The organism is Pseudomonas sp. F(2018), from assembly GCF_005508865.1.
Classification (GTDB): domain Bacteria; phylum Pseudomonadota; class Gammaproteobacteria; order Pseudomonadales; family Pseudomonadaceae; genus Aquipseudomonas.
This window is the reverse complement of record NZ_SCOM01000001.1, coordinates 227,335-673,064: the sequence shown is the minus strand read 5'-3', so window position 1 is coordinate 673,064 and position 445,730 is coordinate 227,335. Positions and strand designations below refer to the sequence as shown.

The following is a 445,730-nucleotide window of genomic DNA, read 5'->3' as shown; positions in this document are numbered from 1 at the left end:
CCTGTGCGACGAACTGGCTGCCGGCTTCAAGCGTCTGTTGCTGCAGATACTCCAGGGGCGCCAGCCCTCGCGGCCGCACCTGGCCTGGTGCCTATATATGGCCGAGCACTTCCTCGCCCAGAGCCTGCTGCGCCATTACCAGCTGTACCAGGAACCGCCGGCCTCGCTGTGGAGCGACAGCCACCTGCTGTACTGGATCGGCGAACACCAGGGCTGCCTCGACGAACACGTCGCCGCGCCGTTCCAGCCCACCCCGGCCGGATCGTTGCGCGGCCTGCACCAACAGATGCTGGTGCTGGCCCTGAGCAATCCCTTCCACCTGGCCGAAGGTGAATGCGCTGCGCTGTTCGGTGCCCTAACGCCCCTGGCCGACCTCGCTCGCCTGCTGCCCTGGGACGAGGACGAAGAAGGCGAAGGCCCGCTGATCGACCTCAGCCAGGCCCAGCCGTGCCTGCCCTACGACGCCGAAGTGCGAGGCGCGCCCGAATATCTGCGCCGCCTGGAACTCGGCGCCCTGCTGGTCGCCCTGCATGAGCCGGCACCGCTGCAGAGCCCGCGCGAGCGCGAGTTGCTGGAGCGGGTGCGGCAGAACTGGCTCGGCCGTCAACAACGCCGCCATCCGCGCGCCGATTTCAGCGCCGATTGCAGCCTGGTGATCGGCCTGCCAGCCATCCACGCCCAACTGCTGGAAAAGCGCCCCACCAGCTGCGCCGCACAGATGCTCGACGCCAGCCCCGGCGGTGCGCGCCTGCTCTGCCATGCCGACCAGGCCGTGCAGTTGCCGGTCGGGCAACTGGCCCTGGTGCTGACCCACAGCGGCACGCCGACCCTGGCCCTGGTGCGCTGGCGCCACCTCAATCAGGAAGGCCTGCATCTCGGGCTGCGCTATCTCAAGGGCTTGCCGCGCCCGGTCTGGCTGCGCCGCGCACCCAGCGCCCAGACCCACCCCGGCGTGCTGCAGAGCACTCCCGAACCCGGCGCCGGCTGGCACCACGGCCTGTGGTTGCCCTGCGGGCAGTTCGTCGAGGGCGAGAACGTCTGGCTGCAACTGGCCAACGTCAACAACCAGGCCGTGCTGCCGCTGCCCGCAGCCAATCTCAGCACTCCCACGGTGATTCGCCACCCCCTGCGCCTGGCCTGATCCTTCAGCCAGGTTCTGCGACGAAAGTCTCAGCCGGCGGAGCCTCAGTGCACAGTTTCGCCGGGGACCCCACGCCTATAATCCGCCCATTCCTATACCAACGAGTTCTGCCGGAGCCCTCCCATGTCCCAAGCCAACGACAAGCTGATCGGCCCAGTCCCTGCCAGCATCGTCAATAGCGCACGCCTTAGCGTTACGCCCTATGAGGGCCGGGTCGGGGAGTTCAACGTGGCGGTGTGGCTGCATCTGCCGGGGCTGGCCAACCTGCCGGTGTCGCTGATGGTGCGCTACCGTGACGGCAGCCAGGTGCGCGAAGTGGCGGTGGATCATGGCAAGGTAAACGGGCACAACAAGGTCATGCTATCCGGCATCGCCCGCCTGCCGATGAAACAGAAGATCGAGGACATGCAGGTGCGCCTGCGCTCGGCGGTACCGGCGCAGACGCTGATCGTCGAGGAACTGTTCGTGCAAGCCGTGGAGATGCTGGACGCCGCTTCCCGCCAGGCGCTGGCCTGACACTTCCGGCTCTTTCCCACCCCCGCCTCGGCGGGGGTTTTGTTTTTTAGGGGACTCAGAAAACCCCGAAGCGCACCACGCTGCTGGGCTTCGGCGGCTCGGCCTCTTCCGCTGCCTGGCGGGCCAGTGCCGCCAGCGACTCGGGCCAGCGCGAGAAGCGCAGGCCGGTGATACGGTTGAGCCTCTCCAGCGCCTCCTCCGAGTCCCGCGGCTGCAACGGCACTATCTTGTTCTTGCTACTGCTCATTCACTCGACTTCCCTGAGTCATTCAGGCCGCTAGCAGTGTGCCAGCATATAGCTGGGTAGTTGCCAGAAGCGTGCCAGCCTTCCTGGGCCGGTGGTTTCTGCGCCTCAGCGCACCTGCAGTCTCATGCGACAGACTGCACCTCGCCTTAAACTGACTTTTTTCGTCACTTCTGGCAAGCCTATTCCTTGGCACGCAGCCACTGCGCGAGGCTGCCATCGAACAGCGCCGCCTGCTGCTCATGCAGTTGCGCCAATACCTGGCGCAACGCCGGATACCAGGCCTCGTCCAGTTGTTCCGGCAACTGCCCCGGACGCGGCAGCGGCCAGGGGCTATGACCGAGCAGGCGATGCAGGCTGTAATGCTCCAAATCGCGACACAGCACCCAGCCCCCGCCGCTGGTGCGACAGATCAGCTGTTCGCGCTCGAGGAAGTCGAGTACTTCCTCCCACTCGTCCTCCGGCAGCAACCAGCCTTCGCGCTGCACATCGAGGTGGCGCACCGGCCGACCACGCTGCTGACGATCGTGGAATACCCGCAGCACACCGAGCAGCACCAGCAGGCGCGGCAACGCACGACGCCGCCAGATGCGCGACGACGACAGGTTGCATACCAGCTCGGCGCCGAACAGCACGATCAGCCAGGACAGATAGACCCACAGCAGGAACAACGGCACCGTGGCGAAGGCCCCGTAGATCAGCTGATAACCCGGGAACAGGCTGACGAACAGGCCGAAGATGCCCTTGGCTATTTCCACCAGCACGGCAGCAAACAGCCCACCGGTCAGCGCATGCGCCAGCGGCACGCGGGCATTGGGCACCGCCGAATAGATCAGGGTGAAAGCCGCCGTGCTGAACAGCAGTGGCGCGAAGCCCAGCAGGGTCTTGGCGCCGATCAGCGCATCCGGCCCGGACAGCAGCGACAACGAGGCGATGTAGGTGGTCACGGCGAAACCGGCGCCCAGCAGCAGCGGCCCCAGACTGAGGATCGCCCAGTACAACAGGAAGCTGGAGATACCGCGACGCGGCTGGCGCACCCGCCAGATCGCGTTGAAGGTTTTCTCGATGGTCACCAGCATGAAGAACGCGGTGACCGCCAACAGCGCCACACCGACCCAGGTCAGGTGACGTGCCTGGGTAGTGAATTCGCGCAGGTACTGCTGCACCGTCTCGCCGGACGATGGCACGAAGTTGTGAAAGATGAAACTCTGGATCTGCTCGCCGGTATCCTGAAACGCCGGCACGGCGGAGAGCGTGGCGAAGGTCACGGTCATCACCGGCACCACGGCGAACAGCGTGGTGTAGGTCAGCGCGGCGGCGCTGTTGATGGCGCGGTCGGCGAGGAAACGCTGCAACAGGAAACGCCAGAACTCCACCACATCATCCAGCCGCTGTCGCATGCCCACTCCTTAGAACCCGTTTCGTGCTCGACGCGGCTAGAATAGCGCCCTCATTCGCCAATGGGCACCCGCCATGACCGATCTGACCCTCTACCACAACCCGCGCTGCTCCAAGTCCCGCGGTGCGCTGGAGCTGCTCGAAGCCCGCGGCCTGGCGCCGAATGTGGTGCGCTATCTGGAAACGCCGCCCAGCGCCGCCGAACTGCGCGAGCTGTTGAGCAAGCTGGGCATCGGCGCCCGCGCGCTGCTGCGCAGTGGCGAGGATGAATACAAGGAGCTCGGCCTGGCCGATGCCAGCCTCAGCGATGAGCAACTGATCGCCGCCATGGCCGCCCATCCCAAGCTGATCGAGCGGCCGATCCTGGTCGCCGGCAAGCGCGCCGTGATCGGTCGCCCGCCGGAGAAGGTGCTGGAGCTGCTGGCATGAGTTCGCCCTACATCCTGGTGCTCTACTACAGCCGCCACGGCGCCACCGCCGAGATGGCCCGGCAGATTGCCCGCGGCGTCGAACTGGGCGGCCTGGAGGCGCGCCTGCGCACGGTGCCGGCGGTGTCCAGCGAATGCGAGGCCGTGGCCCCGGCCATCCCCGACGAAGGCGCCCTGTACGTCAGCATCGACGACCTCAAGCATTGCGCCGGATTGGCGTTGGGCAGCCCGACCCGCTTCGGCAACATGGCCGCGCCACTGAAATACTTCATCGACGGCACCAGCGCCCTGTGGCTGACCGGCGAACTGGTCGGCAAACCGGCCGGCGTATTCACTTCCACCTCCAGCCTGCACGGCGGCCAGGAAAGCACCCTGCTGTCGATGATGCTGCCGCTGCTGCACCACGGCATGCTGGTCTGCGGACTGCCGTACAGCGAAGGCGCCCTGCTCGACACCCGCGGCGGCGGCACGCCTTATGGCCCCAGCCATCATGCCGGCGCCGATGGCAAACGTAACCTCGACGAACACGAAATCACTCTGTGCCGCGCCCTCGGCCAGCGCCTGGCGAACACCGCCGCAAAACTGGAGACCACCCGTGGCTAGAACGCCCAAGCCCCTGCCCAGCCTCGACTGGCTGGCCCCACGCCTGAAGCTCAGCCGCGCCCTCAGCCTGTTCAGCTTCGCCGCCCTGCTCGTCCTGTTGCTGGTGTGGAACCTGGCCTTCGCCGATCTCCATGGCGCACGCACCTGGGTGGTGTTGAGCATCCAGCTGCTGCCATTGCTGCTGCTCGCCCCCGGCCTGCTACTGGGCAACGCCCGCGCCCACGCCTGGGCCTGCTTCGTGGTGAATATCTATTTCATCCAGGGCGTATTGGCCACCATCGACCCGAACCGCGCCCTGTTCGGCGCCTTGGAGACGGTGATCAGCCTGCTCCTGTTCTGCAGCGCCCTGCTCTACGTCCGCTGGAAGTTCCAGCACGACCGCAAGCTGGCGGGCGAAAGCTGATGCGTCTGGTGCTGCTGCCGGGCCTCAACGGCAGCAGCAGCCTGTTCGCGCCACTGCTAACGCAGCTCGAGGATTTGCCCTGTTCAGTACTGGAACTTCCGCCTCAGGGACCGCAGGACCATGACAGCCTGGCCAGCGTCCTGATCGAGCAGTTGGGGGAGACGCCTTTCGCCCTGCTCGGCGAGTCCTTCTCCGGCCCGCTGGCCTTTCGCCTGGCACTGCGCAGACCGAGCGCCCTGAAAGGCCTGATCCTCGCGGCCAGTTTTCTCAGCCCGCCTCATCCGCTACTGTCGTTGGCCTGCCGCCTGCCAATAGCACGAAGCTTGCCGGCACCAGCCTGGCTTCTACGATGGTTCTGCATCGAGGACGCCGATACGAAGGTGCTGCAGCTGCTACAAAATGAGATCCGCCATCTGTCGCCGCAACTGGTTCGGCAGCGACTACAGGCTCTCGCGCAACTGCGCTGCCCGGAAGAAAATCTGGCGTTGCCGACATTACACCTGTGGCCAACGCGCGACAGATTGGTGAGCCATTTGGCAACAGCCAGCATTGGCAGGCACTGCTGTAATCTTCAACAGGCCAGGATAGAAGGGCCTCATTTCCTGCTGCAAAGCCAACCACAGGCCTGCGCCCAGGTAATCCGGCAGTTCATCACTGGGCTAAGCGAAACAGCCTGATTACCAGCCCAGGGTTTCCTTGAGGAAGGGAATGGTCAGCTTGCGCTGGGCCTGCAGAGAGGCCTGGTCGAGGCGTTCCAGCAGCTCGAACAGCGCGCTCATGCTGCGTTCGCCGCGAGTGAGGATGAAGCGACCGACCTCGTCGGTGAGGTGCAGGCCACGGCGCGAGGCCCGCAGCTGCAGGGCGCGCAGCTTGTCTTCGTCGGAAAGCGAATGCAGCTGGAATACCAGCGCCAGGGTGAGGCGCGACTGCAGGTCAGGCAACTGGATCGGCAGTTCACGTGGCGACACAGTGGCCGCCAGCAGCAGGCGCCGACCGGAGTCGCGCAGGCGATTGAACAGGTGGAACAGCGCCTCTTCCCAGTCCACCCGCCCCGCCACGGCATCGAGATCGTCCAGGCACACCAGTTCGGCCTGATCCAGGCCATCCAGCAACTCCGGACCGTAATCTGCCACTTCAGCCAACGGCAGGTACACGGCTTGCTCGCCACGCTGCTCGAAACGCAGGCAGGCCGCCTGCAGCAGGTGACTGCGCCCCACACCTTCGCCACCCCACAGGTAGATCAGGCTCTCGGTCCAGCCGGCGTCGGCCTCGCACAGGCGCTCGACATAGCCGAGCGCCGCCGCGTTGGCGCCGGGGTAGTAGTTGGCAAAGGTGGCGTCGTCACGCAGACGCACGCCGAGGGGCAGCTGGACAGGTTTCATGCGCTGGACGGCGGTTCTTGCGAATCGCCGGAAGACTCTCCGTAAAGTGCGGAAAGTTTATAGAAATCATGCGCATGGCGCAGCAAAACCATGATCACGGCGGCCACCGGCAGAGCCAGGAGCACACCAGTGAAGCCGAACAGCTGGCCACCAGCGAGGATGGCGAAGATCACCGCGACCGGGTGCAGGCCGATGCGGTCGCCGACCAGCATGGGGGTCAACACCATGCCTTCGAGCAATTGGCCGATGCTGAAGACCACGGCGATGCCGATCAGCGGGTACAGCTCGAAGCCGGCGTACTGGAACAGCGCGGCCACCACGGCGGCGCCGAAACCGACGACAAAGCCCATGTACGGCACGATGCTGGCCAGGCCGGCGAGCAGGCCGATCAGCAAGCCCAGTTCCAGGCCGACGACCATCAGGCCGACCGAGTAAATGGCAGCCAGGGCCAGCATCACCAGCAACTGGCCGCGCATGAAGGCGCCGAGCACCTCGTGGCATTCACCGACCAGGCGCACCACCAGGCCCTCGCGCGCCCTCGGCAACAGGTTCTGCAGCTTGGCCACCATCAGGTCCCAGTCGCGCAGCAGGTAGAAGGCCACCACCGGGATCAGGAACAGGTTGCCCAGCCAACCGAGCAGCGCCAGGCTCGAGGCGGTGGCCTGAGCCAGCAGACCGCCGACGATGTCAGTGGTCTTGCCCATATGTCCGGACAGCGCCTGCTTGACCTGCTCGAAGCGCCAGAAGCCCTCGGCCAGACCGAGCTGTGTCTGCACCCAGGGCAGAGCCTGGTGCTGGGCCCAATCGAGGCCCTGCGGCGCCAGCTCGTAGAGACGCACCAACTGGCGACCGAGCATGGGAATCAGCACCAGCAGCATGATCAACAGCAGCAGGCTGAACAGGCTGAAGACGATGACCACGCCCCAGGTGCGCGACAGACCGCGTTTCTCCAGGCGGTCCACCAGCGGATCGCCCATGTAGGCCAGCAGCATGGCCACCAGGAAGGGCGACAGGATCGGGGTGAGCAAATAGATCAGCCAGCCACACAGGAACAATCCGGCCAGCCACAGCCAGCGCCGCGAATCGGTCATCTCAGGCACTCCGCCTCTAGTGATGAAACTTGCACGCCCGCATGCCGGGCGGCGCACATGTCAGTCCTTGAACGACGAACCGCCGGCTTACCAGCGGAAGCGCATAAGATTGGCCGGTGCCGGAACGGGCGCAGCCTGGGGGTCGTTGCTGGCATCCAGCGGCGCGGCGTCCGCCGGCACTTCCTGCAGGCCAGCCAGGCCCAGCTGGGCGCGCAGCTGTTCGGCGCTGGCGTTGACCTGCCAGACTATCTGATCGCCCTTGACCCGCATCAGACGCGCGGCGAAGGGTTCGAGCAGGCGTTCCAGCTCGGCATAGCGACCCAGGTTGGCACCCTGGATCTCCAGGGTCAGGGCGCTGGCGGCGCCCGGCTTGACCAGAAAACGCGGCGCCAGGCGCTCGCTCACGGCCAGCAACACAGCATCAGCCAGCGCCTTCTGATCGGCGCCCTGGGCCTTGCCCTGCTCGCGCGCGTCGCCCAGCCACAGGCGCCACTCGGCCAGCCACTGACCGCCGTCCTCGCGAGCCTGCACGGCCAGCAGGGCATCGGCGCCGTAACGCTCGGAGGCCGGCTGCAGGGCATCTGGCTGGCTGGCCGCGAGGTTTTCCGGGGTGGCGACCAGTTGTTCCTGCAGATCGGCCAGCGGCAGGCGCAGCGGCAGACCACGGTGTTGGGCGGCCTGTTGCAGTGGCGCAGCGGCTTCCTGGCCATCGCCGACCAGGCTGGCACCTTCGGCACCAGTGTTCAGCCACCAGGTCAAGATGGCCGGACGATTGGCACCCCACAGCGCCAGGCCGGCCTGGCGCAGTTTGTTTTCGGTGGTCAGCGGGTCGAAATCCACCACCAGGGTCTCGCCCTCGTACACATATTGGCTGACCAGCTGCTGCGGATCCTGGCGCACGCCTTCCAGCGCCGGGCTCTGCACGGCCTTGGCGTCGCCGGTCAGGCGCAGCACCAGGGTCTCCAAAGCGCGACTGAGGGCGGCCGTGCGCTCCTCCGGCTGCTGGCTGGTGACTGGCTCGCGCACCTGATAGAGGCCGCTGACCGTCTCGGCCAGGGCCGGCAGGCTGAGCAGCGAAAGACAAAGTGCAAACAGGCGGGCGGACAGGCGCATCGATAGGGTCTCGGTTCGAAGGGACGCGCCTGTGCGGCGCGCGGAGGGCTATACCTTAAACAGCCGCCTGTCCCCCGGCAACCGTCGCGCCAGGTGGCCGCTGACGGGCAAGCCTGATAAAATCGCGCGCCTTCGCGGACCGGCCCGTGCCAACGCCGGTCGCCCACAGCATTTCCCCTTCTAAAGGCCTGAACCCATGAGCAAGCAACCCTCCATCAGCTACAAGGATGCAGGTGTCGACATCGACGCCGGCGAAGCCCTGGTCGAGCGCATCAAAGGCGTGGCCAAGCGCACCGCGCGTCCGGAAGTCATGGGTGGCCTGGGTGGTTTCGGCGCCCTCTGCGAAATTCCCGCCGGCTACAAGCAGCCGGTACTGGTGTCCGGCACCGACGGCGTCGGCACCAAGCTGCGCCTGGCGCTGAACCTGAACAAGCACGACAGCATCGGCCAGGACCTGGTCGCCATGTGTGTCAACGACCTGGTGGTGTGCGGCGCCGAGCCGCTGTTCTTCCTCGACTACTATGCCACCGGCAAGCTCAACGTCGACGTGGCCGCCACCGTGGTCACCGGCATCGGCGCCGGTTGCGAGCTGGCCGGCTGCTCCCTGGTCGGTGGCGAGACCGCCGAGATGCCGGGCATGTACGAAGGCGAAGATTACGACCTGGCCGGCTTCTGCGTCGGCGTGGTGGAGAAGGCCGAGATCATCGACGGCTCGAAAGTGGTCACCGGCGACGCCCTGATCGCCCTGCCTTCCTCCGGCCCGCACTCTAACGGCTACTCGCTGATCCGCAAGATTCTCGAAGTGTCCGACACCGACATCGAAGCCACCGAGCTGAACGGCAGCAAGCTGGCCGACCTGCTGATGGCGCCGACCCGCATCTACGTCAAGCCGCTGCTCAAGCTGATCAAGGACACCGGCGCGGTCAAGGCCATGGCCCACATCACCGGCGGCGGCCTGCTCGACAACATCCCGCGCGTGCTGCCGCAAGGCGCCCAGGCGGTGATCGACGTGGCCAGCTGGAACCGCCCGGCCGTGTTCGACTTCCTGCAGGAAAAAGGCAACGTCGACGAGCACGAGATGCACCGCGTACTGAACTGCGGCGTCGGCATGGTCATCTGCGTCGCCCAGGATCAGGTCGAGGCTACCCTGGCCAGCCTGCGCGCCTCGGGTGAAACCCCGTGGGTGATCGGCCAGATCGCCCAGGCCGCCGAAGGTGCCGAGCTGGTCGTGCTGAACAACCTGAAAGCCCACTGATGGGCGACTGCAATGTCGTTGTGCTGATCTCGGGGTCCGGCAGCAATCTGCAGGCCCTGATCGACAGCATCGCCAATGACGGCAATCCGGCGCGCATCGCCGCGGTGATCTCCAACCGCGCCGATGCCTACGGCCTGGAGCGCGCCAGGCAGGCCGGCATCGCCACCCGCGTGCTGGACCACAAGCAGTTCGACGGCCGCGAGGCCTTCGACACCGCGCTGGTCGAGGCCATCGACGGCTTCGACCCGCAGTTGGTGGTGCTGGCCGGCTTTATGCGCATTCTCACCGGCAACTTCGTGCGTCACTACGAAGGCCGTTTACTGAACATCCATCCCTCGCTGCTGCCCAAGTACAAGGGCCTGCACACCCACCAGCGTGCGCTGGAGGCCGGTGACAGCGAGCATGGCTGCAGCGTGCACTTCGTCACCGAGGAACTCGATGGCGGGCCTCTGGTCGTACAGGCGGTGGTGCCGGTAGAGTCTGGCGATACGCCGGAAAGCCTGGCCCAGCGCGTGCATTCCCAGGAGCACCACATCTATCCTCTGGCGATGCGCTGGTTCGCCGAAGGCCGCCTGCGACTGGGCGCCAGCGGCGCACAACTGGACGGCAAGGACCTGCCGGCCACCGGACACCTGATCCGCACATAGGAGATTCCATGCCCCGCGTTCTGCTGATGCTGCTCGCCCTCCTGGCCCTGCCGGTGCAGGCCGCCCTGGAGCTCAAGCCCTTCTCCGCCAGCTACACCGCCGACTGGAAGCAGGTGCCGATCAGCGGCACCGCCAGCCGCAGCCTGGAGGCCCTGGACAACGGCCGCTGGGAGCTGAACTTCGAAGCCTCGATGCTGGTGGCCAGTCTCAACGAGACCAGCACCTTCCGCATGGAGAACGACGCCTTCCTGCCGCTGACCTACCGCTTCGACCGCAGCGGTCTGGGCAAGGCCAAGCAGATCGAGCTGGACTTCGACTGGACCGAGAAGCAGGTACTGGGCAACGATCGCGGAGAGCCCGTGCGCTTCCCGCTCAATCGCGGCATCCAGGACAAATCGACCTACCAGCTGGTACTGCAGCACGACGTGGCTGCCGGCAAGCAGAGCATGAGCTACCAGGTGGTCGACGGCGACGAGATCGAGACCTACGACTTCCGCGTACTCGGCGAGGAGCGCGTGCGCACCAAGGCCGGCCTGATCGACGCGATCAAGGTCGAGCGCGTGCGCGACCCCACCCAGAGCAGCCGCAAGACCGTGCTGTGGTTCGCCAAGGACTGGAACTACCTGCTGGTGCGCCTGCACCAGGTGGAGAAGGATGGCAAGGAATATCAGATCATGCTCAAGGACGGACAGGTCGACGGCCGCACCGTCGAGGGCATCGCCGAGTAATACTCGTGCACACGAAGAAGCCGGGCACTGCCCGGCTTTTTTCTGCCCGCACTCGGCCTAACCTGTATCCATTGCTCCAAGGGGAAAGCAGCATGAGCGACTACCAGCCGGTTTCCTGCAGCCTCTATGATCATCTCGAAGTGGCCTGCCTGCAGCACTATCGCCTGGCCATCGAGCTGCGCGACGGCACCCGCCTGGAGGCCGAGGCGATCACTACCGAGACCGATGCGCAGAAACAGGAATTCCTCGTGGTGCGCGACGCCCAGGGCTTGCACAGGTTGCGTCTGGATCGCCTGCTGGCGATCACGCCGCTGACCGCCAACGCCCGTTTCGGCCGAGTCGAACTGGGCCCGCGCTGCTGAATCAGCCCTGCCCTGCCGCCATCACCTGGTTGCGGCCGGCCTTCTTCGCCGCGTACAGCGCGTTGTCGACGCAGAGGATCAGGCTCTCGCTATCGCGCCCGTCGTCCGGATACAGGGCGTAGCCGGCAGAGAAGCTGAAGTGGCGTTGCGGCGCCACGTCCAGCGGCGCCAGTTCGCTGAAGTCCTGGCGCAGCTGCTCCACGCGCTGGGCCAGCGCCACCTGGCTGATGCGTGGCAGCACCAGCAGAAACTCCTCACCGCCCCAGCGACAGAGAATGTCGCCGGCCCGCGCATGGCCACGCAGCAGGTCGGCCAGGGCCAGCAGCACCTGATCGCCGGCCGAGTGGCCGTAGGTATCGTTGACCAGCTTGAAGTAGTCGGCGTCGATCAGCACCAGCCCCACGCCATAGCCTTCGCGTTCGGCGCGGGCGATCTCCAGCGGCAGGCTGGCGTAGAGATAGCGGCGGTTGTACAGGTTGGTCAGCGGGTCGCGCTCGGCGGCGAAACGCAGTTGATCCTGCAACTGCTGGTTTTCGCGCAGGCGCTCGGTCAGTGCCAGATTGCTCAGGCGCAGCGAGCGACTCAGGCGATAGAAGCGCCGCGCCACCCAGGCCGCCAGCAGCAGACCGACGAGGATCACCAGGCTGGCCCAGTTGAGCATGCGACTGCCCAGGGGCTGTGGCACCTGGTAGATCAGGCCGTCGACGCTCGCCCCCGGCGGCAACATGCCCAGCTCCTGGTACACCTCGGCGATGCTCTGCCAGCGCCCCTGGTGCTGGTAGCCCAGCTCGATCAGATCGGGAAATACCAGGCGGCGCATCTGCTCGGCCTCGAAACGCAGCTTGCCCTCGCTCAGCTCCGGGGCGTAGCGCTGGCGAATCAGCGCAATGCTGCCGTCGACATCGGCAAACGCCTCGCGCCAGCCGCGCAGGCTGGCGGCGCGAAAGGCCTCGACCAGTGCCGGATCGCCGCGCAACAGCCGCTCGCTGGCGAACAGCGCGTCGCCGTAGAAGTCGATGCCCGCCGCACGCGGCGTCAGCTCGATATAGTCGAGGCCCTGCTGCTGCAGCACATAGGCCTCGTCGGTGGAGTAGCCGGAAATCACATCGACCCGGCCCTCCAGTAGGGCCTGCAGCTGGTTGTCCATCGGCGGCACGCGCACCAGGCTGTCGCGGGCGATGCCCTCGTGCTGCAGGTAGGCGAACGGCTCTGCCTCGAAATCATGCAGCACCACGCGCTTGCCCGGCAGATCGTGCACGCTACCGATGCCGGCGGCGCGGCGGGCGAACAGCACGGCCGGGGAATGCTGGAAGATCACCGCCAGGCTCACCAGCGGGCGGCCCTGCACATGAGCCAGGACCAGCTCCGAGCCGGCGATGCCGAAGTCGGCGCGCTCGGCCTGCACCTCGTCCATGGCATCGACGCCCGGTCGCCAGGGCAGGATGCGCAGATCGATGCCGGCATCGCGGTAGTAACCGCGCTCCAGCGCCAGGTAATAGCCGGCGAACTGGAACTGGTGACGCCACTTCAGCTGCAGGCTGACCGGGCGCAGCTCCTCGGCCTGGGCCGGCAGCACCAGCGCCAGGCAGAGCAGCCAGATGCCGCTGAGGAGACAGCGGGAAAAGCTGCGGCGCGATGCAGGATGAATAGGGAACAAGGAGGCGTAACCTCGCGCGAGATCGCTCCTGTAGGTCTAGCAGAAGCGCAGCGGGAATGAAAAACGCCGCATTCCGGCGGAAGGCGGCGTCTGTTCAGGCGTGGCGAACGATCACCACATCAGATCGTCCGGCACCTGGTAGGCGGCGTACGGGTCGTCGGCGTCCGGCGCCTCGGTTTGGGTGTTGAGCAACAGCACGCGGGCCGGGTCGCGCTCCTGGATCTTCAGCGCCGCCTCGCGCGGGATCACCTCGTAGGCACCGCCGAGGCGGACGATGGCCAGCGAACCGCGGCTGAGCTTGTCGCGCATCAGGGCGTTGACCGACAGGCGCTTGACCTTCTTCTCATCAACGAAGTTGTAGTAGTCCTCGGTGGTCAGCTTGGGCAGGCGGCTGGTCTCGATCAGCTGCTTGATCTGCGCGGCGATGGCTTTCTGCTCGGCCTTCTCCTGCTGCTGACGATTCAGCTCCTGGTCCTTGGCGGCCTTCTCGGCCTTGGCCTGCAGGGCGGCCTGCTTCTGCGAGTCGTCCACCTCGACCTGGTTCTTCTTCTCCAGGCGTTGCTGCTTCTGCTTCTGCTTGCCGGCCTGTTTGGCCTGCTTTTCATTGACCAGGCCGGCTTTGAGCAGCTGGTCGCGGAGGGAAAGGCTCATGGGTACTCGCTCTTGATCGTCAGCAGCCCGGGGACTGCTTTTCCAGTTTCTTGGCTTCGCCCCACAGGGCGTCCAGCTCTTCCAGGCTGCAATTCTCGATGGGGCGATCGGCGTCGCGCAATGCCTGTTCGATGTAGTGGAAGCGCCGCTCGAACTTGTTGTTGGCCGCACGCAGGGCGGTCTCCGGATCGACCTTGAGGTGCCGCGCCAGGTTGACCGCAACGAACAGCAGGTCGCCGACCTCTTCGGCGATGGTCTCGGCGTCGTTTTCGCTCATGGCCTCCAGCACTTCGTCCAGCTCCTCGCGCAGCTTGTCCACCACCGGCAGCGCTTCCGGCCAGTCGAAACCAACCTGGGCCGCACGCTTCTGCAGTTTGGCCGCGCGGCTCAGGGCCGGCAGGGCCTGGGGCACATCGTCGAGTAGCGACAGTTGCTGCGGCACGGCGGCCTTCTCGGCGCGCTCCTCGGCCTTGATCTCTTCCCAGCGCCGCTTGATCGCCGCCTCTTCCAGGCGAGCCATGTCCGGCGCGCCGTACAGGTCGCCGTCGGGAAACACGTGGGGATGGCGACGCACCAGCTTGCGGGTGATGCCGTCCACCACTTGGGCGAACTCGAAGCGCCCCTCTTCCCTGGCCAGCTGGCTGTAGTAGACGACCTGGAACAGCAGGTCGCCCAGCTCGCCGGGCAGGTGGTCGAAGTCGCCGCGCTCGATGGCGTCGGCCACCTCGTAGGCTTCTTCGAGGGTGTAGGGGACGATGGTCGCGTAGCTCTGCTTGAGGTCCCAGGGGCAACCATGCTGCGGGTCGCGCAGGCGGGCCATCAGGTGCAGCAGGTCGTCGAGTTGGTACATGGGTTTACCTGGTTCTCGCGGGGTTCACCCGCCCTACTTAACAGGGTGTTGAGCGTCGCGAGCGAAGGGCTGGCTAGGCGAAGCGACCTCGGAAAAGCGGAGTTGGCTGTAGCCAATGAGCATTTTCCGAGGGTGCTTCAACAACGCCAGACCGAGCGCAGCAGCTCAACCGCCGCTGCGATTGCGCCGCGCCTCGATGATATTGGGCAGCTGACTGATCCGCGCCAGCAACCGGGCCAGGGCATCCAGGCCGGGAATCTCGATGGTCAGCAGCATGGAGGCGGTGTTGTCCTCCTTGTTCGAGCGGGTGTTCACCGCCAGCACGTTGATGCGGTCGTTGAGCAGCACCTGGGTCACGTCGCGCAGCAGACCGGAGCGGTCGTAGGCGCGGATGACGATGTCCACCGGATAGGTCTGCACCGGCACCGGGCCCCAGCTGACCTGGATGATCCGCTCCGGCTCGCGCCCGGCCAGCTGCAGCACCGAAGCGCAGTCCTGGCGGTGGATGCTGACACCGCGGCCGACGGTGATGTAGCCGACGATCGGGTCGCCCGGCAGCGGCTGGCAGCAGCCGGCCATCTGCGTCAGCAGGTTGCCGACACCCTCGATCTGGATGTCGCCGCGGCGACCCGGACGTGGCGAGGTCGCGCGCCGCGGGATCAACTCCAGCTGCTCGTTGCCGCGCTCCGGCTCCACCTGCTGCTGGGCCAGATTGACCGCGTGGGCCAGGCGCAGGTCGCCGGCGCCGAGGGCGGCGTACATGTCCTCGACCGTCTTAAGATTGCACTTCTCGGCCAGCTTGGCGAAGTCCACCGCCGACAGCGCCAGGCGCGACAGGTCGCGATCGAGCATGGCCTTGCCGGCGGCGACGTTCTGCTCGCGATCCTGCAGCTTGAACCAGTGGACGATCTTCGCCCGCGCCCGCGAGGTGGTGATGTAGCCCAGGTTGGGGTTGAGCCAGTCGCGGCTCGGCGCGCCCTGCTTGGAGGTGATGATCTCCACTTGTTCGCCGGTCTGCAGGCTATAGGTCAGCGGCACGATGCGCCCGTTGACCTTGGAGCCCCGGCAGTTGTGGCCGATCTGGGTGTGCACGCGGTAGGCGAAGTCCAGCGGCGTGGCGCCCTTGGGCAGGTCGATGGCGTGGCCGTCCGGGGTGAACACGTAGACCCGGTCCGGTTCGATGTCCACGCGCAGCTGCTCGGCCAGGCCGCCGATGTCGCCCAGCTCCTCGTGCCACTCGAGTACCTGGCGCAGCCAGGAGATCTTCTCCTCGTAGTGGTCGGAGTTGCCCTTGACGTCGGTGCCCTTGTACTTCCAGTGCGCACAGACGCCCAGCTCGGCCTCCTCGTGCATGGTCTGGGTGCGGATCTGCACCTCCAGCACCTTGCCGTCCGGGCCGATCACCGCCGTATGCAGGGAGCGGTAGCCGTTCTCCTTGGGGTTGGCGATGTAGTCGTCGAATTCCTTGGGGATGTGCCGCCACAGGCTGTGCACGATGCCCAGCGCGGTGTAGCAGTCGCGCACTTCCGGCACCAGCACGCGCACCGCACGCACGTCGTAGATCTGGCTGAACTGCAGGCCCTTGCGCTGCATCTTCCGCCAGATCGAATAGATGTGTTTGGCCCGGCCGCTGATGTCCGGCTTGATGCCGGTGGCGGTCAGCTCGTCACGCAGCTGCTGCATCACCTCGGCGATGTACTGCTCGCGGTCGAGACGGCGCTCGTGCAGCAGTTTGGCGATCTGCTTGTACTGCTCGGGCTCCAGGTAGCGGAAGGAGATGTCCTCCAGCTCCCACTTGATATGGCCGATGCCCAGGCGATGGGCCAGCGGTGCATAGATGTCGAACACCTCGCGGGCCACACGCAGGCGCTTCTCGTCATCGGCATGCTTGACCGCGCGAAGCGCGCAGGTGCGCTCGGCCAGCTTGATCAGGGCCACGCGCACGTCGTCGACCATGGCCACCAGCATCTTGCGCAGGTTCTCCACCTGGGCCTGGGAGCCGAGCACCAGGGAGTCACGCGGGTTGAGCGAGGCGCTGATGGCGGCCATGCGCAGCACGCCCTCGATCAGCTTGGCGACCACCGGGCCGAACTTGTCCTGCACCGCCTTGAGGCTGATCTTGCCCTCGCGCACGGCGCGGTAGATCACCGCGGCCACCAGGCTGTCCTGGTCCAGCTTGAGGTCGGCGAGGATCTCGGCGATCTCCAGGCCGGTCTGGAAGCTGGAGTTGCCTTCCGCCCACAGGTTCTGCGCGGCATTGGCCTGCTGTTCCACCTCGCGGGCGAACTCGCAGGCCGCCTTCAGGGCCGCGCGGTCCAGCGCCGGGTCGACGCTCAGCGTATGGTCCAGCCAGGCCTCGAGGTTGATGCTGCCGTCGAGGTTGATCGGCTGGTGTGCTCTCACCTGTACCATCTTCTGCCTTCCCTACGGCGGGTCGCAGCCCACCGGATTATCGCCGGCCTTCTGTGAGCCGGTCGGATTGCGCCGGCATCCTAGCCAGCCTCGAATAACGCCATCGCCTCCACATGCGCCGTCTGCGGGAACATGTCGAGAATCCCGGCCCGCTTCAGCCGGAAGCCCTGTTTGACCAGTTCGGCGGTATCACGCGCCAGGGTCGCAGGGTTGCACGAAACATATACCAGGCGCCGCGCGCCCAGTTCGCCGATCTGCTTGACCACCTCGAAGGCGCCATCGCGCGGCGGGTCCAGCAGGATCGCGTCGAAGCCCTCGGCGGCCCAGGGCGCCCCGGCCAGCGGGTTCGACAGGTCGGCCTGGAAAAAGTGCAGATTGCCCAGGCCGTTGGCCGCGGCGTTCGCCCGCGACCGCTCGACCATGGCCTGCACACCCTCCACCGCCACCACCTCGCGCACCTGCTGCGCCAGCGGCAGGGCGAAGTTGCCCAGGCCGCAGAACAGGTCCAGCACGCGCTCGCCAGTCTGCGGCGCCAACCAGTCTAGCGCCTGTTCGACCATGGCCTGATTGACCGCGCCATTGACCTGGACGAAATCGCCGGGCCGGTACTGCAGCTCCAGGTTCCAGGGCTCCAGGCGGTAGCCCAGAGCTTGCCCGGGCTGATCTGCCTCGGGCTCGCCAGCACCGTGCAGCCACAGCTGCGCATCGTGCTCGGTGCAGAACTCGCGCAGGCGTTGCAGGTCGTATTCACCCAGCGGCGCCGTATGGCGCAGCAGCACGGCCGACTGGGTGCCATGGAACAGCTCGACGTGACCCAGGGCCTGGGGCTTGTCCAGAGCGCGCAACAGCTGCGGCAAGGCACGCATGATCGGCTGCAAGGGCTGTACCAGCACCGGGCAGTCGGCGATGGCGACTATGTCCTGGCTGGCGGCGGCGCGGAAACCGACGTCCAGGCGCTTGGCCTTGACGTCCCAGCGCACGGCGATGCGCGCGCGGCGGCGGTAGGCGAACTCGGGACCGCTGAGCGGTGCCACCCATTCATCCGGCTGCACGCCACCGAGGCGCTGCAGCTGCTCGGCCAGCGTGCGCTGTTTCAGGGCGAGCTGTTCGGCATGGGGCAGATGCTGCAGGGTGCAGCCGCCACAGCTGCCGGCGTGGGCACAGGGCGCTTCGCGGCGCAGCTCCACGGCGCGCAGCACGCGTTCGGCGCGCGCCTCCACCACCTGGCTGCGGGCGTTGAGTACGCGAGCCTCGACTTCCTCGCCCGGCAGGCCGCCGGCGACGAACCAGCTGCGGCCGTCGATGAAGGCGATGCCGCGGCCGTCATTGGCCAGGCGCTCGATCAGCAGTTTCTGCTTCTTGCCGACCGGCACCTGCGCCTTGCGCTCGCCACCGGCGGGCTGGAAGCGCAGCGATCTGTGCTTGCTCATGGTCAGCGGTTGAACAGGCCGGACGACAGGTAGCGGTCGCCGCGGTCGCAGATGATCGCCACCATCACGGCGTTCTCCACTTCCTGGGCCAGCTTAAGCATGGCCGCCACCGCGCCGCCGGAGGACACGCCGCAGAAGATGCCCTCCTCGCGCGCCAGGCGCCGCATCATCTCCTCGGCCTCGGCCTGGGTGATGTCCAGCACGCGATCCACGCGGCTGGCGTCATAGATGCTCGGCAGGTATTCCTGGGGCCAACGGCGGATGCCGGGGATGGCCGAGCCGTCCTGCGGCTGCAGGCCGATGATCTCGATGGCCGGGTTCTGCTCCTTGAGGTAGCGCGAGGTACCCATGATGGTGCCGGTGGTGCCCATGGAGCTGATGAAGTGAGTGATGCCGCCGCCGGTCTGCTGCCAGATCTCCGGGCCGGTGCCGCGGTAGTGGGCCTCGGGGTTGTCGCCGTTGGCGAACTGGTCGAGCACCTTGCCCTTGCCTTCGGCCTGCATGGCCAGGGCCAGGTCGCGGGCCACCTCCATGTTGTCCACCAGGATCAGCTCGGCACCGTAGGCGGTCATCGCCGCCTTGCGCTCGTCGGTGGAGTTGTCCGGCATGATCAGGACCATCTGGTAACCCTTGATCGCCGCCGCCATCGCCAGGGCGATGCCGGTGTTGCCACTGGTGGCCTCGATCAGGATGTCACCGGGCTGGATGTCGCCGCGCTGTTCGGCGCGGGTGATCATCGACATGGCCGGACGATCCTTCACCGAACCGGCCGGGTTGTTGCCCTCCAGCTTCACCAACAGAGTATTGGAGGTGTTGCCGGGCAGGCGTTGCAGGCGGACCAGCGGGGTGTTGCCGATGCAGTCGGCGATGGTGGGAAACTGCAGGGTCATGGCGAGACGGCTATCCGTTCACGAAACAGGTGCGCCATGATACCGGCAAACCGCCGCCGGCCATATCGGCATGACCGGCCGAGATCACGCCGCTGCTCTGCGCCGCTGTCCGCTCATCGGCTCAGCCGCTAAACTCGCGAAACATCGAATCGCTGGAGAACCCCGTGTTCAAGGACCTCGGCATCAAGGGCCGCGTGCTGCTGCTCACCCTGTTACCCACCAGCCTGCTGGCCTTGGTACTGGGCGGCTACTTCACCTGGATGCAGCTGGCCGACCTGCGCAGCCAGCTGCAGCAGCGTGGCGAAACGGCGGTGCAGCACCTGGCGCCACTGGCCGCCCAGGCCCTGGCGCGGGGCGATGCGGCGCAGCTGGAGCGTCTGGCCGAGGAAGCGCTGAACCAGCAGGACGTGCGCGCCGTCGGCTTCCTCTCCGCCGAGCGGCAGAGCCTGGCCCAGGCCGGGCCGGACATGCTCAACCCGCCGCCGCAGGCCACGGTCGAGCCACTCGCCACCAGCAGCAGCCAGGACGCCACGCGCTTCCTGATGCCGGTATTCGGCCGCCACCAGAGCATCGCCGGCCCTGCCGAGGCGGACAGCGCCGACCGCCTGCTGGGCTGGGTCGAGCTGGAACTGTCGCACCACCGCACCCTGCTGCAGGGCTATCGCAGCCTGTTCGCCAGCCTGCTGCTGATCGTCGCCGGCCTCACCGTCACCGCCCTGCTCGCCCTGCGCATGAGCCGGGCGATCAACGACCCGCTGCGGACCATCAAGCAGGGCGTGATCCAGCTCAAGGACGGCCAGCTGGAGACCCGCCTGCCGCCGCTGGGCAACCACGAGATGGACGAACTGGCGGCCGGCATCAACCGCATGGCCGAGTCGCTGCAGAACGCCCAGGAAGAGCTGCAGCACAGCATCGACCAGGCCACCGAGGACGTGCGGCAGAACCTGGAGACCATCGAGATCCAGAACATCGAGCTGGACCTGGCGCGCAAGGAGGCCCTGGAGGCCAGCCGCATCAAGTCCGAGTTCCTGGCCAACATGAGCCACGAGATCCGCACCCCGCTCAACGGCATCCTCGGCTTCACCGGCCTGCTGCAGAAGAGCGACCTGACCCCGCGCCAGCAGGACTACCTGGGCACCATCGAGAAGTCCGCCGAGAGCCTGCTGGGGATCATCAACGAGGTGCTCGACTTCTCCAAGATCGAGGCCGGCAAGCTGGTGCTGGAGAACATCCCGTTCAACCTGCGCGACCTTATCCAGGACTGCCTGACCATCCTCGCGCCCTCCGCCCACCAGAAGCAGCTGGAGCTGGTCAGCCTGATCTACCGCGACACCCCGCTGTCGCTGCAGGGCGACCCGCAGCGCCTGAAGCAGGTGCTGACCAACCTGGTGAGCAACGCCATCAAGTTCACCCGCGAGGGCACCATCGCCGTGCGCGCCATGGTCGAGGACGAGAGCGACGACCGCGCCCAGCTGCGCATCAGCGTGCAGGACACCGGCGTCGGCCTCTCCGACGAGGACCTGCGCGCCCTGTTCCAGGCCTTCAGCCAGGCCGACAACTCGCTCAGCCGCCAGGCCGGCGGCACCGGCCTCGGCCTGGTGATTTCCAAGCGCCTGATCGAGCAGATGGGCGGCGAGATCGGCGTTGACAGCAGCCCCGGCACCGGCTCGGAATTCTGGATCAGCCTGACCCTGCCCAAGGCCCGCGACGATGCCGACGACCTGCCGCGCGCGCCGCTGCAGGGCCGCCGCGTGGCCATGCTGGAGAGCCACGAGCTGACCCGCCAAGCCCTGCAGCACCAGCTGGAAGACTGCAGCCTGCAGGTGCTGGAGTTCGCCAGCCTCGACCAGTTATTGGAGCAGGTGACCCGCCAGCGCGAGGCCGGCCAGCCGATCGACCTGGCGGTGCTCGGCGTCAGTATCCAGGAGCTGCCGCCGGAACAGCTCGGCCAGCGCCTGTGGGATCTCGACCGCCTCGGCTGCAAGTCCCTGGTGCTGTGCCCCACCACCGAACAGTCGCTGTACCACGAGGCGCTGCCGGAGACCCATCTGCAGCTGCAGGCCAAGCCGGCCTGTACGCGCAAGCTGCTGCGCGCCCTCAGCGAGCTGGTCAGCCCGCGCCAGGTCAAGGCCGAGGCGCCCGCCCCGCTGACCAGCCGTCCGCCGCGCCTGCTGTGCGTCGACGACAACCCGGCCAACCTGCTGCTGGTGCAGACCCTGCTCGACGATATGGGCGCTGACGTCACCGCCGTGGACAGTGGCTACGCCGCCGTGCAGGCCGTGCAGCAGCAGGCCTTCGACCTGGTGTTCATGGACGTGCAGATGCCCGGCATGGACGGTCGCCAGGCCACCGAGGCGATCCGCCAGTGGGAGCAGGAGCGCGAGCGCAGCCCGCTGCCCATCGTCGCCCTCACTGCCCACGCCCTGGCCAACGAGAAACGCGCCCTGCTGCAGGGCGGGATGGACGACTACCTGACCAAGCCGATCAACGAGCGCCAGCTGGCCCAGGTGGTGCTCAAGTGGACCGGCCTAGCCCTGCGCAACCATCCGCAGCCGGCCGCGTCCGCCACTGCGGCGATCAGCGCCAGCCTGCGCGTGCTCGACGCCGAGGAAGGCCTGCGCCTGGCCGCCGGTAAGGCCGACCTGGCCAGCGACATGCTCAGCATGCTACTGGCCGGCCTGCCCGCCGACCGCCAGGCTATTCGCCAGGCCCGCGACAGCGGCGAGCGCAACGCGCTGATCGAGCGGGTCCATCGCCTGCACGGCGCCACCCGCTACTGCGGCGTGCCGCAGCTGCGCGCCGCCTGCCAGCGCAGCGAGACCCTGCTCAAGCAGGACGATCCGAACGCGCAGAACGCCCTCGACGAACTGGACGCGGCCATCGCCCGACTGGCCGAGGAGGCCGCGATCAGCGCCTGAGGAGACTCGATGAAGATCATCCTGTTCAGCAGCAAGCCCTACGACCGCGCCAGCTTCACGGCCAGCTCACTGCCGGTCGGCTGGCAGCTGCAATTCCAGGACAGCCTGCTGACGCCGGATACCGCCGCCCTGGCCGAGGGCTGCGAGGTGGTCTGTGCCTTTATCAATGACGACCTGTCCGCGTCCGTGCTGGAACGCCTGGCCGTCGGCGGTACGCGCCTGATCGCCCTGCGCTCGGCCGGCTACAACCATGTCGACCTGCAGGCCGCCGAACGCCTCGGCCTGGTCGTGGTGCGGGTTCCGGCCTATTCGCCGCATGCGGTGGCCGAGCACGCGGTGGCGCTGATCCTGGCGCTCAACCGGCGCATCCACCGGGCCTTCAACCGCACCCGCGAAGGTGACTTCAGCCTGCATGGCCTGACCGGTTTCGACCTGCACGGCAAGACGGTCGGTGTGATCGGCGGCGGGCAGATCGGCCTGGCCTTCGCACGGATCATGGCCGGTTTCGGCTGCCGCCTGCTGATCAGCGACCCCTACCCCATCGCCGGCCTGGACGCCTTCGGCGCGCGCCAGGTGGCGCTGGACGAGCTGATCGCCGCGAGCGACGTGATCAGCCTGCACTGCCCACTGACCGAGGCTAGCCGCCACCTGATCGACGCCGCGCGCCTGGCGCGGATGAAGCGCGGCGCCATGCTGATCAACACCGGCCGCGGCGCGCTGGTCGACACGCCGGCGCTGGTCGAGGCGCTGAAGAGCGGCCAGCTCGGCTACCTGGGCCTGGACGTCTATGAAGAAGAGGCCGAGCTGTTCTTCGAGGACCGCTCCGACCAGCCGCTGCAGGACGACGTGCTGGCGCGCCTGCTGACCTTCCCCAATGTGATAGTCACCGCGCACCAGGGCTTCCTCACCCACGAAGCCCTGGCCGCCATCGCCGGCACCACCCTGAACAACATCGCCGCCTGGGCCGCCGGCGCAGCGGTCAACCGGGTGACATCTGCCGCGTGATAGCATCCCGTCCAGCTCAGGAGGCTTCATGACCACCCACGATTTCCGCTACACCCTGCTCAACCCGCAACACACCCTCACCGAGTGCCGCGCCCTGGCCCCGGGCCGCTACCAGGTCACCGGCAACGGCGGCGCCATCCAGGCCGGCGACACATTGCTGGTGACCCTCAAGGGCAGCAAGGAGCTGTCCATGAGCCTGGCCGTGGAGAAGGTCCGCCACCTGATCAACCCGCCCGGCCAATGGCTGGCGGTAGCCAGCGGCCCGGCCTTCCGCGAGCTGGCGATCCACAACTGGCAGGTGGATTGCGACGCCTGCGCCAAGCGCATCGACCTGGAATTCGCCGTCGACGCCTCGCTCGGCACCAAGGCCCAGCAGCCCGCCGCAGAGGCACGCCTGGCCGAACTGGGCTGGGCCAGCCGCGGCGGCAAACACTTCTGCCCCGCCTGCACGGAGAAAAGCGCATGAAGCACGCCCTGGCTCCCGCCCTGCTCGCCGCCGCCCTGAGCGGCTGCGCCAGCGACCCGGTACAGCTGGAAAGCGACAAGACCTATCAGGTGGAATGGCTCGGCGAGCGCCCGCTGATCGAGCGCAGCCACCTGACCATCACCCTGGGCGAGGACGGCCGCGCTTACGGCAACGCCGGCTGCAACCACTGGTTCGCCAGCTACAGCCGCGACGGCGACAAGCTGAACTTCGGCCAGGCCGGCGCCACCCGCAAGATGTGCGCACCGGAGCTGATGGAGCAGGAGCAGCGCTTCCTCGAGGCCCTGGGCCGGGTGCAGCGCTGGGATGTCTCGGGCACCGACCAGCTGCGCCTGTGGCCGGCCGAGGGCAAGCCGATTCGCCTGTCTCCGGAAGAAGGCTGAGCAGCCTTCCGCGGCCTCTTTCCGCGGTAGCCCGAATGCAATCCGGGACAATCGGCAACCCCGCCCCGGATTGCATCCAGGCTACTCGACTGAGGAAGGCTAAGCGCTCGTCGTAGGGTGTACTCGCCGCAGGCAGTACACCACGGCCTCTCATCACCCGGAAGTACCCCAGGCTATTCGAACAGCTGCAACTGCTCGTGCCGCCCACGCAGATCCAGCAGCCGCACCCCAACGCCCAGCAGACGTACCGGCTTGTTGCCGCGCGCGAAGGCCGCGCTCATCAGCAGCTGATAGCTGTCCAGGTCGCGGCGCGCGCCGGCCTGCTCCAGGGTGGTCTGGCTGAAGTCGTGGAACTTGATCTTCACGAACGGCTTGTCCGGCCGGTAACTGCCGTCCAGGCGCGCCATGCGCGTATCGAGTTGCTGCAGCAACTCCGGCAGTTGCTTGAGGCAGGCGGCCAGGTCCGGCAGGTCCTGATCGAAGGTGTTCTCTACGCTCACCGACTGGCGCCGGCTGTCCACCTGCACCACACGCTCGTCGATGCCGCGCGCCAGGTTCCACAGGCGCTCGCCGAAACTGCCGAACTCACGCGCCAGGGCCAGCTTGCTCCACTCGCGCAGGTCCAGGCAGCTGATGATGCCCAGCCGCTCCATCTTGCTCGCCGTGACCTTGCCCACCCCGTGCAGCTTGCTGACCGGCAGCTCAGCGACGAACTCTTCAATCTGATCCGGGGTGATCACGAACAGCCCGTTGGGCTTGCGCCAGTCGCTGGCGATCTTGGCCAGGAACTTGTTCGGCGCCACGCCGGCCGACACGGTGATGTGCAGTTCCTGCGACACCCGCCGGCGAATGTCCTGGGCAATGCGCGTGGCGCTGCCCTCGAAATGCGGGCTGGCGGAGACGTCCAGGTAAGCCTCGTCCAGCGACAGCGGCTCGATGATCTCGGTGTAGTCGCGGAAGATCGCGTGGATCTCCCGCGATACCGCCTTGTAGGCGTCCATGCGCGGGCGCACCACTTGCAGGTCCGGGCACAGCTTGAGCGCCTGGCCCATGGGCATGGCCGAGCGCACGCCCCAGGCCCGCGCCTCGTAGTTGCAGGTAGCGACCACACCGCGCCGATCCGCCGCCCCGCCCACCGCCAGCGGCCTGCCGGCCAGGCGCGGATCGTCGCGCATCTCGATGGCGGCGTAGAAACAGTCGCAGTCGATGTGGATGATCTTGCGCACGCCAAGCCCCGTACGGCCTGCCCTGGGACCCGAAGTCTACCATTCGTCCCGCGCTAAGCATCTGAGAAAAAACAGCTTTTTCTAAAACAGTGGTTGACACAAAAGCTTTCGCCGCTAGAATGGCCGCCGCGGGATGGAGCAGTCTGGTAGCTCGTCGGGCTCATAACCCGAAGGTCGTCGGTTCAAATCCGGCTCCCGCAACCAGATTCAGAAGAAGGCCACTCAAACGAGTGGCCTTTTTTCTTGCCTACGATTTATGTAATTGATTAAAAAACAGAAATCGATTGACACAGACCAATCCCTGAGTAGAATGGCCGCCGCGGGATGGAGCAGTCTGGTAGCTCGTCGGGCTCATAACCCGAAGGTCGTCGGTTCAAATCCGGCTCCCGCAACCAGATTAAAGAACGCCTCGATGGGGAAACCCGTCGAGGCGTTTTCTTTTGTGCGGCGCATTTGCCGGCAACGTCTGCAACTGACTAGAGTGACAACTTTCCACTCCGGTCCGCCCACATGCGCCAAGCCCTCGCTCGCTTTCCCCGCCTCGAACTGATCCCCAGCGTCACGCCGCTGGAACACCTGCCACGCCTGTCCCGGCACCTGGGGCGCGATATCTGGATCAAGCGCGACGATCTCACCCCGCTGGCCCTGGGCGGCAACAAGGCACGCAAGCTGGAATTCCTCGCCGCCGACGCCCTGGCCCAGGGCGCCGATGTGCTGGTCACGGCCGGCGCCATCCAGTCCAACCATGTGCGCCAGACGGCTGCCATCGCCGCCAGGCTCGGCCTGGGCTGCCTGGCCCTGCTGGAAAACCCGATCGGCACCGCCGACAGCAACTACCTGAGCAACGGCAATCGCCTGCTGCTCGACCTGTTCGGTGCCGAGATCGAGGCGGTGGCCAACCTGGACAACGCCGACCAGCTGCTGGCCGACGCCTGCGGGCGCCTGCGTGCCGCCGGCCGCAAGCCCTATCTGGTGCCCATCGGCGGCTCCAATGCCCTCGGCGCCCTCGGCTATGTGCGCGCCGGCCTGGAACTGGCCGAGCAGATGCAGCGCAGCGGCCAGGATTTCGCCGCCGTGCTGCTGGCCTCCGGCAGCGCCGGCACCCACAGCGGCCTGGCCCTGGCGCTGGAAGATACGCGCCCCGGCACCCGCGTGGTCGGCGTCACCGTGTCGCGTCCGGACGCGACTCAGCGCCCCAAGGTCGAGGGTCTGCTGCAGCGCACCGCCGAGCTGCTCGGGGTCAACGTACCTGCCGGCCTGCGCATCGAACTCTGGGACCGCTACTTCGCCCCGCGCTACGGCGAGCCGAACGCCGGCACCCTGGAGGCGATCCAATTGCTGGCCCGCCTGGAAGGCGTGCTGCTCGACCCGGTCTACACCGGCAAGGCCTTTGCCGGCCTGCTCGACGGCCTGGCCCAGGGCGCGTTCCCCGGCAACGGGCCACTCCTATTCCTGCATACCGGCGGCGCACCGGCGCTGTTCGCCTATCATCCTGCTGGACCCGCCTGAAACCTGGCAATTTACTCAGGAATAAGCAGATAATTTTTAATTATTTTATCGAATATAAATTTAACTCTAGAGTTGCCCGACTTTCCGCCCACTGCATAATAGGCATCCCATGAAATTCACTACTCTGCGTCGTCATTTCCTTCTCGGCAGCCTGAGCCTGCTGCTCGGTGCCAGCCTGGCCACCCCGAGCTTCGCCGCCGACCTGCTGGACGAGGTCAAGGCCAACGGCGCGCTCAAAGTCGGCCTGGAGGGCACCTACCCGCCCTTCAATTACCAGGACGAGAACGGCAAGCTCACCGGCTTCGAAGTGGAACTCGCCGAGGCCCTGGCCAAGGAGCTGGGCGTCAGCGCCGAGTTCCAGCCGACCAAGTGGGACGGCATCCTCGCCGCCCTGGAATCCAAGCGCCTGGACGTGGTGATCAACCAGGTGACCATCTCCGACGAGCGCAAGAAGAAGTACGACTTCTCCACCCCCTACACCGTCTCCGGCATCCAGGCGCTGACCCGCAAGGCCGACGGCGACAGCATCAAGAGCGCCGCCGATCTGGCCGGCAAGAAGGTCGGCGTAGGCCTCGGCACCAATTACGAGCAGTGGCTGAAGGACAACGTGCCGCAGGCCGACATCCGCACCTACGACGACGACCCGACCAAGTTCCAGGACCTCAATGTCGGCCGCATCGACGTGATCCTGGTCGACCGCCTGGCCGCCTTCGAGATGGTCGAGAAGACCGGTGGCCGCCTGGCCGTGGCCGGCGACGCCTTCTCCCGCCAGGAAGCCGGCATCGCCCTGCGCAAGGGCAACCCCGAGCTGCTGGCTGCCATCGACAAGGCGCTGGCCAAGCTGAAGGCCGACGGCACCCTCAAGCAACTCTCCGAGAAATGGTTCAAGGCTGACGTCACCCAATGATCGAAACCAGCCTGCAGCTTGCGCTGGACTCCCTGCCCTTCCTGCTGAAGGGCACCCTGTGGACGGTGGTACTGAGCCTGGGCGGCATGTTCTTCGGACTGCTGCTCGGCTTCGCCCTGGCCCTGCTGCGGCTGTACGGCTACTGGCCGCTGCAGTGGCTGTCGCGGATCTACGTCTCGTTCTTCCGCGGCACGCCGCTGCTGGTCCAGCTGTTCATGATCTATTACGGTCTGCCCCAGCTGGGCATCCAGCTGGAGCCACTGACCGCCGCCCTGATCGGCTTCTCGCTGAACATGGGCGCGTACACCTCCGAGATTCTGCGCGCCGCCATCGCCTCCATCGACCGCGGTCAGTGGGAAGCGGCGGCGAGCATCGGCATGGCCCGGGCGCAGACCCTGTACCGCGCCATCCTGCCCCAGGCCGCGCGCACTGCGCTGCCGCCGCTGGGCAACAGCTTCATCTCGCTGGTCAAGGACACCGCCCTGGCCGCCACCATTCAGGTGCCTGAGCTGTTCCGCCAGGCGCAGCTGATCACCGCGCGCACCTTCGAGATCTTCACCATGTACCTGGCCGCCGCGCTGATCTACTGGGTGCTGGCCAGCATCCTGGCGCACTTCCAGGCGCGCCTCGAGGCGCGGGTCAACCGGCACGAGCAGGACTCCTGATGATTTCCGTCCGCAACCTGAGAAAGGCCTTCAAGGGCCAGGAAGTACTCAAGGGCATCGACCTGGACGTCGCCCCCGGCGAGGTGGTGGCCATCATCGGCCCCAGCGGCTCGGGCAAGACCACCCTGCTGCGCTGCCTCAACCTGCTGGAAGAACCCAGCGGCGGACAGATCAGCGTCGGCAGCATCGCCATCGACGCCGACCAGCCGCTCAAGAGTCAGCAGAGCCTGGTGCGCAAGCTGCGTCAGCACGTCGGTTTCGTGTTCCAGAATTTCAACCTGTTCCCCCATCGCACCGCGCTGGAGAACGTCATTGAAGGCCCGGTGCAGGTGAAGAAGGAGCCGCGCGCCCAGGCCGTCGAACGCGCCCGCGCCCTGCTGGCCAAGGTCGGCCTGGCCGGCAAGGAAGACGCCTATCCCAAGCGCCTCTCCGGCGGCCAGCAGCAGCGCGTGGCCATCGCCCGTGCATTGGCCATGCAACCGGACGTGATCCTGTTCGACGAACCGACCTCGGCGCTCGACCCGGAGCTGGTTGGCGAAGTGCTGGCGACCATCCGCGGCCTGGCCGAGGAGAAGCGCACCATGGTCATCGTCACCCACGAGATGAGCTTCGCCCGCGACGTGGCCAACCGGGCGATCTTCATCGACCAGGGCGTGATCGTCGAACAGGGCGAGGCCAAGACGCTGTTCAGCGCCCCCAGGGAAGAGCGCACCCGGCAGTTCCTCAGCAAGTTTCTGCTCGACCGCCAGGGCTGATCAGATCTCCACCTGGGTTCCCAGCTCGATCACCCGGTTCAGCGGCAGCCTGAAGAAGCGCAGGTTGCTGTTGGCGTTGCGCAGCAGGAAGGCGAACAGCGCCTCGCGCCAGCGCGCCATGCCGAAGCGCTTGCTGGCGACCACCGTCTCGCGGCTGAGGAACCAGGTGGTGCTCATCGGGCTGAAGTCCAGATCGTTGAGGTGGCACAGGCGCAGCGCCTCCGGCACGTCCGGCTCCTCCATGAAGCCGAAGTGCAGGATCACCCGGAAGAAGCCATCGCCATAGGCCTCCACCTCGAAGCGCCGCTCCGGCAGCACCCGCGGCAGGTCTTCGCTGGCCACCGTGAGCAGCACTATCTGCTCGTGCAGCACCTGGTTGTGCAGCAGGTTGTGCAGCAGCGCGTGGGGCACGGCGTCCGAGCGCGCGGTGAGGAACACCGCCGTGCCGCGCACCCGCAGCGGCGGCTGGCCGCGCAGGCTGGAGATGAAGATCGGCAGCGGCAAGGCGTTGTCGTCCAGGCGCTCCACCAGCAGGTGGCGGCCGCGCTTCCAGGTGGTCATCAGGGCGAACACCGCCAGCCCGGCGATCACCGGGAAGGCGCCGCCCTGGAAGATCTTCGGCACATTGGCGGCGAAGAACAGCGCATCCACCAGGAAGAATGCCAGCAGCAGCGGAATCGCGAGCCAGCGCGGCGCCTTCCACAGCAACAGCACCACGGCTGCCGACAGCAGCGTGGTGATCAGCATGGTGCCGGTCACCGCCACGCCGTAAGCAGCGGCCAGGGCATCGGAAGACTCGAAGCCCAGCACCAGCAGCACCACGGCGACCATCAGCGCCCAGTTCACCGCGGCGATATAGATCTGCCCCTGCTCCGCGTCCGAGGTGTGCTGGATGTGCATGCGCGGGATGTAGCCGAGCTGGATGGCCTGGCGGGTCAGCGAGAAGGCGCCAGAGATCACCGCCTGGGAGGCGACTATGGTGGCGAAGGTGGCCAGCCCCACCAGCGGCAGCAAGGCCCAGCCCGGCGCCAATAGATAGAAGGGATTGCGCGCCGCCTCCGGGTTGTCCAGCAGCATCGCGCCCTGGCCGAAGTAGTTCAGCACCAGCCCCGGCAGCACCAGCAGGAACCAGGCGCGGGCGATCGGCTGGCGACCGAAATGGCCCATGTCCGCGTACAGCGCCTCGGCACCGGTCAGCGCCAGCACCACGGCGCCGAGGATGGCCACGCCGATGCCCGGATGGGCGATGAAGAAATGGATGCACCAGTAGGGGTTGAGCGCCTGCAGCACCTGCGGCTGATGGAGGATGCCGTACACGCCCAGGGCGCCCAGGGTGACGAACCACAGCAGCATCACCGGGCCGAACAGGATGCCGATGCGCGCCGTGCCGTGCTTCTGGATCAGGAACAGCCCCACCAGCAGGATCAGCGCCAGCGGCACTACCCAGTGCTCCAGTCCGGCGAAGGCGATCTCCAGGCCCTCCACCGCCGACAGCACCGAGATGGCGGGAGTGATCATGCTGTCGCCATAGAACAGCCCGGCGCCGAACAGGCCGAGCAGCACCAGCACCATGCGCAGCCGTGGCTGACCAGACGCCGCACGCCGAGCCAGCGCGGTCAGCGCCATCACCCCGCCCTCGCCCTGGTTGTCCGCACGCAGCACGAACAGCACGTACTTGATCGACACCACCCAGATCAGCGACCAGAAGATCAGCGACAGCACGCCAAGCACGCCCTCGTGGTTGACCTGCACGCCGTAGCCGCCGTTGAACACCTCCTTCAGCGTGTACAGCGGGCTGGTGCCGATATCGCCGTAGACCACGCCCACCGCGCCAATCAGCAGGCCAATGGAGGACGAGGCGTGGGAAGACTTGGAGTGTTCGGCGACGACTTCGCTCATGGGCGGCTTCCATCCGGACGAGTGGGCGCGCGACCTGAAACACGCCGCTCAGCACGATCCAGGGCTGTCGCGGCTCGCTGCAGGCGGCCAGGCTGAGCATAGATCAGTTGTCCCGCCAGGCTGTTCAAGTAGGCAAGCTGCCGCTAGAATTGCGCACTTTTTGATCAGAGGCGCCCTCCCGAGCGCCCGTTTGAGGTTAGCCCCCGATGTCCACCGCCACGCCCAAAGTCGGATTCGTCTCCCTTGGTTGCCCCAAGGCCACCGTCGACTCCGAACGCATCCTCACCCAGCTGCGCATGGAAGGGTACGAGATCGTCCCGACCTACCAGGATGCCGACGTGGTGGTGGTCAACACCTGCGGCTTTATCGACAGCGCCAAGGCCGAATCGCTGGACACCATCGGCGAGGCCATCGCCGAGAACGGCAAGGTGATCGTCACCGGCTGCATGGGCGTGTCCGAGAACGCCATCCGTGACGTGCACCCGAGCGTGCTGGCCGTCACCGGCCCGCAGCAGTACGAGCAGGTGGTCAACGCGGTGCACGAGGTGATCCCGCCCAAGGCCGACCACAACCCCTACGTCGACCTGGTGCCGCCGCAGGGCATCAAGCTGACCCCGCGCCACTACGCGTACCTGAAGATTTCCGAGGGCTGCAACCACAGCTGCGCCTTCTGCATCATCCCGTCGATGCGCGGCAAGCTGGTCAGCCGCCCGGTCGGTGACGTGCTGTCCGAAGCCCAGCGCCTGGTCAAGGCCGGCGTCAAAGAGCTGCTGGTGATCAGCCAGGACACCAGCGCCTATGGCGTGGATCTGAAGTACAAGACCGACTTCTGGGAAGGCCAGCCGGTCAAGACGCGTATGAAGGAACTGTGCGAAGCGCTCTCCAGCATGGGCGTGTGGGTGCGCCTGCACTACGTCTACCCGTACCCGAACGTGGACGACGTGATCCCGCTGATGGCCGCCGGCAAGCTGCTGCCGTACCTGGACATCCCCTTCCAGCACGCCAGCCCGAAAGTGCTCAAGTCCATGAAGCGCCCGGCCTTCGAGGACAAGACTCTGGCCCGCATCAAGTCCTGGCGCGAGATCTGCCCGGAACTGACCATCCGCTCCACCTTCATCGTCGGCTTCCCCGGCGAGACCGAGGAAGACTTCCAGTACCTGCTGGACTGGCTGACCGAAGCCCAGCTCGACCGCGTCGGCTGCTTCCAGTACAGCCCAGTAGACGGCGCCCCGGCCAACGACCTGGGCCTGGAACCGGTACCGGACGATGTGAAGCAGGACCGTTGGGATCGCTTCATGGCCCACCAGCAGGCGATTTCCGCCGCTCGCCTGCAACGCAAGGTCGGCACCGAGATCGAGGTGCTGATCGACGAAGTCGACCACGAAGGCGCCGTCGCCCGCTCCTGGGCCGACGCCCCGGAAATCGACGGCAGCGTGTTCATCGACAGCACCAGCGTGCAACCGGGCGACAAGGTGCGTGTACGCATCGTCGATGCTGACGAGTACGACCTGTGGGCCGAGCTGGTTTAAGCGCCACGTACCAATAAGAAAGCCCCGCCGATGCGGGGCTTTTTTATGCCCGATCCAGTGGGCTGATTACTGCCAAACCGCCCCGATTGAGCACATGGGTGTAGATCTGCGTGGTCTTCACATCCGCATGGCCTAGTAGCTCCTGCACGGTGCGGATGTCCTGACCACTCTCCAGCAAATGGGTGGCAAAGGAATGGCGAAAGGTATGGGGCGTTGCATGCTTGATCAGCCCGGCGCGCTTGACCGCCTCCCGCACTGCGCGCTGGATCGTCTTCTCGTGCAGATGGTGGCGGAATATTCCATTCGAGCGCGGATCCTTCGAGCGATTGATCGAAGGAAATACAAACTGCCAGCCCCATTCAGCCGCGGCATTCGGATACTTGCGCGCCAGCGCGAACGGCAGATTTGCACGCCCGAAACCTTCGGCAAGGTCACGCCGGTGCAGGGCCTCCACCTTGAGCAGATGTGCCTGCAGCGGCTCGACGAGGCGCCGAGGCAACATGGTCACCCGGTCCTTCTGCCCCTTGCCATCGCGTACCAGAATCTCGCCCCTCGCGAAATCCACATCCTTGACACGCAAGCGCAACGCCTCCAATAACCGCAACCCTGCCCCATACAACAGCGTGGCGACGATCCAGCGCACACCCACCAACTGCTCCAAGACCCGCGACACCTCCTCTCGGGTCAGTACCACCGGCAAATGCACAGGCTTCTTCGCCCGCACAATGCCATCGAGCCATGGCAGCTCGACCTTCAACACCTCTTTATAGAGAAATAGCAACGCGGCCAACGCCTGATTCTGCGTGGCACCGGCCACATTGCGCTTGACTGCCAGATGGGTCAGAAAAGCCTCTACCTCCGCAGCCCCCATCTCCTGCGGATGGCGATACTGGTGAAAGCGGATATATCGCTTCACCCACTCGGCATAGACAGTTTCGGTACGGATGGAATAATTTCTTAATCGAATCTGCTGACGCACCTGCGTCAACAGCTTGGGCTTGCCGTCGTCCATGTCGTTTTTCTCCCTGAGACCCGTCGCGTTCCTCGCGACCTTCTCCAAGCTAGACAAGGACTTGCAAGACGACAAGGAACGTTATCCGACATTCGTTCGGATGTTATGCGACAGCGATGTCGCCTAATAATAGTTAGATGCCTTATGAAAATCAGTGCCAGACAACGGATTGATCGCAAAGAATTAACGCCCGAGCTAGTTCATAAAGCACTGAGCGCAGCTTTCCCAAAAAAGAATGATTTCTCCCCAAGCGAAACCCGCTATGAGGAAGAGCTTTCTGAGTTAATGCATTTCGGTGTCTTGTGCGTAAAAGACTTGCGGGTTTTACTCAACAAGCATCGCAAGAAAATTCTAGAAATTGACAGATCGCCAATGGATCAGGTGCATCAAAGAATGTATGCAAAGGAAATGGGCACAGAAAAATTCAACGATTTCCTTCGCAGGCAATACTGGTTTGCTTACCCAGGGTTACTGCGTCTAGCCTTGGAGCTTGAGTTTGGCGACGCATATGAGGCCTTTGCCAATGCGCGAGACGGCATCTAACAATGCGCTCAAAGCGCTCACTCCGTTCGCTGGGACCGGCGAAGCCGGCCCCTTAGCTTAATCGTTATGTGCCAAAGGAGGGCTGATGTCGTTCCCTAAAGACAGAGTTGTAGTCGCAAGTGATGTAAATCCGCGAGACGGGATCGGCGTCGAAATTTACAGAGACGACAAATTAGTCGTTGAGATCTTCAGGGATGACAGGGAAAAAACTCGCACAGTAACTGTATTCAAAGAATCAATTTCGCTTGAGCTTATGGAAGAGTCGATTCAAATTTTCAAAAATGAAATTCCTTGGGATTTCATTGAATACGAAGAATAGGCACATAACAATGCGCTCAAATCGCTCACTTCGTTCGCTGGGACCGGCTAAAGCCGGCCCCTTAGCTTAATCGTTAGGAATTCCCTTGGCCGCGTTTCACTACAAACTAGAGATTGTCCCACGCGCCTTTCTTGGCGAGCCTGCCATTAACCAAGTCTCGTTGGATAAAATTCAAGAAGGGCTGTCGCCTTGGGCAAACTCATCTGAACCCAACGAGCAATTCCTTACCTCGGTCCGTGGCTTATTGCCTATCGAGCAGTCTTGGGGCGAAACCGAAGAGTACGTATCACCTGCTAACTATGGATCCGACATTAGACTGTGGTGGGAAAATGGAAGGCTTGAGAATATCGAGTTTCGGTTCAATCCATACAGCGACCCTTGGAGCCTTATGCAGCGCTTTCTTCAAGTTGTCCATGAGGCATCGTATATGCTTGTTGAGGTTAGAACTGGAGAGGTGCTAGTGCCGGAGGAAAAGGTGCTTAAAGAGCGTTCTGGTGCTGTACATTCCTAACAACTGGTTCAAGTCGCTCGCTTCGCTCACTCGGGACCGGCTAAAGCCGGCCCCTTAACCAAACGTTAGGTTACCAATGAATATCGAGCAAGAATTAGATTGGGTAAAACAATCAAAGAACATTGATTACCTTGATCTTGAAGTGTGCTTTCAGTTGCACGATAACTTTTATATTGGCGATCCAAATAGCCATGAGCAATTGCAAGACGAGAAATATCGTGAGACTGTAAAACTACCTCCCTTTGAACGCGTTGTTCCAACGATGGCAAGAACAAGTGAAGCCATTGGACACACGAATGAACTCGCCTCTTACTACAAAAATCTCATTGAGAACTCGGTAGTTCGAAACAAGCCATTCAACGAGATAAGGCAGTATTTTTGGTTGCGACTTTGGTTCTGGAATACGGAAGAGGATGTACATGTTTCCTTTCCATGGTATGACAGCCTATCTGAAATGCAGCAGCTTTTTTCATGGTTAAAGGGCCACCCTGAAGAGCCATATATAGATATGGATCAGGGATGGCAAATAGAGGCCGTTCGCATTGGAGAGAATGTTCATATAAGACAATCCGATCCTGACTGCGATGAAGAATATGCAAACGTATCTGTCCCGTTTGAGGTATTTTTTAATAAAGCAAACGAAGTAGAGAATAGAGCACAGCAAATAATCACTAATCTATCAAAAGAGCTTGGTGTTGATGTATGGTCAAAATATCTCCAAGATGCCAGATTTGGTACCGATAGATGGCAACCTAACAAAAAAATCAACCGGACAAAAAAAAGCCGATGGCTTTTTTAGCCGGTTATTTAAGCGTTAGCCCACCACTAACCCAATTCGCTGCAAATTAAGCTCCTCCTCCCACCCACTCGGATAACCGCGCATGTTCTCCCACGTCTTCCTTGGCATTGGCGACTTCGAACGAGCCCTGGCGTTCTATCAGCCGCTGATGCACGCGCTGGGTAATCAGCTGCGCTTCAGCGATGCATCACGGCCCTGGGCCGGTTGGCAGCCGATGCAGGCCGAGCCTCGCCCGCTGTTTCTGATCGGCAGCCCTTATGACGGGCAGCCGCATGCAGGTGGCAACGGGCAGATGGTGGCCTTCGCGGCTTCCAGCCGGGCCATGGTGGACAGTGTCTACGCCATCGCTCTGGCCCATGGCGGCAAGTGCGAGGGCGAACCGGGGTTGCGTCCCGAGTACCATGAGCACTACTACGGCGCCTATTTCCGCGACCCGGATGGCAACAAGCTGTGCGTGGCCTGCCACGACGCGCAGGACTGAGCCATGGACGTTCGCTGGTCCGACTCGCTCGACGGCCTCGACTGGGAAGAGCTTTCCGCCCTGTACCTGGCCGCGCCGCTGGGCAACAAGAGCCCGGATTGGCTGCGCACCGCCTTCGGCAACAGCCTGTTGCGCTGCCTGGCGTATGTCGACGGCCGGCTGGTAGGTGCCGGTCGCGCGCTGGCCGATGGCGTCGATTGCTCCTACATTTGCGACGTTGCCGTGTTGCCCGAGCATCAGGGCAGCGGCCTCGGCCGCGAGATCGTGACGCGGCTGGTGGAGGCCTCGTGCGGGCATCGCAAGATCATTCTCTATGCGGTGCCGGGCAAGGAGGACTTCTATCGTCGCCTCGGCTTCCGCCACATGGGCACGGCCATGGCGATCTTCGAGGACCAGGCGCAGGCGCTGCGCCAGGGCTACATCAGCGAAACCTGATCCAGTTCAGCGAGGGATTCACATGTACAACGGAAGTTGCCTGTGCGGGGCGGTGCACTACGAGATTCGCGGCGAGCTCGGTGCGGGGTTCTTCTGCCACTGCTCGCGCTGCCGCAAGGCTGGCGGCTCGGCCTTCGCTTCCAACGTGCTGGTCGCCACCACGGATTTCGTGGTCACCGCCGGCGCGGATGCGCTGAAGGACTTCTGCACCGCCGAGGGCAGCCACCGGGTGTTCTGCAGCCACTGCGGCTCGCCGATCTACAGCCGTCGGGAGCAGATGCCGGAGATCGTCCGAGTGCGCATGGGCAGCCTCGATACCGCGGTCGAACAGGGCCCCGGCGCGCATATCTTCGTCGCCTCCAAGGCGCCATGGCTGGAGATCTGCGACCAGCTCCCGCAGTACCCGGAGCGCCCGCCGGCAGGCCCGGCCAAGCCCTGAGGATCGTCCCATGCTCTGCGAACACCTGCGCGCACTGGAACAGGCTCTGCTGCACAACGGCGCCGAAGAGACGTTTCGCGGCCAGGCCTGGTCGGAGAACTGCCGCGAGTGGGTGTACTTCGATGTGCGCCTGGACCTGAGCGCGCTGCAGCGGCGCTTCGCCCTGCCCGCCTGCGTGCAGCCCCACGAGAATGCCGACCCGCACTCCGGCCAGGAACGCGGCCTGGTCTGCACGCAATGCCACGATGCGGTGATGGGGCTGTTCACCGGCGGCAAGCTGTTCCGATGAAGGCCATGAGCGGTGCGCGCGGTACTTCGTGCAGCTCCGCCCAACCGGCCACCCGAGTGAGCGCCGCGCCATGACCGAGCTGCTGATCAATCTGGACGTGCCGGACCTGGAGCAGGCCGTGACCTTCTATGAGCAGGCCGTCGGCCTGCGCCTGCGCCGTTATCTGTTCGATGGCAGCGTGGCCGAGCTGGAGGGCGCGCCGGTGCCGGTCTATCTGCTGCACAAGGAGCCCGGCCGATCGCGCCCTGCGCCGCGACTATGCCGCCCACTGGACACCGCTGCACCTGGACCTGGTGGTGGCCGATCTGGACAGCGCGCTGGCCCGCGCCCTGGCCGCCGGTGCCCGCCTGGAACGCGGCCCGACCGACGAGGCCTGGGGTCGTCTGGCTGGCCTGCGCGACCCGTTCGGCCATGGTCTGTGCCTGCTGCAATGGCGCGGCCGTGGCTACGACGAGGTGGCCGACTGAGGCGAGCGCTCGCTACCATGCACGGGTTTCCCGCCACGCGTGCCGCCATGTCTCATTCCGTCAGCCCCATCGGTTTCCTGCGCTCCTGCTTCAAGGAGAAGTTCGCCATTCCCCGACAGCCGCAACTGGCCACGGCCGCCCGTGGCGTGCTGGAGCTGGTGGCGCCGTTCGACCGCGCCGAAGCGGTCGAGGGGCTGGAGCAGGTCAGTCACGTGTGGCTGCTGTTCCTCTTCCACCAGGCCCTGGAGGACAAGCCGCGGCTCAAGGTGCGCCCGCCGCGCCTGGGCGGCAATGCCTCGCTGGGGGTGTTCGCCACCCGCGCCACGCATCGCCCCAACGGCATCGGCCAGTCGGTGGTGAAGCTGGAGAAGGTCGAACCGGGGCGGCTGTGGCTGTCCGGCATCGACCTGCTGGACGGCACGCCGGTGCTGGATATCAAACCCTACGTGCCCTATGCCGACGGCGTGCCCGGCGCGTTCAACCGCATCGCCGATGCGCCGCCGACGCCGATCGACCTGACCTGGAGCGACGAGGCGCTGCAACAGGCACGGCAACACGCCCTGCGCCTGGGCGAGCCTCTGATCGAACTGATCGAGCAATGCCTGGCCCAGGACCCGCGCCCCGCCTACCAGGTGCCAGAGCCCGAGCGCCGCTACGGCGTGCTGCTGTGGGATGTGCAGGTGCGTTGGCACTACCCCGAGCCAGGACGGATCTGCGTTCTGGAAGTGGTGCTGGGCTAACCCAGAAACGACAAACCCGCCGATTGGCGGGTTTGTGTTGTAGCGATGGGCGCTTACTTCTCGACGAAGGCGCGCTCGATCAGGTAGTCGCCCGGCTCGCGCATGCGCGGGGAGATCTTCAGGCCGAAGCTGTCGAGCACTTCGCTGGTCTCGTCGAGCATGCTCGGGCTACCGCAGATCATGGCGCGGTCGTCCTGCGGGTTGATCGGTGGCAGGCCGATGTCCTCGAACAGTTTGCCGCTGCGCATCAGGTCGGTCAGGCGACCCTGATTCTCGAACGGCTCGCGGGTCACGGTCGGGTAGTAGATCAGCTTGTTCTTCAGGGCATCACCGAAGAACTCGTTTTTCGGCAGGTGTTCGGTGATGAACTCGCGGTACGCCACTTCGTTCACGTAGCGCACGCCGTGCACCAGGATGACCTTTTCGAAACGCTCGTAGGTTTCCGGGTCCTGGATCACGCTCATGAAGGGCGCCAGGCCGGTACCGGTGCTGAGCAGGTACAGGTGCTTGCCGGGGTTGAGGTCATCGAGCACCAGGGTGCCGGTGGGCTTCTTGCTGATGATGATCTCGTCGCCTTCCTTGAGGTGCTGCAGCTGGGAGGTCAGCGGGCCGTCCGGCACCTTGATGCTGAAGAACTCCAGATGCTCTTCCCAGTTCGGGCTGGCGATGGAGTAGGCGCGCATCAGCGGGCGGCCGTTGGGCTGCTGCAGGCCGATCATGACGAACTGGCCATTCTCGAAGCGCAGGCCCGGGTCGCGGGTGCACTTGAAGCTGAACAGGGTGTCGTTCCAGTGGTGCACACTAACGACGCGTTCCGAGTTCATGTTGCTCATGCGAGTGTCCTCAAAAGTCTCGGTTTTCAGATTGCCGGAAAACACCCTCGACCCATTTGCGTCAGGTCAATGTCGGGTGATTACGCACACAATCGTCTGCCGGGGCCGGCAGCGTTGCGCGCCATTCTAGTGAGAGCCACAATATCTGTTAAGCGAATTATCACGATATCGATTATTGGTTATATAGATATGCGATTTACCCTCAGGCAATTGGAAGTATTCGTCGCCGTGGCCAAGCAGGAAAGCGTATCCCGCGCGGCGGAATCCCTGGCCCTTTCGCAGTCAGCCGCCAGCACCTCGCTCAGCGAACTGGAGCGGCAGTCCGACTGCCAGCTGTTCGATCGCGCCGGCAAACGCCTGTCGCTGAATGCCCTGGGGCGCCAGTTGCTGCCGCAGGCGGTGGCGCTGCTCGACCAGGCCAAGGAGATCGAACGTCTGCTCAGCGGCAAGACCGGCTTCGGCCTGCTGGAGCTGGGAGCCACCCTCACCGTGGGTAACTACCTGGCCACTCTGCTGATCGGCAATTTCATGCAGCGCCACCCGGAATGCCGCCTCAAGCTGCACGTGCAGAACACCGCCAACGTGGTGCAGCGGGTGGCCCACTACGAGCTGGACCTGGGTCTGATCGAGGGCGACTGCCAGCATCCGGACATCGAAGTACAGCCCTGGGTCGAGGACGAACTGGTGGTGTTCTGCGCCCCGCGCCACCCACTGGCCGAGCGCGGCACGGCGACGCTAGAAGAGCTGAGCCGCGAGGCCTGGATTCTGCGCGAGCAGGGCTCCGGCACGCGGCTGACCTTCGACCAGGCCATGCGCCATCACCCGGCGCAGCTGAATATCCGTCTGGAGCTGGAGCATACCGAGGCGATCAAGCGCGCCGTGGAGTCCGGCCTGGGCATCGGCTGTATCTCGCGCCTGGCCCTGCGTGACGCCTTCCGCCGCGGCAGCCTGGTGCCGGTGGAAACCCCGGAACTGGACCTCACCCGTCAGTTCTATTTCATCTGGCACCGGCAGAAGTACCAGACCGCCGCCATGCGCGAGTTTCTCGAACTGTGCAGGGAGATGACCGCAGGCATTCGCCGCAGCGACGAAATAGTGCTGCAGCCGATCGCCTGAGCGGAGGCCCAGGCGATCAGATAAGGAAGCGATTCAGTCAGGCCGAGGCGGCCAGGGGATGAAAGCTGAAGTAGCTGCGCAGGGCGTCGACCATCTCGACGTACTCGGCCGGAGGCGCGACCAGCGAGAACCCCGAGTCATAGGTGCCGGGAGTGACGTCCTCGCGGCTCCACTGGCAGCAGGCACCGAAGTCGATGTTGTGCACGCGGCCATCACGGCCGGGAATCTTCAGGCGCATGTCGAAGCGCGCATTGACCAGCATCGGGTACTGGCTGATCAACATCAGGCCGTCCAGCGAGACATTGCCGATGTAGCCCATGGGTTTGTCGGTGATGCGGTTGAACACCTTCAAGTAGTACGGCAGCTGGTGGCGTTCGATGTGGCGCTGAATGTGCATGGTGGCCAATCGCTATGGATGGAGTTCGAGTATGGCTGCTGCGCTGGGACTCGACCAGACTCAGCCGCACCGCTCGGCAATACGAGACGACAAACGGCTGCGCGCCGCCTCTACTTCCGCTTCGTCGATATAGCTGCGTTCGCCGTTGGCATCGGTGGTGAAGTAACGGCCACCGCGCTGGATCTGCGCCAGATTGCTGCGTAGCTCGCTGCATTCCTTGTTGCGCTCGGCGCGGGCCGCAGAAGCGCGAGCCTGAGACTGGGCCTTCTCGTCGCGACGCGCATCGAAGTATTGCTGGGCGCGCTGCTCACGTTCACGCGTGGCATCGTCGCGTTCCACCACCTGAGGCTTCACCTCTACCTGCTCGGCGCCACTGCCGCTGGGTTTCTCGCTGAAATGCACGCGCCCCTGGGCGTCCGTCCAGCGATAGATCTCCGCGCTGGCGAACGCCGGCACGAGCAAGGCGATGAATATGAAATGACGCATGCGGGATTCCCTCCTTCGGCGCAGCTTAACGCCGCGCTTCGCTTCCTGCGGACCAGCCGACTGACGGCCGCATCAGAGGGATGCGGCGGATGCCTTGGCCGGCTCTCTCGCTTGATGATGCCCGAGCTGGCGCAATGTCTCCAGCCTGGCGCGAGCGCGATAGGCGTATTCGCTGGCCGGGTAGCGGGTGACGATGAACTCGTAGGTCTGCGCCGCGTCGACGAACAGGTTCTGCCGTTCCAGGCACTGGCCACGCAGCAGGGAGATCTCCGGCTGCATGTAGCTGCGCGAGCGACTACTGCGCTCGGCACGCGACAGGTCGAGCAGGGCCTGGTCGCAATCGCCCTCGGTGTAGTGCCGATAGGCCTCGTCCAGATGGCGGTCCAGGGACAGGCGATTGCAGCCGACCAGACTGGTCAGGGTGAGAATCAGGATCAGGGTTCGCATGGTCAATTCCTCCGCTGTGCAGTGTATCGGCGTTCGCGGCGATTTCTGCAGAGACAAGGTAGTGCAGGTGAACAATGACTACAGTGAAAGGCCGTAGTAGCCTCGCCGCACGCTATGCAAACTGGAGTTACCGCATGACCCTGCGCCGCACCAAAATCGTCGCCACCCTCGGCCCCGCCAGCAATTCCCCGGAAGTTCTCGAACAGCTGATAGTCGCCGGCATCGACGTTGCCCGCCTGAACTTCTCCCACGGCAGCGCCGACGATCACAAGGCTCGCGCCGCGCTGGTTCGCGAGCTGGCCGCCAAGCACGGCCGCCACGTGGCGCTGCTCGGCGACCTGCAGGGTCCGAAGATCCGCATCGCCAAGTTCACCAACAAGCGCATCGAACTCAAGGAAGGCGACCTGTTCCGCCTGTCCGCCAGCCACTCGCGCACCGAGGGCAACCAGGAAGTGGTCGGCATCGACTACCCGGCGCTGATCCAGGATTGCGACGTCGGCGACGACCTGCTGCTGGACGACGGCCGCGTGGTGATGCGCGTCGAGCTCAAGGGCGCCGACGAGCTGCACTGCCGCGTGGTGATCGGTGGGCCACTGTCCGACAACAAGGGCATCAACCGCCGCGGTGGCGGCCTGACGGCGCCGGCCTTGACCGAGAAAGACAAGGTCGACATCAAGCTGGCCGCCGAGATGAATCTGGACTATGTCGCCGTATCCTTCCCGCGCGACGCCGCCGATATGGACTATGCCCGCCGCCTGCTCACCGAGGCCGGCGGTAACGCCTGGCTGGTGGCCAAGATCGAGCGCGCCGAGGCGGTGGCAGACGATGCCGCACTGGACGGCCTGATCCGCGCCAGCGACGCGGTGATGGTGGCCCGCGGCGACCTCGCCGTGGAGATCGGCGATGCCGAGCTGGTCGGCATCCAGAAGAAGATCATTGCCCACGCCCGTCGCTACAACAAAGCGGTGATCACCGCGACCCAGATGATGGAGTCGATGATCCACAGCCCCATGCCGACCCGTGCGGAAGTCTCCGACGTAGCCAATGCCGCGCTGGACTACACCGACGCGGTGATGCTCTCGGCCGAAAGTGCCGCCGGCGAGTACCCGGTCGAAGCCGTCGAGGCCATGGCCCGCGTCTGCCTGGGCGCCGAGAAGCACCCGACCAGCCAGAAATCCAGCCACCGCATCGGCCGCACCTTCGAGCGCTGCGACGAGAGCATCGCCCTGGCCACCATGTACACCGCCAACCACTTCCCGGGTGTCAAGGCCATCATCAGCCTGACCGAGAGCGGCTACAGCCCGCTGATCATGTCGCGCATCCGCTCGTCGATCCCGATCTTCGCCTTCACTCCGCACCGAGAGGCCCAGGCTCGGGTCGCCCTGTTCCGCGGCGTCTACACCGTGCCGTTCGACCCGGCCGCCCTGCCGGCCAACAAGGTCAGCCAGGCGGCGGTGGACGAGCTGCTCAAACGCGGCTTCGTGCAGCCCGGCGACTGGGTGATCCTGACCAAGGGCGACAGCTACCACGGCACTGGCGGCACCAACACCATGAAGATCCTCCATGTGGGTGATCCGCTGGTCTGAGTTTGCCGCCCATGAAAAAGGCCGCTCGATGAGCGGCCTTTTTATTTCTCCCTCTCCCCCTGGGAGAGGGGTGGTTCAAGCCTACGCGAACTTGGAGAAATCTGGCTTCCTGCGCTGCATAAAAGCCGACAGCGCCTCGATGGCCTCCGGCGAGCGCAGGCGCTGGCCGAACAGGGCGCCCTCCTCCTCGATCACCTTGCGCAGCTCCTCGCGCCCCGGCGCGCGCATCAGGCGCTTGCTGTCGGCCACCGCGGAAGGCGCCAGCTCGAGGAAACGCAGGGCCATCTCGCGGGCCTTGGCCACGGTACTCGGACCGTCCTCGAGAGCAGCGCTGGCGATGCCCCACTGCGCGGCCTCGGCACCGGTGAAGGCCTCGCCCAGCAGCAGCACTTCGGCCGCCTTGGCCTGGCCGAGCAGGCGCGGCAGCAGCAGGCTGGAGCCGAATTCCGGGCACAGGCCGAGGTTGACGAAGGGGGTGCGCAGCTTGGCGTCGCAGCTGACATAGACCAGATCGCAGTGCAGCAGCAGGGTGGTGCCGATGCCCACGGCCGGACCGGCCACGGCGGCCACCACTGGTTTGCCGAAGTCGAACAGCGCGCGCATGAACTGGAACACCGGGCTGTCCATGCCGGTGGGCGGCGCCTGCAGAAAGTCGGCCACGTCGTTGCCGCTGGTGAAGCACTCCGCACCGCCGGTGATCAGCACGGCACGCACCGCGCGATCCTCGTTGGCCGCGTCCAGCACTTCGGCCATTTGGCTGTACATGGCGCGGGTCAGCGCGTTCATCTTGTCCGGGCGGTTCAGGCGCAGGGTCAGCAGACCGCCTTCGCGCTCGACCAGTATGTGTTCGCTCATCGCAACTCCAGGGCTGGGCCCCGGCTTGGAACCTGCTTCAGGCTTTTTGAGCTAGAGCCAGGCAAGGCGGAATTGGATGAGGACGCGGAGTTTACAAAGCGTAAATGAGCAGTCCGAGTCCAATTCCAACGCAGCATGGCCGACGATCAAGAAGTCTGAAATAGGTTCTCACGCATGGGGCAGAAAAAGGTCAGCCAGCACCTGGTTGCGCGGCACGCCGATCAGATAGAGGCGGCGGGCGAAGGCTTCCACGCTGGCGGGAGAGCCGCAGAGTAAGGCGACGGTCTGTCGCGAAACAAGCCGCAGTTCCGCCAAAACCGCCGTCTGCTCGGACGCGGTCACCAGCTGCAACTGCAGCTGCGGATAGCTCGCAGCCAGTGCCTGCAGCGGCTCGGCCAGATAGTGGCCGGAGTCGTCATGGGCCAGGTGAATGACCCGTAAAGGCCCCTGGTGATGCTGGCGAAGTGCCTCGCGCAACACCCCCCAGAGTGGTGCCAGGCCGGTGCCGGCGGCGAGCAACCAGAGCGGCCGCTCGCTCCAGGCCGGGTCGTAATGCAGGGCGCCGCCGCGCAGCTCACCCAGACGCAGCACGTCGCCCGCTTGCAGCTGGCGGGCGACATCGCTGAAGGCGCCGCTCTGACGGCAGTCCAGGTGGAACTCCAGCCAGGGCTCCTCGCCCGGCAGGCTGGCCAGCGAATAGGGCCGCGCCACGCCGTCGGCCGTCCACAGCACCAGATGCTGGCCGGCGGCATAGCGCAGCGGTTTCTCCGGCAACAGACGCAGGCGCAATACCGATGGGCTCAGCCAGTCGAGCGAATGCACGCGTGCCGGCAGGCCATCGCGGGACGGATCGAACAGCTGCACTTCCAGATCGTCTACCACCCGGCACTGGCAGGCCAGGCGCCAGCCCTGTTCGCGGCGCGCCTCGCTCAGCACCTCGGGTTGCTCGTCCAGCACCTCGCCGCGCACGCAGCGCACCAGGCAGGCATGGCAGCTGCCAGAGCGGCAGCTGTAGGGCACGCGCAGGCCGGCGCCGTTGAGGGCATCGAGCAGGTTGCTTCCGGCGGGTACCGACCAGGCCTGGCCGGAGGTTTTCAGCTCAGGCACCGGCGCCCTCCCAGGCCGCGTCGCAGCGGTTGCGTCCGCCACGCTTGGCCCGGTACAGCGCCTGGTCGGCCCGCTGCAGGGCCTCGTCGAGATCATCGCCCTCGTTGAGCAGGGTCATGCCGGCCGACAGGCTCAAGTTGCTCACCTGCACGCCGACCGGCTCGGCATTGGCGAATGCCTCGCGCAGCCGCTCGCAGCAACTGGTGAACTGGTCGGCATCGGTGTTGGGCAGCAGCAGGACGAACTCCTCGCCACCGTAGCGGGCCAGCACGTCGCCGTCGCGCAGGCAGGCGCGGGCCACGGCGGCGAAGGTCTGCAGCACGCGGTCGCCGGCGGCATGACCGTGCACATCGTTGATGCGCTTGAAATGGTCCAGGTCGATCAGCGCCAGGCCGTGCTGACGGCCGTGGCCGAGATTGTCCAGCTCACGCAGGGCCAGGCGCAGGAAGTGGCGGCGGTTGAACAGCCCGGTCAGCTCGTCGGTGGCCACCAGGTCTTCGAGCTGGCGCATCATGCCGCGCAGGGTGTCCTGGTGCGCCTGCAACGCATAGCGGCGTTGGCGCATGCGCTGGCGCAGGGCCTGCACGTAGCTGGCGAACAGGCTCTGCCAGGTCAGCCCGATAAACAGCGCGCAGCACTGCAGCAGGGCCTGGCCCGGATCGTCCAGGCGCATCTGGTAGCCTTCCAGCAGGTTGAGTCCGACGAAGGAAAAGAAGGCAACGGCGGCGCAACGCACGAACACTCGCGGGCGCAGCTGGAACACGCCGAACATCAGGATGATCAGGTAGAACATCAGCAGGCTGCCGCGCGCGCTGTCGAGCTGGACCAGCAAGGCGGTGTGCAGGGCAAGGCCGACGAGTATCTGCGCCTCGGTCAGGCTGGGATCGGCGAAGTGCAGGTTGCGGCCGCTGCGGAACAGGGCGTAGAAGGCAAGCTGGCTGAGCGCCACCATGCCGGTACAGAACAGGGCGAAGGAGACTGTGCCGTTATAGATGCCAACCCACAGGGCCACCCACATCAGCAGAAGCACCAGGGCATAGCTCGCTACCGCCATGCCGAAGCGCTTCAGCAAGAGGCTTTGCAGACCGCGCTTTGTCACCCCTGGACTACTCGTACTCATGGGTTCCGTCCCGTACTGGCACCTTGCCCAACTCTACCCCCGTAGTAGTGAAATTGATAGCGCGCCCGCGACCATCGGCCAGCCCGCGCGGCTGTGCCGGTCCCTGCCAGCGCGCTATACTGCGCCGCCTTTTTTGTGGCCCGCCATCCCTGGCGGCCACCCTGCGGGCCGTCGCGGGCGACGTCAAAAATCGCTCCCGACAATTTTTTGCAGTTGCGCCGGGTCGTGGTCCGGCGTTTCCTTATAGATGTTCCCTGATAGAGGAGCGCCCAAATGACCGTGATCAAGCAGGACGACCTGATTCAGAGCGTCGCCGATGCCCTGCAGTTCATCTCCTATTACCACCCCGTCGACTTCATTCAGGCCATGCATGAGGCCTATCTGAAGGAAGAGTCCCCGGCCGCGCGCGACTCCATGGCGCAGATCCTGATCAACTCGCGCATGTGCGCCACCGGCCACCGCCCGATCTGCCAGGACACCGGCATCGTCACCGTATTCGTCAAGGTCGGCATGGACGTGCGCTGGGACGGCGCCACCATGAGCGTCGACGACATGATCAACGAGGGCGTGCGTCGCGCCTACAACCTGCCGGAGAACGTCCTGCGCGCCTCGATCCTGTCCGACCCGGCCGGTGCGCGTAAGAACACCAAGGACAACACCCCGGCGGTGATCCACTACTCCATCGTCCCCGGTGACAAGGTGGAAGTGGACGTCGCGGCCAAGGGCGGCGGCTCCGAGAACAAGTCGAAGATGGCCATGCTCAACCCGTCCGACTCGATCGTCGATTGGGTGCTCAAGACCGTACCGACCATGGGCGCCGGCTGGTGCCCGCCGGGCATGCTCGGCATCGGCATCGGTGGTACCGCCGAGAAGGCTGCGGTGATGGCCAAGGAAGTGTTGATGGAGCATATCGACATCCATGAGCTGAAAGCCCGTGGCCCGCAGAACAAGATCGAGGAAATGCGCCTCGAGCTGTTCGACAAGGTCAACCAGCTGGGCATCGGCGCCCAGGGCCTCGGCGGCCTGACCACCGTGCTCGACGTCAAGATCATGGACTACCCGACCCACGCCGCCTCCCTGCCGGTGTGCATGATCCCCAACTGCGCCGCCACCCGTCACGCCCACTTCGTGCTCGACGGCTCCGGCCCGGCCGAGCTGGAAGCGCCGGACCTGTCCGCCTACCCGGAAATCGTCTGGGAAGCCGGCCCGAGCGCGCGCCGCGTCAACCTCGACACCATCACCCCGGAAGAAGTGCAGAGCTGGAAGCCGGGCGAGACCGTGCTGCTCAACGGCAAGATGCTCACCGGCCGCGACGCCGCGCACAAGCGCATGGTCGACATGCTGAACAAGGGTGAAGAGCTGCCGGTCGACCTGAAAGGCCGCTTCATCTATTACGTTGGCCCGGTCGATCCGGTCGGTGACGAAGTGGTGGGCCCGGCCGGCCCGACCACCGCCACCCGCATGGACAAGTTCACCCGCCAGATCCTCGAGAGCACCGGCCTGCTGGGCATGATCGGCAAGTCCGAGCGCGGCCCGATCGCCATCGACGCGATCCGCGACAACAAGGCCGTGTACCTGATGGCCGTCGGCGGCGCCGCCTACCTGGTCGCCCAGGCGATCAAGAAGTCCAAGGTGCTGGCCTTCGCCGAGCTGGGCATGGAAGCGATCTACGAGTTCGAGGTGAAGGACATGCCGGTTACCGTGGCCGTCGACACCCAGGGCGAGTCCGTGCACATCACCGGCCCGGCGATCTGGAACAAGAAGATCGCCGAAAGCCTGGCGGTGGAAGTGAAGTAAGCGCACCCGCGCTGCAAGGAAGCCCGGCCTTAGTGCCGGGCTTTTTCTTTTGCCCGACCATTGGCCGAATTGCCACGGACACGCCTCTAGTCATCCTCCATAAACGGCAATAACATTGACCTAATTCTATGTTCCGCCATCACCCCGGCGGGCCATACCGCGCACCGCCCTACCCGGGCCGCGCCTGTCGCTGTGGAGATACACGATGTCTACCGATCCGGTCACCATGCTGGTGGCACGCCGCGTTCCGCGCGAGTGCTTCCAGGATTTCCGCGCCTGGCTGCACGAAGGCCAGCAACTCGCCGCCGACTTCCCCGGCTACCTCGGCTCCGGCGTCCTCGCCCCACCGCCCGAGGACGACGAGTTCCAGATCATCTTCCGCTTCACCGATGCCGCCACCCTCGCCGCCTGGGAGCATTCCGCCTCGCGCCGCGCCTGGCTGCAGCGTGGCAGCGGCCTGTTCGCCCAGCCCCACGAACGTCGTGTCAGCGGCCTGGACGCCTGGTTCGGCAACGCCCTGCGCCGCCCCCCGCGCTGGAAGCAGAGCGTGGCCATCTGGCTGGCGTTCTTCCCGGTGTCGCTGGCCTTCAACCTGCTGTTCGGCGGCTTCATGGCCGAGTGGCCCCTGGTGCTGCGCGTGCTGCTCAGCACCCTGCTGCTCACGCCGCTGATGACCTACTGGTTCATCCCGCTCTCCACCCACCTGCTCGATCCCTGGCTGCAAGGTCGCCGCGCGCGCCAGGCGGACGAAGTGCTGCAGACACCCTGAAGCGGCGCTTTCCCCCACGCTGCGCATGGTTGTAGCGCAGCGGGGCCTGGGGTTTACTTGGCCGATCCAGTCCGATCGACGAGCTCCCGCATGAGTGCCCCCGCTGCCCCCATCCTGATCACCGGCGCCGGCCAGCGCCTCGGCCTGCATTGCGCCGAGCGCCTGCTCGACGACGGCCAGCCGGTGATCTTCAGCTACCGCAGCGAGCGCGAGGGCGTGCAGCGCCTGCGCGAGCGCGGCGCCATCGCGCTGCAGGCGGACTTCTCCAGCGAGGCCGGCATCCTCGCCTTTATCGAGCAGCTGAAAGGCCAAACCGAGCGCCTGCGTGCCATCGTGCACAACGCCTCGGACTGGGAGACGGAAACCCCGGGCCACGAGGCCGAGGTGTTCCAGCGCATGGTCAGCGTGCACATGCTCGCGCCCTACCTGATCAACCTGCACTGCGAGGCGCTGCTGCGCCACGGCGGCCCGGCGGACATCGTCCACCTCGGCGACGACGTCTCGCGCAAGGGCAGCGCCAAGCGCCCCGCCTACTGCGCCAGCAAGGCCGGCCTGGATAGCCTGACCCAGTCGTTCGCCGCGCGATTCGCACCGAAGATCAAGGTCAACGGCATCGCCCCGGCGCTGATCCAGTTCAACGAGGGCGACGATGCCGAGTACCGCGCCAGGCGCCTGGCCGAGACACCTCTGGGCTTCGAGCCCGGCGCCGAGGTGATCTACCAGAGCCTGCGCTACCTGCTGGACAACCCCTACGTCACCGGCACCACCCTGACCGTCAACGGCGGTCGCCACCTGGTCTGAGGACCGCACCATGAACCTGCCGCAGCACTACCGCGAAATCCTCCTCGGCCTCGGTGAAGACCCGCAGCGCGAAGGCCTGCGCGACACGCCCGAGCGCGCCGCCAAGGCCATGCAGTACCTCTGTCATGGCTACGCCCAGTCGCTGGAAGAGATCGTCAATGGCGCACTGTTCGCCTCGACCAGCGACGAGGTGGTGATCGTCCGTGACATCGAGCTGTACTCGCTGTGCGAGCACCACCTGCTGCCCTTCATCGGCAAGGCCCATGTCGCCTATATCCCCACCGGCAAGGTGCTGGGCCTGTCCAAGGTGGCGCGCATCGTCGACATGTATGCGCGCCGCCTGCAGATCCAGGAGAGCCTGACCCGGCAGATCGCCGAGGCCATCCAGAGCGTCACCAACGCCGCCGGCGTGGCCGTGGTGATCGAGGCGCAGCACATGTGCATGATGATGCGCGGGGTGGAAAAGCAGAACTCGCAGATGCTCACCTCGGTTATGCTGGGCGCCTTCCGCGAGTCCAGCAACACTCGCCAGGAATTCCTGCAACTGATCGGACGGAGCAAGTAAATGCCGCGACTGGAACCTGGGATGGCGCGCATCCGGGTCAAGGACCTGCGCCTGCGCACCTTCATCGGCATCAAGGAGGAGGAGATCAACAACAAGCAGGACGTGTTGATCAACCTGACCATCCTCTACCCGGCCGACGAGGCCGTGCGCGACAACGACATCGACCACGCGTTGAACTACCGCACCATCACCAAGGCGGTGATCCGCCATGTCGAGGAGAACCGCTTCGCCTTGCTCGAGCGCCTGACCCAGGAAATCCTCGACCTGGTCATGGCCAACCCGGCCGTGCGCTACGCCGAGGTGGAAGTGGACAAGCTGCACGCCCTGCGCTTCGCCGAGTCGGTGTCGATCACCCTCGCCGCCCACCGCTGAGAAGCGGCCCAAAGTCTGCTGCGCGTCGGCCATGCGTCGTTGGAAAAGGACCTCGGGTGCTCATTTACGTCATGTAAACTCCGCGCCCTCGCCCCTTTCCCGCCTAGCCTGGCTCTAGCTCGCGAGACTTTGAATCCGCTTCCGATGACAAGGAGCCTGTATGACCGAACAACAACGCCTCGAGCTGGAAGCCGCCGCCTTCCGCCGCCTGGTCCAGCACCTGCGTGAACGCACCGACGTGCAGAACATCGACCTGATGAACCTCGCCGGCTTCTGCCGCAACTGCCTGTCCAAGTGGTACAAGGCCGCCGCCGATGAGCAGGGCGTGGCCGTCGACATGGAACAGGCCCGCGAGGTCGTCTACGGCATGCCCTATGCCGAGTGGAAAGCCCAATACCAGAAGGAGGCCACTGCCGAGCAGCAGGCCGCCTTCGACAAAGGAAACCAGCACTGATGAGCCTGCAAGACTTCCGCGCCCGCCTGCACGGCGAGCAGTTCCAGTTCGCCGAGACCCTGGCCTTCGTCGCCGAACACTACGACTACCAGCCCAGCGCCTTCCGCAACGGCGCCGTGGAGAGCGCCGCCGGGCAGAACGAGGGATCGTGCAAGACCCTCGGCCTGGCCCTGCTCGAAGGCCTCAGCCTGGAAGAGACCCTGCGCGCCTTCGGCGAGCACTATCGCTCCGTGCTGGCCACGCCGGAAGGCAACGACCACGCCAATATCCGCGCCCTGCAGGACACCGGCCTGGGTGGCGTGCAATTCGCCCAGCAACCGCTCAAGCGCAAGGCCTGAGTGCGCAACAAGCTGCGCATCTGTCGGCTTTGGCTGACAGACAGCGCGCAGCGAGCGCCGTATCCTCTGGCTCATCTAGCGCGGCAGGATGCCGGCGCGCCTTGAGCGGAGGAGTGCAAGGATGCAACAGAGCGTGGTCTGGAAGCCCTGGACCAACCCCGGCGTCGAACACCTCAACCTGGATATCGCCAGCGACGGGGTGAATGCCAGCAGCCACCTGATGCAGAGCATCCGTGGCAACAGCATCGTCGCCACCTATACCCTCAAGTACGACGAGCGCTGGCGCTTCCGCCGCCTGTGGCTGAAGGTGGACAACCACGGCCAGCGCAGCCTCGACCTGCATCGCGACATCCGCGGCAACTGGTTTCTCGACGGCCGCCTGCGCGAGGATCTCGCCGAGTGCCAGCAGGTGATGCTGTCCGCCTCGCCCTTTACCCATACCCCGCTGCTGCAGCAAGGCGCCCTCGCCGTCGGCGACAGCGAACGGGTCTCGGTAGCCCATGTCGACCTGCTCAGCCTGCGGGTCGAGGCGCGCCAGCAGCGCTACCAGTGCCTGCACCGCCAGGCCAGCCATGCCGTGTACCTGTGCGAAGCCGAGGGCCACGCGCCCTGCGAGCTGACCCTGGACGACGGCGACCTGCTGGTCCAGGCCATCGGCCAGTTCATCCGCACCAGCCGGCAGACGCTGCGCCACGCCAACTGCGCCTAGGCCAAGTCGCCAGAATGAAAAAGCCCCGCCTAGGCGGGGCTTTTTTCCATCTGCAGGGTTTAGCGGCTGTTGAGCTGCTGCTGCAGGTTCTGCACCTGGGCCTGCAGGCCATTGATGTTGCGGGTGACCTGGGCGCGGAAGGCATCGAACTCGGCGGTGTTGTTGCTCGGCGCCGGACGGTTCTCCAGCTCGCTGCGCAGCACCAGCAGGTCCTGCTCCAGGCTGCGCACGACCTGGCTCTGATCGCCCCTCTTCTTCAGCGCCTCGATGTCGGCGGCCTGGCCCTTGAGCTGATCCTGCAGCTTGCCGACCCCGGCCAGGCCACTCTTCTGCTCGCTGGCCAGCTTGTCCAGCTTGCCATCGAACTGGGCAGTCGAGCTCTGCTGGGTCTTCAGGTCGGCGGCCAGCTGGTCGATACGCTTGCCCTGCCCGCTCTGCTGGCCGGCCACGTTCTGCTGCTGCTTGCTCAGCTCGGCCAGCTTGGTCTCCAGCTGCTTGACCCGCAGCTTGAGGGCCTCGCTGTCGCTGGTGACGCTGGATTCGGTGGCCACCACCTTGCCGGAGATGTCCTGGATACGCCCGGCGGCCTCCTCGCTGATGCGAGCGAAGGCGTCCTGGGTCGCCACTATCGACTCCTGCATGTGCAGCACCTGCTGGTAGCTCCACCAGCTCAGGCCACCCAGGGCGATGACCAGCGCGCCGATCAGCGCCCACAGCGGCCCGGTGCCGAAACCACGGCGCCGTTCCACCTGCGGGTAGCTGGGCGCGTTGCTGCGGGACGCATGGCTCTGGGCGGGCGCCTGGTAGCCGAGCTGATAGTCGTCACGGTCGCGCGGGTCGGTGGTCAGGCTGGGCACGTGGTCCAGTTCGTCGTGGGCGTCGTTGCGCATAGAAACCTTCAGAAATACGGAAAGGCAAAACGGATGGCGGCCAGTATACCCGGTTCGCTGGCTCGCCTTCAGCGGGCGCCAGACCAGTGCAACCTGCACCAGCGTCGGGCAGCCGGCCGCCTATGGACCTGTGAAGGCCCGCACAGTTCGCCGCTCCGGCGTTCTGGTATGCGCCTTGCTTTGGCCTGAACCTGAGTCTTCGCGCCGAGCAACCGATACGAGGGAGCCGTCATGGAACTGAACAAAGCCGTTCTCGATTGCATGCAGTCGCTGCGCCGCCGTCTGCGCGAGGAGTTGTCCGTGGACATCCGCCTGAGCCAGCCGGATGCGGTCGAGGCCATGCTCCTCGCCTGCCTGCGCTCGAGCGATCAGGACACCCGCAGGCTGGGCATCCGCCTGGCCGAGCTGAGCGACAGCGCCGCGACAGCCCCCGCACCAGCCCATCCGGCGCGCCAGTATCGCGGCCACGAGCTGCCGGAACAGCCGAGCGCGCCCCAGGACATCGACGCCGAACAGCGCGGCCACTCGGTGCGCATGTACCGCGGCCAGCGCGTCTACGCCTGAGCCGCGCGCGGAAAGTGACTGGACGAGCCGAGCCGGACGGGCAATAGTCTGCTCACGCGTCTCGTCACGGAGAACCGCATGACCGCTCGCCCCGCCTGGCTGACCTGTGTGGAATCCGACCCGCCCGCGCTGCTGCGGGCGGCCCTGTACATCGCCGCCGAGCATGAGCCGACGCTGCAGCCGGAGCAGGTGCTGCGCGAATTCGCCAACCTGCGCCAGCAGGTAGCCGCCGGCCTGCCCAACCTGGCCGGCCCGGACCTGGCCCAGCCGCTGCTGCGGCGCTTGGGCGAGCTGGACTTCCACGAAGACGATGACCTGCCGCTGCGCCCGCGCGCCGCGCTGCTGCATCAGGTGCTGCAACGCCGCCGTGGCCAGCCGCTGTCGCTGGCGCTGATTGCCCTGGAACTGGCCCAGCGCCTGGATATTCCGCTGCAGGCGGTGAATTTCCCCGGCCACCTGCTGCTGCGCGTGCCAGGCGCCGACCACCTGCTCGATCCCTGCAACGGCCGCCGCCTGTATACCCGCGACTGCCGCGAACTGCTGGCCCGTGTCGCCGGGCCCAACGCCGAGCTGGGCGCCACTCATTTCCAGGTGTGTGACGGGCGCGCCTTGTTGCTGCGCCTGTCGCGCAACCTCTGCCACCTGCACGGCGCCGCTGGCGACCACATGGCCGCGCTCAAGGACGCCGAGCGCATCATCCTGCTGGCGCCGCCGAACAGCAGCGACCATCTGCTGCGCGCCGCCATCTACCACGAGCTGGACTGCCCACAGGCCGAGCGCTTCGACCTGGAGCGCGCCCTGCTGCTGTGCGACGACGAGCACGATCGGGTGCGCCTAGCCCAGCGCCTCGACGAACTGGGTCGCATGGGGCGCACGCCGGCGCTGCACTAGGCCGCTCGACGCGCGTAGTACAGCGCACCAATATCTGTCTCGCTCAGAACTCGCCGTGGCGACCGGCGCCCTCGCTGAAACGCCGCGCGCCGGCACGGGTCTCGCCGCTCTCCACCACCGCCATGCCGCCGCGGAACTCGGCACGCAGGGCCTCGTCCAGCGGCAGCTGCCACTGGCCGTAGGCGCTGGCGCGGTCGGCCAGCATGCAGCGCTGCGGGAAGCCGGCGATCTCCAGCGCCAGTGTCTCGGCCACGGCCCGCGCCTGTCCCGGCTGCGTCAGCCGGTTGACCAGGCCCATCTGCAGCGCCTCCTCGGCATGCACCGCACGCCCGGTGAGGATCAGGTCCAGGGCCCTGCCCTGGCCGATGATGCGCGGCAGGCGCACGGTGCCGCCGTCGATCAGCGGCACGCCGAAGCGCCGGCAGAACACGCCGAGCACCGCGTCCGTCGCCATCACCCGCAAGTCTGCCAGCAGCGCCAGCTCCAGGCCGCCGGCCACGGCATGGCCCTCAATGGCGGCGATCAGCGGCTTGCTCAGCTGCATGCGACTGGGTCCCATGGGGCTATCGCCCTCGACCTGCAGCCGATTGCTGCGCTCGCCGCCTTCGGCCACCGCACCCAGGTCGGCGCCGGCGCAGAAGGTACTACCGCTGCCGGTGAGCACCGCCAACCGCGCCGAGTCATCCGCCTCGAACGCCCGCAGGGCCGCGGCCAGGGCATCCGCCGTGGGCCGGTCCACGGCGTTGCGCACCTGGGGGCGATCCAGGATGAGGATGGTGACCGGGCCGTTGTGTTCGACGATCAGGCTCATGGCGGGCTCCAGAAGGCGGAAACGAAAAAGGCCGGCATCGCTGCCGGCCTTCAACTTAACTCCGCGCCGCCGGGAAAACAGCCCGCTGGCCGATTCCCCCGTGTCGCTGGCGGATCAGCCCGCGTGCTTCTGCAGGTTGGCCATCATCTCGCGCAGGGCAGTGACGTTGTCGTCCGGGTGCGCCGCGCCTTCGAAGTCGCCAATCTGCTTCCAGCTGTCGGCCACGTCTTCCGGGCTGAAGCCGGTCTTCGGATCGAAGCCGGCACCCAGGCTGCGCTCCCAGCGCACCTTGCCCATCCAGCCACCGCCGACTTCGTAGAGGCCGCCGGTGTCCTGGCACTGGTTGCTGCCCAGGTACACCACCAGCGGGCTGACCAGTTCCGGTTTGAGCTGCTCGAACACCTGCGGCGGGATCAGGCCCTCGGTCATGCGCGTGCCGCCGGTGGGGGCGATGGCGTTGACCAGCACGTTGTTCTTGCGGCCCTCGATGGCCAGGGTACGGGTCAGGCCGTACAGGCCCAGCTTGGCCATGCCGTAGTTGGACTGGCCGAAGTTGCCGTAGATGCCGGAGGTGGACGCGGTGAAGATCACGCGGCCGTACTGCTGCTCGCGCAGGTGTTCCCAGGCGGCGCGGGTGACCTTGTAGGCGCCCTCGACGTGGACCTTGTAGACCAGGTCCCAGTCGGCGTCTTCCATCTTGTGGAACGACTTGTCGCGCAGGATGCCGGCGTTGTTCACCACCACGTCGATGCGGCCGAAGCTGTCCAGCGCGCACTGCACGATCTTGCCGCCATCGGTCACCGAATCATGGTTGGCCACGGCCTCGCCACCGGCGGCGCGGATCTCGGCCACCACCTTGTCCGCCGCCGAGGCGTTGGCGCCTTCGCCGTGGGTGCTGCCACCCAGATCGTTGACCACCACCTTGGCGCCATGCTTGGCGAACAGCAGCGCGTGGGCGCGGCCCAGACCGCCGCCGGCACCGGTGACTATGACCACTTGATCTTGGAAACGGATGGCTTCGCTCATGAGGGCTCCTCGGCAGTCTGCGAAACCCCGAGTTTCAGGCAGATACCGCTCGCCCCACAAGGCGCGCGGCCTGCCTGAATGACGGCCGATAATGCGACCTTATGCGTGGTTACTGACCACCACCGGCCGCGCCGCCACCAGCAGCGCCGCCGCCAGTACTGCCGCCGCCAGTCGAACCACCAGTAGCTCCACCACCGGTGCTGCCGCCCGAAGTGCCGCCACCGGTGGTTCCGCCGCCAGTGGTGCCGCCCGTGCTGCTGCCGGTACCGGTGCCAGTCCCGGTGCCGCCGCCAGTAGTACCGGGCGCGGTGCTGCCCGAGCCGCTACCAGTACCCATACCCGTGCCGGTGCCGGTGCCGGTGCCATTACCGATTCCGCTACCGCTGTCAGTACCGGTCCCGGTACCGGTTCCACTGTCGTTACCCAGACCGGTGCCATTGCCAGTGCCGGGACCGTTCATGCCGGGGGCATCGTTGCCCAGGCCACTGTCGTTGCTGACGCCATTGTCGGTGCCGGTCGGCGAGCCGGGGGTAAAGGTGCCGGTATCGCTGCCATTGGGCGAATTATTGCCCGGCACCTCCGCCGGCGTGGGCGAAGTCGAGCCGGGTACGGTCGGGCCGGTGGAATCGGTTTCGGCCAGGGCAGGCAGGGACAGGCCGGTCAGCATGGCGCTGAACAGCAACGCGGAAAGCGGTTTCTTGTTCATGGGTATCACCTCGAAGATGGAGTGCATACCCTGAAAACGACTGCGCCGCCTGCGCCGATGTTCGAGTCGTTGGATCAACGGTCGTCAGGCGAGACGGCGCTTGCAGGCCTCTGGAAGGCCAGAAATCAGGCCGGCTTGATCAGGCTCAGGTGGTTGTACAAGTGCATCACGTGAGCCTGGGCGTATTCCGCATGGTCGAGGGCGCCATAGGCGAAGTGCGGCTTGAGCTCGCCCTGGTGCGCGGCGAAACGCTCGAAGGCCAGCTGCAGGCGCTGCAGCGCCAGTTCCTGGCTGGCCGGCTCGGCCAGCGGGGCGGCGCCGGGGATCGCCTCGGTCAGCGGATGGCGCATGGCACCGCGGGCGCTGAACACGGCGAAGGCGGCCGGGCCGACGCTGTGGCGGAACCAGGCCGGCTTCAGCTCCGGGTAGCCGTCCAGCGAATACTCGATGCTCTGCGCGCAGTGGTTGAACACCTCGGTCGGGGTCCAGCCCTGGATGCTGGTCAGCGCCTGGCCCTTGAGGCCGGCCAGCACCTGGCGCGCGCCGTCCAGGCTCAATGCCGCCGGTGCGGCGCCGCTGGGCAATGCCCAGAACCCGGCGCCCAGCGCCACGGCACCGCCCACGGCGGCGCCTTTCAACAGAGTGCGTCTTTGCATACCTGCGCCTCCCAGCGTTCACGGAATTCCAGATAGTGAGCGAGCACCTCTGCGGGTGCCTCGGTTTGCGGATAGTGGCCTATGGCTTCCAGCAAAACCGTGTCCGGGTTGGCGATCAGCTCGCGATAGCGCGCCACCATGTGCGCCCCGGAGATCGGGTCGAGCGCGCCGTCGATCACCCGCAGCGGCACCGCCGTCTCCTGCATCGCCGCGACCCAGCGCTCGCGATTGACGCGGCGATCGAGGATGTAGCGGATCAGCCGGTGCATCACCGCCGGGCCGTCGTTGTGCGCGATCAGCTCCCAGAAGGCGTCCAGCTCGCTGTCGCTGGGCGGCGTCTGTGGGCCGAACACCTTGGTCAGATTAGCCTTCAGCTTGCTGCGCGAGAACAGCCTGCCGAGCAGCGGCCCGAGCGGGCTGAGCAGCAACTTCTGGGTTAGCACCGGGCGGTGGGTCTCGGGGAACAAACCGCCATTGAGGAACACACAACTGGCCAGTTGCAGGCGGCCTTCCTGATGACGGGCGATCAGCTCCTGGGCCACGCTGTCGCCGTAGTCATGGGCCAGCACATGCACCGGCCCGCCAATGCCCAGATGGGCCAGCAGCGCCTGCTGCAGGTCGGCCTGCTCCAGCAGGCTGTAGACATGCTCGCGCGGCTTGGCCGAGTAGCCGAAGCCGAGCATGTCGCAGGCGATCACCCGGTACTTGGCCGCCAGCGGCTGCCACAGGTAGTGCCAGTCCCAGCTGGCGGTGGGGAAGCCGTGGATCAGCAGCAGCGGCTCGCCCTCGCCCGCCGTCCAGTAGCGAATGGCCTGGCCGTTGAAACTGAAGCCGCGACTGCGCGAACGCCAGTCGTCCAGGCCGATGCCCGGCAAGGTACTCACTCGGCGTAGCCCGGCATCTGCGCATCGAGCTTGCGCAGCAGCGCCGGCCAGGGCAACGCGCCGCCCATCCCCGTGGGGCTCTTCATCACGCCGGCGATCATCGCGCGGGCGCCATCGAGAATCTGCTGCGGAATATGGATCAGCTCCGTGCCGCCGCTCTGCGCCATGACCTGGATCTCGCAGGCGCGCTGCAGGGTGAACATGCCGAGGAAGGCGTCGGCGATGCTGCCGAAGGCGGTGAGCAGGCCATGGTTGGGCAGGATCATGAAGTTCTTGTCGCCCAGGTCGTGCTGCAGGCGGCTCTTCTCGTCGTGGTTCAGCGCCACCCCCTCGTAGCCGTGGTAGGCCAAGCTCGCCAGCACGAACAAGGATTGTTGCGACAGCGGCAGCAGGCCCTGCTTCTGCGCGGAAACGGCGATGCCGGCGGCGGTGTGGATGTGCAGCACGCAGGCCACGTCGTGGCGCACCTCGTGCACGGCGCTGTGGATGGTGTAGCCGGCCGGGTTGATGTCGTAGGGGCTGTCCATCAGCTTCTTGCCGGCCAGGTCGATCTTCACCAGGCTCGACGCGGTGATCTCGTGGAACATCAGGCCGTAGGGGTTGATCAGGAACTCTTCGCTGCCCGGGATCTTCGCCGAGATATGGGTGAAGATCAGGTCGTCCCAGCCATACAGGGCGATCAGGCGGTAGCAGGCGGCCAGGTCGACGCGGGTCTGCCATTCGGCAGCGGAAACCTGACTCTTCACATCGGGGAGATTGAGCGGAGCGTTCACGGCGGGTACCTCGGCATTTGTCGTTGTGCCGAGGAGTCTAGCGAGCGACGGGCCACCCACCAGTCGCCTTGCAGGCCAGCCTAGTGGCCGAGCGGGTCAAAGCAGCTCGGGATAGTCGCCCGCCAGGCGCGGCCAGAGCGCCAAGGCCGCCGCATCATCGGCCAGCAGGCGAAAGCCGTCGAAGCGAAACTCCGGCGCCACCGTGCAGCCCACCAGGGTGAAATCGCCCAGGCTGCGCGCGGCCTGCCAGGCCAGCGCCGGCACCACCCGCTGCGGCAGCTGGTCGACCGCCACCGGGCCGAGCCGCTCGCTGCGCACCCGGTCCGGCGTCTGCGCGACCAGCAGCTCCAGCGGCGCGCCCTCGTGGTAATGCCACAGCTCGTCCGCGTCGACCCGATGCCAGCGACTGATCACACCGCCCGGCAGCAGAAACAGGATGGCGCTGGACGCGGCGCGACCATCGGCATCCCGCAACGCAGAGGTGAACAGGCGCCGGTAGTAGCCGCCCTCGGGATGCGCGGCCAGCTGCAGCTCGCGGATCAGCTCGACGGCGCGCGGGTGCATCAGCCTTTCAGCACCTGGGCGAGTTCGGCCAGCCAGGGCATGGCGTCCTCTTCCGGCGTCACCGACTCGCTGGAATCCAGGCGCAGCATCGGCTGTACCTCGCGCATGCCCAGCTCCAGCAGCAGTTCGCGCATCTGCTCGCCACCGCCGCAGAACACGTCGTAGCTGGAGTCGCCCAGGGCGATCACCGCGCCGGCCAGGCCGCTCCAGGCCGGGAAACGGTCACGGATGGCGTAGTAGAGGTTCTGGATATTGCCGGGCAACTCGCCCATGCCGGTGGTGGACGTGACCACCAGGATCGCCTCGGGAGCGAAGGCCAGCACCTCATCCAGCGCCACGCCGGGCTTGTGCCAGGCCTCGAAACCGGCACCTTCCAGCACCTGGACGGCGCGACGGGCGACTTCTTCGGCGGCCCCGTAGACCGAACCGGACAAAATGGCGACTTTCATGCAGCACTCCGCAGATTCCAGAAAAAACGCCGCGCATTATGCCGCATGTCGCCTGCCGGGGAACTCACCCGGCGTGCAGCCGTCCCACCCCATGTGTTCGTCCGCCTCCAGAAGGCGCATTTCTTGCTTGCAGTATCTGGCGAGCAGCCCTCGGAGGGGCCCCCCATGTCCGACCAACCTACCCTGTCCAGCGAAGAGCTGAACTTCATCAGGGAAGTCTTCAACAGCCAATTGATTGGCAAGCCTTTGCCCATTCCTGCCTTCAAGGTGGACGGCGGACCCCAGGCCAACGCCCTGCTCGCCCGCCTGGGCAGCCACGCCAGGCTCAGCCTGGAGGCGCAGATGGATGGTTGCCGGATGACTTTTCCGCTGCAGATGGTGGAAGACGAACTGCACGGCCTGCAGCTGGAAATGGGCGCGCCAAGCATCTTCGAGGACGGTGCAGTCCGTCGCCCGTGGCGCCTGGAACTTGACGAACCACTGGCCCTGCGCGACGTCGGCGGTGCCGAAAGCGGCCTGCTGGTCTATGAATTGGCGCCCACCAGCCTGGTGCTGGGCTCGCCCATGCGCGAGCCGCCGGAGAAATTCAGCCTGTGGCTACCGCTGCCGGGGCAGGAAAGCCTGCCGATCAAGGGCCAGCGCATTCGCCGCATCGGCCGTCATCGCGCCGCCTATGGCCTGCAGGTGCATCACGGCGAACATGCCGAGCGCATCCGCCAGTACATCTTCGAGCAGTATCGCCAACGGCATCCGCAATTGCAGATCGCCGGCTGAGCGTCATAGATCGCTGCCACTCTTTAGATGCAGGCACATAGACCGAACCAATCGTCTTGATGCCTTCATTCAATTTAGCGATTACGGATACTGCGGTTAGTATGCGCAGCATCAAGTTACCAACCCCCAACAGGAGTTCTCTCAATGTCCCTGATCAACACCCAGGTTCAACCCTTCAAGACCACCGCTTTCCACAACGGCGAGTTCGTCGAAGTCACCGAGCAGAGCCTGAAAGGCAAGTGGTCCGTCCTGATCTTCATGCCGGCTGCCTTCACTTTCAACTGCCCGACCGAGATCGAAGACGCCGCCAACAACTACGCCGAGTTCCAGAAGGCCGGTGCCGAGGTGTACATCGTCACCACCGACACCCACTTCTCGCACAAGGTGTGGCACGAGACTTCCCCGGCCGTTGGCAAAGCCAAGTTCCCGCTGATCGGTGACCCGACCCACCAGCTGACCAACGCTTTCGGCGTGCACATCGCCGAGGAAGGCCTGGCTCTGCGCGGCACCTTCGTGATCAACCCGGACGGCGTGATCAAAACCCTGGAAATCCACTCCAACGAAATCGCTCGCGACGTCTCCGAGACCCTGCGCAAGCTGAAAGCCGCTCAGTACACCGCCGCTAACCCGGGTCAGGTTTGCCCGGCCAAGTGGAAAGAAGGCGAGAAGACCCTGGCTCCGTCGCTGGACCTGGTCGGCAAGATCTAAGTATCTGCCCCGGGGCCTTCCTGGCCCCAACCGTCTTGCGCTTTGCGGGCTGAGATCCAGCCCTCCAAGTGCCCGAACGCCCGGGCGCGATCCGCCCGGGCGTTTGTTTGTCCGAAATTCGTAATAGGAACCCCGTCATGTTGGATGCCACTCTTAAAACCCAGTTGCAGGCCTACCTCGAGAAGGTCACCCAGCCGTTCGAGATCGTCGCGTCCCTCGATGACGGCGAGAAGTCCCAGGAACTGCTCGGACTGCTCAAGGACATCGTCGGCCTGACCGACAAGATCACCCTCAAGACCGATGGCAGCGATGCGCGCCGTCCGTCCTTCGCCCTGGTTCGCCCGGGCGCCGATATCGGCGTGGCTTTCGCCGGTATCCCCATGGGCCACGAGTTCACCTCGCTGGTGCTGGCCCTGCTGCAGGTCGGCGGTCATCCGTCAAAACTGGACGCCGAGACCATCGCCCAGATCCAGGCCATCGAAGGCAAGTTCGAGTTCGAGACCTACTTCTCGCTGTCCTGCCAGAACTGCCCGGACGTGGTCCAGGCGCTGAACCTGATGGCCGTGCTCAACCCCAACATCCGCAACGTCTCCATCGACGGCGCGCTGTTCCAGGAAGAGGTCGAGCGCCGCCAGGTCATGGCCGTGCCGAGCATCTACCTGAACGGTGAGGTGTTCGCCTCCGGCCGCATGGAAGTGAAGGAAATCCTCGCCAAGATCGACACCAAGGCCGGTAGCCGCGATGCCGAGAAGATGAGCGCCAAGGAGGCCTTCGACGTACTGGTCATCGGTGGTGGCCCGGCCGGTGCCGCGGCAGCCATCTACGCCGCGCGCAAGGGCATCCGCACCGGCGTCGCCGCCGAGCGCTTCGGTGGTCAGGTGCTGGACACCATGGCCATCGAGAACTTCATCTCGGTCAAGGAAACCGAAGGGCCGAAGCTGGTCCGCGCCCTGGAAGAGCACGTCAGGGAATACGAAGTCGACATCATGAACCTGCAGCGCGCCAGCGCCCTGGTGCCGGCCAGCAGCGAAGGCGGTCTGCATGAAGTGCAGTTCGACAATGGCGCTTCGCTCAAGGCCAAGACCGTGATCCTCTCCACCGGCGCGCGCTGGCGCGAGATGGGCGTGCCCGGTGAACAGGAATACAAGGCCAAGGGCGTGTGCTTCTGCCCGCACTGCGACGGTCCGCTGTTCAAGGGCAAGCGCGTGGCGGTGATCGGCGGCGGCAACTCCGGCGTGGAAGCGGCCATCGACCTGGCCGGCCTGGTCGCCCACGTGACCCTGCTGGAATTCGCCGACACCCTGCGTGCCGACGCCGTGTTGCAGAAGAAGCTGTACAGCCTGCCCAACGTCACCGTGATCAAGAGCGCGCAGACCACCGAGGTCAAGGGCGACGGGCAGAAGGTCACCGGCCTGGTCTACAAGGACCGCACCAGCGACGCCGTACATACCGTCGAGCTGGAAGGCATCTTCGTGCAGATCGGCCTGCTGCCCAACAGCGACTGGCTGAAGGGCACCGTGGAGCTGAGCCGCTTCGGCGAGATCATCGTCGATGCCAAGGGTGCCACCAACATCCCCGGCGTGTTCGCCGCCGGCGACGTGACCACCGTGCCGTACAAGCAGATCGTCATCGCCATGGGCGAGGGTTCCAAGGCTTCGCTGAGCGCCTTCGACCACCTGATCCGCACGAGCTGATCGCTACGCCGCAAAGACAAAGGGCCCTTCGGGGCCCTTTTTCATGGCCGCGGCAACGGGCAAACTAGCGCCCTACTCCGCACCCGGCTCGACCATGAATCCCGAAGACCTCCTCCTGCTGGTCACCCGCACCATGCCCTTCGGCAAGTACCAGGGCCGGCTGATCGCCGACCTGCCGGGCAACTACCTCAACTGGTTCGCCCGCGAGGGCTTTCCCAAGGGCGAGATCGGCCGCCTGCTGGCGCTGATGCAGGAGATCGACCACAACGGCCTCAAGCCGCTGCTGGAGCCGCTGCGCCAGGGCAAACGCTGATGCCCCGGCATTTGCGCCGGCTATAAGCGCCGCGTCCGCCGGCCGCCTCGTTTAGGGTACGGGCTCGTCCCATCACCCTCGAGGAATCGCCATGCATCCCTATTTCAGCCTGCAGGGCCGCACCGCCCTGGTCACCGGCGGCAGCCGCGGCATCGGCCGGATGATCGCCCAGGGCCTGCTCGAAGCCGGCGCCCGGGTGTTCATCTGCGCCCGCGATGGCGCCGCCTGTATCCAGGCTGCCGAGGAGCTGTCGGTGCATGGCGAGTGCATCGGCCTGGCCGCCGACCTCTCCGGCGAGGAAGGTGCCCGCGCCCTGGCCGAGGAGCTGAGCGGCCGCATCGGGCAGCTCGATATCCTGGTCAACAACGCCGGCACCACCTGGGGCGCGCCGCTGGAGAGCTACCCGGTGAAAGGCTGGGAAAAGGTCATGCAGCTCAACGTCACCGCCGTGTTCAGCTGCATCCAGCAACTGCTGCCGCTGCTGCGCAAGGCCGGCAACGCCCAGAGCCCGGCGCGGGTGATCAACATCGGCTCGGTGGCCGGCATCAGCTCGTTCGGCGAGCAGGCCTACGCCTACGGCCCGAGCAAGGCGGCGCTGCACCAGCTGTCGCGCATCCTGGCCAAGGAGCTGGTGAGCGAGCACATCAACGTCAACGTGATCGCCCCCGGGCGCTTCCCGAGCAAGATGACCAAGCACATCGCCGGCGACGAGGCGGCCATGGCCGAGGACGTGGCGCATATCCCGATGCAGCGCTGGGGCCGCGAGGAGGAGATGGCCGCCCTGGCCATCAGCCTGTGCAGCGCAGCCGGTGCCTACATGACCGGCACCATCATCCCCATCGACGGCGGCTTCAGCCTCTAGCGCTGCCGCTCAGACCACCGGCAGCGTCGGCCACTGCAGGTCGCGGCCGCCGGCGAAGGGTTCGCGCATCTCCGCCGCCTGCTCGTGGGGCACGCCCAGCGGTATCGCGCTGGCGGCGCTGAGGCGGGCGAACTGCTCGTCACTCAGGCTCACCTGCAGGGCGCCGAGGGTGCCATCGAACTGCTCGCGGGTGCGCGAGCCGAGGATCGGGATCAGCGTGGTGCCGGAGCGCCGCGCCTTGTGCAGCAGCCAGGCGATGGCCACCTGGGTGGCGCTGCGGCCCTGCTCCTCGGCCACGCCGAGCAGCGCATCGAGAATGGCGGTTTCCCGGGCACTCTTCTCGCCGTGCACCAGCATGCCCAGCTTGGTCGCGCGGCTGTCGTCGTTGCCCGCGCGGTACTTGCCGGTGAGGAAGCCGCCGCCCAGCGGCGACCACTGGGTGACGCCCAGGCCCAGCGCCTCGGCCATCGGCAGCAGCTCGCGGTCGGCGCTGCGCTCGGCCAGGCTGTATTCCAGCTGGATGCCCACCAGCGGCGCCCAGCCACGCAGCTCGGCCAGCAGGTCGGCACGGGCGATGCGCCAGGCCGGGAAGTTGGACAGCCCGGCGTAGTGGATCTTGCCGGCGCTGACCAGATCGTCGAAGCCGCGCAGTATCTCGTCCATCGGCGTCATGCCGTCGGTGATGTGTGCCCACAGCAGGTCGAGGTGATCGGTGTTGAGCCGCTTCAGGCTCTCCTCCACCGCGCGCACCAGGTTCTTGCGGTTGTTGCCGGTGTGGGCGATGCCGGCGCCGGGGGCGGTGCCCAGACCGTACTTGGTGGCCAGCACGAAGTCGTCGCGCTGGCTGCCGAGGAATTCGCCGAGCAGCACCTCGGCCTGGCCGGCCTGGTAGCCGTTGGCCGTGTCGAAGAAGTTGCCGCCGGCCTCGACATAGCCGTCGAAGATCCGCCGCGCCTCGTCGCGTTCGGCGCCGTGACCCCAGCCGGTACCGAAGTTGCCGGTACCCAGGGCCAGTTCGGAAACACGCAGGCCGCTGCGGCGGCCGAAGGTGGTGTAGCGCATGTCTGCTCTCCCATGCAGGGTCGAAGCACTCAGGCCAGGGCGGCGGTGACTTCGGCGGTGGTGAGGATGGCGTGGGCGAAAGTCGGCCCGTTGATTTCGTGGGCGGCGTGCAGCGCCTCCTCGGAGAAGGCCGCCGTGGCGTCGCGCACCAGGGTCACGTGGTAGCCCAGCTCGGCGGCGAAGCGCGAGGTGGCCTCGATGCAGGTATTGGCCAGCAGGCCGACGACTATCACCTGGCGCACGCCGTGCTGCTTGAGCTGCAGGTCCAGGTCGGTATTGGCGAAGCCGCTGCCGCCCCAGTGCTCCTGCACCACCACGTCCTCGTCCTGGGGCTGGAAGTCCGGGTGCCATTCGCCGCCCCAGCTGCCGACGGCGAACACCTGGGCCCGCGCGGCGCCCAGCTGGTAGGGGCTGGGATGCAGCCAGCCCTGGAAATCGCCGGGCCGCGCCCGGTGGTGCGGCACGTAGAACACGCGGATACCGGCCTGGCGCGCGGCGGCTACCACGGCGCGCAGGTTGGCCAGGGTGCCGAGGCGATCGGCCACCGGCTTGGCCAGCCCGGTGAGCTTGCCGCCCTCACTGAGAAAGTCGTTGTAGGGGTCGACCAGCAGCAGGCCGGTGTCCTGTTTCGAGTAGCTCATGATGCACTCCACGGGTAAGGGCGGCGCCGGCTGGGCGCCGCGTGGCACGTTCACTTGTCGGTGACTTTCCAGGTGGCCGGCAGGGTCAGGTCGCCGGAGGCCACGTCCCACACGCTGGACACGCACAGCAGCGGGTTGTGCAGATCGGCGTTGACCTGCAGCGCGGCGGTCACCCCGTCGTAATTGAAGCTCTCGGGGAAGCCCACCGCCTTGAGCGGCACACGAATCCGCGCGGCATCGCCCTTGAGGCTGAGGTCGTAGCCGGGCGAGTCGATGTAGATCGCCGCCCCCGGCCAGGTCGGCGGCAGCCTGGGCTTGGCACCCTCGGGGATGTCGCGCACCTTGAGGCCGGACGGGCCGCAGCTGGCGTCCTTGGTCAGCACCACCCAGTGCGAATGCCAGAGGCCGCCGTCGTTGTCCTGCTTGCCGTCGCCGTTCTCGTCCAGCTGCGGGGTGTCGTCGAAGTCCGGGTGCGAGGTCAGCGCCAGGGCGAGGATGCCCGCGCCGGGTTCGAAGCCGACGCTGCCGCTGTCCAGGCTGGTCGGCCAGACATAGCTGTACACCTCGGCACCGGCGAAGCTGCCCTTGGCGGTCGGCATGCGGCTGCCGGCCGCGCCGTCCACCAGTTGCTCGAAGACCAGCATCTCGCCGTCCTTGGAGACCCGGGTGTGCACCAGGTCGAAGGCCGCTTCGGCCTTGCCCTTGTCGCTGTGGATGCCGCCGGCCTCGTGGGCCAGGCTGGCCTGGGCCAGGGCGGCCAGCACGCCCAGGGTCAGGGCGCCGAGGCGCCAGTGGCGGGGAAAACGCGGGATCGCGGGGATGCTCGAACGGTTCACGGGCTTGCTCCTGTTGGCTCGTCGGCGGCGGCGGAAGCTCGGGCAACAGCGCTCGGTAGGCCCGGTCACTGGTGGGCGCAGGGAGCAGGCTCGATGGCGGCTGCGGGGCCCGGCCGATCCGGGCTGTGGCCATGGTCGCGCGGCGCCGCGGACGGCACCATCAGACCGCGGTTCAGCCGGCTCATGCCTTGGTATAGGTCAGGGCAGACAGCCGCCCGCGCCGCTCAGGGCCAGCGCCACGCAGCTCAGCAACTGCTCGGCGGCGAAGGGTTTGCACAGCAGGCAGACCGCACCACTGGCGCCGGCGCGGGCGAGCAGTTCGCGCTCGGTGCGGGCGGTCATCAGGATGATGCGCGCGGCGGCATCGCCGGCCAGCAGCCGGTCGGTGAGGTCGATGCCGCTCATGCCGGGCATCTGGATATCGCTGACCACGCAGGCGAAGCGCGCGGAATCGCCGGCCAGGAAGTCCTCGGCACTGGCGAACAGCTCAGTGCGGTAACCCTCGGAGCGCAGCAGGCTGGCGGTGGCCAGGCGCACCGATTCGTCGTCGTCGATGATGGAAATCAGCGGAGGTTCGGACACAGGCTCATCCCGGCAGGCCAACGCGGCGGAGGGTCGCGTGTCAGTTGCGTGCAGCTTGGCGCGAACAAGGCGGCTTGCAAATCATACGGAGGTTCATGTGCGCGCCGTGCCGTCGCGCTCCAGCTGCAGCACACCGGCCATCTTCACCAGCTCGGCCAGCGAGCGCGCCTGCATCTTCTGCATGGCATGGCCGCGGTGGATCTTCACGGTGATCTCGCTCAGGCCCAGCTCGGCCGCCACCTGCTTGTTCAGCCGGCCGGTGGTGACCAGCGCCATCACCTGGCGCTCGCGTGGGCTGAGGCTGGCGAAGCGCTCGTGCACGCCGGCGGCATCGCGCTGCAGGGTGCGGCGCTGGCGGTCGCGGTCCAGGGCGGTGGCCACCGCATCGAGCATGTCCTGGTCGCGGAAAGGCTTGGTCAGGAAGTCCACGGCGCCGGCCTTCATGCTGCGCACCGACATGGAAATATCGCCGTGGCCGGTCATGAACACCACCGGGATGGGGTTCTTCAGTTCCAGCAGCTGGCTCTGGAAATCCAGGCCGCTGCGCCCGGGCAGGCGCACGTCGAGCACCAGGCAGGAGGGCTGCTCGGGCATCTCGGCATCGAGGAACTCCTGGGTCGAGCCGTACTGCCGGGTGGCCAGGCCAACCGAGCGGAACAGGCTGTCCAGCGCGGAGCGCAGGGACGCGTCGTCATCGACTATGTGCACCAGTCCCACGGCTTCCGGCATCGCGCCCTCCTCGCTCGGCGACCCCGACGGGGGTGCCGCCGAGCATTCTAGCCTCGATGCCAACGCAACGTCGCCGCCACACATACCAAGGTATGAGCGCCTCACCCTGCACCGGCCAGGCTGCGTTCCAGGACCAGCCGTTGCGCTCATACCTAGATATGCCCGGCACGCCCCTTCGTAGAATGGTGGCGCCGGTGCCGGCCTTCCTATAGTCCGCAGCACGGGCCGGCAGTGTGGCCCTCGACGGCATCCCACCGTGCAGTAGCCTCAGGCAGACGGCGACGCCCCATGCGGTTCATCTGCTGGAGGTCCGAGCATGGCCAATCCGCTGTCCACCCTGGGCATTCTGCACACTGCCCTCAGCATGGTGCCGGTGCTTGCCGGCTTCTATGCCTTCGCCCGCCACGGGCGCATCCCGCCCCACGGCGCGCTGGGCAACAGCTACTGGTACGGCATGCTCGGCTCGGTGCTGACGTCCTTCGGTCTGTCCAGCACCGGCGATTTCAACAGCGGCCACGCCATCGGCATCCTCGCCGTGGCGGTCATCCTGCTCGCCCGCCAGGCCATGCGCCTGCAGCGCCTGGGCAACGGCCGCGCCTACCTGGAAACCGCCTGCATGAGCTTCAGCTTCCTGCTGCTGATGATTCCCGGGCTCAACGAATCCCTGTCGCGCCTGCCGCCGTCCGCGCCCATCGGCAACGGCCCCGATTCCCCCGAGGTGAAGCTGGCCATCCTGGCCGCGCTGCTCCTCTTCCTGGTCGGCCTCGGCTACCAGTGCCTGCGCCTGCGCGCGCGGCACGCCGGGCCGGGCCACCCCCAATGCAACCATCCATAAAGGAGCATCCCGCATGAGCACCATCACCACCCGCGACGGCGTCGAGATCTACTACAAGGACTGGGGCAGCGGTCAGCCCATCCTGTTCAGCCACGGCTGGCCGCTGAACGGCGACAGCTGGGAGTCGCAGATGCTGTTCCTGGCCAACCACGGCTACCGCGTCATCGCCCATGACCGTCGCGGCCACGGGCGCTCCAGCCAGCCGTGGGACGGCAACGACATGGACCACTACGCCGACGACCTGGCCGAGTTGATCGAGACCCTCGACCTGCATGACCTGATCCTGTTCGGCTTCTCCACCGGCGGCGGCGAAGTGGCGCGCTACATCGGCCGCCATGGCACCAAGCGGGTGGCCAAGCTCGGTCTGATCTCCGCCGTGCCGCCACTGATGCTGAAGACCCAGAGCAACCCGGACGGCCTGCCCATCGAGGTGTTCGACGGCATCCGCGCCGGCTCCCTCGCCGATCGCTCGCAGCTGTACAAGGACATCGCCGGCGGCCCCTTCTACGGCTACAACCGCCCGGGTGCCAAGCCGTCCCAGGGCATCATCGACGCCTTCTGGATGCAGGGCATGCAGGCCGGGCACAAGAGCGCCTACGACTGCATCGCCGCCTTCTCCGCCACCGACTTCCGCGACGACCTGAAGAAGTTCGACGTGCCGACCCTGGTGCTGCACGGCGACGACGACCAGATCGTGCCGATCGGCGCCGCCGCCCTGGCCTCGGCCAAGCTGATCGCCGACGCCAAGCTGGTGGTCTACCCCGGCGCGCCCCACGGCCTGGCCGACACCCACAAGGACCAGCTCAACGCCGACCTGCTGGCATTCATCCGGAGCTGAAACCGCGCACGCCGCCCGCACCGCGCGGCGGCGGCATCTGAAGGAGCCTGTTCATGAGCAAGAAACTGACCAGCGCCGCCGGCGCCCCCGTCGCCGACAACAACCATACCCAGACCGCCGGCCCGCGCGGCCCCGCCCTGCTGCAGGACGTGTGGTTCCTGGAGAAGCTCGCCCACTTCGACCGCGAGGTGATCCCCGAGCGGCGCATGCACGCCAAGGGCTCAGGCGCCTACGGCACCTTCACCGTCACCCATGACATCAGCCGCTACACCCGCGCGGCGCTGTTCTCGCAGATCGGCAAGCAGACCGAGGTCTTCGTGCGCTTCTCCACCGTCGCCGGCGAGCGCGGCGCGGCGGATGCCGAGCGCGATATCCGCGGCTTCGCCATCAAGTTCTACACCGAGCAGGGCAACTGGGACCTGGTGGGCAACAACACCCCGGTGTTCTTCCTGCGCGACCCGCTGAAGTTTCCCGACCTCAACCATGCGGTGAAGCGAGACCCGCGCACCGGCATGCGCAGCGCGCAGAACAACTGGGACTTCTGGACCAACCTGCCGGAGGCCCTGCACCAGGTCACCATCGTCATGAGCGACCGCGGCGTGCCCGACGGCTACCGCCACATGCACGGCTTCGGCAGCCACACCTTCAGCTTCATCAACGCCGCCAACCAGCGGCACTGGGTCAAGTTCACCTGGAAGACCCAGCAGGGCATCCGCAACCTCAGCGACGCCGAGGCCGGGCAGGTGGTGGCCGGCGACCGCGAGAGCAGCCAGCGCGACCTGTTCGAGAGCATTGAGCAGGGCAACTTCCCGCGCTGGACCTTCTACGTGCAGCTGATGCCGGAGCAGGACGCCGTCACCTACGGCATCAACCCCTTCGACCTGACCAAGGTCTGGCCGCACAAGGACTACCCGCTGATCGAGGTGGGCCAGCTGGAGCTCAACCGCAACCCGGAGAATGTCTTCGCCGAGGTCGAACAGGCTGCCTTCAACCCGGCGCACGTGGTGCCCGGCATCGGCTTCTCGCCGGACAAGATGCTGCAGGGCCGGCTGTTCTCCTACGGCGATGCGCAGCGCTACCGGCTGGGGGTGAACAACGTGCACATCCCGGTCAACGCGCCGCGCTGCCCGGTGCACAGCTACCACCGCGACGGCCAGATGCGCGTCGACGGCAACCAGGGCGCGCGCCTGGCCTACGAGCCCAACAGCTTCGGCGAATGGGCCGAGCAGCCGGAGTACGCCGAACCGCCGCTGAGCCTGGAAGGCGCCGCCGACCACTGGAGCCACCGGGTCGACGACGATTACTACTCGCAGCCGCGCGCTCTGTTCCAGCTGATGTCGTCGGCCCAGCAGCAGGCGCTGTTCGACAACACCGCGCGGGCCATCCGTGGCGCCAGCCAGGAAGTCATCGAGCGGCATATCGGCAACTGCAGCAAGGCCGACCCGGCCTATGGCAGCGGTGTGCGCGCGGCCATCGCCCGCCTGCACCAGTAAACCCTCTACCGGGCACCCAGCGGTGCCCGGCGCTCCCCTGGCGCCGCTCTTTTCTGGACGGTGCGCGCCTTAGACTAAAGTCGTACGAGACAACCCCCAGCCAGCCGCTACGCTTGGAAGTTTCGGTGTGGCGCGCATGCCATGCCCGGCCTATCGACCTGCCGGCAATGGCCAGTGACGCCGGCGCGGGAGGAGCAATGCAAGGGCACGACCAAGGCGCCTCGGCCGAGCTCGACGAGGCCCGCGCGACGGCGGATGCCATGCTCGGCGTGGACCTGCTGGAACTGGTCGACGAAAGCATCTTCCTGCGCGACCTGAGCGGTCGCATCCGCTACTGGAACAAGGCCTCCGAGGAACTCTACGGCTGGAGCAGCGCCGAGGCGCTCGACCAGCCGGCCCACGACCTGCTGCGCTGCCAGCACGCCGAAGCGCTCACCGACCTGAACCAGAAGGTGCTCGACGACGGCCGCTGGAGCGGCGAGCTGAGCCGGCGCAGCGCCGATGGCCGCGAACTGCTGATCGAGACCCGCTGGTCCCTGCGCCGCGATGCCGGCGGCGCGCCACAGGCGATCGTCGAGAGCGGCCGCGACATCACCGCGCGCAAGGCCACCGACCTGGTCCTGGCGGAGAGCGAATACCGCTACCGCAACCTGTTCCAGGCCATGGCCGCGTCGTTCTGGGAGCTCGACTTCACCGCGGTCGGCGCCATGGTGCGCAGCCTGTACAAGAGCGGCGTCAGCGACCTGCGCGCGCACTTCCGCCAGCATCCCGAGCTGGTGCGCGAGATGATGCTGGCCACCCGCGTAATCGACGTCAACGAACAGACCGTGCACCTGTTCGGCCGCGGCACCAAGGCCGAGCTGCTGACCACGGTGGAGCCGTTCTGGCCGGATGCCAGCTCCACGGTATTCGCCGAAAGCATCATCGCCGCCGTGACCAAGGCGCCCAGCTACGTCAAGGAAACCCGCCTGCGCACCATCGACGGCAAGGAATTCGATGTGCTGTTCACCGCCTCCTTCCCGCCGGAGAACATGCAGAAGGGCATCCTCATGGTCGGCGTCATCGACCTCTCCGCGCGCAACCAGGCCTACGCCGCCCTGGAGCAGAGCGAGTCCCGCTATCGCAATCTGTTCGAGGTGATGGCGGTGTCGTTCTGGCAGCTCGACTCCAACGGCACCAACCGCCTGTTCGCCGAGCTGCGCGAGCAGGGCGTGAGCGATCTGCCCGCCTACATCGACCAGCATCCCGAGTTCGTCCGTCGAGCCATGGACGCGACCCTGGCCATCGACGTCAACCAGCGCACCCTGGAGCTGTACGGCGCCCGCGAGCGCGGCGAGATGCTCGGCTCGGTCAGCCGCTTCTGGATACCGGGGCACGACGAGGCCTTCCGCCACAGCCTGGAGGCCGCCTGGCGCCGCGAGCCCGGCTACCTGGCGGAAACCAAGACGCGCACCCTGGATGGCCGCGAGCTGGACGTGCTGTTCTTCGTCACCGCGCCGCCGGAGATGCGCGAGCGCGGCATGGTGCTGGTGGGCAACATCGACATCAGCGAACTGGTGGCCTCGCGCAACGCCCTGCAGCGCATGCAGTCCGACCTGGCCCACGCCGCGCGCATCTCCATGCTCGGCGAACTGACCGCCTCCATCGCCCACGAGGTGAACCAGCCGCTGGCGGCCATCGCCACCTACGGCGAGGCCGGCCTGCGCTGGCTCGGCCGTCCGCAACCGGACCTCGACGAAGTGCGCGACCTGACCCAGCGCATGGTCGGCGACGCCCGCCGCGCCGCCGAGATCATCGCGCGCATCCGCGGCATGGCCCGCCAGCAGAGCCCGGAGCCGCAGCCCCTGTCGCTCAATGCGCTGGTCAAGGAGGCGGCCGCCTTCCTGCGTCACGAACTGCAGAGCCAGGGCGCGACCCTACGCCTGGACCTGGAAACCGGCCTGCCGCGCCTGCGTGGCGACCGCACCCTGCTGCAGCAGGTGCTGGTCAACCTGCTGGTCAACGCCCTGCAGGCCATGGCCCAGGCCGAGTGCGCCACGCGCAGCATCGTCCTGTCGACCCGGCGCCTGGACGAGCAGCTGCTACTGCGGGTGGAAGACAGCGGGCCGGGTATCGCCGCCGAGCATGTCGAGCGCCTGTTCGACAGCTTCTTCACCACCAAACGCAACGGCATGGGCATGGGCCTGCCGATCTGCCGCAGCATCGTCGAGAACTGCGGCGGCAGCATCGAGGCCGAACCGCGCCCCGCCGGCCAGGGCGCCTGCTTCGTCATCCGCCTGCCGCTACCCGCCCCCTGAGGCAATTTGCCACGAGGCTGCCGAGGCCGAATCTTCTTAGAGTGAACACAGAAGATTGATCTTGGAGCCGTGCATATGGATAGCGAAGGCTGTGTTCTGTCCCGGGATTACCGGCGGATCCACCAGGAAGCGACGGTACTGGCCGGCGCACTCACCGATCTGGGCCAGCGCGCCTCGGTCTACCACCATCTTTACGAGGATTCCGGCGGGCGTAGCGTGTTCCCGCTGATCGCCGCCCACGGCGCATTGTGGGGCGCCGGCTACTTCGCCCTGGGCCTGAAGGTGGGCGCCCTGCTCTCCGCCCAGTTCCTCTTCACCCCGGCCGTGCGCCGCGACAAGCTGCGCCAGCTGCACGCCTTCGCCGATGCCTTCCGCGAGATCAACCGGCAGGTCTGCGTCGAGGCCTACACCGCCTATCACTTCAGCAAGCTGCATGGCCGCACACCCGGCGCCGAGCGCTACCTGCAGCCGCGCCTGCTGGCCGCGCTGAACCGCTGCCACCGGGCTCAGGCGCTGCACGAGCCGCTGCCGCAACCGGCGCGCCGCGAGCTGTTCGAGGCGTTCTTCCTATGGGAGCAGGAGGTCATAGTCGGCCCGGCCGTGGAACGGGCGCTGGCGGCGCTGGACTGGCCGCTGATCCGCCACGTGGCACTGCGTCCGCGCATCCGCTTCGCCTATTTCGCCAGCAGCCGCGACATGGGCTTCACCGACTTCGCCAGCACGGCCGAGCGCATCGAGAAGGGCCTGCGCGCCTATGAGCTGGCCGAGCAGGCCGGGCTGCCGCAGGTGGAGGCCGCGCTGAAACGCTATGGCATCCTGCCGGGCGCCTTCTTCCAGGGTTCCGCCCTGCACTTCCAGGCCATGCGCGAGCGCTTGCACGCCGCGGCGAACCTGCCTTCCAGCTAGACCTGCAGCGCCGCGCAGGCCGGGGCGGCCGCCATCGGCTGCCCCGCCTCGCCGACGCGGTCAGCGCCTGCAGCGGCGAGCACGCACGCGCGCCTCGGCAAGGCGGGCCGACGCCCCCGCCACCCAGCCCCAAGGCAATAACCATGAACCTTACCGGCGGACGCTCTCACTAACGCATAAGAGCCGGCGATCTGCCGCCTCTGTGCAGTGGGTTTTCCGTCCAAGTAAGGATAAAAACATGATCACCACACCCGATCTTGCTGCAACTGCCCTGGATGAATCCGCCAACACCTCTGGTGTTTCCTGGGCCGCGATCTTCGCCGGCGCCATCGCCGCGGCGGCGTTGTCGCTCATTCTGATCCTGCTCGGCTTCGGCCTCGGCTTCAGCGCGGTTTCGCCCTGGAGCAACGAAGGCATCAGCGCCGAGGGGCTGGGCATCTCCACGATCATCTGGCTGGCCCTCACCCAGATCATCGCGGCAGGCATGGGCGGCTACCTCGCCGGCCGTCTGCGCGTGAAGTGGACGACCCTGCACGGTGACGAGGTGTTCTTCCGCGACACCGCCCACGGCTTCCTGGCCTGGGCCGTGGCGACCCTGCTGACTGCCACCGTGCTGGTTGGCTCGGTGAGCGGCATCGTCGGTGCCGGCGTGCAGGCCAGCGCCCAGGTCGCCTCCGGCGCGGCGCCAACGGCGCTGGCGGGAGCCGAGGAGGAGTACGGCTACTACATCGACGGCCTGTTCCGTGACAATCGCCCGGCGCCTAGCGCGGACGATGCCGCCCATGGCGTGGTCGCACGCATCCTGGCGCGCAACCTGGACAACGACGGCGAGCTCGCCCCAGCCGACCGCGCCTACCTCGTCCAGCTGGTGTCGCAACGCACCAACCTCTCGCCCACCGAGGCCCAGGCCCGTGTCGACGAGATCTATGCCCAGGCCCGCCAGAGCGTGGTGCAGGCCAAACAGGCCGCCGATGAAGCCCGCAAGGCGGCCGCGCACGCCACCTTGTGGATGTTCGTCGCGCTACTGATCGGCGCCTTCGTCGGCAGCTTCGCCGCCACCCTCGGTGGCCGCGGCCGTGACGCCGTGGTGCTGCTGGTCCGCGACTACCGCACCACGCCCAACAGCACCACCGCCCCGCTTAGCTGATAAAGGAGAACGGACATGCGCTCACTTCTGCTGTGGTTCCTCGGTGTACCCATCCCGCTGATCATCCTGATCGCCCTGATTACCTGATCGTCAGCCAGAAAAAAGGCCGCTCCCCTCCAATCGGGAAGCGGCCTTTTTCATGGGTAGCGCCGCACGCTGCGGCGCCGCCGCTCACTCTTCCTGGGCAGCCTTCAGCGCCTCGTAGGCCGGGGCGGCGTAGATGCCGACCTCGACGGCCAGCTCCAGCACCCTTGGCAGGTCGCTGGTGTAGACGAGCACGCATTGCAGCTCGTCATCCAGCGGCTCGCTGAGGTCCACCAGCACGTAGCCGCCCTTCTCCTTGTACAGCGCCGAGAGCTGCACCTGGATGCGGTTGAGCGCCTTGAGCGGCTCGACCTTCTGCAGCTGCTTGGGCTTGATGTTGAAGCTCACCTGCGGACCGAAGGAATCGATGATCTGCTGCAGCAGCTCCTCGTAGCTGTCGGCCTGGAACAGCACGGTCTCCGGCAGGCTGCCGATCACCACCCACTCGCCCAGCGGAATGGGGAAATCGTCGTCGTAGTTGATGTCCGGATTGGCGGCGAGGAAAGCCTGCGGGTCGGCGTAGGCCTGGGCGGCCTCATCGGCGATGCGGGCGATCTCCTCGTCGGTCATGCAGCCGGAGCTGATCAGGGTGATGAGTTCGAGGAGCTGGGCTTGCATCGGGCGGTCCTGCAGACGGTTCGGGGGCGCACAGGATAGCGCGTCACGGCGCGTGCTTCACCGCCAACCGGGTGAACTGCACTTCGCCTTTCAGTCGTGGTGCACGCTCAGCTGCGTGAACTGCACCTCGCCCACATCGTCGTCGCCGTCCTCATCGTCGTCCTGCACGTAGGCGCCGGCCTTGAAGTAGAACGGCACCTCGCGCCAGGCCGCGTCCTCCTTGTAGAAGTCATGCTGGATGCGCTCGCCGTTGACCTCCACCGTCAGCACGCCGTCCTGCACCTCGATGATGTAGGAGAACAGATCGTTGCCCACCGGCGTGGCGAAGACATGGCTGATGTCCTTGTTGCTGCCCTTGGGATGGCGCTTGATCAGCGACTTGAGCTTGCCCTTCTCCCACTGCAGCTTGATCAGCGGGCGGGCGTCGTAGCCATGGATCTGCCCGACGACGATCTTCTGCGTGCTCGGCGCGCGCAGCACCCGGGCGCTGGCCTTGAGCTGGTGGAAACCGGCACCGGTCCAGTTGCGATTGTCGTCGGCCGGATCGAGCAACTCGCGCAGCTCGGCGCGCGGGTAGTCGGAGTTCTTGGTGGTGCCCGCACCGGCCGGGGCCATGAAGACCATGGCGCCGTTGTCGGCCAAGTGGAAGTAGCGCGAGGCGTAGCCGCCCTTCAACTCGTCGCTGCGCACTTCGCTGGCCTCGTCGTCGGGCAGGGTCAGTTTCCAGTGGGTCAGGTCGTAGTTGTCGGCCGGCGACTGGTAGTCACCCGGCTCGTCGTGGCTGCAGCCGGCCACCAGCAGCAGGCCGGCCAGGCAGAGTAGTGATCGTTGCATTGGCTCGCTCCCAATGGCTATTCAGGCGTCCCATGCGGACTCTGTGCAGACAGCGCGACCAGTATGCAGGTTTCACATGACGGGTAATCTAGCCATGGCGCTTGGATTGCCACATTAGTGCTGGTCCCGTGGCAGCGCTCATCTCATCTGGCCAAGAAAATAAGCTCTCGCCTCTGGCCAAGGTGCTGCTAACGGCCAAAAGCGGTCAGCCAAACTGTCTCGGTGTTTACGAGAAGCTTGGCATTCCGGTCCATCTGCTATGGCGACGTGAAGAGTCAGTCGACCCGTGTCAGCGTGACGTCGATATTGCCGCGGGTGGCGTTGGAGTAGGGGCAGACGATGTGCGCGCGCTCAATCAGCGTCTGGGCCTGTTCTTGGTCCATGCCTGGCAGGCTGATGCGCAGTTCGACTTCTATGCCGAAACCGTCGGGGATCGCGCCAATACCGACTACACCCTCAATCGATGCGTCTTTTGGCATGGCCAGCTTGTCGCGGCCCGCGACGAATTTCATCGCGCCCAGGAAGCAGGCCGAGTAACCCGCGGCGAATAGCTGCTCAGGGTTGGTGCCCTCGCCACCAGCTCCGCCAAGCTCTTTCGGTGTAGTCAGAGCGACGTCCAGCACACCGTCGGAGGAGATGGCACGACCGTCACGGCCGCCGGTGGCTTCTGCGTAAGCACGGTAAGCAATGGTTTGAATCGACATGGTGGGAGCCCTCTAGAATTTCATGGCCGCATCGCTCAGCGGCCTTGTTGATACTGAATGGTCAGTCGTCACCGCCGAGCCAGGCGTAGGTGACGACTGATCTGTCATTGCTGTTCTGTTTAGTGCGAGGTCGCTTGCGCCGCTTCGACAATCAGCGCTGCCACTTTCTCAGGATTGGATGTCATCACTACGTGCGATGCCCCTGGAACGGTGACCGTCTTTTTCGAGCCAGCACGCTCGGCCATAAACTTTAGCGCAGCTTCGGGGATGTTCTTGTCTGCCGAGCCGTAGATGAACCAGGACGGCAGCTTTTTCCACGCTGGTTCACCAGATGCTTCTGTCAAAGCGGCTTCACTGATCGGACGTTGTGTCGCGGCCATGAGGGCTGCCGAGGCCGCGGGAACATCCGCTGCAAACTGCTGGCCGAATTTGTCCTGCTGGATGTAGAGATCTTTGTTGCCGTCTTCCAGCAGCACCGGAGCTGCCAAGGTCGGGCCAAGAGTACCGCCAGGGTAGCGACCGGACAGCTCGATGGCGGTTTCTCCCTTGTCTGGCGCAAAGGCCGCAACATAGACAAGCGCCTTGATCTTGGGATCTTCGTGTACCGCGTTGGTGATCACTGCCCCGCCGTAGGAGTGGCCTACGAGGATCACCGGGCCGGTAGTCTGCTCGACGATATCAGCGATGTAGTCCGCGTCTTGCTTCAACCCACGCAGCGGGTTCGCTGCGGCAACGACCGGGTAGCCCTGGCTCAGCAGCTGAGCGGCGACGCCGTTCCAGCTCGAAGACTCGGCAAATGCGCCATGCACCAGCACTACGGTGGGTTTGGTGGTATCTGGTTGTGCAGTGGCGGTTCCACTGAGTGCAAGCACAGCGACTGCCGATGCAAGGGTGGTGGACACGAGAGATTTGAGAGTAAGCATGGCCGGTTCCTATGGTCGATCCGTGAGAGGTGTTGTTGCGTTGACGGGGCCAGTATCTATCGGGAAACCATACGATTTATTACAGTTAGTCCTGATTTCTTAACGGATCGTATTTTTATGGTCGATCGACTTGCCGCGCTGCTAGGACACTTCTCCGTCAGTGCCCGCACTTTTCAAACGGACCCTCTATGCGGCATCAACGAACTGGATGGCTCTCTGGCCTATGGGCAATTGCACTTGCTGAAGAGCGGGAAGGCTGAGGTATGGCACGGCAACACCAGGGCTCATTGCCTCGATGGCCCCACCCTGTTGTTTTATCCGCGCCCGATTGCGCACCGTTTTGTCACCGACCAGGAACATGGCGCCGAATTTGTCTGCGCCCACATTGAATTCGAAGGCGCCGCCGCCAACCCCCTGGCGAACGCCCTCCCCACGTGCGTGGGCCTTCCCTTGGCGCAGATGCCCGACAGCGTGCCGGTGCTCACCCTGCTGTTTGCAGAAGCAGAAGCTGCCAACTGTGGGCGTCAGGTCATGCTCAACCGATTGTTCGAGGTGTTGCTGATCCAACTGCTGAGGCAGTTGATGGAAAGCGGCGGCGCCCACGTCGGCTTGCTCGCCGGTCTCGCACACGTTCAGTTGCGGCGTGCGATCGTCGCCATTCATGACGCGCCGGAAAAGAACTGGTCGGTTGAATCGCTCGCAGGTGTAGCGGGGATGTCCCGGAGCGTGTTCGCCAACCAGTTTCGCGACGCGCTGGGTGAGACACCCGCCGGTTATCTCCAGCGCTGGCGGATCGGGCTCGTACAAAAATGGCTGAAGAATGGCCAACCGCTTCGACTGATTGCCGAGGAAGCAGGCTACAGCGGAGAGTCCGCCCTTTCGCGCGCCTTCAAATCACAGTGCGGAATTTCGCCCAAGGCTTGGCTGCGTCAGCAGCGGGCGGAGAGAGCAGAGTAATACCGCTACTCGATCACGCATTGACATATCGGTAAATTTCGATATCGTGAAGCCATGGAACTACTCGAAGTTTTCAAAGCGCTATCGAACCGGACCCGACTCGAGATCTTGAAGGGTTTGAAGGATCCGGTGAAAAGCTTCCCTCCGCAGGATGAGGGTGACGTACTCACGGTCGGCGTTTGCGTCAGCAGTATTCAGGAAGGCGTAGGACTGTCGCAGTCGACGGTGTCTGATTATCTCGCGACGCTGCAACGCGCCGGGTTGGTCGAAGTCAGGCGCATCGGCCAGTGGACCTACTACAAGCGCAACGAAGCCGCCATCAGTGCCCTTGCCGAGATGATAGGTGCAGAGCTGTAATTTTTTGCCACCAGATATCGTCTATTCCCGATATCCCTATTAGTAGAAATGAGGAGTCATGATGATCTAGAACGTCCGGATTCTTTGCTTACATATATCGATAATTCCCAATATCCCTTTTTATAGAAACGAGGTTCTGCAATGAAAGCGATGATGCTCAAATCCTTCGGTGGCCCGGAGGTGTTCGAACTGCATGATGTGGCCAAGCCAGTGCCAGGCACGGGCCAAGTCCTGGTCCGCGTGCACGCCAGCTCCATCAACCCTTTGGATTATCAGGTCCGCCGCGGTGACTACTCCGGCCTAGTCCCTCTTCCGGCGATCACCGGTCACGACGTTTCCGGCGTTGTCGAAGAAGTCGGGCCGGGTGTGACGGCTTTCGCCCCCGGTGACGAAGTCTGGTACACCCCGCAGATATTCGATGGCCCGGGAAGTTATGCCGAGTACCACGTTGCTGACCAAGGCATAGTCGGGAAGAAACCTGCCTCGCTGAGTCATCTCGAGGCGGCAAGCCTGAGTCTGGTCGGCGGAACGGCGTGGGAAGCACTGACCGTGCGAGCGGCGCTAAAAGTTGGCGAAAGCATCCTGATCCACGGTGGTGCCGGAGGCGTCGGCCATGTAGCGATCCAGTTGGCAAAGGCCATTGGCGCGCGTGTCTTCACGACCGTGCGCGAAGCGAACGTTGAGTTCGCACGAAGCATGGGTGCCGATGTAGTCATCGACTACGAAAAGCAGGATTACGTCGACGCTATCAATCGGGAAACGGATGGCCGCGGAGTCGATGTGGTGTTTGACACGATTGGCGGAAACACATTGTCCCGAAGCCCCGACGTCCTCGCTCAACTCGGCCGAGTTGTCTCAATTGTGGATATCGCCCAGCCACAGAACCTCATTCAGGCATGGGGTAAGAACGCTAGTTATCACTTCGTTTTCACCAGGCAAAACCGCGGCAAGCTGGATGAACTGAGCACATTGGTAGAACGCGGTCAGCTGCGTCCGCACGTGGGTGCCGTCTATTCGCTTGCCGACCTTGCGCTCGCCCATGCGCGGCTGGAGAGCTCCAACAACGGTATCCAAGGAAAGGTCGCGATCACAGTCGCGCCCTAGCCTCAAAGCTGAACTCACCTCAGGAAAAAATCCCATGATTTATGAGATCGCTGTACTGCCCGTTTACAAAGATCAGATCGAAAACTTCAGGAATGCGTTTGCCCAGGTTGCACCTTTGCTCTGCCGCGCCAAAGGTTACTGCGGGCACATGCTGGCCCAGGGGATCGAAACGCCGCACCGATTCAATCTGATCGTACGCTGGCAATCACTCGAGGATCACACTCCGGGCTTCGAAGCGAGTGAAGACCATCGGATGTTCATGCTGGGCCTGCAGACTTACTTCTCTGAAGAACCGCAGGTCTATCACATTGAGGGAGCGGCCTTTGCTTTTGCTACAGGTGACCCTTCGTTCGGAGGCTGATCTGACCCGCTATCGGTCGATTGCACCCTGTCGCGAAGGGCTGCAATTGGCCGAGAGCGGGTTGGCGGCAACCTACAGCAATGAGCGGGGCCACATAACGAGCCGATTCCCGATTTCGGCCAGAAGAGCGCATTCATTGCCGCTTTCCATTCCAGCCAATCAAGCCATATCGCTCTGACTGAACTCCTCGGCAAGAAAGTCGATGAGCGTGCGCACCGACGGCAGCAGGCCGCGGCGTGAAGGGAAGATGGCGTGGACGATGCCGCAGCGGGGAGTCCAGCCCGGCAGCATCTCCACCAGCCGGCCGTCCGCCAGTTCCTCGCGTACCGATACCCGTGGCAGGTGGGCTATGCCCACCCCGGCCAGCGCGGCGTTGCGCAGGGCGAGCAGGTCGTCGGTGACCATGCGCGGCCGGTGCGGGATCACCAGCCTGGCCTCGTCCTGCAGTAGTTCCCACTGGTAGTCGCGCTGCGTGCCGCCCCAGTGCAGGCTCGGCAGCCGGCCCAGGTCCTCGGGCTGGAAGCCCGCCGGCAGGCTGGTCAGATGGTCCGGGTGGCCCACCAGGCACTGGGTACTGGCGCCCAGCACCTTCATCACCATGTCGGTGTTCTCCAGCGGCGGGAAGCGTACCCGCAGGGCGATGTCGAAGCCCTCGTGGAGCAGGTCGACCCGGCGGTTGGTGCTCTCGATATACAGCTCAACCAGCGGGTACCTGAGCATGTAGCGGCTGAGCATCGGCCCGACCCAGGAGTTCAGCAGCGTGGTGGGGCAAGCCAGGCGTACCAGGCCGCGCGGCTCGGCGCGGTTGCGCTCGACCACCTCGGCCGCGCCCTCCGCCTCCACCCGCATCGCCAGGCAGCGCCGGTAGTACTCCTGGCCGATCTCGGTGAGTGACAGATGCCGGCTGGTGCGGTTCAGCAGGCGTACGCCGAGGCGCTCCTCGAGCTGGGCGATGCGCCGGCTAAGCTTGGACTTGGGCATGTCCAGCGCGCGCCCGGCAGGGGCGAAGCCGCCGTGCTCAACGACCTGGGTGAAGTAGTAGAGGCTGTTGAGGTCTTCCATGATCGTTCTCCAAATAGAACGCTAGAGGCAATTTTCGCAGTCTAGCGCATCAATGTGTCTGAATTTAATCTTTCCTCCATGCAGTCAGCACTGCACGGCACCACCCCAACACACCCGCCGGCTCATTCGGCACCCAACTGAAACGCGAGGAACGCAACCATGACTACTTCTTTCAAATACAACCGTCTGGACAAAGATAACGCCGTCGTTCTGCTGGTCGACCACCAAGCCGGCCTGCTGTCCCTGGTTCGCGACATCGAGCCGGACAAGTTCAAGAACAACGTCCTGGCCCTGGCCGACCTCGCCAAATTCTTCAACCTGCCGACCATCCTCACCACCAGCTTCGAGACCGGCCCCAACGGCCCGCTGGTTCCCGAGCTGAAAGAGCTGTTCCCGGACGCGCCCTATATCGCCCGCCCCGGCCAGATCAACGCCTGGGACAACGAGGACTTCGTCAAGGCGATCAAGGCCACCGGCAAGAAGCAGCTGATCATCGCCGGTGTGGTCACCGAGGTGTGCGTGGCGTTCCCGGCCCTGTCGGCCATCGAGGAAGGCTTCGAGGTGTTCGTGGTCACCGATGCCTCCGGCACCTTCAACCAGATCACTCGCGATTCCGCCTGGAGCCGCATGACCCAGGCCGGCGCGCAGCTGATGAACTGGTTCGCCGTGGCCTGCGAGCTGCACCGCGACTGGCGCAACGACGTGGAAGGCCTGGCCAAGATCTGCTCCGACCACATCCCGGACTACCGCAACCTGATCACCAGCTACAGCGCCCTGACCGCCGCCAAGTAAGCCACCCATAAACAGAAACCGGAGCCCGTATGGGCTCCGGTTTTTGCGTTGGGCTCAAGCTGCGCAGGCACCGCATCTATTGCGGCAGCTTGGCGATCACCTTGATCTCGAAGTCGAAGCCGGACAACCAGGTCACGCCGATGGCGGTGACGGTGGGGTAAGGCGCTTCACCCCAGTACTCGGCGGCCACCTCCCAGATGGTCTCGAACTTCGCATCGGGATCGACCATGAAGATGGTCGTATCGACCACATCAGCGAAGCTGCTGCCGGCCTCGGCCAGGATCGCATTGAGGTTGGCAAAGGCCAGGCGCACCTGCGCGGCGAGGTCCGGCTCGGCCGAACCATCCTTGCGGCTGCCCACCTGGCCGGAGACGAACAGGAAACCGTTGGAGCGAATCGCCGGCGAGTAGCGGTGCAGCTCGTACAGGGCATGGCGGTCAGGTGGGAAAACGACATCACGTTTGCTGCTCATGGCATACCTCCAGTGGGGCCATCGCGGCCCGCTGTTGACGATGGAGCCACTGTAGGAAGGCCGCCGGCCTGGATAAACGAGCAACTCTGGTCATGACTGTTTGTAGAATCCAAACTATCCAGACCCGAGTGAGACGTGAAATGGACCGTTTCAACGCGATGCAGGCCTTCGCCCGAGTGGTGGAAACCGGCAGTTTCACCAAGGCGGCCGCCACCCTGAACATGAGCAAGACCAGCGTCACCCAGCTGGTCCAGCAGCTGGAGGCCAGGCTGCGCGTACGCCTGCTCAATCGCACGACACGCAAGGTCAACGTCACCGTCGATGGCGCGGTCTACTACGAGCGCGTCGTCAGCCTGCTGGCCGATCTGGACGACGCCGAGACCAGCCTGTCCAGCGCCTCGCTGGCACCACGCGGGCGGCTGCGGGTGGACGTGCCCAGCCCGCTGGCGCGCATGCTGCTGATACCGGCCCTGCCCGGATTCTACGCACGCTACCCGGAAATCCAGCTGAGCATGGGCGTGAGCGATCGCATCGTCGACATCATCGGCGAGAACGTCGACTGCGTGGTGCGTGGCGGCGAGATCACCGACCAGTCCCTGGTGGCGCGGCATGTGGGCGACCTGCAACTCGGTGTCTATGCGGCGCCAAGCTACCTGCAGCGCGCCGGCCGGCCAGCGCACCCGCGCGAGCTGGAAGAGGGTCGCCACACCACCGTCGGCTACCTCTGGTTTCGCACGGGCAAGGCCCTGCCCATTGCGATGCAGCGCGGCGAGGAACGCATCGAGGCCCAGGGGCGCGCGCTGCTGACGGTCGACGACGGCAATGCCTATCTCGCCGCCGGTCTCGCCGGCCTGGGCATGCTCTGGTTGCCGCACTACATGGCCAAGCCGCACCTGGCCAGTGGCGAGCTGCTGCCGTTGTTCGAGGATTGGCACATGGCCCCGATGCCCATGTATCTGGCCTTCCCGCCGAACCGCCATGTCAGCGCCAAGCTGCGAGTGTTCATCGACTGGGTAGTGGAACTGCTGGCCGAGCATGCACCGACGACAGTGCGAAATTGATGCCGCGATCACGTCACTGGTCGAGTCGCCGACTGATTAGCCTGCTTCAAACGACGGCATGGGATAACCTTGCGTCTCGAACCAACCATGAGCCGTGAATTGAACGATGGGTTTTGAGCAACTAGCTGAGCTACGTGACCGCCTGCGGGCCGAAAAAGAGCAGGTGAAAACCGAGAGCGCTAAACCGCGCAGGCGGAAGCCCTCCCAGCCAACCAAGCCTCGCGAGCAGGACCCTGCGGTGGAAGCGATCTGGCGCTTGCAGATGCACTTCCCCCTGGCCTTCCCGGTCAATCCGGCGCCCAAGGTGCCGCTCAAGGAAGGCATCCTCAAGGATGCCGAGCAACACCTGGAGCTGCTCGGCATCACCGCCGAACAGCTCAAGCTGGGCCTCGCCACCTGGTGCCGCGGCAGCCGCTACTGGACCAGCATGACGGAGAACGCACCGCGCCTGGACCTGCAAGGTCAGGCAGTTGGCACGGTGACGGCGACTCAGGCGCAGCATGCGAAGCAACAGGCCAAGCGGCAGCGCATGCAGGCACGGCGTAATCAGTCGAAGCCGAAGGAGCCTACCCAGGCTCCCGCTGCCGACACCGCAGCGGAACAGGCTGCGGAGTAAAGCGCTCGCGCTCGATATCGAGTCGCCCGATCAAACCCCGTCACTGGCAAGCAGCGCAAAGGGCTGCTTGCCAACGCTGCCGATGGAGCGAGAGGTGATGGTGCGGCGATTCGACGGCATCAAGAGCGCTGCAGCCAGCTGAGGAATTTGCCCTTCTTGATCGTCACCGGCTTCTGTTCCAGCAGCGAGGCACTGGCCTGCTGACGGAAGCTCTGCAACTTGGCCAGCGCGCTGCCGACCTCGCTGCGCTGCTCCAGGCAGGCCTCCAGCGCTTCCTTGTCGAGACGGTAGAGCACCCCCGAACTGAGCGCGGTGAAACGCGCCTCGGACGGCGTGCCGAAGGTGACGCCCTGTTCACCCATGACCTCGCCGGGGCCCATGCGTCCGGCCTCGATCACTTCGCTGCCCTTGGGCACGGCTGCCGATATGACCCCGGTGCCGATCAGCAGCAGCTGCTCGCTGACTTCGCCGACTTCCAGCACCACCTGGCCCTTGCTGAAGGTCTGCGGCACTAGCAGTTCGGCCAGGCGATCCTTGTCCTCGGCATCCAGCGTGCGGAAGATCTTCACGTCGTCGAGCAGCGCGCGCTGGCGGCTGCGCGGCACATCGTCATGCTCGGTGCCACGCAGAATGCCAGCGGCCTGCAGATGCCGGTGAGCGAGGTCGAACAGCTGATTGCGCACCTCGCTCGAGCTGCTGCCGGCGGCCACGAAGGCACTCATTTCGTACTCAACCATGCTCAGGTCGGAGCTCTTGACCGACACCTTCGCCCTGGGCTTCTGCAGCAGCGCGCTGACGCCCTGCAGGGCGCGGTTGAGGGCATCGAGCACCAGGATTGGTCGCACCTGCACCGGCACGCTGATGCTCAGTTTGACGTTCTCGATATCGGTGGAGCGATTGAGGTTGAGAACCTTGGTCTTGGCGGCCACCGAGTTGGGGATCACCACGGTGCTGCCCTGGCTGGTGCGCAGGTGAGTGGCGCGCCAGTCGATCTCGATCACCTTGCCTTCGATGCCGTCGATCGAGACCCAGTCATCCAGGCGATAGGGTTTGGTGGTGTTCAGCACGATGCCGGAGAACACGTCGCCCAGGGTGTTCTGCAGGGCCAGGCCGATGACGATGGCGACCACGCCGGAGGTTGCCAGCAGGCCCTTGACCGGCAGCTGCATGATGTAGGCCGCCGACGCGACTATGGCCGCGAGAAAGATCACCGCCCCCAGCACGTCCTGCAGCAGGCGCCCGGTGTGGCCGCTGCGCGGCATCAGCAGCACGCCGAGCACCACGGTCAGGGTGCGCGCAAAGAGCAGCCACCAGGCGATACCCAATGCGGAGCCGAGCATGCTCAGCGCCGGCTCGCTCCACGGCGGCGGCTGCAGCGGGCTCATCCCGGCGCTGACGATGGCCAGGCTGTAGGCGATGAAGATCCCCAGGCGCAGCAGCACTCGCAAGACCTTGGCCTCGGCCGGCAACAGGCGCCAGCACGCGAGGTCGGCGAGCAGCAGGCCGACGCCGATGGTGAGTGGGTGTTGGGCGATCAGTGCAAGCATGGCGGGTTCCACGGCAGAAAAAGGAACAGGCACCAAGCATGACTGGATTGCCGGCAAAGATGAATGGGACTGCGACCACATCTTCGGCCGGCTCTCGACGCCAACCGCGGCTGAAGCGGCCATCCAAGAGCGGGCTCGCCGGTCGACCTGGGGGCTGCTGCACGCCAAGCGCTGCGCAGCGCCGCCACGCCCACCGGCATACAGCTGACAGCCATCTGCCCGGACCATTAGGCTAGTGTCAGGCGCCGCACCGATGGCGGCCCCATCCACTCGGCAAACTGGCGGTGAGCGTGGACAGGTTTCAGGAAATGAAAGTGCTGCTGGCCGTCACGGAAGCGCAGAGCTTTGCCGGTGGCGCCAAGCTGCTGGGCATGTCGCCACCGAGCGTGACCCGGGCGATTGCCGCGCTGGAGAACCGCCTCGGCACCCTGCTGCTGGCACGCAGCACCCGCAGCCTGCGCCTGACCGAAGCCGGCCGGCGCTATGTGGAGGACTGCCGGCGCATCCTGCTCGAACTGGAAGAGGCCGAAGAACTCGCCGCGGGCGCCAGCGTGCGGGTGCGCGGCACCCTGACGGTCACCGCGCCGGTGATGTTCGGCGAGCTGCATGTGATCCCGCTGATCAGCAGCTTCCTCGCCGAGCACGCGGAGCTGAACATCAACGCGCTGCTGGTGGATCGCCCGGTCAACATGGCCGAGGAAGGCGTGGACGTGGCCATCCGCATCGGTCGCCTGCCGGAGGGCGACTACCACGCGCTGAAGGTGGGCGAAGTGCGCTCGGTGATCTGCGCATCGCCCCGCTACCTGGACCAGGTGTCCAGGCCGCAGACCCCGGACGACCTGCTGACGGCGCAGATCATCATGACCTCCGCCAGCGCCGCAATGACCCCGTGGCAACTGATGGGCCCCAGCGGCCCGATGACCCTGCCCCTGAAACCACGCCTGACCGTCAGCTCCAACCAGGCGGCGATCCGTGCGGCAAGCCTGGGCGGCGGCTTCACCCGCGTGCTCTCGTATCAGGTGGCCGAAGCCCTGGGCAAGGGTGAACTGGAACTGGTGCTGGAAGACTTCGGCACGCCACCGCTGCCGATTCATGTGGTCTCTCTCGGCTCGCGGCCATCGGCCAAGGTGCGCAGCTTCGTCGATTACTGCGTGGCGCGTTTTCGACAGAACCCCGCGCTGAACGCCGCCACAGCCTCATGAACCGCTTTCGCGAAATGCAGGTGTTTCTCGCCGTGGCCGAGGCTGGCAGCCTGGCCGCGGCGGCGCGCGCCGTGGGCTTGTCCACCGCCACCGTCATGCGCACCCTCGCCACGCTGGAGGCACGCCTGAATGCCACCCTGCTGCTGCGCGGTGCACGGGGCACGGTCCTGAGCCCGGCCGGCACGCGGTTCGCCGCCAGCTGCCGGCAGATCCTCGAGGGTGTAGAGCAGGCCGAACGTTCCGCGATTGGCCAGCACGCACGCCCGGCCGGGCAACTGAAGCTCTCGGCACCGCTGCTGATGAGCCATCGGGTGCTCACCCCTGTGGTGCTGGATTATCTGGCGGCGTTTCCCGAAGTCAGCATCGTCACCGAAACCCGCGAAGACCTGCCGCGGCTGGTGGAGGATGGCATCGATGTGGCGCTAGTGGTGGGCCATCTGCCGGACTCCAGCGGCTTTGCCGTTGCCGTCGGCGCCGTGGCGCCCATCGTGTGTGCGGCGCCGGCCTACCTGCAGCAGTGGGGCCGGCCGCTGAGCCCGGACGATCTCCACGCCCATCAGACCATCGCGGCCAGCAGCACCGGCCATGTGGTCGAGTGGCGTTTTCGCGGGGAGCACGGCGTGCGCCTGGTCCGCCCTGCCCCGCGCCTGAATTGCACCACCCAGCAGGCGGCGATCCGCGCGGCCACCACCGGCCTGGGCCTGGTGCGCTGCATGAGCCATGAGGTCCACCACGAGCTGCAGACCGGCCTGCTGGTGCCGGTCCTGAACGACTTTTCCCTGCCCAGTATCCCCGCTCACCTGATCTACCGTGAAGGCCGCCGCGCCGCTGCGCGCACGCGTACCTTCATCGACTTCAGCGTACCGCTGCTGCGCGCCCATCCCGCACTGCGGCAAGCCTGACGCCCTGCAGCAGCCAACCTGCTGCGCCTGCATAATTTCACAAAACGCAATTATCGATTGCGTTTCTTGGCGATTCCGCCGCCGAGTGCATTGACTCAATCTACAGCCATCGACGCGAACCCACCCCCACGCTTCGGTTTCGATCACTCTCACCCAAGGAATCACCGCCATGTCCCGCGCTCCGATCAAGCTCTACCATTTCCCGCTGTCCGGCCACGCTCACCGTGTCCAGCTGATGCTGTCGCTGCTGCAGCTGCCCACCGAGCTGGTCTTCGTCGACCTGGCCAAGGGCGAGCACAAGCAGGAGCGTTTCCTGGCCATCAACCCCTTCGGCCAGGTGCCGGCGATCGACGATAACGGCGTGATCCTCAGCGACTCCAACGCCATCCTGGTGTACCTGGCCAAACAGTACGGCGAGGGCCGCTGGCTTTCCGAAGAGCCGGCTGCGGCAGCCCGGGTGCAGCGCTGGTTGTCGGTGGCTGCCGGACAGCTCGCCTTCGGCCCGGCAGCGGCCCGCCTGGTCACCGTATTCGGCGCCAAGTTCAACGCCGAAGAAGTGATCAACCGCGCCCATGCCCTGCTCACCCTGATGGAAGGTGAACTCGATGCCGTGCCCTTCCTGACCGGCTCGACGCCGACCATCGCCGATGTCGCCAACTACAGTTACATCGCCCATGCCCCGGAAGGAAACGTGTCGCTGGAGGCCTACCCGAACGTGCGGGCCTGGCTGCAACGCATCGAAGCACTGCCCGGTTTCGTGGCCATGCCGCGTACCGCTGCGGGTCTGCAAGCCAACTGAGTGTCGACCAGGCTGCCGGATTTCCCGGCAGCCCTCTCAAGGAGCGCCTCATGGACCATCTGCCCAAGCACCGCAAATCGCCCTGGCACGTCGGCGAACGCCAGCTGCAGGAAAGCGTGCACGCCATCGAACGCATGGAAGTGATCGGGCAGAAGGTCATCCGCGACTACATGCCCGACCAGCACCGCGAGTTCTACCACCAGCTGCCATTCATGGTGGTCGGCGCGGTGGATGCCGACGGCCGCCCCTGGGCCACTCTGCTCGAAGGGCCGGAAGGCTTCGTCACTTCGGCCGATCCGCAGCATCTGTTCCTCGCCACTGAGCCCGACTCCCGAGACCCGGCCGCCGCCGGACTGCAGGCGGGCAACGCCATCGGTATGCTCGGCATCGAGCTGCATACGCGCCGGCGCAATCGCATCAACGGCGTGATCCAGCAGGTCTCGGCCGCAGGCTTCGCCGTGGAAGTCGAACACTCCTACGGCAACTGCCCCAAGTACATCCAGGAACGCTCCTACACCCGGGTCACCGCGCCGTCCGGCAGCCTGCCGCCGCGCCAGGACTTCACCGGCCTGGACGACTACAGCAGCGCGCTGATCCGCGCCGCCGACACCTTTTTCATCGCCAGCTACGTCGAACATGACGACCACAGCCGCTCGGTGGACGTCTCCCACCGCGGCGGCCGCGCCGGTTTCGTCAGGGTCGAAGGCAACCGCCTGACCATTCCCGACTACGCCGGCAATCTGTTCTTCAACACCCTCGGCAACCTGCAGGTCAACCCGATCGCCGGCCTGCTGTTCGTCGACTTCGCCACGGGCGACGTGCTGCAACTCAGCGGGCGCACCGAGCTGCTGCTCGACAGCCCGCTGACCAAGTCTTTCGAAGGCGCCGAGCGGCTGTGGACGGTGGACGTCGAGCACGTGGTGCTGCGCCCGGCCGCTGTGGGCATTCGCTGGCAGTTCCACGACTACGCGCCGACCAGCCTGGCCACCGGCACCTGGGCGGAGGCCGAGGAGCGCGTGCGCCAGTACGAGCAGCGCCGGCAATGGCAGCAATGGCGCGTGGCGCGGGTGCAGCAGGAGAGCAGCGACATCCGCTCGCTGTTCCTCGCCCCGCTGGACAACGCCAGCGTGCCTTTCGCCGCCGGCCAGCACCTGCCGATGCGCCTGCAGCCCAGCGACGAGGCCCTGGTCAGGACCTACACCGTCTCCAGCGCGCCGTCCGACGGGCATATCCGCATCAGCGTGAAACTGCAGGGCAAGGCCTCGCGCCACCTGCACGAGAACGTCCAGGTCGGCGACCTGCTGGAGGTGCGCGCACCGCTGGGCAGCTTCACCCTGGTCGATGAAACCGAACGGCCGGTGGTGCTGATCGGCGCCGGCGTCGGCATCACCCCGATGGTGTCCATGGCCCGCGAGCTGGTGGCGCAGAACCGCCAGCACCAGCGCGCACGGCATATCCATCTGTTCCACAGCGCCCGTAGCTTGGCCGAGTTGCCCTTCCGCGAGGAGCTGAGCGCGCTGCAGCAACAGGCGGACGGACTGCTGCATATCCACCGCGCCCTGAGCAGCCCCGGCGCCGAGGCGCAGCTCGACCGCGATTACCAGCTGGCCGGCCGCCTGAGCTTCGCCCAGGTCAAGGCGCGCCTGCCGCTGGATGACTACGACTTCTACCTGTGCGGTCCCAGCGGTTTCCTGCAGGACATGTACGACGGCCTGCGCGGTATCAACATCCCCGACCAGCGCATCCACGCCGAGGCCTTCGGCCCCTCCACCCTGCGCCGCTCGCAGAGCGAGCAGCCGCCGAGCCTGGAGCAGCCCCCGGCGGCCACGGTGCCGGTACCGGTGTACTTCTCCGCCTCGGCCACCGAGGCGCGCTGGAAGCCCGACAGCGGCAGCCTGCTGGAGTTGGCCGAAAGCCGTGGCCTGAGCCCCGAATTCAGCTGCCGTGGCGGCTCGTGCGGCACCTGCGCCGCCAAGCTGGTCAGCGGCGCCGTGCACTACCCCAATCCGCCGGCGCAGTTGCCGGACGGCGACAAGGTACTGATCTGCTGCGCCGTGCCGGCGCAGACCGAAGACAGCCCGCAACCCCTGGTGCTGGATATCTGACGAGGAGGCCGCGAGATGAACAGAAGCGATTTGCGCAGTTGGGAAATGCAGCCGTCCGTGCAATGGCACGACGCGCCCACCTCTTCGTCGCCGAACCGTGACGCCATGGAGTGGGAGGCGAACCTGCTGCTGCCGCAGATGGCCGCCGCGCTGGAACACCCCTGCTCCGCCGCATCGGCCAACCGCCTGCTCAGCCTATGGCGCGCACTGCGCACCGGCATTCGTCAGCCAGTCGCCGGCGCCGCGCGCCACTGAACGCCCCCAATTCCCTTCGCCAACAGGAGCAAGCCCATGTCCACGCCCGAAATCCGCCAGCCGGTGCCGCCCTTCACCCGCGAGACCGCCATCCTCAAAGTGCGCATGGCCGAGGATGGCTGGAACAGCCGCGATGCGGCCAAGGTGGCACTGGCCTATACCCCCGATACCAAATGGCGCAATCGTGCGGAATTCGCCAGCAGCCGCGCCGAGGCGCAGGCGTTCCTCACCCGCAAGTGGAACAAGGAGCTGGAGTACCGCCTGATCAAGGAACTGTGGGCCTTCAGCGAAAACCGCATCGCCGTGCGCTACGCCTACGAATGGCATGACGACTCCGGCAACTGGTTCCGCTCCTACGGCAACGAGAACTGGGAGTTCGCCGACAACGGCCTGATGGCCCACCGCTTCGCCTGCATCAACGACCTGCCCATCAGCGAGGCCGAGCGCAAGTTCCGCTGGCCGCTGGGCCGGCGTCCGGATGACCATCCGGGGCTGTCGGAGCTGGGCCTGTAACGACGCCAGGCGACCCGCTTCCGGGTGGAGGCGGGCCTGCCCAGACGGCGCTATCAGCGCAGCTTTTCCATCATCTGGTAGTACCACATGCCGGCAGCCAGCATCGGGTTGCCGAACACATCGCCCATCGGCACCTTGATGTGCTTGCAGGCGGCGAAGGTGTCGTAGTGGCCGAGGGTGCCGGTCAGGGCGTTGGCCATGATCTCACCCATGATGTGGGTGGTGGCGATGCCGTGGCCGGAGTAGCCCTGGCAGTACCAGACGTTCTGCGACAGCTTGCCCAGTTGCGGGATGCGGTTCATCACGATGCCCATGGCGCAGCTCCACTGGAACTCGATCTCCACACCCTTGAGCTGCGGGAAGGTGCGCTCGATGCACGGGCGCAGCTCGCCTGCGATATCGCGCGAGTCGCGGCCCGAGTAGTTGGCGCCACCGCCGAACAGCAGGCGGCCGTCGTTGGTCATGCGGTAGTAGTCGAGCACGAAGCGGCAGTCGTACACGGCCAGGGTCTGCGGGTTGAGCTCCTTGGCCAGCTCACCCAGCGGCGCGGTGGTGACGATGCCGCCCATGGCCGGGAAGATCATGCCTTTGAGCTGCTTGCGCGCCAGCTTGTGGTAGACGTCGCCGGCCAGCAGCACCTGCTTGGCGTCGATGCGGCCCTGGGCGGTGATCACCGCCGGGTTGGCGCCCTGGACGATGTCCAGCACCTCGGAGTGTTCGAAGATCAGCGCGCCCAGGCTCGCGGCGGCCTTGGCCTCGCCGATGCACAGATTCAGGGGATGTAAGTGCATATTGCGGGTGTTCTTGATCGCACCCAGGTAGATATCGGTTGCCAGGTGCTCGCGCACGCCGGCGGCGTCCAGCAGGCTCACGTCGTCGCCCATGCCGCGCTCGATGGCCTCGGCGTAGGAGGCGCGCAACTCGTCCATGTGCGAGGGCTTCATCGCCGCATGCAGGTGGCCGTGGCGCAGGTCGCACTGGATGCCGTACTTGGCCACGCGGTTCTTGATGATCTCGTGGCCGCGCCAGCGCAGGTGCCAGATGAAGTCGTCGACTTCCTCGCCCAGGGTGTTGCGCATCTGCTTGCGCATGGCCGCATCGCCGGACAGGCTGCCGGTGACCTGACCGCCGTTGCGCCCGGTGGCGCCCCAGCCGATCTTGTTGGTCTCGACTATGGCTACCTTGAGGCCGCGCTCGGCCAACTCCACCGCAGTGGCGACGCCGGTGAAGCCGCCGCCGATGATGGCGACGTCGACGCTGACCTGGCCCTGCAGGGTCGGGTAGTTGGTCTCCTCGTTCAACGTGGCGCTGTAGTAGGACTTGGCCCGCTCGGCGGCGGCGATCACGGGTTGGGTGGCGGCGTTCATCGTTGCTTTCCTCTGGGCCGCCCCATCGCGCGGGTCGGCTGTTGTTGTTCTGTATCGGGTGCTGGTCAGGCGCCGGTTCGTCTTGTCATCAGTTGGCGGTATGCGCGCAGCAATCGAGCGGGACGCATCGCTGCCCAGGGCGTGGAAAAAACGCGTGGTTCGGCAGATGAAGTTTGCAAACCAGGGCGTCCGCGCACGGGCGCGGGGCAGCGCTCAAGGGGCGAGCGGGCCATCCGGTGGGCGGGCGTGGCGGCAGTGCCACAGGGCCCAGAAGGCGAGGATTTCCGGGAGCAGCGCGTCAGTGCCGTCGGCCCTGCACGGGCAAGGACTGGACGCGAGGCTGGAACGGCGGCTGGGCGAACTCATGAAGGCGAGACTCGCACGGCGGTTAATCCAGGTTAAATCCGATTCTTTGCACGCTCAGTTCATCCATCACTAAACAATTTCGGCTCACGGCTGATACTGAAACGGCCGGCCCAGGCCCTCCTCGATCTGCCCGGAGAGGTACCAGACGCCTGCCAGCACCCCGCGGTCCGGGCTGCTCAGCAGCGCCCTGGTCTCCTGGTCGAGGGCCACCGCCAGGCTTCGGCGCAACTGCGCCTCGCTCTCCGGGCGATCGGCGTCACGGCTGATCAGGGTGAAGATGGTCGCGCCCAGGGACAGCGCCGTACCGGCCGCCCTGCCCACCATGGCGGCCACCGCGCTGACCGCGCCACTGGTGGTCATCTCGTCGACCAGCCGCTCGCTGGTGCGCTGGGCCACCAGGGAGATGCCGGGGTCGGCCGACCAGTCGCCGCCGGGCACGGCGCCCACCCGTTCGAGCAACCCGGCATAGGCCGGCAGGCGCTCCAGCGGGTCGGCGTGGATCAGTTGGTAGAGGCTGGCGCCCGGTTCGCCGGAGATCACCGGCAACGCGGCCAGGCGCTGGTCGAACTGCTCCTGGGGCACGCCGTGGCGCCCGGGGATGCTCCGCAGGCGCATGTCCAGTTGGCGCACATAGAGGCGGGTGGACCCATGCAGAATGCGCTCGGGTGAAACTTCCTCGGCCACCGGCTCGAGCACCAGCTCCTGGTACTCCTCCTGCAGGTAGGCGGCCAGGCGCCGCACCGTGGGGTCGTCCTCGTCGGCGCCGAGCTTGTACCAGGACACCTTGAAACTCAGCCACTGCTGAGTCCAGTAGCCATAGAACCAGGGAATGAACTCCTCGTCGGTCTGCCGCTGCACCAGCGCCAGCCAGCGTTGCATGGCCTCCAGCGCGTGCTGGCGAGCCTGATCCTCGGCACTGCGCGAGGCGGCGGCGATGTCTTCGTCGACCTGGCGCCAGGTGCTGGCGGAGACATGCACCGGCGGGTCGCTGGCGCAGCCAACCAGCAACCCGGCCAGCAGCGGGATGCACAGGTGCCGGCTCGCGGCGACCAGCCATGCGGTGCTCATCTGATATCGCCTGCCCGCCGCTGCGGCGAGCCGCCCTTCCCTTTCCGACAGGTCGCGGGTGAAGCCCCGCTACCCGCCCGGCCCCCGCTCCAACGGAACGTCCAGCACGCCCGACCCTGGTGGTTTCAGTATAGGAGCCGGCGCCTCGGCGGAGCGCAGAAACGACAACCGCCCATGAGGGCGGTTGTGTTGGTCGCGGCAATGGCGGCGCGGGTTATTCGCGTTGCAGCTCTTCCTGCTTGGCCAGGAATTCCTCTTCGAGCAGGGCATCGGTGAGCAACACGTCGCCGGCTTCGACGAAGCGGCCGGTGGAGAGGGGCTTGCCTTCCAGGCGCCCGGTCAGGTGTTCCAGGGCGTGGCGCATTTTCTCGGCGGCGCCGTCGATGGCCAGGCCCATGGCCTCGGCCTTGTGCGTCACGGAGATGGGCTGATGGCCCTTGGGCCGGGCCTCGATCTGGCAGCGCTTGTCGTCGCCGCCGGACTTGTGCGCGTTCTCGTCGCTGATATGGACGACCACCCGGGTCAGCAGCTCGTCGAAATGTTCGAGCCTGTCCATCACCTCCGCGCTAACCCATTCCTGAAGCCGAGCACTACCTTCGATCTGATTGGTGCGAACTTGAACTTGCATGGGGCTTCCTCGTTTTCCTGGGGTGTTCCGAGGTACTGCGGCTGCGGGGTCAGGCGGGTGAAGCATCTCCTCTGGTGTGCCTGCGAAGCGCCGTGCGCCGACCATCGGCGCACCACTCCCCTTGCTGGGCCACACAACTTCGAATGGACCGGTGGCATCCACCACGGTCCGAATGAATCTCTGGCTCCAGTCTTACTACAGGCGCTGCCGGCGAGCAAATCCAGTATGTCGCACCCCCGCCGCACGAGTGTTGCAGCAGATTGCGCTAGTCGGCCTGCCGCGCCTTGCGCAGGCTGGCCATCATGCGCTCGGCGTTCTCGTTGCACAGCATGCCTTCAGGCTTGTTCTCGATATCGGCGATGGTGGCCAGCAGCTGCGCCTTGTTCTGCGCCAGGCGCGCCTGCATCGCCTCGATTTCCTCGACCTTGCGCTTGAGCGCGGCGAGCAGTTCGTCGTGGGGCCAGCTCTGCGCCACTGGGTCGGGCAGCAGGCGGCGGATCTCCTCCAGGCTGAAGCCGGACTGCTGGGCGCGGGTGATCACCGCCAGGATCTGCTCGGTCTGCGCCGGATACTCGCGATAGCCGTTGGCCTGGCGCTGTGCGGCGATCAGCCCGCTGGCCTCGTAGAAACGGATACGCGAGGCCGCCAGGCCGGTGCGCTTGGCCAGTTCGCCGATCTTCATGGAAATGCTCCGAGGGGTATTGACCTTGAAGTTCACTTTAATCTTAGGCTTCGCCCATCGTCCACCGGGAGAACCCTTCATGAGCCCCTTCCAGCCCCTGCAACTGCCCAACGGCACCCGCATTCCCAACCGCATCGCCAAGGCTGCCATGGAAGAGAACATGGCCAGCATCGACCAGGGTCCTTCCGCCGAACTGCTGCGCCTGTACCGGGCCTGGGCCGAGGGTGGCGCCGGCTTGCTGCTGACCGGCAACGTGATGATCGACCGCCACGCCATGACCGGCCCCGGCGGCGTGGTGCTGGAAGACGACAGCCTGCTGCAGCGCTTCCGCGAATGGGCCCAGGTCGGCCGCTCGCGTGGCGCGCAGTTCTGGATGCAGCTCAACCACCCGGGCCGGCAGATGCAGGCTAACCTCGGCCAGCCGACCGTGGCGCCCTCCGCCGTGCCCCTGGAGCTAGGCAGTTTCTCCAAGATGTTCCCGCTGCCCAAGGCGCTGGATGACGCGGAGATCGGTGAGCTGATCCACCGTTTCGCCCGCTCCGCCGAGCTGGCCGAACGCGCCGGCTTCAGCGGCGTGCAGGTTCACGCCGCCCACGGCTACCTGCTCAGCCAGTTCCTCTCGCCGCTGTCCAACCAGCGCACGGATCGCTGGGGCGGGCCGCTGGAGAACCGTGCCCGCCTGCTGCTGGAAGTGGTCAAGGCCGTGCGCGCGCGCGTTGCGCCGGGCTTCTGCGTGGCGGTCAAACTCAACTCGGCGGACTTCCAGCGTGGCGGCTTCGACGCCGCCGACGCCAAGCGCGTGGTGGAGATGCTCAACGAGCTGGACGTCGATCTGGTCGAGCTGTCCGGCGGCAGCTACGAGGCGCCGGCCATGCAGGGCGACGCCCGTGACGGCCGCACCCTGGCGCGCGAGGCCTACTTCCTCGAGTTCGCCAGCGAGATCGCCGCGGTGGCGCACATGCCGGTGATGGTCACCGGCGGCATCCGTCGCCTGCCGGTGGTGGAAAAGGTGCTGGAGAGTGGCGTGGCCATGGCCGGCATCGCCACCGCCCTGGCCATCGACCCGGCGCTGCCCGAGCACTGGCGTCAAGGCCGCGAGCGTCGCGCCGAGCTGGCGCCGATCGCCTGGAAGCGCAAGGCCCTGGCCTCGCTGGCCTACATGGCGGCGGTGAAGTTCCAGCTGCGCCGTCTCAGCCAGGGCCACCAGCCCAACCCGGACGTGTCGCCACTGCGCGCCCTGATCGGCGAGCAGCTGCGTATCGCCCGCCGCGCCCGCCAATACAAGCGCTGGATCGCCAGCCGCGCCGGTTAGCGCAGGCCGTCCAGGGCCTGGCGGCTGCGCTCGAACCAGCCCAGCAGGTAGTCCGCCAGGGCCTGGGTGCGGCGCGGCAGGCTGCCCTGCCAGGGATGCACGAGGAACACCGGCGTGCTGCGCGTCTGATGATCGCGCAACAGCCAGACCAGGCGGCCGTCGGCCAGCTCGTCCTGCACCATGTAGGACGGCAGGCGCGCCACCCCGGCGCCGCTCAGCGCCGCCTTTTTCAAAAGGCTGTAGTGGTTGCTGGCCAGGTTGCCGGATACCCGCACCCGCTCCAGCTGATGCTGACGGTGGTACAGCCACTCCTCGAAACCGCTGTAGTGGGTGTTCAGCAGGCACCGGTGCGCGCCCAGCTCGGCCGGCGTCTGCGGCTTGCCGTGGCGCGCCAGATAGGCCGGCGCGGCGCAGGTGATCTCCTGCAGGGCGAACAGCGGCTTGGCCACCAGGCGCTCGTCCGGACGCACGCCGGAGCGGATGGCCAGGTCGAAGCCGTCCGCCACCAGATCGCGGTAGACATTGGCCAGGTCCAGCTCGACCCGCACCTGCGGGTAGCGGCTGGCGAAGTCCAGCAGCAGCGCATCGAAGAAGGTCTCGCCGAGGGAGACCGGCACGGTCAGGCGCACCGTGCCGCTGACCTCCTCCTGCAGGCTGCGCACCACCTGCCGTGCGCGCTGGGCCTGGGTCTGCAGCGCCTGGGCCTCGGGCAGTAGCGCGGCGCCGGCGGCGGTCAGGTGCAGCCGGCGCGTGGTGCGGTGCAGCAGCTGGCTGCCGAGGCTGCGCTCCAGGCCGCTGATGCGTTTGGACAGCTGTCCCTTGCTGCAGCCCAGGCGCTCGGCGGCGGCAGTGAAGCTGCCGGCCTCCACCAGCAGGGCGAAGGCGGCCAGGTCTTCCAGTTCGCTCATGGCGCGGCGCTCATTGTTTCCTGATGAGAACCAAAGGTTTCACATTGCCCGGATTATTGGCAACAGCGCAGCACCTAAGCTGGCCCCGTCACTCAACCAGTACGGAGCCACTCCATGAAAATCATCCTGATCGGCGCCAGCGGCACCATCGGCCGCGCCATCGACCACGAACTCAAGGACCGCCACCAGATCGTCCGCGTCGGCCGCAACAGCGGCGAGCTGCAGGTGGACATCACCGACCCGGCCTCGATCCGCCGCCTGTTCGAGCAGACCGGCCGGTTCGATGCCCTGATCAGCGCCGCCGGCAACGGCCACTTCGGCCCACTGGAGGAACTCACCGCCAAGGAGTTCGCCGTGGGCCTGGACGACAAGCTGATGGGCCAGGTCAATCTGGTGCTGATCGGCCGCGAGTTCGCCAACGACGGCGCCTCATTCACCCTCACCTCAGGCGTGCTCAGCGAAGACCCGATCCGCTTCGGCAGCGCCCTGAGCATGGTCAACGCGGCGGTGGACGGCTTCGTCCGCGGCGCAGCCATCGAGCTGCCGCGCGGCCTGCGCATCAACAGCGTGAGCCCGACCGTGCTGGAGGAGTCCTTGCCCAGCTACGGCCCCTACTTCCGCGGCTTCAAGGCGGTACCGGCGGCCAGCGTGGCGCTGGCCTACGCCAAGAGCGCGGAAGGCCGGCAGACCGGGCAGGTCTATCGCGTACTGTGATCCCCGCGGTTGCCTGAGCGTGCCAGCGGTGGCACCGTGGTGGGGTGTTTCAGACAAGGACGCCCCTCATGACCCGATCACTGCAACTCTCCGCCCTGCTCGCCTGCGCGCTGCTGGCCGCCTGTTCCTCCAGCCCGGACAAGCCGGCCGCCGCGAGCAAGGGCGATGGCCGCTGCAACGCCGAGGCGGTGCAACATCTGGTGGACCAGCGCATCACCACCGAGATGGCCGAGGAAGCCCGCGCAGAAGCCGGCGCCGAGCACCTGCGGGTGACCCAGCCGAACCAGCCGGTGACCATGGACTACAACCCGCAGCGCCTGAACATCGACATCGATGAAGACGACACCATCATTCGCCTGAGCTGCGGCTGATGCGGGCGCTGCTCTGCAGCCTGCTCGCCACCTGCGTGGTCGGCCAGGCTGCAGCCCTGGGCCGGGAAGTCGGCTATGGCGAGGCCCGCGAGCAGTTCGCCAGTCTGCGCCAGGTGCTCGATTGCGGCAGCTGGAAGATTGGCGAGAACCACGGAGACCTGCGTCTGCTGCGCTACTCGCAATACGGCCAGGACCTGATCTTCGTCGATCGCATCGCCCCGGATCAGGCAGGTGCGCTGTGGCGGGTGGAACAGGGCTACGGCTTCGCCGAGGTGAACAATGACCACGCCGAACTGAGCTTCGCCCGGCTCCGCTGCTCCAGCGATGGTGCCACCCGGGTGACGGTGGAAGGCCTGGCCGAGAATGGCCACGAGCAGAGCGACTGGCAGATCCGCATCGACCTGAACCTGGAAAGCGGCGCCTACAACTACGACGCCAGCCCGGCCGAATAACCCTCGACGCGCATCTCCATGTACCGGATCAGGCCGCTTTCCACCAGGCGGCCGAGCAGCTGCATGTGCGGCAGTTGCAGATGCGCCTCCAGCGCCTGCTCGGAAGCCCACTGCCCGCACAGCTGCCACTCCTCAGGGCACTGCTGGTCGTGCAGCAGCTCGCAACCCTGGCAGGCGGCATCGCGCTTGGCCCGCAGCAACAATTCGCACAGACGCAGGCCGAGCTCTTCGCCGCGGCCTTCCCGGGCCTGGAAGCGCACCAGGCTGGTGATTGCTTGACTCATTGCATGTCTCCCGCAAGAGCCGCCCCTTGCGGGGCGGCGTATCGTTCCAGACGGGCCGTCTCGGACAGACCCTCTCAATAGGCGCTGGAGGTGGGGCGGATCACCAGCTCGCTGACATCCACCGCGGCCGGCTGGCCGATGGCATAGGCGATCGCTTCGGCGATGGCGCCGGCCGGAATCGCGTCGCGGCGGAACTCGCGGATCATCTCCAGGGTGGCGCCATCGGAGATGGTCTCGGCCAGGTCCGACTCGGTGACGCCGGGCGATACCACGGTGACGCGGATATCGGCGCCCACTTCCTGGCGCAGCGCCTCGGACAGCGACACCACCGCCGCCTTGGTCGCGCAATACACGGCGCCGGTGGCGATCGGCTTGTAGGCGCCGATGGAGGCGACGTTGATGATCTGCCCGGCGCGGCGCTGCTGCATGCTCGGCAGCACGGCGGCGATGCCGTGCAGCACGCCACGGATATTGACGTCGATCATGCGGTTCCACTCACCGATCTTCAGCGCCGCCATGGGCGACAGCGGCATCACCCCGGCGTTGTTGACCAGCACATCGACCCGGCCGAAGCGCTCCAGGGCCAGGTCGACCAGGGCCTGCACATCCTCCTCGCGGACCACGTCGGTGGCACGGTACTCGGCCGTGCCGCCCTGGTTGCGGATATCCGCGGCCAGTGCCTCCAGACGCTCGCTGCGGCGAGCACCGAGTACGACGCGGGCACCCTGGCTGGCCAGCAGGCGGGCGGTGGCTTCGCCGATGCCACTGCTGGCACCGGTGATGACGATGACTTTCTCTGCGATCTGCGACATGAACTATTCCTCGGCAAGCGGCGCGGAAGTGGCGCCGGGACGAGGCAGAGATTGCGCCTGGGGCTGGGCGGGACGTTAGCCGGAAACTGCCGACGACTTGCCTGATCCTGCAAACCATCCACAATCAGGCACTGCGCTTAGCAGACTATGAAAAGTCGACTTGCCCAAACCTGCCGTGCTCTTGCCTGATCCTGCCGATGCCAGCCGAACCGCCACACGGTGCGGTTATGCTTGTGGCAACCGAGGAGAACCGCGCCATGCCCAACGTCGAGAATGCCGAACAGAACCTGGAAGGCCAGCGCTGCGAGCTGGCCGGCCTGATTGCCCAATACTGTGACGGTGAGGGTGTGGTCGAGACGGCGATTCCCGGCCTGGCGCTGTACCGCACCACCGAGCCGTCGCCCATCGTCCACACCCTGTACCGCCCGGCGCTGTGCATCATGGCCCAGGGGCAGAAGGTGGTGCGCCTGGAGGGCGAGGTGTACTGCTACGACCCGCTGCATTACCTGGTAGCCTCGGTGACCCTGCCGGTGACCGGCGAAGTCACGGTGGCCGCGGTGGAGCAGCCGTACCTGAGCCTGCGCCTGGATATCGACCCGGCCGAGCTGGCCGGCCTGATCGCCAGCGCCGGGCCCATCGGCGTGCCCAACCAGGGCAGCGGCCGCGGCCTGCATGTCGACCGCCTCGACGCCCCGCTGCTGGACGCCGTGCTGCGCCTGGTGCGTCTGCTCGACAACCCGCGCGACATCGCCATGCTCGCCCCGCTGGTACAGCGCGAGATCCTCTACCGCCTGCTGCACAGCCGCCAGGGCCAGTTGTTGCGCGACATCGCCACGGCGGACAGCCAGGCGCATCGGGTCAACCGTGCCATCGAGTGGCTCAACCAGCACTACGGCGAGCCGCTGCGCATCGAGGAGCTGGCCAAGGTGGCCAACCTCAGCACTTCCACCCTGCACCACCGTTTCAAGGCGCTGACCGCCATGAGCCCGCTGCAATACCAGAAGCAGCTGCGCCTGCAGGAAGCGCGGCGCCTGATGCTGTGCGAGAACCTCGATGTGTCGAGTGCCGGCTACCGGGTCGGCTACGAGAGCCCGTCGCAGTTCAGCCGCGAATACAGCCGCCTGTTCGGCGAGCCGCCGGTGCGCGATCTGGCTCGGTTGCGCAACGCGGTCTGAGGCACCTACCAGTCCAGCGCGATGCTGCTCTCGAAGCTGCGCGGCTCACCGCTCAGCGGGTCGGCGAACTCCAGGCTGTGGGCCAGCAGCTTGAGCGGCCGGTCGAAGTCGTCCACGCCCTTCTCGTCGTTGAGCTGCGGATAGAAGGTGTCGTTGCAGATCGGCGCGCCCAGCGCGGCCATGTGCACGCGCAGCTGGTGCTGCTTGCCGGTGACCGGGAACAGCCGGTAGCGCCACAGCTCGCCATGGCGCTCCAGTACTTCCAGCAGGGTCTCGCTGTTCGGCGCGCCGTCCACCTCGCACATGCGGAAGAACGGCTCGCCCTTCTCCAGGCGGCTGTGCCGGCGCAGCGGGAACTGGTGCTGCGGCAGGGCCGGGGCGATGGCCTGGTAGCGCTTGTCGATGCGTCGTTCACGGAACAGCGCCTGGTAGGCGCCGCGACTGGCGGGCTCGGCGGAGAACAGCACCAGCCCGGCGGTGTGCCGGTCGATGCGGTGCAGCGGTGCCAGGTGCGGGTTGCCGGTCTCGCGCACCAGGCGGGTGAGCAGGGTTTCCTCGGCGTAGTCGCCGGCCGGCATCACCGGCAGGAAGTGCGGTTTGTCCGCCACCAGCAGGTGCTGGTCCTGGTAGACGATGCGAGCCTGGAAGGGGATCTTCCGTTCGTTCTCGATCTCGCGGAAATACTGCACCCGCAGTGCCTCGCGGTACTGAGCGTCGGGGCCCAGCGGGCGATCCTGGTCGTCCAGCACCAGGCCGCGGGCCATGCGTTGCAGCCAGGTATCGCGGGAAATCTGCGGGAAGCGCGCGCACAGGCAGTCGAGCACGGTCGGCCAGTTGCCGGCCGGCAGGTGCAGGTAGCTGGGGCGAACGTTGAGCGGGCGCGAGGACATGGCAGGGAGCTTGGCGACAAGGCTGCGCATTATTCCTCAGACCGGGGAAAAACGCCGCCCCACTCGTCTGCGCCGACTAGGCTGTTGGGCGACATCACAGGGAGGCTCCAACATGCTCAAGACCTATCACGGCAGCTGCCATTGCAAGCAGGTGCGCTTCAGCGCGCAGATCGACCTGGCCAACGGCACCGGCAAGTGCAACTGCAGTTTCTGCGTCAAGGCGCGCAACTGGAGCGTGCTGATCAAGCCCGAGGCCCTGCAGCTGGAGAGCGGCGAGGACGCGCTGAGCGGCTATCAGTTCAACACCTTCAGCACCCACCACCTGTTCTGCAGGCACTGCGGCATCCGCGTGTTCAGCCGCGGCAACATAGCGGAGATCGGCGGCGCCTTCGCCTCGGTGAGCCTGGCCAGCCTGGACGACCTCAGCCCGGACGAGCTGCTGGCCGCCCCGGTGCACTATGCCGACGGCCTGCACAACAACTGGATGGAGACGCCCGCCGAGATCCGCCATCTGTAGGGCTCGATCCGCACGCCGCTGTAGCTGCCGGGACCGACCACGGCGGCGCAGGATAGTCCCTCGACATCCGAGGAGCCCTCATGAAGACCATAGGCCTGATCGGCGGCATGAGCTGGGAGTCCACCCTGCCCTACTACCGCCACATCAACGAAACGATCAAGGCACGCCTAGGCGGCCTGCATTCGGCGCGACTGGTGCTGTACAGCGTGGACTTCCATGAGATCGAGCAACTGCAGCGCAGCGGCGACTGGCAGCGCGCCGGCGAGTTGCTGGGCGAGGCGGCTGCGGCGCTGGAGCGGGCCGGCGCGGAGTTCCTGGTGCTCTGTACCAACACCATGCACAAGGTGGCCGACGCCATCGAACAGGCGGTGAGCATCCCGCTGTTGCATATCGCCGACCCGACCGCCACCGCGATCCGCACTGCTGGGCTGCAGCGGGTCGGCCTGCTCGGCACCCGCTTCACCATGGAGCAGCCGTTCTACCGTGAGCGCCTGGAGAGCCGGCACGGCATTCAGGTGCTGGTGCCGGACGAGGCCGATCGCCAGCTGGTGCACCAGGTGATCTACGAGGAGCTGTGCCTGGGCACGGTGCGCGAGGAGTCGCGCCAGGCCTATCGCGAGGTGATCGGCCGGCTGGTGGCGCAGGGCGCCCAGGCGGTGATCCTCGGCTGCACCGAGATCGGCCTGCTGGTAGGGGATACGGATGCCGCGGTACCGCTGTTCGACACCACCCTGTTGCATGCGCGGGCGGCGGCCGACCAGGCGCTGGGCTAGCCGATCAGCTGCTCGACCGTGCCGTCGTACAGCACCACGCGGTCGCGGCCGGCGGCCTTGGCCGCGTACAGCGCCTTGTCGGCGCCCTGGATCAGGCGCTCCGGCCCGGTCTCGGAGGCCATGTTAGGGGACGGTTGGCAGACGTTGACCCCGGCGCTCAGGCTCAGCCGGCGCCAGGGCGAGCCGGCATGCGCGACGCCAAGCTCCTCCAGCGCCACGCGCGCCTGCTCGGCGACCTGCAACGCGCCCTGGGCGTCGGTCTCCGGCAGCAGCAGGCAGAACTCCTCACCGCCATAGCGCACCGCCAGATCCGCCGGGCGTTTCTGCCCGCCACGGATCACCTCGGCCACGGCGCGCAAGCATTCGTCGCCGGCGGAATGACCGTAGATATCGTTGTACTGTTTGAAGTAGTCGACATCGAACATCACCAGCGCCAGCGGCTTCTGGCTGCGCGCGGCGCGGGCGAACTCGTCGCTGAGGGCGCGGATGAAGCGGCGGCGGTTGGCCAGGCGCGTCAGCTCGTCTTCCAGCGCCTGCTGTTCCAGGCGCCGGTTGAAGGCGCGCAGGGCGTCGCGGGTGGCCATCAGCTCGATCTCGGTCTTCTGGCCCTGCTTGATCAGGCGCAGCAGGTAGAAGCCGAACAGCGCCAACAGCGCGGCGAGCAGCATCACCACCACCAACTGGCGCGAGGTGTCGGCGCGCCAGTCGGCGAGGATGTCCTGCTCGGCCAGGGCGGCGATCACCACCAGCGGATAGCCCTGGATCTGCCGGTAGCTGAACATGCGCTCCACGCCATCGATCACCGACGGCAGCATGGCGGTACCGGTGGGGCTCTGCGGCAGCAGGGTCTTGAAGATCTGCCCGCCGGCGATGCTGGCGCCGATCAGGTCCTCGCGGTAAGGGTTGCGCACCAGCAGGGTGCCGTCGTTGAGCACCAGGTTGATGCTGCCGTGTTCGCGGATGTCGAAGGTGGCATAGAACTGGCGGAAGAAGTCGATGGAGATGGTGGCCAGGGCCACGCCGACGAAGTTGCCCTGGGCATCCTCCACCCGTCGCGACAGCGGGATGATCCAGTCGCCGGTGGTACGGCTGCGCACCGGCTTGCCGACATGGGCGCCGTGGTCGTCCGGGTACTGGCGGTGATAGCGGAAATACTCACGATCGGCATTGTTGGCGCCCGGCGGCACCTCGCCGAAGGAATTGACCACCCAGTTGCCGTCGCGGTCGTAGGCGAACAGCCCGTGCAGCTCAGGCTGCTCATACACGTGCTGGCGCATCAGGCCCTCCAGGCGCTGCAGCTGCTGCGGCTGCATGCCATCCACCTGCAGGCGTTCGACCAGGTCGAGCAGCACGGTGTCGGCCTTCTTCAGGGTATCGCTGGCCTGGCGCGCCAGGGCGGAGGCCAGGTTGGTGGTTTCGATCTCGGCCTCGCGCAGCTGTACCTGGCGGGCATTCCACATCAACCAACCGTCGGTGGCCACCAGCGACACGCAGACCAGTATCACGAAGACCCTGGCCAGCGGCACCAGGGTCGGCCCCCGCCACCAACGGTGATCCACGCTATCCGTATTTGCGTTCTGACTCATCGAATCCTGCTGCCTTCAGCCACTCTGCTTCAAATATAGAAAAGCCCGGATCGGGTCAATAAAGACGCCGTAATAGATGCAGCGAGGGCCCACTGCGGCGCCGGCAAAGCCCTGGGGCCACAACCATGGTAGGCGAAGAACAGCGACCAACGCCGCAATGATGGCGGTCAGCGACGCGCTGAACTTCGGCTCGCCGTGGCCGACTCCACGCCGATCAGCGCAGCCGCCAGCACGATCAGCGGAAATGACGGTTGAGGCCGAAGATGGCGACCTGAGGGCGTGCAGGAAACACGGCACAAATAGCCAGCGGCGCCGACCACCTGGTCCTGATGCTGGATGGCGACCTTTGCCGCCGGCCCGCCGAGGCGGATGAGCCCGGCCTGAGCCAGAACAGCTGCGCCGCGCGCCAGCTCAGCGGCTGCGGTGCAGCTTCTTCTTTCTTCGTGCGGTCCCTGACCGCAATACCAGCGGCCATGCTGCCACAGGCACTGCGACAACGGCATGGCGATTGGCATCTTCGGCCGGGACTTGGGCTGCGCGGATGCATACACTAGCGACCAGTTTTTTTCTTCTGCCGAGAGCCCGCCATGACCGACGCTGCATCCTCCATCGCCATCATCATCGGTGCCGGCCACGCCGGCGGCGAACTGGCCATCGCCCTGCGCAACGAGGGCTGGAAGGGCCGCATCCTGCTGCTCGGCGAGGAGGCGCACCTGCCCTACCACCGTCCGCCGCTGTCCAAGGCCTACCTGGCCGGCAGCGTGGAGAAGAGCAGCCTGTCGATCCGTCCGCAGCTGGCCTACGACAAGGCCAACGTGGAGTTCTTCGGCGGCGTGCGGGTGCTGCGCATCGACCGCGCCAACAAGCGCCTGGAACTGGCCGACGGCAAGCAGCTGGCCTACGACAAGCTGGCCATCGCCACCGGCGGTCGTCCGCGCCCGCTGAGCGTACCGAATGCCGCGGCCGCCGAGCGCTGCGCCAACTTCCACTACCTGCGTACCCTCGACGACGTGGAGCTGATCCGTGCACAGATGGCGGCCGGCAAGCGCCTGGCCATCGTCGGCGGCGGCTACATCGGCCTGGAGGTGGCGGCCGCGGCTGTCGCCCAGGGCCTGCAGGTCACCGTGCTGGAGGCGCTGCCGCGAGTGCTGCAGCGGGTCACTGCGGCCGAGCTGTCGGCCTACTACGAGCGCAAGCACCGCGAGGCCGGCGTGGATATCCGCACCAACGTGCAGGTGGCCGATCTGGAGGTGACTGGCGAGGCGGTCAGCGCGGTGATCTGCGCCGACGGCAGCCGCCTGGAGACCGACCTGGTGGTGGTCGGCATCGGCCTGATCGCCAACACCGAACTGGCCGCCGAGGCCGGGCTTGAGGTGGACAACGGCATCCTGGTCAACGAATACGCGCAGACCAGCGATCCGGACATCCACGCCGCCGGCGACTGCACCAACCACCCCAACCCGCTGCTGGGCCGCCGCCTGCGCCTGGAGTCGGTGCCCAACGCCCTGGAGCAATCGCGGGTGGCCGCTGCCGGCATGGCCGGTAAGCTCAAGGCCTATGCCTCGGTGCCATGGTTCTGGTCCGACCAGTACGAACTGAAGCTGAAGATGGTCGGCCTGTCCGAAGGCTTTGAGCGCCTGGTGCTGCGCGGCGAACCGCAGACCAACAGCTTCAGCGCCTTCTATCTCAAGGACGGCAAGGTCCTGGCGGCCGACACGGTCAACCGCCCGCAGGACTTCATCGCCGCCAAGCGCCTGGTGGCCGAAGGCATCGCCGTGACGGCCGAGCAGCTGGCCGACGACAGCCGACCGCTGAAGGAGTTGCTGCCGGTACCGGCGGCGTAGGATCGTCGCTAGTGCAGAGGGGCCGCGACTCGGTCACAGTTCGATCATCTCGAAATCGGCCTTGGCCGCACCGCAGTCGGGGCAGAGCCAGTCCGCCGGCACGTCCTCCCAGCGGGTTCCCGGCGCGATGCCCTCGTCCGGCCAGCCCAAGGCCTCGTCATAGATGAAGCCGCAAATGACGCATTGCCACTTTTTCATATCGCTCTCCGCCCCCACACACCATTCAGCATAGGAAGTGCTGCATAGGTAGTTTGTCGAAGAGCAACTTGCCGAAGCGGTCAGATTTACTGAACTCACCGTGCCACGCGGCTTCCAATAATTGTGGTGAGCACTTACGAGCGATGGAAACGAAAGAACCGATCGCTATAATTGCATCACCTTTTCTTAACAAACTTCGATACCGTGGAAAGGCCGTCATGGCCTTCCAGTCAACCTGGTGAACATGTGACGAAAGACGAACTGCGCGCCGAACTGGAGCGTCAGGCGCAGCGTTACAAGGATGTTTATGGCGGCGAGGTGATTACCTACGCGGCCCAACCGGACCCCGAGCGCAAGCCCTGGCGCAAGAAACAGAGCCTGCTGGATCAGGCGTTTCAACAGGAACTGCAAAAGATCGAGCGGGCCCGCGAAGCCGAATAGTCGATATTCGCTGTTCAGACCAAGCCCGAACAGCGGCGCCAATATTCAGCGGCGGCGACTACCACCCAACAGAGACCCCATCAAACCGCGCACCAGCTGTCGGCCGATCTGATTGGCCGCCTGGCGTACGGCAGTCTTCATTACCTGGCTGGCCAGACTGCCCAGCAGCTCGCCTGCCATGCCACCCAACCCACCCTCTTCCACCGGAGTCGCCTTGCCGGCTTTACCGGCAGAGGCCTCTGTCGGTGCCTGGGCGGCACGAGCCATAAGCAGCTCGTAAGCCGACTCGCGATCCACCGGCCGATCATAGCGACCCGCCTGGGGCGAGGTCCGCAGCAGCTGCGCTCGTTCAGCCTCGTTCAGCGGCCCGATACGCGACTGCGGCGGCGCGATGGCCACGCGCTGGACCATGGCCGGCGTGCCCTTTTCCTCCAGAGTCCCCACCAGCGCCTCGCCGATGCCCAGCTCGGTGAGCACGCTCAGGCTGTCGAACGCCGGATTGGGGCGGAAGCCGTCGGCCACGGCGCGCAACGACTTCTGCTCCTTGGCGGTGAAGGCGCGCAGGCCGTGCTGGATGCGCAGGCCGAGCTGGGCCAGCACCTCATCCGGCAGATCGCTGGGCGACTGGGTGACGAAGTAGACGCCGACACCCTTGGAGCGAATCAGCCGCACCACTTGCTCCAGGCGTTCCTGCAAGGCCTTGGGCGTGTCGGCGAAGAGCAGGTGCGCCTCGTCGAAGAACAGCGCCAGCACCGGTTTGTCGGCATCACCCCGCTCTGGCAGCTGCTCGAACAGCTCGGCCAGCAGCCACAACAGGAAGGTCGCGTAGACCTTGGGCGCCTCGTGCACCAGGCGACTGGCGTCCAGCAAATGGATGCGCCCGCGGCCGTCGCGATCGGGATGCAGGATGTCTTCCAGCTGCAGTGCCGGCTCGCCGAACAGCGCCTCGGCGCCTTGCTGCTCCAGGGTCGCCAGGCGGCGCAACAACGCCTGGGAGGAGGCGCCGGCAAACAGCGCACGGTCCTCACCGAGCATCTCGGGATGATCCTTGAGGTGATTGAGCAAGGCCTTGAGATCTTTCAGATCGAGCAGCAGCAGGCCTTCGCGGTCGGCCACCTGGAAGGCGGCATACAGGGCGGCCTGCTGGCTGTCCGTCAGCTCCAGCAGGTTGCCCAGCAACAGTGGGCCCATCTCGCTCAGGGTGGTGCGCAGCGGGTGACCGCTCTTGCCCGCCACGTCCCACAGGGTGACCGGGTAAGACCGCGGGCTGTGGTTCAGCCAGGGCATGCCGGCGATTCGCTCCGCCACCTTGCCCTGGGGATTGCCCGGCGCACCCAGACCGCACAGGTCGCCCTTTATGTCGGCAGCGAACACCGCCACACCGGCATCGCTGAACGCCTCGGCCAGGCGCTGCAGGGTCACCGTCTTGCCCGTGCCCGTCGCGCCAGCCACCAGGCCGTGACGGTTGGCCAAGCGCAGAGCCTGGGCGATCGGCTGGCCCTGAGGGTCAGCGCCAAGAACAAAAGAATCGACTACCGACATCTTGCCATCCCTCGGGCTAAAGCTTTACTGCAGTTATGTCGCTATAGGTGGTGTAACTGAGCGCTCGTGCGTCTTCGCACAGCCACCCAATAAGACTGCTGCCAGACATTACCGGACGCAAGTGACCATGACCCAGAATCTGAAGTTCAGCCACAAGATCCTGCTCGCCGCCTCACTGGTGGTAATCGCCGCCTTCTCCCTGTTCACCCTGTACAACGACTACTTGCAACGCAATGCCATCCGGGAAGATCTGGAAGACGAGTTGCGCAGCCTGGGCGAAGTCACGGCAAGCAATATTCAGAACTGGCTGTCCGGCCGCATCCTGCTGGTGGAGAACGTCGCCCAGAGCGTGCAGGACGACACTCCCGAGACGCTGGCCCGCACCCTGGAACGCAAGGCACCGGCCTCGACTTTCGCCTTCACCTACCTGGGCTCGGCGGACGGCACCTTCACCATGCGCCCGGAAAGCGAGATGCCGGCCGACTATGACCCGCGAACCCGTCCCTGGTACAAGGACGCCATGAGCGCCGGGGGCTCGACCCTGACCGAACCCTACATGGACGCCGCCACCAGCAAGCTGATCATCACCATCGCCACCCCCGCGGGCAGCAGTGGCGTGGTCGGCGGTGACCTGAGCCTGGATACGCTGGTGCAGATCATCAACTCGCTGGACTTCGGCGGCCTGGGCTATGCCTTCCTGGTCAGCGCCGACGGCAAGATCCTGGTCCATCCGAACAAGGACCTGGTGATGAAGACCCTGCGCGAGGTCTACCCGCAGAACACCCCACAGATCCGCAGCGAGCTGTCCGAAGTCGAACTGGACGGCGTCGAGCGCCTGCTCACCTTCACCCAGGTCAAGGGCCTGCCCTCGGTCACCTGGTACGTCGGCCTGTCCATCGACAAGGACAAGGCCTACGCCACCCTGCACGAATTCCGTGCCTCGGCGATCATCGCCACCATCATCGCCGTGGTCATCATCATGTTCCTGCTGGGCATGCTGATCCGCGTGCTGATGCAGCCGCTGCTGGTGATGGGCAAGGCCATGCGCGACATCGCCCAGGGCGAGGGTGATCTGACCAAGCGCCTGAGCGTGCAGAGCCGCGATGAGTTCGGCGAGCTAGCCTCGTCCTTCAACCAGTTCGTCGAGCGTATTCACGGCTCGATTCGCGAGGTGTCCTCGGCCACTCAGCAGCTCAATGAAGTGGCCAAGCTTGTGGTCAACGCCTCCAACTCGTCGATGGCCAACTCCGATGAGCAGGCCAGCCGCACCAACAGCGTGGCCGCGGCGATCAACGAGCTGGGCGCCGCCGCCCAGGAAATTGCACGCAACGCCGCCGACGCCTCGCACCAGGCCTCCGACGCCCGTCACCTGGCCGAGGACGGCAGCCAGGTGCTGCAAAAGACCATCGTGGCGATGAACGAGCTGTCGGAGAAGATCAGCGCCTCGTGCCGCAATATCGAGACGCTGAACAGCAAGACGGTGGATATCGGCCAGATCCTCGAGGTGATCAAGAGCATCTCCGAGCAGACCAACCTGCTGGCACTCAACGCGGCCATCGAGGCGGCCCGTGCCGGCGAGGCCGGACGTGGCTTCGCCGTGGTAGCGGACGAGGTACGCAACCTGGCCCACCGCACCCAGGAGTCGGCCCAGGAAATCCAGAAGATGATCGAAGGCCTGCAGGTGGACGCCCGCGACTCGGTGTCCACCATGACCGAGAGCCAGCGCTACAGCGAGGAGAGCGTGACCATCGCCAACCAGGCCGGCGAGCGCCTGGGCAGCGTGACCCAGCGTATCGGCGAGATCGATGGCATGAACCAGTCGGTGGCCACCGCCACCGAGGAGCAGACCGCCGTGGTCGACTCGCTGAACATGGACATCACCGAGATCAACACCCTCAACCAGGAAGGCGTGGAGAACCTGCAGGCCACCCTGCGTGCCTGCGGCGATCTGGAGCAACAGGCCTCGCGCCTGAAGCAGCTGGTCGACAGCTTCCGCATCTGATCAGTCCGGCGCGGGAGTCTCCTGCGCCGACTCATCTTCACCCTCCGGCGCTTGTTGCAGGCGCTGCCAGAGTTCGGCGGCATCGGGAAACTCGGTGCCGTCGGTTTCGCTCAAGGCCTCGGGATCGTAACGCTGCAGACAGCCCTCACCCAGGGTGGGCGGTGGCGTAGCCGTACCTCGTTTCATCCTCGCCTCCTGACGGTCAGTCGAAGACTACCGTCTTGTTGTCATGCACCAGCACCCGGTCTTCCAGGTGATAACGCAGGCCACGGGCCAGCGCCATCTTCTCTACATCCTTGCCCAAGCGCACCATGTCTTCGATGCTGTCGCGATGGGTCACCCTCACCACGTCCTGCTCGATGATAGGGCCGGCATCCAGCTCCTCGGTGACATAGTGACAGGTGGCGCCAATCAGCTTGACGCCACGCAGCGAGGCCTGGTGGTAAGGCTTGGCGCCGACGAAGGACGGCAGGAAGCTGTGGTGGATGTTGATCACCCGCCCGGCGTATTCCTGGCACAGCTGCGGCGGCAGTATCTGCATGTAGCGGGCGAGCACTACCACGTCAGCCCGGTACTCACCGACCAGGCGCGAGACCTCGGCAAAGGCGGGCGCCTTGTCCTTGGGGTCGACCGGCACATGGTGGAACGGAATGCCATGCCACTCGACCATGCTGCGCAGGTCGTTGTGGTTGGAGATCACGCAGGGAATCTCGCAGTCCAGCTCATCGCTGTGCCAGCGGTGCAGGAGATCGGCCAGGCAATGCGACTCGCGACTGGCCATCAGCACCACGCGTTTCTTCTGCGCGGAATCGGTGATCCGCCACTCCATGGAGAACTCACGGGCAATGGGGCCGAACGCCTGGCGAAAACCGTCCAGATCGAAAGGCAGAGAGTCGGCGCGGATCTCATGGCGCATGAAGAACCAGCCACTCTGGTTATCCGAGTGGTGGCTGGCCTCAGTTATCCAGCCATTGTAGGTAGCCAGAAAATTACTGACCTTGGCGACGATGCCAACGCGGTCCGGGCAGGCGATCACCAGCCGAAAAGTGCGCATGTGGGGAACTCCAGAACTTTGCGAGGCGCCATTCTAGCCGCAGCCGGATGAAACTTCAGTACTTCCCTCACCGGCGCGGCCCCAGCCGATTGAGCCATAACTTGCACAGCTCAACTATTCAGGGCCGCCATAATGAATGGTCATGCGGCTGCACAAATGGTGAAACAAACTAGCGCTACTTGCCACTGCCGCTCATTGCTCGAATAGATACCCGCAGATAATTCCCGCAAAACTTTTCCGACTTGTTTACTTGCCCATTAGCGCTGTCTATTATTGACCTACTTACTACTGCAACTGGCCACTGGGAAAACAACATGTCTCTGATCAACGAATACCGCGCCACTGAAGAAGCCATCAAAGAGCTGCAAGAGCGCCTGAAGAATCTGTCGCAGGACGACAAGCTGAAGAAAGAACTGGAGTTCGAAGGCAAACTGCGCACCCTGATGGGCGAATACCAGAAATCCCTGCGTGACATCATCGCCCTGCTCGATCCGGAAGGTGCCAAAGGCGGCAAGACCGCTCGGCCGGCCAAGCCTGCTGGCGGCAAGCGCGCACGCAAGGTCAAGCAGTACAAGAACCCGAACACTGGTGAAGTGATCGAAACCAAAGGCGGCAACCACAAGACTCTGAAAGAGTGGAAAGCCAAGTGGGGCGCCGACACCGTTGAAAGCTGGGCCACCCTGCTCGGTTAATTTCGACGAAACATCAAAAATGCCGGCAATTGCCGGCATTTTTTATTCCCCCTCTTTTCCTAGCCTACCGCGCAATAACGCTCGCTCAGCAGCCGAGCATGTTCCTGCCAGGCCTGCAGCACCTGTTGCTGTACTGGTGACGACAATGGCCATTCCGTCTGCAGCGCCAGCTCGAAGTTGGCTAGCGTATTCGGTGCACCCATCTCGCTATTGCTCAACCGATCACGACAGAATTCTCGCCAGCGCTGCTGCTCGGCAATCGTCAATGAATCGGGGAAGTTTCGCGCGCGATAGCGGAACAGCAATTCGGGCAGTCGCTCATCACTGAATGCCCAGTTATCCCGGGCCAATTGCTCAGCGGAAGAGTGGCGTACTTGTTCGCACAGCCGACGATCACGATCACCGAGAAAGCCCGCATACAGTTGCTGTTCCGGGTCGTGCAGTGGCTCAAAGTCATCCGCCGCATACAGATCAGCCAACTTGCTCTGCCACAGCGCCTGGTGCTCACCGAGTGCGGAAGCCCTCTGCTCGCACTGCGCCATGTCGATCTGCAGACGCTCGATATCACCAGGACGCAGCACCTTGAGCGGCGCCACCACCGGGCACTTGTTGATATGCAGAAGTTTGAGCGGCACCGGCAGTTCACCCTCGGCCAGTTCGTCGCGCCGGGTATAAAGACGCCGGCGCAAGCCATCGGCATCCAGGTCGAACAGCGGCTGTGGATCGGACTGCAGATCGCAGACGATCAGCGCATTGCGATTGCGCGGATGCCAGGCCAGCGGCAGTACTACTGCCAGGTAGTGCCGACTGCCGGCAAAGCGCCCGGAAACATGCACCAGCGGCTGCAGCAGGCGAATCTGCTCCGCCACCTTGGCCTTGCTGCGTAGCTGATAGAGGAAGTCATACAGGCGCGGCTGCCTGCCTCTGATCAGGCGCGCCAGACCGATGGTCGCACGCACGTCGGACAACGCGTCGTGAGCCTGGCCATGATCAATGCCGTTGGCCACCGTGAGCCGCTCCAGCTTGAGCGAGACCCTACCCTCTTCGTCCTGTGGCCACTCGATGCCTTCCGGGCGCAAGGCATAGGCCGCCCGCACCAGATCGATCAGATCCCAGCGGCTGTTGCCGCCTTGCCACTCACGGGCATAGGGGTCGTAGAAGTTGCGATACAGGCTGTAGCGGGTCACCTCATCGTCAAAACGCAGACTGTTGTAGCCCGCACCGCAGGTGCCCGGCAGCGCCAGCTCGGCATGCACGCGAGCGATGAACTCCGCTTCCACCAGGCCTCTTTCGGCCAGTATCTGTGGGGTGATCCCGGTAATCCGGCAGGCCGCCGGATGCGGCAGGATGTCATCGGATGGCCGGCAATAGATGTTGAGCGGCTCGCCGATCTCATTGAGCTGCTCATCGGTACGGATGCCCGCCACCTGCAAGGGGCGATCACAGCGCGGGTTGATGCCGGTGGTTTCGTAGTCGTACCAGAAGATGCTCGAAGACAAGATGCTTTCCCCGGAAATATCGCCGCGGCAGTCTAGCACCCGCCCGAATCCAACCAGCCGCCGCGAAAGCTTGAAATCGCTCACGCTGCCCGGCTTGTCGCTGACCCGGTGCGCCTATAGGATGGCCGGATTAGGAATTTCCCACCCACAAGGACAGTCAGTCATGAGTGAATCCACCGCTCCTAACCCCTACGCCGCACCCAGCAGCAATCTGCAGGAAGCTCCCAGCGGCCAGGTGCCGACCATCGCCGAGGCTCTCAGCCGTGGCTATGACTTCAATATCGGCGATCTGCTCAGCGAAGCCTGGCAGCGTGTCAAAGGCACCAAAGGCATCATCATCGGCGGCTTCATAGTCTTCTACGTCGCCCTGTTCGCCGCCACCGCGGTGCTCGGCTTCATCTTTGGCGGCCTGGCGAGCGGAGACAACATCGCCGGCATCATCATCGCCCAGCTGATCATCACCGTACTGGCCTCGGCGCTGTCCTACCCGTTCCTCGCCGGCCTCAACATGGTCGGCATCCGCCGCGCCGCCGATCAGCCGGTCAGCTTCAACGAGATCTTCAGCCACTTCGGTCGCCTGGTGCCGCTGCTGATAACCGCCATCGTGATGATGATTCTGGTCTACGTCGGCATGCTCCTGCTGATCATCCCCGGCATCTACCTGAGCGTCGCCTACATGCTGGCCATCCCTCTGGTGGTCGAGCGCGGCCTGTCGCCGTGGCAAGCCCTGGAAACCTCGCGCAAGGCCATCAGCCAGCACTGGTTCAAGGTCTTCGGCCTGTTCCTGCTGCTCGGCATCATCATGGGCCTGAGCATGATCCCGGTCGGCATCGGCCTGATCTGGACCATCCCGCTGTTCATCATCAGCATGGGCGTGCTGTACCGCACCATCTTCGGCGTACTGCCGCCGGCCAACTGATCCAGTCCAGAAGTTCGGGCCGCCTCTGGCGGCCCGATTGCTTTAGCGTCCTGCTGCTGGCTAGCATCAGGCTTTCTTCGATGCAGTCGACCGATGCAGCCTAATCGCCCCCAGCCGGAACTCCCCGACTCACCCCTTCTGGATACCCGCCGCCTGGTGGAAACGCCGGAAGGCATCGACCTGATTCTCCGCCCCGCCGGCCTGATGCCGCGCGCCCTGGCCTTCGGCATCGACCTGCTGATCCGCGGCGCCATCCTGGTGGCCGCCTTCGTCATTCTCGGCATTCTCGGCCAGTTCGGCGCGGGCCTCGGCACCATCCTCTACTTCCTGGTCAACTGGTGGTACCCGGTGCTGTTCGAAGTGCTGAACCAGGGCCGCACCCCCGGCAAGAAAGCCATGGGCCTGCGCGTGGTGCACGACGACGGCACCCCGGTCGGCTGGGCGGCGTCGCTGACCCGCAACCTGCTGCGCGCCGTGGACATGTTGCCGTTCGCCTACTGCGTCGGCGCCGTCAGCAGCCTCAGCCATCCGAGCTTCAAACGTCTTGGCGACCTCGCCGCCGGCACCCTGGTGGTCTACCGCGACGACGAACTGAAACGTCCACAGATTCCCGAGGCGGATGCCGAGCGTGCGCCCTTCCCCCTCAACCTGGCCGAACAGCGCGCCGTACTGGACTTCGCCGAGCGCCGCGCCAGCCTCTCCAGCGCGCGCCGCGCCGAGCTGGCCGGCATCCTGGCCGAGCCCCTGGAAAGCCTGCCGGAACATGCCGAAACGCGCCTGCACGGCATCGCCCGCGGCCTGGTGGGTTCGGCATGAAACAGCACCTGTTCGAACAGCGCCACAGCACCGACTGGCAACGCTTCGAGGCGCGTCTGAGCAGCCTGGAAAAGGGCAAGGTCGAGCGTCAGGATTGCGAGAGCTTCGCCGCCGACTATCGCCATTTGTGCCAGCACCTGGCCCTCGCCCAGGAGCGCGGCTACAGCAGCCACCTGATCGACCAGCTGCAGCAGCTGGCCATGCGTGGCCACCAGCAGTTCTACCGTCACCGCAGCCACCTGGGTGCGCAGATCATCGGTTTCGTCATCGCCGGATTCCCGCAGCTGGTGCGCCGCGAATGGCGCGCCGTGCTGGCCGGCACCCTGCTGTTCTTCGGCGCACTGATCGGCATGGGCCTGCTCACCTGGCTGTTCCCGGACATCATCTACAGCCTGATGGACCCCGAGCAGGTGCGGGAGATGGAGAAGATGTACGACCCGGCCGCCCGGCGCATCGGCCGCTTCGCCGAGCGCGACTCCGGCGACGACTGGATGATGTTCGGCTTCTACATCATGAACAACATCGGCATCGCCTTTCAGACCTTCGCCAGCGGCCTGATCTTCGGCCTCGGCAGCCTGTTCTTCCTGCTCTACAACGGCTTGGTGATCGGCGCCGTTGCCGGCCACCTGACCCGCATCGGCTACAGCGAAACCTTCTGGTCCTTCGTCATCGGCCACGGTGCCTTCGAACTCACCGCCATCGCCTTCGCCGGCGCCGCCGGCCTCAAGCTCGGCTGGGCCCTGCTCGCCCCTGGTCGCCTCGGGCGTGGCGAGGCCCTGCGCCAGGCCGCCGGCAAGGCCATCCAGCTGGTCGCCGGGGTCATCCTGTTCTTGCTGATCGCCGCCTTCGTCGAGGCCTACTGGTCCTCCATGACCTATGCCACGCCCGTCACCAAATACTGGGTCGGCGCCGGTCTGTGGTCGCTGGTGATCGCCTATTTCCTGTTCGCCGGACGGACCCGCCATGCGCCTGACTGACGCCAGCGTCGCCATCCGCCCGCGCACCGCCTGGGAAGCCATCGACCTGGGCGTGCTCCTGGCTCGTCGCCACGCCAGTCTGCTGATGGCCAGCTGGGCCATCGTGACCCTGCCGCTGTTTGCGCTACTGACCGCCCTGCTCTGGCAGTACCCTACCATCGCCGCTCTGCTGTTCTGGTGGCTGAAGCCGGCCTGGGAGCGCCTGCCGCTGCACATCCTGTCGCGCTCGCTGTTCGGCGACACGCCGACGCTCAAGGAGGCGCTCAAGGCCCTGCCGCGCCTGCTCAAGCCCCAGCTGCTCGCCAGCCTGACCTGGCGGCGCCTGAGCCCGACCCGCAGCTTCGACCTGCCGGTACTGCAGCTCGAAGGCCTCGTCGGCGATGCGCGCAGCAAGCGCCTGACCGTGCTCGGCCAACGCCACTCGGGCGGTGCCGCCTGGCTGACCATACTCGGCGTGCATCTGGAGATGCTGTTGTGGATGGGCATGGCCACGCTGATCTGGCTGATGGTGCCGCAGCAGATGGAAACCCAGCTGGACTGGGACACCCTGATCCAGGCCAGCAGCGGCAAGTGGCTGTGGCTGGAGCATGTCTCCAACCTGGTCTACGCCCTGATCCTGGTGTTCTGGGAACCGATCTACGTCGCCTGCGGCTTCACCCTCTACCTCAATCGGCGCACCGACCTGGAAGCCTGGGACATCGAGCTGACCTTCCGCCGCCTGCGCCAGCGCCTGATCGGCAGCGCCTACGCCCTGTTGCTGGCCTGCGCCACCCTGACCCTGATGCTGCCGGCCGGCGATGCTCTGGCCGACGAGCCCAGCGGCAGCTGCCCGGTGCCCTTCGACGACCCCATGGGCCCCGACGCCGAACGCCTGCTCAACCAGCCGCTGAGCAGCCAGGCCGCCCGAGACAGCATCGCCAAGCTGCTGGACGCTGCCCCCTTCGAGAACCGCGAGACCGTCACCCGCTGGCGCTTCGGCGACGAGGAGAAGGCCGAGGAGCCCTCCGAGGAAGAGGTGAAAAGCTTCGCCGAGCTGATCAAGAAGCTGTTCAAGCTCGGCGAATGGTGGCGCAAGCTCGACGTGGTCGCCCTGGCCTTCGAGGTCGTGCTCTGGGCCTTGCTGGTGCTGGCTATCGCCCTGCTGCTGTGGCGCTACCGCGAGTGGTTGGAGACCTTCGTCGGCCGCCTCGGCCTGCCACAGCGCCGCGTGCGCGAGATGCCGAGCCAGCTGTTCGGCCTGGAGCTCGCCCCGGAAAGCCTGCCCGACGACGTGGCCGGCGAGGCCGAGCGACTCTGGGCGGAACAACCGCGCGAAGCCCTCGGCCTGCTCTACCGCGCGCTGCTCAGCCGCCTGCTGCATGATTTCCGTCTACCGCTGAAGGGCTCGCATACCGAGGGCGAAGTGCTGCAACTGGTCGAGCGCCTGGAGCGTGACGAGCTGAGCCGCTTCAGCCAGGTACTGACCCGCCACTGGCAGAACCTCGCCTACGGTCACCGCCTGCCGCCGGAGAATCTCAAGCGCGGCCTCTGCGAGGGCTGGCGCCGCCTGTTCGCCCAGGGGATCGCCGCATGAGCCGCCCGCTGAAGATCGCCCTCGGCGGCATCCTGCTGATCGCACTCGGCTGGCTCGCCCTGCTTGCCGTGCAGCAACTGCAGCCCTACGAGGAAACCCTCGAACACGGCCCCGCCCCCGAGGCCCGCGCCAACGATTACCTGGCCGCGGAGATGTTCCTGCGCCAGCAGAAGATCAGCGTCAAACGTGCCGATGGCCTGGATGCACTCAACGGCCTGCCCTCGGCCGGGCAGACCCTGATGCTGCTCGGCCCGCGCCACAACATGACGCCTCGCCAGGCCAAGCTGGTGCTGGACTGGGCCGCCAAGGGCGGCCACCTGGTGTTCGTCGCCGAAGAGGTCTGGGACGAGGAAGAAGGCCGCAGCGGCGACATGCTGCTGGACAGCCTCGGCGTGCAGCAGAGCAGCACCTACGAAGAGGATGAAGACGAGGACAGCGAGGACGCCGGAGCCGAGGCCGGCGACGACGAATCGGCTGTCGACGACGAGGAGCTGGATGTCGACGCCGAGTCCGAAGTCGAACTGGAAAGCGATGTCGATGCCGCCGATGACGAGCAGCCCGAGCAATCCGAAGCCAGCGAGGAAGAGAGCGAGGAAGATCGCTACCCCGAGCTGACCAAGATCTACCTGGAGAACGAGGAAGCGCCGGCCTACGTCGAGTTCGACACCGGCTTCCACCTGCTGGACACCGAGAACCGCGCCTATGCCTGGGCCAACAGTGGCGACGCCACCCACATGCTGCAGCTGGAGCATGGCGAGGGCCTGGTCACCGTGGTGACGGACGCCTGGCTGTGGCAGAACCACAGCATCGGCGATTACGACAACGCCTGGCTGCTCTGGTACCTGAGCCAGGACAGCGCCGTGACCCTGGTCTACAGCACCGAGCGCGCCGACCTGTTCAGCCAGCTGTTCAAGCACTACCCCGCCGCCCTCGCCGCCCTGGCCCTGCTGATCGCCCTGCTGCTGTGGCATGTCGGCATGCGCCACGGCCCGCTGCTGGCGGCACCGACCCACACCCGTCGCCAGCTCGAAGAACACCTGCGCGCCGCCGCCGACTTCCTGCTGCGCCGCGCCGGCCAGCAGCACCTGCTGAGCAACCTGCAGCGCGACATCCTGCGCCGCGCCCGTCACCGCCACCCCGGTTTCGAACGCCTGCCCGTCGCCGAACAGTGGCAGGTGCTCGGTCGCCTCACCCGTCTACCCAGTGGCGCCGTCAGCGCAGCCATGCGCCCGCTGCCGACCCAGCGTCTGTCCGCCGCCGACTTCACCCGCCAGGTCGCCAACCTGCAAACTCTCAGGAATGCCCTATGAGCGAAATTCCGCAGCAACCCAGCACCAATCCCGAAGCACCCGCGGCTCAGGTCGAAGCCCCTGTCGCACCGGCCGTAGCCGCCGCGACTCCCGCCAACCCTGCCGGCCAGCAGCGCCAGCGCGCCAGCCAGATGCTCCAGGCCCTGCGCCTGGAGCTGCAGAAGGCCGTGGTCGGCCAGCGCGCGGTGGTGGACGACGTGCTCACCGCGCTGATCGCCGGCGGCCACGTATTGGTCGAGGGCGTGCCGGGGCTGGGCAAGACCCTGCTGGTGCGCGCCCTGGCCAAGTGCTTCGGTGGCGAGTTCGCGCGCATCCAGTTCACCCCGGACCTGATGCCCAGCGACGTCACCGGACACGCCGTGTACGACCTGCAGACCGAGCAGTTCAAGCTGCGCAAGGGCCCCGCCTTCACCAACCTGCTGCTGGCGGACGAGATCAACCGCGCGCCGGCCAAGACCCAGGCCGCCCTGCTTGAGGTGATGCAGGAGCGCCAGATCACCCTGGAGGGCCGCGCCATGCCGGTGCCGCAGCCGTTCCTGGTGCTGGCCACGCAGAACCCCATCGAGCAGGAGGGCACCTACCCGCTGCCGGAAGCCGAGCTGGACCGTTTCATGCTCAAGCTGCGCATGGACTACCCGCAGGCCGACGAGGAGCTGAGCCTGGTACGCCAGGTGACCCGCTCGGCCAAGGCCGACATGCTCGAAGTGGCGCCGCTGCGCACTCTGCTGCAGGCCAAGGACGTCCTGGCCTTGCAGAAGATCGCCAGCGACCTGCCGATCGACGACCAGGTGCTCGACTACGCCGTGCGCCTGGCTCGCGCCACCCGCAGCTGGCCGGGCCTGGCCATGGGCGCCGGCCCGCGTGCCTCCATCGCCCTGGTGCGTGGCGGCCGTGCCCGCGCCCTGCTGCGCGGCGGCGACTTCGTGGTGCCGGACGACGTCAAGGCCTGCGCCCTGGCCGTGCTGCGCCACCGCGTGCGCCTGGCGCCGGAGCTGGATATCGAGGGGCTGTCGGTGGATCAGGTGCTGCAGCAGCTGCTCGACCAGGTTCCGGCGCCGCGCCTGTGATCGCCAACGCATGAAGCCATCCCGCCTGTTCCTCGGCCTGCTCGGTGGCCTGCTGGCCCTGGCCATCGTCCTCGGCACGCTGCCGCTGCTCGGCATCAAGCTGCCGCAGACCCTGCAGCCGCTGTGGTGGGGCCTGCTGCTGGCGCTGCTGCTGATCGCCGGTCTGGATGCCGCCTGGCTGCGCCGTCTGCCGTCGCCGCGTCTGGAGCGCCAGCTGCCGGGCAACCTGCCACTGGGACGCTGGAGCGAGGTGCGCCTGACCCTGCACCACGACTATCGCCAGGCTCTGGCGGTGCAGGCCTTCGACCATCTGCCCGAGCACATGGACTTCGAGTTCCTGCCGCAGCAGGTGGAGTTGCATCCGGGTGAGCAGACCGAATTCGGCTATCGGGTGCGCCCGCTCAAGCGCGGGCACTTCCGCTTCCCGCGCTGCGAGCTGCTGCTGCCCAGCCCGCTGCGCCTGTGGCAGTCGCGCCGTTTTATCGACCAGACCAGCGAGACCCGCGTCTACCCGGACTTCGCCCGCCTCTATGGCGCCCAGTTGATGGCCGTGGACGACTGGCTCAGCCAGATGGGCGTGCGCCAGCGCCAACGCCGCGGCCTCGGTCTGGAGTTCCACCAGCTACGCGAATTTCGTGACGGCGACACCCTGCGCCAGATCGACTGGAAGGCCACCGCGCGCAAGCGCACGCCGATCGCTCGCGAGTACCAGGACGAACGCGACCAGCAGATCGTCTTCCTGATCGACTGCGGCCGCCGCATGCGCAGCCAGGACGACGAGCTGTCGCACTTCGACCACGCCCTCAACGCCTGCCTGCTGCTCAGCTACGTGGCCCTGCGCCAGGGCGACGCGGTGGGCCTGGCGACCTTTGCCGGCGATCAGGACCAGTACGTCGCACCGGTCAAGGGGCAGGCCCATATCAGCAGCCTGCTCAACGCCGTGTACGCCCTCGACAGCACCCGCCGTCCGGCCGACTACGCGGCGGCGATCAACGCCCTGCTCGCCCGTCAGCGCCGCCGCGCCCTGGTGGTGCTGGTGACCAACCTGCGCGACGAGGACGACGAGGAGCTGCTCGGCGCGGTCAAGCGCCTGGGCCGCCAGCACCGCGTGCTGATCGCCAGCCTGCGGGAAGAAGTGCTGGATCGCCTGCGCCACACCCAGGTGCAGGACTACGAGCAGGCCCTGGCCTACTGCGGCACGATCGACTACCTGAACGCTCGCGCCGGCCTGCACGAGCGCCTGCTCGCCCACGGCGTGCCAGTGCTGGATGCCAGGCCGAACGAGCTGGGACCGGAACTGGTCGGGCGTTATCTGGCCTGGAAGAAGGCTGGGGTTCTTTAACCCGGACCAGCGTCCGGGCGGAGATCGGCCTCAGCCGATCAGAATGATCGCCCAGACCAGGGTGATCAGCGCCAGCGAAGTGAGTTGCGCGGCGCTGCCCATGTCCTTGGCGTTCTTCGACAGCGGATGGCGATCCAGGGAGATGCGGTCGATGGCCGCCTCGATCGCCGAATTGAGCAGCTCGACGATCAGCGACAGCATGCTCACCGCCACCATCAGCGCTCGCTCCACAGGACTGACATCGAGCCAGAAGGCCAGCGGCACCAGGACCACGTTGAGCAGCACCAGCTGGCGGAAGGCGGCTTCGCCGGTGAAGGCCGCACGCAGGCCGTCGAAGGAATAGCCGGCGGCGTTGAGGATACGTTTCAGGCCGGTCTGGCCCTTGAATGGCGACATGAAGAACTACTGTCCTGTGCAATGAGGGTCGGCACCTTAGAGGCCGCACCGTCAAAAATGCGTGAAGGGCTCATTGCCCGGGAATCGATTCCATCTGCTGCAGCAACAGCGCCGCCTGGGTACGGGTGCGCACGCCCAGCTTGCGGAAGATGGCGGTGACGTGAGCCTTGATGGTGGCTTCCGACACGCTCAGCTCGAAGGCGATCTGCTTGTTCAGCAGCCCCTCGCAGACCATGGTCAGCACACGGAACTGTTGCGGCGTCAGGCTGGCCAGGCCGGCGCTGGCGGCCTTGGCCTCGGCCGACACGCTGACCGCGGCGAACGCCTGCGGCGGCCACCAGGCATCGCCGTCCAGCACCTGGCGCACGGCCTGCTGGATGGTCTCCAGCGAACTCGACTTGGGAATGAAACCGCTGGCGCCGAACTCGCGGGAGCGCGCCACTACGGCCGCCTCTTCCTGGGCCGAGATCATCACCACCGGGATCTGCGGGTACTGGCCGCGCAGCAGCACCAGGCCGGAAAAGCCGTAGGCGCCAGGCATGTTCAGATCGAGCAGGACCAGGTCCCAGTCGCTCTTCTCACCCAGGCAGGCTTCCAGCTCGGCGATGCTGGCCGCCTCGACCAGGCGCACATCCGGGCCCAGGCCCAGGGTCAGCGCCTGCTGCAGGGCGCTGCGAAACAGGGGATGGTCGTCGGCGATGAGAATCTCGTAAGCGGCCATGTGCTTTCCTGTTGTTGTTGTCGAGCTGGCTAGCGAGGCGGCGCCCAGCATGCCGAGCCGTGACGGGGTGGTCAAGTTCCCTGCTTTGCGGCAAAGTCGCCAGCTTTTCCTGCCGAGATGCACCATGCGAAGCCAAGCCCTGCGCGCCGATCTGTTGATGCTGCTGACCGCGATGATCTGGGGTTCCGCCTTCGTCGCCCAGCGCCTGGGCATGGATGCCATCGGTCCCTTCCTCTATACCGGCCTGCGCTTCGCCCTCGCCACCCTGGCCCTGCTGCCACTGGTACTTTGGCTAGGCAGCCGCGATAGCGCGCACAAGCCCGCCCCGCTCAATCGTGGCCTGCTGTTCGGCGGCCTGGCCATGGGCCTGGCGCTGTCGCTGGGGATCAACCTGCAGCAGGTCGGCCTGCTGTTCACCAGCGTGACCAACTCCGGCTTCATTACCGGACTCTACGTCATCGTGGTGCCGCTGCTCGGTCTGTTCATCGGTCACCGCACCGGCACCGGTACCTGGCTGGGGGCCGGCCTGGCGGTGGCGGGCATGTTCCTGCTCAGCGTCGGCGAAGGCTTCCAGGTGGCTTCCGGCGACTGGCTGCAACTGGCCGGCGCCTTCGTCTGGGGTGTGCACGTGCTGCTGGTGAGCTTCTTCGCCAGCCGCCATGACCCGCTGCGCCTGGCTCTGCTGCAATTTGCCACCTGCGCGCTACTCAGCCTGATCCTGGCGGTGGTGTTCGAGGAAATCCGCCTGGACGCGATTCTCGCCGCCGGCCCGGCCATTCTCTATGGCGGCCTGCTCGGCGTGGCCGTCGGTTTCACCCTGCAGGTGGTGGCACAGAAACATGCCATCGCCTCCCACGCCGCCATCATCCTCTCGCTGGAGGCGGTGTTCGCCGCCATCGCCGGCGCCCTGCTGCTCGGCGAGGCGCTGGCGCTGAAGGGCTACTTCGGCTGCGCGCTGATGTTCGCCGGCATGCTGCTGGCCCAGCTGTGGCCGAAGAAGGCCTGAGAACCTATCCAAGGCCTGCTGCGCGTCGGCCATGGGTTGTTGGAGAAGGGGCTCAGGCGCTCGTTTACCCTATGTAAACTTCGCGCCCTCGCTCCTTCGCCGCCTGGCCTGGCTCTTCTAGCCCGCTAGGCCCTGAACGGGTTCCGAGGAATTCACAGGAAAGGTTTGAGCGCCTGATGTGCCGGGCTCTGCTCATCCAGCACGCGGCGGTGCTTGGCGCCCAGGTAATGCTCGGTGAACAGATCCAGCCAGGCATCCAGCGCCACCGCCGCCTGCGACTCGCCGGCCAGTTCCAGACACAGCGCGGCCACCTCGGCGGTGCACAGGTGCTCGTCGCGCTTGGACCGGCGCAGGCGATAGCGCGACAGCTGCTCCGGCTTCAGGCTGAGCACCGGGAAACGGTTCAGATAGGGACTCTTGCGGAACATCTTGCGCGCCTCGGTCCAGGTGGCGTCGAGCAGGATGAACAGCGGCCGCTTGCCCGTCGCCAGCGGCGGCAACTCCTCGATCACCCGCTCGGGCTCGGCGTACTCGCCAGGAAACACCACGCAAGGCGCGTATTGCGGATCGTCCAGCAGCGCCAGCAGGCGCGGATCGACCGCGGTGCGCTGCCAGCCGAAGGCGTGGGTGTCGACCACCAGATCGGCGATCAGCCAGCCGGTATTGCTCGGCTTAAGCGCCTCCACGTCGTACATCAGCAGGCACACGCCGGCCTGCACTTCGACTTTTGGCCGCCAGGCACACAGGCAGTAGCTGGGGATCACCCGACAGCCGGGGCAACGCTCGGAGCGCGAGCCACGGGACACGAAGGGCTTGAGGCTGCGCGCCAGGCGCTCGGCGCGCAGGCGGGCGACGGCATGGCTCATGACGGACTCCACGGGAAAGGCGCGCAGTCTACTCTCGCCGTCGGCAGGGAGTAAGATGGCCACCTGCTGAACCCGGGCAAGGAGCACCGGTCGAAGGCAGCATCGTTTATCTGGAGATCACCATGCCCCGCCTTATCGCCCTGTTCGCCCTCGCTGCTTTTCTGCCCGCCGCCCAGGCCGCCTCGCTGCAGGAACACGAGCTGACCAAGATGCTCGAGCAGGTCGCCAAGGAGAGTAGCGCCGGCACGCCACGGGCGATCAACGAGGACATTCTCGATCAGGGCTATACGGTGGAAGGCAACGAGCTGGTCAATCATCTCAGCGTGCGCCAGGGCCACGCCCAGCAGATGCGCGCCAATCCGGATACGGTGCGCCAGCAACTGGCAGCCAGCGTGTGCAACAACCAGGGCTACCTGCGCCTGCTGGGCAGTGGCGCGGTGCTGCGCTACCAGTTCAGCGAATATAAGAGCAACCGTCCGGTCGCCGTCGAGCGTTTCGCCAAGGCCGACTGCGGCCTGCAGTAACCTCAGCCCTTGCTGCGTCGCTGCTCGCCGTCGGCCCTGAGCTCGGCCAGCAGCGCCTGCATATAGCTGGAGCGGCGCACCCCGCCCTCCAGTCGTCGCAAGCATTCCTCTTCCAGGCTCAGATCGTTGGTTTGCGCCGCCCGCACCAGCATGCGGTACAGCTCCAGATCCACCTCCAGCGTCAACTTGGGCATACCTGCCCCTCCCTTTCCAGGCGCCACGGCGGGCGCATGCATCGCTACCTGCAAGTAAATCAGAGGTGCATCGCCGCTCACTCTCAACGGACGAACGGCGCCACCTCTTCGCCCGTCAAAGCGTCATGCCGCGGGCCATACTCTCAGCAGGGCCTGGCGCCGCAGGGAGTGGCAGCGGGCCTGCCTCAGCAGAAGGAGATGTCTATGCCTTATGAACCGGATGACTATCTGTCCCGGCACTTCCATACCAGCGGCATCGATCTGACCAGCAAAGTGGAGGAGCTGGCCGCCCTCGTGGTTCCCGCCAACAGTCCCAACCTGCCCCTCTACCAGGAAATGCTCACCACCGTGATCCGCATGGCCCAGGCCGACCGCAACCGCTGGGACGCCAAGATCATGCTGCAGACCCTGCGCGAGATGGAGCTGGCCTTCAGCACGCTCGAACAGTTCAAGCGCCGGCGCAAGGTCACGGTCTTCGGTTCGGCCCGCACGCCGACCGACCATCCCGTCTATGCCCTGGCCCGCGACCTCGGCCGTACCCTGGCCCGCCTTGACCTGATGGTGGTCACCGGCGCCGGTGGCGGCGTGATGGCCGCCGCCCATGAGGGCGCCGGGCTGGAAAACAGCCTGGGTTTCAACATCACCCTGCCGTTCGAGCAGGGCGCCAACGCCACCGTGCATGGCACCGGCAACCTGCTGTCGTTCCACTTCTTCTTCCTGCGCAAGCTGTTCTTCGTCAAGGAAGCCGACGCCCTGGTGCTCTGCCCCGGCGGCTTTGGCACCCTGGATGAGGCGCTGGAAGTGATGACCCTGGTGCAGACCGGCAAGAGCCCGCTGGTGCCCATCGTTCTGCTCGACGAGCCGGACAGCAATTACTGGGGCGAGCTGTTGCGCGTCATTCGCGACCAACTGCAGGAGCGCCACTACATTCTGCCCAGCGATATGCATCTGGTGCGCCTGGTCCACAGCGCCGAGGAGGCCGGCCAGGAGATCGCCCGCTTCTACCGCAACTACCACTCCTCGCGCTGGCTCAAGGGCCAGTTCGTGATCCGCATGAACCACCCGCTGAGCGAGGCAGCCATGCGGGTGCTGAACAAGGAGTTCGCCGACCTGTGCCTGAGCGGCGACTACCAGCAGCAGGCGGCCAGCGAGAAGGAGCGTGACGAGCCAGAGCTGTTCGACCTGCGCCGCCTGGCGTTCCACTTCAACGCGCGCGACCATGGGCGCCTGCGCGAGCTGGTGGACTTCATCAACCTGCCACAGAACTGGGCACAGAACGGCTGAACCGAAAAAAACGGAGCCCGGAGAGGGGAAAGCTCCGGGCTCAAGGGGAAGTCAGTCGAGACTGGCGCCGCGTAGCAGGCGACCAATCTGCTCCTGGGAAAAACCACGGTAGGCGAGAAAGCGCGCCTGCTTGGCCTTCTCGCGCATATCCACCGGCAGTTGGCCGGCGAACTTGCGCCGCCACAGCTCACGCAGCTGCTCGCCCCAATCGACACCAGTCTCGCTCAGCGCCTGCTCGATCTCGGGCCTGGGCAGGCCGCGCTGCGCCAGCTCCTCGCGGATGCGCAGGGGGCCGTAGCCAGCACGGCCACGGCTGGCGACGAAACTCTCCAGATAGCGGGCCTCCGACAGCAGCCCCTCCTCCGTCAGACGGTCGAGGGCGCTGTCGATCAGCTCTTGCGGCGCGCCGCGCTGGCGCAGCTTGCGCACCAGCTCGACCCGCCCATGTTCGCGCCGCGCCAGCAGGTCCATGGCCACCCGGCGCACGGCGACCGGGTTATCGAGCATGCCACTCACGGAGCGTTCCATGCTTCAGGCGAACCGATCAGGCGTCCAGGTCGGCCGTTTCGTCGGCATCCGCCTCGACCGCACCACGGGCAGCGGAGTCGACCAGCAGCTTCTCGCGGATGATCTTCTCGATGGCACCGCCCACTTCCGGATTGTCCTCCAGGTACTTGGCGGCATTGGCCTTGCCCTGGCCGATCTTGTTGCCCTGGTAGCTGTACCAGGCGCCGGATTTCTCCACCAGACCGAGCTGAACGCCCAGGTCGATGATCTCGCCGGTGCGGTAGATGCCCTTGCCGTACATGATCTGGAACTCGGCCTGGCGGAACGGCGGGGCCACCTTGTTCTTCACGACCTTGACGCGGGTCTCGCTGCCGACCACCTCGTCGCCTTCCTTCACCGCGCCGGTACGACGGATGTCCAGGCGCACGGAGGCGTAGAACTTGAGCGCGTTACCGCCGGTGGTGGTTTCCGGGTTGCCGAACATCACACCGATCTTCATGCGGATCTGGTTGATGAAGATGACCAGGCAGTTGGCGTTCTTGATGTTGCCGGTAATTTTGCGCAGCGCCTGGCTCATCAGGCGAGCCTGCAGGCCGACGTGGGCATCGCCCATCTCGCCTTCGATCTCGGCCTTGGGCACCAGGGCGGCCACGGAGTCGACGATGATCACGTCCACCGCATTGGAGCGCACCAGCATGTCGGTGATTTCCAGGGCCTGCTCGCCGGTATCCGGCTGGGAAACCAGCAGGTCGTCGACATTGACGCCCAGCTTGCCGGCGTAGTCCGGGTCCAGGGCGTGTTCGGCGTCGACGAAGGCGCAGGTGGCGCCGGCCTTCTGGGCCTCGGCGATGACCGACAGGGTCAGAGTGGTCTTACCCGAGGATTCCGGACCGTAGATCTCGACGATACGGCCCTTCGGCAGACCACCGATGCCGAGCGCGATGTCCAGGCCTAGGGAGCCGGTGGAAATGGCCGGAATCGCCTGGCGCTCGTGGTCGCCCATGCGCATCACGGCACCCTTGCCGAACTGCTTCTCGATCTGTCCCAGGGCTGCCGCCAACGCGCGCTTCTTGTTCTCGTCCATTTCCATCCTCACGTGATCAAAGGGAGCCGTTCGCTCACCAACAACTGTATAAGTAGACAGTAGTATTCCATAAGGCAAGTCGCTCGCCTACCCCTGTGCAGGATTTTCTCCCGCCGTCAGTCGGAGCAATCCCTCCAGGGCCCATTGCACCGTCTGCCGCCGTACGGCCTCACGGTCACCGGCGAACTGGCAGCGCTCGGCAAACAGCTTTGCACCGTCGCCCCAGGCCAGCCATACCGTACCGACGGGCTTCTCCGCGGAGCCACCCGCGGGGCCGGCGATGCCGCTGACCGCCACCGCAAAGCGCGCCCCGCTGCGCTGCTGCGCGCCGCTGACCATGGCCTCGACGACTTCACGACTGACCGCGCCGACTCGCGCGAACAGCTCGGCCGATACGTCCAGCTGCGCGGTCTTCTGTGAATTCGAATAGGTGATATAGCCCGCCTCGAACCAGGCCGAACTGCCGGCAATACGGGTGATCGCCTCGGCGATACCGCCGCCGGTACAGGACTCGGCGGTAGTGACCTGGGCGCCGAGCGCCTTGAGCCGACTACCGAGTGCTTCGGCCTGCAGGGTAATGCTGGAATCCATGTGCTCTCCGGATGAAACAGATGCGGGGGATACCCTACACTACGCGCTTTTGCGATTTCAGCCGGACCGAACAGCATGAGCGATTTGTCAGCCCACACACCGATGATGCAGCAGTACTGGAAGCTGAAGAACCAGCACCCGGACATGCTGATGTTCTACCGCATGGGCGACTTCTACGAGCTGTTCTACGAGGACGCCAAGAAGGCCGCGGCGCTGCTCGACATCACCCTCACCGCCCGCGGCCAGTCGGCCGGCCAGGCCATCCCCATGGCCGGCATCCCCTTCCACTCGGCCGAGGGCTACCTGGCGCGCCTGGTGAAGTTCGGCGAGGCGGTGGCGATCTGCGAGCAGATCGGCGACCCGGCCACCAGCAAGGGCCCGGTGGAGCGCCAGGTGGTGCGTATCATCACCCCCGGCACCATCAGCGACGAGGCCTTCCTCGATGAGCGCCGCGACAACCTGGTCGGCGCCATCCTCGGTGACGAGAAGCTGTTCGGCCTGGCCGTGCTGGATATCACCAGCGGCCGCTTCAGCGTGCAGGAGATGAAAGGCTGGGAGAACCTGCTGGCCGAACTGGAGCGCCTGAGCCCGGCCGAGCTGCTGATTCCCGATGACTGGCCCCAGGGTCTGCCAATCGAGAAGCGCCGTGGCGTACGTCGTCGTGCGCCCTGGGACTTCGAGCGCGACAGCGCGCGCAAGAGCCTGTGCCAACAGTTCGGCGTGCAGGATCTCAAGGGCTTCGGCTGCGAGGGCCTGACCCTGGCCATCGGCGCCGCCGGCTGTTTGCTGGTGTACGCCAAGGAGACCCAGCGCACCGCCCTGCCGCACCTGCGCAATCTGCGCCACGAGCGCCTGGACGACACCGTAATCCTCGACGGTGCCAGTCGCCGTAACCTGGAGCTGGACACCAACCTCGCTGGCGGCCGCGACAACACCTTGCAGTCGGTGGTCGACCGCTGCCAGACCGCCATGGGCTCACGCCTGCTGACCCGCTGGCTGAACCGCCCGCTGCGCGACCGCTCCGTGCTGGAGGCGCGCCAGGAGGCCATCGCCTGCCTACTCGACCGCTACCGTTTCGAACTGCTGCAGCCGCAGCTCAAGGACATCGGCGACGTCGAGCGTATCCTCGCCCGTATCGGCCTGCGCAACGCCCGCCCGCGCGACCTGGCGCGCCTGCGTGATGCCCTCGCCGCCCTACCGCAACTGCAGGGGGCAATGGCCGAGCTGGACGCCCCGCACCTGGCCGAACTGGCGGTGAACATCCGCACCTACCCGGAACTGGCCGATCTGCTGGCCCGCGCCATCATCGACAACCCGCCGGCAGTGATCCGCGACGGCGGCGTGCTCAAGACCGGCTACGACCCCGAGCTGGACGAGCTGCAGTCGATCAGCGAGAACGCCGGCCAGTACCTGATGGACCTCGAGGCGCGCGAAAAGGAGCGCACAGGTCTGGCCAACCTCAAGGTCGGCTACAACCGCGTGCATGGCTACTTCATCGAGCTGCCGAGCAAGCAGGCCGAGTCGGCCCCAGCCGATTACATCCGCCGGCAGACCCTGAAGGGCGCCGAGCGCTTCATCACCCCGGAACTGAAGACCTTCGAGGACAAGGCGCTGTCGGCCAAGAGCCGCGCCCTGGCCCGCGAAAAGCAGCTCTATGAGGAGCTGCTGGAACTGCTGATCGCCCAACTGGCGCCACTGCAGGACACCGCCGGCGCGCTGGCCGAGCTGGACGTGCTGGCCAACCTGGCCGAACGCGCGCTGAACCTCGACCTGAACCGCCCGCGCTTCGTCGACGAGCCCTGCATGCGCATCGACCAGGGCCGCCACCCGGTGGTCGAGCAGGTGCTGGAGACGCCGTTCGTCGCCAACGACCTCGGCCTCGACGACGGCACCCGCATGCTGATCATCACCGGCCCGAACATGGGCGGTAAGTCCACCTACATGCGCCAGACCGCGCTGATCGTGCTGCTGGCCCATATCGGCAGCTACGTGCCCGCGGCCGCTTGCGAGCTGTCGCTGGTCGACCGCATCTTCACCCGTATCGGCTCCAGCGACGACCTGGCCGGCGGCCGCTCGACCTTCATGGTGGAGATGAGCGAGACCGCCAACATCCTGCACAACGCCACCGACCGCAGCCTGGTGCTGATGGACGAGGTAGGCCGCGGCACCAGCACCTTCGACGGCCTGTCGCTAGCCTGGTCGGCCGCCGAGCACCTGGCCAAATTGCGCGCCTGGACGCTGTTTGCCACTCACTACTTCGAGCTGACCGTGCTGCCGGAGAGCGAGCCGGTGGTGGCCAACGTGCACCTCAACGCCACCGAGCACAACGAGCGCATCGTCTTCCTCCACCATGTATTGCCTGGCCCGGCCAGCCAGAGCTACGGCCTGGCGGTGGCGCAACTGGCCGGTGTACCCGGCCCGGTGATCCAGCGCGCCCGCCAGCATCTGGCCCGTCTGGAAACCACCAGCCTGCCCCATGAATTACCGCGCAGCGAACCAGGCCAACCCGGCACACCGCTGCAGAGCGACATGTTCGCCGCCCTGCCCCACCCGGTTCTGGAGGAATTGGGCAAGATCAATCCCGATGATCTGACACCGCGCCGCGCCCTGGAGCTGATATATACATGGAAGACGCGCAGCTAACGCCAGCCGGCTCAAGCTGATAGAATCGCGCGCATTTTTACGACTGCCCGGTTTACAGCCTGAGCCGCGGCCAATACCGAGCGCCTGCAAACCCGCACAGATTGGGTCAGGCCGCCGCCCGAGGAGAGAATCAGAGATGACCTTCGTCGTTACCGACAACTGCATCAAGTGCAAATACACCGACTGCGTGGAAGTCTGCCCGGTGGACTGCTTCTATGAAGGCCCGAACTTTCTGGTGATCCATCCGGACGAGTGCATCGACTGTGCCCTGTGCGAGCCAGAGTGCCCGGCCCAGGCCATCTTCTCCGAGGACGAAGTACCGGAGAACATGCAGGAGTTCATCGAGCTCAACGCCGAGCTGGCGGAAGTCTGGCCGAACATCACCGAGAGAAAGGAAGCGCTGCCGGACGCCGAGGAATGGGATGGCGTGAAGGACAAGCTGCCGCAACTGGAGCGCTAAGCCCCAGAACGCAAAAGGCCCGCTGCATGCGGGCCTTTTCGTTTCTGCCTTTTCTCCAGGCAAAAAAAGGGGCGGTGATTAGCCGCCCGCTCTTTCTTCCCTACTCCCTGAGAATCCTTTCATCATCCTGATGAACTGCATCCTGCAGTGGCTCCCTGGTCGCCGTCCTGGCTCCCGTGCCTTCTCCCTAGGCACGGCTTCATATTAGCGTTTCGCCGCGGCCGAACAAGGCCTTCCTCGGCCAGCGAACACCCCAGCCACGGCCCGACATCCGATAATAAGCACTTTAAAATCATGTACTTACTTAAAATCTACAGATAAGAATGCATCGCAACCAATGCATTTTTCCTGCGATCTCTTACAAGCCATGTAAGCAATAACTTACATGGGCGAGCAATAAAAAGCCCGGCTGGTGCCGGGCTTTCTGGTGGAGCAATCCGCTTCGCTGAGCTATTGGAACAAAGCGTCGCTGGACAGGCCGTTCTTCTCCAAGATCTCGCGCAGGCGCTTGAGCGCTTCGACCTGGATCTGCCGTACCCGCTCGCGAGTCAGACCGATTTCCTGGCCGACTTCCTCCAGCGTGCAGCTCTCATGGCCGCGCAGACCGAAACGCCGCACCACCACTTCGCGTTGCTTGTCGGTCAGTTCGGACAGCCACTGATCGATGCTCTCGGACAGATCATCGTCCTGCAGCAGATCGCAAGGATCGCTGGGGCGGTCATCGGTGAGGGTATCGAGCAAGGTCTTGTCCGAGTCCGGCCCCAGAGACACATCTACCGAAGTGACTCGCTCGTTGAGGCCAAGCATGCGCTTGACCTCATCCACCGGTTTCTCCAGCAGATTGGCGATCTCTTCGGCCGAGGGCTCGTGATCCAGTTTCTGGGTCAGCTCGCGAGCGGCGCGCAGATAGACGTTAAGCTCCTTCACCACATGAATCGGCAAGCGAATCGTGCGGGTCTGGTTCATGATCGCCCGCTCGATGGTCTGACGAATCCACCAAGTGGCGTAGGTGGAGAAGCGGAAACCGCGCTCGGGATCAAACTTCTCCACCGCGCGGATCAGGCCGAGGTTGCCCTCTTCGATCAGATCCAGCAGGGAGAGTCCGCGATTGACGTAGCGTCGGGCGATTTTCACCACCAGGCGCAGGTTGCTTTCGATCATGCGCTTGCGCCCGGCAGGGTCGCCCTTCTGCGCAAGGCGCGCGAAGTGCACTTCTTCCTGAGGGGTCAGCAGGGGGGAGAAACCTATCTCGTTGAGGTACAGCTGGGTCGCGTCGAGCGCCCGGGTATAGTCGATGTACTTGTGCTGTTTGAGAGTAGTGGTCGAGTTCTTGGATTTGGCGCTGGAAAGAGACAGCTCGGCTTCCTCTGTCATGTCTTCCAGGACGATGCCGGGCTCCATCAGGAGAACCTCATCGTCGACGTCAAACTCCGGCGCTTCTTTGCTGAGTGCCATTGTTGTTGTCCTATGCTGAGTTCGACAACAAGCCTTGGCGGCACCCAATCCAGTTTCGCATCAGGGAGAACCGGCCCCCCAAGTCAGCACAAAGCTAACCTGCCGCCGATCATTGCGCACCTGATGAAATAGCTGGATGACTCCCTGGTAACACCAAAGCCTGCTCCTCCCACGCATGGAACAGGCTGGTTGCAGAGTCAGCGGCGAGGCAGATATTGCAGGGGGTCTACCGGTTTTCCCTGGCGGCGAATCTCAAAATGGAGCTTCACCCGATCAGTGCCCGTGGATCCCATTTCGGCGATATGCTGTCCGACTTTGACCTGCTGTCCCTCCCGCACCAGCAACCTGCGGTTATGTCCGTAGGCGCTTACGTAGGCATCGCTGTGTTTGATGATCACCAGTTCGCCGTAGCCCCGTAAACCACTTCCGGCGTACACAACGGAACCATCAGACGCAGCTAAAACAGGCTGGCCCAATTCACCAGCGATATCAATTCCTTTATTCAAACTGCCGTTTGACGAGAACTTGCCGACCAGAACACCGCTGGATGGCCAGGCCCAGCCCTTCGCCGAGCGCGGTACCTGCTGCACCTTGCCAGCCGTCGCCGGTGTGCTGCTGGTAGCAACCGCGGGTTGGCTGACCGGTTGCGGCGACTGGGACGGCGCCACTACTGGAGGCTGCGACACAACCGGCGGGCGCGAGGCAGTCTGCGGCGGCGTGCTGGGCACACTGGTCACCGGCGGCCGGCTCGGCTGCGCCACCACTGGCGCACCGCCCTGCTGCGGCAGATCGAAGCGCACACGCTGTCCGGGCCGGATCGTATAGGGCGCGGGAATATTGTTGCGGGCGGCCAGGGCTTTCCAGTCCCAGCCGAAGCGGAAGGCAATCGAATAGAGAGTGTCGCCGCGCTGCACCACGTACTGGCCAGCAGTAGCCTGCGGGCGCGCCGGCGCGGCGCTTCCGCCGCCATGGGTACGATCCACCACCTGTGGCGATGAAGAAGGCGAGCTGCTGCAGCCCGACAGTATTGCTGCGAAGACTGCTACCCCCAGGCCGAAGCCTGCCAGGCGCTTTCGCTGCTGTCCGCTCGTGAGACTCACCCCGTGCTCCCCTGCCGGTGTTTCTTGTAGATAGATGTCGCGCATTGTGCCGGAATTATCCGGCATCGCCAGCATTGGCGCTGGCACTGTGCCGCAACAACGTGTCGAGCCTCAGGCCAGCGGGCCGTTGAGCAGCGGCACGAAGCGCACCAGGTCGAGCACGTGACGGGAATAGCCGTCCTCCTCGCGCACGATCAGCAGCAGCTCCTGGGTTTCCCCGGCGCCAACCGGGATGACCAGGCGGCCACCAACGGCCAGCTGATCCAGCAGCGCCTGTGGCACTTCGGCGGCAGCGGCGGTAACGATGATGCCGTTGTACGGGCCTAGGGCGTTCCAGCCTTCCCAGCCATCGCCCCAGCGGAACACCACGTTGCGCAGCTTGAGCTCGACCAGGCGCTCCTTGGCGCGGTCCTGCAGGGACTGGATGCGCTCCACCGAGAACACCCGCTCCACCAGCTGCGCCAGTACGGCGGTCTGGTAGCCGGAGCCGGTGCCGATCTCCAGCACCTTGTCCAGCGGGCCGCCGGCCAGCAGCAGCTCGGTCATACGCCCGACTATATAAGGCTGGGAAATGGTCTGGTTGTGGCCGATGGGTAGCGCGGTGTCCTCGTAGGCCCGATGGGCCAGCGCCTCGTCGACGAACAGGTGACGCGGCGTGCGGCGGATGACTTCCAGTACGTGCGGGTTGGACAGGCCTTCCTCGTACAGTCGCTCGATCAGACGCTCGCGGGTGCGCTGCGAAGTCATGCCGACGCCCTGGCGCTGCAGATGATCCTGGCCGCGCATCAGACCAGTCCCTCCAGCCAGCTGCCGATACCCTCGAACGCCTCGTGCAGGGTGCGATCGAGCTGCAGCGGGGTGATCGACACATAGCCCTGCATCACGGCATGAAAGTCGGTACCCGGCCCACCGTCCTCGGCATCGCCGGAGACGGAGATCCAGTAGCCTTCCTTGCCGCGCGGATTGACCATCTTCACCGGCGCGGCGGCGCGGGCGCGATGGCCCAGGCGGGTCAGCTGGATGCCGCGGATATGCTCCAGCGGCAGGTTCGGTACGTTGACGTTGAGCACGGTGCGCGGCGGCAGGTCGAGCCGCTCGTGCGCCTCCACCAGCTTGCGCGCGAAGTAGGCGGCAGTGGCCAGATTGTCGGTGCGCCGCGATACCAGCGAGAAGGCGAAGGCCGGCTTGGCCAGGAAACGCCCTTCCAGCGCCGCGGCGACGGTGCCGGAATACAGCACGTCGTCACCCAGGTTGGCGCCCAGGTTGATGCCCGACACCACCATGTCCGGCACCTGCTCCAGCAGGCCGTTGAGGCCCAGGTGCACGCAATCGGTCGGCGTGCCGTTGAGGCCGATGTAGCCGTTGGGCATGGTCGCCGGATGCAGCGGCCGATCCAGGGTCAGCGAGCTGCTGGCACCGCTCTTGTCTTCGGTGGGCGCGACGATGGTGCACTCGGCATAGTCCTGCAGCGCGCCATGCAGCGCGGCGATACCGGGTGCCATCACGCCGTCGTCGTTGGAGATCAGAATTCGCATGGGGAGTCCGTGTGCCCCGCCGGCAGCAGATCGACCAGTTCGCGCACCACCGCGGTGGCGAAGCATCCGGCCGGCAGGACGAATTGCAGTTGCACTATCTCAGGCTCCGGATAATGCCACGTCAGATCGGCGATGGGGAGGCGCAGGATGCGCCGTTCGTGCGCCATGCCCGCCTTCGCCAGCCAGGCGATCAACGCTGGATCGGCGGCGGCCAGCTCTTGCTCCAACTCCTGTGCGGCGCCCTCGGCCGACGATGCACCTTCGCCCCACAGCGGGCCGGTCGGATGCAGATCGAGAATGGCCAGGCGCGGATCCCTAGTCTCAGCCTCGCCGGCCATAAAGAAGCTGCGACTGTCGGTGAAGGCCAGCAGGTCGCCGATCCGCGCACGATTCCAGCTGCCATCGGCCACGCGCGCCGCCAGGGCGCGGTTGAACAGATAGCTGCGCGCCGATGAGAGCAGGCGCGAACGGGTATTGCGCTGCTCCGGCAGCTCGCTGCGCTCGGCGAAAGCACGTGCATCGGCCACGTTGCCACCCTGCCAGCCAAAGCGCTGCAGGCCGTAGTAGTTGGGTACGCCCTGCTCGCGGATACGTTGCAGGCGCTGCTCCAGCGCCTCGCGATCGGCCTTGAGGCCGGTCAGGCGCAGGGTGAAGCCGTTGGCCGAATGTGCGCCGCGCTGCAGTTTGCGCGAGTGACGCACCCTCTTGAGGATGGCCAGGGTCTCGCCCTCGGCGGCGGACAGATCGGGATCGGCCTTGCCCGGCAGGTGCAGGCTGAACCACTGGCGGGTCAGCGCCTGGCGATCCTTCAGTCCGGCGTAGCTGATATTGCGCTGCGACACCCCAGCCGCACGAGCCAGGCGGCGCGCCGCCTCCTCGGTGTTGAGGCCGCGCTTCTCCACCCACAGCCACAGATGCTCACCAGTGCCGGACAACGGAATGTCCAGCACCTCGTCGACCTGGAAGTCCTCGGCGGTGGCCTTGAGCACGGCCTGGCCACAGGCCTCGCCATGGGCGCGCGGGCCCAGCAGGTCCAGCTCGGTCATGCGTTAACCAGCAGCGCCACGGCGTGAACCGCGATGCCTTCCTCACGGCCGGTGAAACCGAGCTTCTCGGTGGTAGTGGCCTTGACGTTGACCGCGTCCAACTCGACCTGCAGGTCCTCGGCGATCAGGCCACGCATGGCCTCGATATGCGGCGCCATCTTCGGCGCCTGGGCGACGATGGTGGCATCGACGTTGCCGACCACATAGCCCTTGGCGTGGATCAGGCCGAGCACATGGCGCAGCAGCGCGCGGCTGTCGGCGCCCTTGAAGGTCGGGTCGGTATCGGGGAAGTGCTTGCCTATATCGCCCAGGGCGCAGGCGCCGAGCAGCGCATCGCTGAGGGCATGCAGCAGCACGTCGCCATCGGAGTGGGCGATCAGGCCGAACTTGTGCGGGATGCGCACACCACCGAGGGTGATGAAGTCGCCCTCGCCGAAGCGATGAACGTCGTAGCCGTGACCGATACGCATAGGGCTGCTCATGAAAAACCGGACCTGGAGAAAAATCAGGCCGAGATTCTACCGCAGGCCGACACCCCGCGAACCCTTCCCATCCAGTCCTCAGTCGTCGGCGGGCTCGTCGAAGGCACGGTACCCCCTGGCCTCACCGAGCCCATGCGGCCGCAGGCGATCCTCCATCTGCACCATGCGCAATACGCCGTGCCCGGCGCGCGCTGAAGAACAGCGGCCCACCGACACCCACCAGCGCCAGAACGACGAACAGCCAGCCCCGACTCAACCACCAGACAAAAGGCATCAGCGCCACACCGCCCAGCAGCAGAAGCAGCCCCAAGCCTTCGCGCAGATTCATCAGGCCAGCGCCGCCGCGTGATGGCGCAGATGGTCGTCGATAAAGCTGGCAATGAAGTAGTAGCTGTGGTCGTAGCCCGGCTGCATGCGCAGGGTCAGCGGATGCTCGGCAGCCTTGGCCGCGGCCTGCAGGGCCTGGGGCTTGAGCTGGACTTCGAGGAAGTCGTCACGGTCGCCCTGGTCCACCAGGATCGGCAGTTTCTCGCTCGCCTCGGCCAGCAGCACGCAGGCATCCCACTCGCGCCAGCGCGAACGGTCGTCGCCCAGGTAGTTGGAGAACGCCTTCTCGCCCCAGGGGCAATTGAGCGGATTGCTGATCGGCGAGAAGGCCGAGACCGACTGGTAGCGCCCCGGATTCTTCAGCGCGCAGATCAGCGCACCGTGGCCGCCCATGGAGTGGCCGGCGATGCCGCGCTTGTCGCTAACCGGGAAGTTGGCCTCGATCAGCGCCGGCAGCTCCTGCACCACGTAGTCGTACATGCGGTAGTGGCGCGCCCAGGGCTCCTGGGTGGCGTTGAGGTAGAAGCCGGCACCGAGGCCGAAGTCCCAGGCCTTGTTGGCGTCATCCGGCACACCTTCGCCGCGCGGGCTGGTGTCCGGGGCGACGATGATCAGGCCGAGCTCAGCGGCGAGTTTCTGCGCGCCAGCCTTCTGCATGAAGTTCTCGTCGGTGCAGGTCAGGCCGCTCAGCCAGTACAACACCGGCAGCTTGGCGCCCTGCTCCGCCTGCGGCGGCAGGTACACGGCGAACACCATGTCGCAGTTGAGCGCGGTGGAGCGGTGGCGGTAGCGCTTGTGCCAGCCGCCGCAGCTTTTATTGCTGGAAACGATCTCAAGAGTCATCACGATCTCCGTAGGGGGCGCCGCAGCGCCCCGCCCATGGATTTAGTAGTGGATAACGGTGCGGATGCTCTTGCCTTCGTGCATCAGGTCGAAGGCGCTGTTGATCTCGTCCAGGCCCATGGTGTGGGTGATGAAGGTGTCCAGCGGGATCTCGCCCTTCTGCGACTTCTCGACGTAGCTCGGCAGCTCGGTACGACCCTTGACGCCGCCGAAGGCCGAACCGCGCCAGACGCGCCCTGTCACCAGCTGGAACGGACGGGTGCTGATCTCCTCGCCGGCACCGGCCACGCCGATGATCACGCTCTCGCCCCAGCCCTTGTGCGCGCATTCCAGTGCAGCGCGCATCAGCTGCACATTGCCCACGCACTCGAAGCTGTAGTCGACGCCGCCATCGGTCATCTCGACGATGACTTCCTGGATCGGCTTGGCGTGGTCCTTCGGATTGACGAAGTCGGTCGCACCCAGCTCGCGGGCCACGTCGAACTTGGCCGGGTTGATGTCGATGGCGATGATGCGCGAAGCCTTGGCCATCTTGGCGCCGATGATCGCCGCCAGGCCGATGCCACCCAGACCGAAGATAGCCACAGTGGCGCCCTCTTCCACCTTGGCGGTGTTGAGCACGGCGCCGATGCCGGTGGTGACGCCGCAGCCGAGCAGGCAGACCTTCTCCAGCGGCGCATCTTTCGGGATCACCGCCAGGGAGATTTCCGGCAGCACGGTGTACTCGGAGAAGGTCGAGCAGCCCATGTAGTGGTAGATCGGCTCGCCGTTGTAGCTGAAGCGGCTGGTGCCGTCCGGCATCAGGCCCTTGCCCTGGGTGGCGCGCACCTTCTGGCACAGGTTGGTCTTGCCGGATTTGCAGAATTTGCACTCGCGACATTCGGCGGTGTACAGCGGGATCACGTGATCGCCGACCTGCACCGAGGTCACTCCCTCGCCCACCGCCTCGACGATGCCGCCACCCTCGTGGCCGAGGATCGACGGGAACACGCCCTCGGAATCGGCACCGGACAGGGTGTAGGCGTCGGTGTGGCATACGCCGGTGGCGACGATGCGTACCAGCACTTCGCCGGCCTTCGGCGGAGCGACGTCCACTTCGACGATCTGCAGCGGCTGGTTGGGGCCGAACGCGACGGCGGCACGGGACTTGATCATGGACGTTCTCCAGCGAGTAAAAAGTGCCGAGAGTGTAGACCTCTACGTTTTTCTGGATAATCCAGGCAATCAGCAAAACATTATTGCCAACCAGGGATAATCGATGAGCAACTGGGAAGGCCTGGACGAGTTCGTCGCGGTCGCCGAATGCGGCCGTTTCGCCGCTGCCGCGCAGCGCCTGGGGCTGTCTACCTCGCAGGTCAGCCGCCAGGTGGCGCGCCTCGAGGAGCGCCTGCAGACCCGCCTGTTCTACCGCAGTACGCGCAAGGTGACGCTGACCGAGGCCGGGCAGACCTTCCTGCAGCACTGCCAGCGCCTGCAGGACGCCCGCGAGGAAGCCCTACGCGCCATCGGAGACCTCAATGACGAGCCCAAGGGCCTGCTGCGCATGACCTGCGCGGTGGCCTACGGCGAGCGCTTCATCGTGCCGCTGGTCAACCAGTTCATGGCGCGCCATCCGCAGCTGCGCGTGGAGATCGAGCTGAGCAACCAGACCCTCGACCTGCTGCACAGCAGCATGGACCTGGCCATCCGCCTCGGCCGCCTGCAGGACTCGCGACTGGTCGCCACCCGCCTGGCGCCACGGGTCATGCACCTGTGCGCGGCGCCCGCCTACCTGGAGCGCTATGGCCGGCCGCATTCGCTGTCCGAGCTGAGCCGACACAACTGCCTGGTCGGCAGCAGCGATCAGTGGAGCTTCCAGCAGGACGGCCGCGAGCTGAGCCAACGGGTGCAGGGCAACTGGCGCTGCAACAGTGGCGAGGCTGTGCTCGACGCCGCCCTGCGCGGCTTCGGCCTGTGCCAGCTGCCGGACTACTACGTGCAGCCGCACCTGCGCAGCGGCGCGCTGGTCGACCTGCTGCCGCAGCAGCGCCCACCGCACACCGCCGTATGGGCGCTGTACCCGCAACAACGCCACCTCTCGCCCAAGGTGCGCCTGCTGGTAGAGCTACTAAAAGAAGGCCTTGCCCAGCGCCCCGAGTACCACGAAGCCAGCACCCCCACCCCGTAGGGTGGACTCAGGAGCGAAGCGAACAGTCCACCACTCACTCCCTGGTAACGACCCCACCTACCCCGGAGTAAGACACTCCGGCCCCTCGAAGGCAGGGTCGTTGATCAGCGTACTCAGCACCCGCTCGCGCAGCTGCGGTTGCGGCGCCACCAGCAATGCCTGCAACTGCTCGACCGACGCCTGCGGATCGAGCCAGACACGTGTAGCGGCCTGGTCAAGCAACACCGGGCGGCGCAGGTAATTGGCCGGCGCGGTGATCATCGCCACGCTGAGGTAGGTCTGCCCCGCCGTCGGGTAGGCCTCCCACAGGCCGGCGAAATACAGCAGCCCTTCGCTGCTCATCCAGTACGGACGCTTGTGGTTGGCCTGGCCGCGCCATTCGTAGAAGCCGTTAGCCGGCAGCAGGCAACGGCGCTGGCGGAAGGCCTCGCGGAACATCGGCTGTTCGGCCAGGGTCTCGGCACGGGCGTGGGCCGGCGCCTTGCTGAAGTCATCGAGCCAGGCCGGCGTCAGTCCCCAGCGCCCCGCCGCCGCCTGCAGCTCGCCTTCTGGCTGGTGAATGAACAGCACCTGAGCGCCAGGCGACAGGTTCCAGCGCTGCGGAAAGCTTTCGGGAAAGCCCGGCAGGCTCGACAGGGCCTGGGGCCAACGGAACAGGGCGTAGCGTCCACTCATGGGCGGCGGTATTTCCAGCAACAGAAGAAGGCGACAGAACAGTCAGCAGAGCAGCACGCCGGGAAAACCCTCGGGCTCTTCACCCGGCAGTGGCGCGGCGGCATTGTACGCGGCGATCAGCCGCCGCGCGTGCTCGGCATCGTCGTCTTCCACCAGCAGACCCAGCAGACCCAGCGCCGGCAGCTCCCCCACCGCACCGAGCAAATGCCGCCCGGCCAGATGCGCCTCCACTCCCTCGCTGGCCAGCACCCCGACCAGCAGCTCGGCCTCCAGCAGATCCTGCGGCTCGTAGATGCGCTGCATCAATCGTCCTCCCGACGCACATCCAGCGACCATTCCTCACCATCGGTGCGCAGGTCGAAAACAATCGGCCGGCAACACACCGGGCAGTCCTCGACATATTCCTGGTCACCAGCGGAAAGATCGAGCAAGGCCTCGGCCTGCTCCCAGCAATAGGGGCACTGGTACAGCTGTGATTCCAGCATCTCTGGCCTCCGGGTGATCTGCCTTTATGGGTGCTGCCGATTTCCGCCCGGCCTCTTAAAGAACAGTAGCTTGCCGAATGGCTGATCGCTCATAGGCTCACCAGATCCTGACTATCTATGGACTTGGTAGACACTGGACAGTGCTGCTTACCTTATGGCTATTTTGGCCAACGGCTAGATGTTGCTTTTTGTCTGCCGCGCCGTCGCTTTTCCTCGTTTTCCGCCGTGATATTTCAAGGAATTAGAGCCACACATGGAACGTTATACGACACTCTTCGAAATTTTATTCGACAGTAATGTCGCCTAATAATAGTTATACGATAAGAAAGCCCTTATGCCAGACACCGAGATCCAAGCAGCCATTGAGAAATACTTGAAAGCTCGTCATGAGCTTCTAGAGCTAGGACGTCAGTATCCAGAGCGCATCGGGGGAAATGACAACATGATCGGGCGCATTGGAGAGTTCATTGCCCTAAGGTTTCTTGAGGGTCTCGGGCAAAACCCAGTTAAAGTAGAGGGAAAATCAAACCCTGGCTATGACCTCACAGAAGACGAAATTCAGACACAAGTAAAAGTAATAACAGAGGAAAATCAGAAAGGGCGCAATGTGAGGCTAGTCGAGCCCTGGAGCCAACTTGTGTTTATAGAACTGGGAACGCATTACAAGCCCGTTCGTATCGGCTTAATTACAAAGTCACAACTGATGCTCGCTTGCGCAGAAAATCCAAGCTGGAGCCCTAGCCCAATTGTTAAGCGCACCATGCTGGGCCCTAAGGGTTTAATCGGTAAGTACGGGCGCATCTATCAAGGCAGCGAGTTAGCCGTATAGCAAAGCGCTCACTTCGTTCGCTGGGACCGGCGAAGCCGGCCCTTTAGCTTAATCGTTATATCTAAGGTGGAAAATGGATCTTAACCCTCAGCTCGACCTAAGATGCCCAAAGTGCGAAACAAGAGTTTCACAAGCAGTTCAACGCCGAATGAACACTTTCTGGGGCGGTCTATCAGTTGCTGAGTGCGAAGGCTGTAAAACGAACATTCAATGGCACCACTCCTTGCATCGTCGATTCAGAGTAGGCGGCTTTATCTTCAGGTTCGGATTATTTCTAATGCTGACGTCGCTTGCGACTCTCTTCGCTCAAAACAAGGAACTCACATCATCACTGGTAATCACAGGAATTTTTCTCACTTTCTCTGGCGTTCTCTGGACCTATACAAAGCATGAAAACATCAAAATTGAGATAGTAGAAAAGACATAGAAATGCGCTCAACCTGTCCTGGGGACAAAAATTGAATTCGATAATTCGAACACTTATAGCCGCGCTCCTATTTCCACAATCTGCCACAGCAAATCAAAGCCAAAACCTCGTAAAAGCTGACGAGATGATGCACTGCATGGTCTACCTACTGAAGTACAAGTACGACGACTTCTATAGCGCTGAAGACAAGGCGAACGAAGCCAAGAAATATGAAGACACTGCGATTGCCCTGTCATCCAGCGAATATTTCAACGAAAGGCTCTTTCAAATCGATGAACAGTTGATGATGGACAACATAGCCGCCATGGGCAGCCGCAGCGGCAAGGAAACCGTGGCGTATTACGATGAGCTGATTAAGCAATGCCGAACAAAGCAGGCTGAATACCAAGCCGAGCTATAGCCGCTCGTTCAAGCAGCGGCACCTGAGCGATCCAACCCAGTTGCTAGAGATCGTTGGTGACCAGGGGCCGCTTTCCTTTTCGGCCGCCAGCCCCATGGACACATGCAGCACCTCTACGTAATGTGCACTCGCTCCGTGCCGGTGTAGCCGTCGCTTAGCTGCCTAGGAATTCATCAGCTCAACGAGCTGGACACGTACAGGGAATGTCATGCAGTTGAAAAGCTTCTTCTCTTGCCTCTTTGCGGTACTGCTGGGGGCTGCTTTAGCGGTCGCGGTCAAGGCTGGCTACAACCGCCCCGGCGTACTGCCCACGACAGACCTTTTCATGTTCATCCTGGAGTCGCCGGTCGGTAAGTTTGCTTTAGCCAAGCGTGGTGGAGAGGGTGGCGTTCTTATCTCCATTGCGATTCGAGCTTTCGGGTATAGCGTGGTCATCGGGGTGATCGCTGGACTGGTGCTTAGAAAGATTCGATTCAAACGTACCTTCTGCTATTCGGCACTGTGGATTCCACTGGTGAACGCCCTCTTCGGCTATCTGGTTCTATCCAGCTCATCAGCGGAGCAGCTGGTCACCCAGAAGAAAGAAATCGGCTTAATGATCTGGGCCGATCTGTGGATCTACAGCTGGTACTTCCTGGCTCTCTATCTCTCTTTCACCGTCGCCAATCTCATAGCACTACGTTCAACCAACCTGGCGCAGAAAGCCGCTGAGGCCGGTTAATTTCAGGTAGTTCATCAGGCGCCTTGCGGTCACTGCGCAGGCATCGCTAGCCAATCGCCCACTCGATCACGCCCTAACGGTCCAGATTACGGGGCTTTAGTCTTGCAACTGTGACTTGCCGTTATAATCGCCGGTCTATTGCTGGCCGCATTCGCATGCGGACCTTGCAGCCCCTGGCGGGCACCCCGAGCAGCCTGACAACGAGAACATGATGGGCGAATTCGATTCCATCCGACCCTACGCCGACCACGAAGTCCCTGCCGTGCTTGCACGCCTGCTGAGCGACGACACCTTTCTCGGCGCCCTTACCCGCTTTCGCTTCCCGCGCCTGGCCGGGCCATTGGGCTGGCTGCTCAAGCCGCTCATTGCCTATCGCCTGCGCCACGAGACGGCCGGCATCGATTCGGTGGATGCCCTGCAGGCGCGCATCGAGCCGTATATCGACCGCACCGTGGAGCGTGCCACCGATGGCATCAGCTTCGCCGGGCTGGAGCGCCTGAAGGCGGGTGCGCCCTATCTGTTCCTGGCCAACCACCGCGACATCGTGATGGACCCGGCCTTCGTCAATTACGCGGTGTTCCACGCCAAGCTGCCGACGCCGCGCATCGCCATCGGCGACAACCTGTTGCAGCGCCCCTTCGTCAGCGACCTGATGCGCCTGAACAAGAGCTTCATCGTGCACCGCAGCGTGACCGGGCGACGCGAGAAGCTGGCGGCCTTCCAGCTGCTGTCGGCGTACATCAATCACTCGATCCGCGAGGAAGGCCAGTCGATCTGGATTGCTCAGGCCGAGGGCCGCGCCAAGGACGGTGACGACCGTACCGATTCGGCGATCCTCAAGATGTTCCATATGAGCCGCAAGGACGAGCCGTTCGCCGAGGTACTGGCCGCGCTGAACCTGGTGCCGGTGTCGATCAGTTACGAGTACGACCCCTGCGACCAGGCCAAGGCCCGCGAGCTGCAACTGCGCGCCAGCACCGGCAGCTACGAGAAGGCGCCGGGCGAGGACGATGCCAGCATTGCCCTGGGCATCACCGGCTACAAGGGCCGCGTGCATGTGCAGTTCGGCGAACCGGTGCGCGAGGGCTTCGAGGATGCCAAGCAACTGGCGGCACTGATGGATCAGCACATCCTCGGCGGCTACCGGTTGTTCCCGGTGCACCACCTGGCCTACGCCGAGTGGGACGAGCGCGATGCCGAACTGCAGGTGCCGGCGGCCGAGCAGCTGTTCCCCGCTGCCGAGCTGGCCAAGGCCCGCGCCGAATGGCAGCGCCGCCTGGACGCCTGCCCCGCCGAGCAGCGCCCCTGGCTGATCCGTCAGTACGCCACCCCGGTGCGCAACCAATACCGGATCAAGGCCGGTCTGCCGCTGTAATGCGCAGCCTGCCCGGGCATATCCGGGCAGGCTGTCTTATTGATCAATCGATCAAACTTCCCCGCACACTTCGATATATATCCGCTGCCTGCGTATTCATATTGAATTTCTCGGTAAACCCCGCATAAAGCGCAACTAAGGCTGGCAAAAAAAGCCAAACTTTGGTTAGTTATCCGCCTAGGGAAAACCGGCAACTTTCATAAACCGGATCGCGCGCGAAACTTCTGCCCGAGTGCATCTTCGCCGCATCCGCAGCTCGACCGGCCCGGACCATCGTCTGAGAAAGGGATTTGTGCATGCGCCGCGTCGTGATCACCGGAATGGGGCTGGTCTCCAGCCTCGGCAACGACCTGGAAACCGTTACCCGCAACCTGCGGGACGGCCGCTCGGGAATTCGCTTCAACCCCACCTACGCCGAAGTCGGCATGCGCAGCCAGGTGTGCGGCGCGGTACCGCTGGACATGGACGACCTGAGCATCGACCGCAAGGTCAAACGCTTCATGGGCGACGCCGCCGCCTATGCCTACCTTGCCCTGCAGCAGGCCATCAAGGACGCCGGCCTGAGCAACGGGCACATCTCCAACCCACGCACCGGGCTGATCGCCGGCTCCGGCGGCGCCTCGGCCTTCAACCAGATGGAGGCCATGGACATCCTGCGCGAGAAGGGCATTGCCCGGGTCGGCCCGTTCCGCGTACCGCGCACCATGAGCAACACGGTGTCGGCCTGCCTGGCCACGCCGTTCCGCATCAAGGGCCTGAGCTACTCCATCGCCTCCGCCTGCGCCAGCAGCGCCCACTGCATCGGCCACGCCATGGAGCAGATCCAGCTGGGCAAGCAGGACATCGTCTTCGCTGGCGGCGGCGAGGAAGAACACTGGAGCCAGAGCTACCTGTTCGACGCCATGGGCGCCCTCTCCAGCCAGTACAACGACAACCCGGAGAAGGCCTCGCGCCCCTACGACACCCGACGCGACGGCTTCGTCATCGCCGCTGGCGGCGGCATGGTGGTAGTCGAGGCGCTGGATCATGCCCTGGCTCGCGGCGCACAGATCCATGCCGAGATCATCGGCTACGGCGCCACGTCCGATGGCTACGACATGGTCGCGCCCAGCGGCGAAGGCGGCATGCGCTGCATGCAGCAGGCGCTGGAAAAGGTGGAGGAGCCGATCGACTACATCAACGCCCACGGCACCTCCACCCCGGTTGGCGACCTGGCCGAGATGCGAGCGATCCGCAAGGTGTTCGGCCGCCAACTGCCGCCGATAAGCTCGACCAAGAGCCTGTCCGGCCACGCCCTGGGCGCCGCCGGCGTGCACGAGGCGATCTACTGCCTGCTGATGATGCACGAGAACTTCATCGCCGCCTCGGCCAACATCGACAACCTCGACCCCGAGCTGACCGACATGCCGGTGCTGCGCGAGTCACGGCACGGCGCGCGCCTGAACACGGTGATGAGCAACAGCTTCGGCTTCGGCGGCACCAATGCCACCCTGGTGCTGAGACGCTGGGAAGGCTGAAGCCCCTCTCCCTACGCGGGCCGCCCGACCCCTCTCCCGCCAGCGGGAGAGGGGAAGCACTCGTAGCCCGGATGCAATCCGGGAAGCAGGCAGCTCCGTCCCCCGGATTGCATCCGGGCTACCCACTGGGAGGCATGAAAAAGCCGGCTTAGCGCCGGCTTGTTTCACCGCTGGCGGATCAGGCCGCCAGCCCCACTCCGCCGGTGGCCACCAGGATCTGTCCGCGGATGGCACTGGAGCGATCCGAGGCGAGGAAGGCCACCACGTTAGCGATCTCCTCCGGCTCCAGGGCCCAGCGCCGGCCCGAAGCTTCCATGTTGCCGATCATCCGCGGCCACATCTCCGTCAGATAAGGCAGCATCTCGCTGCGCACCACCCCACCGCACACGCCGTTGACGCGGATGCCGCGGTCGTACAGCTCCACCTCCATGTAGCGCACCAGGTTCTCCAGCGCCGCCTTCATCAGGCCGAGCGGGTAGTTGGGCAGTACGGTGTGCGAGCCTACGCCTGAGATGGCGCAGATGGTGCCACCGGCCGGCATCAGCGGTGCCACGGCGTTGATCATCGCCACGTTGCCGATCAGGCTGGTGCCGAACAGCTGCTTCCAGTCGTGCTTGGTCAGGTCGAGGATCGACTTGAACGGCGCGCTGGCGGCGTTCAGCACCAGGTGGTGGATGCGCTCCAGGCCGTCGAGCTGCAGGCTCTTGATCATCTGCTCCACGTCGCGGCTCTCGGAGATGTCCGCCAGCGCCTTGTATGCCCGCACGCCACGGGCCTCGGCGCGAGCCACCAGGTTGTCCAGGTTGGCGGCGCCCTTGCCCTGGGTGCGGCGGTAGTTGAGCACCACATCGAAGCCGTCGTCGATGAACCGTTCGGCGATGGCCGCACCAATGCCGCGGGCGGCGCCGGTGATAAGGACGACTTGCCGTTCTGCTGTCATAACTTGCTCTCACTCTGTATATGAAGCGCGCTCGCCAACAACAACTTCAATAACAGCAGCGCAGTATTAAACACCCACTCGCAGGCACAACTTACCCTGCACTAAGGCGCATCGCTTATTACCACCACCCGGACAACTTCCAGCGCCGCCGGGTGACAACTATCCAAGTTGTTCAGGTGAACCTGAATGCCTCGGCGATCAGCAACTTCGAGGCGCGTTTCGCCGGAATGATCGAGGCCAGCACTGCGGTGACTATGGCCAGGGCGCAGGTGAACCAGAACAGGTTGAAATCCTCGTCCCACAGGATGAAGGCCAGGTAGCCCTTGGTGTATCCCGGCGACGGCGGCATGGGCAGGCCATTGACGTTGATCAGCTCGGCCAGGCCGATGCCCACCGCCACGCTGAGCGCCGCGCCGAGCAGGCCGATGAAGATGCCTTCGAGGATGAACAGCCGCCCCACCTCGCGCTGGGTCAGGCCCAGGGCACGCAGGGTGGCGATCTCGCGGGTGCGCTCGACCACGTTCATCATCAGCGTGTTACCGATCATGAACACCACGATCACGCTGACGATCGACTTGATGAAGAAGAAGATGCCGTCGAACAGGCTGACCACCTGGTGGTAGTACACGGCCAGCTCGGACCAGGGCCGCACTTCAAGCGCGAGCCCCTGCTCGGCGATCAGCGCCTCGACCCGCTCGAGCGCGGCGGCGGTCTGCTCGGTGTCGTTGAGCAGGATGATGATGCGGCTGACCTCGTCGGTCTCCAGCAGCGCCTGGGCGGTTTCCAGCGGCATCTTCAGCGAGCGGTCGTCGTACTCCTTGATGCCCGACTGCATCACCCCGCGCACGGTCACCGACATGGCGTTCTGGCCGCCCTTGGGATTGACCACCAGCAGGTCCAACTCGCTGTCGTAGCCGGCGCCGATACCCTTGGCCACACCGCTGCCGATGGTTACGCCGAGGCCGTCGATGCGCGACAGGTCGCTGCCCAGCACGATGCGGTCCAGGGCGCCGAGGGTCAGGGAGCTGGCCGGCTCGATGCCGACGCCGGAGATGAAGGTGGAAGTCTCCGACTCGTAGTGCGAGGCAATGCCGGAGAACTCGATCTGCCCGGTCACCGTCTTCAACATCGGCCCCAACTCGGGGTCAGCGGCCAGCACCTGCTTGATCTGCTGGTAACCGGGAATGCCGTGGCGCAGCGGGTTGGTCGCGCCACTGGCGAGGTAGCCTTCGCGGTACAGCTGCAGGTGGCCGAGGTTGGTGCGGATGGTCTGCTCGCGCAGGGCCGAGAAGGAATGCTGGACGAAGCCGCCGAAGGTGAACACCGCCACCCCGCCTATGATGATCGCCAACAGGGTGATGCCCGAGCGGCGGCGCTGGCGGAACAGGTTGGCGAACGCGTAGCGGATCGAGGTAGGCCGGCGCAGTGCGGTCCACAGCACCAGCAACAGGGCGTAGGCGATGATGGCGTTGGCCAGGTAATACAGCAGTTCGCTCACGGCGCCGCCTCCACTATGGGTGCCAGCACCCGCTGCACTTCCGCCTGGGTGATGGGCAGGCGTCCCTCGGCCTGCAGCAACTCGCCCCATGGCGCCTGATCGGCCAAAGCCTTGGCCGCAACCTCGTCGCCGGCGGCGCGCTGGGCGCGGGCCTGGAGGAAGTCCAGCAGCGGGCGCAGTTCGGCCGGCACCTGCTCGGGATGTTCGCGCAGGTAACGCAGGTCCTTGAGCGCCACCACATGGCGGCCGAACTCGGCAGGCACGTAGCAATCCATGCGCGCGCGCAGCAGGCGCAGGCGCCAGTCCTCGGGGTTCTGGTCGACCGCCTCGTCCATCAGGAAGAAGCCGCGTTTGGCCAGCTCGGCGGCGCGGAAGTAGTTCTGCTGTTTGACGTATTCGCCGGCCATGAACAGCCAGCCGTAGCCCTCGTAGAGCTTGGCCGACAGGTCGTCCGGGTGCTGTTCGCGCCAGGCCGCGAGCGATTCCAGGGTGCTTTCAGCGAGCCCCTCGTTCGGCGCCTGCACCACCGCCAGGATCGCCTGATCGCGCGCCGGCAACTGGGTACTGCGTTCGACCAGCGCATCCAGCGCCGTACGGCCCTGCTCACGCAGTTGCTCGGCGTCGAGCGCCGCCTGGGCGCTGGAGGCCAGCAGCAGGAGCATCAGCGGCAGCAGCCTAGTCATGCTGGATGCTCCCGTCGGCGATGCGCACCACCCGCCCGGCCACGTCACGTACCGCGTCGGAGTGGGTGGAGATGATGAAGGTGGTGCCGGCTTCGCGGTTGATCTCCTGCATCAGCTCCAGCACCGAGCGACCGGTTTCCGAATCCAGGTTGCCGGTGGGTTCGTCGGCGATCACCAGAGCCGGCTTCTTCACCAGGGCACGGGCGATGGCCACGCGCTGCTGCTGACCGCCGGACAGCTCCACCGGGCGACGCAGGGCATGCTGCTGCAGGCCGACCCGCTCCAGCGCCTGCAGCACCTGGCGGCGCGCCTGCTCCTTGCGATAGCCGTTGAGCATCAGCGGGTAGTAGACGTTGTCGAACACGCTGAGCACCGGCAGCAGATTGAAGAACTGGAAGATGAAACCGATCTCGCGGGCGCGCAGCTGGGCTAGGTCGCGGTCGCCGAGATCGGCCAGGTCCTGGCCGAGGAAGTGCACGGCGCCGGAACTGGGCTGATCAATGCCACCGATCAGGTTGAGCAGCGTGCTCTTGCCGCTGCCGGACTGGCCGACCAGGGCGACGAACTCGCCGCGCTCCACCTGCAGGTCGATGCTGCGCAGCGCCTGCACGCTGCCCTCGCCCTTGCCGTAGCGTTTCTCCACCTGACTCAGGCGCACGATCGGCAGCTGGCTGGCCTTGACCAGTTGCAGCCGGCGAGGCTCGCCGGCGGGTGTGGCGGATGCCTGCACCTTGTTCTCCCTTTCCGTCATCTCATTCCCCTCGCAGCAGCCAGGTGCCGCCCTGGCTGTCGCTCAGGCTCAGCAGGGCCGGCGGCGTGTCCGCCTGGGCGGCCTTGCGCTCGGCATGACGCTGCAGGGCCAGCAGCGGATTGAGCCCACCGCTGTCGCCGAAACGCCGACAGATGTTCTCGTAGACCCAGCGATCACCCTGGGCCGCCGCCGCACCGGCCTCGACCTGATCCAGCAGGCTGGACGGGTAGTGGCCGCCATAGACCAGCGCACGCTGCTCCGGCAACAGCTCGGCCCAGCGCTCGCTCAGCGCCTGCTGGGTCGCCGCGCGCCCGACCGGCGCCTGCAGGTAGTGCGGCTCGCCCAGCAGCAGGCCGGGCTGACGCGCGGTGGCCAGGGCCTCGCCACGTCGCAGCACCATGAAGCCGGCACGCTCCACCAGCGGCGCGTTGTGCTGCCCGCCGCGCCCCAGCCAGTCGCGCTCCGCCGCACTGCCGCTGATGGCCTCGGCGAAGCACAGCACCGGGAAACTGCGGAACAGCCCGCCGAGCAGCACGCTGTCGGCGCCGCCGCCATGCAGCAGGGCCTGGGCCATGCGCAGCGCCTGGATAAAGGCGCCGCGGCCCGCCTGCACCTTGCAGGAGAAGGCCTCGGTGGCCTGGTCACGCAGGATGAATTTGGGGATCACGTCCAGATCGAAGCTGTCGCGCCAGTTGAACGCCTGCTCCAGGTGCGAGCTCTGCCCCCAGAAATCGAAATACAGCAGGGCCATGCGCTCGCGCGAGCTGCGCCGACCGCAGCTGGCTTCGGCCGCCGCCACCGCCTGCTTGGCCGCCTGGGCCACTGCGCCCAGGGTGTCGCGATAGCCGACCTTGGCCGCCTCCAGGCCGCCGTCCTGGCTGAAGCGGCTGAAGTCCCACTGGCGGCGTCCGGTCTTGCGCGCCGCGCACTGGTACAGCTGTGCCTCCCAGGCACGGAACCAGCGCGGCTCGAAACGCTGCGGCGCACGCTCGGCCTGCAGCACGGACAGGCCGACCAGCGCCAGCGCGCTGCCCTGCTCGAGGCGGGCATGGCCAAGCGGCGCCTGCAGCTCGGCGGCGCTGGCCGGGCGGGTCGGGGTCAACTGCTTCTCTTCGACGGACATGATCGTCTCGCTCATCCTGCCAGCCGCGTCAGCGTGCAGGCGGCCATGGATCCTTCGATGCCCAGGCCCAGCTTGACCAGCTTGTCGCTGGTCAGCGCCAGGGGTTCGGCATCGGCATGCAGGTGCACCCCGGCGGCATCCAGCGGCGCCAGGGCCTTGAACGCCAGCAGGCGGCGCTGCTGCAGGGCGTCGGCGGCGATGGCCAGGTCGGTCAGGCCGCTGGCCGCCACCTGGTAGCCCAGCTGCGCCTTGTAGGAAACCGTGGGCACTGTGTTGTCGCCCCACAGCTTGCGCACCGCCAGCAGCTCTGCCTGGTCGCTGCCGCGAATGCCGTTGCCGTGCATGAACACGCAGCCGACATCGGCGGCGGCGATGCCGGCCTGTTCCAGCGACTCTTCCACGGTGCGCGCCAGGGTGCGGAAGTCCGGGGCAAAGGACTGCCCGCCGCGCCCCGAACCGCCGCCTTGGCAGGTGGCGAAGCCGTCGATGCGCAGCAGGCCGCGGCCCTGGCGGGCCCGCAGGTGCGCCTCGCTCTCGAGGATCGCCAGGGCAGCGCCGCCACCCAGCATCACGCCCTCGGTGGCCGCCGAGAACGGCTGCGCCACCGAGCGGGCCAGGGCGTTGACCCCGCCCATGAACATCAGGTTGTACTGCGACACCTGCTGCCAGGACGCCACCACCACCAGGTCCGCGCGGCCACTCTCGATCGCCCGGCTGGCGAGGAACAGCGCCGACATGCTGGAGCAGCTGGCGGTGGACAGGGCCAGCGGCGGCAGCGCCAAGCCGACGCGCTGCATGAGCAGGCGGCCGAGGCGTTCCTCGGCGTAGCTGTCGCTGTGCATTTTGCGGATGCCGGGGTTGAAGAACAGGTCTTCGGCATCATTGCGTTGCAGGTAGGCGGTGAACTTCATTATTTCCGGCTGCACGCCCTGACCGCCGATATAGAACTGCACCCGCCGTCCGGCCAGATCGGCGCGGCGCAGCCCGGCCTGGGCCAGGGCCTCGTCCAGCACCTTCTCGATCAGCGCGCAGGCGGTCTCGGCGTCGCAGCCGGCCGGGTTGCGCCGGGTCTGCGGCAGTGCCGGCATCGCCACCTGCTGCGGGTTGAACGGCAGGCCGTTACCCTGGGCCGCGCGCTCGCTGGCGAAGAAGCCGCTGCGCGCCCCCAGGCGCTGTTCGGTCAGGGCCGCGCAGAGCGCCGCCGTGTCGTGGCCGAGGGCGTTGAACACACCCAGGCCGGAGATCAGCGCACGCCCGGCATCAGCCATCGATGGATTCCTTGCGGATCAGCAGGGCGTAGTTGTTGCCGCCGTCCGAGGCGCCCAGCACCAGGGCGTGGCGCACCTCGCGGCGCAGCGGCTGGCGCACGAAGGCGATGTCGCTGGCGCAGAACTCGCTGGTGTGCGGGATCGGCGCGATCTCGCCGCTGCGCATGGCCTGCAGTACCTGCGACAGGTTGAGCAGGCCGGCCGCCGATTCGACGAAGCCGAAGTGGCCGTTGTAGTTGACCAGCGGCACCTCGGCCGCGAGCGCGCCGAACACCTGGCGCACGGCATCCAGCTCCTTCTCGGCGCTTTCCGCGGTGCCCCAGCTGGTGCCGCAGATCAGGTCGACCTGCTCCAGGCCCAGGCCGGACTCGTCGAGCGCCTGGCGGATCGCCGCGACCATGGCGTTGCCGCCGGTCAACGCCGGTTCGCCCGGATAGCTGGCATCGCACGAGCGGCCATAACCGATCACCTCGGCCAGCACCTCGGCACCGCGCGCACGGGCCGCGTCGAGGTCTTCGAGCATGGCCACCGCCGCGCCCTCACCGATGGTGAAGCCACTGGCGCTGGCGCCGTAGACCTGGAAGGCGTCCGCGGCATCGCTCCAGCTCAGGCGGTCGGCCGCCGCTGGCGACATCAGCACCGAGGAATAGGAGTTCTCTTCCGCGCCGCCGACCAGCGCCTGCGCCTGCAGGCCCTGGCGGACGATCTCATAGCCGTACAGCAGCGCGCCGAGGCCGGCGTTGTAACCGGTGGACAGGGTGGTGTTGTAGCCCTTCATGCCCTTGCTGATGGCGCAGAAGGTGGCGATGGAGTTCATCAGCGCCGAGGGGAACTCGAAGGTGCGCGCCCGCTTCGGGTCCGGATGCAGGCTCTGCGCGTAGCGGGCGATGGTGGCCTGCGGGCCCTTGGACATGCCCATGATCAGCGCCACGTCGGTGTCGCCATGGCGAATCTTGCGTCCGCCGCTCTGCAGCGCCTGCTCCAGGGCCAGCAAGCCGTGAGTGCCGATGCGGCTGGCCTTGCGCGGGTCGTAGTTCTTCAGGTGCTTGCGCGGCTCGATGCCGCGCACTTCGTGGGCGCGGAACTGCATGGCGCGCAGGTCGCCTTCGGTCATGCCGGACAGGCGCTCGGCCAGGGCCGGGTTGGCCTCCAGCAGCTGGGCCAGGTCACGGCCCTCCTCGCCCAGACCCAGCCAGTCGTTGGCGGAGACCAGCAGCGAGCCGTCGACGCCGTTGCGAATGTTCTCGGCGATCTGCTCGGCGCCGTAGCCCAGCGAACTCAGCGCGCCGAAGCCGGTGATCGCCACGCGCCGCGGACGGTATTCGGTCGGCGCCGCCGTCTCGGGCACCACCGAGGCGACGATGCTGCAGTTGTTGCCGCCGAAGGCGTAGTTGTTCTTCATGAACAGCTCGACCTGGTGCTCCTGGAAATGGTTGGGCACGTAGTTGAGGTCGCAGCCGGTGCGCGGCGTGGAGAAGTTCAGGGTCGGCAGCACCTTGCCGGACGGCAGGGTGGTCAGGCAGGCGATCATTTCGATGATGCCGGCTGAGCCGATGTTGTGGCCGAAGTAGGACTTGGTCGAACTCACCGGAATGCCGGCGATGTTGGGGAACACCTTCTTCATCGCCAGGGTTTCGGCGCGGTCGTTGGCCTCGGTGCCGGTGCCGTGGGCGTTGATGTAGCCGATGGCCTCGGGGCCGACGCCGGCGTTGCTCAGCGCTGCGCGCATCACCAGAGTGGCGCCTTCGGCGCGCGGGTCCGGCGCGGTTTCATGGTGCGCGTCGGAGCTGGTGGCGTAGCCGACGATCTCGCCATAGATAGTGGCGCCACGCGCCTTGGCGTGTTCGTACTCTTCCAGCACCAGGGCGCCGGCGCCCTCGCCGACGGACATGCCGGGCGTACCGGAGAAGGGGCAGCAGGCCTCTTCGCGCATCGCCTTGAGCGCGTAGAAACCGGCGAAAGTGGGCAGGTAGACCGGGTCGGAGCCGACGATCAGTGCTACCGGATTCTTGTCGTTCTGAATCTGGTCGAAGCCGATGCCGATGGCGTTGGTACTGGCCGTACAGGCCGTGGCCACCAGCTCGAAGCCGCCCTTGAGGCCGAGCAGCGAAGTCACCACCGGGCAGATCGCTGAGAAGTTGCCGCAGATCGCCATCTTGCGCGGGCTGAACTCCTTGGGCCGGCCCTCGATCATCGGCATGATCGCCTCGGCGCTGGCCGAGGACACACCGACCACCAGGCTGGTGCGTTCCAGCAGCGGATCGCCAAGCAGGCCGGCGTGTTCCAGGGCATCGCGACCGACCTTGTAGCCCCACAGCGAGGTGCGGTCCAACTCGGGCAGGCGCTCGGCGGCGACACCGGGGTAGTCCACCTCCTGTAGCACTTCGGATGCCAGGGCATCGTCGAAGTAATGGCGGAAATGCTGGCTCGGGCCGATGGCCGCCTTCTCAGCGAACAGGCCCTCGCGGAACTCTTCCAGCGTATTGCCGAGCGCCGTCAGCACGCCCATCCCTGTGACCACTACCCGCTTGCGCTGAACCATTTGCATACTCCTTCGAGGCTGGCGACCTGATGAACGGACCGCCCGCCCCGGCGGCCCGCTCGGCTGTGGCTGATTGCCGGTTATTGCGCCTGTTGCTCCAGCAGGCTCTTCGGCCGCGACGGGTCGACGTAGCTGTGCTCGGCCGGATTGACCAGGAAGCTGAAGTTCTGCAGGAACGGAATCGCCGAGGTGGCGATGGCGATGCGCCCGGATGCGGCGTCGATGGCGTAGCCTTCCAGGCCGGCATAGGCGTACTCGCTGTCGAGCAGGGCCTGGCCGATATGGGCCTGCATGCCTTCCGACCAGCCGAGGGTGATCACCTTGCCGATCTGCGTGTCGCCGCTGAACACGGCGTCGCCGATGTTGGCTGCGGCACCGTCGCCCTTGACCTGGAAGCCCACCACGCGCTGCGCGGCGCCTTCCTCGAGCTTGGCCAGCAGGGCGTCCTTGCCGACGAACTCGTCCTTGTCGTAACGCACCGCCCACTGCAGCTGCAGCTCGATCGGGCAGCGGCTGAACTCGCCGGCCAGGGCCGGATCCCAGCACGGGTTTTCCAGGCGCGAGCGGTTCTGGAAGTCGATGCCGCCGGCCTTCAGGTCGAACTTGGCGCCGGCATCCAGGGCACGCTGCCACAGCTCGGCCAGGGCCTCCTTGGGCGCCAGCACCTTGTAGGAGAACTCGCCGTGCTTGCCGGCGCGCAGCAGGGTCACGCCGTCCACGTGCATGAACTCGAGGAACGGCAGGCCGAGCACATCGAAGCCGAACAGCTCGGACATCAGCTCCCAGCTGTAGGGACCTTCGAACAGCAGGGCGCCGAGCTCGTCCTTGGCGGCGATTTCGACTTCCTCCTCGCCGACCAGGGCCTGCAGGCTAGCGGCCAGCGCGTCGCCGCGCACCCACTCGGTGAGCAGCAGAAAGCGCTCGTCGTCGCACAGCACATAGAGGTCGGTGACGATCTGGCCTTGGTCGTCCAGCAGCACGGTGTACAGCGCCTGTTCGTCACGGATCACCGAGAGGTCGCCACCGACCACGCGGTTGAGGAAGTCGTAGGCTTCGTCGCCCTGGACTTCGACGATGCCGAAGTGCGAGTAGTCGGCCAGCAGGATGTTCTTGCGCGAGGCCTGGTGCTCGGCGGCGGGCGCGCCATAGTGCAGCGGGATGCGCACGCCATTGCGTTCGCCCAGGGTGGCGCCGGCGGCTTGGTGAACGGCTTCCATCGGATTCATCGTTGTGTCCCTCGAATAGTGTTCGGCAGAAGTCAGGCGGCTGCGGCCTGGCGTTGCAGGATGAAACTGGCCAGCGAGTTGACGTTGCGCATGTAGGACGGATCGTCGCCCTCGGAGACGCGCACGCCGAATTCCTCGTCGAGCATCACCACCAGTTCGGTGGCATCCACCGAGTCCAGCTTCAGGCCGCTGCCGAACAGCGGGGTGTCGTCGTCGATCTGGTCCTGGCGCTGGTACAGGTTGAGGCGGTCGATCAGGCTGTCCTTGAGCTTGTCCAGTACGGCCCGGCGCTGGGCGATGGCTTCTTGCAGTTGCTTGTCCATGTGGTGGTCCTCGCGGATGGGGCTTAGCCCGGGTAGTTGAATGGCTTGCTCATGTCGAACCAGAAGTTGGCGAGCTTGCCGACGGTGGTGACCCGCCGACCGATACGCGCCTCGACCTTGAAGTGGCTGAAGCCGGCCGGGTCTTTCATGATCAGTTCGCTGCGCATCTCCAGGGTGTCCCCGGGCAGTACCACGCTCTTGAACTTGAGGTCCTGGGAGGCCAGCACGCCGCCCCACTTCTTGCGGATGCCGGCGATGATCGCCATCCCGTCCTCGCTGTGCAGGGCCTTCTGCAGGTCGCGGCGGGCCGACAGGTCGCAGTCGAAACGCTGCTCGTACTCCTCGCAGAACGCGGTGAGCAGGGTCAGGTAGTCGCTGGTCTGGCCCATCGCCTCGGCGATCAGCACGCCGGGCATGATCGGGCTCTCCGGGAAGTGCCCGGTGAACTGCGGCTCGTTGAACGAGATGTTCTTCACCGCGGTGATGTAGCCACGCGAGCCGCGCTTGAATTCGCAGATCCTGTCGACCAGGAAGAACGGATAGCGCCAGGGGCCCATCTTCATGAGCATCGAGGGTGCGACGAGACTTTCTTCGGAATCGGCCATGGGGCCTCCTTAACGCATGATCAGGCCGCCATCGACCACCAGTGTCTGGCCGACGACGTAGCTCGAGGAGCTGGAGCAGAGGAAGGCGATGGCCTCGGCCACTTCGCGGGTTTCACCCATGCGCTGCAGGGGGATCACCGAGAGGGTCTGGCGGATCACGTTGCGCGGCACGCGCTTGGTCATCACCGACTCGATCAGGCCCGGGGCCACGGCGTTGACCCGCACGCCCTTGGAACCCAGCTCGCCGGCCAGGGTGCGGGTGAAGCCGATCATCCCGGCCTTGGCGGCGCTGTAGTTGGTCTGGCCGAAGCTGTTGGTCAGGCCGGCGATCGACGAGACGTTGACCACCGTGGCCTGCTTGGCCTTGCGCAGCATGCGTAGGGCCGCCTTGGTGGCCATGAAGGTGCCGTACAGGTTGGTCTTGACCACGTCGTCGAACTCGTCGAAGTCCATCATCGAGAACAGGTTGTCGCGGTACTTGCCGGCGTTGTTCACCAGTACGTCGAGCTTGCCCTCGGCCTCTTCGATCTGCGCCAGGGCCGCGTCCAGCTCGGCCTTGTTGGTGATGTCGCACTTGAGCGTCACCAGGCGCCCGGCGAACTCCTGGCGGTCAGCCAGCTCGCCGAGGCGTGCCGGGTTGTTGTTGTAAGTGGCGTACACCTTGCTGCCGTCCTCCAGCAGCTTCTCGCACACCGCCAGGCCGATATCGCCGCTGGCCCCGGTCACCAAGGCGACCTTCCCCTGTAAATCCGTAAATGTTGCCATTGCCCTAGCCCTGTCTTCTGGTGGTCACCCGAGCACAACCGCTGCCACTGCGTGGGTGCCGCAGTGGGATATGCTCAAACTCGCCGCGGTCAGCCCGGACCGCTGCATTTCTTCGCGGAAGCGCCCGGCGAATACCAGGTACGGTCTGCCCGCTGGCTCGTGCTCGATGCACAGATCGTGGAACTGGATGCCGTCGCGAAAACCGCTGCCCAGTGCCTTGACCGCTGCTTCCTTGGCCGCCCAGATGCCCGCCGCGCGTTCCGCGTTGGCCTCGGCGTCGCCGATGTAGTCGCGCTCCTGCGCCGTGTAGACCCGCGTCATGAAGCCCTCGCCGCTGCGCTGGCTGGCGGTGCGAATGCGCTCGATCTCCACGATGTCAATGCCGATGTGCATATCCCCTCCCCTAAGGCCGCTGTGGCATGCCGGCCGCCACCGGCTGCACGCCCAGCTCGCGGATGAACAGGCCGGCCTGTTCGGCATCGCGACGCAGGGTCAGCCCGCGCTCGCGCCAGAAGGCCCAGCCCGGCGCCGCCAGCAGCAACGCGCAGAACATCGGAAACGGCAGCGGCTGCGGCAGTTGTGCCAGCAGGCCGCACAGCACCAGTGCCCATAGGCCCACGGCGGCGTAGTACAGGGCCATGCGCGGCAGCAGCCGGCTGGCGAGCGGTTCGGCATCGCCGGGCACGTTGCGCAGCAAGGCGGACAGGCGCTCGCCCACCGCCGAGTAGAGCCGCGAACGACGGGCGCCGAGGAGCATGAAGAAAGTGACTATCCAGCCCAGCAGCAGCGCCGCCACGACGAACTCCGGCTTGCCGTAGCCGCCTTGCAGATCGAAGTCGGCGCGGCCCTGCAGCGGCCAGATCAGGCATAGGCTGATCAGCAGGCTGATGGCCAGGTCTTCCGCGCGGTAACGGCCGGCGTTGCGCAGACGCTTCATGTGCGGCAACAGGGTGTTCTCGCCCTGATCGCTGGCCAGCACCATGAAGTACGGTGCGCTGCCGGTGAGCAGCAGAGCCAGCAGCAGTGGGAACAACAAGCCCAGCACGATCAGCGCCACCAGACCTGGATGTGCCGGCGCCAGGGTCAATCCGCCCCACAACAGCGAGGTGATCAGGCTGGCGAGCAGCAGCGGCAGGACGAAGGGTTGCTGCAGCGGGTTGAGCAGGCCGATCAGCGGACTGACGCGCAGTTGCTGCAGCTGCTGCAGTTCGGCCGGCAGGACCATGAACTTGAGCGAGCGCGCCGCGTAGATCCAATAGCCCGGCGCATCGCGGGAAGCGCCCAGAGTGACGCCGAAGGCGATGGCGAAACCGGCCGGCAACACCTCCAGCAGGCCCAGCGCTTGACTGTTGCGCAACAGGGCGAAGGCCAGCAGCAGGCACAGGAAGCTGACGCCCAGGCACAGGCCGAAACCATAGCGACCGGCGTGCTGGCGGAAAGTCGGCAACATGCTTGGCGCCTCAGTCGGCCAGCGCCGCTTGCGGCGCCAGGTAGTCGGAGACATGACCCACCGCCGGCAGCGGCTGCAGCTCGGTGAAATCGAGCAACAGGCGACCCAGCACCTTCTTCGGACCGACTTCGAGGAAGCCGCCGACACCGCTGGCCGCCAGGGCCAGCATGGTTTCGCGCCAGCGCACGGTGGAATACAGATTGATCACCAGATCACGGCGGATCTGCGCGATATCGGCAACAGGCGCCGCCGCCTGATTGGTAAACAGCGGCAGCTGCGGTGCGGCGAACTCGAGATCGTCGATCACCGCCTGGAAGTCCTCGCGGCCAGCCAGCATCAGCGAGCTGTGCCAGGCGCCGTTGACCGGCAGCTTGACCTGTTCGAAGCCGGCCCGCAGCAGTGCCGGCAGCAGCTCCTTGAGCGCCGACTTGCTACCGGAAATCACCTGCTGGCGGGGCGAGTTGTCGTTGGCCACGGTGATGCCGTCGGCCAGTTCGTGGGCGGCGATCAGTTCGGCGATGGCATCGCGGCCGACACCCTTGATGGCGTACATGGCGCCGTCGGTCTGTTCGGCCAGGGCCTGCATGATGCGGCCACGGGCAGCCACGGCGCGGAACACATCCTCCATGCCCAGCACGCCGGCGGCGAACAGCGCGGAGAACTCGCCAACGCTGTGCCCGGCCACGGCAGCTACCGGCGGTTCGCCACGCTCGCGCAGCGCCTCCAGGCTGGCGACGTTGACACAGGTGACCGCGACCTGCTGGTACTGGGTCTTGTCCAGCTTGGGCATCGGCCCCTTGCTGCACAGGCGGCGCAGGTCGAAGCCGGCAATGTCGCTGGCGCAGTCCCAGACTCGCGCGGTGGCGGCGGACTGGTCGCAGACCTCCTCGCCCATGCCGATATGCTGGGTACCCTGCCCCGGGAACAGCAGGGCCACACCCTTGTCACCAGATCGCTCGAACACCTGCATAACCCACCCCGCTGTTTCCCAATCGACCGAATTCACTGTTATCCGGACCATCCAGATAACCGCCACCGACATACACTTCGAAAGTTCTCGTCAACTGCGACGAGAAGTGCAGATTGAGGGCGAAGCTGCGATCTTCCAGGTTGTAGATCGTCGAACTTTCCCATGACAGCCTGCGCAACTCGGCTTCATTACTATCCAGATGCGCCATCAGGTAGTTACGCCCCGGCAACAGGTCGCGCCGGGCCATGTTGTCCGCCTCCTGGACGAACAACAGCTGATAGTTTCTGAATAGATCCGCGGCAGTCGCCTGATAAGCTCCTTCGAGCAGATCGAGCGTTTCGAAATAATTGTCCCAGTCTTTCTGTTGCCATCCCTGATCCTGAAACAGGTACTCCAGCGAGATGGCTGTATTGTTATCCGTGGTGTATCTAAGCCCGGCGCCGAACTGGTAGAAGTGATCTTTATCCTGCTCTTCGAAGAAATCGTCTTCTGCCGGCAAACGATACGACTGCAAACTATCCAGCGCCGTCTTGTCGAACTCGTTTACCTGACTCTGTTCATTGACGGAAAGCTCGATATTGAGAATCCAGTCCTCGGTCAGAAAACCACTGGTACCGATACCAAACGCATAACTCTCACCACCGACCATGACCAGACGAGGATTGAAGTCCTCGAACATGGCGGTGGTATATGACAGGTAATACCGCTCTGCCGAATTGGTCCGCTGCAATGTCGTCCATTCCGCCACTCGCTCCTTGTGCGACGGATTGGCCAGTTGCGGAAGTACCGCCAACTCAAGAGTGCCCGCCTGGCTGAACCAGGACATCTGCGCCACCATCGCGCCTTCGCGATAAGTGTCGCGCCAGGACACACCTAACGCATTTACCGCACCCCGCGACGAGTAGTTGCTCGGGCTCTGCAGGAAATCCAACGGACTGACGAAGAAGAACTGCCCGTTGCGTATATCTTTCTTACCGATATCGATAAACACCGACTCATGCGGCGTCAGCGATATATAGGCCTCGCGCACGAAGCCATGGTTGTCATAACCGTCGTTCTCCTGGGCGATACCGTTATCGCCGAAGGTTTCCAGACGCTCACCGAAGACGTTGAAATGCAGCTTCGTCGTCTCACCCGCACAATCCCCATTGAGTTCGCCGTAGGTCGCCGCCGACCCCATGGCCCGAGTAAAATCCTCGTCCGGGTTAAGCCACGCATCCCGCACCGCAGAGCGCCCCGCCTCCGCCCCGGCGAAGCCGGACAGGCTGCACGGCTGCTCGGCACACACCGGCTCGGCCGCCAGCGCCAGGCAAACGCCGGCCAACAGAAATTCGTTCCGCCACATCGGAATACCCACCCTTCCCTGTCAGATATTCAACGCAGACGCAGCAGATACTCTTTCTGGAAATAGGCTTCCGGCACGGCTTCCAGGCGCACGTCGGAATACAACATGCGCGTGTACTGTTCTTTCTTCAGGCTGTCTTCGATATAGATTTCATGCGGTCGCTCGACACCCAGCGCCGGCTTGTAATCCTTGTACCAGGCACGCTTTATCAACTTGTCGTTGGTGGCGAGAAACTCTGCCTTGTAGGGCCGATAGTTCTCCGCATCGACCCAGTAGATGACCTTCGGATAAGTCACATGCGGCCAGCGACGCTGCAATTCCAGGCGATAGCATTTGCGCCCCTCGCAATCCTCGGTGGCCACCAATTTGGATATATAGGAAAGATCGAAGTCGGTAGCGACCACATCGCCATTGGAAACCTGTCCGACCAGGCGCTGTTGTCGTGAAATAGGAATAGGGCGACGCAGCTTTGGCTCGTAGTACCAGAGTTTGTCGAAGATGGATAACAGCGACTTGCCACGCTCGGTGGGCGGATCGACGAAACGCACCAGTGCGCGCGCGTCGCCCTCTTGCCCGGACTCTGGCTTATAGAAACGCATGGCCACATCGAAACTTTGCCGAGTGACTTCACTATCGCCCTTCATCTCCGCCAGAGTCAGGGTATAGCGGAAGGGCTCGGCCGGGGCACGAATACGGTCGGCGCGACGGATAATATCCACGGCGCGCGCATCTTCGGAAACTTGATCCGCTGTATTTTCAGAAGAGTTTGCAGACTGCTGAGCAGCCGCCGGCGCCATGGGCGCGAAAAACGCCCAGCCCAGGATCAGAAATAAAGAAACTACGCCGTGCCGCATCCCTTCATCCCCCGCAACGCCAATAGACAAAGCCTGGACACTGCAGAACTTATTATTGTTATGGCGAAGAACTTCCTGAGCATCGCCTATGGTTCAGCTTCAAAGCTGGCCGAATCCTATTTTTAGGCAAGCATTAATGTCAACACGGCATTCCGTGAACTATTTCTGTAATGAATGGCCTATCGCCATGTTTGCCACAGGCAATATCAACTTAAATCGGCGGCACGTTTAATTAGAAAGAGAGTTCTAAATTCATTAATAGTCCACCCTGCAATATGACCATCCAGTCACGACAACTGCGCAGAATACTGCCAACCATGACGTCGGATTCGCTGCAGGTACGATCGCCCCACAACGGCGCAGCTAATTTGGTGCACCTATTGGCAGTAGCGCCGGTAGAACTTCCGAGACTGGCCTCAGGCGCTGACGGAGGAATGTCGAGCAGAGTGCTGCGACGAAAAGCAGAGAAAAAAGGATGACTGGCCGGTTTCCGGTCGCTATCTGTGCAGATTTCGGCGAAACGCCAAGAGCGCCGACAGCCTCAGATACGTGTACTGAACCAGGACAGCAGCAGAGCGGCGCCCAGAGTGGCGCCACCAAAACCGTAGAAGAAGCGGTTGATGCGCTGGGTCGGCTCGTCCAGCAACGAGGTTTCCTCGTCGATCTCGTCCAGTTCGCTGTCGGCGGCTAGGTGGGCAACCGCACGCTGCTCGCGCAGGCGGGTGGCCAGCAGCAGCCAGCTGCCGGCGACGGCAAAGAACAATGCCAGGCCGTTGAGCACTTGCCCGGGATAGGTCGAGAACAGGGTCCAGAGGTACTGCAGGGACACGCGAATCACCTCAACAGGAGAAAGATGCACCATAGACAGGAGAGGCTGGCACCAGAAGCGGGCAAGGAGGCTCGCCAGGCTCTGCCCTGCCCTTCTTGGCCACTCGTCGGAGCACCAGAAACAGGCAGCGCCCCGCCGGAAAAGGCCCCAGGGCCCGTGTTTGGCGGGCGGCAGTCTACTGGAACCCGCCTGGTTATGAGCTGCGTTCCGACGAACGTTGGTGCTTATCACCAAATTGTCTGAAAACGGTCATCCAACTGGCCTAGGGTTTGTTACTCCATCCGTGACTATCCAGTCACTGTGGTGACGGAGCGAATTCCATAACAGCGGAGGACCCGCCATGCTCAACCCGCAACCTGTTGACCGCGACTATCTCATCGACTCGCTGGACGAAGTGGAAGCCGTGGTAGATGAACTCTCCTTCAACGTGCAGGACTACCACTGGCTGGTGTATTGCGCCCTCGGTGGCCACGAGCACTACGATCTGCCGGATATCGACGAACGCACCGGCTTTAGCCTGCCAGAGCTTTACGCCGAAGCGGCCTGACCAGGCGGCCTGCCCGAACATGAAAAAGCCCGGCGATGCCGGGCTTTTTCGTTGCGCAGAACGCCTTACTGCTGGCCGAGCATCTGGCCGATGGTCGGGTCCTTGAAGGTGCGGGTCAGGGCGTCGCTGAGTACGTCGCTGATCAGCTTGGTGTTGGTTTCCTGGTTCGGCGCCATGCCAAAGCGCTGGTTCAGCGAGGCGCCGTAGCGGCCGCTGTAGCGACGGGCACTGTTCTGCACATCGGCGCGGAAGGTGGCGCTGATGTCGGCCTCGGTGACGTACATGCCTTCCTTCGGCGACTGGTACTTCAGCTCGGCCAGGGTCAGGGTCAGCTGCGGCGCGTTGTAGGCGTTCTGGCTCGGCGTGAAGCCGAGCAGGCGGACGGCCGCCTCGGCCTCGGCCTGCAGGCGCGGCAGGATGTCCTGGCCTTGCACGCTGATGGCGCTGGTTTCCGGATACAGGCCGCCGCGGGTGCCGAGTACCGGCGACGGGCGACCGTCGGCAACGCGTACCACGACCGGCTGGCCCTGGCCGACGGCCACCAGCGCGGCGTTGAGCTTGGGCTGCGGGCGCAGCTGCTGCGGGCTGTGGGCGCAGCCGACGAGGGCGACGCCGAGAGCGCCTAGCAGACCGAACAACAGGTGTTTCTTCATGAGCGATCTCCAGAAGGTGGCTGCGGAAAATGGCCGGCAGTATACCCACCGCTCCGCTGGGCCGACAGCTGTGTTTCAGACCGTCGCCGAGGCCGTGCGGTTCCTGTCATCGCCCTGTCACCGCCGCATGCGATAAGACTCCGGCAACCGAAGGAGAATCGCTCGATGATGAGTCTATGGTCCCTGCTTACCCCCCCGCGCGCCAGGATGCGCCGGTTCGCCCTGCTGGATGCCACGGGCACCTGCCGCGCCCTGCGCGAGGCAAGCGAACTGCCAGCCGAGGCCGGCTGGGTGGAAGTGCGCGAGCTGCGCAACCAGTGGCTGGGCCAGGCATTGCCGCTGGAGGCGATGATCGCGCCGCGACACATCGGCATGCGCCCGCGCCCTGCCCTCGCCGCCTGAATCCCGGGCATGAAAAAAGCCGCCCGAGGGCGGCTTTTTCGTTGGCGCTAGGGCATCAGACGAGCTGCAGGGCCTTGTCGCTCTGCTCGCTGACCGAGCGGTACAGCGCGGCGTCTTCTTCCAGCACCTTCTCGCGGGCCGGGAAGATTTCCTTGAGCTTGGCGGCCCAGGCAGCGCTACCGGCTTGCGCGGCGAAGCAGCGCTCGATCAGGTTGAGCATGATCGATACGGTGACCGAGGCACCTGGCGAGGCACCCAGCAGGGCCGCGATGGTGCCGTCCTCAGCCGCCACCAGTTCGGTACCGAACTGCAGGATGCCGCCCTTCTTGGCGTCCTTCTTGATGATCTGCACGCGCTGGCCGGCGATCTCGAGGCGCCAGTCGGCCGGGTTCAGGTTCGGGTAGAACTTGCGCAGGGATTCCAGGCGCTGTTCCGGCGACTGCAGCACTTCCTTGATCAGGTAGCGGGTCAGGTCGAAGTTGTCGCGGGCCACGGCCAGCATCGGGCCGATGTTGCTCGGACGTACCGACAGCGGCAGGTCGAGGAACGAGCCGTACTTGAGGAACTTGGTGGTGAAGCCGGCGTAGGGGCCGAACAGCAGCGAGGTCTTGCCGTCCACCACGCGGGTGTCCAGGTGCGGCACGGACATGGGCGGTGCGCCCACTTCGGCCTGGCTGTAGACCTTGGCCTGGTGCTGCTTGACCACTTCCGGGTTGTCGCAACGCAGCCACTGGCCACTCACCGGGAAGCCGCCGAAGCCCTTGCCTTCCTCGATGCCGGACATCTGCAGCAGCGGCAGTGCGCCGCCACCGGCGCCGAGGAACACGAACTTGGCTTTGATCTCGCGCTGCTCGCCGCTCTTGGTGTTCTTGACCTCGGCACTCCAGCCGTCGGCGGTGCGCTTGAGGCCGGTGACCTTCTGGCTGTAGCTGACGGTGGTGCCGCCCTGCTGGGCGAGGTACTGCAGCAGCTGGTTGGTCAGGGCGCCGAAGTTGACGTCGGTGCCGTTCAGCGCGCGGGTCGCGGCGATGCGCTCGTTGGCATCGCGGCCCTGCATCATCAGCGGCATCCACTCGGCCATGGCGGCCTTGTCTTCGGTGTACTCCATGCCGGCGAAGGCATGATGCTGGGTCAGCGCGGCATGACGGGTCTTGAGGAAACCGACATCCTTCTCGCCACGGACGAAGCTCAGGTGCGGCACCGGATTGATGAAGTTCTTCGGCGAGCCGAAGGCGCTCTTGCCGCACAGGTACGACCAGAACTGCTTGGAAACCTCGAACTGGGTGTTGATCTGCACCGCCTTCTTGATGTCCACCGAACCATTCGCCGCCTGCGGCGTGTAGTTCAGCTCACAGAGGCCGGCGTGGCCGGTACCCGCGTTGTTCCACGGGTTGGAGCTTTCGATGGCGCCGGAGGAACGCAGTTCGGCGATCTCCAGCTTGAGGTTGGGGTCCAGCTCCTTGAGCAGCACCGCCAGGGTGGCGCTCATGATGCCGGCCCCGACCAGCAGCACATCCACAGTTTCGTGATTGACTTGCGTCATTAACGCTTCTCCAAGATCTGCAGTACCAAGCCGCTGACATCGGCCTTTTGAGCCGCGCACCGACGTCTAATCACTGGCAGCCAGACGGGTGTCTGGAGCTTCGGAGGGCTCGCACCGTGGCCGATGACTTGGCCTGACCGATCCCGAGCAACCTCGTCCGGCGCGCACCGCCTGTGGGCGGTCCGCACGTTCAATTCTTCACTTCCCGGCAGAGCTCGAAACGCTCTGCAACGCCCCTTCAGCGGGGCACGCAAGACGCGCGCCAGACCAGCTGCCGCGCCGGCTCGGGAGATTTACGGCGCGCACAATACCACTATTGCCGCGGGCTCAGTCGCAAAAAATGCACGAACCCCGGCGGACGGTCATTTTTTCTACGGCTCTCAGGCTTTTGCTGCTTTAACGGCTTCGACGTAGGGCTCGGCCAGGCGCTGATCCTGGATCAGGGCGATGAAATCCTGGCCCTTGGCGTCCCGCGCGTTCAGGTCGTAGCCGGCCTGCTTGAAGAAGGTCAGGAATTTCTCGAAGTCGTCGATGCGCAGGCCGCGGTAGGCCTTGACCAGCTTGTGCAGGGACGGCGGGGTGTCATCCGCCGGCTCGACGTCGAGGAACAGCTTGATCGAGTCGTCGCTGATCTCTTCGCCAATCACCTGTTTCTTGTCTTTACGCATCACGCACTCCAGCTAGCGGGCATCACGGGGGCCGGCAGTTTACCCTTGCCCCGTGCGCCGCTCAACGCGACTAAAGGCAGCAGCCGGGAGTCCCGTGGACCGCGACTAGACCGGCGAGTCGCCGAGCGGCCGGAACTGCGCGCGCATCCAGGCCAGGTAATCGGCCACCCCTGGTTCGCCCTCGCGCGGCGCCCAGGCGGCCTGCTCGGCCTCGACCAGCGGCCGATAGGGGCCGGCCTTGCATTCGAAGAGGATGCTGTCGGCCGTCAGTACCACCAGGGCGTGGAACTGACCGGGAGTGAGATCCACGCCCCGGCAGTCGCCGCCGGCTTCGAGCAGACGGGTCTGCTGCAGGCTGCCGTCCTCGGCGAACAGCAGCAGGCCGATGCGCCCCTGCAGCACCAGCAGGGTCTCGGCCTTGTCGGCTGACAGGTGACGATGGGGAGGAATATAGGTGTCGGGCTGCAGCCCCACCGCCAGGCGGTGGCAGGGCTCGCTCATGTCGTGCAGGTTGTGGTGGGCGCGCCGGCGCGGGGCCTCTGCCGCCTTGCCCGCCAGCTCGGCGAACAGGGCGCGGTCGAGAAACACCGGTGCGCGCACTTACAGGCCTTTAACCGCGAAGATGCCCGCGGCGTTGCGCCAGTAGCCCTTGTAGTCCATGCCGTAACCGAAGATGAAGCGATCCTCGCAGGGCAGGCCAACGTAGTCCGCCTTGAGGTCCGGGCGGGCCTTGCGGTCATGGGTCTTGTCGATCAGCACGGCGGTGTGCACGGCGCTGGCGCCGGCGTGCTTGCAGAACTCGATGATGGCCGACAGGGTGTGCCCCTCGTCGAGGATGTCGTCGATGATCAGCACTTCGCGATCGATGAAGGAGATTTCCGGCTTGGCCTTCCAGAACAGCTCGCCGCCGGTGGTCTCGCTGCGGTAGCGGGTGGCGTGCAGGTAGGACAGCTCCAGCGGGAAGCCCAGCTTGGGCAGCAGCTTGCCGGCGAAGATCAGGCCGCCATTCATCACGCAGAACACCACCGGGTTGCGCTCGGCCAGCTCGCCGTTGATGGCCGCGGCCACCTGGTCGATGGCGGCCTCCACCTGGGCCTCGTTGAACAGGCAATCGGCTTCGGCCATGACTTGGCGGATGTGGGCGAGATCGGCGGACATGGCGTGCTCCGGAAGGTAAAAGTGGGCTGGTTAAAAAATGGCCGGCAAAGGTACTCAGATGGGCGCCAGAGGGCAAGTCCGGCAGCATATTTTCTGACCAATCGAACAGCTAAACCGTTAAACTGCGCGGCTTCTAGACGGCATTACCAGTGCTTTACTCTAGCCAGAATTTCCTTCCCGCCCCGGAGAACTCCGCATGCCCATCCGTGAGATCCGCCATCCGCTGATCCGCCACAAGATCGGTCTGATGCGCCGCGCCGACATCAGTACCAAGAACTTCCGCGAACTGGCCCAGGAAGTGGGCGCCCTGCTGACCTACGAGGCGACCAACGACCTGCCGCTGGAGCACTACGAGATTCAGGGCTGGGCCGGACCGGTGCAGGTGGAGAAGATCGCCGGCAAGAAGATCACCGTGGTGCCGATCCTGCGTGCCGGCATCGGCATGCTCGACGGCGTGCTCAGCCTGGTGCCGGGCGCCAAGGTCAGCGCCGTGGGCATCGCGCGCAACGAGGAGACCCTGCAGGCACACACCTACCTGGAGAAGCTGGCGCCGGAGATCGACGAGCGCCTGGCGCTGATCGTCGACCCGATGCTGGCCACCGGCGGCTCCATGGTCGCCACCATCGACCTGCTGAAGAAGGCTGGCTGCAAGGAGATCCGCGCCATGGTCCTGGTCGCCGCCCCCGAGGGCATCCAGAAGGTCGAGGACGCCCATCCAGATGTGATCATCTATACCGCCTCCATCGACCAGCGCCTCAACGAACACGGCTACATCATTCCCGGCCTGGGTGACGCCGGCGACAAGATATTCGGCACCAAGCAGAAGGACGCCTGAGCATGAGCGAGTACAACGACCCGCTGCCGCGGCAGATCCTCTCCGGCGCGCAGATGCTGTTCGTCGCCTTCGGCGCCCTGGTGCTGATGCCACTAATCACCGGCATGGATCCGAACGTGGCGCTGTTCACCGCCGGCGTCGGCACCCTGCTGTTCCAGCTGGCCACCGGGCGCCAGGTGCCGGTGTTCCTGGCATCGAGCTTCGCCTTCATCGCGCCGATTATCGCCGCCCAGGGTGAGTTCGGCCTGCCGGCGGTGCTTGGCGGCGTGGTCGCCGCCGGCTTCGTCTACACCTTCCTCGGCCTGGCCGTGAAGCTGAAAGGGCCTGGCTTCATCGACCGCATCCTGCCGCCAGTGGTGATCGGCCCGGTGATCATCGCCATCGGACTGGCCCTGTCGCCGGTCGCGGTGAACATGGCCATGGGCAAGACCGGCGACGGTGCCGCCGAACTGGTGCCCTACCAGACCGCCATGTTCATCTCCATGCCGGCACTGGTCACCACCCTACTGGTAGCGGTGCTCGGCCGCGGCCTGTTCCGCCTGGTACCGATCCTCGCCGGCATCGCCGTGGGCTGCAGCCTGGCCGCCTTCTTCGGGGTGATCGACACCGCTGGCATCGTCGCCGCGCCCTGGCTGGCCATGCCCAACTTCGTCGCCCCCGAGTTCCACCTGGGCGCCATCCTCTACATGGTGCCGGTGGCCCTGGCCCCGGCCATCGAGCACATCGGCGGAGTGATCGCGGTCGGCACCGTCACCGGCAACGACTTCGTGCGCAAGCCCGGCCTGCACCGCACCCTGCTCGGCGACGGCCTGGCCACCTCGGCCGCCGGCCTGTTCGGCGGCCCGCCCAACACGACCTACGCAGAAGTCACCGGCGCGGTGATGCTGACCAAGAGCTTCAACCCCAAGGTGATGACCTGGGCGGCCGTGTTCGCGATTCTGCTGGCCTTTATCGGCAAGTTCGGCGCGGCGCTGCAGGCCATCCCGGTCCCGGTGATGGGCGGCATCCTCTGCCTGCTGTTCGGCTCCATCGCGGTGGTCGGCCTGAACACCCTGATCCGTCACCAAGTGGATCTGTCCGAGGCGCGCAACCTGATCATCGTCTCGGTGACCCTGGTGTTCGGCATCGGCGGCATGGTCATCGGCGGCAAGGAGTTCGCCCTGTCCGGCATCTCCCTGTGCGCCATCAGCGCCCTGGCGCTGAACCTGCTGCTGCCGGGCGGCAGCGCCTGGCACAAGCACCCGCCGATCGACCCGGAGATCTGAATGAAAAAGCCCCGCTCTCGCGGGGCTTTTTTTATGCAGCTCACGTAGGGCGGGTGAAACCTGCGCGATCCTACGCGGGTTTCACCCGCCCTACCCTTCCCGCTTATGGCTCAGAACGGCTCGGCGATGTACTTGAAGGGGTAGTTGGCCGCCTTGTACTTGCCGATCTTGCGCTTGGGCAGCTTGACCTCGGGCTGCTCCACCGGCTGGTAGGGGATCTGCTCCAGCAGGTGGCTGATCAGGTTCAGCCGCACCCGCTTCTTGTCTTCCGAGCGCGCCATATACCAGGGCGCCCAGGGCGTGTCGGTGGACTCGAACATCTCGTCGCGGGCCTGGGTGTAGTCGTCCCAGCGGTTGAACGACTTGATGTCCATCGGCGACAGCTTCCAGGTCTTGCGCCCGTCGTCGATGCGCGCGTGCAGGCGCCGCTCCTGCTCCTGCGGGCTGACCTCCAGCCAGTACTTGAGCAGGATGACGCCGGACTCGACCACGGTGCGCTCGAACATTGGCGCCTGGGCGAGAAACTTCTGCACCTGGCTCTCGCTGCAGAAGCCCATCACCCGCTCCACCCCGGCGCGGTTGTACCAGCTGCGATCGAAGATCACGACCTCCCCCGCCGCCGGCATCTGCGTCAGGTAGCGCTGGATGTACATCTGGCTCTTCTCCCGCTCGGTGGGCGCCGGCAGCGCCACCACACGGAACACCCGCGGGCTGACCCGTTCGGTCAGCGCCTTGATGGTGCCGCCCTTGCCGGCGCCATCACGCCCCTCGAAGACGATCACCACCTTGGCGCCGCTGGCCACCACCCACTGCTGCAGCTTGACCAGCTCGACGTGCAGCTTATGCAGCTGCTCCTCGTAGTCCTTGCGCGAGAGTTTTGCGTCCGCTGCCTTGGCGGAGACCGCGGCCTTTCCCTGTGCTGCCTTCTTCTGTTTGCTCATGGCGAACCCGTCATTGGTGACTACCTCCGACGAGCCTAGATCGCCATCCGCAGGCTTGCCACGTACCGGGCAACACCATGGCCGCTGGCAACGCATGACAGCGCGCGCTATGGTCTGCAGCCACTCAAAGCCGCCAGCGAATGACCGCCATGCTCGACACACTTTCCCGCGTCTTCGGCTTCTCCCAGCTGCGCCCCGGCCAGGAGCGCATGGTCAACGCCGTGCTCGGCGGGCGTTCGGCGGCGGCGATCTTCCCCACCGGCTCGGGCAAGTCGCTGTGCTACCAGCTGCCGGCGCTGCACCTGCCGCACCTGACCCTGGTGGTGTCGCCGCTGCTGGCGCTGATGCAGGACCAGCTGGCCTTCCTGCATGCCCGCGGCATCAGCGCGGCCAGCATCGATTCGGCGCAGAGCCGCGAGCAGACGGCCGAGACCATGGCCCGCGCCAAGAGCGGCGAGCTGAAGATCCTGATGATCTCGGTCGAGCGCCTGAAGAACGAGCGCTTCCGCCACTTCATCGGCCAGGTGCCGATCTCCCTGCTGGTGGTCGACGAGGCGCACTGCATCTCCGAGTGGGGCCACAACTTCCGCCCGGACTACCTCAAGCTGCCCGACTACCAGCGCCAATTCGCCATTCCCCAGGTGCTGCTGCTCACCGCCACGGCGACGCCGCCGGTAATCGCCGACATGCAGCGCAAGTTTGCGATTTCCACAGATGACGTGGTCACCACCGGCTTCTACCGGGCCAACCTCAACCTGCTGGTAGAGCCGGTGGCCGGGCGCGACAAGCAGCGCCGTCTGGTCGAGTGGCTGGGCGCCAAGGCCGGCCAGCCGAGCATCGTCTACGTCACCCAGCAGAAGACTGCCGAACAGGTGGCCGAGCAGCTCGGCCAGCGCGGCATCGCCGCCAGCGCCTACCACGCCGGCATGCCCCACGAGGCGCGCGAGGCGATCCAGCGCCAGTTCATGGACGGGCGGATCAACTGCATCGTCGCCACCATCGCCTTCGGCATGGGCATCGACAAGAGCGACATCCGCAACGTGGTGCACTTCGACCTGCCCAAGTCGATCGAGAACTACAGCCAGGAAATCGGCCGCGCCGGACGCGACGGCCAGCCGTCCGACTGCCTGGTGCTGGCCAATCGCGACAGCCTCAACGTGCTGGAGAACTTCGTCTACGGCGACACGCCGGAACTGGGCGGCATCCGCCGCGTGCTCGACGAGCTGCTGGCCAGCGCGCCGGACGGCCAGTGGGAGCTGATGCTCAACCAGCTCTCCGAGCACAGCAATATCCGCCAACTGCCGCTCAAGACCCTGCTGGTGCAGCTGGAGCTGCGCGGCATCATCGCCCCGCGCTACGCCTACTTCGCCGAGTACCGCTTCAAGTACCTGGTCGAACCGGAGGTGCTGCTGGGCAAGTTCGAGGGTGAACGGCGCCAGTTCGTCGAAGCCATAGTCGCCAGCTCCAGCCGCGCGCGGACCTGGTGCACGGTGGATTTCGACGCCCTGTACAACCAGCACCAGGCCGAGCGCGGCCGGGTGGTCAAGGCCCTGGACTTCTTCCAGGAGCGCGGCTGGATCGAGCTGGAAAGCAAGCAGATGACCGAGGTCTACGCCCTGCTCGACCCGCGCTTCGACCCGCAGCGGCTGAGCGCCGAACTGCACGCCTACTTCAAGCAGCAGGAAGCCAGCGAGATCCGTCGCATCCACGCCATGCTCGAGCTGTTCGCCACCGACCAGTGCCTGAGCCAGCGCCTGGCCGCCTACTTCGGCGACGCCAACGCACCGCAGCGCTGCGGCCATTGCTCGGTGTGCCACGGCCAGGTTGCCCGCCTGCCCGCAGCCCCGACCCTGCACCCGCTGGCCGAGCAGGACCTGCACGCGCTGTGCGCCAGTTTCAGCCAGCGCCATCGGGAATACAGCGGCGAAGCGCCGAGCAGCGAATGCCTGACCCGCTTTCTCTGCGGCATCAGCGTGCCGCTGTTCACCAAGCTCAAGGCGCGGCAGATTCCCGGTTTCGCCGCGCTGGAGGACTATCCCTACGCCGAGGTGCGCGACTGGGTGGAGCGCCAGGCCTAGCGCGACAGGCTGACCCGATACGCCCCATCCGCATCGATCTCGCCTACTCCGCCGGGCGTGCCGAGCAGCAGTTCGTCGCCCACCTGCACCACACTGCTGAAGCTGGGCAGCGCGCTGTCCGGCGAGGCCTGCAGGCTTTCCAGCACACGACCCTCGCCGTCGAAACGGAACACGTGGGGATAGCGGCTGGGCCGCGCCAGCAGCGCCGGCGGCAGGCGCGCGGCGACCTTGCGCAGGAACGGCCAGGGCCCCAGGGCATCGAGCACGGCCTTGCGCGGCGAGAAGAACGAGCACCAGTAACTGCCATCCGGGGCGACGGAGAGATCGCCGGGGAAGCCCGGCAGGTTGTCCACCAGCACCTCGCGCTGGCCGCTGCGCGGGCCCCGTATCCACAGGCGCGTGATGCGATAGGCGCCAGTCTCGGCGACCAGCAGGTAGGACTCGTCCGGACTGAGCACCACGCCGTTGGCGAACTGCAGGCCATCCATCACCCGCTCGATGCGCCCGTCCGGGTCACGCACGAACACACCGCCGTCACCCCTGTGCTCCAGCAGCGCGCGCTTGTTGTCGGCCAGGCCCCAGCGGCTGGAGGCCTCGGTAAAGAACAGGCGGCCGTCGCGAGCCACGAACACATCGTTGAGGAAGGTGAAGCGCTGCCGCGCATCGCTCTGCACCAGCACCTGCGCCTGGCCGTCGGGCGTGATGCGCCAGACCTTGGCATTGGCCTCGTCCGCCGCGTACAGGCTGCCGTCCGGGCCGAAGTTCATGCCCACCGGGCGACCGTCGAGAGTGACGAAGGTCTGCACGGGCTGGCCGGCCTGCCAGCGCAGGATGCGCCCGTCACCGATTCCGCTGTAACGCCGACCCTGGTCATCCACTACCACAGTATCCGGCCCGGCCAGGCCGGACTGCTCCAGCACGGCGCCATCCAGCCGAGTATTAACAGCCCACACGCCCTCGGCCCTGGGCACCGGGCCGGGCTGCCAGGCCCGCGGCTGCAGCGTTGTGGGCCAGAACAGCAAATAGCCGAGGCCGGCCAGCACGATGAGTAGCAATGCCTTGCGCATGCGCGGAGTCCTTGAGCTTATTGTTGTGCCAGCAGCCTACGCCGGGCGTGCGTTCGCGAAAGTCGCCCAGCCGGCCAAAGCGCTGGCTTTGCCGCCCCTCATGCAGACAAACGCGGCAGGCCCCAGTGGGTCTGCGCCAGCCATTCGGCGAAGGCCTGGGGCGCCAGCGGTTTGCTCAGCAGGTAGCCCTGGGCGATATCGCAGCCGAGCTGGTCCAGGCGCTGCAGCACGGCGTCGGTCTCCACCCCTTCGGCCACCACGCGCAGGCCCATGTTGTGACCGAGCTCGACGGTGGAGCGGACGATGATGTCGTCGTCCGGGTTGCTCAGCAGGTCCTGGACGAAGGACTTGTCGATCTTCAGCTCGTGCACCGGCAGGCGCTTGAGCTGGGCCATGCTGGAGTAGCCGGTACCGTAGTCGTCGATCGACAGGCGCACGCCCAGCTCGCACAGCTGCTGCAGCTGCCCCAGGGCCTGCTCGGGATCGGCCATCACCGCGCTCTCGGTGATCTCCACGACGAGACTGCCCGGCTGCACCTGGTGTTCGGCCAACTGGGCGGCGATGTAACCGGCGAAGCCGGGGTCGGCCAGGTCGAGGGCGGAGACGTTGATCGCGGTCTTCAGGCCCAGGCCCAGGCCCTGGTCGTGCCAGGCGCGGCTCTGCGCCAGGGCCGTGCGCACCACCCAGCGGGTCAGCGCGCAGACATTGCCGGTCTGCTCGGCCAGGGGAATGAACTCGTCCGGCGGGACGAAGCCGTGCACCGGATGGATCCAGCGCACCAGGCATTCCACACCGAGCAGGCGCCGCGCGCGGATATCCAGCTTGGGCTGGAAGTACAGGCTCAGCTGGCCCTCCTCCACCGCGCTCTTCAGTTCGCTCATCAGGGCCAGGCGCACCAGGCTGTGGCGGTCCAGTTCCGGACGGTACAGCGCATAGGGCGAGCGCTGCGCCTTGCCCCAGTACATCGCCACCTCGGCGTGCTGCAGCAGGCTGCCGGCGCTCTCGCCATGGTCCGGATGCAGGGCGATGCCGAGGGTGGCATTGAGCGTCATGCTGATGCCACGCACCACGAACGGTTGCTGCAGGGCCGCGCGATAGTGCTCGGCGGTGGGCACCACCTGGCCCGGATGGCAATGCGGCACCAGCACGGCAAACTCGTCGCCGCCCAGGCGCGCCAGTTGCTCGCCGCCGCGCAGCAGCTCCTGCAGGCGCCCGGCGAGCAGACGCAGCAGCTGGTCGCCGGCCTCGTGGCCGAGGGTGTCGTTGAGGTCCTTGAAGTTGTCAAGGTCCATCAGCAGCACCGCCACGCCCTCGCCAGGCTGGCATTGCAACAGCGCCTGCTGCAGCTCGGCAACGAAGCGGTTGCGGTTGGCCAGCTCGGTCAGCGGATCACGGTAGGCGAGGAAGCCGATGGTCTCCTCGCGCTCGGCGATACCGCGCTGCATGGCGGCGAACTCGTGGGCCAGCAGGCCGACCTCGCCACCGGCGGCGGTCGCCACACTGGCCTGGTAGTCGCCGCCGGCGATGCGCCGCACGTTTTCCACCATCTGCGCCAGCGGCCGGCTGACGGTGTTGGCGATCCACAGGGCGCCGAGCCCGGCCAGCACCAGGGCGGCGGCGAAGATCAGCATCAGCTGCCACTGCAGCGGTTGGTAATGGGCCAGCTCGGCGGACAGCGAGCGCATCAGCAGCACCTGCAGGTCGCCGTCGGTGCCCGCCAGCGGCGCGCGCAGGGCCACCTGTTCCAGGCCCTGCAACGGGAAGCGGAACACCTCCTGGCTGTCCGGCAGGTGGCTGCCGCCCAGCTCGAAGGCCATCAGCAGCCAGCCCATCAGGTTCGGGCGCGGGGCGAAGATCGGCGTCAGGTTGACGTGCAACACGCGGCCATCCAGCACCACCAGGCGCTCGGCACTGTCCGGCTCGGCCTCGTTCAGCAGCCCGTTCCACGGCAGCCGTGCGCCCGAGGCCAGCTCGGCGCTGGTACCGGCCAGCACCAGGCCGTCCGGCGCCAGCACCAGGGCGAAGCCGGCCTGGCTGCGCGAGGCGAAGGATTCCAGCGCGGCGGACAGCGACTGCGCCTCCTGCTGCGGGCTGGCCACCAGGTCGGCGATCTCGCCGAGCAGGGTGAAGTCCTTGGCGATCAGCTCGGCCATCGCGCTCTGCGCCTGGCGCCGGCTCTGCAGCTCGTTGGCCAGCACGCGATGGGCGAAGCCCAGCTGGGTCTGCACCTGCTGCAGGCTGTGGTCGAAGGTGGAGCGATAGACCAGCCCCGCCAGCAACAGCATCAGCGCCGCCAGCAGGAGCAGGAAGAAAGCCAGGATCTTGCCGCGCAGGCTCATGGCGCGTAGCCGCCCTTGCCCTTGGGCTTGCCGGATGGCTCCTTGGGGCGCGGGTCGCGCTTGAGCGGCGCGCCCAGTTGCCAGGCCACTGCCGCCGCACCGCCGAGCTCCCGCACCTGCTGCTCGGCAGGGTCGGCGATGCGCGGATGCCACACATGCAGGCGCTGCCCGGCTGCCGGTTCGAACTCGATACGGGCCAGGCCCCGGGCATCGGTCTGGGCGAACCAGGGGCTGTCCAGCACCAGCACGAAGCCGAGCATCCAGTCGTGGATATTGCAGCCCAGGGTGACCAGTCCGGGCTTGTCGAAGCGCACTTCCTGCGGCGCGTCGCTGCTCTTCTGCAGGCGCAGCTCGAAGCGCTTGGCGGCGGAGAAGGAATAGACGTGGTGGTTGATCGGGTCGGCATTGGGGAAGCTGACCGTGGTGCCGGTCTGCACCGCCAGGATATACGGCTCGAACTGGCGCTTCTGCTGGTTGACCCGCGCCGTTGCACCAACGGGCTGGGGCGGCCCGGGCTCGACCCATAAGACGGCGTCGGCCAGGGGCTGGCCCTGAGTATCGCTCAGCCGGACTTCCAGGGTTGCCGCCGCCAGGGGACCGCACAGCGCCGCCAGCGCCAGCCCCCAGTACCGCCTGCCCATACGCCACCTCCATCACTCGATGGAGGGAGTATAGGAAGACGCCGGCCACTGGCCATCAGCGCCGGCTCGGCTCGATCAACGGGGGCGCTAGCGCCGCCCCGATCAGATCAGGTCGCGGGTTTCCTGGTAGGTGGTGATCGCCTCGATGGCGGTCCGCGTGGTCACCGTCTGCTGCCGGCCAAAGGTCAGCTGGTTGGCCTCCGTCCGCTGCTGCGCGAGGTTCTGCGGGGTCAGCGGATCGGCCTCGGTACTCGGGTCCTGATCGACCTGCCGGGCTTCGAGGAAACGCTCCACCTGCTGCTGGCGCAGACGATCCTGCAGGCTGTTGGTGGCCTCTTCGGCCGCCTGCCGCGCCTGCTCGGCCTGCTGTTCCCGCAGCACCTCGCGGCGCTCCTCGGCCAGCTCCTGCTGGCGGGCGAATCGCTCGGCCGCCCGTTCGCGATTCAGTGCCAGACGATCCTGCAGACGCTCGGTGTTGGTGGGGTTGAGCGGCGTGTCGAAGCGGTTACGCACCTCCAGCGAGGTGTTGTCATCGAGCGGGCGCAGTGCGCGCGGCTCGTAGAGCGTGTTGCCAATCGGACTGATGGCGATAGCCATAGGGTTCTCCCTGGATTTCGGCCTGGGAGCCTCATTCTATGGCCTTGCCAACGCTGTATTTAGGCGGATGGGGCATAAGGCGCGGACGCAGATGTTCTAGCACTTTTTCCGGCCTTTCCGGTCGTGGCGCTGACGGAAAAACCGCTGCATAGGCCGCCAGCGCCCATTGCAGAGGCGCTGCCGCATGGCGCCCCGCTGCGCCTGTGCTTGGCCCGATCCAGAGCCTTCGCGCCTCGCTTGCGCGAGCAGGCGCAACGGCAAAAATCGACGAGCGGTCGATATCCAGCGGCCTATCGCCGAGCAGGCGACAGGCCGTGTGGGCCATTCAGGCGCGGAAGCGCTGCACCTGGCCCTGCTGCCCGCTGGCCAGCTGGGCCAGGTCGCGGCTGGCGATGGCGCTCTGCTGAGCGCCACTGACCACTTCCTGGATGCTGTCGTTGAGCTGGGTGATGTTCTGGCTGATCTCGTTGGCCACCGCGGTCTGCTGCTCGGTGGCGGTGGAGATCTGCACGTTGCCGTCGGCAATACCGTCGATGGCGTTGGCGATGTGCAGCAGCACCTCGCCGGACTCGCGCGCATGGCTGACGCTGGCCGCCGCCCGCTCGCTGGACTGCTGCATGGCGCCCACCGCCTGGCGCGCGCCGTCCTGCAGGGCATCGATCATCTTGCGGATCGACTCGGTGGCCTTCTGCGTATTGCTGGCCAGGCTGCGCACCTCGTCGGCCACCACGGCGAAACCACGCCCGGCCTCGCCGGCCCGCGCCGCCTCGATGGCCGCGTTGAGCGCGAGCAGGTTGGTCTGCTCGGCGATGCTCTGGATCACCCCCAGCACGCTGCCGATCTCGTCGCTCTGGCTGTGCAGGCGGTTGATCACCTCGGCGCCCTGCTGCACCGACTGCGACAGGCGCTGGATCGAGTCCAGGTTGGCCTGCACCAGCGACGTGCCCTGCTGGGCTTCGCGGCGTGCATCGTTGGCGATATGCGACATGCCCAGGGCGTTCTGCGCCACCTCCTGGATCGCCGCGCTCATCTGATGCACGGCGGTGGCAACCATGGTGGTCTGCTGGCCCTGGTTGGACGCCACGTCGCTGACCTGGGCGCTGATCGCGCTCATCTCCTCGGAGGCGGCGGCCAGCTGGATAGAGGAGTCGCTCAGGTGGCGGATCAGCTGCTGGAAATGCTCGAGCATGGCGTTGAAGGCGCGAGCGGTCCGTGCCAGCTCGTGCTCGCCCTGGTCGGCGGCACGCAGGGTCAGGTCGGAACTGCTCTGCACCTGGCCGATCACCGCGCACAGCGCCTCCAGCGGGCGGATGATCGAACGGCTGACCAGCAGGCCGAACACCAGCACCAAGCCCAGCGCCACCAGGCCAATGACGATGAAGCTGCTCTTCATCGAGCTGTAGGCTTCGCCTTCTTCGCGGTGCAGCTTGTCGCCCTCGCTCAGCTGCAGGCGCACCAGGCCGTCGAGCTCGGCGCTGAGCGGGTCGAAGGTGGTGTACAGGCGCCGGTTGAAGCTCTCCGCCGACTCGCCGCGCAGGCTGTCGCCGGCAGTGCCGAGCAGCTCGCTCACCAGCAGGTCGGCCCTGGCCATCAGCGGCCGGGTACGCTCCACGCGGTCGCTCTCCTCGGCGGTCAGGCGGGTCGAGGTGTAGGTGCGCCAGGCCTGCTCCACACGCTGCCGAGCAGCATCCACGCTCTGCCGCAGGGCCGACTCGTCGAGCAGGCCGGCGCGGTACTTGTGCAGGGCGTCGACCATGTTCACCGCGTAGCCGTCGGAAACTTCCTTGAGCTGGCTGATCGGCTGCATGCGATCGACGAACAGCGCCTCGAAACTCTGGTTGAGGCGGCCGGCGTTGGATGCCGCCAGCAGCATTACCCCCAGCAGCACGGCCAGCGGCAACAACGCCAGCAGCAGCAGGCGGCTGCGCACGCTCAGTTGGTTCAGCATCAGTGTTCTCCCGGGTCGCCAAAGCCGCCCATGGCGGGCAGCGTTTTCTGGATGGCCCATCCCAGGGCCTCTGGTCTCGATGACCATGTTGTTCCGGAAAGGCTATCGACCGCCGCGCGGGCGGCTCTATCAGCGATTTCCCTAGGTGAACTCAGCTCTCGCCGAGCACGCGGATCTGCTCGATCAGCCACTGCAGGGCCACGTCGCGGCGGCGCAGGTCGAGGCTGACGATCTGCAGGTGGAAGGCGCCCAGGTCGAAGGGCAGGTCGAACAGGTCCAGCGGCAGCAGCTCGGCGAAGTAGCGCGCCAGGCGCGCCGGCAGCACCGCCACCAGGTCGCCGCTGGCGGCGATGTGCGCGGCCTGCAGGTAGTTGGGCGTGGTGTAGACGATCTCGCGGCTCAGGCCCTGCTCGCCCAGCCACTGCTCGACCATGCCACGGGTCTGGCCACCGTGCACCCACAGGTGGCGCAGGCGCAGAAAGCCGTCCAGGTCCAGGCCGGCGCGCAGTTGCGGATGGTCGCGACGGGCCACCAGCTGCAGGGTCTCGCTCATCCAGCGGCTGCCGGCGAAGCGCGGTGGCAGCGCCTCGAAACGACCGACCGCCAGGTCCAGCTCGCCCTTCTCCAGCGCCTCGGCCGGCAGGCGCGGACTCAGGTGGCGCACGTCGATGCGGATGCCCGGCGCCTGCTCCGCCAGGCGCGCCAGCAGGCGCGGCATCAGCAGCATTTCGGCGTAGTCGGTGAGGGCGATGGTGAAGCGCTGGCGGCTGCGCGCCGGATCGAAGTGGCTGCCCTCGCCCAGGCTCTCCTCGATCTGCCGCAGCGCGGCACGAATCGGCGCCTCCAGCTCCAGCGCCCGTGGCGTCGGCTGCATGGCGCGGCCGACGCGCACCAGCAGCGGGTCGTCGAGCAGCGCGCGCAGGCGGTTCAGCGCATTGCTCACCGCCGGCTGGCTCAGCGCCAGGCGCTCGGCGGCGCGCGACACGTTGCGCTCGCGCAGCAGGGCATCGAGCACGCGCAGGAGGTTGAGGTCGAAGGTCAATATATTCACAAGAGGAATTCAACTTATCACAAGTCAAAATTTCCCAAATAGTAGCGCCGTACTTAAGGTTCGTCAGTTGTGTTTTGGCAGGTCGCCACGGCGGCCGACATGAAGTGACCGAGGTAGGGCTATGAGTAACAACTACAAGATCGAACAGGCCGCCGTGATCGGCGCCGGCACCATGGGCCGCGGCATCGTCATCAGCCTGGCCAACGCCGGCATCCCGGTGCTGTGGCTGGACAACAACCCGCAGATGGTCGAGGCCGGCCTCAAGATGGCCGAGGACACCTGGGCGCAGAACGTCGCCAAGGGCCGCATCAGCACCGGCGAGGCCAGCCTGCGCCTGTCACGCATCGAGGCGGTGAACGACTACGCCGATCTGGCCGAGGTCGATCTGGTGATCGAGGCGGTGTACGAGAACCTCGAGCTCAAGCAGGAAATCTTCCGCACCCTCGACCGCATCGTGAAGCCCGGTGCGATCCTCGCCAGCAACACCTCGGCGCTGGACATCGACGCCATCGCCGCCGTCACCGCCCGCCCGCAGGACGTGCTCGGCCTGCACTTCTTCAGCCCCGCGCACATCATGAAGCTGCTGGAGATCGTGCGCGGCGCGCAGACCGCGCCGGCCGTGCTGGACGCCGCCGTGGCCCTCGGCCAGCGCATCGGCAAGATCAGCGTGGTGGCCGGCAACTGCGACGGCTTCATCGGCAACCGCATGCTGCACACCTACGTGTTCGAGGCGCGCAGCATGCTGCTGGAAGGCGCCTACCCGCATCAGGTGGACAGCGCCCTGCAGGGCTTCGGCTTCGCCATGGGCCCGTTCCGCATGTACGACGTGGTCGGCATCGACCTGGAATGGCGCGCCCGCGAGCTGGCCGGCAAGGGCCAGGACGTGGCCCAGGTGCAGGTGGACAACCGCCTGTGCGAACTCGGCCGCTTCGGCCAGAAGGCCGGCAAGGGCTACTACGTCTACGCGCCGGGCAGCCGCCAGGCCGAGCACGACCCGGAAGTGGATGCCCTGGTGCAGCGCGAAGCCGAGCGCCTCGGTTATCAGCGCCGCGATGTCGGCCCCGAGGAAATCCTCGAGCGCTGCCTGCTGGCCCTGGTCAACGAGGGCGCGAAGATTCTCGAGGAGAACATCGCCGCCAACGCCCATGACATCGATCTGGTGTATCTGAACGGCTACGGCTTCCCCACCGACAAGGGCGGGCCGATGGCCTGGGCCGACGCCCAGGGCGTGGCCGCGATCCGCGAGCGCCTGCTGCAGCTGACCGAGCGCTTCGGCGCGCACTGGCAGCCGGCCGGCCTGATCGACCGCCTGGTGGCCGATGGCAAGAAATTCGCCGACGTACAGGAGGGCCGCGCATGAGCTACCAAGCCCCCCTGCGCGACATGCGCTTCGTCCTGCACGAACTGTTCGATGTCGCCGGCCACTGCGAGCGCCTGGGCAACGGCCTCGACCGCGAGCTGATCGACGGCGTGCTGGAGGAGGCCGCGGCCTTCACCGGCAACGAGATCGCCCCGCTCAACCGCAACAGCGACGAGGAAGGCTGCCGCCTGGAAGACGGCAAGGTCACCACGCCCAAGGGCTTCCGCGCCGCCTACCAGCAGTACGTGGACAACGGCTGGGCGAGCATGACCGGGCCGACCGATTTCGGCGGCCAGGGCTTCCCCCAGCTGGTGGCCTTCGCCTTCCACGAGATGCTGATGGGCGCCTCGCTGTCCTTCCGCATCTATTCCGGCCTCACCGAGGGCGCGGTGCTGGCGCTGGACAAGCACGGCAGCGACGAGCTCAAGCGTGACTATCTGGGCAAGATGGTCAGCGGCCAGTGGACCGGCACCATGTGCCTGACCGAGCCCCAGGCCGGCACCGACCTGGCCCTGCTGCGCACCCGCGCCGAACCCCAGGCCGATGGCAGCTATCGGGTAACCGGGAACAAGATCTTCATCAGCGGCGGCGAGCAGGACTTCTCCGAGAACATCGTGCACCTGGTGCTGGCCCGCCTGCCGGACGCCCCGGCCGGGGTGAAGGGCATCAGCCTGCTGCTGGTACCCAAATTCATCGCCAATGCCGACGGCACGCCAGGCGCGAAGAACGCCCTGAGCTGCGGCGCCATCGAGCACAAGATGGGCATCAAGGGCGCCTCCACCTGCGTGATGAACTTCGACGGCGCCACCGGCTGGCTGGTCGGCGAGGCCAACCAGGGCCTGGCCTGCATGTTCACCATGATGAACGACGCGCGCTTCCAGGTCGGCCTGCAGGGCCTGGGCATCGGCGAGGCGGCCTTCCAGGGCGCCCTGCGCTATGCCCGCGAGCGCCTGCAGTCGCGTGGCCTGACCGGTGCCGTGGCGCCCGAGAAGGCGGCCGACCCGATCATCGTGCACCCGGACGTGCGCCGCATGCTGCTGACTCAGAAGACCCTGGTCGAAGGCTGCCGCATGCTCGCCGCCTACACCGCACGCCAGCTCGACCTGGAGCACGGAGCCGAGGAACCCGCCGCGCGCAAGGCCGCCGGCAAGCGCGCCGCGCTGCTGATCCCGATCGTCAAGGCGTTCTTCACCGACATGGGCCAGGAAGTCGCCAGCCACGCGGTGCAGGTCTACGGCGGCCATGGCTTCATCCGCGAGTGGGGCATGGAGCAGCTGATGCGCGACAGCCGCATCACCCAGCTCTATGAAGGCACCAACGGCATCCAGGCGCTCGACCTGATCCGCCGCAAGCTGCTGGGTGACGGCGGTGCCGAGCTGGGCGCGCTGATCGACGAGCTGGCCGCCCACGCCCGCGACGCCGCCGGGCAACCGGCCCTGGCCGATTCCGCGCGCCTGGTCGAGCAGCGCCTGCAACAATGGCGCGAGCTGGCCGCCCAGGTGATCGCCAACAGCCAGGCCGATGCCCAGGAGATCGGTGCGGCCTCGGTGGACTTCCTGCAGTACTCGGCCTATGTGTTGCTGGCCGGCTTGTGGCTGCAGGCCGCCGCCATCGCCCAGCAGGCGCTGGACGCCGGCACTGGCGAGGCGGCCTTCTACCAGGCCAAGCTGCACAGCGCGGACTTCTACCTGCGCCGCGTGCTGCCACGCGCCAGCAGCCACCGCGAGGCCCTGCTGGGCGGTGCGGACTGCCTGATGGCGATGGCCGAAGAGAGCTTCGCGTTCTGATGCCGCTGTGAAATTGGCGTTGCGCGCGGCGATGCCCTGCAGGTTTCTGCATGGGCATCCCCGTGTGCAACCCTCGACTCCACCCTGAGGCACCCATGAGAAAAACAACAAGAGTGCTGACCCTGCTTCTACCGCTGGCCCTGTTGCTGGGCGGGCTGTACCTGTACTTCCTGCATACGCCGACGCCGTCCACCGCCACGCCGAGCGCCGAACTGCAGCGCGGCCGCATCCAGGTCGGCGAGTTGCAGCGCGACTATGCCTTCCATGTCCCGGCCGGATTGCCGGCCAAGGCGCCGCTGCTGTTCGTGCTGCATGGCTCGCTGCAGAGCATCGACGACATCCGCACCTACAGCGCCTACCAGTTCGAGCACCTGGCCGACGAGCACGGCTTCATCGTGGTCTACCCCCAGGGTTTCAAGGACAACTGGAACGACTGCCGCCGCGCCGCCGACTACCCGGCGCGCACCCGCAACATCGACGATCTTGGCCTGCTCGCCGCCCTGGTGCAGCGCTTCGCCGCCGAGCACGCTGCCGACCCCCGGCGCGCCTTTCTGGTCGGCTATTCCAACGGCGGCCAACTGGGCCTGCGCGCGGCGCTGGAGCGGCCGCAGCTGCTGGCCGGCGTCGCCGCCGTGGCGGCCAATCTGCCGACCGACGCCAACCTGGATTGCGCACCCTCCGGCCAGGCCGTGCCGGTGCTGCTGATGAACGGCACCCGCGACCCGATCAACCCCTACAACGGCGGCCCGGTCAGCCTGTTCGGCTTCGGCGACCGCGGCAACGTGCGCTCGGCCTATGAGTCGGCGCTGTACTTCGCCAATCTCGCCGGCTACCCGCGCGAGGCGGTGCACAGCAGCACGGCCTGGAGTGATCCGGCCGACCCGGCGCAGCGCGTCAGCCTCGACCAGTGGCAGGCCGAGGGTCGCGCCGAGGTGGCCCTGTACGGGGTGATCGGCGGCGGCCACCTGCTGCCCCAGGCCCGCTTCCGCGCGCCGCGCCTGCTCGGCCCCACCCTTTCCGGTTTCGACGGCCCACAGGCCATCTGGGACTTCTTCGCCCGCCAGCAGCCCGTGCCGGCGCAGCCCTGACCTTCGGAGGACTTGTCATGCAACCCTTCAGCTTCGCCACCACCGCGCAGATCCTCTGCGAATCCGGCGCCGCAGCGCGCCTCGCCAGCCTGTGCCAGGAGCGCGGCGCCCAGCGCGTGATGCTGGTCACCGACCCCGGCATCACCCGCTTCGGCCTGCTCGACGGCGTGCTGCCCGGCTTCGCCCAGGCCGGCGTGGCCGTGGAGGTGTTCGACCAGGTGATTGCCGACCCGCCCGAGGCCATCGTGCTCAACGCCGTGGAGCGCGCCCGCGCGCTGGGCGCCGACCTGGTGGTCGGCTTCGGCGGCGGCAGCTCGATGGACGTGGCCAAGCTGGTCGCTCTGCTCGCCCACCCCAACTGCCAGCAGGCGCTCAAGGACATCTACGGCGTGGGCAATGCCCGCGGTCAGCGCCTGCCGCTGATCCAGGTGCCGACCACCGCCGGCACCGGCTCGGAGGTCACGCCGATCTCCATCGTCACCACCGGTGAAACCACCAAGATGGGCGTGGTCTCGCCGCTGCTGCTGCCGGACCTGGCGCTGCTCGACGCCGAGCTGACCCTCGGCCTGCCGCCGGCGGTGACCGCCGCCACCGGCATCGACGCCATGGTCCACGCCATCGAGGCCTACACCACCAAGCTGAAGAAGAACCCACTGTCCGATCTGCTGGCCCGCGAGGCCCTGCGCCTGCTGGCCGCGAATCTGGATGAGGCGGTGCACAACGGGCAGAACCGCGAGGCGCGTCAGGCCATGCTGCTGGGCGCCTGCCTGGCCGGCCAGGCCTTCGCCAATGCGCCGGTGGCGGCGGTGCACGCCCTGGCCTATCCGCTGGGCGGGCACTTCCATATTCCGCATGGCCTCTCCAACGCCCTGGTGCTGCCGCATGTACTGCGCTTCAACGCGCCTGCAGCCACCCCGCTGTATGCCGAACTGGCGCCGCTGCTGCTCGGCGAGCGCTTCAGGGGCGGCAGCACCGAGCAGTGCGCCGCCGAGTTCATCAACGAACTGGCCGCGCTGAACCAGCGCTGCGGGCTGCCCAGCCGCCTGCGCGACGCCGGCGTGCCGGAAGCCATGCTGCCGACCCTGGCCAGCGATGCGATGCTGCAGCAGCGCCTGCTGGTGAACAATCCGCGCGAGGTCAGCGAGGCCGATGCGCTGACCATCTACCGGGCGGCGTACTGAGTCCCCTCTCCCTCCGGGAGAGGGTTAGGGTGAGGGAACAGTGACCGAGCGGCCTTTAGCGCCCTCACCCCCCACCCCTCTCCCAAAGGGAGAGGGGTGCTATAGCCCGCAATACAGCCCACGAATCAAAGTATCCCGCGCACCACCCAGGCCTTAGGGTGGTACGCAAGCACGAGGACCGAGCATGAACCCACCGCAGCACCTGCGCGGCGACTACGCCCACTTCCAGCCGATTACCACCCGCTGGCACGACAACGACGTCTACGGTCACGTCAACAACGTCGTCTATTACGGCTTCTTCGACAGCGCGGTGAACACCTACCTGATCGAGGTCGGCGGCCTGGATATCCACGAGGGCGAGGTGATCGGCTTCGTGGTCAGCTCGTCGTGCGACTACTTCGCCTCCATCGCCTTCCCCGAGCGCATCGAGGTCGGCCTGCGGGTCGGCAAGCTGGGCAACAGCTCGGTGCAGTACGAGCTGGCCATCTTCAAGGCCGGCGAAGACGAGGCCTGCGCCGCCGGGCGCTTCGTCCATGTGTTCGTCGACCGCGCCAGCAACCGGCCGGTGCCGATTCCAGAAACCCTGCGCCAGGCGCTCGCCCGCCTGCTGCGCGACTGATACGAAGACCACAACAGAGGATTCCGCCATGCAAGACGCCGTCATCGTCTCCACCGCCCGCACGCCGATCGCCAAGGCCTTCCGCGGCGCCTTCAACGACCTCAAGTCGCCGTCCATGGCCGCCGTTGCCCTGCGCGCCGCCGTCGAGCGCGCCGGCATCGAGGCCGCCGAGATCGAGGACGTGGTGATGGGTACCGCCATGCAGGGCGGCACCGCCTCCACCAACCTCGGCCGCCTGTCGCTGCTGGCCGCCGGCCTGCCGCTGTCGGTCAGTGGCCAGACCATCGACCGCCAGTGCGCCTCCGGCCTGATGGCCATCTCCATCGCCGCCAAGCAGATCATGGTCGACGGCATGGCCGTCACCGTCGGCGCCGGCCAGGAGCAGATCAGCCTGGTGCAGAACACCCACATGAAGTGGACCGCCACCGACTACGACCCGGCCGTGGTGAAGATGGCCGAGCACGCCTACATGCCGATGCTGCAGACCGCCGAGCTGGTGGCCAAGCGCTACGGCATCAGCCGCGAAGCCCAGGACGAATACGGCTTCCTGTCCCAGCAGCGCACCGCCGCCGCCCAGGCCGCCGGCCTGTTCGCCGACGAGATCGTCCCGGTCACCGCGCGCAAGAAGCTGGTCGACAAGGAAACCGGCGCGATCAGCTTCGAAGACGTCACCCTGAGCCTGGACGAGGGCAACCGCCCGCAGACCGTGCTGGATGACCTGACCAAGCTCAAGCCGGTCATTGAAGGTGGCTGCATCACCGCCGGCAACGCCAGCCAGCTGTCCGACGGCGCCAGCGCCAGCGTGCTGATGAGCGGCGCCCTGGCCGCCCAGCGCGGCATCCAGCCGCTGGGCCTGTACCGCGGTATCGCCGTGGCCGGCCTGGCCCCGGAAGAGATGGGCATCGGCCCGGTGTTCGCCGTACCCAAGCTGCTCAAGCAGCACGGCCTCACCGTCGACGACATTGGCCTGTGGGAGCTCAACGAAGCCTTCGCCTGCCAAGTGCTGTACAGCGCGCAGAAGCTCGGCATCGACCCGGCCAAGCTCAACGTCAACGGCGGCGCCATCTCCATCGGCCACCCCTACGGCATGAGCGGCGCGCGCATGGTCGGCCACGCCCTGCTGGAAGGTAAGCGTCGCGGCGTGAAGTACGTGGTGATCACCATGTGCGTCGGCGGCGGCATGGGCGCTGCCGGGCTGTTCGAGGTGCTGTAAGCGCCTGTTCGCTGGCGGGTTGAAAACGGAGGCTACGGCCTCCGTTTTTTTTGCCGGCCTCAGATCAGCCCGAGGGTGAACGCCTTCAGCGTCGCCGCCGCGCGGGTGGTGCACTGCAGCTTGCGGAACACGCTCTCGACATGGGTGCGCACGGTGCTCGGGCTGATGCCGAGCTGGCGGGCCACCTCCTTGTTGCTGCCGCCGAGGCTGATGCACCTGAGGATCTGCGTCTCGCGTTCGCTCAGCAGGCCGTTGCCGCTCCGGCATGGCGCCAGGGCACCGTCGCCACGCGCCGCCGCGATCACCGCCTGACAGGCCTGCGGATCGAAACGCCCACCTCCAGCCTCGTCGAGCAGCACGCGCTGCGCCTCGCTCGCATCGAAGGCTGGCCGCCAGGGCCGCTCGCTGCCCAGCGCCTGCCAGGCGAGCGCCGCCGCCAGCAGACGCTGCGCGGATGGCAGCGCCTCGCCGCCCAGCTCACGGAAATAGCCGCTGCCGTCCAGTCGCTCGTAGGCGCTGGAGGCAAGCCTTCCGGGCGCCGCCAGGGCGGGGATGCGGCTGCAGGCGCGAGCCGTCCAGTAGGGCACCAGGCGAATCTGCTCGAAGTCCCCGGCAAGCGGTGCACCCGGGGCGTTCCAGATACGGTTGGGCACCGCCGCGCGGCCGATGCCATGGATCAGCGCGGCCTGGGCCGCCTGCTCGACCACGGCTTCGTCTAGGCTCCATAGCCGGCCGGCCTGGCGCACCAGCTCGGCGGCGCGCCGCGAGTAGCCGGCCAGCCAGGGCAGCTTCAGGTCGATCACGTCCGCCACCAGGGTCAGCGGCACCTGCGCCCCGCTCGCGTCGAGTTCCTCCTCGGGCGCATCGGCGATCGCCAGCCAGTCCGCGGCATGCTGCGCCAGCTCCGCGGCCAGCGCCGCCGGGTAGCGCCGGTCGGCCTGGGCGGCGATCCACGCCAGCGCGGCTTCCAACCCGTGCACGCGCGCGAGGATCTCCAGATCGCCCGCCAGCATCACCTGGTACACCACCTCCGGCACCTCGGGGTGGCGCAGGCCGAAGGGTCTGCCCTGGCCGTCGAACTGCTCGAACACGTTACGCAGGCCCTGCTCGACCGCCGCGCCCAGGCCCAGGGTATGGGCGACCTCGCCGGCCACCTCGCAATGCACCACCGCCAACGGCGTGGTGCGGCGCATGGCGCGCCGGCCGGCGCCGTCCAGCGTCTGGCTGAGCATGGCGTTGCGCCCGCCCACGTCGTCGCCGAGCAGGCGGGCGAAACCCTCGGCATTGGCGGTGCAGCCCGACCAGCGCAGCAGGGACACCTGGCGGGCGACCTCTGCGTGCTCGCCAGCGCCGTGGCAGGCCTGGGCGAGCAACCGCGCCAGGCGCGCGCTGCGCCGCGACTGGCCGAGCGGCTGGCCCATGCTGAGGTCGCCGACCATGGACAGGGCGAGGACCGCCGCCTGCAACTCGATGCCATCACTCGCCATGCCGCTTCTCCACCCCTGCCCAGCAAGCCGGCCTCGGATAAACGACCGATACCCGGATGCCGGAGGCTCCCCGACACTGCGCATCAACCCACACAGGAGACTCCACCATGTTCAAACCCAAGACTCTCGCCCTCGCCTTCGCCATGAGTGCATCGCTGTTCGCCATGGGCAGCCAGGCGGCCACCCAGGAACCCTCGGTCGTGATCGTCCACGGCGCCTTCGCCGACGGCTCCGACTGGGCAAAGGTAGTGCCGCTGCTGCAGTCCGAAGGCATCAAGGTCACCGTGGTGCAGAACCCGTTGACCTCCCTGACCGACGACGTGGCTGCCACCCAACGCGTACTGAACAACCAGGAAGGCGACGTGGTGCTGGTCGGTCACTCCTGGGGCGGCACGGTGATCAGCCAGGCCGGCGCCGATCAGAAGGTGCGCAGCCTGGTGTATGTGGCCGCCTTCGCCCCCGATGCGGGCCAGGCCACCCAGGAACTGGGCAAAGATTACCCCGCGCCGTCCGGTGTGAGCGAGATCGTGCCGGACAAGAACGGCTTCCTCTACCTGACGCCCAAGGGCATGGCCAACGACTTCGCCCAGGACCTGCCGGCCGAGCAGACCAGCGTCATGCTCGCGACCCAGGGCCCGATCCGCGCCGCGGCCTTCGAGGACAGGACCAGCGTGGCGGCCTGGAAGACCAAGCCGAGCTGGTTCGTCGTCGCCAACGAGGACCGCATGATCCAGCCCGACCTGCAACGCGCCTTCGCCAAGAAGATCGGTGCCCGCACCACAGAGTTGAAGGCCAGCCACGTGCCGCAGCAGTCGCGCCCGGCGGAAGTGGCCAAGGTCATCATCGAGGCGGTGCACAAGACCCACGAGGGTCGCTAGTGCGGCAAGCGGACCGGGGCGCGCCACCATGGCGCGTCCCGCCTGCGGTTCGTTGCCCAATCCGACTACCAAAGCAGCGGCCTCAGACGAAAAACGGGGCCGCAGCCCCGTCTCGTTCACAGCCCTTCCGGCGCCCTCTCGCACAGCACCTTCAACGCCTCCACCCACTGCGGGTGATCGTTCAGACACGGCACCAGCACCAGCTGTTCGCCACCGGCCTCCTGGAACTGTTCGCGGCCGCGATCCCCGATCTCCTCTAGGGTCTCGATGCAGTCGGCGACGAAGGCCGGGCACATCACCAGCAGCTTCTTCACCCCGGCCTTGGCCAGTTCGTCCAGACGCGTCTCGGTGTAGGGCTCGATCCACTTGGCGCGGCCCAGGCGCGACTGGAACGACACCGACCACTTGCCCGCCGGCAGACCGGCGCGCTCGGCGAACAGCTCGGCGCTGCGCAGGCACTGGGCGCGATAGCAGTGGGCGAGCACCTGGGGCGAAGCGGTACGGCAGCAGTCGGCGCCCTTGAGGCAGTGGCCGCTCGGATCGAGCTTGTGCAGGTGGCGCTCGGGCAGGCCATGGAAGCTCAGCAGCAGGTGATCGAAGTCCTGCTCCAGGTGCGGCCTGGCGCTGGCCACCAGGGCGTCGAGGTATTCCGGCTCGGCGTAGAACGGCGGCAGCTCGGCGAACTGCAGCGTCAGGTTCTGCTCGCGCACCACCCGGCGCACTTCCTCCAGCGCCGTGGTGGTGGTGCTGTCGGCGAACTGCGGGTAAAGCGGCGCCAGGGTCACCTTGCGCACCCCCTGGGCCACCAGGCGGTTGAGCACCGTCTCGATGGACGGCTCGCCGTAGCGCATGGCCAGTTCCACCGGGCCGTGCGGCCAGTGCGGCTGCATGGCCTGCTGCAGACGGCGACTGAGCACGATCAGCGGCGAGCCGCCCTCCCACCAGATCGACGAGTAGGCGTGGGCCGATTGCTCCGGGCGCTTGATCAGGATCAGCGACACCAGCAGCCGGCGCAGCGGCCAGGGCAGGTCGACCACGTAGGGGTCCATGAGGAATTGGTTGAGGTAGCGACGTACATCAGCCACCGAGGTGGAGGCCGGCGAACCCAGGTTGATCAACAGCAGGGCATGATCGGTCATGCGGTGTCCTTGAACAGGTCGGCCAGGGCCGAGTCGAGATCGGTGAAACGGAATTCGTAGCCGGCGGCCAGGGCGCGCTGGGGCAGCGCCTTCTGCCCGCCGAGCAGCAGCCCGGACATCTCGCCCAGGCCGAGCCGGAGCAGCGGCCCGGGCAGCGGCAGTATCGCCGGGCGACCCAGGGCACGGCCGAGGGCGCGGGCGAAGGCCTTGTTCCTGGCCGGCTGCGGCGCGCAGGCATTATAGGGACCGCGGGCGTCTTCCCGCTGCAAGAGAAAATCGATCAGGCCGATTTGATCCTGCAGATGGATCCACGGCATCCACTGCCGGCCATTGCCGATCGGCCCGCCCAGGCCCAGGCGGAACGGCGGCAGCATGCGCTTGAGGAAACCACCGTCGCCGGCCAGGACCAGCCCGGTGCGCAGCAGCACCACGCGAATGCCCTGCTCCTCGGCGCGCTGCGCCGTCTCCTCCCAGGCGCCACACAGCTGCGCGGCGAAGTTCTCGACCACCGGCGGGCTGTCCTCGTGCAGCTCGCGCTCGCCACCGTCGCCATACCAGCCCACGGCGGAGCCGGAGATCAGCAGCCGTGGCTTGTGCTCGCGGCTCTCCAGCCAGGCCAGCAGCTGCTCGGTCAGCGTGACGCGGCTGGCCCACAGCAGCGCCTTGCGCCTGTGGGTCCAGGGCCGGTCGGCGATGGGCGCGCCGGCCAGGTTGATCACCGCATCCAGCGGGCCGTCGCCGTAATCCTGCAGCCGGCCGATGCCCCGCACGGCAGCGCCGCACAGGGCGGCGACCCGATCCGGCGTGCGGCTCCACACGGTCAGCTGGTGTCCCTGCTGCAACCACTGGCGACACAGGGCACGTCCGATCAGACCTGTACCGCCGGTCAGCAATATGTGCATGGCATCCTCCTCGCATGGCGTTAACCACCTGTCACGCCCTAGTCTGAATCATGACGGCGCAACGTGCCTTTTTTCACCGAGGCCGCCGTCCCAGTTTCAGCAGGCTCACGCAGCGGATGGCGTGAGACGGGTACAACCAATGTTTGTTCACCCGTGTCCAACATGTAGCCGGCAGTAACATCGCTCCGAGAAGCGACCGGCTAGGAAACGAGGCTCACAATGAACGCACCCATCGCAATTATCGGTACCGGCCTGGCGGGCCTCTCCGCCGCCCAGGCCCTGCATGCGGCAGGGCTGGAGGTCGAGCTGTTCGACAAGAGCCGCGGCAGCGGCGGACGCATGGCCAGCAAGCGCAGCGACGTCGGCTCGCTGGACCTCGGCGCCCAGTACTTTACCGCCCGCGACCGCCGTTTCGTCGAAGTGGTCCAGCAGTGGCAGTCCCGCGGCTGGGTCGCCGAGTGGGACCCACAGCTCTACCACTACAACGAGAACGGCCTGTTGCCCTCGCCGGACGAGCAGGTGCGCTGGGTCGGCACACCGCGCATGAGTGCCATCAGCCGCGCCCTGCTCGGCGCCCTGCCGGTGCACTTCGCCTGCCGCATCACCGAGGTGTTCCGCGGCGAACAGCACTGGAGCCTGCAGGACGCCGACGGCAATAGCCACGGCCCCTACAGCAGCGTGATCATCGCCACCCCGGCGCCACAGGCCACCAACCTGCTGGCCGCCGCGCCCAAACTGGCCGGCGCCGCCGCCAGCGTCATCATGGAGCCAACCTGGGCCGTGGCCCTGGGCTTCGCCACGTCGCTGGAGACACGCGTCGAGGCCTGCTTCGTGCAGGGCGGCGCGCTGGACTGGCTGGCTCGCAGCCGCAGCAAGCCGGGCCGCGACGGCAGCGTCGACACCTGGGTACTGCACGCCACCAGCACCTGGAGCAAGCAGCACCTGGACCTGCCCAAGGAGGCTGTGATCGAGCAGCTGCACGGCGCCTTCGCCGAGCTGATCGGCTGCGCCCTGCCCGCCCCCGCCGTCTCCCTGGCCCATCGCTGGCTCTACGCGCGCCCGGCCAGCGCCCACGAGTGGGGCGCCCTGGCCGACGCCGACCTGGGCCTGTATGCCTGCGGCGACTGGTGCCTGTCCGGCCGGGTGGAAGGCGCCTGGCTCAGCGGCCAGGAGGTGGCTCGGCGCCTGCTGGAGCATCGCCAGTGACGCCGACGCGAATCAACCCGCGCAAGCTGCTGCTGTCGAAGTGGACGGCGCGTGCCCCGCAGAACCGTGAGCGCCACTTCCTGGTGACGGAGCTGCATCACGATGACGACGGCAGGCTGCTGGCGGTGGACCTGCAGGCCGTGCTCACCGGCCGCAGCGAGCGCCTCGACTGGCGCCGGCTGCAGGACCCGCAGCGCTGGCAGATGGGCTGGAAGTAGCGGCTGTGGGACAATGCGCGCCCCGCCCGCCGAACCGCCCGTCATGCGCCAGAAAGCTCAGCCGCCCCGCCAACCCAAAGCCGTCGTCAAAGGCCAGTTGCACCCGCGCAACCGTCACCAGGGTCGCTACGACTTTCCCAAGCTGATCGAGGCCAGCCCGGAGCTGGGCCGCTTCGTCATCCTCAACCCCTACGGCAAGCAGAGCATCGACTTCGCCGATCCCGAGGCGGTGAAGGTGTTCAACCGCGCGCTGATGCGCCAGCTGTACGGCATCGCCCACTGGGACATTCCACCGGGCTACCTGTGCCCACCGATTCCCGGCCGCGCCGACTACCTGCACGGCCTGGCCGACCTGCTGGCCGAGAGCAACGATGGCGCCATTCCGCGCGGCAAGGCGGTTCGCGCACTGGACATCGGCACCGGGGCCAACTGCATCTACCCGCTGCTCGGCCACAGCGACTACGGCTGGCGCTTCCTCGGCTCCGACATCGACCCGGTGGCCCTGGCCGCCGCCCGCGTGATCGTGCAGGCCAACGGCCTGGCCGAGGCCATCGAGCTGCGCCAGCAGAGCGAACCGCAGCACATCTTCCAGGGCCTGCTGGCCAGCGACGAGCGCTTCACCCTGACCCTGTGCAACCCGCCCTTCCACGCCTCCGCCGCCGAGGCGGTGAGCGGCAGCACGCGCAAGTGGAAGAACCTCGGCAAGCTCGACCCCAAGCGCAAGCTGCCGGTGCTGAACTTCGGCGGGCAGAGCAACGAGCTGTGGTGCGAAGGGGGCGAGGCGGCCTTCCTGCGGCGCATGGCGGGCGAGAGCGCGGCGGTGGCCGGCCAGGTGCTGTGGTTCAGCAGCCTGGTGTCCAAGGCCAGCAACCTGCCCGGCCTGGAAGCGGCGCTGAAGAAGGCCGGCGCGCTGGAGGTGCGCCAGCTGGACATGGCCCAGGGCAACAAGCAGAGCCGCTTCGTCGCCTGGACCTTCCACGAGGTCGCGGCGCGGCGCGCCTGGCTGAACGGTAGCATCGCCGCCGGCGCGAACTGACTATGCTGTCGGGGTAACAGCCTCCGGGAGCCCGGGAGTCCCCATGCGCTGGAAAACCCTGCTGACGATCTGCTGCCTGTCCTGGTGCCTGGCCAGCCAGGCGGAACCGCGCGAGCTGCAGATCAGCGTTGGCGACTGGCCGCCCTACCTGTCCCAGGAATTGCGCCACAGCGGCGTGATCGCCCACATCATCAGCGACCTGTTCGCCGAGGAAGGCTACAAGGTCAGCTTCCGCTTCCTGCCCTGGCCGCGCGCCCACTCGGCGGCCGCCGCCGGCAAGTTCGACGCCACCGGCGTGTGGATGCACAAGGGCGAGCGCGAGGCGGACTTCCTGTTCAGCGCGCCGCTGCTGGACGAACGCTTCGTGTTCTTCCACCTCAAGTCGCAGCCCTTCGACTGGCAGGGTTTCGACGACCTGGCCGGCATGACCCTGGGCGGCGGCCTGGAATACAGCTACGGCCCCGACTTCGACGCCTTCCTGGCCAAGGGCAAGGTGCACATGGAGCGGGTCTCCAGCGACCAGCAGAACTTCGAGAAACTGCTCAAGGAACGGGTGGTGCTCTACCCCCAGGAGATCAACGTCGGCTACGCCGCACTGAGCCGTCACTTCACCCCGGCCGAACGCGCCCGGGTCACCCACCACCCCAGGCCGCTGCTGATCAACCGCAGCTACCTGATGCTGCCCAGGAACCTGGAAGACAGCGAGGACCTGCTGCTGCGCTTCAACCAGCGCCTGCAGGTGTTCCGCGACAGCGGCCGCTACGACCGCTACTTCCAGGACCTGCAGGCGGGCAAGTACATGCTCACCGAGGAGGAGGCGACCCAGGCATCGGCCGAATAGGCCACCGCCTCGCGCCCTACATCGCCCACTCGTTGACCACCATATGCGTCTTCACCCGCTGCATGCCGGGGAAGCTCTCGATCACCCCGCGAATCTCGGCCAGGCGCGCCATGCTCGCCGCCTCGACCTGCACCAGCATGTCGGTCTCGCCGCTGATGCCGCAGCACTGGCGGATCTCCGGGTAGGCGCGCATGCGCTCGACGTAGTCCTGGCAGCGGCCGTCCTTGTAGAACAGTTCGAGGAAGGCCTTCACCCCGCCAGCGCCGGCCTCCGCCACCCGGGCGTGGTAGCCGCGGATCACCCCGCTCTGCTCCAGCTGGCGGATGCGCTCGCCGACCGCCGAACGCGACAGGCTGATTTCGCGGGCGATCTGGCTGACGGAGGTACGCGCATCCTGGCGCAGCAGGGCGATGATCTGGCGATCGAACTTGTCCACGGTGGTTCTCGGCAGCAGGCAGTTTGACGGTGGATTCCGCCAGTTTGCCGGTGAACGGCGGCGACCTGCCCGAGGCGGCGCGCTTAACATGGCGGGATCGAAAGGAAGGAGCGAGCATACATCATGAGCCGGCTGAACAAGGAACTGGGCCTGCTGCAGGGCATCGCGCTGCTCAGTACCTCGCTGCTGGGCACCGGCATCTTCGTGGTGCCGGCGCTGGCCGCCACCGCCGCCGGCAGCGCCTCGCTCTGGGCCTGGCTGATCCTGATCGCCCTGGTGCTGCCGGTGGCGTTCACCTTCGCCCAACTGGGCAAGCGCTTCCCCCACGCCGGCGGCGCGCCGCACCTGATCGGCCGCGCCTTCGGCGCGCGCATGGAAAGGCTGATCGCCTTCCTGTTCCTCGCCGTGCTGCCGGTCGGCCTGCCCGCCGCGCTGAACATCGCCACCGGTTTCTGGCAGGCCGTGCTGCCGATCGGCAGAGGCGAGGCGCTGCTGATCCAGTTCGTCACCCTCGGAGCCATGCTCCTGCTCGGCCAGCGCCCGGCCCGGGCCAGCGGCCTGGTGCAGGGGCTGATCGCCCTGGCGATCCTCGGCACCGTTGGCCTGGTCTGGTGGGTCGGCGACCTGCCGCTGGCCAGCCAGCCGCTGCTGCCGACGATCGACGACTCCTGGCAGCTGATTCCCGCCGCCCTGGGCGTGATGTTCTGGTGCTTCGTCGGCATCGAGGCCTTCACCCACCTGGGCGAGGAGTTCAAGCATCCGCAACGCGACTTCCCCCTGGCCCTGCTGCTCGGCGTGCTGCTGGCCGGCCTGGTGTACTGGGGCTTCTCGGTGGCGGTGCTGAGCTTCGGCGTGTACGGCGACGTGCACAGCGACGCCGCCTCGCTGCCGCGGCTGATGCACATGTTGCTCGGCGATGAGGCGCGCTGGCTGGTGGCGGCGGTGGGTTACCTGGCCTGCTTCGCCTCGATGAACGTCTATGTGCAGGGCTTCGCCCGGCTGATCTGGAGCCTGGCCGACGAAGGCAAGCTGCCCTCCTCGCTTGCCCCGCTCAACCGCCACGGCGTACCGGCCCGCGCCCTGCTGGTGGTGGTGCTGATCTGCTGCCTGTGCGCCACCCTGGCCGCCGTGATGCAGCTGTCGGTGGACGACCTGATCCGCTACGCCAACGGCAACTTCATCGTCGTCTACCTGCTCAGCATGGCTGCCGGCTGGGTGCTGCTGCGCGGCCTCTGGCGCTGGATCGCAGGTTTCAGCACGCTGCTCTGCTGTCTGGTGCTGGTGGCCCTGGGCGTGGAGGCGCTGTATGCCCTCGGCCTGCTGGTGCTGCTGGCAGCGGTGGGCTACTGGCACGATCGACGCGGCGCAGTTCTCGCCTCGCGCGGCTGAACGGTGAGTACGCGGCCCGGGCCGGCTATCCTCTGCCAGGGATAGCCACAAGGACCGACCATGCGCCGCATTCTCCGCGACCTGAAAATCCTCATCCTCGCCAACCTGTGGATAGTGCCGGTACTGGCCGGCCTGGTGGGCGCGCTGTTCTACTTCGTTGCACCGCCGCCACCCATGCATGCACGCATGGCCACTGGCGCCGTGGGCGGCGGCTACCACGCCTTCGCCGAACGCCTGCGAGCCGAGCTGGAGCAGCAGGGCTTCGAGCTGGAGCTGGTGCAGAGCCAGGGCTCGCGCGACAACCTGGCCAAGCTGGGTGACGGCTCCGTGGAGCTGGCCCTGATCCAGAGCGGCCAGGAACTGACCCTGGACGACGAGGCACGCGGCAAGCTGGCCGGCCTCGGCGTGATGTACCGCGAGCCGCTGTGGCTGTTCACCACACGCAAGGTGAAGTTCGAGCGCCTGGCCGACCTGATGAAGCTGCGCCTGGCCATCGGCTCGGAAGACAGCGGCACCCAGGCGGTGACCGCCGCCCTGTTCGCCGCCAACCGCATCGAGCCGGGCGCCTATCCCAAACAGTGGCAGCCCTTGGGCGGCAGCCGCGCCGCCGATGCGCTGGTGAAGGGTGAACTGGACGCCGCGTTCTTCGTCGGCCCGGCGGAGAACCCGCTGATCCAGCGCCTGGCCGCCGAACCCAAGCTGCGCCTGGTCAGCCTGCGCCGCACCGAGGCCTACCTGGCGCGTCTGCCCTACCTGAGCCGCCTGGAAGTGGGCGAAGGCATGCTGGACATGGCGCGCAACACCCCGGAGCGCGACATCGTCACCCTTGGCCCGGTGGCCACTCTGGTGGCCGGCGAGAGCTTCCATCCGTCGCTGACCCCGCTGATTCTGGAGGCGGCCAAGACCGTGCTGAAGAACGGCAGCCTGCTCGACCCGGCCGGCAGCTACCCGGTGCGCCCGCCGCTGTCGCTGCAGACTCTGAGCGAGGCCGACTATTACTACGACAAGGGCCTGCCGATCCTGCAGCGCTACCTGCCGTTCCGCATCGCCTCGCTGGCCGACCGCTACATCATCCTGGCCATCCCGCTGCTGGTGCTGCTGTTCCCGCTGTTCAAGGCCATCGGCCCGATCTACCAGTGGCGCATCCGCGCTCGCATCTACCGCTGGTACAAGCACCTGCGCGAGATCGACCAGCAGCTGTACAAGGGCAGCCTCAACGGCGATATCGGCGCCGAGATCGCGCGCCTGGAAAAGCTGGAGGACGAGCTGGCGCGGGTCGAGGTGCCGCTGTCCTACTCCAGCGAGCTGTACGAACTGCACATGCACCTGCGCTACATGATCGAGCGCCTGCACGCGGTGCAGCGGCGCCAGGCGCCTGTGCCGGTGCCATGAAAAAAGCCCCGCCACGGCGAACCGTGGCGGGGCTCTCGTCAGCAAGCGCGGATCACTTGATCCAGTGCTTGCCCCAGTGGGTGATGTCGTAGGCCTGGGCGGCGCGCTTCAGGCTCGGGCCCGCTGCCTTGCCGGCCTCGATCTCGTCATCGATCGCCTTGGTGGAATGCGACAGCCAGCTGGTGACGAACGCCATGGCGTCGCCGTTGATCTCCAGCGCACGCATGTCGATGTTGCCCAGGTTGTCGCAGGCCGCGTGGTAGCACGGATCGAGGGCGACGCCGGCAGTGCCGCCGTAACGCGCGGCCTGCTCCTCGGTCTTCAGCTCCTCGGCGCCGGTGAACAGGCCGCCAAAGGCGATGCCGTCGGTGAAGAACTGCGCGTAGTCGGAGCGGAAGGTGATCTCGTCACCCTCGAACGGCAGGCCACGCAGCTTGTAGTACTCCTCGAACAGCTTCTCGATGGCCGCGGAACCGGGTGGGCCTTCCAGGCCGAAGGCGGAACCGTCGCCGTCATAGATGAAGTAGCCGAAGTTCGGCGAAGCGATCATGTCGAAGTTCAGATAGGCCTTGATCTTCGCCTTCTCCTCCGGCGGCAGCTGGGTCACGTAGTAGGTCGAACCCACCAGCCCCGACTCCTCGGCGCCCCACCAGGCGAAGCGCAGCTTGTTGGTCGGCCGCACCTTGCGCAGCTGCACGGCCAGCTCCAGCAGCGCGGCGCTGCCCGAACCGTTGTCGTTGATGCCCGCACCCTCGAATACCGAGTCCAGGTGCGCGCCGGCCATCACCACGTTGTTCGGGTTGCCATGCTTGGATTCGGCCACCAGGTTCTGGGTCTGGGTGCGCTCGCGCACCACGTCGGTGACCATGCGAAGCTGCAGGTCGGCCGTCTGTGCCAGGCCCACACCCACGTCATAGGTGGTGAACAGCACCGGAATGCCACCGGCATAGGCGTCGCCCAGGGTGGCGTTGATCAGACCCTTGCGGTCCTCGGTGTCGCCCTGGTTGAACACCACCACGCCGACCGCGCCGGCATTGGCGGCGTTCTCGGCCTTGATCTGGAAGTTGCAGCTGCCGCGTTGCAGCAGGGCGATGGAGCCGGCCGGGAAGCCGGTGAAATCGGCTTCCTCGCAGCCACTGCTGGAGGTGTTGCCGGCGCCGAGGGCGATATCCACCGGCACCACGCTGCTGGTGATGTCACCGGCATCGGTCTGCGACAGGTAGGTGAAGTCCACCTCCCACTCGAAGGTCTCCGGGCTCGGCGCCACGGCCTGCAGCGTGCCAGGGCCTTGCGGGTAGAAGGCGCTGAACGGGAAGGACTGCAGAGTGACCCGGTAACCGGCGCGCTCCAGGGTTTCCTTCACGTAGTTCAGCGAGCCGTCGTAACCCGGCAGGCCGGCGGCACGGTTGCCACCGTTGGCCTGGGCCACGTCGTACAGCATCTGCAGATGCTGGTTGGTGTTCTCCGCCTGCATGCAGCGCGGCAGCAACAGCGGCGAGCTATTGAGCAGGCCGCTGCGGCACTCCAGCGGGCCGAGGCGAGTCGGGCTCCAGAGTTTTTCGAAGACTTGCGAGAGGTCCTGAGGTCCGGCGGCGAGCGCCGGGGCGGCCGCGGAGGCCAGAAGAGAAGCAAACAGCAGCTTTTTTTTGTAATGCATGGGTCTTTCTCCAATCCGTGTTTGGAGCAAATGGATGCGGCGGCGCTTGTGGCGCCGCCGCGGGCCGTCCCTTTACTGCGTCGTGTGGACGAAAAAACAGTAGACGCACATTTCTGAAGAAGCGAAGCGGGTAGCGACTTTTATCCGAAATATTGCGGTGGATCACCGAAGATAGCGGCACTAAGCCATCACCCGACCGGGCAGAGACCCGCCACGGGCCGTTGTCGGGTAGACTCCTCGCCCTGTTCCGAACCACCGAAGACCGATACCCATGCCGATCCGCCACTGCATCGTCCACCTGATCGACAAGAAGCCCGACGGCTCTCCGGCCGTGCTGCACGCCCGCGACTCGGAGCTCGCCGCGTCGCAGGCCATGGAGAATCTGCTGGCCGATCTCAACGAGAGCTACAACGCCAAGCAGGGCAAGGCCTGGGGCCTGTTCCACGAGGAATCCGGCGCCTACCCGTTCAGCGGCTGGCTGAAGGCCTACCTGGATGGCGAGCAGGACTTCACCGCCTTCAGCCGCCAGGCCGTGGAGCAGCTGCAGAAGCTGATGGAGGAATCCAACCTGTCCACCGGCGGCCACGTGCTGCTGGCGCACTACCAGCAGGGCATGACCGACTACCTGGCCATCGCCCTGCTGCACCACAGCGAAGGCGTGACGGTGACCGAGGCGCTGGACGTGGCACCGGCCAAGCACCTGGACCTCAGCCAGCTGCACCTGGCGGCGCGCATCAACATCTCCGAGTGGCGCAACAACGCCAACTCCAAGCAGTACATCTCGTTTATCAAGGGCAAGAACGGCAAGAAGGTCTCGGACTACTTCCGCGACTTCATCGGCTGCCAGGAAGGCGTGGATGCGCCGAGCGAGACGCGCACCCTGCTCAAGGCCTTCAGCGACTTCGTCGAGAGCGAGGACATGGCCGAGGAACAGGCCCGCGCCAAGACCGAGACGCTGGTCGACTACGCCACCAGCCAGGCCAAGATCGGCGAGCCGATCACCCTCGACGAGCTCTCCGGCCTCATCGACGAGGACCGCCCGCGCGCCTTCTTCGAACATATCCGCAACAAGGATTACGGCATGGCCCCGGAATTCCCGGCGGACAAGCGCACCCTCAACCAGTTCCGCCGCTTCACCGGCCGCGCCGAGGGCCTGTCGATCAGCTTCGAGGCGCACCTGCTGGGCTCGAAGATCGAGTACGACGAGGCGCGCGACATGCTGATCATTCGCCAGGTGCCGACGCAGCTGAAGGATCAACTCAAACGTCGCAAGGACTGACATGGGTAAACGGATTTTCGTTCTGCTGGCGGTACTCGCCGCCTGGCAAAACTGGGAACGCATCGAGACCTTCACCGGCCTGAAGCCAACGCTTCAGGAGGCTGCCGCGAATGCTCCGGTGGTGCTTTATGCCACCGCATGGTGCGGCTATTGCGCCAAGACGCGCACCTTCCTCGCTGAACAGGGCATTCCCTACACCGAATTCGATATCGAGAAGTCTGCTGAAGGGCGCCGTGCCTATGACGCCCTGAACGGCCAGGGCATACCGCTGGTGACGGTGGGTGACACCGTCATTCGCGGCTATAGCCCGGAAGGCATCGAGGCGGCGCTGCGCTAGCGTCGCCCAGGCCCCTGCTTACAGCGCTTCAATACGGAAGCCCAGGCGCGGGAAGTGCACATGCACGACGCCCGCGCGCTCGTCCTCGCGGCGCAGGATCAGTTCCTCGGCGCCGGCGAACAGCAGCTCACCCTCCACCGGATCGACGCCATAGTCGGTCGCGGCGATCTTCACCCGCTGACCGGCCTGGAAGCCGTTGGGCTCGGCGAACTGCTCATCCGGCAAGGCCGCCGGAGTCTCCGCGCGAGCGATCTCGATGGCTTCGGTGGAACTCAGCTCGCTGGCAGCGCCATGGCCGAAGCCCAGCACACGACCCAGCCAGGCGCTGACATTGGGGTACGCATCGACCAGCGGCGCGGTGACCGGGGTGCCCTTGAGGAACCATAGGCAGTGAGCCAGGGAGAAGTCGGCCAGCGACGGCTCGCCGAACAGGAAGTCGCCCTGCTCACGCGCCAGCTGCTGTTCGACGCGGGCCATGATGCTCGGCCAGTTGTGCTTGGCCACGTCGGCCGGGATGCGGGTCGCGGTGCCGCCGCTGAACAGTCCGGCGCGGTCGGCGATAAAGGCCTTGACCGCTTCCGGCGGTAGCTTGGCGAAACGCAGCGCCACGGATTCGGGCTGGAATACCAGGCTCACCGCGTGCTGGAACACTACCGAGTCGACCCACTGGGCGAAGCTGGCGACGACGAACTCCTGGCCTTCTGGGTACAGCGCCGGAACGCTCTTCTCGGCCTCCAGGCGACGGGCGATCAGGGCAGTGTCGCAATAGATGTCGGCGCCGATCTGCAGCACCGGGGTCTTGCGGTAGCCGCCGGTCAGCGCGGTCAGATCGGGCTTGGGCATCACCGGCGGAATCATCACCGAGCGCCAGGACAACTGCTTGAAGCCCAGCAGCAGGCGCGCCTTCTCGGCGAACGGCGAGGTCGGGTAGTGGTGCAGGATCAACTCGTGCATGACGGGCTCCGTGTCAGTGTGATGGGCCAGCTTAACTCCGTGGCAGGCGCCGGCCTACCCGCTCAGACTGATAGAGCGCTATCAGCTTCTTCCATGATGAAGCTGGCGACCAGACGCTCCTTGGCGGCTTTCGTCAGCGTCTTGATCGCCCGCTCGCGGCGCAGCGCGGTGCTCTTGTCCGTGCAGCTCTCGATATACACCAGCGCCTGCGCCGGGCTGGAGTGGAAGAAGCGCGCGCCCTTGCCGCTGCAATGCTGCGCGAAGCGCCGCTGCGGATCGTCGCTGATGCCGCAATACAGGGCGCCGTTCTCGGCACGCACCAGGTAGACGAACCAGGGCTTGGCAGGAGGTGTATCGGTCATGGCTCGGCAGCGTGATGCGGGGCCGCCGAGCTTACGCCAGTCAGCGCCCGGCCTGCCAGGCGCGCAGCCCGCCCATGGCCTGCTTGCGGATGGCGTTTTGCACCGGCGCCAGCCAGCCGAGCAGCACGCCCTTGGCGCCCAGGGCCTGGCGGGACCAGCGCCACAGGTCGAAGCGGTCGCGGTGCTCGACGATCTTGCCGCCCTCGAAGCGGAAGCTGGCCTCGATATGGTTCTCCACCATGCGTCCGGTCTGGCTGAACAGGTAGGTCGCCACCCAGCGCGCACGGCCCTGCCGGTCGTCGGCATCCAGCACTTCGAAGGTCAGGGAGAACTGCTTGGCACGGGAGCAGAGCATGCGCCACATGTCACCGGCATCGCGACCCTCGAGATCGCGGAACACCGGGTCGGAGAACTCCACGTTGTCGGCGTAGCAGGCTGCCATAGCCTCGGCGTCCTGGCGCTGGAAGGCCTGGTAGAAACGGCTGATCAGTTCGGCATTGGGGTGAGCCATGGGGATGCTGCTCCGAGTTGTGATGGGCTGAGTATGGCCGTGCAGACGACGGCCTGCGATTGGCGATAAAGACAACTTTGTGTCAATAATCGCCAGATGATTCGTATCGCCCTCTACACCTGCCCACAAACCGTGCTCTCTAGCCTGAGCATGGCCGACGACGCCTTCCGCCTGGCCAACCAGCTGGCCGGCGAGGCGCTGTTCGAGCTGCAGCGGGTCAGCGCCGATGGCCAGCCGGTGCAACTGGGCTATGCACAGCTGCGCGTGGATGGCGACCTGAGCCTGGCCGAGCGCGCCGACCTGCTGCTGATTCCCGCCACCGGCAGCGCGCTCGACCGCACCCTGGAGCACAACACCATCCTGCTCGCCTGGCTGGCCGCGCGCCCGCAGCACCAGCAACTCGCCAGCCTGTGCAGCAGTGCCTGCCTGCTGGCCGCCGCCGGCGTACTGGACGGCCGCCGCGCCACCACCCACTGGGCGCTGGCGGACACCTTCCGCCAGCGCTTCCCGAGGGTGCGCCTGCAGATCGACCAGCTGTTCACCGAAGACGACAACCGCTTCTGCTCCGGCGGCGCCCAGGCCGGTCTCGATCTGTGCCTGCACCTGATCGCCGTGCATGGCGGCGACTGGTTGGCCCAACGGGTGGCCGGCGCCCTGGTGGTGGAGCGCGAGCGCGGCGGCCAGAGCCGCTTCGCCCCGCTGCTGCCGACGGCCGGCCAGGACGACCCGCTGATCGCCCCACTGCTGCGCTGGTTGCAGCAGCACCACGCCCAGGCCATCGACCTGCCGCTGCTGGCCGAGCGCGCCAACTGCTCCACCCGCACCTTGCTGCGGCGCTTCAAGGCGGCCACCGGTCTGACGCCCAACGACTACCTGCAACGCCTGCGCATCAGCGCCGCGCAGAGCGCCTTGCGCAACCCGGCGCGTTCGCTGGAGCAGGTCGCCGCTCAGGTGGGCTACGCCGACCGCGCCACCTTCGCCAAGCTGTTCAAGCAGCTCTGTGGCGAGACGCCAGGAGCTTTCCGCAAGCGCCTGCGCCAGCCGCTCGCCGAATAGCGGGCAAAGAAAAAGGAGCCCGCAGGCTCCTTTTCTTATAAATGACGATTTCGCGAGCTAGAGAAAAACAAGGCGGGGACGGCTGAGGAAGCGGAGTTTACGAACAGCAAATGAGCATTCCGAAGCCGTTTCCAACACAGTTTTTCCGACGCGCAGCAAATCGTCCTCAGTGCAGGATCTGGCCGAGGAAAAGCTTGGTCCGCTCGTTCTGCGGATTGTCGAAGAACGCATTGGGCTCGTTCTGTTCGACGATCTCGCCGCGGTCCATGAAGATCACCCGATCCGCCACGGTGCGGGCGAAGCCCATCTCGTGGGTCACGCAGAGCATGGTCATGCCGTCCTGGGCCAGGCCAACCATGGTATCCAGCACCTCCTTGACCATTTCCGGGTCGAGGGCCGAGGTCGGCTCGTCGAACAGCATGATCTTCGGCTTCATGCACAGCGCACGGGCGATGGCCACGCGCTGTTGCTGGCCGCCGGAGAGCTGGCCCGGGTACTTGTGCGCCTGCTCGGGGATGCGCACGCGCTCGAGGAAATGCATGGCTATCTCTTCGGCCTTGCGCTTGGGCATCTTGCGTACCCACATCGGCGCCAGGGTGCAGTTCTGCAGCACGGTCAGGTGCGGGAACAGGTTGAAGTGCTGGAACACCATGCCCACTTCGCTGCGGATCGCCTCGATGTGCTTGAGGTCGCTGGTCAGCTCGGTGCCGTCGACGACGATGCGGCCCTGCTGGTGCTCCTCCAGGCGGTTGATGCAGCGGATGGTGGTGGACTTGCCGGAACCCGACGGGCCGCAGAGGACGATGCGCTCGCCCTGTTGCACGTTGAGGTTGATGTCCTTGAGCACGTGGAACTGGCCGTACCACTTGTTCACGCCCTGCAGCTGAATGATCGGCTCGGCAGCGGCTTCTTTCTTAACTTCGGTCATGGTCTATGACTCCTAACGCTTGTGGCCGGTGTCCAGCTTGCGCTCCAGGCGCATGGAATAGCGGGACATGCCGAAACAGAAAATCCAGAACACCAGGGCGGCGAACACGTAGCCCTCGGTAGCCATGCCCAGCCAGGCCGGATCGGTGGTCGCCTGCTTGATGCTGTTGAGCAGGTCGAACAGGCCGATGATGATCACCAGGCTGGTGTCCTTGAACAGGGCGATGAAGGTGTTGACGATGCCCGGGATCACCAGCTTGAGCGCCTGCGGCAGGATCACCAGACCCATCATCCGCCAGTAGCCCAGGCCCATGGCCGCGGCCGCCTCGTACTGCCCCTTGGGGATGGCCTGCAGGCCGCCCCGCACCACTTCGGCGATGTAGGCGGACTGGAACAGGATCACCCCGATCAGGGCGCGCAGCAGCTTGTCGAAGGACAGGCCTTCGGGCAGGAACAGCGGCAGCATCACCGAGGACATGAACAGCACGGTGATCAGCGGCACGCCGCGCCAGAACTCGATGAAGGTCACGCAGATCACGCGGATCGCCGGCATCTTCGAGCGTCGGCCCAGCGCCAGCAGGATGCCCAGCGGCAGCGCGCCGGCGATGCCGACGGCGGCGATCACCAGGGTCAGCATCAGGCCGCCCCACTGGCTGGTCTCCACTTCGGTCAGACCGAGGAAGCCACCGTGCAGCAGCCAGAAGGCCAGCAGCGGATACACGACCAGGAAGAGCAGCCCGTAGCTGGCCTTGCGCGGCATCGCCGGGATGAACAACGGCGCCGCGCCGATCACCGCCAGCCACACGGTCAGATCCACGCGCCAGCGCAGCTCTTCCGGGTAGAAGCCATACATGAACTGGCTGAAGCGCTCCTTGATGAACACCCAGCACGCGCCCTCGCTGGTGCAGTCGGCGCGGGTGGTGCCGGTCCAGTCGGCCTGCAGCACCGCCCACTTCAGCAGCGGCGGCACGATCAGCCAGACCAGATAGATGGCCAGCAGGGTCAACAGGGTGTTGAACCAGCTGGAGAACAGATTGGACCGCAGCCAGCCGACCACACCCACGCTCATGCGGGGCGGCGGCAGACTCGGACGGAATTGATGGACTTCCATGCGCTTCTCCTTACCGCTCGATCAGCGCGATGCGCTTGTTGTACCAGTTCATCAGGATCGAGATGCTGATGCTGATGGCCAGGTACACGCTCATGGTGATGGCGATGACCTCGATGGCCTGGCCGGTCTGGTTCAGGGTCGTGCCGGCGAACAGCGAGACCATGTCCGGATAGCCGATACCGGCGGCCAGCGACGAGTTCTTCACGATGTTCAGGTACTGGCTGGTCAGCGGCGGAATGATCACCCGCAGGGCCTGAGGAATGATCACCAGACGCAGGGTCTTGCCGGCCGGCAGGCCGAGGGAACGGGCCGCCTCGGTCTGGCCGTGGCTGACCGCCTTGATCCCGGAGCGCACGATCTCGGCGATGAAGGCCGCGGTGTACACGGTCAGCGCCAGGGTCAGCGCCATCAGCTCGGGGATCAGCACCCAACCACCACGGAAGTTGAAGCCCTTGAGCTCCGGCACCGTCCAGTGGAAGGGATCACCGAACCCCAGCGCGGCCAGACTCGGCAGTCCCACTATCAGCACCAGGCTGGTGATCAGGGTCGGGAAGCCCTGACCGGTGGCCTCGAAGCGCTGGCGCGCCCAACGGGCGAGGAACCACACCGCCACCAACGCCAGCACCAGAGCGATAAGGCAGGGCCAGAAGCCTTCGGCCATGGTCGGCGCCGGCATGTTCAGGCCACGGTTGCTGAGGAAGAAGGTGTCGCCGAGGCTGACGCTCTGCCGCGGGCCGGGCAACGGCAGGAACACGGCGAAGTACCAGAAGAAGATCTGCAGCAGCGGCGGGATGTTACGGAAGGTCTCGATATAGATGGTGGCCAGCTTGCTGATCATCCAGTTGGGCGACAGTCGCGCCACGCCGAGGATGAAGCCGAGGATGGTGGCGAACACGATGCCGATGCCCGCCACCAGCAGGGTGTTGAGCAGGCCGATGACGAACACCCGCCCGTAGCTGTCGCTCTCCTGATAGTCGATCAGGTGCTGGGAGATGCCGAAGCCGGCGCTCTGCTCCAGGAAGCCGAAGCCCGAGATGATCCCGCGCTGGGCGAGGTTGTGCTGGGTGTTGTGGAACAGGTACCAGCCGATCGCCACGACGGCGATGACTGCGATGATCTGGAATAGCCAGCCGCGCACCTGCGGGTCGGTCCAGACCGAACCGCGCGGACGCGAAATATTGGCAGGATTTGGCATAACGGCCCTCATAGAAACTCCGCGCCCGTGGATTGCGGCGCGGAGTTCACGAAATCAGGAACACCATCGCCCCACGAAGGGGCGATGGCAAAGGGGATCAGCGCACCGGCGGTGCGTACTGCATGCCACCCTTGTTCCACAGGGCATTGAGACCACGCTCGATCTTCAGCTCGCTGCCGGCACCGACGTTGCGATCGAAGATTTCGGCGTAGTTACCGACTTGCTTGACGATCTGCACGGCCCAGTCCTTCGGCAGTTTCAGATCCTTGCCGAAATCACCCTCTGCACCCAGCAGGCGAGCGATGTCCGGGTTCTTGGTGGACTTGGCCATTTCTTCCACGTTGGCGGAAGTCACGCCCAGTTCCTCGGCGTTGAGCTGTGCGTACAGGCTCCAGCGCACGATGTCGAACCACTCCTCGTCACCCTGACGTACGGACGGGCCGAGCGGCTCCTTGGAGATCACTTCCGGCAGTACGACATAGTCGTCCGGCGCGGCCAGCTTGATGCGCTGGGCGTACAGCTGGGACTGGTCAGAGGTCAGCACGTCGCAACGACCGGATTCCAGCGACTTGGCGCTCTCGTCGGAGGTGTCATAGGTGATGGGGGTGTACTTCAGGCCATTGGCGCGGAAGTAGTCGGCCAGGTTCAGCTCGGTGGTGGTACCGGCCTGGATGCACACGGTGGCGCCGTCCAGTTCCTTGGCGCTGGAAACGCCTAGCTTCTTGTTCACCAGGAAGCCTTGACCGTCGTAGTAGGTCACGCCGGTGAAGTTCAGGCCCATGGCCGCATCACGCGAGCTGGTCCAGGTGGTGTTGCGCGACAGCACGTCGACTTCGCCGGATTGCAGCGCGGTGAAGCGCTCCTTGGCGGTCAGCGGGCTGAATTTCACTTTGGAGGCGTCACCGAATACGGCGGCAGCCACGGCACGGCAGATGTCCACGTCGATACCCAGGTAGTTACCCTTGGCGTCGGCATAGGAGAAACCGGGCAAACCATCGCTGATACCGCACTGCACGTAGCCTTTCTTCTTCACCGCATCCAGGGTCGCACCTGCATGAGCGAAACCGCTCACACCGAGCACCGCAGCCGTGGTCAGTACTGCCAGGGTGGATTTCACCATCTTCATCAAAACCTCCAAGTGTTCTTGTTTGGTCGAGTCTCGGTCCTGCCGCCGTACCCTTGTGAGGCACGTTCGATCCCGCCACCATGGCAGGATCAACCGGGGTGCGAACCTGAAGGGAGTCTAGATGCCGATCCGCAGACCGGCGAATGACCCTTTCATCTCCGTAGGTCTTACGGGAAAGAGACGCAGCAGATTTGTCCGGCTTCCCGCTCTAGAACGGCCCCCGCCGGACCCGCTTCTTACAGCAAGGTGCGTACCAATTCCGTGACCGGACGGTATTGATCGCAGGTCAAGAGGCAAACTTTTGCCGTTGCGACATCTTATTAAGTGATTCAACGAACCGAAAAAAGCATGGCGCACCAAAAATGCACATGCGCACCATAATGGAGCAATCATGCAAGAAGCCCTGCTACTCGAGCCCGCCAGCCCAGCCGATTCCTGCGTCATCTGGTTACACGGCCTGGGCGCCGACCGTTACGACTTCGAGCCGGTGGCCAAGATGCTGCAGCAGCAACTGCCCGCCACGCGCTTCGTGCTGCCACAGGCGCCGACGCGGCCGGTGACCATCAACGGCGGCTGGTCCATGCCCAGCTGGTACGACATCCTGGCCATGAGCCCGGCACGGGCGATCGACAAAGAACAGATGGAGACCTCGGCGCAGACGGTGATCGCGCTGATCGAAGCCCAGCGCGACAGCGGCATCGACCCGGCGCGTATCGTCCTGGCCGGCTTCTCCCAGGGCGGCGCGGTGGTCTATCACACAGCCTTCCTGCGCTGGCAGGGCCCGCTGGGCGGGTTGCTGGCGCTGTCCACCTATGCCCCGACCTTCCCCGAAGAGCTGCAGGTAGACGCTTCGCGCCGCCAGTTGCCGGTACTGTGCCTGCACGGTAGCCAGGACGACGTGGTGCCCTCGTTCATGGGCCGCGCCGCCCACGATGCACTGGCTGCCCAGGGCGTGCCGGTTGCCTGGCGGGAATATCCGATGGGTCACGAGGTGATGGTGGAGGAAATCCAGGACATCGGCGCCTGGCTGAAACAGGTGCTGAAAGTCGACTAAACGCGTCAAGGCTCCGTCGAGATGCTCCGGCAACTCGCTAAGTATGTGTCGAAAGGTCAAGCAGCCGGCGGGCGGGTTAACCCCGTCCATCGCTTGCGACCGCTGGTCGGACCGCTCTAGTCCGAGCATTGCGTAGGTAATATTGCGGAGCATAAGGTCGCTCATAGGTGTTCGCCCTACGACAGGGAGTGTTTAGCGATGCCCACCCGCAGCAGCCAGACAGGTTATTCATTCTCGCGATGAAAAATGCCAACTGGCAGCAGGATCTCCAGCAGATCAGCCAATTGCGACTGTTCCAGAACGTCGCCGCCAGCAGCCTGCAACAGCTGCTACAGGAATTTCGCGCCTGCGAGTTGGAGGCCAGCGAGATTCTGCTGTCGCCCTTCAACCGCAACCAGCACCTCTATCTGCTGCTCGAGGGCGAGCTGAAGGTCTATCTCGGCTCCCTCGACAACCAGCCCGTCAGCACCCTGACCCCGGGCGATTGCGCCGGCGAAATCAGCTTCATCGACAACGACCGCCCTTCCGCCTATGTGGTGGCCACCCAGCCCTCGCTGGTCCTGCGCCTGCATCGCGAGTCGCTGATCAAGCTGTTCGACCAGTCGCCGGAACTGATGCAGAACCTGCTGGAACTGCTCTGCGACCGGGTGCGCAAGGGCAACCGGATCATTCTCGACAGCGAGCAGAACGCCAACGTCGACATCCTCACCGGCTGCTTCAACCGCCGCTGGCTGGAGCACGTGTTCGAACGCGAAAGCACCCGCTGCGCCTTCAGCCACCAGCCGATGAGCATGCTCATGCTCGATGTCGACCACTTCAAGGCCTACAACGACCAGCATGGCCACCTGGCCGGCGACTACGCCCTGTGCCTGGTGGCGCATACCCTGCGCAACCAGTTGCGACCGAAGGACAGCATGGTGCGTTATGGCGGCGAGGAGTTCGTCATCCTCCTGCCGGAGCTGGATGCCGACGAATCGCGCACCATCGGCGAGCGCCTGCGCCAGAGCCTGGAGCAGATCAGCTCGTTCTACTCGCCGGTAGGCATACTGCCGGGCGTCACGGTGTCCATCGGCATGGCCCAGATGCAGGACAAAGACGGCCTGGAAAGCCTGATCGCGCGCGCCGACGCGGCCCTGTACAAGGCCAAGCAGCAGGGCCGCAATCGCCTGTTCGGCTGAGCAGGCTCCCGCCAAATCGCCCAGCAAAAACGTCAGCCCATCGCCAGCTGCCGGCGCGCCTTGTTAGAGTCTGGCGCATAACAACAATGCTCGGATGCCCCATGCGCAAGCTACTGCTCACCCTGCTGATCCTCGTGCCGGTTGGCGCGGGAATCTTCTTCACCATCCCCACCCTGCTCGACCGCCAGGCGAACAGCGTGGCCACGCCCGCGCCCTACCCCGCCAGCGACTCTGCTGAAAAGCTGCACCAGACCCTGTTCGTCGCCGACCTGCACGACGACGCCCTGCTCTGGCAGCGCGACCTGCTGGAGCGCCACGACTACGGCCATTCGGACCTGCCGCGCCTGCTCGAAGGCCGCGTCGGCCTGCAGGTGTTCTCCACCGTCACCAAGACCCCGCGTGGCATCAACTACGAGAGCAACGGCGCCGACAGCGACAACATCACCCTGCTGGCCATGGCCCAGCGCTGGCCACGGGAAACCTGGAGCAGCCTGCTGGCCCGTGCCCTTTACCAGGCCGACAAGCTGAAACAGGCAGCCGCCGCCAGCGAGGGCCGGATGGTGCTGATCCATACCCGCAGCGAGCTGGCCGCCTACCTGCAGGCCTGGCAGCGCGGCCCGCAGCGCCTGGCCACCGTACTGGCCACCGAGGGCCTGCAGCCTATCGAGGGCAAGCTGGAGAACATTGACGTCCTGTACGACGCCGGTTTCCGCATCGCCGGTCTGACTCACTTCTTCGACAACGAGGTCGGCGGCTCGGCCCACGGCCTGGACAAGGGTGGCCTGACCCCGCTGGGTCGCCAGGTGATCACCCGCCTGGAAGAGAAGCGCATGCTGGTCGACCTGGCCCACGCGTCCAAGTCGCTGATCGACGACGTGCTGGCCATCGCCAAGCGCCCCGTGCTGGTCTCCCACACTGGCGTCGCCGGCACCTGCCCCGGCCCGCGCAACCTCACCGATGACCACCTGCAACGCATCGCCGCCAACGGTGGTGTGATCGGCATCGGCTACTGGGACGCCGCCGTCTGCGAGACCTCGGTCGGCGCCATCATCCGCGCCATCCGCTACACCGCAGACAAGGTCGGGGTCGCCCACGTGGCACTGGGTTCGGACTTCAACGGCACGGTGCACGCGCCCTTCGACAGCACCGGCCTGGCGCAGATCACCGAGGGCCTGCAGCGCGCCGGCTTCAGTGATGCCGATATCGCCGCGATCATGGGCGGCAACGTGCGTGACCTGCTGCTGGCCAACCTGCCCGATTGACCGGCCGCAGCCCGCGCAGCATTTCGCCGCGCGGGCTTCTTGCTTTACACTGGCGACCGTTCATTCCTTGACCAATACGAGACGGCCGTGCTCAAAGCACTCAAGAAAATTTTCAGCAAGGGCGAAGCCGAACAGCCCGCCAGCGTCACTCCCGCCAGCACTCCCAGCGCCCCCGCCAAACCGAGCGCCCCGCGCAACACGCAACCACAGGCGGATGCCGAAGCCAAAGCGCCGCGCGAAGCCAAGAAGCCGCGCGCCGACAAGCCGCGACGCGAGCGCCCGGCCAAACCGGTAGATAAATGGAAGCTGGAAGACTTCGTGGTCGAGCCGCAGGAAGGCAAGACCCGCTTCCACGATTTCCGCCTGGCGCCGGAGCTGATGCACGCCATCCACGACCTGGGCTTCCCCTACTGCACACCGATCCAGGCCCAGGTCCTCGGCCACACCCTCAAGGGTAAGGACGCCATCGGCCGCGCCCAGACCGGCACCGGCAAGACCGCCGCCTTCCTCATCTCCACCATCACCCAGCTGTTGCAGACCCAGGTGCCGAAAGAGCGCTACATGGGTGAGCCGCGCGCGCTGATCATCGCGCCGACCCGCGAGCTGGTGGTGCAGATCGCCAAGGACGCCGAGGCCCTGACCAAGTACACCGGCCTCAACGTCATGCAGTTCGTCGGCGGCATGGACTTCGACAAGCAGCTCAAGCAGCTGGAGTCGCGCTACTGCGACATCCTGGTCGCCACCCCGGGCCGCCTGCTGGACTTCAACCAACGCGGCGAAGTGCACCTGGACATGGTCGAGGTGATGGTGCTGGACGAAGCCGACCGCATGCTCGACATGGGCTTCATCCCGCAGGTACGCCAGATCATCCGCCAGACCCCGATGAAGGGCGATCGCCAGACACTGCTGTTCTCCGCCACCTTCACCGAGGACGTGATGAACCTGGCCCGCCAATGGACGGTGAACCCGGCCATCGTCGAGATCGAGCCGGAGAACGTCGCCAGCGACACCGTCGAGCAGCACGTCTACGCCGTGTCCAGCAAGGACAAGTACAAGCTGCTGTACAACCTGGTGACGCAGAACGACTGGCAGCGGGTGATGGTGTTCGCCAACCGCCGCGACGAGGTGCGCCGCATCGAGGAGAAGCTGATCCGCGACGGCGTCAGCGCCGCGCAGATGTCCGGCGACGTGCCGCAACACAAGCGGATCAAGACCCTGGAAGGCTTCCGCGAAGGCAAGATCCGCGTGATGGTCGCCACCGACGTCGCCGGCCGCGGCATCCACGTCGACGGCATCAGCCACGTGATCAACTTCACCCTGCCGGAAGTGCCGGACGACTACGTGCACCGCATCGGCCGTACCGGCCGCGCCGGCGCCAGCGGCACCTCGATCAGCTTCGCCGGCGAAGACGACGCCTTCGCCCTGCCGCCGATCGAAGAGCTGCTCGGGCGCAAGATCACCTGCGAGATGCCGCCGGAAGAACTGCTCAAGCCGGTGCCGCGCAAGCACGTTTAGCCGAGCCGGAGCACTCCTACTCACTACAACCCTAGCGCGACTTATGCTCCAGAGAGAGGTAGCAGCCTCAGACGAAGCACTTGCCTGAAAAAAGCCGCCCATAAGGCGGCTTTTTTGTTTCGGGTCGCGCTTACTGGGCGACTTGCGATTGCTGCACCAGCACCAGCTGGCCATCCTTGTTGACCGGAATCTGGCTGCCCGGATCGCGGTCCATGCGCACCTGACCGATCTTGCCGTCCAGCTGATACTTCACGTCGTAGCCCACCAGCTTCTCGCTGGTGTCGGTCACGGTGTTGCAGCGGGTCTCGGTGGTGGTGTAGGTGTCACGCTCCTGCATGCCCTCCTGCACCTTGTTGCCGGCATAGCCACCGCCGACGGCGCCGGCCACAGTGGCGATCTTCTTGCCGTTGCCGCCACCCACCTGATTGCCCAGCAGGCCACCAGCAACGGCGCCGAGCACGGTACCGGCGATCTGATGCTGATCCTTGACCGGCGCCTGACGAGTCACCGCCACGTCCTTGCAGACCTCGCGCGGCGTCTTGATGGTCTCTTTGATCGGCTGCACGGCCAGCACCTCGGCATACAGAGGACCGCCTACCAGGCTGTAGGTGGCTACAGCGCCACCGGCAGTGACACCCACCGCGCCCAATACTGCACCTACGATCATCGACTTGTTCATGGGGTCCTCCAGACTTCAGTTGCCGGGCATTCACGCCCTATTCCCTGCCTTGGATCAGGCCAGGCTGAGCGAGTTCCCGCTTCGCTGGTCAGCGTAGCGAGAACTGCGACGAAACGCACACCGCCAAAACACGAAGCCCGGCGCTGGGCCGGGCTTCGGGCAATCGTAGAAACGACTCAGGGACGCTCGTCGACTTCCTCGCTGACCGCCGGCGGAATCAGGTCCTCGCTGGTCAGGTTCAGCCAGATCAGTACCACGTTGGCGATATAGATCGACGAGTAGGTACCGGCCAGCACACCGACGAACAGGGCGATGGAGAAGCCCCACAGGTTGTCACCGGCGAACACCAGCAAGGCGATGATCGCCAGCAGGGTGGAAACCGAGGTGGCGATGGTGCGCAGCAGGGTCTGGGTGGTCGAGATGTTGATGTTCTCGATCAAGTTCGCCTTGCGCAGCACGCGGAAGTTCTCACGCACCCGGTCGAACACCACGATGGTGTCGTTCAGCGAGTAGCCGATGATCGCCAGCACCGCCGCCAGCACCGTCAGGTCGAAGGTGATCTGGAAGAACGACAGGATGCCCATGGTCACGACCACGTCGTGCACCAGCGAGGCGATGGCGCCCACGGCGAACTTCCACTGGAAGCGGAAGGCCACGTAGATCAGGATGCCGCCGAGAGCCAGCAGCATGCCCAGGCCGCCCTGGTCGCGCAGCTCCTCGCCCACGGCCGGGCCGACATACTCGACCTTCTTCACCTGCAGCGAGTTGCCGCCGCTGGCCGCCTGCAGCACGGAGGCCACCTTGTTGCCGAGCTGCGGGTCATCACCCTGCAGGCGCACCACCACATCGGTGGTGGCGCCGAAGTTCTGCACCACGGCGTCGGCATAGCCGGCCGCCGCCAGCTGCTCGCGCACCTGGCCGAGGTCGGCCGGCTTGTCGTAACTCAGCTCGATCTGGCTGCCGCCGGTGAAGTCGAGACCGAAGTTGAGCCCCTTGAAGAACCAGCTACCGAGGGCGATAAGGGTCAGGATCATGGTCAGGGCAAACGCGAAATTGCGTATGCCCATGAAGTTGATAGTTCCGATTTTCATGACTGGCTGCCCCTTAGATCCACAGCTTCTTGAAGTCGCGACCGCCGAAGATCAGGTTGACCATCGCGCGGGTCACCATGATGGCGGTGAACATCGAAGTGACGATACCCAACGACATGGTCACGGCGAAGCCCTTGACCGGGCCACTGCCCATGGCGAAGAGAATGCCGCCGACCAGCAGAGTGGTCAGGTTGGCGTCGAGAATCGCCGAGTAGGCGCGGTCGAAGCCTTCGTGGATGGCGCGCTGCACCGACATGCCATTAGCGATTTCCTCGCGTATCCGCGAGAAGATCAGCACGTTGGCGTCCACCGCCATACCCATGGTCAACACGATACCGGCGATACCCGGCAGGGTCAGGGTCGCGCTCAGCGCCGACATCAGCGCCAGCAGCAGGACCATGTTGAAGCCCAGGGCCACGGTCGCCAGCACGCCGAAGAAGCGGTAGATGGCGATGATGAAGATGGACACGAAGATCATGCCCCAGATCGACGCATCGATACCCTTGGCGATGTTGTCGGCACCCAGGCTCGGACCGATGGTGCGTTCTTCGGCGAAGTACATCGGCGCGGCCAGGCCACCTGCACGCAGCAGCAGGGCCAACTCGGAGGACTCACCCTGGCCGTTCAGGCCGGTGATGCGGAACTGGCTGCCCAGCGGCGACTGGATGGTCGCCAGGCTGATGATCTTCTTCTCTTCCTTGAAGGAGGGCACCGCCACTTCCTTCTCGACGCCGTCGACCACCTGCTTGACGTAGCGGGTCAGCGGCTTCTGCTCGATGAAGATCACCGCCATGCTGCGCCCCACGTTGTTACGGGTGGCGCGGTTCATCAGCTCGCCGCCATGGCCATCCAGACGGATGTTCACCTGCGGACGGCCGTTCTCGTCGTAGCTGGCCTGGGCATCGGTGACCTGGTCACCGGTGATGATCAGGCTGCGCTCCAGCGCCACGGCCGGGCGACCGGACTCGCGGAACTCGAAGGGCTCGGTGGCGGCGCGCGCGGCGTCGACGTCGGCCTGCAGACGGAACTCCAGGTTGGCGGTCTTGCCGAGAATACGCTTGGCCTCGGCGGTGTCCTGCACGCCCGGCAGCTCGACCACGATGCGGTTGGCGCCTTGGCGCTGTACCAGCGGCTCGGCGACACCCAGCTCGTTGACCCGGTTACGCACGGTGGTGAGGTTCTGCTTGATCGAGTACTCGCGGATCTCCGCGCGCTTGGCCTCGGTCAGCGCCAGACGCAGCACCTGCTGGTCGTTGCGCTCGGTAGTGGTCTGCTCGAAATCGTTGAAGCTGCCACGGATCAGCTCGCGGGCCTTTTCCAGCGATTCGCTGTCGGCGAAGCCGAGCTGGATGGCGCCACCCTGCTGCGGCAGGCTGCGATAACGCACGCGGTCCTTGCGCAGCAGGCTCTTGATCTCGCTCTCGTAGACCTTCATGCGCGCATCCATGGCCTTGTCCATGTCCACTTCCAGCAGGAAGTGCACACCACCGGACAGGTCCAGACCCAGCTTCATCGGGCCGGCGCCCAGGTTGCGCAACCACTGCGGAGTGGTCGGCGCCAGGTTCAGGGCGACCACGTACTCGTCACCGAGCAACTTGCGCACCAGCTCCTTGGCCGGCAGCTGGTCTTCCTGCTTGGTCAGACGCAGCAGCGCACCCTGGCCCTGCTTGGCGCCCAGCTGGGCGGACTTGACCGCGATGCCGCCGTCATTCAGCGCCTTGCCGATGCGATCGAGGTCGGCCTGGCCGATTTCCAGCGCCGTGCTGGCACCGGTGATCTGGATGGCCGGGTCGTCCGGATACAGATTAGGTGCGGAATAGATGAAGCCGACCGCCAGCACAGCCAGGATCAGCAGGTACTTCCACAGAGGATATTTGTTGAGCATGACGCCGCCCGTTATGACACGGGGCGCCTTAGGCGCCCCGTAGTGGTGAACGAAGAATCGTTAGATGGACTTCAGAGTGCCCTTCGGCAGGGTCGCCGCGATGGCCTGCTTCTGGAACTTCAGCTCGACGTTGTCGGCGATCTCGACCACCACGAAGTCGTCGGTGACCTTGTTGACCTTGCCGATGATGCCGCCGCTGGTCACTACCTCGTCGCCCTTCTGCAGGCCGCCGAGCAGATTCTTGTGCTCCTTGGCGCGCTTGGCCTGGGGACGCCAGATCATCAGATAGAAGATGACCATGAAACCGACCAGCATCAGGATGCTCATCATGTCACCGCCGGGCGCGGCGCCTGCCGCCGGGGCTACGGTGTCGGCATAAGCAGCGGGGATCAGAAAACTCATGGAAAACTCCTATTGCGAGGTCTTGAAGCTGTTGTTTTCAGGCTATTTTTCGCGAGCGCCCGGGCTTTTTTGCACGGGCGTCGGCTGCCATCGCGAGTAGATGGGTGCGCCGCGCCGAATTTCAAGCGGCAGGCCGGCGAATCACCGATCAGGGCTCCAGCGGCGGCGTCGGCAGGCCGCGCCGGGCGTAGAAGGCGTCGACAAAGGCGGCCAATGTACCCTGTTGAATTGCCTCGCGCAAACCAGCCATCAGGCGCTGGTAATGGCGCAAGTTGTGGATGGTATTCAGCATGCTTCCCAGCATTTCGCCGCATTTATCCAGGTGATGCAGATAGGCGCGGGAGAAGTGGCTGCAGGTGTAGCAATCGCAGCTCGGGTCCAGCGGCGACTCGTCGTGCTTGTGCCCCGAGTTGCGGATCTTGACCACCCCAGTCTCGGTGAACAGGTGGCCGTTGCGCGCGTTGCGGGTCGGCATCACGCAGTCGAACATGTCCACCCCGCGGCGCACACCCTCGACCAGGTCTTCCGGCTTGCCCACGCCCATCAGGTAGCGCGGCTTGTCGGCCGGCAACTGCGGCGGCAGGAAGTCCAGCACGCGGATCATCTCCTCCTTCGGCTCGCCCACCGACAGGCCGCCGATGGCCAGGCCGTCGAAGCCGATCTCGCACAGACCTTCCAGCGAGCGCATGCGCAGCTCTTCGTGCATGCCGCCCTGGACGATGCCGAACAGCGCCGAGGGGTTGCCCTCGTGGGCGTTCTTCGAGCGCTTGGCCCAGCGCAGCGACAGCTCCATGGAGCGCTTGGCCACATCGAAGTCGGCCGGGTACGGGGTGCACTCGTCGAAGATCATCACGATGTCCGACCCCAGGTCGCGCTGCACCTGCATCGACTCTTCCGGGCCCATGAACACCTTGGCGCCGTCCACCGGCGAGGAGAAGTACACGCCCTCCTCCTTGATCTTGCGCATGGCGCCCAGGCTGAACACCTGGAAGCCGCCGGAATCGGTGAGGATCGGCCCCTGCCACTGCATGAAGTCGTGCAGGTCGCCGTGGCGCTTGATCACCTCGGTACCCGGGCGCAGCCACAGGTGGAAGGTGTTGCCGAGGATAATCTGCGCGCCGATATCGCCGACATCGCGCGGCAGCATGCCCTTGACCGTGCCGTAGGTACCCACCGGCATGAAGGCGGGGGTCTCCACCACGCCGCGCGGGAAGGTCAGGCGGCCGCGGCGGGCACGGCCGTCGGTGGCCAGCAGCTCGAAGGACATATGGCTCATGGGGTCTCCTCGGGACCGCGCGGGGCGGGATTGCGGGTGATGAACATGGCATCACCGTAGCTGAAGAAGCGGTACTGCTGCTCCACGGCCGCCGCATAGGCGGCCATGGTCTGCGGGTAACCGGCGAAGGCCGAGACCAGCATCAGCAGGGTTGACTCCGGCAGGTGGAAGTTGGTGACCAGGGCATCGACCACATGGAAGCGCTTGCCCGGGTAGAGAAAGATGTCGGTGTCGCCGCTAAAGGCCTTCAGCTCGCCATCGCGGGCCGCACTCTCCAGCGAGCGCACGCTGGTGGTACCGACGGCGATCACTCGTCCGCCGCGCGCGCGACAGGCAGCCACGGCATCGACCACGTCCTGGCCGACCTGCAGCCACTCGCGGTGCATATGGTGGTCCTCGATGCGCTCCACCCGCACCGGCTGGAAGGTACCGGCGCCGACATGCAGGGTGACGAAGGCGGTATCGATGCCTTTCTCGCGGATCGCCGCCAGCAGCTCCTCGTCGAAGTGCAGCCCGGCAGTGGGCGCAGCCACGGCGCCGGCCTTGGCGCGGTCGGAATAGACGGTCTGGTAGCGCTCACGATCGGAGGCGTCGTCGGCGCGGTCGATATAGGGCGGCAGCGGCATGTGGCCGACCCGATCCAGCAACGGCAGCACCTCTTCGCTGAAGCGCAGCTCGAACAGTGCATCGTGGCGGGCGACCATCTCGGCCTCGCCGCCACCTTCTATATGGATCAGCGAGCCGGGCTTGGGCGACTTGCTGGAGCGCACGTGGGCCAGCACGCGATGGCTGTCCAGCACCCGCTCGACCAGGATCTCCAGCTTGCCGCCGGAGGCCTTCTGGCCGAACAGCCGCGCCGGGATCACCCGGGTGTCGTTGAACACCATCAGGTCGCCGGGGCGCAGGTATTCGAGCAGGTCGGCGAACTGCCGATGGGCCAGCGCACCGCTCTCGCCCTCCAGCACCAGCAGGCGGCTGGAACGGCGCTCGGCCAGCGGATGGCGGGCGATCAGGGCATCGGGCAGGTCGAAATGGAAGTCGGCAACGCGCATGGGGTCAGTCTCGCAGGGGGCGCAGAGCTTACCGGAAAGCGGGCCCGCGAACCACGCACCGGGCGACTGAAGGCACGCTCAATGCGGATCGCCGCCATGCTTGTCCTGCTCCAGGGTTTCCAGCAGGGCGATCTGCATCCGCGAGTGCAGACGGATCAGCCAGCGCCACAGCAGGGTGATCGCCGCCACCGCCACCAGGCCGATGACCAGCAGCGCCTCGCCGGTCGGCAGGATGCTGGCCGACAGCGCCATTAGCAGCACCATGATCAGGGCGAGAGACACCAGAGGAATCACTTCGGCGATTACCTTGCGCACGCGGACAGTGTGGCGCCCCGCCTTCTCGGGGCGCACGCCGAGCTCGGCCAGGAGCATCGCCAGCGCCTTCAGCTTGCGGTACGCCGCCACCAGGAATGGCAGCGACAACAGCAGCGCGCCACCCCAGACCAGCGCCTTCTGCAGATTCTGCGCGGCCACCCAGGGCTCCAAGTAGGCCGCCAGCGGTACGGCGAAATAGCTGGCACTAAGGAAGATCGCTATCACCAGGGCGATATTGATCGCCACCTGCAGCAGGATGCGCCGGATCATGCCCAGCAGCATCACGTTCTGGCCCTGGGGCTGGATGCTGCCCAACCAGTCGCCGTACAGCCCGAAGACCCGCGCGACACGTTCCGGCATCAGCCCCGCCAGCTTGTTGGAGAAGGGGTCGGCGGCGCGGATCAGGTAGGGCGTGGTCAGGGTGGTGATGGCCGAGACGGCCACCGCCACCGGATAGAGGAAGTGACTGGTGACCTGCAGGGTCATGCCCAGCGCCGCGATGATGAAGGAGAACTCGCCAATCTGCGAAAGGCCCATGCCGACGCGTAGCGAGGTGCGCCCATCGTTGCCGGCGATAAAGGCGCCGAGGCTGCAGGACACCACCTTGCCGACGATCACCGCGACGGTGATCACCAGGATCGGCCAGGCGTACTCGACGAGAATCGCCGGATCGATCAGCAGGCCGATGGCGACGAAGAAGATCGCGCTGAACATGTCGCGCACCGGCTCGATCAGCCGCTCGATCTGCGGTAGCTGGCGCGACTCGGCCATGATCGCGCCGATCAGGAACGCCCCCAGCACCATGCTGTATTCCAGCTTGACCACCAACAGGCAGAAGCCGAAACACAGGCCCAGCACGGTGACCAGCAACATCTCGTTGCTCTCGAACTTGGCCACATAGGCCAGGATGCGCGGCACCAGCAGGATGCCGATGACCAGCGCCACCACCATGAACAGCGACAGCTTGCCGACGGTGGCAAACACCTCGCCGGTCTCCACCGAGCCGCTGACGGCGATGCCGGACAACAGCGCGATGATGCCGATACCGAGGATGTCCTCGACGATCAGCACGCCGAAGATCAGCTGGGCGAAGCGCTCGTTCTTCAGCTTCAGGTCGCTCAGCGCCTTGACGATGATGGTGGTCGAGGAGATGGCCAGGATGCCGCCGAGGAACAGCGAGTCCATCTTGCTCCAGCCGAAGAAGCTGCCGATCTCGTAGCCGATCCACAGCATCAGGCCGATTTCCAGCAGGGCCGCGATGAAGGCGGTGGCACCGACGTTGAACAGCTTGCGCAGGCTGAACTCGAGACCGAGGAAGAACATCAGGAAGATCACGCCCAGCTCGGCGAGGATCTTGATCGTCTCCTCGTCGTGAATCAGGCCGAAGGGCGGCGTATGAGGACCGATGATGAAGCCGGCGAGGATGTAGCCCAGCACCACCGGCTGGCGCAGGCGATGGAACAGCACGGTGACCACGCCTGCGACCAGCATGATCACGGCCAGATCCTGGATGAAACTGATGGCATGCATCGCGGCGCCCCCTCCTGTGAAAACCTCCCCGGCGCCGCTGCAGCGGCCACCACCAAACCGACCTCAGAGCCTAACAGCTTGATTTGGTGGACTTATCGGCAGCGCTCAGGGAATTTGTAAGCACAGATGGCAGGGCATTGACGCCGAAGCCGGCGCGATTGACCACCCCCTGACGCCTCCCTATACTGCGCGCCCATCGTGCCTCGGTGGCGGAATCGGTAGACGCGGCGGATTCAAAATCCGTTTTCGAAAGAAGTGAGAGTTCGAGTCTCTCCCGGGGCACCACGATATTCCCTCCTCAATTGCCTGCAAGGCCTCTGGAATCAGCTATTCCAGGGGGGTTGGCAAACGTATTTGAGTTAGCGTAGAGTTGGTCAACTGTGTTTGCATGGGTCGCCTTGAATCGTGACCTGGTGCAGTAGATCCTAAGATCCGCTACATCCCGCTCGACTTCTCTTACTCTCTGCAACCAGTTCCAGCCCTCTCGCGTCACAAGCTCGCGAGGCTGTCATCTAACTCTAGTTTCAAGGAAATAAGACAATGTCGAATCGTCAAACCGGCACCGTCAAGTGGTTCAACGACGAGAAGGGCTTCGGCTTCATCACTCCCGAGAGCGGTCCGGATCTGTTCGTGCACTTCCGCGCTATCGAAGGCTCGGGCTTCCGCAGCCTGAAAGAAGGCCAGAAGGTCACCTTCGAAGCCGTGCAAGGCCAGAAAGGCATGCAAGCTGACAAGGTCCAGGTTCTGGGCTAATCGCTGCTGCTACGAAGAGCCCCTGATGGCAACATCAGGGGCTTTTTTGTGCCCGGCGTTTTTGTCCCGAATGACGACACCCCGTACAATCCCGCGAAGTCTTTTCTTCCCGAGCTGTCCATGCCCAAGCACATGCTGCGCCCCCAGGGCGAATTCCCCGGCGCCGGCCTGCCACGCCGCTTCGCCGCGATGTTCTATGACTTCCTGCTGTGCGTGGCACTGGTCATGGTGGTGGGCCTGATTTACCAGCAGGGCCTGCTGCGCCTGATCTATGGCAGCGAGCGCCTGATGCAGCTGTCCCAGGCCGGCGCGCTGGACAACGATCCGATGCTGGCCAGCCTGGCCCTGCTCAGCCTGTTCGGTTTCTTCGCCAAGTTCTGGACCCACAACGGCCAGACCCTCGGCATGCAGGCCTGGGGCCTGCGCATCCAGAACGCCGATGGCTCGGCCATCAGCCTGTGGCAGGCGCTGCTGCGCTTCGTAATCGCCATCGGCTCCTGGCTGTGCCTGGGCCTGGGCTTTCTCTGGGCGCTGTGGGACAAGGACAAGCGCAGCTGGCACGACATCTACTCGGAGAGCCGCGTCGTCCAGCTGCCCAAGGGCATCCACAAGCAGGGCAAGTAAGACTCAGGCCCCAGCCAGCCCCGGCAGCAGCACATTGCTCACCAGCCAGGCAGTGGCCAGCGCACCCGCCACGCAGAGCAGCGCGCCACCGACCGCCTGCCAGTAGAAACCACGCGCCAGCTCGTCCTCGCCGCCATTGGAGAGGATGAACGGGAAAGACTCCCCCGGCTTGCGCAGCTGATGATGCACCGGCACCTCGCCGCGCCCCGCCTGGCGACGCTGCGCCTCTACCCGCGCCGACTCGCGCATGCGCTCCCACTCGGCCGGGTCCAGCTGACCATCACCGTTGCTGTCGAAGCGCTGCAACATGCCGGCGAAATCGCCCTTCCACTCGCGCACCACCGCACCCTGGGCCAGGGTCAGGTCGAACGCCTCGGCGCCGCCTTGGGTGCGGAAGTCACCGATGGCGTAGAGCGGCTGACCGATATGCAGGCGCTCCTCGGTGTAGCGATAGCGACTGCCACTAGAGAACAGCATGCCCAACAACCCTCCACCGCCACTCAGGCCGCGCGGATGACGCTCGCTGCCACTCCAGACCTGGCGTGTGCTCGGCCGCACTTCCGCGCCCTTGGGGTTGATCAGGCATTCGCCGGTGGCATCCTTCAGGCGCACCAGCGCCTCGCTGACGCCACTCTCAACCACCCGCCAGCGGCGGTTCTTGCCATCGCCGGAATACTCCTCGATCTTGAAGCGCCACCACAGGCACGCAGTGCCGGTGAGCGGCGCCTGCAGCTGGCCGTCGGAGAGCTCGTGTAGCACGCCATAGAGTTCGACATAGCCCTGGGCCGCCGAGCGGATCTTCGAGGTCGGCGTGTTGAGCAGGAAGCGCGCCTCGGACAGGCGCTTGATGCACCACCAGCCACCGCCGACGCACGCGCCGACGCTGAAGGCCATGCTGATGGCCAGACCAGGGACATCCATCTCAGTTGAACAGCGACTTGAGGTCGACGTCGGCCTTTTCTTCCTCGCTGAACTGCAGCAGCTCGGCCTCCTTGAAGGCGAACAGGCGGGCCAGGATCACGTCGGGGAACTGCTCGATGCGCACGTTGTTGAGGTTGACCGCCTCGTTGTACAGCTCGCGGCGATCGGCGATGGCGTTCTCCAGGCCGGAGATGCGCTGCTGCAGGTGCTGGAAGCTGTCGTTGGCTTTCAGGTCCGGGTAGTTCTCGGCCAGGGCGAACAGTTGGCCGAGGCCGGCACGCAGGCTGCTCTCGGCCTTGCCCAGGGCGCCCACGTCGTGCTGCTCGCGAGCGCTGGCCACGGCGCTGCGGGCGGCGATCACTCGCTCCAGGGTGGTGCGCTCGTGCTGCATGTACTGCTTGCAGGTCTCCACCAGCTTGGGCAGTTCGTCGTGGCGCTGCTTGAGCAGCACGTCGATGTTCGACCAGGCCTTGCTCACGCCGTGCTTGAGACGCACCAGGCCGTTGTAGAGAACCACCGCCCAGGCGGCGAGGAGAAACAGCACGACGAGTATGGCAACGGCAGTGAGGCTCATGGACAACGCTCCTTGTGAATTGCCGGCAATTCTATCGACACCATGAGCCACGTCTACAAGGGCGACGAACGGAAACGCCCTTTGCATTTAATGAAAATCTTTCGCATTATTGTGCGGTTTTCCCGCCTTCCAACACTAAGAAGCAAAGGACTCCGCCATGACTCGTATGCCCCTGGCCACCGCCAGTCTGCTGGCCCTCGCCATTTCCCTCGCCGGCTGCGGCGACGACAAGAAAGAGGCCGCCGCTCCGCAAGCTGCCGCTCCGGCTGCCGCCACCGCTACCGCCGCCGCTGGCAAGGTAGACGAAGCCGCCGCTAAGGCCGTGGTCGGTCATTACGCCGAACTGGCTTCCGCCGTATTCAGCGACGCCGCCAGCACCGGCAAGCAGCTGCAAACCGCCATCGACGCCCTGCTGGCCAAGCCCAGCGAAGAGACCCTGAAAGCCGCCAAGGAAGCCTGGCTGGCCGCGCGCGTACCCTACATGCAGACCGAAGTGTTCCGCTTCGGCAACGCCGTGGTCGACGACTGGGAAGGCCAGCTGAACGCCTGGCCGCTGGACGAAGGCCTGATCGACTACGTGGCCAAGGACTACCAGCACGCCCAGGGCAACCCGGGCGCCACGGCCAACATCATCGCCAACACCACCATCCAGGTCGGCGAAGACAAGATCGACGTCACCGAGATCACCAGCGCGAAGCTGGCCGAGCTGAACGAGCTGGGCGGCTCCGAAGCCAACATCGCCACCGGCTACCACGCCATCGAGTTCCTCCTCTGGGGCCAGGACCTGAACGGCACCAACCCGGGCGCCGGTGCCCGTCCGGCGAGCGACTTCGTGGTCGGCGCTGGCGCCACCGGTGAGCACAACGAGCGTCGTCGCGCCTACCTGAAGGCCGCCACCGACCTGCTGGTCGCCGACCTGGACGAAATGGTCGGCCAGTGGCAAGCCGGCGTCGCCGACAACTACCGCGCCAAGCTGGAAGCCGAACCGGCCGAAAGCGGCCTGCGCAAGATGCTGTTCGGCATGGGCAGCCTGTCCCTCGGCGAGCTGGCCGGCGAGCGCATGAAGGTCGCCCTGGAAGCCAACTCCACCGAAGACGAGCACGACTGCTTCAGCGACAACACCCACAACTCGCACTTCTATAACGGCAAGGGCGTGCGCAACGTCTACCTGGGCGAGTACAAGAAGGTCGACGGCACCACCCTGACCGGTCCGAGCCTGTCGTCCCTGGTCGCCAAGGCTGACGCCGCTGCCGACAGTACCCTGAAGGCCGACCTGGAAGCCAGCGAAGCCAAGCTGCAGGCCCTGGTCGACAGCGCCGAGAAGAACAACGCGCACTTCGACCAGCTGATCGCCGCCGACAACAAGGATGGCCAGCAGATCGTTCGTGACGCCATCGCCGCCCTGGTCAAGCAGACCGCTGCCATCGAGAAGGCCTCCGCCGCTCTGGGCATCAGCGATCTCAACCCGGACACCGCCGATCACCAGTTCTGATACCCGCAGAGCTGCCCAGGACGGATGCGCCCACAAGGTGCATCCGTTTTTTTATGGCCGGCGTTACGCGAGCTGGGAACCTCTCCCGACAGCTTTGATGCCCGCGACAATCTGGCTTCGGCACAAACGCTAATTCCTCTTATTTGACTTCCCTTAGCCTGCTAAGATTGCCCGCCTGATTGGCCGTCCAGGTTTTCGCCGATGCCCTCGCCGTTGCGCCTCTGTTTTTTGCCGCTGGCCTTTGCCCTGGCGGCCTGTGAGCGCACGCCGCCTCCCGCCGAGCCTGGCGAGGCGCTGTCCGGCGGTGCCACCACGGTGCGCCAGAGCGACCAGAACGCCTTCTCCCTGCCCTCCGCCAACCTCGCGCCATCGCGGCGCCTGGACTTCGCCGTGGGCAACAGTTTCTTTCGCAACCCCTGGGTGATCGCCCCGGCCACCACCACGGCGCGCGACGGTCTCGGCCCGCTGTTCAATACCAACGCCTGTCAGAACTGCCATATCAAGGACGGTCGCGGCCACCCGCCGGAGCGCGATGCGCTCAGCGCCGCTTCCATGCTGGTGCGCCTGTCCATCGAGGGCGACGACTCGCCGACCCACACCGAGTTGCGCCAGCGCCTGGGCGTGGTGCCCGAGCCGGTATACGGCGGCCAGCTGCAGGACATGAGCAACCCCGGCGTGGCACCCGAGGGCAAGGTGCGGGTCGAGTACGACCTGCAGTCGGTGACGCTCGCCGACGGCACCCTCGTCGAGCTGCGCAAGCCGCGCCTGGTGATCAGCAATCTCGGCTATGGCGCACTGCACCCGGACACCCTGTTCTCCGCCCGCGTGGCGCCGCCTATGATCGGCCTCGGCCTGCTAGAAGCGATTCCCGAGGCGGCGATCCTGGCCAATGCCGATCCCGAGGACCGCGACGGCAACGGCATTCGCGGTGTCCCCAACCGCGTACATGACGATGCCAGCGGCCGGCAGGTGCTCGGCCGCTTTGGCTGGAAGGCCGGCCAGCCCAGCCTCAACCAGCAGAATGCCCATGCGTTTTCCGGCGATATGGGTCTGACCACCGAGCTGCTGCCGCATGACGACTGCAGCGCCGCCCAGACCGACTGCCGCGCCATGCCCGATGGCGGCCAGCCCGAGGTCAGCCCCAACATCCTCGCCAACGTGCTGTTCTACACCCGCAACCTGGCAGTGCCGGCACGCCGCGACGTGGAGGAACTGGAAGTGCGCCGCGGCAAGCAGCTGTTCAGTGACGCCGGTTGCCAGCAGTGCCACATCCCCAGCTTCGTCACCGCTGCCGATGCCGCGGAGCCGGAGCTGGCCAACCAGACCATTCGCCCCTATACCGATATGCTGCTGCACGACATGGGCGAGGGCCTGGCCGATGGCCGCCCGGAGTTCCAGGCCAGCGGCAGCCAGTGGCGCACCGCGCCGCTGTGGGGCATCGGCCTGACCCAGGCCGTCAACGGCCACACCCAGTTCCTCCACGACGGCCGCGCGCGCAACCTGCTGGAGGCCATCCTCTGGCACGGCGGCGAGGCGCAGAGCGCCCGGCAGGCCGTCATCGATTTCGACGCCAGCGAGCGCGGTGCGCTGCTGGCCTTCCTCAACTCCCTGTAAGGAGCCCGGAATGCCCCGTTCCCCCCTCGTCATCGCCCTGCTCGCCCTGGGCCTCGCCGCCTGCAGCCCGCAGGACCCGCAACAGCGCACCAGCGCCGCCCTGGTCGACGGCGTGCTGCTGCCGGCCTACAGCGCCTGGCACCAGTCCAACCAGCAGCTGGCCGAGAGCGCCAAGGCGTTCTGCGCCGGCAAACAGGAGCTGGGCGCCGCGCAGCAGGCGTTCCTCACCGACGTCGCCAGCTGGGCCGCCCTGCAGCCGCTGCTGCTCGGCCCGCTGGCCGAAGGCAACCGGGCCTGGCAGGTGCAGTTCTGGCCGGACAAGAAGAACCTGGTGCAGCGCCAGGTGGAAACCCTGCTGAAGAACAAGCCGCAGCTGACCCAGGCCGACGTGGAGAAGGCCAGCGTGGTGGTACAGGGCCTGACCGCCTATGAATACGTGCTGTTCGATGCGGGCATCGATCTCTCCGATGCCGCGCAGAAGACCCGTTACTGCCCGCTGCTGAGCGCCATCGGCGAGCACCAGCAGAAGCTCTCCGCCGACGTCCTCGGCCAGTGGCAGGCGGAAGGCGGCATGGCCGCCCAGCTCAAGGAGTTCCCCAACGCCCGCTATGCCGAGGCACCCGAGGCCATGGCCGAGCTGCTGCGCGCCCAGGTCAACGCCATCGACGGCCTAAAGAAGAAGCTCGGCGCCGCCCTCGGCCGCCAGAGCAAGGGCGTGCCGCAGCCTTACCAGGCCGAGTTCTGGCGCAGCAATGCCAGTCTGGCCAGCCTCGCCGCCAGTGTCGCCAGCGCCGAGCGCCTGTGGCTGGGCGGCAACAAGGACGGCGTGCGCAGCCTGCTCGGCGACGACCAGCAGGCCCTGGCCACCAGCATCGACCAGCAGTACGCCAGCACCCGTCAGCATCTGGCCGCGCTGCAGCGCCCGCTCGGCGAACTGCTCGCCGACGGGGCCGGGCGTGCCGAGCTGAACGCCTTCTATGACGAACTCAACAAGCTGCACCGCCTGCAGGGCAGCGAACTGGCCAAGGCCCTCGGCGTGCAGCTGGGCTTCAATGCCCACGACGGTGATTGAATGAAGCGCAGAGCCTTTCTCGGCCTAAGCGGCCTGGCCCTGGCCGCCGGCGCCCTGACTACCAGCGCCCTGGGCGGCTGGAAGCTGATCGGCCACGGTCCGCAACCGCTGCTGCTGTCGGCCCGTGACGACGCCGACGGCCACCACTACGCCGTGGGCTATCGCCTGGACGGCAGCAAGGCCTTCGCCACCCGGGTGACCGAACGCTGCCATGACGTGGTGCCGCACCCCAGCCTGCCGCTGGCGGTGTTCGTCGGCCGCCGGCCGAGCCGCGAGAGCTATCTGATCGATACTCGCGACGGCCGCCTGCTGCAGACCCTGGCCTCGCCGGCCGAGCGTCACTTCTATGGCCACGGCGTGTTCCACAAGGACGGCGAGTGGTTCTACAGCACCGAGAACGACACCAGCCAGCCCGGCCGCGGCGTGCTCGGCGTGTACCGCCTGCAGGGCGAGCGCCTGGAACGGGTCGCCGAACGCAGCACCCACGGCCTGGGCCCGCACCAGCTGCTGTGGCTGCCCGGTGGCGAGGAACTGGTGGTGGCCAACGGCGGCATCCGCACCGAGGCCGACAGCCGGGTGATGATGAACCTCGACGCCATGGAGCCGAGCCTGGTGCTGATGCACCGCGACGGCACGCTGATCAGCAAGGAGCAGCTGCCCGAGCGGATGAACAGCGTGCGCCACCTGGCCGTGGCCGCGGACGGCACCATCGTCTCCGGCCAGCAGTACGAAGGCGATCCGCAGGATGCCGCGCCGCTGCTGGCGATCAAGCGCCCCGGCCAGCCCTTCCAGCCCTTCCCCCTGGGCGAGGCGCAGCGCCTGGTGATGAACCAGTACACCGCCAGCCTGGCGATCCACGACGAGCTGCGCCTGCTGGCGCTGACCGCACCGCGCGGCAACCGCTTCTTTATCTGGAACCTGGACAGCACCGAGCTGCTGCTGGATGCGCCGCTGCCGGATTGCGCCGGCGTCGGTGCGGTGGCCGACGGCTTCGTGGTCACCTCCGGTCAGGGCCGCTGCCGCCTGTTCGACTGCCGCGGCGAGCAGATCGCCGTGCGCCCGCTGGCATTGCCGGCGGGGCTGTGGGACAACCATCTGCGCCTGGCCTGAAATAGCCGTGCAGGCTAAAGGCCAGCGTGGCGCGGCCGACCTATACTGCACGTTGCACTCGCGCCGGATTTCCGGCCGTTGCCGCCGGCTCTTCATGGCCGGGTGATAGGGATATCCGCAGTTCCGGTGCCCGCTTGGGCGCCGGGGGCAACCACCCCGAAGAGGCGAATCCCCATGTTCCTGCAAAAATCCCTGCGCGCGCAGATCCTCGCGCTGCTCGGCGGCAGCCTGGCGCTGATCCTGATCACCGCCCTGGCGTGCTTCAGCTTCCTCTCCAGCGGCATGCATGCCTACCGCGGCCTGCTCGACGGCCCGCTGCAGGCTGCCCAGTTGATCGACTCGGCCAACGTCGAATTCAAGATCCAGGTGCAGGAGTGGAAGAACGTCCTGCTACGCGGCCAGGAGCAAGCCAATCTGGACAAGCACTGGGGCCAGTTCGAGGCCCAGGAACGCAAGGTCCAGGACATCCTCGGCGAGCTGTCCCAGCAGGCCAGGGACGATGCCGCGCTCAAGGGCCAGGTGGATCGCCTGCGCAGCGAGCACCAGACCCTCGGCGCCAACTACCGCAAGGGACGCGACGCCTTCGTCGCTGCCGGCGGTGACGCCAAGGCCGGCGATGCCGCGGTCAAGGGCATAGACCGCGCCGCCAGCGAGCAGATGAGCACCCTGGTCAAGCAGCTGCGCGAGCAGAGCATTCAGCAGGCCGAACAGATCAACGCCAGCGCCGACCGCACCATCACCCTCGGCACCCTGGTCATGCTCGCCGCCAGCGTGGTGATCGCCCTGTTCAGCCTGTGGCTGGTCAACCGCCACCTGATCATCCCGATCCGCCACCTGATCACCCATGTCGACCAGCTCAGCCATGGGCGCTTCGGCCAGAAGGTGGAAGTGCTGCGCAAGGACGAGCTGGGCATGCTGGCCAGGGCGGCCAACACCCTGCGCGACTTCCTCGCCAGCACCACCGAGAGCCTGCGCCTGAGCAGCGGCAACCTGAACACCGCCAGCGGCGAGCTGAACCAGATCGCCTCGCGCATGACCCTGGGCATCAACGAGCAGTTCGAGCGCACCGACCAGGTCGCCACCGCCATGCACGAAATGTCCTCCACCGCCCAGGAAGTGGCGCGCCACGCCGCCGAGGCCGCGCACGCCGCCGACGACGCCGACAGCTCGGCACGCCAGGGCGGCAAGGTGATGGAGTCGACCATCCAGACCATCACCGGCATGCGCGGCGAGATCGCCAACACCGCCGAGGTGATCCGCCGCCTGGAGAGCGACAGCGGGCGCATCGGCAAGGTGCTGGAAGTGATCCGCGGCATCGCCGAGCAGACCAACCTCTTGGCCCTCAACGCCGCCATCGAGGCCGCGCGCGCCGGCGAGCAGGGCCGCGGCTTCGCCGTGGTCGCCGACGAGGTGCGCACCCTGGCCCAGCGCACCGCCGAGTCCACCGCCGAGATCAACCAGATCATCGACACCGTGCAGACCGGCGCACTCAATGCCGTGCGCGCCATCGAGAGCGGGCAGAATCGCAGCGAGGAAGGCGTGACCCAGGTGACCGAGGCCGGCGCCATGCTGCAGCGCATCACCGGTGCGGTGGAGGCGATCCGCGACATGAACCGGCAGATCGCCACCGCTGCCGAAGAGCAGACCTCGGTGGCCGAGGACATCTCGCGCAACCTCACCGAGATCACCGCCATCGCCAGCTCCAACCAGGAGAACGTCGAGCGCACCCAGGCCGCCAGCCATACACTGCGCAGCCTGTCCGGCGAGCTCAGTGAAGTGACCCAGCGCCTGGGCGCCTGATGCGCCCAATCGGTACAGGGAAGTACCGATTTCCCGGCCATCTGTGCGGTTTGCGCGCCGCCGTGTTGCGCGACAATAGCGGCGCAATCTTTTGCAAACGCCAGGCTTTTGACTTGATGGTCAAGTAGCACTAAGGTGCCACCTTCGCCATTCCAGGCCCTCCCCGCCTCGCCAAGGATTCGGAATATGTTGCTCCGCCGCATGCTCATCATGCTGGGCGTAGTACTCGTCGTGGTGCTCGCCCTCGCCGCCTACAAAGGCTTCTCCATCTACCAGCAGATCCAGATGTTCTCCGGACCACAGCCGGCCATCAGCGTGTCTGCCGCCGTCTCCGAGGAAAGACCCTGGCAGAGCCGCCTGCCGGCCATCGGCACGCTCAAGGCGTTCCAGGGCGTGGACCTGACGTCCGAGGTGCAGGGCACGGTCAAGGAGGTGCTGTTCCAGTCCGGCGAGAAGGTCACCGTCGGCCAGCCGCTGCTGCAGCTGGACAGCGAGGTGGAGCGCGCCATCCTGTCCACCGCCGAGGCGGTACGCGCCCTGGCCCGCGTCGAGTACCAGCGCGGGCAGGACCTGATCAAGCGCCAGGCCATCTCCAAGAGCGAGTTCGACCGCCTCAACGCCGAGCTGCTCAAGGCCGAGGCCAGCGTCTCCCAGCTCAAGGCCGAGCTGGACAAGAAGCGCATCCTCGCGCCGTTCGCCGGCACCATCGGCATTCGCCAGGTGGACACTGGCGCCTACCTGAGCCCGGGCAGCTACTTCGCTACCCTGCAGGACCTGTCCAAGCTGTACGTCGACTTCTTCCTGCCCGAGCAGGACTTCCCGCAGCTGGCCATCGGCCAACGCGTGCGCCTGTCGGTCGCCGCCTACCCCGGTGAAGTCTTCGAAGGCGAGATCGGCGCTCTCAACCCCAAGGTCGAGGAAAACACCCGCAACGTGCAGATCCGCGCCACGCTGCCGAACCCGGACAACAATCTGCTGCCGGGCATGTTCGCCAATCTCGAGGTACTGCTGCCGGGCGAGAAGAACCAGGTCGTGGTACCGGAAACCGCCATCACCTACACCCTGTACGGAAACTCGGTGTACGTGATCGGCGAGAAGAAGGACGACAAAGGTGCCGTGGTCAAAGACGACAAGGGCCAGGCCCAACTGGTGGTCGAACGCCGCTTCGTCGAGACCGGCGAGCGCCGCGATGGCGTGGTGCTGGTGCTCAAGGGCCTGAAGGCCGGCGAGCGCGTGGTCACCGCCGGCCAGCTCAAGCTGGACAACGGCGCCCATGTGGCCATCGTCGATGATCAGTCGCTGACCCAGGACAACCAAGCCAGCGTCGAGAAGTAAGGCTCGACGCCAAGGAACCCGTTATGGCTTTCACAGATCCGTTCATCCGGCGCCCGGTCCTGGCGACCGTGGTCAGCCTGCTGATCATCCTGCTGGGCTTCCAGGCCTTCAGCAAACTGGTGATCCGCCAGTACCCGCAGATGGAAAACGCCCTGATCACGGTGGCCACCGCCTACCCCGGCGCCAACGCCGAGACCATTCAGGGCTACATCACCCAGCCGCTGCAGCAGAGCCTGGCCAGTGCCGAAGGCATCGACTACATGACGTCGTCGAGCCAGCAGAACCTCTCCACCATCTCCATCTACGCGCGTATCGGCGCGGATACCGACCGCCTGTTCACCGAGCTGCTTGCCAAGGCCAACGAGGTGAAGAACCAGCTGCCGCAGGATGCCGAAGACCCGGTACTGTCCAAGGAAGCGGCCGACGCCTCGGCGCTGATGTACGTCAGCTTCTACAGCGACGAGCTGTCCAACCCGCAGATCACCGACTACCTGTCGCGGGTGATCCAGCCCAAGCTGGCCACCCTGCCCGGCATGGCCGAAGCCGAGATCCTCGGCAACCAGGTGTTCGCCATGCGCCTGTGGCTGGACCCGGTGAAGATGGCCGCCTACGGCATCACCGCGACCGATGTGACCGACGCCGTGCAGCGCTACAACTTCCTCGCCGCCGCCGGCGAGGTGAAGGGCCAGTACGTGGTCACCAGCATCAACGCCACCACCGACCTCAAGTCGGCCGAGGCCTTCGCCGCCATTCCGGTGAAGACCTCCGGTGACAGCCGCGTGCTGGTGCGCGACATCGCCCGGGTGGAGATGGGCGCCGAGAACTACGACTCGATCAGCTCCTTCGACGGCATCCCCTCCGTGTACATCGCCATCAAAGGCACGCCCAGCGCCAACCCGCTGGACGTGATCAAGCACGTGCGCGGCATCCTGCCGGAGCTGGAGTCGCAGCTGCCGCCGAACCTCAAGGTGTCCATCGCCTACGACGCCACCGAGTTCATCCGCGCGTCCATCGAGGAGGTGGTGAAGACCCTGGGCGAGGCGGTGCTGATCGTCATCGTGGTGGTGTTCCTGTTCCTCGGCGCGTTCCGCTCGGTACTGATCCCGGTGATCACCATCCCGCTGTCGATGATCGGCGTGCTGTTCTTCATGCAGCTGATGGGCTACTCGATCAACCTGCTGACGCTGCTGGCGATGGTCCTGGCCATCGGCCTGGTGGTGGACGACGCCATCGTGGTGGTGGAGAACATCCACCGTCATATCGAAGAGGGCAAGACGCCATTCGATGCCGCCATCGAGGGCGCCCGCGAGATCGCCGTGCCGGTGATCTCGATGACCATCACCCTGGCCGCGGTGTACGCCCCCATCGGCTTCCTCGAGGGCCTGACCGGCGCGCTGTTCAAGGAATTCGCCCTGACCCTGGCCGGCGCGGTGATCATCTCCGGCGTGGTCGCCCTGACCCTGTCGCCGATGATGTGCTCCAGGCTGCTGCGCCACGAGGAGAACCCCACGGGGCTGGCGCACAAGCTGGACATGGCCTTCGACAAGCTCAAGCGCCGCTACCAGAAGGCCCTGCACGGCACGCTCAACACCCGCCCGGTAGTGGTGGTGTTCGGCATCATCGTCATGTGCCTGATTCCGGTGCTGCTCAGCTTCACCAAGAGCGAGCTGGCGCCCGAGGAAGACCAGGGCATCGTGTTCCTGTTCGCCAACGCGCCGCAGCCGACCAACCTGAACTACATCAACGCCTACACCGACCAGTTCGTGAAGATCTTCAAGGAGTTCCCCGAGTACTACTCGTCCTTCCAGATCAACGGCTTCGACGGCGTGCAGTCCGGTATCGGCGGCTTCCTGCTGACCCCCTGGAGCGAGCGCGAGCGCACCCAGATGGAGCTGCTGCCGATCGTCCAGCACCGCCTCAACGATATCCCCGGCCTGCAGATCTTCGGCTTCAACCTACCGTCCCTGCCGGGTACCGGCGAGGGCCTGCCGTTCCAGTTCGTGATCAACACGCCGAACGACTACGAGTCGCTGCTGCAGGTGACCGAGAAGATCAAGCAGGAGGCGCTGGCGTCCGGCAAGTTCGCCTTCCTCAACGTCGACCTGGCGTTCGACAAGCCCGAAGTGGTGGTCGATATCGACCGCGCCAAGGCGGCGCAGATGGGCGTGTCCATGCAGGACCTGGGTGCCACCCTGGCCATCCTGCTCGGCGAGGGCGAGGTCAACCGCTTCACCATCGACGGGCGCAGCTACAAGGTGATCGCCCAGGTCGAGCGCGCCTACCGCGACAACCCGAGCTGGCTGAGCAATTACCACGTGAAGAGCGAGAGCGGGCAGATGGTGCCGCTGGCCACCCTGATCAAGGTCAGCGACCGCGCGCGGCCGACCAAGCTCAAGCAGTTCCAGCAGCTCAACGCGGCGATCATCGAGGGCGTGCCGATCGTCAGCATGGGTGAGGCGGTGGACACCGTGGCGCAGATCGCGCAGAAGGAGGCGCCGCGCGGCTACACCTTCGACTACGCCGGCGCCTCGCGCCAGTACATCCAGGAGGGCAGTGCGCTGGTCGTCACCTTCGCCCTGGCCCTGGCCATCATCTTCCTGGTGCTGGCGGCGCAGTTCGAGAGCTTCCGCGACCCGCTGGTGATCCTGGTCACCGTGCCGCTGTCGATCTGTGGCGCGCTGATCCCGATCTTCCTCGGCTTCTCCAGCATGAATATCTACACCCAGGTGGGCCTGGTGACGCTGATCGGCCTGATCAGCAAGCACGGCATCCTGATCGTCGAGTTCGCCAACCAGCTGCGCCACGACAAGGGCCTGTCGGTACGCGAGGCAATCGAGGAAGCCGCGTCGATCCGCCTGCGCCCGGTACTGATGACCACCGCAGCCATGGTCTTCGGCATGGTGCCACTGATCCTCGCCACCGGGGCCGGTGCAGTGAGCCGCTACGACATCGGCCTGGTGATCGCCACCGGCATGTCCATCGGCACCCTGTTCACCCTGTTCGTGCTGCCCTGCGTCTACACCCTGCTGGCCAGCCCGGACAAGGCGCCGGCATCCTCGAGGACAGTAGCAAGCTGAAAGAGGTCAGTGGCACTACCTCACCGCCTAACGCGACTGCACCAGGCTGAGCACCTCGGCACTCTGCTGCGGGCGCTGCGCCAGGAAGCGGGTGCAGCTGACACGCAGGAAGGAGGCGAAGTTGACCACTTCGCCGCGGTAGTCCATGACCTCCTCGTACAGCTTGGTGATCAGCTGGTTGGTGGTCATGCCGTCGACCTCGGCGATCTCGCGCAGGATGTCCCAGAACTGATTTTCTAAACGCAGGGTGGTGACCACCCCGCGGATGCGCAGGGAGCGCGAGCGCGACTCGTAGAGGATCGGATCGGCCTTTACATACAGCTCGCACATACCCTGCTCTCCTCTCTCAGCCCAGTACTTTCAGAAACGCCGCCAGCCAGGCCGGATGCGCCGGCCAAGCCGGGGCGGTAACCAGGTTGCCGTCGACGTGCACGCCATCCATCGGCACCTCCACGTACTCGCCACCGGCCAGGCGCACTTCCGGCGCGCAGGCCGGGTAGGCGCTGCAGCCACGGCCCTTGAGCACGTCGGCGGCGGCCAGCAGCTGGGCGCCGTGGCACACCGCGGCAATCGGCTTGCCGGCCTTGGCGAAGGCCTGCACCAGGGCGATTACCTCGGCATTCAGGCGCAGGTATTCGGGAGCACGGCCACCGGGAATCAGCAGGCCGTCATAAGCGCTCTCGGAGGCCCTGGCGAAGTCGAAGTTGAGGGCGAAGTTGTGGCCCGGCTTCTCGCTGTAGGTCTGGTCGCCCTCGAAGTCGTGGATGGCGGTGCGCACGGTCTGCCCGGCGCTCTTGCCGGGGCATACCGCATGCACGGCGTGGCCGACCATCTGCAGGGCCTGGAACGGCACCATGGTCTCGTAGTCTTCGACGTAATCGCCGACCAGCATCAGGATCTTCTTCGCCGCCATGGCAGTTGCCTCCTCTGGGTGAATGTGGCGCCAGTCTGCGCCGCCTCGCCCACTTCAGGGTAACAGCTGGCTACTACAGGGCCATGATTCGCCCATGAAAAAGCCCCGCACTGGGCGGGGCTCTTCATTGCAGCAATGCCTTACAGCGGTTTGCCGCGATTGCCGTGGGCGGCGACGAACTGCTGCACGGTCTGCAGGTCGTTGGCCAGCACGGTGCAGCGCTCGTCGCGCTGGAACAGGTCGGTCAGGTGCGGCGGCAGTGCCGGAACCGCGTCGATGCCGGCCTTCTCCACCGCTTCCGGGAACTTGACCGGGTGCGCGGTGCCCAGGGTGACCATCGGCACGGCCAGGCTGCGACGGCACTCGCGCGCGGCACGCACGCCGATGGCGGTGTGCGGGTCGAGCAGCTCGCCGCACTCCTGGTACACCTCGGCGATGGTCTCGCAGGTCTGCTCGTCGTTGACGGCCAGGGAGTCGAACAGCTTGCGCGCCTCGGTCCAGCGGTCTTCCTCGACGCTGAAGCCGCCGCCCTGCTTGAAGGTGTCCATCAGGCCGGCGATGGCCGCGCCGTTGCGGCCGTGCAGGTCGAACAGCAGGCGCTCGAAGTTGGACGAGACCATGATGTCCATCGACGGCGACAGGGTCGGGTGCAGGGTGTCCTTGACGTACTGATTGCCGCTCATGAAGCGGTGCAGGATGTCGTTGCGGTTGGTGGCGACGATCAGCTGGCTGATCGGCAGACCCATGTTGCGCGCCAGGTAGCCGGCGAAGATGTCGCCGAAGTTGCCGGTCGGCACCGAGAAGGCGATGGAACGGGCCGGACCGCCCAGCTGCAAGGCCGCGTGGAAGTAGTAGACGATCTGGGCCATGATCCGCGCCCAGTTGATCGAGTTGACTGCCACCAGACGGGTGCCCTTGAGGAAGCCCTGATCGGCGAAGCTGGCCTTGACCATCTCCTGGCAGTCGTCGAAGTTGCCTTCGATGGCGATGTTGTGGATGTTCTCGCCGAGGATGGTGGTCATCTGCCGGCGCTGCACCTCGGACACACGGTTGTGCGGGTGCATGATGAAGATGTCGACGTGCTCGCAGGCCTTGCAGCCTTCGATGGCGGCCGAGCCGGTGTCACCGGAGGTGGCGCCCATGATCACCACGCGCTCGCCACGCTTGCTCAGCACGTGGTCGAGCAGGCGGCCGAGCAGTTGCAGGGCGAAGTCCTTGAAGGCCAGGGTCGGGCCGTGGAACAGCTCCAGCACCCACTCGTTGCCGTTGAGCTGGCGCAGCGGCGCCACGGCGTTGTGGGCGAACACGCCGTAGGTTTCTTCGAGGATCTTCTTGAAGTCGGCGTCGGCGATGCTGCCGGCGACGAACGGGCGCATCACGCGGAAGGCCAGCTCGTGGTACGGCAGGCCGGCCCAGGAAGCGATCTCATCCTGGGTGAAGCGCGGCAGGTTTTCCGGTACGTAGAGGCCGCCATCGCTGGCCAGACCGGCGAGCAGGACATCTTCGAAGTTGAGGGCCGGGGCTTGGCCGCGGGTGCTGATATAACGCATGACTTTCTACCTCAGACCAGTTGCTCGACGCGGATACGCACGACTTTGCCGACCACATCGGCCAGCCCTTCGAGGGCGGCGATGGCGTCGTCGATACGCGACTCGACGACCCGATGGGTAACCAGGATCATCGGCACCAGACCGTCGTGCTCTTCGGCCTCTTTCTGCATGATCGATTCGATGTTGATGCCGCGCTCCGACAGGATGCTCGCCACCTGAGCCAGCACGCCCGGATGGTCCTTGGCCTGGATGCGCAGGTAGTAGGCGCTCTCGCACTCGGCGATCGGCAGGATCGGGTGGTCAGACAGCGAGTCCGGCTGGAAGGCCAGGTGCGGCACGCGGTTGGTCGGGTCGCTAGTCATGGCGCGAACCACATCGACCAGGTCGGCGACCACGGACGAGGCGGTCGGCTCCATGCCGGCACCGGCGCCATAGAACAGGGTGCTGCCGGCGGCATCGCCGTTGACCATCACCGCGTTCATCACGCCGTTGACGTTGGCGATCAGACGGTCGGCCGGGATCAGGGCCGGATGCACGCGCAGCTCGATGCCGGCCTCGGTGCGACGGGCCACGCCGAGGTGCTTGATGCGGTAGCCCAGGGCCTCGGCGTAGTTCACGTCGGCGCTGGTCAGCTTGCTGATGCCCTCGGTGTAGGCCTTGTCGAACTGCAGCGGAATGCCGAAGGCGATGGAAGCGAGGATGGTCAGCTTGTGAGCGGCGTCGATGCCTTCGACGTCGAAGGTCGGATCGGCCTCGGCGTAGCCCAGGGCCTGGGCTTCCTTCAGCACGTCGGCGAAGGCACGGCCTTTCTCGCGCATCTCGGTGAGGATGAAGTTGCCGGTGCCGTTGATGATGCCGGCCAGCCAGTTGATGCGGTTGGCAGCCAGGCCCTCGCGGATCGCCTTGATCACCGGGATACCACCGGCCACGGCGGCCTCGAAGGCGACGATGACGCCCTTCTCGCGGGCCTTGGCAAAGATCTCGTTGCCGTGCACGGCGATCAGCGCCTTGTTGGCGGTGACCACGTGCTTGCCGTTCTCGATGGCCTTGAGCACCAGCTCATGGGCCAGGGTATAGCCACCGATCAGCTCGATGACCACGTCGATTTCCGGGTTGTTGGCCACGTCGAAGATGTCGGCGGTGATGGGGGTGGCACCGGTTTCACACTTCGGGTTGGGGCGACGAGCGGCAATCTGCGCGACTTCGATTCCACGCCCGGCACGGCGGGCAATCTCCTCGGCGTTGCGTTTGAGTACATTGAAGGTACCGCCACCGACGGTACCCAACCCACAGATGCCCACTTTCACCGGTTTCACGTTGTTTTCCCCATCTGCCTACACGAAACGGCCGGGGCGAGCCCCGGCCGCACAAAAGAGCCGCACTTTACGAAGCGCCAGACCCCAGGTCAATCGGGCCGAGGGCCCGATTACTTGGCCTCCAGGGCAGCTTTCGCCAGCTCGGGGGCTGGCTGATAGCCCGGTATCAGCTCGCCGTTGCCCATGACGATGGCCGGAGTGCCATTGACGCCGATCATCTGACCCAGCTCGTACTGCTTGGCCACCGGGTTGTCACAGGTAGCCGCCGGCAGTTCCTGGCGGGACTTGGCCTGGTTCATGGCCGCCTGGCGATCCTTGGCGCACCAGACGCTGACCAGGCTGTTGTAGCCATGACTGCCGAGACCCTGGCGCGGGAACGCCACGTAACGCACCTCGATGCCACGACGGTTGAGCTCCGGCACTTCGCTGTGCAGTTTCTGGCAGTAGCCGCAGTCGGTATCGGTGAACACCGTGATATGCGCCTTGGCCGGCTCCTTGGGCGAGAACACCACCATCTCGCTGGTAGGAATGCTGTTGATTTCCTTGGCCACGCCCTTGCTCTCGGCCTGGCGGGTCAGGTTGACGGCATCGTCACCCTTGAACTGATAGAGGTTGCCCTGCATCAGGAACTGGCCGTCGGCACTGGCGTAAAGCAGGCGGCCGCCTTTCAGATGGACCTGATACAGGCCGGTCATCGGGCTCTCGGCAATCGCCTCGATGGGCATATCGGGCTGCAGCTTGGTCAGGGTGGCGCGAATCGCCTGGTCAGGATCGGCGGCGAACGCGACAGAAGCGGCGAGACCCAGAACGGCACCGCCCAGAACACGAATAACGGACATGGAACACTCCTATGACAGTGCTCCCAGCCTACCACAGCACACCCATGCAGCCGACCGCAGACGCTGGGCGGGCATCCCGGGCGGATGGGCGCGTAGAAACGCGCACTACGCAGTATTCAGCAACCGTGATGACATCCCTGTCGAAATACCGTGGCACCACCAATCCCCGGCCCGGCCATCCATGGCCGGTCGTTCGCCTTTGCGACGCAGTGCGTCGCAAGAGGCTCACCCCCTGGGGTGATGCTGGGCATGCAGCTCCTGCAGGCGCGCACGGGCGATATGGGTGTAGATCTGCGTGGTCGACAGGTCGCTATGCCCCAGCAGCATCTGCACCACCCGCAGGTCGGCGCCATGGTTGAGCAGATGGGTGGCGAAGGCGTGGCGCAGGGTATGCGGCGACAACGGCTTGAGAATGCCGGCCACCTTGGCCTGGTGCTTGATGCGATACCAGAAGGTCTGGCGGGTCATCTGCTCGCCACGCAGGCTGGGGAACAGCACATCGCTGGGCCGGCCATCCAGCAGCAGCGGTCGCGCCTCACGCACATAGCGCTCGATCCAGACAATCGCTTCCTCGCCCAGCGGCACCAGGCGCTCCTTGCTGCCCTTGCCGAACACCCGCAGCACGCCCTGGCGCAGGTTGACCTGCTCCAGGGTCAACGACACCAACTCGGTCACCCGCAAGCCACAGGCATACAGCACCTCGAGCATGGCGCGGTCGCGCAGACCGATCGGATCCTCCAGCTCCGGGGCCGCCAGCAGCGCCTCCACATCAGCCTCGGACAGTGACTTGGGCAATGGCCGGCCGAGCTGAGGCAGATCCACCTGCAGCGTCGGGTCTTCGCCGATCAGCCCATCGCGCAGCAGATAGCGGTAGAAACCGCGCAGGCCGGAGAGCAGACGCGCAGTCGAACGGGCCTTGTAGCCCTGCTCCAGGCGCCAGGCCAGGTGATCGAGAATGACCTCGCGTCCGGCGCTTTCAAGCGCCAGGCCACGCTCCTGCAGCCAGGTGTGGAAATGACCGAGATCGCTGCGATAGGCGGAGCGGGTATGCGGCGACAGGCCCTTCTCCAGCCACAGGGCGTCGAGGAAACGGTCAATCAGGTGATGATCCAGAACGGGCATGGGACGGCAGAAAGTCTCGAAGGCAGGACCAGGGCAGTCTTCCATATCCATCAACGCGGCGACCAGTCGGCCCGAAAAGAAAAAGGCGCCCGTAGGCGCCCTTTCTCATGCGAAGTCCGGCAGCACCGGTATCGGTTTCTTGTCCTCGCCGATGGCGACGAAGCTGAACACACCGGTGATGGCCTTCTCCCGACCGCCGCAGTACATGCCCTCGACGAATACCTCGACCTCGACCTTGAGGCTGGTGTTGCCGGCCTTGATCACCCGCCCGACCAGCTCGACGATGGAGCCGGCAGGAATCGCGTGCTTGAAATCGATGCGGTCACTGGAGACGGTCACCAGCGGCAGGCGGCAGAAGCGGGTGGCGGCGATGAACGACACCTCGTCCATCCAGGCCAGGGCGGTGCCGCCGAACAGGGTGTTGTGGTGGTTGGTACTGGGCGGGAACACCGCCTTGGTCACGCGGGTTTCCGACAGCTCGGTACGGCGCTGGATCTCTTGCTCTCTCGGGGTCATGCCACTACTGCTCTGCTGAAGAATGTGGCTGCCTCGTGCTGCGCTGTTGTGCTTGTTGTCACGCTGCCCGTGCGGCAGAAACGCTGAGCCCGTCGATCAACGAACCCATAAACGAAAAAAGCAGCCCGCAGGCTGCTTTCTTCAGGTCGGAAGACCGTCCGATCAGGACAGTTTTTCCTTGATGCGAGCAGCCTTGCCGGACAGATCGCGGAGGTAGTACAGCTTGGCCTTGCGCACGTCGCCGCGGCGCTTGACGCTCAGGCTGTCGATCAGCGGGCTGTAGGTCTGGAAGGTACGCTCTACGCCAACGCCGTTGGAGATTTTGCGTACGGTGAAGGCGCTGTTCAGGCCGCGGTTACGCTTGCCGATGACTACGCCTTCGAAGGCCTGCAGACGGGAACGATCGCCTTCCTTCACTTTCACCTGAACGATGACGGTGTCACCTGGGGCGAAGGCCGGGATTTCTTTGTTCATCTGCTCGGCTTCGAGCATCTGGATAATTTTGTTGGTCATGCTGTGCTCCTAAGACAAACCTGGGTTTGCCATCGATACGTTAACTATCGTCCCGCTGGCGGATGTATTCCTCCAGCAGCTTCTTCTCTTCTCCAGAAAGCGAGCGGCTATCCAGAAGATCGACTCGGCGCTCCCAGGTCCGACCAAGGGACTGTTGGAGGCGCCAGCGCCGGATGTGTTCATGGTTGCCGCTAAGCAGCACGTCCGGAACACGTTTGCCCTCGTACACCTCGGGTCGGGTGTAGTGCGGGCAATCGAGGAGGCCATCGCTGAACGAGTCCTCCTCGGCGGAATCTACATGCCCGAGCGCACCCGGCAGCAACCGCGTTACAGCATCGATCAGCACCATCGCCGGAAGCTCACCGCCGGAGAGGACGTAATCGCCAATCGACCATTCCTCATCGACATGCGCCTCGATGAAGCGCTCGTCGATGCCTTCGTAGCGGCCGGCGATGAGAATCAGCGCCTGCTCGCTAGCCAGTTCACGAACCCCCTGCTGAGTCAGCTGACGGCCCTGCGGCGACAGGTAGATCACCTTCGCTGCTTCCCCGGCATCGGCCTTGGCAGCAGCCAGGGCATCTTCCAGAGGCTTGATCTTCATCACCATGCCGGGGCCGCCACCGAAGGGGCGATCATCCACGGTCTGATGACGGTCGTCGGTGTAATCGCGCAGCTGCCGGCAGTTCAACTGCAGCAGCCCCTGCTTCACCGCACGACTGGTAATGCCGTACTGACTGATGGCGGCGAACATCTCCGGGAAGATGCTGATGACTTCGACACGCATGGCGCTCGCTCAGGCAAGAGCCAGGGGCTCAGAAATCCGCGTCCCAGTCCACCCGCATCTCGCCGGCGGCCAGGTCGACCTGCTGCACGCACTGCTCGGTATAGGGCAGCAGGCGCTCGCGATCATCCAGACTGCCCGGACAGGGCTTGACCACCATCACATCGTTGGCGCCGGTCTCCAGCAGATGATCGAGGCGCCCGAGCAGTTGCCCTTGCAGATCGATCACCTTCAGTCCTTCCAGCTGGTGCCAGTAGAACTCGCCGTCATCCAGGTCGGGCAGCAGTGCACGCGGCACGCAAATGTCGAAACCCGCGAAGGTACGTGCTACCTCGCGGTCATCGAGCCCCTTGAGCTTGGCCACCAGGACTTTGCCCTGGAGGCGACCGCTGACCAGCTCCACCTGCTTGACCTCACCCTCGCGCTTGAGCGTCCAGGGGCTGTAATCGAGCAGGTTGTCGATCGGGTCGGTGAAGGAATAAATCTTCACTTCCCCACGCACGCCGTGCACCGAAGTGATCTTGCCGAGGACGATCAGGTCCTCAGCGGACGGCGTAGCGTTCATATTGCTTAGGCAGCAGCCTTGGCAGCTTCCTTCAGCAGCTGAGCAACGCGCTCAGACGGCTGGGCGCCCTGGCTCAGCCAGTAGGTAGCGCGCTCTTGGTTCACGGAGAGCTTCACTTCGGCACCAGTGGCGACCGGGTTGAAGAAACCGATGCGCTCAACAAAGCGACCATCGCGCGCATTGCGGCTGTTGGTCACGGTCAGGTGGTAGAAGGGGCGCTTCTTGGAGCCGCCACGAGCAAGACGGATGGTTACCATTGAACTTCGTTCCTGTAATCGGTGCTAACTAAAAGGCACACACTTTAATGGGCCTAGGCCCGAAAGGCCGCATATTCTAAGGATTATCCGGCTATTTGCAAATCTCTTTTTCGGGCCACCCATCGGCCCCGGGCTCACAACTTCGGCAGCCCGCCCGGCATCATGCCGCCAAGGCCGCGCATCATCTTGGCCATGCCACCCTTGGCGGTGAATTTCTTCATCATCTTCTGCATCTGCTTGTGCTGCTTGATCAAGCGGCCGACATCCTGCACCTGAGTGCCGGAACCAAGGGCGATGCGGCGCTTGCGCGAGCCACTGATGATTTCCGGATCGCGACGCTCGGAAGGCGTCATGGAGTCGATGATCGCCTCCATCTGCTTGAACTGCTTCTCCGCCGCGCCCTGGGCACCGCCCATCTGCGACAGATTGACCCCGCCGATGGACGGCAGCTTGTCCATCAGGCCGCCGAGGCCCCCCATGTTCTTCATCTGCTGCAGCTGGTCGCGGAAGTCTTCGAGATCGAAGCCCTTGCCCTTCTTCAGCTTCTTGGTGAGCTTCTCGGCCTTCTCACGGTCGAGGGTCTGCTCGGCCTGCTCGATCAGGCTGAGCACGTCGCCCATGCCGAGGATGCGCGAGGCGATGCGGTCCGGGTGGAACGGCTCCAGCGCCTCGCTCTTTTCGCCCATACCGATGAACTTGATCGGCTTGCCGGTGATATGGCGCACGGACAGCGCAGCACCGCCACGGGCGTCACCGTCGACCTTGGTCAGCACCACGCCGGTCAGCGGCAGCGCGTCGCCGAAGGCCTTGGCGGTGTTGGCGGCGTCCTGACCGGTCATGGCATCGACCACGAACAGGGTCTCGGCCGGGTTGATCGCGGCGTGCACGGCCTGGATCTCGGCCATCATCTCGGCATCGATGGCCAGACGGCCGGCGGTGTCGACGATGACCACGTCGATGAACTTCAGCTTGGCCTCGGCGATCGCCGCCTGGGCGATGGCCACCGGCTTCTGGCTGATGTCGGAGGGGAAGAAGGTCACGCCGATGTCGCTGGCCAGGGTTTCCAGCTGCTTGATCGCCGCGGGGCGGTAGACGTCCGCGGACACCACCATCACGGTCTTCTTCTTGCGCTCCTTGAGGAAGCGCGCCAGCTTGCCGGCGGTGGTGGTCTTACCGGCGCCCTGCAGGCCAGCCATCAGCACCACGGCCGGTGGCGTCACGGCCAGGCTGAGGTCTTCGTTGGCCGCGCCCATCAGCTCTTCCAGCTCGGCGCGAACGATCTTCACGAACGCCTGGCCCGGCGTCAGGCTCTTCGACACCTCAGTACCGACCGCACGTTCCTTGACCTTGTTGACGAAGTCCTTGACCACCGGCAGGGCCACGTCGGCCTCGAGCAGGGCCATGCGCACTTCGCGCAAGGTGTCCTTGATGTTGTCCTCGGTCAGCTTGGCCTTGCCGGTGACATGGCGCAGCGTCTGTGACAGGCGGTCGGTTAGGTTTTCGAACATGCGCTTTCCTTTGAGCCGGGGCTTGCAGCAAGCCGCGGAGTATAACCAAGAGGTGGGGCCACCGACACCGCCGGCGGTCTTTCGTGAAATGCGTCTTGTGTGCCACACTCACGGCCTTTCGGGCCCCGCCATACACGGATTTATGCACCCTCTGCTGCCCAGTCTCGCCGCCGCCGGCCTCTATGCCGGCGCCACTTTCTACCAGGGATTGCGCTTCGGCCGCCGCCAGGCTCCGGACAAGCGCCTGCTCGGCCTGCTCGGCGGCCTCGCCCTGATCGCCCACATCTTCAGCCTGGGCATCCAGCTGCTGCCGGGCGCCGGCCTCAATCTGGACTTCTTCAACGCCTCCAGCCTGATCGCCTGCGCGGTAATCGCGCTGATCCTGATCGGCACGACGCGCATCCCGGTGGAGAACCTGCTGCTGCCGCTGTTCCCGCTGGGCGCGCTGACCGTGCTGCTGGCGCAGTTCGCCCCGGCCGGCACCAGCCAGCCGATCAACGAGGAGCCGGGCATTCTCGCCCACATCCTGCTGTCGATCCTGGCCTACGGCCTGCTGACCATCGCCATGTTCCAGTCGCTGCTGCTGTCGCTGCAGGACCACCAGCTCAAGCACAAGCATCCGTCGGGGCTGATCCGCAATTTCCCGCCGCTGCAGACCATGGAGAGCCTGCTGTTCGGCTTCCTCTGGGCAGGCTGGCTGCTGCTGTCGCTGTCGCTGCTGTCCGGCTGGGTGTTCGTCGACAACCTGCTGGCCCAGCACCTGGCGCACAAGACCCTGCTGTCGTGTCTGGCCTGGCTGGTGTTCGCCGTGCTGCTGTGGGGCCGCCACCAGCTCGGCTGGCGCGGGCACAAGGCGATCCGCTGGACCCTGGCCGGCTTCTGCCTGCTGATGCTGGCCTACTTCGGCAGCAAGCTGGTCCGCGAATTCATCCTGCATATCTGACCCCATGACTCTCGCCCCCTACGAGTGGTGGCTCGGCACGCTGATCCTGTTGATCGGCGGCCTGTTGCTGCTGCGCGAACGCAACCTGCTGCCTCTGCCCTTGCGCCGCACCAGCCGCGCAGCCCGTGCCGCCGGCGCGCCGCGGCACGAGCGCCGGCGCGCGCCGCGCAATGGCGACGCCCAGGAAGAGCGCCAGCAACGCCAGCGCGCCCTGCTGCAGCTGCTGGAGCTGGAAAAGGTCACGGTGGACGACATCATGATCCCGCGCAGCGAAGTCACCGGCATCGACCTGGACGACGAGCTGCCGCAGCTGATCGAGCAGCTGCGCGGCGTCAGCCATACCCGGCTGCCGGTGTACCGCGGCGACATCAACCAGATCCAGGGCATCGTGCACATGCGCCGCCTGGCCGTGCTGCTGACGCAGAACCGCCTGAGCCACGCCACCCTGCTGGCCTGCTGCCAACCGCCCTACTTCGTGCCCGAGGGCACGCCGCTGGCGACCCAGTTGGTGAACTTCCAGAAGGAAAAGCGCCGCCTCGGCCTGGTGGTCGACGAGTACGGCGACGTGCAGGGCATCGTCACCCTGGAAGACCTGCTGGACGAGATCATCGGCGACTTCAGCCATGTCGAAGGCGCCGGCAACCCGGACATCCTGCCCCAGGAAGACGGCTCGCAGATCATCGATGGCGCGGCCAGCATCCGCGAGATCAACAAGGCCCTGGGCTGGCACCTGCCCAGCGAGGGCCCCAAGACCCTCAACGGCCTGGTCACCGAGGCGCTGGAAACCATTCCGGACAGCCCGGTATGCCTGAAGATCGGCCCGTATCGCCTGGAAATCCTCGAATCCAGCGAGAACCGGGTAAAGAGCGTGCGCCTGTGGCAGACGCGCCTCAGGCCGAGCGAGTGATCAGCTCGGCCAGCCCCTCGCCCCACACCCGATAGCCCAGCGCCGACGGGTGATAACCGTCCCGCGCCAGATAGTCATCGGCAAACTGCAGCTCCAGCCGCGCGTACTGCGCCCGCTCCTGCGCGCTGATGCGGCGCAGCTCGGCATCCAGCAGTCCGGCGCGCAGCCCAAGCAGGCGGCGCAGCAGCCAGGGCAAGGCACTGAAGTGCTGGATCGGCGGCACCCCGGTGAATACCACGCGGCAGCCATGGGCCGTCATGCGCTGGCTCAGGCTCCGCAAGGCATTTTCCCAGCGGCTCAACGAGCTGAGATGGGTGGTGTCGTTGACGCCGAACACCAGCAGCACCAGGTCCGCCGGCTCGCTCAGGGCCAGCGGCAGCAGGCGCTCGCAGACCTCATTGGCGGTGATGCCGTTCTCGCCGCAGGCACGCCAGGCCACCGGGCGCTGCAGGCGCGCAGACAACGCCTGAGCCAGCTGCCCGGCCAACGCGACTTCCTGGGCTTCTACACCGACACCGGCCACCGTCGATTCACCGATCAGCAGCAGACGCAGCGGCTCACCGCCCTGCTCCGGCCCGGCCAGGCCGCTCTGCGCGCCCTCGGCGGGCGGCAGACGCAGCGCCGTGCGCCGGGTCCACAGGGCCTGCGGCAGGGCAATCGGTGCCAGGGCCAGCAGCAGCCCCCACCACAGCCCGGCGCGCAGGCAGCTCACAGCTCGACCTTGACCGCCTCGGACGCGCGCATGGCCTTGGCGCGCGCCGCCTCAATGCTCTCGTCGCGAGCCAAGGTCACGCCCATGCGCCGCTGGCCGCTGACCTCTGGCTTGCCGAACAGGCGCAGCGCGGTATCGGGCTCGGCCAGGGCCGCGCCGAGGTTGGCGAAGGCCACCTGGCGCGACTCGCCCTCGACCAGGATCACCGAGGAGGCGGACGGGCCGAACTGGCGAATGCTCGGGATCGGCAGGCCGAGAATGGCCCGTGCGTGCAGGGCGAACTCGGACAGGTCCTGGGAGATCAGGGTGACCAGGCCGGTGTCGTGGGGTCGCGGCGAGACTTCGCTGAACCACACCTGATCGCCTCTGACGAACAGCTCCACGCCGAACAGGCCGCGGCCACCGAGGGCCTCGGTAACCGCCAGCGCCACGCGCTCGGACGCGGCCAGGGCCTTGGCGCTCATCGCCTGGGGCTGCCAGGACTCGCGGTAGTCGCCCTTGACCTGACGGTGGCCAACCGGCGCGCAGAACGAGGTGCCGCCGATGTGGCGCACGGTGAGCAGGGTGATCTCGTAATCGAAGTCGATAAAGCCCTCGACGATCACCCGCCCCTTGCCGGCCCGCCCGCCTTCCTGGGCGTAATCCCAGGCAGCTCGCAGGTCGGCGTCGCTCTTCAGCACGCTCTGGCCCTTGCCGGAGGAGCTCATGATCGGCTTGACCACGCAGGGATAGCCGACCGCCTGCACCGCCTCGGCATAGGCCTCATAGGTATCGGCAAAGTGGTAGGGCGAGGTCGGCAGGCCCAGCTCTTCGGCGGCCAGGCGGCGGATGCCCTCGCGGTTCATGGTCAGCTTGGCGGCGCGCGCAGTAGGCACCACGGTGAAGCCTTCAGCCTCCAGCTCGACCAGGGTATCGGTGGCGATGGCCTCGATCTCCGGCACGATGTAGTGCGGTTTCTCCGCCTCGATCACCGCGCGCAGGGCGGCGCCGTCGAGCATGCTGATCACATGGCTGCGATGCGCCACCTGCATGGCCGGGGCGTCGGCGTAGCGGTCGACGGCGATCACCTCGCAGCCCAGGCGCTGCAGCTCGATCACCACTTCCTTGCCCAGCTCGCCGGAGCCACAGAGCAGGACGCGGGTCGCGGTAGGCGACAAGGGGGTACCGATACGGGGCATGCGGATGTCCTCGGAGAAGGGAGAAAGGGAATCAGGGGCGTTCCGGCTGCTGCAGGAACTGCCCGGCGGCGCGGGTGCGCTCGATGCAGTGCTGCAGCACTTCACGGCGCTCGTCGTTGCTCATGCGGCCCCAGCGGGTGATCTCGTCCGCCGTGCGCTGGCAACCGATGCAGATGTCGTGGTCGTCCAGCGCGCAGACACTGACGCAGGGCGACTTGACCGGGCGCTCTTCGCTCACGCGTCGTCCTCGACCAGGTCGCGAGCGTAGCGCTGGGCGTTGTGCACGTAATGGGCGGCACTGCCTTCGAGCATCTTCTTCTGCTGCTCGGTGAGCTCGCGCACCACCTTGCCCGGGCTGCCCATCACCAGGCTGCCGTCGGGGATGACCTTGCCCTCGGGGATCAGGCTGTTGGCGCCGATGATGCAGTACTTGCCGATTTTGGCGCCGTTGAGGATCACCGCGTTGATGCCGATCAGGCTGTAATCGTCCACCGTGCAGCCGTGCATCATCACGTTATGGCCGACGGTGACGCCCGTGCCGAGGGTCAGCGGGAAGCCCATGTCGGTGTGCATCACGGTGCCGTCCTGCACGTTGCTGTTCTCGCCGATATGGATCAGTTCGTTGTCACCGCGCAGCACGGCGCCGAACCAGACGCTGGCGCCTTTTTCCAAGCGCACCTTGCCGACCACTGCCGCGGTCGGGGCGATCCAGCTTTCCGGGTGGGCCTCCACGCGGGCATCGCCCAGGCGGTATTTCATTGGTAGCTCCTCACAGGCGGATGATCTTTACCGAGGGCTGCGGCGGCTGCTCCAGGTCGATGCCGGCGTCGAACGCGACATTCAGCAGCTCGACGATCATCACCGCCGTCAGGCCCCAGATCTTGTAGTTGTCGTAGTGGTAGCAGGGCACGTACCAGCTGCGCCCTTCGTAATCGATACGGTGGGTGACCTCGCGCGGGGTCTCGAGGAAGAAGCGCAACGGCACGGCGAACACCGCGGCGATCTCGCTGTCGTTGGGGCGGTACTCGACGTAGTCCGGCACCACGCCGACCCAGGGCGTGACGCGGATGCCGAAGCGCGACACCAACGGGCTGAGCGGACCGACCATCTCCACCAGGCCGGGCGGCAGGCCGACTTCTTCCTCTGCCTCGCGCAGGGCGGTAAAGGCCAGGTCGGGATCGGTGGCATCGCGGCGGCCGCCGGGGAAGGCGACTTCGCCACCGTGGGTGGACAGGCCGCTGGCGCGCAGGGTCAGCACCAGTTCCGGATCGTCGCTGCGGGTCAGCGGCACCAGCACGGCCGCCTCGGGGTGGCGCTGGTCGGTCTCCAGGATGCGCGGACTGTGGTCGCGCACGCGCTGCAGGAGCTCGTCGAGCATGATTGTTCTCGGTTCTTCTCGTCTGCCGGGCATCATGGCATGAAGGCGTCTCCCGCGCATCATCGCACCGGCTTGCCGCCGCGATGCTTCTGGCGCCAACATGGGCGATGACCCAGGAGAAACCGGCATGAAATTCTGCAGCCAGTGCGGCGGTTCGGTGGAGCAGCGCATCCCCACGGGCGACAACCGCCTGCGCTTCGTCTGCCCGCAGTGCGAGACCATCCACTACCAGAACCCGCGCATCGTCGCCGGTTGCCTGCCGGTGTGGGGCGAGCAGGTGCTACTGTGCCGCCGCGCCATCGAGCCGCGCCGTGGCTACTGGACGCTGCCGGCCGGCTTCATGGAGAACGGCGAGACCATGGCCGAGGCGGCCATGCGCGAGACCGACGAGGAGGCCTGCGCGCGAGTGCGCGACCTGCACCTCTATACCCTGTTCGACCTGCCGCACATCAGCCAGCTCTATGTGTTCTTCCGCGCCGAGCTGGTCGATCTGGACTTCTGCGCCGGTGAAGAGAGCCTGGAAGTACAGCTGTTCCACGAGCGCGATATCCCCTGGAACGAGCTAGCCTTCCCTACGGTCGGACGTACTCTGGAATGCTATTTCGCCGACCGTCGCGATCAGCTTTTTCCGGTGCGCAACGAGGGGCTGGCTCCGCTCCGCCCTCGTTAGTAACCACTCACCCGAAGGGAGCATTGCCATGGACACCAGCAACCACCACAGCCTGCGCACCCTGTTCGAACAGCTCGGCCTGCCGTCCAGCAACGAGGAGATCGCCGCCTTCATCCGCGACCATCAGCTGTCCAACGGCGAGAAGCTGGCCAAGGCGCCGTTCTGGACCGAGGCCCAGGCCAACTTCCTCGCCGAATCGCTCAAGGGCGATTCCGACTGGGCGATCCAGGTCGACGAACTGGCCGTGTCACTGACCCAGAAGCCCTGACACAGGCAGGTGCAGCAGGCTGGCCGCCATCGCCGGGTCATCCGCGTCGGTTACCAGCAGCAGATCGCCCGCCTCATCCAGCGCAATGCCTTCCACTTTCCAGCGCCCCTCCAGCTCGGCCAGGCGGCGCACCCGGCCGTCACGCTCCACCAGCCCGATCACGGCGCCCAGGCAGGCACCGTCGTTGTAGCTGTCCGCCGTGTTCTCCGCCGCGGCGCTGAATAGCCAGCGCCCGTCGGCCAGCGCCGCGCCATCGGTAAAGCCCAGGGCCACGCCACCCAGCTCGCCGAGTTCGACCGGCTGGATGATCGGCGGCGTGGGCAGCGGGCCCTCGCCCCGCAGCCAGTCACGCAGCTCGGCCCAGCGGTAGCGCACGGCGGCGTTGGCCGCCTGGCCCTGGTTGCCGCGTTGCAGCAGCAGGAAATCCTCGCCGAGCAGGAAGCCGCCCTCGATATTCAGGTCGCTGAAGTGCTGGTGCAGCGGCTGGTACAACGGCGTCAGATCGATCTGCCGCGGCAGCGCGCCCTCCTCCAGCCCCAGCAGCACCGCGCGCTGGCGATTGGCCTTGGAGCCGGAGCCCAGCGCCAGCAGCGCACCCTGGGCGTGGCCGGGCAGCGCCGGCAGCAGGGCCAGCGCCTCCAGGTCCGGCTTGGCCGCCTTGCGCTCGGCCTTCGGCGCCGGCAGCTCGCCCCCGAACAGGCGAACCAGCCGGCCGGGGCCTTCGTCCGCGAGACTGAACAGGCCCAGGTGCAGCTCGTCGTCGGCCACCACATACAGGCGCTCGCCGACCCGCACCAGCGCACTGGCCGCGCTCAGATGCGCCTGGCCGCGGGGATGGTCGGCCGGGTCGAGGACCAGGGCTCGCAACAGCTTGGGTCGGGGCATTGCCTACTCCTGGGCGGATTGTTCCGAGGGGCTGATCCTACCCAGCCCACCATCCGACTGGCGAGGATTGAACATCATCCACGGCATAGGCAGACTCTCGCGCTATAACACCTGAATCATCAGGGCCAACACTGAAATACCTCGGAACATCGCAATGCGCTGGTTGCTCGCCTTACTCTGCATTACCTCCATCGGCCTCGCCCAAGCCTCCACCGCTCCGACTCTGCGCGGCAAGGCGATCGACAAGGTGCTGGTGGTCAAATCCGAGCGCAAGCTGCACCTGATGGGGCGCGGCGAGGTGCTCAAGTCCTATCGCATCTCGCTCGGCAAGGTGCCCGACGGCGCCAAGGTGCGCGAAGGCGACCTGAAGACGCCGGAAGGCTTCTACTGGATCGACTGGCGCAAGACCAGCGACAAGTACAACCTGTCCATGCACATCTCCTACCCCAACGCCCGCGACGCGGCCAACGCGCGCAAGAAAGGCGTGTCGGCCGGCGGCATGATCATGATCCACGGCACCCCGCTGGACGACGAGTACCCGGAGTGGTTCTTCAGCACGCTGGACTGGACCGAGGGCTGCATTGCCATGCGCAATGCCGACATCCGCGAGGTGTGGGATCTGGTGAAGGACGGCACGCTGATCGAGATTCGCCCCTGAGGATCTGCTGCGCCTAGCCCGCTAAAGACCCGAATTCTGCAAGGCGCCCCAGTGGCGCCTTTTTCATGCCCGCCGATCAAAATTTGCTCAATGTTAATTTGCGCGATAAATTGTTGCGCAGATATCGAGTGGAGGCCCCACCATGAAACAGCCGCAATCCTGCGCCGCCCTGCAACTGGACAACCAGCTGTGCTTCGCCCTGCATTCCACCTCGCTGCTGATGACCAAGGCCTACAAGCCGATGCTGCAGAGCATCGGCCTGACCTACCCGCAGTACCTGGCCATGCTGGTGCTGTGGGAAGGCGACGGCATCACCGTCGGGGACATCAGCGCGCGCCTGCTGACCGATCCCGGCTCGCTGACACCGCTGCTCAAGCGCCTGGAAGCCGAGGGCTTCATCACCCGCACCCGCAGCAGCGCAGACGAGCGCGTGGTGGAGCTGCGCCTGACCGAGCATGGCCGCTCCCTGCAGCAGCAGGCCGAGCAGTTTCCCGCCTGCATCCTCGAAGCCAGCGGCCTGACCCTGGAACAGATCGGCGCCCTCAAGGACCAGATAGTCGCCCTGCGCGACCAGTTGCAGCAGTCGCTCTGACCTTTTTACGCCACCCGCACCCGGGTGGCGCCTCGTTTTCCCGCCTTCCGCCGCTCTAGCCCGCGCTTATTCCAGAAGAGCAGATAGCTCAGATGGAAAACTTCTAAAAATTATCTTGCGCGCAAAATTAAATGCGACTAACTTCTGCCTCACGCACTTACTTAGCGCGCAAAATTTTAGACAGCAAAACAACTGGAGACATCGCCATGCAAACCATCAAAGCCCTCTACACCGCCACCGCTACCGCCACCGGAGGCCGCGACGGCCGTGCCGTTTCCTCCGACGGTTTCCTCGACGTCAAGCTCACCACCCCCCGTGAACTGGGCGGCCAGGGCGGCGAAGCCACCAACCCGGAACAGCTGTTCGCCGCCGGCTACTCGGCCTGCTTCATCGGTGCCCTGAAGTTCGTCGCCAGCCAGAAGAAGCAAGCCTTCCCGGCCGACGCCTCGATCACCGGCAAGGTCGGCATCGGCCAGATCCCTGGCGGCTTCGGTCTGGAAGTGGAGCTGACCATCAGCCTGCCGGGCATCGAGCGCGCCGTCGCCGAAGAACTGGTCGCCGCCGCCCACCAGGTCTGCCCGTACTCCAACGCCACCCGCGGCAACATCGACGTACGCCTGATCGTGGCCTGAGCCAGCCAGACAAGAGGAGAAAACCGATGAAAACCCGCCGCATGTTTGCCAGCGCGCTCGCCGCGCTGGCCCTGATCACCACCTCGGCGAGCTTCGCCGAACAACCGGTCAGCCAGCAGTACCGTTACGGCCAGCAGCTGGATGTGGCGGAGGTGATCAGCCTGCAGGAAGCCACCAGCGCCGGCTGCAGCGTGGTCGAGGCACAGATGATCTACCGTGACTCGACGGGTGAATTGCAGTCCGTCACCTACCTCAAGCAAGCCGACAACTGCCACAACCAGGGCTGAGGCCCTGGTTGTCCCAATCCCCCGAATCGCCAGGAGAATCATGATGAACATCAAGCAACTCGTTGGAAGCGGCCTGCTCGCCCTGGCCGTTGGAAACGCCTTCGCCGCCGGCAGCCCCGGCGTAGAACACAACACCCAGGCCTTCCTCCAGGCCCTGGAAGCCGGCGGCGGCAAGCCGCTGGAAACCCTCAGCCCGCAAGACGCCCGCGCCGTGCTGGTTGGTGCCCAGGCCTCGGTCAAGGTCGATCTGTCCGGCGTGAGCGTGGCCGAGAAAACCATTCAGGCCGGCGGCCAGTCGATCCCGCTGACCATCGTCCGCCCCGAAGGCGCCAAGGGTGATCTGCCGGTATTCATGTTCTTCCACGGCGGCGGCTGGGTGCTCGGCGACTATCCGACCCATGCCCGTCTGATCCGCGACCTGGTGGTGAACTCCGGCGCCGTGGCCGTCTACGTCGGCTACACGCCGTCGCCGGAAGCCAAATATCCGACCGCCATCGATCAGGCCTACGCGGCGACCCAGTGGGTCGGTGAGCACGGTAAGGACATCCAGGTCGACAGCTCGCGCCTGGCGGTGGCCGGCAACAGCGTCGGCGGCAATATGGCCGCGGTGGTCGCACTGAAAGCCAAGGAAGCCGGTACGCCCAAGCTGCGCTTCCAGCTGCTGCTGTGGCCGGTGACCGATGCCAGCTTCGAGACGGCCTCCTACAACCAGTTCGCCCAAGGCCACTTCCTGACCAAGCCGATGATGCAATGGTTCTGGGACAGCTACACCACCGACCCGAAGCAGCGCGCCGAACGCTTCGCCTCGCCGCTGCGCGCCTCTGCCGAACAGCTGAAAGGCCTGCCGCCGACGCTGATCCAGACCGCCGAGTTCGACGTGCTGCGTGACGAAGGTGAGGCCTATGCACGCAAGCTGGACGCCGCCGGCGTGACGGTCACCGCCGTGCGTTACAACGGCATGATCCACGACTACGGCCTGCTCAACCCGCTGGCCCATGTCCCGGCCGTGCAAGCCGCCATGCGCCAGGCCGGCGCCGAGCTGAAGCAGCACCTGCAGTAACGGCAGGCGGAAAGAAGAAGCCCCGGCAGTGCCGGGGCTTCTTCTATTTATAAGCGCAGATCAGAACTGCAGGTCGGACAGGCGCCACACATCGAAGGCGGGGGTCTCGTAGGGATGGGCCTTCTTCATGGCCTTGACCACGTCGTGGATCAGCTCGTCGGCCACCACCATCTCCACCTTCCACTCCGCCACTTCCTCGCTGTGGCCCGGCTGGCCGATAAAGGGGTTGCTGCCCTCCAGCGGGCGGAACTGACCCTTGCCCAGAGTCTGCCAGCAGCAGCTGTCGTAATGTCCAATGCGTCCTGCACCCGCCGCGAATGTCGCGACCTTCACTTCTTCCAGATGGCTTTCCGGCACATAGAAACAGAATTTGTACATCCAGCCCCTCCGAGCATCGACGAATACCGCGACCCGAGAGCCGCACTGCCAAGGCAATAATGGCATTTTGCCTCATCACCCGCACGTGGCCTAGTTCGCAACTGTGCATTGGAGTCCGTCGCAGGCGAATCGTCCATTTACTGCCTAGAGCCTTTGGCCATAAAACGCAGCGACTTAATCACCCTTGGCGAAACGTCGCCAGCGCGCCTTCAGGCCTTGCGCCGGTGGGCTGTGGCTGCCATCGCAATAGGGCATGCGCCGCGACTGCCCGCAGCGACAGAGCAGCACGAACTGCTGGCGCACGGGTTCGAGCAGCAGCCCTTCGGCGCAGCCTGGAGAACAGTCGGGAAGCACGGGCGAGCGCCCGCAGCGGCACAGCAGATGAGTCTCGCCAGGGTTGACCTGACGGACTTCGGGGAGCAGGAAAGGGTCGGGCTCGGCCATAGGTCGCGAAATCCGTAGCCCGGATGCAATCCGGGATGAGTCTCGAACACCGCCCCGGATTTGATCCGGGCTACCAGCCCCCCGCTCTCGCGGGCACCCTCTCCCATGAATGGAAGAGGGTCATCGGAAGAGCCTTCGGCTTGCTGTTAATCCACCCAGACGCGGGCGTTGCGGAACATGCGCATCCAGCCGCCGTCTTCCTGCCACTCGTCCGGGCGCCAGGAGTTCTGCACGGCGCGGAACACCCGCTCCGGGTGCGGCATCATGATGGTCACGCGGCCGTCGCGGCTGCACAGACCGGTGATGCCGCGCGGCGAGCCGTTCGGGTTGGCCGGGTAGTTCTCGGTGACCTTGCCGTGGTTGTCGATAAAGCGCAGGGCCACGGTGCCGGACAGATCGGCCTCCAGCAGCGCCTCCTCGCTCTCGAACTCGGCATGGCCTTCACCGTGGGCGATGGCGATCGGCAGGCGCGAACCGGCCATGCCCTGCAGGAAGATCGAGGCCGACTCCTGCACCTGGACCATGGCCACGCGGGCCTCGAACTGCTCCGAGCGGTTGCGCACGAAGTGCGGCCAGAACTCGGTGCCCGGAATCAGCTCATGCAGGTTGCTCATCATCTGGCAGCCGTTGCACACGCCGAGGGCGAAGCTGTCCTTGCGCGCGAAGAAGGCAGCGAAGCCATCGCGGGCGCGGCTGTTGAACAGCACCGACTTGGCCCAGCCCTCGCCGGCACCGAGCACGTCGCCGTAGGAGAAGCCACCGCAGGCCACCAGGCCCTTGAACTGCTCCAGGCTGACGCGGCCGCTGAGGATGTCGCTCATATGCACGTCCACCGCGGCGAAACCGGCGCGGTCGAAGGCGGCGGCCATCTCCACCTGGCCGTTGACGCCCTGCTCACGCAGGATTGCCACCGGCGGGCGCACACCCTTCTTGATGTAGGGCGCGCTGATGTCCTGATTGACGTCGAAGCTCAGTTTGGTCGACAGGCCCGGATTGTCCTCGTCGAGGATCAGATCGAATTCCTGCTCGGCACCCTGGGCGTTGTCGCGCAGGCGCTGGATCTGGTAGCTGGTCTCGGCCCACTGGCGCTGCAGCATGCGGCGCTCGCCGCCGAATACCGGCTCGCCGTTGAAGCTGATGGCCACGTCGCTGCCGTTGACCGGCTGGCCGATCACCGCCACGCAGTCGTCGAGACCGGCGGCGCTGAACTGGGCGAGGACTTCCGGAGTGGCGTCCTGGCGCACCTGGATCACCGCACCCAGCTCCTCGTTGAACAGCACGGCGGCCAGTTCGGAGGCCTCGTCGGCCAGGCCGTCTAGGAACAGGTTGAGGCCGCAGTGGCCGGCGAAGGCCATTTCCAGGGCGGTGGTCAGCAGGCCACCGTCGGAACGGTCGTGGTAGGCCAGGATATGGCCGTCGGCGTTGAGGCCCTGGATCACCGCGAAGAAGGCCTTGAGGTCTTCGGCGTCGTCGACGTCCGGCACGGCCTGGCCGAGCTTGGCGTAGGTCTGCGCCAGGATCGAGCCGCCCATGCGGTTCTGCCCGCGGCCGAGGTCGATCAGGATCAGGTCGGTCTCGCCCTTGTCCAGACGCAACTGCGGGGTCAGGGTCTGGCGAATGTCGGCGACCGGAGCGAAGCCGGTGATCACCAGCGACAGCGGCGAGGTCACGCTCTTGTCGACGCCCTCGTCCTGCCAGCGGGTCTTCATGGACATGGAGTCCTTGCCCACCGGGATGGTAATGCCGAGCGCCGGGCACAGCTCCATGCCGACCGCCTTCACGGTGTCGTACAGGCGCGCGTCCTCGCCCGGGTGGCCGGCGGCGGCCATCCAGTTGGCGGACAGCTTGATGTCGGAAATTTTCTCGATGCGCGAGGCCGCCAGGTTGGTGATGGTCTCGCCCACTGCCATGCGGCCCGACGCAGGAGCATCGAGCAGGGCCAGCGGGGTGCGCTCGCCCATGGCCATGGCCTCGCCGGTATAGACGTCGAAGCTGGTGGCGGTCACGGCGCAGTCGGCCACCGGCACCTGCCACGGGCCGACCATCTGGTCGCGAGCGACCAGGCCGGTGATGGTGCGGTCGCCGATGGTGATCAGGAAGCTCTTGCTGGCCACGGCCGGGTGGTGCAGCACGCGGCTCACGGCCTCGTCGATGTCGACGCTGGAGGCGGCGAAGTCATCACCCTGCTCCGCCTCGCGGGTCACGCTGCGGTGCATGCGCGGCGGCTTGCCCAGCAGCACGTTGAGCGGCATATCCACCGGCTTGTTGCCGAAGTGGCTGTCGGACACGGTCAGGTGCGGCTCGGCAATGGCCTCGCCGACCACCGCGAACGGGCAGCGCTCGCGCTCGCAGATGGCCTTGAAGCGCTCGAAGTCGGCGGCGTCCACGCTCATCACGTAGCGTTCCTGGGACTCGTTGCACCAGATTTCCAGCGGGGCCATGCCCGGCTCGTCGTTCGGCACGGCGCGCAGCTCGAAGCGACCGCCACGGCCGCCGTCGTTGATCAGTTCCGGCAGGGCGTTGGAGATGCCACCGGCGCCAACGTCGTGGATGAACTTGATCGGGTTGTCGGCACCCAGCTGCCAGCAGCGGTCGATGACTTCCTGGCAACGGCGCTCCATTTCCGGGTTGTCGCGCTGTACCGAGGCGAAGTCCAGGTCGGCGGAGCTGGCACCGGTGGCCATGGACGAGGCCGCGCCGCCGCCCAGGCCGATGAGCATGGCCGGGCCGCCGAGCACGATCAGCTTGGCGCCGACCGAGATCTCGCCCTTCTGCACATGGTCTTCACGGATGTTGCCCATGCCGCCGGCGAGCATGATCGGCTTGTGATAGCCGCGCACTTCTTCGCCACGCGGCGAGTTCACGGCCTGCTCGAAGGTGCGGAAGTAGCCGTTCAGGGCCGGACGGCCGAATTCGTTGTTGAACGCGGCGCCGCCCAGCGGGCCCTCGATCATGATGTCCAGGGCGGTGACGATGCGCTCGGGCTTGCCGTAGGGCTTCTCCCAGGGCTGCACGAAACCGGGGATGTTCAGGTTGGACACGGTGAAGCCGGTCAGGCCGGCCTTGGGCTTGGCGCCGCGGCCGGTGGCGCCCTCGTCGCGGATCTCGCCGCCGGAGCCGGTGGAGGCGCCGGGGAACGGGGCGATGGCGGTCGGGTGGTTGTGGGTTTCCACCTTCATCAGGATATGCACCGGCTCGACGGTGGCACCGTATTCGCGGGTATCCGGATTGGGGAAGAAGCGCCCGGCCGTGTGGCCGACGATGACCGAGGCGTTGTCCTTGTAGGCGGACAGCACGCCATCGCTGTGCATCTGGTAGGTGTTCTTGATCATGCCGAACAGCGACTTGTCCTGGCTCTCGCCATCGATGTCCCAGCTGGCGTTGAAGATCTTGTGGCGGCAATGCTCGGAGTTGGCCTGGGCGAACATCATCAGTTCGACGTCGTGCGGATTGCGGCCCAGCTCGGTGAAGCTCTTCACCAGGTAGTCGATCTCGTCTTCGGCCAGGGCCAGGCCCAGCTGCACGTTGGCCTGTTCCAGGGCGGCGCGGCCACCACCCAGGATGTCCACGGCGGTCAGCGGCTTGGGCTGAGCGTGGCTGAACAGGCCGGCGGCCTCTTCCAGGGTGCTCAGCACCAGCTGGGTCATGCGGTCGTGCAGCAGGGCGGCGGCGGCCTGGACATCGGCCTCGCTCAGCTCGCCGCTGACGTAGTAGGCCACACCGCGCTCCAGGCGCTCGATCTTGGCCAGACCGCAGTTGCGGGCGATGTCGCTGGCCTTGCTCGACCAGGGCGAGATGGTGCCGAAGCGCGGAATGGTCAGGAACAGCTTGCCGCTGGGCTCCTGCACCGGAACGCTCGGGCCGTACTTCAGCAGCCGGGCCAGCACCTGCTCTTCATCGGCGGTAAGTACCCCGGTGACTTCGGCAAAATGCGCGAACTCGGCGTACAACCCGGTCACGGCGGGGACCCTGGCGGTCAGTTGCGAAAGCAGTTTGCCGTGACGGAAGGCGGAAAGAGCGGGCGCGCCGCGCAGGATCAACATGGAGAACAGCCTCTGAGAAGGGGGTGTACTTCGAACCTGCCACGGGCCCCCGGGAGCAGGTTCTTTGAGGCCGTGCATTCTAGCCTAAAGCACCCGCCGACGGCACCCTGAGCGCACAGGGTGCGGCGCATCTAGCAGAGCGCCGAAAGACTGTCGAGATATGGCACCCGTTGGGCTTTGCGTATACTGCGCCGATGTTTGCCCACATTGTGTTGCGCATCCGCACGACCGCCTGCTTGTTGGCGACCGCGATCCTCCTGCTGCTCGCGGGCTGCGACGGCTCTGCCGCCAAGCAGCCCAGCACCCTCGAGCGGGTACAGGAGGACGGCGTGCTTCGCGTGATCACCCGCAACAGCCCGACGACCTACTTCCAGGATCGTGCCGGCGAGACCGGTTTCGAGTACGAGCTGGCCAAGCGCTTCGCCGACAACCTGGGCGTGGAGCTTAAGGTCGAGACCGCCGACAACCTCGACGACCTGTTCACCCGCCTCAACCAGGCCAACGGCCCGGTCCTGGCCGCCGCCGGCCTGGTCGCCAGCGAGGGGCGCAAGGCCCAGGCCAACTTCTCCCGCGCCTACCTGGATGTAACCCCGCAGATCATCTATCGCGACGGCCAGCGCCGCCCCAGCCGCCCCGAGGAGCTGATCGGCCGGCGCATCTTGGTGCTCAAGGGCAGCAGCCACGCCGAACAGCTGGCAGAACTGAAGAAGGCCCTGCCCGAGCTGCAGTACGAGGAGTCCGCCGATGTCGAGGTGGTCGACCTGCTGCGCATGGTCGACGAGGGCCAGGTCGACCTGACCCTGGTCGACTCCAACGAACTGGCGATGAACCAGGTGTACTTCCCCAACGTGCGCGTCGCCTTCGACCTCGGCCAGGCGCGCAGCCTGGGCTGGGCGGTGGCCGCCGGCGAGGACGACAGCCTGTTGCGTGAGGCCAACCATTTCCTCGCCCTGGTCGAGGAAAACGGCAGCCTGCAGCGCCTCAAGGAGCGCTACTACGGCCATGTCGACGTACTCGGCTATGTCGGCGCCTACACCTTCGCCAAGCACCTGCAGCAGCGCCTGCCGCGCTACGAGCAACAGTTCAAGCAGGCCGCGGAGAAGCACAAAGTGGATTGGCGCCTGCTGGCCGCCATCGGCTATCAGGAGTCCCTGTGGACCGCCGACGCCACCTCCAAGACCGGCGTGCGCGGCCTGATGATGCTGACCCAGGCCACCGCCCAGGCCATGGGCGTGGTCAATCGCCTGGATCCCAAGCAGAGCATCGCCGGCGGCGCCAAGTACTTCACCCTGGTGCACAGCGGCCTGACCGAAGACATGAGCGAGCCGGACCGCACCTGGTTCGCCCTGGCCGCCTACAACATCGGCATCGCCCACCTGTCGGACGCCCGCAAGCTGGCCCAGGCCGAGGGCCTCAACCCGAACAAGTGGCTGGACGTGCAGAAGATGCTGCCGCGCCTGTCGCAGAAGCGCTGGTACAGCAAGACCCGCTACGGCTACGCCCGCGGCGGCGAGACCGTGCACTTCGTGCGCAACGTGCGGCGCTACTACGACATCCTCAACTGGGTGACCCAGCCGCAGCTGGAAGGCACCCGCGTCGCCGAGAGCGGCCTACACGTGCCGGGCGTGAACAAGACGATTCCCAAGGAAGAGCCGACTCAGCTGTAGCCCGGATGCAATCCGGGGCGTGACTCGGGATCTGGCGTTACGGCTCGCGAGGTCGAAGCAGGTCGCCGCGCTTCCCGGATTGCATCCGGGCTACCGATCGCCGCCGCGCCGTGCCTTGAAGAAGGCACTGAGCATTTCCCCGCATTCCTGCGCCAGCAGCCCGCCCTCGATCAGCACGCGATGGTTGAGGAAGTCCTGGGTGAAGAACTGGCCGCGACTGACCGCCACCCCGGCCTTGGGCTCGGTGGTGCCGTAGGCCACCCGGGCGATACGCGAATGCACGATCAGCCCGGCGCACATGCTGCAGGGCTCCAGGGTGACGTACAGGGTGCTGCCGGGCAGGCGGTAGTTCTGCACGGCCTGGGCGGCGGCGCGGATCGCCACCATTTCCGCGTGGGCGCTGGGGTCGGAGGTGCTGATCGGGCAGTTGAAGCCGCTGCCGATCACCTCACCGTCCTGCACCAGCACCGCGCCCACCGGCACCTCGCCTCTTTCCGCTCCCTCTGCGGCCAACGCCAATGCCTCGCGCATAAAGCGCTCGTCCTGGCTGCGGTCGATGATCTTCGGTTGGCGCATCAGACCACCTCGATGGCGGCCATCAGGCCGGTTTCCATGTGATCGATCACATGGCAGTGGAACATCCACACCCCTGGATTATCGGCGACGAAGGCGATGCGCGCCGTCTCGTTCTTGCCCAGCAGGTAGGTGTCGGTGAAGTACGGCACGATGTCCTTGCGGTCCGAATCCAGCACCTTGAAGCTCATGCCGTGCAGGTGGATGGGGTGCTGGTACTGGGCCATGTTGCGCAGCACGAAGATGTAATGGCTGTCCTTCTTCAGGCTGGCGATCGGACGGTCGGCGCAGGCCTTGTCACTGATATCCCAGGCCTGGCCGTTGATCTGCCAGTAGCGATAGCTGCCGCCGCGCTGCACATCGCCGGAGAGCATGGCCGCCCACTCGAAGTTGAAGCGCAGGGTCTCGGCGCGGCTCAGGTCCGGCTCGCGCACCGGGTTGGCCGGCAGCGCCGGCGGCCAGTTGCCCGGCGCCTCGCCGCTGGCAATGCTCCTGATGGTCGCCAGGCGCAGCGGCCCGTTGCGCAGCGGCAGCTCCTGGCCCGCCGCCGGCACCTTGAGCGCCAGATCGATGCGCATGCCAGGTCCCAGCCAGTAGTCCTTGCCCAGTGGCCGCGGCTTGATCGGATTGCCGTCCAGCGCATAGATGCGCGCCTCGCCGCCCGGCAGGTTGAGGCGATAGGTGATGGTGCTGTCGACGTTGATCAGGCGCAGGCGCACCACTTGCCCGGCCGGCAGCTCGATGGTCGGATTCGGCTGGCCGTTGATGGTCGACAGGCGTCCCCGGGTGCCCTCGCGGGCCGCCTGGCGTGGCACCAGGAAGTGGGTGAAGGCGCCCTGCTCGTCCACGTGCCAGGTCTTCAGGCACAGGGTGCGCTCGTGAACGAAGCCGCTCGGCTCACGCTCCTCGACGATCAGCGGACCGACCAGGCCGCGGCCCAGCTGCTCGGTGCTGGAGGTGTGCGGGTGATACCAGTAGCTGCCGGCGTCCGGGCAGATGAAGTCGTAGTCGAAGTACTCGCCCGGCCTGACCGGTAGCTGCGAGACATAAGGCACGCCGTCCATGTCCAGCGGCAGGCGGATGCCGTGCCAGTGGATGGTGGTGTCGACGTCCAGCCTGTTGATGAAGCGCACCCGCAGGCGCTCGCCCTGTTTGCAGCGCAACTCCAGGCCGGGGGCCTGGCCGCCATAGGCCCAGGCCGGGGTCTGGTGGCCCGGCACCAGCTCCAGGTCAAGCGGCGCGGCGATCAGCTCGTAGTCGTGGGTCGCCACGTTCTCCGGGCGCCCCAGCCAGTAGCGCACGCCACCGGCGCCGAGACCGGCGACGCCCAGCCCCGCCAGGCCGGCAAGTATCTGTCTGCGGGTAAACGACATGCGCCGACGACTCCTGAGAATGCGGGCCGACTACCTGGCCCTGAAACGACATAGTTTCTCATTAACTGCAGGCGCTGTGTGCGGGCAACGTTATGGGACGCGCGGCCGATTGCCGCAACTCTCGGCGCAGGCCACGGGTCTACCGGCAAATCCCAAGAGGAGCGCACAACATGCCCGAAGGCCCCAGCATCCTGATTCTGCGCGAGGAGACCGAGCGCTTCGCCGGCCAGCGCATCCTGCGCGTGGAGGGCAACAGCAAGGTCGACCTGCAGCGTCTGCAAGGCCAGCGGGTGAAGGCCCTGCGCAGCTGGGGCAAGCATTTCCTGATAGAGCTGGAAGACGTCGTGGTGCGCATCCATCTGCTGCTGTTCGGCAGTTACCGCATCGACGAGCGCAAGGACGCGGCGCCGCGCCTGAGTCTGGGCTTCGCCAATGGCGAGCTGAACTTCTATGGCTGCTCGGTGCAGTTCCTGCAGCCGCCGCTCAGTGAACATTACGACTGGCGCTGCGACACCCTTGCCGATGACTGGGACGCCGAGCTGGCCCTGACCAAGCTGCAGGCGATGCCCGCCACCCTGGCATGCGATGCGATCCTCGATCAGCAGGTGTTCGCCGGCGCCGGCAATATCTTCAAGAACGAGGTGCTGTTTCGTATCCGTGTGCACCCGCTGAGCCCGCTGGGCGCGCTGCCCGCCGGCAAGCTGAAGGAACTGGTGAGCGAGGTGCGCCAGTACGCCTTCGACTTCCTCGCCTGGAAGAAGGCCTTCGTGCTCAAGCAGCACTGGCAGGCACATCGGCAGAGCCGCTGCCCGCGCTGCGCCATTCCCCTGAGCAAGGCCAAGCTGGGGCGCACCCAGCGGCAGAGCTATTACTGCGAGCAGTGCCAGCGGCGCTACGCCTGAACCAGCAACCACACTCCGCTACCGATCAGCAGCGCGCCGCTGACACGGCGCCAGCCGGCGCCCAGCGGCAGCAGCTTCTCCGCCAGCACCAGCAGACTGAGCAGCGCCATGCCCCACAGGCTCATGGCGCCGAGCACCAGCAGGATCAGCATCAGCGCCCAGCAGCAGCCCAGGCAGTAGAGACCGTGGTGCAGACCGGTCAGCCAGGCGCCGCCCAGCCCGGGACGGGCATGGTGCTGGAGGAACTGCAGCGGACTCTGGCAGTGCTCGAGACAGGCGGCCTTGGCCCGACTCAGCTGGTACAGGCCGGACACCAGCAGCACCAGCCCGCCCAATGTCGGCGGCAGGCGCAGACTCATCGGCTCGAGTACGCCCGCACGCTCGCCGAGGGCCTGCAGGCCGGTCAGCAGCAGGGCGAAGCCGCACCACATCAGCCCGTACGCCGCGCAGAACAGCCAGAGCTTGGCCACGCGCTGGCGATCCCTCTGCAGGCAGCGGCGATAGAGCAGGATCATCGGCAGGGCCGCCGGCAGCATCATCGCCTGCATCATCACCAGCCACATGGTGAAGGCCAGCAGCCCCTGCATGGACAGCCAGACCGTCGGCGGCATGGGCATATCGCCCATGGCCGTCATCAGCGCCGCCTGCTGCGCCTGCCAGTACCAGGCCAGGGCGCTGAGCAACAGCACGCCGGCCGAGGCGACCAGCGCGCCCCAGTCCAGCCGGCTAGCCGCGGATGATGCCATTAGGGCCCATGTGCAGGTCGTAGAGCATGGCGTTGCTGCCGGAGTGCTGCAGCGCGATGGCGCCCGTGGTGCGGAAGGTGGCGCTGGCGCAGTCGGTCTCGGTGAACTCGAAGCCCTCGGGCAGCACCACCCGAGCGCGGTGCACCGAGCTATCCACCGGGTTGCGGATCGGCTCGGCGCGGCCCTCGATCAGGCCGGGCACGCGGATGCTGGCGGTCAGGGCGACACGGTCGGTGCGCACCTCCACCGGCAGGAACTGCGGCTCGTGCATGGTCTCCACCGTGCTGGCGAAGATGGCGAAGAAGGCCGTGGGCTCCTGCTCCTGGCCGCTGAGGATGGTCAACAGCGCCTGGCGCTGGGCCTCGCTGGCCCGCTCGTCGATAAACGCCTGGCACTGGCCGTGGCCCTCGTGGACGGGCCCGGGCCAGGCGAAGGTGCAGGCCACATGCAGGTCATCCAGCGCAACGTCGCCGAAGTGCCCCTCGAGGATATGGAAGCCCACCGCCGCCTCGCAGGTGCCGTGGGTCGGCAGCGCGTTGAACTGGCAGGGGCAGCCGTACGCGCAGTTGCACAGGTCGACACCCGCGCCGCGCAATCGCCAATCGACATGGGCCATGACTCCATCCTCGCGAATGAGCGCATCACCCCTTCAGCTTGGTCCGGGGTGCGCCGCCTCGTTAGATGGAATCGGCATCGCGCCGGGGGCTCTGAGCGACAGGCCCTATAAGCGAAAGGACAGCAACGAAAAGGGCAGCTTGCGCTGCCCTTCCGGTCACTCCCACTCGATGGTGGCAGGCGGCTTGCTCGACACGTCGTAGGTGACGCGGGAGATGCCGGAGATCTCGTTGATGATGCGGTTGGAGACTTTCTCCAGCAGCTCGTAGGGCAGGTGCGCCCAGCGTGCGGTCATGAAGTCGATGGTCTCCACGGCGCGCAGGGCCACGACCCAGGCGTAGCGCCGGCCGTCACCGACCACGCCGACCGATTTCACCGGCTGGAACACCACGAAGGCCTGGCTGGTCTTGTGGTACCAGTCGAAGTTGCGCAGCTCTTCGATGAAGATGTGGTCGGCCAGACGCAGCAGGTCGGCGTATTCCTTCTTCACTTCGCCGAGAATGCGCACGCCCAGGCCCGGGCCCGGGAACGGGTGGCGGTAGACCATGTCGTAGGGCAGGCCCAGCTCCAGGCCGATCTTGCGCACCTCGTCCTTGAACAGCTCGCGCAGCGGCTCGACCAGGGAGAACTGCATGTCCTCGGGCAGGCCGCCGACGTTGTGGTGGGACTTGATCACGTGGGCCTTGCCGGTCTTGGCACCGGCGGACTCGATCACGTCCGGGTAGATGGTGCCCTGGGCGAGGAACTTCACATCCTTGAGCTTGGTGGCTTCCTCATCGAACACTTCGATGAAGCTGCGACCGATGATCTTGCGCTTCTCTTCCGGATCACTGACACCGGCCAGACGGCCGAGGAACAGCTCTTCGGCGTTGGCACGGATCACCTTGACGCCCATGTTCTCGGCGAACATGGCCATCACCTGATCGCCTTCCTTGTGGCGCAGCAGGCCGTTGTCGACGAACACGCAGGTCAGCTGTTCGCCGATAGCCTTGTGCAACAGGGCCGCGACCACCGAGGAGTCGACGCCGCCGGACAGGCCCAGCAGCACCTTGTTCGAGCCCACCTGGGCACGCACGGTGGCGATGGCGTCTTCGACGATGTTGGCCGGGGTCCACAGGGCCTCGCAGCCGCAGATATCGAGGATGAAACGGGAGAGGATGCGACCGCCCTGCTTGGTGTGGGTCACTTCCGGGTGGAACTGCACGCCGTAGTAAGCGCGGCTGTCGTCGGCCATGGCGGCGATCGGGCAGCTCGGGGTGCTGGCCAGGATGTGGAAGCCGGCAGGCATGGCGGTGACCTTGTCGCCGTGGCTCATCCATACGTCCAGACCCAGCACGCCGTCGGTGTCCACGTGGTCTTCGATGCCGTCGAGCAGGCGGGCCTTGCCGACCACGTCGACGCGGGCGTAGCCGAACTCGCGCAGGTCGGAACCCTCGACCTTGCCGCCGAGCTGCTCGGCCATGGTCTGCATGCCGTAGCAGATGCCGAACAGCGGCACGTTCAGATCGAACACCGCCTGCGGCGCGCGCGGGCTGTCGGCTTCATGCACCGACTCCGGGCCGCCGGCGAGGATGATGCCGCGCGGGGCGAAGGCGCGGATGTCGGCGTCGGCCATGTCGAACGGGTGGATCTCGCAGTACACACCGATTTCGCGCACACGGCGGGCGATCAGCTGGGTGTACTGGGAACCGAAGTCGAGGATGAGGATGCGGTGGGCGTGAATGTCGTGGGCCATGGCCGTCTCTCGTAGCGGAAGTCACAAATGACACGGGGCTGGTTAGTCAGCCCCGTGTGTACATCGTCTTGCTGGAATCAGCCCACGCGGTAGTTCGGGGCTTCCTTGGTGATCTGCACGTCGTGCACGTGCGACTCGGCCATGCCGGCGCCGGTGATGCGCACGAACTCCGGCTTGGTGCGCATTTCCTCGACGGTGGCGCAGCCGGTGTAGCCCATGGAGGCGCGCAGGCCGCCCATCAACTGGTGCACGATGGCGCTCATCGCGCCCTTGTACGGCACGCGACCTTCGATACCTTCCGGCACCAGCTTCTCGGCACCGGCCGAGGAGTCCTGGAAGTAACGGTCGGACGAGCCTTGCGCCTGGGCCATGGCGCCCAGCGAGCCCATGCCGCGGTAGGCCTTGTAGGAACGACCCTGGAACAGTTCGACTTCGCCCGGGGCTTCTTCGGTACCAGCCAGCATCGAGCCGATCATCACGGCGGAAGCGCCGGCGACGATGGCTTTGGACAGGTCACCGGAGAAGCGGATGCCACCGTCGGCGATCAGCGGAACACCGGTACCGGCCAGGGCGGCAGCGACGTTGGCCACGGCGCTGATCTGCGGCACGCCGACGCCGGCGACGATACGGGTGGTGCAGATGGAGCCCGGGCCGATGCCGACCTTGACGCCATCGGCGCCGGCGGCGACCAGGGCCTTGGCGGCGTCACCGGTGGCGATGTTGCCGCCGATCACCTGGACTTCCGGGAAGTTCTCCTTGACCCAGCGTACGCGGTCGATCACGCCCTTGGAGTGGCCGTGGGCGGTGTCGACGATGATCACGTCGACGCCGGCGGCGACCAGTGCGCCGACACGGTCACCAGTATCGGCGCCGGTACCGACGGCGGCGCCGACGCGCAGGCGGCCCTGGTCGTCCTTGCTGGCCAGCGGGTAGGCCTTGGCCTTCTCGATGTCCTTAACGGTCATCATGCCCTTCAGGTTAAAGGCGTCGTCGACGATCAGGACTTTCTCGATACGGTGCTTGTGCAGCAGCTCGCGCACGGTTTCCTTGGTAGCGCCTTCCTTGACGGTGACCAGGCGCTCTTTCGGCGTCATCACGTCACGCACCAGGGCGTCCAGGCGATTCTCGAAGCGCACGTCACGGGAGGTGACGATGCCGACCAGGTCGCCGTTGGAGAGCACCGGCACACCGGAGATGTTGTGCTGGCGGGTCAGTTCGAACAGGTCACGTACGGTGGCGTTGGCCTCGATGGTGATCGGGTCCTTGACCACGCCGGCCTCGAACTTCTTGACCTTGCGCACCTCGGCAGCCTGCTGCTCGATGGTCATGTTCTTGTGGATGATGCCAATGCCGCCTTCCTGGGCCATGGCGATGGCCAGGCGCGCTTCGGTGACGGTATCCATCGCGGCGGACAGCAGCGGGATGTTCAGCTCGATGCCACGGGTCAGGCGGGTCTTCAGGCTGACGTCCTTGGGCAGGACTTCGGAATAACCGGGGATGAGCAGAACGTCGTCGAAGGTCAGTGCTTCTTGGCTGATGCGCAGCATGGCGGGGCTCCCGGGAGGGAAAAATAAGAAGCGCGGCATTATACCTAGCCACCCGCCATCACTCAATGCGCGGTTTCGCCCACTCAGCTCTTTACCTGAACCTGGGCCAACGGTTGCCCCAGGCGCTCGGTCAGCTCCTCGAGAAAGGCCGGGCGAAAACCCGCGGGGCCCCAGCCATTGAAGATCAGGCCAAGGTTGGAGAAGGCGCAGGGCTGCAGGAACAGGAAGCCGTTGATGTCGTCCTCATGGCCGCATTCGGGACAGGTGAAGTTGTCGGTCTGCCCGGGCATCCACTCCTCCAGGCTGGCGAACAGCGCCTCGCCGATTTCCTGGCGGCACTCCGCGCAGCCGGCTTCCTCGAGAAAACCCTCGGTAGGCGTATAGATGCAGCGCTTGGTGACTATCTCCAGGCCATTGAGCGGCTGACCATAGGGCAGCAACTCGGGACGCTGGACGATCTGCCGCGCGCCCGGTGCGATGGCGTGGGCCATGCCGTGCGAACCACGGCCGCAGGTGGTCGGCAGCTGCTCGACGATGTCGCGCTTGACCAGCCAGCGCAGGATGCCCCAGGCCTTGGCCTCATGGCCGGGCAGGCTGGAGATGCGCGGAACGAGAATGATCTGATCGCTCATGACTACACCGCAAGGCGAAAAACGGCTGCGCAGCTTAATGACCACGCGGCGCCGGTCAAGCGCCTATGGCTGTTTCAGTAAAGCCTTTATCATGCCGCCATGCTCAACGATCCCTTCCAGCGCCTCGGTCTCGACCGCGACACCCTCAGCGTCAGCCAGCTCAACAACCGCGCGCGGCTGTTGCTGGAGGACGTGTTCGCCCAGGTCTGGGTCGAGGGCGAAATCTCCAACCTGGCCAAGCCCGCCTCCGGGCACCTCTATTTCACCCTGAAGGACAGCCAGGCCCAGGTGCGCTGCGCGCTGTTCCGGCAGAACGCCGCCCGCGTGCGCCAGGCGCTGCGCGATGGCCTGGCGGTGAAGGTGCGCGGCAAGGTCTCGCTGTTCGAGGGCCGTGGCGATTACCAGTTGATCCTCGACACGGTGGAGCCGGCCGGCGACGGCGCCCTGCGCCTGGCCTTCGAGGCGCTGAAAGAGAAGCTCTCCGCAGAGGGCCTGTTCGCCAGCGAACGCAAGCGCACCCTGCCCGCTCACCCGCAACGCATTGGCATTGTCAGCTCGCCGACCGGCGCGGTGATCCGCGACATCATCAGCGTGTTCCGCCGCCGTGCGCCGCAGGTGGCGTTGACCCTGATCCCCACCGCCGTACAGGGCCGCGAGGCCACCGCGCAGATCGTCCGCGGCCTGCAGCTGGCCGACCGCGCCGGCTTCGACGCGATCATCCTGGCCCGCGGCGGCGGCTCGCTGGAGGACCTCTGGTGCTTCAACGAGGAAGCGGTGGCGCGCGCCGTGGCCGCCTGCGTAACGCCCATCGTCAGCGCCGTCGGTCATGAGACCGATGTGTCGATCAGCGACTTCGTTGCCGACGTGCGCGCCCCCACCCCATCCGCCGCCGCCGAACTGCTGGCCCCGGACAGCTCCGACCTGCAGCGTCGCCTGGACGGCCTCAGCCGCCGCCTGGCCCTGACCCTGCAAACCCGCCTGAGCCGCGAACAGCTGCGCCTGGAAAGCCTGACCCGGCGCCTGCGCCATCCCGGCGAACGTCTGCGCCAGCAGGCCCAACACCTGGACGACCTGGACATGCGCCTGCGCCGCGCCTTCACCCAGCAGTCCACCAGCCGCCATGAGCGCCTGGCGCGTCTTGAGGGACGCCTGAACGCGCAGCACCCGGGACGCGCCCTGGCCCTGCTGCGCCAGCGCCTGGATAGCCTGGCCGAGCGCCTGCCGCGCGCCACCCAGGCGCGCCTGCGCGAGCAGCGGCAGCAGCTGCAGAGCCTGGCCCAGACCCTGCACATCGTCAGCCCGCTGGCTACCTTGGGCCGCGGCTACAGCATCCTCCTCGACGAGCGCGGCCAGGCCGTGCGCAGCGCCGCCCAGACCCAGCCCGGCCAACGCCTCAAGGCCCGGCTGGGCGAAGGCCAGCTCGATGTACGGGTCGAGGACAACCACCTCACCCCGGTCACCCTCTCGCTTCTGGACTGACACGTGCGCCCGCTTATCGCCCTGCTGCTCTGCCTCGCCCTACCCGTCTCCGCCCTGGCGGCCGATGGTTTCATCAGCCGCCTGCTGAACAAGCCGGTACCCGGTGGCGTTGCCGTGCTCGACCTGGGCGATGGACCGACTGCGCCGCAGGCGCGCTACCAGGGCAAGCCGGTGCTGGTGGTGAAGGAAGAAGGCAAGCGCTGGATCGCCATCGTCGGCATCCCGCTTAGCGTGAAACCTGGCATGCAGCAGATCGAAGCGGATGGTCAGGCCCTGAGCTTTGAGGTCGGCGCCAAGCACTACCGCGAGCAGCGCATCACCCTGAAGAACAAGGAGCAGGTCAATCCGAGCCCGGCCAACCTCAAACGCATTGAGCGCGAGCTGGCCGAGCAGACCCACGCCTATCAGCAGTTCAGCGCCCGCCAGCCAAGCAACCTGCTGTTCGACAAACCGGTCAACGGCCCGCTGTCCTCGCCCTTCGGCCTGCGCCGCTTCTTCAATGGCGAGGAGCGCAACCCGCACTCCGGGCTGGACTTCGCCGTCGGCGCCGGCACGCCGATCAAGGCCCCGGCCGCCGGCAAGGTGACGCTGATCGGCGACTACTTCTTCAACGGCAAGACGGTATTCGTCGACCACGGCCAAGGCCTGATCAGCATGTTCTGCCACCTGTCCAAGATCGACGTGCAACTGGGCCAGGAACTGCCGCGCGGCGGCGTGGTGGGCAAGGTCGGCGCCACCGGCCGCGCTACCGGGCCGCACATGCACTGGAACGTCAGCCTCAACGACGCCCGCGTCGACCCGGCGATCTTTATCGGCGCGTTCAAACCCTGACAGCTACCGTTCGTCGCCCTTCATCGGCCAAGACTCAAGCGAAGCGCTGGGTTGCCGATTTATCCAGTTAAGCCGGACCACCGTTCGGCAGACTTGCGTGTGAGCCGACTGGATGCTGACGGTCAATACCAACATCGCCTCGTCGTTCACGCGTCGCCAACTGGAAAGCAATAGCACCGGCCTCAACACTGCGCTGCAACGCCTGTCCACCGGACAGCGCATCAACAGCGCCAAGGATGATGCCGCCGGACTGCAGATTTCCAACCGTCTGACCTCGCAGGTGCGAGGCCTGAATGTCGCGACGCGGAATGCCAACGACGGCATATCGCTGCTACAGGTAGCCGAAGGTGCGCTTCAAAGCGTGACCGACGCACTGCAGCGCATTCGCGCGCTCGGCCTCCAGGCAATGAACGGTTCCAATGGCATCAGCGAGCGCGAGGCCCTCAACCAAGAGGCCCAGCAGTTGCTGCAAGAGATCAATCGGGTCAACGAGACCACAACCTTCGCCGGCCGCAAGGTGTTCGACCAGGGTAATTTCTCGGTACTCGGTGACCTCGAACAGCGTGCCGTACTCAACTCGCTCAAGGGTTTCTGGATCAGCGAAGGCGAGCAGCGCGTATACGATGCCTATGGCTTGCGCGCTGGCGGCTCCGAACTGGACATCACCCTCAGCGACAACCCCAGCAGCACGGCACTTGCATCGGTGTCCTACACCGGCGCAGATGCCGGCGGGCGAGTGCTGAACCAGGTGCTGGATGTCAACCTCGCCTATTTCGATGCCTCTACCCTGCCCAACGGCGGCACCAACCCGGCGCAGTACACCGATAGGGTCATCGCCCACGAAATGGCTCACGCGGTGATGGGCCGCACCATGAACTTCGCGTCGGGCCTGACCAACTGGTTCATCGAGGGTGCTGCCGAAGCCGTGCATGGAGCCGACGAACGTCTGGCCGGTGACACCGCCGGCGGCACCAACGTGGCCGCGATGCTGGCGGCCTACAATGCCGATGACGTGAGCGGCAGCGCCGGCTATTCCGCAGGCTTTGCCGCCATCCGCTACATGCATGACAGCATCAAGGCCGCAGGCGGCAAAGGCATCAAGGACGTCATGGGTTACCTCAACACCCATAGCGGCTCCACTCTCGACCAAGCGCTGACCAACGCCAGCCATGGGGCCTTTGCCAGCCTGGCCGACTTCGACACCCAGTTCAACGCCGATGCCGCGACCTTCGTCGCTGCGATGAATCTCACCAACGCCGATACCGGTGCCATCGGCGGGCTGGATGCCGACAGCGGAATCGAGCTGACCGCCGAGAGCGTGCTGCCCAACCAGGGCACCGGAGTACCCGGATCGCAAGGCTTCAGCCTTGACGAACCGGAGCTATTCAGTATCAGCGGAGTCGGTGGCAACGCGCTGACGCAGTTCCAGGTGGGGGCCAATGCCTACGAAACCATCCAGATCGGCATAAGCTCCTTCAATACCGAAACTCTGGCTCTCAGCCGTCTCGACCTGGTCGATCTCCCCGGCCTCGCGGTGATGGACGTGGACGACGCACTGGGCTACATCGACCGCCAACGAGCCTACATGGGCGCCGTACAGAATCGCCTGCAGTCCACCATAGAAAACCTGCAGAGCGTCTCCGAAAATGCTTCTGCCAGCCGCTCGCGCATCCTGGATACCGACTTCGCCGCGGAGACTGCCAACCTGGTCTCCAAGCAGATCATTCAGCAGGCGGCACAGAGCGTGCTGGCCCAGGCCAACCAGCAACCTCAAGCAGTACTCAGCCTGCTCAGCTGAACCCGCGCAATAAACCCCAAGCAAGCGCTCCCTCGCCGCAACAAATAGCCAACAATTCCCCTGAAACGCAATAATCGCGCGTTTTTCAGACAAGCATTGCCATCTTTACCCACTGAACGTAGGGTTATCAGCATGAACACGGCCCATACCCTTATTCTTCTGCGTCAACACGCCTGCCAGCGCCTGGTCAGTCCACGACTGCGTGGCTGAATCCCGCCTCCGACGCACAACTTCGATTTCGCGATTCGCCCGGCCTGCCGCCGCCCCAAGGATACCCCGATGACCATGCTCAAAGACCCTTCGAAGAAGTACCGCCCGTTCACCCAGGTGCAGCTCCCCGACCGCACCTGGCCGGACCAAATCATCGACAAGGCGCCGATCTGGCTGTCCACCGACCTGCGCGACGGCAACCAGTCGCTGATCGAGCCGATGGACGCCGAGAAGAAGATGCGCTTCTTCAAGTGCCTGGTCGCCGTGGGCCTGAAGGAAATCGAAGTGGGCTTCCCGTCCGCCTCGCAGACCGACTTCGACTTCGTCCGCGAGCTGATCGAGGGTGGCCACATTCCTGACGACGTGACCATCCAGGTACTGACCCAGGCCCGCGAGGACCTGATCAACCGCACCTTCGAGTCGCTCAAGGGCGCGAAGAAGGCCATCGTCCACTACTACAACGCCACCGCGCCGAGCTTCCGCCGCATCGTCTTCAACCAGGACAAGGCTGGCGTGGTCGAGATCGCCACCAGCGCCGCGCGGATCATCAAGCGCCTGGCCGCCGGCCAGCCGGAGACCCAGTGGGGCTTCGAGTATTCGCCGGAAGTGTTCAGCTCCACCGAAATCGACTTCGCCGTCGAGGTGTGCAACGCGGTGATCGGCGTGTTCGAGCCGACCCCGGCGCAGAAGCTGATACTCAACCTGCCGGCCACCATCGAGTGCGCCACGCCGAACAACTACGCCGACCAGATCGAGTGGTTCGGCCGCCACGTCGCCCGCCGCGACAGCGTGCTGATCAGCGTGCACACCCATAACGACCGTGGCACCGGCGTGGCCGCCTCGGAACTGGCCGTGATGGCTGGCGCCGACCGTGTCGAAGGCTGCCTGTTCGGCAACGGCGAGCGCACCGGCAACGTCTGCCTGGTGACCCTGGCGCTCAACCTCTATACCCAGGGCGTCGACCCCGAGCTGGACTTTTCCGACATCGACACCGTGCGCAAGGTAGTGGAAGAGTGCAACCAGCTGCCGGTGCACCCGCGCCACCCGTATGTCGGCGATCTGGTCCACACCGCCTTCTCCGGCTCGCACCAGGACGCGATCCGCAAGGGCTTCGCCCAGCAGGACCCGGAAGGCATCTGGGAAGTGCCGTACCTGCCGATCGATCCGGCCGATATCGGTCGTGACTATGAAGCCGTGATTCGCGTCAACAGCCAGTCCGGCAAGGGCGGCATCACCTTCCTGCTCGAGCAGGAATACGGCATCAGCCTGCCGCGCCGCATGCAGATCGAGTTCAGCCAGGTGGTGCAGCGCGAGACCGACCGCCTCGGCCTGGAGATGACCGCCCAGCAGATCTACGGCCTGCTGCAGAGCGAGTACCTGCAAGCCGACAGCCCGTACGAGCTGAAGAGCCATCGCCTGCAGGAAGAGAACGGCATCTGCACCGTCGACGTCGATGTCAGCTATGAAGGCGAAGCCCGGCGCAAGCACGGCACCGGCAAGGGCCCGCTGGAGGCGCTGGTTGCGGCCCTGCCGCAGAACATCGAGATCATGGACTACCACGAACATGCCATCAGCGCCGGCACCAACGCCCAGGCCGTGGCCTATATCGAGGTACGCCTGAACGGTGGCCGTCCGCTGCACGGCATCGGCATCGACGAGAACCTGACCACGGCGACCTTCCGTGCCCTGTTCAGCGCGCTCAACCGCGCGCTGGCGCAGACCGAGGTTCAGGCGGCCTGAGCAAGGCACGCTTGAACGAGGGGGCTGCGGCCCCCTTTTTCATGCCCGCATCTCTGGGCATGGATTCGGCAGGATTGGGCAAACCGGCCTCCCTCCCCTTGCAATAACCTCTCCTTCGGCTTACCGATCCGCCAAGGAGACTTCCATGAGCAAGACCCTCGCCTTCGCCGCCCAAGCCCCGCACACCCCGCTGGCACCCCTCGAGATCCAGCGCCGTGCCGTCGGCCCGGACGACGTGGCCATCGCCATTCTCTACTGCGGCGTCTGCCACTCGGACCTGCACACCGCACGCAACGAATGGAACAACACCCTGTACCCCTCGGTGCCGGGCCACGAGATCGTCGGCCGCGTCACGGCCGTCGGCAGCAACGTCTCGAAATTCAAGGTCGGCGATGTGGCCGGCGTCGGCTGCATGGTCGACAGCTGCCGCCACTGCGCCTCCTGCAACGAGAACCTCGAGCAGTACTGCGAGAGCGGTTTCACCGGCACCTACAACGGCCCGGTATTCGGTGGCGAAAACACCTTCGGCGGCTACTCCCAGCACATAGTGGTGGAGCAGCGCTTCGTCCTGCGCATCAGCCACACCGACCCCGCCCAGCTGGCCGCTGTAGCGCCGCTACTGTGCGCCGGCATCACCACCTACTCGCCGCTGCGCCAGTGGAAGGTCGGCCCGGGACAGAAGGTCGGCATCGTCGGGTTGGGTGGCCTCGGCCATATGGGCGTGAAGATCGCCGCCGCCATGGGCGCCCGCGTGGTGCTGTTCACCACCTCGCCGAACAAGCGTGAGGACGCCCTGCGCCTGGGCGCCAGCGAAGTGGTGGTCTCGAAGAACGCCGAGGAGATGGCCGCCCATGTGGGCAGCTTCGACTTCATCCTCAACACCGTGGCCGCGCCGCACGACCTCAACCCCTTCCTCAACCTGCTCAAGCGCGACGCCACCCTGTGCCTGGTCGGCGCCCCGGACTCGCCGCACCCGTCGCCTGACGTGTTCGGCCTGATCTTCAAGCGCCGACGCATCGCCGGTTCGCTGATCGGCGGCATCGCCGAGACCCAGGAGATGCTCGACTTCTGCGCCGCCCACGGCATCGTCTCGGACATCGAGATGATCCCCATGCAGGCGATCAACCAGGCTTACGAGCGCATGCTCAAAAGCGATGTGAAGTACCGCTTCGTGATCGACATGGCCAGCCTGCAGGCCTGAGAAAAGACCACGCCGGGCTCGGGCCAGGCGTGGTCATATCTGCAGCCGATCAATCCAGGCTGAAGCCATCGGCATCCAGGTAGGCCGGGAAGCGCTGCCGATAGGCGGCCAGCTCGGCGGCCGACAGGCGCACGCGGAACACGCCTGCAGCATCGCCCGGCGCCAGTAGGCTCTCGCCCTGGAAGTCCAGCACCTGGCTGTCGCCGCTGTAGGGGTGGCCATTGCCGTCGCTACCGATGCGGTTCACCGCGGCCACGTAGCACAGGTTCTCGATCGCCCGCGCCGGCAGCAGGCGATTCCAGTGGTGACGGCGCGCGCCAGGCCAGTTGGCGGTGTAGAGCAACAGGTCGGTGTCGTGTGGGTCGCGGCTCCATACCGGGAAGCGCAGGTCGTAGCAGATCAGCGGACGCACCTGCCAGCCCTTCACTTCCAGCAGTACCTGCTCCTCACCGGTGCTGTAGTGCTTGTGCTCGCCAGCCATGCGGAACAGGTGACGCTTGTCGTAGCGGGCCAGCGAACCATCCGGGCGCGCCCACAGCAGGCGATTGCGGTAGCTGCCGTCGGCGGCCTGGATGATCAGGCTGCCGGTGACCACGGCGCCGATACGTTGGGCCTGCTCGCGCAGCCAAGCCGTGGTCGGACCGTCCTCCGGCTCGGCCAGTTCGGCCGAATGCATGGAGAAGCCGGTGCTGAACATCTCCGGCAGCACCACCAGGTCGGCGCCACGCGCCTGCTCCAGTAGCGGCCCGAAGCGCGCGCGGTTGGCGGCGGCGTCGTGCCAGTCCAGTTCGCTCTGGATCAGCGCCAGTTCGAGGTCGGGCAGCTGGCTCAGATCGCGCATAGTTTTTCCGCTGCCAGGCGCAGCGTCTCCTCGCGTTTGGCGAAGCAGAAGCGCACCAGGCGCATCTCGCTCGGGGCCTGCTGGTAGAACACCGACACCGGTATCGCCGCCACGCCGTGTTCGCGGGTCAGCCATTCGGCCATGGCCACGTCGTCCAGGTCCGGGCGGATCGCCGAATAGTCGGCCAGCTGGAAGTAGGTGCCTGGCGCGCGGGTGAAGCGGAAACGCGAGCCGGCCAGCAGATCGCAGAACAGGTCGCGCTTGGCCTGGTAGAAGGCCGGCAGATCCTCGACGTGCTCGGGATTGGACTCCATGAAGTCGGCCAGGGCGTGCTGCAGCGGGGTCACGCCGCAGAAATTCACGTATTGGTGGATCTTGCGAAGCTCGGCGGTCAACGCCGGCGGCGCCACCACGTAGCCGGTCTTCCAGCCGGTGACGTGGTAGGTCTTGCCGAAAGAACTGACCACGAAGGCTCGCGCGTACAGCTCCTGGTGGGCCAGCACGCTGGCGTGACGGGCGCCGTCGAAGATCAGATGCTCGTAGACCTCGTCGCTGATGAGGTGGATATCGCGGCCGCGGATCAGTGCGGCCAGACGATCCAGATCGTCACGACTGAGCAGCGCGCCGCTGGGGTTGTGCGGCGAGTTGAGGAAGATCAGCCGGGTGCGCGGGGTAATGGCATCGGCCAGGCGCTGCCAGTCCACAGCGAAGTCCGGCAGGGCCAGCGGCACATGCACGCAGCGGCCGCCGGCCAGTTCCACAGAGGGTTCGTAGCTGTCGTAGCAGGGGTCGAGGACGATGGCCTCGTCGCCCGGATGGATCAGCGCCTGCACCGCGCAGAAGATCGCCTCGGTGGCACCGGGAGTGATGGTGATCTCGCTGTCGGCATCGCGCTGCACGCCATAGCTACGGGCGATCTTGGCCGCTACCTGTTGGCGCAGGCTCGGCAGACCAGTCATCGGCGAATACTGGTTGCGCCCTTCCAGCACATGGCGGGCTACGGCCTCGCGCAGGGCCTGTGGGCCATCGAAATCGGGAAAACCCTGGGACAGGTTGATGGCGCCGACTTCCGCGGCGAGCTGGGACATGCGGGTGAAGATGGTGGTGCCGACATTGGGCAGCTTGCTGGCGAGCATCGGGACTTCCTGCTGGCTTGAGGCGAGTCGCGAGGATAGCCGATGGCCCGCTCAGGATGCAGCAGCGACACCAATGAAAAAGGCGCAGAAGCCGAAGCTGCTGCGCCTTTGTCTGGAACGCCGGTGAATCAGCGCTTCTTGTCCTTGCGCTTCTTCTCGGCCTTCTTGTGGTGGCTCATCAGGCGGCGTTTCTTGTTCACCTGGCGGTCGGTGAGGGTGTTCTTCTTGCCCTCGAAGGGGTTGTCGCCCCCCTTGTACTCGATGCGGATCGGCGTGCCGACCAGCTTGAGCACGCGGCGGAAGGTGTTTTCCAGGTAGCGCGTGTAGGACTTCGGTACCGCATCGACCTGGTTGCCGTGGATCACGATCAGCGGCGGGTTAGCACCACCCAGGTGAGCGTAGCGCAGCTTGATGCGGCGGCCGCTGACCATCGGTGGCTGGTGTTCCTGCACCGCGTCCTCGAGGATCTGCGTCAGGCGGCTGGTCGGCCAGCGTGTGATCGCCGACTTGAACGAGGCCTGCACCGACTTGTACAGGTTGCCCACGCCGGTGCCGTGGAGGGCGGAGATGAAGTGGATATCGGCGTAGTCGACGAAGAACAGCCGGCGCTCCAGCTCGGTCTTCACGTAGTCGCGCTCGCCGGGCTCCATGCCGTCCCACTTGTTCAGGGCGATCACCAGGGCGCGGCCGGATTCGATGGCGAAGCCGAGCAGGTTGAGGTCGTGGTCGACCACACCTTCGCGGGCATCCATGACGAAGATCACCACGTTGGCGTCCTTGATCGCCTGCAGGGTCTTCACCACCGAGAATTTTTCCACTTCCTCGTGGATCTTGCCGCGCTTGCGCACGCCGGCGGTGTCAATCAGCGTGTACTTCTCGTCGTTGCGCTCGAACGGAATGTAGATGCTGTCGCGGGTGGTGCCAGGCTGGTCATAGACCACCACGCGCTCCTCGCCGAGCATGCGATTGACCAGGGTCGACTTGCCGACGTTGGGGCGGCCGATGATGGCGATCTTGATGCCATCCTTCTCGCTCGGCCCGGGAATGCGCTTGGCTTCCTCGCCCTCGGCGACATTCTCGTCGAAGGCATCGTGGTCCTCGTCACGCGGGTATTCACCGAGCGTCGTTTCCAGCAGCTGGGTGATGCCGCGGCCATGGGCGCCGGCAATCGGCAGGGCTTCGCCCATGCCCATCGGGGCGAACTCGGCGCGGGCGATGTCCGGATCGATGTTGTCGATCTTGTTCACCACCAGGTAGCTGCGCTTGTTGCGCTTGCGCAGGTGCTCGCCAATCATCTGGTCGCTGGCGGTCAGGCCGGCACGGGCGTCGACCAGGAACAGCACCACGTCGGCCTCTTCGATGGCCAGCAGCGACTGCTCGGCCATCTTCTCGTCGATGCCCTCCTCGTCGCCGGTGATGCCGCCGGTGTCGACCAGGATGTAGCTGCGCCCTTCCCACTTGGCATCGCCATACTGGCGATCGCGGGTCAGGCCGGCCAGGTCACCGACAATGGCATCGCGGCTGCGGGTCAGGCGGTTGAACAGAGTCGACTTGCCCACATTGGGACGGCCCACCAGGGCGATTACCGGAACCATTGGGCTCCTCCACAGCTAAATCCAGAAAACACAAAGGCCGCTGCCGTAGAACGGCAGCGGCCGGACATTGCAAAACAGCTTAGCGGATGGTCAGGCCGACCAGCTTGCCGCTGTTGCCGTAGGCGTAGATCCAGTCACCGACCACCAGCGGACGGGCACGCAGGCCGTCGCCGTCGATCTTCTTGCGGCCGACAAAATGGCCGTCCACCTGGCTCAGCAGGTGCAGGTAGCCTTCGAAGTCACCGACTGCCACGTAGCTGGAGAACACTTCCGGCGACGACAGCTGGCGGCGCTGCAGGGCGTCGTTGTTCCACAGGGCGGAATTGGAGCCCTCGTCGACGCCTTCCACGGCACCGCTGGCCAGGCTGACGTAGACGCTGCCGAAGCCCTGGGCCAGGCCCACGTAGCTGGAGGCCTCGCGGTTCCACAGCGGACGACCGCTTTCCACGTCGATGGCCGCGACATTGCCCTGGTAGGTCACCACGTACAGCGTGCCGCCGGACAGCAGCAGGTTGCCGTCGATGTCGACCACGCGCTCCAGTTCGGAACGGCCTTGCGGCACGGCCACGCGCTGCTCCCAGACCGGGATGCCGCGGCTGGCGTCGAGGGCCAGGACCTTGCCGGTGGACAGGCCGGCCATCACCAGGCGATTGGTCATCACCGGGCTACTGGTGCCACGCAGGGTCAGCACGGCCGGGCTGTTCTCGTAGATCCAGCGCTGCTCGCCGGTGCTGGCGTCGAAGGCGATCAGGCGATCGTCCTGGGTCTGCACCACGACGACGTCGCCGTTGGTGGCCGGCGCGGACAGCACTTCGCTGGTCACACGGGCACGCCATTTTTCTTCGCCGTTGCTGGAGTCCAGCGCGACCACTTCACCCTTGAGGGTGCCGACCAGCACCAGGCCGTAGCCGGCGCCGACACCGCCGGAGATCGGCAGGTCCAGTTCGACTTCCCAGAACTTGTCGCCGGTCAGGCGATCCAGGGCGACCACTTCGCCATCGGCAGAGGCGGCGTACAGACGCTCGCCATCGGCGGCGGGGGTCAGCTGGTTGTACAGCTCGCCCTGGCCATCACCGATGGAGCGGCTCCACTGGGCGTCCAGGCGTACTTCTTCCTGGATGTCGGGCAGCTCGGCCGGCGGCAGTTCCTTCTTGCTGTTGCTGCTGCAACCCACGGCCACTACGGCCAGAGCCAGCACTGCGGCATTCTTCCAACGCATCACGTCAGGCATCCCCTTTCGCCAGGTCGTCGAGCTTCATCTGCAGGCCGCCGACAGCGGCGTCCTCGGACAGAGAATCCTTGGCCTTCTGGTAGGCCGCATGGGCTTCGTCGCTGCGACCGAGCTGCACCAGCAGGTCGCCCTTGAGTTCTTCGCGGCTGGCCTGCCAGGCCTTGTCCGCCTCGCCTTCGAGCAGCTTGAGGCCTTCTTCGGTCTTGCCCTGGGCAGCCAGGACACGGGCCAGACGCTGACGCGCCAGCTCGCCGATGGTGGCATCGGCCGGCTTTTCGACCAACGGCTTGAGCTCGGCCACGGCGTCATCCAGCTTGGCGTTGTCCACCGCGACCTTGGCGACGAACAGGCTGCCGTACTGGGCGTAAGCGCTGCCGCCGTATTCGGACTTCAGCTTGTCGGCCAGTTCGGTGACCTTGCCGGCGTCCGGCTGGCCGGTAGGAGTGAGGGTGGTTTCCAGCAGTTGCTGATACAGCGCACCGCCACCCTGGGCCTGGTTGGTCTGGTACTGCTGCCAGGCCTGCCAGCCGACCACGATGGCCAGGGCCAGGGCACCACCAGTCAGCAGGGGTTTGCCATTGCGCTGCCACCAGTCCTTCATCTGCGCAATTTGTTCTTCTTCGGTCATGCTCACCCCAATAACTCCTTGATTCTCTTTATTCTAAGGCCTGCAGGCAGGCGGCCAGATGCTGTGCCAACGCATCCCAGCCAATGTTCTGTTGTTCTGCGTCGTCGCGCAGGGGCTTGCAACCTACCACGCGGGCGGTCAGTTCGTCCTCACCCAGAATCAGGGCGAAGCGCGCGCCGCTCTTGTCGGCCTTCTTGAACTGGCTCTTGAAGCTGCCGGCGCCGCTGTTGACCAGCAGGCGCAGGCCGGGAATGGCATCGCGCAGGCGCTCGGCCAGGCCTAGGCCGGCGAGCTCGGCGGCCTCGCCGAAGGCGCACAGGTAGACATCCGCGCGACTGTTCAGCTCGGCCGGCAGCAGCTCCAGGGTCTCCAGCAGCAGCACCAGGCGTTCGACGCCCATGGCGAAGCCGACACCGGGCGTGGCCTTGCCACCCAGCTGGGTGACCAGGCCGTCGTAGCGGCCGCCGGCGCACACGGTGCCCTGGGCGCCGAGCTTGTCGGTGACCCACTCGAACACGGTGCGGTTGTAGTAGTCGAGACCGCGGACCAGCTTGTTATTGATCTCGTAGCGGATACCGACCGCATCCAGGCGCGCCTTGACGCCCTCCAAGTGCAGGCGCGACTCCTCGTCGAGATAGTCGGCCAGGGTCGGCGCGCCGACCAGCAGCGCCTGGGTCTGGGCGTTCTTGCTATCGAGGATGCGCAGCGGGTTGGTGGTCAGGCGGCGCTGGCTGTCCTCATCGAGCTGCTCGAAGCGCTCGTTGAGATAAGCCACCAGAGCGTCACGGTAGGCCGCACGAGCCTCGCTGGAACCCAGGCTGTTGAGCTGCAGGGTCACCGCATCGGCCAGGCCGAGCTGCTGCCACAGACGCGCGGTGAGCACGATCAGCTCGGCATCGACGTCCGGCCCCGGCAGATTGAAGGCTTCCACCCCAATCTGGTGGAACTGGCGATAGCGGCCCTTCTGCGGCTTCTCGTAGCGGAACATCGGGCCGGCGTACCACAGCTTCTGCACCTGGCCGCCACCGGACAGCCCGTGCTCGAGCACGGCGCGCACGCAGCCGGCGGTACCTTCCGGACGCAGGGTCAGCGATTCCTCGTTACGGTCGAGGAAGGTGTACATCTCCTTGTCCACCACGTCGGTGCCCTCGCCGATGCCGCGGGCGAACAGCTCGGTGAACTCGAGGATGGGCAGGCGGATTTCCTTGTAGCCGTAACCATCGAGCAGGTCGGCCAGGGCGCCTTCCAGGTAGCGCCAGGCAGGCGTCTGCTCCGGCAGGATGTCGTTCATGCCACGGATGGCTTGTAAGGTCTTGCTCACGAATCTTCCTTATCAGCCGCGGGCGATGACGGCCGCGTCGGCCTCGGCCTTCTCGGCCGCCTTGCGGCGGATCAGCTTCTCCAGCTCATCCACCAGATTGTCGTTGTTCAGCTTCGAGGCCGGCGCGCCGTCGATGTACACCAGGTTGTTCGGCGTGCCGCCGGTGAGGCCGATATGGGCCTCCTTGGCTTCGCCCGGACCGTTGACCACACAGCCGATCACGGCGACGTCGAGCGGCACCAGCAGGTCTTCGACCCGCTGCTCCAGCTCGTTCATGGTCTTGACCACGTCGAAGTTCTGTCGCGAGCAGCTCGGACAGGCGATGAAGTTGATGCCACGCGAGCGCAGGCGCAGGGACTTGAGGATGTCGTAGCCGACCTTGATCTCCTCCACCGGGTCCGCGGCCAGGGAGATACGGATGGTGTCGCCGATGCCCTCGGCCAGCAGCATGCCCAGGCCGACCGCGGACTTCACGGTGCCGGAGCGCAGACCGCCGGCCTCGGTGATGCCCAGGTGCAGCGGCTGCTCGATCTGCTTGGCCAGCAGGCGGTAGGCGGCGACGGCCATGAACACGTCGGAGGCCTTCACGCTGACCTTGAAGTCGGGGAAGTTCAGGCGATCCAGGTGTTCGACATGGCGCAGCGCAGATTCAACCAGCGCCTCGGGCGTGGGCTCGCCGTACTTCTTCTGCAGGTCCTTCTCCAGCGAGCCGGCGTTGACACCGATGCGGATCGGGATGCCCTTGTCGCGAGCGGCCTCGACCACAGCCCTGACTCGGTCTTCGCGACCGATGTTGCCCGGGTTGATGCGCAGGCAATCGACGCCCAGCTCGGCCACACGCAGGGCGATCTGGTAATCGAAGTGAATGTCGGCCACCAGCGGCACTTTCACTTGCTGCTTGATCTTGCCGAATGCCTCGGCCGCCTCCATGGACGGCACGGAAACGCGCACGATATCGGCGCCGGCGTCTTCGAGGCGACGGATCTGGCCGACGGTGGCCTCGACGTCACAGGTCTCGGTGTTGGTCATGCTCTGCACGGCGATCGGCGCATCGCCGCCGACCGGTACCGAGCCGACCCAGATCTTGCGGGACAGGCGACGCTTGATGGGGGATTCGCAATGCATGATCTGGCTCACTGCCCCAGTTTGAGGCGGGCGGTTTCACCGTGGGTGGAGGAAGCGACATCGACCGGCTGGCCATTGACCAGCACGACGGCGCCACGGGCGTAGCCCAAGCGCAGCTCCAGCGGGGCCTTGCCGACCAGCTCGACGCTGTCGCCACGACGCTTGAGGGCACTGAGCAGCACCTTGCCATTGGCATCGGTGAGCTGGGTCCAGCAATCGGCGGTGAATTGCAGATTGACCAGAGCCTCACCGGCAGCAGCGGCAACCGGAGCGCTGGCGACCGGAGCCGTCGGCTCGGTAGCTGGCGTGGTCGCAGCCGGAACCTGCGCTGTCACAGCCGGCTCGCTCGATTGCGGCGCAGCGACGGCAGGAGCCTGTTGCTCGGCATTGGCCAACGCCTGAGGCGCAGCGGGCACAACCGGTGCTGGCTGGGCGGCAGACTCTGCCGGAACGGCAGGATTGGTCTCGGCACTTGGCGGCGCTTCGACGATGGCCGCCGGGTCAACCGCAGGCGGCATATCGGCGATGGGCGCTTCGGCCTGAGCTTCGGCTACTGCCTGGTCCTCCGGCTCGTCCAGCGGATGAATCTCGGTGGTGCCGTCGGCGGCCTCCACTTCGACATGCTCGATAGGAGCCTTGACCGAGCCGGCGCCAAGGCGTGCGGTCTCGCCCTGCCACCAGAAGAAGCCAACACCGCCCAGAGCTGCCAGCGCCACGATGCTGAAGACCTTCACCAGACTCTGCGATACCCGGGCAGGCTCTTCGATACGAGTCAGACTGGCGACACTACTGCCATTGGCGTCGGTGCCGGTGTACTGGTCAAAATCACTGACAAGACGACTGGGATCCATACCCATCAACTTGGCGTAAGCACGGATATAGCCACGCGCGAAGGTGTGCCCTGGCAACTGATCGAAAGCCCCGGACTCCACGTTACGCAGAGCCTGGGCAGTCAGGTTCAGCTGCACGGCGACATCGTTCAGCGCCAGGTTTCGGCTTTCGCGCACCTTGCGCAGCGTCTCTCCCGGATTGACCCGGGGCGCGGCAGCAACTTCAGGATGCGTAGCTTTCATCACTGCTCCGACAGGTATTGCTGGTATTCCGGGGTGCCCGGATAGAGGCGTTTCAACTGCAGGCCGAGGCTGGCGGCCTGGTCGCGGTCTTCGAAGACTTTGGCGAGGCGGACACCCAGCAACAGACTCTGGGGAGTTTGCTTCGACTGCCGACTGAATCCTTTGTAATAAGTCCGAGCAGGGACGTATTGCCCGTCCTCGAACGACATCTGTGCCATCTGCAGCAGAGCAACGGGGCGACTACTGTTCATCCGTAGAGCTCGCTCGAAATAAACCTTGGCCTGCTCACGCTGCCCCATCTGCTGAGAGGTCAAACCGAGATTCTCGAATACCCGAGAACGCTCCGAGTACAACGTGTCTTCGGACGCGATAGTGAACTGCGCCAATGCCTCAGAATAACGCTTCTGTTCGTAGAGAAAGCCCCCATAGTTGTTATGCAGGCGCGCCTCACCACGACTTAGAGAGATAGCCTTCCGAAAATGCTCATCGGCCAGCTTAGGCTCCATTTCTTGCTGGAATACTAACCCCAGAATGGCATGCGCATCGGCGCTGGATGAGTCGATCTCAAGCGCCTTTTTTAGAGGCTCCTTTGCCCTCTCAGTAGATCCCTGCTGCAAATGCCCAAGCCCCAGCTGGATATATGCATCGCGGGCAGCATCGCGCCCTTCAGAGGAGCTCAACGGGTCAACTTCCCCACCCAATCTAACGCAGCCCACCAGAAGACATGCGAGAGACAGATACAGCACTGCGCGCAAGGTCATGAACCAATCCCCTTCAATTTCGATTAGCAGCATCGCGAGGCTCTGCGGCCTCGTTACCCAGCTGGCGTACGGCGATGTAACGCTCACTGCGACGGGTACGGTCCTGCACTTGCCCGACCAGCTGCCCGCAGGCGGCGTCGATGTCGTCGCCACGGGTGGTGCGCACGGTGACATTGAAGCCGGCCTTGTGCAGCAGATCCTGGAAGCGGCGAATGGCGTTGTTGCTCGGCCGTTCGTAACCGGAGTGGGGGAAGGGATTAAACGGAATCAGATTGATCTTGCAAGGGAAATCCTTGAGAAGTGCGATCATCTGCGCAGCATGTTCCGGCTGGTCGTTGACGTCCTTGAGCAGGGTGTACTCGACGGTCAGGAAACGCTTCTCGCCCAGACCCTCGATGTAGCGACGGCAAGACGCCAACAGTACTTCCAGCGGATACTTCTTGTTGAGCGGCACCAACTGGTTGCGCAGCTCGTCGTTCGGTGCGTGCAGCGACAGGGCCAGGGACACGTCGGTGACGGTCGCCAGCTTGTCGATCATCGGCACCACGCCAGAGGTGGACAGGGTCACCTTGCGCTTGGAGATGCCGTAGCCCAGATCATCCATCATGATCTGCATGGCCGGTACGACATTGTCGAAATTCAGCAGGGGTTCGCCCATGCCCATCATCACCACGTTGGTGATGGCACGGTCGATCTTGGCCGGTACGGTGCCGAAGGATTTGTTGGCGATCCACACCTGGCCGATGATTTCCGCGGCAGTCAGATCGCTGTTGAAGCCCTGCTTGCCGGTGGAACAGAAGCTGCAATCCAGCGCACAGCCGGCCTGGGACGACACACAGAGGGTGCCACGGCCGCCTTGCGGGATGTACACGGTCTCGACGCAGCTGCCGGACGCCACGCGCACCACCCACTTGCGGGTGCCGTCGCTGGAGATATCCTGACTGACGATCTCGGGACCGCGAATCTCGGCGCAGGCGCTGAGCTTTTCGCGCAGAGCCTTGCCGAGATTGCTCATGGCGTCGAAATCCTCGATGCCAAAATGGTGAATCCACTTCATGACCTGACCGGCACGGAAACGCTTTTCCCCGATGCTCTCGAAGAAGCTTTCCATCTCGGGCTGGGTCAGCCCCAGCAGGTTGGTCTTGGCAACATCAGTCATGGATTCACCCTCGCCGGTTCGCGCTTAGCGAATGCGAGCGCACACCTCGGTGGCGGAGAAGAAGTACGCGATTTCGCGAGCGGCGGAAGCCTCGGAATCGGAACCGTGTACGGCGTTCTCGTCGATGGAAACGGCGAAGTCGGCGCGGATGGTGCCGGCAGCAGCTTCTTTCGGGTTGGTGGCGCCCATCAGCTCACGGTTCTTCAGAACGGCGTCTTCGCCTTCCAGAACCTGGACGATGACCGGACCGGAAGTCATGAAGGCAACCAGATCTTTGAAGAAGCCACGCTCGCTGTGCTCGGCGTAGAAACCGGCGGCTTCACGCTCGGACAGCTGAACCATCTTGGAAGCAACGACGCGCAGGCCGGCCTTCTCGAAACGGGTGGTGATTTCACCGATGACGTTTTTGGCAACGGCATCCGGCTTGATGATGGAGAAAGTGCGTTGAACGGCCATGTGAAGCTCCAGAAAGTTAAAGCGAAAAATTAAACCCGCGAATTATACGCGGGTTAGGGGGAAATGCGTAGGGCCGCGCCCTGAAGCGGTGCGGCGGCTCAGTCGAGCTCTTCGATCCAGGCCGCCTGGATGGCCTCCAGCACCTTCTCGCCACCGCGCTGCGGATCATCGGCGAAATCCGGCAAGGCCAGCACCCAGCGGTGCAGATCGACGAAGTTGACGTAGCGCGGATCGACATCCGCCTTGCTCTCGGCCAGCTCGATGGCGATATCCAACACATCGGTCCATTTCAGGCTCATGTCGGCTCCTTGACTCAGTGCGGCGCTTCGGCAGCGTGGTTGAGCGAGTATTTCGGGATCTCGACGGTCAGGTCTTCGGTGCCGACGACAGCCTGGCAAGCCAGACGCGATTGCGCCTCCAGACCCCAGGCCCGATCGAGGAAGTCTTCCTCCAGCTCATCCGCCTCTTCCAGCGAGTCGAAACCCTCGCGAATGATGCAGTGGCAGGTGGTGCAGGCGCAGACGCCGCCACAGGCACTCTCCATCTCGATGTGATGCTCGTGAGCCAGCTCGAGAATGGAAGTACCGGGCTCGGCCTCCACGACCATACCGTCAGGACAGAACTTCTCGTGCGGCAGAAAAATGACCTGTGGCATCAGTTATCCTCGATTTCATTCAGATTGCGCCCCGCCAGGGCGGCTTTCACCGTCGAGTCCATCCGCCGAGCGGCAAAAGCGTCGGTGATCTGCGACAGACGCTTGGTCTGCTGCTCGATGGCATGCGTATCGTCGCCAACCGCCAGAGCTCGCAGCTGTTCCATGGCCGCCAGAATGGCGATTCGCTCGTCTTCGTCGAGCAGGCGCTGGCCATCAACCTCCAGTGCCGACTGCACGGCCTCGAGCAGGCGCTCGGCCTCGACCTGCTGTTCACGCAACGCGCGAGCAGCCTTGTCGCCACCCGCATTGCTGAAGGAGTCCTGCAGCATGCGCGCGATCTCGCCATCAGTCAGGCCGTAGGACGGCTTGACCTGGATGCTCGCCTCCACACCGGAACCCAATTCGCGCGCGGCGACACTGAGCAGGCCGTCGGCGTCGACCTGGAAAGTCACACGAATCTTCGCCGCCCCGGCAACCATCGGCGGAATGCCGCGCAGCTCGAAGCGCGCCAGGGAACGGCAGTCCTTGACCAGCTCGCGCTCGCCCTGCAGCACCTGGATGGCCATGGCGCTCTGGCCGTCCTTGTAGGTGGTGAAATCCTGGGCACGCGCCACCGGGATGGTGGTGTTGCGCGGAATGACCTTCTCCATCAGCCCACCCATGGTCTCCAGCCCCAGGGACAGCGGAATCACGTCGAGCAGCAACAGCTCCTCGCCATTGCCGCGCTGATTGCCAGCCAAGGTGTCGGCCTGGATGGCAGCGCCGATGGCCACCACCTGATCCGGATCGATATCGGTCAGCGGCGCGCGACCGAACAGCTCGCCCACCGCCTCGCGCACGCGCGGCACGCGGGTGGAGCCACCGACCATGACCACCGCCTCGACCTCTTCGATCTCGATGTTCGCGTCGCGCACCGCGCGACGGCAGGCCTTGAGGCTGCGGACAATCATCGGTTCGATCAGCGCCTGGAACTGCGCCCGACTCAGCTCGCCGGACCAGCCATCGTGAGCCACCGACACGCTATCGGTATCGGTCAGCGCCTCCTTCGCCGCACAGGCAGCCTGCAGCAGGCGGCGCTGGGCAGCCGGATCGAGATCATGGGACAGGCCGGCCTGCTCGATGATCCAGCCGGCGATGGCATGGTCGAAGTCATCGCCGCCCAGGGCGCTATCACCGCCGGTCGCCAGCACCTCGAATACGCCACGGGTCAGGCGCAGCACGGAAATATCGAAGGTGCCACCACCGAGGTCATAAATGGCCACGACGCCCTCGGCGCCCTTGTCCAGACCATAGGCAACAGCAGCTGCGGTCGGCTCGTTGAGCAGACGCAGCACGTTGAGATTGGCCAGGCGCGCGGCGTCCTTGGTGGCCTGGCGCTGGGCATCGTCGAAATAGGCCGGCACGGTGATCACCGCACCGACCAGCTCACCCCCCAGCGCGGCTTCGGCACGCTGACGCAGGGAGCGGAGAATCTCCGCCGACACCTCCACCGGGCTCTTGGCACCCTGCACCGTCTCGATGAACGGCATGTGCGACTCGCCCTCGGCGAAACGATAGGGCAGCTGGTCGCCGAGCTGCTTGACGTCCGCCACACCGCGCCCCATCAGGCGCTTGACCGACAGCACGGTGTTCAGCGGGTCCAGCGCGGCGGCGGCCTTGGCGGAAGCGCCCACCTCGACGCGATCGGCGTGATAGCGCACGGCCGACGGCAGGATCACTCGCCCATCGGCATCGGCCAGCGGCTCGGAAAGGCCGCTGCGCACGGCGGCGACCAGCGAATTGGTGGTGCCCAGGTCGATGCCCACCGCCAGGCGGCGCTGATGGGGTTGCGGGCTCTGCCCGGGCTCGGCGATCTGCAGTAGGGCCATGGTGCTCTAGATGTCAGGCGCGCAGCGCGAGGCTGCGCCGGGTTAGTCGTCGAGGCGCTCTTCCAGATCGCGCACTTCGTGGGCCAGCTTGTCGAGGAACTGCATGCGACGCACCAGGCGCTCGGCCTCTTCGCGTCGCGCGGCATCGTTCCAGCAGGCGGAGAAATCTTCGTCCAGCTCGTCCTGAGCCGCTTTCAAGCGCTTCTTGAACGCCGCCACGCCGGCCAGGTCGGCGCTGTCCTGCAGGTCTTCCAGCTCCTCGCGCCAGCGCATCTGCTGGAGGAGGAACTCGGGATCCTGCACCGTCACTTCCAGCGGCAGCTCACGGCCACCCAGAGCCAACAGGTAGAGCGCGCGACGCGGCCCGCTCTTCAGGGTCTGGTAGGCCTCGTTGAGGCTGGCCGACTGCTCCAGCGCCAGACGCTGCTCGCGCTCGCCGGCATCGGCGAAACGGTCCGGATGGACGGCCTTGGCCAGCTCGCGATAGCGCGCGGCCAGCTGCGTCTGATCCACACGGAACGCGGGCTGCAACTCGAACAGGGCGAAATGACAGGGACTACCCACAACCAGCCTCAGACGTTGAAGCTCTCGCCGCAGCCGCATTCGCCGCGCACGTTGGGGTTGTTGAACTTGAAGCCCTCGTTGAGGCCTTCGCGGACGAAGTCCAGCTCGGTGCCATCCAGGTAGGTCAGGCTCTTCGGATCGATGATCACCTTGACCCCGAAGCTTTCGAACACCTGATCCTCGCCCGCTACCTCGTCGACGAACTCCAGCACGTAGGCCAGGCCCGAACAACCGGTGGTACGCACTCCCAGGCGAATGCCCTCGCCCTTGCCACGCCCGTCGATCGAGCGCTGCACATGGCGAGCGGCGGCTTCAGTCATGGTGATGGCCATTAGCGACTCCTCGGGATCAGAGCAGACCTTTCTTCTGCTTGTAGTCGTGCACGGCGGCCTTGATGGCGTCTTCGGCGAGCACGGAGCAGTGGATCTTCACCGGCGGCAGGGCCAGTTCTTCGGCCAGCTGGGTGTTCTTGATCGACTCGGCCTCATCCAGGGTCTTGCCCTTCATCCACTCGGTGGCGAGGGAGCTGGAGGCGATGGCCGAACCGCAGCCGTAGGTCTTGAACTTGGCGTCTTCGATCACGCCCTGCTCGTTGACCTTGATCTGCAGACGCATCACGTCGCCACACGCCGGGGCGCCGACCATGCCGGTACCGACATTCGGGTCCTCGGCATCCATCTTGCCGACGTTGCGCGGGTTTTCGTAATGGTCGATGACCTTTTCACTGTATGCCATGTTGCAAATCCTCTCTCATCAGGTGCCGCTCTACAGGCGACTCGAAAATCAGTGTGCCCGCCATTCGACCTTGGAGATGTCGACACCCTCTTTGAACATGTCCCACAGCGGCGACAGCTCACGCAGCTTGTTCACCGCACCGGCCACTTTGCTGGCCGCGTAATCGACTTCTTCCTCGGTGGTGAAGCGCCCGAAGGTGAAACGGATCGAGCTGTGCGCCAGCTCGTCGTTGCGCCCCAGGGCGCGCAGCACGTAGGACGGCTCCAGCGAGGCGGAGGTACAGGCGGAACCGGAGGAAACCGCCAGGTCCTTGAGCGCCATGATCAGCGACTCGCCTTCGACGTAGTTGAAGCTGAGGTTCAGGTTGTGCGGCACGCGCTGGGTCAGGCTGCCGTTGACGTACAGCTCTTCCATGCCCTCGAGCTGCTTGTAGAAGCGATCACGCAGCGCCAGCACGCGCTGGTTTTCCTGCGCCATCTCTTCCTTGGCGATGCGGAAGGCCTCGCCCATGCCGACGCACTGGTGCGTGGCCAGGGTGCCGGAACGCATGCCACGCTCGTGACCGCCACCGTGGGTCTGGGCCTCCAGACGCACGCGCGGCTTGCGACGCACGTACAGGGCGCCGACGCCCTTCGGACCGTAGGTCTTGTGGGCGGAGAAGGACATCAGGTCGACCTTCAGCTTCTCCAGATTGATCTCGACCTTGCCGGTGGACTGCGCCGCATCGACATGGAACAGCACGCCGCGGGAGCGGGTCAGCTCACCGATGGCTGCGATATCGTTGACGGTGCCAATCTCGTTGTTGACGTGCATGATCGACACCAGAATGGTGTCCTCGCGCAGCGCCGCCTCGACCATGGCCGGCGTTACCAGACCGTCTTCGCCCGGCTCGAGATAGGTCACTTCGAAGCCTTCGCGCTCCAGCTGGCGCGCCGTGTCCAGCACCGCCTTGTGCTCGATCTTCGAGGTGATGATGTGCTTGCCCTTGGTGCTGTAGAAGTGCGCGACACCCTTGATGGCCAGGTTGTCGGACTCGGTAGCACCGGAGGTCCAGACGATCTCGCGCGGGTCGGCATTGACCAGCTCGGCGACCTGGCGGCGGGCGTTCTCGACCGCTTCCTCGGCCTTCCAGCCAAAGACGTGGGAGCGCGATGCCGGGTTGCCAAAATTGCCATCCACCAGCAGGCACTCGCTCATCTTCTGCGCCACGCGCGGGTCGACCGGGGTGGTGGCGGAGTAATCGAGGTAAATCGGCAATCTCATCAGGTATCTCCTATTCAGGCAGGCGCCCTGCTCACTCGATGGCGGACGCTTCGATCTTGTCCAGCTGCGGCGTCCTGCCGTTACAACGGCGCTGATCCTGACGCTGGGCGACTTCCTGCACTTCGCGCCGGGTCACCAGATCAGCCAGGCTGATGCCGCTGAGAAATTCGTGAATCTGCTGACTGAGGTCGCACCACAGATGGTGGGTCAGGCAGGTGTCACCGGAGTGGCAATCGCCCATGCCCTGGCAACGAGTGGCGTCGACCGATTCGTTCACCGCGTCGATCACTTGCGCCACCTGGATCACCCGCATGTCGCGCGACAGCTGATAGCCACCACCAGGACCACGCACGCTGCTGACCAGGTTGCCGCGGCGCAATTTGGCGAACAGCTGCTCCAGATAGGACAGGGAAATGCCCTGCCGCTCGGAGATGTCCGCCAACGACACAGGCCCGCTCTGGGCATGCAACGCCAGATCGAGCATGGCTGTGACGGCGTAGCGGCCTTTGGTGGTCAGACGCATGGTTATCGCACCACGGGTGAGCTGAGTTGCCGCAAGTATCCTCTTTTCCGACTATTTAGGTCAACTATAAGACCGATTAAAGCAGTCGGGTATAGCGGCAATGCGGGGCGCGAATGATAGCAGACTATGCGTCGTCAGGCAGCCGGCTTGTCGCCCTGCTCCTTGCACACATCGGCGAAGTCCTCATCGCGCAGCGCCGGCAGCTCCTTGGCGCAGTAGTCGCTACCCAGCGCCTTGAGCGCCGAGCACATGCCCTCCAGGCGCCCATCGACCGCATGCAGGTGGTCGAGCAGCTGGCCGATGGCGCGCGCCACCGGATCGGGCATGTCCTGGCCGACACCGTAGGCATCGAAACCGAGCTTCTCGGCCATGGCCTGGCGCTTGGCCTCCTGCTCATCGTCACTCTTGGCAATGATCCGCCCGGGGATGCCAACCACAGTGGCACCTGCCGGCACCTCTTTGGTCACCACCGCATTGGAGCCGACCTTGGCGCCGGCACCGACGGTGAACGGGCCGAGCACCTTGGCACCGGCACCGACCACCACGCCATCCTCCAACGTCGGATGGCGCTTGCCCTTGTTCCAGCTGGTGCCACCCAGGGTCACCCCCTGATAGAGGGTGACGTCATTGCCGATCTCGGCCGTCTCGCCGATGACGATGCCCATGCCGTGATCGATGAAGAAGCGCCGCCCGATCTTCGCCCCCGGGTGAATCTCGATGCCGGTCATCCAGCGCCCGAAGTTCGACACCAGGCGCGCCAGCCATTTCCAGCCCGCGCCCCACAACGCATGCGCCAGCCGGTGCAGCCACACCGCGTGCAGGCCCGGATAGCAGGTCACCACCTCGAAAGCGTTGCGCGCCGCCGGATCACGATGGAAAACACTCTGGATATCTTCGCGCACACGCTCAAACATCGCCTTTTCTCCGCTTGTGGGACTCGCCACGCACCGCTTTTTGGGTTTCCGTGAGGACGCCGCGCAGGATATTCATTTCCAGCTTGCTGATGCCCGAGCGGCCATACAGGCGGCGCAGGCGCGACATCAGATGACGCGGATTGGCCGGATCGAGGAAGCCGATCTCCACCAGCGTACTCTCCAGATGGCCGTAGAACAGCTCCAGCTCATCCGTGGTCACCGGCTGGGTATTGAGCATCGCCGTGGTTTCCAGCTTGTTCATCTTGGTCGGCTGCCCCTCGGCTGCCAACCAGGCCATACGCACCTCGTAGGCCAGCACCTGCACGGCCGCCGCCAGATTCAGCGAGCTGAACTCCGGATTGGATGGAATATGCACGTGAAACTGACAGCGCTGCAGCTCATCATTGGTCAGGCCGGCATACTCGCGACCGAACACCAACGCCACCTCGCCACCCAACTCGGCCTGTTGCAACGCCGTGGTCGCACACTCCCGCGGATCGAGCAGGGGCCAGGGGATGCGCCGATCGCGCGCACTGGTACCCAGTGCCACGCTGCAACCGGCCAGTGCCTCTTCCAGAGTGCCGACAATCACAGCGTTATCGAGGATATCGGTGGCACCGGAGGCGCGCGCGACCGCTTCCGCGCTGGGAAAGTCTTCAGGATCGACCAGCACCAGACGCGACAGGCCCATGTTCTTCATGGCCCGCGCGGCACCGCCGATATTGCCGGGATGACTGGTATTGACCAGCACGACGCGAATGTTCTGCAGCAACGCCAGCTCCGCCCAAGGATGCGAAAGGGCCATGAATGTTACAGAAGGCCCCGCCCCAGCGCCATGCACTGCGACGAGCCGGCTGCACAGAAAAAGCTAGTCTGCTAGAATGGCCGGCTTTCTTCTTTAACGACCCAGGTGAACCTTCCATGCAGCCCATGCTGAATATCGCGCTGCGCGCTGCGCGCAGTGCCGGCGAACTGATCATCCGCTCCGTCGAACGCCTGGACGTCATCTCGGTGAACGAGAAAGATGCCAACGACTACGTCAGCGAAGTCGACCGCGCCGCCGAGCAGACCATCATCCAGGCGCTGCAGAAGGCCTACCCCACCCACGGCTTCCTCGGCGAGGAAGGCGGCAGCATCGCCGGTACCGGCGACGGTGCCGACTACCAGTGGATCATCGACCCGCTGGATGGCACCACCAACTTCCTGCGCGGCGTGCCGCACTTCGCCGTCAGCATCGCCTGCAAATACCGTGGTCGCCTGGAGCACGCCGTGGTGCTCGACCCGGTGCGCCAGGAAGAATTCACCGCCAGCCGTGGCCGCGGCGCAGCCGTCAACGGCCGCCGCATCCGCGTCAGCAACCGCAAGAGCCTGGACGGCGCCCTGCTCGGCACCGGCTTCCCGTTCCGCGCTGAGCAGGTCGACAACCTGGACAACTACCTGGGCATGTTCCGCAGCCTGGTCGGCCAGACCGCCGGCATCCGCCGCGCCGGCGCCGCCAGCCTGGATCTGGCCTATGTGGCCGCCGGCCGCTACGACGCCTTCTGGGAGTTCGGCCTGTCCGAGTGGGACATGGCTGCTGGCGCCCTGCTGATCCAGGAAGCAGGCGGTCTGGTCAGCGACTTCAGCGGCGGCCACGATTTCCTCGAGAAAGGCCAGGTCGTTGCCGGCAACACCAAGTGCTTCAAGGCGGTGCTGACCGCCATTCAGCCGCACCTGGCGCCCTCGATGAAGCGCTGACAGTCTCGACACGTTTCCTATCGAAGCGAACAAAGAACTGCGGTTGCGCAAACGCAGTACTCTGCTTGGCGCGAGATCCAAGGATGACGTAAATGGAAACCTTAAGAGACGTCTGCTCGCTGGAGGCGCGACTATTGCTCGCCCTTCATCGCATGGGACAGGCCGTATACCAGCAACAGCAGGTTGTCGCTATCGGCCTGGACCGCCACGGACTCTCGATGTCGCGCGGACACCACCGGGCACGCCTGATCGGCACAGTTCACCAAATCGATTACCTGCGGCGCCGGCTCCTGCCAGGCGGCTGCAGCGAGGGCCGTGACGCTCAGGGCACCGACGAGGAACAATCCTCTAGCAATATCTAATTTCATTTCGATAACCCCTTGATGGCGCTGCCAAACGCCTGAAAAGCAAAACTAGTTCAGGCCAGTCCTTGGCAACGTCCCAACCGACGAGTGGTTTGTCGGTCTGGGGTATGGCGCCCATCAGAGCGCCGTGCAGCAGCGAAGTTCCCTCACCCCAGCGGCAATGCCCTACCCCACTGGCGGCGGTAGCCCGACAGGAGCTGCTGCCATTCTGCTTCGCTCCATGACGAATGACGGCGCAGCTGCTTCAGGTCATGCAGCGCCGCGCGCTTGCGGCTCAGGCGCCGCCGGCTCTTCTCCAGATCGAGCAGCGCCACTTCCACGCCCTCCGCCGTCACCTTGACGAACACATGCTTGGCGTACAGGCAGCCATGCTGCCAGCGGCCCAGGTGCATGCGCGCCAGGGTCGCACCTATTTGTTGCAGCAATACGTCATGCTGCTCGCCGGCACGCTCGCGGCCACCGGCGGCGTACCAGCTGTCGATGTCGCTGAAGCCATCCAGCGCCTCGCTGATCAACAGGCCGCGCCAGCCCTGCCCTTCCTGGTAGCTGGCATCACAGTAGATCAGGCGTGGTACGCGCACACCGAGGCGGCTCAGCCCCAGCAGTGCGTCGCGCTCGCGCAGCACGGTGGGCCGGCCGAACGGGTGACTCAGGCTACGGCACAGATGCCCCACCTGGCGCTTGACGTACAGCAGATGCCCCTGGGCATCGCGCAGGCGCTGCACTCCGCTCTCTCCACCCCTGCGTCGATTGGGCTCTTCGACCCATTCGCCTTGCTGCTGCCACCAATGCTCGAACTTATCGGTGGTGGCGACTGCACACCCGGACACGAACTCGGAAAACATCGACTCTCCAAAAAAACTGTGCGGCTCTCCCGACTAAAGGCGTGGCCGGGGTAACAGCGGGTAACGAATCTGCCTCGAATGCCCCCATAACGGTAGCATTTCCGATCTACGGCAAGCGATCGGGCGGATACTGCAAGGGGCATACCCATCTGACCAACACATCAGGTTGCGCTGCTACCTCCCAGAAGGACCTGGAACCGACAGCCCCTGGGCTCGGCGTCGGACAGCTCGACGCTCCAGCCCTGGCTCTCGCAGATGCGCTGCACCAACGACAACCCCAGGCCGAGCCCCTCGCCCCGCGCCGCACCACCGCGCACGAAGGGTTGGAACATGGCCTCGCGTTCGGCGGCGGGAATGCCCACGCCGCTGTCCTCGACCAGAAAACCCTGCTCGCCCAGACTCAGGCCGATGCGCCCCTGCTCGGTGTAGTGCAGCGCATTGCGCAGCAGGTTACCCAGCACCGAGCGCAGCAGTGGCGCGTTGTAGCGCCGCTCGTCAGCCAGCTCGGCGTGATAGTCGAAGGTCAGGCCCTTGGCCTCGATGGCCGGTCGCCACTGGGCCGCCAGATCATCGGCCACCACCCGCAGGCTGGCATGGGGCGTACCGCCGGCCTCGTCCTGGCGCGAGCGGGCCAGCATCAGGAAGGTCTGCACCAGGCCACGCATCTCCTCGCAGGCGTTGGCGATGCGCCGCACCTGCGCCTTGCCGCGGTCATCCAGGCTCGGGCTCTCCAGCAACAGCTCGCAGGAACTGGCCAGCACCATCAGCGGGGTACGCAGCTCGTGGCTGACGTCGCTGGTGAACAGGCGCTCGCGCATCAGTGCGCGGCGCAGCAGGCCCAGCGTGGTGTCGAAGGAGGCCGCCAGCTGACCGACCTCGTCATTGGCGTAGTCGCGTGCCAGCCGCGGCGCCTCGTCCAGCAGCTGCTCGGGCGCGCGCACCTGGCGCGACAGGCGCACCACAGGCTCGATCACCTTGCGCGCCAGCAGCCAGCCGAGCAGGCCGGACAGTCCCAGGCTGATCAGGAAGCCGACCAGCACCACGGCGAACAGCAGCTGCTCGCGCTCCTCGAAGCCGCTCTGATCCTGCAGCAACACATAGCGTCGACCGTCCACCAGCTGCACGAAGCCGTGGTAGGACGTGCCCTCGCGGTACACCTCGTGAAAACCGGGCGACAGGTCCTGCAGTTCCTCCGGCAGGGCGAAGTCGCCGTGCCCGTCACTGAAGAAGAACAGCTGGCCCGGCTCGGGGCGATGACGCCATTCGTCGATGCTCTCCATTTTCAGGAAGCGCCCGAGGTCGCCGCCCAGTTCGCTGGAGATCAGCCGCTCCTCGACCTGGTGCACGGTCTCTACGATGCCGACGGCGAAAGTGCCGCCGACCAGCGCCGTCATCAGCACGAAGGCGATAACGATACGGCGTGACAGGCTCTGCCTGAACAGGCCGTGCCTATACAGGCCGTCCCTAAACGCCATTGCCCGGCTCCGCCAGTCGGTATCCGACACCGTGCACGGTCTGCAGCAGCGCCTTGTCGAAGGGTTTGTCGATCACCTGGCGCAACTGGTGCACGTGGCTGCGCAGGCTGTCGCTGTCCGGGCAATCGTCGCCCCACAGCGCCTCCTCCAGCACCTCGCGGCGCACCACGTGCGGGCTCTTCTGCATCAACAGGGCGAGCAGCTTGAGGCCGACCGGGTTGAGCCTGAGCGGCTTGCCGGCACGGGCGATCTCCAGGGTGTCAAGGTCATAGCTGAGCTCGCCGACCTGCAGTAGGCGCTTGCCGCCACCGAGGCTGCGGCGCAGCACCGCCTCGATGCGCGCGGCCAGCTCGGAGAGGGCGAAGGGCTTGACCAGGTAATCGTCGGCACCGGCCTGAAAACCTTGCAGGCGGTCGTCGAGCTGGTCGCGGGCGGTCAGCATGATCACCGGTGTGTCGCGCCGCGCCTCCTCGCGCAGGCGTTTGCACAGGGTGTAGCCATCGATGCCGGGCAGCATGATGTCCAGCACCAGCAGGTCGTAATGCTCGCTGCTGGCCAGGCGCAGGCCGGACAGCCCGTCCTGGGCGCAGTCCACCGTGTAGCCCTTGATCTGCAGGTAGTCGGCCATGTTGGCCAGGATGTCGCGGTTGTCCTCGACCAGGAGGATGCGCATGGAAAGAACCCTATTCGTCGCAATGCCGGCAAAGATACCGCGGAAAGCCCCGGTATCCGCCGTCTTTGACGGATTTTTCACGGGCAAGAAAAAGCCCCGCACGGGGCGGGGCTTCTTCGTTGCAGCTCAGGGAGCCGGTCGGCTTACATCATGCCGCCCATGCCACCCATGCCACCCATGTCCGGCATGGCCGGAGCGGCCTTGTCTTCCGGAATGTCGGCGACCATGGCTTCGGTGGTGATCATCAGGCTGCCGATGGAAGCAGCGGCCTGCAGGGCGGAACGGGTGACTTTGGCCGGATCGAGAATACCCATCTCGATCATGTCGCCGTACACGCCAGTGGCAGCGTTGTAGCCGTAGTTGCCCTGGCCTTGCTTGACCTTGTCGACCACTACGCTCGGCTCGTCGCCGGCGTTGGCCACGATCTGGCGCAGCGGCGCTTCAACGGCGCGACGCAGCAGGGCGATACCGACGTTCTGGTCGTCGTTGTCGCCTTTCAGGCCTTCGATGGCCAGCAGGGCGCGAACCAGGGCCACGCCGCCGCCAGGTACCACGCCTTCTTCGACGGCTGCGCGGGTCGCGTGCAGGGCGTCTTCGACGCGGGCCTTCTTCTCTTTCATCTCGACTTCGGTGCCGGCACCGACCTTGATCACGGCAACACCGCCGGCCAGCTTGGCCAGACGCTCTTGCAGCTTCTCTTTGTCGTAGTCGGAGGAAGTGTCTTCGACCTGCTTGCGGATCTGCGCAACGCGGGCCTCGATGTCGACCTGCTGACCAGCGCCGTCGATGATGGTGGTGTTTTCCTTGCTCAAGACCACGCGCTTGGCGTTACCCAGGTGCTCCAGGGCGGCGCCTTCCAGGCTCAGGCCAACTTCTTCGGAAATCACGGTACCGCCGGTGAGGATGGCGATGTCCTGCAGCATGGCCTTGCGACGGTCGCCGAAGCCCGGAGCCTTGACGGCTGCGACTTTGACGATGCCACGCATGTTGTTCACAACCAGGGTAGCCAGGGCTTCGCCTTCCACGTCTTCCGCGACGATCAGCAGCGGGCGACCGGCTTTGGCGACGGCTTCCAGCACCGGCAGCATTTCGCGGATGTTGGAGATCTTCTTGTCGACCAGCAGGATCAGCGGGCCGTCGAGCTCGGCGACCATGGTGTCCGGCTTGTTGATGAAGTACGGGGACAGGTAGCCACGGTCGAACTGCATGCCTTCGACGACGGACAGTTCGTTTTCCAGGCCCGAGCCTTCTTCAACGGTGATCACGCCTTCTTTACCGACTTTTTCCATGGCTTCGGCAATGATGTCGCCGATGGAGTTGTCGGAGTTGGCGGAGATGGTGCCGACCTGGGCGATGGCCTTGGTGTCGGTACACGGCTTGGACAGGTTCTTCAGCTCGGCGACGATGGCGATGGTCGCCTTGTCGATGCCGCGCTTCAGGTCCATCGGGTTCATGCCGGCAGCTACGGCTTTCAGACCTTCGCTGACGATGGCCTGGGCCAGAACGGTAGCGGTGGTGGTGCCGTCACCAGCAGCGTCGTTGGCCTTGGACGCGACGTCCTTGACCAGCTGGGCGCCCATGTTCTCGAACTTGTCTTTCAGCTCGATTTCTTTGGCGACGGACACGCCGTCCTTGGTGATCAGCGGAGCGCCGAAGCTGCGGTCCAGGACCACGTTGCGGCCTTTCGGGCCGAGGGTCGCTTTTACCGCGTCGGCCAGGACGTTGACGCCGACCAGCATTTTCTTACGAGCGGAATCGCCGAATTTGACTTCTTTAGCAGCCATGGTGGTTGTTCCTTAAATTCTTGGGTTAACGGAGAACGTGTCGAATCAGGCTTCGATGACGGCGAGGATTTCGTGCTCGCCCATCACCAGCAGGTCTTCGCCGTCGACCTTGACGGTGTTGCTGCCGGAGTACGGACCGAACACCACCTTGTCACCGACTTTGACGGCCAGTGCACGGACTTCACCGCTGTCCAGAACCTTGCCGGTACCGACGGCGACGATCACGCCCTGGTTCGGCTTCTCGGCAGCGGAACCCGGCAGCACGATGCCGCCAGCGGTCTTGGTTTCTTCTTCGCTGCGACGGATGACGACGCGGTCATGCAGAGGACGAAGCTTCATTGTCGATCTCTCCTGAGTAGTTGTTTTCACTGGCCGGCGACTGCGCCGGCGGGTTAGGCAAATCCGGCTTGGGGCCGGGCGCGGCACGCCAGGGGCGAGTCGCGGAAGACTGTTCCACCGAAACGGAGGAAACCTTGCGGTGATCGCTAGATAGGGGCGGCGACGGGCATTTCAAGGGGCGACTGTGAAATTTTTTACACAGCCGCCCGCAGGCCCGGCGTCAGTCGCGGCGCTGATACTCGCCTTCGATCACGTGCGGGTGGGTCTGGCCGCTGCGGGCCTGGGCGTCGTCGAAGAACGCGCGCTGACGCAATGCCTGTTCCTGGGCGCGACGTTGCAGGCGGCCGATCATCAGGCGGCGGGTGAAGGGAATCAGACACAGCAGGCCGAACACGTCACTGATGAAGCCGGGCAGCAGCAGCAGGCCGCCGCCGACGGCGATCAGCAGGCCCTCGAACATCTCCTGCTCGGGCATCTCGCCACGGGCCAGCTTCTCGCGGGCACGCCAGGCGGTGGCCACGCCGGCCACGCGCAGCAGAACGCTGCCCAGCACCGCGGTGCCGATCACCAGCAACAGGGTGGGCAGCACACCGATGGCGCTGCCGACCTGGATCAGCACGGCCAGTTCGATGAGGGGGAACAGCAGGAACAGAAACAGAAAAGCGCGCATTGCGAACGTCCTTGGCGGAAGAACGGCTTCCGATACGGATGAAGTATGGGGCCTGGTGCTTAATTCAAGCTGAAGCCTGCTCGACGGTCGGCCAACTCTCGGCGCGAGCCAGCAATACCAAGGCCTGGCGCACGGCGCCAGGGTTGTTACAGGATGTTGGGAATGCCAGCCAGTGCAGGCCCTTGCCGATGCGCAGGTGGAAACCCTCACTGTCGATGCCGGCCAGTTGTGCCGGTTCGTGGTTTGGCAGGTTGGCCAGTTGCACGTAGTGGGCGATCGCCGAGGCGTGATCGTCGTTCATGTGCTCGACCATGCTGCGCTCGGCCTCACCGGCATGCGGGTTGGCCAGATTGACCTGCTGCAGCCAGTGAATGGCGCCGAAGCCGCCGATAAAGCGCCAGCGCACGGGTTCGAGCACCCAGAAGTCGAAGTCGTGAGCGCTGTGGTAGTCGCGCGAATCAGGGAAGTAGCGGTAGTAGCGCTCGGCGGCGGCCTCGATGGCTGCCGGCTCGTCCAGCTGCCGGGCTTCGGCCAGCAAGGTCAGGCGCCCGGCGGCCTGCACGTCTTCGGCGCCGCGCTCACCGACCAGCAGCGAGCACTTGGCATCCTTCTGCAGGTTGTGGGTGTGCTGAGCGATGCGGCTGATCAGAATCAGCGGCCGGCCCTGCTCGTCCAGGCAATAAGGCACCACCGATCCGAAAGGGAAGCCCGGCATGCTCTTGGAGTGGGTGGAAAGCACCCCGCGGTATTCCTTGAGCAACAATTCTCGGGCATGCTTCTCGGCTGTCATGCTCAATTTATGACTCCTCGCTAAGAATTCGTCGAAAACAAAACGAACAGGCGCCCAGCGCCAGCGGGGCAATCTTCAAGACCTTCGAGGAGCAGTGTTATGGAACTCAAAGACAAAGTCATCATCATCACTGGCGGCTGCCAGGGCCTGGGCCGTGCCATGAGCGAGTACCTGGCCGCCAAGGGCGCCAAGCTGGCGCTGGTCGACCTGAACCAGGAGAAGCTGGATGACGCCGTGGCCGCCTGCAAGGCCGCCGGTGGCGACGCCCGCGCCTACCTGTGCAACGTGGCCAACGAAGAGCAGGTGACCCACATGGTCGCCCAGGTGGCCGAAGATTTCGGCGCCATCAACGGCCTGGTCAACAACGCCGGCATCCTGCGCGACGGCCTGACCATCAAGGTCAAGGACGGCGAGATGACCAAGATGAGCCTGGCCCAGTGGCAGTCGGTGATCGACGTCAACCTGACCGGCGTGTTCCTCTGCACCCGTGAAGTGGCAGCCAAGATGATCGAGCTGAAGAATCAGGGCGCGATCGTCAACATCTCCTCCATCTCCCGCGCCGGCAACATGGGCCAGGCCAACTACTCCGCGGCCAAGGCCGGCGTCGCCGCCGACACCGTGGTGTGGGCCAAGGAACTGGCACGCTACGGCATCCGCGTGGCGGGCGTCGCGCCGGGCTTCATCGAGACCGAGATGACCAGCGGCATGAAACCGGAAGCCCTGGAGAAGATGACCTCCGGCATTCCGCTGCGTCGCATGGGCAAGCCGACCGAGATCGCCCACTCCGTGGCCTACATCATGGAGAACGACTACTACACCGGTCGTATCCTCGAGCTCGACGGCGGCCTGCGTCTGTAACCCGAGTGTCGACTGGCGGCGAGCTAGAGCCTTAGCGTCGCCAACAAAAAAGCCCCGCATTGCGGGGCTTTTTGTTTTCCATGGCGCGTTACTTCTTGCTCAGCTTGGCGCAGTGATCCTCCGGCACATTGGCGGCGGTGTACCAGACATAGTCGGCACTGCCGGCGACTGGCTCCTTGCCGACTTCGGCGAGGATCAGCACGGCATTGCCTTCCCCGGCGCCGAGGTCGGCGAGATGCAGCGGCACGCCCAGGTCCTTGCGTACATGGAAGGCACCGGCAAACAGCATGGCGGGCTGCGGCGCGGCGGCCAGGCGTTCGGCCATGCGCCGGTCGCGCTGCTGCTGCACGGCGAGCATCGCGGGAATCTGGCTGTCCGGCAGCAGGCCGCAGTGGGACTCGCGGATATCTTCCTGCAGCTTGCCCTGCACCGCCGGCGCGGTAGACGCCGCGCCTTGCAGGACCGGGCGCGCCTGGTAGATCTGCATGATCTCGGCACGGTCCAGGTTGGCCGACAGCAACGGATAGGGTTGGCGCAGCTGGTACTGCACCAGCGCACCGTACAGGCCCCAGTCCCAGTTTGGCAGCCAGGCCAGCGCGGCGAAGGTGTCGGCCGGCGCCTGCCCGGCGCGGGTCTGTGCCTGCACTTGCTCGACCTTGGCCTGCTGGTTGGGGTTGAGCATTTCCATCAGCACGCTGCCCTGCGGTCGCTGCGCCGCCAGCTCGCGCGACAGCCACAGCTGCAGGGCGTGGTGATCGGGGTTGTCGTGCTGCTCGCCGACCAGCACGCGCGGCGCCTTGGCCAGGCGCGCGACCAGTTGTTCGGGGGTGATGCGTTCACCGCTGGCCAGGTCGATGATCTGGCCCAGCTGGGCGTGATCGCGGCCGTCGGGGGCGATGGGCGCCGGAGGCGGCAGCACGCCGCGGGACTGGCAGGCGGCCAGCAGGACGAGAGAACAGAGCAGAAGAATACGCATGCGCTTTCCTTAAGGTTCAGCCCTCTCGGAGAGGGGCCGTAGCCCGGATGCAATCCGGGGCGGACCATCCCGGATTGCATCCGGGCTACCGTCAGCGCGCCACGATCAACGGGTGGCCGCGCTCCGGATGGCGCTGGATCAGTACGTCGAGGCCGAACACCGCGCGCAGCGGCTCGGCCTGCAGCACCTGGTCGGGACTGCCGAAGGCATGCGGGCGGCCATCCTGCAGCAACAGGATGCGGTCGCAGTAACGGGCGGCCAGGTTGAGGTCGTGCAGGATCACCAGCACCGCCGCGCCCTGGCCGGCGAAGTCGCGCACGGCCTGCAAGGTGGTGTGCTGGTGCAACGGATCGAGGGCCGAGGTCGGCTCGTCGAGCAGCAGCACCTGCCCTTCCCCGCCCGGCCACAGCTGCGCCAGCACCCGCGCCAGGTGCACGCGCTGGCGCTCGCCCCCGGACAGGGCCAGGTAGCTGCGTCCACGCAGGTGCTCGGCATCCGCCGCGCGCAGCGCCGCATCGACGATCTCGGCATCGCGCACGCGGCCGGTATCGTGCGGCAGGCGCCCCATGGCGACCACCTCGGCCACCGGGAAGGCGAAGCTCAGGGTCGAACTCTGCGGCAGCACCGCCAGGCGTCGCGCGCGCTCCTGGCCGGACCAGGCGCCGAGGGCGCGGCCGTCCAGGGTCACGTTGCCGCCATCGGCATCCAGCTCACCGCACAGGGCGCCGAGCAGCGTGCTCTTGCCGGCGCCGTTGGGGCCGAGCACGCCGAGTACCTCGCCGGGCTGCAGGGCCAGGTCGACGCCCTCCAGCACGGTGGCGCCGCCACGGCGCACACTCAAATCTTGCGCGCGCAACATCAGGCCCGCCCCCGCACCAGCAGATAAAGGAAGAACGGCGCACCGATCAGCGCCGTGACGATACCGATCGGCAACTCCGCCGGTGCCAGCACCAGGCGCGCGACCAGGTCGGCCAGCAGCAGCAGGCTGGCGCCCGCCAGCAAGGACGCCGGCAGCAGCACACGGTGATCCGGGCCGACCAGCAGGCGCATCAGGTGCGGCACCACCAGGCCGATGAAACCGATCAGGCCAGCCGCCGCCACCGCCGCGCCGACACCCAAGGCAGTGCACAGCACCAGCTCCAGCTTGATCCGCTCGACGTTGAAACCCAGATGACGCGCCTCCGACTCGCCGAGCAGCAGCGCGTTGAGCGCCGAGGCGCGGCGCGGTAGCCAGATGGCCACGCCGAGGGTCACCAGCAGCAGCGGCCACAGGCGTGGGTAGCTGGCTCCATTGAGGCTGCCGAGATTCCAGAAGGTCAGGCTGCGCAGGGTGGCGTCGTCGGCCAGGTAGGTGAACAGGCCGACGCCGGCACCGGACATGGCGGTCAACGCCACACCGGCGAGGAGCATGGTGGCGACGTTGGTCTGCCCGTCACGGCGGCCGAAGCGATAGACCACGGCGGTCACGACCAGGCCGCCGGAGAAGGCGCAGATCGACAGCAGGTACGGCGCCAGCGCCGGCGGCAGGCCACCGATCATGCTGCCGCCGACAATGGCGATGGCCGCACCCAGGGCAGCACCGCCGGCAACGCCGACCAGGCCGGGGTCGGCCAACGGGTTGCGGAACAGGCCCTGCATGGCCACGCCGGACAGCGCAAGCACGATGCCCACACACAGACCCAGCAGGCTGCGCGGCAGGCGGATCTGGCCGAGGATCAGCTCGGCCTGCTGCAGCCCCTCACCATCGATGGGCAGGCCCATCAGGCGCAGGGCGGCCAGCAGAGTGTCACCCAGCGGCAGGCTCACCGGCCCGAGGGCCAGCGACAGCCAGAACGCGAGCAGCAGCAGAACGCCCATTGCCAGCAGCAATGGGCGGGGTCGAAAAACAGGATTCATCGGTCGAGTTTGGCCGTCAGTGCTTGCTCGGAAGGATAAAAGGCCGCCGACAACTCGGCCAGCCCCTCGGGCAGACGCGGGCCGAGGCCGCCAACCAGCAGGGTCGGATCGAGGCTCAACAGGCGTCCCTCACGCGCGGCGCTGGTCTGCTGCAGCACCGGGTTCTGCTGCAGCAGCGCCTGGCGCGCTTCCTCGCCGTGCAGGCTGCGGTCGGCGAAAATCACCACCTGCGGGTCCATGGCCAGCAGCGCCTCGTTGGAGATCGGCTTGTAGCCGCTGTGTTCGGTACGGCTCTCGCCACCGGCCCGCTCGATCAGCCATACCGCCAGGCTGTCCTTACCCGCCGCCATGATGTTGCTGCCTGCGTGGCCGAGCAGCATCAGCACCCGCGGCGCCTGCTGCTTCTTGCTCACCTGGGCGACCCAGTCGGCCTGGCGCTGCAGGCCCTGGCGATAGGCGGCCATCTGCTCGCGAGCGCGCTCGAGCGTGCCGAGCAGCTCACCCAGGCGCAACACGTTGCGCTCCAGAGTATCCAGATCCGGCTTGGCCGACAGGGTCTCGAGGCGGATGCCGGCGGCCTTGATCTGCGCGATCACCGGTGGCGGGCCCATCTCCTCGCTACCGATGAGGATGTCCGGACGCAGCGACAGCACGCCCTCGGCAGACAGCGCGCGCTGGTAACCGACGCTCGGCAGCTTGCGCAGGGTCTGCGGGTGCAGGCTGGTGGTGTCGACACCGACCAGCTTTCTCTCACCACCCAGGCGCACCACCCACTCGCTCAGCGAGCCGCCGGAGCTGACCCAGCGTTGCGGCAGATCGGCCGCCGCGGCCGCATGGCTGAACAGCAGGCTGCCGCACAGCAACAGAGACTTGGACAGGCGCATCTCAGGCCTCCAGGGCGGCAATGGATTCGGCCAGCTCGCGCCACTCGACCAGCTCAGGCACGCCCGGCTTGCGCGCACCGAACAGCTGCACGACCAGCTCGCCATCGGCGTCGAAAGCCTCGTAGCTGGTGATGATGCCGTCGCTGCTCGGCTTGCGTACGCGCCACAGCTCGACCACGCCCGGGGTTTTCAGGTGCAGGTTGAATTCGGGGTCGAGCACGTTGAACCAGTCGCCCATCCAGCGCAGGTTGCTGACGGTGCCGGAATGGATCTGGATGCAGTGCTGGTTGCCGACGAAGACCATGATCGGCACCTGACGGCTACCGGCCTCTTCCAGCAGCTTGGGCAGCTCGGCGGTGGCCAGCGGCTCGGCCCAGTCACGGCCGGCCAGGCGCAGGGCCTGGGTACGCGCGACGTCGTGGCGCTTGAGCATGGCGAAGAAGTGGTGGGTGTCCTTCAGCTCGGCCCAGTCGGCGCGCAGGGCGGCGGCGTCCACCTCGGCGTCGGTGCGCGGTGCCTTACGCTCAGCCAGCGGCTGCAGGTCCAGCTCGGCGCTCTGCTCTTCGGCGCGGAAGCGCTCGACCAGCGGCGCCCAGGCCGCCTCCTCGCTCTTGGCGGTCAGGTAGACCTTGTGCACGGCGGTGCCCTGGCGGTCGAATATCTGGATGCTGCGCTGCACGCCGCGCTCGGTGTTCTCGGCCACGGCGAACACACTGGCCCACTGGGTCATGAACAGACGCAAGTCGATGTCCGGAGAAACCACCAGGCCCATGGCGCCGTTGGCCATCACCGACACCTCGCGGTAGTAGCCCTTGCGCTCGTGCACGCAATGCTCGTTGCGGGTCAGCGCCATGATGTAACCCAGCTCACCCAACGCCAGCAGCAGCTCGGCCCACTCGGTGCGCAGGCGCACGGCATCCACGCCCAGGCGGCTGGCAGTCAGCTCACCCTCGCTGACACCCAGCTTGGCGGCGGCATCGCGGGCGCGCAGGCCGGACTGTTCGGTGCGCAGGCGCTGCCAGTCCTGGTAGAGCGCGGAGGCCTTGGGAGCGGTGATCGGCATGGTCATGGTGCTACCTCATTTCGTTGTTTGGCGAGCGAGCCTCCCCTACCCCGTTGCCGGGATGGGGAGACGGCGGCTCGCTCGAGTTGGCGCAGGCTACACCATCGAGAATCAAACTCCAATGCTTGTGATAATGATTTGCATTTGAGAAGAAGAATCTATTACCGTTCTGCCCGCCAAATCCACTGGCCACCAAGAGCCACTAGCGGGAGTAATGTCATGTCCACCCCACCCTTCGCCTTGCGCCCATGGATGGCGCTGTTGCTGCTCAGCCCCTCGCTGGCATTCGCACAGGCCACGGACAGCGCCACCGAGCTCGCCCCCACCCAGGTCACCGGCAACGCCGTGCAGGAAGAGCTGCCGACCACCACCACGACCGACGCCAAGACCCTGGACCAGCGCCAGATCCGCAGCTTCGACGACCTCGGCCGACGCTCCGAACCCGGCGTGAACTACAGCCGCACCAGCGAGAGCATCAACATCCGCGGCCTGGATCGCGACCGCGTGCTGACCACCATCGACGGCATCCGCGTGCCGTGGATGACCGATGGCGCACGTAGCCAGGGCCCGACCGGCGGCGCCCAGGGCGGCCTCGACTCGATCGATTTCAACGGCCTGTCTTCGGTAGACATAGTGCGCGGCGCGAACTCCAGCCTGGTCGGCTCCGGCGCCCTGGGCGGCGCAGTGCAGCTGTTCACTCTCAATCCGGAAGACCTGCTGGGTGAAGGCAAGGACTTCGGCAGCCTGGCCAAGACCGACTACGACAGTGCCGACCACAGCTGGGGCCTGAACGGCGCCCTCGCCGGCCGCTACCAGGACACCTCCTGGCTGCTGCAGGCCGGCCAGCGTCGCGGCAACGAACTGGAAAGCGGTGGCGACGACAATACCTACGGCACCAGCCGCACCGAGGCCAATCCGGCGGACACCGAGCAGCAGAGCCTGCTGGTCAAGCTGCAGCAACGCTTCGATGGCGGCCACAAGGTCGGCTTCACCGGCGAGTTCTTCGAGCGCGAAAACGACATCGACAGCCGCACCAACCAGGGCACCACCTACCTGCTCGGCGAGAACGGCACCGAAGAGAACAACAAGCGCCAGCGCCTGTCCGTCGACTACGCCTTCCAGGCCGAAAACGGCGACGGCCTGATCGACAGCGCCAACGCCATCGCCTACTGGCAGAAGCTGCGCCGCCATGACGACCAGAACGGCGTCCGCACAGTCACCGACGGTCGTGCGGCCATCCCGGACTTCCTGTTCTTCGGCCTGCCGGGTAATCCCTACAAATACCCGGCGGGCGCGTTCGGCCGCGACAACCAGATCGAGAAGGAGCTCTACGGCGTCTCCGGCAACGTCGGCAAGGCGTTCGAGATCGCCGGCCTGCCGAACAAGCTGACGCTGGGCGGCGAGCTGTACCAGATCAACACCGAACAGGTCTCCGAGGGCTACGACAACTGCCCGGGCTTCACCATCGACCCGAGCCACCCGATGTACATGGGGCCGGCCGCCTGCGACTTCCTGCACACCAACCAGGCCGACATGCCCAAGGCCGAGGGCACCCAGTGGGCGCTCTACGCCACCGACGAGATCAGCTTCGCCGACGGCCGCATCAAGCTGACCCCCGGCCTGCGCTACGACCACTACAAGCAGGATCCGAAGGCCACCAGCGACTTCGACAACAACATCAACCCGGCCAACGACCAGACGCTGGAAGCGAGCAAGGACCACAAGCTGTCCGGCAGCCTGCTGGCTACCTGGCAGGTAGCCGACGAAGCCATGCTGTATGCCCAGTGGGCCCAGGGCTTCAAGGCACCGGACGCCACCCAGCTGTACATGAACTACGGCGCCGAAGGCAGCTACCTGCGCCTGGGCAACTCCGACCTCAAACCGGAAGAGAGCACCGGCTACGAGATTGGCGCGCAGCTGGGCAACGAGAAGCTCGGTGGCTCGATCAGCCTGTTCGATAACCATTACAAGAACTTCATCGACGACGACGTGGTGATGGATGCTGCCGACCTGGCAGCCGTAGGCCTCAGCGCCGCCGACTACCCGATGGGCGTGACCCGCACCGACAACCGCGCCAAGGTGCAGATCTACGGCGCCGAGCTGGCCGCCCATTGGGAGTTCGTACCGCACTGGAAAGTCTGGGGTTCGGTGGCCTGGGCCAACGGCGAAGATCGTGAAACCAACCAACGCCTCAGCTCTGTGGCACCGATCACCAGCCTGCTGGGCCTGAGCTACGAGCGCGACCAGTACGGTGCCGACCTGATGCTGCGGGCCGCCGCGGCCCGCGACAAGGTGGAGACCGACGGTGACTTCGAGGCCCCCGGCTACGGCGTGGTCGACATGACCGGCTGGTGGCAACCCGCCGAGCTAAAAGGCGTGAAACTGCAGGCCGGCCTGTTCAACGCCCTCGACAAGAAGTACTGGAACGCGCTGAACGTGCCTACTAGCACTCTGGTGCAGCCGGACGACTACTACAGCGAAGTCGGACGCAACTTCCGCGTCTCCGCTTCCTGGCAGTACTGAGTTCAACTTCGCGCAAGGACGCGCGCCCTACCCCATCGCCACGCCAGTGCACGATAATCCCCGCCTCGGCGTGGAGATTCCCATGATTCATCTGTGCGCCCCGGGTGAGCTGGTCGAAGGCCAGAGCCGGGGCTTTGTCGTTCAGGGTCGCAAGTTGCTGGCGGTACGCCGCGACGGCCAGGCCCATGTCTACCTGAACAACTGCCCGCATCGCGACCTGACCCTGGAATGGCGCGCGGACGATTTCCTCGATGCCAGCGGCAGCATGATCCAGTGCGCCCACCACGGCGCGCTGTTCCTGATCGAGAATGGCGAGTGCGTCACCGGGCCCTGCGCCGGGCAATCACTGCGCAAGGTCGGCTGCCGGGAAGACGCCGAAGGCATCTGGATCGAGCCGTAGGAGCGAGCTCTGCTCGCGAATCTGTCCACATCTCCAACGCTATTCGCGAGCAAAGCTCGCTCCTACGACAGCACGCCCTACGGAAGTACCTCCAGCCGGCGCAGCAGGCGCACTTCCTCGGGATCTACCGAGGCGCCATAGGCCAGCACCTCCACACCCGCCGCGCGTGCCTCGCGCAGGCCCGCCGCGTAAGCCGGGTCGATCTCCTCGGCGGCGCGCACCGCCTCGATGCCGGACAGGTTCACGCAATACAGCAACACCGCCCGCACACCTTGCCTGGCCAGGGCGGCCAGCTCGCGCAGGTGCTTGGCGCCGCGCTCGGTCACCGCATCGGGGAAGGCAGCCACCGTGGAGTCGGCGAAGCCCAGGGTCACGCTCTTGACCTCGAGAAACAGCGAGCCGGACAGGTAGTCCAGACGGAAGTCGGCGCGGCTGCCTTCGCTGCCATAGCCGACTTCGCGCCTGAACCCGGTGAAGCCGGCCAGCTCGGTGATGATGCCGGCGCGCAGCGCCTCCTCGACCAGCGCGTTGGCGCGGCCGGTGTTGAGGCAGGCCAGCCGCCCGTGCGGCGTCTCGCCCAGTTCCCAGGTGCCCGGCAGCTTGCGCTTGGGATCGCTAGAGCGGCTGAACCAGACGCGGCAGCCCTCGCTCAGGCAGTTGAGCATGGAGCCGGTATTGGGGCAGTGAATGGTCAGCGCCTCGCCGCTACTCGTCTCGATATCGGCGAGGAAGCGCTTGTAACGGCGCAGCAGGCGCCCCTCTTCCAGCGGCGGGTCAAAGCGCATCGGGGTTCCAGGTCTTCAGGCCGCGAGCGATGCGTTCCACCGCCTGCTGCAGGCGCTCGACATTCTGCGTGTAGGCGAAGCGCACGTGGTGGCCGGCCAGGTGGCGACCGAAATCCAGGCCCGGAGTGAAGGCCACGTGCTCGGTCTCGATGAAGTGCCGGCAGAAGGCGAAGGCGTCGCCGCCGAAGCTCGAAATATCCGCATATAAATAGAAGGCACCTTCGGGCTCCACCGCGATGCCGAAGCCCAGCTCGCGCAGCGCCGGCAACAGATAGTCGCGGCGGCGCTGGAACTCGTGGCGGCGCTCCTCGAAGATCGCCAGAGTCGCCGGCTCGAAGCAGGCCAGGGCGGCATGCTGGGCCATGGAGGGCGCGCTGATATAGAGGTTCTGCGCCAGCTTCTCCAGTTCAGGCACCGCGTGCTGCGGCGCCACCAGCCAGCCCAGGCGCCAGCCGGTCATGCCGAAGTACTTGGAGAAACTGTTGAGGACGAAGGCATCGTCGTCCACCTCCAGCACGCTGGCTGCATCGCAGCCATAGGTCAGGCCGTGGTAAATCTCGTCCACCACCAGATGCCCGCCGCGCTGCTTGAGCGTGCTTGCCAGTGCCGCCAGTTCATCCTTGTGCAGCAGGGTGCCGGTAGGGTTGGCCGGCGAGGCGACCAGGGCGCCGACGCTGTCGTCATCCCAGTGCCTTTCCACCAGCTGCGGGGTGAGCTGGTAGCGACTCTCGGGGCCGACCGGCACCAGCTGCGCGGCGCCTTCGACCAGGCGCAGGAAGTGGCGATTGCAGGGGTAGCCGGGGTCGGCCAGCAGCCAGTGCTTGCCCGGATCGACCAGCAGACTGGAGGCCAGCAACAGGGCGCCAGAACCACCGGGAGTAATCAGCACGCGTTCGGGGTCGATATCCACACCATAGCGGCTGGCGTAGAAACCCGAGATGGCCTGGCGCAACTGCGGGATACCGCGCGCCGCGGTGTAGCGGGTATGGCCGGCGGCCAACGCAGCCTGCCCGGCACGCACGATGGGTTCGGCGGTGGTGAAGTCCGGCTCGCCGATCTCCAGATGGATAACGTCATGGCCGGCGGCCTGCAGTTCGTTGGCCCGCGCCAGCAACGCCATGACATGGAAAGGTTCGATGGCGCGACTGCGCGCACTGAAGGGCTGGGCCATTGGCCTTCCTTTATTAAGGAAAAGGGGGAATTCTAACCAACTGCCCCCGCTGCCAGTAAGAAGCGTGACAACCGGGAGTAGCATCGCCGGAATCGATCTGGTAAGTTCGCCCGCTTGCAGCCGCAGGCCCGGTGTCCGAGCCGGCAAAGGAACAGATCCTGCGCAATGGATCAGAGAGAGTGAGAGGCGGTCATCCATGCCCACCAAAGCAAAACAGAACGGCAACCAGCTGATTCGTGGCTTCGAACCCTACAAAGAGAAAAAGGGCGAGGAGTACATGAGCGATCCGATGCGTGCTCACTTCACCAGCATTCTCAACAAGTGGAAGCTGGAGCTGATGCAGGAAGTGGATCGCACCGTGCACCACATGCAGGACGAAGCCGCCAACTTCCCGGACCCGGCCGACCGCGCCAGCCAGGAAGAAGAGTTCAGCCTCGAACTGCGCGCCCGTGATCGCGAGCGCAAGCTGATCAAGAAGATCGACGAGACCCTGCAGCTGATCGAAGACAACGATTACGGCTGGTGTGACTCCTGCGGCGTGGAGATCGGCATTCGCCGCCTCGAGGCCCGCCCGACCGCGACCCTGTGCATCGACTGCAAGACGCTGGCGGAAATCAAGGAAAAGCAGATCGGTTCCTGATTCCGGACGGGGCGCTAAGGCGCCCCGTTGCATTTCCGGCTACCGATAAGCGGGCTGGCGCCGCAAGGCTCCAGCCGATAGCCTCCCGCCCATGAAAGACTCCGCCTATATCGGGCGCTTCGCCCCCACGCCCAGCGGCTACCTGCACTTCGGCTCGCTGGTGGCCGCCCTCGCCTCCTACCTGGACGCACGCAGTGTCGGCGGCCAGTGGTTGCTGCGCATGGAAGACCTCGACCCGCCGCGCGAGGTGCCCGGCGCCCAGGACGCCATCCTGCGCAGCCTGGAGCTGTACGGCTTTGAGTGGGACGGCGAACTGGTACGGCAGAGCGAGCGCCATGCCGAATACGCCGCGCTGATCGCGCGCCTGTTCGCCCAGGGCCTGGCCTACGCCTGCACCTGCTCGCGCAAGCAGCTGGAAGGCTCGGGTGGCATCTACCCCGGCACCTGTCGCAACGCCGGCCATCCCGACTTCGAGGCCGCCATCCGCCTGCGCGTACCCGAGCTGGAGTACCGTTTCACCGACCGCGTACAGGGCGAATTCCGTCAGCATCTGGGCCGCGAGGTCGGCGACTTCGTCATTCGGCGCAGGGACGGCCTGTTCGCCTACCAGCTGGCCGTGGTGCTGGACGATGCCTGGCAGGGCGTGACCGACGTGGTGCGCGGCGCTGATCTGCTCGACTCCACCCCACGCCAGCTGTACCTGCAGGAGCTGCTCGGCCTGCCACAACCACGCTACCTGCACGTACCGCTGATCATCCAGCCGGATGGTCACAAGCTGGGCAAGAGCTACCGCTCGCCGCCGCTGCCAGCCGACCAGGCGCCACCGTTGCTGACCCGCGCCCTGCGCGCCCTCGGCCAGCAGCCGCCAGCCGAGCTGGCCGGCGCCACACCACACGAAGTGCTGGCCTGGGGCATCGCCCACTGGGATGCCACGCGCATTCCGCGCAGCCGGACCCTGGCCGAGGCGCAGCTGCGCTAGCGTAACCATCTGTAGGGTGGGTTCAGGAGCGCAGCGAACAACCCACCGTCACGCCCACACTTGTCCAGCGCTTGCTGGCGGCGCTCATGCTGTACTGCTTCGCGAGTACACCCTACGTCCGTGAGCGATTGACTCCGTTCTTGCGGGTGGCCTGAGGCCGGCGGCTTCCTTTACCATCGGCGCATCCTCCGACGAGAAGCCGCATGTACATCTACCGACTGGTACTGATCCTGGTGGTGGGCATCTACCTGTTCTCCCCCGCCATCATGGACTGGTGGATCGACCCCAACGGCGCCTGGTATCGCCCGTACCTGCTGTGGCTGATCCTCATCGTCGTCACCCTGATCCTGCAGAGTCAGCGCGATGCCGATGAACTCTGACCCGCGCCCGTGGGGCTGCCCATCTATCCCTTCGCAGAGCCCGCGCAATGCCGACCAGCTTTGAACTCAGCCAGCTGATCCTGATCAGCTCCGCCTACCTGCTGCTGCTGTTCGGCGTGGCCTGGGTCAGCGAGAAGGGCCTGATCCCGCGCTGGGTGATCCGTCACCCGCTGACCTACACCCTGTCGCTGGGCGTGTACGCCAGCGCCTGGGCCTTCTACGGCACGGTGGGCCTGGCCTACCAGTACGGCTTCGGCTTCCTCGCCAGCTACTTGGGCGTGACCGGCGCCTTCCTGCTCGCCCCGGTGCTGCTCTACCCGATCCTGCGCATCACCCGCACCTATCAGCTGTCGTCGCTGGCCGACCTGTTCGCCTTCCGCTTCCGCAGCACCTGGGCCGGGGTGCTCACCACCCTGTTCATGCTGGTCGGTCTGCTGCCGCTGCTGGCGTTGCAGATCCAGGCGGTGGCCGACTCGATCGGCATCCTCACCCGTGAGCCGTTGCAGGACCGCTTCGCCCTTGGCTTCTGCGCGCTGATCACCCTGTTCACCATCCTCTTCGGCGCGCGTCATATCGCCACCCGCGAGAAGCACGAGGGCCTGGTGTTCGCCATCGCCTTCGAATCGGTGGTCAAGCTGGTCGCCCTCGGCGGTATCGGCCTGTATGCCCTGTACGGCGTGTTCGGTGGCCCCGGCGAGCTGGAGCAGTGGCTGCTGCAGAACCAGCACGCGCTGACCACCCTGCACACCCCGCTGCAGGAAGGACCCTGGCGCACCCTGCTGCTGGTGTTCTTCGCCTCGGCCATCGTCATGCCGCACATGTACCACATGACCTTCACCGAGAACCTCAACCCGCGGGCCATCGTCAGCGCCAGCTGGGGCCTGCCGCTGCTCCTGCTGCTGATGAGCCTGTCGGTACCGTTGATCCTCTGGGCCAGCCTGAAGATCGGCGCCACCACCAACCCGGAATACTTCACCCTCGGCCTGGGTCTGGCCGTCGGCGACCGCAACCTGGCACTGCTCGCCTATGTCGGCGGCCTGTCCGCCTCCAGCGGCCTGATCATCGTCAGCACCCTGGCGCTGTCGGGCATGGCGCTCAACCACCTGGTGCTGCCGCTGTACCAGCCGCCGGCCGAAGGCAATATCTACCGCTGGCTGAAGTGGACGCGCCGCGCACTGATCATCGCCATCATCGCCGCCGCCTACGGCTTCTACCTGCTGCTCGGCGCCGAACAGGACCTGGCCAACCTCGGCATCGTCGCCTTCGTTGCCACCCTGCAGTTCCTCCCCGGCGTGCTCTCGGTGCTGTACTGGCCGACCGCCAACCATCGCGGCTTCATCGCCGGCCTGCTGGCCGGCATCGCCGTGTGGGCGGTGAGCATGCTGGTACCGCTGGTCAGCAATCTGCAGGGCGTACACCTGCCGTGGTTCGACATCGTCTACGTCCTCGACGAGAACAGCTGGCACCTGGCCGCCGTCGGCTCGCTGGCGGCCAACGTGCTGGTGTTCACCCTGGTCTCGCTGTTCACCGAGGGCAGCGACGAGGAGAAGAGCGCCGCCGAGGCCTGCACCGTGGACAACGTGCGCCGCCCGCAGCGCCGCGAGCTGTTGGCCGGCTCGCCGCAGGAGTTCGCCTCCGAGCTGGCCAAGCCGCTCGGCGCCGTCACCGCGCAGAAGGAAGTGGAGCGCGCCCTGCGCGACCTGCACCTGCCCTTCGACGAACGCCGCCCCTATGCCCTGCGCCGCCTGCGCGACCGCCTCGAGGCCAACCTGTCCGGCCTGATGGGCCCGAGCGTGGCCCAGGACATGGTCGAGACCTTCCTGCCCTACAAGTCCGGCAGCGAGGCCTATGTCAGCGAGGACATCCACTTCATCGAGAGCCGCCTGGAGGATTATCAGTCGCGCCTCACCGGCCTGGCCGCCGAGCTGGACGCCCTGCGCCGCTTCCACCGCCAGACCCTGCAGGAACTGCCGATGGGCGTGTGCTCCCTCGCCAAGGACCAGGAAGTGTTGATGTGGAACCGCGCCATGGAGGAGCTCACCGACATCAGCGCGCAACAGGTGGTCGGCTCACGCCTGCTCAGCCTGGACGAACCCTGGCGCAGCCTGCTCAAGGACTTCATCGAGCAGGACGAGGAACACCTGCACAAGCAGCACCTGGCCCTGGATGGCGAAGTGCGCTGGCTCAACCTGCACAAGGCCGCCATCGACGAGCCGCTGGCACCGGGCAACAGCGGCCTGGTGCTGCTGGTCGAGGACGTCACCGAGACCCGCGTGCTGGAAGACCAGTTGGTGCACTCCGAACGCCTGGCCAGCATCGGCCGTCTGGCCGCCGGGGTGGCCCACGAGATCGGCAACCCGGTCACCGGCATCGCCTGCCTGGCGCAGAATCTGCGCGAGGAGCGCGAGGGCGACGAGGAAGTGGACGAGCTGAGCACACAGATCCTTGAGCAGACCAAGCGCATCTCGCGCATCGTCCAGTCGCTGATGAACTTCGCCCACGCCGGCCAACAACAACGCTCCGAATACCCGGTGAGCCTGGCCGACGTGGCGCAGGACGCCATCGGTCTGCTGGCGCTCAACCGCAACAGCACCGAGGTGCAGTTCTTCAACCTGTGCGACCCCGACCACCTGGCCAAGGGCGATCCCCAGCGCCTGGCCCAGGTGCTGATCAACCTGCTGTCCAACGCCCGCGATGCCTCGCCGGTCGGCGGCGCGATCCGGGTGACCAGCGAGGCCACGGAGCAGAGCGTGGAGCTGATAGTCGAAGACGAAGGCACGGGCATTCCGCAGGCGATCATGGACCGCCTGTTCGAACCCTTCTTCACCACCAAGGATCCGGGCAAGGGCACCGGTTTGGGGCTCGCGCTGGTCTATTCGATCGTGGAAGAGCATTATGGGCAGATCACCATCGACAGCCCGGCCGACCCCGAACGCCAGCGCGGAACTCGATTCCGCGTTACCCTGCCGCGCTATGTCGAAGCGACGTCCGTAGCGACCTGAGTAGTGACCTAGAACCGCCGAGAGCCCGTGAAGCGCCCCGCGCGGATTCGGAGACCGTCGAGAGAGAATCAATGCCTCATATCCTCATCGTCGAAGACGAAACCATCATCCGCTCCGCCCTGCGCCGCCTGCTGGAACGCAACCAGTACCAGGTCAGCGAGGCCGGTTCGGTGCAGGAGGCCCAGGAGCGCTACAGCGTTTCCGGCTTCGATCTGGTGGTCAGCGACCTGCGCCTCCCCGGCGCCCCCGGCACCGAACTGATCAAGCTGGCCGAAGGCACTCCGGTGCTGATCATGACCAGCTACGCCAGCCTGCGCTCGGCGGTGGACTCGATGAAGATGGGCGCGGTGGACTACATCGCCAAGCCCTTCGACCACGACGAGATGCTCCAGGCCGTGGCCCGCATCCTGCGCGACAACCAGGAGGCGCGGCGCAATCCGCCCAGCGAAGCGCCGAGCAAGACCAACGGCAAGGCCAGCAGCGCCGCGGCCGAAGGCGACATCGGCATCATCGGCTCCTGCGCCGCCATGCAGGACCTCTACGGCAAGATCCGCAAGGTCGCCCCCACCGATTCCAACGTGCTGATCCAGGGCGAGTCCGGCACCGGCAAAGAGCTGGTCGCCCGCGCCCTGCACAACCTGTCCAAGCGCGCCAAGGCGCCGCTGATCTCGGTGAACTGCGCGGCGATCCCGGAGACCCTGATCGAGTCCGAGCTGTTCGGCCACGAGAAAGGCGCCTTCACCGGCGCCAGCGCCGGCCGCGCCGGCCTGGTGGAAGCGGCCGACGGCGGTACCCTGTTCCTCGACGAGATCGGCGAGCTGCCGCTGGAGGCCCAGGCCCGCCTGCTGCGCGTGCTGCAGGAGGGCGAGATTCGTCGGGTCGGCTCGGTACAGTCGCAGAAGGTCGACGTGCGCCTGATCGCCGCCACCCACCGCGACCTGAAGACGCTGGCCAAGACCGGCCAGTTCCGTGAGGACCTCTATTACCGCCTACACGTCATCGCGCTCAAGCTGCCGCCGCTGCGCGAGCGCGGCGCCGACGTGGTGGAAATCGCCCAGGCCTTCCTCGCCCGCCAGTGCGTGCGCATGGGCCGCGAGGGTCTGCGCTTCGCCCATGATGCCGAGCAGGCGATTCGCCACTACCCCTGGCCGGGCAACGTGCGCGAGCTGGAGAACGCCATCGAGCGCTCGGTGATCCTCTGCGAGGGCAACGAGATATCCGCCGAGCTGCTGGGCATCGACATCGAACTGGATGACCTGAGCGACGACGACTTCGGCGAGCAGTCCATGTCCTCCAGCGCCGTCAACAACCACGAGCCGACCGAAGACCTGTCGCTGGAGGACTACTTCCAGCACTTCGTGCTCGAGCATCAGGACCACATGACCGAGACCGAGCTGGCCCGCAAGCTGGGCATCAGCCGCAAGTGCCTGTGGGAACGTCGTCAGCGCCTGGGCATTCCGCGGCGCAAGTCCGGCGCAGCGGCGGGCTGAGCCGCTGCGCGGTGACAGAGCTGCGGGCGGATGGTTCCGCAGCTGTTACCCCAATCAAACATCGCGTAACAAAAGCCGGGTTCATCGGTAACGAGAACCCGGCTTTTTTATGCCTCATCCCCGCCTGGATTTTCTCTAAGCCCTTGAAAAACAAGGACTCGCAAAAACTGGCACGGCTTCTGCTTTATCTCTGGCACAACAACAATAAAAACGTTTGAAGCTCCATAATAAAAACAATACAGAACGACTCCAGCACAACAAAAACAACAACGCGGAGGCGCAGCTAACTGATTCTTTTGGAGAGGATGTGCCTTTGGGGTTCGCCCCACGACCAGGCTGAGAACAACAAAAACTGCACTAAAGCAGAGCCTGTACTGGTTGGGTCACGGAAAGACCACGGCAATATCAGCATCCAAAGCAATCCGTTTGCTCCTGGTACCCAGCTTGGGATACCTAAAACGGGCCTACAACAAAAACAACAGGCCCGACACAATAACAAAAACAAAGCACGCACCTATTTGGGGGGGAGCCTCGGCTCCCCCAGTAGCTTTACCCCTCTTGCCTTCCCCAGCCTGCCTTCTCCACCATTCTCCTTCCCAATGCTAGAATCCGCGCCAATCGTGCGGTTACCGGCATTTCCGGCCGCTTATTCCTGCAAACAGTGCCTCTCATGCTGAAAAAGCTGTTCAAGTCCCTCCGTTCGCCGCTCTCGCTCAAGCGCCAAGCCCATCCTCGCAGCACGCCTGAAGTGCTCGGCCCCCGCCAGCATTCGCTGCAGCGTGGCCAGTTCAGCCGCAATGCGGTGGGCGTGGTAGACCGCCTGCAGAAGGCCGGCTACCAGGCCTACCTGGTGGGCGGTTGCGTACGCGACCTGCTGATCGGCGTGCAGCCCAAGGACTTCGACGTGGCTACCAGCGCCACTCCCGAGCAGGTGCGCGCCGAGTTCCGCAATGCACGAGTGATCGGCCGCCGCTTCAAGCTGGCCCATGTGCACTTCGGCCGCGAGATCATCGAAGTGGCCACCTTCCGCAGCAATCACCCGCAGGGCGATGACGAGGAAGACAGCCACCAGTCGGCACGCCACGAGAGCGGCCGCATCCTGCGCGACAACGTCTACGGCACCCTGGAGAGCGACGCCCAGCGCCGCGACTTCACCATCAACGCCCTGTATTTCGACGTCAGCGGCGAGCGCGTGCTGGACTACGCCCACGGCGTACACGATATCCGCAACCGCCTGATCCGCCTGATCGGCGATCCCGAGCAGCGCTATCTGGAAGACCCGGTGCGCATGCTGCGCGCCGTGCGCTTCGCCGCCAAGCTCGGCTTCGAGATCGAGAAGCACAGCGCCGCGCCGATCCGCCGCCTGGCACCGATGCTGCGCGACATTCCGGCCGCACGCCTGTTCGAGGAGGTGCTCAAGCTGTTCCTCGCCGGCCGCGCCGAGCGCACCTTCGAGCTGCTGGTCGAGTACGACCTGTTCGCCCCGCTGTTCCCGGCCAGCGCCAAGGCCCTGGAGCGCGATCCGGAGTACGCCGGCGACCTGATTCGTCAGGCCCTGGCCAATACCGACGAGCGCATCGCCCTGGGCAAGCCTGTGACGCCCGCCTTCCTCTTCGCCGCCCTGCTCTGGCCGGCCATTCCGGCCCGCGCGGCGCAGCTGCAGGCGCGCGGCATGCCGCCGATCCCGGCCATGCAGGAAGCGGCGCACGACCTGATCGTCGAGCAGTGCAAACGCATCGCCATTCCCAAGCGCTTCACCATCCCGATCCGCGAGATCTGGGACATGCAGGAACGCCTGCCGCGCCGCCAGGGCAAGCGCGCCGACCTGCTGCTGGAGAATCCGCGCTTCCGTGCCGGCTACGACTTCCTGCTGCTGCGCGAAGACGCCGGCGAGCAGACCGACGGCCTCGGCGACTGGTGGACCGACTACCAGGATGCCAGCGACAGCGAGCGTCGCAGCATGATCCGCGAACTGGGCAACCGTCAGGAAGAAGACGGCGAAGGCGGTGCTCCTGCGCGCAAACGCCGGCGCGGCGGACGCAATCGTCGCCGCGGCCCACGCAGCGAAGCCCCGGCAGGCGAATGATCGAGCGGGTCTACATTGGCCTCGGCAGCAACCTGGCCGAGCCGCACCAGCAGCTGCGGGCCGCGCTCGCGGCCATCGCCGAGCTGCCGCACACCACCCTGGCCAGCACCTCCTCCTTCTATATCAGCGACCCACTCGGCCCGGCCGACCAGCCACGCTACGTCAATGCCGTGGCCGCGCTGGACACCGAGCTGGCGCCACTGCAGCTGCTCGACGCCCTGCAACGCATCGAGCTGGAACAGGGCCGCGTGCGCAAGGCCGAGCGCTGGGGACCACGCACGCTGGATCTGGACATCCTGCTATTCGGCTCGCGCATCCTCGCCGAGGAACGCCTGACCGTGCCGCACTACCATATGCACGCACGCGCCTTCGTCCTCTACCCGCTGGCCGAGATCGCCCCGCAGCTGCAACTGCCCGATGGGCGCAGCCTGGAGCAGCTGCTGGCCGCCTGCCCCTACGAGGGGCTGGAGCGCCTGTAAGCGCAGCGCCGGTAACGCCGTAACAGCGCGGTAACACCCGTGATTGACTTCACGCCCCCCCATCGGGACTATAGGCGTCCCGTTGCCCCGAGGCGGTGCAGAGAGCGCCGTCCAAGAGGCCGAGAGCAGGCGCCACAAGTGCCGTAATCCGGCCCGCTGATGAGGAATCTCCAATGCCTGATGTAACCGTAAGCACCCTGCTGGGCCTGAAGCAGAAGGGCGAGAAGATCGCCATGCTCACCGCCTACGACGCCACCTTCGCCCAGGCAGCCTGCCAGGCCGGTGTGGAAGTGCTGCTGGTGGGAGACTCCCTGGGTATGGTCCTGCAGGGCCACGACAGCACACTGCCGGTGTCGCTGGCCGACATGGCCTACCACACCGCCGCCGTGAAGCGCGGCAACCAGGGCGCGCTGATCCTCGCCGACCTGCCGTTCATGGCCTACGCCACCCTGGAACAGACCTTCGCCAGCAGCGCCGCGCTGATGCAGGCCGGCGCCCACATGATCAAGCTGGAAGGCGCGAGCTGGCTGGCCGAGCCGATCCGCCAGCTGGCCGAGCGCGGCGTGCCGGTCTGCGCCCACCTGGGCCTGACGCCGCAGGCGGTCAACGTGTTCGGCGGTTATAAAGTGCAGGGCCGTGGCGATGCCGCCGCCCGCCAGCTGCGCGCCGACGCCATGGCCCTGGAACAGGCCGGCGCCGCCATGCTGCTGCTCGAGTGCGTGCCCAGCGAACTGGCCGCCGAAATCAGCCAGTCGGTAAAGATCCCGGTGATCGGTATCGGCGCAGGTTCGGCCACCGACGGCCAAGTGCTGGTGATGCACGACATGCTCGGCCTGTCGCTGACCGGCCGCGCACCGAAGTTCGTGAAGAACTTCATGGAAGGTCAGCCCAGCGTCCAGGCCGCTTTCGCCGCCTATGTCCGCGCAGTGAAGGACGTCAGCTTCCCCGCCGAGGAACACGGATTCTCCGCATGAACACCGTCAAGACCGTACTGGAACTGCGCGCCGCCGTGGCGCGCGCGCGGGGCGAGGGCAAGCGCATCGCCTTCGTGCCGACCATGGGCAACCTGCATGAGGGCCACGTGGCCCTGGTGGAGAAGGCTGGCCAGCGCGCCGACTTCGTGGTCGCCAGCATCTTCGTCAACCCGCTGCAGTTCGGCCCCAACGAAGACCTGGCCAAATACCCGCGCACCCTGGCCGCCGACCAGGACAAGCTGGTCGCCGCCGGTTGCCACCTGCTGTTCCACCCCGATGTGGAGGAGATGTATCCCCACGGCCAGGAAGGCCAGACCCGCGTCGGCGTGCCCGGCGTCTCCGAGGGCCTGTGTGGCGCCAGCCGCCCCGGTCACTTCGAGGGCGTGGCCACGGTGGTGACCAAGCTGTTCAACATGGTCCAGCCTGACCTCGCAGTGTTCGGCGAGAAGGACTTCCAGCAACTGGCGGTGATCCGCACCCTGGTGCGCGACCTGAACATGCCGGTGCAGATCATCGGCGAGCCGACCGTGCGCGCCGAGGACGGCCTGGCTCTGTCCTCGCGCAACGGCTACCTGAGCACCGAGCAGCGCGCCCAGGCCCCGGCCCTCCACCGCACCCTGCAGCAGCTGGCCGAAGCCATTCGCAATGGCGACCGTCAGTTCGCCCAGCTGATCGAGCGCGGCCAGGCCAGCCTGGCCAGCGCCGGCTTCCGCCCCGACTACCTGGAGATTCGCGAGGCGCTGAGCCTGCGTCCGGCCCAGGCAGACGATACGCAACTGGTGATCCTGGGCGCCGCCTTCATGGGCAACACGCGCCTGATCGATAACCTGACGCTCGAGCTGTAACCCGCACATCGCCTGGTCTTGAACCCCTTCGGGGGTTCGGGCACACTCTGCCGCCGCCGTATTCCGAGAGGGAAATAGTCATGCACGCCATCATGCTCAAGGCCAAGCTGCACCGCGCCATCGTCACCCATGCGGTGCTCGACTATGAAGGCTCCTGCGCCATCGACGGCGAGTGGCTGGACCTGTCCGGCATTCGCGAGTACGAGCAGATCCAGATCTACAACATCGACAACGGCGAACGCTTCACCACCTACGCCATCCGTGGCGAGGAAGGCTCGAAGATCATCTCGGTCAACGGCGCGGCCGCGCACAAGGCCGGCGTCGGTCATCGCGTGATCATCTGCGCCTACGCCCACTACAGCGAGGCCGAGCTGGCCAACTTCCAGCCGCGCGTGCTGTACATGGGTGCCGACGGCGAGCTGAGCCACACCAGCAACGCGATTCCCGTACAAGTCGCCTGAACGAGTCGCGTCCCGCTACACTCCAAGCCCGGAATCTCCGGGCTTTTTAATGCCCGAAACGCCGCATAACAAGGAAATTGCCGCCCATGGCGTACTACCAGCAACCGCTCGATGTCACCACCCTGCCCGCCTGGCAGGCCCTGCGCCAACACCGCCAGGCCATGCAGGACTTCAGCATGCGCGACGCCTTCGCCAGCGACGCCAAGCGTTTCGAGCGCTTCTCCATGAGCACCAGCGGCATCTTCCTCGACTACTCGAAGAACCTGCTCAGCGAGGAGACCCGCACGCTGCTGGTCAACCTAGCCAGGGAAGCCGGCCTGCAGGAGGCCATCGAGGCCCTGTTCAACGGCGAACACGTCAACTCCTCGGAAGGCCGCCCTGCCCTGCACACCGCCCTGCGCCGCCCCATCGGCGACTGCGTCATGGTCGACGGCGCCAACGTGATGCCGGATGTGCACCGCGTGCTCAACCAGATGACCGACATAGTCGGGCGCATCCACAGCAACCTGTGGCGCGGCTACAGCGAGAAGACCATCACCGACGTGGTCAACATCGGCATCGGCGGCTCCTTCCTCGGCCCGCAGCTGGTGTCCGAGGCGCTGCTGCCGTTCACCCAGCACGGCGTGCGCTGCCATTATCTGGCCAATATCGACGGCAGCGAGTTCCATGAACTGGCCGCCAAGCTGAACGCCGAGACCACCCTGTTCATCGTCTCGTCGAAATCCTTCGGCACCCTGGAAACCCTGAAGAACGCCCAGGCCGCCCGCTCCTGGTACCTGGCCCGTGGCGGTACCGAGGAGAAGCTGTATCGCCACTTCATCGCGGTCACCAGCAACAACCAGGCGGCCATCGAGTTCGGCATCCGCGAGAAAAACATCTTCCCGATGTGGGACTGGGTCGGCGGGCGCTACTCGCTGTGGTCGGCCATCGGCCTGCCGATCGCCCTGGCCATCGGCATGTCCAACTTCAAGGAGTTGCTGTCCGGCGCCTACAGCATGGACAACCATTTCCGCAGCACCAGCTTCGACAAGAACATGCCCGTGCTGCTGGCCTTGCTCGGCGTCTGGTACGGCAACTTCTGGGGCGCCCAGAGCCACGCCATCCTGCCGTACGACCACTACCTGCGGAACATCACCAAGCACCTGCAGCAGCTGGACATGGAGTCCAACGGCAAGAGCGTGCGCCAGGACGGCAGCCCGGTGAGCGTCGAGACCGGCCCGGTGATCTGGGGCGGCGTCGGCTGCAACGGCCAGCACGCCTACCACCAGCTGCTGCACCAAGGCACCCCGCTGATCCCGGCGGACTTCATCGTGCCGGTGGTCAGCTACAACCCGGTGGCCGACCACCATCAGTGGCTGTATGCCAACTGCCTGTCGCAGAGCCAGGCGCTGATGCTCGGCAAGTGCCGCAACGAGGCCGAGGCCGAGCTGCGCGCCAAGGGCCTGAGCGAGGACGAGGTGCAGCGCCTGGCGCCGCACAAGGTGATCCCGGGCAACCGCCCGAGCAACACCCTGGTGCTGGAACGCATCAGCCCGCGCCGCCTCGGCGCGCTGGTGGCCATGTACGAGCACAAGGTGTTCGTGCAGAGCGTGATCTGGGGCATCAACGCCTTCGACCAGTGGGGCGTGGAGCTGGGCAAGGACCTCGGCAAGGGCGTCTACCAGCGCCTCACCGCCTGGGATGCGGCGCCGGCCGAGGACGCCTCGACTCAGGGCCTGATCGACTTCTTCCGCGGTCGTCACCGCGGCTGAAGCGCACCCGCCAGTCGCCGGGCGCAATGCCCGGCGACTGTTTCCCCGCCGCCATGCCGGCATTCCCTCGCACTGCTATCGTTAGCGCCGCCGGCCAGCCCGGAACTGCCTCCCCGGGCGATTGCCGAACCTGAAGGGGCGACCTGCGTGCTCGCGCGCACAGCGCCTGAACGCCGAGGCTTGAACCGAGCAGGTGCTTGGTACACCCTAGCCGGCATCGTGGCTCAACAATAAGACAAGGACCCCGCCATGTTCGAAATCAGCCTTCACCCGGTCAAGGATGCGGTTCGCCAGCGTGCGTACCTGGACAACGAGGCCTATCAGCGCCTCTACCGCCAGTCCGTCGAGCAGCCGGAAGAGTTCTGGAGCGAACAGGCCAAGCAGTTCCTGCACTGGTTCAAGCCCTGGGATCAGCTGCACCACAGCGACCTGGCCAAGGGCGAGGCGCAGTGGTTCAAGGGCGGCCAGCTCAACGTCGCCTACAACTGCATCGACCGCCACCTGGAAAAGCGCGGCGAACAGATCGCCATCATCTGGGAAGGCGACAACCCGGCAGAGTCGGCACATATCACCTACAACAAGCTGCACCACCACGTTAGCCGCCTGGCCAACGTGCTGAAGAGCCGCGGGGTGAAGAAGGGCGACCGGGTGTGCATCTACATGCCCATGGTGCCGGAGGCGGCCTACGCCATGCTGGCCTGCACGCGCATCGGCGCCATCCATTCGGTGGTGTTCGGCGGCTTCTCCCCGGATGCCCTGCGCGACCGCATCCTCGATGCCGACTGCCGCACCGTGATCACCGCCGACGAGGGCGTGCGCGGCGGCAAGTACATCCCGCTGAAGAACAACGTCGACAAGGCCCTGCAGAGCTGCCCGAACGTCAGCACCGTGCTGGTGGTCGAGCGCACCCAGGGCGAGATCGCCTGGGTCGATGGCCGCGACCTCTGGTACCACCAGGCGCTCAAGGAGGCCAGCGCCGACTGCCCGGCCGAGCCGATGGATGCCGAGGACCCGCTGTTCATCCTCTACACCTCCGGCAGCACCGGCAAACCCAAGGGCGTGCTGCACACCACCGGCGGCTACCTGCTGGGCGCGGCGATGACCCACAAGTACGTGTTCGACTACCACGAGGGCGACATCTACTGGTGCACCGCCGACGTCGGCTGGGTCACCGGGCACAGCTACATCGTCTACGGCCCGCTGGCCAACGGCGCCACCACCCTGATGTTCGAGGGCGTACCCAACTACCCGGATGCCTCGCGCTTCTGGCAGGTGATCGACAAGCATCAGGTGAATATCTTCTACACCGCGCCGACCGCCCTGCGCGCGCTGATGCGCGAGGGCGAGGCCGCGGTCAAGACCACCGACCGCAGCAGCCTGCGCCTGCTCGGCTCGGTGGGCGAGCCGATCAACCCCGAGGCCTGGGAGTGGTACTACAACGTGGTCGGCGAGCAACGCTGCCCGATCGTCGACACCTGGTGGCAGACCGAAACCGGCTCGATCCTGATCACCCCGCTGCCCGGCGCCACCGACCTGAAACCCGGCTCGGCGACCCGGCCGTTCTTCGGCGTGCAGCCGGTGCTGCTCGATGAGCAGGGCAAGGAAATCGACGGCCCCGGTGCCGGAGTACTGGCGATCAAGGCCAGCTGGCCGAGCCAGATCCGCAGCGTCTACGGCGACCACCAGCGGATGATCGACACCTACTTCAAGCCCTACCCCGGCTACTACTTCACCGGCGACGGCGCGCGCCGCGACGAGGACGGCTACTGGTGGATCACCGGCCGCGTCGATGATGTGATCAACGTCTCCGGCCACCGCATCGGCACTGCCGAAGTGGAGAGCGCCCTGGTGCTGCACGACGCCGTGGCCGAGGCCGCCGTGGTCGGCTATCCGCACGATCTCAAGGGCCAGAGCATCTACGCCTTCGTCACCACCATGAAGGGCCTGGAGCCTTCCGACGAGCTGAAGAAGGAGTTGCTGGCCCTGGTCGGCAAGGAGATCGGCAGCTTCGCCAAGCCGGAGCTGATCCAGTGGGCGCCGGGCCTGCCCAAGACCCGCTCAGGCAAGATCATGCGCCGCATCCTGCGCAAGATCGCCTGCAACGAACTGGACAACATGGGCGACACCTCGACCCTGGCCGATCCGTCGGTAGTGGACAGCCTGATCGAGCAGCGCCTCAACCAGTAACCCTCCTCCGTAGGGCGGGTAACCCCACGCGCCCCCCCCTAGCCCCTCTCCCTCCGGGAGAGGGGCTAGGGGTCTCACCAGCAACACCGCCGATAACCGAAATCACCATGGAATTCCTCCGCCGCCGCATCGAGCAGCAGGTCCTCAGCCTCAGTGGCATCGTTCTCGGCCAGATCGACTTCAGCCAGCCCCAAGGCGATCCCGGCCTGTTCGGCCCAGACGCGGTGTGCTGGCGCGTGCATGGCGACTTCACCAGCATGATGGTCGGCGGCATCAGCGCCCTGCTGCTACAGGCCCTGCATCCTCTCGCCCTGGCCGGCGTGTGGGACCACTCGAATTTCCGCGAAGACCTGATCGGCCGCCTGCGCCGCACCGGCCAGTTCATCTCCGGCACCACCTTCGGCGCGACCCGCGATGCCGAGTGGCTGATCGACAAGGTGCGCACCATCCATCTCAAGGTGGTCGGCACCGCGCCGGATGGCAGGCCCTACGCGGCCAGCGACCCGGCGCTGCTGACCTGGGTGCACGTGGCCGAAGTGTCGAGCTTCCTCGCCGCCCACCTGCGCTACTGCAACCCCCAGCTCAGCGAGGCCGACCAGGACCGCTACTACGCCGAGGTCGCGCTGATCGCCGAACGCCTGGGCGCCGAGAATGTGCCGCGCTCGCGCGCCGAAGTCGCCGCCTACCTCGATGGCGTGCGCCCGCAGCTGCTGTGTGACGAGCGCTCGCGGGAGATCCTGCGCGTCCTGCAGGGCGCGCCGGCGCCCAGCGCCCTGGCCGTGACGGTGGGCAAGCTGTTGATGCAGGCCGGCTTCGATCTGCTGCCGGACTGGGCACAGGCCATGCTCGACACACCAATCGGCGCCGCCCGCAGCCGGGCGATTCGCGCCGGGGTGAACAGCCTGGCGCCGACGCTGCGCTGGGCCGTGCGTGGCGCCGCGGTGCATCGCGCGCGCCGGCGCCTGGGCCTGCCGCCGCGCGACTGAGCGGTCGGCTCCGGCACTGGCCGGGGTCGAATCGGCTATGCCACCATAGCGCCCCCGTCGCGCCCAACGTGCGCGCACCCGATTTCGAGGAGCCCGTCATGCAAGAAGTCGTCATCGTCGCCGCCACCCGCACCGCCATCGGCAGCTTCCAGGGCTCCCTGGCCGGCGTACCCGCCGTCGACCTGGGCGCCGCGGTGATCAAGCGCCTGCTGGAACAGACCGGCCTCAACGGCAGCGAAGTCGACGAGGTGATCCTCGGCCACGTGCTGACCGCCGGCGCCGGGCAGAACACCGCGCGCCAGGCCTCGATCAAGGCCGGTCTGCCGAATGCCGTGCCGGCGCTGACCCTGAACAAGGTCTGCGGCTCCGGCCTCAAGGCCCTGCACCTAGGTGCCCAGGCAATTCGCTGCGGCGACGCCGAGGTGATCATCGCCGGCGGCATGGAGAACATGAGCCTGGCGCCCTACGTCATGCCCGCCGCCCGCACCGGCCAGCGCATGGGCCACGGCAAGCTGATCGACACCATGATCCAGGACGGCCTGTGGGACGCCTTCAACGACTACCACATGGGCATCACCGCCGAGAACCTGGTGGACAAGTACGGCATCAGCCGCGAGCAGCAGGACGCCTTCGCCGCCGCCTCGCAGCAGAAAGCCGTGGCCGCCATCGAGGCCGGCCGCTTCAATGACGAGATCACCCCGATCCTGATCCCCTCGCGCAAGGGTGACCCGGTCAGCTTCGCCAAAGATGAGCAGCCGCGCGCCGGCACCACCGCAGAAAGCCTGGCCGGCCTCAAACCGGCGTTCAAGAAGGACGGCAGCGTCACCGCCGGCAACGCCTCCAGCCTCAACGACGGCGCCGCCGCCGTGTTGCTGATGAGTGCCGACAAGGCCAAGTCCCTGGGCCTGCCAGTGCTGGCCAGGATTGCTTCCTACGCCAACGCCGGCGTCGACCCGGCAATCATGGGCATCGGCCCGGTCTCCGCCACCAAGCGCTGCCTGGAGAAAGCCGGCTGGCAACTGGCCGACCTCGACCTGATCGAGGCCAACGAAGCCTTCGCCGCCCAGGCCCTGTCGGTCGGCAAGGAGCTGGGTTGGGATGCGGCCAAGGTCAACGTCAATGGCGGCGCCATCGCCCTCGGCCACCCCATCGGCGCCTCCGGCTGCCGCGTGCTGGTGACCCTGCTGCACGAGATGATCAAGCGCGATGCCAAGAAGGGCCTGGCCACCCTGTGCATCGGCGGTGGGCAGGGTGTAGCCCTGGCCATCGAACGCTAACGTTACGCCCATCACTCGCATTCGCGGTGTCGGCGGCGCTTGCCGTAGGCGGTCTACTGTCTGCGCACCGCCTCCTTGCGACTACGAGCGCTGTGCGCGACTGAGCATGGAGTAACGCCGGCCGAGAGCCGGCGTTTTTCTTGGTAAACTGCGCGCCCTCCCGCTTCGAGACGCCGCGCATGTCTTCTCTCGACCAGGCGCTCTCCGCCGCCCTCGATGCCCGCCAGCCATTGCTGGCCGAACTGCACCAGCAGCAGACCGACTGCTACCGGCTGTTCCATGGCAGCCAGGAAGGCGCACCCGGCCTCACCGTCGACCGCTATGGCCCGCAACTGATGGTGCAGAGCTTCCATCAGCCACTGGAGCTCGATGCACTACTCGACCTGCACACCACTATCAACGGGCGCCTCGGCGTCGAACTGCAACTGGTCTACAACGACCGTTCCGGTGGCAACTCGCGCGTAGACCGGCGCGACCCGGTGTACCAGGCCACTCCCGAGGCGCTGGAAGATATGGTCGGCCGGGAATGGGGGCTGAATTACCGGGTACGCGGGCGCCATCCGGGCCAGGACCCGCTGCTGTTCCTCGACCTGCGCGAAGCACGCGGCTGGGTGAAGCGCCACAGCGCCGGCAAGAGCGTGCTCAACCTGTTCGCCTATACCTGCGGCGTCGGCCTGTGCGCCGCGGCCGGTGGCGCGCGCGAGGTGCTCAACCTGGACTTCGCCGAGGGCAATCTGGCAGTAGGCCGCGAGAACGTGGCGCTCAATCCGGGCCTGGCGATGGACTTCGTGCAATCCGACTACTTCCCCGCCATCCGCCAGTTGGCCGGGCTGCCCATCGCCTCCCGCCGCGGGCAGAAGTTGCCGAGCTATCCGCGCCTGGAACAGCGCCAGTTCGACCTGGTACTGCTCGACCCGCCGGCCTGGGCCAAGAGCGCCTTCGGCACCGTCGACCTGCTGCGCGACTACCAGAGCCTGCTCAAGCCGGCGATCCTCGCCACCGCCGAGGATGGCGTGCTGATCTGCTGCAACAACCTGGCGAAAGTGGCGATGGACGACTGGCGCCCGCAGGTGCTGCGCTGCGCCGAGAAACTAGGGCGCCCGGTGCGCGAGTGCGAGCAGATCGTCCCCGCTGCCGACTTCCCCTCGCGCGACGGCCAACCACCACTGAAGACCCTGGTGCTGCGCTTCTAAGTCGGTCACAAGGGCACAGTGCTGGCCCACAAAGCGTGACGGCCCATGCCATACTCCTGGCGTCTTAGCCTGGAAGATGTGCCGCACCATGCCCAAAGGATTGAAACGCGCCGCCTACGCGCTCGCGATTGCATTCGGCCTGTATAGCCTGCTCGGCTTCCTGATCCTGCCCGGTATAGCGCTGCGGGTGGCCAACCAGCAACTGGCCCAATTGGCCACCGTGCCGGCGCGCCTGGAGCGCATCGAGCTCAACCCCTTCAGCCTGGAGCTGCAGCTCTGGGGCCTGCATATCGGCGAGCCGGCCAAGCCGCAGGTCGCCTTCCAGCGCCTGTACGCCAACCTGCAGGTCGACAGCCTGTGGAGCGGCGCCCTGCACCTGGCCGACATCGAGCTGGAGAAGGCGCATACCGAGGTGCTGTTCGCCAAGGACGGCAAGCTCAACCTGACCGGCCTGTTCCAGCTGCCGCCCAGCGAAGAGAAGCCCGCAGCGGAGGAGCCGAGCGAGCCCTTCCCGCTGCGTATCGGCCGCATCGCCCTGATCGAGAACGGCCTGCACTTCGAGGACCTGCGCCCCAGCGAGCCGGTGGAGTTCATCTACGACTCGCTGAATCTGGAGCTGACCAACCTCAGCACGTTGCCCGACGACAACGCCGACATGCAGATGATCGCCATCGGCCCGCGCGGCGGACGCATCGACTGGCAGGGCCAGGTCAGCCTCACCCCGATCACCTCCAAGGGTCAGCTCAAGATCACCGACGGCAAGCTCAAGGGCGTGTGGCCCTATGTGCGCGATGCCGTGCCACTGGTATTGGAAGACGGCGTGCTCGACCTCAGCGCCGAGTACTCGCTGAACCTGGCCAAGGGCACCGAGCTGCAGCTGAGCAATGTCAGCGCGGCGCTCTCCAGCTTCGCCATCAAGAGCCCCGAGGACAAGCCGCTGGCTCGCCTGGAGCGCCTGGACGTCAGCGACACCAGCCTGGATCTGGCCAAGCAGCAGGTGGTGATCGGCAAGATTCGCAGCCACAAGCTGGAAACCTGGGCGGCCCGCGAGAAGGACGGCCAGCTGGACTGGCAGAAGCTGTTCGCCAGCCATAGCAAGCCTGCTCCGGCAGCCACACCTGCTGCCCCGCAGACGCCCGCCGCCGTTCCCGAAGCTCCGGCTCCGGCTCCGGCTCCGGCTCCGGCTCCGAACGAGGGTGGTGCAGGCTCTACGCCCGCAACAGCCGCACCGAATGCTTCTCAACAAACCGCCAGCGCCGCAGCTCCGGCAGAGCCGAAAAAACCGGAAGAGCCGGCCAAGCCCTGGCAGGTGCTGCTGCGCGATGTGCAGCTGCGCGACTACCAGATCCACCTGGCCGACCGCGCCGCAGGCGCCCAGGAGGTCAAGCTCGACCTGGCCCCGTTCCATCTCGATCTCAAGGACTTCGACAGCCTGGGCACCTCGCCCTTCGCCCTCAAGCTCGATACCGGGGTGAACAAGCGCGGGCAGATCAAGGCCGATGGCCAGGTCCAGCTACAGCCGACCACCGCCAAACTGCAGCTGGTCACCCGTGACATCGATCTGCGCCTGGCCCAGTCCTATATCAGCCCCTTCGTCCGCCTGGAGCTGCGCAGCGGCCTGCTCGGCAGCGACCTGGCCGTGAACCTGAAGAGCGTCGATCCGCTGGCCTTCAGCATCGGCGGCCGCGCCGAGGTCAACCAACTGCATACTCTGGATACCCTCAAGGACCGCGACTTCCTCAAGTGGCAGCAACTGGTGGTGGAGGGGCTGGACTATCAGCACGAACAGGGCCTGGTGATCGGCCAGGTCAATCTGCAGCAGCCTTATGCGCGCTTCATCATCAACGAGGACCTGACCACCAATATCAACGACCTGGTCATCGCTCAGCCCGCCGACCCGAAGGCCAAGCCGGCGCCCGCCGGCAAACAACTGCCGATCCGCATCGGCGGAGTGAACATCAAGGATGGCTCGGCCAACTTCGCCGATTTCAGCCTGACCCCCAACTTCGCCACCGCCATCCAGCAACTCAATGGCCAGATCGGCACCCTGGACAACCAGAGCCCGAAGACCGCCAGCGTCGATATCAAGGGCAAGGTCGACAAGTACGCGCCGGTCACCATCAAGGGCGGGCTGACGCCGTTCGACCCGATGAACAGCCTGGATATCGCCACCAGCTTCAAGAACGTCGAGCTGACCACCCTCACCCCCTACTCCGGCAAGTTCGCCGGCTACCGCATCAAGAAGGGCCGCCTCAACCTGGACCTGCACTACCAGATCGAGAAGGGCCAGCTGAACGCCGAGAACAAGCTGCTGCTGGAGGACCTGCAGCTGGGCGAGAAGGTCGACAGCAAGGACGCCGTGGACCTGCCGATCCGCCTGGCCGTGGCCCTGCTCAAGGACACCAAGGGCAATATCGATATCCAGCTGCCGGTGCAGGGCAATCTCAACGACCCGCAGTTCAGCGTCATGCCCATCGTCTGGCAGACCATGCGCAATCTGGTGCTGCGCGCCGCCCAGGCACCGTTCAAGTTCATCGCCGGCCTGGTCGGTGGTGGCGAGGCCGACCTCAGCCAGGTGCAGTTCGCCGCGGGCAGCAGCGAGCTGGACGGCGCCGCGCAGAAATCCCTGGATACCCTGGCTGCCGCGCTCAAGGAGCGTCCGGTGCTGCGCCTGGAAGTGGAAGGCATGAGTGCCGAAGCCAGCGATGGTCCGCTGCTGGCCGTGCAACGCCTGGAGCGCGAATACCAGAGCACCCAGTACAAGATGCTGCAGCGCAACGGCGACCAGGTACCGGCCGAGCCCGAGCTGCTGGTGGTGAACGAGGACGACAAGGCGGTGCTGTTGGAAGGCATCTACCGCACCCGCCTGAAGCAGCAGCCTCCCGCAGAATGGAAGGAGCTGCCGGACGAAGAGCGCACGGCGAAGATGCGCAACGCCGTGCTGGAGTCGTGGTCCAAGAGCGAACTGCTGCTGCGCCAACTCGGCCAGGCCCGAGCGGCCAGCATCAAGGACTATCTGGTGGAGCGCGGCGGCCTGGAAGACCAGCGCATCTATCTGCTCGACGTAAGCCTGGCTCAGGGCCAGGCGGGAGAGAACGTGGCTACCGCGCTGCACCTGGGGAGTCTGTAATGCACAGGAAATTGCTAGCTGCTGCCATGCTGCTGGCCTGCGGTCTCGCCGAGGCAGGCACGTTGCGCTGCGGCAGCAAACTGGTTAACGAGGGTGACCGCGCTTTTGAGGTAGAGCGCAAATGCGGCGAGCCGGACCATCGAGATCTGGTGGGGTACACCGGCGGCGTCTATGGCGACCGCGAGCTGGTCATCGAAGAGTGGGTCTATGGACCGAGCAACGGCATGCTCAATATCCTCACGTTTCAGGGCAATCGCCTGACCCGTATCGAAACCAAACGCGCCGACTGACAATTGGCCCACCGAGGTGAAGTTCGCCGCCAGGAATCATCGATGCACAAACTCGCTACTCTCGCCCTCTGCCTGTTGCTGGCCAACGCAGCAGAAGCCAGCTCGACCCTGCGCTGCGGCAGCAAGCTGATCAGCACTCAGGATCTGGCCAGTGAGATAGAGGCCAAGTGCGGAGAGCCTGCCAGCCGAGACTTTCTCGGCTATCGGGAGGTGATTGATTATTATGGCTTCGTCAACGAAGTACCCATCGAGGAATGGGTCTACGGACCAAAGAACGGCATGTATTATTTTCTCCGTCTGGAAGGCAACCGCCTGATCAAGATCGAGAGCAAGCGCAAAAACTGACGATAGCCACTCAACAAGGATGATTTTCATGAAAAGGGAAACTCTACTGCTTGGCAGTCTGCTGATCGCTTTCAGCGCCAACAGCCATGCGGCCTCGCTACGTTGTGCCAAGGGCCTCGCCAGTACCGGCGACCGCAGCGTCGAAGTGCTGAGCAAGTGCGGAGAACCCATCAGCAAAGCCGTCGTCGGCTACGTAGTCAGCGAGCGCCAGAACATTGAGGTCCCGCAGGAAGAGTGGGTCTACACACCGGAAGGCGGGATGCAATATTTTCTGTTAATCGAGAGCGGGGTTCTTACTCGCATCGACAGCAAACGAGGGGGCTAGTTAGCAGCGACAAGGACGTAATCCATGCTGATCATCCCCGCCGAGCACCCGCTGGACTGGAAGCGCCCGCCAGTCATCACGCTGCTGCTGATTCTGCTCAACACCCTGATCTACTTCGCCTACCAGGGCAGTGACGAAGCTCGCCGCGAGGTGGCGGTGCAGAGCTATCTCGACGGCGGCCTGCTGGGCCGCGAGCGCGCACTGTTCCTCGAGGACATCGCCCAGCGGGAAAAGCTGGACGATGAGCAGCGTGAATATATCGACCATATGCGCCGCCAGGAGCTGGCCGGGTGGATACTGCACGACCTGCAGTTCGAGCACACACTGCACCAGCGCAGCGACTTCCGCGCCGATCAAGCCTGGCAGGCGGCACGCGCCAGGGCCGAAGAGGCGCGCAACCAGCTCAGCACATTCCGCTTCGGCTTCATTCCGGCGCAATTCACCCTCGAGGGGCTGTTCGGGGCCATGTTCCTGCATGGCAGCTTCGACCACCTGCTGGGCAACATGCTGTTCCTGTTCATCTTCGGCTTCGCCCTGGAGATCGCCCTGGGGCGCTGGGTCTATCTGGGACTGTACCTGCTCAGCGGCCTCGCCTCGCACCTGCTGTGGTGGGCGCTGGATCCGGTGTGGGTCACCGGCGTGGGGGCTTCGGGAGCCATCTCGGGGCTGATGGGCATGTACATCGGCGTGTATGGCCTGCGCCGAATCAACTTCTTCTACTGGCTGGGCCCGCTGATCGGCTACTTCAAGGCACCGGCCCTGTGGATACTGCCGGTCTGGATGGGCAAGGAACTCTACGGCCTGCTGGCGGCGGACGATCACGTCAACTATTACGCCCACCTCGGCGGCCTCGGCGCGGGTTTCCTCACCGTGTGGCTGGCGCGACTCAGCGGCCGCCTGCAGATGGACGAAGCCTATCTGCTCAAGGAAGACCCGGACGCGCCCTTCAAGCGCGAACTGGCGGCGCTGGATCAGCTTATCGGCCAGTTCGCCCTGCCCCAGGCCGCTATCCGCGGCCCCGATCTGCTGACCCGCTATCCCGGCCGCCTCGCGCTGCTCGAGCGGCTCTATGCCGTGGCCTGTGGGCGCCAGGACAAGGCGCTGCTGACTCAAGTACTCAAGCAGCTGTTCGCCCTGCCGGACACTCCCGAAGCCAGGCCACTGCTGCTGCGCATGGCCGGTGATAGCAGCGAAACGCACCGCCAGCTGCTGGGACATCCCACCGTGCAATTGCACCTGCTGCAGAAGCTGATCCGCATTGGCGAAGGCCCTCACGGTCTGACTGCATGGCGGCGGCTCAGCCAGATGCCGCAACCCCTCCAGCAATTGCCGCCGCTGACCTTGCAGCTGGCCAAGCAACTGGGGCAGCGCCGGGACCTGCGAGCGGTAAGCGAACTGGCTCAGTATCTGCGCAAGGCCTTCCCCGAGGCGGAGCAGACCCAGCAGCTGAGTTTCTATCAACAGAATCTGGCGCGCTGAGCCCATAAAAAAGCCCCGAATTCGGGGCTTTTTTATGGCAAACGGCTGCTACAGCTTGCTGCTGAAGTCGCGCACTTCCTGTTGCGCCCGCTCCTTGGTCCAGCCGTAACGCTCCTGCAGCTTGCCTTCCAGATACTCGCTATGACCTTCGACGATATCCAGGTCGTCATTAGTCAAATTGCCCCAGCGCTCCTGAATACGGCCGGAGAGCTGTTTCCATTTGCCTTTGATCACATCGGAGTTCATGGCGTTTCCTCCCATGGGGCACTGCCGGCCATGCCGGCAGCGCTGTGGGTTATTCGGTAGATTTCAGGCCATCGGCGGATACGGAAGTCACGCCCTTGATCGCCTTGGCTTTCTCCACCGCCAAATCACGCTCGGCATCGGTCGGCACCACACCGGACAGCGAGACCACGCCTTCGTTGGTTTCCACCTTGATATCCAGGCCGCTGATGCTGTCGTCAGCCAGGAAGCTGGCTTTCACCTTGCTGGTGATCCAGGTATCGGTAACCGCTTCTTCCGCCTCGTTGACGGTTTCACTGGCGGCCAGTTGCAGAGGCTCGTCGGCGAAGGCCGCATTGCTCAGCGGCATGCCGATGACAGCGGCGGTAAGAGCGGCAAGGGTCCACTTGTTGAAAGGCTGTTTCATAGCGATCTACTCCTGATTGCTTCGGAAGTATTCGCAGCCAACTCCTGGCTGCGCTTGCAGGGAGAGATATCGCAAGCGCTATGCCAGTTTTTCTTCGAAAATAATTCCTTAATTTTCAATAACTTGAAATAACAAGAAGCCAAACGGGGCATGCAAAATGCCGAAACCGCGAGAATAAGCCGTGCAGATTGCAATACCTGGCGTTATGCCCGTGCCGCCAACTGGGCGATGATGGCCTCCAGGCCGGCCACCTCTCCCAACAGGGGGGATTGCGGATAGCGGGCACGAATGAAGCCCAGCAGCTTCTGCGCCGGCTCCAGCTGCCCCAACCCCTCGGCAAAACCGCGGGCGGCCAGCAGATACGCCCGTGGAATATGCGGATAGTCAGGGAAACGCTGATGCAGATTGCGCAGCAGGCTCAGCCCTTCGCGAGTCTTGTGCCGCTGCAGCAGGGCCTCCGCCACGCGCTCGCAGACCTGGGCATCGTCCGGCAGATAGTCGGGCTTCAGCTGGCGGGCATTCAGCAACGCCGTGGCAGCCTGAGCCGGATTCAGGCGTGCCACCAACGGCAGGTAATGCGCCAGATGGCGCAGGCAGCGCTCGCGCGCATCGAGACCGAACAGCAGCTGATGGAAGCGCTCGTTGAGCTTGAGGTCATTGGGCGCCACGTCCAGCGCCTTGGCCAGCACCTCCAGGGCATGGCCACTCTGCCCTTCCTTCAAGCGCACCTCGGCATCGGCGAGGGCGCGGCGACGACGGTACTCCTCGGCAGGAAAGCCGCTCGGCGCCTGGTCATCCACCGCCACGTATCCCAGGGCGCCCTGATACTGGAATACGGCGTAGCCCATCATGGCGCACATCACCACACTGAAATAACCGAACAGCAGCGCAGCGACGGGGATCAGCACCACCTCGGGCAAGCCCTTGGACAGCATGTAGATGACCCAGTCCGGCGACTGCCAGAGGATGAACAGAAAGACCCAGAGAATCAGATAGCGCCAGCCCATGGCCTGGATCACCGAACCGACCTGATCGGGGCTCAGTGCGGCACCCAGGGTCTTGTCCAGCGCCAAGCGGATCAGGCTGGCCGGGATCAGCAGTTGTACGCCCAGGGTGGCCGTCCAGAACAGCGCCTCGCTGTCGAAGTCCGCCGCCAGCCAGACCACGGCGAAGGACAGGAAGAAGATCACCAGCACCCGCCAGAACAGGCTGAAGCCTTCGCCGTCGAAGGCGCTGAGCAGGGACGGAGCCTCGCGCGTGCCCTGGCTGGCACTCTCGATCACGCTCTGCAGGTACTTGGTGGCCACGCAGAACAATGCCAGCCACAGCAGCTTCCAGGCCGGCATGAACAGGCTGGCCAGGCATAGCGCGGCGGCAAAGGCCAACGGGCCGGGCTGCAGGCCATAGCGGAAGAACGCGGGAATGCGCTGCCAGAACGGTTGCGCGGTGTTGGCCGCGCCGAGGAAGCGCAGCTTGCCGCCGCACAGCGGACATTGCGGCTCCAGCTCCGGTGCGTCGGCATTCAGCGGAACGCAGCAGTCGCCATAGTCACGCTGGCAAGGTGAGCAATGCCAGGTCGCGGGCTGGGCGGGATGATAGCGGCAGTGAGTGATTTCCATCGCCAGACGTCCTTGTTGGGTACTGCGGAAAGCGCCATTGTCGGGGCAAATCGTGGGCAAAAAAAAGAGGGCCCGCATGGGGCCCTCCTCTCTACCGCCTGACCTGGACTTAAACGCCCGAAGCCTTGGCAGCGGCAACGTCCTTGATGGACAGCTTGATGCGGCCGCGGTTGTCGACGTCCAGTACCAGCACTTCGACTTCCTGACCTTCCTTCAGCACGTCGGTGACCTTCTCCACGCGAGCGTCGCTCAGCATGGAGATGTGCACCAGACCGTCCTTGCCCGGCAGGATGTTGACGAAGGCGCCGAAGTCGACGATGCGCTCGACCTTGCCGACATAGATCTTGCCGATCTCGGCTTCCGCGGTGATACCCAGAACGCGCTGACGCGCGGCCTCGGCAGCTTCCTTGGTTTCGCCGAAGATCTTGATCGAGCCGTCGTCTTCGATGTCGATCGAGGCCTTGGTCTCTTCGCAGATACCACGGATGGTGGCGCCGCCCTTGCCGATGACGTCGCGGATCTTGTCCTGGTCGATCTTCATCGCGATCATGGTCGGGGCGTTGGCCGACAGCTCGGTGCGCGACTGGGCGATGACCTTGTTCATCTGGCCGAGGATGTTCAGGCGAGCTTCCAGGGCCTGATTCAGGGCGATCTCCATGATCTCTTCGGTGATGCCCTGGATCTTGATGTCCATCTGCAGCGCGGTCACGCCATTGGCGGTACCGGCAACCTTGAAGTCCATGTCGCCCAGGTGGTCTTCGTCACCGAGGATGTCGGTCAGTACGGCAAACTTGTCGCCTTCCTTGACCAGACCCATGGCGATACCGGCCACCGGCGCCTTCATCGGCACGCCGGCGTCCATCAGGGCCAGGGAAGCGCCGCAGACCGAAGCCATCGAGGACGAACCGTTGGACTCGGTGATTTCCGAGACGATACGGATGGTGTACGGGAACTCGTCGGCAGCCGGCAGCATGGCGGCTACGCCACGACGGGCCAGACGACCGTGGCCGATTTCGCGGCGGCCGGTGGCGCCCATGCGACCACACTCGCCGACCGAGTAGGGCGGGAAGTTGTAGTGCAGCATGAAAGGATCTTTTTTCTCGCCTTCCAGGGTGTCGAGCAGCTGCGCGTCACGGGCGGTGCCGAGGGTGGCAACCACCAGGGCTTGGGTTTCGCCACGGGTGAACAGGGCCGAGCCGTGGGTCTTGTCGAGCACGCCGACTTCGATGTTCAGGCCACGTACGGTGCGAGTGTCGCGACCGTCGATACGCGGTTTGCCGTTGACGATGTTCTCGCGCACGGTGCGGTATTCGATCAGGCCGAAGGCGTCTTTGACTTCGCCGGAGGACGGCTGGCCTTCTTCACCGGAGAACTTGGCAACGACCTGGTCGCGCAGCTCGTCCAGACGGTTGTAGCGGTCCTGCTTGATGGTGATGGTGTAGGCCTGGGAGATGGCCTCGCCGAACTCGGCCTTGATGGCGCTGAGCAGAGCGGTGTTCTCGGCCGGAGCGGTCCAGTTCCAGCGTGGCTTGCCGGTTTCGGCAGCCAGTTCGCCAACGGCCTTGATCACGGCCTGGAACTCGTCATGGGCGAACAGTACGGCGCCCAGCATCTGGTCTTCGGTCAGCTCTTTGGCCTCGGATTCGACCATCAGCACGGCGTCTTTGGTACCGGCCACGACCATGTCCAGGCTGGAGGCCTTGAGCTGCTCGTAAGTCGGGTTCAGCAGGTAGCCGGTTTCCGGGTGGAAGGCAACGCGTGCGGCGCCGATCGGGCCGTCGAACGGGATGCCGGAGATGGCCAGGGCGGCCGAGGTGCCGATCATCGCGGCGATGTCCGGATCGGTCTTCTTGCTGGTGGAGACCACGGTGCAGATGACCTGCACTTCGTTGAGGAAGCCTTCCGGGAACAGCGGACGGATCGGACGGTCGATCAGGCGCGAGGTCAGGGTCTCTTTCTCGGAAGGACGCGCTTCACGCTTGAAGAAGCCGCCAGGGATCTTGCCGGCGGCGTAGGTTTTTTCCTGGTAGTGCACGGACAGCGGGAAGAAGCCCTTGCCCGGGTCGGCTTGCTTGGCGCCAACCACGGTGCACAGCACGCTGACATCGTTGTCCACGGTGACCAGAACGGCACCGGAGGCCTGACGGGCAATGCGCCCGGTTTCGAGGGTGACGGTCGACTGACCGAACTGGAACTTTTTAATAACCGGAGTCACGGTATTTTCCTTCTCTTTGTTGCCTTGGGGGAAACTGCTGCAACAGGGGCCTGCTGCCCCTGAAACCTGTTCAGAACTCGGCTCGGTGGAGCCGGTTTTTGAACGGGTTTCAAATTCCGTTCTGTAGAAAGCCAGAAGCTGGAAGACCGAAGCCGCTGGCCGGTATCAACCGTCCCGCAACCCCGAGCTTCCAGCTTCTCACTTCAGGTGTACGTCTTAGCGACGCAGACCCAGGCGACCGATGAGGGCGCTGTAACGACTGGTGTCCTTACCCTTCAGGTAGTCCAGCAGCTTGCGGCGCTGGTTAACCATGCGGATCAGGCCACGACGCGAGTGGTGGTCTTTGCCGTTGGCCTTGAAGTGGTCCTGCAGCTTGTTGATGTTGGCGGTCAGCAGGGCAACCTGCACTTCCGGAGAACCGGTATCGCCTTCAGCTTGCTTGTAGTCGTTAACGATCTGGGCTTTTTCTTCAACGCTCAGTGCCATGGTAATGGGCTCCTAGAGTGAACAGGCCGGGAGCGACTCCCGTGTTTTAAATGGAGGAATGACCGCGCCTGTTGACAGCCACCCTCTTGGCCGCGAGTGAACGAGTCCGCCCGCGGTTCCGGTCATTCGACCGAATCAGTTGCCCTGGGCCGGAGCCCGGAGCCTCTAGCGCTATCAAGTAGCGGTAGAGATCAATCGCTTCGGCGCGATGCGCCCGTCTTCGCTCACTTCACCGATACCGATGAAGCGGCCGTTGTGATCCTGCACCCGGACCATGCCGAACTTCGGCGCTTCCGGAGCGCGTACCGGCTGGCCATGCAGCCAGTAATAGGCGCTGTGCTCGCTGAACTGCAGCAGGGGCCAGTGCTCCAGGCCGCTGTCCGATGGCAGCAGGAAGCGATCCAGCGCCTCGTTGCCACCTTCCGCGTGCACCCGCTCCAGCTCTTCCAGCGTCACCGTCTGCGCCAGGCTGAACGGCCCGGCCTGGGTACGCCGCAACTCGGCGACGTGGGCACCACAGCCCAGCCCGCGACCTAGATCCTCCACCAGGGTACGGATATAGGTGCCTTTGCTGCAGGCCACGGACAGGCGCAACTGCGCATTATCCAGGGCCAGCAAATCCAAGCGCGCGATAGTAACAGATCGCGCCTCGCGCTCCACTACCTCACCGGCACGCGCCAGCTTGTACAGCGGCTGGCCGTCCTTCTTCAGGGCGGAGTACATCGGCGGTATCTGTTTGATTTCACCACGGAAACGCGGCAGCTGCGCCTCCACGTCATCCCGACCGACGGTCACCTCGCGGCGCTCGAGCACATCCCCCTCGGCATCGCCGGTGGTGGTGGTCACGCCGAGCTGAGCCAGGGTCTCGTAGCCCTTGTCGGCATCCAGCAGATACTGGGAGAACTTGGTGGCTTCGCCGAAGCACAGCGGCAGCACGCCGGTGGCCAGTGGATCGAGGCTACCGGTGTGACCGGCCTTCTCGGCATTGAGCAACCAGCGCACCTTCTGCAGGGCCTGGTTGGAGCTCATGCCATGCGGCTTGTCGAGAATCAGGATGCCACTGACATTGCGGCGGATACGTTTTACCTGGGCCACGCTCAGTCGTCCTGATGCTTGCTGTCTTCGGACACCGCACGATCGATCAGCGCCGACAGGTGCGTACCACGGGAGATGCTCTCGTCGTAGTGGAAATGCAGCTGCGGCACGCTGCGCAGCTTCATCGCCTTGCCCAGCAGCATGCGCAGGTAGCCGGCGGCATCGTTGAGCACACGCACGTTCTGCTTGATCTTCTCCGCATCGTTCTCGCCCATCACGGTGATGAACACCTTGGCGTGGCCGACGTCGCGACTGACGTCGACGGCGGTGATGGTGACGAAGCCCAGGCGCGGGTCCTTGACCTCGCGCGGAATCATCTGCGCCAGCTCGCGCTGGATCTGATCGCCGATACGCTGGGTACGGCTATACACTTTTGCCATTTCTTCCTACCTCACCCGCGACGCTGTCAGCGGGTTCACAAGCGGCAAACGCCCGGCCGCGCTGATGCGGGGCCGGGCGTCCGGTGTTGCGGGCCGTCCCTTACAGGGTACGAGCCACCTGGACCTTCTCGAACACTTCGATCTTGTCCCCGACCTTGACGTCGTTGTAGCTCTTCACGGCGATACCGCACTCCATGCCGTTACGCACTTCGGCGACGTCGTCCTTGAAGCGGCGCAGGGATTCCAGCTCGCCTTCGAAGATCACCACGTCTTCGCGCAGTACGCGAATCGGACGGTTGCGATAGACGGTGCCCTCGATGACCATGCAGCCGGCGACGGCGCCGAACTTCGGCGAACGGAACACGTCACGCACTTCGGCGGTACCCAGGATGTTCTCGCGAACATCGCTGCCGAGCATGCCGGTCAGGGCCTTCTTGACGTCTTCGATGATGTCGTAGATCACGTTGTAGTAACGCATGTCCAGGCCTTCGGCCTCGACGATCTTGCGCGCACCGGCATCGGCACGCACGTTGAAGCCGAACAGCACCGCGTTGGAAGCCAGCGCCAGGTTGGCATCGGACTCGGTGATACCACCGACACCGCCACCGACCACGCGAACCTGGACTTCGTCGTTGCCCAGGCCGCTGAGCGAACCTTGCAGCGCCTCGAGGGAGCCACGGACGTCGGATTTGAGGACGATGTTGAGCGTCTTCTTCTCTTCCTGGCCCATGTTCTCGAAGATGTTTTCCAGCTTGCCGGCGTGAGCACGGGCCAGCTTCACTTCGCGGAACTTGCCCTGACGGAACAGAGCGACTTCGCGGGCCTTCTTCTCGTCGGCTACCACGGTCAGGTCGTCACCGGCATCCGGGGTGCCGTCCAGGCCGAGAATCTCGACCGGAATCGACGGACCGGCTTCCTTGATCGGCTGGCCGTTCTCGTCGAGCATGGCACGCACGCGGCCATAGTTGACGCCGCACAGAACCATGTCGCCCTGGCGCAGGGTACCGTCCTGGACCAGCACGGTGGCTACCGGGCCGCGGCCCTTGTCCAGACGCGATTCGACCACCACACCACGGCCAGGAGCCGACGGAGTGGCTTTCAGCTCGAGAACCTCGGCCTGCAGCAGTACGGCTTCGAGCAGCTCGTCGACGCCGGTACCAGCCTTGGCCGAAACACCTACGAACGGAGCATCGCCGCCCCACTCTTCCGGAATCACATCCAGCGCGGCCAGGCCGTTCTTGATGTTGTCCGGGTTGGCGTCGGGCTTGTCCATCTTGTTAATTGCGACCACGATCGGCACGCCAGCCGCTTTCGCGTGCTGCACGGCTTCCTGGGTCTGCGGCATCACACCGTCATCGGCCGCGACGACCAGAATGACGATGTCGGTGGCCTTGGCACCGCGGGCACGCATCGCGGTGAACGCGGCGTGGCCCGGGGTATCGAGGAAGGTGACCATGCCGCGGTCGGTTTCCACGTGGTAGGCACCGATGTGCTGGGTGATACCACCGGCCTCGCCAGCGGCTACCTTGGCACGACGGATGTAGTCGAGCAGAGAGGTCTTGCCGTGGTCGACGTGGCCCATCACGGTCACTACCGGTGCACGGGAGAAAGCCTCGCCTTCGAACCTCAGCGACTCGGCCAGCTGCTCTTCGAGCGCGTTCTCGCTGACCAGCTTGACCTTGTGGCCCATTTCCTCGGCGACCAGCTGAGCGGTCTCCTGGTCCAGGACCTGGTTGATGGTCACCGGGGAGCCCATCTTGAACATGAACTTGACCACTTCGGCACCCTTGACCGACATCTGGGCAGCCAGGTCGCCAACGGTAATGGTCTCGCCGATCGCTACTTCGCGCACAATAGGTCCTGTCGGGCTCTGGAACCCGTGCTGGTTACGCTTCTTCGGCTTCATCCGACCACCGCGACGGCGGTAATCGTCGACTTCTTCGTCGGTGCTGCGCGGAGCGACACGCGGAGCCGGCGCCTTTTCCTTCTCCTTGAGGGAAGGACGGTGCTGGGCATGCTTGCGGTCGCGACGCTCGTCGTCGTCGCTGCGGGCCGGTTTGTCTTTCTCGACGCGACGCGGCTCTTCCTTCTTGCGCTCGACGGCAACAGTAGGTTCGGCAGCGGCGGCGGCAGCCACGATCGGGGCAACGTCCACAGGCGCTTCGGCTGCGGCCGGAGCAGCAGCCTGCGGCTTGCTGGCGGCCGCTTCGGCCTGCTTGCGCGCCTCTTCCTCGGCCTTCAGACGCACAGCCTCTTCAGCGGCGCGCTGCTCTTCCAGCTCACGCTGCTTCTCGGCTTCGATCTCGGCCGGGCTGCGCTTGACGTAGGTCTTCTTCTTGCGCACTTCCACGCTGATGGTCTTGCTACCGGCAACCTTCAGGGTGGTGGTGGTCTTGCGCTGCAGGGTGATCTTGCGCGGCTCTTCCAGCTTCTCGCCGTGGCTGCCTTTCAGGTGCGCCAGCAGGGCCTGCTTCTCGTTGTCGGTCACCACTTGCTCGGCACTGGTGTGAGGCAAACCCGCCTCACGCATCTGCTGCAGCAGTCGCTCCACTGGTGTATCGACCACTTGGGCCAGTTCTTTCACCGTGACTTGCGTCATGCATCTCTCTCCTCAGGCCGCAACCGCTTACTCGAACCAATGGGCTCGGGCGGCCATGATCAGCTTGCCGGCACGCTCTTCTTGCATGCCGTCGATGTCGAGCAGGTCGTCGATCGACTGCTCGGCCAGGTCTTCGCGGGTAACTACGCCACGCACCGCCAGTTCCTGGGCCAGCGTCTTGTCCATGCCTTCCAGGGAAAGCAGGTCTTCGGCAGGCTGGGCATCGGCCAGCTTCTCTTCGTTGGCGATGGCCTTGGTCAGCAGACGGTCCTTGGCACGAGCACGCAGCTCGTTGACGATGTCCTCGTCGAAACCGTCGATGCTGAGCATCTCTTCCATCGGCACGTAGGCAATCTCTTCCAGGCTGGTGAAGCCTTCCTCGACCAGTACCTGGGCCAGCTCCTCGTCGACTTCCAGCTCGTCGACGAAGGCCTGCAGGATGTCGCCGGTCTCGGCCTGCTGCTTGGCCTGGATGTCGGCCTCGGTCATCACGTTCAGGGTCCAGCCGGTCAACTGGCTGGCCAGACGCACGTTCTGGCCACCGCGGCCGATGGCCTGGGCCAGGTTGTCTTCACCGACGGCGATGTCCATGGCGTGGGCATCTTCGTCGACGATGATCGCCGCCACTTCGGCCGGAGCCATGGCGTTGATCACGAACTGGGCGACGTTCTCGTCCCACAGCACGATGTCCACACGCTCGCCACCGATCTCGCCGGAGACGGCCTGGACGCGCGAACCGCGCATGCCGATGCAGGCGCCTTGCGGGTCGATACGCTTGTCCTTGGAGCGCACGGCGATCTTGGCGCGCGAACCCGGGTCACGGGAGGCGGCCATCACTTCGATCAGGCCTTCGGCGATTTCCGGCACTTCGATGGTGAACAGCTCGATCAGCATCTGCGGCGCGGTGCGCGACAGGATCAGCTGCGGACCACGGTTCTCGGTGCGGATCTCCTTGAGCAGGGCACGCATGCGCGCGCCGACGCGGAAGGTCTCGCGCGGAATGATGTCTTCGCGGGCCAGCAGCGCTTCCGCGTTGTTGCCAAGGTCGACGATCACGCTGTCGCGGGTAACCTTCTTCACGGTACCGGAGATGATCTCGCCAACGCGCTCGCGATAGGCGTCGACCACCTGGGCACGCTCGGCCTCGCGCACCTTCTGCACGATGACCTGCTTAGCGGTCTGCGCGGCGATACGGCCGAACTCGATGGACTCGACCGGCTCCTCGACAAAATCGCCGAGCTTGGCGCCGGCCTCGCGCTCCTGCGCCTGCTCGACAGTCAGCTGGGCAGCCGGGTTTTCCAGATCGTCCTCGGCAACCACTTCCCAACGACGGAAGGTCTCATAGCTGCCGTTATGGCGGTTGATCGCCACGCGCAGCTCGACTTCGTCGTCGAAACGTTTCTTGGTCGCCGTCGCCAGAGCCAGCTCCAGCGCCTCGAAAATCACATCGGCCGGTACGCCTTTCTCGTTGGATACCGACTCAACAACCAGCAGTACTTCTTTACTCATCGTACGCCTCGCCTTTCGCAATCCATTGGATCCGCGGGATCCGCGTCTCAGTCAAAACGGGGGATAATGTTGGCCTTGTCGATCAGATCGATCGGCAACAGGAATTCGTGGTCATCCACCAGCACCACCACGTCCTGCTCCTCCACACCGCGAAGGAGGCCCTGGAAATTGCGCCGCCCATCGAAGGGCGAACGCAGCTTGATCTTCACCTGCTCGCCAACATGCTTGGCGAACTGTTCGATGGTGAACAGCGGTCGATCCATACCCGGCGAAGACACCTCGAGGGTGTATTCGCTGCTGATCGGATCTTCGACGTCCAGCACGGCGCTGACCTGCCGGCTGACCACCTCGCAATCCTCGATCAGGATGCCGTTGGCATGATCGATGTACACGCGCAGCAGGGAATGCCGCCCCTGGGAGATGAACTCGATGCCCCAGCATTGATAGCCGAGAGATTCGATCACCGGGGCCAACATGGCCTGCAACTGTTCCAGCTTGCTCGACACCCGAAGCCCTCCGCGCATGTCGTAGAAATAAAAAATGGGCGAAACGCCCATCCATCGTGCCACCCGACGTAAAGCCGGTGGCGGATTGTCCAGCTAGCAAAAAGCCCCTGAATAAGGGGCTTCTTTACGACTGGTTGCGGGGGCTGGATTTGAACCAACGACCTTCGGGTTATGAGCCCGACGAGCTACCAGACTGCTCCACCCCGCGCCAAAGCTGGGCCAAGAGTATACGGACCTAACCCCTGAGGGTCAACCGAACTCCTGAAAACGACAAGGCCCGCAACCTGCGGGCCCTGCCGAAATATGGTACCGAGGAGGGGACTCGAACCCCTACAGCCTATGGCCACTACCACCTCAAGGTAGCGTGTCTACCAATTCCACCACCTCGGCAAAGAGGGTATTACTTCTGCTCCGGAACCTGGGGCACGTCAGCCTTTTCGACTGCCGGCTTTTGCTCTTCGAGCACCGGAACATCTTCAACTGCTGGCTTCTCTTGCTGAACTTCCAGCACTGCCGGATCCGGCAGACCAGCCTGCGTCAGATTATCAGCTTTCTCTTTAGCAAAGAAGGCTAAACCCAAGCTGGTAATGAAAAAAGCCGCGGCGAGTATAGCAGTAAAGCGACTCAGAAAGGTAGCGGAACCTTGGCTTCCGAAGACGGTACCGGAAGCACCCGCACCGAAAGAGGCACCGGCATCCGCGCCCTTACCTTGCTGCAGCAGCACCAGACCAACGACGCCAATGGCGCCCAGCAGATGCACGACAATTACGACTGTTTCCAGCATTTATCAGTTTCCTGCGGCGCGACAGATCGCACCAAACTCATCTGCGTTCAAGGAGGCCCCACCAATGAGCCCCCCATCGATATCCGGCATGCCGAACAACTCGGCAGCATTGGCGGCCTTGACACTGCCGCCATACAGAATTCTTACACCGCGCGCCACTTCCGCATTTTCTGCTTCCAGCTGCGCACGGATAGCCGCATGAACTTCCTGAGCCTGCTGAGGCGATGCAGTCAATCCGGTGCCAATGGCCCAGACCGGCTCGTACGCGACAACAGCCGCGGAGAAGGCACCTACGCCCAACTCCTCGATCACGCTTCCCAGCTGGGCAGATACCACTTCCAGCGTCCTGCCCGCCTGACGCTGCTCGAGGGTCTCGCCGATGCACAGCACCGGAACCAGACCACAGGATTGCGCAGCGGCAAACTTGCGACTCACCTGCTCGTCACGCTCGCCTAGAATCAGGCGACGCTCGGAGTGCCCCACCAGCACCATGCCGCAACCAGCATCGGCCAACTGGCTGGGCGCAATCTCACCGGTCAGAGCGCCTTGCATGGGCTCCACGGCGCAGTTCTGCGCACCGACGGCGATCGCCTTGCCTTCCAACCCAATCAACACCTGATAGATGTACAGACAAGGCGGCATGACTGCCACTTCGACACCGCTAGGCAGTGCCAATTGACGAAGGCCCTTGATCAGCTCTGCGACGCTGGCGCGGGTACCGTGCATTTTCCAGTTACCAGCTACCAGGGGGCGACGCATGCCAGACCTCGTCGTTCAAAGTGGGCGCAGATGTTACCCAAGAGCTTTTCCACTAGCAAGCCGTATCAGGCACAGACCTCGCCGACCACTTTGGCCAGCTCCTCGGCATAGCCACGCACCTGATTTTCGTCGTCACCCTCGACCATCACCCGCACCAGCGGCTCGGTGCCGGACTTGCGCAACAGGACACGACCACGCCCCGCCATGCGCTCGGTGACTCGCGCACAGGCATCCTTGACCGCCGCGTGCTCAACGGGGTCGACATCGCCGGAAAGGCGCACATTGATCAGTATCTGCGGGCACTTGCGCACCACTTGGCGCGCCTCGGCCAGGGTCTGTCCACTGCGCTTGAGCGCCATCAGCACCTGCAATGCTGCGATGATCGCATCGCCCGTGGTGGTGTGCTGACAGCACACCAGGTGCCCGGAGTTTTCGCCGCCCAGTTGCCATTCACGCTCCTGCAGCTCGGCCATCACATAGCGATCGCCAACCTTGGCCCGCACGAAGGGAATACCCAGCTCACCGAGCGCCAACTCAAGCCCCAGATTGCTCATCAGGGTGCCAACCACACCACCCTGCAGCTTGCCGCGCTCCTGCAAGTCGCGCGCGATGATGTACAGCAACTCATCGCCATCCACCGCGGTACCGGTGTGGTCGACCATCAACACGCGATCGCCATCGCCATCGAAGGCAATGCCCAAATCCGCCTGCTGCGCCAGCACCTCGGCCTGCAACGACTCGACATGGGTCGAACCACAGTTGTCGTTGATGTTCAGGCCGTTGGGCTGGGCCGATAGCACCGATACCTGGGCACCCAGTTCACGGAACACGCTGGGCGCAACCTTGTAGGTGGCGCCATGGGCGCAGTCGATGACCAGCTTGAGACCGGCGAAACTGGTACTACTCGGCACGCTGCTCTTGCAGAACTCGATGTAGCGACCCGCCGCATCGTTGATACGAGAGACCTTGCCGAGCTGATCGGACTCCACCACCGTCATCGGCTGATCGAGCAGCTCCTCGATCATCAGCTCGATCTCGTCCGGCAGCTTGGTGCCCTTGCCGGAAAAGAACTTGAAGCCGTTGTCATGGTGAGGATTGTGCGAGGCACTGATGACGATGCCCGCCTCGGCCTGGAAGGTACGAGTCAGGTAGGCAATGGCCGGGGTCGGCATGGGGCCGAGCAGCATTACGTCAGCGCCAGCAGCCACCAGCCCGGCCTCCAGTGCCGACTCGAACATATAGCCCGAGATGCGCGTGTCCTTGCCGATCAGAATGCGGCACTTACCCTGCTTGCGGAACGCCATGCCCGCAGCCCAGCCCAGTTTGAGAATGAACTCGGGAGTGATGGGGAACTGGCCGACAGGGCCGCGGATACCGTCGGTACCGAAATACTTTCTGCTCATACTCACTCCAACTTCTTATTCTGCTGCCTGTACGGCAGCAATCATGCGCACCGCATCGACAGTTTCGGCGACATCATGGACGCGCAGGATACACGCGCCCTTGGCAACCGCCAGCGCTGCCAGCGCCAGACCACCCGACAGGCGCTCATGGACTTCGCGCCCCAGCGCCTGACCGATCATGGTCTTGCGCGACACACCGACCAGTAGCGGCCGACCGAGCTCATGCAGCGCCTCCAGGCGCCTGAACAGGCTCAGGTTGTGGGCGAGAGTCTTGGCGAAACCGAAGCCGGGATCAAGAACGATGCGCTCGACGGGAATGCCCGCCTCGACACAGACCGTCATGCGCTGAGCGAGAAAATCACGCACCTCGCCCACCACGTCATGATACTGAGGATTCTGCTGCATGCTGCCGGGCTCGCCGAGCATGTGCATCAGGCACACCGGCAAACCGCTGTCGGCGGCCGCCTCCAGCGCACCATCACGACGCAAGGCGCGCACGTCGTTGATCAGCCCAGCCCCCAGCCTAGCACCCTCGCGCATAACCGCGGGAGTCGAGGTATCCAGGGAGATGATCACATCCAGCTCGGCGGCGATGGCCTCGACCACCGGCGCCACGCGCTCCAGCTCCTCGACCGGCGACACAGGACGAGCTCCCGGGCGAGTAGACTCACCACCGACATCGATCAGCGTCGCGCCGGCCGCCACCATCTGCGCCGCATGGCGCACTGCGGCATCACGCGCGGCGAAGCGGCCGCCATCGGAAAAAGAGTCGGGAGTGACATTGAGGATGCCCATCACTTGCGGCAGGGCCAGATCGAGCACCCGGCTGCCACAGGGCAGCCGGGGCGGGTACTGCGGAATGGTCATGCGCGGGCCTTAGTGCTCGCCCGCAGGGCCGCCAATCGGAGTTTCCGGACGCTCGGCCTGCTCCTTGGGCGCAGGAGTACCCGAGCCGCCCTGCCAATCACGAGGCTCGCGCGGCGTGCGGCCGGCCATGATGTCGTCGATCTGGTCGGCATCGATGGTCTCGTACTTCATCAGCGCGTCGGCCATCACGTCCAGCTTGTCGCGATTCTCTTCCAGCAGACGTTTGGCGGTGCCATAGCAGCCATCGATGATGCTGCGCACTTCTTCGTCGATAGCCTTGGCGGTTTCGCCGGAGACGTTGGCCTGCTGACTGCCGGCACTGCGACCAAGAAACACCTCACCCTCCTCTTCCGCGTACATCAGCGGACCGAGCTTCTCGGACAGGCCCCACTTGGTCACCATGTTCCGCGCCAGGCGCGTCGCACGCATGATGTCGTTGGAGGCACCGGTGGTGACGCCATCGAAGCCCAGGGTCATCTCTTCCGCGATACGGCCGCCGAACAGCGAGCAGATCTGGCTGGTCAGGGCGCGCTTGGACAGGCTGTAGCGATCCTCTTCCGGCAGGAACATGGTCACACCCAAGGCGCGACCGCGCGGAATGATCGACACCTTGTAGACCGGGTCATGCTCGGGAACCAGACGCCCGACGATGGCGTGGCCCGCCTCGTGATAGGCGGTGTTGAGCTTCTCCTTCTCGGACATGACCATGGATTTGCGCTCAGCGCCCATCATGATCTTGTCCTTGGCCAGCTCGAATTCCTTCATCTCCACCAGGCGTTTGCTGGCTCGAGCCGCGAACAGCGAAGCCTCGTTGACCAGGTTGGCCAGATCGGCACCGGAGAAGCCCGGAGTGCCGCGCGCGATGACCGCCGGCTCGACATTGTCACCCACCGGCACTTTGCGCATATGCACTTTCAGAATCTGTTCGCGACCGCGGATATCCGGAAGACCGACCACCACCTGGCGGTCGAAGCGACCGGGGCGCAGCAGCGCCGGGTCGAGCACGTCCGGACGGTTGGTAGCGGCGATGACGATGATGCCGTCGTTCATCTCGAAACCGTCCATCTCGACCAGCAACTGGTTGAGGGTCTGCTCACGCTCGTCGTGACCACCACCCAGGCCGGCGCCACGATGACGGCCAACGGCGTCGATCTCGTCGATGAAGATGATGCAGGGCGCGTGCTTCTTGGCCTGCTCGAACATGTCGCGCACGCGACTGGCACCGACACCGACGAACATCTCGACGAAGTCGGAGCCGGAAATGGTGAAGAACGGCACCTTGGCCTCACCGGCGATGGCTTTGGCCAGCAGGGTCTTACCGGTACCGGGCGGACCGACCATCAGCACACCACGAGGAATACGGCCACCGAGGCGCTGGAACTTGCCTGGATCGCGGAGGAACTCGACCAGCTCGCCGACCTCTTCCTTGGCCTCGTCGCAACCGGCGACGTCAGCCAGGGTGGTCTTGACCTGATCTTCGGAGAGCAGGCGCGCCTTGGACTTGCCGAAGCTCATCGGCCCACCGCGGCCACCGCCACCGCCCTGCATCTGACGCATGAAGAACATGAACACGGCGATGATCACCAGGATCGGGAAGCTGGCTACCAACAGCTGAGTCCAGATGCTCTGGCGCTCAGGCATCTTGCCGACGATCTCGACATTGTTGTCGATCAGGTCCTTGATCAGACCCCGGTCCTCGATGTCCGGACGAACGGTCTCGAAGGTAGTGCCGTCGAGGTTCTTGCCGCTGATGATGTAACCATCGACAGTGACTTGCTTGACCTTGCCTTCCTGCACCTGCTGGATGAACTCGGAGTAGTTCAGCTTGCCGGCTTCGCTGGGGCTGGAGAAGTTGTTCATCACCGTGACCAGGACGGCTGCGATGATTAGCCACAGGATCAGGTTCTTTGCCATGTCGTTCAATTCGCTACCCTCTGAAACGAGCCTCGTCCTGGAAACGCGCTTCGCATGACGGCTGGTGGATTACCAGCCTAACTTACTACACAACCCCTACCCCAGGCAGGAACCGTCTGTAACCCTTTATGAGACTTGGCCATCCGACCCGGCCTCGTCCGGCCAGTTCCAGTCTAGGCGCCACGGCGCCTGCGAACCAGCCAGCGCGCCCGGCAGCATTCTCCACCCCACTCATATGGGGGCCGGATCGAAAATCACAAGGCCTGCCCGATGGCCCGCCTCTCCCACGTAGAGAGCAGAAGCCATCTCGACCCGTGCGAACTAGTCTTGAGCATGCCGCAGGCCGATCGCCCGAATAGAAACGGGCGCAGCCGGGCCGGCTCGGGTAAACTACGCGGTTTTTGCGGCCGGTGCGCGGCAACGGAATGGGTGAAGGCTGCGGCCTGCCCGCCGGGCAGGGTCGATACAAACAGCAGCAGGATCAGATTATGGCGCTTACCAACGAACAGAAGAAACACTTCAAGTCCATCGGTCACCACCTGAAACCGGTACTGATCGTGGCCGAGAACGGCCTGACCGAAGGCGTGCTGGCCGAACTGGAGCGCGCCCTCAACGATCATGAACTGATCAAGGTGCAGTTCCGCCTGACCGAGCGCGACGATCGCCGTGCACTGATCGACGAGTTGGCTGCCGTCGGCCGCTGCGAGTTGGTCCAGGTGATAGGCAAGATGGCCCTGATCTACCGCAAGAACCCCAAGCCGAACAAGAATCTCTCGAACATCCACCGCTATCAGGCCTGATAGCGACCCCGCCTCACTCGCTCCGCTGCCCCGGCAGCGGCTGCAGCACCAGCACCAGGCCGCACAGGGCCAGCACCAGATAGTTGAACTGCAACCAGCGCTCGGCATCCGGCTGCCAGTGGCGCACGGCGAAGAACGCCACCGCCATGAGCAGCACGATCAGCAGCAACTGGCCACGCAGCTCGCGCCATAGGCTGGAGAACCCCTGCGCCTGCGCCAGCACCATGCCTTGAAGCACCACACAGAACGCAGCGAAGCCGATCAGCAGCGGGCTCAGCGCCGCCTTGATCTCTTCGATCAGCAGCGGCGCCAGGCCCATCTTTTCCAGCGTCGGCAGCATGACGAAGTGCAGCAGCCACAGGCCGCCGACCCAGAATGTCTGAGCCAGCTGCCAGCTGATCGCACCCGCCCGCAGCGGTTGGCGCTTAAATATGACGGACTTCGACAATCTCGTACTCGACCAGGCCGCTCGGGGTCTTCACCGCCACCACGTCCCCCTCTTCCTTGCCCACTAGGGCACGGGCGATGGGCGAGCTGACCGACAGCTTGCCGACCTTGATATCGGCCTCGTCCTCGCCAACGATCTGGTAGGTCACGCTCTCGTCGGTCTCGCAGTTGGCGATGTCCACGGTGGTGCCGAAGATCACCTTGCCGGTGTGGGCGATGGTGGTGACGTCGATGACCACCGCGTGCTGCAGACGGCCCTCGATATCGCGGATACGCGCCTCGACCATGCCCTGCTGTTCGCGGGCGGCGTGGTACTCGGCGTTCTCCTTGAGGTCGCCCAGCTCGCGCGCCTCACCGATGTCCTGGCTGAGCTTGGGACGCACCACCTTGGTCAGGTGAGCCAGCTCTTCTTCCAGGGCGCGAGCGCCCTGGACGGTCATGGGGTACTTGTTCATGCCTTGATTCCTGCATGCAGATCCTGCAGGCGGCGCACGGTCTTCTCGGGACCGAACTTGAGCGCTTCGCAGATCGCCTGACCAGCCGCGATGGTGGTGGTGCAGTAGATCTTGTGCTGCAGGGCGTTACGACGGATGGAGTAGGAGTCAGCGATGGACTGACGACCTTCGGTGGTGTTGATGATCAGGGTGACTTCGTCATTCTTGATCATGTCGACCACGTGCGGGCGGCCTTCGGTCACCTTGTTCACGCGACGCACCGGCAGACCGGCGGCCTCGATCACCTTGGCGGTACCGGCGGTGGCGACCACTTCGAAGCCCAGGCTGACCAGATCGCGCGCGACCTCGACGGCCTGAGCCTTGTCGTCCTCGCGCACACTGATGAAGGCACAGCCGGAGTTTGGCAGGATTTCGCTGGCGCCCAGCTGCGCCTTGGCGAAGGCCTCGCCGAAGCTGTCGCCGACACCCATCACTTCACCGGTGGACTTCATCTCTGGGCCGAGGATCGGGTCGACGCCCGGGAACTTGGCGAACGGGAACACCGCTTCCTTGACGCTGAAGTAAGGCGGAATCACTTCCTCGGCGTAACCGGCTTCGGCCAGCGACTTGCCGGCCATGACGCGGGCCGCCACTTTCGCCAGCGACTCGCCGACGCACTTGGAGACGAACGGCACGGTACGCGAGGCGCGCGGGTTCACTTCGATGACGTAGATGTCTTCGCCCTGGACGGCCATCTGCACGTTCATCAGGCCGACCACACCGAGCTCCAGGGCCATTTTCTTGACCTGGTCGCGGATCTCGTCCTGGATGTGCGCCGGCAGCGAGTACGGCGGCAGCGAACAGGCGGAGTCACCGGAGTGCACGCCGGCCTGTTCGATGTGCTGCATGATCGCGCCGATCACCACGGTCTCGCCGTCGCACACCGCATCGATGTCGACTTCGATGGCGCAGTTGAGGAAGCGGTCCAGCAGCACCGGGCTGTCGTTGGACACTTTCACCGCTTCGCGCATGTAGCGCTTGAGCTCTTCTTCCTGGTAGACGATTTCCATCGCGCGGCCGCCCAGTACGTAGGACGGGCGCACGACCATCGGGTAGCCGATCGACTTGGACAGGGCCAGGGCCTCGTCTTCGCTGCGCGCGGTGGCGTTGGCCGGCTGGCGCAGGTTCAGGCGCTGCACCATCTGCTGGAAGCGCTCGCGATCTTCCGCGCGGTCGATGGCGTCCGGCGAGGTACCGATGATCGGCACGCCGGCTTCTTCCAGGGCGCGGCACAGTTTCAGCGGGGTCTGGCCGCCGTACTGCACGATCACGCCTTTCGGCTGCTCGACGCGGACGATTTCCAGCACGTCTTCCAGGGTCACCGGCTCGAAGTACAGGCGGTCGGAGGTGTCGTAGTCGGTGGAGACGGTTTCCGGGTTGCAGTTGACCATGATGGTCTCGTAACCGTCTTCACGCATGGCCAGCGCCGCGTGCACGCAGCAGTAGTCGAACTCGATGCCCTGGCCGATACGGTTGGGACCGCCGCCGAGGATCATGATCTTGTCGCGACCGCTCGGGTTGGCCTCGCACTCTTCCTCGTAGGTCGAGTACATGTAGGCGGTGTCGGTGGCGAACTCGGCGGCGCAGGTGTCGACGCGCTTGTACACCGGCAGCACTTTCAGCTTGTGGCGGTGGCTGCGCAGGGTCTTCTCGGTCACGCCCAGCAGCTTCGCCAGACGGATGTCGGAGAAGCCTTTGCGCTTGAGCTTGAACATCAGGTCGCGGTCGATGGCCGAAAGCGCCAGGGTCTTGATGCGCTCTTCGTCCTTGACCAGGTCTTCGATCTGCACCAGGAACCACTCGTCGATGCGAGTCAGGTCGAACACTTCGGCGACGGTCTTGCCGGCGCGGAAGGCGTCGGCCACGTACCAGACGCGGTCGGCGCTCGGCACGGTCAGTTCGCGACGCAGGGTGCTCTCGGCTTCTGGGTCGTTCAGGTCGAGCTTCTCGTCGAAACCGGCAACACCGACCTCCAGGCCGCGCAGGGCTTTCTGCATGGACTCCTGGAAGGTGCGGCCGATGGCCATGACTTCACCCACGGACTTCATCTGGGTGGTCAGGCGGGCGTCGGCTTTCGGGAATTTCTCGAAGGCGAAGCGCGGGATCTTGGTGACGACGTAGTCGATGGCCGGCTCGAACGAGGCCGGGGTGCGGCCGCCGGTGATGTCGTTGCTCAGCTCGTCGAGGGTGTAACCCACGGCCAGCTTGGCGGCGATCTTGGCGATCGGGAAGCCGGTGGCCTTGGAGGCCAGCGCCGAGGAACGCGACACGCGCGGGTTCATCTCGATCACCACCATGCGGCCGGTGTTCGGGCAGATGCCGAACTGCACGTTGGAGCCGCCGGTTTCCACGCCGATCTCACGCAGCACCGCCAGGGAGGCGTTACGCAGGATCTGGTATTCCTTGTCGGTCAAGGTCTGTGCCGGAGCCACGGTGATCGAGTCGCCGGTGTGCACGCCCATCGGGTCGAAGTTCTCGATGGAGCAGACGATGATGCAGTTGTCCTTCTTGTCGCGGACCACCTCCATCTCGTATTCCTTCCAGCCGATCAGCGATTCGTCGATCAGCAGCTCGCTGGTCGGCGACAGATCCAGGCCGCGGGCGCAGATCTCTTCGAATTCTTCACGGTTGTAGGCGATGCCGCCGCCGGTGCCGCCCATGGTGAAGGACGGACGGATGATGCAGGGGAAGCCGACCTTCTCCAGCACGCCGTAGGCTTCTTCCATGTTGTGGGCGATGCCGGAAACCGGGCAGGCCAGGCCGATGTCTTTCATCGCCTTGTCGAAGCGCGAACGGTCTTCGGCCTTGTCGATGGTGTCGGCATTAGCACCGATCATTTCGACGCCGAATTTTTCCAGGATGCCGTGCTTTTCCAGGTCCAGGGCGCAGTTCAGCGCGGTCTGGCCACCCATGGTCGGCAGCAGCGCGTCCGGACGCTCCTTCTCGATGATCTTGGCCACGGTGGCCCACTTGATCGGCTCGATGTAGGTGGCGTCGGCCATGGCCGGGTCGGTCATGATGGTGGCCGGGTTGGAGTTCACCAGAATGACGCGGAAGCCTTCCTCCTTCAGGGCCTTGCAGGCCTGAGCGCCGGAATAGTCGAACTCGCAGGCCTGGCCGATGACGATGGGGCCGGCGCCGAGGATCAGGATGCTTTTGATGTCTGTACGTTTTGGCATGGTTCTTACTCGAATCCTTGGGTCAGTCGGCGTGGCTTAGCGGCGCTTGGCCATGGCTTCGATGAAGCGGTCGAACAGCGGGGCGACGTCGTGCGGGCCCGGGCTGGCTTCCGGGTGACCCTGGAAGCTGAAGGCGTCCTTGTCGGTACGCTCGATGCCCTGCAGGGTGCCGTCGAACAGCGACTTGTGGGTGGCGCGCAGGTTGGCCGGCAGGCTCGGCTCGTCCACGGCGAAACCGTGGTTCTGGCTGGTGATCATCACCACGCCGGAATCCAGGTCCTGGACCGGGTGGTTGGCGCCGTGGTGGCCGGTGCCCATCTTCACGGTCTTGGCGCCGGAGGCCAGGGCCAGCAGCTGGTGGCCGAGGCAGATGCCGAAGACCGGGATTTCGGTCTGCAGCACTTCCTTGATCGCGGCGATGGCGTAGTCGCACGGCTCGGGGTCGCCCGGGCCGTTGGAGAGGAACACGCCGTCCGGGTTCAGCGCCAGCACGTCCTTGGCCGGGGTCTGGGCCGGCACCACGGTCAGGCGGCAGCCGCGCTCGACCAGCATGCGCAGGATGTTGACCTTGACCCCGTAGTCGTAGGCGACCACGTGGTAGGGCAGCTCGCTGGCGGCGATTTCCGGGTGGCTGTCGTCTTTCAGGTTCCACACACTGGAGCGCCACTCGTAGCGCTCGGTGCAGCTGACCACCTTGGCCAGGTCCATGCCTTTAAGGCCGGGGAAGCTACGAGCCAGTTCCAGGGCTTTTTCCTCGGTGGCGTCTTCGCCAGCCAGGATGCAGCCGTTCTGAGAGCCCTTCTCGCGCAGGATGCGAGTCAGACGACGGGTGTCGATGCCGGCGATAGCGACGGTACCGTTCTCTTTCAGGTATTCGTCCAGCGGCTGTTTGTCGCGCCAGTTGCTGGAGGTCAGCGGCAGGTCGCGAATGATCAGGCCGGCGGCCCACACGCGGTTGGACTCGGCGTCTTCCGGCGTGGTGCCGGTGTTGCCGATATGCGGGTAGGTCAGGGTGACGATCTGCTGGGCATAGGAAGGATCGGTGAGGATTTCCTGATAGCCGGTCATGGCGGTATTGAACACCACTTCACCGATGGTATGGCCGTCGGCCCCGATTGCTTCACCGCGGAAAATGCTGCCGTCGGCAAGGGCGAGAATGGCTGGCTTAGTCAAGAAGACCTCCCTTAGATCTGAAACTTGCACAAACGCAGGTTGTAAAAAAGCGGGATGACGTATTGACCGTCACCCCGCTTCTTTATCTGATTCATTCTGCGTTACTTTTAGTGGACACACTAAAGCGGGAAGCTTACAGGAAAAGCCCTTTTCGGTCCACAGCTTGCATGGACCGTTCAGGCATTTCAGTTCAGCCCCAACACGTCCTGCATGTCATAAAGTCCAGCAGACTGCCCCTGCAGCCATTGCGCCGCGCGCACCGCGCCCTTGGCGAAGGTCATGCGGCTGGAGGCCTTGTGGGTGATCTCCACACGCTCGCCATCGGCGGCGAACAGCACGGTGTGATCACCGACCACATCACCAGCACGCACGGTGGCGAAACCGATGGTCTCGCGCTCGCGGGCGCCGGTCTGGCCCTCGCGACCGTAGACCGCAACCTTCTGCAGATCACGCCCCAGGGCATTGGCCACCACCTCACCCATGCGCAGCGCGGTGCCGGACGGCGCGTCGACCTTGTGCCGGTGATGCGCCTCGATGATCTCGATATCGACATCGTCGCCCAGCACGCGGGCGGCGGTATCCAGCAGCTTCAGGCACAGATTGACGCCGACGCTGTAGTTGGCGGCGAAGACGATCGGGATCTGCTTGGCCGCCTCGCTCAGCAGCTGCTTCTCCTCCGGCGAGAAGCCGGTGGTGCCGATGACCATGGCCTTGCCCGCCTGGCGGCAGACTTCCAGATTCTTCAGGGTCACCGACGGATGGGTGAAGTCGATCAGCACATCGAACTGATCCAGCACGGCACTCAGGTCGCCGGCCAGGGTCACACCGATCTTGCCCTGCGCCGCCAGCTCGCCGGCGTCGGCACCGATCAGGCTGCTGTCCGGGCGATCCACCGCCGCGGTCAGCTTGGCGCCTTCCGCCTGACCGACCGCCTCGATGAGGATCTTGCCCATGCGCCCGGCGGCGCCCATCACTGCGATACGTTGCATAGCCTGTTCCTTAGATGTCGCCGAAGAAGCGCTTCATGCCGTCGAACCAGCCGCTGGCCTTGGGCGAGTGGGAACTGTCGCCTTCCAGCGACTTGCGGAACTCTTCCAGCAGCTCGCGCTGGCGCTTGTCCAGGTTGACCGGCGTCTCTACCGCCACCCGACACATCAGGTCGCCGGCACCGCCGCCGCGCACCGGGGCCACACCCTTGCCACGCAGGCGGAACAGCTTGCCGGTCTGGGTGCCTTCCGGGATCTTCAGCTTGACCCGGCCATCCAGGGTCGGCACTTCCAGCTCGCCGCCCAGCGCCGCGTCGGCGAAGCTGATCGGCACTTCGCAGTACAGGTGCTTGCCGTCACGCTGGAAGATCGGGTGCTCGCGCACGTTGACCACCACGTACAGGTCGCCCGACGGCCCGCCATGGGAGCCCGCTTCGCCCTCGCCGGACAGGCGGATGCGGTCGCCGGTGTCGACGCCCGCCGGCACCTTGACCGACAGGGTCTTGCTCTCTTCCACCCGGCCCTGACCATGGCAGCTGCCACAGGGGTCGGTGATCATCTTGCCGCTGCCATGGCAGCGCGGGCAGGTCTGCTGCACCGAGAAGAAGCCCTGCTGCATGCGCACCTGGCCGATGCCACCGCAGGTGGTACAGGTCACCGGGCTGGTACCCTTCTTGGCGCCGCTGCCATCGCAGGCCTTGCAACCGACCAGGGTCGGCACGCGAATGGTCACGGTGGTGCCGCGCACCGCCTCTTCCAGGTCCAGTTCGAGGGTGTAGCGCAGATCCGAGCCGCGCTGGGCGCCGCCACGCTGGCCGCCGCGACCGCCACCGCCGAAGAAATCGCTGAACACATCGCCGAAGATGTCGGAGAAGTTCGCGCCGCCGGCGCCGAAGCCGCCACCGCCCATCTGCGGGTCGACGCCGGCGTGGCCGTACTGGTCGTAGGCCGAGCGTTTGCTGGCATCGGAGAGCACTTCATAGGCCTCGTTGGCCTCCTTGAATTTCTCTTCCGCGGCCTTGTCGTCCGGGTTGCGGTCCGGGTGGTGCTTCATCGCCAGGCGGCGGTAGGCCTTCTTCAGGTCCGCTTCGCTGGCGCCGCGCTCCACACCGAGCACTTCGTAATAGTCACGTTTGGCCATACATCAACACCTTTAAATTCGTCTGCCCCAGACACACCAACGCGGGAGCAAGCTCCCGCGCGGCGAATCGCACCTGCCGAAGCCAGGCTTCGGCAGGCTGGAACGGAAGCAAGCCGTAGCTTACTTGTTGTCCTTGACCTCTTCGAACTCGGCGTCGACCACGTCGTCGCCGGCATCCTTGGTGTCATCAGCGCCCTGGGCGGCAGCGCCCGGTTGCGGCTGCTCGGCGTACATCTTCTGCGCCAGCGGAGTGGTAGCTTCGGACAGGGCGTTGATCTTGGCCTCGATGGCCACCTTGTCGTCGCCTTTCAGCGCTGCTTCCAGTTCGCCGATGGCCTTCTCGATGGCCGCCTTCTCGTCGGCAGTGGCCTTGTCGCCAGCCTCGGTGATCATCTTGCGAGTGGCATGGACCAGACCGTCGCCCTGGTTGCGGGCAGCGGCCAGCTCCTCGAACTTGCGGTCTTCCTCGGCGTTGGCCTCGGCGTCACGCACCATGCGCTCGATTTCCTCGTCGGACAGGCCGGAGTTGGCCTTGATCACGATCGACTGCTGCTTGCCGGTGGCCTTGTCTTTGGCGCCGACGTGCAGGATGCCGTTGGCGTCGATGTCGAAGGTCACTTCGATCTGCGGCACGCCACGCGGAGCCGGCGGAATCTCGGCCAGATCGAACTTGCCCAGCGACTTGTTCTGCGCGGCTTGCTTGCGCTCGCCCTGCAGCACGTGAATGGTCACGGCGCTCTGGTTGTCGTCGGCGGTGGAGAACACCTGCGACTTCTTGGTCGGGATGGTGGTGTTCTTCTCGATCAGCGGAGTCATCACGCCGCCCATGGTCTCGATGCCCAGGGTCAGCGGGGACACGTCGAGCAGCAGCACGTCCTTGACGTCACCGGCCAGCACGGCGCCCTGGATGGCGGCACCGATGGCCACGGCCTCGTCCGGGTTGACGTCCTTGCGCGCTTCCTTGCCGAAGAACTCGGCAACCTTCTGCTGCACCAGCGGCATACGGGTCTGGCCGCCGACCAGGATCACGTCGTCGATCTTGCTGGCGTCGATGCCGGCGTCCTTCAGGGCAATGCGGCACGGCTCGATGGTACGGGCGACCAGATCCTCGACCAGGGCCTCCAGCTTGGCGCGGGAGATCTTCACGTTGAGGTGCTTCGGACCGGTCGCGTCGGCGGTGATGTACGGCAGGTTGACATCGGTCTGCTGGGACGAGGACAGCTCGATCTTGGCCTTTTCAGCGGCCTCTTTCAGGCGCTGCAGAGCCAGCGGATCGTTCTTCAGATCCATGCCGGACTCTTTCTTGAATTCGTCGACAAGGTAGTCGATCAGGCGCATGTCGAAGTCTTCACCACCGAGGAAGGTGTCACCGTTGGTGGCCAGCACTTCGAACTGGTGCTCACCGTCGACTTCGGCGATCTCGATCACCGACACGTCGAAGGTACCGCCACCCAGGTCATACACGATCACGGTGTGGTCGCCCTTGGCCTTGTCCATGCCGTAGGCCAGCGCAGCCGCGGTCGGTTCGTTGATGATGCGCTTGACGTCCAGACCGGCGATGCGGCCGGCGTCCTTGGTGGCCTGGCGCTGGCTATCGTTGAAGTAGGCCGGCACGGTGATCACCGCTTCGGTCACAGCCTCGCCCAGGTAGTCCTCGGCGGTCTTCTTCATTTTCTTCAGCACTTCGGCGCTGATCTGCGGCGGCGCCATGTCCTTGCCGCTGGCCTGCACCCAGGCGTCGCCGTTGCTGGCCTTAACGATCTTGTAGGGAACCAGCTTGATGTCTTTCTGCACGACATCTTCTTCGAAGCGGCGACCGATCAGGCGCTTCACTGCGAACAGGGTGTTGTGCGGGTTGGTCACCGCCTGGCGCTTGGCGCTCTGGCCGACCAGAGTCTCGCCGTCGTTGGTGTAGGCGATGATCGAGGGGGTAGTACGCGCGCCCTCGGCGTTCTCAATGACCTTGACGCTGCCGTTTTCCAGGATGGCCACGCAGGAGTTGGTGGTCCCCAGGTCGATACCGATGATTTTGCCCATGTTCAAACTCTCCGAAACTTTGTCGTTAACCGCGGCCTGTCATGCCCGCCGCGTCAGCTATGAATTCGCTTGCTGTAACAGATGGGGGTCGGCCCGATGGATTTCAAGCCTGCTCGTCGATGGAGGGCGGCGGCGCGCTCGGCGCCTTGCTTACCACCACCATGGCCGGGCGCAGCAGACGGCCGTTGAGCAGGTAGCCCTTCTGGAACACCTTGAGCACCGTATTCGGCTCGACATGGGTGCTCTCCTCCATCGCCATGGCCTGATGATGCTCCGGATTGAACGGCGTGCCGTGCGGATCGACCGCCTCCAGCTGGTAGCGCTTGAGGGTATCGTGGAACAGTTTGAGGGTCAGCTCCATGCCTTCACGCACGGCCTTGATCGCCTCATCGTTGGGGCTGGACAGCTCCAGGCCACGCTCCAGGCTGTCGACCACCGGCAGCAGGTCGTTGGCGAACTTTTCCAGGGCGAACTTGTGCGCCTTCTCCACGTCCTGCTCGGCGCGGCGGCGCACGTTCTGCAGGTCGGCGGCCACGCGCAGGGACTGATCCTGGGCGGCAGCCAGCTGCTCTTCAAGGATCTGCACGCGGGCGGCCAAGTCGTCGCCGGCGGTCGCCTCGGGGGCCAGTTGCTCTTCCGGGGTTGCCGGGTCCAGGGTCTGTTCGTCTGCCATTGGTTCCTCCTGTCTATACATCGGCGGGTCATGGCCCGCGCTTCTTGCCGCCTATATGGGGGCCGGTCGCACGGTTTCAAGGGTTATTGCCGGGACAAAACAAAACACTGTATAAATAGCCAGCACAAACTTTTGGGAGCGCTCTCCATGCTGGTGCACCTGTCCGTTCACAACTACGCCATCGTCGAACACCTGGATCTGGAGCTGGAACGCGGCATGTCCGTGATCACCGGCGAAACCGGCGCCGGCAAGTCGATCATGCTCGACGCCCTCGGCCTGGCCCTGGGCGATCGCGCCGACAGCGGCGCGGTCCGCCCCGGCGCCGACAAGGCGGACATCCTCGCTAGCTTCGACCTGGAAGACATCGCCGAGGCCCGCGCCTGGCTCGCCGAACGCGACCTGGACCACGACGGCCCGTGCATCCTGCGCCGCGTCATCACCAGCGAGGGCCGCTCGCGCGGCTACATCAACGGCGCGCCCTGCCCGCTCGGCGACCTCAAGGCCCTCGGCGAGCTGCTGATCGACATCCACAGCCAGCACGAGCACCAATCGCTGCTCAAGCCCGACACCCATCGCCGCCTGCTCGATGAATACGCCGGCAGCCAGGAGCTGGCGCGCCAGGTTCACCTGGCCGCCCAGCGCTGGCGCCAGACCCGCCAGGAGCTGCAGCGCCTGTCCTCGACCGGCGACGAGCAGCGCGCCCGCCACCAGTTGCTCAGCTACCAGCTGGAAGAACTGGAGAACCTGGGCCTGGGCGACAACGAGCTGGAACGACTGGAGCAGGAACATAAGACCCTGAGCAGCGCCGAACAGCTGCTCGGCGCCTGCCGCCAGGTGCTCGACCTGTGCAGCGAGAGCGATGCCGGCAACGTGCTGTCTGCCCTCACCGCCAGCCTCAATCGCCTCACCGCCTTCAGCAGTCAGCCCGGCGCTCTGGGCGAGGCGACCAACCTGCTGGCCAGCGCGCAGATCCAGGTCGAGGAAGCGGTCGGCGAACTGAATCGCTTCCTCGACCATTTCGATGCCGACCCGCAGCGTCAGCAGTTGCTGGAAGAGCGCCTGGACGCCATCTACAGCCTGGCGCGCAAGCATCGGGTGCAGCCCTTCGAGCTGGCCGAGCTGCAGCAGCGCCTGCTGGAAGAGCTGGAAAGCCTCAACGCCGATGACGAGGCGGTAGAGCGTCTGGGCGAGGAGCTGGCCTCCTACGCTCGCCATTATCACGAGAAGGCCGCCGAACTGAGCGCCCTGCGCCAGCAAGCCGCCAGCCGTCTGGCCGAAGCCGTGCAGGTGGAGATGCAGACCCTCGGCATGCCCGGCGGACGCTTCAGCATCGAGCTGCAGGCTGGCAGTGCCGAAGAGCCGCAACCCCACGGCTTGGAGCAGGTGGAATTCCTGGTCAGCGCCAACCCGGGCCAGCCACTGAAGTCGCTGGCCAAGGTCGCCTCGGGCGGCGAACTCTCGCGTATCAGCCTGGCCATCCAGGTGATCACCGCGCAGACCTCGCGGGTACCAACCCTGGTGTTCGACGAAGTGGACGTCGGCATTGGCGGCCCTACCGCCGAAGTGGTCGGCCAGCTGCTACGCCGCCTGGGCGAACGCGGCCAGGTGCTGACCGTGACCCACCTGCCGCAGGTCGCGGCCCAGGGCCATCACCATCTGTTCGTGCACAAGCAGCGCGACAGCGCCGAGACCCGCACTGCCGTGGCCAACCTGGATACAGCGCAGCGCGTCGAGGAAGTGGCGCGTATGCTCGGCGGCGTCGACCTCACCGAGGAATCCCTGCAGCACGCACGTAAGATGGTCACCAGCGCCCAGAGCTGATGCAGAAAGCCGCCCATGAAAAAGGCGCCCCGCGGGGCGCCTTTTTCGTCTGATTCGTCTGACTCGGTACGCGCTTACTTCTTCTTGCGCACGTACAGCACCAGATTGTGATCGACCAGCTCGAAGCCGTGCTGCTTGACGATCTCTTTCTGCAGCTTCTCGATCTCCGGATCGAAGAACTCGATCACTTCGCCGCTATCGACGCAGACCATGTGGTCGTGGTGCCCGCTGTCGGCCAACTCGAACACGGCATGGCCGCCGTCGAAGTTGTGGCGCTCGACCAGGCCGGCGGCCTCGAACTGGGTCAGCACGCGGTAGACCGTGGCCAGACCTACATCTTCACCGGCCTCCATCAGAGCCTTGTATACGTCTTCTGCACTCATGTGGCGCTGGCCGGAAGTGGCCGAGTCGAGCATCTGCAGAATCTTCACGCGCGGCAGGGTGACCTTGAGGCCAGCCTTACGCAGTTCGTTGTTTTCAACCATGGTCAGCTTTCTCGTGGTTGCTGCTTCGCAGCTCCCGTTAATGCGGGTATGATCGGGGTTTAATTTGCCCAGCCAAGATAGTGGAAGTCACCCACCGATGCAAAACACCAAGCTCTTGCTGCCCAGCCTCACCCTCGTGGGTCTGTTCGCACTCGCCGGCTGTTCGTTTCCCGGGGTCTACAAAATCGACATCCAGCAGGGCAATGTCGTTACACAGGACATGATAGACCAGTTGAAGCCCGGAATGACCCAACGCCAAGTGCGGTTTATCATGGGCAACCCGCTGATCACCGATACCTTCCACGCCAAGCGCTGGGACTATCTGTACAGCATTCAACCGGGTGGTCGTCAGCGTTACCAGGAACGCATCAGCCTGATGTTCGACGGCAGCGATCAACTGATCGGTCTGGCCGGCGACTTCATGCCGGGCGTCAGCCGCGACCAGGAAATCCTCGGCGAAGGCAGCGATACCAGCGTCAACCAGCAGCCTCAACAGCAGACCGAAGAGCCGGCCAAGCCGGGCTCTCTGCTGGAGCAGATCCAGGACGAAGTGGATGCCGCCGAGCCGGTACCCGTGCCGATCCCGGAGCCGCTGGACGCCCAGCCGCAGTAATCCGCTACAACAAAAAGCCCGGCCAATGCCGGGCTTTTTCATGGCCGCTGAAAATCACTCAATCGCCTTGCTGCGCCGCCTTGGCTCGTGCCGCACGCGCCTTGCGCACTTCCTTGGGATCGGCCAGCAGCGGCCGGTAGATTTCGACCCGCTCGCCAGCCTCCAGCACCCGCTCCTCCGGCTTGGCCACCAGCTTGCCGAAAATGCCCAGCGCCGCGGCGCTCAGATCGAGCCCGGGAAAGTGCTCGTCCATCGCCGAGCGCAGCGCCGCCTCGCGCACCGTGGTGCCGGCCGGCACGCTCAGGCGCAGCAGACGCTGCTCGCCTGCGAGGGCGTAGACCACCTCGATGTCGATCTCAGCCATAGAGCTGCTTGGCCCGCTGGCAGAAGGCATCGACCATGGTGTTGGCCGCCTGGGTGAACAGCGGACCGAGCGTCGCCTTGACCAGCGGACCGGCGTAATCGAAGGTCATGTCCAGGCTGATCTTGCAGGCCTTGTCGCCGAGCGCCTTGAACTCCCACACACCATGCAACTTGGAGAACGGGCCGTTCACCAGCTGCATATCCATGGACTTGCCCGGCACCAGGCGGTTGCGCGTGGTGAACTGCTGGCTGATACCCCCCTTGGCCACCGTGAGGGTCGCGCGCATCTCGCTCTCGCTGGCTTCCAGCACCTCTGAGGCCGCGCACCAGGGCAGGAATTGCGGATAGCTGGCCACATCGTTGACCAGGTCATAGAGGGCCTGCGCCGGATAGGGCAACAGGGCCGAGCGTTGGATACGGGTACTCATCAGCCTTTTGTTCCTGAACTGCCGCGCCGGCCTGCCAGCGCCACGGAGCGCGCATTGTGCGGAATTAGACCACCCCTCTCAAGCGCACCTGTCGCCACGGGCGCATCGACTCCCTATAATGCGCGCCCTATGGCCAAGCAGAAGAAACACCCCACCGGGACCATCGCGCTGAACAAAAAGGCGCTGCACGACTACTTCATCGAACACAAGTTCGAGGCCGGCCTGGTCCTGTCCGGCTGGGAAGTGAAGAGCCTGCGCGCCGGCAAGGCGCAACTGGTAGACAGCTACATCCTGCTCAAGGATGACGAAGCCTGGCTGATGGGTTGCCACATCACCCCGCTGAAGACCGCCAGCACCCACGTCATCGCCGACCCGATCCGCACCCGCAAGCTGCTGCTGAACAAGCGCGAGCTGGACAAGCTGTTCGGCTCGGTACAGCAGAAGGGCTACACCTGCGTAGCCCTGTCGATCTACTGGAAGGCCCACCTGATCAAGTGCGAGATCGCACTGGCCAAGGGCAAGAAGGACTTCGACAAGCGCCACACCGAGAAAGAACGCGACGCCGATCGCGAAGTCCAGCGCGCCATGCGCAGCAAGGGCAAGGACGAATAAGACAAAGGGCGGATCATCCGCCCTTTTCTTTTACAGCCCCTGGCGCCGCTGCGCCCGCTCCAGCCGCCGAGCCTCCTGCTGGGCCTCGGTCAGCACTTCCTGCACATACTGGATATGCAGATCCGACAGTTGCCGCGCCGCCTCGGCGCGCCGCTCGATGATCGCCTCGAACAGCGCCTGGTGCTGCGCGCGCAACTGGTCACGGGTCTCGCTGCGCTGCAGGTACATGCCGCCGATATTGGTCACCACGTTGTGCCGGAGCAGGTCGAACAGGCCACGGATGGTGTGTAGCAGCACCGCGTTGTGGCTCGCCTCGGCGATGGCCAGATGGAAACGTGCGTCCGCCGCGCCCTCCTCCGCCCGGCTGGCCTTGCTGTCCGGCGCATAGCAGCGCTGCAGCTCGTCGAAGGCGGCACGCAGGCGCTCATGGTCGAGCGGCGTGGCGCGCTGCGCCGCGTAGAAGGCGCAGGAGCCCTCCAGTGTGTGGCGGAACTCCAGCAGGTCGCGCTGGGCATCGGGGTTGCTCTCCAGCAGGTGCAGCAGCGGGTCGCTAAAGGTCGAACCCAGCTCCGCCGCCACGTAATTGCCGCCGCCCTGGCGACTGACCAGCAGGCCCTTGGCCACCAGCTTCTGGATCGCCTCGCGCAGCGACGGCCGCGATACGCCGAATTGCTCCGCCAGCGCACGCTCCGCCGGCAGCCGCTCTCCAGCCTTCAGCGTGCCCTCGAGAATCATCGACTCGAGCTGACTGACGATGTCGTCCGACAGGCGGCGCTGCCGCACCTGACCGAATGTCATACCACTTCCCACCCTCATTCCCTGCCGCCCGGCAGCCGTCTGGCCCGCCATTCGCGACTTGTGCCGGGCAGCCTAACCAGCCCTGCTAACCGCAGCAAGCAGCGGCATAAGGTGAACCGGTTCGACCAAAGTCGCATCCGGACAAATTGACACACCAAGAGCCAGGCTTTTACCCTGAGCGCCTGGCTTTGTAAATTGGTATTACCAATCATCCCGAGTCATCGCGTCGCTCGATCTGCCGCCGCCAGGCCAGAAGCCTGTCGATCACCGAGCGCGAGGCACCTCCAAAAACAATTAGGGAGCCACCCGCAATGCAAACCTGGCAACAGCTCTATACCCCGCTCGGCAGCCTCGGCCTGTCGGCGCTCGCCGCACTGATTCCGATCATCTTCTTCTTCCTCGCCCTGGCCGTGTTCCGCCTCAAGGGCCACATCGCCGGCACCATCACCCTGGCGCTGTCGCTGCTGGTGGCGATCTTCGCCTTCGGCATGCCTGCCGAGAAAGCCTTCGCCGCCGCCGGCTACGGCTTCGCCTACGGCCTGTGGCCGATCGCCTGGATCATCGTCGCCGCGGTGTTCCTCTACAAACTCGAGGTGAAGAGCGGCCAGTTCGAGGTGATCCGCAGCTCGGTGTTGTCGATCACCGATGACCAGCGCCTGCAGGTGCTGCTGATCGGCTTCTCCTTCGGCGCCTTCCTCGAAGGCGCGGCCGGCTTCGGCGCGCCGGTGGCGATCACCGCCGCCCTGCTCGTCGGCCTCGGCTTCAACCCGCTGTACGCCGCCGGCCTGTGCCTGATCGCCAACACCGCGCCGGTGGCCTTTGGCGCCTTGGGCATCCCGATCACCGTGGCCGGCCAGGTCACCGGCATCGACCCGTTCAAGATCGGCGCCATGACCGGCCGCCAGCTGCCGCTGCTGTCGATCATCGTGCCGTTCTGGCTGGTAGCGATGATGGATGGCTGGAAAGGCATCAAGGAAACCTGGCCGGCCGCGCTGGTCGCCGGTGGCAGCTTCGCCGTCACCCAGTACTTCACTTCCAACTTCATCGGCCCGGAACTGCCGGACATCACCTCGGCCCTGGTCAGCCTGGTCAGCCTGACCCTGTTCCTCAAGGTCTGGAGCCCGCGCCGCGCTGAAGACAGCGAAGTGGTCGGCATCTCCGGCGGTGCCGCGACCCTCGGCGGCTTCGGCGGCCAGAGCGGCGCCACCCCGTCACCCTACAGCTTCGGCGAGATCCTCAAGGCCTGGTCGCCGTTCCTGGTGCTGACCGTGCTGGTCACCATCTGGACCCTCAAGCCGTTCAAGGCCATGTTCGCCCCGGGCGGCGCGCTGGAGAGCCTGGTCTTCCTCTTCGCCATCCCGCACCTGGACCAGCTGGTACTGAAGGTCGCGCCGATCGTCGCCAACCCTACGCCGATCCCGGCCGTGTTCAAGCTGGACCCGATCTCCGCCACCGGCACCGCGATCTTCTTCTCGGCACTGATCTCCATGCTGATCCTGAAGATCGACTTCAAAACTGGTCTGACCACTTTCAAGGAAACCTTCATCGAGCTGAAGTGGCCGATCCTGTCCATCGGCATGGTGCTGGCCTTCGCCTTCGTCACCAACTTCTCCGGCATGTCCACCACCATGGCCCTGGTCCTGGCTGGCACCGGCTCGCTGTTCCCGTTCTTCTCGCCGTTCCTCGGCTGGCTGGGCGTGTTCCTGACCGGCTCGGACACCTCGTCCAACGCCCTGTTCGGCTCGCTGCAGGCCACCACCGCGCACCAGATCGGGGTCAACGACACCCTGCTGGTGGCCGCAAACACCAGCGGCGGCGTGACCGGCAAGATGATCTCGCCGCAATCCATCGCCGTGGCCTGCGCCGCCACCGGCATGGTCGGCAAGGAGTCCGACCTGTTCCGCTTCACCCTCAAGCACAGCCTGATCTTCGCCACCTTCGTCGGCCTGATCACCCTGGTCCAGGCCTATTGGCTGACCGGCATGCTCGTGCACTGAGGACATTCGGATCTGCTGCGCGTCGGCGATACAGCGTTAGACATGGCCTCGGGCTGCTCATTTACAGCTCGTAAACTCCGCGACCTCGGCCATGTCTGCCTTGTCTCGCTCTAGCTCGCGAGATCCGTCCGCAACATCGTTGTTCCCATTTTCCAATGGATGAGAAGCCAATGATCATCTCCGCCTCCACCGACTACCGCGCCGCCGCCCAACGCCGGCTGCCGCCGTTCCTGTTCCACTACATCGACGGCGGCGCCTACGCCGAGTACACGATGCGGCGCAACGTCGAGGACCTGGCCGGCATCGCCCTGCGTCAGCGCGTGCTGAAGAACATGTCCGAGCTGGACCTGTCCACCGAGCTGTTCGGCGAGAAGCTGGCCATGCCGGTGGCCCTGGCCCCGGTCGGCCTGACCGGCATGTACGCCCGCCGTGGTGAGGTGCAGGCGGCCAAGGCAGCGGCGGCCAAGGGCATTCCCTTCACCCTGTCCACCGTCTCGGTCTGCCCGATCGAGGAAGTGGCCCCAAGCATCGACCGGCCGATGTGGTTCCAGCTCTACGTACTGAAGGACCGTGGCTTCATGCGCAACGCCCTGGAGCGGGCCAAGGCCGCTGGCGTCACCACCCTGGTGTTCACCGTCGACATGCCCACCCCCGGCGCGCGCTACCGCGACGCCCATTCCGGCATGAGCGGCCCCAACGCGCCGCTGCGACGCATGCTGCAGGCCGTCACCCACCCGACCTGGGCCTGGGACGTCGGCGTGCTGGGCAAGCCGCACGACCTCGGCAATATCTCCACCTACCGTGGCAACCCCACCGGCCTGGCCGACTATATCGGCTGGCTGGGGGCCAATTTCGACCCGTCGATCTCCTGGAAGGACCTGGAATGGATTCGTGAATTCTGGGACGGCCCGATGGTGATCAAGGGCATCCTCGACCCCGAAGATGCCAAGGACGCAGTGAAATTCGGCGCCGACGGCATCGTCGTGTCCAACCACGGCGGCCGCCAACTCGACGGCGTGCTGTCCAGCGCCCGCGCCCTGCCGGCCATAGCCGACGCGGTGAAGGGCGAGCTGAAGATCCTCGCCGACTCCGGCATCCGCACCGGTCTCGATGTGGTGCGCATGCTCGCCCTCGGCGCCGACGGCGTGATGCTCGGCCGTGCCTTCGTCTACGCCCTGGCCGCAGCCGGCGGTGCCGGGGTGAGCAACCTGCTCGACCTGTTCGAGAAGGAGATGCGCGTGGCCATGGTTCTGACCGGCGCCAAGTCGATCGCCGATATCAGCCGCGACTCGCTGGTGCGTGAACTGGGCGTCTGATGTTCTAGTCCCCTCTCCCAGAGGGAGAGGGGTGATACCACCGGATACATGGAGCTCGCATGAGCCTGCCCGCCGCCTTCCTCGCCGAAGTCCATCGCCTGATCCCGCGCGAGCGCCTGTTCGACGACCCGCTGTCGACCCTGGCCTTCGGCACCGATGCCAGCTTCTACCGGCTGATTCCCAAGCTGGTGGTGCGGGTCGAGTCCGAAGCCGAGGTGGTGCGCCTATTGGAGCTGGCCAGCGCCCAGCGCGTGCCGTTGACCTTCCGCGCCGCCGGCACCAGCCTCTCCGGCCAGGCCATCAGCGACTCGGTGCTGATCGTCCTCGGCGACAGCTGGAACGACCGCGACATCCGTGCCAATGGCGCGCAGATCCGCCTGCAGCCTGGCGTCATCGGTGCCCAGGCCAACGCCTGGCTGGCGCCGCTGGGGCGCAAGATCGGCCCCGACCCGGCCTCGATCAATGCGGCGAAGATCGGCGGCATAGTCGCCAACAACTCCAGCGGCATGTGCTGCGGCACCGCGCAGAACAGCTACAACACCCTCGCCGGCCTGCGCGTGGTGCTGGCCGACGGCAGCGTGCTGGACAGCGAGGACGCTGCCAGCATCGCAGCCTTCCGCACCCGCCACGGCGCCCTGCTCGATCAGTTGGCCCAGCTAGGTCGAGAAACCCGCGCCAACACCGCGCTGGCCGCCAAGATCCGCCACAAGTACCGACTGAAGAACACCACCGGCTTCTCACTCAACGCGCTGGTCGACTTCGACGAGCCGCTCGACATCCTCAACCACCTGATGGTCGGCTCCGAGGGCACCCTCGGCTTTATCAGCGCGGTGACCTACGACACCGTGCCGGAGCACCCGCACAAGGCCAGCGCGCTGATCGTCTTCCCCGACGTGGAGAGCTGCTGCCAGGCCGTGCCGCTGCTCAAGCAGCAGCCGGTGTCCGCGGTGGAGCTGCTCGACCGCCGCAGCCTGCGCTCGGTGGAGAACATGCAGGGCATGCCTGCGTGGGTGCAGAGCTTGTCGGCCGGCGCCTGCGCCCTGCTGATCGAGTCGCGCGCCGCCAGCCAGTCGCTGCTGCACGAGCAGATCGGCCGGATCATGGCCGCCATCGCCCACTTCCCGGTGGAGAAGCAGGTCGACTTCAGCGAGGACCCGGCCATCTACAACCAGCTGTGGAAGATCCGCAAGGAGACCTTCCCCGCCGTCGGCGCGGTGCGCCAGACCGGCACCACGGTGATCATCGAGGACGTCACCTTCCCGGTGGAGCGCCTGGCCGAAGGCGTCAACCGTCTGCTCGAACTGCTGGAGAAGCATCGCTACGACGAGGCCATCCTGTTCGGCCATGCCCTGGAGGGCAACCTGCACTTCGTCTTCACCCAGGGCTTCGACGATCCAGTGCAAGTCGCGCGCTACGAAGCCTCTATGCAGGACGTGGCGCAGCTGGTGGCGGTGGAGTTCGGCGGTGCGCTCAAGGCCGAGCACGGCACCGGGCGCAACATGGCGCCGTTCGTCGAGCTGGAATGGGGCAGCGAGGCCTACCAGCTGATGTGGACCATCAAGCGCCTGTTCGACCCGCTGGGTATCCTCAACCCGGACGTGGTGCTGTCGCAGGATCCGCAGATTCACCTGAAGCACCTCAAGCCACTGCCGGCCGCTGACGAGATCGTCGACAAGTGCATCGAGTGCGGCTTCTGCGAGCCGGTCTGCCCGTCCAAGGGGCTGACCCTGACGCCGCGCCAGCGCATCGTCATCTGGCGCGATATCCAGGCGCGCAAGCGTGCGGGCATCGACACTAGCGAGCTGGAAGCCGCCTACCAGTACCAGGGCGTCGACACCTGCGCCGCCACCGGCCTGTGCTCGCAGCGCTGCCCGGTGGGCATCAACACCGGCGACCTGGTGCGCAAGCTGCGTGCCCGCGACGCCGAGCATGCCGGCACCGCCGACTGGCTGGCCGCCAACTTCCACCGTTCTCTGCAGGGTGCGCGGGTGCTGCTGCATGTGGCCAACGGTACGCGCCGTCTGCTCGGCGCGCCGCTGCTGGGCAAGGCCGCACGCGTGCTGCACGACAAGGCCAGGCTGCCGCTGTGGACACCGGCCATGCCGCAGGCGGCGCAGCCGATTCGCCTCGCCGCCCCCAGCCACGACGAGCGCCCGCGCGTGGTCTACCTGGCCGCCTGCGTGTCGCGCGCCATGGGCCCGGCCTTCACCGATGCCGAGCAGACGCCGCTGATCGACAAGACCCGCCGCCTGCTGGAAAAGGCCGGCTTCCAGGTGGTGTTCCCTGCGGACGCGGACAACCTCTGCTGCGGCCAGCCGTTCGCCTCCAAGGGCTACCCCGAACAGGCCGAGCGCAAGAAGCAGGAGCTGGTCGACGCACTGCTCAAGGCCAGCCGCGGCGGACTCGATCCGATCTATTGCGACACCAGCCCCTGCACCCTACGCCTGGTCCAGGACGGTCTCGACCCGCGGCTGCAACTGCACGATCCAGTGAAGTTCATCCGTTTACATCTGTTCGAGCGCCTGGAATTCACTCCGCAGGACAGGCCGGTGGCGGTGCACGTCACCTGTTCCACCCAGCACTTGGGCGAGGCCCAGGGGCTGATCGACATCGCCCGTCGCTGCACCAAGGAAGTAGTGATCCCCGAGGGCATCCACTGCTGCGGCTTCGCCGGCGACAAGGGCTTCACCACGCCCGAGCTGAACGCCCACTCGCTGCGCTCGCTGAAGGACGCGGTGCAGTACTGCAAGGAAGGCATCTCCACGAGCCGCACCTGCGAGATCGGTCTTTCCAGCCACAGCGGCATCGACTACCACGGCCTGGTGTACCTGGTGGACCGGGTGACCCGGGCAAAAAACTCTGAACCGAGGCCGCTCTAACCCAGTCGACTGCACACGGGCCCGTTTGCCGGGCTCGCTTCGACGACTGAAGAGGAGAGACCTCGATGAAGCGTACTGCCCTGATTTTTGCCTGTGCCCTCGCCGCCTCGCCGGCGTTCGCCAACGACGATCTGTGCGCCACCAACCTGCAGAAGATCGATGACCAACTGGCCAGCCAGACCGCTCTCGGCGCAGCAGCCAAGCAGCAGGTCGAGGATCTGCGCAAGCAGGCCGTGCAAGCCCAGCAGGCCGGCGACAACGAAGGCTGCGCCGGTCACGCCAACCAGGCCGTGACCCTGCTGGAGAAAACCGGCAAGGGCGACGGCCCCGCCGAGTGACGGCTGGAGAGCCGGCGGCACAGCGGACCTGGCGTCCGTCTCTATACTGAGTTCACCCCATCCATGGAGGACTCACCATGCGCCGGCTCTTCCTGCTCTGCTCCACCCTGCTGTTCAGCACCTCGCTATGGGCCATGCACTGTCCCCAGGACATGGCCAAGATCGACGAAATGCTCAAGACCGACCCGCCCGCCGATGCCGAAGTATTGGCCGAAGTGCAGCGCCTGCGCGCCGAAGGCGAGCAGCTGCACAAGTCCGGCAATCACGGTGAGTCGGTGAAGGTGCTGGAGGAAGCGTTGAACCTGCTGCAGGCCAGCGAGTAGTCAGGCTTCCTGACCGAGCAGCGACAGCGCCATTTGGCGCAGTTGCTGCAGGTCCACCGGCTTCAGCAGGCAGGCCTGCGCCCCCTTGGCGCGGGCTTCCGCCAACAGCTCCTCGTCGGCCGCAGCGCTGACCACCAGCACCGGCACCTCGGCCAGGCGCGGCTCATTGCGCATGTATTCCAGCACTTCCAGGCCGCTGCCATCGGGCAGGTCGAGATCGAGCAGCACCAGCGCCGGCGTCTGCTCGCTGAGTTGCAACAGCGCACGGCGCACCGAGCCCACGCCGCCCACCACCGCCATCTCGCGCAGCCCCTCCTGCAGCACCCGCAGGCAGGCCGGATGATCCTCCACGCAGAGCACCTGGGCCAATACCTGGCGCGCACGCGTCGCGGCCGGCTGTTCCGCCGCGCCACCGAGCGGCGGCTCCGCGGCGCTGGGCAGCTCGATCCAGAAACGGCTACCCAGGCCGACGTCGCTGGCGAAGCCCATCTCGCCGCCCATCAGCTCCGCCAGTTCGCGGCACAGCACCAGGCCGATGCCGGTGCCCGGGATATTGGAGTTCTCCCGACCGAGACGCTGGAACGGCTGGAACAGCTGCGCCTGTTGTTCTGTGCTGAGGCCCGGACCACTGTCGTCGACCCACAGGCGCACACCGCTGGCGCGCACCTCGTAGCCCATGCGGATCATGCCCTGGGGGCTGTTGTACTTGATCGCGTTGGACAGCAGGTTGAGCAGCACCTGGCGCAGACGGCGCGGATCGGCCAGGACGAACAGCGGCGGATGGGCCTCGGCCAAAACCTGCAGCTGCAGGCGGCGCTGCTGCACCTCGGGCTGGATCAGCTCGGCGCAGCTGCGCAGCAGCGGGCCGATATCCACCGGCTGCAGTTGCAGCTGCTGCTGACGGCTCTCGATGCTGGAGAGGTCGAGGATATCGTCCACCAGCGAGGTCAGGTGCCGGCTGGCCAGCACGATCTCGCGGGCGTACTCCGCCTCCTGGTGGCGCTCGGCATGGTCCTGGGCCTCCAGCTCGATTAGCTGGGCGAAGCCGTGGATGGCATTGAGCGGCGTGCGCAGCTCGTGGCTCATGCTGGACAGGAAACGGCTCTTGGCCTGACTGGCGGCCTGAGCCTCGTGGCTGGCGCGACGCAGCTCTTCCTGTACCTGCTTGAGGCGGGTGATGTCGACGTGGGTGCCCGCCGCACGCACCGCGCGGCCCTCGGCGTCGCGCTCGATCACCTTGCCGCGGCTGAGCAGCCAGACATAGCGGCCCAGGCCATCGGCATAGCGATACTCGGCCTCGAAGAAGTCCTCGGCGCTGTCGTCGGCCATGCTCAGGCGCAGGTGGCGCACTCGCGGCAGGTCGTCCGGGTGCACGCGCTGGTTGAATTCGGCGAACGGCATGCAGTCGGTGGGCAGCCCGAAGCGCCGCACGAAGCGGTCGCTGATGCGGATGCTGAGGCTCTCCGCCTCCACTTCCCAGAGGCTCTCGGTGGTGCTCTCCAGCACCAGCTCCAGGGTGCGCTGGGCACGCAGGCGGCTCTCCTCGCTGGCCTGCAGCTGCTGGCCGGCGTGCTGCACCTCCACCGCCATCTCGGCCATCTCGGCGATCGAGGTCGGTGGTGCCGCCGGTTTGCGCTCGCCCACCGCCAGGCTGCGCATCATGCCGACGATGCCGGCGATGGGCTCGGCCAGCTCGTTGCTCAGGCGCCGCGAGCGCGTCCACATCCAGGTACCGAACAGCAGATAGAAGAACACCAGGCCGGCGATCAGCAGGTAGCCGATGATCTGGTATTGCTCGGCCAGGCGGTTGGTCTCGCTGAAGATGTTGGCCTCGTCCACCACCAGCAGCAGACGCCAGCCGGTCTGCGGAATCTCGCTCCAGGCCATCAGCTGGCCGCGGCCGCCGAGCTGCACCTCGACCACGCCGTGGTGCCGGGTGGCCATGGCCTCCAGCAGCGGGCGCAGGCCCTGCTGGCGATCCAGCTTGAAGTCGGCCGGTTTCAGTACCTCGCGGCTGACCGCCTCGGCGTAGGAGTAGCTGGTCAGCTCGCGCAGGCCGAAGTCCTTCTCTCCCGCCGTGGGCAGGGCCATGATCGCGTTGTCGCTGCCCACCAGCAGCGCGTAACCCTGCCAGGGCACCTGCAGGTTGCCGATCTCGGCGAGCATCTGCCCGACCGTCACGTCCAGGCCGGCGACACCCTCGAGGAAGTTGTCGCGATAGACCGGGGCGATGGCCGACATCATCCAGCCCTGGCCGGCCGGATCGAGATAGACCTCGGTCCACACGGTACTGCGCTTGGGGTTGTGCTCGGCGTTGGCCAGGTAATAGAAGTTGTACTGCGGGATGACCATGTCATGCGGGTACTGCTGCAGCACATCGAAGTACGGGTAGATGCGGTTGTAGCTGTCCCAGGTGTTGAAGTAGACCGCCGCCACCAGCGGGTCGGCCTGGCGGATCGAGCGCATCAGCGGGTCCACCCGCGACAGGCGCAGCGCCTTGTCGCGGTCCTGCTTGGCCGGTGGCGTAGCGGCGGAATAGAAGGAGGCGGCGCGGCCATCGTCGCTGCTGCTGTAGAACACGCCGCTCGGCGCGCTGGCGTGACGCTTGCGCTCCAGTTCGTCCGGGGCGAAGCGGTGATCGCTCAGGGCCTCGGTCACCGCGTCACGGTAGATGCCGACCTGGGCCTCGATGGCGCGCAGACGGCTGTCGATCACCTGCCCTTCACGGCGCACGGCGCTGTCCAGGTCCTGCAGCGCGCTGCTCTGCAGGTAACCGACCTGGGACTCGCGGATGGATTCGTTGGTATAGAGATAGACGGCGATCAGCACCGACTCCACCAGTACCAGGGGAATCAGCGCACTCTGCAGGAACGCTCGCCAGATCCAGCGGCGCAAAGGCTTGAGCGGTGCGAGCGGCATCCGTCGCTCCTCGAATTCTAATCTGAAGAGAATGGCACAAGACCGCCGAACGGCCAGTGCCCGCCAGGGATTGTACTGGCAGTTCGATGGTCGACGCTGGTGAACCTTTGCCGTACACTGCCCTCCAACCTCGCAAGAGCGTTCTGGGGCCGATTAGGATTCGACGCCGGTAGCAAAACTTGAGGGGCATGCCGAGTAGGTGACAGTTCTCGTAAATCCGCTGCCACAACTTTATAGTTGCCAACGACGACAACTACGCTCTAGCCGCCTAAGTGCCGCTAGCTGACCCTAGGGGATGCCTGTAAACCCGACGATTAGGTCAGTCAGATAGAACAGGATCGCCGCCAAGCTCGCTGCAGGTGTAACGGCTAAAACTTATGCAGCTCGCTCCAAGCGCCCTGCCACTCGGGCCGCGCGGAGTTAACTCAATAGAGATGGCTAAGCATGTAGAACCGATAGCGGAGAGCTGGCGGACGGGGGTTCAAATCCCCCCGGCTCCACCAAACAAGCCCCTGATTTTCCTAGAGAAAGTCAGGGGTTTTTCTTTGGGTGTCGAAAAAGTGTCGAAAGTACAGACTTAAAGCGAAGCGTTAGAAATCTGACGTTGAAGCTAGACCTAGACCAATTCCTGGCGTAAAAGTTGAGAGGAAAGCCAGGAAATATATGCCCCACACTCCCCGCCCCGGTTTCTAGACACTCAGCCTGCAGTAGCATAGCCGCCCTCCCGCTGAGGAACCTGACTAAGGAACGTGGTTACACCCACAAGAGCCGTCACGCTAAGGGCAGCTCTCGCTTAGCAAGTTAAGGCCATGAACTCACTGCGCCGCGAGCGGTACGAGGTTCCTCTCGTGCTACTGGAAGGTAAGTTATTTCTGGACGTTATGTGCCACGCCGACAAGGTTCTGCTGGTCAACGTCGTCTATAACGACACCACCCAAGCGGTTTACTACCCACCGACAGATAGCGAAATTCCTTGCGAAGAAGCGGAGCGGGCATGCCGGATGGCGTTGGGCCATTTCAGATCAAAGTCATTTGGTCTCTACATGAACGACCGCCGCGCCGTCCTAAGGCGATCCGCGCTCATCCTTGATGCTGAAGGCCCGCTATATGACGGAATCCTTTTCAAGCACGAGATTCACCAAGAGAGCGCGGCCAAAGGCCCCAGTCTAAGCGCGTCCTGAAGGTGATCCGGGGCTAGATGCGCATAGCGCATGGTCATGGCCAAGCTCGAATGGCCCAGGATTTTCTCAGCGTAAGGATGTTGCCGCCGTTCTGGATGAAGTGGCTGGCGAAGGTATGCCGGAGAGAATGGGCAGCCTGGCCTTTAGGAAGCTCAATAGTCGTCCTGGCGAGGGCTCTGCGAAACGAGGTAATGGCCGAGTTCGGCTGACCATGCTGTTTCCGGTGCCGAACGATTTGGGCTTCCAGTTCGGTCGAAATTGGCACAGACCAAACCTACCGCTCTTGGTCAGCTGAAAGTAATCACCGCGTTACGTAGACCGGTCCGTTTTAGCTTTTCGGCCCCTGACCAACAAGCACCTGTGGCCAGACAAATCAGCGTGATGATCTCGACATGTGGGTTATCACAGCCACTGCGAATGGCCTCCAGCAGTTCGGCAATCTGATCGGTCGTCAGCCAAGACAATTCCCGTTCCTGGATCTTCGACGGCTTCACCAGGGCCAGCGGATTGGCGTAGCGATAACGCCTAGGACGCGCAATTCGTTTGCGCAGATACCCCAACTCGTTATTGAGCGTTTTAGGCGACGTGCCCTTCCCTAACCTGACGTGGCGATCATGAGCTTAGGTCTGCGGATCGAGCTTGGCGGCCTGCGGATTGCGAAGGCGCTTCGCGAGCATATCCAGCTTGGAGCGCGGCGTTCCCCCATCCCTGAGAGAGGCCCCACGCAGGTCGAACCAAGCGGCGACCAGCTCGGTCAGTCGGCGTTTGTCGGTCGGCTTTGGCGTCCAGCTCGGATTGTCTACGACCTTGGAGCGGCAGCTAGCCTCAAACCGCTGAGCTTCAGCCTTGGTCTTGAGAATCTTGCGGAAACGCTTGCCCTTGATCGGCTCTATATCGACCTTCCAGCGGCCATCAGCTAATTGCTCAATGGCCACACGCGATGCTTCGCTCAGAAGATGTAAAGCAAGCCCAGACAGATGACGAAAAACAGTACCGTGCTAAACGCAAATAGCCCCAGGTAGATACGACCGACCTTGGCGCAATGCGGACACTCATAAACATCTTTCGGCAACACCAGACTGCATTCTGGACACTTGTGGTCGTCCATACTGGCTCCGCTATGGGTACTAACAGTCTCATACTGCTCTTCCCCAGTGGATATGTCTCTCTTCCAGTAAATCGCGGATGTGGTGGTAGGGGTCGATGGTGGTCATATCCTTAGCCGCATAGTGGTCGCGGATCACCGGCCAGCATTCCCACTCGGTGAGCCGCTTAAACGCCTTTTTTTGCGCCCCCAGGATGTTCCCACCCTTCTGCATGAAGTGACTGGCGGCCTGAAGATTCGCGCCTATTCACCGGTGCTACGCAAACTGAGCGAAGCCTCCTCGCTCGCTTACATGCCCTACAAAAAAACAACGCCGACCAGCTTGCGCGGGTCGGCGTCAAAAGGAGAAGGCAATTCAGCCTTCACCACCGTGGTTTACGGCGGGCAGCAGCGACACAAAAGAAAAGGGCCGCGCTTAGAACGCGGGAACTACGGCCCCCGAATAGCGCTTATCGATGAAGGCCTTCACTTCCGGGCTGGTCAGGGCTGCGGAGAGTTTCTTGATGGCGTCGCTGCTCTGGTTGTCCGGACGGGACACCAGGTAGTTCACGTAAGGCGAGTCGCTGCCCTCGATGACCAGCGCGTCCTTGCCCGGGTTGAGCTTGGCTTCCAGGGCGTAGTTGGTGTTGATCAGGGCCAGGTCGACCTGGTCCAGCACGCGCGGCAGGATGGCCGCCTCTAGTTCCTTGAACTTGAACTGGTGCGGGTTCTCGGCGATGTCCTTGGGCGAGGCCAGGGCGTTGCTCGGGTCCTTGAGCTTGAGCAGGCCGGCCTTCTGCAGCAGGAGCAGGGCGCGACCGCCGTTGCTGCCCTCGTTGGGGATGGCGATGGTCGCGCCTTTGGGCAGGTCGGCCAGGGACTTGTATTTCAGCGAGTAACCGCCGAAGGGCTCAACGTGCACGCCCTTGACGATCACCAGGTCGGTGCCGCGGTCGTGGTTGAAGGTGTCCAGGTAGGGCTTGGTCTGGAAGTAGTTGGCATCCAGTTGCTTCTGGCTCACCTGCAGGTTGGGCTGCACGTAATCGGTGAAGACTTTGACGTCGAGGTCGACGCCTTCCTTGGCCAGCTGCGGCTTGATCAGCTCGAGGATTTCCGCGTGGGGCACGGGCGTGGCGGCAACGGTGAGCTTCTCTCCGGCGTGCGCCAGAGTGGCAGAGAGGGCAGCCGCCAGAGCGGTCAACAGCAAGGTCTTCTTCATGTCCATGATCTCGATTCAGGCGCCGCGGCTGGATCTTCAGCCGCCGGCAGGTTGGCTTTGGTACCAGCGGGTAGGCTGGGTGGAGTGACAGTAGGGACTTTTCTTATTCCGTAAAAATACTGTTTAATTATTTTTATATTCCTCAAAAGGATAAGCGGCATAAGCGCCCCGCTCCGCTTAGCCCTTGAGCAATCCTTCGGCACGCAGCGCCTGCTGCACCGCCGGACGCGCCGCCCACTGCTCGCGCAGACGCGCCACATTGGTCAGCTGGTCGAAGGGCGCGCCGAGCCGTAGCAGCCAGTTGGCGAACACGCCGAGGTAGGCATCGGCCAGGGTGTAGCGTTCACCGACCAGCCACTGGCGACCCTGCAGGTGCCTGTCGATGTGTTCGAAGGCCTTGTACAGCTGCTGCAAGGCATGGGCGCGAATGCCGGGGTGCGCCGCCTCATCCGCCGAGTAGCGCTCGGGGCGATTGAGCGGGCGGAACGAGGCGGTATGGATCTCCGCCGCCAGGTAGCCGAGCCAGCCCTGGATCTGCGCGCGCTCGGCGCTGCCGGCTGGGGCGAACAGCGGCGTGCCGGGCACCTGATCGGCCAGGTACGGCAGGAGGGCGCTGTTCTCGGTCAGCAGGGTGCCGTCGTCCAGTTGCAGGGCCGGCACCCGCCCCAGCGGGTTGATCGCGTGGATCGGCGAATCCGGCGTGCGCAGCGCAACCTGCTCGACCTGGAACGGCAGCGCCAGTTCGTGAACGGCGATATGCGAGGCCAGCGAACAGGCCCCCGGAGAGATATACAGCGTGGGCATGGGCGCCTCCTGTGGCGAATAAAAAAGGGGCCGTTCCCCTGCCTGGTAAGAACGGCCCCGCGAAACGATTCAGCGAGCGGTGATCACGGCCAGCTTGGTGATGCCGGCGCGCTCGATGCTGGCCATGGCCTTGGCCACCACGCCGTAGTCGACCTGGTCGTCGGCCTGCAGCTGCACCTTGACCTCGGCATCCTTGGTCTTGGCATCGGCCAGGCTGCTCTCCAGCAGCTCCGGCTGGATCTCGTCCTTATTGATGAACAGCTTGCCGTCACCGTCGATGCTCACCACCAGCGGGTCCTTCTGGTCCGCCGGGGCCACGGCCTCGGTCTTCGGCAGGTTGATCGGGATGGAGTTGGTCAGCAGCGGCGCGGTGACGATGAACACCACCAGCAGCACCAGCATCACGTCCACCAGCGGGGTGACGTTGATCTCGGAGAGGACTTCGTCGCTGTCCTGGGTGGAGAAGGCCATGTCAGACAGCCTCCTTCACGTTCTGCGGCTGCTGCGGTTTGCGCGCGCCGGGGTGGCTGATGACCTTGAACGCGCTCTTCTGCGCCAGGCTGTAGAAGTCGTGGGCGAAGTCGTCGAGGTCGGCGGCGGTCAGCTTGAGGCGCCGCAGGAAGTAGTTGTAGACCAGCACCGCCGGCACGGCGACGGCGATGCCCACGCCGGTGGCGACCAGCGCCGCACCGATCGGCCCGGCCACGGTTTCCAGGCTGGCGTTGCCCGCCGCGCTGATGCCCTTGAGCGCTTCCATGATGCCCCACACGGTGCCGAACAGACCGATGAAGGGCGAAGTCGAGCCGATCGAGGCGAGGACCGCCAGGCCGGACTCCAGCGAGCGGCGCTCACGCTGGATCTGCTGGCGCAGCGAGCGCTCCAGGCGATCCTGATGGTTGATCGACTGGGCCAGATCATGGGCCTGGCCGTCCTGCACCTGGATGGCGGCGAAGCCGGCCTGGGCCAGGCGGGCCACCGCACCGTTCTGCTGCTGGCCCTGTTCGGCGGCGGAGTCCAGGCTGGTGGCGCTCCAGAACTGCTTGTGGAAGCGGCGATCCTGGTAGCGCTGGCGGGCGAACTGGATGCCCTTGATCAGGGCCAGGCCCCAGGTGATGACGGAGAAGCCGATCAGCAGCCAGATGACGCTGTGTTCGACCGATTGGAAGGGAGAGTCGGTAAGCAGGTTCATGTCGCGTTCCTCGCAGGGCGTATTGCAGTCTTGTTCGGCGGCGCCAAAGGGCACCGCTTCGGTCGGTCAGTCAGTTCAAACGGAAGGCCAGTGGCACGGTCACCCAACCGGCGATCGTCTGGTCGCCACGCTTGGCCGGTACGAAGCTCCAGCGCTTGACCGCGCGGATGGCGGCCTCGTCGAGGGCCTCGCGGCCGCTGCTCTTCTGCACCTGAATCTCGCTCGGCTTGCCGTTGGCCTGTACGTGTACCCGCAGCAGCACCGTGCCTTCCCAGCCACGGCGCTGGGCCAGGCTCGGGTATTCCGGCGCCGGGTTCTTCAGGTACGCGGCGTTGGCCGAGGGCGGCGTTTCCACCGGGGCCGGAGCCGGCTTGGGCGGTTGCGGCGCCGGCGGGGTCTCGGCCTTGGGCGGCTGCGGTGGCGGCTCGACCGGTTTCGGCACCGGCTTGGGTTTCGGTTTGGGTTTCGGCGGCTGCGGCTTGGGTGGCTCGGGCTTGGGCGGCGGCTTGACCGCCAGCTCCTCCACCACCGGCGGTGGCGGCGGCTCGATCACCGGCTCCGGCGGAGGCGGCGGGGCGGCGAATTCGATGGTCATCGGCGGGATGACCACCGGCACTTCCGGCAGCACCGGCTCGCTGCGCTGGCTCAGCCAGTACAACACGGCGCCGTGCAGGGTCAGGGCGAACAGACCCAGCAGCACGGCCTCGCGGCGGCTCAGCACGGGACGCTCGCGACGCGGCACATGGCGCTGCAGGTCGAGGGCCTGGCGCAACTGCACGCCGAGATCGAGGACCTCGCCGGGGTTGCGCCACAGCACTTCCTTCAGGTTGTCGGCTTTTAGGACGTTGCCCATTTGGCAGTGTGCTCCTGGATCACGGGCCAGCTCTGGATGGCGTTTGGTGGCATGCCGGACTAGCAGGAACTGGCCGGCTGACGTGGGTTGGATAATTGAATGACGCGCTTATTTCAGAAAGTATCTTTTTATTAACTTGTAATTTCTTAATGGAATATATGATTCATAAGTCATTGATTCATAACGACTAAAAACCCTTGATGCTCTATAGGCATGAAAAATATGCCTACAGAGCATCGCCCGCGAAACACACCTGAAAGGTCCATGGCAGAGCAGTTCCTCCGCAGTTCGGCCTCGAGCGTTTCACTGCTCCACTGCGCCAGCGCCCGCCGCGCGCCAGATCACCGACTGGATCTGCAGCGGCCTGGGCAGCAGCCGATTGGCCACGAACAGGTCGGCGGTGTGCTGCTGCGCGGCGATGATCTCGCTGGTCAGCGGGCCGATCGGCGACGGTGGACGGTGGCCGAAGGCGCGCGCGATCACCGCCTGACTGAGGCCGGTAACCCTGGCCAGCACGGCGATACTGGCGGCTTCATCGCTGCGGGTCAGCGCCTCGGCGCGGTTCAGCTCGGCGAGCAGTTCGGGGAGGAACTGCGGGTTGGCCTCGGCGAACGGCCGCGCCGCCAGCACGAAGGGCCCGCTCAGGCCGAGGCCCTCGCCGTTGACCAGCAGGCGCGCGCGACCTTCCAGCTCGATGGCCGAGTAGAACGGGTCCCAGATCGCCCAGGCGTCCACCGCGCCACGCTCGAAGGCGGCGCGGGCGTCGGCCGGCGGCAGGTAGATCGGCTGGATATCGGCGAACGTCAAACCTTCACGGGCCAGCGCGCGCAGCACCAGGTTGTGCGCGCTGGAGCCCTTCTGCAGCGCCACGCGCTTGCCCTTGAGCTCGGCCACCGACTGCAGCGGGCTTTCCTTGGCCACCAGGATCACCTCGGCCTGCGGCTTGGGCGGCTCGGCGCCGATGTACAGCAGGTCGGCACCGGCGGCCTGGGCGAACAGCGGCGGGATATCGCCGGTGGAGCCGACATCCAGGCTGCCGATGTTCAGCGCCTCGAGCATCTGCGGGCCGGCGGGAAACTCGATCCACTGCACGCGCACGTCAGGGAAGCGCTTCTCCAGCATGCCGTGCTCCTTGGCCAGCACCAGGCTGGTGGAGCCTTTCTGGAAGCCGATGCGCAATACCTCGGGGTCGGCCGCACGGGCCAGGCCGGAGAAGGCCAGCAGCGCCAGCAAGGCGGCGCCGAATCGAATGCTGTTCATGCTCACTCCCAGTCGGTGGACGGTTTTTCCCAGAGGTTGATACCGCCCTCCACCGCATAGCGGTCGATCTCGGCCAGCTCCTCGGCGCTGAAGGCCAAGTTGTCCAGCGCGGCGACGTTCTCGACGATCTGCGCAGGATTGCTGGCGCCGATCAGCGCCGAGCTGACCCGCGCATCGCGCAGGGTCCAGGCCAGCGCCAGTTGCGCCAGACTCTGCCCACGGCGCGCGGCGATCTCGTTGAGCGCACGGGCGCGGGCGATGTTGGCCTCGGACAGGTGCTCGGGGCGCAGCGAGGCGCCGCCCGGGCGGTTGACCCGCGCGTCCTGCGGGATGCCATTGAGATACTTGTCGCTGAGCAGGCCCTGGGCCAGCGCGGTGAACACGATGACGCCGGCGCCCAGCTCATCGGTGGCGTCGAGCAGGTCCTTCTCGATCCAGCGGTTCAACAGGTTGTAGGCCGGCTGGTGGATCAGCAGCGGCACCTTCAGCTCGCGCAGCAGCGCGGCGATCTCGCGGGTCTTGCCCGCCGAGTAGGAGGAGATGCCGACATACAGCGCCTTGCCCTGGCGGACGATGTCGGCCAGGGCGATGGCGGTCTCCTCCAGCGGCGTGTCGGCGTCGAAACGGTGCGAGTAGAAGATGTCCACGTAGTCCAGGCCCAGGCGCTGCAGGCTCTGGTCGAGGCTGGAGATCAGGTATTTGCGTGAGCTGCCGCCCTGCCCGTACGGCCCCGGCCACATGTCCCAGCCGGCCTTGGTGGAGATGATCAGCTCGTCGCGGTGGGCCTTGAAGTCTTCCTGCAGCAGGCGGCCGAAGTTGCTCTCGGCGCTGCCATAGGGCGGGCCGTAGTTGTTGGCCAGGTCGAAGTGGGTGATGCCCAGGTCGAAGGCGGTGCGCAGCAGCGCGCGCTGGGTATTGATCGGCGTGGCATCACCGAAGTTGTGCCACAGGCCCAGGGACAGGGCCGGCAACAGCAGACCACTGCGGCCGACGCTGCGATAGGGAATGCGTTGGTAGCGGTTGGCGGCGGGGATGTAGCTCATGGGGGAATCCTTGCGTATCGGTGTGCGGTCTCCCCTCTCCTGCGGGAAAGGGGCCGGGGGTGAGGGGCTTCCAGGCGGCTCCGCGTCGCTCATAGCACCCTCACCCCAACCCTCTCCCAAGGGGAGAGGGAGTTGTTTGGCGTCAGGTGAAGAAGGGATTGCGCGGATACGGCAGGCCAAGGTGCTCGCGCAGGGTGCGGCCACGGTACTCGGTGCGGAACAGACCACGACGTTGCAGCTCGGGCACCACCTGGGTGGCGACGTCCTCCAGGCCCAGCGGCAGGTGCGGCACCAGCACGTTGAAGCCGTCGGCGCCACGGCCCTCGAACCAGGCCTGCAGCTCGTCGGCGATCTGCGTCGGCGTACCGATCAGGCTGTGGTGGCCACGCCCACCGGCGATGCGCCGGCCGAGTTGGGCCAGGGTCAGCTGCTCGCTGCCGGCCAGTTCGGTGAGCAGCCTCTGTCGGCTCTGCTGGCCGTTCTCGGTCAGCGGCAGTTCCGGCAGCGGGCCGTCCAGTGGGTAGCCGGACAGGTCGAAATTGCCGAGCATGCGCCCGAGCAGGGCCACACCCACTTCCGGCTCGACCAGCTCCTGGAACTGCTCGAACTTCTCGCGGGCCTCGGCCTCGCTGGCGCCGACCACGACGAACACGCCGGGCATGATCTTCAGCTCGTCCTCGCCGCGCCCGTACTTGGCCAGGCGGCCCTTGAGGTCGGCGTAGAAGGCCTGGGCCTTGGCCAGCGAAGTCTGCGCGGTGAACACCACCTCGGCGGTCTCGGCAGCCAGCTCGCGACCGGTCTCCGAGGAACCGGCCTGCACCACCACCGGCCGCCCCTGGGGCGAACGGGCGACATTGAGCGGACCCTGCACGCGGAAGTGCTCGCCGTGGTGGTTCAACACCTTCAGCTTGGCCGGGTCGTAGAACTGGCCGCTGGCCTGGTCGTGGACGAAGGCGTCGTCCGCCCAGCTGTCCCACAGGCCGCGCACCACCTGGTGGAATTCGCGGGCCCGCGAGTAGCGCTCGGCGTGCGGGATGTGCGCGTCACGGCCGAAGTTGAAGGCCTCGGCGGCGGCGTCCGAGGTCACCAGGTTCCAGCCGGCGCGGCCGCCGGAGAGGTGGTCCAGCGAGGCGAACTTGCGCGCCACGTGGTACGGCTCGTTGTAGCTGGTGGTCACCGTGCTCACCAGGCCGATGCGCTCGGTGATGGCGGACAGCGCCGAGAGCAGGGTCAGCGGCTCGAAGTACACCGAGCGCGAGGTGTGGCTGGCGATGGCATCGGTGGACGCGGCCACGCTGTCGGCGACGAAAATGGCGTCGAACCTGGCCGCCTCGGCGATCTGCGCGGCGCGTTTGTATTGGCTGAAATCCAGCGGGTCCGACGCTACGTCCGGATGGCGCCAGGCGGCGATGTGGTGGCCGCCGGCCATGAGAAAGGCGCCGAGGCTGAGTTGACGTTGGGCTTGGCTCATAAGGAGTTACCTACTGGGACGGAAAGCCACCCGGCCGCTCTGCGGTGGCTCGGGTGGGTCTGCACGCCGGGATTTCTGTGCAGGGCGGGTGAAAACCGCGTGGCCGAAGCCGCGGGTTGCACCCGACCTAGGTGGTAATCGCGCCAGTACGCAACGATGTGAGAGGCATCGCCGGTAGCCCGGGCGTCCGGGGACACACGGGGCAGCCCCACCCGGACGGAAGTCCGGGCTACATCGCCATCGTCGACGGGCACTTAAAAGTCCTTGCGCAGCTGCACGCCGAAGTAGCGCTGGTCGTCACGCGGCACCGCGCGATAGATGTAGGTGCCGCCGCTGGCCAGGGACTGGGCGTAGGACTTGTCGGCGAGGTTCTTGCCGAGCAGGGCCACGCGCCAGCCGTCGTTGTAGTCGGCCAGGGCGATGCTGGCGTTCCAGATGCCGTAGGCGCCCTGCACCGTGTCCGGGTTCTGGTCGAGGCTGAACTGCACCTCGTCCTGCCAGCTGTAGTCGGTGGAGAGCTCCACATCCAGGCCGTTGTCCAGCGGGATGCTGTAGTCGGCGCGCACGTAGCTCTTCCAGTCCGGGGTGAACGGCAGGCGGCCGCCGTCGATGTCGCAGGTGGCGGCGGCGCCCGGCGGGCAGTTGAAGTGGTCGACGCGGGCCTTGGTGTAGGCCAGCGACGCCGACAGCTTGAGCTGGCGGGTGGCCTGCAGGCTGGCGTCCAGCTCGATGCCCTGGGTCTTCACGCTGCCGGCGTTGATCAGGCGGGTCACCACCTGGTTGGCCACGGTGTCGAAGAAGTTGGCCTGGTAGTCGTCGTAGTCGGTGTGGAACACGGCCAGGTTGGCGGTCAGGCGGTTGTCCCACGCCGTGCTCTTGAGGCCCAGCTCGTAGGAGTCGGAGGTCTCCGGCTTGAGCGCCTCGGTGTCGCGCGGCTGCATGTTGAAGAAAGTGTTGTAGGCCGGGCCCTTGTAGCCGCGCGAGTAGGTCAGGTAACCGGTGAGGTTGTCGGTGAAGTCGTACTGCAGGCCGGTGCGGCCGCTGAAGCCGTCCTCATCCACCGAGCCTTCGCTGCTGGTCGACGGCTGGATGCCGGTGACCGCGGTGGCCGAGGTGGACACGCGGCGATGGTCGTATTCCAGGTCGTCGTGGGTCCAGCGCAGGCCGAGCAGCGCGCGGAAGTCGTCGGTGAAGTTGAAGGTGTTCTCGCCGAACAGGGCCACGCTGTCGTTGGTCACGCTGTAGTCGGCGCGGCCCTGGTTGAGCACGCCGGCATTGGTCGACCAGCGCTGGTAGATCTCGTCGGACTTGCCGTGGAAGTAGTAGGCGCCGAGCACGTATTCGTTGAACTCGCCCTTGGGCGAGGTCAGACGGAACTCCTGAGAGTACTGGTCATAGTCCACCTCGCCCTTGTCGTGGGAGGCGGTCAGCGGCAGCAGGGCGCGACGGTCGCCGTCCTGGTACTGGGTATTGTCCCAGCCGCGCCAGGCGGTGATCGAGGTCAGGGTGAAGTCGCCCAGCTTCCAATCGGCCTGGCCGGACAGGCCGGTGTTGGTGTCCTCGACGTGGGTCTTGTAGTCGCTGTTGATGTCGCGGTTGTGCTTGCTCGGCGTCACCGGCCGCAGCTGGGTGGCGAACGCTGCGTTGGCCGAGGTGACGACCCCGCTGGGCAGGGTGTCCTCGCCGTCCATGTAGTCGCCGATCAGGGTGAATTTGAAGTCCTCGTTCGGCTCGAACTCCAGCTTGCCGCGCACGCCCTTGCGCTCGTAACCGTTGACGTCGTGGCCGTTGTAGACGTTCTCGACGTTGCCGTCGTAGTCGCCCCACAGGGTGCTCAGCGAGCCCTTGAGGCTGTCGGTCAGGCGCCCGCCGAGGCCGAAGCGCAGGCGGTTCTCGTTGCCGCCGCCGAAGTGCGAGTAGTCGACGTAGCCGCTGGTCTCTTCCGGCGCGTCCTTGCTGATCACGTTGAGCACGCCGGCCGAGGCGTTCTTGCCGAACAGGGTGCCCTGCGGGCCGCGCAGCACTTCGATGCGCTGCAGGTCGAGCAGGTCCAGGGTGGACTGGCCGGGGCGGCCGAACACCACGCCGTCGACCACGGTGGCCACGGTCGGCTCGACGCCCGGCGAAGTGGAGATGGTGCCCACGCCGCGGATGAACAGCGAGGTGTCCTTGTTCGAGGCGCCGGCGCGGTAGTTCAGGGTCGGCACCTCCTGGACGATGGCGGCGACGTTGTTGCGGTTGCCGCGCTCGAGCTGCTCGCCGTCGATCACCGACACGGCCACCGGCACTTCCTGCAGCGAAGCCTCGCGGCGGGTGGCGGTCACCGTCACGGTGCCGAGCGTGGCGGTCTGCTCGGTGGCCGGCGCCTCGGCGGCGAACGCCGGCTGGCCGAGCACGGCCAGCAGCACGGCACTGGCCAGCGGCGTGCGGCGCAGGCGGAATGGGGAAACCTGGGAATTCTGGGTATGCATCTACTTCTCTGCCCTGTTGAACCAGACGGAGCCCGCTATGGGCTTTCTCGGTCGCCGTAACCGGTCTGGTCTCGCTCGTGCGAGTGGCAGTGAAGGTCGGCGTGCGCCTTGTTAGCGCTAACATCGACAGTATCGGAGCGGAATTTATAGAGCGTCAAATAATTAAAAATTACTTTTATATTCCATAAGTAGATTTTCACCGCCACCGCTCGCAAGCCTTTGTTAGCGCTAACAAATGCAGTATGGTGGCTGCCTTCCGACCCTCGAACGGACCATCACCGTCGTGAGCAGCAGCAAGGATTCCCCCCGCAAGCGCCGTGGCGCAGGACGCGTCACCCTCAGCCAGGTGGCCGAGCAGGCCGGCGTTTCGGCCATCAGCGTGTCGCGCTTCTTCAACCAGCCGGAGCAGGTTTCCGGCGAGCTGCGCGAGCGCATCCAGGCGGTGGTGACCGAACTTGGCTACGTGCCCAATCTGGTCGCCGGCGGCCTGGCCTCGGCACGCGGACGCATCGTCGGCATGGTCATCCCGAACATCTCCGGACCGATCTTCGCCGCCACCATCCAGGGCTTCAGCGACACCCTGGCCAGGCACGGCTACCAGCTGCTGCTGGCCTCCAGCTACTTCTCCGAGGAGCAGGAAGAGAGAGCCGTGCGCGCCTTCCTCGGCTGGTCGCCGGCGGCGCTGGTGGTCACCAGTCACTTCCACAGCGCCGGTACCGAAAAGCTGCTGGCCGACGCCGATATCCCGGTGGTGGAGATCTGGGACTACCGCCCCGAGCGCGCTCCGCTGCAGGTCGGCTTCCTCCACTACGAAGTGGGCGTGACCGCCACCCGCCACCTGCTGAAGCAGGGCTACCGGCGCATCGCCTTCGTACAGAACAGCGCCGCCGGCGACCTCAGCGCCCTGGAGCGTCGCGACGGCTACGCCGACACGCTGCACGAGGCCGGCCTGGAGCCCTGGGTGTTCGTCCCCTCGGCGGATGCCAAGCCGTTCGAGGCCGGCAAGCAGGCGATGGACGCGCTGATGAAGCGCAGCCCGCGCCCGGATGCCATCGTCTTCGCCAACGACAACCTGGCCGCCGGCGGCCTGCTCGCCGGCCAGCGCGCCGGTCTGAAGATTCCCGAGGACTGCGCGGTGATCGGCTTTGGCGACTACCCCTTTGCCGAGATGCTGCTGCCCAGCCTGACCACCGTGCGCCCGCCGGCCCGCGAGATCGGCGAGATCGCCGCCCTGCGCGTGCTGCAGAGTCTCGGCGCAGTCGAGACCGAAGGCGAACTGCAGCGCCTGAACCTGCTGCAGTGCCAGTTGATCGTCAGAGAGAGCGCCTAGGTGCAATGTAGGAGCGAGCTCTGCTCGCGAAGCTTTTGCCGTACCCGGCTTCGCGAGCAGAGCTCGCTCCTACACCCACACCCCTTTGCCGCACTCATTTAGAGGCTGATAAGGCATAATTGCCGCCTTCCCGCCCCACACCCAGCCCCGCACGAGGACTCCGCGCCTACGTGCGGTGCGTCGCTTTCCGGATCATTCATGCACCTCGGTACCCTGCTCTCCCTGCCCCTGCTGGCCCTCGCTCTCGGCGGTTTCGTCGTCGGCAGCAGCGAATTCATCATCATGGGCCTGCTGCCCGAAGTGGCCGCCGACCTGGGGGTGAGCCTGGCCGACGCCGGCCTGCTGGTCAGCGCCTATGCCATGGGCGTGGTGATCGGTGCGCCGTTGCTCGGCCCGCTGCTCGGCCGCCTGCCGCGCAAGCAGGCGCTGCTGTGGCTGATGGGCGCCTACTCGCTCGGCAACCTCGGCTGCGCCCTCGCCCCGGACTACGCCTGGCTGCTGGCCATGCGCATGCTCACCGCCATCAGCCATGCCGGCTTCTTCGGCTGCGCCACCCTGCTGGCCGCCGAACTGGCTCCGCTGCACCGGCGCGCCTCGGCCATGGCCCTGGTGCTCAGCGGCCTGACCATCGCCAACGTGCTCGGCGTGCCGCTCGGCGCCTGGCTCGGCCAGGCCACCAGCTGGCGCATGACCTTCTTCGCCGTCGCCGGCTTCGGCCTGCTCGCCCTGCTGGCCCAGGCCCTGTGGCTGCCGCGCACGCCGGTGCCGCCACGCGGCGAAGCCGGCGCCTGGAGCGGCATCCTGCGCCGTCCGGTGCTGCACGCCCTGCTGGTCTGCTGCCTGTCGTCGGTGGCGCTGTTCGGCGTGTTCACCTACATCAGCCCGCTGCTGCGCGATGTCGGCGGTTTCAGCGCCTCGCTCAGCAACGGCGCGCTGCTGCTGTTCGGCATCGGCCTGACCCTGGGCAACCTGCTCGGCGGCCGCCTGGCCGACAAGGGCATGCGCTTCGCCCTGCCGCTGGCCTTTGCCGCCAGCACCCTGTGCCTGCTCGGCCTGTACCTGTTCATGGAGGTGACGCCGGTGGTGCTGGCCCTGCTGTTCGCCTGGGGCGTGGCCAGCTTCGCCATCTCCTCGCCGCTGCAGCTGCTGCTGGTGGAACAGGCCGGTGAGTCCGCCAGCCTGGCCGCCACCCTCAGCCACGCCGCGTTCAACCTGGGCAACGCCAGCGGTGCCTACTTCGGCGGCCTGTGGCTGAGCGTCAACCTCGGCCTGGCCAACCTGCCGCTGCTGGGCGTGGGCCTGCTGGCCATGGTGATCCTGGTCAGCCTGCCGCTGCCGCGTTTGCGCGCAACGCGCGAGCGCTTCGAACTGAAGTGAGCGACAGGCCCTCGGAGCCTGCTCCTCGCGCAGCACAGGCACCGGCCGCAACGTTGACCCGCTAGGCGACACGGCGACCTTCCCCCACCTACATGGCGGCTGCTTATCGCTGTGGATTCATCCGATCGATGCGACTTCTGCATCGGCCGACGCACTTGACCATAAAGTTAAGTTGAACGTTAGGGTTTCCGCGCCCGGCTCTCAAGCGCACGACTTGAGCGGCTGTATACGGGGGTTCCATGGGCAGGAACCGCCTCACGACGCGGAGACGAACACAGATGAGATTCAGCAACGTTGCGGCAATGGCAGGTGTGCTGCTGAGCGCCATGGCTCTTCCCTCCTGGGCCATCGGCTTGCCGGAGGCCAGCCAGGCAGGCACTGCCACCACCCGTATCGCCGGCCAGGATGTTCCCGTGGTGGCCGGTGGCTTGTACGACCGCTACCGCTCCAACCCACCGCTCTCCGTTATCGCAGCGGAGGCGCCGGGCATCGACCTGAGCTGGTTCGAGGGGCTGAAGAAAACCAGGGTCGACATGGGCTTCGAGTCCTACTCGCCGAACTTCTACTACAAGAACAGCCGAGTCACCGCGGTCTTCACGGCGGACCTGGAGCGGCTGAAGGCACTGATGCCCGCCACGGTGCTGGAGCAGGTTCAACCGATCCAGGTTTGGCCCGGCAGGGGGCTGGTCGCACTGACCGCCTACGCCTACGAATACTGCGACAACGACAGCTACAACGAGATCGCGCTGTCCATCGTCACCAACAGGCCCGGTAGTTCCAACCTGGGCCCCATCTCACTGGTGGGTCAGTCGATGTCCAACGACTTCTGGGGCTATGTGCTCAAGCTGCCGGTCAACACCGAGCTGGCCAGGGTCAGGGGCGTGGTCGGCTACAACCTGCCCAAGTGGCTGACCGGCATCAACCTCAGGGAAACCGACAAGTCGGTGGTCTTCGAAATTCTCGACAGCCAGACCGGGAAAGTCGACGTCACGCTGGAGACCGAGAAGCTCAGCGATCTGTCCACCGAGGCTGACCTGGTGACCAACAGCTTCACCAATATCGGCCACAGCGGTGAGCTGAACTACGGCTATGCGATCTCTCGCCAGCTGCGCCATGCCTCCACCACCAATGAGGATTCGGTCAAGCTGACCCTGAACGGCGGCAGCCTCTCGACCTATATCGAGTCACTGCAGCTGGGCGACCTGGTCAAGTACGAGTACGTGCCGGAATTCCAGAGCGCGCTGTATGCCCCAGCCCCCCTGCAGTCGTTCCTTGATAGGGACTGAGTTGCGCAGCAGAACCGGAGGGCAGGCTGCATACCCTCGGTTCTGGCCTGCATCTCCGTCGACGGCATTCGTGCTTGCTGGCGCTTCACGCAGCGCTCATGGCAGAACGGACAACCCGCACGGGCGGGTCGTCCGTTGCCCGGCCGATGCCTTCAGAACGGTCGGCTGCCGGCCAGGCTGATGCGCTTCATGCGCCGGCGCTGGGTGGCCGGGAAGGCATTGCGCGCGTGCAGGGTGGCCTGGTTGTCCCAGTACACGATGTCGCCCACCTCCCACTTGTGCGTGTAGGAGTAGCGCGGGTTCTGCAGGTGCTCGCGCAGGCGGGCGATCAGCGCCGCGCCCTTCTGCGGGTCGTAGCCGGGAATCTCCACCTCGGTGTGCACGCTGAGGTAGAGCAGGCGCTTGCCGGTCTCCGGATGGGTGCGCACCAGCGGATGCTCGGTGCCCTGGATCGGCTCGATGTCCGGCGTGCGGTAGGTGACGAAGCCGCCCCCGTAGCCACCGTTCTTGATGCGCACGAAGGGGTTGTAGTTGATCAGCTTGAGATCGTCGATCTCGCGCCGGGTGTCTTCGTCCAGGGCGCGGTAGGCCAGGGTCAGGTTGGTCCAGCTGGTCTCGCCGCCCTCCTCCGGCACTTCCAGGGCATACAGCAGCGAGCCGGCCGAGGGCGTTGGCGTCCATTGATGATCGGTGTGCGCCGGCAGAGCGAAGTTGCCCAGCTCGCCATCACCGGTATTGGCCACCTTGACGATGTCCGGTGCCTTGCCGTCGTCGCCGGAGGACAGCACGGCGAAGTCCGGGTGCGGCTGGAACACCGAGCCGAACCAGGAGGTGAAACGCAGGAACTGCGCATCGTCCAGCTGCTGATTCTTGAAGATCAGGATCTGGTATTCGCGGTGAGCCTGCTTGAGGGTGAGGATCTGCTCGGCGGTCAGGTCCCGGCGGCCATCCAGGCCATGTACCTCGGCGCCCAGCGGGGCGTTGAGGGGGACGATGCGCAGGCCGTCGCCGGCCTGCTCCTGGCGCAATGCGCTGACGTTGTTGCTCATGCTGCTCTCCCCTTCAGCCCTTGCGGATGGTCTGGCTGCGGCGACCGTCGACGCTCACCGGCACGTCGCCGGCCAGGGTCACGCGGCGCACGATGCGGTCCTGCTGGCCATAATCGTCCACCGCGTAGTGCTGGGTGGCGCGGTTGTCCCAGATCGCCACGTCACCTTCCTGCCAGCGCCAGCGCACGGTGTTTTCCAAACGGGTGACATGGCCCTGGAAGGTGTCGAACAGGCGCTGCGAGTCATCGCGCGACAGGCCCTTGATGCGTTTGACGAAGTGGCCGAGCAGCAGGCTGCGCTGGCCGCTCACCGGGTGCACGCGCACCAGCGGGTGCTCGGTCTCGTAAACGGTGGAGGCGAACACCTTGCGGTACTCCTCCAGCTTGGCCAGCTCGACGTTGGGGCGCACGCCGGCGTAGTCGTACTCGTTGCTGTGCACCGCCCAGAGCTTGTCGGCCAGCTCGCGCAGCTCCGGCGAGAGGTCCTGGTAGGCGGTTTCGGTATTGGCCCAGACGGTGTCGCCACCGGCCTTGGCCGCCACCACCGAGCGCAGGATCGAGGCCTTGGGATAGGCGTCGACGAAGGTCACGTCGGTGTGCCAGGAGTTGGCGCGCTGGCCCTGGGCGCCGTCCAGTTCGAGCAGGTAGTGGGTGCCTTCGCGTACCGGCACCGTGGGATGGGCGATGGGCTCGCCGAGCAGCTTGGCGAAGGCCTCCTGGGCCTGGTCGTCGAGCTGGTGCTGGGCGCGGAAGAACAGCACCTTGTGCTCCACCAGCGCAGCCTGGATGGCCTCGACGGTGGCGGCGTCCAGCTCGGCGGACAGGCTGATGCCGCGAACCTCGGCACCGATGCGCCCGGCTACCGGGTGGATGTCGAGTTGGACTGCAGGTTGTACGGCGATTGCGGCATTGCTCATGGTGTCTCTCCTTGAGGTTTGGCTGTGCGGCAGCCGATCAGAAGTCGTAACGCAGGGTCACGCCGGCGGTGCGCGGCTGGCCCACGGAGGCGGTGTAGGCGCCGTTGGTCATGGCGAAGGCGGTCAGGTAGTAGTCCTCGTCGGTGGCGTTGCGCACCCACAGCGAGGTGTCCAGCTCGCCATCGCCGAGGTCGGCGCGCACGCCGGCGGCCAGGTTGAGCAGGCCGTAGCCGTCGATCTTCGACAGGTCGGAGTTGTCCAGCGTGCCTTCGGCCTCGGAGCGGTAGGAGTAGCCGGCGTTGACGTAGGGACGCAGGCCGCCGTCGAGCTGCCAGGTGTACTCGCCGTTGACGTTGCCGATCCATTTCGAGGCGCCGACCACACGCTCGCCGGTCAGGTCGCACTTGGCGGTCGGGTTGACCGTGCTGACCTCACCCGGGCACGGCGCGTCCTTGAAGCTCAGGTAGGTGACGTCGTTGTAGGAGCCGTTGAAGTTCAGGGTCAGGCCGCGGATCGGCAGGTAGGAGGCCTCGAACTCCACGCCACGCGAGCGCACGCTGCCGGCGTTGGCCAGCACCGACACCGGGGTCGGCGAGCTGGCGTTGGTGGTCAACGTGGTGGCCTGATAGCCGTGGATGCCGGTCCAGAAGATGTTGGTGTTGAACAGCAGGCGGCCGTCGGCCAGGGTGCTCTTGAAGCCCAGCTCGGCATCGTTGGCGCGCTCCGGACCGACCACCAGCGAGTCGGCACCGTTGCCAAACACCGGAGCGGTCAGGTTGACCCCGCCTGACTTCTCGCCGTGGGACAGCGTGGCGTAACCGAGCAGGTCGTCGCTGAACTTGTAGCTCAGGCTGAGCAGGCCGGACGGCGAAGCGTTGTGCAGACCGAAGTCGCCGGTATCCAGGGCGCCCATCTGCCGTTGGCGCGCGGCATTGAGCGGTGGGATGCCGGACAGATCTGCGCCGCCTTCGGGAGCGAAGCGGTGCAGGCGCGCGGTCTTCTCCTCGTAGGTGCCACGGATGCCGGCGGTGAAGTCGAGGCGGTCGGTGAGGTGCCAGTTGCCCTGGGCGAACAGGGCGAAGCTGTCGGTCTCGATCTTGCCGTTGGTCTGGGTGCGTACGTTGTTGAAGATGCCGTTGTTGGCACCGGTGAGGAACAGGTCGGCGTAGGGGCCGAAGTCCTGCACCGTCTTGTTGCCCAGGTTCTGGTTGAACAGGTAGGCGCCGAGCACGTAGTCGAAGCTGCCGCCGGTGGGCGAGGCCAGGCGGAATTCCTGGGAGAACTGCCGGTCGTGCACTTCCACGCCGCTGTGGGTGAAGGCATCGACGTCAGTGAGGTCGGCATCGTTGCGCGGGATGAAGTGCCAGTAGCGGTAGCCGCTGATCGAGGTGAAGGTGTAGCCGCCGTCGAGGTTCCAGTTGGCCTCCAGCGAGGAGCCGCCCTGGTAGACGTTCACCGACTGCACGCCGTCGATGTTCACCTCGCGTTTCTTCACGTCGTACTGCGGGTTGGCGCCGATCAGCGCGGCGCGCTGGCGGAAGCGGTCGGTCACGCCGTACAGGGCCCACACACCATTGCTGGAGTTCTCCTGGTTGTAGTCGGTGATCCAGCGCAGGCTGAAGTCGTCGTTCGGCTCGAACAGCAGCTGGCCACGGGCACCCTCGCGCTCGCCGCCAACGAAGGTGCGGTCGTCGTGCTGGTTGTCGATGTAGCCATCGTCACGGGTGCGGTAGGCCGACAGGCGCCCGGCCAGGGTCTCGGTCAGCGGCCCGGAGATGGTGCCCTTGCCCTGGAACAGGCCGCGCTCGCCACCGGTGACCTCGACGCTGCGCTCGGGGGTGAAGGTCGGCTTGCGCGTGCTGATGTTGATCACCCCGGCCGTGGTGTTCTTGCCGAACAGGGTGCCCTGCGGGCCGCGCAGCAGCTCCAGCTGTTCGACGTCGAGCAGGTCGAACACGGCCATGCCCGGACGGCCCAGGTAGATGTTGTCCAGGTAGATCCCGGCGCTGCCTTCCAGGCCGTCGCTGGCCGGGTTGTTGCCGATGCCGCGCACCGCCACGCTGGACTGGCGCGCATGGATATAGGCGACGTTGACGCTTGGCAGCACCTGCTGCAGGTCCTGCACCTTGTAGACCTTCTGCTGCTCCAGGGTGGCGCCGCTGAGGGTGGTGATCGGCGTCGGCACGTCCTGCACGTTTTCCTCGCGGCGGCGTGCGGTGACGGTGACCTTGCCCAGCGCCACCTCTTCCTCGGCGCTCGGCGTGATGGCGGCTTCCTCGGCCAGCACATGGCCCGGCGCGGCCAGGGCCAGCAGCAGGGTCAGGGCGTATTCGGGGGCGGCCAGGCGTTGCAGCGACAGGGGCCGGGCGATGGTTGGCGACGTTCGGTGATGGCTCATCAATGTTTCCTTGGCTGATCTGCCCGCCGCCGGATTCGGGCAGCAGCGGGCCGCATCGCCTGCATGGGGCGATGGCTGAAAGGGTGGTGAATGGGTGGGCGAGCCTTAAGGCGGCTCAGCGGCGGTCAGCGACAGCGGCACCGCGGCATTGGCATCTGCATGGTTCTCCCCCTGGGTTGCATGGCCATATCAATATTCCATTTAGATCTAGATTTATTAATTTACTTAGATTGACGGAATAAGAGCCTGCATTTAAAACCAGCACCCAGGGGCACACAAATGCCTTCTCCCTATATTTTCAATGCCGGGAACGCATCATGGATCTGCGCCAACTCCGCTACTTTCTCGCCCTCCACGAGCACCGCAGTTTCGTCCGCGCGGCCGACGCCATGGGCATCACCCAGCCGGCCTTCAGCCGCAGCATCCAGGGCCTGGAGCACGAGCTGGGCTGCGTGCTGGTGGACCGCGGCAGCAAGGACCTGCGCCCCACGCCAGAAGGCCAGGTGGTGCTGCAGCACGCCCTGGCCCTGGTGCGCGGCGCCAGCAACCTGAGCCACGAGATCAACCAGATGACCAAGCTCGACGCCGGCGAGCTGCGCTTCGGCTGCGGCCCGGCGCTGGCCGCGCGTCTGGTACCGGACGCCCTGCTGGAATTCATGCAGCGCTACCCGCGGATCCGCGCGCAGTTCGAGGTGAACAACTGGGAGAACCTCAGCCGCAGCCTGGGCCGCGACGAGATCGAATTCTTCATCGCCGACATCCGTCACTTCGAGGCCGACCCCAGCGTGCAGACCCAGGCCCTGCGCCCGCGTCCCGGGCTGTTCTTCTGCCGCCCCGGCCACCCGCTGCTGGCCAAGGAGAGCCTGTCGACCAACGACCTGTTCGACTATCCGCTGGCCGCCACGCGCATTCCCATGGGCGCGCGCAAGGTGCTGGCCAACCTCAGCGGCAAGACCGACTTCGCCGTACACCTGGAGTGCGAGCACTTCTCCCTGCTGGAGGAGCTGGTGCAGCGCAGCGACGCCATCGGCATCGCCACCGTCGAGGCGGTCAGCGATCGGGTCCAGCGCGGCGAACTGGTGCAGCTGCACCTGCGCAATCTGCCGAGCAACCTCGACAGCCTCAGCGCCCGCTGCGGCATCGTCACCCGCACCGGTTTCCGCCTGTCCCCGGCGGCCAAGGCGATGATCGAGCTGCTCACCGACCTGGACGGGCAACGGACGGAGACGGCGGCCGCCTGAGCGGGCGTGCCGCCTAACCGCCGCATCGCTTGCCGCTACTCAGCTGCTAAGGTCACCCAGACCAGTTAGCAGAGGAGATGCGTGATGCAACGATTCAGCGGCGGCTGCCTGTGCGGCGACGTGCGGCTGGAGGCCGCGGGGCGTCCCTACCGGGTCGGCCTGTGCCACTGCCTGGACTGCCGCAAGCACCACGGCGCGCTGTTCCACGCCTCGGCGATATTCCCCCAGGAGGCGGTGACCGTCAGCGGCGAGACGCACGCCTACGCCGGGCGCCACTTCTGCCCGCGCTGCGGCTCCTCGGTGTTCGCCCGCAGCGCCGACGAGATCGAAGTGAACCTGGGCGCGCTGGACGCCCCCGACCAGCTGCAGCCCACCTACGAGAGCTGGATCATCCGCCGCGAAGCCTGGCTGCCGCCGTTCCCCCTCACCAGGCACTACGCACGCGACCGAGAGGGCACTGGGCGCCTGGAGGAATAGCGCAGCGGTGGGCAACCCGGCCGCCGGCCGCTACAGTGCGGCCATGCCCACGCCGCCACCCTCGCCACTCGCCGCCTACCGCCAGGCCCTGGCCAGCGGCGACCTGCATCCCGATGCCGCCCAGCTGCGCGCCGTCGAGCAACTCGAAGCCTGTCATGCTGCTCTCGCGGCAGGGCGTAGCTGTCGTGGCGTGTATCTCTGGGGGCCGGTCGGGCGCGGCAAGACCTGGCTGCTCGACCGCTTCCACGAGAGCCTGACCGTGCCGTCCCGGCGCCAGCATTTCCACCACTTCATGCGCTGGGTGCACCAGCGCCAGTTCCAGCTCAGCGGCACCGCCAACCCGCTGCGCGCGCTGGCCCGCGAGCTGGCCGGCGAGGTGCGCGTGCTGTGCTTCGACGAGCTGTTCATCAGCGACATCGGCGACGCCATGCTGGTCGGCGGCCTGCTGCGCGCCCTGCTCGACGAGGGCCTGGTGCTGGTCGCCACCTCCAACCAGCCGCCGGACCAGCTGTACGCCGACGGCTTCAACCGCGAACGCCTGCTGCCGGCCATCGCCGCGCTGCAGGCGCATCTGGATGTGCTGGAAGTGGACGGCGGACGCGATCATCGCCTGCATCCGGGGCAGACCACCCAGCGCTACTGGGTCAACGCGCCGACCGCGCTGGCCGAAGCGTTCGCCCGTCTGGCCGACGCCGGCCCGGTGACGCATGCGCCGCTGCAGATCGGTTCGCGCCAGCTGCCGGTGATCGCCCAGGCACCCGGTGCGGTGTGGCTGGAGTTCGCCACCCTGTGCATGGGCGCCTGGTCCGCCGAGGACTTCATCGCGTTGTGCGACCGCTTCCCGGCGCTGCTGCTGGGCGGCGTGCCGTGCCTGTCCGGCGAGCAACGCGCGGCGCGCATCGCCCGCGGCACCGAGGACGCCGCCGAGCGGGTGGTCGCCGGCGACCGCGAGCTGCCCAGCCTGGCCCCGCACGACGATGCGGTGCGGCGCTTCATCGCCCTGGTCGACGAATGCTATGACCGCCGCCGCCCGCTGCTCATCGAGGCGGCGGTACCGCCGGAGGCGCTGTACACCCGCGGCTACCTGGAATTCCCGTTCCGCCGCACTCTCAGCCGCCTGCGCGAGATGCAGCAGGCGCGTTACTGAGCCACCGCCACCGATTCCTTCTGCCCGGCCAGGGCCGCATCGAGGAACTTCGGCTCGGCCCAGTCCTTGACCACGAAGCCCTTGCGTACCAGGCGCTGCTCGGCGGCCAGGTCGACGCTCTGCTGCAGGCGGGCGAGGAAGCCGGCGTCCAGCTGCGGGTCGAAGATCCTGCTGAAGCTGCTGTTGTGCAGATCGTTCTGCAGGATCAGCGTCGGGTAGTTGGCCAGGCCCGAGACCAGGTCGATATAGGCCTGCTTGTTCTGCTCGTCGCGCAGCCAGCTCACCGCCTGCTGCTGCGCCTTGATCAGGCGCGCGGTGACCTGCGGATGCTGGTCGACGAAGCGGCCGTCGGCCACCAGTACGCCCTGGATGCTGCCGACGCCGCCGAGGTCGTCGGTGGACAGCGGCAGCTCGGCCACGCCGCGCGCCTTCAGGGCGATCAGGTTGGACAGGCTCCAGGTGGCGTCGATCTGCTTGGCCGCCAGCGCCGCGGTGGCCGCGTTGAAGTCCAGGTTGATCACCTGCAGGTCGCGCTCGGACAGGCCCTTGCTGGCCAGGGCGGCATCGAACGACAGCTGCGAGGCGGTGCCACGGAAGATCGCCACGCGCTTGCCCTTGAGGTCTTCCAGGCTCTTGATGCCGGAGCCCGGCACCACGCCCAGGTAGTGCTTGATGTCACGCGCGGTGGCGCTGAGCAGGCGGGTGTCCAGGCCGTTGGCCTTGCCGATGATGGCGGCCAGGTCGCCGAGGTAGGCGAAGTCCACCTGGTCGTTGGCCAGGGCCTCGTTGATCACCGGGCCGGCGCCCTTGAAGAAGCTCCAGCGGATCTTGATACCGTCGGCGGCGAACTCCTTCTCGAGGATCTGCCGGCTGCGCAATACGTCGACCACGCCACCGCCACTGTGCTGGGGACCGGCGCTGACATCGGGCACGGCGATGCGGATTTCCTCCAGCTTGTCCGCCGCCTGCGCGGGCGGCAGGTAGGCCAGCAGGCCGATCAGCGCCGGGGTGGCGAACAGCGCGGCGAAGCCGTTGAAAAGACTCTTCATGGTGATGCTCCTGGTCTGGGCAGAGCACTCGATCCGTGCTCCCTGGCGAAACTAAGGCACGCACCACTTATGCAGAATAAATATTAAAAAATTATCTATTAGTAACTTAAAGCTCTAAATCAGCACGCACGCGGCCTCGCTGGCAGATGCCGCGCAGGCATAAAAAATATTCGGCAAAGGCATTGGCCGAGCCCTGCCGGGGTTCTTTAAATGACCGCTCTTATCTCTCAATCGAATTGATATGAGCTTTTATATGCCTTTACTAACCAGCGCTTATATCGCCGTCCGCCGGAGCGCAGCAGCATGAGCCACGGCGCCGTGCGCGACCTGCCGCGCCCGTTGTGGTTGGTGCCACGCCTGCAGGGCGAGCGCCTGCTGCCCTGGTTGCTGCCCGTCAGCCTGTTGCTGCTCTGGCAGGTGGCGAGCCACTGGGGCTGGATGGGCGAGCAGGTACTGCCGGCGCCCGACCTGGTCTGGCAGACCCTGCTGGAACTGGGCCAGGGCGAACTCTGGCAGCACCTGGCGATCAGCCTGCAGCGCCTGGCCTGGGGCCTGCTCGGCGGGGTGGCCGCCGGCGTCGCCCTGGGCGCCCTGCTCGGCAGCAGCGCCCGCGCCGAGCGCCTGGTGTTCCCCACTTTCGCAGCGCTGGCGCAGATCCCGACCCTGGCCTGGATTCCGCTGTTCATGCTGCTGTTCGGCATCGGCGAGGCACTCAAGCTGGTGGTGCTGATCAAGGCCATCATCGTGCCCATCACCATCCACACCCTGGTCGGCGTGCGCGATGCCCAGCCGCGCCTGCGCGAGGCCGCCGAGGTGCTGCGCCTGCCGCTGCACCTGCGCCTGTGGCGGCTGACCATCCCCGCCGCCCTGCCCTCGTTCATGGCCGGCCTGCGCCTGGCCCTGGCCACCGGCTGGGCGTCGCTGCTGGCGGTGGAACTGCTGGCCTCCAGCGAGGGCCTCGGCTACCTGATGGTGTGGGGCCGTCAGCTGTTCATGCTCGACATCGTGTTCGTCTGCATCCTGGTCATCGGCCTGTTCGGCGTGGTGCTGGACCGCGCCATCCAGTGGCTCGACCGGCGCCTGCTGCACTGGCCGCACCCACCCACCGCCGAGTTCCGCCGCGCGGCGGCCGGGCGTGGCTGGCAGCGTCTGCAACCCTGGTACCTGCCGCTGGCGCTGCTCGGCCTGTGGCAGCTGACCTGCAGCGCCGGCTGGGTCGACGCCAATATCCTCGCCAGCCCGGCGCAGGTGGCCCAGGCCACCTGGCTGGGCCTGGTCGACCGCAGCCTGGTCGACGGCCTGCTGCTCAGCCTGCGCCGCGCCCTCGGCGGCCTGCTGCTGGGTGGCGGCCTGGGCCTGGCCCTGGGCGTGCTGCTCGGCCTGTGGCGCCCGGCGGAGCGGGTGCTCGGCCCGTCGCTGGCGGCGCTGCGCCAGGTGGCGATCTTCGCCTGGGTGCCGCTGCTCACCGCCTGGTTCGGTCTGGGCGAGGCGGCCAAGCTGGTGTTCGTCGGCATGGCCACCTTCTTCCCCCTGCTGATCGCCAGCCAGCGCGGCATCGCCGCCCTCTCGCCACAGCTGGACGAGGCCGCCCGCGCCCTGCGCCTGAATCGCCGCCAGCGCCTGCTGCGTCTGGTGCTGCCGGGCGCCGCCCCGGCCATCTTCGCCGGTCTGCGCCTGGCGCTGATCTTCGCCTGGCTCGGCACCATCGGCGCCGAATACTTCATGCCCTCGGACGGCGGCCTGGCCAGCCTGATGATCGGCGCCCAGCAACTGTTCCGCATGGACCAGGTGATGGCCGGGATGCTGCTGATCGGCATCACCGGCGCCCTGCTCAACACCCTCGGACAACTGATCGAAGCGCGCGCGACGCGCTGGAGAAGCGCATGAACAGCCTGACCCTGCCCGACTCGCGGACCTTCCAGGGCCTGCCGCCGAGCCCGCCGCTGGTGAGCTTCATCGGCGTCGGCAAACGCTTCGGCGAGCTGCAGGCGGTGAGCGACTTCAACCTGGATATCCGCGAAGGCGAATCCATCGCCATCCTCGGCTCCAGCGGCTGCGGCAAGTCCACCCTGCTGCGCCTGCTGGTCGGCCTGGACCGCGAGTTCGACGGCCGCATCGAGATCGCCGGCCAGCCAGTGAACGGCATCGGCAGCGAGCGCGGCATCGTGTTCCAGGAGCACCGCCTGTTCCCCTGGCTGACGGTGGAGCAGAACATCAACCTGGGCCTGGTCAACGAAGACCTGACCCAGGCCGAGCGCTTCCGCCGGGTCGAGGAGTTCGTCCAGCTGGTCGGCCTCGACGGCTTCCAGCGCGCCTACCCGCACCAGCTCTCCGGCGGCATGGCCCAGCGCGTGGCCATCGCCCGCGGCCTGGTAGCCAGCCCGCGCATCCTGCTGCTCGACGAACCCTTCGGCGCCCTCGACGCCCTGACCCGCCAGCAGATGCAGGAAGAGCTGCTGGCCATCCGCAAGCGCGCCGGCATCACCAGCCTGCTGGTCACCCACGACGTCGAGGAGGCGATCTTCCTCGCCGACCGCGTGGTGGTGCTGGCGCCGCGTCCGGGGCGGATCAAGCGCATCGTCGAGATCGACCGGCCCCACCCGCGCGACCGCGCCGGCTACGACTTCCACCAGCTGCGCGCGGAACTGCTCTACGAGCTGACCGGCGACGGCGACTACCGCGCCCCGCCGCCACGGGTCGAGGACCTGCCGCTGGCCTCGCTGGCCTACTGACGCCTGTCTACCTGCAACCGCCCGCCTCGCCCGCGGGCCGCACCTTCCCGAGATTCGCATGAGCAAACGCCCCAACTTCCTACTGATCGTCGCCGACGATCTGGGTTTCTCCGACCTCGGCGCCTTCGGTGGCGAGATCGACACCCCGCACCTCGACGCCCTGGCCCTGCGCGGCCTGCGCCTGACCGACTTCCAAGCCGCCTCGGCCTGCTCTCCGACCCGCGCCATGCTGCTCACCGGCACCGACCATCACCTGGCCGGCATCGGCGCCATGGCCGAATTCAGCGACCAGAAGATCCGCCGCAACCCCGGCTACGAGGGCCACCTCAACCAGCGCGTGGCGGCCCTGCCCGAGCTGCTGCGCGACGCCGGCTACCACACGCTGATCTCCGGCAAATGGCACCTCGGCCGCACCGCCGAAACCTCCGCCGCCGCCCGCGGCTTCGAGCGCTCGTTCATCCTCGAAGGCGCCGCGCACAACCACTACAACTGGTCGCCGGCCGTGCCGCCGCACAAGATGCCGCGCCTGCTGCACGCGGTGGAAGGCACCTACCGCGACGGCCTGGAGCCGGTCACCGAACTGCCGGCGGACTTCTACTCCTCCGACGCCTTCACCGACCGCCTGCTGCAGTACCTGGGCGAGCGCCCGGCGGATGATCAGCGGCCGTTCTTCGCCTACCTGCCGTTCTCCGCGCCGCACTTCCCGCTGCAGGCCCCTAGTGAGCTGATCGCCAAGTACCACGGCCGCTACGACGCCGGCCCCGATGCCCTGCGCCAGCAGCGCCTGGCCCGCCTGAAGAAGCTCGGCCTGGTGCCGGCGGACGTCGAGGCCCACCCGGTGGTGGCGGACACGCCGAACTGGGACGAGCTGGACGAGGATGGTCGCCGCCAGTCCGCCCGCGCCATGGAGGTGTACGCGGCGATGGTCGAGCGCCTGGACTGGAACGTCGGCCGGGTGATCGAGCACCTGAGCGCCAGCGGCGAGCTGAACGACACGCTGATCCTGTTCCTCTCCGACAACGGTGCCGAGGGCGCCGCGCTGGAGGCCCTGCCCATCGTCGGCAAGCGCGCCCAGCGCTTTATCGCCAGGCACTACGACAACAGTCTGGACAACCTCGGCCGCGCCAACTCCTACCTCTGGTACGGCCCGCGCTGGGCCCAGGCGGCCACCGCGCCGTCGCGCCAGTTCAAGCTGTTCACCAGCCAGGGCGGCATCCGCGTGCCGGCCTTCATCACCTGGCCGGACCTGCAGCTGCAGGGCGCGATCAGCCACGAATTTTCCACCGTGATGGACATAGTGCCGACCCTGCTGCAGCTGGCCGGCACCGAGCACCCGGGCACCACCTACCAGGGCCGCGAAGTGCTGCCGCTGCGCGGTCGTTCGCTGTTGCCCTACTTGCAGGGCCAGGAACCAGCGCCGCACAGCCAGGACGAGACCACCGGCTGGGAGCTGTTCCGCGCCCGCGCCATCCGCCAGGGCGACTGGAAGGCGCTGTACATCCCCAAACCGGACGGCCCGGGGCGCTGGCAGCTGTACCACCTCAAGCGCGACCCCGGCGAGATCCACGACCTGGCCCATGCCGAGCCGGAGCGGCTGAGCAGGCTGGTCGAGCACTGGCAGCGCTACGTCGACGAGACCGGCGTGCTCGACTTCAGCTTCGCCGGGCGCCTGCTGCGCGAGCTGGGTGGCAGCCTGCTGCGCCTGTTCACCCGCCAGCCACGCACCCTCTGACCCTTCCGCCCACCACCTGAGCGAACCACCATGCCCGGATCACCAGCGCGCCCCAACTTCCTGGTCATAGTCGCCGACGACCTCGGCTTCTCCGACCTCGGCGCCTTCGGTGGCGAGATCGCCACGCCCAACCTCGACGCCCTGGCCCTGGAAGGCCTGCGCCTGACCGACTTCCACGTGGCGCCGACCTGCTCGCCGACCCGCTCGATGCTGCTCACCGGCACCGATCACCATATCGCCGGCATCGGCAGCATGGCCGAGGCCATCGCCCCGGAGCAGATCGGCCAGCCCGGCTACGAGGGCTATCTCAACGAGCGCGTGGTGGCCCTGCCCGAGCTGCTGCGCGAGGCCGGCTACCAGACGCTGATGGCCGGCAAGTGGCACCTGGGCCTGACGCCCGAGCTGGCGCCCCATGCGCGCGGCTTCGAGCGCTCCTTCTCGCTGCTGCCCGGCGCCGCCAACCACTACGGCTTCGAGCCGCCCTACGACGAGAGCACGCCGGGCATCCTGAAATCGACGCCGGCGCTGTATATCGAGGACGACCAATTCGTCGAGCAGCTGCCGGAAGGCTTCTACTCTTCCGATGCCTTCGGCGACAGGCTGATCCAGTACCTCAAGGAGCGCGACCAGGCGCGGCCGTTCTTCGCCTACCTGCCCTTCTCCGCGCCGCACTGGCCGCTGCAGGCGCCGGCCGAGGTGGTGGCCAAGTACCGGGGCCACTACGACGCCGGCCCCGAGGCGCTGCGCCAGGAACGCCTGCAACGTCTCAAGCAGCTCGGCCTGGTGGCCGAGGACGTACAGGCCCACCCGGTGCTGGCGCTGACCCAGGAATGGGAGCGGCTCACCCCACAGCAGCGGGCGATCTCGGCGCGCACCATGGAGGTGTACGCGGCGATGGTCGAGCGCATGGACTGGAACATCGGCCGGGTGGTCGACTACCTGCGCCGGCAGGGCCAGCTGGACAACACCTTCGTCATCTTCCTGTCCGACAACGGCGCCGAGGGCGCGCTGCTGGAGGCCTTCCCCAAGTTCGGGCCGAACCTGCAGAGCTTCCTCGACCAGCACTACGACAACAGCCTGGACAACATCGGCAACGCCAACTCCTACGTCTGGTACGGCCCGCGCTGGGCCCAGGCGGCCACCGCGCCGTCCAGGCTGTTCAAGGCCTTCACCACCCAGGGCGGCATCCGCGTGCCGGCGCTGTTGCGCTACCCCGAGCTGCGGCGCCAGCAGGGCCAGATCGACCACAGCTTCGCCACGGTGATGGACATCACCCCGACCATTCTCGACCTGGCCGGCGTGCGCCACCCCGGCAGCCGCTGGCGGGGCCGCGAGGTGGCGCCGCTGCGCGGCAAGTCCTGGCTAGGCTGGCTGTCCGGCGAGACCGGCGCGCCCCATGACGAGCATCACGTCACCGGCTGGGAGCTGTTCGGCATGCGCGCCGTGCGCAAGGGCCCGTGGAAGGCCGTGTACATTCCCGCGCCGCTGGGCCCGGAGAGCTGGCAGCTGTACGACCTGAGCAAGGACCCGGGGGAGATCCACGACCTGGCCAAGCACGAGCCGGCCAAGCTGGCCGCGCTGATCGAGCATTGGCACGAATACGCCGAGGAGACCGGCGTGGTGCTGGGCCGGTCGCCATTCCAGCCGGATTGAGCGTCGCCGCGGGGACGAGGCGGCAACTGCTTGGTCGACCCGCTGACCAGCCACACCGCGTGGCGACGGGCACAGGGGCTCAGGAGGGCCTGGTCTTCCTCAGCCTGTTCCAGAGCCAGCCCACCAGCACGCCCACCAGGTAGCTGAGCAGGATGGGCGCCACCAGCCCGAGCAGGGCCTCGGCGATCAGATTCCAGTTGAGCAACTCTTCCCGGTCGGTCAGGCGCCAGGTCTTGCTCACGTAGAACAGCACCAGGCCCGTCCAGACCATAGAAAACAGCATCCAAAGCCGCTGCCAGCCGTTCATGTCTCTTCAGCTCCGTTCCGATAGCCATGAATCCATACTGCAGGCGGAAAAGTATAGAACCGTCCGCCAGCGGAGAAGCCCCTTGCGCCGCGATGAGGCCGGTTTGCCGACTCGCTCACGCCGCCGCGCCGGCCCGCTGAGCGGCAGCGCGGCCAGCAGGCCTCAGAACAGCCCCAGCTGCGGATTGACCAGACGCGTGAAATCGTCGCCCACGAAGGGCAGGATGGCGTCGGCGATCGGCTGCAGCTGCCGGGTCAGGTAGTGCTCGTAGTCGATGGCGGCGGCCCGGGTCTCCAGCGGTTCGGGCCCGGCCACGGTGATCAGGTAGCTGATCGAGCCGCCGCGCTGGTACTGGCGCGGGCGGCCCAGGCGGTCGTTGTGCTCGTCGGCCAGGCGCGCGGCGCGTACGTGCGGCGGCACGTTGCGCTCGTAGTCGCCGAGCTTGCGGCGCAGGCGCTTGCGGTAAATCAGCAGCTCGTCCAGCTCGCCGGCCAGGGTGCGCCGCACATAGTCACGTATGTACTCCTGGTGCGGCTTGCGCTCGAAGATCAGCCGATACAGCTCCTGCTGGAAGCGCTGGGCCAGCGGCGACCAGTCGGTGCGCACCGTCTCCAGGCCCTTGAACACCATCTCCTCGCTGCCGTCGGCGCGGCGTACCAGGCCGGCGTAGCGCTTCTTGCTGCCCTCCTCGGCCCCGCGCACGGTGGGCATCAGGAAGCGCCGGTAGTGGCTCTCGTACTGCAGCTCCAGGGCGCTCTCCAGGCCCATCTCCTCGCGCAGGTGCGCGCGCCACCACTGGTTGACCCGTGCCACCAGCGCGCGGCCGATGCGCGCGGCATCTTCTTCGGCGTGTTCATGGCCGAGCCAGACGAAGGTGGAGTCGGTGTCGCCGTAGATCACCCGGTAGCCCTCGGCCTCGATCAGCTCGCGGGTGCGCTTCATGATGGCGTGGCCGCGCAGGGTGATGGACGAGGCCAGGCGCGTGTCGAAGAAGCGGCAGCCGCTGGAGCCGAGCACGCCGTAGAAGGCGTTCATGATGATCTTCAGCGCCTGCGACAGCGGCGCGTTGCCCTCGCGCTTGGCCGCCTCGCGGCCCTGCCAGACCCGCTCGACGATGGCCGGCAGGCAGTGCCGGGTGCGCGAGAAGCGCGCGCCACGGAAGCCCTCCACCGAATGCTCGTCGTCCGGCTCGCGCAGGCCCTCGATCAGGCCCACCGGGTCGATCAGAAAGGTGCGGATGATCGACGGGTACAGGCTCTTGTAATCCAGCACCAGCACCGACTCGTAGAGCCCCGGGCGCGAGTCCATGACGAAGCCGCCGGGGCTGGCCTGGGGCATCTTCTCGCCCAGATTCGGCGCGACGAAGCCCATGCGGTGCATGGCCGGCAGGTACAGGTGGGTGAAGGCCGCCACCGAGCCGCCGCTGCGGTCGGCGGGCAGGCCGGTGGTGGCGGCGCGTTCGAGGAGGAAGTCGATCAGCCGGGTGTGGGCGAAGATGCGCGTGACCAGCTCGCAGTCCTTGAGGTTGTAGCGGGCCAAGGCCGGCTGGTCCTCGGCGAACATGCGGTTGATCTCGTCCATGCGCTGGTACGGCGTGTCGATTGCCTTGCCCTCGCCGAGCAGGGTCTGCGCCACGTTCTCCAGGCTGAACGAGGGGAAGCTCCAGGTGGCCGAGCGCAGCGCCTCGATGCCGTCGATGATCAGGCGCCCGGCCGCCGCCGCGAAGTAGTGGTTGTGGCTGGCGTGCTCGCGCCATTCCATCGGCTCGCCGCCGCGGCCGAACAGCAGCGGCACCTGCAGCTCGGCGGCATGGCGCTGCAGCACGCGCAGGTCGAACTGCACCAGGTTCCAGCCGATGATGGCGTCCGGGTCGTGCGCGGCCAGCCAGGCGTTGAGGCAATGCAGCAGCTCGGCGCGGCTGGCGCAGTAGGCCAGGTCGAAATCCACCTCGGGGGCCACTTCCGGCCGCTCGCCGAGCATATACACCTGGCGCTGGCCGCAGCCCTCGATGGCGATGGAGTACAGCTCGCCGCGCTCGCTGGTCTCGATGTCCAGCGAGGCCAGGCGCAGTGTCGGGCGATAGCTGTCGTCCGGCTTCAGGCGCGCGTCGAGCAGCGTGCCGTCCTCGCCCGGCGTGCCGCCGAAGCTGACCGGCGCGGTGATGAAGCGCTCCATCAGGAAGCGTTCGGGCGGGCGGATATCGGCCTCGTACACATCCACGCCGGCCTTGCGCAGCTGCTTGTCCAGCTTGATCAGCTGGCGATGCGAGCGGCAGTACAGGCCGAGCATCGGCCGCTGGCGAAAGTCGCGCAGGCCCAGCGGGCGCAGCTCCACCTCACGCTCGCCGCGCAGCTGCGCCTCGGCGCGCTCGCGCTGCACCTCGGGGATGAACGCCACCGAGGGCTGGGGCGCCAGGCGCACTCGGCGCGGGCCGGCGTCGCTGGCCAGCCAGAATTCGACCTCGGTGCCGGCCGGCGTGTCGCGCCAGTGCCGGGTCAGGACGAAGCCCTGCTGTAGATCCACGCTGCTCTGCCTCGGGAAAATCGTTTCTCGGGGCGATTCTACCGGGCGGGGTGGCCTTGCGGGGTCAGATCTCGACTTGCGTGCCCAGCTCTATCACCCGGTTAACCGGCAGCTGGAAGTAGCTCATGCTGCTGTTGGCGTTCTTCTGCAGGAAGGCGAACAGGCGCTCGCGCCAGGGAGCCATGCCGAAGCGCTTGGTCGGGATCACCGTCTCGCGGCTGAGGAAGTAGGTGGTGCGCATCGGCGAGAAGTCCAGCTCGTCCAGGTGACACAGGCGCAGCGCCGCCGGCACGTCCGGCTCCTCCATGAAGCCGAAGTGCAGGATCACCCGGAAGAAGCCGTCGCCATAGGCCGACACCTCGAAGCGCCGCTCCGGCGCCAGGCGCGGTTCGTCCTCGCTGACCACCGTGAGTAGCACCACCTGCTCGTGCAGCACCTGGTTGTGCAGCAGGTTGTGCAACAGCGCGTGGGGCACGGCGTCCGGCCTCGCGCTGAGGAAGATGGCGGTGCCGTTGACGCGGTGCGGCGGCTGAATGCGGATGCTGCCGAGGAAGGCCGGCAGCGGCAGGGCCGTCTCGTCCAGGCGGGCGAACAGCATCTGCTTGCCGCGCTTCCAGGTGGTCATCAGCAGGAACAGGGCGATACCGGCGACCACCGGGAAGGCGCCGCCCTGGAGCACCTTGGGCACGTTGGCGCTGAAGAACAGACTGTCCACCAGGAGGAAGCCGAGCAGCACCGGGATGGCCAGCCAGCGCGGCGTGCGCCACAGCAGAAGCATCACTGCCGACACCAGCAGGGTGTCGATCAGCATGGTTGTGGTCACCGCCACGCCATAGGCAGCGGCCAGCGCACCGGAGGAGCCGAAGCCGATCACCAGCAGCACCACGGCGACCATCAGCGCCCAGTTGACCACGCCGACATAGATCTGCCCCTGGGCCGCGCTGGAGGTGTGCTGCACCTGCATGCGCGGGATGTAGCCGAGCTGCATGGCCTGCTGGCTGAGGGAGAAGGCGCCGGAGATCACCGCCTGGGAGGCGATGATGGTGGCCAGGGTGGCCAGGCCGATCATCGGCAGCAGTGCCCAGGACGGCGCCAGCAGGTAGAAGGGATTGCGCGCCGCCTCGGGGTTTTCCAGCAGCAGCGCGCCCTGGCCGAAGTAGTTGAGCACCAGGCCCGGCAGCACCAGGGCGAACCAGGCGCGGGCGATGGGCCGGCGGCCGAAGTGGCCCATGTCGGCGTACAGCGCCTCGGCACCGGTCAGTGCCAGCACCACGGCGCCGAGGATGGTCACGCCGACGCCCGGATGGGCGATGAAGAAGTTCAGCGCCCACCAGGGATTGAGCGCCTGCAGCACCTCGGGGCGCTGCACTATGCCGTGGATGCCGAGCACGCCCAGCACCAGGAACCACAGGACCATCACCGGACCGAACAGGATGCCGATGCGCGCTGTGCCGTGCTTCTGGATCAGGAACAGGCCGATCAGCAGGATCACGGTGACCGGCACCACCCAGTGGCTCATGCCCGGCAGCGCCACGTCCAGACCCTCCACCGCGGAGAGCACCGAGATGGCCGGGGTGATCATGCTGTCGCCGTAAAACAGCGCGGTGCCGAACAGGCCGAGCAGCACCAGCACGCCACTCAGCCGTGGATGCGCGGCGGTGGCGCGGCGGGCCAGGGCGGTGAGCGCCATCACCCCGCCCTCGCCGCCGTTGTCGGCGCGCAGCATGAACAGCACGTACTTGAGCGAGACCACCCAGAGCAGCGACCAGAGGATCAGCGAGAGGATGCCCAGCACGCCGTCGTGATCGACGCGCACACCGTAGTGGCCGGCGAAGACTTCCTTGAGGGTGTATAGCGGACTGGTGCCGATGTCGCCGTAGACCACGCCGATGGCGGCCACCAGCAGACCGAAGGATGACGAGCGGCCTGGGGACTGCCCGGCCGCATCCGGGATGTGGGAACTCAACGACGCACCTCAGCGAGAGCCGCGGCATCCGGCGCCGCGAAAATGACCATGGCGCGCGGCCGGTCGAACCGGCCAGCGAACCACTTCAGGGCGTCAATTCTCGCCTGGCGGCCAGGGCCCGGCCGTTAAGAATGCGTAAAGAATCTCCCGGCGCCTACCGGAAACGCCTACAGCAGCGACTGCTGGCGCGCCGGCGTGAGCACTCCCTCCAGCTCCAGCAGCGCCTGCTTGCGGTGCAGGCCGCCGGCATAGCCGGTGAGGTTGCCGTTGGCGCCGATGATGCGGTGGCAGGGCACAATGATGGCGATGGGGTTGACCGCATTGGCGCGGCCCACTGCCCGTGCCGAGGTATTGCGCTCCAGCTTCAGGGCCAGCGCGCCGTAGGTCATGGTGGTGCCGTAGGGCACCTGGCGCAGGTGCTTCCAGGCCTCGTGCAGGAAGGCGTTGCCCAGCGGTGCCAGGGCCAGTTCGAACTCGCGGCGACGGCCGGCGAAGTACTCGTCCAGCTGGCGCGCCACCGGCGCCACCAGCTCGGCCTCGCGCTGCAGCTGGTAGCCACGCCAGATCAGCGGCTCGTGCACCTCGTCGTCGAGGAACTCCAGGCGCTGCAGCGCGCCCTGGGCATCCACCAGGGCGATCATCACGCCGAGCGGGGTGTCGATCAGGTCGCCGCGTACCAGGGTCGGCGTCAGTCCGTTGCTGCGCAGGCTGTCCATCGTCATTGCAGTCTCGCGGGTGGGGCCTGCGACTATCGCGCCACTCGCAGCGGCGGGCAAGTCGTGCCAATCGGCCAGCAGGCGCTCATAGCTCGTACTTGTTCTTCAGCGCCTGCACCGCCTGCTGCTCGCGTAGCAGGAAGGCATCGAAACGACGGATCAGCTGCGGATGGTGGATGCTCGACAGGTGGTAATAGCTGTCGCGCTGCGGCAGCAGGAGCGGCTGCACCACCAGACTTTCCGGCCGGCCCAGGCGCTTGAGGTGGAAGCGCGCCACCTGGCGCGCCATGTTGGCGACGTCGATGTAGCCGGCCAGGGTCATGCGGATCAGCCCCTCGGGGTTGGGCGACTCGTGGATGCTGACCCGGCCGGCGGCGATGTCGTCCTGGAATTTCCACGGGGTGAAGCCACGCACGAAGCCCAGCTTGCGGAAACTCTCGCGCGGCTGGCCCAGGCGCTTGGGCAGCACCAGCATGGCGTCCTGGAACTGCAGCACCGGTTGCGAATAGCGAATGCCGGTCGGCTTCTCCTGCACATCCCAGCGCGGGTTGTCGGGGAACATCAGGTCCAGCTGGCCGGCCAGGTAGGCGTGCGACAGGCGCCGCACCGGCAGCGCCACATAGATCAGGCGCAGGTTCTCGCGGGCGGCGAACAGATCCAGCAGGTCGCGGGCATAGCCGCGGTAGTGATTGTGCGGCGGCACGGCCGAATAGATCGGGTAATAGTCCACCTGCTCCACGCCCACGCGATACTCCGGCGCGGGCGTGGCGGCGCCGACCGACTGCCAGGCCAGGGCGGCGCACAGCAGGGCGGCGAGGTGAACCAGGCGAAAGGATTGGAGCGGGCTGGGCATCAGCAGACATCGTCATCAGCAATGCCTGCAGTGTAGGCCGGAGCGCCCCCTTCAGTCGCGCAGTGGCACCCAGATATCCACGCGCCCCTTGCCGGCCATGGGGTCGAAGTCGGCGCTGTAGCGCTCGAACTCCGGCGCGTCGGCCGCCTGCATGCCGGAGGCCGGCAGCCAGCGCTGGAAGATCGCGGCGAAGGTCTCGTGGATGCTGGAGATATGCCCCGCGTGGCGGAACACCGCGTAGCGCCGCGCCGGCAGACGCTGGTGGACGAAGCCCGGCGGCAGCTCGTCGACACGGCTGACCCGCACCCCGGCGATGTACTCGAAGCTGCCGTCCTCGTCCGGGCTGTGACACAGGCCGAAAGTCTCCCAGCCCTGCTGGCCCGGCACCTTGCCGATATAGGGCACGAAGCGTTGCCAGAGCGAACTGATGCCCTGGGACTTGTCGACGCTGAAACGCTCGCCGAGCCCGGCGATCAGCAGCTCCTCGCCCTGCTCGAAGCGCGGTTCGGCGAGTGGGTAGGTGGTGGTGGGTTGCATGCGCATGGCCTCCCTCAGTTCGATGCCATCCAGATGACCGCTCGCCCGCAAGGCCTCCGGCGTGATGCCGAACTGCTCGCGGAACGCGCGGGTGAATGCCTCGTGGGAGCCATAGCCCGCCTCCAGTGCCAGGCCGAGAATGTCCTGGGCGCCCTCGGCCAACCGTCGCGCCGCCCGGCTCAGGCGCCGCGCCTTGGCGTAGCGCATCACCGGCCAGCCGGTGGCGACCACGAAGGCCCGCGCCATGCCGAAACGCGACAGCCCGCAGGCGTCGGCGATGTCCTGCAGCTCCAGGCGTCCTTCGAGATCGGTCTCGATCAGCCAGAGGGCCTTGCCGATGGGGTCCATGTTCGCTCCTCACGTTGCGCCGGCAGTATCGGCGGCCAGTATGCCCGGCGCTTGATCGTTCTTGCGCGTGCCGGCGACGCGGCATGAACGCGACAGACGCAGCGCGGGTCTAGTGCCAGACAGCCCATGGAGATCGCCACCTTGTTCGCCCGCGCCGCCCTGCTCGCCCTGTTGTCCACCGCCCCGCTGCTGCCTGCCGCAGAGCCGCTGCGCATCACCCAGCTGCAGCGCTGCGGCGACCTGCTGCAACAGGACAGCCAGTATTGCCTGCGCACGCGCGGGCTGAGCGAGGGCCAGCTGCAGGTGCAGCTGGGCGATACGCCCCTGACAGCCGAGCGGATCGAGCGCGATGGCCAGAGCCTGCGCCTGGACCTGCCCAAGGGCCCCAGCGCGCCGCTGTGGCTGCAGCAGGGCGAGCGGCGCAGCAACCCGGTGTGGCTGTCGCGCGGGCGCAGCCAGGTGCTGGCCGCCGGCCCCGATGAAGTAGCGAAGAACATGGACGGCCTGACCACCTACCTGGACCTGGTCAGCCTGCTGATCGAGGAAAAGCACGACGGCCGCCAGGAGGCCGAGCGCCTGGCCAAGCGCTACGGCGCGAAAGTAGTCGGGGCCATTCCGCCGCTGAACGTCTACCAGCTGCGCCTGCCGGCCAGGGACCTGGTGCAGCGCGATGCGCTGATCCTGCGCCTGGGCAGCGAGGCCAGCGTGGATGCGGTGATAGTCGAGGAATCGGCCCCGGAGAAGGGCGAGGAAAGCGAGCGCGATAAAGTGCCTCAGCAGCCGAGCGACGACGAGTGGGCGGCCAACCGCTTCGCCGACGCGGTGAACTACTACCGCCGGCGCATCCCCGCCAAGCAGGCGCCGGTTGCGACCAAGCCGGTGCGCATCGGCGTGATCGAGCGCAACGTCGACTTCGACGCGGCGGATTTCGCCGACCAGCTCGGCGGCTGCCAGCCGGACAAGCGCACCTGCCTCTACGCCCGCGACTCGGATAAGCCGGACAACCACGGCAGCACCGTGGCCGGCATCCTCGCCGCGCACCCCGAGCGTGGCGGCAACAGCGGCTTCCTGCGCGCCCTGGACGCCGCCGGGCCGGGCTTCGAGGTCATAGTCGAGCGCAACTCCGACGCCGGCATCACCGCCAACGTAGCCGCCTCGGTCAACCTGGTGGAGGACGGCGTGCGGGTGCTCAACTGGAGCTGGGGCATCCACCGGGTCGGGGCGAAGAACGTCGAGGGCGACGAGGTCGATTCGCTGATCCGCTCGGGCCTGGCCATGAGCGGCTACGAGGAACTGCTTGAGGAGTTCTTCCTGTGGCTGCGCCGCGAGCATCCGGACGTGGTGGTGATCAACTCGGCCGGCAACGGCGCGGCCTTCTCCGGCACCGACGAGTATCGCCTGCCCTCCTCCTTCATCACCGACCAGCTGCTGGTGGTCGGCGGCCACCAGCGCAGCCAGAAGCAGGACGTGGCGGTGGACGACCCCGACTACGTGATCAAGCGCAGCTCATCGAACATCGACATGCGCGTCGACATCACCGCCTCGGCCTGCACCCGCGCCTCGACCCTGGGCGACGGCGAGCGTGGCGAGGTGCATTGCGGCACCTCCTACGCCACGCCAATGGTGGCCGGCGTGGTGGCGGCCATGCTGTCGATCAACCCCGAGCTGCAGCCGGACCAGCTGCGCATGCTGCTGCGCCGCAGCGCCATGACCATCGGCGGCGACTACGACTTCGAACCGATGGACGCCGAGGACCTGACCGCACCGATCCTGCCGTCCGAGCGCAATTACCAGCTAGACGACAAGGACGTTGGCCGCTCCGCGCGCCTGGACATGCAGAAGGCCCTGGACCTGGCGGTGCAGAGCCGCGAACGGGTGCGCTGAGCAGACAAAAAAGAGCCCGCCGGAGCGGGGCGGGCAAGGGGAATAAACGGGCAGCCGGGGCTGCCTAAAGCGCCTTGTCGGCGCTGGAGCATTCGTTGTCAGGGATCAGTGCAGGCGCAGTTGGCGCTCGACATAGAGCTTGGCGTCACGGGCCAGGTCGGGCGACACATACGGGCCGAGATGCTGTTCGCCGTCGACCATCACGTACCAGCAAGCCAAGTGGCCACTGCTGCGTAGCGGCGCCGGGACGGCGCTGCCGATCATGGACATGATGTCGATGCGGGGCATCTGCTGATCTCCTCTAAATGTGTGACCACTCTAGGCGGGCGCACGTTCGGGCGGAAATCGCTGCTCTCAATAGTGGCTATGCCCCGGGCCGATGCTCGCAGCGCTATACGGCGTGGCGCGCGGCGCTGGCCTGGACGATGCGCCGGGCCGGCACGCGCAGCTGGGTCAGCAGGTAATCGGCGAACGCGGGGGCGTAGCCCTGCCGTTCGATGGCGCGAGCCATACAGCTCAGCCAGGCCTCGGCCTGCGCCTCGCCAATCGGCCACGGGGAATGGAAGCTGGGAATGGCGATGGGCCCGTACTTCTCGCCGAACAGCTTGGGCCCGCCCAGCCAGCCACTGAGGAAACAGGCCAGCTTGTCGCGCGCCGACTCCAGGCTTGCCGGGTGCATGGCGCGCACCTCGGCGGCTTCTGGCAGCTCGTCCATGCAGCGGTAGAAGTCGTCGACCAGGCGGCGCAGGCCATCGATGCCGCCTGCGGCTTGGTATGAGGCGTCGCCGACGCCGTACTCTTCGCTCATATCCGTACCTCCGGAAAAGGCCGGCATTCTAACGCCGCTCTCCGAGCAGTAAATTGCTCATCATCCGCCGCATGCGCAACCGGACAAGCAACGGGTGGTGGGCGGAGAAAGGTAACTGCCGGTCGCATCCATGACCGTCTTTGTCGGCATCCGGGTGTAAGCTGTGACCAATCAGTCACCGGAGCCCTTCATGTCCCTCAGCGTTTTCGACCTGTTCAAGATCGGTATCGGCCCTTCCAGCTCCCACACCGTCGGGCCGATGCGCGCCGCGGCGCGCTTCGTCGAGGGTCTGCGGCGCGAAGGGCTGTTCGACGCCACGCACAGCCTGAAGGTCGAGCTGTACGGATCCCTCGGCGCCACCGGCAAGGGCCATGGCAGCGACAAGGCCGTGCTGTTGGGCCTGGAAGGCGATCAGCCGGACAGCGTCGATACCTCGACCATCGACAGCCGCCTCACCGCCATGCGCGCCAGCGGCGAGCTGAAGCTGGGCGGCGACAAGCCGATCCGCTTCGTCGAGAAGGAACATCTGGCGATGATCCGCAAGCCGCTCGACTTCCACCCCAACGGCATGATCTTCCGCGCGTTCGACGACGCTGGCCTGCAGGTCCGCTCCCGCGAGTACTACTCGGTGGGCGGCGGCTTCGTGGTGGACGAGGAAGCCGCCGGCGCCGACCGCATCGTCGAGGACCAGACCCCGCTGGCCTACCCGTTCAAGACCGCCAAGGAACTGCTGGCCCAGTGCAACGCGCACGGCCTGTCGATCAGCCAGCTGATGCTGGCCAACGAGGCCGCCTGGCGTCCGGAGGCCGAGACCCGCGCAGGGCTGCTGAAGATCTGGCAGGTGATGCAGGACTGCGTCACCGCCGGCTGCCGCAACGAGGGCATCATGCCCGGCGGCCTCAAGGTGCGTCGCCGCGCCGCCGCCCTACACCGCCAGCTCAGCGAGAACCCCGAAGCCAGCCTGCGCGACCCGCTGACGGTGATGGACTGGGTCAACCTCTACGCCCTGGCGGTGAACGAGGAGAACGCCACCGGCGGCCGCGTGGTCACCGCCCCCACCAACGGCGCGGCCGGCATAGTGCCGGCGGTGCTGCACTACTACCGGCGCTTCGTGCCCGGCGCCAATGACGACGGCGTGGTGCGCTTCCTGCTCACCGCCGCGGCCATCGGCATCCTGTACAAGGAGAACGCCTCGATCTCCGGCGCCGAGGTCGGCTGCCAGGGCGAGGTCGGCGTGGCCTGTTCGATGGTCGCCGGCGCTCTCTGTGAAGTGCTCGGCGGCACCATCCAGCAGGTGGAGAACGCCGCCGAGATCGGCATGGAGCACAACCTCGGTCTGACCTGCGACCCGGTCGGCGGCCTGGTCCAGGTGCCCTGCATCGAGCGCAACGCCATGGGTTCGGTGAAGGCGATCAATGCCGCGCGCATGGCCCTGCGCGGCGACGGCCAGCACTTCATCTCGCTGGATCGGGTGATCCGCACCATGCGCGAGACCGGGGCGGACATGAAGAGCAAGTACAAGGAAACCGCCAGGGGCGGCCTGGCGGTAAACATCATCGAGTGCTGAGGCGCTGCCCGTAACGCCTGCGCCGAGCGATGCAGGCTCGTAAAGGCGCGCCTCACTCGGTCCGGAAGCGCCCCACCAGCTGCTTGAGCGCACTGCTCAGCTCGCGCTGCTCGTGGGAGTACTGCTCCACCTCCATGGCCTGGCTGGAGACCTGGCTCACCGAGTCGTTGATGGCGACGATGTTCTGGTTGATGTCCTCGGTCACCAGATGCTGCTCCTCGGTGGCCGTGGCGATCTGCATGGTCATGTCGCGGATCATCTGCATGGCGCCCTCGATGCTCTCGAAGGCGCCCATCACCTCGCTGGCCAGCTCGATCGCCTTGCCGGACTCGCTCAGGCTGTGGTCCATGGTCGTCGTCACCTCGCTGATGCGGCTGACCAGCAGGTTGAGGATCTTGTTGATCTCGCCGGTGGAGTCCTGGGTGCGCTTGGCCAGGTTGCGCACCTCGTCCGCCACCACCGCGAAGCCGCGGCCCTGCTCGCCGGCTCGCGCCGCTTCGATGGCCGCGTTGAGGGCCAGCAGGTTGGTCTGCTCGGCGATCTGCTGGATGGTCGAGAGGATGTTGTTGATGCTCACCGTCTCGCGCTCCAGCTCCTGGATCACCTTGCTCGACTCGAGGATGCTGGCGCCCAGCTTGTTGACCCCCGCGGTGCTGCGGGCGATCACCTCCTTGCCGTTGCTGGTCGCGTCCAGGCCCTGCTTGGAGGCGTCGGCCGTGCGCACGCAGGTCTGCGCCACCTCGTTGGCGGCGGAGGACATCTCGGTCACCGCCGTGACGATCTGCTCCACCGCGCTCAACTGATGCTGCAAGCTGGCGGACATGGCCGTGGTGCGTTCGTTGGTCTGGCTGGACACGCCGTGCATGCTGATGGCGTTGTCCTTGATCACCTTGATCATCGCCTGGGTCGACTCGATGAACTGGTTGAACCAGTTGGCCAGCTCGCCGGTTTCGTCCTGGCTCAGCAGGTCCAGGCGGCGGGTCAGGTCGCCCTCGCCCTGGGCGATGGTGCGCAGGCCCTCCTTGACCAGGTTGATCGGGGTGACGATGCGGTTGGCGATGATCACCCCGGCGAGGCCGAACAGCAGCACCAGCACGGCGGAGACCACCAGGGTCTGCCAGGCCAGCTGCTGGGCGTTGGCGAAGATCTCGTCGCTCTGCATGAAGCCGATGAACTTCCAGCCCAGCTCCGGCGAGGTGTAGACGTTGGCCATGTAGTCGACGCCATCGATGCTAACCTCGATCAGGCCGTTGTCGGTCTGGGCGATGGTGGCGAAGTAGTCGCCCTTGAGCTCGCTGAGCTTCTTGAAGTTGTGCTCCGGCTGCTGGCCGTCGACCAGCACGGTGCCGCTGCTCTCCACCAGCATGAAGAAGCCGGTCTCGCCGAAACGGATCTTCTGCGTCATGTCGGTCAGTGCCTTGAGCGACACGTCCACCGCCACCACCCCGGCGAAGGCGCCGGCCTGGTCCTTGAAGCCCTTGAGCACCGAGACGTACACCGCGTCGTCCGGCTCCCAGTAGTAACCGTCGCGGCGCGCCAGGGTGAAGTTGGCGTTCTTGCCGATGTCGTACCAGGGCCGCTTACGCGGGTCCCAGTCGCCGTATTCGCCGGTACCCGGCCACTCCACATAGGCGCCATTGGTATCGCTCATGTAGACGTAGCCGAAGGTCGGGTTGTTGTTGCCGATGCTGGAGAAGTAATCGAACACCTGCTTCTCGCGGCCGCCATTGGCGGTGGCAACCTCGCTGGGTTTGCGCTTCTCGCCGAAGTAGTTGCTCAGCTCACCGCCGGCGGTGTCGCGCAGCGCGGGGTAGTCGGCCAGCGCCGAGACGGTGTGGCCGACCGAGTCGAAGAAGGTGACGAAGGTGTTGTCCACCAGCCGCACATCCAGGCTGCTGGCGTCGTGGAAGTGGGTCCTGGCCTGCTGCGTGACGTTGCGGATGGTCAGCAGCGCGACGATCAGCACGGGGACCAGGGTCGCCACCAGAAAGCTGGTCAGCAGTTTGCTCTTGATGCTCATGGCGGGAGTGTCTCTTGTTATCGGGGGGAGCTGGCGCAGGCATAGCGCGCCGCGAGCGGCGGCTGATTTCATACTAGGTAATCACCCGCGCTTTTGCGTAATAGCCCCTCGCGGCGCGCCCCGGTAGCCCTTCCCCACCATGAAAAACGGAGGCCGCAGCCTCCGTTCTTCTTTGCATCTACCCCTCAGTGGCGCAGCCGGTAACCGGTCTTGAAGATCCAGCTGACCACCAGCACGCAGGCCAGCAGGAAGCCGAGGATCATGCCGATGCTCAGGCCGAGATTCACATCGGCCACGCCGAAGAAGGCCCAGCGGAACGCGCTGATCAGGTACACCACCGGGTTGAACAGGGTCAGCTTCTGCCACAGCTCCGGCAGCATGCTGATCGAGTAGAAGCTGCCACCGAGGAAGGCCAGCGGTGTGACGATCAGCGCCGGCACCACCTGCAGCTTCTCCCAGCCATCGGCCCACACGCCGATGATGAAGCCGAACAGGCAGAAGGTGATCGCCGTCAGCAGCAGGAAGGCCAGGGCCCAGAACGGATGGGCCACCTCGAAATCGACGAACAGCGACGAGGTGGCGAAGATGATCAGGCCGAGGATTACCGACTTGGTGGCGGCCGCGCCGACATAGCCGACCAGGATCTCGAAGAACGACACCGGCGCCGACAGCAGCTCGTAGATGGTCCCCGAGTACTTCGGCATGTAGATGCCGAACGAGGCGTTGCCGATGCTCTCAGTGAGCAGCGCCAGCATGATCAGGCCCGGCACGATGAAGGCGCCATAGCTGACCCCGTGCACCTCGGTCATGCTCGAACCGATGGCCGAACCGAACACCACGAAGTACAGCGAGGTGGTGATCACCGGGGTGGCGATGCTCTGCAGCAGGGTGCGCCAGGTGCGGTGCAGCTCGAACAGGTAGATAGACTTGATGGCTTGCAGGTTCATGCGCGCTCCTTCTCATGGACCAGGCTGACGAAGATGTCTTCCAGCGAGCTCTCGCTGGACTGCAGGTCCTTGAAGTCGATGCCGTGCTGGGCCAGGTCCTTGAGCAGCTCGGCGATGCCGGTGTGCTCGCGCTGGGCGTCGAAGGTGTAGACCAGTGCATGACCCTCGTCGGCCAGCTCCAGGCCGTGGCCGGCCAGCTCGACCGGCACGCTGCCCAGCGGGTGCTTGAGCTGCACGGTCAGCTGCTTCTTGCCGAGCTTGTGCATCAGCACGTCCTTGTCCTCCACCAGGATGATCTCGCCCTTGCGGATCACCCCGATGCGGTCGGCCATCTCCTCGGCCTCCTCGATGTAGTGGGTGGTGAGGATGATGGTCACGCCGCGCTCGCGCAGGCGGCGCACCATGTTCCACATGTCGCGGCGCAGCTCCACGTCCACGCCGGCGGTGGGCTCGTCGAGGAACAGGATCGACGGCTCGTGGCTCAGCGCCTTGGCGATCATCACCCGGCGCTTCATGCCGCCGGACAGCTCGAAGATCTTGGCGTCGCGCTTGTCCCACAGCGACAGGTCCTTGAGCAGTTGCTCCAGGTACTGCGGGTTGGGCTTCTTGCCGAACAGGCCGCGGCTGAACTTCACCGTCGCCCAAACCGTCTCGAACACGTCGTTGACCAGCTCCTGGGGCACCAGGCCAATGGCCGAGCGCGCGGCGCGGTAGTCGGCTCTGATGTCGTGGCCGGCCACGCGCACCTGGCCCGTGCCCGGGTTGACGATGCCGCAGATGATGCTGATCAGGGTGGTTTTGCCGGCGCCGTTGGGGCCGAGCAGGGCGAAGATCTCGCCCTGGCGGATATCCAGATTGATGTTCTGCAGCGCCGGATGACCGGACTTGTAGGTCTTGCTCAGATTCTCGACGGAAATCACCGATTCCACGGTTACTCCTTAGCCAGGCAGCGGAAAGCAAAGGCGCGATTGTACTCCGCTCAGCTCTCCTCCACGCGCATGCGCAGCTGCTGCAGGCCCTGCTCGAAGTCGCCACCGACCATCTTGTCCATGTTGAACACCAGGCCCATGGCCTTGCCGATGAAGCCGTTGTGGCCGGTCATGCTCCAGCTCACGCGGGTGCCGCTGCCCTCGGGCTGGAAGCGGAACTCGGCCAGGTTGCTGGCGCGGAAGGGCTCGAGGAACTCCAGCTGGATCAGCACGCGCTGGCCCGGCTCGCTCTCGAGGATGGTCGCGCTGCCCTTGCCCACTTCCTTGTTGCCGACCCAGCGCTGGGTGGCGCCGACGCCGCGTTCGGCGCCCTCGTAGTCCACTTTCATGGCCGGGTCGCGCCTGGCCCAGGGCGACCAGTGCGGCCACTGATGGAAGTCCTCGATCTGCGCCTGCAGCGCGGCAGGCGGTGCCTGGATCAGCGCGCTGCGCTCGACGCGGAACTGGTCCGGGCGGCTGGCGACGAACACCGCCAGGCCGGCGACCAGCAGTACGACGACGATCAGAATGCTCATGCTCTTCTTTCCTTGCATTGGGGTTATCTCCTCGGTACAGCCTGTAGCCCGGATGCAATCCGGGGAAGTCATGCGCGGCAATTCCCGGATTGCATCCGGGCTACCGCTGCGCAGCCTCATGCACGGCCAAGGCCGCTCATCACGGCTGCAGTTCGAACAGCGCCTGGCCGCTCTCCGGGTCGAAGGGCGCCGAGAAGTGGTCATGCACGATGCGCCACTGCCCGCCGATGCGCCGGTAACCCTGGGTCACGCGCATCCAGCAGTTGTGCGTGTTGCCCTCGTTGTCGGTGCCGCCGCAGTGGCAGAGGAAGTGACCGAAGCCGACATCGCCCTCGCCCCACTGCTGCAGCTGGTGCACCTCGAAGGTCATCGGCCCCTGACACATCTCCAGGCAGTTCTTCCAGTGCGCCTTGTACACCTCGCGGCCCTTGAACTGCAGTTGCAGGATGGCATCGAATGCCACCAGATCCTCGGCGTAGTGGCCAAGGATGGCATCGACGTCGCGGGCCTTGTTGGCCGCTTCCCAGCTGGTGGTGAGGGCCTTCAGTTCGCTGTTTACGGTGCTCATGAATCTCTCCTCGCGCTCAGGCGCAGCAGTCGTGGCGGGCCGCAGTCGCGCCTTCGTATTGGTCGTGCAGGCGGGTCCAGTTCATACCCTTGCCATCCACGTTGGCCATGCCGCCCCAGCCCTCGCCACGGCCGAACGGCGTGAGGTCGAGGTAGTGGTAGGCGTTCATCAGCATGTCCAGGCCGCGGGCATAGGTGGAATAGGTGTGGAACACCCGCTCGCCGTCGCGCAGGAACACGCTGGCGCCGGGCAGCTCGCCCTTGATCATGTCCAGCTGGCCCATGCGTTTGAGCTCGGCCTCGTCCCGATAGTTGTACTCGACCGGCGCCTGGCTGGCGTCGATGGTCACGTGGAAGTCGTAGTTGAAGCGACTGCCGAACGACGAGTACCAGGGCAGGTTCCAGCCCATGCGTCTTTTGAAGGCTTCCAGCTCCGCCAGCGGCGCGTTGGAGACCAGCACCAGGCTGGTGTCGCGGGCATGCAGGTGGGCCAGGTGGCCGATGTTGTCGGCCAGGAAGGAGCAACCGGGGCAGCCTTCGCCTTTGTCGCGATGGAACATGAAGTGGTAGACGATCAGCTGGCTGCGCCCGGCGAACAGATCGGCCAGGCCGACCTCGCCTTGCGGTCCGGTGAAGCGGTAGTTCGCCTCGATCTCCACCATCGGCAAGGCGCGGCGCTGGGCGTTGAGCGCATCGCGCTGGTGGGTCAGCGCCTTCTCCTGGGCGAGCAGCTGCAGGCGGGCGGCCAGCCACTCCTCGCGGCTGGCGACTTGCGGGTAGTCAGGATTCATCGTTGTTCCTCCTCGTGGCAGCGCGGCGGCAGCCGAGCCACAGACCAATGCCGCCGGCACCGGCGACGCTGACGCCGCCCAGGGCCAGGGCGGCCAGACAAAATGGGCACACGACTTCAGAACCTGTTGAAAGGCTGCTGCGCGTCGGGTCTGCTGCGTTAAAAACAGTCTCAGAATGCTCATTTACTACTCGTAAACTGCGCTTCTTCCCCTGTTTTTGCCTTGCATACCTCTAGCTCGCGAGCCTTTGAACAGGCTCTTAGCCCTCGAGTTGCAGCTGGCGCACCGGCCGCACTTCGACGCTGCCGACCCGCGCGGCGGGAATGCCGCCGGCGATCTGCAGCGCCTCGTTGAGGTCGCGCGCCTCGATCAGGTAGAAGCCGGCCAGCTGTTCCTTGGTCTCGGCGAAGGGGCCGTCGGTGATGCTCAGCTTGCCGCCGCGCACGCGCACCGTGGTGGCGGTGGCCACCGACTCCAGCGGTTCGGCGGCCAGCATGCGGCCGCTCTGCTGCACGCTCTGGAAGTAGTCGAAGCACTCGCCGTCGCGCGGGCTGTCCGGCGAGTTGTGCAGGATGTTCTCGTCGCTATAGATCAGGCACAGGTATTTCATCGCTCTCCTCCCTGGCAGCGGAAATCGCTGCTGTCACCTTCTGGTCGAGCGGCACATCGACGATTCGACAGGGCCGCGCAAAATATTTTTCAGGCGTCCGGCAACTCGGCCAGGCGGCGCTCGAGAAACTGCCGGTCCATGCCCTGCTGGCTCAGCTGCAGCGCCCGCCGATAGGCACTGCGCGCCTCGTCCCAGCGGCCCAGGCGGCGGTTGAGGTCGGCGCGGGCGGCATGGGCCAGGTGGTAGTCGCCCAGCTCGCCACGTTCGAGTATGGCCTCCACCTGGCGCAGCCCGGCGTCGGCGCCGTCGCGCATGGCCAGGGCCACGGCGCGGTTGAGCTCGATCACCGGCGACGGGTTGGCGGCCAGCAGCACCTCGTACAGGCCGACGATCTGCGCCCAGTCGGTGGCCTCGACGCTCGGCGCCTCGGCGTGCACGGCGGCGATGGCGGCCTGCAGGCAGTAGGGGCCGATCTCGCCGGAGGCGAAGGCGGCCTGGATCTGCGCCTCGCCTTCGGCGATCAGTTCACGGTCCCACAGGCTGCGGTCCTGTTCCTCCAGCAGCACCGGCAGGCCGTCGGCATCGCTGCGGGCGGCGCGCCGCGACTCCTGCAGCAGCATCAGCGCCAGCAGGCCGCGCACTTCGGCCTCGGGCAGCAGCTCACAGAGCAGGCGACCGAGGCGGATGGCCTCGGCGGACAGGTGCTGGCGGGTCAGCTCGTCGCCGCTGCTGGCGAAATAGCCTTCGTTGAACACCAGGTAGACCACCCGCAGCACCGCCTCCAGGCGCTCGGGCAGCTCGCTGCGGCCGGGGACTTCATAAGGGATGCGCGCGTCGCGGATCTTGTTCTTGGCCCGCACGATGCGCTGGGCGATGGTCGGCGGCGTGGCGAGGAAGGCGCTGGCGATTTCCTCCGTGGTGAGGTCGCAGATCTCGCGCAGGGTCAGCGCCACCTGGGCGTCGGGCGCCAGGGCCGGGTGGCAGCAGGTGAAGATCAGGCGCAGGCGGTCGTCTTCCAGATGCTCGCCATCCCAAGCCTCGCCGCCGGCCGGCTCCTCCACATCGTCGAGGGCCTGGAAGCGCGCCTGGCGGCGCAGCTGGTCGATGGCCTTGAAGCGCCCGGCGGATACCAGCCAGGCCCGCGGATTGTCCGGCACGCCCTGCTCCGGCCACTGTTCCATGGCGGCGCGGAAGGCCTCGTGCAGGGCCTCCTCGGCCAGATCGAAGTCGCCCAGCAGGCGAATCAGGGTGGCCAGCACCCGGCGCGATTCCTCACGGTACAGGCGCTCCAGCGCCAGCTCGAATTGCTTCGCTTGTCGATCCATCGTCTCGTCCGTTGGCACGGTAGACCCCAGAGCCTAACCACTGAACGCGGGATAAGAAACCGGATCGACGGGCGGTCGCCAAGCGAAGCGCGTCAGCGAAACGCGTTAACGCCGCTTCATGCGCGAGCGCAATTTATAGCGAGCGCCGGGGTGAATCAGGCGGGCGTAGCTGATCAGATGCTCGTCGGACCAGGTGCGGCGGATCATCGACAGGCACGGCGAGGCGGCGTCGATATCCAGCCAAGCGGCGGTCTGTGCGTCCACCAGCACCGCCTCGACCACGTGCTCGACATCGGATATCGGGCAGCTGGCCACCAGCACCTCGTTGGGCGTGTGCTGGGAGAAGTCGCTGTCCAGGTAGTGCGGCACCCAGCGCGGATTGACGAAGCGGTCCTCCAGCTGGATCGGCACGCCGTCCTCGCGGTGCACCAGGATGCTGCGGAACACCTGGGCGCCCAGGCGCAGGCCGAGGCGCAGGGCCACCTCGTCGTCGGCCTCGATGGCCTCGCAGCGCAGCACGTCGTTGCTATAGGCGTGGCCGCGGCCGCGCACCTCGCTGGCGATATTGAGCACCTCGTGCAGCGAGGACTCGGCCTTGCGGTCGGTGACGAAGGTGCCGAGGCCGGCCTGGCGCAACAGGTAGCCCTGCTGCACCAGGTTGTTGATCGCCTTGTTGGCGGTCATGCGGCTGACGTCGAAGTCGCGGGCCAGCTGTTCTTCCGGGGGAATCTGGTGGTTGACCGGATAGGCGCCGCCGCGGATGCGCTCGAGCAGGAAGTCCTCGATTGCCTTGTAGCGCGGGGTATTGCTGGTCACGGCAGCTCCTTGAGGATCGGGGCCTGCATGATAACGCCCGCCGCGTCGCTCGGCAGCGGCCCGTCGAGCAGGACGGAGCGGAACGGGCTCATTGCATGCCGCCAATCGCGCTCAGGATGACATCCAGACTGGCAGCATCGTCGAGCAGCGCCACGCTGCTGGCAATGTCCGGCGCCAGCCAGCGATCCTCTTCGTAGGCCGGAACGCGTTCGCGCAGCAGCCGCCAGGCGGCACCGGTGCCCGCACCGAACGCCTGCTCGCGGTGAAACTCGAAGGCCTGGGCGGCCAGCAGGTATTCGATGGCAAGAATGCGCGTGCAGTTCTCCAGCGCCTTGTCCAGCTTGAGCGCGGCGCTGGTGCCGAGGCTCAGATGGTCTTCCTGCAGGCCGGAGGTGACGAAGTTGTCGACCACCGCCGGCTGCGCCAACTGACGGTTCTCGGCGACCAGGGCCGCCGCCACGTACTGGGCGATCATCATGCCCGAGTTGACGCCGGGGCGGCTGACCAGGAACGCAGGAAGACCGCTGACCAGCGGATTGACCAGGCGATCCACCCGCCGTTCGGCGATGCCGCCCAACTCGGCCACCGCTATCGCCAGCAGGTCGGCGGCCATAGCCACGGACTCGCCATGCGGGTTGGCCTGGGAAACCACTCGATAGCTGTCCGGCGTGCCCAGCAGCAACGGGTTGTCATTGGCCGCGTTGAGCTCCCGGTCGACCTGGCTCGCCGCGTGCGTCCATTGATCGCGGCACGCGCCATGCACCTGCGGAATGGAGCGGATGCTCAGGGCATCCTGGGTGCGGATGCCCCGGCTGGCGGCAATCACCTCGCTGCCCGCCAGCAGGGCGAGCAGATTGGCGCCCACCGCCTGCATGCCGGGGTGCGGCTTGAGCGCGATGATCTCGGGATCGAAAGCCGCGATCTGTCCGCGCAGGGCCTCGAAACTCATGGCGCCGATCACATCGGCCCAGCGCAGCAGGCGCTCGGCGTCGGCCAGGGCCAGGCAGGCGAGCCCGGTCATGCAGGGCAGGCCGTTGACCAGGCACAGACCGTCCTTGGCGCCCAGCTCGATCGGCCGCAGGCCTTCGGCGGCCAGCGCCTCGCGGGCGGGCACCACCCGGCCGCGATAGCTGACCTCGCCGACACCCAGCAGGGCGATGCCGACATGGGCCATATGGGTCAGATAGCCTACCGAGCCCTGGGACGGCACCCGCGGGGTGATGCCACGCGCCAGCAAGGCCAGCAGGGCTTCGACCACCTGGCGCTGCAGGCCGGACTTGCCATGACTGTAATTGGCAATGGCGCAGCAGATGATGGCGCGGGTCTGCTCATCGGCCAGCACCGGCCCGACGCCACAGGCGTGGCTGAGCAGGGTGTTGCGCGACAACGTGGCGAACTGCTCGGCGCTCAGCACCACCTCGCTCAATGCGCCGAGGCCGGTGCTGATGCCATAGGCACGCTCGCCGCGAGCGACGATGCGCTCGACGATGGCGCGCGCATTATCGATGCGCGCCCAGGCCGCGGGGCTCAGCGCCAGCGGTGCGCCGTGCCGCGCCACCGCCACGACCTGGCGCCAGGTCAGTGGCGCATCGCCCAGTAGAACGCTCTCGGGGTACGGCATCATGGCACTCCTAGACATGGGCCACGCGGCGCTGGACGAATCGATCGACGTAGTCGTCGGCAGGCTGGTGGAGGATTTCCTTCGGCGTGCCGACCTGGATCAGCTGACCATCCTTGAGGATGGCGATGCGGTTGCCGATGCGCACCGCCTCGTCCAGATCGTGGGTGATGAAGACGATGGTCTTGTGCAGGGTCTTCTGCAGCTCCAGCAACTGGTCCTGCATGTCCGCGCGGATCAGCGGGTCGAGGGCGCTGAACGCCTCGTCCATAAGGATGATCTCGGTGTCCGCCGCGAGCGCCCGGGCCAGGCCAACGCGCTGGCGCATGCCGCCGGAGAGCTGGTGCGGATAGGACTTCTCGTAACCCTTGAGGCCCACCGTGGCGATCCAGTGCAGGGCCCGTTCATGGCAGTGCGCCTTGCTTTCGCCGCGCACCTTGAGGCCGTAGGCGACATTGTCGAGCACGGTCCGGTGTGGCAGCAGGCCGAAGCTCTGGAACACCATGCTGATCTTCTTGCGGCGGAACTCGCGCAGCGCCTGCGGGCTGTAGCGCAGGATGTCCTCGCCATCGACCAGGATCTCGCCGCTGGTGGGGTCGGTCAGGCGGTTGAAGTGGCGTACCAGGGTCGACTTGCCGGAGCCGGACAGGCCCATGATGACGAAGATCTCCCCGGCAGCGATGGACAGCGACAGGTCGTTGACCCCAACCACGCACTTGGTCGCGCCCAGCACCTCGGCCTTGCTCTTGCCCTGCTGGATCATCGCCAGGGCCTCGTCGGCACGCTGGCCGAAGATCTTGAATACGTTCTTGACGACAATCTTGCTCATGTTTGCGTCACTCACTGGTCGGCCTGATGGCGGGGACGGCCATAGGCCTGGGTGATGCGATCGAAGACCACGGCCAGGATGACGATGGCCAGGCCGGCCTCCAGGCCCTTGCCGACGTTCAGCGTCTGGATACCGATCAGCACGTCTTCGCCGAGGCCACGGGCACCGATCATCGAGGCGATCACCACCATCGACAGAGCCATCATGGTGGTCTGGTTGATGCCCGCCATGATGCTCGGCAGGGCCAGTGGCAATTGCACGCCGAACAGTTGCTGCCAGCGATTGGCACCGAAGGCGTTGATCGCCTCCATCACTTCATGGTCGACCTGGCGGATGCCCAGATCGGTGAGACGGATCAAGGGCGGCGCGGCATAGATCACCGTGGCCAGAATCGCCGGCACCTTGCCCAGGCCGAACAGCATCAGCACCGGGATCAGGTACACGAAGCTGGGCATGGTCTGCATGATGTCCAGCAAGGGCATCAGCACGGCGCGCAGACGGTTGCTGCGCGCGGCGAGCACTCCCAGCGGAATGCCGACCAGCACCGAAATGGCGGTCGCCACCAGCATCAGCGCCAGGGTCTGCATCAGCTTGTCCCACAGGCCGACGGCGCCGACCAGGAACAACAGGCCGGTGATCAGCAGGGTCGGCAGTACGCGTCGGGTGGCGTGCCAGGCAATGCCGGCGACCACCGCCAGCACCAGCCACCAGGGCGCGGCGCGCAGCGTGCCTTCGAGGTAGATGATGGCCCACAGCAGGGTGTCGGAGATATGGCGGAATACGTCGCCGTATTGGGTCACCAGGGTATCGACCCAGCCGTTGACCCAGTCGGCGATGGAGAAGGTAAAGCGTTCGGGAAACATGGCGCACCCTCACTAGTGGTTCGTAGGCGAGGACGCGTGCCCTCGCCGCCCCCGGCCGACGCCGGGGCATGGATCGACTCGTCAGAGCGCGGCGTCGACTTTCTTCGCCGCGTCTTCTGCGACCCAGGCATGCCAGACTTCCGGGTGCTCCTTGAGGAACAGCTTGGCCAGCTTGTCCGACGACAGCTTTTCCTTGGCCATCCGCGCCAGGCTCTGGTTCAGCAGGTCGATCGGCAGGTTGACCTTCTCCAGGACGGCCACCAGCTCCGGCGCCTCGTCGTGGAAGACCTTGGACAGGCCGACCTGAATGGTCACGTCCTTGTTCACCCCGGCCTTTTCCTCCAGCTTGACCAGGTCGGCCTGGCCCATCAGCGGCGTCGGCGACCAGTAGTAGAAGAGAATCGGCTCGCCACGGCGATAGCTGGACAGCACCGCGGCATCCAGTGCCGGACCGGTGCCCGGGCGGAAGTTGGTGAACTTGTCTTCCAGGCCGTAGCTTTTCAGCATCTGGCTGTTGTCCAGCTCGCAGGTCCAGCCCGCCGGGCAATTGTAAAAACGCCCCTTGTCCGGCTCCTCGGGATCGCGGAACAGCTCGGCGTACTGGCCCAGGTCGGCCACCCCCTTGAGCTGGGGGGCCTTGGCTTGCAGTCCGCGCTGACTATCGCCCTCGATCACGTAACGCGGCACATACCAGCCTTCGGTGGCACCGACGATGGGCGCCCCCACGCCAACCACCTTGCCGGCCTGGGCGGCCTTGTCCCATGCATCGCTGCGACCAATCCATTCCTCGGCGAACACCTGGATATCGTTGCTGCCCAGGGCCTGCTCCATGGTGATGGAGTTGCCCGGCAGGCTGTCGGTCTCGCAGCCGTAACCATGCTGGAGGATGAATTGCATGATGTCGGTCAGCAGCATGCCGCTCTCCCAATTGAGCCCGGCGAACTTCACCGGCTTGCCGGATTCGCACCAGCCCGCGGCCTGTGCCGACACGGTACCGGTGAGCAGCCCGAGGGCGAGCAGAGCGGAGAGCAGAGTCTTGTTGTTGTGCATGTGAACCTCCGATAGGGGTAGTGGCTGTTGGTGAAACGCCATCAGCAGCTGGGTAGCAGTTGCGCCGGCAGCAGGGGCGTCAGCACCCGCTCGGCGAGCAGGGCGTCGGCCGCGGCGATGTCCGGGGCGAAAAAGCGGTCTTCGACGTAGTACGGCACCTTGGCGCGCAGGACGCTGCGCGCCTGTTCCAGGACCGGCGAGCTGTGCAGGCCCTCGCGAAAATCCAGGCCCTGGCAGGCGCCCAGCCATTCCACGGCGAGCACACCGCGGGTGTTGGCGGCCATCTCCCACAGGCGCTTGCCGGCGTTCGGCGCCATCGACACATGGTCTTCCTGGTTGGCCGAGGTGGGCAGGCTGTCGACGCTGTGCGGGTGGGCCAAGGCCTTGTTGTCGCTGGCCAGGGCCGCGGCGGTGACCTGGGCGATCATGAAGCCGGAATTCACCCCGCCATTGGCCACCAAAAACGGGGGTAATTGCGACATATGCTTGTCCATCATCAGGGAGATGCGTCTCTCGCTGAGCGAGCCGATCTCGGCAATGGCCAGGGCGATGTTGTCGGCGGCCATGGCCACCGGCTCGGCGTGGAAGTTGCCGCCGGAGATCACGTCGCCCTCGGCGGCGAACACCAGCGGGTTGTCCGACACCGCGTTGGCCTCCACCGCCAGCACTTCGGCGGCCTGGCGCAGCTGGGTCAGGCACGCGCCCATGACCTGGGGCTGGCAGCGCAGCGAGTACGGGTCCTGTACCTTGTCGCAGGCGGCGTGGGAGCGACCGATCTCGCTGCTGGCGCCGAGCAGATGACGGTAGGCGGCGGCCGCGTCGATCTGCCCACGCTGGCGACGGGCGGCGTGGATGCGCGCATCGAAGGGCGCCCGCGAGCCGAGCATGGCCTCGACGCTGAGGGCGCCGCAGACGGTGGCGGCGGCGTACAGGTCCTCGGCCTCGAACAGCCCGCGCAGGGCATAGGCGGTGGATACCTGGGTGCCGTTGAGCAGGGCCAGGCCCTCCTTGGCGGCCAGGGTCATGGGTTCCAGGCCAGCCACGGCCAGCGCCTCGCTGGCCGGCAGCCACTGGCCCTTGTGCCGCGCCTTACTTTCCCCAAGAAGAACCAGCGACATATGCGCCAGCGGCGCCAGGTCGCCGGAGGCGCCGACCGAGCCCTTCAGCGGGATATGCGGATAGACCTCGGCGTTGACCAGGGCGACCAGCGCCTCGATCACCTTGCGGCGGATGCCGGAGAAGCCACGGGCCAGGCTGTTGATCTTGAGGATCATGATCAGCCGCACCATGGCGTCGTCCAGCGCCTCGCCGATACCGGCGGCGTGGGACAGCACCAGCGAGCGCTGCAGCTTCTCCAGGTCCTCGGTGGCGATGCGGGTCTGCGCCAGCAGGCCGAAGCCGGTGTTGATGCCGTAGGCGGTGCGGCCCTCGGCGATGATCTTCTCGACACAGGCGACGCTGGCGTCGATGGCCGGGTGGGCCGTGGCGTCCAGGGTCAGGCGCACGGGGGCCTGGTAGGCGGCGCGCAGATGGGCCAGGGTCAGCTGGCCGGGTTGCAGAGTCAGGGCGTTCATGGGATTGCGGTCCTCAACCGATCATCGGCAGTTTAAGGCCCTGCTCGCGGGCGCAGTCGATGGCGATCTGGTAGCCGGCGTCGGCATGGCGCATCACCCCGGTGCCCGGGTCGTTGGTCAGCACACGGGCGATACGCGCCGCTGCTTCATCCGTACCGTCACAGACGATGACCATCCCCGAATGCTGGGAGAAGCCCATGCCCACGCCGCCACCGTGGTGCAGCGAGACCCAGGTGGCGCCGCTGGCGGTGTTGAGCAGGGCGTTGAGCAACGGCCAGTCGGACACGGCGTCGGAGCCGTCCTGCATGGCCTCGGTCTCGCGGTTGGGGCTGGAGACCGAGCCGCTGTCCAGGTGGTCACGACCGATGACGATAGGCGCCGACAGTTCACCCGAACGCACCATCTCGTTGAAGGCCAGGCCGAGCTTGGCGCGCAGGCCCAGGCCGACCCAGCAGATGCGTGCCGGCAGGCCCTGGAAGGCGATGCGCTCGCGGGCCATGTCCAGCCAGCGGTGCAGGTGCGCATCGTCGGGGATCAGCTCCTTGACCTTGGCGTCGGTCTTGTAGATGTCCTCGGCATTGCCGGACAGCGCCGCCCAGCGGAACGGGCCGATGCCGCGGCAGAACAGCGGGCGGATATAGGCCGGGACGAAACCGGGGAAGTCGAAGGCGTTGGCCACGCCCTCCTCTTTCGCCATCTGGCGGATGTTGTTGCCGTAATCGAAGGTCGGCACGCCCAGCTTCTGGAAGTCGAGCATGGCCTGCACATGCACGGCCATCGACTGCTTGGCGGCCTTGACCACCGCAGCCGGGTCGGTCTTGCCGCGGTCCTTGTACTGTTCCCAGCTCCAGCCGATCGGCAGGTAGCCGTTGAGCGGGTCGTGGGCGCTGGTCTGGTCGGTGACCATGTCCGGACGCACGCCACGGCGCACCAGTTCCGGGAGGATCTCGGCGGCATTGCCCAGCAGGGCGATGGAGATGGCCTTGCCCTCGCGGGTGTACTTGGCGATACGCGCCAGGGCATCGTCCAGGTCGGTGGCCTGCTCGTCGACATAGCGGCTGCGCAAGCGGAAGTCGATGCTGGTCTGCTGGCATTCGATGTTCAGCGAGCAGGCGCCGGCCAGGGTGGCGGCCAGCGGCTGGGCGCCGCCCATGCCACCGAGGCCGGCAGTGAGCACCCAGCGGCCGGTGAGATTGCCGTTGTAGTGCTGGCGACCGGCCTCGACGAAGGTCTCGTAGGTGCCCTGGACGATGCCCTGGCTGCCGATGTAGATCCACGAACC

442 protein-coding genes, 5 tRNA genes, 1 other RNA gene and 4 pseudogenes (2 of these 452 only partly in view) are annotated in these 445,730 nt (G+C 65.8%); 194 read left to right on the top strand and 258 right to left on the bottom strand.

Annotated elements, in window-relative coordinates; all coding sequences use genetic code 11:
- Positions 1-1,141: the 3' portion of a PilZ domain-containing protein gene (locus FFS62_RS03290; RefSeq protein ID WP_137971376.1), read on the top strand. Its footprint begins 269 nt before the window's first position; the window shows 1,141 of its 1,410 coding nt (coding positions 270-1,410); its start codon lies beyond the left edge, outside the window; the stop codon is at positions 1,139-1,141.
- A gap of 123 nt (positions 1,142-1,264) precedes the next feature.
- Positions 1,265-1,657: a hypothetical protein gene (locus FFS62_RS03285; RefSeq protein ID WP_137971375.1), complete on the top strand. Its 393-nt coding sequence runs from the start codon at positions 1,265-1,267 to the stop codon at positions 1,655-1,657.
- Between the two features lie 55 nt (positions 1,658-1,712).
- On the opposite strand, the gene FFS62_RS03280 is transcribed toward FFS62_RS03285, so the two are convergent.
- Complete coding sequence (locus tag FFS62_RS03280) at positions 1,713-1,904, bottom strand: hypothetical protein (RefSeq protein WP_137971374.1); 192 nt, start codon at positions 1,902-1,904, stop codon at positions 1,713-1,715.
- A gap of 179 nt (positions 1,905-2,083) precedes the next feature.
- The gene (locus tag FFS62_RS03275; RefSeq protein ID WP_137971373.1) at positions 2,084-3,301 is read right to left on the bottom strand and encodes a YihY family inner membrane protein; all 1,218 of its coding nucleotides are present in this window, start codon (positions 3,299-3,301) and stop codon (positions 2,084-2,086) included.
- A gap of 73 nt (positions 3,302-3,374) precedes the next feature.
- On the opposite strand from FFS62_RS03275, the gene arsC reads away from it, so the two are divergent.
- Genes arsC through FFS62_RS03255 form a run of 4 tightly spaced genes read left to right on the top strand, consistent with a single transcriptional unit; the run spans position 3,375 to position 5,410 of the window.
- Positions 3,375-3,728 (top strand): arsenate reductase (glutaredoxin), encoded by a 354-nt coding sequence (gene arsC / locus FFS62_RS03270; protein ID WP_137971372.1) that lies wholly within the window; start codon positions 3,375-3,377, stop codon positions 3,726-3,728.
- Positions 3,725-4,330, top strand: coding sequence for an NAD(P)H:quinone oxidoreductase (gene wrbA, locus FFS62_RS03265; RefSeq protein WP_137971371.1), 606 nt, complete (start codon positions 3,725-3,727; stop codon positions 4,328-4,330). Before arsC ends, wrbA begins: the two co-directional genes overlap by 4 nt.
- Positions 4,323-4,733, top strand: a complete 411-nt coding sequence (locus tag FFS62_RS03260; RefSeq protein WP_137971370.1) for a DUF2069 domain-containing protein — start codon at positions 4,323-4,325, stop codon at positions 4,731-4,733. The genes wrbA and FFS62_RS03260 overlap by 8 nt, the downstream gene beginning before the upstream one ends.
- Positions 4,733-5,410 carry an alpha/beta fold hydrolase gene (locus FFS62_RS03255; RefSeq protein ID WP_137971369.1) on the top strand — a complete coding sequence of 226 codons (678 nt, stop codon included), beginning with the start codon at positions 4,733-4,735 and terminating at the stop codon, positions 5,408-5,410. Before FFS62_RS03260 ends, FFS62_RS03255 begins: the two co-directional genes overlap by 1 nt.
- Here FFS62_RS03255 and hda read toward each other — a convergent pair whose 3' ends face one another.
- The 3 genes from hda to FFS62_RS03240 form a co-directional block, all read right to left on the bottom strand.
- Entirely contained in the window at positions 5,411-6,115 is a 705-nt protein-coding gene (hda, locus tag FFS62_RS03250) for a DnaA regulatory inactivator Hda (RefSeq protein WP_137971368.1), read from the bottom strand. It abuts the gene before it with no gap.
- Positions 6,112-7,206: an AI-2E family transporter gene (locus FFS62_RS03245; protein WP_137971367.1), complete on the bottom strand. Its 1,095-nt coding sequence runs from the start codon at positions 7,204-7,206 to the stop codon at positions 6,112-6,114. The genes hda and FFS62_RS03245 overlap by 4 nt, the downstream gene beginning before the upstream one ends.
- Before the next feature lie 87 nt (positions 7,207-7,293).
- Positions 7,294-8,319, bottom strand: coding sequence for a DUF2066 domain-containing protein (locus FFS62_RS03240; protein WP_137971366.1), 1,026 nt, complete (start codon positions 8,317-8,319; stop codon positions 7,294-7,296).
- Positions 8,320-8,515: 196 nt separating this feature from the next.
- On the opposite strand from FFS62_RS03240, the gene purM reads away from it, so the two are divergent.
- The 4 genes from purM (at position 8,516) to FFS62_RS03220 (ending at position 11,311) form a co-directional block, all read left to right on the top strand.
- A complete protein-coding gene (purM, locus tag FFS62_RS03235) occupies positions 8,516-9,574 on the top strand; it encodes a phosphoribosylformylglycinamidine cyclo-ligase (protein WP_137971365.1) in 1,059 nt (352 codons plus the stop codon).
- The gene (gene purN, locus FFS62_RS03230; RefSeq protein WP_371920095.1) at positions 9,574-10,221 is read left to right on the top strand and encodes a phosphoribosylglycinamide formyltransferase; all 648 of its coding nucleotides are present in this window, start codon (positions 9,574-9,576) and stop codon (positions 10,219-10,221) included. The genes purM and purN overlap by 1 nt, the downstream gene beginning before the upstream one ends.
- Positions 10,222-10,229: 8 nt before the next feature.
- Positions 10,230-10,949 carry a DUF3108 domain-containing protein gene (locus FFS62_RS03225; protein ID WP_137971364.1) on the top strand — a complete coding sequence of 240 codons (720 nt, stop codon included), beginning with the start codon at positions 10,230-10,232 and terminating at the stop codon, positions 10,947-10,949.
- A gap of 92 nt (positions 10,950-11,041) precedes the next feature.
- Positions 11,042-11,311, top strand: coding sequence for a Rho-binding antiterminator (locus FFS62_RS03220; RefSeq protein WP_137971363.1), 270 nt, complete (start codon positions 11,042-11,044; stop codon positions 11,309-11,311).
- A 1-nt stretch (position 11,312) separates the two neighbouring features.
- Here FFS62_RS03220 and FFS62_RS03215 read toward each other — a convergent pair whose 3' ends face one another.
- The 6 genes from FFS62_RS03215 to cysM all read right to left on the bottom strand — a co-directional run bounded on the left by FFS62_RS03215 (position 11,313) and on the right by cysM (position 19,201).
- Positions 11,313-12,968 (bottom strand): GGDEF domain-containing protein, encoded by a 1,656-nt coding sequence (locus tag FFS62_RS03215; protein ID WP_137971362.1) that lies wholly within the window; start codon positions 12,966-12,968, stop codon positions 11,313-11,315.
- Between the two features lie 111 nt (positions 12,969-13,079).
- Positions 13,080-13,619 (bottom strand): DUF2058 domain-containing protein, encoded by a 540-nt coding sequence (locus tag FFS62_RS03210; protein WP_137971361.1) that lies wholly within the window; start codon positions 13,617-13,619, stop codon positions 13,080-13,082.
- Positions 13,620-13,638: 19 nt separating this feature from the next.
- Positions 13,639-14,469, bottom strand: coding sequence for a nucleoside triphosphate pyrophosphohydrolase (gene mazG / locus FFS62_RS03205; protein WP_137971360.1), 831 nt, complete (start codon positions 14,467-14,469; stop codon positions 13,639-13,641).
- A gap of 165 nt (positions 14,470-14,634) precedes the next feature.
- A complete protein-coding gene (gene relA, locus FFS62_RS03200) occupies positions 14,635-16,881 on the bottom strand; it encodes a GTP diphosphokinase (RefSeq protein WP_137971359.1) in 2,247 nt (748 codons plus the stop codon).
- Between the two features lie 80 nt (positions 16,882-16,961).
- Positions 16,962-18,311, bottom strand: coding sequence for a 23S rRNA (uracil(1939)-C(5))-methyltransferase RlmD (gene rlmD / locus FFS62_RS03195; protein WP_137971358.1), 1,350 nt, complete (start codon positions 18,309-18,311; stop codon positions 16,962-16,964).
- A gap of 2 nt (positions 18,312-18,313) precedes the next feature.
- On the bottom strand, positions 18,314-19,201 hold the full coding sequence (gene cysM, locus FFS62_RS03190) for a cysteine synthase CysM (RefSeq protein ID WP_137971357.1): 888 nt from the start codon (positions 19,199-19,201) through the stop codon (positions 18,314-18,316).
- Positions 19,202-19,365: 164 nt separating this feature from the next.
- Here cysM and FFS62_RS03185 point away from each other — a divergent pair, with 164 nt between their 5' ends.
- Genes FFS62_RS03185 through FFS62_RS03170 form a run of 4 tightly spaced genes read left to right on the top strand, consistent with a single transcriptional unit; the run spans position 19,366 to position 23,991 of the window.
- On the top strand, positions 19,366-22,119 hold the full coding sequence (locus FFS62_RS03185) for a response regulator (protein ID WP_137971356.1): 2,754 nt from the start codon (positions 19,366-19,368) through the stop codon (positions 22,117-22,119).
- Positions 22,120-22,128: 9 nt separating this feature from the next.
- The gene (locus FFS62_RS03180) at positions 22,129-23,124 is read left to right on the top strand and encodes a 2-hydroxyacid dehydrogenase (protein ID WP_137971355.1); all 996 of its coding nucleotides are present in this window, start codon (positions 22,129-22,131) and stop codon (positions 23,122-23,124) included.
- 28 nt (positions 23,125-23,152) lie between these two features.
- The gene (locus FFS62_RS03175; protein ID WP_137971354.1) at positions 23,153-23,590 is read left to right on the top strand and encodes a hypothetical protein; all 438 of its coding nucleotides are present in this window, start codon (positions 23,153-23,155) and stop codon (positions 23,588-23,590) included.
- On the top strand, positions 23,587-23,991 hold the full coding sequence (locus FFS62_RS03170) for an META domain-containing protein (protein ID WP_137971353.1): 405 nt from the start codon (positions 23,587-23,589) through the stop codon (positions 23,989-23,991). Before FFS62_RS03175 ends, FFS62_RS03170 begins: the two co-directional genes overlap by 4 nt.
- A gap of 173 nt (positions 23,992-24,164) precedes the next feature.
- On the opposite strand, the gene dinB is transcribed toward FFS62_RS03170, so the two are convergent.
- A complete protein-coding gene (dinB, locus tag FFS62_RS03165; protein ID WP_137971352.1) occupies positions 24,165-25,217 on the bottom strand; it encodes a DNA polymerase IV in 1,053 nt (350 codons plus the stop codon).
- Between the two features lie 127 nt (positions 25,218-25,344).
- Here dinB and FFS62_RS03160 point away from each other — a divergent pair.
- From FFS62_RS03160 to tcyN, 6 genes are all read left to right on the top strand, one after another.
- Positions 25,345-25,421 (top strand) — tRNA-Met (locus FFS62_RS03160).
- 114 nt (positions 25,422-25,535) lie between these two features.
- A tRNA-Met gene (locus FFS62_RS03155) sits at positions 25,536-25,612 on the top strand.
- A gap of 115 nt (positions 25,613-25,727) precedes the next feature.
- Positions 25,728-26,726 (top strand): D-cysteine desulfhydrase, encoded by a 999-nt coding sequence (locus FFS62_RS03150; RefSeq protein WP_137971351.1) that lies wholly within the window; start codon positions 25,728-25,730, stop codon positions 26,724-26,726.
- Positions 26,727-26,835: 109 nt separating this feature from the next.
- Positions 26,836-27,633, top strand: coding sequence for a cystine ABC transporter substrate-binding protein (gene tcyJ / locus FFS62_RS03145; RefSeq protein WP_137971350.1), 798 nt, complete (start codon positions 26,836-26,838; stop codon positions 27,631-27,633).
- Positions 27,630-28,298, top strand: a complete 669-nt coding sequence (tcyL, locus tag FFS62_RS03140) for a cystine ABC transporter permease (protein WP_137971349.1) — start codon at positions 27,630-27,632, stop codon at positions 28,296-28,298. The genes tcyJ and tcyL overlap by 4 nt, the downstream gene beginning before the upstream one ends.
- Positions 28,298-29,053 carry an L-cystine ABC transporter ATP-binding protein TcyN gene (tcyN, locus tag FFS62_RS03135; protein WP_137971348.1) on the top strand — a complete coding sequence of 252 codons (756 nt, stop codon included), beginning with the start codon at positions 28,298-28,300 and terminating at the stop codon, positions 29,051-29,053. The genes tcyL and tcyN overlap by 1 nt, the downstream gene beginning before the upstream one ends.
- Here the strand turns inward: tcyN and FFS62_RS03130 are convergent, their stop codons facing one another.
- Positions 29,054-30,952: a potassium transporter Kup gene (locus FFS62_RS03130; RefSeq protein ID WP_137971347.1), complete on the bottom strand. Its 1,899-nt coding sequence runs from the start codon at positions 30,950-30,952 to the stop codon at positions 29,054-29,056.
- Between the two features lie 206 nt (positions 30,953-31,158).
- Between FFS62_RS03130 and rimO the strand changes: the two genes are divergently transcribed.
- Complete coding sequence (gene rimO, locus FFS62_RS03125) at positions 31,159-32,481, top strand: 30S ribosomal protein S12 methylthiotransferase RimO (protein WP_137971346.1); 1,323 nt, start codon at positions 31,159-31,161, stop codon at positions 32,479-32,481.
- 43 nt (positions 32,482-32,524) lie between these two features.
- On the opposite strand, the gene FFS62_RS03120 is transcribed toward rimO, so the two are convergent.
- A complete protein-coding gene (locus tag FFS62_RS03120; protein ID WP_137971345.1) occupies positions 32,525-33,493 on the bottom strand; it encodes an integron integrase in 969 nt (322 codons plus the stop codon).
- Positions 33,494-33,637: 144 nt separating this feature from the next.
- Here FFS62_RS03120 and FFS62_RS03115 point away from each other — a divergent pair, with 144 nt between their 5' ends.
- From FFS62_RS03115 to tsaA, 10 genes are all read left to right on the top strand, one after another.
- Complete coding sequence (locus tag FFS62_RS03115) at positions 33,638-34,036, top strand: hypothetical protein (protein WP_137971344.1); 399 nt, start codon at positions 33,638-33,640, stop codon at positions 34,034-34,036.
- 85 nt (positions 34,037-34,121) lie between these two features.
- Entirely contained in the window at positions 34,122-34,355 is a 234-nt protein-coding gene (locus FFS62_RS03110; RefSeq protein ID WP_137971343.1) for a hypothetical protein, read from the top strand.
- Positions 34,356-34,440: 85 nt separating this feature from the next.
- Complete coding sequence (locus FFS62_RS03105; protein ID WP_137971342.1) at positions 34,441-34,866, top strand: hypothetical protein; 426 nt, start codon at positions 34,441-34,443, stop codon at positions 34,864-34,866.
- A gap of 76 nt (positions 34,867-34,942) precedes the next feature.
- Positions 34,943-35,665, top strand: coding sequence for a hypothetical protein (locus FFS62_RS03100; RefSeq protein ID WP_137971341.1), 723 nt, complete (start codon positions 34,943-34,945; stop codon positions 35,663-35,665).
- A gap of 82 nt (positions 35,666-35,747) precedes the next feature.
- Positions 35,748-36,146 carry a VOC family protein gene (locus FFS62_RS03095; protein ID WP_137971340.1) on the top strand — a complete coding sequence of 133 codons (399 nt, stop codon included), beginning with the start codon at positions 35,748-35,750 and terminating at the stop codon, positions 36,144-36,146.
- A gap of 3 nt (positions 36,147-36,149) precedes the next feature.
- On the top strand, positions 36,150-36,581 hold the full coding sequence (locus tag FFS62_RS03090) for a GNAT family N-acetyltransferase (protein WP_137971339.1): 432 nt from the start codon (positions 36,150-36,152) through the stop codon (positions 36,579-36,581).
- 22 nt (positions 36,582-36,603) lie between these two features.
- Positions 36,604-37,020, top strand: a complete 417-nt coding sequence (locus tag FFS62_RS03085) for a GFA family protein (protein ID WP_137971338.1) — start codon at positions 36,604-36,606, stop codon at positions 37,018-37,020.
- 10 nt (positions 37,021-37,030) lie between these two features.
- Positions 37,031-37,309, top strand: a complete 279-nt coding sequence (locus FFS62_RS03080; RefSeq protein WP_137971337.1) for a hypothetical protein — start codon at positions 37,031-37,033, stop codon at positions 37,307-37,309.
- A 170-nt stretch (positions 37,310-37,479) separates the two neighbouring features.
- A complete protein-coding gene (locus FFS62_RS03075) occupies positions 37,480-37,776 on the top strand; it encodes a VOC family protein (protein WP_256662105.1) in 297 nt (98 codons plus the stop codon).
- Positions 37,777-37,823: 47 nt separating this feature from the next.
- On the top strand, positions 37,824-38,516 hold the full coding sequence (gene tsaA, locus FFS62_RS03070) for a tRNA (N6-threonylcarbamoyladenosine(37)-N6)-methyltransferase TrmO (RefSeq protein ID WP_137971336.1): 693 nt from the start codon (positions 37,824-37,826) through the stop codon (positions 38,514-38,516).
- A gap of 53 nt (positions 38,517-38,569) precedes the next feature.
- Here the strand turns inward: tsaA and fpr are convergent, their stop codons facing one another.
- Positions 38,570-39,349, bottom strand: a complete 780-nt coding sequence (gene fpr / locus FFS62_RS03065; RefSeq protein ID WP_137971335.1) for a ferredoxin-NADP reductase — start codon at positions 39,347-39,349, stop codon at positions 38,570-38,572.
- Between the two features lie 189 nt (positions 39,350-39,538).
- Between fpr and FFS62_RS03060 the strand changes: the two genes are divergently transcribed.
- Positions 39,539-40,465: a LysR family transcriptional regulator gene (locus tag FFS62_RS03060; RefSeq protein ID WP_171016255.1), complete on the top strand. Its 927-nt coding sequence runs from the start codon at positions 39,539-39,541 to the stop codon at positions 40,463-40,465.
- Positions 40,466-40,502: 37 nt separating this feature from the next.
- On the opposite strand, the gene FFS62_RS03055 is transcribed toward FFS62_RS03060, so the two are convergent.
- The 3 genes from FFS62_RS03055 to FFS62_RS03045 all read right to left on the bottom strand — a co-directional run bounded on the left by FFS62_RS03055 (position 40,503) and on the right by FFS62_RS03045 (position 41,795).
- Positions 40,503-40,862, bottom strand: a complete 360-nt coding sequence (locus FFS62_RS03055) for a PilZ domain-containing protein (RefSeq protein ID WP_137971333.1) — start codon at positions 40,860-40,862, stop codon at positions 40,503-40,505.
- A 60-nt stretch (positions 40,863-40,922) separates the two neighbouring features.
- Entirely contained in the window at positions 40,923-41,348 is a 426-nt protein-coding gene (locus FFS62_RS03050; RefSeq protein WP_137971332.1) for a DUF4124 domain-containing protein, read from the bottom strand.
- A 72-nt stretch (positions 41,349-41,420) separates the two neighbouring features.
- Positions 41,421-41,795 carry a tol-pal system YbgF family protein gene (locus FFS62_RS03045; protein ID WP_137971331.1) on the bottom strand — a complete coding sequence of 125 codons (375 nt, stop codon included), beginning with the start codon at positions 41,793-41,795 and terminating at the stop codon, positions 41,421-41,423.
- 134 nt (positions 41,796-41,929) lie between these two features.
- Here FFS62_RS03045 and pyk point away from each other — a divergent pair, with 134 nt between their 5' ends.
- Positions 41,930-43,381: a pyruvate kinase gene (pyk, locus tag FFS62_RS03040; protein WP_137971330.1), complete on the top strand. Its 1,452-nt coding sequence runs from the start codon at positions 41,930-41,932 to the stop codon at positions 43,379-43,381.
- 81 nt (positions 43,382-43,462) lie between these two features.
- Here pyk and FFS62_RS03035 read toward each other — a convergent pair whose 3' ends face one another.
- The 3 genes from FFS62_RS03035 to FFS62_RS03025 form a co-directional block, all read right to left on the bottom strand.
- Positions 43,463-44,236, bottom strand: a complete 774-nt coding sequence (locus tag FFS62_RS03035) for an enoyl-CoA hydratase (protein ID WP_137971329.1) — start codon at positions 44,234-44,236, stop codon at positions 43,463-43,465.
- 168 nt (positions 44,237-44,404) lie between these two features.
- Positions 44,405-45,343 (bottom strand): iron-sulfur-binding ferredoxin reductase, encoded by a 939-nt coding sequence (locus FFS62_RS03030; RefSeq protein ID WP_137971328.1) that lies wholly within the window; start codon positions 45,341-45,343, stop codon positions 44,405-44,407.
- The gene (locus FFS62_RS03025) at positions 45,336-46,463 is read right to left on the bottom strand and encodes a diguanylate cyclase (protein WP_137971327.1); all 1,128 of its coding nucleotides are present in this window, start codon (positions 46,461-46,463) and stop codon (positions 45,336-45,338) included. Before FFS62_RS03025 ends, FFS62_RS03030 begins: the two co-directional genes overlap by 8 nt.
- A gap of 273 nt (positions 46,464-46,736) precedes the next feature.
- On the opposite strand from FFS62_RS03025, the gene FFS62_RS03020 reads away from it, so the two are divergent.
- The 8 genes from FFS62_RS03020 (at position 46,737) to FFS62_RS02985 (ending at position 52,268) form a co-directional block, all read left to right on the top strand.
- The gene (locus FFS62_RS03020) at positions 46,737-48,260 is read left to right on the top strand and encodes a fumarate hydratase (protein ID WP_137971326.1); all 1,524 of its coding nucleotides are present in this window, start codon (positions 46,737-46,739) and stop codon (positions 48,258-48,260) included.
- A 205-nt stretch (positions 48,261-48,465) separates the two neighbouring features.
- Positions 48,466-49,029, top strand: coding sequence for an antibiotic biosynthesis monooxygenase (locus tag FFS62_RS03015; protein ID WP_137971325.1), 564 nt, complete (start codon positions 48,466-48,468; stop codon positions 49,027-49,029).
- A gap of 90 nt (positions 49,030-49,119) precedes the next feature.
- Positions 49,120-49,830 (top strand): dihydromonapterin reductase, encoded by a 711-nt coding sequence (gene folM, locus FFS62_RS03010; protein WP_137971324.1) that lies wholly within the window; start codon positions 49,120-49,122, stop codon positions 49,828-49,830.
- A gap of 10 nt (positions 49,831-49,840) precedes the next feature.
- Complete coding sequence (gene folE, locus FFS62_RS03005; protein WP_137971323.1) at positions 49,841-50,395, top strand: GTP cyclohydrolase I FolE; 555 nt, start codon at positions 49,841-49,843, stop codon at positions 50,393-50,395.
- Complete coding sequence (folX, locus tag FFS62_RS03000; protein WP_137971322.1) at positions 50,396-50,767, top strand: dihydroneopterin triphosphate 2'-epimerase; 372 nt, start codon at positions 50,396-50,398, stop codon at positions 50,765-50,767. It begins immediately after the preceding gene.
- A gap of 160 nt (positions 50,768-50,927) precedes the next feature.
- Positions 50,928-51,221, top strand: a complete 294-nt coding sequence (locus FFS62_RS02995; protein ID WP_137971321.1) for a DUF1244 domain-containing protein — start codon at positions 50,928-50,930, stop codon at positions 51,219-51,221.
- A complete protein-coding gene (locus tag FFS62_RS02990; protein WP_256662104.1) occupies positions 51,221-51,559 on the top strand; it encodes a HopJ type III effector protein in 339 nt (112 codons plus the stop codon). The genes FFS62_RS02995 and FFS62_RS02990 overlap by 1 nt, the downstream gene beginning before the upstream one ends.
- Before the next feature lie 121 nt (positions 51,560-51,680).
- The gene (locus FFS62_RS02985; RefSeq protein ID WP_137971320.1) at positions 51,681-52,268 is read left to right on the top strand and encodes a putative glycolipid-binding domain-containing protein; all 588 of its coding nucleotides are present in this window, start codon (positions 51,681-51,683) and stop codon (positions 52,266-52,268) included.
- 59 nt (positions 52,269-52,327) lie between these two features.
- Here FFS62_RS02985 and FFS62_RS02980 read toward each other — a convergent pair whose 3' ends face one another.
- Positions 52,328-53,158, bottom strand: a complete 831-nt coding sequence (locus FFS62_RS02980) for an ATPase (RefSeq protein WP_137971319.1) — start codon at positions 53,156-53,158, stop codon at positions 52,328-52,330.
- A 231-nt stretch (positions 53,159-53,389) separates the two neighbouring features.
- Between FFS62_RS02980 and FFS62_RS02975 the strand changes: the two genes are divergently transcribed.
- Positions 53,390-53,722, top strand: a complete 333-nt coding sequence (locus FFS62_RS02975; protein ID WP_137971318.1) for a hypothetical protein — start codon at positions 53,390-53,392, stop codon at positions 53,720-53,722.
- A gap of 78 nt (positions 53,723-53,800) precedes the next feature.
- Positions 53,801-54,613 (top strand): SirB1 family protein, encoded by an 813-nt coding sequence (locus FFS62_RS02970; protein ID WP_137971317.1) that lies wholly within the window; start codon positions 53,801-53,803, stop codon positions 54,611-54,613.
- A gap of 43 nt (positions 54,614-54,656) precedes the next feature.
- On the opposite strand, the gene FFS62_RS02965 is transcribed toward FFS62_RS02970, so the two are convergent.
- From FFS62_RS02965 to FFS62_RS02930, 8 genes are all read right to left on the bottom strand, one after another.
- Positions 54,657-55,424 (bottom strand): crotonase/enoyl-CoA hydratase family protein, encoded by a 768-nt coding sequence (locus FFS62_RS02965; RefSeq protein WP_137971316.1) that lies wholly within the window; start codon positions 55,422-55,424, stop codon positions 54,657-54,659.
- A gap of 114 nt (positions 55,425-55,538) precedes the next feature.
- Positions 55,539-56,450 carry an SDR family oxidoreductase gene (locus FFS62_RS02960; protein ID WP_137971315.1) on the bottom strand — a complete coding sequence of 304 codons (912 nt, stop codon included), beginning with the start codon at positions 56,448-56,450 and terminating at the stop codon, positions 55,539-55,541.
- Between the two features lie 109 nt (positions 56,451-56,559).
- The gene (locus FFS62_RS02955; protein ID WP_137971314.1) at positions 56,560-57,156 is read right to left on the bottom strand and encodes a hypothetical protein; all 597 of its coding nucleotides are present in this window, start codon (positions 57,154-57,156) and stop codon (positions 56,560-56,562) included.
- 125 nt (positions 57,157-57,281) lie between these two features.
- Entirely contained in the window at positions 57,282-57,812 is a 531-nt protein-coding gene (locus FFS62_RS02950) for a DUF1569 domain-containing protein (RefSeq protein ID WP_137971313.1), read from the bottom strand.
- The gene (locus FFS62_RS02945; protein ID WP_137971312.1) at positions 57,791-58,696 is read right to left on the bottom strand and encodes an alpha/beta fold hydrolase; all 906 of its coding nucleotides are present in this window, start codon (positions 58,694-58,696) and stop codon (positions 57,791-57,793) included. Before FFS62_RS02945 ends, FFS62_RS02950 begins: the two co-directional genes overlap by 22 nt.
- Positions 58,693-59,469 carry a class II aldolase/adducin family protein gene (locus FFS62_RS02940; protein ID WP_137971311.1) on the bottom strand — a complete coding sequence of 259 codons (777 nt, stop codon included), beginning with the start codon at positions 59,467-59,469 and terminating at the stop codon, positions 58,693-58,695. The genes FFS62_RS02945 and FFS62_RS02940 overlap by 4 nt, the downstream gene beginning before the upstream one ends.
- Before the next feature lie 96 nt (positions 59,470-59,565).
- Positions 59,566-60,033: a cupin domain-containing protein gene (locus FFS62_RS02935; protein WP_137971310.1), complete on the bottom strand. Its 468-nt coding sequence runs from the start codon at positions 60,031-60,033 to the stop codon at positions 59,566-59,568.
- Positions 60,033-60,482, bottom strand: a complete 450-nt coding sequence (locus FFS62_RS02930) for a flavodoxin (protein ID WP_137971309.1) — start codon at positions 60,480-60,482, stop codon at positions 60,033-60,035. The genes FFS62_RS02935 and FFS62_RS02930 overlap by 1 nt, the downstream gene beginning before the upstream one ends.
- 165 nt (positions 60,483-60,647) lie before the next feature.
- On the opposite strand from FFS62_RS02930, the gene FFS62_RS02925 reads away from it, so the two are divergent.
- The 5 genes from FFS62_RS02925 (at position 60,648) to FFS62_RS02905 (ending at position 64,833) form a co-directional block, all read left to right on the top strand.
- Positions 60,648-61,256 (top strand): PilZ domain-containing protein, encoded by a 609-nt coding sequence (locus FFS62_RS02925; protein ID WP_137971308.1) that lies wholly within the window; start codon positions 60,648-60,650, stop codon positions 61,254-61,256.
- Positions 61,257-61,400: 144 nt separating this feature from the next.
- On the top strand, positions 61,401-61,964 hold the full coding sequence (ahpC, locus tag FFS62_RS02920) for an alkyl hydroperoxide reductase subunit C (protein ID WP_137971307.1): 564 nt from the start codon (positions 61,401-61,403) through the stop codon (positions 61,962-61,964).
- Between the two features lie 137 nt (positions 61,965-62,101).
- The gene (gene ahpF / locus FFS62_RS02915; protein WP_137971306.1) at positions 62,102-63,658 is read left to right on the top strand and encodes an alkyl hydroperoxide reductase subunit F; all 1,557 of its coding nucleotides are present in this window, start codon (positions 62,102-62,104) and stop codon (positions 63,656-63,658) included.
- 94 nt (positions 63,659-63,752) lie between these two features.
- Complete coding sequence (locus FFS62_RS02910; protein ID WP_137971305.1) at positions 63,753-63,971, top strand: DUF3820 family protein; 219 nt, start codon at positions 63,753-63,755, stop codon at positions 63,969-63,971.
- 91 nt (positions 63,972-64,062) lie between these two features.
- Positions 64,063-64,833, top strand: a complete 771-nt coding sequence (locus tag FFS62_RS02905) for an SDR family oxidoreductase (RefSeq protein ID WP_137971304.1) — start codon at positions 64,063-64,065, stop codon at positions 64,831-64,833.
- Between the two features lie 9 nt (positions 64,834-64,842).
- Here FFS62_RS02905 and FFS62_RS02900 read toward each other — a convergent pair whose 3' ends face one another.
- The 5 genes from FFS62_RS02900 to FFS62_RS02880 all read right to left on the bottom strand — a co-directional run bounded on the left by FFS62_RS02900 (position 64,843) and on the right by FFS62_RS02880 (position 68,683).
- Positions 64,843-65,895 (bottom strand): aldo/keto reductase, encoded by a 1,053-nt coding sequence (locus FFS62_RS02900; RefSeq protein ID WP_137971303.1) that lies wholly within the window; start codon positions 65,893-65,895, stop codon positions 64,843-64,845.
- Positions 65,896-65,924: 29 nt separating this feature from the next.
- A complete protein-coding gene (locus tag FFS62_RS02895) occupies positions 65,925-66,536 on the bottom strand; it encodes an isochorismatase family cysteine hydrolase (RefSeq protein WP_137971302.1) in 612 nt (203 codons plus the stop codon).
- 50 nt (positions 66,537-66,586) lie between these two features.
- Positions 66,587-67,372: a hypothetical protein gene (locus tag FFS62_RS02890; protein ID WP_256662103.1), complete on the bottom strand. Its 786-nt coding sequence runs from the start codon at positions 67,370-67,372 to the stop codon at positions 66,587-66,589.
- Positions 67,373-67,570: 198 nt separating this feature from the next.
- Positions 67,571-67,954, bottom strand: a complete 384-nt coding sequence (locus tag FFS62_RS02885; protein WP_137971301.1) for a response regulator transcription factor — start codon at positions 67,952-67,954, stop codon at positions 67,571-67,573.
- Positions 67,955-68,047: 93 nt separating this feature from the next.
- Positions 68,048-68,683, bottom strand: coding sequence for a response regulator transcription factor (locus tag FFS62_RS02880; protein ID WP_137971300.1), 636 nt, complete (start codon positions 68,681-68,683; stop codon positions 68,048-68,050).
- A 316-nt stretch (positions 68,684-68,999) separates the two neighbouring features.
- Between FFS62_RS02880 and FFS62_RS02875 the strand changes: the two genes are divergently transcribed.
- The 6 genes from FFS62_RS02875 to FFS62_RS02850 all read left to right on the top strand — a co-directional run bounded on the left by FFS62_RS02875 (position 69,000) and on the right by FFS62_RS02850 (position 76,199).
- Positions 69,000-69,518, top strand: coding sequence for a hypothetical protein (locus FFS62_RS02875; protein WP_137971299.1), 519 nt, complete (start codon positions 69,000-69,002; stop codon positions 69,516-69,518).
- A 13-nt stretch (positions 69,519-69,531) separates the two neighbouring features.
- Positions 69,532-70,356 (top strand): alpha/beta fold hydrolase, encoded by an 825-nt coding sequence (locus FFS62_RS02870; protein ID WP_137971298.1) that lies wholly within the window; start codon positions 69,532-69,534, stop codon positions 70,354-70,356.
- A 53-nt stretch (positions 70,357-70,409) separates the two neighbouring features.
- Positions 70,410-71,849, top strand: coding sequence for a catalase (locus tag FFS62_RS02865; RefSeq protein WP_137971297.1), 1,440 nt, complete (start codon positions 70,410-70,412; stop codon positions 71,847-71,849).
- Positions 71,850-72,046: 197 nt separating this feature from the next.
- Positions 72,047-74,146 carry a PAS domain S-box protein gene (locus tag FFS62_RS02860; protein WP_171016254.1) on the top strand — a complete coding sequence of 700 codons (2,100 nt, stop codon included), beginning with the start codon at positions 72,047-72,049 and terminating at the stop codon, positions 74,144-74,146.
- A 75-nt stretch (positions 74,147-74,221) separates the two neighbouring features.
- Complete coding sequence (locus tag FFS62_RS02855) at positions 74,222-75,052, top strand: hypothetical protein (protein ID WP_137971295.1); 831 nt, start codon at positions 74,222-74,224, stop codon at positions 75,050-75,052.
- A 238-nt stretch (positions 75,053-75,290) separates the two neighbouring features.
- On the top strand, positions 75,291-76,199 hold the full coding sequence (locus FFS62_RS02850; RefSeq protein ID WP_137971294.1) for a hypothetical protein: 909 nt from the start codon (positions 75,291-75,293) through the stop codon (positions 76,197-76,199).
- A 171-nt stretch (positions 76,200-76,370) separates the two neighbouring features.
- On the opposite strand, the gene FFS62_RS02845 is transcribed toward FFS62_RS02850, so the two are convergent.
- The 4 genes from FFS62_RS02845 to FFS62_RS02830 form a co-directional block, all read right to left on the bottom strand.
- Positions 76,371-76,901: a hypothetical protein gene (locus FFS62_RS02845; RefSeq protein ID WP_137971293.1), complete on the bottom strand. Its 531-nt coding sequence runs from the start codon at positions 76,899-76,901 to the stop codon at positions 76,371-76,373.
- Between the two features lie 90 nt (positions 76,902-76,991).
- Positions 76,992-77,735 (bottom strand): polysaccharide lyase family 7 protein, encoded by a 744-nt coding sequence (locus FFS62_RS02840; protein WP_137971292.1) that lies wholly within the window; start codon positions 77,733-77,735, stop codon positions 76,992-76,994.
- Between the two features lie 275 nt (positions 77,736-78,010).
- The gene (locus FFS62_RS02835) at positions 78,011-78,439 is read right to left on the bottom strand and encodes an organic hydroperoxide resistance protein (RefSeq protein WP_137971291.1); all 429 of its coding nucleotides are present in this window, start codon (positions 78,437-78,439) and stop codon (positions 78,011-78,013) included.
- Between the two features lie 119 nt (positions 78,440-78,558).
- Positions 78,559-79,362, bottom strand: coding sequence for an alpha/beta fold hydrolase (locus tag FFS62_RS02830; RefSeq protein WP_137971290.1), 804 nt, complete (start codon positions 79,360-79,362; stop codon positions 78,559-78,561).
- 117 nt (positions 79,363-79,479) lie between these two features.
- Here FFS62_RS02830 and FFS62_RS02825 point away from each other — a divergent pair, with 117 nt between their 5' ends.
- The 4 genes from FFS62_RS02825 (at position 79,480) to FFS62_RS02810 (ending at position 82,141) form a co-directional block, all read left to right on the top strand.
- Complete coding sequence (locus FFS62_RS02825) at positions 79,480-80,319, top strand: AraC family transcriptional regulator (protein ID WP_137971289.1); 840 nt, start codon at positions 79,480-79,482, stop codon at positions 80,317-80,319.
- Between the two features lie 54 nt (positions 80,320-80,373).
- The gene (locus FFS62_RS02820) at positions 80,374-80,676 is read left to right on the top strand and encodes a helix-turn-helix transcriptional regulator (RefSeq protein ID WP_137971288.1); all 303 of its coding nucleotides are present in this window, start codon (positions 80,374-80,376) and stop codon (positions 80,674-80,676) included.
- Positions 80,677-80,817: 141 nt separating this feature from the next.
- Positions 80,818-81,780: a zinc-dependent alcohol dehydrogenase family protein gene (locus FFS62_RS02815; protein ID WP_137971287.1), complete on the top strand. Its 963-nt coding sequence runs from the start codon at positions 80,818-80,820 to the stop codon at positions 81,778-81,780.
- Positions 81,781-81,814: 34 nt separating this feature from the next.
- A complete protein-coding gene (locus tag FFS62_RS02810; RefSeq protein WP_137971286.1) occupies positions 81,815-82,141 on the top strand; it encodes an antibiotic biosynthesis monooxygenase in 327 nt (108 codons plus the stop codon).
- 159 nt (positions 82,142-82,300) lie between these two features.
- Here the strand turns inward: FFS62_RS02810 and FFS62_RS02805 are convergent, their stop codons facing one another.
- On the bottom strand, positions 82,301-83,203 hold the full coding sequence (locus FFS62_RS02805; RefSeq protein WP_137971285.1) for a LysR substrate-binding domain-containing protein: 903 nt from the start codon (positions 83,201-83,203) through the stop codon (positions 82,301-82,303).
- 159 nt (positions 83,204-83,362) lie between these two features.
- Here FFS62_RS02805 and ycaC point away from each other — a divergent pair, with 159 nt between their 5' ends.
- A complete protein-coding gene (ycaC, locus tag FFS62_RS02800; RefSeq protein ID WP_137971284.1) occupies positions 83,363-83,995 on the top strand; it encodes an isochorismate family cysteine hydrolase YcaC in 633 nt (210 codons plus the stop codon).
- A gap of 76 nt (positions 83,996-84,071) precedes the next feature.
- Here ycaC and FFS62_RS02795 read toward each other — a convergent pair whose 3' ends face one another.
- Positions 84,072-84,467 carry a RidA family protein gene (locus FFS62_RS02795; RefSeq protein ID WP_137971283.1) on the bottom strand — a complete coding sequence of 132 codons (396 nt, stop codon included), beginning with the start codon at positions 84,465-84,467 and terminating at the stop codon, positions 84,072-84,074.
- A gap of 140 nt (positions 84,468-84,607) precedes the next feature.
- Between FFS62_RS02795 and FFS62_RS02790 the strand changes: the two genes are divergently transcribed.
- Positions 84,608-85,528, top strand: a complete 921-nt coding sequence (locus FFS62_RS02790; protein ID WP_137971282.1) for a LysR family transcriptional regulator — start codon at positions 84,608-84,610, stop codon at positions 85,526-85,528.
- Between the two features lie 106 nt (positions 85,529-85,634).
- Entirely contained in the window at positions 85,635-86,144 is a 510-nt protein-coding gene (locus tag FFS62_RS02785; RefSeq protein ID WP_137971281.1) for a ProQ/FinO family protein, read from the top strand.
- 119 nt (positions 86,145-86,263) lie between these two features.
- Here the strand turns inward: FFS62_RS02785 and FFS62_RS02780 are convergent, their stop codons facing one another.
- The gene (locus tag FFS62_RS02780) at positions 86,264-87,691 is read right to left on the bottom strand and encodes a mechanosensitive ion channel domain-containing protein (protein ID WP_137971280.1); all 1,428 of its coding nucleotides are present in this window, start codon (positions 87,689-87,691) and stop codon (positions 86,264-86,266) included.
- A gap of 308 nt (positions 87,692-87,999) precedes the next feature.
- Between FFS62_RS02780 and FFS62_RS02775 the strand changes: the two genes are divergently transcribed.
- The 6 genes from FFS62_RS02775 to FFS62_RS02750 all read left to right on the top strand — a co-directional run bounded on the left by FFS62_RS02775 (position 88,000) and on the right by FFS62_RS02750 (position 93,467).
- Positions 88,000-88,893 (top strand): LysR family transcriptional regulator, encoded by an 894-nt coding sequence (locus FFS62_RS02775; protein WP_171016253.1) that lies wholly within the window; start codon positions 88,000-88,002, stop codon positions 88,891-88,893.
- The gene (locus FFS62_RS02770; protein ID WP_137971278.1) at positions 88,890-89,795 is read left to right on the top strand and encodes a LysR family transcriptional regulator; all 906 of its coding nucleotides are present in this window, start codon (positions 88,890-88,892) and stop codon (positions 89,793-89,795) included. The genes FFS62_RS02775 and FFS62_RS02770 overlap by 4 nt, the downstream gene beginning before the upstream one ends.
- Positions 89,796-89,964: 169 nt before the next feature.
- A complete protein-coding gene (locus FFS62_RS02765; protein ID WP_137971277.1) occupies positions 89,965-90,594 on the top strand; it encodes a glutathione S-transferase family protein in 630 nt (209 codons plus the stop codon).
- Between the two features lie 50 nt (positions 90,595-90,644).
- Positions 90,645-92,699 carry a pyridoxamine 5'-phosphate oxidase family protein gene (locus FFS62_RS02760; protein WP_137971276.1) on the top strand — a complete coding sequence of 685 codons (2,055 nt, stop codon included), beginning with the start codon at positions 90,645-90,647 and terminating at the stop codon, positions 92,697-92,699.
- Positions 92,700-92,714: 15 nt separating this feature from the next.
- Positions 92,715-92,954 carry a hypothetical protein gene (locus FFS62_RS02755; RefSeq protein WP_137971275.1) on the top strand — a complete coding sequence of 80 codons (240 nt, stop codon included), beginning with the start codon at positions 92,715-92,717 and terminating at the stop codon, positions 92,952-92,954.
- 36 nt (positions 92,955-92,990) lie between these two features.
- The gene (locus FFS62_RS02750) at positions 92,991-93,467 is read left to right on the top strand and encodes a nuclear transport factor 2 family protein (protein WP_137971274.1); all 477 of its coding nucleotides are present in this window, start codon (positions 92,991-92,993) and stop codon (positions 93,465-93,467) included.
- A 53-nt stretch (positions 93,468-93,520) separates the two neighbouring features.
- Here the strand turns inward: FFS62_RS02750 and FFS62_RS02745 are convergent, their stop codons facing one another.
- From FFS62_RS02745 to FFS62_RS02730, 4 genes are all read right to left on the bottom strand, one after another.
- Positions 93,521-94,834, bottom strand: coding sequence for an FAD-binding oxidoreductase (locus tag FFS62_RS02745; protein ID WP_137971273.1), 1,314 nt, complete (start codon positions 94,832-94,834; stop codon positions 93,521-93,523).
- A gap of 450 nt (positions 94,835-95,284) precedes the next feature.
- On the bottom strand, positions 95,285-96,268 hold the full coding sequence (locus tag FFS62_RS02740) for a hypothetical protein (protein WP_137971272.1): 984 nt from the start codon (positions 96,266-96,268) through the stop codon (positions 95,285-95,287).
- A 214-nt stretch (positions 96,269-96,482) separates the two neighbouring features.
- Positions 96,483-96,896: an HPF/RaiA family ribosome-associated protein gene (locus FFS62_RS02735; RefSeq protein WP_137971271.1), complete on the bottom strand. Its 414-nt coding sequence runs from the start codon at positions 96,894-96,896 to the stop codon at positions 96,483-96,485.
- 265 nt (positions 96,897-97,161) lie between these two features.
- Positions 97,162-97,578 carry a MerR family transcriptional regulator gene (locus FFS62_RS02730; protein ID WP_137971270.1) on the bottom strand — a complete coding sequence of 139 codons (417 nt, stop codon included), beginning with the start codon at positions 97,576-97,578 and terminating at the stop codon, positions 97,162-97,164.
- A gap of 79 nt (positions 97,579-97,657) precedes the next feature.
- Here FFS62_RS02730 and FFS62_RS02725 point away from each other — a divergent pair, with 79 nt between their 5' ends.
- Entirely contained in the window at positions 97,658-98,890 is a 1,233-nt protein-coding gene (locus tag FFS62_RS02725) for an NADH:flavin oxidoreductase/NADH oxidase family protein (RefSeq protein ID WP_137971269.1), read from the top strand.
- Here FFS62_RS02725 and FFS62_RS02720 read toward each other — a convergent pair.
- A complete protein-coding gene (locus tag FFS62_RS02720) occupies positions 98,887-99,798 on the bottom strand; it encodes a LysR family transcriptional regulator (protein WP_137971268.1) in 912 nt (303 codons plus the stop codon). The two genes, FFS62_RS02725 and FFS62_RS02720, sit on opposite strands and share 4 nt — an antisense overlap.
- Positions 99,799-99,912: 114 nt before the next feature.
- Here FFS62_RS02720 and FFS62_RS02715 point away from each other — a divergent pair, with 114 nt between their 5' ends.
- From FFS62_RS02715 to FFS62_RS02705, 3 genes are all read left to right on the top strand, one after another.
- Positions 99,913-100,512 (top strand): short chain dehydrogenase, encoded by a 600-nt coding sequence (locus tag FFS62_RS02715; RefSeq protein WP_137971267.1) that lies wholly within the window; start codon positions 99,913-99,915, stop codon positions 100,510-100,512.
- A gap of 68 nt (positions 100,513-100,580) precedes the next feature.
- Positions 100,581-100,883, top strand: a complete 303-nt coding sequence (locus FFS62_RS02710) for an I78 family peptidase inhibitor (protein ID WP_137971266.1) — start codon at positions 100,581-100,583, stop codon at positions 100,881-100,883.
- A complete protein-coding gene (locus FFS62_RS02705) occupies positions 100,883-101,335 on the top strand; it encodes a hypothetical protein (RefSeq protein WP_137971265.1) in 453 nt (150 codons plus the stop codon). The genes FFS62_RS02710 and FFS62_RS02705 overlap by 1 nt, the downstream gene beginning before the upstream one ends.
- Here the strand turns inward: FFS62_RS02705 and FFS62_RS02700 are convergent.
- Positions 101,311-101,619: a putative quinol monooxygenase gene (locus FFS62_RS02700; RefSeq protein WP_137971264.1), complete on the bottom strand. Its 309-nt coding sequence runs from the start codon at positions 101,617-101,619 to the stop codon at positions 101,311-101,313. The genes FFS62_RS02705 and FFS62_RS02700 overlap by 25 nt on opposite strands.
- A gap of 74 nt (positions 101,620-101,693) precedes the next feature.
- Entirely contained in the window at positions 101,694-102,431 is a 738-nt protein-coding gene (locus FFS62_RS02695) for an SDR family oxidoreductase (RefSeq protein ID WP_137971263.1), read from the bottom strand.
- 257 nt (positions 102,432-102,688) lie between these two features.
- Here FFS62_RS02695 and FFS62_RS02690 point away from each other — a divergent pair, with 257 nt between their 5' ends.
- A complete protein-coding gene (locus tag FFS62_RS02690) occupies positions 102,689-103,606 on the top strand; it encodes an AraC family transcriptional regulator (protein WP_137972213.1) in 918 nt (305 codons plus the stop codon).
- 5 nt (positions 103,607-103,611) lie between these two features.
- Here FFS62_RS02690 and FFS62_RS02685 read toward each other — a convergent pair whose 3' ends face one another.
- Positions 103,612-104,526, bottom strand: a complete 915-nt coding sequence (locus FFS62_RS02685; RefSeq protein WP_371920094.1) for a pseudouridine synthase — start codon at positions 104,524-104,526, stop codon at positions 103,612-103,614.
- A gap of 82 nt (positions 104,527-104,608) precedes the next feature.
- Here FFS62_RS02685 and FFS62_RS02680 point away from each other — a divergent pair, with 82 nt between their 5' ends.
- Both FFS62_RS02680 and FFS62_RS02675 read left to right on the top strand, forming a co-directional pair.
- Positions 104,609-105,013 carry a GFA family protein gene (locus FFS62_RS02680; RefSeq protein ID WP_137971262.1) on the top strand — a complete coding sequence of 135 codons (405 nt, stop codon included), beginning with the start codon at positions 104,609-104,611 and terminating at the stop codon, positions 105,011-105,013.
- Positions 105,014-105,093: 80 nt separating this feature from the next.
- A complete protein-coding gene (locus tag FFS62_RS02675) occupies positions 105,094-105,786 on the top strand; it encodes an aspartate/glutamate racemase family protein (protein ID WP_137971261.1) in 693 nt (230 codons plus the stop codon).
- Here FFS62_RS02675 and FFS62_RS02670 read toward each other — a convergent pair.
- Positions 105,783-107,372 (bottom strand): sensor domain-containing diguanylate cyclase, encoded by a 1,590-nt coding sequence (locus FFS62_RS02670; RefSeq protein ID WP_137971260.1) that lies wholly within the window; start codon positions 107,370-107,372, stop codon positions 105,783-105,785. The genes FFS62_RS02675 and FFS62_RS02670 overlap by 4 nt on opposite strands.
- Positions 107,373-107,539: 167 nt before the next feature.
- Positions 107,540-107,875, bottom strand: a complete 336-nt coding sequence (locus tag FFS62_RS02665; RefSeq protein ID WP_137971259.1) for a hypothetical protein — start codon at positions 107,873-107,875, stop codon at positions 107,540-107,542.
- Between the two features lie 84 nt (positions 107,876-107,959).
- Here FFS62_RS02665 and FFS62_RS02660 point away from each other — a divergent pair, with 84 nt between their 5' ends.
- A complete protein-coding gene (locus FFS62_RS02660; RefSeq protein WP_137971258.1) occupies positions 107,960-109,216 on the top strand; it encodes an NAD(P)/FAD-dependent oxidoreductase in 1,257 nt (418 codons plus the stop codon).
- A gap of 33 nt (positions 109,217-109,249) precedes the next feature.
- Here the strand turns inward: FFS62_RS02660 and FFS62_RS02655 are convergent, their stop codons facing one another.
- Entirely contained in the window at positions 109,250-109,414 is a 165-nt protein-coding gene (locus tag FFS62_RS02655) for a rubredoxin (RefSeq protein WP_110681563.1), read from the bottom strand.
- A gap of 246 nt (positions 109,415-109,660) precedes the next feature.
- Between FFS62_RS02655 and FFS62_RS02650 the strand changes: the two genes are divergently transcribed.
- A complete protein-coding gene (locus tag FFS62_RS02650; protein ID WP_137971257.1) occupies positions 109,661-109,855 on the top strand; it encodes a hypothetical protein in 195 nt (64 codons plus the stop codon).
- Positions 109,856-109,900: 45 nt separating this feature from the next.
- Here the strand turns inward: FFS62_RS02650 and FFS62_RS02645 are convergent, their stop codons facing one another.
- Positions 109,901-111,397, bottom strand: coding sequence for a helicase HerA-like domain-containing protein (locus FFS62_RS02645; RefSeq protein WP_137971256.1), 1,497 nt, complete (start codon positions 111,395-111,397; stop codon positions 109,901-109,903).
- 127 nt (positions 111,398-111,524) lie between these two features.
- Here FFS62_RS02645 and FFS62_RS02640 point away from each other — a divergent pair, with 127 nt between their 5' ends.
- Positions 111,525-113,399, top strand: a complete 1,875-nt coding sequence (locus FFS62_RS02640) for a methyl-accepting chemotaxis protein (protein WP_137971255.1) — start codon at positions 111,525-111,527, stop codon at positions 113,397-113,399.
- Here FFS62_RS02640 and FFS62_RS02635 read toward each other — a convergent pair whose 3' ends face one another.
- Both FFS62_RS02635 and purU read right to left on the bottom strand, forming a co-directional pair.
- Positions 113,400-113,585 (bottom strand): hypothetical protein, encoded by a 186-nt coding sequence (locus tag FFS62_RS02635; RefSeq protein ID WP_137971254.1) that lies wholly within the window; start codon positions 113,583-113,585, stop codon positions 113,400-113,402. It abuts the gene before it with no gap.
- Between the two features lie 16 nt (positions 113,586-113,601).
- Positions 113,602-114,453, bottom strand: coding sequence for a formyltetrahydrofolate deformylase (gene purU, locus FFS62_RS02630; RefSeq protein WP_137971253.1), 852 nt, complete (start codon positions 114,451-114,453; stop codon positions 113,602-113,604).
- 314 nt (positions 114,454-114,767) lie between these two features.
- Here purU and mvaT point away from each other — a divergent pair, with 314 nt between their 5' ends.
- A complete protein-coding gene (gene mvaT, locus FFS62_RS02625; protein WP_137971252.1) occupies positions 114,768-115,145 on the top strand; it encodes a histone-like nucleoid-structuring protein MvaT in 378 nt (125 codons plus the stop codon).
- 59 nt (positions 115,146-115,204) lie between these two features.
- Here mvaT and sbcB read toward each other — a convergent pair whose 3' ends face one another.
- Positions 115,205-116,644 (bottom strand): exodeoxyribonuclease I, encoded by a 1,440-nt coding sequence (gene sbcB, locus FFS62_RS02620; RefSeq protein WP_137971251.1) that lies wholly within the window; start codon positions 116,642-116,644, stop codon positions 115,205-115,207.
- Positions 116,645-116,807: 163 nt separating this feature from the next.
- Here sbcB and FFS62_RS02615 point away from each other — a divergent pair, with 163 nt between their 5' ends.
- The 7 genes from FFS62_RS02615 to FFS62_RS02585 all read left to right on the top strand — a co-directional run bounded on the left by FFS62_RS02615 (position 116,808) and on the right by FFS62_RS02585 (position 124,648).
- Entirely contained in the window at positions 116,808-117,563 is a 756-nt protein-coding gene (locus FFS62_RS02615) for a hypothetical protein (RefSeq protein WP_137971250.1), read from the top strand.
- 93 nt (positions 117,564-117,656) lie between these two features.
- Positions 117,657-118,379, top strand: coding sequence for an RDD family protein (locus tag FFS62_RS02610; RefSeq protein ID WP_137971249.1), 723 nt, complete (start codon positions 117,657-117,659; stop codon positions 118,377-118,379).
- Positions 118,376-119,356, top strand: a complete 981-nt coding sequence (locus tag FFS62_RS02605; protein ID WP_137971248.1) for a stage II sporulation protein M — start codon at positions 118,376-118,378, stop codon at positions 119,354-119,356. Before FFS62_RS02610 ends, FFS62_RS02605 begins: the two co-directional genes overlap by 4 nt.
- Positions 119,343-120,929, top strand: a complete 1,587-nt coding sequence (locus FFS62_RS02600) for a DUF4129 domain-containing protein (protein WP_137971247.1) — start codon at positions 119,343-119,345, stop codon at positions 120,927-120,929. The genes FFS62_RS02605 and FFS62_RS02600 overlap by 14 nt, the downstream gene beginning before the upstream one ends.
- Positions 120,926-122,239: a DUF4350 domain-containing protein gene (locus tag FFS62_RS02595; protein WP_137971246.1), complete on the top strand. Its 1,314-nt coding sequence runs from the start codon at positions 120,926-120,928 to the stop codon at positions 122,237-122,239. The genes FFS62_RS02600 and FFS62_RS02595 overlap by 4 nt, the downstream gene beginning before the upstream one ends.
- A 131-nt stretch (positions 122,240-122,370) precedes the next feature.
- Positions 122,371-123,306 (top strand): AAA family ATPase, encoded by a 936-nt coding sequence (locus FFS62_RS02590; protein ID WP_371920103.1) that lies wholly within the window; start codon positions 122,371-122,373, stop codon positions 123,304-123,306.
- A gap of 10 nt (positions 123,307-123,316) precedes the next feature.
- Positions 123,317-124,648, top strand: coding sequence for a DUF58 domain-containing protein (locus tag FFS62_RS02585; RefSeq protein WP_137971245.1), 1,332 nt, complete (start codon positions 123,317-123,319; stop codon positions 124,646-124,648).
- Between the two features lie 30 nt (positions 124,649-124,678).
- Here the strand turns inward: FFS62_RS02585 and FFS62_RS02580 are convergent, their stop codons facing one another.
- Entirely contained in the window at positions 124,679-125,044 is a 366-nt protein-coding gene (locus FFS62_RS02580) for a diacylglycerol kinase (protein WP_137971244.1), read from the bottom strand.
- Between the two features lie 70 nt (positions 125,045-125,114).
- Positions 125,115-125,765 carry a response regulator transcription factor ErdR gene (gene erdR / locus FFS62_RS02575; protein WP_137971243.1) on the bottom strand — a complete coding sequence of 217 codons (651 nt, stop codon included), beginning with the start codon at positions 125,763-125,765 and terminating at the stop codon, positions 125,115-125,117.
- 124 nt (positions 125,766-125,889) lie between these two features.
- Between erdR and FFS62_RS02570 the strand changes: the two genes are divergently transcribed.
- Positions 125,890-126,771 carry a DMT family transporter gene (locus FFS62_RS02570; RefSeq protein ID WP_137971242.1) on the top strand — a complete coding sequence of 294 codons (882 nt, stop codon included), beginning with the start codon at positions 125,890-125,892 and terminating at the stop codon, positions 126,769-126,771.
- Positions 126,772-126,923: 152 nt separating this feature from the next.
- On the opposite strand, the gene FFS62_RS02565 is transcribed toward FFS62_RS02570, so the two are convergent.
- On the bottom strand, positions 126,924-127,637 hold the full coding sequence (locus FFS62_RS02565; RefSeq protein ID WP_137971241.1) for a tRNA-uridine aminocarboxypropyltransferase: 714 nt from the start codon (positions 127,635-127,637) through the stop codon (positions 126,924-126,926).
- Positions 127,638-127,759: 122 nt separating this feature from the next.
- On the opposite strand from FFS62_RS02565, the gene FFS62_RS02560 reads away from it, so the two are divergent.
- On the top strand, positions 127,760-128,161 hold the full coding sequence (locus tag FFS62_RS02560; RefSeq protein WP_137971240.1) for a quorum-sensing-regulated virulence factor family protein: 402 nt from the start codon (positions 127,760-127,762) through the stop codon (positions 128,159-128,161).
- Positions 128,162-128,163: 2 nt separating this feature from the next.
- On the opposite strand, the gene FFS62_RS02555 is transcribed toward FFS62_RS02560, so the two are convergent.
- Positions 128,164-128,355 (bottom strand): hypothetical protein, encoded by a 192-nt coding sequence (locus FFS62_RS02555; RefSeq protein ID WP_137971239.1) that lies wholly within the window; start codon positions 128,353-128,355, stop codon positions 128,164-128,166.
- Positions 128,356-128,559: 204 nt separating this feature from the next.
- Between FFS62_RS02555 and FFS62_RS02550 the strand changes: the two genes are divergently transcribed.
- Entirely contained in the window at positions 128,560-129,639 is a 1,080-nt protein-coding gene (locus FFS62_RS02550) for an LOG family protein (RefSeq protein ID WP_137971238.1), read from the top strand.
- 51 nt (positions 129,640-129,690) lie between these two features.
- On the opposite strand, the gene recX is transcribed toward FFS62_RS02550, so the two are convergent.
- From recX to FFS62_RS02535, 3 genes are all read right to left on the bottom strand, one after another.
- Positions 129,691-130,146 carry a recombination regulator RecX gene (gene recX, locus FFS62_RS02545; RefSeq protein ID WP_371920102.1) on the bottom strand — a complete coding sequence of 152 codons (456 nt, stop codon included), beginning with the start codon at positions 130,144-130,146 and terminating at the stop codon, positions 129,691-129,693.
- A gap of 37 nt (positions 130,147-130,183) precedes the next feature.
- Positions 130,184-131,230, bottom strand: a complete 1,047-nt coding sequence (gene recA, locus FFS62_RS02540) for a recombinase RecA (protein ID WP_043308566.1) — start codon at positions 131,228-131,230, stop codon at positions 130,184-130,186.
- Positions 131,231-131,317: 87 nt separating this feature from the next.
- Positions 131,318-131,821 carry a CinA family protein gene (locus FFS62_RS02535; protein ID WP_137971236.1) on the bottom strand — a complete coding sequence of 168 codons (504 nt, stop codon included), beginning with the start codon at positions 131,819-131,821 and terminating at the stop codon, positions 131,318-131,320.
- 75 nt (positions 131,822-131,896) lie between these two features.
- Between FFS62_RS02535 and mutS the strand changes: the two genes are divergently transcribed.
- Positions 131,897-134,464, top strand: coding sequence for a DNA mismatch repair protein MutS (mutS, locus tag FFS62_RS02530; protein WP_137971235.1), 2,568 nt, complete (start codon positions 131,897-131,899; stop codon positions 134,462-134,464).
- Between the two features lie 136 nt (positions 134,465-134,600).
- Entirely contained in the window at positions 134,601-134,924 is a 324-nt protein-coding gene (gene fdxA / locus FFS62_RS02525; protein WP_137971234.1) for a ferredoxin FdxA, read from the top strand.
- 450 nt (positions 134,925-135,374) lie between these two features.
- Here the strand turns inward: fdxA and rpoS are convergent, their stop codons facing one another.
- The 9 genes from rpoS to FFS62_RS02480 form a co-directional block, all read right to left on the bottom strand.
- Positions 135,375-136,379: an RNA polymerase sigma factor RpoS gene (rpoS, locus tag FFS62_RS02520; protein ID WP_137971233.1), complete on the bottom strand. Its 1,005-nt coding sequence runs from the start codon at positions 136,377-136,379 to the stop codon at positions 135,375-135,377.
- Between the two features lie 197 nt (positions 136,380-136,576).
- A complete protein-coding gene (locus FFS62_RS02515) occupies positions 136,577-137,479 on the bottom strand; it encodes a peptidoglycan DD-metalloendopeptidase family protein (RefSeq protein ID WP_371920101.1) in 903 nt (300 codons plus the stop codon).
- A 111-nt stretch (positions 137,480-137,590) separates the two neighbouring features.
- Positions 137,591-138,226, bottom strand: coding sequence for a protein-L-isoaspartate(D-aspartate) O-methyltransferase (locus tag FFS62_RS02510; protein ID WP_171016283.1), 636 nt, complete (start codon positions 138,224-138,226; stop codon positions 137,591-137,593).
- 38 nt (positions 138,227-138,264) lie between these two features.
- Positions 138,265-139,014 carry a 5'/3'-nucleotidase SurE gene (gene surE, locus FFS62_RS02505; RefSeq protein WP_137971231.1) on the bottom strand — a complete coding sequence of 250 codons (750 nt, stop codon included), beginning with the start codon at positions 139,012-139,014 and terminating at the stop codon, positions 138,265-138,267.
- Positions 139,002-140,060 (bottom strand): tRNA pseudouridine(13) synthase TruD, encoded by a 1,059-nt coding sequence (truD, locus tag FFS62_RS02500; protein ID WP_137971230.1) that lies wholly within the window; start codon positions 140,058-140,060, stop codon positions 139,002-139,004. The genes surE and truD overlap by 13 nt, the downstream gene beginning before the upstream one ends.
- Positions 140,057-140,530, bottom strand: a complete 474-nt coding sequence (ispF, locus tag FFS62_RS02495) for a 2-C-methyl-D-erythritol 2,4-cyclodiphosphate synthase (RefSeq protein ID WP_137971229.1) — start codon at positions 140,528-140,530, stop codon at positions 140,057-140,059. The genes truD and ispF overlap by 4 nt, the downstream gene beginning before the upstream one ends.
- A gap of 133 nt (positions 140,531-140,663) precedes the next feature.
- A complete protein-coding gene (locus FFS62_RS02490) occupies positions 140,664-140,870 on the bottom strand; it encodes a hypothetical protein (protein ID WP_137971228.1) in 207 nt (68 codons plus the stop codon).
- Positions 140,870-141,712, bottom strand: a complete 843-nt coding sequence (fghA, locus tag FFS62_RS02485) for an S-formylglutathione hydrolase (RefSeq protein ID WP_137971227.1) — start codon at positions 141,710-141,712, stop codon at positions 140,870-140,872. Before fghA ends, FFS62_RS02490 begins: the two co-directional genes overlap by 1 nt.
- A gap of 42 nt (positions 141,713-141,754) precedes the next feature.
- Positions 141,755-142,867, bottom strand: coding sequence for an S-(hydroxymethyl)glutathione dehydrogenase/class III alcohol dehydrogenase (locus FFS62_RS02480; protein ID WP_137971226.1), 1,113 nt, complete (start codon positions 142,865-142,867; stop codon positions 141,755-141,757).
- A gap of 103 nt (positions 142,868-142,970) precedes the next feature.
- On the opposite strand from FFS62_RS02480, the gene FFS62_RS02475 reads away from it, so the two are divergent.
- Positions 142,971-143,879 (top strand): LysR substrate-binding domain-containing protein, encoded by a 909-nt coding sequence (locus FFS62_RS02475; protein WP_137971225.1) that lies wholly within the window; start codon positions 142,971-142,973, stop codon positions 143,877-143,879.
- Positions 143,880-143,936: 57 nt separating this feature from the next.
- On the opposite strand, the gene FFS62_RS02470 is transcribed toward FFS62_RS02475, so the two are convergent.
- The 3 genes from FFS62_RS02470 to FFS62_RS02460 are packed head-to-tail and all read right to left on the bottom strand — an operon-like array spanning position 143,937 to position 145,039.
- Positions 143,937-144,554 carry an SOS response-associated peptidase gene (locus FFS62_RS02470; RefSeq protein WP_137971224.1) on the bottom strand — a complete coding sequence of 206 codons (618 nt, stop codon included), beginning with the start codon at positions 144,552-144,554 and terminating at the stop codon, positions 143,937-143,939.
- A 42-nt stretch (positions 144,555-144,596) separates the two neighbouring features.
- Entirely contained in the window at positions 144,597-144,857 is a 261-nt protein-coding gene (locus FFS62_RS02465) for a putative signal transducing protein (RefSeq protein ID WP_043308586.1), read from the bottom strand.
- The gene (locus FFS62_RS02460; protein ID WP_137971223.1) at positions 144,857-145,039 is read right to left on the bottom strand and encodes a CPXCG motif-containing cysteine-rich protein; all 183 of its coding nucleotides are present in this window, start codon (positions 145,037-145,039) and stop codon (positions 144,857-144,859) included. Before FFS62_RS02460 ends, FFS62_RS02465 begins: the two co-directional genes overlap by 1 nt.
- Positions 145,040-145,373: 334 nt before the next feature.
- On the opposite strand from FFS62_RS02460, the gene FFS62_RS02455 reads away from it, so the two are divergent.
- From FFS62_RS02455 to fabB, 5 genes are all read left to right on the top strand, one after another.
- Complete coding sequence (locus tag FFS62_RS02455; protein ID WP_137971222.1) at positions 145,374-145,868, top strand: hypothetical protein; 495 nt, start codon at positions 145,374-145,376, stop codon at positions 145,866-145,868.
- 563 nt (positions 145,869-146,431) lie between these two features.
- Positions 146,432-146,695, top strand: a complete 264-nt coding sequence (locus FFS62_RS02450) for a hypothetical protein (RefSeq protein WP_137971221.1) — start codon at positions 146,432-146,434, stop codon at positions 146,693-146,695.
- Between the two features lie 208 nt (positions 146,696-146,903).
- Entirely contained in the window at positions 146,904-147,416 is a 513-nt protein-coding gene (locus tag FFS62_RS02445; protein ID WP_137971220.1) for a hypothetical protein, read from the top strand.
- Positions 147,417-147,624: 208 nt separating this feature from the next.
- Positions 147,625-148,791, top strand: coding sequence for a 1-acyl-sn-glycerol-3-phosphate acyltransferase (locus tag FFS62_RS02440; RefSeq protein WP_137971219.1), 1,167 nt, complete (start codon positions 147,625-147,627; stop codon positions 148,789-148,791).
- A gap of 296 nt (positions 148,792-149,087) precedes the next feature.
- The gene (gene fabB, locus FFS62_RS02435) at positions 149,088-150,308 is read left to right on the top strand and encodes a beta-ketoacyl-ACP synthase I (protein WP_137971218.1); all 1,221 of its coding nucleotides are present in this window, start codon (positions 149,088-149,090) and stop codon (positions 150,306-150,308) included.
- Positions 150,309-150,486: 178 nt separating this feature from the next.
- Here fabB and FFS62_RS02430 read toward each other — a convergent pair whose 3' ends face one another.
- From FFS62_RS02430 to FFS62_RS02350, 17 genes are all read right to left on the bottom strand, one after another.
- Positions 150,487-151,248: an SDR family oxidoreductase gene (locus FFS62_RS02430; RefSeq protein ID WP_137971217.1), complete on the bottom strand. Its 762-nt coding sequence runs from the start codon at positions 151,246-151,248 to the stop codon at positions 150,487-150,489.
- A 172-nt stretch (positions 151,249-151,420) separates the two neighbouring features.
- Positions 151,421-152,746 (bottom strand): FtsX-like permease family protein, encoded by a 1,326-nt coding sequence (locus FFS62_RS02425; protein WP_137971216.1) that lies wholly within the window; start codon positions 152,744-152,746, stop codon positions 151,421-151,423.
- A complete protein-coding gene (locus FFS62_RS02420; RefSeq protein WP_137971215.1) occupies positions 152,743-153,429 on the bottom strand; it encodes a hypothetical protein in 687 nt (228 codons plus the stop codon). The genes FFS62_RS02425 and FFS62_RS02420 overlap by 4 nt, the downstream gene beginning before the upstream one ends.
- A complete protein-coding gene (locus FFS62_RS02415; protein ID WP_218569267.1) occupies positions 153,422-154,159 on the bottom strand; it encodes an ABC transporter ATP-binding protein in 738 nt (245 codons plus the stop codon). Before FFS62_RS02415 ends, FFS62_RS02420 begins: the two co-directional genes overlap by 8 nt.
- 22 nt (positions 154,160-154,181) lie before the next feature.
- Positions 154,182-155,303, bottom strand: a complete 1,122-nt coding sequence (locus tag FFS62_RS02410; RefSeq protein ID WP_137971213.1) for a hypothetical protein — start codon at positions 155,301-155,303, stop codon at positions 154,182-154,184.
- 11 nt (positions 155,304-155,314) lie between these two features.
- The gene (locus FFS62_RS02405; protein WP_137971212.1) at positions 155,315-156,571 is read right to left on the bottom strand and encodes a beta-ketoacyl synthase N-terminal-like domain-containing protein; all 1,257 of its coding nucleotides are present in this window, start codon (positions 156,569-156,571) and stop codon (positions 155,315-155,317) included.
- The gene (locus tag FFS62_RS02400; protein ID WP_137971211.1) at positions 156,564-159,113 is read right to left on the bottom strand and encodes a beta-ketoacyl-[acyl-carrier-protein] synthase family protein; all 2,550 of its coding nucleotides are present in this window, start codon (positions 159,111-159,113) and stop codon (positions 156,564-156,566) included. Before FFS62_RS02400 ends, FFS62_RS02405 begins: the two co-directional genes overlap by 8 nt.
- Before the next feature lie 80 nt (positions 159,114-159,193).
- Positions 159,194-160,330, bottom strand: coding sequence for an aminomethyltransferase family protein (locus FFS62_RS02395; RefSeq protein ID WP_171016251.1), 1,137 nt, complete (start codon positions 160,328-160,330; stop codon positions 159,194-159,196).
- Positions 160,331-160,371: 41 nt separating this feature from the next.
- Positions 160,372-160,662: an acyl carrier protein gene (locus FFS62_RS02390; protein ID WP_137971209.1), complete on the bottom strand. Its 291-nt coding sequence runs from the start codon at positions 160,660-160,662 to the stop codon at positions 160,372-160,374.
- A 23-nt stretch (positions 160,663-160,685) separates the two neighbouring features.
- Complete coding sequence (locus FFS62_RS02385; RefSeq protein WP_137971208.1) at positions 160,686-161,267, bottom strand: 3-hydroxyacyl-ACP dehydratase FabZ family protein; 582 nt, start codon at positions 161,265-161,267, stop codon at positions 160,686-160,688.
- 9 nt (positions 161,268-161,276) lie between these two features.
- Positions 161,277-162,032, bottom strand: coding sequence for a 3-oxoacyl-ACP reductase FabG (gene fabG / locus FFS62_RS02380; protein ID WP_137971207.1), 756 nt, complete (start codon positions 162,030-162,032; stop codon positions 161,277-161,279).
- Positions 162,033-162,056: 24 nt separating this feature from the next.
- Positions 162,057-162,425, bottom strand: a complete 369-nt coding sequence (acpS, locus tag FFS62_RS02375; protein ID WP_137971206.1) for a holo-ACP synthase — start codon at positions 162,423-162,425, stop codon at positions 162,057-162,059.
- Between the two features lie 10 nt (positions 162,426-162,435).
- Positions 162,436-163,482: a hypothetical protein gene (locus tag FFS62_RS02370; RefSeq protein WP_137971205.1), complete on the bottom strand. Its 1,047-nt coding sequence runs from the start codon at positions 163,480-163,482 to the stop codon at positions 162,436-162,438.
- A 10-nt stretch (positions 163,483-163,492) separates the two neighbouring features.
- Positions 163,493-164,452, bottom strand: coding sequence for an ACP S-malonyltransferase (locus FFS62_RS02365; protein ID WP_171016250.1), 960 nt, complete (start codon positions 164,450-164,452; stop codon positions 163,493-163,495).
- Positions 164,427-165,797: a hypothetical protein gene (locus FFS62_RS02360; protein ID WP_137971203.1), complete on the bottom strand. Its 1,371-nt coding sequence runs from the start codon at positions 165,795-165,797 to the stop codon at positions 164,427-164,429. Before FFS62_RS02360 ends, FFS62_RS02365 begins: the two co-directional genes overlap by 26 nt.
- Positions 165,798-165,826: 29 nt before the next feature.
- Positions 165,827-166,651, bottom strand: a complete 825-nt coding sequence (locus tag FFS62_RS02355) for an outer membrane lipoprotein-sorting protein (RefSeq protein ID WP_218569265.1) — start codon at positions 166,649-166,651, stop codon at positions 165,827-165,829.
- Between the two features lie 541 nt (positions 166,652-167,192).
- Positions 167,193-167,480 carry a hypothetical protein gene (locus FFS62_RS02350; protein WP_137971202.1) on the bottom strand — a complete coding sequence of 96 codons (288 nt, stop codon included), beginning with the start codon at positions 167,478-167,480 and terminating at the stop codon, positions 167,193-167,195.
- A gap of 340 nt (positions 167,481-167,820) precedes the next feature.
- Between FFS62_RS02350 and FFS62_RS02345 the strand changes: the two genes are divergently transcribed.
- Positions 167,821-168,027, top strand: a complete 207-nt coding sequence (locus tag FFS62_RS02345; protein ID WP_137971201.1) for a hypothetical protein — start codon at positions 167,821-167,823, stop codon at positions 168,025-168,027.
- A 65-nt stretch (positions 168,028-168,092) separates the two neighbouring features.
- On the opposite strand, the gene FFS62_RS02340 is transcribed toward FFS62_RS02345, so the two are convergent.
- Positions 168,093-168,680, bottom strand: a complete 588-nt coding sequence (locus FFS62_RS02340; RefSeq protein WP_137971200.1) for a YajG family lipoprotein — start codon at positions 168,678-168,680, stop codon at positions 168,093-168,095.
- A 207-nt stretch (positions 168,681-168,887) separates the two neighbouring features.
- On the opposite strand from FFS62_RS02340, the gene FFS62_RS02335 reads away from it, so the two are divergent.
- A complete protein-coding gene (locus FFS62_RS02335) occupies positions 168,888-169,082 on the top strand; it encodes a hypothetical protein (RefSeq protein ID WP_256662102.1) in 195 nt (64 codons plus the stop codon).
- A gap of 55 nt (positions 169,083-169,137) precedes the next feature.
- Here FFS62_RS02335 and mqo read toward each other — a convergent pair whose 3' ends face one another.
- The 4 genes from mqo to FFS62_RS02315 form a co-directional block, all read right to left on the bottom strand.
- Entirely contained in the window at positions 169,138-170,625 is a 1,488-nt protein-coding gene (gene mqo, locus FFS62_RS02330) for a malate dehydrogenase (quinone) (protein ID WP_137971198.1), read from the bottom strand.
- A 380-nt stretch (positions 170,626-171,005) separates the two neighbouring features.
- Positions 171,006-171,293 carry a PA4642 family protein gene (locus FFS62_RS02325; protein WP_137971197.1) on the bottom strand — a complete coding sequence of 96 codons (288 nt, stop codon included), beginning with the start codon at positions 171,291-171,293 and terminating at the stop codon, positions 171,006-171,008.
- A gap of 105 nt (positions 171,294-171,398) precedes the next feature.
- Entirely contained in the window at positions 171,399-171,893 is a 495-nt protein-coding gene (locus FFS62_RS02320; protein WP_137971196.1) for a WbuC family cupin fold metalloprotein, read from the bottom strand.
- Positions 171,894-172,451, bottom strand: coding sequence for a hypoxanthine-guanine phosphoribosyltransferase (locus FFS62_RS02315; protein ID WP_137971195.1), 558 nt, complete (start codon positions 172,449-172,451; stop codon positions 171,894-171,896). It lies immediately after the preceding gene.
- A 196-nt stretch (positions 172,452-172,647) separates the two neighbouring features.
- Between FFS62_RS02315 and upp the strand changes: the two genes are divergently transcribed.
- Positions 172,648-173,286 (top strand): uracil phosphoribosyltransferase, encoded by a 639-nt coding sequence (gene upp, locus FFS62_RS02310; protein ID WP_137971194.1) that lies wholly within the window; start codon positions 172,648-172,650, stop codon positions 173,284-173,286.
- A gap of 2 nt (positions 173,287-173,288) precedes the next feature.
- Entirely contained in the window at positions 173,289-174,551 is a 1,263-nt protein-coding gene (locus tag FFS62_RS02305) for a uracil-xanthine permease family protein (protein WP_137971193.1), read from the top strand.
- A gap of 110 nt (positions 174,552-174,661) precedes the next feature.
- On the opposite strand, the gene ppk2 is transcribed toward FFS62_RS02305, so the two are convergent.
- A complete protein-coding gene (ppk2, locus tag FFS62_RS02300; protein WP_137971192.1) occupies positions 174,662-175,492 on the bottom strand; it encodes a polyphosphate kinase 2 in 831 nt (276 codons plus the stop codon).
- A 149-nt stretch (positions 175,493-175,641) separates the two neighbouring features.
- On the opposite strand from ppk2, the gene FFS62_RS02295 reads away from it, so the two are divergent.
- Positions 175,642-177,570: an ATP-dependent DNA helicase RecQ gene (locus tag FFS62_RS02295; RefSeq protein ID WP_137971191.1), complete on the top strand. Its 1,929-nt coding sequence runs from the start codon at positions 175,642-175,644 to the stop codon at positions 177,568-177,570.
- Here FFS62_RS02295 and FFS62_RS02290 read toward each other — a convergent pair.
- The 6 genes from FFS62_RS02290 to FFS62_RS02270 form a co-directional block, all read right to left on the bottom strand.
- The gene (locus FFS62_RS02290) at positions 177,567-178,637 is read right to left on the bottom strand and encodes an SMP-30/gluconolactonase/LRE family protein (RefSeq protein WP_137971190.1); all 1,071 of its coding nucleotides are present in this window, start codon (positions 178,635-178,637) and stop codon (positions 177,567-177,569) included. The genes FFS62_RS02295 and FFS62_RS02290 overlap by 4 nt on opposite strands.
- A gap of 98 nt (positions 178,638-178,735) precedes the next feature.
- Positions 178,736-180,976 carry a bifunctional diguanylate cyclase/phosphodiesterase gene (locus FFS62_RS02285; RefSeq protein ID WP_171016249.1) on the bottom strand — a complete coding sequence of 747 codons (2,241 nt, stop codon included), beginning with the start codon at positions 180,974-180,976 and terminating at the stop codon, positions 178,736-178,738.
- Positions 180,973-181,617, bottom strand: a complete 645-nt coding sequence (locus tag FFS62_RS23135) for a methylamine utilization protein (protein ID WP_171016248.1) — start codon at positions 181,615-181,617, stop codon at positions 180,973-180,975. The genes FFS62_RS02285 and FFS62_RS23135 overlap by 4 nt, the downstream gene beginning before the upstream one ends.
- 102 nt (positions 181,618-181,719) lie before the next feature.
- Positions 181,720-182,214 carry a hypothetical protein gene (locus FFS62_RS02280; RefSeq protein WP_137971188.1) on the bottom strand — a complete coding sequence of 165 codons (495 nt, stop codon included), beginning with the start codon at positions 182,212-182,214 and terminating at the stop codon, positions 181,720-181,722.
- 325 nt (positions 182,215-182,539) lie between these two features.
- The gene (locus tag FFS62_RS02275) at positions 182,540-184,162 is read right to left on the bottom strand and encodes a methyl-accepting chemotaxis protein (RefSeq protein ID WP_137971187.1); all 1,623 of its coding nucleotides are present in this window, start codon (positions 184,160-184,162) and stop codon (positions 182,540-182,542) included.
- 151 nt (positions 184,163-184,313) lie between these two features.
- Positions 184,314-185,213, bottom strand: a complete 900-nt coding sequence (locus FFS62_RS02270) for a LysR family transcriptional regulator (protein WP_137971186.1) — start codon at positions 185,211-185,213, stop codon at positions 184,314-184,316.
- 121 nt (positions 185,214-185,334) lie between these two features.
- Between FFS62_RS02270 and FFS62_RS02265 the strand changes: the two genes are divergently transcribed.
- From FFS62_RS02265 to FFS62_RS02240, 6 genes are all read left to right on the top strand, one after another.
- Positions 185,335-186,573: a 3-hydroxyacyl-CoA dehydrogenase gene (locus tag FFS62_RS02265; RefSeq protein ID WP_137971185.1), complete on the top strand. Its 1,239-nt coding sequence runs from the start codon at positions 185,335-185,337 to the stop codon at positions 186,571-186,573.
- Positions 186,570-188,360 carry an acyl-CoA dehydrogenase C-terminal domain-containing protein gene (locus FFS62_RS02260; RefSeq protein ID WP_137971184.1) on the top strand — a complete coding sequence of 597 codons (1,791 nt, stop codon included), beginning with the start codon at positions 186,570-186,572 and terminating at the stop codon, positions 188,358-188,360. Before FFS62_RS02265 ends, FFS62_RS02260 begins: the two co-directional genes overlap by 4 nt.
- A gap of 95 nt (positions 188,361-188,455) precedes the next feature.
- Positions 188,456-189,448: a PHB depolymerase family esterase gene (locus FFS62_RS02255; RefSeq protein WP_171016247.1), complete on the top strand. Its 993-nt coding sequence runs from the start codon at positions 188,456-188,458 to the stop codon at positions 189,446-189,448.
- 17 nt (positions 189,449-189,465) lie between these two features.
- Positions 189,466-190,629 carry an iron-containing alcohol dehydrogenase gene (locus FFS62_RS02250; protein ID WP_137971182.1) on the top strand — a complete coding sequence of 388 codons (1,164 nt, stop codon included), beginning with the start codon at positions 189,466-189,468 and terminating at the stop codon, positions 190,627-190,629.
- Positions 190,630-190,813: 184 nt separating this feature from the next.
- Positions 190,814-191,248 carry a thioesterase family protein gene (locus FFS62_RS02245; protein WP_137971181.1) on the top strand — a complete coding sequence of 145 codons (435 nt, stop codon included), beginning with the start codon at positions 190,814-190,816 and terminating at the stop codon, positions 191,246-191,248.
- A 28-nt stretch (positions 191,249-191,276) separates the two neighbouring features.
- On the top strand, positions 191,277-192,461 hold the full coding sequence (locus tag FFS62_RS02240; protein ID WP_137971180.1) for an acetyl-CoA C-acyltransferase: 1,185 nt from the start codon (positions 191,277-191,279) through the stop codon (positions 192,459-192,461).
- A gap of 59 nt (positions 192,462-192,520) precedes the next feature.
- On the opposite strand, the gene FFS62_RS02235 is transcribed toward FFS62_RS02240, so the two are convergent.
- A complete protein-coding gene (locus FFS62_RS02235; RefSeq protein ID WP_137971179.1) occupies positions 192,521-193,948 on the bottom strand; it encodes an HD domain-containing phosphohydrolase in 1,428 nt (475 codons plus the stop codon).
- A 107-nt stretch (positions 193,949-194,055) separates the two neighbouring features.
- On the opposite strand from FFS62_RS02235, the gene FFS62_RS02230 reads away from it, so the two are divergent.
- A complete protein-coding gene (locus FFS62_RS02230; protein WP_137971178.1) occupies positions 194,056-194,826 on the top strand; it encodes an alpha/beta hydrolase in 771 nt (256 codons plus the stop codon).
- Positions 194,827-194,942: 116 nt separating this feature from the next.
- Here FFS62_RS02230 and hemH read toward each other — a convergent pair whose 3' ends face one another.
- Both hemH and FFS62_RS02220 read right to left on the bottom strand, forming a co-directional pair.
- Complete coding sequence (hemH, locus tag FFS62_RS02225) at positions 194,943-195,965, bottom strand: ferrochelatase (RefSeq protein WP_137971177.1); 1,023 nt, start codon at positions 195,963-195,965, stop codon at positions 194,943-194,945.
- Complete coding sequence (locus FFS62_RS02220; protein ID WP_137971176.1) at positions 195,962-196,867, bottom strand: TIGR01777 family oxidoreductase; 906 nt, start codon at positions 196,865-196,867, stop codon at positions 195,962-195,964. The genes hemH and FFS62_RS02220 overlap by 4 nt, the downstream gene beginning before the upstream one ends.
- Before the next feature lie 219 nt (positions 196,868-197,086).
- Here FFS62_RS02220 and FFS62_RS02215 point away from each other — a divergent pair, with 219 nt between their 5' ends.
- From FFS62_RS02215 to FFS62_RS02200, 4 genes are read left to right on the top strand one after another with little or no spacing between them, the layout of a single operon-like run.
- Entirely contained in the window at positions 197,087-198,073 is a 987-nt protein-coding gene (locus tag FFS62_RS02215; protein WP_137971175.1) for an NAD(P)/FAD-dependent oxidoreductase, read from the top strand.
- Positions 198,070-198,291, top strand: coding sequence for a TIGR02450 family Trp-rich protein (locus FFS62_RS02210; RefSeq protein ID WP_137971174.1), 222 nt, complete (start codon positions 198,070-198,072; stop codon positions 198,289-198,291). The genes FFS62_RS02215 and FFS62_RS02210 overlap by 4 nt, the downstream gene beginning before the upstream one ends.
- Before the next feature lie 43 nt (positions 198,292-198,334).
- Positions 198,335-199,327, top strand: a complete 993-nt coding sequence (gene rlmF, locus FFS62_RS02205) for a 23S rRNA (adenine(1618)-N(6))-methyltransferase RlmF (RefSeq protein ID WP_256662101.1) — start codon at positions 198,335-198,337, stop codon at positions 199,325-199,327.
- Between the two features lie 43 nt (positions 199,328-199,370).
- Positions 199,371-200,168 (top strand): ABC transporter substrate-binding protein, encoded by a 798-nt coding sequence (locus FFS62_RS02200; RefSeq protein WP_137971172.1) that lies wholly within the window; start codon positions 199,371-199,373, stop codon positions 200,166-200,168.
- Positions 200,169-200,184: 16 nt separating this feature from the next.
- Here the strand turns inward: FFS62_RS02200 and FFS62_RS02195 are convergent, their stop codons facing one another.
- A complete protein-coding gene (locus FFS62_RS02195) occupies positions 200,185-200,604 on the bottom strand; it encodes an Lrp/AsnC family transcriptional regulator (RefSeq protein ID WP_137971171.1) in 420 nt (139 codons plus the stop codon).
- A gap of 123 nt (positions 200,605-200,727) precedes the next feature.
- Here FFS62_RS02195 and yjeH point away from each other — a divergent pair, with 123 nt between their 5' ends.
- Positions 200,728-201,993, top strand: coding sequence for an L-methionine/branched-chain amino acid transporter (gene yjeH, locus FFS62_RS02190; protein WP_137971170.1), 1,266 nt, complete (start codon positions 200,728-200,730; stop codon positions 201,991-201,993).
- Positions 201,994-202,053: 60 nt separating this feature from the next.
- Positions 202,054-203,385, top strand: coding sequence for a TAXI family TRAP transporter solute-binding subunit (locus FFS62_RS02185; RefSeq protein ID WP_137971169.1), 1,332 nt, complete (start codon positions 202,054-202,056; stop codon positions 203,383-203,385).
- 52 nt (positions 203,386-203,437) lie between these two features.
- On the opposite strand, the gene FFS62_RS02180 is transcribed toward FFS62_RS02185, so the two are convergent.
- Positions 203,438-205,042 (bottom strand): M28 family metallopeptidase, encoded by a 1,605-nt coding sequence (locus tag FFS62_RS02180; protein WP_137971168.1) that lies wholly within the window; start codon positions 205,040-205,042, stop codon positions 203,438-203,440.
- A 271-nt stretch (positions 205,043-205,313) separates the two neighbouring features.
- Between FFS62_RS02180 and yejK the strand changes: the two genes are divergently transcribed.
- Positions 205,314-206,321 (top strand): nucleoid-associated protein YejK, encoded by a 1,008-nt coding sequence (yejK, locus tag FFS62_RS02175; protein ID WP_137971167.1) that lies wholly within the window; start codon positions 205,314-205,316, stop codon positions 206,319-206,321.
- A 1-nt stretch (position 206,322) separates the two neighbouring features.
- Positions 206,323-206,658 (top strand): glutaredoxin family protein, encoded by a 336-nt coding sequence (locus tag FFS62_RS02170; protein ID WP_137971166.1) that lies wholly within the window; start codon positions 206,323-206,325, stop codon positions 206,656-206,658.
- A gap of 18 nt (positions 206,659-206,676) precedes the next feature.
- Here the strand turns inward: FFS62_RS02170 and FFS62_RS02165 are convergent, their stop codons facing one another.
- From FFS62_RS02165 to FFS62_RS02155, 3 genes are all read right to left on the bottom strand, one after another.
- Positions 206,677-207,612, bottom strand: a complete 936-nt coding sequence (locus FFS62_RS02165) for a glutathione S-transferase family protein (RefSeq protein ID WP_137971165.1) — start codon at positions 207,610-207,612, stop codon at positions 206,677-206,679.
- 62 nt (positions 207,613-207,674) lie between these two features.
- Positions 207,675-207,974 carry a GIY-YIG nuclease family protein gene (locus FFS62_RS02160; RefSeq protein WP_137971164.1) on the bottom strand — a complete coding sequence of 100 codons (300 nt, stop codon included), beginning with the start codon at positions 207,972-207,974 and terminating at the stop codon, positions 207,675-207,677.
- Positions 207,975-208,014: 40 nt separating this feature from the next.
- A complete protein-coding gene (locus tag FFS62_RS02155; protein WP_137971163.1) occupies positions 208,015-208,485 on the bottom strand; it encodes a nuclear transport factor 2 family protein in 471 nt (156 codons plus the stop codon).
- 96 nt (positions 208,486-208,581) lie between these two features.
- Between FFS62_RS02155 and FFS62_RS02150 the strand changes: the two genes are divergently transcribed.
- A complete protein-coding gene (locus tag FFS62_RS02150; protein ID WP_137971162.1) occupies positions 208,582-209,541 on the top strand; it encodes a GlxA family transcriptional regulator in 960 nt (319 codons plus the stop codon).
- A 166-nt stretch (positions 209,542-209,707) separates the two neighbouring features.
- Here the strand turns inward: FFS62_RS02150 and FFS62_RS02145 are convergent, their stop codons facing one another.
- From FFS62_RS02145 to FFS62_RS02130, 4 genes are all read right to left on the bottom strand, one after another.
- A complete protein-coding gene (locus tag FFS62_RS02145) occupies positions 209,708-210,469 on the bottom strand; it encodes an amino acid ABC transporter ATP-binding protein (RefSeq protein WP_137971161.1) in 762 nt (253 codons plus the stop codon).
- Positions 210,470-210,481: 12 nt separating this feature from the next.
- Complete coding sequence (locus tag FFS62_RS02140) at positions 210,482-211,579, bottom strand: amino acid ABC transporter permease (protein WP_137971160.1); 1,098 nt, start codon at positions 211,577-211,579, stop codon at positions 210,482-210,484.
- A gap of 10 nt (positions 211,580-211,589) precedes the next feature.
- Positions 211,590-212,774: an amino acid ABC transporter permease gene (locus FFS62_RS02135; RefSeq protein WP_137971159.1), complete on the bottom strand. Its 1,185-nt coding sequence runs from the start codon at positions 212,772-212,774 to the stop codon at positions 211,590-211,592.
- Between the two features lie 97 nt (positions 212,775-212,871).
- The gene (locus FFS62_RS02130) at positions 212,872-213,900 is read right to left on the bottom strand and encodes an amino acid ABC transporter substrate-binding protein (RefSeq protein WP_137971158.1); all 1,029 of its coding nucleotides are present in this window, start codon (positions 213,898-213,900) and stop codon (positions 212,872-212,874) included.
- 391 nt (positions 213,901-214,291) lie between these two features.
- On the opposite strand from FFS62_RS02130, the gene FFS62_RS02125 reads away from it, so the two are divergent.
- The 4 genes from FFS62_RS02125 (at position 214,292) to rhlB (ending at position 218,909) form a co-directional block, all read left to right on the top strand.
- Positions 214,292-214,954, top strand: a complete 663-nt coding sequence (locus tag FFS62_RS02125; RefSeq protein ID WP_137971157.1) for an alpha/beta hydrolase — start codon at positions 214,292-214,294, stop codon at positions 214,952-214,954.
- Positions 214,955-215,193: 239 nt separating this feature from the next.
- Positions 215,194-216,132, top strand: a complete 939-nt coding sequence (locus tag FFS62_RS02120; RefSeq protein ID WP_137971156.1) for a GGDEF domain-containing protein — start codon at positions 215,194-215,196, stop codon at positions 216,130-216,132.
- Between the two features lie 101 nt (positions 216,133-216,233).
- A complete protein-coding gene (locus FFS62_RS02115) occupies positions 216,234-217,394 on the top strand; it encodes a dipeptidase (RefSeq protein ID WP_137971155.1) in 1,161 nt (386 codons plus the stop codon).
- A gap of 87 nt (positions 217,395-217,481) precedes the next feature.
- Positions 217,482-218,909 (top strand): ATP-dependent RNA helicase RhlB, encoded by a 1,428-nt coding sequence (gene rhlB, locus FFS62_RS02110; RefSeq protein ID WP_137971154.1) that lies wholly within the window; start codon positions 217,482-217,484, stop codon positions 218,907-218,909.
- 130 nt (positions 218,910-219,039) lie between these two features.
- On the opposite strand, the gene FFS62_RS02105 is transcribed toward rhlB, so the two are convergent.
- The 7 genes from FFS62_RS02105 to FFS62_RS02075 form a co-directional block, all read right to left on the bottom strand.
- Positions 219,040-219,588: a glycine zipper 2TM domain-containing protein gene (locus tag FFS62_RS02105; protein WP_137971153.1), complete on the bottom strand. Its 549-nt coding sequence runs from the start codon at positions 219,586-219,588 to the stop codon at positions 219,040-219,042.
- A gap of 176 nt (positions 219,589-219,764) precedes the next feature.
- Positions 219,765-220,679: a protein translocase subunit SecF gene (gene secF, locus FFS62_RS02100; RefSeq protein ID WP_137971152.1), complete on the bottom strand. Its 915-nt coding sequence runs from the start codon at positions 220,677-220,679 to the stop codon at positions 219,765-219,767.
- A gap of 13 nt (positions 220,680-220,692) precedes the next feature.
- Positions 220,693-222,564, bottom strand: a complete 1,872-nt coding sequence (secD, locus tag FFS62_RS02095) for a protein translocase subunit SecD (protein ID WP_137971151.1) — start codon at positions 222,562-222,564, stop codon at positions 220,693-220,695.
- A 60-nt stretch (positions 222,565-222,624) separates the two neighbouring features.
- On the bottom strand, positions 222,625-222,966 hold the full coding sequence (gene yajC, locus FFS62_RS02090; protein ID WP_137971150.1) for a preprotein translocase subunit YajC: 342 nt from the start codon (positions 222,964-222,966) through the stop codon (positions 222,625-222,627).
- A 148-nt stretch (positions 222,967-223,114) separates the two neighbouring features.
- Positions 223,115-224,233, bottom strand: a complete 1,119-nt coding sequence (tgt, locus tag FFS62_RS02085) for a tRNA guanosine(34) transglycosylase Tgt (RefSeq protein WP_137972208.1) — start codon at positions 224,231-224,233, stop codon at positions 223,115-223,117.
- Positions 224,234-224,238: 5 nt separating this feature from the next.
- Positions 224,239-225,294 carry a tRNA preQ1(34) S-adenosylmethionine ribosyltransferase-isomerase QueA gene (gene queA, locus FFS62_RS02080; RefSeq protein WP_137971149.1) on the bottom strand — a complete coding sequence of 352 codons (1,056 nt, stop codon included), beginning with the start codon at positions 225,292-225,294 and terminating at the stop codon, positions 224,239-224,241.
- 78 nt (positions 225,295-225,372) lie between these two features.
- Positions 225,373-227,139 (bottom strand): cation:proton antiporter, encoded by a 1,767-nt coding sequence (locus FFS62_RS02075; RefSeq protein WP_137971148.1) that lies wholly within the window; start codon positions 227,137-227,139, stop codon positions 225,373-225,375.
- Positions 227,140-227,339: 200 nt separating this feature from the next.
- Between FFS62_RS02075 and FFS62_RS02070 the strand changes: the two genes are divergently transcribed.
- From FFS62_RS02070 to FFS62_RS02060, 3 genes are all read left to right on the top strand, one after another.
- A tRNA-Leu gene (locus FFS62_RS02070) sits at positions 227,340-227,424 on the top strand.
- Positions 227,425-227,679: 255 nt separating this feature from the next.
- Entirely contained in the window at positions 227,680-227,892 is a 213-nt protein-coding gene (locus FFS62_RS02065) for a cold-shock protein (RefSeq protein ID WP_021700367.1), read from the top strand.
- Between the two features lie 120 nt (positions 227,893-228,012).
- A complete protein-coding gene (locus FFS62_RS02060; protein ID WP_137971147.1) occupies positions 228,013-228,516 on the top strand; it encodes an RDD family protein in 504 nt (167 codons plus the stop codon).
- Positions 228,517-228,519: 3 nt separating this feature from the next.
- Here the strand turns inward: FFS62_RS02060 and FFS62_RS02055 are convergent, their stop codons facing one another.
- Together FFS62_RS02055 and FFS62_RS02050 are read right to left on the bottom strand one after the other, a co-directional pair.
- Complete coding sequence (locus FFS62_RS02055) at positions 228,520-229,437, bottom strand: GIDE domain-containing protein (protein WP_137971146.1); 918 nt, start codon at positions 229,435-229,437, stop codon at positions 228,520-228,522.
- Between the two features lies 1 nt (position 229,438).
- Positions 229,439-230,011, bottom strand: coding sequence for a LemA family protein (locus FFS62_RS02050; RefSeq protein ID WP_137971145.1), 573 nt, complete (start codon positions 230,009-230,011; stop codon positions 229,439-229,441).
- A gap of 157 nt (positions 230,012-230,168) precedes the next feature.
- Here FFS62_RS02050 and FFS62_RS02045 point away from each other — a divergent pair, with 157 nt between their 5' ends.
- The 7 genes from FFS62_RS02045 (at position 230,169) to FFS62_RS02015 (ending at position 241,511) form a co-directional block, all read left to right on the top strand.
- Positions 230,169-231,503 (top strand): imelysin family protein, encoded by a 1,335-nt coding sequence (locus FFS62_RS02045; RefSeq protein ID WP_137971144.1) that lies wholly within the window; start codon positions 230,169-230,171, stop codon positions 231,501-231,503.
- Positions 231,504-231,704: 201 nt separating this feature from the next.
- Entirely contained in the window at positions 231,705-233,117 is a 1,413-nt protein-coding gene (locus FFS62_RS02040) for a di-heme oxidoredictase family protein (protein WP_137971143.1), read from the top strand.
- Positions 233,118-233,127: 10 nt separating this feature from the next.
- A complete protein-coding gene (locus tag FFS62_RS02035; RefSeq protein ID WP_137971142.1) occupies positions 233,128-234,189 on the top strand; it encodes an imelysin family protein in 1,062 nt (353 codons plus the stop codon).
- Complete coding sequence (locus tag FFS62_RS02030; protein ID WP_137971141.1) at positions 234,190-235,299, top strand: DUF1513 domain-containing protein; 1,110 nt, start codon at positions 234,190-234,192, stop codon at positions 235,297-235,299. It begins immediately after the preceding gene.
- A gap of 174 nt (positions 235,300-235,473) precedes the next feature.
- Positions 235,474-237,099, top strand: a complete 1,626-nt coding sequence (locus FFS62_RS02025) for a methyl-accepting chemotaxis protein (RefSeq protein ID WP_137971140.1) — start codon at positions 235,474-235,476, stop codon at positions 237,097-237,099.
- Positions 237,100-237,285: 186 nt separating this feature from the next.
- Complete coding sequence (locus tag FFS62_RS02020; RefSeq protein ID WP_137971139.1) at positions 237,286-238,434, top strand: efflux RND transporter periplasmic adaptor subunit; 1,149 nt, start codon at positions 237,286-237,288, stop codon at positions 238,432-238,434.
- A 23-nt stretch (positions 238,435-238,457) separates the two neighbouring features.
- Positions 238,458-241,511, top strand: coding sequence for a multidrug efflux RND transporter permease subunit (locus tag FFS62_RS02015; RefSeq protein ID WP_137971138.1), 3,054 nt, complete (start codon positions 238,458-238,460; stop codon positions 241,509-241,511).
- A gap of 27 nt (positions 241,512-241,538) precedes the next feature.
- On the opposite strand, the gene FFS62_RS02010 is transcribed toward FFS62_RS02015, so the two are convergent.
- The 12 genes from FFS62_RS02010 to ffh all read right to left on the bottom strand — a co-directional run bounded on the left by FFS62_RS02010 (position 241,539) and on the right by ffh (position 251,391).
- The gene (locus FFS62_RS02010; protein WP_021700295.1) at positions 241,539-241,841 is read right to left on the bottom strand and encodes a ribbon-helix-helix domain-containing protein; all 303 of its coding nucleotides are present in this window, start codon (positions 241,839-241,841) and stop codon (positions 241,539-241,541) included.
- A gap of 16 nt (positions 241,842-241,857) precedes the next feature.
- Positions 241,858-242,424, bottom strand: a complete 567-nt coding sequence (locus tag FFS62_RS02005) for a DJ-1/PfpI family protein (RefSeq protein ID WP_137971137.1) — start codon at positions 242,422-242,424, stop codon at positions 241,858-241,860.
- 140 nt (positions 242,425-242,564) lie between these two features.
- Entirely contained in the window at positions 242,565-243,974 is a 1,410-nt protein-coding gene (thrC, locus tag FFS62_RS02000) for a threonine synthase (RefSeq protein ID WP_137971136.1), read from the bottom strand.
- An 11-nt stretch (positions 243,975-243,985) separates the two neighbouring features.
- On the bottom strand, positions 243,986-245,290 hold the full coding sequence (locus FFS62_RS01995; RefSeq protein WP_137971135.1) for a homoserine dehydrogenase: 1,305 nt from the start codon (positions 245,288-245,290) through the stop codon (positions 243,986-243,988).
- A gap of 110 nt (positions 245,291-245,400) precedes the next feature.
- Positions 245,401-246,129 carry a thioredoxin fold domain-containing protein gene (locus tag FFS62_RS01990; RefSeq protein WP_137971134.1) on the bottom strand — a complete coding sequence of 243 codons (729 nt, stop codon included), beginning with the start codon at positions 246,127-246,129 and terminating at the stop codon, positions 245,401-245,403.
- A 225-nt stretch (positions 246,130-246,354) separates the two neighbouring features.
- Positions 246,355-247,251, bottom strand: coding sequence for a site-specific tyrosine recombinase XerD (gene xerD / locus FFS62_RS01985; RefSeq protein WP_137971133.1), 897 nt, complete (start codon positions 247,249-247,251; stop codon positions 246,355-246,357).
- 105 nt (positions 247,252-247,356) lie between these two features.
- A complete protein-coding gene (locus FFS62_RS01980) occupies positions 247,357-247,767 on the bottom strand; it encodes an acyl-CoA thioesterase (RefSeq protein ID WP_137971132.1) in 411 nt (136 codons plus the stop codon).
- A 162-nt stretch (positions 247,768-247,929) separates the two neighbouring features.
- Complete coding sequence (rplS, locus tag FFS62_RS01975; protein WP_137971131.1) at positions 247,930-248,280, bottom strand: 50S ribosomal protein L19; 351 nt, start codon at positions 248,278-248,280, stop codon at positions 247,930-247,932.
- A 40-nt stretch (positions 248,281-248,320) separates the two neighbouring features.
- On the bottom strand, positions 248,321-249,064 hold the full coding sequence (gene trmD, locus FFS62_RS01970) for a tRNA (guanosine(37)-N1)-methyltransferase TrmD (protein WP_137971130.1): 744 nt from the start codon (positions 249,062-249,064) through the stop codon (positions 248,321-248,323).
- A gap of 28 nt (positions 249,065-249,092) precedes the next feature.
- A complete protein-coding gene (rimM, locus tag FFS62_RS01965) occupies positions 249,093-249,626 on the bottom strand; it encodes a ribosome maturation factor RimM (protein ID WP_137971129.1) in 534 nt (177 codons plus the stop codon).
- Between the two features lie 5 nt (positions 249,627-249,631).
- Positions 249,632-249,883, bottom strand: a complete 252-nt coding sequence (gene rpsP, locus FFS62_RS01960; protein ID WP_021700306.1) for a 30S ribosomal protein S16 — start codon at positions 249,881-249,883, stop codon at positions 249,632-249,634.
- Between the two features lie 134 nt (positions 249,884-250,017).
- Positions 250,018-251,391 (bottom strand): signal recognition particle protein, encoded by a 1,374-nt coding sequence (gene ffh / locus FFS62_RS01955; RefSeq protein WP_043308643.1) that lies wholly within the window; start codon positions 251,389-251,391, stop codon positions 250,018-250,020.
- 142 nt (positions 251,392-251,533) lie between these two features.
- Between ffh and FFS62_RS01950 the strand changes: the two genes are divergently transcribed.
- Entirely contained in the window at positions 251,534-252,334 is an 801-nt protein-coding gene (locus tag FFS62_RS01950) for an inner membrane protein YpjD (protein ID WP_137971128.1), read from the top strand.
- A 199-nt stretch (positions 252,335-252,533) separates the two neighbouring features.
- Positions 252,534-253,241 (top strand): annotated as a pseudogene (locus FFS62_RS01945) (transporter associated domain-containing protein); the annotation flags it as partial.
- On the opposite strand, the gene FFS62_RS01940 reads toward FFS62_RS01945, so the two are convergent.
- The 5 genes from FFS62_RS01940 to FFS62_RS01920 are packed head-to-tail and all read right to left on the bottom strand — an operon-like array spanning position 253,225 to position 256,509.
- Complete coding sequence (locus tag FFS62_RS01940) at positions 253,225-253,953, bottom strand: SGNH/GDSL hydrolase family protein (protein WP_256662100.1); 729 nt, start codon at positions 253,951-253,953, stop codon at positions 253,225-253,227. The pseudogene FFS62_RS01945 and the gene FFS62_RS01940 overlap by 17 nt on opposite strands.
- On the bottom strand, positions 253,950-255,131 hold the full coding sequence (purT, locus tag FFS62_RS01935) for a formate-dependent phosphoribosylglycinamide formyltransferase (RefSeq protein WP_137971126.1): 1,182 nt from the start codon (positions 255,129-255,131) through the stop codon (positions 253,950-253,952). The genes FFS62_RS01940 and purT overlap by 4 nt, the downstream gene beginning before the upstream one ends.
- A 31-nt stretch (positions 255,132-255,162) precedes the next feature.
- A complete protein-coding gene (locus FFS62_RS01930; RefSeq protein WP_137971125.1) occupies positions 255,163-255,369 on the bottom strand; it encodes a DUF1289 domain-containing protein in 207 nt (68 codons plus the stop codon).
- Positions 255,366-255,890 (bottom strand): gamma carbonic anhydrase family protein, encoded by a 525-nt coding sequence (locus FFS62_RS01925; RefSeq protein ID WP_137971124.1) that lies wholly within the window; start codon positions 255,888-255,890, stop codon positions 255,366-255,368. Before FFS62_RS01925 ends, FFS62_RS01930 begins: the two co-directional genes overlap by 4 nt.
- Before the next feature lie 10 nt (positions 255,891-255,900).
- Positions 255,901-256,509, bottom strand: a complete 609-nt coding sequence (locus FFS62_RS01920) for a CoA pyrophosphatase (RefSeq protein ID WP_137971123.1) — start codon at positions 256,507-256,509, stop codon at positions 255,901-255,903.
- Between the two features lie 127 nt (positions 256,510-256,636).
- Here FFS62_RS01920 and FFS62_RS01915 point away from each other — a divergent pair, with 127 nt between their 5' ends.
- Both FFS62_RS01915 and FFS62_RS01910 read left to right on the top strand, forming a co-directional pair.
- Entirely contained in the window at positions 256,637-257,179 is a 543-nt protein-coding gene (locus tag FFS62_RS01915; RefSeq protein ID WP_137971122.1) for an NUDIX hydrolase, read from the top strand.
- 28 nt (positions 257,180-257,207) lie between these two features.
- Entirely contained in the window at positions 257,208-257,447 is a 240-nt protein-coding gene (locus tag FFS62_RS01910) for a DUF2789 domain-containing protein (RefSeq protein WP_137971121.1), read from the top strand.
- Here FFS62_RS01910 and FFS62_RS01905 read toward each other — a convergent pair.
- Positions 257,427-258,332, bottom strand: a complete 906-nt coding sequence (locus FFS62_RS01905; RefSeq protein ID WP_218569264.1) for a hypothetical protein — start codon at positions 258,330-258,332, stop codon at positions 257,427-257,429. The genes FFS62_RS01910 and FFS62_RS01905 overlap by 21 nt on opposite strands.
- Before the next feature lie 154 nt (positions 258,333-258,486).
- Here FFS62_RS01905 and FFS62_RS01900 point away from each other — a divergent pair, with 154 nt between their 5' ends.
- The 5 genes from FFS62_RS01900 to FFS62_RS01880 all read left to right on the top strand — a co-directional run bounded on the left by FFS62_RS01900 (position 258,487) and on the right by FFS62_RS01880 (position 261,561).
- The gene (locus tag FFS62_RS01900) at positions 258,487-258,990 is read left to right on the top strand and encodes a murein L,D-transpeptidase family protein (RefSeq protein ID WP_137971120.1); all 504 of its coding nucleotides are present in this window, start codon (positions 258,487-258,489) and stop codon (positions 258,988-258,990) included.
- Between the two features lie 142 nt (positions 258,991-259,132).
- Entirely contained in the window at positions 259,133-259,582 is a 450-nt protein-coding gene (locus FFS62_RS01895) for a MarR family winged helix-turn-helix transcriptional regulator (protein ID WP_137971119.1), read from the top strand.
- Positions 259,583-259,788: 206 nt separating this feature from the next.
- Positions 259,789-260,214, top strand: a complete 426-nt coding sequence (locus FFS62_RS01890; protein WP_137971118.1) for an organic hydroperoxide resistance protein — start codon at positions 259,789-259,791, stop codon at positions 260,212-260,214.
- Between the two features lie 26 nt (positions 260,215-260,240).
- Positions 260,241-260,501 carry a DUF2790 domain-containing protein gene (locus tag FFS62_RS01885; RefSeq protein ID WP_137971117.1) on the top strand — a complete coding sequence of 87 codons (261 nt, stop codon included), beginning with the start codon at positions 260,241-260,243 and terminating at the stop codon, positions 260,499-260,501.
- 40 nt (positions 260,502-260,541) lie between these two features.
- Positions 260,542-261,561: an alpha/beta hydrolase gene (locus FFS62_RS01880; RefSeq protein ID WP_371920093.1), complete on the top strand. Its 1,020-nt coding sequence runs from the start codon at positions 260,542-260,544 to the stop codon at positions 261,559-261,561.
- A gap of 60 nt (positions 261,562-261,621) precedes the next feature.
- Here FFS62_RS01880 and FFS62_RS01875 read toward each other — a convergent pair whose 3' ends face one another.
- The 3 genes from FFS62_RS01875 to purL all read right to left on the bottom strand — a co-directional run bounded on the left by FFS62_RS01875 (position 261,622) and on the right by purL (position 266,426).
- Positions 261,622-261,939, bottom strand: coding sequence for a YqfO family protein (locus tag FFS62_RS01875; RefSeq protein ID WP_137971115.1), 318 nt, complete (start codon positions 261,937-261,939; stop codon positions 261,622-261,624).
- A gap of 174 nt (positions 261,940-262,113) precedes the next feature.
- Positions 262,114-262,383 carry a CDGSH iron-sulfur domain-containing protein gene (locus FFS62_RS01870; RefSeq protein WP_137971114.1) on the bottom strand — a complete coding sequence of 90 codons (270 nt, stop codon included), beginning with the start codon at positions 262,381-262,383 and terminating at the stop codon, positions 262,114-262,116.
- Between the two features lie 146 nt (positions 262,384-262,529).
- Positions 262,530-266,426 carry a phosphoribosylformylglycinamidine synthase gene (gene purL, locus FFS62_RS01865; RefSeq protein ID WP_137971113.1) on the bottom strand — a complete coding sequence of 1,299 codons (3,897 nt, stop codon included), beginning with the start codon at positions 266,424-266,426 and terminating at the stop codon, positions 262,530-262,532.
- 194 nt (positions 266,427-266,620) lie between these two features.
- Here purL and mltF point away from each other — a divergent pair, with 194 nt between their 5' ends.
- Complete coding sequence (gene mltF, locus FFS62_RS01860) at positions 266,621-268,093, top strand: membrane-bound lytic murein transglycosylase MltF (RefSeq protein ID WP_137971112.1); 1,473 nt, start codon at positions 266,621-266,623, stop codon at positions 268,091-268,093.
- Positions 268,094-268,183: 90 nt separating this feature from the next.
- Here the strand turns inward: mltF and tadA are convergent, their stop codons facing one another.
- Both tadA and FFS62_RS01850 read right to left on the bottom strand, forming a co-directional pair.
- Positions 268,184-268,669 (bottom strand): tRNA adenosine(34) deaminase TadA, encoded by a 486-nt coding sequence (gene tadA, locus FFS62_RS01855; RefSeq protein WP_137971111.1) that lies wholly within the window; start codon positions 268,667-268,669, stop codon positions 268,184-268,186.
- Positions 268,669-270,039, bottom strand: coding sequence for a multicopper oxidase family protein (locus FFS62_RS01850; protein WP_137971110.1), 1,371 nt, complete (start codon positions 270,037-270,039; stop codon positions 268,669-268,671). The genes tadA and FFS62_RS01850 overlap by 1 nt, the downstream gene beginning before the upstream one ends.
- A 170-nt stretch (positions 270,040-270,209) precedes the next feature.
- On the opposite strand from FFS62_RS01850, the gene FFS62_RS01845 reads away from it, so the two are divergent.
- A complete protein-coding gene (locus FFS62_RS01845; RefSeq protein WP_137971109.1) occupies positions 270,210-270,941 on the top strand; it encodes a DNA-formamidopyrimidine glycosylase family protein in 732 nt (243 codons plus the stop codon).
- Here FFS62_RS01845 and FFS62_RS01840 read toward each other — a convergent pair.
- From FFS62_RS01840 to FFS62_RS01820, 5 genes are all read right to left on the bottom strand, one after another.
- Positions 270,932-271,687: a DUF2182 domain-containing protein gene (locus tag FFS62_RS01840; RefSeq protein ID WP_137971108.1), complete on the bottom strand. Its 756-nt coding sequence runs from the start codon at positions 271,685-271,687 to the stop codon at positions 270,932-270,934. The genes FFS62_RS01845 and FFS62_RS01840 overlap by 10 nt on opposite strands.
- On the bottom strand, positions 271,668-272,303 hold the full coding sequence (locus FFS62_RS01835) for a DUF1326 domain-containing protein (RefSeq protein ID WP_137971107.1): 636 nt from the start codon (positions 272,301-272,303) through the stop codon (positions 271,668-271,670). The genes FFS62_RS01840 and FFS62_RS01835 overlap by 20 nt, the downstream gene beginning before the upstream one ends.
- Before the next feature lie 156 nt (positions 272,304-272,459).
- Entirely contained in the window at positions 272,460-274,037 is a 1,578-nt protein-coding gene (gene guaA, locus FFS62_RS01830) for a glutamine-hydrolyzing GMP synthase (RefSeq protein WP_137971106.1), read from the bottom strand.
- A 77-nt stretch (positions 274,038-274,114) separates the two neighbouring features.
- The gene (gene guaB, locus FFS62_RS01825; RefSeq protein ID WP_137971105.1) at positions 274,115-275,584 is read right to left on the bottom strand and encodes an IMP dehydrogenase; all 1,470 of its coding nucleotides are present in this window, start codon (positions 275,582-275,584) and stop codon (positions 274,115-274,117) included.
- Between the two features lie 83 nt (positions 275,585-275,667).
- The gene (locus FFS62_RS01820; protein WP_137971104.1) at positions 275,668-276,216 is read right to left on the bottom strand and encodes a sugar ABC transporter ATPase; all 549 of its coding nucleotides are present in this window, start codon (positions 276,214-276,216) and stop codon (positions 275,668-275,670) included.
- Between the two features lie 99 nt (positions 276,217-276,315).
- Between FFS62_RS01820 and xseA the strand changes: the two genes are divergently transcribed.
- The 5 genes from xseA (at position 276,316) to FFS62_RS01790 (ending at position 283,475) form a co-directional block, all read left to right on the top strand.
- Positions 276,316-277,695, top strand: coding sequence for an exodeoxyribonuclease VII large subunit (xseA, locus tag FFS62_RS01815; RefSeq protein ID WP_137971103.1), 1,380 nt, complete (start codon positions 276,316-276,318; stop codon positions 277,693-277,695).
- A gap of 3 nt (positions 277,696-277,698) precedes the next feature.
- Positions 277,699-278,526: a M23 family metallopeptidase gene (locus FFS62_RS01810; RefSeq protein ID WP_137971102.1), complete on the top strand. Its 828-nt coding sequence runs from the start codon at positions 277,699-277,701 to the stop codon at positions 278,524-278,526.
- Positions 278,527-278,638: 112 nt separating this feature from the next.
- Positions 278,639-280,324 (top strand): flagellinolysin, encoded by a 1,686-nt coding sequence (locus FFS62_RS23130; RefSeq protein WP_171016246.1) that lies wholly within the window; start codon positions 278,639-278,641, stop codon positions 280,322-280,324.
- 279 nt (positions 280,325-280,603) lie between these two features.
- Positions 280,604-282,274 carry a 2-isopropylmalate synthase gene (leuA, locus tag FFS62_RS01795; protein WP_137971101.1) on the top strand — a complete coding sequence of 557 codons (1,671 nt, stop codon included), beginning with the start codon at positions 280,604-280,606 and terminating at the stop codon, positions 282,272-282,274.
- A 145-nt stretch (positions 282,275-282,419) separates the two neighbouring features.
- On the top strand, positions 282,420-283,475 hold the full coding sequence (locus tag FFS62_RS01790; RefSeq protein ID WP_137971100.1) for an NAD(P)-dependent alcohol dehydrogenase: 1,056 nt from the start codon (positions 282,420-282,422) through the stop codon (positions 283,473-283,475).
- 49 nt (positions 283,476-283,524) lie between these two features.
- On the opposite strand, the gene FFS62_RS01785 is transcribed toward FFS62_RS01790, so the two are convergent.
- The 21 genes from FFS62_RS01785 to trmJ all read right to left on the bottom strand — a co-directional run bounded on the left by FFS62_RS01785 (position 283,525) and on the right by trmJ (position 302,095).
- Complete coding sequence (locus tag FFS62_RS01785; RefSeq protein WP_137971099.1) at positions 283,525-284,316, bottom strand: amidohydrolase; 792 nt, start codon at positions 284,314-284,316, stop codon at positions 283,525-283,527.
- Positions 284,304-285,452, bottom strand: a complete 1,149-nt coding sequence (locus FFS62_RS01780; protein ID WP_137971098.1) for a pyridoxal phosphate-dependent aminotransferase — start codon at positions 285,450-285,452, stop codon at positions 284,304-284,306. Before FFS62_RS01780 ends, FFS62_RS01785 begins: the two co-directional genes overlap by 13 nt.
- Before the next feature lie 128 nt (positions 285,453-285,580).
- The gene (gene der, locus FFS62_RS01775) at positions 285,581-287,047 is read right to left on the bottom strand and encodes a ribosome biogenesis GTPase Der (RefSeq protein WP_137971097.1); all 1,467 of its coding nucleotides are present in this window, start codon (positions 287,045-287,047) and stop codon (positions 285,581-285,583) included.
- Between the two features lie 79 nt (positions 287,048-287,126).
- Positions 287,127-288,278 (bottom strand): outer membrane protein assembly factor BamB, encoded by a 1,152-nt coding sequence (gene bamB / locus FFS62_RS01770; RefSeq protein ID WP_137971096.1) that lies wholly within the window; start codon positions 288,276-288,278, stop codon positions 287,127-287,129.
- Entirely contained in the window at positions 288,271-288,906 is a 636-nt protein-coding gene (locus FFS62_RS01765) for a tetratricopeptide repeat protein (protein ID WP_137971095.1), read from the bottom strand. The genes bamB and FFS62_RS01765 overlap by 8 nt, the downstream gene beginning before the upstream one ends.
- Positions 288,907-288,934: 28 nt before the next feature.
- Positions 288,935-290,227 (bottom strand): histidine--tRNA ligase, encoded by a 1,293-nt coding sequence (gene hisS / locus FFS62_RS01760; protein WP_137971094.1) that lies wholly within the window; start codon positions 290,225-290,227, stop codon positions 288,935-288,937.
- Between the two features lie 12 nt (positions 290,228-290,239).
- The gene (gene ispG / locus FFS62_RS01755) at positions 290,240-291,352 is read right to left on the bottom strand and encodes a flavodoxin-dependent (E)-4-hydroxy-3-methylbut-2-enyl-diphosphate synthase (protein ID WP_137971093.1); all 1,113 of its coding nucleotides are present in this window, start codon (positions 291,350-291,352) and stop codon (positions 290,240-290,242) included.
- A gap of 8 nt (positions 291,353-291,360) precedes the next feature.
- Positions 291,361-292,425: a RodZ family helix-turn-helix domain-containing protein gene (locus tag FFS62_RS01750; RefSeq protein WP_137971092.1), complete on the bottom strand. Its 1,065-nt coding sequence runs from the start codon at positions 292,423-292,425 to the stop codon at positions 291,361-291,363.
- Positions 292,425-293,186 (bottom strand): type IV pilus biogenesis/stability protein PilW, encoded by a 762-nt coding sequence (pilW, locus tag FFS62_RS01745; protein WP_137972204.1) that lies wholly within the window; start codon positions 293,184-293,186, stop codon positions 292,425-292,427. The genes FFS62_RS01750 and pilW overlap by 1 nt, the downstream gene beginning before the upstream one ends.
- Before the next feature lie 13 nt (positions 293,187-293,199).
- A complete protein-coding gene (gene rlmN / locus FFS62_RS01740; protein ID WP_137971091.1) occupies positions 293,200-294,345 on the bottom strand; it encodes a 23S rRNA (adenine(2503)-C(2))-methyltransferase RlmN in 1,146 nt (381 codons plus the stop codon).
- A gap of 24 nt (positions 294,346-294,369) precedes the next feature.
- Positions 294,370-294,801 (bottom strand): nucleoside-diphosphate kinase, encoded by a 432-nt coding sequence (ndk, locus tag FFS62_RS01735; RefSeq protein ID WP_043308688.1) that lies wholly within the window; start codon positions 294,799-294,801, stop codon positions 294,370-294,372.
- Between the two features lie 98 nt (positions 294,802-294,899).
- Positions 294,900-295,100, bottom strand: coding sequence for a Fe-S cluster assembly protein IscX (iscX, locus tag FFS62_RS01730; RefSeq protein WP_137971090.1), 201 nt, complete (start codon positions 295,098-295,100; stop codon positions 294,900-294,902).
- A 14-nt stretch (positions 295,101-295,114) separates the two neighbouring features.
- Positions 295,115-295,456, bottom strand: coding sequence for an ISC system 2Fe-2S type ferredoxin (fdx, locus tag FFS62_RS01725; protein ID WP_137971089.1), 342 nt, complete (start codon positions 295,454-295,456; stop codon positions 295,115-295,117).
- On the bottom strand, positions 295,456-297,324 hold the full coding sequence (gene hscA / locus FFS62_RS01720) for a Fe-S protein assembly chaperone HscA (protein WP_137971088.1): 1,869 nt from the start codon (positions 297,322-297,324) through the stop codon (positions 295,456-295,458). Before hscA ends, fdx begins: the two co-directional genes overlap by 1 nt.
- Positions 297,325-297,366: 42 nt before the next feature.
- Positions 297,367-297,888 carry a co-chaperone HscB gene (hscB, locus tag FFS62_RS01715; RefSeq protein WP_137971087.1) on the bottom strand — a complete coding sequence of 174 codons (522 nt, stop codon included), beginning with the start codon at positions 297,886-297,888 and terminating at the stop codon, positions 297,367-297,369.
- Positions 297,889-297,896: 8 nt separating this feature from the next.
- Positions 297,897-298,220, bottom strand: a complete 324-nt coding sequence (gene iscA, locus FFS62_RS01710) for an iron-sulfur cluster assembly protein IscA (RefSeq protein WP_137971086.1) — start codon at positions 298,218-298,220, stop codon at positions 297,897-297,899.
- Between the two features lie 16 nt (positions 298,221-298,236).
- A complete protein-coding gene (gene iscU, locus FFS62_RS01705; protein WP_137971085.1) occupies positions 298,237-298,623 on the bottom strand; it encodes a Fe-S cluster assembly scaffold IscU in 387 nt (128 codons plus the stop codon).
- A 48-nt stretch (positions 298,624-298,671) separates the two neighbouring features.
- On the bottom strand, positions 298,672-299,886 hold the full coding sequence (locus tag FFS62_RS01700; RefSeq protein WP_137971084.1) for an IscS subfamily cysteine desulfurase: 1,215 nt from the start codon (positions 299,884-299,886) through the stop codon (positions 298,672-298,674).
- A 31-nt stretch (positions 299,887-299,917) separates the two neighbouring features.
- Positions 299,918-300,409 carry a Fe-S cluster assembly transcriptional regulator IscR gene (gene iscR, locus FFS62_RS01695; protein ID WP_137971083.1) on the bottom strand — a complete coding sequence of 164 codons (492 nt, stop codon included), beginning with the start codon at positions 300,407-300,409 and terminating at the stop codon, positions 299,918-299,920.
- Between the two features lie 134 nt (positions 300,410-300,543).
- On the bottom strand, positions 300,544-301,323 hold the full coding sequence (gene cysE / locus FFS62_RS01690; RefSeq protein ID WP_137971082.1) for a serine O-acetyltransferase: 780 nt from the start codon (positions 301,321-301,323) through the stop codon (positions 300,544-300,546).
- Positions 301,316-302,095, bottom strand: coding sequence for a tRNA (cytosine(32)/uridine(32)-2'-O)-methyltransferase TrmJ (gene trmJ, locus FFS62_RS01685; RefSeq protein WP_171016281.1), 780 nt, complete (start codon positions 302,093-302,095; stop codon positions 301,316-301,318). The genes cysE and trmJ overlap by 8 nt, the downstream gene beginning before the upstream one ends.
- A 149-nt stretch (positions 302,096-302,244) precedes the next feature.
- Here trmJ and suhB point away from each other — a divergent pair, with 149 nt between their 5' ends.
- Positions 302,245-303,060 carry an inositol-phosphate phosphatase gene (suhB, locus tag FFS62_RS01680; protein ID WP_137971080.1) on the top strand — a complete coding sequence of 272 codons (816 nt, stop codon included), beginning with the start codon at positions 302,245-302,247 and terminating at the stop codon, positions 303,058-303,060.
- A 131-nt stretch (positions 303,061-303,191) separates the two neighbouring features.
- Here the strand turns inward: suhB and FFS62_RS01675 are convergent, their stop codons facing one another.
- The 8 genes from FFS62_RS01675 to FFS62_RS01640 form a co-directional block, all read right to left on the bottom strand.
- Complete coding sequence (locus FFS62_RS01675; protein WP_137971079.1) at positions 303,192-303,428, bottom strand: hypothetical protein; 237 nt, start codon at positions 303,426-303,428, stop codon at positions 303,192-303,194.
- Positions 303,429-303,571: 143 nt separating this feature from the next.
- Positions 303,572-304,270: a lipopolysaccharide kinase InaA family protein gene (locus FFS62_RS01670; protein WP_137971078.1), complete on the bottom strand. Its 699-nt coding sequence runs from the start codon at positions 304,268-304,270 to the stop codon at positions 303,572-303,574.
- A 161-nt stretch (positions 304,271-304,431) separates the two neighbouring features.
- Positions 304,432-305,745, bottom strand: a complete 1,314-nt coding sequence (locus tag FFS62_RS01665; RefSeq protein ID WP_137971077.1) for a HAMP domain-containing sensor histidine kinase — start codon at positions 305,743-305,745, stop codon at positions 304,432-304,434.
- Positions 305,735-306,418, bottom strand: a complete 684-nt coding sequence (locus FFS62_RS01660; RefSeq protein WP_137971076.1) for a response regulator transcription factor — start codon at positions 306,416-306,418, stop codon at positions 305,735-305,737. Before FFS62_RS01660 ends, FFS62_RS01665 begins: the two co-directional genes overlap by 11 nt.
- Positions 306,419-306,561: 143 nt before the next feature.
- Positions 306,562-308,202, bottom strand: a complete 1,641-nt coding sequence (gene groL / locus FFS62_RS01655) for a chaperonin GroEL (protein WP_137971075.1) — start codon at positions 308,200-308,202, stop codon at positions 306,562-306,564.
- A 45-nt stretch (positions 308,203-308,247) separates the two neighbouring features.
- Positions 308,248-308,541 carry a co-chaperone GroES gene (locus FFS62_RS01650; protein ID WP_137971074.1) on the bottom strand — a complete coding sequence of 98 codons (294 nt, stop codon included), beginning with the start codon at positions 308,539-308,541 and terminating at the stop codon, positions 308,248-308,250.
- A 220-nt stretch (positions 308,542-308,761) separates the two neighbouring features.
- A complete protein-coding gene (locus FFS62_RS01645) occupies positions 308,762-309,211 on the bottom strand; it encodes an FxsA family protein (RefSeq protein WP_137971073.1) in 450 nt (149 codons plus the stop codon).
- Positions 309,212-309,275: 64 nt separating this feature from the next.
- On the bottom strand, positions 309,276-310,007 hold the full coding sequence (locus tag FFS62_RS01640) for a HugZ family protein (RefSeq protein WP_137971072.1): 732 nt from the start codon (positions 310,005-310,007) through the stop codon (positions 309,276-309,278).
- A gap of 93 nt (positions 310,008-310,100) precedes the next feature.
- On the opposite strand from FFS62_RS01640, the gene FFS62_RS01635 reads away from it, so the two are divergent.
- The gene (locus FFS62_RS01635; protein ID WP_137971071.1) at positions 310,101-310,859 is read left to right on the top strand and encodes an SDR family oxidoreductase; all 759 of its coding nucleotides are present in this window, start codon (positions 310,101-310,103) and stop codon (positions 310,857-310,859) included.
- Positions 310,860-310,947: 88 nt separating this feature from the next.
- On the opposite strand, the gene FFS62_RS01630 is transcribed toward FFS62_RS01635, so the two are convergent.
- From FFS62_RS01630 to FFS62_RS01610, 5 genes are all read right to left on the bottom strand, one after another.
- Positions 310,948-311,835, bottom strand: coding sequence for a ChaN family lipoprotein (locus tag FFS62_RS01630; RefSeq protein ID WP_137971070.1), 888 nt, complete (start codon positions 311,833-311,835; stop codon positions 310,948-310,950).
- Between the two features lie 91 nt (positions 311,836-311,926).
- Positions 311,927-312,694, bottom strand: a complete 768-nt coding sequence (locus tag FFS62_RS01625; RefSeq protein ID WP_137971069.1) for a heme ABC transporter ATP-binding protein — start codon at positions 312,692-312,694, stop codon at positions 311,927-311,929.
- Positions 312,694-313,677: an iron ABC transporter permease gene (locus FFS62_RS01620; RefSeq protein ID WP_171016280.1), complete on the bottom strand. Its 984-nt coding sequence runs from the start codon at positions 313,675-313,677 to the stop codon at positions 312,694-312,696. The genes FFS62_RS01625 and FFS62_RS01620 overlap by 1 nt, the downstream gene beginning before the upstream one ends.
- 50 nt (positions 313,678-313,727) lie before the next feature.
- On the bottom strand, positions 313,728-314,615 hold the full coding sequence (locus FFS62_RS01615; RefSeq protein WP_137971067.1) for a hemin ABC transporter substrate-binding protein: 888 nt from the start codon (positions 314,613-314,615) through the stop codon (positions 313,728-313,730).
- A 1-nt stretch (position 314,616) separates the two neighbouring features.
- Complete coding sequence (locus FFS62_RS01610) at positions 314,617-315,684, bottom strand: hemin-degrading factor (RefSeq protein ID WP_137971066.1); 1,068 nt, start codon at positions 315,682-315,684, stop codon at positions 314,617-314,619.
- Positions 315,685-315,897: 213 nt separating this feature from the next.
- Here FFS62_RS01610 and FFS62_RS01605 point away from each other — a divergent pair, with 213 nt between their 5' ends.
- Positions 315,898-318,201 carry a TonB-dependent hemoglobin/transferrin/lactoferrin family receptor gene (locus FFS62_RS01605; RefSeq protein WP_137971065.1) on the top strand — a complete coding sequence of 768 codons (2,304 nt, stop codon included), beginning with the start codon at positions 315,898-315,900 and terminating at the stop codon, positions 318,199-318,201.
- Between the two features lie 82 nt (positions 318,202-318,283).
- Positions 318,284-318,601 carry a Rieske 2Fe-2S domain-containing protein gene (locus FFS62_RS01600; protein WP_137971064.1) on the top strand — a complete coding sequence of 106 codons (318 nt, stop codon included), beginning with the start codon at positions 318,284-318,286 and terminating at the stop codon, positions 318,599-318,601.
- Positions 318,602-318,678: 77 nt separating this feature from the next.
- Here FFS62_RS01600 and sfsA read toward each other — a convergent pair whose 3' ends face one another.
- On the bottom strand, positions 318,679-319,386 hold the full coding sequence (gene sfsA / locus FFS62_RS01595; RefSeq protein ID WP_137971063.1) for a DNA/RNA nuclease SfsA: 708 nt from the start codon (positions 319,384-319,386) through the stop codon (positions 318,679-318,681).
- The gene (locus FFS62_RS01590) at positions 319,376-320,557 is read right to left on the bottom strand and encodes a pyridoxal phosphate-dependent aminotransferase (protein ID WP_137971062.1); all 1,182 of its coding nucleotides are present in this window, start codon (positions 320,555-320,557) and stop codon (positions 319,376-319,378) included. The genes sfsA and FFS62_RS01590 overlap by 11 nt, the downstream gene beginning before the upstream one ends.
- A 196-nt stretch (positions 320,558-320,753) precedes the next feature.
- Between FFS62_RS01590 and dksA the strand changes: the two genes are divergently transcribed.
- The 20 genes from dksA (at position 320,754) to FFS62_RS01490 (ending at position 344,856) form a co-directional block, all read left to right on the top strand.
- Positions 320,754-321,197 (top strand): RNA polymerase-binding protein DksA, encoded by a 444-nt coding sequence (gene dksA, locus FFS62_RS01585; protein ID WP_021700399.1) that lies wholly within the window; start codon positions 320,754-320,756, stop codon positions 321,195-321,197.
- Positions 321,198-321,288: 91 nt separating this feature from the next.
- Positions 321,289-322,176 (top strand): tRNA glutamyl-Q(34) synthetase GluQRS, encoded by an 888-nt coding sequence (gene gluQRS, locus FFS62_RS01580; protein WP_137971061.1) that lies wholly within the window; start codon positions 321,289-321,291, stop codon positions 322,174-322,176.
- A gap of 203 nt (positions 322,177-322,379) precedes the next feature.
- Positions 322,380-322,556 carry a hypothetical protein gene (locus FFS62_RS01575; protein ID WP_137971060.1) on the top strand — a complete coding sequence of 59 codons (177 nt, stop codon included), beginning with the start codon at positions 322,380-322,382 and terminating at the stop codon, positions 322,554-322,556.
- A 47-nt stretch (positions 322,557-322,603) separates the two neighbouring features.
- A complete protein-coding gene (locus FFS62_RS01570) occupies positions 322,604-325,558 on the top strand; it encodes a sensor histidine kinase (protein WP_137971059.1) in 2,955 nt (984 codons plus the stop codon).
- Positions 325,559-325,629: 71 nt separating this feature from the next.
- Positions 325,630-327,048 (top strand): sigma-54 dependent transcriptional regulator, encoded by a 1,419-nt coding sequence (locus FFS62_RS01565; RefSeq protein WP_137971058.1) that lies wholly within the window; start codon positions 325,630-325,632, stop codon positions 327,046-327,048.
- A 670-nt stretch (positions 327,049-327,718) separates the two neighbouring features.
- Positions 327,719-329,134 carry a polynucleotide adenylyltransferase PcnB gene (locus FFS62_RS01560; RefSeq protein WP_137971057.1) on the top strand — a complete coding sequence of 472 codons (1,416 nt, stop codon included), beginning with the start codon at positions 327,719-327,721 and terminating at the stop codon, positions 329,132-329,134.
- Positions 329,131-329,613, top strand: coding sequence for a 2-amino-4-hydroxy-6-hydroxymethyldihydropteridine diphosphokinase (gene folK / locus FFS62_RS01555; protein ID WP_137971056.1), 483 nt, complete (start codon positions 329,131-329,133; stop codon positions 329,611-329,613). Before FFS62_RS01560 ends, folK begins: the two co-directional genes overlap by 4 nt.
- 173 nt (positions 329,614-329,786) lie before the next feature.
- A complete protein-coding gene (panB, locus tag FFS62_RS01550; RefSeq protein WP_137971055.1) occupies positions 329,787-330,587 on the top strand; it encodes a 3-methyl-2-oxobutanoate hydroxymethyltransferase in 801 nt (266 codons plus the stop codon).
- The gene (gene panC / locus FFS62_RS01545; RefSeq protein ID WP_137971054.1) at positions 330,584-331,432 is read left to right on the top strand and encodes a pantoate--beta-alanine ligase; all 849 of its coding nucleotides are present in this window, start codon (positions 330,584-330,586) and stop codon (positions 331,430-331,432) included. Before panB ends, panC begins: the two co-directional genes overlap by 4 nt.
- Positions 331,433-331,512: 80 nt before the next feature.
- Positions 331,513-331,893: an aspartate 1-decarboxylase gene (gene panD / locus FFS62_RS01540; RefSeq protein ID WP_137971053.1), complete on the top strand. Its 381-nt coding sequence runs from the start codon at positions 331,513-331,515 to the stop codon at positions 331,891-331,893.
- An 86-nt stretch (positions 331,894-331,979) separates the two neighbouring features.
- Complete coding sequence (gene pgi, locus FFS62_RS01535; protein ID WP_137971052.1) at positions 331,980-333,644, top strand: glucose-6-phosphate isomerase; 1,665 nt, start codon at positions 331,980-331,982, stop codon at positions 333,642-333,644.
- A gap of 249 nt (positions 333,645-333,893) precedes the next feature.
- A complete protein-coding gene (acs, locus tag FFS62_RS01530; RefSeq protein ID WP_137971051.1) occupies positions 333,894-335,831 on the top strand; it encodes an acetate--CoA ligase in 1,938 nt (645 codons plus the stop codon).
- Between the two features lie 107 nt (positions 335,832-335,938).
- A complete protein-coding gene (locus FFS62_RS01525) occupies positions 335,939-336,817 on the top strand; it encodes an oxygenase MpaB family protein (RefSeq protein ID WP_137971050.1) in 879 nt (292 codons plus the stop codon).
- Between the two features lie 98 nt (positions 336,818-336,915).
- Positions 336,916-338,094 carry an acetyl-CoA C-acetyltransferase gene (locus FFS62_RS01520; RefSeq protein WP_137971049.1) on the top strand — a complete coding sequence of 393 codons (1,179 nt, stop codon included), beginning with the start codon at positions 336,916-336,918 and terminating at the stop codon, positions 338,092-338,094.
- 179 nt (positions 338,095-338,273) lie between these two features.
- Positions 338,274-339,287 (top strand): class I SAM-dependent rRNA methyltransferase, encoded by a 1,014-nt coding sequence (locus tag FFS62_RS01515; protein ID WP_137971048.1) that lies wholly within the window; start codon positions 338,274-338,276, stop codon positions 339,285-339,287.
- An 88-nt stretch (positions 339,288-339,375) separates the two neighbouring features.
- The gene (locus FFS62_RS01510; RefSeq protein ID WP_137971047.1) at positions 339,376-342,417 is read left to right on the top strand and encodes a DUF748 domain-containing protein; all 3,042 of its coding nucleotides are present in this window, start codon (positions 339,376-339,378) and stop codon (positions 342,415-342,417) included.
- Entirely contained in the window at positions 342,417-342,707 is a 291-nt protein-coding gene (locus FFS62_RS01505; RefSeq protein ID WP_137971046.1) for a DUF2845 domain-containing protein, read from the top strand. Before FFS62_RS01510 ends, FFS62_RS01505 begins: the two co-directional genes overlap by 1 nt.
- Before the next feature lie 42 nt (positions 342,708-342,749).
- Positions 342,750-343,052, top strand: a complete 303-nt coding sequence (locus tag FFS62_RS01500) for a DUF2845 domain-containing protein (protein ID WP_137971045.1) — start codon at positions 342,750-342,752, stop codon at positions 343,050-343,052.
- 28 nt (positions 343,053-343,080) lie between these two features.
- The gene (locus FFS62_RS01495; RefSeq protein ID WP_137971044.1) at positions 343,081-343,377 is read left to right on the top strand and encodes a DUF2845 domain-containing protein; all 297 of its coding nucleotides are present in this window, start codon (positions 343,081-343,083) and stop codon (positions 343,375-343,377) included.
- Between the two features lie 24 nt (positions 343,378-343,401).
- Entirely contained in the window at positions 343,402-344,856 is a 1,455-nt protein-coding gene (locus tag FFS62_RS01490; RefSeq protein ID WP_137971043.1) for a rhomboid family intramembrane serine protease, read from the top strand.
- 48 nt (positions 344,857-344,904) lie between these two features.
- Here the strand turns inward: FFS62_RS01490 and FFS62_RS01485 are convergent, their stop codons facing one another.
- The 17 genes from FFS62_RS01485 to ftsH form a co-directional block, all read right to left on the bottom strand.
- Positions 344,905-345,102, bottom strand: coding sequence for a CsbD family protein (locus FFS62_RS01485; RefSeq protein ID WP_043308795.1), 198 nt, complete (start codon positions 345,100-345,102; stop codon positions 344,905-344,907).
- 49 nt (positions 345,103-345,151) lie between these two features.
- Positions 345,152-345,505, bottom strand: coding sequence for a BON domain-containing protein (locus tag FFS62_RS01480; protein ID WP_137971042.1), 354 nt, complete (start codon positions 345,503-345,505; stop codon positions 345,152-345,154).
- 203 nt (positions 345,506-345,708) lie between these two features.
- The gene (locus FFS62_RS01475) at positions 345,709-347,124 is read right to left on the bottom strand and encodes a DUF4013 domain-containing protein (protein WP_137971041.1); all 1,416 of its coding nucleotides are present in this window, start codon (positions 347,122-347,124) and stop codon (positions 345,709-345,711) included.
- Positions 347,125-347,233: 109 nt separating this feature from the next.
- A complete protein-coding gene (gene pnp / locus FFS62_RS01470; RefSeq protein ID WP_137971040.1) occupies positions 347,234-349,339 on the bottom strand; it encodes a polyribonucleotide nucleotidyltransferase in 2,106 nt (701 codons plus the stop codon).
- A gap of 216 nt (positions 349,340-349,555) precedes the next feature.
- The gene (gene rpsO / locus FFS62_RS01465) at positions 349,556-349,825 is read right to left on the bottom strand and encodes a 30S ribosomal protein S15 (protein ID WP_021700421.1); all 270 of its coding nucleotides are present in this window, start codon (positions 349,823-349,825) and stop codon (positions 349,556-349,558) included.
- Positions 349,826-349,999: 174 nt separating this feature from the next.
- On the bottom strand, positions 350,000-350,920 hold the full coding sequence (truB, locus tag FFS62_RS01460; RefSeq protein ID WP_137971039.1) for a tRNA pseudouridine(55) synthase TruB: 921 nt from the start codon (positions 350,918-350,920) through the stop codon (positions 350,000-350,002).
- A gap of 2 nt (positions 350,921-350,922) precedes the next feature.
- Complete coding sequence (rbfA, locus tag FFS62_RS01455; protein ID WP_137971038.1) at positions 350,923-351,300, bottom strand: 30S ribosome-binding factor RbfA; 378 nt, start codon at positions 351,298-351,300, stop codon at positions 350,923-350,925.
- Positions 351,301-351,400: 100 nt separating this feature from the next.
- Positions 351,401-353,899, bottom strand: a complete 2,499-nt coding sequence (gene infB / locus FFS62_RS01450; protein ID WP_137971037.1) for a translation initiation factor IF-2 — start codon at positions 353,897-353,899, stop codon at positions 351,401-351,403.
- Between the two features lie 27 nt (positions 353,900-353,926).
- Positions 353,927-355,408: a transcription termination factor NusA gene (gene nusA / locus FFS62_RS01445; RefSeq protein ID WP_137971036.1), complete on the bottom strand. Its 1,482-nt coding sequence runs from the start codon at positions 355,406-355,408 to the stop codon at positions 353,927-353,929.
- 47 nt (positions 355,409-355,455) lie between these two features.
- On the bottom strand, positions 355,456-355,914 hold the full coding sequence (gene rimP, locus FFS62_RS01440) for a ribosome maturation factor RimP (protein ID WP_137971035.1): 459 nt from the start codon (positions 355,912-355,914) through the stop codon (positions 355,456-355,458).
- A 131-nt stretch (positions 355,915-356,045) separates the two neighbouring features.
- Positions 356,046-356,122, bottom strand: a tRNA-Met gene (locus tag FFS62_RS01435).
- A 96-nt stretch (positions 356,123-356,218) separates the two neighbouring features.
- Positions 356,219-356,304, bottom strand: a tRNA-Leu gene (locus FFS62_RS01430).
- 10 nt (positions 356,305-356,314) lie between these two features.
- Positions 356,315-356,698, bottom strand: coding sequence for a preprotein translocase subunit SecG (secG, locus tag FFS62_RS01425; protein WP_137971034.1), 384 nt, complete (start codon positions 356,696-356,698; stop codon positions 356,315-356,317).
- A gap of 3 nt (positions 356,699-356,701) precedes the next feature.
- Positions 356,702-357,457: a triose-phosphate isomerase gene (gene tpiA / locus FFS62_RS01420; RefSeq protein WP_137971033.1), complete on the bottom strand. Its 756-nt coding sequence runs from the start codon at positions 357,455-357,457 to the stop codon at positions 356,702-356,704.
- Positions 357,458-357,522: 65 nt separating this feature from the next.
- Complete coding sequence (gene glmM / locus FFS62_RS01415) at positions 357,523-358,860, bottom strand: phosphoglucosamine mutase (RefSeq protein ID WP_137971032.1); 1,338 nt, start codon at positions 358,858-358,860, stop codon at positions 357,523-357,525.
- Between the two features lie 15 nt (positions 358,861-358,875).
- The gene (folP, locus tag FFS62_RS01410; RefSeq protein WP_137971031.1) at positions 358,876-359,727 is read right to left on the bottom strand and encodes a dihydropteroate synthase; all 852 of its coding nucleotides are present in this window, start codon (positions 359,725-359,727) and stop codon (positions 358,876-358,878) included.
- A gap of 9 nt (positions 359,728-359,736) precedes the next feature.
- Positions 359,737-361,641: an ATP-dependent zinc metalloprotease FtsH gene (gene ftsH, locus FFS62_RS01405; RefSeq protein ID WP_137971030.1), complete on the bottom strand. Its 1,905-nt coding sequence runs from the start codon at positions 361,639-361,641 to the stop codon at positions 359,737-359,739.
- Between the two features lie 488 nt (positions 361,642-362,129).
- Between ftsH and yhbY the strand changes: the two genes are divergently transcribed.
- A complete protein-coding gene (yhbY, locus tag FFS62_RS01400; RefSeq protein ID WP_137971029.1) occupies positions 362,130-362,441 on the top strand; it encodes a ribosome assembly RNA-binding protein YhbY in 312 nt (103 codons plus the stop codon).
- Between the two features lie 13 nt (positions 362,442-362,454).
- On the opposite strand, the gene FFS62_RS01395 is transcribed toward yhbY, so the two are convergent.
- From FFS62_RS01395 to grpE, 8 genes are all read right to left on the bottom strand, one after another.
- Positions 362,455-362,856 carry a DUF4149 domain-containing protein gene (locus FFS62_RS01395; RefSeq protein ID WP_137972203.1) on the bottom strand — a complete coding sequence of 134 codons (402 nt, stop codon included), beginning with the start codon at positions 362,854-362,856 and terminating at the stop codon, positions 362,455-362,457.
- 10 nt (positions 362,857-362,866) lie between these two features.
- Positions 362,867-363,343, bottom strand: coding sequence for a transcription elongation factor GreA (greA, locus tag FFS62_RS01390; RefSeq protein ID WP_137971028.1), 477 nt, complete (start codon positions 363,341-363,343; stop codon positions 362,867-362,869).
- Entirely contained in the window at positions 363,340-366,561 is a 3,222-nt protein-coding gene (gene carB, locus FFS62_RS01385) for a carbamoyl-phosphate synthase large subunit (RefSeq protein WP_137971027.1), read from the bottom strand. The genes greA and carB overlap by 4 nt, the downstream gene beginning before the upstream one ends.
- Before the next feature lie 36 nt (positions 366,562-366,597).
- Positions 366,598-367,734 carry a glutamine-hydrolyzing carbamoyl-phosphate synthase small subunit gene (carA, locus tag FFS62_RS01380; RefSeq protein ID WP_137971026.1) on the bottom strand — a complete coding sequence of 379 codons (1,137 nt, stop codon included), beginning with the start codon at positions 367,732-367,734 and terminating at the stop codon, positions 366,598-366,600.
- Between the two features lie 185 nt (positions 367,735-367,919).
- Positions 367,920-368,723, bottom strand: a complete 804-nt coding sequence (gene dapB / locus FFS62_RS01375) for a 4-hydroxy-tetrahydrodipicolinate reductase (RefSeq protein ID WP_137971025.1) — start codon at positions 368,721-368,723, stop codon at positions 367,920-367,922.
- Between the two features lie 10 nt (positions 368,724-368,733).
- Positions 368,734-369,861, bottom strand: a complete 1,128-nt coding sequence (dnaJ, locus tag FFS62_RS01370) for a molecular chaperone DnaJ (RefSeq protein WP_137971024.1) — start codon at positions 369,859-369,861, stop codon at positions 368,734-368,736.
- Between the two features lie 120 nt (positions 369,862-369,981).
- Positions 369,982-371,898: a molecular chaperone DnaK gene (dnaK, locus tag FFS62_RS01365; protein ID WP_137971023.1), complete on the bottom strand. Its 1,917-nt coding sequence runs from the start codon at positions 371,896-371,898 to the stop codon at positions 369,982-369,984.
- 103 nt (positions 371,899-372,001) lie between these two features.
- Complete coding sequence (gene grpE, locus FFS62_RS01360) at positions 372,002-372,571, bottom strand: nucleotide exchange factor GrpE (protein ID WP_137971022.1); 570 nt, start codon at positions 372,569-372,571, stop codon at positions 372,002-372,004.
- 147 nt (positions 372,572-372,718) lie between these two features.
- On the opposite strand from grpE, the gene recN reads away from it, so the two are divergent.
- Positions 372,719-374,392 (top strand): DNA repair protein RecN, encoded by a 1,674-nt coding sequence (gene recN, locus FFS62_RS01355; RefSeq protein ID WP_137971021.1) that lies wholly within the window; start codon positions 372,719-372,721, stop codon positions 374,390-374,392.
- 74 nt (positions 374,393-374,466) lie between these two features.
- Here the strand turns inward: recN and fur are convergent, their stop codons facing one another.
- A complete protein-coding gene (gene fur / locus FFS62_RS01350) occupies positions 374,467-374,877 on the bottom strand; it encodes a ferric iron uptake transcriptional regulator (RefSeq protein ID WP_137971020.1) in 411 nt (136 codons plus the stop codon).
- Between the two features lie 97 nt (positions 374,878-374,974).
- On the opposite strand from fur, the gene FFS62_RS01345 reads away from it, so the two are divergent.
- Positions 374,975-375,490 carry an outer membrane protein assembly factor BamE gene (locus tag FFS62_RS01345; protein WP_137971019.1) on the top strand — a complete coding sequence of 172 codons (516 nt, stop codon included), beginning with the start codon at positions 374,975-374,977 and terminating at the stop codon, positions 375,488-375,490.
- Between the two features lie 58 nt (positions 375,491-375,548).
- On the opposite strand, the gene FFS62_RS01340 is transcribed toward FFS62_RS01345, so the two are convergent.
- Positions 375,549-375,854, bottom strand: a complete 306-nt coding sequence (locus FFS62_RS01340) for an RnfH family protein (RefSeq protein ID WP_137971018.1) — start codon at positions 375,852-375,854, stop codon at positions 375,549-375,551.
- The gene (locus FFS62_RS01335) at positions 375,847-376,281 is read right to left on the bottom strand and encodes a type II toxin-antitoxin system RatA family toxin (RefSeq protein ID WP_137971017.1); all 435 of its coding nucleotides are present in this window, start codon (positions 376,279-376,281) and stop codon (positions 375,847-375,849) included. Before FFS62_RS01335 ends, FFS62_RS01340 begins: the two co-directional genes overlap by 8 nt.
- 129 nt (positions 376,282-376,410) lie before the next feature.
- Here FFS62_RS01335 and smpB point away from each other — a divergent pair, with 129 nt between their 5' ends.
- The gene (gene smpB / locus FFS62_RS01330) at positions 376,411-376,893 is read left to right on the top strand and encodes an SsrA-binding protein SmpB (protein WP_137971016.1); all 483 of its coding nucleotides are present in this window, start codon (positions 376,411-376,413) and stop codon (positions 376,891-376,893) included.
- 30 nt (positions 376,894-376,923) lie between these two features.
- Here the strand turns inward: smpB and FFS62_RS01325 are convergent, their stop codons facing one another.
- Positions 376,924-377,691 carry an FCD domain-containing protein gene (locus FFS62_RS01325; protein ID WP_137971015.1) on the bottom strand — a complete coding sequence of 256 codons (768 nt, stop codon included), beginning with the start codon at positions 377,689-377,691 and terminating at the stop codon, positions 376,924-376,926.
- 311 nt (positions 377,692-378,002) lie between these two features.
- Here FFS62_RS01325 and FFS62_RS01320 point away from each other — a divergent pair, with 311 nt between their 5' ends.
- The 5 genes from FFS62_RS01320 (at position 378,003) to FFS62_RS01300 (ending at position 384,544) form a co-directional block, all read left to right on the top strand.
- Positions 378,003-379,688 (top strand): lactate permease LctP family transporter, encoded by a 1,686-nt coding sequence (locus FFS62_RS01320; RefSeq protein WP_137971014.1) that lies wholly within the window; start codon positions 378,003-378,005, stop codon positions 379,686-379,688.
- 170 nt (positions 379,689-379,858) lie between these two features.
- Positions 379,859-381,004 carry an FMN-dependent L-lactate dehydrogenase LldD gene (gene lldD, locus FFS62_RS01315; RefSeq protein ID WP_137971013.1) on the top strand — a complete coding sequence of 382 codons (1,146 nt, stop codon included), beginning with the start codon at positions 379,859-379,861 and terminating at the stop codon, positions 381,002-381,004.
- Between the two features lie 59 nt (positions 381,005-381,063).
- Positions 381,064-383,883, top strand: coding sequence for an FAD-binding and (Fe-S)-binding domain-containing protein (locus tag FFS62_RS01310; RefSeq protein WP_137971012.1), 2,820 nt, complete (start codon positions 381,064-381,066; stop codon positions 383,881-383,883).
- A gap of 65 nt (positions 383,884-383,948) precedes the next feature.
- A complete protein-coding gene (locus tag FFS62_RS01305; RefSeq protein WP_137971011.1) occupies positions 383,949-384,221 on the top strand; it encodes a hypothetical protein in 273 nt (90 codons plus the stop codon).
- Positions 384,222-384,298: 77 nt separating this feature from the next.
- Entirely contained in the window at positions 384,299-384,544 is a 246-nt protein-coding gene (locus FFS62_RS01300; RefSeq protein ID WP_137971010.1) for a hypothetical protein, read from the top strand.
- Here FFS62_RS01300 and FFS62_RS01295 read toward each other — a convergent pair whose 3' ends face one another.
- Entirely contained in the window at positions 384,545-387,463 is a 2,919-nt protein-coding gene (locus FFS62_RS01295) for an ATP-binding protein (RefSeq protein ID WP_137971009.1), read from the bottom strand.
- A gap of 145 nt (positions 387,464-387,608) precedes the next feature.
- On the opposite strand from FFS62_RS01295, the gene ssrA reads away from it, so the two are divergent.
- Positions 387,609-387,966: a transfer-messenger RNA gene (gene ssrA / locus FFS62_RS01290) on the top strand.
- A gap of 306 nt (positions 387,967-388,272) precedes the next feature.
- The gene (locus FFS62_RS01285) at positions 388,273-388,644 is read left to right on the top strand and encodes a hypothetical protein (protein WP_137971008.1); all 372 of its coding nucleotides are present in this window, start codon (positions 388,273-388,275) and stop codon (positions 388,642-388,644) included.
- On the opposite strand, the pseudogene FFS62_RS23125 reads toward FFS62_RS01285, so the two are convergent.
- The 10 genes and pseudogenes from FFS62_RS23125 to FFS62_RS01225 form a co-directional block, all read right to left on the bottom strand.
- A pseudogene (locus FFS62_RS23125) lies at positions 388,599-389,579 on the bottom strand (tyrosine-type recombinase/integrase). The gene FFS62_RS01285 and the pseudogene FFS62_RS23125 sit on opposite strands and share 46 nt — an antisense overlap.
- 585 nt (positions 389,580-390,164) lie before the next feature.
- On the bottom strand, positions 390,165-390,947 hold the full coding sequence (locus tag FFS62_RS01265; protein ID WP_137971005.1) for a MetQ/NlpA family ABC transporter substrate-binding protein: 783 nt from the start codon (positions 390,945-390,947) through the stop codon (positions 390,165-390,167).
- A 177-nt stretch (positions 390,948-391,124) separates the two neighbouring features.
- Positions 391,125-391,751 (bottom strand): glutathione binding-like protein, encoded by a 627-nt coding sequence (locus FFS62_RS01260; RefSeq protein WP_137971004.1) that lies wholly within the window; start codon positions 391,749-391,751, stop codon positions 391,125-391,127.
- A gap of 69 nt (positions 391,752-391,820) precedes the next feature.
- The gene (locus FFS62_RS01255; protein WP_137971003.1) at positions 391,821-392,222 is read right to left on the bottom strand and encodes a biopolymer transporter ExbD; all 402 of its coding nucleotides are present in this window, start codon (positions 392,220-392,222) and stop codon (positions 391,821-391,823) included.
- A 1-nt stretch (position 392,223) separates the two neighbouring features.
- Positions 392,224-392,940, bottom strand: coding sequence for a MotA/TolQ/ExbB proton channel family protein (locus FFS62_RS01250; RefSeq protein WP_137971002.1), 717 nt, complete (start codon positions 392,938-392,940; stop codon positions 392,224-392,226).
- 70 nt (positions 392,941-393,010) lie between these two features.
- A complete protein-coding gene (locus FFS62_RS01245; RefSeq protein WP_137971001.1) occupies positions 393,011-393,793 on the bottom strand; it encodes an energy transducer TonB in 783 nt (260 codons plus the stop codon).
- Positions 393,794-394,096: 303 nt separating this feature from the next.
- Positions 394,097-395,053 carry an aliphatic sulfonate ABC transporter substrate-binding protein gene (locus FFS62_RS01240; protein WP_137971000.1) on the bottom strand — a complete coding sequence of 319 codons (957 nt, stop codon included), beginning with the start codon at positions 395,051-395,053 and terminating at the stop codon, positions 394,097-394,099.
- 2 nt (positions 395,054-395,055) lie between these two features.
- A complete protein-coding gene (gene mgrA, locus FFS62_RS01235) occupies positions 395,056-396,096 on the bottom strand; it encodes an L-glyceraldehyde 3-phosphate reductase (RefSeq protein WP_137970999.1) in 1,041 nt (346 codons plus the stop codon).
- A gap of 142 nt (positions 396,097-396,238) precedes the next feature.
- A complete protein-coding gene (locus tag FFS62_RS01230) occupies positions 396,239-397,567 on the bottom strand; it encodes an LLM class flavin-dependent oxidoreductase (protein WP_137970998.1) in 1,329 nt (442 codons plus the stop codon).
- A 254-nt stretch (positions 397,568-397,821) separates the two neighbouring features.
- Complete coding sequence (locus FFS62_RS01225; protein WP_137970997.1) at positions 397,822-400,038, bottom strand: TonB-dependent receptor; 2,217 nt, start codon at positions 400,036-400,038, stop codon at positions 397,822-397,824.
- Between the two features lie 283 nt (positions 400,039-400,321).
- On the opposite strand from FFS62_RS01225, the gene FFS62_RS01220 reads away from it, so the two are divergent.
- The 3 genes from FFS62_RS01220 to FFS62_RS01210 all read left to right on the top strand — a co-directional run bounded on the left by FFS62_RS01220 (position 400,322) and on the right by FFS62_RS01210 (position 404,031).
- Complete coding sequence (locus FFS62_RS01220) at positions 400,322-401,368, top strand: LacI family DNA-binding transcriptional regulator (RefSeq protein ID WP_371920092.1); 1,047 nt, start codon at positions 400,322-400,324, stop codon at positions 401,366-401,368.
- A 198-nt stretch (positions 401,369-401,566) separates the two neighbouring features.
- Entirely contained in the window at positions 401,567-402,745 is a 1,179-nt protein-coding gene (locus tag FFS62_RS01215; protein ID WP_137970995.1) for an MFS transporter, read from the top strand.
- A 278-nt stretch (positions 402,746-403,023) separates the two neighbouring features.
- Positions 403,024-404,031 (top strand): acetoacetate decarboxylase (ADC), encoded by a 1,008-nt coding sequence (locus FFS62_RS01210; protein WP_137970994.1) that lies wholly within the window; start codon positions 403,024-403,026, stop codon positions 404,029-404,031.
- A gap of 152 nt (positions 404,032-404,183) precedes the next feature.
- Here the strand turns inward: FFS62_RS01210 and FFS62_RS01205 are convergent, their stop codons facing one another.
- Genes FFS62_RS01205 through FFS62_RS01195 form a run of 3 tightly spaced genes read right to left on the bottom strand, consistent with a single transcriptional unit; the run spans position 404,184 to position 408,394 of the window.
- Positions 404,184-405,080: a TauD/TfdA family dioxygenase gene (locus tag FFS62_RS01205; RefSeq protein WP_137970993.1), complete on the bottom strand. Its 897-nt coding sequence runs from the start codon at positions 405,078-405,080 to the stop codon at positions 404,184-404,186.
- A 13-nt stretch (positions 405,081-405,093) separates the two neighbouring features.
- Positions 405,094-405,996, bottom strand: a complete 903-nt coding sequence (locus FFS62_RS01200; RefSeq protein ID WP_137970992.1) for a TauD/TfdA family dioxygenase — start codon at positions 405,994-405,996, stop codon at positions 405,094-405,096.
- Positions 405,997-406,033: 37 nt separating this feature from the next.
- Positions 406,034-408,394, bottom strand: coding sequence for a TonB-dependent receptor (locus FFS62_RS01195; protein ID WP_137970991.1), 2,361 nt, complete (start codon positions 408,392-408,394; stop codon positions 406,034-406,036).
- 317 nt (positions 408,395-408,711) lie between these two features.
- Between FFS62_RS01195 and FFS62_RS01190 the strand changes: the two genes are divergently transcribed.
- From FFS62_RS01190 to zapE, 3 genes are all read left to right on the top strand, one after another.
- The gene (locus tag FFS62_RS01190; RefSeq protein WP_137970990.1) at positions 408,712-409,635 is read left to right on the top strand and encodes a LysR family transcriptional regulator; all 924 of its coding nucleotides are present in this window, start codon (positions 408,712-408,714) and stop codon (positions 409,633-409,635) included.
- Positions 409,636-409,719: 84 nt separating this feature from the next.
- Positions 409,720-410,112, top strand: coding sequence for a GFA family protein (locus tag FFS62_RS01185; protein ID WP_137970989.1), 393 nt, complete (start codon positions 409,720-409,722; stop codon positions 410,110-410,112).
- Positions 410,113-410,155: 43 nt separating this feature from the next.
- Entirely contained in the window at positions 410,156-411,259 is a 1,104-nt protein-coding gene (gene zapE / locus FFS62_RS01180; protein WP_137972202.1) for a cell division protein ZapE, read from the top strand.
- On the opposite strand, the gene FFS62_RS01175 is transcribed toward zapE, so the two are convergent.
- The gene (locus FFS62_RS01175) at positions 411,253-412,308 is read right to left on the bottom strand and encodes an ABC transporter substrate-binding protein (RefSeq protein ID WP_137970988.1); all 1,056 of its coding nucleotides are present in this window, start codon (positions 412,306-412,308) and stop codon (positions 411,253-411,255) included. The genes zapE and FFS62_RS01175 overlap by 7 nt on opposite strands.
- Positions 412,309-412,611: 303 nt before the next feature.
- Between FFS62_RS01175 and FFS62_RS01170 the strand changes: the two genes are divergently transcribed.
- The 4 genes from FFS62_RS01170 to FFS62_RS01155 are packed head-to-tail and all read left to right on the top strand — an operon-like array spanning position 412,612 to position 418,425.
- Complete coding sequence (locus tag FFS62_RS01170) at positions 412,612-414,195, top strand: ABC transporter permease (protein WP_137970987.1); 1,584 nt, start codon at positions 412,612-412,614, stop codon at positions 414,193-414,195.
- Complete coding sequence (locus FFS62_RS01165; protein WP_137970986.1) at positions 414,192-415,040, top strand: ABC transporter ATP-binding protein; 849 nt, start codon at positions 414,192-414,194, stop codon at positions 415,038-415,040. Before FFS62_RS01170 ends, FFS62_RS01165 begins: the two co-directional genes overlap by 4 nt.
- A 58-nt stretch (positions 415,041-415,098) precedes the next feature.
- Positions 415,099-416,772, top strand: coding sequence for an arylsulfatase (locus tag FFS62_RS01160; protein ID WP_137970985.1), 1,674 nt, complete (start codon positions 415,099-415,101; stop codon positions 416,770-416,772).
- A gap of 30 nt (positions 416,773-416,802) precedes the next feature.
- The gene (locus FFS62_RS01155) at positions 416,803-418,425 is read left to right on the top strand and encodes an arylsulfatase (protein ID WP_137970984.1); all 1,623 of its coding nucleotides are present in this window, start codon (positions 416,803-416,805) and stop codon (positions 418,423-418,425) included.
- Between the two features lie 79 nt (positions 418,426-418,504).
- Here FFS62_RS01155 and FFS62_RS01150 read toward each other — a convergent pair whose 3' ends face one another.
- The 6 genes from FFS62_RS01150 to FFS62_RS01125 form a co-directional block, all read right to left on the bottom strand.
- On the bottom strand, positions 418,505-418,732 hold the full coding sequence (locus tag FFS62_RS01150) for a hypothetical protein (RefSeq protein WP_137970983.1): 228 nt from the start codon (positions 418,730-418,732) through the stop codon (positions 418,505-418,507).
- A gap of 162 nt (positions 418,733-418,894) precedes the next feature.
- Positions 418,895-421,255, bottom strand: a complete 2,361-nt coding sequence (locus tag FFS62_RS01145) for a DNA polymerase II (RefSeq protein ID WP_137970982.1) — start codon at positions 421,253-421,255, stop codon at positions 418,895-418,897.
- Between the two features lie 64 nt (positions 421,256-421,319).
- A complete protein-coding gene (locus FFS62_RS01140) occupies positions 421,320-423,221 on the bottom strand; it encodes a potassium transporter Kup (RefSeq protein ID WP_171016245.1) in 1,902 nt (633 codons plus the stop codon).
- A 167-nt stretch (positions 423,222-423,388) separates the two neighbouring features.
- Positions 423,389-423,943: a methylated-DNA--[protein]-cysteine S-methyltransferase gene (locus FFS62_RS01135; protein ID WP_305955879.1), complete on the bottom strand. Its 555-nt coding sequence runs from the start codon at positions 423,941-423,943 to the stop codon at positions 423,389-423,391.
- A 79-nt stretch (positions 423,944-424,022) separates the two neighbouring features.
- On the bottom strand, positions 424,023-424,790 hold the full coding sequence (locus FFS62_RS01130) for an ABC transporter substrate-binding protein (RefSeq protein WP_137970981.1): 768 nt from the start codon (positions 424,788-424,790) through the stop codon (positions 424,023-424,025).
- Between the two features lie 51 nt (positions 424,791-424,841).
- Positions 424,842-425,675, bottom strand: a complete 834-nt coding sequence (locus FFS62_RS01125) for an AraC family transcriptional regulator (RefSeq protein ID WP_137970980.1) — start codon at positions 425,673-425,675, stop codon at positions 424,842-424,844.
- 126 nt (positions 425,676-425,801) lie between these two features.
- On the opposite strand from FFS62_RS01125, the gene FFS62_RS01120 reads away from it, so the two are divergent.
- Positions 425,802-427,559, top strand: coding sequence for a S8/S53 family peptidase (locus tag FFS62_RS01120; RefSeq protein WP_137970979.1), 1,758 nt, complete (start codon positions 425,802-425,804; stop codon positions 427,557-427,559).
- A gap of 105 nt (positions 427,560-427,664) precedes the next feature.
- Here the strand turns inward: FFS62_RS01120 and FFS62_RS01115 are convergent, their stop codons facing one another.
- Both FFS62_RS01115 and FFS62_RS01110 read right to left on the bottom strand, forming a co-directional pair.
- Entirely contained in the window at positions 427,665-427,847 is a 183-nt protein-coding gene (locus FFS62_RS01115; protein WP_137970978.1) for a hypothetical protein, read from the bottom strand.
- A 103-nt stretch (positions 427,848-427,950) separates the two neighbouring features.
- Positions 427,951-428,367, bottom strand: coding sequence for a group II truncated hemoglobin (locus FFS62_RS01110; RefSeq protein WP_137970977.1), 417 nt, complete (start codon positions 428,365-428,367; stop codon positions 427,951-427,953).
- A gap of 190 nt (positions 428,368-428,557) precedes the next feature.
- On the opposite strand from FFS62_RS01110, the gene FFS62_RS01105 reads away from it, so the two are divergent.
- Positions 428,558-429,934, top strand: coding sequence for an L-serine ammonia-lyase (locus FFS62_RS01105; RefSeq protein ID WP_137970976.1), 1,377 nt, complete (start codon positions 428,558-428,560; stop codon positions 429,932-429,934).
- 52 nt (positions 429,935-429,986) lie between these two features.
- On the opposite strand, the pseudogene FFS62_RS23595 reads toward FFS62_RS01105, so the two are convergent.
- The 16 genes and pseudogenes from FFS62_RS23595 to hutU form a co-directional block, all read right to left on the bottom strand.
- Positions 429,987-430,508: pseudogene (locus tag FFS62_RS23595) on the bottom strand (methyl-accepting chemotaxis protein); the annotation flags it as partial.
- Between the two features lie 387 nt (positions 430,509-430,895).
- Positions 430,896-431,954 (bottom strand): annotated as a pseudogene (locus FFS62_RS23590) (cache domain-containing protein); the annotation flags it as partial.
- Between the two features lie 185 nt (positions 431,955-432,139).
- Positions 432,140-432,901 carry an ABC transporter permease gene (locus FFS62_RS01095; protein ID WP_137970974.1) on the bottom strand — a complete coding sequence of 254 codons (762 nt, stop codon included), beginning with the start codon at positions 432,899-432,901 and terminating at the stop codon, positions 432,140-432,142.
- Complete coding sequence (locus FFS62_RS01090) at positions 432,898-433,830, bottom strand: ABC transporter ATP-binding protein (RefSeq protein ID WP_137970973.1); 933 nt, start codon at positions 433,828-433,830, stop codon at positions 432,898-432,900. Before FFS62_RS01090 ends, FFS62_RS01095 begins: the two co-directional genes overlap by 4 nt.
- A 50-nt stretch (positions 433,831-433,880) precedes the next feature.
- Positions 433,881-434,405, bottom strand: a complete 525-nt coding sequence (locus FFS62_RS01085; RefSeq protein ID WP_137970972.1) for an SRPBCC family protein — start codon at positions 434,403-434,405, stop codon at positions 433,881-433,883.
- A 139-nt stretch (positions 434,406-434,544) separates the two neighbouring features.
- Entirely contained in the window at positions 434,545-434,973 is a 429-nt protein-coding gene (locus tag FFS62_RS01080; RefSeq protein ID WP_137970971.1) for a nuclear transport factor 2 family protein, read from the bottom strand.
- Between the two features lie 16 nt (positions 434,974-434,989).
- Positions 434,990-435,763 (bottom strand): DUF899 domain-containing protein, encoded by a 774-nt coding sequence (locus FFS62_RS01075; RefSeq protein WP_137970970.1) that lies wholly within the window; start codon positions 435,761-435,763, stop codon positions 434,990-434,992.
- A 259-nt stretch (positions 435,764-436,022) separates the two neighbouring features.
- The gene (locus FFS62_RS01070) at positions 436,023-436,373 is read right to left on the bottom strand and encodes a YciI family protein (protein ID WP_137970969.1); all 351 of its coding nucleotides are present in this window, start codon (positions 436,371-436,373) and stop codon (positions 436,023-436,025) included.
- Positions 436,374-436,462: 89 nt separating this feature from the next.
- On the bottom strand, positions 436,463-437,698 hold the full coding sequence (locus FFS62_RS01065; protein WP_137970968.1) for an RNA polymerase sigma factor: 1,236 nt from the start codon (positions 437,696-437,698) through the stop codon (positions 436,463-436,465).
- A gap of 105 nt (positions 437,699-437,803) precedes the next feature.
- A complete protein-coding gene (gene hutC / locus FFS62_RS01060) occupies positions 437,804-438,514 on the bottom strand; it encodes a histidine utilization repressor (protein ID WP_137970967.1) in 711 nt (236 codons plus the stop codon).
- Positions 438,515-438,602: 88 nt separating this feature from the next.
- Positions 438,603-440,135: a histidine ammonia-lyase gene (hutH, locus tag FFS62_RS01055; RefSeq protein ID WP_371920091.1), complete on the bottom strand. Its 1,533-nt coding sequence runs from the start codon at positions 440,133-440,135 to the stop codon at positions 438,603-438,605.
- A 10-nt stretch (positions 440,136-440,145) separates the two neighbouring features.
- Positions 440,146-440,976 (bottom strand): glycine betaine/L-proline ABC transporter ATP-binding protein, encoded by an 831-nt coding sequence (locus FFS62_RS01050; protein WP_137970965.1) that lies wholly within the window; start codon positions 440,974-440,976, stop codon positions 440,146-440,148.
- Positions 440,973-441,824, bottom strand: coding sequence for a proline/glycine betaine ABC transporter permease (locus tag FFS62_RS01045; protein ID WP_137970964.1), 852 nt, complete (start codon positions 441,822-441,824; stop codon positions 440,973-440,975). Before FFS62_RS01045 ends, FFS62_RS01050 begins: the two co-directional genes overlap by 4 nt.
- A gap of 81 nt (positions 441,825-441,905) precedes the next feature.
- Positions 441,906-442,874, bottom strand: coding sequence for an ABC transporter substrate-binding protein (locus FFS62_RS01040; protein ID WP_137970963.1), 969 nt, complete (start codon positions 442,872-442,874; stop codon positions 441,906-441,908).
- 41 nt (positions 442,875-442,915) lie between these two features.
- Positions 442,916-444,448 (bottom strand): histidine ammonia-lyase, encoded by a 1,533-nt coding sequence (gene hutH / locus FFS62_RS01035; protein WP_137970962.1) that lies wholly within the window; start codon positions 444,446-444,448, stop codon positions 442,916-442,918.
- Between the two features lie 13 nt (positions 444,449-444,461).
- Positions 444,462-445,730 carry the 3' portion of a urocanate hydratase gene (hutU, locus tag FFS62_RS01030; protein WP_137970961.1) on the bottom strand. 393 nt of this gene lie beyond the right edge of the window, so 1,269 of the gene's 1,662 nt are visible here — the last part of the coding sequence; its start codon lies beyond the right edge, outside the window; the stop codon is at positions 444,462-444,464.

Bases quoted from the DNA above. Each gene is read 5' to 3' on its own strand.
- FFS62_RS03285 (WP_137971375.1), top strand. From the start codon at position 1,265: ATGTCCCAAGCCAACGACAAGCTGATCGGCCCAGTCCCTGCCAGCATC.
- FFS62_RS03280 (WP_137971374.1), bottom strand. From the start codon at position 1,904: ATGAGCAGTAGCAAGAACAAGATAGTGCCGTTGCAGCCGCGGGACTCG.
- FFS62_RS03275 (WP_137971373.1), bottom strand. From the start codon at position 3,301: ATGCGACAGCGGCTGGATGATGTGGTGGAGTTCTGGCGTTTCCTGTTG.
- arsC (WP_137971372.1), top strand. From the start codon at position 3,375: ATGACCGATCTGACCCTCTACCACAACCCGCGCTGCTCCAAGTCCCGC.
- wrbA (WP_137971371.1), top strand. From the start codon at position 3,725: ATGAGTTCGCCCTACATCCTGGTGCTCTACTACAGCCGCCACGGCGCC.
- FFS62_RS03255 (WP_137971369.1), top strand. From the start codon at position 4,733: ATGCGTCTGGTGCTGCTGCCGGGCCTCAACGGCAGCAGCAGCCTGTTC.
- hda (WP_137971368.1), bottom strand. From the start codon at position 6,115: ATGAAACCTGTCCAGCTGCCCCTCGGCGTGCGTCTGCGTGACGACGCC.
- FFS62_RS03245 (WP_137971367.1), bottom strand. From the start codon at position 7,206: ATGACCGATTCGCGGCGCTGGCTGTGGCTGGCCGGATTGTTCCTGTGT.
- FFS62_RS03240 (WP_137971366.1), bottom strand. From the start codon at position 8,319: ATGCGCCTGTCCGCCCGCCTGTTTGCACTTTGTCTTTCGCTGCTCAGC.
- purM (WP_137971365.1), top strand. From the start codon at position 8,516: ATGAGCAAGCAACCCTCCATCAGCTACAAGGATGCAGGTGTCGACATC.
- purN (WP_371920095.1), top strand. From the start codon at position 9,574: ATGGGCGACTGCAATGTCGTTGTGCTGATCTCGGGGTCCGGCAGCAAT.
- FFS62_RS03225 (WP_137971364.1), top strand. From the start codon at position 10,230: ATGCCCCGCGTTCTGCTGATGCTGCTCGCCCTCCTGGCCCTGCCGGTG.
- FFS62_RS03220 (WP_137971363.1), top strand. From the start codon at position 11,042: ATGAGCGACTACCAGCCGGTTTCCTGCAGCCTCTATGATCATCTCGAA.
- FFS62_RS03210 (WP_137971361.1), bottom strand. From the start codon at position 13,619: ATGAGCCTTTCCCTCCGCGACCAGCTGCTCAAAGCCGGCCTGGTCAAT.
- mazG (WP_137971360.1), bottom strand. From the start codon at position 14,469: ATGTACCAACTCGACGACCTGCTGCACCTGATGGCCCGCCTGCGCGAC.
- relA (WP_137971359.1), bottom strand. From the start codon at position 16,881: ATGGTACAGGTGAGAGCACACCAGCCGATCAACCTCGACGGCAGCATC.
- rlmD (WP_137971358.1), bottom strand. From the start codon at position 18,311: ATGAGCAAGCACAGATCGCTGCGCTTCCAGCCCGCCGGTGGCGAGCGC.
- cysM (WP_137971357.1), bottom strand. From the start codon at position 19,201: ATGACCCTGCAGTTTCCCACCATCGCCGACTGCATCGGCAACACCCCG.
- FFS62_RS03180 (WP_137971355.1), top strand. From the start codon at position 22,129: ATGAAGATCATCCTGTTCAGCAGCAAGCCCTACGACCGCGCCAGCTTC.
- FFS62_RS03175 (WP_137971354.1), top strand. From the start codon at position 23,153: ATGACCACCCACGATTTCCGCTACACCCTGCTCAACCCGCAACACACC.
- FFS62_RS03170 (WP_137971353.1), top strand. From the start codon at position 23,587: ATGAAGCACGCCCTGGCTCCCGCCCTGCTCGCCGCCGCCCTGAGCGGC.
- FFS62_RS03150 (WP_137971351.1), top strand. From the start codon at position 25,728: ATGCGCCAAGCCCTCGCTCGCTTTCCCCGCCTCGAACTGATCCCCAGC.
- tcyJ (WP_137971350.1), top strand. From the start codon at position 26,836: ATGAAATTCACTACTCTGCGTCGTCATTTCCTTCTCGGCAGCCTGAGC.
- tcyL (WP_137971349.1), top strand. From the start codon at position 27,630: ATGATCGAAACCAGCCTGCAGCTTGCGCTGGACTCCCTGCCCTTCCTG.
- tcyN (WP_137971348.1), top strand. From the start codon at position 28,298: ATGATTTCCGTCCGCAACCTGAGAAAGGCCTTCAAGGGCCAGGAAGTA.
- FFS62_RS03130 (WP_137971347.1), bottom strand. From the start codon at position 30,952: ATGAGCGAAGTCGTCGCCGAACACTCCAAGTCTTCCCACGCCTCGTCC.
- rimO (WP_137971346.1), top strand. From the start codon at position 31,159: ATGTCCACCGCCACGCCCAAAGTCGGATTCGTCTCCCTTGGTTGCCCC.
- FFS62_RS03120 (WP_137971345.1), bottom strand. From the start codon at position 33,493: ATGGACGACGGCAAGCCCAAGCTGTTGACGCAGGTGCGTCAGCAGATT.
- FFS62_RS03115 (WP_137971344.1), top strand. From the start codon at position 33,638: ATGAAAATCAGTGCCAGACAACGGATTGATCGCAAAGAATTAACGCCC.
- FFS62_RS03110 (WP_137971343.1), top strand. From the start codon at position 34,122: ATGTCGTTCCCTAAAGACAGAGTTGTAGTCGCAAGTGATGTAAATCCG.
- FFS62_RS03100 (WP_137971341.1), top strand. From the start codon at position 34,943: ATGAATATCGAGCAAGAATTAGATTGGGTAAAACAATCAAAGAACATT.
- FFS62_RS03095 (WP_137971340.1), top strand. From the start codon at position 35,748: ATGTTCTCCCACGTCTTCCTTGGCATTGGCGACTTCGAACGAGCCCTG.
- FFS62_RS03090 (WP_137971339.1), top strand. From the start codon at position 36,150: ATGGACGTTCGCTGGTCCGACTCGCTCGACGGCCTCGACTGGGAAGAG.
- FFS62_RS03085 (WP_137971338.1), top strand. From the start codon at position 36,604: ATGTACAACGGAAGTTGCCTGTGCGGGGCGGTGCACTACGAGATTCGC.
- FFS62_RS03080 (WP_137971337.1), top strand. From the start codon at position 37,031: ATGCTCTGCGAACACCTGCGCGCACTGGAACAGGCTCTGCTGCACAAC.
- FFS62_RS03075 (WP_256662105.1), top strand. From the start codon at position 37,480: ATGGCAGCGTGGCCGAGCTGGAGGGCGCGCCGGTGCCGGTCTATCTGC.
- tsaA (WP_137971336.1), top strand. From the start codon at position 37,824: ATGTCTCATTCCGTCAGCCCCATCGGTTTCCTGCGCTCCTGCTTCAAG.
- fpr (WP_137971335.1), bottom strand. From the start codon at position 39,349: ATGAGCAACATGAACTCGGAACGCGTCGTTAGTGTGCACCACTGGAAC.
- FFS62_RS03060 (WP_171016255.1), top strand. From the start codon at position 39,539: ATGCGATTTACCCTCAGGCAATTGGAAGTATTCGTCGCCGTGGCCAAG.
- FFS62_RS03055 (WP_137971333.1), bottom strand. From the start codon at position 40,862: ATGCACATTCAGCGCCACATCGAACGCCACCAGCTGCCGTACTACTTG.
- FFS62_RS03050 (WP_137971332.1), bottom strand. From the start codon at position 41,348: ATGCGTCATTTCATATTCATCGCCTTGCTCGTGCCGGCGTTCGCCAGC.
- FFS62_RS03045 (WP_137971331.1), bottom strand. From the start codon at position 41,795: ATGCGAACCCTGATCCTGATTCTCACCCTGACCAGTCTGGTCGGCTGC.
- pyk (WP_137971330.1), top strand. From the start codon at position 41,930: ATGACCCTGCGCCGCACCAAAATCGTCGCCACCCTCGGCCCCGCCAGC.
- FFS62_RS03035 (WP_137971329.1), bottom strand. From the start codon at position 44,236: ATGAGCGAACACATACTGGTCGAGCGCGAAGGCGGTCTGCTGACCCTG.
- FFS62_RS03025 (WP_137971327.1), bottom strand. From the start codon at position 46,463: ATGAGTACGAGTAGTCCAGGGGTGACAAAGCGCGGTCTGCAAAGCCTC.
- FFS62_RS03020 (WP_137971326.1), top strand. From the start codon at position 46,737: ATGACCGTGATCAAGCAGGACGACCTGATTCAGAGCGTCGCCGATGCC.
- FFS62_RS03015 (WP_137971325.1), top strand. From the start codon at position 48,466: ATGTCTACCGATCCGGTCACCATGCTGGTGGCACGCCGCGTTCCGCGC.
- folM (WP_137971324.1), top strand. From the start codon at position 49,120: ATGAGTGCCCCCGCTGCCCCCATCCTGATCACCGGCGCCGGCCAGCGC.
- folE (WP_137971323.1), top strand. From the start codon at position 49,841: ATGAACCTGCCGCAGCACTACCGCGAAATCCTCCTCGGCCTCGGTGAA.
- folX (WP_137971322.1), top strand. From the start codon at position 50,396: ATGCCGCGACTGGAACCTGGGATGGCGCGCATCCGGGTCAAGGACCTG.
- FFS62_RS02995 (WP_137971321.1), top strand. From the start codon at position 50,928: ATGACCGAACAACAACGCCTCGAGCTGGAAGCCGCCGCCTTCCGCCGC.
- FFS62_RS02990 (WP_256662104.1), top strand. From the start codon at position 51,221: ATGAGCCTGCAAGACTTCCGCGCCCGCCTGCACGGCGAGCAGTTCCAG.
- FFS62_RS02985 (WP_137971320.1), top strand. From the start codon at position 51,681: ATGCAACAGAGCGTGGTCTGGAAGCCCTGGACCAACCCCGGCGTCGAA.
- FFS62_RS02980 (WP_137971319.1), bottom strand. From the start codon at position 53,158: ATGCGCAACGACGCCCACGACGAACTGGACCACGTGCCCAGCCTGACC.
- FFS62_RS02975 (WP_137971318.1), top strand. From the start codon at position 53,390: ATGGAACTGAACAAAGCCGTTCTCGATTGCATGCAGTCGCTGCGCCGC.
- FFS62_RS02970 (WP_137971317.1), top strand. From the start codon at position 53,801: ATGACCGCTCGCCCCGCCTGGCTGACCTGTGTGGAATCCGACCCGCCC.
- FFS62_RS02965 (WP_137971316.1), bottom strand. From the start codon at position 55,424: ATGAGCCTGATCGTCGAACACAACGGCCCGGTCACCATCCTCATCCTG.
- FFS62_RS02960 (WP_137971315.1), bottom strand. From the start codon at position 56,450: ATGAGCGAAGCCATCCGTTTCCAAGATCAAGTGGTCATAGTCACCGGT.
- FFS62_RS02955 (WP_137971314.1), bottom strand. From the start codon at position 57,156: ATGAACAAGAAACCGCTTTCCGCGTTGCTGTTCAGCGCCATGCTGACC.
- FFS62_RS02950 (WP_137971313.1), bottom strand. From the start codon at position 57,812: ATGCAAAGACGCACTCTGTTGAAAGGCGCCGCCGTGGGCGGTGCCGTG.
- FFS62_RS02935 (WP_137971310.1), bottom strand. From the start codon at position 60,033: ATGCACCCGCGCGCCGTCGAGCTGATCCGCGAGCTGCAGCTGGCCGCG.
- FFS62_RS02930 (WP_137971309.1), bottom strand. From the start codon at position 60,482: ATGAAAGTCGCCATTTTGTCCGGTTCGGTCTACGGGGCCGCCGAAGAA.
- FFS62_RS02925 (WP_137971308.1), top strand. From the start codon at position 60,648: ATGTCCGACCAACCTACCCTGTCCAGCGAAGAGCTGAACTTCATCAGG.
- ahpC (WP_137971307.1), top strand. From the start codon at position 61,401: ATGTCCCTGATCAACACCCAGGTTCAACCCTTCAAGACCACCGCTTTC.
- ahpF (WP_137971306.1), top strand. From the start codon at position 62,102: ATGTTGGATGCCACTCTTAAAACCCAGTTGCAGGCCTACCTCGAGAAG.
- FFS62_RS02910 (WP_137971305.1), top strand. From the start codon at position 63,753: ATGAATCCCGAAGACCTCCTCCTGCTGGTCACCCGCACCATGCCCTTC.
- FFS62_RS02905 (WP_137971304.1), top strand. From the start codon at position 64,063: ATGCATCCCTATTTCAGCCTGCAGGGCCGCACCGCCCTGGTCACCGGC.
- FFS62_RS02900 (WP_137971303.1), bottom strand. From the start codon at position 65,895: ATGCGCTACACCACCTTCGGCCGCCGCAGCGGCCTGCGTGTTTCCGAA.
- FFS62_RS02895 (WP_137971302.1), bottom strand. From the start codon at position 66,536: ATGAGCTACTCGAAACAGGACACCGGCCTGCTGCTGGTCGACCCCTAC.
- FFS62_RS02880 (WP_137971300.1), bottom strand. From the start codon at position 68,683: ATGCCGGAAGCCGTGGGACTGGTGCACATAGTCGATGACGACGCGTCC.
- FFS62_RS02875 (WP_137971299.1), top strand. From the start codon at position 69,000: ATGGCCAATCCGCTGTCCACCCTGGGCATTCTGCACACTGCCCTCAGC.
- FFS62_RS02870 (WP_137971298.1), top strand. From the start codon at position 69,532: ATGAGCACCATCACCACCCGCGACGGCGTCGAGATCTACTACAAGGAC.
- FFS62_RS02865 (WP_137971297.1), top strand. From the start codon at position 70,410: ATGAGCAAGAAACTGACCAGCGCCGCCGGCGCCCCCGTCGCCGACAAC.
- FFS62_RS02860 (WP_171016254.1), top strand. From the start codon at position 72,047: ATGCAAGGGCACGACCAAGGCGCCTCGGCCGAGCTCGACGAGGCCCGC.
- FFS62_RS02855 (WP_137971295.1), top strand. From the start codon at position 74,222: ATGGATAGCGAAGGCTGTGTTCTGTCCCGGGATTACCGGCGGATCCAC.
- FFS62_RS02850 (WP_137971294.1), top strand. From the start codon at position 75,291: ATGATCACCACACCCGATCTTGCTGCAACTGCCCTGGATGAATCCGCC.
- FFS62_RS02845 (WP_137971293.1), bottom strand. From the start codon at position 76,901: ATGCAAGCCCAGCTCCTCGAACTCATCACCCTGATCAGCTCCGGCTGC.
- FFS62_RS02840 (WP_137971292.1), bottom strand. From the start codon at position 77,735: ATGCAACGATCACTACTCTGCCTGGCCGGCCTGCTGCTGGTGGCCGGC.
- FFS62_RS02835 (WP_137971291.1), bottom strand. From the start codon at position 78,439: ATGTCGATTCAAACCATTGCTTACCGTGCTTACGCAGAAGCCACCGGC.
- FFS62_RS02830 (WP_137971290.1), bottom strand. From the start codon at position 79,362: ATGCTTACTCTCAAATCTCTCGTGTCCACCACCCTTGCATCGGCAGTC.
- FFS62_RS02825 (WP_137971289.1), top strand. From the start codon at position 79,480: ATGGTCGATCGACTTGCCGCGCTGCTAGGACACTTCTCCGTCAGTGCC.
- FFS62_RS02820 (WP_137971288.1), top strand. From the start codon at position 80,374: ATGGAACTACTCGAAGTTTTCAAAGCGCTATCGAACCGGACCCGACTC.
- FFS62_RS02815 (WP_137971287.1), top strand. From the start codon at position 80,818: ATGAAAGCGATGATGCTCAAATCCTTCGGTGGCCCGGAGGTGTTCGAA.
- FFS62_RS02810 (WP_137971286.1), top strand. From the start codon at position 81,815: ATGATTTATGAGATCGCTGTACTGCCCGTTTACAAAGATCAGATCGAA.
- FFS62_RS02805 (WP_137971285.1), bottom strand. From the start codon at position 83,203: ATGGAAGACCTCAACAGCCTCTACTACTTCACCCAGGTCGTTGAGCAC.
- ycaC (WP_137971284.1), top strand. From the start codon at position 83,363: ATGACTACTTCTTTCAAATACAACCGTCTGGACAAAGATAACGCCGTC.
- FFS62_RS02795 (WP_137971283.1), bottom strand. From the start codon at position 84,467: ATGAGCAGCAAACGTGATGTCGTTTTCCCACCTGACCGCCATGCCCTG.
- FFS62_RS02790 (WP_137971282.1), top strand. From the start codon at position 84,608: ATGGACCGTTTCAACGCGATGCAGGCCTTCGCCCGAGTGGTGGAAACC.
- FFS62_RS02785 (WP_137971281.1), top strand. From the start codon at position 85,635: ATGGGTTTTGAGCAACTAGCTGAGCTACGTGACCGCCTGCGGGCCGAA.
- FFS62_RS02780 (WP_137971280.1), bottom strand. From the start codon at position 87,691: ATGCTTGCACTGATCGCCCAACACCCACTCACCATCGGCGTCGGCCTG.
- FFS62_RS02775 (WP_171016253.1), top strand. From the start codon at position 88,000: ATGAAAGTGCTGCTGGCCGTCACGGAAGCGCAGAGCTTTGCCGGTGGC.
- FFS62_RS02770 (WP_137971278.1), top strand. From the start codon at position 88,890: ATGAACCGCTTTCGCGAAATGCAGGTGTTTCTCGCCGTGGCCGAGGCT.
- FFS62_RS02765 (WP_137971277.1), top strand. From the start codon at position 89,965: ATGTCCCGCGCTCCGATCAAGCTCTACCATTTCCCGCTGTCCGGCCAC.
- FFS62_RS02760 (WP_137971276.1), top strand. From the start codon at position 90,645: ATGGACCATCTGCCCAAGCACCGCAAATCGCCCTGGCACGTCGGCGAA.
- FFS62_RS02755 (WP_137971275.1), top strand. From the start codon at position 92,715: ATGAACAGAAGCGATTTGCGCAGTTGGGAAATGCAGCCGTCCGTGCAA.
- FFS62_RS02750 (WP_137971274.1), top strand. From the start codon at position 92,991: ATGTCCACGCCCGAAATCCGCCAGCCGGTGCCGCCCTTCACCCGCGAG.
- FFS62_RS02745 (WP_137971273.1), bottom strand. From the start codon at position 94,834: ATGAACGCCGCCACCCAACCCGTGATCGCCGCCGCCGAGCGGGCCAAG.
- FFS62_RS02740 (WP_137971272.1), bottom strand. From the start codon at position 96,268: ATGAGCACCGCATGGCTGGTCGCCGCGAGCCGGCACCTGTGCATCCCG.
- FFS62_RS02735 (WP_137971271.1), bottom strand. From the start codon at position 96,896: ATGCAAGTTCAAGTTCGCACCAATCAGATCGAAGGTAGTGCTCGGCTT.
- FFS62_RS02730 (WP_137971270.1), bottom strand. From the start codon at position 97,578: ATGAAGATCGGCGAACTGGCCAAGCGCACCGGCCTGGCGGCCTCGCGT.
- FFS62_RS02725 (WP_137971269.1), top strand. From the start codon at position 97,658: ATGAGCCCCTTCCAGCCCCTGCAACTGCCCAACGGCACCCGCATTCCC.
- FFS62_RS02720 (WP_137971268.1), bottom strand. From the start codon at position 99,798: ATGAGCGAACTGGAAGACCTGGCCGCCTTCGCCCTGCTGGTGGAGGCC.
- FFS62_RS02715 (WP_137971267.1), top strand. From the start codon at position 99,913: ATGAAAATCATCCTGATCGGCGCCAGCGGCACCATCGGCCGCGCCATC.
- FFS62_RS02710 (WP_137971266.1), top strand. From the start codon at position 100,581: ATGACCCGATCACTGCAACTCTCCGCCCTGCTCGCCTGCGCGCTGCTG.
- FFS62_RS02705 (WP_137971265.1), top strand. From the start codon at position 100,883: ATGCGGGCGCTGCTCTGCAGCCTGCTCGCCACCTGCGTGGTCGGCCAG.
- FFS62_RS02700 (WP_137971264.1), bottom strand. From the start codon at position 101,619: ATGAGTCAAGCAATCACCAGCCTGGTGCGCTTCCAGGCCCGGGAAGGC.
- FFS62_RS02695 (WP_137971263.1), bottom strand. From the start codon at position 102,431: ATGTCGCAGATCGCAGAGAAAGTCATCGTCATCACCGGTGCCAGCAGT.
- FFS62_RS02690 (WP_137972213.1), top strand. From the start codon at position 102,689: ATGCCCAACGTCGAGAATGCCGAACAGAACCTGGAAGGCCAGCGCTGC.
- FFS62_RS02685 (WP_371920094.1), bottom strand. From the start codon at position 104,526: ATGCGCAGCCTTGTCGCCAAGCTCCCTGCCATGTCCTCGCGCCCGCTC.
- FFS62_RS02680 (WP_137971262.1), top strand. From the start codon at position 104,609: ATGCTCAAGACCTATCACGGCAGCTGCCATTGCAAGCAGGTGCGCTTC.
- FFS62_RS02675 (WP_137971261.1), top strand. From the start codon at position 105,094: ATGAAGACCATAGGCCTGATCGGCGGCATGAGCTGGGAGTCCACCCTG.
- FFS62_RS02670 (WP_137971260.1), bottom strand. From the start codon at position 107,372: ATGAGTCAGAACGCAAATACGGATAGCGTGGATCACCGTTGGTGGCGG.
- FFS62_RS02665 (WP_137971259.1), bottom strand. From the start codon at position 107,875: ATGCCGTTGTCGCAGTGCCTGTGGCAGCATGGCCGCTGGTATTGCGGT.
- FFS62_RS02660 (WP_137971258.1), top strand. From the start codon at position 107,960: ATGACCGACGCTGCATCCTCCATCGCCATCATCATCGGTGCCGGCCAC.
- FFS62_RS02655 (WP_110681563.1), bottom strand. From the start codon at position 109,414: ATGAAAAAGTGGCAATGCGTCATTTGCGGCTTCATCTATGACGAGGCC.
- FFS62_RS02645 (WP_137971256.1), bottom strand. From the start codon at position 111,397: ATGTCGGTAGTCGATTCTTTTGTTCTTGGCGCTGACCCTCAGGGCCAG.
- FFS62_RS02640 (WP_137971255.1), top strand. From the start codon at position 111,525: ATGACCCAGAATCTGAAGTTCAGCCACAAGATCCTGCTCGCCGCCTCA.
- FFS62_RS02635 (WP_137971254.1), bottom strand. From the start codon at position 113,585: ATGAAACGAGGTACGGCTACGCCACCGCCCACCCTGGGTGAGGGCTGT.
- purU (WP_137971253.1), bottom strand. From the start codon at position 114,453: ATGCGCACTTTTCGGCTGGTGATCGCCTGCCCGGACCGCGTTGGCATC.
- mvaT (WP_137971252.1), top strand. From the start codon at position 114,768: ATGTCTCTGATCAACGAATACCGCGCCACTGAAGAAGCCATCAAAGAG.
- FFS62_RS02615 (WP_137971250.1), top strand. From the start codon at position 116,808: ATGAGTGAATCCACCGCTCCTAACCCCTACGCCGCACCCAGCAGCAAT.
- FFS62_RS02610 (WP_137971249.1), top strand. From the start codon at position 117,657: ATGCAGCCTAATCGCCCCCAGCCGGAACTCCCCGACTCACCCCTTCTG.
- FFS62_RS02605 (WP_137971248.1), top strand. From the start codon at position 118,376: ATGAAACAGCACCTGTTCGAACAGCGCCACAGCACCGACTGGCAACGC.
- FFS62_RS02600 (WP_137971247.1), top strand. From the start codon at position 119,343: ATGCGCCTGACTGACGCCAGCGTCGCCATCCGCCCGCGCACCGCCTGG.
- FFS62_RS02595 (WP_137971246.1), top strand. From the start codon at position 120,926: ATGAGCCGCCCGCTGAAGATCGCCCTCGGCGGCATCCTGCTGATCGCA.
- FFS62_RS02590 (WP_371920103.1), top strand. From the start codon at position 122,371: ATGCTCCAGGCCCTGCGCCTGGAGCTGCAGAAGGCCGTGGTCGGCCAG.
- FFS62_RS02585 (WP_137971245.1), top strand. From the start codon at position 123,317: ATGAAGCCATCCCGCCTGTTCCTCGGCCTGCTCGGTGGCCTGCTGGCC.
- FFS62_RS02580 (WP_137971244.1), bottom strand. From the start codon at position 125,044: ATGTCGCCATTCAAGGGCCAGACCGGCCTGAAACGTATCCTCAACGCC.
- erdR (WP_137971243.1), bottom strand. From the start codon at position 125,765: ATGGCCGCTTACGAGATTCTCATCGCCGACGACCATCCCCTGTTTCGC.
- FFS62_RS02570 (WP_137971242.1), top strand. From the start codon at position 125,890: ATGCGAAGCCAAGCCCTGCGCGCCGATCTGTTGATGCTGCTGACCGCG.
- FFS62_RS02565 (WP_137971241.1), bottom strand. From the start codon at position 127,637: ATGAGCCATGCCGTCGCCCGCCTGCGCGCCGAGCGCCTGGCGCGCAGC.
- FFS62_RS02560 (WP_137971240.1), top strand. From the start codon at position 127,760: ATGCCCCGCCTTATCGCCCTGTTCGCCCTCGCTGCTTTTCTGCCCGCC.
- FFS62_RS02555 (WP_137971239.1), bottom strand. From the start codon at position 128,355: ATGCCCAAGTTGACGCTGGAGGTGGATCTGGAGCTGTACCGCATGCTG.
- FFS62_RS02550 (WP_137971238.1), top strand. From the start codon at position 128,560: ATGCCTTATGAACCGGATGACTATCTGTCCCGGCACTTCCATACCAGC.
- recX (WP_371920102.1), bottom strand. From the start codon at position 130,146: ATGCTCGATAACCCGGTCGCCGTGCGCCGGGTGGCCATGGACCTGCTG.
- recA (WP_043308566.1), bottom strand. From the start codon at position 131,230: ATGGACGAGAACAAGAAGCGCGCGTTGGCGGCAGCCCTGGGACAGATC.
- FFS62_RS02535 (WP_137971236.1), bottom strand. From the start codon at position 131,821: ATGGATTCCAGCATTACCCTGCAGGCCGAAGCACTCGGTAGTCGGCTC.
- mutS (WP_137971235.1), top strand. From the start codon at position 131,897: ATGAGCGATTTGTCAGCCCACACACCGATGATGCAGCAGTACTGGAAG.
- fdxA (WP_137971234.1), top strand. From the start codon at position 134,601: ATGACCTTCGTCGTTACCGACAACTGCATCAAGTGCAAATACACCGAC.
- rpoS (WP_137971233.1), bottom strand. From the start codon at position 136,379: ATGGCACTCAGCAAAGAAGCGCCGGAGTTTGACGTCGACGATGAGGTT.
- FFS62_RS02510 (WP_171016283.1), bottom strand. From the start codon at position 138,226: ATGACTTCGCAGCGCACCCGCGAGCGTCTGATCGAGCGACTGTACGAG.
- surE (WP_137971231.1), bottom strand. From the start codon at position 139,014: ATGCGAATTCTGATCTCCAACGACGACGGCGTGATGGCACCCGGTATC.
- truD (WP_137971230.1), bottom strand. From the start codon at position 140,060: ATGACCGAGCTGGACCTGCTGGGCCCGCGCGCCCATGGCGAGGCCTGT.
- ispF (WP_137971229.1), bottom strand. From the start codon at position 140,530: ATGCGTATCGGTCACGGCTACGACGTTCATCGCTTCGGCGAGGGCGAC.
- FFS62_RS02490 (WP_137971228.1), bottom strand. From the start codon at position 140,870: ATGAATCTGCGCGAAGGCTTGGGGCTGCTTCTGCTGCTGGGCGGTGTG.
- fghA (WP_137971227.1), bottom strand. From the start codon at position 141,712: ATGACTCTTGAGATCGTTTCCAGCAATAAAAGCTGCGGCGGCTGGCAC.
- FFS62_RS02480 (WP_137971226.1), bottom strand. From the start codon at position 142,867: ATGATCAAGTCCCGTGCCGCCGTCGCGTTCGGCCCCAACCAGCCGCTG.
- FFS62_RS02475 (WP_137971225.1), top strand. From the start codon at position 142,971: ATGAGCAACTGGGAAGGCCTGGACGAGTTCGTCGCGGTCGCCGAATGC.
- FFS62_RS02470 (WP_137971224.1), bottom strand. From the start codon at position 144,554: ATGAGTGGACGCTACGCCCTGTTCCGTTGGCCCCAGGCCCTGTCGAGC.
- FFS62_RS02465 (WP_043308586.1), bottom strand. From the start codon at position 144,857: ATGCAGCGCATCTACGAGCCGCAGGATCTGCTGGAGGCCGAGCTGCTG.
- FFS62_RS02460 (WP_137971223.1), bottom strand. From the start codon at position 145,039: ATGCTGGAATCACAGCTGTACCAGTGCCCCTATTGCTGGGAGCAGGCC.
- FFS62_RS02455 (WP_137971222.1), top strand. From the start codon at position 145,374: ATGCCAGACACCGAGATCCAAGCAGCCATTGAGAAATACTTGAAAGCT.
- FFS62_RS02450 (WP_137971221.1), top strand. From the start codon at position 146,432: ATGGTCTACCTACTGAAGTACAAGTACGACGACTTCTATAGCGCTGAA.
- FFS62_RS02445 (WP_137971220.1), top strand. From the start codon at position 146,904: ATGCAGTTGAAAAGCTTCTTCTCTTGCCTCTTTGCGGTACTGCTGGGG.
- FFS62_RS02440 (WP_137971219.1), top strand. From the start codon at position 147,625: ATGATGGGCGAATTCGATTCCATCCGACCCTACGCCGACCACGAAGTC.
- fabB (WP_137971218.1), top strand. From the start codon at position 149,088: ATGCGCCGCGTCGTGATCACCGGAATGGGGCTGGTCTCCAGCCTCGGC.
- FFS62_RS02430 (WP_137971217.1), bottom strand. From the start codon at position 151,248: ATGACAGCAGAACGGCAAGTCGTCCTTATCACCGGCGCCGCCCGCGGC.
- FFS62_RS02420 (WP_137971215.1), bottom strand. From the start codon at position 153,429: ATGACTAGGCTGCTGCCGCTGATGCTCCTGCTGCTGGCCTCCAGCGCC.
- FFS62_RS02410 (WP_137971213.1), bottom strand. From the start codon at position 155,303: ATGTCCGTCGAAGAGAAGCAGTTGACCCCGACCCGCCCGGCCAGCGCC.
- FFS62_RS02405 (WP_137971212.1), bottom strand. From the start codon at position 156,571: ATGGCTGATGCCGGGCGTGCGCTGATCTCCGGCCTGGGTGTGTTCAAC.
- FFS62_RS02400 (WP_137971211.1), bottom strand. From the start codon at position 159,113: ATGGTTCAGCGCAAGCGGGTAGTGGTCACAGGGATGGGCGTGCTGACG.
- FFS62_RS02395 (WP_171016251.1), bottom strand. From the start codon at position 160,330: ATGGAAGCCGTTCACCAAGCCGCCGGCGCCACCCTGGGCGAACGCAAT.
- FFS62_RS02390 (WP_137971209.1), bottom strand. From the start codon at position 160,662: ATGGACAAGCAACTGCAAGAAGCCATCGCCCAGCGCCGGGCCGTACTG.
- FFS62_RS02385 (WP_137971208.1), bottom strand. From the start codon at position 161,267: ATGGCCGATTCCGAAGAAAGTCTCGTCGCACCCTCGATGCTCATGAAG.
- fabG (WP_137971207.1), bottom strand. From the start codon at position 162,032: ATGGCAACATTTACGGATTTACAGGGGAAGGTCGCCTTGGTGACCGGG.
- acpS (WP_137971206.1), bottom strand. From the start codon at position 162,425: ATGCACATCGGCATTGACATCGTGGAGATCGAGCGCATTCGCACCGCC.
- FFS62_RS02370 (WP_137971205.1), bottom strand. From the start codon at position 163,482: ATGTTGCCGACTTTCCGCCAGCACGCCGGTCGCTATGGTTTCGGCCTG.
- FFS62_RS02365 (WP_171016250.1), bottom strand. From the start codon at position 164,452: ATGCAGGTGTTCGAGCGATCTGGTGACAAGGGTGTGGCCCTGCTGTTC.
- FFS62_RS02360 (WP_137971203.1), bottom strand. From the start codon at position 165,797: ATGTGGCGGAACGAATTTCTGTTGGCCGGCGTTTGCCTGGCGCTGGCG.
- FFS62_RS02355 (WP_218569265.1), bottom strand. From the start codon at position 166,651: ATGCGGCACGGCGTAGTTTCTTTATTTCTGATCCTGGGCTGGGCGTTT.
- FFS62_RS02345 (WP_137971201.1), top strand. From the start codon at position 167,821: ATGCTCAACCCGCAACCTGTTGACCGCGACTATCTCATCGACTCGCTG.
- FFS62_RS02340 (WP_137971200.1), bottom strand. From the start codon at position 168,680: ATGAAGAAACACCTGTTGTTCGGTCTGCTAGGCGCTCTCGGCGTCGCC.
- FFS62_RS02335 (WP_256662102.1), top strand. From the start codon at position 168,888: ATGCGCCGGTTCGCCCTGCTGGATGCCACGGGCACCTGCCGCGCCCTG.
- mqo (WP_137971198.1), bottom strand. From the start codon at position 170,625: ATGACGCAAGTCAATCACGAAACTGTGGATGTGCTGCTGGTCGGGGCC.
- FFS62_RS02325 (WP_137971197.1), bottom strand. From the start codon at position 171,293: ATGCGTAAAGACAAGAAACAGGTGATTGGCGAAGAGATCAGCGACGAC.
- FFS62_RS02315 (WP_137971195.1), bottom strand. From the start codon at position 172,451: ATGTCCGCCGATCTCGCCCACATCCGCCAAGTCATGGCCGAAGCCGAT.
- upp (WP_137971194.1), top strand. From the start codon at position 172,648: ATGCCCATCCGTGAGATCCGCCATCCGCTGATCCGCCACAAGATCGGT.
- FFS62_RS02305 (WP_137971193.1), top strand. From the start codon at position 173,289: ATGAGCGAGTACAACGACCCGCTGCCGCGGCAGATCCTCTCCGGCGCG.
- ppk2 (WP_137971192.1), bottom strand. From the start codon at position 175,492: ATGAGCAAACAGAAGAAGGCAGCACAGGGAAAGGCCGCGGTCTCCGCC.
- FFS62_RS02295 (WP_137971191.1), top strand. From the start codon at position 175,642: ATGCTCGACACACTTTCCCGCGTCTTCGGCTTCTCCCAGCTGCGCCCC.
- FFS62_RS02290 (WP_137971190.1), bottom strand. From the start codon at position 178,637: ATGCGCAAGGCATTGCTACTCATCGTGCTGGCCGGCCTCGGCTATTTG.
- FFS62_RS02285 (WP_171016249.1), bottom strand. From the start codon at position 180,976: ATGAGCCTGCGCGGCAAGATCCTGGCTTTCTTCCTGCTCCTGCTGGCG.
- FFS62_RS23135 (WP_171016248.1), bottom strand. From the start codon at position 181,617: ATGGGCAGGCGGTACTGGGGGCTGGCGCTGGCGGCGCTGTGCGGTCCC.
- FFS62_RS02280 (WP_137971188.1), bottom strand. From the start codon at position 182,214: ATGGCTATCGCCATCAGTCCGATTGGCAACACGCTCTACGAGCCGCGC.
- FFS62_RS02275 (WP_137971187.1), bottom strand. From the start codon at position 184,162: ATGCTGAACCAACTGAGCGTGCGCAGCCGCCTGCTGCTGCTGGCGTTG.
- FFS62_RS02265 (WP_137971185.1), top strand. From the start codon at position 185,335: ATGAGTAACAACTACAAGATCGAACAGGCCGCCGTGATCGGCGCCGGC.
- FFS62_RS02260 (WP_137971184.1), top strand. From the start codon at position 186,570: ATGAGCTACCAAGCCCCCCTGCGCGACATGCGCTTCGTCCTGCACGAA.
- FFS62_RS02255 (WP_171016247.1), top strand. From the start codon at position 188,456: ATGAGAAAAACAACAAGAGTGCTGACCCTGCTTCTACCGCTGGCCCTG.
- FFS62_RS02250 (WP_137971182.1), top strand. From the start codon at position 189,466: ATGCAACCCTTCAGCTTCGCCACCACCGCGCAGATCCTCTGCGAATCC.
- FFS62_RS02245 (WP_137971181.1), top strand. From the start codon at position 190,814: ATGAACCCACCGCAGCACCTGCGCGGCGACTACGCCCACTTCCAGCCG.
- FFS62_RS02240 (WP_137971180.1), top strand. From the start codon at position 191,277: ATGCAAGACGCCGTCATCGTCTCCACCGCCCGCACGCCGATCGCCAAG.
- FFS62_RS02235 (WP_137971179.1), bottom strand. From the start codon at position 193,948: ATGGCGAGTGATGGCATCGAGTTGCAGGCGGCGGTCCTCGCCCTGTCC.
- FFS62_RS02230 (WP_137971178.1), top strand. From the start codon at position 194,056: ATGTTCAAACCCAAGACTCTCGCCCTCGCCTTCGCCATGAGTGCATCG.
- hemH (WP_137971177.1), bottom strand. From the start codon at position 195,965: ATGACCGATCATGCCCTGCTGTTGATCAACCTGGGTTCGCCGGCCTCC.
- FFS62_RS02220 (WP_137971176.1), bottom strand. From the start codon at position 196,867: ATGCACATATTGCTGACCGGCGGTACAGGTCTGATCGGACGTGCCCTG.
- FFS62_RS02215 (WP_137971175.1), top strand. From the start codon at position 197,087: ATGAACGCACCCATCGCAATTATCGGTACCGGCCTGGCGGGCCTCTCC.
- rlmF (WP_256662101.1), top strand. From the start codon at position 198,335: ATGCGCCAGAAAGCTCAGCCGCCCCGCCAACCCAAAGCCGTCGTCAAA.
- FFS62_RS02200 (WP_137971172.1), top strand. From the start codon at position 199,371: ATGCGCTGGAAAACCCTGCTGACGATCTGCTGCCTGTCCTGGTGCCTG.
- yjeH (WP_137971170.1), top strand. From the start codon at position 200,728: ATGAGCCGGCTGAACAAGGAACTGGGCCTGCTGCAGGGCATCGCGCTG.
- FFS62_RS02185 (WP_137971169.1), top strand. From the start codon at position 202,054: ATGCGCCGCATTCTCCGCGACCTGAAAATCCTCATCCTCGCCAACCTG.
- FFS62_RS02180 (WP_137971168.1), bottom strand. From the start codon at position 205,042: ATGCATTACAAAAAAAAGCTGCTGTTTGCTTCTCTTCTGGCCTCCGCG.
- yejK (WP_137971167.1), top strand. From the start codon at position 205,314: ATGCCGATCCGCCACTGCATCGTCCACCTGATCGACAAGAAGCCCGAC.
- FFS62_RS02170 (WP_137971166.1), top strand. From the start codon at position 206,323: ATGGGTAAACGGATTTTCGTTCTGCTGGCGGTACTCGCCGCCTGGCAA.
- FFS62_RS02165 (WP_137971165.1), bottom strand. From the start codon at position 207,612: ATGCACGAGTTGATCCTGCACCACTACCCGACCTCGCCGTTCGCCGAG.
- FFS62_RS02160 (WP_137971164.1), bottom strand. From the start codon at position 207,974: ATGACCGATACACCTCCTGCCAAGCCCTGGTTCGTCTACCTGGTGCGT.
- FFS62_RS02155 (WP_137971163.1), bottom strand. From the start codon at position 208,485: ATGGCTCACCCCAATGCCGAACTGATCAGCCGTTTCTACCAGGCCTTC.
- FFS62_RS02150 (WP_137971162.1), top strand. From the start codon at position 208,582: ATGATTCGTATCGCCCTCTACACCTGCCCACAAACCGTGCTCTCTAGC.
- FFS62_RS02145 (WP_137971161.1), bottom strand. From the start codon at position 210,469: ATGACCGAAGTTAAGAAAGAAGCCGCTGCCGAGCCGATCATTCAGCTG.
- FFS62_RS02140 (WP_137971160.1), bottom strand. From the start codon at position 211,579: ATGGAAGTCCATCAATTCCGTCCGAGTCTGCCGCCGCCCCGCATGAGC.
- FFS62_RS02135 (WP_137971159.1), bottom strand. From the start codon at position 212,774: ATGCCAAATCCTGCCAATATTTCGCGTCCGCGCGGTTCGGTCTGGACC.
- FFS62_RS02130 (WP_137971158.1), bottom strand. From the start codon at position 213,900: ATGAAGATGGTGAAATCCACCCTGGCAGTACTGACCACGGCTGCGGTG.
- FFS62_RS02125 (WP_137971157.1), top strand. From the start codon at position 214,292: ATGCAAGAAGCCCTGCTACTCGAGCCCGCCAGCCCAGCCGATTCCTGC.
- FFS62_RS02120 (WP_137971156.1), top strand. From the start codon at position 215,194: ATGAAAAATGCCAACTGGCAGCAGGATCTCCAGCAGATCAGCCAATTG.
- FFS62_RS02115 (WP_137971155.1), top strand. From the start codon at position 216,234: ATGCGCAAGCTACTGCTCACCCTGCTGATCCTCGTGCCGGTTGGCGCG.
- FFS62_RS02105 (WP_137971153.1), bottom strand. From the start codon at position 219,588: ATGAACAAGTCGATGATCGTAGGTGCAGTATTGGGCGCGGTGGGTGTC.
- secF (WP_137971152.1), bottom strand. From the start codon at position 220,679: ATGAAAATCGGAACTATCAACTTCATGGGCATACGCAATTTCGCGTTT.
- secD (WP_137971151.1), bottom strand. From the start codon at position 222,564: ATGCTCAACAAATATCCTCTGTGGAAGTACCTGCTGATCCTGGCTGTG.
- yajC (WP_137971150.1), bottom strand. From the start codon at position 222,966: ATGAGTTTTCTGATCCCCGCTGCTTATGCCGACACCGTAGCCCCGGCG.
- tgt (WP_137972208.1), bottom strand. From the start codon at position 224,233: ATGTCCTTCGAGCTGCTGGCCACCGACGGCCGTGCCCGCCGCGGCCGC.
- queA (WP_137971149.1), bottom strand. From the start codon at position 225,294: ATGCGCGTTGCCGACTTCCATTTCGACCTGCCCGATGCCCTGATCGCC.
- FFS62_RS02075 (WP_137971148.1), bottom strand. From the start codon at position 227,139: ATGCATGCCATCAGTTTCATCCAGGATCTGGCCGTGATCATGCTGGTC.
- FFS62_RS02065 (WP_021700367.1), top strand. From the start codon at position 227,680: ATGTCGAATCGTCAAACCGGCACCGTCAAGTGGTTCAACGACGAGAAG.
- FFS62_RS02060 (WP_137971147.1), top strand. From the start codon at position 228,013: ATGCCCAAGCACATGCTGCGCCCCCAGGGCGAATTCCCCGGCGCCGGC.
- FFS62_RS02055 (WP_137971146.1), bottom strand. From the start codon at position 229,437: ATGGATGTCCCTGGTCTGGCCATCAGCATGGCCTTCAGCGTCGGCGCG.
- FFS62_RS02050 (WP_137971145.1), bottom strand. From the start codon at position 230,011: ATGAGCCTCACTGCCGTTGCCATACTCGTCGTGCTGTTTCTCCTCGCC.
- FFS62_RS02045 (WP_137971144.1), top strand. From the start codon at position 230,169: ATGACTCGTATGCCCCTGGCCACCGCCAGTCTGCTGGCCCTCGCCATT.
- FFS62_RS02040 (WP_137971143.1), top strand. From the start codon at position 231,705: ATGCCCTCGCCGTTGCGCCTCTGTTTTTTGCCGCTGGCCTTTGCCCTG.
- FFS62_RS02035 (WP_137971142.1), top strand. From the start codon at position 233,128: ATGCCCCGTTCCCCCCTCGTCATCGCCCTGCTCGCCCTGGGCCTCGCC.
- FFS62_RS02030 (WP_137971141.1), top strand. From the start codon at position 234,190: ATGAAGCGCAGAGCCTTTCTCGGCCTAAGCGGCCTGGCCCTGGCCGCC.
- FFS62_RS02025 (WP_137971140.1), top strand. From the start codon at position 235,474: ATGTTCCTGCAAAAATCCCTGCGCGCGCAGATCCTCGCGCTGCTCGGC.
- FFS62_RS02020 (WP_137971139.1), top strand. From the start codon at position 237,286: ATGTTGCTCCGCCGCATGCTCATCATGCTGGGCGTAGTACTCGTCGTG.
- FFS62_RS02015 (WP_137971138.1), top strand. From the start codon at position 238,458: ATGGCTTTCACAGATCCGTTCATCCGGCGCCCGGTCCTGGCGACCGTG.
- FFS62_RS02010 (WP_021700295.1), bottom strand. From the start codon at position 241,841: ATGTGCGAGCTGTATGTAAAGGCCGATCCGATCCTCTACGAGTCGCGC.
- FFS62_RS02005 (WP_137971137.1), bottom strand. From the start codon at position 242,424: ATGGCGGCGAAGAAGATCCTGATGCTGGTCGGCGATTACGTCGAAGAC.
- thrC (WP_137971136.1), bottom strand. From the start codon at position 243,974: ATGCGTTATATCAGCACCCGCGGCCAAGCCCCGGCCCTCAACTTCGAA.
- FFS62_RS01990 (WP_137971134.1), bottom strand. From the start codon at position 246,129: ATGTCCGTTATTCGTGTTCTGGGCGGTGCCGTTCTGGGTCTCGCCGCT.
- xerD (WP_137971133.1), bottom strand. From the start codon at position 247,251: ATGCCCGTTCTGGATCATCACCTGATTGACCGTTTCCTCGACGCCCTG.
- FFS62_RS01980 (WP_137971132.1), bottom strand. From the start codon at position 247,767: ATGACCCCGAGAGAGCAAGAGATCCAGCGCCGTACCGAGCTGTCGGAA.
- rplS (WP_137971131.1), bottom strand. From the start codon at position 248,280: ATGACCAACAAAATTATCCAGATGCTCGAAGCCGAGCAGATGAACAAA.
- trmD (WP_137971130.1), bottom strand. From the start codon at position 249,064: ATGCGTGTCGAAGTCATCAGCATCTTCCCGGAGATGTTCGCCGCCATC.
- rimM (WP_137971129.1), bottom strand. From the start codon at position 249,626: ATGAACGCTACGCCGTCCGCTGAGGACCTGATCGTCCTCGGCAAGATC.
- rpsP (WP_021700306.1), bottom strand. From the start codon at position 249,883: ATGGTAACCATCCGTCTTGCTCGTGGCGGCTCCAAGAAGCGCCCCTTC.
- ffh (WP_043308643.1), bottom strand. From the start codon at position 251,391: ATGTTCGAAAACCTAACCGACCGCCTGTCACAGACGCTGCGCCATGTC.
- FFS62_RS01950 (WP_137971128.1), top strand. From the start codon at position 251,534: ATGCACCCTCTGCTGCCCAGTCTCGCCGCCGCCGGCCTCTATGCCGGC.
- purT (WP_137971126.1), bottom strand. From the start codon at position 255,131: ATGCCCCGTATCGGTACCCCCTTGTCGCCTACCGCGACCCGCGTCCTG.
- FFS62_RS01925 (WP_137971124.1), bottom strand. From the start codon at position 255,890: ATGAAATACCGCCTGGGCGATGCCCGCGTGGAGGCCCACCCGGAAAGC.
- FFS62_RS01920 (WP_137971123.1), bottom strand. From the start codon at position 256,509: ATGCTCGACGAGCTCCTGCAGCGCGTGCGCGACCACAGTCCGCGCATC.
- FFS62_RS01915 (WP_137971122.1), top strand. From the start codon at position 256,637: ATGAAATTCTGCAGCCAGTGCGGCGGTTCGGTGGAGCAGCGCATCCCC.
- FFS62_RS01910 (WP_137971121.1), top strand. From the start codon at position 257,208: ATGGACACCAGCAACCACCACAGCCTGCGCACCCTGTTCGAACAGCTC.
- FFS62_RS01905 (WP_218569264.1), bottom strand. From the start codon at position 258,332: ATGCCCCGACCCAAGCTGTTGCGAGCCCTGGTCCTCGACCCGGCCGAC.
- FFS62_RS01900 (WP_137971120.1), top strand. From the start codon at position 258,487: ATGCGCTGGTTGCTCGCCTTACTCTGCATTACCTCCATCGGCCTCGCC.
- FFS62_RS01895 (WP_137971119.1), top strand. From the start codon at position 259,133: ATGAAACAGCCGCAATCCTGCGCCGCCCTGCAACTGGACAACCAGCTG.
- FFS62_RS01890 (WP_137971118.1), top strand. From the start codon at position 259,789: ATGCAAACCATCAAAGCCCTCTACACCGCCACCGCTACCGCCACCGGA.
- FFS62_RS01885 (WP_137971117.1), top strand. From the start codon at position 260,241: ATGAAAACCCGCCGCATGTTTGCCAGCGCGCTCGCCGCGCTGGCCCTG.
- FFS62_RS01880 (WP_371920093.1), top strand. From the start codon at position 260,542: ATGATGAACATCAAGCAACTCGTTGGAAGCGGCCTGCTCGCCCTGGCC.
- FFS62_RS01875 (WP_137971115.1), bottom strand. From the start codon at position 261,939: ATGTACAAATTCTGTTTCTATGTGCCGGAAAGCCATCTGGAAGAAGTG.
- FFS62_RS01870 (WP_137971114.1), bottom strand. From the start codon at position 262,383: ATGGCCGAGCCCGACCCTTTCCTGCTCCCCGAAGTCCGTCAGGTCAAC.
- purL (WP_137971113.1), bottom strand. From the start codon at position 266,426: ATGTTGATCCTGCGCGGCGCGCCCGCTCTTTCCGCCTTCCGTCACGGC.
- mltF (WP_137971112.1), top strand. From the start codon at position 266,621: ATGTTTGCCCACATTGTGTTGCGCATCCGCACGACCGCCTGCTTGTTG.
- tadA (WP_137971111.1), bottom strand. From the start codon at position 268,669: ATGCGCCAACCGAAGATCATCGACCGCAGCCAGGACGAGCGCTTTATG.
- FFS62_RS01850 (WP_137971110.1), bottom strand. From the start codon at position 270,039: ATGTCGTTTACCCGCAGACAGATACTTGCCGGCCTGGCGGGGCTGGGC.
- FFS62_RS01845 (WP_137971109.1), top strand. From the start codon at position 270,210: ATGCCCGAAGGCCCCAGCATCCTGATTCTGCGCGAGGAGACCGAGCGC.
- FFS62_RS01840 (WP_137971108.1), bottom strand. From the start codon at position 271,687: ATGGCATCATCCGCGGCTAGCCGGCTGGACTGGGGCGCGCTGGTCGCC.
- FFS62_RS01835 (WP_137971107.1), bottom strand. From the start codon at position 272,303: ATGGCCCATGTCGATTGGCGATTGCGCGGCGCGGGTGTCGACCTGTGC.
- guaA (WP_137971106.1), bottom strand. From the start codon at position 274,037: ATGGCCCACGACATTCACGCCCACCGCATCCTCATCCTCGACTTCGGT.
- guaB (WP_137971105.1), bottom strand. From the start codon at position 275,584: ATGCTGCGCATCAGCCAAGAAGCACTGACCTTCGACGACGTTCTGCTC.
- FFS62_RS01820 (WP_137971104.1), bottom strand. From the start codon at position 276,216: ATGAGCGATCAGATCATTCTCGTTCCGCGCATCTCCAGCCTGCCCGGC.
- xseA (WP_137971103.1), top strand. From the start codon at position 276,316: ATGCTCAACGATCCCTTCCAGCGCCTCGGTCTCGACCGCGACACCCTC.
- FFS62_RS23130 (WP_171016246.1), top strand. From the start codon at position 278,639: ATGCTGACGGTCAATACCAACATCGCCTCGTCGTTCACGCGTCGCCAA.
- leuA (WP_137971101.1), top strand. From the start codon at position 280,604: ATGACCATGCTCAAAGACCCTTCGAAGAAGTACCGCCCGTTCACCCAG.
- FFS62_RS01790 (WP_137971100.1), top strand. From the start codon at position 282,420: ATGAGCAAGACCCTCGCCTTCGCCGCCCAAGCCCCGCACACCCCGCTG.
- FFS62_RS01785 (WP_137971099.1), bottom strand. From the start codon at position 284,316: ATGCGCGATCTGAGCCAGCTGCCCGACCTCGAACTGGCGCTGATCCAG.
- FFS62_RS01780 (WP_137971098.1), bottom strand. From the start codon at position 285,452: ATGCTCGCCAGCAAGCTGCCCAATGTCGGCACCACCATCTTCACCCGC.
- der (WP_137971097.1), bottom strand. From the start codon at position 287,047: ATGGTTCCGGTAATCGCCCTGGTGGGCCGTCCCAATGTGGGCAAGTCG.
- bamB (WP_137971096.1), bottom strand. From the start codon at position 288,278: ATGCCTGACGTGATGCGTTGGAAGAATGCCGCAGTGCTGGCTCTGGCC.
- FFS62_RS01765 (WP_137971095.1), bottom strand. From the start codon at position 288,906: ATGACCGAAGAAGAACAAATTGCGCAGATGAAGGACTGGTGGCAGCGC.
- ispG (WP_137971093.1), bottom strand. From the start codon at position 291,352: ATGCATTGCGAATCCCCCATCAAGCGTCGCCTGTCCCGCAAGATCTGG.
- FFS62_RS01750 (WP_137971092.1), bottom strand. From the start codon at position 292,425: ATGAAAGCTACGCATCCTGAAGTTGCTGCCGCGCCCCGGGTCAATCCG.
- pilW (WP_137972204.1), bottom strand. From the start codon at position 293,186: ATGACCTTGCGCGCAGTGCTGTATCTGTCTCTCGCATGTCTTCTGGTG.
- rlmN (WP_137971091.1), bottom strand. From the start codon at position 294,345: ATGACTGATGTTGCCAAGACCAACCTGCTGGGGCTGACCCAGCCCGAG.
- ndk (WP_043308688.1), bottom strand. From the start codon at position 294,801: ATGGCCGTTCAACGCACTTTCTCCATCATCAAGCCGGATGCCGTTGCC.
- iscX (WP_137971090.1), bottom strand. From the start codon at position 295,100: ATGAGCCTGAAATGGACCGATGTGTTGGATATCGCCATCGAGCTGGCC.
- fdx (WP_137971089.1), bottom strand. From the start codon at position 295,456: ATGCCACAGGTCATTTTTCTGCCGCACGAGAAGTTCTGTCCTGACGGT.
- hscA (WP_137971088.1), bottom strand. From the start codon at position 297,324: ATGGCCCTACTGCAGATCGCCGAGCCCGGGCAGAGCCCGCAACCCCAT.
- iscA (WP_137971086.1), bottom strand. From the start codon at position 298,220: ATGGCCATCACCATGACTGAAGCCGCCGCTCGCCATGTGCAGCGCTCG.
- iscU (WP_137971085.1), bottom strand. From the start codon at position 298,623: ATGGCATACAGTGAAAAGGTCATCGACCATTACGAAAACCCGCGCAAC.
- FFS62_RS01700 (WP_137971084.1), bottom strand. From the start codon at position 299,886: ATGAGATTGCCGATTTACCTCGATTACTCCGCCACCACCCCGGTCGAC.
- iscR (WP_137971083.1), bottom strand. From the start codon at position 300,409: ATGCGTCTGACCACCAAAGGCCGCTACGCCGTCACAGCCATGCTCGAT.
- cysE (WP_137971082.1), bottom strand. From the start codon at position 301,323: ATGTTTGAGCGTGTGCGCGAAGATATCCAGAGTGTTTTCCATCGTGAT.
- suhB (WP_137971080.1), top strand. From the start codon at position 302,245: ATGCAGCCCATGCTGAATATCGCGCTGCGCGCTGCGCGCAGTGCCGGC.
- FFS62_RS01675 (WP_137971079.1), bottom strand. From the start codon at position 303,428: ATGAAATTAGATATTGCTAGAGGATTGTTCCTCGTCGGTGCCCTGAGC.
- FFS62_RS01670 (WP_137971078.1), bottom strand. From the start codon at position 304,270: ATGTTTTCCGAGTTCGTGTCCGGGTGTGCAGTCGCCACCACCGATAAG.
- FFS62_RS01665 (WP_137971077.1), bottom strand. From the start codon at position 305,745: ATGGCGTTTAGGGACGGCCTGTATAGGCACGGCCTGTTCAGGCAGAGC.
- FFS62_RS01660 (WP_137971076.1), bottom strand. From the start codon at position 306,418: ATGCGCATCCTCCTGGTCGAGGACAACCGCGACATCCTGGCCAACATG.
- groL (WP_137971075.1), bottom strand. From the start codon at position 308,202: ATGGCTGCTAAAGAAGTCAAATTCGGCGATTCCGCTCGTAAGAAAATG.
- FFS62_RS01650 (WP_137971074.1), bottom strand. From the start codon at position 308,541: ATGAAGCTTCGTCCTCTGCATGACCGCGTCGTCATCCGTCGCAGCGAA.
- FFS62_RS01645 (WP_137971073.1), bottom strand. From the start codon at position 309,211: ATGCGCGCTTTTCTGTTTCTGTTCCTGCTGTTCCCCCTCATCGAACTG.
- FFS62_RS01635 (WP_137971071.1), top strand. From the start codon at position 310,101: ATGGAACTCAAAGACAAAGTCATCATCATCACTGGCGGCTGCCAGGGC.
- FFS62_RS01630 (WP_137971070.1), bottom strand. From the start codon at position 311,835: ATGCGTATTCTTCTGCTCTGTTCTCTCGTCCTGCTGGCCGCCTGCCAG.
- FFS62_RS01625 (WP_137971069.1), bottom strand. From the start codon at position 312,694: ATGTTGCGCGCGCAAGATTTGAGTGTGCGCCGTGGCGGCGCCACCGTG.
- FFS62_RS01615 (WP_137971067.1), bottom strand. From the start codon at position 314,615: ATGCGCCTGTCCAAGTCTCTGTTGCTGTGCGGCAGCCTGCTGTTCAGC.
- FFS62_RS01610 (WP_137971066.1), bottom strand. From the start codon at position 315,684: ATGACCATGCCGATCACCGCTCCCAAGGCCTCCGCGCTCTACCAGGAC.
- FFS62_RS01605 (WP_137971065.1), top strand. From the start codon at position 315,898: ATGTCCACCCCACCCTTCGCCTTGCGCCCATGGATGGCGCTGTTGCTG.
- FFS62_RS01600 (WP_137971064.1), top strand. From the start codon at position 318,284: ATGATTCATCTGTGCGCCCCGGGTGAGCTGGTCGAAGGCCAGAGCCGG.
- sfsA (WP_137971063.1), bottom strand. From the start codon at position 319,386: ATGCGCTTTGACCCGCCGCTGGAAGAGGGGCGCCTGCTGCGCCGTTAC.
- FFS62_RS01590 (WP_137971062.1), bottom strand. From the start codon at position 320,557: ATGGCCCAGCCCTTCAGTGCGCGCAGTCGCGCCATCGAACCTTTCCAT.
- dksA (WP_021700399.1), top strand. From the start codon at position 320,754: ATGCCCACCAAAGCAAAACAGAACGGCAACCAGCTGATTCGTGGCTTC.
- gluQRS (WP_137971061.1), top strand. From the start codon at position 321,289: ATGAAAGACTCCGCCTATATCGGGCGCTTCGCCCCCACGCCCAGCGGC.
- FFS62_RS01575 (WP_137971060.1), top strand. From the start codon at position 322,380: ATGTACATCTACCGACTGGTACTGATCCTGGTGGTGGGCATCTACCTG.
- FFS62_RS01570 (WP_137971059.1), top strand. From the start codon at position 322,604: ATGCCGACCAGCTTTGAACTCAGCCAGCTGATCCTGATCAGCTCCGCC.
- FFS62_RS01565 (WP_137971058.1), top strand. From the start codon at position 325,630: ATGCCTCATATCCTCATCGTCGAAGACGAAACCATCATCCGCTCCGCC.
- FFS62_RS01560 (WP_137971057.1), top strand. From the start codon at position 327,719: ATGCTGAAAAAGCTGTTCAAGTCCCTCCGTTCGCCGCTCTCGCTCAAG.
- folK (WP_137971056.1), top strand. From the start codon at position 329,131: ATGATCGAGCGGGTCTACATTGGCCTCGGCAGCAACCTGGCCGAGCCG.
- panB (WP_137971055.1), top strand. From the start codon at position 329,787: ATGCCTGATGTAACCGTAAGCACCCTGCTGGGCCTGAAGCAGAAGGGC.
- panC (WP_137971054.1), top strand. From the start codon at position 330,584: ATGAACACCGTCAAGACCGTACTGGAACTGCGCGCCGCCGTGGCGCGC.
- panD (WP_137971053.1), top strand. From the start codon at position 331,513: ATGCACGCCATCATGCTCAAGGCCAAGCTGCACCGCGCCATCGTCACC.
- pgi (WP_137971052.1), top strand. From the start codon at position 331,980: ATGGCGTACTACCAGCAACCGCTCGATGTCACCACCCTGCCCGCCTGG.
- acs (WP_137971051.1), top strand. From the start codon at position 333,894: ATGTTCGAAATCAGCCTTCACCCGGTCAAGGATGCGGTTCGCCAGCGT.
- FFS62_RS01525 (WP_137971050.1), top strand. From the start codon at position 335,939: ATGGAATTCCTCCGCCGCCGCATCGAGCAGCAGGTCCTCAGCCTCAGT.
- FFS62_RS01520 (WP_137971049.1), top strand. From the start codon at position 336,916: ATGCAAGAAGTCGTCATCGTCGCCGCCACCCGCACCGCCATCGGCAGC.
- FFS62_RS01515 (WP_137971048.1), top strand. From the start codon at position 338,274: ATGTCTTCTCTCGACCAGGCGCTCTCCGCCGCCCTCGATGCCCGCCAG.
- FFS62_RS01510 (WP_137971047.1), top strand. From the start codon at position 339,376: ATGCCCAAAGGATTGAAACGCGCCGCCTACGCGCTCGCGATTGCATTC.
- FFS62_RS01505 (WP_137971046.1), top strand. From the start codon at position 342,417: ATGCACAGGAAATTGCTAGCTGCTGCCATGCTGCTGGCCTGCGGTCTC.
- FFS62_RS01500 (WP_137971045.1), top strand. From the start codon at position 342,750: ATGCACAAACTCGCTACTCTCGCCCTCTGCCTGTTGCTGGCCAACGCA.
- FFS62_RS01495 (WP_137971044.1), top strand. From the start codon at position 343,081: ATGAAAAGGGAAACTCTACTGCTTGGCAGTCTGCTGATCGCTTTCAGC.
- FFS62_RS01490 (WP_137971043.1), top strand. From the start codon at position 343,402: ATGCTGATCATCCCCGCCGAGCACCCGCTGGACTGGAAGCGCCCGCCA.
- FFS62_RS01485 (WP_043308795.1), bottom strand. From the start codon at position 345,102: ATGAACTCCGATGTGATCAAAGGCAAATGGAAACAGCTCTCCGGCCGT.
- FFS62_RS01480 (WP_137971042.1), bottom strand. From the start codon at position 345,505: ATGAAACAGCCTTTCAACAAGTGGACCCTTGCCGCTCTTACCGCCGCT.
- FFS62_RS01475 (WP_137971041.1), bottom strand. From the start codon at position 347,124: ATGGAAATCACTCACTGCCGCTATCATCCCGCCCAGCCCGCGACCTGG.
- rpsO (WP_021700421.1), bottom strand. From the start codon at position 349,825: ATGGCACTGAGCGTTGAAGAAAAAGCCCAGATCGTTAACGACTACAAG.
- rbfA (WP_137971038.1), bottom strand. From the start codon at position 351,300: ATGGCAAAAGTGTATAGCCGTACCCAGCGTATCGGCGATCAGATCCAG.
- infB (WP_137971037.1), bottom strand. From the start codon at position 353,899: ATGACGCAAGTCACGGTGAAAGAACTGGCCCAAGTGGTCGATACACCA.
- nusA (WP_137971036.1), bottom strand. From the start codon at position 355,408: ATGAGTAAAGAAGTACTGCTGGTTGTTGAGTCGGTATCCAACGAGAAA.
- secG (WP_137971034.1), bottom strand. From the start codon at position 356,698: ATGCTGGAAACAGTCGTAATTGTCGTGCATCTGCTGGGCGCCATTGGC.
- tpiA (WP_137971033.1), bottom strand. From the start codon at position 357,457: ATGCGTCGCCCCCTGGTAGCTGGTAACTGGAAAATGCACGGTACCCGC.
- glmM (WP_137971032.1), bottom strand. From the start codon at position 358,860: ATGAGCAGAAAGTATTTCGGTACCGACGGTATCCGCGGCCCTGTCGGC.
- folP (WP_137971031.1), bottom strand. From the start codon at position 359,727: ATGACCATTCCGCAGTACCCGCCCCGGCTGCCCTGTGGCAGCCGGGTG.
- ftsH (WP_137971030.1), bottom strand. From the start codon at position 361,641: ATGGCAAAGAACCTGATCCTGTGGCTAATCATCGCAGCCGTCCTGGTC.
- yhbY (WP_137971029.1), top strand. From the start codon at position 362,130: ATGGCGCTTACCAACGAACAGAAGAAACACTTCAAGTCCATCGGTCAC.
- greA (WP_137971028.1), bottom strand. From the start codon at position 363,343: ATGAACAAGTACCCCATGACCGTCCAGGGCGCTCGCGCCCTGGAAGAA.
- carB (WP_137971027.1), bottom strand. From the start codon at position 366,561: ATGCCAAAACGTACAGACATCAAAAGCATCCTGATCCTCGGCGCCGGC.
- dapB (WP_137971025.1), bottom strand. From the start codon at position 368,723: ATGCAACGTATCGCAGTGATGGGCGCCGCCGGGCGCATGGGCAAGATC.
- dnaJ (WP_137971024.1), bottom strand. From the start codon at position 369,861: ATGGCCAAACGTGACTATTACGAAGTGCTCGGTGTGGAGCGCGGCGCC.
- dnaK (WP_137971023.1), bottom strand. From the start codon at position 371,898: ATGGGCAAAATCATCGGTATCGACCTGGGGACCACCAACTCCTGCGTG.
- grpE (WP_137971022.1), bottom strand. From the start codon at position 372,571: ATGGCAGACGAACAGACCCTGGACCCGGCAACCCCGGAAGAGCAACTG.
- recN (WP_137971021.1), top strand. From the start codon at position 372,719: ATGCTGGTGCACCTGTCCGTTCACAACTACGCCATCGTCGAACACCTG.
- fur (WP_137971020.1), bottom strand. From the start codon at position 374,877: ATGGTTGAAAACAACGAACTGCGTAAGGCTGGCCTCAAGGTCACCCTG.
- FFS62_RS01345 (WP_137971019.1), top strand. From the start codon at position 374,975: ATGCAAAACACCAAGCTCTTGCTGCCCAGCCTCACCCTCGTGGGTCTG.
- FFS62_RS01340 (WP_137971018.1), bottom strand. From the start codon at position 375,854: ATGGCTGAGATCGACATCGAGGTGGTCTACGCCCTCGCAGGCGAGCAG.
- FFS62_RS01335 (WP_137971017.1), bottom strand. From the start codon at position 376,281: ATGAGTACCCGTATCCAACGCTCGGCCCTGTTGCCCTATCCGGCGCAG.
- smpB (WP_137971016.1), top strand. From the start codon at position 376,411: ATGGCCAAGCAGAAGAAACACCCCACCGGGACCATCGCGCTGAACAAA.
- FFS62_RS01325 (WP_137971015.1), bottom strand. From the start codon at position 377,691: ATGACATTCGGTCAGGTGCGGCAGCGCCGCCTGTCGGACGACATCGTC.
- FFS62_RS01320 (WP_137971014.1), top strand. From the start codon at position 378,003: ATGCAAACCTGGCAACAGCTCTATACCCCGCTCGGCAGCCTCGGCCTG.
- lldD (WP_137971013.1), top strand. From the start codon at position 379,859: ATGATCATCTCCGCCTCCACCGACTACCGCGCCGCCGCCCAACGCCGG.
- FFS62_RS01310 (WP_137971012.1), top strand. From the start codon at position 381,064: ATGAGCCTGCCCGCCGCCTTCCTCGCCGAAGTCCATCGCCTGATCCCG.
- FFS62_RS01305 (WP_137971011.1), top strand. From the start codon at position 383,949: ATGAAGCGTACTGCCCTGATTTTTGCCTGTGCCCTCGCCGCCTCGCCG.
- FFS62_RS01300 (WP_137971010.1), top strand. From the start codon at position 384,299: ATGCGCCGGCTCTTCCTGCTCTGCTCCACCCTGCTGTTCAGCACCTCG.
- FFS62_RS01295 (WP_137971009.1), bottom strand. From the start codon at position 387,463: ATGCCGCTCGCACCGCTCAAGCCTTTGCGCCGCTGGATCTGGCGAGCG.
- FFS62_RS01285 (WP_137971008.1), top strand. From the start codon at position 388,273: ATGAACTCACTGCGCCGCGAGCGGTACGAGGTTCCTCTCGTGCTACTG.
- FFS62_RS01265 (WP_137971005.1), bottom strand. From the start codon at position 390,947: ATGAAGAAGACCTTGCTGTTGACCGCTCTGGCGGCTGCCCTCTCTGCC.
- FFS62_RS01260 (WP_137971004.1), bottom strand. From the start codon at position 391,751: ATGCCCACGCTGTATATCTCTCCGGGGGCCTGTTCGCTGGCCTCGCAT.
- FFS62_RS01255 (WP_137971003.1), bottom strand. From the start codon at position 392,222: ATGGCCTTCTCCACCCAGGACAGCGACGAAGTCCTCTCCGAGATCAAC.
- FFS62_RS01250 (WP_137971002.1), bottom strand. From the start codon at position 392,940: ATGAACCTGCTTACCGACTCTCCCTTCCAATCGGTCGAACACAGCGTC.
- FFS62_RS01245 (WP_137971001.1), bottom strand. From the start codon at position 393,793: ATGGGCAACGTCCTAAAAGCCGACAACCTGAAGGAAGTGCTGTGGCGC.
- FFS62_RS01240 (WP_137971000.1), bottom strand. From the start codon at position 395,053: ATGAACAGCATTCGATTCGGCGCCGCCTTGCTGGCGCTGCTGGCCTTC.
- mgrA (WP_137970999.1), bottom strand. From the start codon at position 396,096: ATGAGCTACATCCCCGCCGCCAACCGCTACCAACGCATTCCCTATCGC.
- FFS62_RS01230 (WP_137970998.1), bottom strand. From the start codon at position 397,567: ATGAGCCAAGCCCAACGTCAACTCAGCCTCGGCGCCTTTCTCATGGCC.
- FFS62_RS01225 (WP_137970997.1), bottom strand. From the start codon at position 400,038: ATGCATACCCAGAATTCCCAGGTTTCCCCATTCCGCCTGCGCCGCACG.
- FFS62_RS01215 (WP_137970995.1), top strand. From the start codon at position 401,567: ATGCACCTCGGTACCCTGCTCTCCCTGCCCCTGCTGGCCCTCGCTCTC.
- FFS62_RS01210 (WP_137970994.1), top strand. From the start codon at position 403,024: ATGAGATTCAGCAACGTTGCGGCAATGGCAGGTGTGCTGCTGAGCGCC.
- FFS62_RS01205 (WP_137970993.1), bottom strand. From the start codon at position 405,080: ATGAGCAACAACGTCAGCGCATTGCGCCAGGAGCAGGCCGGCGACGGC.
- FFS62_RS01200 (WP_137970992.1), bottom strand. From the start codon at position 405,996: ATGAGCAATGCCGCAATCGCCGTACAACCTGCAGTCCAACTCGACATC.
- FFS62_RS01195 (WP_137970991.1), bottom strand. From the start codon at position 408,394: ATGAGCCATCACCGAACGTCGCCAACCATCGCCCGGCCCCTGTCGCTG.
- FFS62_RS01190 (WP_137970990.1), top strand. From the start codon at position 408,712: ATGGATCTGCGCCAACTCCGCTACTTTCTCGCCCTCCACGAGCACCGC.
- FFS62_RS01185 (WP_137970989.1), top strand. From the start codon at position 409,720: ATGCAACGATTCAGCGGCGGCTGCCTGTGCGGCGACGTGCGGCTGGAG.
- zapE (WP_137972202.1), top strand. From the start codon at position 410,156: ATGCCCACGCCGCCACCCTCGCCACTCGCCGCCTACCGCCAGGCCCTG.
- FFS62_RS01175 (WP_137970988.1), bottom strand. From the start codon at position 412,308: ATGAAGAGTCTTTTCAACGGCTTCGCCGCGCTGTTCGCCACCCCGGCG.
- FFS62_RS01170 (WP_137970987.1), top strand. From the start codon at position 412,612: ATGAGCCACGGCGCCGTGCGCGACCTGCCGCGCCCGTTGTGGTTGGTG.
- FFS62_RS01165 (WP_137970986.1), top strand. From the start codon at position 414,192: ATGAACAGCCTGACCCTGCCCGACTCGCGGACCTTCCAGGGCCTGCCG.
- FFS62_RS01160 (WP_137970985.1), top strand. From the start codon at position 415,099: ATGAGCAAACGCCCCAACTTCCTACTGATCGTCGCCGACGATCTGGGT.
- FFS62_RS01155 (WP_137970984.1), top strand. From the start codon at position 416,803: ATGCCCGGATCACCAGCGCGCCCCAACTTCCTGGTCATAGTCGCCGAC.
- FFS62_RS01150 (WP_137970983.1), bottom strand. From the start codon at position 418,732: ATGAACGGCTGGCAGCGGCTTTGGATGCTGTTTTCTATGGTCTGGACG.
- FFS62_RS01135 (WP_305955879.1), bottom strand. From the start codon at position 423,943: ATGACGATGGACAGCCTGCGCAGCAACGGACTGACGCCGACCCTGGTA.
- FFS62_RS01130 (WP_137970981.1), bottom strand. From the start codon at position 424,790: ATGCCCAGCCCGCTCCAATCCTTTCGCCTGGTTCACCTCGCCGCCCTG.
- FFS62_RS01125 (WP_137970980.1), bottom strand. From the start codon at position 425,675: ATGGACCCCATCGGCAAGGCCCTCTGGCTGATCGAGACCGATCTCGAA.
- FFS62_RS01120 (WP_137970979.1), top strand. From the start codon at position 425,802: ATGGAGATCGCCACCTTGTTCGCCCGCGCCGCCCTGCTCGCCCTGTTG.
- FFS62_RS01115 (WP_137970978.1), bottom strand. From the start codon at position 427,847: ATGCCCCGCATCGACATCATGTCCATGATCGGCAGCGCCGTCCCGGCG.
- FFS62_RS01110 (WP_137970977.1), bottom strand. From the start codon at position 428,367: ATGAGCGAAGAGTACGGCGTCGGCGACGCCTCATACCAAGCCGCAGGC.
- FFS62_RS01105 (WP_137970976.1), top strand. From the start codon at position 428,558: ATGTCCCTCAGCGTTTTCGACCTGTTCAAGATCGGTATCGGCCCTTCC.
- FFS62_RS01095 (WP_137970974.1), bottom strand. From the start codon at position 432,901: ATGAACCTGCAAGCCATCAAGTCTATCTACCTGTTCGAGCTGCACCGC.
- FFS62_RS01085 (WP_137970972.1), bottom strand. From the start codon at position 434,405: ATGAGCATTCTGATCGTCGTCGTACTGCTGGTCGCCGGCCTGGCGGTG.
- FFS62_RS01080 (WP_137970971.1), bottom strand. From the start codon at position 434,973: ATGAGCACCGTAAACAGCGAACTGAAGGCCCTCACCACCAGCTGGGAA.
- FFS62_RS01075 (WP_137970970.1), bottom strand. From the start codon at position 435,763: ATGAATCCTGACTACCCGCAAGTCGCCAGCCGCGAGGAGTGGCTGGCC.
- FFS62_RS01070 (WP_137970969.1), bottom strand. From the start codon at position 436,373: ATGAAATACCTGTGCCTGATCTATAGCGACGAGAACATCCTGCACAAC.
- FFS62_RS01065 (WP_137970968.1), bottom strand. From the start codon at position 437,698: ATGGATCGACAAGCGAAGCAATTCGAGCTGGCGCTGGAGCGCCTGTAC.
- hutH (WP_371920091.1), bottom strand. From the start codon at position 440,135: ATGCCGTACCCCGAGAGCGTTCTACTGGGCGATGCGCCACTGACCTGG.
- FFS62_RS01045 (WP_137970964.1), bottom strand. From the start codon at position 441,824: ATGTTTCCCGAACGCTTTACCTTCTCCATCGCCGACTGGGTCAACGGC.
- FFS62_RS01040 (WP_137970963.1), bottom strand. From the start codon at position 442,874: ATGCACAACAACAAGACTCTGCTCTCCGCTCTGCTCGCCCTCGGGCTG.
- hutH (WP_137970962.1), bottom strand. From the start codon at position 444,448: ATGAACGCCCTGACTCTGCAACCCGGCCAGCTGACCCTGGCCCATCTG.